Genomic DNA, 461,373 nt, shown 5'->3' on the forward strand with positions numbered 1-461,373 from the left:
CGCACCACGTACTTCACGCCGTACCCGGAGCCCGGCACGGGTCTGCAGAGCCACTCGCTGCTGCTGCCCGAGGGGTCGCTGTGGCACCTCTCGCACGTCTGGTTCGAGTCCGACGGCACCAGCCGGGTCGGCACCGAGGTCTCCCGGCTGACCGCCCCGGAGGAGTTCGACGCCTACGCCCGCGCCGCCGGGCTGGTCCCCGAGAGCCGCTTCGGCGACTGGCCCGCCGACGCGGCCCCGTACTCCCCCGACTCCCCGCTGGCCATCTGCACCTACGTCAAGCCTTGACCGCCCCGGACGAGGAGGGGGCCGGGACGTCTCCCCGGCCCCCTCGCCTCCGGCCCGCGTCCCGCGATCACAGAGCCATCAGCCCCGCCGCCGTCTCCTCGAACCCACAGGCGTCGAGGTAGAACGGCCGCAGCCGCTCCTCGAAGTCGACGTGCAGCCAAGCGCATCCGGCGCCCCGGGCCTCCCCGGCCGCCGTCTCGACCAGCGCGGCACCGACACCTCTCTTCCAGCGGTGCCGCGCCATCACCGTGTCCAGGACGAAGGCGTGGACTCCCCCGTCCCAGGCGACGTTGACGAAACCGATCAGCGCCCCGTCCTCCCGCGCGCAGACCCAGCCGAGACTGTGCCGTTCGAGTCGTTCGCGCCAGGCGGTCCGGCCGAGGGGGTGTCCGAAGCCGTCGGCGTGCAGCGCGTCGAGGTCGGCGTCGGCGAAATCGCCCCGCCACGCGTATGTGATCGTCACTCCCCGATCATAGACATCACCCCACTCAATTGAACATGTTCAAAATGAAGGGTTACGCTGGTGCCGAGCGAAGCCGAGGGGGTTCGATGAAGGTAGTGCTGCCCGGGGGAACCGGACAGGTGGGAACATTGCTCGACCGTGCGCTGACGGCGGCCGGGCACGAGGTGACCGTGCTGACCAGGCGTCCCGTGCGACCGCATCACCTCGGCTGGGACGGCTCCACGCTCGGCCCCTGGGCCGAGGCGATCGACGGCAGCGATGTCGTGGTCAACCTGGCGGGGCGCAGCGTCTCCTGCCGGTACACCGCCGAGAACATGCGGGCCATGATGGACTCCCGGGTGGATTCGGCGCGGGTGGTCGGGGAGGCGATCGCCGGGTCCGCACGTCCCCCGCGTGTCTGGCTGCAGATGAGTACGGCGACGGTCTACGCCCACCGCTTCGACGCGGCGCACGACGAGACGACCGGGGTGATCGGCGGCGCCGAGGCCGGGGTGCCGGACTACTGGGCGTACAGCGTGGAGATCGCGAAGAACTGGGAGCGGGCGCAGAGCGAGGCGCCGACGCCCGCGACCCGCAAGGTGGCGTTGCGCGCGGCGATGGTCATGAGCCCGGACCGGGGCGGGGTGTTCCACGTCCTGTCCCGGATGGCGCGCCTCGGGCTGGGCGGTCCGGTGGCCGGCGGCGCGCAGTACGTCTCCTGGATCCACGGCGAGGACTTCGTACGGGCGGTGGAGTTCCTGATCGCCCGGGACGACCTCGACGGCCCGGTGAACCTCTCCTCCCCCGGCCCCCTGCCGCACCGCGCGTTCATGCGGACACTGCGCGAGGCCTGGGGCGTCCCGGTGGGCCTGCCGGCGACCCGCTGGATGGCGGAACTGGGGGCGTTCGCCCTGCGCTCGGACACCGAGCTGCTGCTCAAGAGCCGCCGGGTGACACCCGGCCGCCTGCGCGCGGCCGGGTTCGAGTTCGCGCATCCGGACTGGGAGGAGGCCGCCACGTCCCTCGTACGGAGCGCCGGCCGGAAGCCCACGGGCATCGCGTCCCCCGCCCGCCCGGCGGGGTGAGAAATTCGGGGGCGGGTGGTCGTCGCCCCGGTCGATCCGTCGAAGGTGGGGGTGGAGGTGGAGACATCGTCCTCGCCCGGGTCGCGGGCACGGTGTATCTGCACCTGGTGTCCGCCCTGGACCCCGCCGGGAAGCGGGTGCGGATCAGCAACAACCGTGGCCACGTCAACGGTTGGACCGGTCACGACCGTGTCTTCGGCAGCTGTGCCGCGGTCGAGGGCGTGCCCCGGCCGGTCGCCGCAGGCAAGGTCCGCGCACCCGACTCCCACGAGGAGTCGTGACCGGCGCGGCGCGCGGACGTCGCCCTTCTCACCGTCCTTCGGCCGTGGCCACCGCGAACCCGGCGATCCACGCGGGGATCGCCTCGTGGAAGCGGGAGGTCATGGCGTACGGGCCGGTCGCGGTGAGGGAGGCGAACGCGGCGATCCAGGCGCGGACCTCGTGGGCGGAGCCGCCGGCCTCCGCGGCCATCCCGGCCACGGTCCAGGAGTCGAACTCCGTAAGCTCCCCGCGTTCGAGGTGGTCGAGGAGCCGGTTGTCCCAGGCGGGGTTGAGGGGGATCATCGCGCTCGACCCGGCGGCGTAGTCGCGGCCCGCCCGGACGACCCTCTCCTCGCCCTTCGCCCGCTGTTCGGGGGTCGGCGCGTGGCCCTCGATGAGCGCGTCCGCGACCCGGGGCGGCGCGCCCTCCAGTACGGGCACCGGCGGGTCGTGCGAGAGGCCGCCGGAGGCGAGGAACAGCACCCGCCGGTCGAGTGCGGCGGCGGCCTCCCCGATCGCCGTGCCCAGGGCTCTGATCCGGCGCACCGGGCCCAGCGGTGTGGCCACGCCGTTGACGAAGACGGGGACCACCGGCACCCGGTCGATACCGCCGAAGAGGACTTCGAGGGGCTGTGCGAAGCCGTGGTCGACGGTCATCCGGGCGGAGACGGTGAGGTCGATGTCCCGGTCGAGCACACCCTGCGCGAGGGCTTTCGCGGCGGCGGTGTCGACGGACAGCGGTCCGGCGGCCGTACCGAAGTCACCGACCGCGTGCGCCTCGGTGGCCAGGCAGAACGGCGGCATCTCCTTGTAGAAGAAGCCGTTGTAGTGGTCGGGCGCGTAGAGCACGACCAGGTCGGGAGCGAAGGCCCGGACGAAGTCTCTCGCGGTGTCGACGGCCTCCCCGACGCGGGCCAGGACCTCGGGCTCCGGGTCGTTCTTGCCGATGAGGGGCGAGTGGGACAGCCCGACGGCTGCTGCGGGCATGGGTGTTCCTATCGGTGGGAGGGGGAGTCCGAGGGGTGGATCACGAGCTTTCCGGTCAGCCCGCCGTCGATCATGAGCTGGAAGCCCTTGTGGATGTCCGTGAGCGGCAGGGTCCGGTCGATCACCGGCCGGACGCCGGTCGCGTCGAGCATGCGGAGCATCGCGACCAGTTCGGCGCGGGTGCCGCCGGTGGAGCCGAGGATCCGCTGCTGGAGGTAGAAGATCCGGCCGAGGTCGGCGGGCGGGTTGGTCCCGCTGGTGGCACCGGCGATCACGACCGTGCCGCCGGGCCGCAGCGACTTCAGCGAGTGCGACCAGGTCGCCTCGCCGACCGTGTCCACGACGACGTCGACCTTCTCGGGCAGCCGTTCACCGGTGGGTACGGCGGCACGGGCACCCCAGCCGACGGCCTCGGCGCGCTTGTCCGCGCTGCGGCTGGTGGTGTAGACGACCGCCCCGGCGGCCACCGCGAGTTTGATGGCGGCGGAGGCGACCCCGCCGCCGGCGCCCTGGACGAGGACCCGGTCGCCCGCGGTGATCCGGGCCTGGGTGAACAGCATGCGGTAGGCGGTGGTCCAGGCGACCGGGAGACAGGCGGCCTCGTCGAACGACAGCCACGCGGGCTTGGGGACGAGGTTGCGGGTCGGCACGGTCAGCCACTCGGCGAACGCACCGTCGTGCCGCTCGGACAGCAGCGCGCGGTCCGGGTCCAGCGTCTCGTCGCCCCCGCCGGCGTCCGGGTCGCCCAGCACCGGGTGGACGATGACCTCCTTGCCGTCCTCGTCGTAGCCGACGGCGTCGCAGCCGAGGACGATCGGGAGACGGTCGGGCGGGTGGCCGACGCCTCTGAGGGTCCACAGATCGTGCATGTTGAGGGAGGAGGCCACGACCCGGACCCGGGACCAGCCGGGCTTCGGGGCGGGCAGGGGGACGTCGTCGCGCAGGGCGAGCCCGGAGAGGGGGTCGGTGGCGCTCTGGGAGAGGGCGATGGCGGCAAGCACGGGATCACGGTGACCGGTGGCCGGGGCCGGGCTCCAGTGCTTGTGCCGGTGTGCAGCACGGGTGTCGGTCTTTCCGGGGCCGCGCCCCTCAGGACATCGGGGGCACGGGTCGGTCGCGCAACGAGCCGCGGCCGACGGCCAGGTGGATACCTGTGCCGTCGGCCGTGTCCGGAGCCGGGATCAGTGGGGCATGTCGTCCAGCGCCGTGGGCAGGTCGGCCAGCCACAGGGGCTCCACCGTGTACAGGACGACGGTGCCGGTGGGCAGGTCCGCCTCGGTGACGCGGTGGAAGCCGGCCGTCTCGAAGGTGTGCCGGGCGATGAGGTCGTCCTCGTCCGGCGCGGCGACCAGACGGCGGCAGCGCGGGTCGGCGGCGAAGAGGGCCGGGACGAGGCCGCCCAGCAGCCGGCCGGTGTCGGGGAGGGCCGGCCCCACCAGGTGGACGGCGATGTCGTGCGCGCCGTACGGATAGCAGGCCCGCAGCGGGTGGTCCCGGACCCGGGACAGCCGCAGTCCGGGCGGCAACGGCGACGGCAGGTCGAGGGCGGTGTTCACGACCGGCTCACTCGGTGCCGTCGGAGGGCTCGGCCTCGGCCTCGGCCATGCGGCGCAGTTCGCCCTTGTCGAGCTTGCCGCTGGCGTTGCGCGGGAGCCGGTCGACGAGCAGCAGCCGGGTGGGCAGCTTGTAGCGGGCGAGCTGACGGCCGGCGAACTCCCGTACGTCGTCCAGGGTCGGCGGGGTGCCCGGCTCGCACATGAGGATCGCCTGGACCGTCTCTCCCCAGGTCGGGTCGGGGACCCCGAGGACGGCCGCCTCCAACACTCCGGGGCAGGCGGCGAGGACGCGCTCCACCTCGGCCGGGTAGACGTTCTCACCGCCGCTGATGATCATGTCCTTGAGCCGGTCGACGATGGAGTAGAAGCCCTCCTTGTCGCGGTGGGCGATGTCACCCGTGTGGAACCAGCCGGCGTCGTCGAAGGCCGCGTCGGTGGCGTCCGGGTTGTTCCAGTAGCCGCCGGTGACATTGGGGCCCCGCACGCAGATCTCCCCCCGGGTGTCGGCCTCGGTGATCCGGGCGCCGGTGACCGGGTCGACGAGGCAGACCTCGGTGTACGGCATGGGGGCACCGGCCGAACCCGCCTTCTCCTCGGTGAGCCCGGCGGGCAGATAGGTGGCGAAGGGGGCCGTCTCGGTGAGCCCCCACGCCTGCTGGAGCAGGATCCCGCGCTCGGCGTAGTCCCTGATCAGCCGGGGCGGGACGGGGGCGCCCGCGACGACCGCCGACCGCAGCGCGCCCAGCTCGGCCTCGGCGAAGCCGGGCACCCGGGCGAGGGCGGCGTACATCGCGGGGACGGCGAAGACCGATGTCACCCGGTGCCGCACCAGGTCGTCCAGGCACTGCGCGGGGTCGAAGCCGCGGCGCAGGACGACCGTGCCGCCGCGCAGCAGGGTGCGCAGGGTGAGGGCGTTGAGGCCGCCGATGTGGAACAGGGGTGCGACGGCGAGGTTCACGTCGTCGGAGCGGGTGTCGACCATGCTGTCGACGTTGACCGCGTTCCACCACAGGTTGCCGTGGGTGAGCATGACGCCCTTGGGGCGGCCGGTGGTGCCGGAGGTGTACATGAGGACACCGAGGTCGTCGTCGTGCAGCGGCACCGCCTCCCGTTCGGGGCGGCCGGGGCCGAGCAGCGTCGAGAGCGGGGTCCATCCGTCCGGCGGCTCGGCGGCGGGGCAGGCGGGGTCGGTGTCGACCAGGACGTGGCACCGGGAGGGGATGTCGTCGCGCACCGACTCCACCAGTGCGCGGTGCCCCTCCTCGACGACCAGGGTGTGGGCCCCGCTGTCGCTGAGGATGTGGCGGACCTCGTCGGCGGCGAGCCGGAAGTTGACGGGGACGAAGACGGCTCCGAGGTGGGCGGCGGCGAACAGGGCGTGGAAGAACGCGGGGCTGTTGAAGCCGAGATAGGCGATCCGGTCGCCGCGCCGCAGCCCCCGCTCGGCGAGCCCGGCGGCCAACTCGACGGCGGTGCGGCTGAGTTGGGCGGCGGTGAACTCCTGCTCCTGGTAGACGAGGGCGGTGGGCGTGGGGTATTTGGCTCTGCGGTGCAGTGCGGCTGCGGGGCTGATGTCGACGGCGGCCATGACGGCGGCTCCTTCGATGGCTGTCGTACGGGTGACGGGAAGAACGGAGCACGGGGTCAGAGGCCGGCGCCGCCGGCGGCGGTGCGGAAGCCGCGCACGGCGATCCCGCCGTCGGCGGGGATGACGGCTCCGGTGACGGTGCCGCTGTCGGCGCGGGAGGCGAGCAGGACGTAGGGGCCGGTGAAGTCCTCGGGCTCCACGCTGGAGTCGTGCAGGGGTATGAGGGGTGCCTGTTCCCGTCCCGACGCCTCGTTCCTGGCGAAGGACTCCTCCAGGGTGCGGTGGTGGAGGCCGAGGCTCTCGGGGCCGCGCAGCCGGGTGCGCATGCCGCCGACGGCGACACCGTTGACGCGGACCCTGGGGGCCAGCTCGTAGGCGAACTGGCGGAGCAGCCCGAGGCAGGCGTGTTTGCTGGCGGTGTACAGGGAACCGCCGCCGTCGGTGTGGAAGGAGGCGTTGGAGAGGGTCATGACGATGCTCCCGCGGCTGCGGACCAGTTCGCGCCACGCGGCCTCCACGGCCAGGACGTATCCCTTGACGTTGATCCCGAACAGTTCGTCGAAGGTCGCGGAGAGTTCCTTGCCGCCGAGCCGGGTGACGCTGCGGTGATAGTCCCAGATTCCGGCGTTCGGGACGAGGATGTCGAGCCTGCCGAAGCGTTCCACGGTGGCCTCGACCGCCCGGTGCATGTCGTCCGGGGAGCGCACGTCGCCGATGACGGTCAGCACCCGCTCCCCCGCCGGTCCGGCGGCCTCGACGACCTCCCGCAGCTGCTCGGCCTGCCGGCCGACGACGGTGACGCTCGCTCCCTCGGCGAGGTACCGCAGGGCGACCGCGCGGCCGATGCCGGAGCCGCCGCCGGTGATCAGGGCGACGTCGCCCTCCAGCCAGCCCATGGCTCAGTGCTCCTTGAGGAAGTCGGTGACCAGCCGTTCGAACTCGGCCCGCCGCTCCAGCTGCACCCAGTGGCCGCAGCCGCCGAAGACATGCAGCCGTACGTCACGGATCTGCTTGAGCATCAGCTGGGCCCCGTCGAGGGTGATCGTGCGGTCGTCGCGGCCCCAGAGCAGCAGGGTCGGCGCCTTGATCCGGTGGACGCGCTGCCAGAGCGGGTCCATGCCGTGCCGCTGGGCGAAGGCCGCGTTGTAGGCGTGGTAGAAGGCGATGTGCGAGGGGTCGAGGGAGGCCTCGTAGCGGGCCTGCGCGGTGTCGGCCCAGCGCTTCGGCTCGGCGGTCATCACGCCGATGAAGTCCCGCATCTTCTTCAGCGTCGGCCCTTCCCCGTGGTAGTAGCGGAACATCGCCTTCTGCCCCTCGGTCGGGGTCGGCCCGAACGGCAGCCAGCCACCGCCGGGAGCCATCAGCACCAGCCTCTCCACGCGCTCGGGCGCTTCGAGCGCGGTGGCGATGGCCGCGGCCCCGCCGAGGCTGTTGCCCAGCAGATGGAAGCGGTCGACGCCGAGCGCGTCCAGGGTCCGCAGCAGGGCGTCGACGGTGATCTCGGTGATGCTGCGGGCGTCGAGATCCGCCTCCGTCGGGCGGTAGCTCCCGCCGAATCCGGGCTGGTCCGGGAGGATCACGCGGAAGTGCTCGGTCAGCGCCGGCAGGTTCTGGTGGTAGTTGGCGACGGCACTCGCGCCGGGGCCTCCGCCGTGCAGCATCACCAGCGCCGGCCCGGCGCCCGCCTCGCTGACGGCGATCGGGCCGAGCGAGGTCCGCACGGTGTGCTCGACGAGCTTGACCTCGGCGGTCTCTTCAGTGGTCACGAGCAGGCTCCGGTTCACAGGAAGGTGCTGATGTTCTTGGCGAGCAGGACGTTCTGGTCGAGCAGGATCGTGCGCCGGGCGATCAGCAGGCCGCCGTCCTCGGTGCGGCGCAGCAGATCGGTACGGCCGCCGGCGTAGAGGTCGACCTCGCGTTCGAGCCGGTTGCGGTAGCAGAGGAAGGCCGACTCGGCGATGTACTCGTCCGGTGCCTCGCCCTGCCGTACGAGGACGTTGCCGATCAGATGGCGGGTGCGGGAGGGCGGGTCCTCGGCCCAGGCCATGCCCGAGTCGAAGCGCCGGATCCGCCACGCCAGACTGGCACGGGTCTCGTCGAAGATCGCGACCTCGCCGGGCGAGCCGTCGGCCAGCGCCTGCTGCCGCCGCAGCCGGTTGGTGCGCACGGGCGCCCAGTAGTGCAGATCGTCGGCGAACAGCTCCAGCCAGTCCGCGTACCGGTGCTGATCGAGCAGCTGGGCCTCGACGGTGTACAGCCGCTGCACCTCGAAGTGCAGCAGCATGTCGTCGTACGACACCGCCGAGGGTGCCGTGAGCCCCGTCGGCTCCGTCGGCTCCGTGGGCTCCGTGGGCTCCGTGGGCTCCGTGGATTGGATGCTCATGGGTCGGTCCTCCTGAGATCCGCGCTCGGGGTCATTCCGGCGCGGACGGGGTGGTTCGGGAAGCACCTGTGCCGCTGTGCGGCACGGCGGGGCGCGGCACCGCCGTGCCGCGCAGCGGATCGGGGCCGCGGGGCAGCGTGCCCCGGGCCGTGTGCGGTCCGCGGCGCACCGACCGCCTTCACCGCAGCAGCGCACGCAGATCCACCGTCTCGTCGGCCAGCCTGGCCGCGTCGACGGCGACGCCCCGGTCCACCAGCCGCCGCGCGGCCTTGACGTCCCGGCTCCGGTCGATCCCGGCCGCGGCCACCACCCGATCGCCCCGCAGCCCGAAGGCGGTGAAGGCGCCGTCGGCGGGGACGCCCCGCAGTACGGTCCGCTCGGCCCGGGCCATCGTGCCGACCGCCTCCAGCCGCGAGCCGTGCCGGTCGGACCAGAACCAGGGCGCGCCCGGATCGGGAACGGGCAGGCCGAGCAGGCCGGATGCGGCGGCCTCGCCGTCCCGCCGGGCGGCCTCCCAGTGCTCGTGCCGTACGCGGCGGCCGTGGCTGCGGGCCACGTCGCCGACGGCGAAGACCCGGGGGTGGGACGTGCGTCGACCCTCGCGCACCACGATCCCGTCGTCCACGACGAGCCCGGCGGCCTCCGCAAGCTCCGTGGCCGGCCGGATACCGATCCCGACCACGACCGTGTCGGCGGCGACGGACTCCCGGTCCCCGCCGAGGTGCACCAGCACCCCTGCGCGCCGGCGCTCCAGCCGCTCGACCCCGGCGGTGATCACGTCGATGCCCTCGGCGGTGTGTCTGCGGTGCAGCACGCCCGCGATGTCGTCCCCGACCACCGGGGCGAGCGGCAGCGCCACCGGGTCGATCAGGACGACCCGGCACCCCAGCGCGCACGCGACGGCCGCGGTCTCGGCCCCGATCAGCCCGGCCCCGACGACGGCCACCCGGGCGCCGGGCAGCAGTCGCTCCCGCAGCCGCTCGGCCTCCTCCCAGGTGCGCAGCGGGTGTACGGCCGGGTCGTCGCCGCCGCCGGGGACGGGCAGCGCGCGGGGCGTGCCGCCGGTGGCCAGGACGACCCGGTCGGCGGCCTCGACGGTGCCGTCGGCCAGTTCCAGGCCTCCTTCGCCCGGCCGGACCGCCCGGACCGGCGTTCCCTCGCGGAGCGACACCCGCTGGTCGTCGTACCACTGCTCGGGGCGCAGCAGGACATCGTCACGGCGTGCCTTCCCGAGCAGGACGTCCTTGCTCAACGGCGGCCGGTCGTACGGCAGTCCGCGCTCGGCGGAGTGGAGGACGAGTTCGCCGTCGTAGCCGTGGGCGCGCAGGGCGTCGCAGGTGGAGAGGGCGGCGAGGCCGGCGCCGACGACGGCGATACGGCGGGGCGGGTTCATCCGGTGTGCTCCTCGCCCGGGTGCAGCCAGACGCCTCCGTCGTGGACCTCGACGCGGTGGGTGCGGGCGGCGACGGTGGCGGGCATGCACTGCGGTTCACCGGACTTCAGGCAGAAGCGGGCGCTGTGCAGGGGGCATTCGACCTCGCCGTTCTCGATCCAGCCGTCGGAGAGGGAGGCCTGGCCGTGGGAGCAGGTGTCGTCGAGGGCGTAGTAGGCGCCGCCGTCGTGGAAGACGGCGATGGCGTCGTGGTGGCCGGTGGTGTCGGCGGGCACCTTCAGGGCCTCGCCCTCCTCGATGTCACCCAGCTCCGCGACGCGGACTCCGGTGCCGGTGGTGCTCATACGGACTCCTTCTCGTGCCAGGCGGGCGTGTTCATCAGGTCGCGCCAGCGTGCGTAGAAGCCGCGGGCGGCGCCGTCGCTGTAGAGGCGGCCGGTGGTGCCGGGGTGGACGCCGTCCTCGCCGTCGAGGCCGAGGCCCATCTGGTAGTTGAGGGTCAGGGAGCCGGCCATGAAGCCGTGGGCGGTGGCCTGGACCTCCGACCAGTTCTCGCCGTCGTCCTGCTCGAAGATGCCGGTGGGGCCGAACGTCCGCAGGTTGTAGACGCGTTGGGCGTCCTTGACCTCGTCGGGCATCGACCGGTCGACGAGGGTCCAGGCCCAGACCTCCATCCGGTCGGGGCCCCTGGGGTGCCAGACGCGGATGGAGCCGTTGACGGGGAGGTAGGAGAAGTTGGGGAACATCGTGCCGTGCCCGGTGGTCATGGGGCCCTCGACACGGGCGTCCCCGAGCCGTTCGCGCAGGGCCTCGTAGTCGTACCAGTCGTGCACCACCCGGTCGTCGAAGCGGCTCTTGGGGTGGGTGGGGAAGCCGTGGCCGTGGCCGAGCGGGTCGGTGTACTGCCGTCCGGGGGTCCCCACGATCTCCGTCCTCGGTCCCTTGCCGGTGGGCGACATGACCATGAGCGCCGAGGCGTGCGAGATGTTGACGTGGTACCAGTCGGACGCGAACTGCTCGGCGGCGAGCTTCCAGTTGCCCTCCAGCACCCACTTGTGCACCCCGCCGACGACCTCGGTGCCCTGCGGGTCGCGGTCGAGCATGGCGTCCAGGTACCAGGCGAGACCGCCCAGTGCCTCGCTCAGGGGCGGGGCCTCGGGGTTCCAGGTCGCGAAGACGAGCCCCTTGTACGTGTCGAGCCGGGCGACCTCGACCAGTCCCCACTTCTCCCGCTCGAAGTGGGCGGGATAGTCGTCGCCGTTGGGCACGTTGATCAGCCGTCCGGAGGTGTCGTACGACCAGCCGTGGTAACTGCAGGTGAACGCCTTGGTGGCGCCCGCGTCGGCACGGCAGACCCGCATGCCGCGATGGCGGCAGGCGTTGAGGAAGGCCCGCAGTTTCCGGTCGCGGCCCATGGCGACGATGACCGGGTCCTCGCCCATGTAGGTGGTGAAGAAGTCGCCCGGTTTGGCGAACTGGCTCTCGTGCGCCAGGAACAGCCAGCTCGGCGCGAAGACCCGGCGCAGCTCCTGCCGGTACAGGCGGGCGTCGCTGAAGATCGTCCGGTCGATCAGGCCCCGGTCGAGGTCGAAGTGGGCGCCGACGTCGACGGACGGCTCTCGGTGTCGCTGCATGGGGGACAGGAGATGTCGGCCGGTGAGGCCCTGCCCAGCCGTCGTGCCGGGATGCGGAACAGCGCCGCGCACGGCGCCCGGGGTGGTGGGGAAGCGGGAGCGCGACGCCGTTTACAACCAAGAAATGGTCATCTACATTGGACGTGCGTCCATCTTAATGGTCTCGATGGTCGTCGGAACGCCGCCAGGCGCGCCGGATCACCATGGTCGCCTTGATCGCCATCGGAGCCCGCCATGACACTCCCCAGCCCTCTTGCGCACCCGGACGAGCCGGCCTCCGGCCAGGAGCCGGACGCGGCGCCCGAGCAGCGGACCGCGGTCGACAAGGCGCTCACCCTGCTGAAGTCCCTCGCCGAACTGGACAGGGAGATCGGGGTGAGCGATCTGGCCCGCCGCAACCGGATGAGCAAGTCGACGGCCTTCCGACTGCTGGGCATCCTCCAGCGCAACGACCTCGTCGAACGGGTGGGCAGCGACTACCGGCTCGGCGCCCGGCTCTTCGACATCGGCAGCCGCGCCTACGGCCCCGCCACCCCGCTGCTTCAGGAGCGTCTGCTGCCGCACCTGGCGGACCTGTACGAACTGACCCACGAGACCGTGCACCTCGCCGTGCTCCACGGCACGAACATCGTGTACGTCAACAAGCTCCACGGTCACCGGGCGGCGCGCTCCCCCTCCCGGATCGGCGCCCGGCTGCCCGCCTACTGCACAGGGGTCGGCAAGGCGCTGCTGGCCTTCGACCACGACACCGCCGAGGCCGCCATCGCGGCGGGGCTGACCGCGCGCACCGAGTACACCCTCACCGACCCCGGCCGGTTCCGGGCCGATCTGCGCCGCATCCGCCAGGACGGCATCGCCCACGACCGGCAGGAAGCCGTCCTCGGTCTGACCTGTGTCGCCGTCCCCGTCATGGGCCCGGCGGGCCGCCCGGTGGCGGCCTTCTCCATCGCGGGATCGGCCCGGCGTCTGGACCCCGCCCGCCTCGCACCGGCCCTGCGCCGCGTGGCGTTCGAGGCGAGCCGGGCGATCGCACCGGCCAGGAGCCGGCAGCCGGCCCCCGCCGGGATCGGCGCGTCCACCGGGGCCTGACCCCACCCGCGGCGGCAGGCCGCCGCCGTACGGTCAGCTCCGCGCGCCGCCATGGGTCCGCGCGATGTTCACGGCGCCGGTGCCGGGCTGCACACGCGGCACGCTCACCACGATGTGGACCAGGCTCTCCCCGTCCAGCGACTCGTACACATGCGGACGGTCGCCCGGATAGCGCACGAAGTCGCCGGCCGACAGTTCCACGGGGCCGTCGGCGGGCCCGACCCGCACCCGGCCCCGGATGACGTACAGATGCTCCAGGGTGCCCACGGGGTGCGCTTCGGACATACCCGCGCCGTCCCGGCCGGGGACGATGCGGACGACGTAGTTCTCGATGACACCGGAACCGTAGATGTGGTCCAGGGCGCGGGACTCGTACCCGCCGTGCTGCTCCCAGACGACCTCGTCGGCCCGCTGCACGGTCATCACCTGTTCGCGTTCCGCCACCAGCCTGGTGACGGGCACGCCGAGCGCCGCCGCGATCGAGAACAGGGTGTCCACCGTGGGATTGCCCGTCCCCTGCTCCAGATTCGACAGGGTCTGCTTGGCCAGCCCGGCCTGTCGGGCCAGTTCGGCCAGGGACAGTCCGCGCTGATCTCTGAGAAAGCGCACGTTGCGCGCCACCACGCCGTTACCTGAGGACACTCCACCACTGTAGGCGCAGGTCGACGGCGGACGGACTCCGGTCACGGCACGCCCTCGCGCACGCCCCCCGGCCGGGCCCGCGCGTCCGCCACCGGGGCGGGGCCGCCGCCTACTTGTCCCAGATCTTGCGGTACGCCTGGCGGTAGCCCTCCGAGTCCCAGGACAGGGCGCCGCCGCTGTTGTCGGCGGTGGTGATGTGCACGGGGGCGACATAGCCACTGGCGGGCTCGCCCGCGAAGGCGCGGTTGAACTCGTCGACGATCTGCCAGCCCTGTTCGGACAGGGGCTCGGGCACGGTCGCGGACTGGAACTGCTTGCCGTTGATCCGCTCGAAGGCCGACGGATCGCCGTCCCCGGCGCCGATGTTGAACGGGGCGCCGTCGCCCCGGTGACCGGCGGCGCGCAGCGCGGGTGCCGCGTGGTCGAAGTACAGGTCGTTGATGGCGGCGGAGTAGGTCCATCGGTCGCCGAAGCGGGACTGGAGGGAGGAGACCTCGTCGACGGTACGGCTGTTGGCCTCCGGGATGGGGATGTCCTCGTAGCTCAGCAGTTCCACGTCGGCGCAGGCGGCGAGTCGCTTCCTGATGAGGTCGGACTTCCGCTTCGCGAACGGTATGGAGGCGTCAGTGAACACCACCACGCCGGCCCGGCCGCCGGAGCGGGCGATGATCCAGTCGGCGCTGATCTCCGCGACGTCCGCGACCTCGGTGGTGACGTTGGTGAACAGCTTCGGATCGGTGCTGGGGCCGGGGGCGGCGGTGGCGTGCCAGCCGACGATCGGGATGCCCGCGGCGTTCGCCCGCTCGACCTGCTCGGTCACGGACCCGGGGTCGAAGCCGCCGATGACGATGCCGGACGGCTTGAGGGCGAGGGCCTCGGTGAAGGCGGTCCGGATGCCCGCGCGTGTGCCCTGTCCGTCGATGGTGCGGACGTCCCAGCCGATGACCTTCGCCGCCTCCTGGACACCTCTGGCGACGCCGGAGACACCGGGGTTGGTCATGGTCTGGGCGACATAGGCGAGGGTCCGGCCGGGGACCGCGTCCGGGCCGGTGGTGGGGCCGCTCCAGGGGGCGTTGATGTCCTCGGCCTCCTTGACGGCCCGCTTCGCCTCGGCGAGGACGGCGGGGCAACCCGGCTTCCGCGCACCGGCGTTCGACGCGTCGGCCGAGTCGCTGTCACAGCCGGCCACGGTCGTGGCGAGGACCAGGAACGTGACGGCCGCCGCGGTCGCTCTGCTGGTGGGTTGCACGGGGTCTCCTCAACTGGGCACAAGGGAGCGGGGGTTGCGTGGGGGGAGGAGAACGACCCGGCGGACGGCCGGAATCGGAGCGCGACGGCAGCACGACGACAGCACGACTGCAGCATCCCGGGCCGCGGCCCGGCGGGTTGTCGCGGTGGGAATGTAGCAGGGCTCCGACCGGTCCCTCCACGGGCGGCCCTACCGCTCAGTAGGCGCGTGCGAACAATTCGTAATCAATTCTTGATTACACACAGGCTCAAAGCGATCACGCAGGCGATAGTCTCCGACCGGCCGGATCCGGACACATGACGTGTTCTCGCCGCTCACACCCATGCCGTCGTCGACGGTCCCGCGGCAACGACCCCGCGTCGCCCTCACCCGAACACCGAAGGAGGCCAGCGTGCCCACGAACACAGGGGAGCCGCCGCCCGGACGCAAGGACCGGACTCCTCTGTTCCGCCGCAGGGCGGTGTCCGTGCTCGCCCGGTGGCCGTTCCGGCGGAAACTCAACGTGCTCGTCGTCGCGCCCATCGCGGTCGTCGGCGTCCTGCTCGGCATCGGTGTCACGGGCCAGATCGAGCAGGTCCGCGACACCGACCGGATCGCCGAGATGGTGCGCGACAGCGAGCAGGTCGCCGCGCTCATCAACGACATCCAGGCCGAACACCGGCTGGCCCTCCTGCTGTCCGTGCAGTACGAGGCGGGCCGCCCCGGAGCGGCCCGGCCGTCGACCACCGCCTACCGCGAGGCACAGCGGGCCACCGACGAACGGGTCGCGGCCGTACGGTCCGCGTTCGGCGCGAGCCTCCCGGCCGAGGAGACCCAGGCGCTCCAGTACATCGCCGGTCTCGACGCCCTGCGCGAGAAGCTCGGCCGGGACTACGTACCCGCCGCCAACATCGACCCCGCCTACGCCGCCGCCGTCGGCTATCTCATCGACGGCATCGGACTCGACCGCTTCGCCGCGACCTCGCAGTCCTCGGTCACCAACCTGCTGGACGCGGCACTGCGCGCGGACGCGGCCCACGCGGCCTTCGAGAGCGCCGTGTTCTCCGCCCAGACCCGGGACGCCAACGCCCTCACCGAGTACACCCGCGCGGCGGGCGCCCACGAGCTGTACACCCACCAGGCGGACCGCTTCGCCCGTATCGCCACACCGCAGCAGGTCCTGGCCATGGACGGCATCGAGCGCGGCGCCGAACAGAACGACATCACCTCGCAGTTCGCGGAGCTGCAGGTCGATCCGGGCTCCCTGCAGTCGCAGTCCGCACGGGAACTTCGGGAGAAGATCGCCGCCGGGGAACGGCAGGCCGACACCCGTCTCGGCATCACCCGCGCGCTGATCGCACAGACCGCCGCCCAGGCCGACTCCCTGTCCGCGAACGCCCTGTACAAGGCATGGCTGATGCTCGGCGCCGCGCTGCTCGGCTTCGCCGCGTGGCTGGCGTTCTGTGTCCTGGTCCGGCGCTCGGTCGTCCGTCCCCTGATGGCCCTGACGGGCGCCGCCCAGCAGGTGGTCGAGGCCGCGGACGAGGAACTCGCCCGGGTCGCCGACGACGAGTCCGCCGACGGCGCCCCGTTCCGGCCGCAGGCCATCCCCGTACCGGTCCGCGACGACATCGGCGTCCTCGCCGAGGCGTTCAACCATGTGCAGACCACCGCCGCCGCGCTGCTGGAGCGGCAGGTGCTGAGCCGGCGCAACGTCGCCGAGATGTTCGGCAACGTGGGCCGCCGGGTCAGCAATCTGACCACCCGCCAGCTGTCGTTGATCGACGCCGTGGAGCGCGAGGAGACCGACCCCGACCTCCTCGACCGGCTCTACCGCATCGACCACATCGCCGTACGGCTCCAGCGCAACGCCGACAGTCTGATGCTGCTCGCCGGCATCCGGGAGACCGACGTCGAGGCCCGGCCGACCACCCTCGCCGATGTCATCCGCTCCGGCCTCGGCCGGATCGAGGGATACCAGCGGGTGTCCCTGCGCTCCGAGACGGACATCACCGTCGGGCCCGACATCACCGGCGACCTGACACTGCTGCTCGCCGAACTGCTGGAGAACGCGGTCTCCTTCTCCCCGTCCCACACCTCCGTGGAGGTGGTCGTACGGCCCGGCACCGATGTCACCAAGGACGGCGGGGCCCTGATCGAGGTCATCGACCACGGCCTCGGCATGAGCGCGGAACGCCTCGCCGAGGAGAACGCCCGCCTCGTCCGCCGGGAACGGCTCGACCTCGTCCCCACCAAGGTGCTCGGTCTCTTCGTGGTCGGCAGCCTCGCCCGTCACCTCGGACTGCGCGTCACCCTGAGCCGTACCCCGGGCGGCGGCGTCACCGGCACCGTCTGGCTCCCCTCCACACTGCTGCTGACGATGAGTCCGGTGGACGGCACACCCGCCGGGTCGGCGGCGGTGCCCACGACGAGGCCCGGGACGCCGGCCGTCGTACCCGCACCGGCCCCGGCCGTCGCGACCGTTCCCGAACGACGGCCGGCGATCGTGTCGCCCCACGGCGACCTGCCCCGGCGGGTCCCGTCCCGCCCCGGCGCGGGGAGGGCCCCCGCTCCCGAGGGGCCCTCCTCGACGGCCGCAGCCAGGCCCCTGCGACGGCGGGTCCGGGGCGCGACCCTCACCGTGACCACCCCGGCGGCCGACCGGGGCGCCCCACCGGTACGACAGCCGCTCGACGCCGACGCCGTCCGCACGGAACTCGACGAGTTCGAGGCCGCCGTACGCCGTGCGGAAGAGGACGCGGCCGCACCGCCGGCCGAACGGAGCGCCACCACGCCCCCGGACGAACAGAACGCAGCCGTACCCCCGGACGGGACCGGCACCACCGCGACACCGGACAACCCCAGAAGGCCAGAAGGAGACGGGCAGTGACCACGTCGGCAGATGACATCACCCCCGAACAGACGCAGCCCGACGATCTGCGCACCGCGGCAGCCGACTTCACCTGGCTGCTCGACCGCTTCGCCACCGACACCGCCGGGGTCGTCGACGCCATCGCGGTGTCGTCCGACGGCCTGCTGATCGCCGTCTCGCAACTGCGCGACCGGGCCGACTCCGAGCGGCTCGCCGCGATCGTCTCCGGCATCACCAGCCTCGCCGCCGGAGTCTCCGGCAACTACGCGCTGGGCGGCCTCAACAAGGTCATCATCGACCTGGAGGGGGGTCATGTCCTGGTGTCGGCCATCGGCAACGGCGCCGTGCTCGGGGTGGTCGCCTCCAAGGAGGCGAAGCTGGGCAACATCGCCTACGAGATGACCCTCTTCGCCAACCGCGCCGGAGCCGCGCTCACCCCGCAACTGGTGATGGAGCTGAAGAACAACGTCGGCTCCACACCGGCCGGCTGACCGTCCCACGAGGCAGGAGGTCGTCATGGCCGACGGTGCACAAGAATCGCGCGAGACGGCGCGGGCGGCGGAGACGGTGAGGACGGCAGGGGCGGACCGGGACTCGGAGGGTGCGCCGGAGCCGGTCGGCCGTGCCCCCGCCGTCCGGCCGTTCCTGCTGACCGCCGGACGGGTGTCGGGTGCGGGCAGGGCCGCCCCGATCCCGATCGAGACCCAGATCGTGGCGACCGCGCCCGGACTCTCCGTCCTCGGCTCGCTCACCTTCGAACACCACGACATCGTCGCCGCCTGCCGGCAACCGCAGTCCGTGGCGGAACTGGCCGCCCACCTCCGTCTGCACCTCAACGTCGTCCGGGTGCTCGCCGAGGACCTGTGTGCCGCCGGGCACCTGGCGGTCCATGTGCCCCATGCCCGCACCGCGCAGGACATCTCCGTACTCCGAAGGGTTATCCATGGTCTCCGCGCCGTCCCCGACTCACGGGGCACACTCCGCGACAGCGGCTGAACCGCCGCAGGCGCAGCCGCCGCTGCCGGTCAAGCTGGTCATCGCCGGCGGCTTCGGGGTCGGCAAGACCACCACCGTGGGCTCGATCTCCGAGATACGGCCGCTGACCACGGAGGCCGCCATCACCGAGGTCGCCGCCGGTGTGGACGACCTCACCCACACCCCCGACAAGACCACCACCACCGTCGCCATGGACTTCGGCTGCATCACCCTCGACCCGACCCTGAAGCTGTACCTCTTCGGGACACCGGGCCAGGACCGGTTCGGCTTCATGTGGGACGACGTGGTCGAAGGCGCCCTCGGGGCCCTGGTCATCGTGGACACCCGCCGACTCGACGACTGCTACGCCGCCGTCGACTACTTCGAGCACAAGCGCATCCCCTTCGCGGTCGCCGTCAACGCCTTCGACGGCAAGGTCGCACACGACCTGGACGAGGTGCGCTGGGCCCTGGACATCGCCGACCACGTCCCCCTGACCACCTTCGACGCCCGCCACACGGGTTCCGTCCGCGACGCCCTCCTTGTCGTCCTCGACGTCGCCCTCACCCGCGCGGAGTCGGCGGCGACGACCTGAGGCCCGCCCTGGGCGGCGGGCGAAGCCCGGTGGGACTCCACCAGGTCAGCGGAGTTCTTCGTGGATCTTGAGAAGGAGCATGGTCACGGCGACAAAGCTGCCCCCACCCCACTTGACGACGTCAAGGGGGCTCGCGTGGAGGACCACCGCGATGTGAGCCGCAACCAACCCGAAAATGACCCCGACGAGAACGGCGACGACGACGGGGAACCTGCGGTCAGGAGGCGAGGGGCGAGGCGTGGTCACGAACCGCCGCCCGTCAGCGCAGGTATGGACGAGGCGCGTGCGTGCATGCGGTCGAGCGACCTGGAGGTCGCACGGCGGCGGCAACCCTGCAGCGGCTGGCCGAAGGGCTGGCCGTTGCGACGACTGAGGCTAGAATCTGCCATGAGGCATCCCTGTTGATGTGAACGGATGAAAGATGCTTCGCTCTGGGGGAGTTACCGGGTCATGCTGTGGCGGCTGGCCGGAAGCTCCCCCTTTTCTGCACGGCAAGCAAGTCGTCGTTCGATGGCCGAAAATACGCTTGCTCACCGCGTGTCCTCGATTCACGCTCCCGTCATTTCGTGACGATCCCTCCTTTACTGCAGCGGCAGGGCGGCAATCCAGCAGCCTTGGCAGGATTAGGGGGCGGCCTCATACTGACGGATGAAGTCTGAGGCAAGCCTCGGTCTCGGTGGGTGAGAATGGGGGGAAGGAATGACCTTGTCGGATCCGGCGGACATCTGGTTCAAAAGTTCGACCAGCGAGGTCGACAATTGCGTCGAAGTTTCCTTCGGCGATCGCGTTCGCGTCCGCGATTCGAAGAACTCCGAAGGGCCAGTACTTTCCATGAACTCCCCCGGTTGGCGATCTTTCGTGTCCTTCATCGCAAGCTGTCCGATGACATGCATGGTGGCGGCCCACCCGGTCTCGGACGGATCTTCACAAAGCTTCAAACCCAGTCACTCACTGGTTTCGCAAAACGATTCTCAACCTCCCAGAATGCCTCAAGATAGTCCTCTACGTTTCGATGCACACCCACGCTCGCTTTATCCCTCAGAATGACGCTTCCGTCGGGGTTCTCCAGATAGACGATTCGATCCTGCTCGGCACTCGGAAACTCGAAAACGACATAGGGAGACCGAAGCAAAGGATAGAGTCCACTACTGAAGGGAATGATTCCCACTCGAATGTGATCAAGAACGCTCATGCTCTTCAGGTGATTGAGTTGCGCCTGCATCACAGCTGGACTACCAACCGTCCGGCTCAGGGCCGCTTCATCGATGAGGAACCGCAACTCGGTCTCCGTGGACTGCTCCAGCATGCGTTCCTGACGTCGCATGCGAAGATCGAGAAGCTCTTCCTTCTGAGGAACCACGGACTGCGAAAGAGCAGCACGCGCATACTCTTCCGTCTGCAACAGGCCCGGAATGAACAGCACCTCGAAGTTTCGAATCACCGAAGCGGAGGCCTCGTATCCGAGGTAGGACTTGAACCCCTCGGACAGCAGATTGCGGTACTCCTGCCACCAAGGCTGGCGCCGCGCTTCCTGGGCACTGACGAGGAGATCGGAAGCCTTCTCGTCCGGCAACCCGTAGAAGGCGATGAGGGCCCTGAGGTCGGTGATCGAAATCTTGGTCCTGCCTGACTCGAGGCGCATCACCTTGGACAGTGACCACACCATCTCGTCAGCGACTTCCGGTTGCGAGTAACCCGCCTCTTTGCGTGCCGCCTGAAGTTGACTGCTCAGGCGCTTACGCAGGTACATCGGGTCTGCATCGGGCATGGTGGTCTCCTCGCGCGCTGCGGATCATTTTGCAGCCCGGCTTCCTGGCACCATGAAAGACGACCAGGCTCCATAGGCTACGTGGTTTTCTGCTACGTGTCACTATGCCTTGCGCCATCTCTCCTCAGGACCAGAGGCACGAGTGCAAAGGGTGGTTACATGAGAAAAAACGAGACTTCCGAGGGTGCGCGCCCAGTTCCGGCGAAAGTGGAATAACCTGTTCGAGCGACATCCGGAATGGCAACCTGTTGACGACGCCGGGCGGCGGAGGCACCGGATCGGCTCGCGCGCATCGACTCCTGCATCTGCTCCCCCTTCCCGCTGTCGACCACGATCTGGAGCGGGACCGGATCTCCACCTGAGCAGCCGGTGAACTCTTCGATTCCGACGCTGCGTTGATCGGGGAAGTCCACGTACACCTGTACCCGCTCAGGCCAGAACGGTCGAAGGCGCGCAGCCTCGTCGGCCGTGGCGGGGCTGCTCTGCGCAGAGACAGTTCGGTCGACAACCGATAGAACCTGTGATGGCCTGCGGATGCGCAGACCGGAGTGTTGTCTCGTCATGTCACCAGGAGGTGCCCGATGAAGATGTTGATCAACGTCGCGGAGAGCGTGGTCGCCGACGCGTTGCGGGGTATGGCGGTCGCGCATCCCGAGTTGACCGTGGATGTGGAGAACCGGGTGGTGGTGCGCAGGGACGCGCCGGTGGCCGGGAAGGTGGGGCTGGTCTCCGGGGGTGGCTCGGGGCACGAGCCGTTGCACGGGGGGTTCGTGGGGCCCGGGATGCTGTCGGCGGCGTGTCCCGGTGAGGTGTTCACCTCACCCGTGCCGGACCAGATGGTGCGGGCGGCGGCGGCCGTGGACAGCGGGGCCGGGGTGCTGTTCATCGTGAAGAACTACACGGGTGACGTGCTGAACTTCGACATGGCGGCCGAACTCGCCGAGGACGAGGGCATCCGGGTCGCCAAGGTGCTCGTGAACGACGACGTGGCCGTGACGGACAGTCTGTACACCGCCGGGCGGCGCGGTACGGGCGCGACCCTGTTCGTGGAGAAGATCGCCGGAGCCGCCGCCGAGGAGGGGCAGCCATTGGAGCGCGTGGAGGCGCTGGCGCGGCAGGTCAACGAGAACTCCCGCAGTTTCGGAGTGGCCCTGAGCGCCTGCAGCACACCCGCCAAGGGCAGCCCGACCTTCGATCTCCCCGCCGGGGAGCTGGAATTGGGCGTCGGCATCCACGGGGAGCCGGGGCGGGAGCGGCGCGCGATGATGACCTCCCGCGAGATCGCCGACTTCTCGGTGAACGCCATCCTGGACGACATGAGCCCCCGCAACCCGGTCCTGCTGCTCGTCAACGGCATGGGCGCCACCCCGCTGCTGGAGCTGTACGGCTTCAACGCGGAGGTGCAGCGCGTGCTGACCGAGCGCGGGGTCGCCGTGGCCCGCACCCTCGTCGGCAACTACGTCACCTCGCTCGACATGGCCGGCGCCTCGGTGACGTTGTGCCAGGTCGACGAGGAGCTGCTGCGGTTGTACGACGCGCCGGTGCGTACGCCGGGGCTGCGCTGGGGAGCGTGAGGTCCGCGTCCACCACCCACGACCGGGGCCCCGGCCCCTGTCCGTCCGGTCAGTCACATCACGTACCACGCAAGGAGATTCCGTGCTCGACGCCGACTTCTTCCGTCGTTGGATGACGGCCACCGCGGCCTCGGTGGAGCGCGAGGCCGAGCGGCTCACGGCGCTCGACTCGCCGATCGGGGACGCCGACCACGGCAGCAATCTGCGCCGCGGATTCGCCGCCGTGTCCGCCGTCCTGGAGAAGGAGGCGCCGGACACGCCCGGCGCCGTCCTCGTGCTCGCCGGGCGGCAGCTGATCTCGACCGTCGGGGGCGCGTCCGGCCCGCTGTACGGCACCCTGCTGCGCCGGACCGGGAAGGCGCTCGGTGACGCCGCCGAGGTGAGCGAGGCGCAGTTCGCGGAGGCGCTGCGTGCCGGGGTCGACGCCGTGATGGCGCTGGGCGGGGCGGCTCCCGGCGACAAGACCATGATCGACGCGCTGGTCCCGGCGGTGGACGCGCTCGCCGAGTCGTTCGCCGCCGCCTCGGCCGCCGCCGAGGAGGGCGCGCGGGCGACCACGCCGCTGCAGGCGCGCAAGGGCCGGGCCAGCTACCTCGGCGAGCGGAGCATCGGGCACCAGGACCCCGGCGCCACGTCCGCCGCGCTGCTGATCACGGCCCTCGCCACCGCCGCCGACGACGGCCGGGAGCCCACCGATGGCTGACAAGATGAACGAGAACGGCGAGAAGGGCGAGAAGCTCGTCGGCATCGTGCTGGTGTCGCACAGCGCCGCCGTCGCCGCGTCGGTGGCCGAGCTGGCGCGGGGACTCGCCGGTGCGGGCGCCGGCGTTCCGGTCGCCCCGGCCGGCGGCACCGGGGACGGCGGGCTGGGTACCAGCGCCGAACTGATCTCGGCGGCGGCCGCCTCCGTCGACCGGGGTGCCGGGGTCGCGGTGCTCACCGATCTCGGCAGCGCGGTCCTCACCGTGAAGGCCCTCCTCGCCGAGGGCGACGAACTCCCCGCGGACACCCTGCTGGTCGACGCCCCGTTCGTCGAGGGCGCGGTCGCCGCGGTCGTCACGGCCTCGACGGGCGCGGACCTCGCGGCGGTGGCCGCCGCGGCTTCGGAGGCGTACACGTATCGAAAGGAGTAGCGGGGCGACAGGGTGGGAGGAGCGGGCGGAAGAGGCACGCGGGCCGGCCGGACGGAGAGCGAGGAGCGGTCAGTTCGTCGATCCGCCCCGCATCGCCGCCCCTCTGCGCAGCGACGCTCCGCCCACCCACTCCCGTGCCAGCTCCTCCCCCAGTTCCACCGCCTCCTGATGGTCCTCGATCGGGGTCACCCGGGAGTCCTCGAAGACGATGTAGGTGACGCCGGAGGCGGTGCCGCCGGTGCGCGGGTCGGGGCGGATGCCGAGGGCCTCGGCCGTGGCGTAGGAGGCCTCGCCGATGATGTTCTGGGGGCCGGTGTCACCGACGACGGCGTACTGGACCCGGTCCTTGTGGATGACGGCGGCGACCGAACCGCCCTTGATGCCGTGGACCCGGTAGTCCCAGACGCGGCTGGCGACGGGGACCACGATGAACGGCAGGGTCTCGGAGCTGAGATAGCGGCCGTCGGACTGCAGGAACGACGTGGCGGGCTGGAACCACGGGTCGGTGTCGCGGTTGCAGTGCGTGCTCGGCCGTCCGTCGCAGTCGATGTCCATGTCGGCCTTCCAGAACACCGCGCCGTCGGCACCGCAGACGGGGATGTTCGCCGGGGTGCCGGCGTCGCTGCTGTACAGCCCTTCGGAGACCCGGACGCAGCCGCGTGCCTTCGCCAGCAGTTCGGCGGCGGTCACCCCGCCCTCGCGGTGCACCGGCCGCTGTGGATGGGCCAGTGCGGGCAGGGCGACGGGGGCCAGCAGGGCGGCGCCGACGGCGGCCAGCGTCAACGAGCGGACACGCACGATGAGGACCCTCTCCTGGGGGACATGACGGGCACTCACCCAAAGGTGGTGGGGGTCGGAGAGGTCGGCCACCGGGAGGGGGCCGGACGGACCACGGCGCTGCCGGGGGCGGGGGTCGCGGGGGTGCGCGGCCGAGGGCCCGGGCCCGCTTCGGCCCCGGCCGCTCGGCCGCTCTGGTCGGCGCGGGATCGGCGACGACAGCGGCCCGCGCCGGACGACGTGAACCGGCCTGTGCGACAGGCGAGTTGACGTCGTGTCGGAGCATCAGCATACGTAGCCCCACAGTCTGCCGGGAACCGCGTCCCGGCCCCTGATCGCTTCCTGCCCGACCTCTTGATGTGACCGTGTCAGGCATGTCATACATGGAGATAGGTACAGACCAATCCCGCCGGGGTGCGACGACCGGGAGGCAGGATCGTGCGACGCGTTTCCGTGCAGGCACTCGTCCTGGTGCCGACGCTCTGCGGCTCGCTGCTCCTCGTCCCCGGCTGCGCCGTGCGGGAGAGCCCCGGCCGGCGCCCGCCGCCGGCCCCGCCCGGCGCCACCGCCGCCGCGGGCAGCGCCACCAGCGTGCACGTCATGTGGAACCGGGTGCCCGGCGGCACGGAGATCGCCGGGTACGAGGTGTACCGGGGCCGTACGAAGGTGAAGGACGTGCCGGGCGGCGAGCACATGGTGGACATCACCCGGCTCCGGCCGGCCACCACCTATGTGTTCACGGTGCGGGCCCGCGACGCCGCCGGGAATCTCGGGCCCCCCAGCACGGAGGTCCGGGCCACGACGCCCGCCGCCGGACCGGCCGACCGGCGGGCCCCGACCAGACCCGGGCGCCCCGGCGGAAAGGCCCTCGGGAGCAAGGCCGTCCAGCTCTCCTGGGAGCCCTCGACGGACGACCGGGACGTGGTGTCGTACGACATCCTGCAAGGCGGGTCGAAGATCCACAGTGTCGGCGGGGAACAGACGGCCGCCGTGGTCACGGGGCTGCGGCCCGGCACCCGGTACGCGTTCACGGTGCGGGCGCGGGACGCGGCGGACAACGTCTCGCCGGTGAGCCGGATCGTACGGCTGACCACCGCGCCGGGCGCCGACGACGGACGCGGCACCGCGCCCACCGGGTTCCGCGCGGACGTCCGCCGGGACGACGGGGCGTACTCCGTCGCACTGTCCTGGCTGCCGCCGCGGGTCGACGGGGTGATCACGGAGTACGAGATCCAGCTCGACGGACGGCTCGCGACCACCCTCGTCTGGGGCGGGACCCCGCCCAGGGACCGGGCCGTCCACAGCTTCTACGTGGGCCGCGAGGCCGGGGTGACGTACCGGGTGCGGCTTCGCGCGAAGCTGCCGGACGGGACCTGGGGCGGGTTCTCCGTGGAGCGGACGGTCACCACCGGCCGGTGAGACGCCCACGGGCCGTGTCCCCCACTCGGCGGTATCCGTCACCTGGCCGGGTGTCGTCCGCATGCGGGCGAGGCGTACGGCGCGTTGGCTCACCCTGAGGCAGCACGGGTCTCCCGATCCTCGGCGGCGCACGGGACGTGCCGCCACCGTGCCGCTGGAGGGCAGACCATGGTTACGTCTCAGCTACTCCTCCGCTCCGGCCTGACGGTGGCCGCCGCGGCGCTGCCGATCGCCCTGGCCGCGCCGTCGGCCGTCGCCGCCCCGAAGGGGATCTCGGTCAGCACCACGGGATCCTCGGTCACCGTCAACACCAGCGATTGCCCCAACAGCACCAACGGCACGTTCGGCACCGCCTCGCTGCTCTCCAGCGGGCAGGCGAACTTCTCCCAGGGGCGCCAGGTGACACTCACCGGCACGAGCACCACCCAGTCCGCCTCCTGGTCGAACGTGGGCCCCGGCACCTACACCGTGATCGTGGTCTGCAAGGACGGGACCACGGCGGGCACCCAGTCCGTCATCGTCACCGCGGCCACCCCCACCATCTCCACGACGGCCTCGCCCGCGCGCGGTGTCATGGGCGGTGTCGGCGGGGCGACCCGGGAGTACGGCACGGTCACCCTGGTGGGCGGCGGGGCGCTGGTGGCCGTGGGCACGGGGGCGGCCGTCTGGTACCTGCGCCGCCGGGCCAAGCCGCACCGCCTCTGACTCCCCCGGGCGGACGTCCGCCCGTGACTTCGCGGGCCGGCTACTCCTTCCCCGTGTCCGCCGCAGCGCCGCCGGTGTCCCCCGGCAGCGTCTCGAACTCCTCCAGGGCGTTCGTCAGCCACTGGGTCCAGAAGGTCTGCAGGTCGATCCCCGCCCGCAGGATCAGATGCTGGAGCCGGTCCTGGGCCGTGTCCCGGCCGGGCCCGAAGTCCCGCTTCTCGATCTCCTCGTACTCCGCCAACTTCCGCTGATGCAGGGCGAGATGGCGCCGCAGATCGTCCTCGAGGCCGTCCGTGCCGACCACGGCCGCCGCACGCAGCCGGACGAAGAGCGCGTCGCGCCACGGCTTGGGGTCCTGGGGCGCGGAGGTCCAGCGGGCCAGTTCCGCACGCCCGGCCGGCAGCACCTCGTAGCTCTTCCGCTGCCCGCGTGCGGGCCGCTCGGAGGGGAGGGCGCGGATATGGCCCTCGCCCTCCAGTCGTCCCAGCTCGCGGTAGATCTGCTGGTGCGTCGCCGACCAGAAGTAGCCGATCGACCGGTCGAACCGCCGGGTCAGCTCAAGGCCCGACGAGGGCTTTTCGAGCAGGGCGGTGAGGATCGCGTGCGGGAGTGACATGGGCTCATCCTAAGAAGCCCCCTACAGCGCCGCCGCCAGCTCCGTGCCCTGTTTGATCGCCCGCTTGGCGTCCAGTTCGGCCGCCACGTCGGCGCCGCCGATGAGGTGCGGGGAGCGGCCGGCGGCGACCAGGGTGTCGTAGAGGTCGCGGCGCGGGTCCTGGCCGGTGCACAGGACGACCGTGTCCACCTCCAGCAGATGGCGGGCGCCGTCGACGGTGATGTGCAGCCCGGCGTCGTCGATCAGGTCGTAGCTGACGCCCGGGACCATGGTGACGCCTCGGTGCTTGAGTTCGGTGCGGTGGATCCAGCCGGTGGTCTTGCCGAGTCCGGCGCCGACCTTGGAGGTCTTGCGCTGCAGGAGGTGGACCGAGCGCGGCGGGGCGGGGCGCTCGGGGGCGGCGAGGCCGCCGGGGGCGCGGTACTCCATGTCGACGCCCCACTGCCGGAAGTACGCGGCCGGGTCCTCGCTCGTCTTCTCGCCGCCGTCGGTCAGGAACTCGGCGACGTCGAAGCCGATGCCGCCGGCGCCGAGGATCGCGACGCGGTCGCCGACGGGGGCGCCGTCGCGGAGCACGTCCAGGTAGCCGACGACCTTGGGGTGGTCGACGCCGGGCAGTTCGGGGGTGCGCGGGGTGACGCCGGTGGCGACGACGACCTCGTCGTACTCTGTGGCCGTGAGGTCGTCGGCCGTGACCCGGGTGTCCAGGCGTACGTCGACGCCTTGCTCGGCGAGCCGGGTGCGGAAGTAGCGCAGGGTCTCGTCGAACTCCTGCTTGCCGGGGACCTTGCGGGCGACGTTGAGCTGGCCGCCGATCTCGCTCGCGGCGTCGAACAGGGTGACCTCGTGGCCGCGTTCGGCCGCGCTCACCGCGCAGGCGAGTCCGGCCGGGCCGGCGCCGACCACCGCGACGCGTTTGCGCAGCCGGGTCGGGGAGAGCACGAGTTCCGTCTCGTGGCAGGCGCGCGGGTTGACCAGGCAGGAGGTGATCTGCAGGTTGAAGGTGTGGTCCAGGCAGGCCTGGTTGCAGCCGATGCAGGTGTTGATGGCGTCGGAGCGGCCCTCGCGGGCCTTGTTGACGAAGTCCGGGTCGGCGAGCATCGGGCGGGCCATGGACACCATGTCGGCGTGGCCGTCGGCGAGCAACTCCTCGGCCAGCTCGGGGGTGTTGATGCGGTTGGTGGTGACGAGCGGCACGGAGACCGCGCCCATGAGCTTCTTGGTGACCCAGGTGTAGGCGCCGCGCGGCACGGAGGTCGCGATGGTGGGGATACGGGCCTCGTGCCAGCCGATGCCGGTGTTGATGATGGTCGCCCCGGCCGCCTCCACGGCCTTCGCCAGGGTGACCACCTCGTCGAAGGTGGACCCGCCGGGCACGAGGTCGAGCATCGACAGCCGGTAGACGACGATGAAGTCCTCGCCGACCGCCTCGCGCACCCGGCGCACGATCTCCACGGGGAAGCGCGTCCGGTTCTCGTAGGAGCCGCCCCAGCGGTCGTCGCGGTGGTTCGTTCCGGCGGCGATGAACTCGTTGATCAGATAGCCCTCGGAGCCCATGATCTCCACGCCGTCGTACCCGGCCCGGCGGGCCAGACGGGCCGCGTTCGCGTAGTCGTCGATCGTCTGCTCGACCTCGGCGTCGGTGAGGGCGCGCGGGACGAAGGGGCTGATCGGGGCCTGGAGGGCGCTCGGCGCGACCAGGTCGCGGTGGTAGGCGTACCGGCCGAAGTGCAGGAGCTGCATCGCGATCCGGCCGCCCTCGCGGTGGACGGCGTCGGTGATCTCGCGGTGCTGTTCGGCCTCGGCGTCGGTGGTGAGCTTGGCGCCGCCCTCGTACGGCCGGCCGGCCTCGTTGGGCGCGATGCCGCCGGTGACGATGAGGCCCACTCCCCCGCGGGCGCGGGCCGCGTAGAACTCCGCCATGCGGGTGAAGCCGTTCTCGGCCTCCTCCAGGCCCACGTGCATGGAGCCCATGAGCACCCGGTTGGGGAGCGTGGTGAAGCCCAGGTCGAGCGGGCTCAGCAGGTGCGGGTAGCGGGTCGTACCGGTCATGGGGCCCTCCGTGCGTGGCGTCGTCATGACGGTTGTAGACGACGCCACGCAGTTTATGCAACTAGTTGCACAATGGGTGAGGGCAAGGCCACATCAGGGGGATGGGGCCCTGCCCCGGCTCAGGGCAGGGTGCCGAGCACCACGTGGGCGTGCATCTCCTCCGAGACGGCCGTGCGGGCGGTGAGGCCGGAGCGGCGGAAGGTGTCGAGGGCCGTCGGCGCCTGGCGTGCGCTCGTCTCGACGAGGAGACAGCCGCCGGGGGCGAGCCATTCGGGGGCCCCTGCCGCGACCCTGCGCAGGACGTCGAGGCCGTCGGCGCCGCCGTCGAGGGCGACGAGGGGCTCGTGGTCGCGGGCCTCGCCCGGCAGGAAGGGGACCTCGCCGGTGGGGACGTACGGGACGTTCGCCGCGAGGATGTCGACGCGGCCCCGCAGCCGGGCCGGGAGCGCGGCGAAGAGGTCGCCCTCGTGGGCGTGCGCGCCGTACGGCGCGAGGTTGCCGCGGGCGCAGCGGACCGCCGCCGGGTCGATGTCGGCGGCGTGCAGTTCGGCGCCGTCGAGCGATGTGACCAGGGCGGCGCCCACCGCGCCGGAGCCGCAGCACAGGTCGACGACGACCGAGGCGGCGGGGACGGTGGCGAGGGCCTGCTCGACGAGGAACTCGGTCCGGCGGCGGGGGACGAACACCCCGGGTGCCACGGTGATGCGCAGACCGGCGAACTCGGCCCAGCCGAGGACGAGTTCGAGGGGCAGACCGGCGACGCGCCGGTCGACCATGGCGGCGGCCTCGTCCGGGGTACGGGCGGTGGTGATGATCAACTCCGCCTCGTCCTCGGCGAAGACGCAGCCGGCGGCGCGCAGTGCCGTGACGACAGAGGTGCTGGAGAGAGGTGGCATGACAGCCGAGGAGCCTTTCGGTGGGCCGAAGGGCGCTCCCGCGGGTGGCCTATCGGCCGTGCACCGCGCCGCGTTGAGGTGAGAGCACCCGACCTGACACAGCGGTAATGGGTCCCACCTCCTCGGTCTTCCGTGCTGACTGGCCCGGCAACCCTACCCCATGGTCATGACCGGGCCTCAAGGCCCGCGGCACCCCCTACACCCCCACGCGCTCCGCGCCCGGCTCGACCGCGGGCACCCGGACCGCCATGAACCGGGTGGTGCGGCGGAGACGGAAGCCGAGGGACTCGTAGAGGCGGATCGCGGTGGTGTTCTGCGCGGAGGTGTGCAGGAAGGGGGTCTCGCCGCGTTCCCGGATGCCGTGGGCGACGGCGAGGACGAGCCGGGTGGCGAGGCCCTCGCCGCGGAAGGCGGGGTCGGTGCAGACCGCGCTGATCTCGGTCCACCCCGGCGGGCGCAGCCGCTCCCCGGCCATGGCGATCAGGGCGCCGTCGCGGCGCAGGCCGAGGTAGGTGCCGAGTTCGACGGTGCGGGGCAGGAACGGGCCGGGCCGGGTGCGTTCGACCAGGTCGAGCATCTCGGGCACGTCGGCGGGGCCGAGCCGAAGGGCCTCGGCGTCCGGCGTGGCGGCCACCCCGTCGCCGACGAGCTGCACGCCCTCCAGGTCGAAGACCACCTCCCAGTCGGCCGGGAAGCTCCCGTTGTAGGCCGCGACCGGCACCTCGGCGCCGGGGCCGGCGAGCGCCGCGAGGTCGGCCCAGTCGTCCGCGTCCGGCTCGTCGGGGAGGGCGAGCCACGGCGAGACGTCGAGCGGGTACCGCAGCACCCGGCCGCGCCGCTCGGCGAAGTGGGCGTGCGGCCCGGTGAGGGCGGCGAGGGCGGGGTTGTCGAGGACGTGCGGCACGGTGCCCGCGCCCGTGCTGCCGCTCGCTTGTTCGGACATGTGCACTCCCACTCTGCTCCGCTGTCGTCCGGCGGCCGGGACAGCGGGGTCCGCCGACCTCGGCCGAAGGCGGCAAGGATGATCGCCGAGCCCCTATTCCCGGGCTGCCGAAGTGTTCATACGGCCGCAACGATCGCCGCCCGCCCCGGGGCCGGATCACCCTCCCCGAACACGTACGGTTGTATGACTCAGCGAACCCCCGGTCGCCACGACCACCCCGGCCGCGACGACCACACAGGTCACCGCGACCGTCACGATCACCGCCGTCACGTTGGATGTTCATGAACGTCACCCGAGGCTTCACCGGACGCCCCCGCGTCCACCATCCGGGGCTGCCGCCCGGCCAGTACGACGCCGGCGACGACTGGCCCGTCCTGTCCGCCGAGGTCACGCCCGACCTCACGCCCGCCGACTGGACGTTCCGGATCGACGGTCTGGTGGCGGAGCCGCGCTCCTGGGACTGGGACGAGGCGCACGCGCTGCCCGCCTCCGCCTACGAGGGCGACATCCACTGTGTGACGAGCTGGTCGAAGTTCGGGGTGCGGTTCGGGGGCGTCTCGCTGGACACCTTCCTGGACCTGGTCCGGCCCGACGCGTCCGCCACGCACGCCGTCGCCTACGCGCACAGCGGCTACACCACGAACCTGCCGCTCGCCGACCTCACCGGCGGGCGCGCCTGGATCGCCTGGGAGTACGACGGCAAGCCGCTGCCGGCCGAGCACGGGGGTCCGGCGCGGCTGCTGGTGCCGCACCTGTACTTCTGGAAGAGCGCCAAGTGGATCGCGGGCCTGCGGCTCCTCGACCACGACGAGCCCGGCTTCTGGGAGCAGAACGGCTATCACGCGCGGGGCAACCCGTGGGAGGAGCAGCGGTACTCCGGTGACTGAGTCGACAGCGCAGTACACGGCCTTCACCCCGCCCACCCGGTTCGCCGTACCGGGCCGGATCGCCGTGAGCAACCGGGAGGCGGCCCGCTGGCAGACGGCGACACTGACGGAGATCCGGCGGGAGACACCGGCCGTGTCCACGTTCCGGTTCGCGGTGCCGGGGTGGGCGGGGCATCTGCCGGGGCAGCATCTGATGCTGCGGCTGACCGCCGGGGACGGCTACACGGCGCAGCGGCACTACTCGCTGGCGTCCCCGCCGGACGACACCGGGCACATCGAGCTGACCCTGGACCGTGTCGAGGGCGGTGAGGTCTCCGGCTGGTTCCACACCGAGGCCCGGCCCGGCGACCGGGTCGAGGTGCGCGGCCCGCTCAGCGGCTTCTTCGCCTGGCCCGGGGACCGGCCCGCGCTGCTGGTCGGCGCCGGTTCCGGGGTCGTACCGCTGATGTCGATGCTCCGCCACCACCGGGGGCGCGGGCTCCATGTGCCCCTGCGGCTGCTGGTGTCCGCGCGCGGGCCCGAGGAGCTGATCTACGCGGCGGAGTACGGCGCGGAGACCACGGCCGTGTTCACGCGGCGGGCGCCCGCGGGGGTGCCGGTGGGGCGGCTGTCGGCGGCCCATGTGGCGCCACTGCTGGCGGAGCGGCCCGCGGGCGGGTGGGAGGCCTATGTGTGCGGCTCCAACGCGTTCGCCGAGCACGCCTCCCGGCTGCTGGTCCAGGCCGGACAGCCGGTGGACCGCATCCGTATCGAGCGGTTCGGCTGAGCCGCACGGGCAGGCGCTCGCCGGGCCCTGGCCCCCGTCCGCCGCGATCACCGTGCTCCCGGCCCGCTCTGCCATGATTTCTGGCGCAAACCATGCCATCACGCCCTCTTTCGGGTACACCGGAAGTGCGGACCAGTCCTAACCGGGGTTCTCGTACGAGGACCGCGCCGGTGAGGGAGGGCGAGATGCGAGGCCAGTTTCTCGGGTGGCGTTGGCGCCCCAATGCGCTGCGCCGACGCTCGGACGTCGTCGAGGCGTGGACGGTGCTCTGCGTCCTGCTGCTGCTCGTCCTCGGAGCCCCGGCCGCCGGGATCGCGGTGGGCCTGTGGGCCCACGGGGACGCCCGGGCGCACGCCGCGGCGGAGCGGGCGGCCCTGGACCGGGTCAGTGCCGTGATCGTCGAGCGGGCCCCGGCTGCCGTGCCGTCGACCCACGGCGACAAACAGCCCACGTACTGGGTACGGGCGCGCTGGACCGAGCCCGACGGCGGCTCCCGTACCGGTGAGGCACGGGTGTCGGCGGGCACCGAGCGCGGCGATCGCGCCGATGTCTGGCTGGACAGGGCGGGTCGCAGCGTCGAGCCGCCACCGACCGACACGGCCGTCTGGCAGCACGCGCTGGCCATGGGCACCTGCGCGACCGGCGGTGCCGTCGGTCTCGTACTGCTCGGACATGTCGTCGTCCGCCGGGTCGCCATCCGGCATCGGCTCGCCGAATGGGAACAGGAATGGGCGCGGACGGGTCCCGACTGGGGACATCGCTGGGCCTGAGGACATCGGAGGACAGCAGAGGACGACGGAAGACATCGGAGGACGGCAGAACGAGAACATTGCTCAGCTAAAAGCTGTGCACCGCATATCGGCCAGTCGCAGAACGTCCACAATATTCATCCCTTCGACGCAGTTGATACTTCAATTGCGTTGCTGCCATACTCCGCTTCCTCCCCCCACAGGCACAAGGCAGCGAAGAGGGTGCTTTGTTGACAGGCCGACAGTCCTTGCACGCCATCCACGCACACCCTGAATTCCGTTCGACAAGCACCGCATATCGCAGATTCGGAATATGGGCGACGGCATTGTCCGTCGGTGGATTCCTGACGTACGTCCTCCTTTCGAGTTTCGTGCCGGACGTAATGAATCAGCGATTGATCGGACATCTCACGCTGGGACTGGCGCTCGGTCTCGCGCAGTTCGCCGTCATGGGTGTGACCGCGTTCCTCTACGTCCGGCACATGCGCCGCACCGTCGACCCGGTCGTCCGCAGGCTCCGCTCCCTGCTGGACGAGCAGGAGGCCGAGCGGCCCCGGGTGCCGGCCGGACGGCGGTTCCGCGCATGGTGACCGCCCCCGCATCCGCCTCCGTGACCTTCTCCGCGAGTGTGGCCGACGCGTTCAGTCTGCGGCTGACCTTCGTACTGTTCCTGTCCGTCGTCGTGATCACCCTGTTCACCGCACTGCTCACGGCACCGCAGCGGGACGAGATCGGCGAGTTCTACCTCGGCAACCGGGACATGTCGCCGCTGCGCAACGGCCTCGCCATGTGCGGCGACTACCTCTCGGCCGCGACCCTGCTCGGCAGCACCGGCCTCGTCGCCCTCACCGGGTACGACGGTCTGCTCTACCTCGGCGGCACGGTCGTCGCCTGGATGATGGTGCTGCTGCTGATCGCCGAACCCCTGCGCAACTCCGCCACCTTCACCCTCGGCGACGCCCTGGCCCGGCGGATGCCGCTGCGGCAGCGGCAGGTCCGGCTGGCGCTCGCCGTCTGCACGCTCTCCGTGTGCACCCTCTATCTGGTGGCCCAACTGGTCGGCAGCATCGCGCTGATGACCCAGTTCGTGGGCGAACCCGGCCCGACCACCCGGACCATGGTCGTGATCATCATCGGGACGATCGTGACCATCTACGCGGCCATCGGCGGTATGCCGGGAGCCACCTTCATCCAGGTGGTCAAGGCCGTGATGCTCGTCGCCGGGGTCACGGTGGTCGCGGTCCTCGTGCTGAACCGCTTCAACTGGAACGTCGACGGGCTCCTGGCCTCCGCGACCGAGGGCAGCGGGCTGGGCGACGAGTACCTCCAGCCGGGCCTGCGCTACGGGGCAGGCCCCATCAGCAAGATCGACTTCTTCAGTCTGCAACTGGCCATCGTGCTCGGCCTCGCCGCGCTCCCCCACGTGATGATGCGGATGTTCGCGCCCCGCAGGACCCGGGTGCTGCGCGCCTCGGTGGTGTGGGCCGTGGGCCTGGTCGGGTTCGTGTGCCTGATGGCCGGCGTGCTGGGCCTCGGCGCCACCGCCCTGGTCGGCCGGGACACCATCTCCGACATCGACCACAAGGGCGACGCGGCCGTGCTGCTGCTCGCCCATGAACTCGGCGGCGAGGTGCTGACGGCGATCGTCTCGGCCCTGGCCTTCGTCACCCTGCTCGCCGTCGCCGCCGGGCTGATGCTCGCCGCCGCCTCGTCCGTCGCCCACGACCTCTACGGCGAGGTCATCCGCAAGGGGAAGGCGAGGCAGACCCAGGAGCTGGGCGTCGCCCGGATCGCCGCGGTGGTCCTGGGCGTCCTCAGCATGATGTTCGCCCTGCTCGCATGGGGCACCAACACCGCCACCCTGGCGTTCCTGGCCTTCGCGATCGCCGCGTCCGCCATCCTGCCCACCATCGTCTACAGCCTGTTCTGGCGCGGGTTCACCGCCCGCGGCGCGCTCCTCAGCCTGTACGGCGGACTGGCCGTCTCGGTGCTGCTCGTGCTGTTCTCGCCGGTCGTCTCCTCCACTCCCGGTTCGGTCTACCCCGACGCCGACTTCGCGTGGTTCCCGCTGCAGAACCCGGGCATCGTCTCGATCCCGGCGGGCTTCCTGCTGGGCGCGCTCGGCTCCCGGTTCGGCCCTCCGCAGGAGGCGGGCGCGTACGAGGACTTCGAGGTCCGGGCCCTGGTCGGGGCCGACCGGAAGTGAGGCCCGGGGCCGGACGGCGGACCGGCCCGAGGTAAACCGCGGGGCGTCGCGGGACCGGAAAAAGACCCTTGGCGGGCCCGCGACGCCCCACGTACGGTGTGATCATCCGCACCGCGGACGTCGATCAGCACCTCAGCAGCCGTCAACACCTCAGCAGCCGTCAGCACTTCCGCACTCAAAGGTGGTCCTTCATGGCCCTGTTCGACCTGCCCTTGGACGAGCTCCGTGGTTATCGAAGCGCTTCAACGGAGCCCGAGGACTTCGACGCCTTCTGGGCGAAGACGCTCCAGGAGGCACGCGAGCACGACCTCGACGCCCGTTTCGAGCCGGTCGAGACCCCTCTGACGACGGTCGAGGTGTACGACGTCACCTACTCCGGGTTCGGCGGCCACCCGGTCAAGGGCTGGCTGGTCCTCCCGGCCCGGGCGGCCGAACCCCTGCCCACCGTCGTGGAGTTCATCGGCTACGGCGGCGGTCGCGGCCTGTCCCACACCCATCTGCTGTGGGCCTCCGCCGGTTACGCGCACTTCGTGATGGACACCCGGGGCCAGGGCAGCGCCTGGGGCGGAGGCGGCGACACCCCCGACCCGGTGGCGGGCGCACCCGCCTTCCCCGGCTTCATGACCCGGGGCATCGACGCCCCCGAGAACTACTACTACCGCCGGGTCTACACCGACGCCGTCCGCGCGGTGGAGGCCGCCCGCTCGCATCCGCGCACCGACGCCGCGCGCACGGCCGTGGTCGGCTCCAGCCAGGGCGGCGGTATCTCCATCGCGGTCGGCGGACTCGTCCCCGACCTGGTGGCGGTCGCGCCCGATGTGCCGTTCCTGTGCGACTTCCCCCGCTCCACGACGATCACCGACCGCGATCCGTACCGCGAGATCGGCAAGTACCTCAAGACCCACCGCGGCCGGACCGAGCAGGTCGGGCGGACCCTCGCCTACTTCGACGGTGTGCACTTCGCCGCGCGCGGCCGGGCCGCCGCCCTGTTCTCGGCGGCGCTGGAGGACCAGACCTGCCCGCCCTCCACGGTCTTCGCGGCCTTCAACGCCTGGGCCGAGGGCAACAAGCGCATCGAGGTCTACGACTTCAACGACCACGAGGGCGGCGGCCCCTTCCAGGAGGCGGTCAAGCTGCGCTGGCTCGCCGCACAGCTCTGAGGGGACCGGACACCATGGACACGGCCGAGGCGGCGCGACGGTTCGTACAGGTGTGGCAGCGGGCCTGGGCCGCCCATGACGTCGACGCGCTCCTGGAGTTGTACGCGCCGGACTGCGTGCACCGCTCGACACCCTTCCGGGAGCCGCACCGGGGGCATGAGCAGCTCGCCGCGTATCTGCGCTGGTCGTTCACCGACGAGCGGGTGAACGAGGTGCTGTTCTCGGAGCCGATGGTCGGTCAGGACGGCCTGGCCGTCGCCGAGTTCCGGGTGATGTCGGAGTTCCACGAGGACCCGCAGACCCTCGCGGGCTGTGTCTTCGTCCGGTTCGACACGGACGGCCTGGCCGTGGAGACCCGGGACTACTGGCACCTGGTCCCGGTCCACACGCACCCGGCCCGGCCGATGTTCCTGCTCCGCGATCCGCGCCGGCAGGAGCGGTAGGCGCGGTTCCGCCCGACGGCTTCCCTCCTGTCCGACCAGTCGGTACGTTCAGGAGGGCCGGGCGGCCCTCGTCCCGGCGCACGGCGGCGGACCACGGAGGGTTCATGTCCCAGACTGAGGTGCGGGGTCACTGCGAGGCGCGGTTCGAGGCCGTGCGCGACGCGTTCGAGGAGAACTTCGGCGCCCGTGAGGAGCTGGGGGCCGCGGTCACGGTGACGCTGGGCGGGGAGACCGTGGTCGACCTGTGGGGCGGCTGGGCCGACGCGGCGCGGACCCGCCCCTGGGAGCGGGACACCGTGGTCAACGTGTGGTCGACGACCAAGGGGGCGACCGCGCTGTGCGCGCACGTCCTCGTCGACCGGGGTCTGCTCGACCTGGACGCCCCGGTGGCCGCGTACTGGCCGGAGTTCGCGGCGGCCGGCAAGGAGGACGTACGCGTCCGGCATCTGCTGTCGCACCGGTCGGGGCTCGCCGGGCCGCGTGAGCCGCTCTCCTTCGAACAACTGCTGGACTGGGAGCTGACCGTCAAACGGCTCGCGGCGCAGGAGCCCTGGTGGGAGCCGGGCACCCAGTCCGGGTACCACGCGATGACGTTCGGTTTCCTCGTCGGGGAGGTGGTCCGGCGGGTGTCGGGGCTGCTGCCCGGCGCGTTCCTGGCGCGTGAGATCGCCGGGCCGCTCGGCATCGACTTCACGATCGGGCTGCCGGAGGCGGAGGCGGGGCGGGTGGCCGAGCTGGTGCATCCGCCGGCCGCCTCGACCAGCGAACAGGCCGCGATTTTCGCCCAGTTGACGCCCACCGCACTCTCCGCCCTCGCCAACCCGCTGGTGGGGGCGGCCGAGGCCAACAGCCCCGCGTGGCGGGCCGCCGAGGTGCCGGCCGCGAACGGCCACGGCACCGCCCGCGCGGTCGCCGCGCTGTACGGGATCCTCGCGCTGCGCGGCAGCTGGGGCGGGCGGGAGGTGCTGTCGCCGGAGGCCGCCGAGCGGGTCCGCGAGGGGCAGGGCGCCTGCCGGGACCTGGTGCTCGGCGCCGGGTTCGGGCGGGACACCGAGATCGGGCTCGGCCTGTGGCTGAGCGGCCCGCACGGCTCGTACGGGCCGAATTCCCGGGCCTTCGGTCACGACGGCTACGGCGGTTCCTGCGGCCTCGCCGACCCGGAGGCCGGTGTCTCCCTCGGCTACGTCATGAACCGGATGGGCCCCCACATCGCCGACGACCCGCGCAAGACGGCCCTGGTGGAGGCACTGTACGGCGCGCTGTGAGGGCGGTGCGCTCGCGCCGCACGGCGCGTGCGGTGAGCGGGAGTGCACTCTCAGTCCACTCCCGCACCGAATCCGGTGTCAGTATCGGCTCCAGAGCGATCAGCGGTTCTTCGACATCCGAGTGAAGCGAACAGCGGTCCGTCGATGCCGACTTCCCGACTTCGTCTGGAGCTGACACACGCATGCGCAGACATCACCGTCCTCTGATTCTCGGCGCCGCCGTCACGGTCGGCGTGCTCACCGCCACGGTCATCCCGTCGGCCGCCGCCCCCTCGGCCGACCGGACGACACCGAAGCCCACGGTCGTCCTGGTGCACGGCGCGTTCGCGGACGCCTCGGGCTGGTCCGAAGTGGTCTCACGGCTGAAAGCGGCGGGCTATCCGGTCGTCGCCCCGGCCAACCCGCTGCGGGGCCTGCAGTCGGACGCCGGGTACATCGCCGGGCTCCTCGGCACGATCGACGGCCCGAAGGTCGTCGTCGGGCACTCCTACGGCGGTGCCGTCATCACCGAGGCCGCCGCGTCCGTGCCCGAGGTGAAGGCCCTGGTGTACGTGGCGGCCTTCATGCCCGACAAGGGTGAGCTGCTGAGCGAACTGGCGGAGCGCTTCCCGGGTTCCGAACTGCTTCCGGCGCTGGAGGGGCTGCCGGACGGGGCCGGGCACACCGACGTGGCGATCAAACCCGACAAGTTCCACGAGGTGTTCGCCGGCGATCTGCCGCGTTCGCAGACCTCGGTGCTGGCGGTGTCCCAACGCCCGGTCAGCCTGGCGGCGTTCGGCTCCACCGCCCAGGCGGCGGCGTGGCGCACGATCCCGTCGTGGTCCATGGTCGCCAAGAAGGACAAGACGATCTCCCCCGCGCTGGAGAGGTTCCAGGCGAAGCGGGCGGGCTCGCACACCGTCGAGGTCAACTCCTCGCACGTGGTGATGATGTCCCACCCGGACAAGGTGGCCGCGCTGATCAAGTCGGCGGCGCGGTCCACTCGTTGACGCGTACCGCCGGGCCCGCGCTCCCCGGGCCCGGCGGTCACGCCCCGTGCGGTGCCGCGGTGACGCCCGGTCAGCCCTTGCGGGTGGCCACCACCATCCGGCAGCGCGGGCTGCCGTCGGGCCGCCGCCCGAACTCGGGCAGCGCGTGCAACTCCACCTCGAAACCGGCGCGTTCCAGCTCCGGCCGTACGACGCCGAGGCGGAACGGCCGGTAGTACATGACGAACGGCGGCCGCCAGACCGCGTTGCGCACCCGCATCGCCGTGTCGAAGCCCAGGGCCGCCCAGTACCAGGGGGAGCGGGGCGGGGCGGGCGCCGGCAGCGGGAACGCGAACCGACCGCCGGGCCGCAGCGCGGAGTGCGCCTCGGAGAACAGGCCCGGCAACTGCTCCGGCACGAAGTGCCCGAACGCGCCGAAGCTGACCACCAGGTCGAAGGCGGAGGCGAAGGGCAGGGCGAGGGCGTCGCCGCGCACCCAGGAGACCCGGGGGCCGCCGGGGGCTCCCGCGTCCGGTGATCCCGCGGTGGTGCCGGAGCCCAGCCGCTCCCGGCCCACCGCCAGCATCCCGGCGCTGATGTCGACACCGGTGACGCTCTCCCGGCAGACCTCGCGCAGCACCTCCATCCCTGCCCCGGTACCGCAGCAGAGGTCGAGGCCGTGCTCGAACGGGCCCATCGACGCCAGCGCCGCCTCGACCGCCTCCAGGATCGAGTCCGGCGTACGGAACGGGGTGTGGTCGAACTTGGGCGCGAGCAGGTCGTAGCCGTGTTCGACGGAGGAGAGCGCCTGAACGGCGAGTTCGCGGAGGCTGGGGCCTTGCGGGGTGAACATCCGGTCAGCTTAGGCCCTGGCTCGGGGCAGCGGCGGGGACGGACCCTCCCCTATCGTCCGGGGCATGACTTCGTTCCGTCCCGCCCCGACCTGGCTGGCCGACGCCGTCTTCTACCAGATCTATCCGCAGTCCTTCGCCGACTCCGACGGGGACGGCATCGGGGACTTCGCCGGGATCACCGACCACCTCGACCATCTGTCCTGGCTGGGCGTCGACACCGTCTGGCTCAACCCGTGCTTCGTCTCGCCGTTCCGTGACGCCGGGTACGACGTCGCCGACTATCTGACCGTCGCCCCGCGCTACGGCTCCGACGCCGACCTGGCGGCGCTGGTCGAGGAGGCGGGCCGCCGGGGCATCCGGATCCTGCTGGACCTCGTCGCCGGGCACACCTCCGTGGACCACCCGTGGTTCCGGGCCTCCGCCGACGACCCGGACGACCACCGCTACATCTGGACGGCGGAGGGCCGCCCCGAGGGGTTCGTGGACTCCCCCGGCACCCGCCCGGGGGCCTACCTCCCCAACTTCTTCGACTCGCAGCCCGCCCTCAACTTCGGCTACGCGCGCGGGAATCCGGACGAGCCGTGGCGGCTGCCGGTCGACGCCGACGGCCCGCGCGCCAACCGCCGCGCCCTGCGTACGGTCATGGACCACTGGCTGCGTCTCGGTCTGTCCGGCTTCCGTGTCGACATGGCCGCGTCGCTCGTCAAGGACGACCCGGACAAGGCCGGGACCACCCGTGTCTGGAGGGAGCTGCGGCACTGGCTGGACAGCGCCCACCCGGACGCCGTGCTGCTCGCCGAGTGGGGTGAGCCGGAGGTGTCGATCCCGGCGGGGTTCCACGCCGACTTCTTCCTCCACTTCGGCGGCCCCACCGACGGCCTCGCCCTGCGCTCGCTGTGGAACAACGGCACAGGCACGGTCCACGAGAACTGGGACCCCCTCGACTGCTTCTTCGACGCCGACGGCACCGGCTCACCGCGTCCCTTCGTCGAGGCCTGGCGGCAGGCGTCCACCGCCGTGGACGGTACGGGCGTCATCTCCCTGCCCACCGCCAACCACGACTTCTCCCGCCTCAACTGCGGCCCCCGTACGGCCGACCAGCTCCCCGCCGCCTTCGCCTTCCAGCTGACCTGGCCGACGCTCCCGGCGATCTACTACGGCGACGAGATCGGCATGCGCTACGTCCCGGACCTGCCCGACAAGGAGGGCAGCGTCCTCGGCCCCCGCTACAACCGCGCGGGCTCCCGCACCCCCATGCAGTGGGACGGCACCCCGAACGCGGGCTTCTCCACCGCGGACCCCGGCCGCCTCTACCTCCCCCTCGACCCCTCCCCCGACCGCCCGACCGTCGCCGCCCAACGTGCCGACGACAGCTCGCTCCTCCACCTCGTACGCCGTCTCGTCGCCCTGCGCAGGCGCTCCCCCGAGCTGGGCTCCGGCGGCTCGACGGAGGTGCTGCACCTGGGCCACCCGTTCGTGTACCTACGGGGCGGACGGTATCTGGTGGTGGTCAACCCCCAGCGGAACGAGGTGCGGTGGCCGTACGCATCCGCCGTCGGGCACCAGGTGGAGGGGCAGGGCGTGGAGATCACGGACGGCACGGTCACCGCGCGGGGCTTCGGGTACGGGATCTTCCAGCTGGACGGGTAGCCGTCGGGGGTGGATGCCCGCAACCCCGTGCCGGGCATCCACCCCCGCGCCGCGGACCGCTACGGCTTCGACTTCGACTCCGGCTTCGGCGTCGGCTTCGGCGAACCGGCCGCGTTCGGCTCCTCGCCGTACGCGGTGAGGAACCGGTCGCGGAAGGAGTCCATGCGCCAGACCGGGGCGTCGTCACCGGGCCGCAGTCCGTCCGACCAGCCCCAGTCGTCGATCCGGTCGAGGACCTTCGGGTCGTGGGCGACGATGGTGACCGGTACGTCATGACTCGCGCCGTTGCCGCTGACGCTCGCCATGGGCTGGTGGTCGCCCAGGAAGACCAGCACGGTGTTCTCGTCGCCGTACTTCCGCACGTACTGCAGCAGGCTGTGCACCGAGTACTGGACGGACTTGCCGTACTCCTCCTTGACCTTGACGGGGTCGGTGAACACATCGGCCGGGTCCTTGCCCGCCTTCTCGATGTCCTTGTAGACCGAGCCGTCGCCGACCTCGTCCCAGCCGACCATCTTCGGCAGCGGCGCCCACGGCTGGTGGCTGGAGGTCAGGATGATCTCCGACATCAGCGGTTTGCCGCCCTTCTTGGCGGCCTCCAGACGCTCGAACGCGGTGAGGGCGTACTGGTCGGGCATGGTCGACCAGCTGAACTTGGGCCCCTGGTAGCCGACATCGCGGGAGTCGTAGACCTTGTCGAAGCCGTAGAAGTCGCCCTCGGGCCAGTTGTACTGGACGCCGGGCACGACCCCGACCGTGCGCCAGGCGTCCGTCTTGGCGAAGGCGCCGGGCAGGGTGAGGCGTTCGCCGGCGGTGACCGTGCGGTAGCGGCTCTGGTTGTCGATCCACAGGCCGGTCAGGAACGTGGAGTGGCCGAGCCAGCTGCTGCCGCCGTACGTCGCGGAGGTCAGCCAGCCGCTCTTCGCCGCGAACCCGGCCTCGGTCAGCGCCTCGCCCTCCTCGTCGAGCGCGGCGTCCACGCCGGGCGCGATGGCCGGGTCCTCCAGGGCGGCGCGGCCGTAGCTCTCGATGAAGGCGATCATGACGTCCTTGCCGCGCAGCCCGGTCAGCAGCTGATCGCCGGGCACGTCGGCGAACCTGTCCTTCTTGGCCTCCTGGGCGAACGCGGCCTCGTCCCGCAGCGTCTCCTGGATCCGGCCCCAGCGGTCCTGCACGAAACCGATGGTGTTCCGGGAGGCGAACGCCGTGTTCTCCAGGGGCGTCAGACCGAGCGCCGCACAGGTGATCCACACGGCGCCGGCGACGATCGTGCCCCGGGTCGCCCGGTCCCGGTGGCGGACCAGCAGGTTCACCAGCCGTACCACCGCCAGGGACATGACGACGAACACCAGCGCCACCAGGAACACCAGGCCGACCACGGCGACCCGCGCGCCCGTGGCACCGAGGGTGTCCTTGACGTACGACTCGGCGTCGTCCAGGAGTCCCCAGTCGAGGACCACGTTGAAGCCGCGGCCGAGGAATTGGTTGAAGCCGATGTCCAGCGACTTCACGACGACCAGGGCGGCCAGGCCCACCCCGATGACGACCGCCGCGATCAGCCGCGGCCGGCGGGGCAGTGCCATCAGCAGGGCGGCGGCGAGGATCGGCTCCACGGGCAGCCGCAGGAACTGCCGGACGACGAAGTACTCGGGCTGGCCCGGCATGAGCAGGGCGAAGAACACCAGGGCGGCGGCGAGTGCGGTGATCCCCCACGACACGCTCCGCGCGGCGACCGGGTACTTCTCCCGGAGGGCCGTGCGGTACCGCTGGATCGCCGTCCGGTACCGCCGCCATCGGCGGACCGGGGTAGCGGCCTCCTCGGTCGGCTCCTTGCTCGTCTCGTCCGTGTCGGGTGGTGTGCTGGAGCGCGTGAAGAGCGACACGCGACGTTCCTTCCGTACGAAGACCGCTGGCGGTGCGCCCATCTGTACGGGGGGCTCGCGAGATCAGTTCAACGACCACGGGTAAGCCATCGGTAAGGAATCCCCCAACGGTCGGCCGCCGATGGTGGTACATTGGCCTTGGCACGTGTGTATCGCCCCTTCTCGGGCGCCGGTGCCGCTCTCTCCCAGCCTCGACTTCCGAGGTCTCTTCCGCTGAACCGCCCGTCGGGCTCCGACCGGCCGTCAGCTTTCCCGCACCGTCCGCGAGCCCCCACGGGCCGCCCCATGGACGCGTGCCTTCCCCTCCCCTTCTTCGCGTTTCTCCCACGTCCTCGAAAGGACCCCCAGCTCATGACCACCACCACACTCGAACGCACTTCCACAGACCGGCAGCCTCCGGCCCGGGTCACCGGTGTCCTGGAGATCGCGCAGGGCGGGCAGGGACACCTGCGCGTCGAGCGCGGACTGCCCACCCCCTCCGACCCCCAGGTCCCCGCCGCGCTGATCCGCCGGTACGGCCTGCGCAAGGGCGACACGATCGAGGGCGTCCGTGACGCCCGGCGCGCCCTCACCGAGGTCGAGCGGATCAACGGCCGCACGCCCCAAGAGCTGCGCGACCGCCCGCACTTCCGTGACCTCACCCCGCTGCACCCGCGGACGCGGCTGCGCCTCGAACACCCGGCGAGCGGTCTGACGGGCCGTCTGGTCGACCTCGTGGCCCCCGTCGGCAAGGGCCAGCGCGGGCTGATCGTGGCCCCGCCGAAGACCGGCAAGACCGTGCTGCTCCAGCAGGTGGCCGCCGCGGTCGCCGCCAACCACCCCGAGGCGCACCTCATGGTGGTACTGCTCGACGAACGGCCCGAGGAGGTGACCGACATGCGGCGCTCCGTGCGGGGCGAGGTGTACGCCTCGACGTTCGACCGGTCCCCCAAGCAGCACATCGCGCTCGCCGAACTCGTCGTCGAGCGCGCCAAGCGGCTCGTCGAACAGGGCGAGGACGTCGTGATCCTGCTGGACTCCCTGACCCGGCTGTGCCGGGCCCACAACAACGCGGCCGCGTCCGGCGGCCGCACCCTCAGCGGCGGGGTCGACGCCGCCGCGCTGCAGGGCCCCAAGCGGCTCTTCGGCGCCGCCCGGCAGACCGAGGAGGCGGGCTCCCTCACCATCCTGGCCACGGCCCTGGTGGAGACCGGGTCCCGTGCCGACAACTTCTTCTTCGAGGAGCTGAAGGGCACCGGCAACATGGAACTCCGGCTGGACCGCGCCCTCGCCGACAAGCGGGTCTTCCCCGCCGTCGACATCACCCCCTCCGGCACCCGCCGCGAGGAACTCCTGCTGACTCCGGGCGAGTTGACGACCGTACGGGGGCTGCGCCGGGCCCTGCTCCAGCGCGAGGGGCAGGCGAACCTGGAGACGCTCCTGGAGCGGCTGCGCGCCACCCCGGACAACGCCGCCTTCCTGCGGCAGACGCGGCCCACGCTGCCGTCGGCGTGACACCGGACGGCACGCCATGAGGCATCCGGGTGCTCGATCCGCTCGCTCGGCCCTGGCACCCTGGTCCACGGCACGACCGTTCCTACGTTTGCGATATGACCATCGGATTCTCATTCCGCGTGCCTCGTCTTGCCCGGGTCGCCGTCTGCTGCTCCGCCGTCTGCGCGCTCGGGGCACTGGCCGTCGCGACGAACCCGCAAGCCACCGGCCCCCGGATCGCGGCGGGCCCGCAGGACGCCAAGGCCCTACGGCAGCCGTCGTCGCTGTACCGGCCGGGGACCCAGGTACGGCCACGGGCCGGGGCGCCCCGGGTGCCGCAGGACCTCTCGGCGGTGTCGTGGCTGGTGGCCGACGCCGGCAGCGGGGCGGTGCTCGCCGCACACGACTCCCATCGCAAGCTGCCGCCGGCGAGCACCCTGAAGACCCTGTTCGCGCTCACCGTGCTGCCGGGCCTCCCGGCGGGCCTGAAGCACACCGTGAAGGCCGAGGAACTGGCCGGGATCGGCGCCGGGAGCAGCCTGGTCGGTGTGCAGGAGAACCGCACGTACAGCGTCGCCGACCTGTGGCGCGGCGTCTTCCTCAGCTCGGGCAACGACGCCGTACGCGTTCTGGCCTCCCTCAACGGCGGCTGGAAGGCCACCACCGAGCAGATGCAGGACAAGGCCCGCGCCCTGGGCGCCCGGGACACCCATGTCGTCTCGCCCGACGGGTACGACGCGCCCGGCCAGGTGTCGTCCGCGTACGACCTGGCGGTGTTCGGGCGGGCCGGGCTGCGCAACGCGGAGTTCGCCGGGTACTGCGCCACGGCCACCGCGAAGTTCCCGGCGGGCGGCTGGTCGTACGGCATCCAGAACACCAACCGGCTGCTCACCGGCGCCGGGGTCGAGCGCTATCCGGGGCTGATCGGGGTCAAGAACGGCTACACCAGCAACGCGGGCAACACCCTGATCGCCGCCGCGAAGCGGGAAGGGCGCACCCTCGTCGTGACGGTGATGCGCCCCTCGGGCGGTGGCCACGCCGTGTACGAGGAGGCGCGCTCCCTGCTCGACTGGGGTTTCCGGGCCGCCGGGCGGGTGGACGCCGTGGGCTCGCTGCTGCCGCCGCGCCCGGCGGCGGCCCCTCAGGCCGCCGCCCCCGGGTCGCCGGCCGTCGGCGCGCGGACGCCCGAGGCCACCGCCCCCGGCTGGCCGGTGGCGGGCGCGATCACGGGCGCCGCCGGGTTCGGCGCGGTGGCCGTGGCGCTGACGCTGCGGTTCAGGAACGGCCGGTTCGCGCGCGGCTGACCGACCGGCAGCCACAGCAGCAGACCGAGCGTGATCCACACATAGGTGTTGCTGCCGACGAAGCCGCCGACACCGGACGCGCCGTCGAACCACAGCCAGACGACACTGCTGCACAGCAGCGCGTACAGCGCCGCCGCGAGCGGCAGCAGCCGGCGGTGTCTCAGCAGAACGGCGAAGGACGGCAGCAGCCAGACCAGATGGTGCACCCAGGTGATCGGGCTGACCAGACACGCGGTCAGCCCGGTCAGGGCGAACGCCACCGCCCAGTCCTCGGCGCGCGCCGCCGCCCGGACCCGCCAGGCCCAGACGCACAGCACGGCCAGGACCAGCAGGGCCCAGACGGAGCGGCTGGGTTCGTGCGGTGCCACGAGCCGGGCTAGGACGCCCTGCAGCGACTGGTTGGAGACATAGTCGAGGCGGCCGATGCGGCTGGTGTCCCACAGCGCCTCGGTCCAGTAGAAGCGGGAGGCGGCCGGGGCGATCCAGGCCGCCGCCGCGGTGGCGGCCGTGGCGACGGCCGTCGCGAGCCCGGCGGCCCGCCACCGCCGGGCGAGCAGCAGCATCCCGATGAAGATCGCGGGCGTCAGTTTGACGGCCGCCGCCAGGCCGATGCCCACCCCCGCCCAGCGGCCTCCGCCGGTGGCGAGCAGCCGGGCGTCGGCGAGCACCAGGGCGAGCAGCAGCAGGTTCACCTGGCCGAAGCTGAAGGTGTCGCGCAGCGGTTCGAACAGGGCGAGCGCGCAGAGGGCCAGGGAGACACCGAACCAGCCGTGGCGGCGCAGCAGCGGTCCGGCCAGTACGTGCAGCACGGCCGCGAGCGCCGCGAGGTTGAGCGCCAGGCAGAGCACGATGGCGGTGCGCATCCCGACCAGTGCCATCGGCAGCATGGAGACGGCCGCGAACGGCGGATAGGTGAAGCCGTAGGTCGTGCCGGGGACCAGATAGTCGTAGACACGGCCGTCGTGGTGGACCCAGGTGTCGATGGTGCCGTGGTAGACGCGCAGGTCGAAGAAGTCGCGCAGCAGCGGGACCGTCGCGGTGAACACGGTGACGGCGGTGGCCAGGGTGAGGACGAGAAGGAGACGGGCGCGGTCGGTGCGCGGCCGGAACCACCTCGGGCGGGGTCCGCTCATGCCGTCCTCTCCAGGACCGGTGCCCGGGAGGCCTGTTCGGCCTGCCAGAGCACGACCACCGCGAGGACGCCCCCGCACACCGCGAGGACGAGCTGTTCGGTGTCCGCCGGGTAGCCGCTCGGCAGGACGGCGAGCGCGAGCACCGCGCTGGCGGCGGCGACCCGGTGCTGCACGGAGGTGTCCCGGGCGGCTGCCGCGATCAGGAACAGGCCCCACAGGGCGTACCAGGGGCGGATCGCGGGGCCCAGCGCCGCCACGACGGCCAGGCTGAGGCCGAGCGCGTACACCGGGCCGGGTCTCAGCCGCAGCCATATGTACAGGACGACGGCACCGGTCAGCAGGAGTCCGGCCGCCCGCCAGGCCGGGAGGGCGAGGGGGGCGAGGTCGCTGCCGAGGTCGTGCAGGAGGGTGCCGGTGGCGCGGCCGAGGACGCTGGTGGGTGACCAGTTCTGCGGGGAGACGGGGGTGCGCAGGGCGGCGATCCAGCCGTATCCGGTGCCGGCGAGGGCGGTGACGGCCGCCGTGGTGGTCGCCGCGACGGCCAGACAGACCGCGGTCGTGCGGATCCGTCCGGTACGGCCGCGCATCACGACCAGCGCCAGCAGGCCCAGCGCGGCCGGGGCCTTGACCAGGGCGGCGAGGGTGACGAGGACGACGCCGAGGGGGTATCGGCGGCCCCGGGCGAGCACCAGCCCGACGCCCAGCAGGCCCAGCATCAGCGCGTCGTTGTGGGCGCCGGCCACCAGGTGCAGCAGCACCAGCGGGTTGAGGGCGCCGAGCCAGAGGGCGACGGCCGGGTCGGCTCCGCTGTGCCGGGCGAGCCGGGGCAGTGCCACGGCCATCAGGGCGACCCCGAGCAGGGCGATCAGCCGCATCCCGATGAGCCCCGCCGGTATCCGTCCCTCCGTCAGCCCGGAGAGCCCGGAGGCCATGGCGAGGAAGACCGGGCCGTACGGGGTGGCCGTGTGCCGCCACATCGGGGCGACCTCGTCGGCGAGCGGGCCGCCGAGCCGGGCCGGGCCGTGGAGGTAGACGTCCATGTGCGCGTCGACCATGGCGCCCTGGGCGAGGTAGCTGTAGACGTCCCGGCTGAACAGCGGGGGCGCGAGCAGCAGGGGTGCCGCCCAGACCGCCAGGACGAGGAGCAGGGCGCGGGGCGTCGGGGGCTCCGGGCCGCGTATCACCTTCCCCAGCAGGGCCCAGGCCGCTATCAGCAGGACGACACCGAAGTAGACGCCGACCAGGCCCAGGGCGCCGCGTCCGGAGGTCGGGGACAGCAGTTCCCGGACCGGCAGGGCACCGGCGGTCTCACCTCCCAGGGCGAGAAAGGCGGATCCGGCCAGGCCGAGCGCCTGGCAGCGGCGGAGGTCGACGGGGAAAGCGATGGCCAACACTCGGTCAGCGTGTCAACGCCGGGTGGCGGGAAGGCGACGTACCGCCCTCCGGTCGGGTACCAGGACATGACCATGAGCGAACCCCGCCGTCCGGTGCGGACGGCGGGGTTCGCGCGGTTCTTCCTGGTCTCGCTCAGCAGGTGGCGGCGGTGTCGATCCTGATCCCGGTCACGGTGTAGTCCGCGGTGAAGTTGACATGGGTGTTGGGCGCGAGACAGAGGTACTCGATCGCGCCGGTGCTGTTGACGGTGTACCGGACGTAGGCCCGGTCGTCGTTGCGGGTGTTGGCCACCCAGTCCGCGCCGTTGCTGTGGGGGCCGAGATTCTGGAAGTCGGCCGTGACGTCCTGGTAGGCGGCCGTGGGACGGGCGCTGTTCCAGTCGGACGAGGTGAGATAGAAGCAGACGCGGGGATAGGCGCATCCGTTGTAGGAGTCGGCCGACGCCGTGGGGGCCGTGGCCAGCGTGGTGGCGGCGACGGCGGCGACGGTCGTGCCGATGACAGCGAGCCTCTTCTGCATGTGTGCCACACAATCCTGGGAGTGGACTTCCGCCGCCAGGATGGCACTTGTCCCCGTATCACCGCACAAGTACGGAATAAGTCAGAAAATCGACAGCCCGGTGAGCGTGGTGAACCGGTCCAGGGCGGCCACCCCCGCCACCGAGTTGCCCCGCTCGTCCAGCCCCGGGCTCCAGACGCAGAGCGTGCACCGGCCGGGTACGACCGCGATGATGCCGCCGCCCACCCCGCTCTTGCCGGGCAGGCCCACGCGGTAGGCGAACTCACCGGCCGCGTCGTACGTGCCACAGGTGAGCATCACCGCGTTGACCTGCTTCGCCTGGCTGCGGGTCAGCAGACGCCCGCCGTCGGCGCGGACGCCGTGCCGGGCCAGGAAGCCGGTCGCCAGCGCGAGATCGGCGCAGGACGCGGTGAGCGAGCACTGCCGGAAGTACTGGTCGAGGAGGTCCGGCACCGGGTTGTCGATGTTGCCGTACGACGCCATGAAGTGGGCGAGAGCGGCGTTCCGGGCGCCGTGGGCGGACTCGGAGGCGGCGATCTCCGGGTCGAAGTCCAGGCCGGGGTTGCCGCTCTCCGCCCGCAGGAACGCCAGCAGTTCACCGGCCGCGTCGCCGCTACGGGTGTGGAGGCGGTCGGTGACGACGAGGGCGCCGGCGTTGATGAACGGATTGCGCGGGATGCCGTTCTCGTACTCCAGCTGCACCAGGGAGTTGAAGGGGTTGCCGGAGGGCTCGCGGCCCACGTGCTCCCAGAGTTCGTCACCCTCACGCGCCAGATCGAGCGCGAGGGTGAAGACCTTGGTGATGGACTGTGTGGAGAACGGCTCCCGCCAGTCCCCCACGCCGTACACCGTGCCGTCCAGTTCCGCGACGGCCATGCCGAAGCTGCGCGGGTCGCGCGCCGCGAGCGCCGGGATGTAGTCGGCGGGACGGCCGCGGCCCGGGGTCCGCCCGATCTCCTCAGCGATGCGGTCCAGGACCGGCTGGAAGGCGAGGGACGACGTCGTTGTCATGATCACCATTGTGCCTTCCGTGCCGGTTCGGGGCCGGTCCTGGGCCGGTCCTGGGCCGGTCCCGGGCCGTTTCGGGACCGTGAGCCCGTCGGGCCCGGGGTGCGTCAGGCGAGGGGCGCGCCGCTGCCCGCGAGCACCTCGGGCCGCAGCAGTTCCTTGAGCCGTTCGGCGGGCAGCAGGCCCTTCTCCTGGACGAGTTCGGCGACGCCCCGGCCGGTGGCGAGGGCCTCCTTGGCGATGTCGGTGGCCGCCGTGTAGCCGATGTACGGGTTGAGGGCGGTGACCAGGCCGATGGAGTTCTCCACGGCGGCGCGCAGTTCGTCCTCGTTGGCGGTGATGCCGTCGACACAGCGCTCGGCCAGGGTGAGGCAGGCCGCGCGGAGGTGGGTGATCGACTCCGACAGGGAGTGCAGGATGATCGGCTCGAAGGCGTTGAGCTGGAGCTGTCCGGCCTCGGCGGCCATGGTGATGGTGACGTCGTTGCCGATGACCTCGAAGGCGACCTGGTTGACGACCTCGGGAATCACCGGGTTGACCTTGCCGGGCATGATCGACGAACCGGCCTGCACGGGCGGCAGGTTGATCTCGTTGAGACCCGCGCGCGGCCCGGAGGACAGCAGCCGCAGGTCGTTGCAGCTCTTGGAGAGCTTGACGGCGATCCGCTTGAGGACGCCCGACATCTGCACGAACGCACCGCAGTCCTGGGTGGCCTCGACCAGGTTCGCGGCGGTGACCAGCGGCAGTCCCGTGATCTCCGCGAGGTGGCGGCGGGCCGACTCGGCGTAGCCGACGGGGGCGTTGAGGCCGGTGCCGATGGCGGTGGCGCCGAGGTTGATCTCATGGATCAACTTGACGGCCTCGTCAAGACGGCTCCGGTCCTCGTCAATCATGACGGCGAATGCGGAGAACTCTTGACCGAGCGTCATGGGGACCGCGTCCTGCAACTGTGTACGGCCCATCTTGAGCACCTCGCGGAACTCGACGGCCTTGCGGGCGAACGAGTCCTGGAGGACCGCCATCGCCTTGAGCAGTCCATGCACCGCGAAGACCGTGGCGATCTTGACGGCGGTCGGGTAGACGTCGTTGGTGGACTGCCCCAGGTTGACGTCCTCGTTGGGGTGCAGGTGCGCGTACTCACCCTTGGCGTGGCCCAGCAGCTCCAGCGCGCGGTTCGCGATGACCTCGTTGGCGTTCATGTTGGTGGAGGTGCCCGCACCTCCCTGGATCACGTCCACGACGAACTGGTCGTGCAGCTTGCCGTCGCGGATCTCCCGGCAGGCGGCGATGATCGCGGCGGCCTTCTCCGGGGCGAGCAGGCCGAGTTCCTCGTTGGCGCGGGCGGCGGCCTCCTTGACGGCGGCCAGCGCGTCGATCAGATGGGGGTAGGCGGAGATCGGGGTGCCCGTGATGGGGAAGTTCTCCGTGGCGCGCAGGGTGTGGACGCCCCAGTACGCGTCGGCGGGGACGTCACGGTCCCCGAGCAGATCGTGTTCGCTGCGGGTGTCTGCGGCGGGCATGGTGAGGTGGGCCCTTCCTGGTGAGGTGCGGGTGGGTTGGTGGTGGGTGGGGTGCGTTGTCGGGTGCGGTCCGGTGGGGCTTCTCGCGCAGTTCCCCGCGCCCCTGAAAGACCAGGCCCCTGCGGGCCTGAAAAGCCAGGCCCGGCGGGTCCGAAAGGCGGGCGGGCGGCGGGCGGCGGGGAAAGAGCACGGGGCGCAGCCCCTGCTTTTCAGGGGCGCGGGGAACTGCGCGAGAAGCCCCACCGGACCCGCACCGGACAACCCGCCCCCCGTCAGGGCAGACGCAACGGATCCAGCGCCCGCACCGCACCGACCCGGCCGACAGCCAGTCCACCGCCGAGCAACACCTCACCCGAGAACTCGGCGAGAGCCTCCCGCGGGACCCCCGCGCGGGCGAGCGCGGCCGCACACACCGGCACCCGCGCCCGGTTCGCCCCGTCGGCGATCTTCACGGCGACCGTGCGCCCGTCGGGGAGCGCGGCGACCTGGACGCCCTCGAAGCCGTCCTTGGTGAGCAGCCCCGGCACGGCCCGCATCAGCTCGGCGACATCGCGCCCCGCGCCGGAGGCCATCTCGGCGTGGTCGCGCAGGGCGTCGGCGAAGGTGCGCTCGGGGGTGCCCTCGGCGGCGGTGGCGATCCGGGCGAGGGCTCGGGCCAGGCCGTGCAGGGAGACGGAGAAGAGGGGGGCGCCGCAGCCGTCGACGGTCACCTGGGCGATGGCCTGCCCGGTGAGGTCCTCGACGATCTCGGCGATGGCCTGCTGCAGGGGGTGGGCCGGGTCGAGGTAGTCGTCCAGGGACCAGCCGTTGACCTTGCAGGTGTACAGCATGGCCGCGTGCTTGCCGGAGCAGTTCTGCGCGAGACGGGAGGGCTGCCTCCCCTCGCGTATCCAGGTGTCGCGGACGGCCGGGTCGTACGGCATGTCGGGGACGTTGCGCAGGTCGTCCTCGCTCGCCCCGGCCAGTTCCAGGATCCGCCGGGCTCCGGCGAGGTGGCGTTCCTCGCCGGAGTGGCTGGCCGCGGCCAGGGACAGCAGGTCGCCGTCCAGGGGCAGCCCGGCGCGCAGCATCGCCACGGCCTGGACCGGTTTGAGCGCCGACCGGGGGTAGAACGCCGCCTCGATGTCGCCGAGTTGGAGTTCCACCTCCCCGTCGGCCCCCAGCACCACGACGGAGCCGTAGTGGATGCCCTCGATGACACCTCCGCGTACGAGGTGGGCGACGGGGGCGTGGAGCGGTTCCCGGATCGCGGGGGCCGCGGCCACCGGAGGCACTGGGATCGCCGCGCCGCCGGTGGTCGTGGGGTCGTTCGTCACTGTCCGCATCACTTCTTCATTCCGGCCGGCCCCTCGGCGACCCGGCGTCGTACGCCGAACCAGCCGAGGACCAGCGCCAGCACGATCAGGGGGAGGCACAGCACGGTGGTGCGGCCGACGCCGCCGTCCAGGTACATCAGGACCAGCACCGAGGCCAGGAAGAACAGGGTGACCAGCTCGGTCCAGGGGGAGCCGGGGAGCCGGTAGCTCGGGCGGGTCAGTTCGCCGCGCTCGGTCTTCTGCCAGAACAGCAGGTGACAGATCATGATCATGCCCCAGGTGGCGATGATGCCGATGGCGGCGAAGTTGAGCACGATCTCGAACGCCGAGGCCGGGACCACGAAGTTCAGTCCGACGCCGAGGACGCAGATGCCGCTGGTGAGCAGGATGCCACCGTAGGGGACCTGGCTGCGGCTCATCACCCCGGTGAACTTCGGGGCGGAGCCGGCCATCGCCATGGAGCGCAGGATGCGGCCGGTGGAGTACAGGCCCGAGTTGAGCGAGGACATGGCCGCGGTGAGCACGACCAGGTTCATGATGCCGCCGGCCGCCGGGATGCCGATGTTGGAGAGCACGGTGACGAAGGGGCTCTCGCCCGCCTTGTACGAGGACCAGGGCAGCAGCATCGACAGCAGGATCACGGAGCCGACGTAGAACAGACCGACGCGCCACATGATCGAGTTGATCGCCTTCGGCATGATCTTCTCGGGGTTCTCGGTCTCACCGGCGGCGACGCCGACCAGTTCGACGGAGGCGTAGGCGAAGACGACGCCCTGGATGATCAGCAGCATGGGCAGCATGCCGTTGGGGAACAGGCCGCCGTTGTCGGTGATCAGGGCCGGGCCGGGGGTGTGGCCGTCGACCGGCTGCTGGGTGACGAGCAGCCAGATGCCGATACACATGAACAGGACCAGCGCGCCGACCTTGATGATCGCGAACCAGAACTCCAGTTCGCCGAACATCTTCACCGAGATCAGGTTCACGGAGAGGACGACGGCGAGCGCGACCAGCGCGATCACCCACTGCGGGACGTCGGAGAACATCCCCCAGTAGTGGGTGTAGACGGCGACCGCGGTGATGTCGGCGATCCCGGTGGTGGCCCAGTTCAGGAAGTACATCCAGCCGGCCGTGTACGCGCCCTTCTCGCCGAGGAACTCCCGGGCGTAGGACACGAAGGCACCGGACGAGGGCCGGTAGAGGACGAGTTCGCCGAGGGCGCGGACGACCAGGAAGGCGAAGACTCCGCAGACCGCGTACGCGATGAACAGGGACGGGCCGGCGTCGACGAGCCGGCCGCCGGCGCCGAGGAAGAGGCCGGTGCCGATCGCGCCGCCGATGGCGATCATGTTGACGTGGCGGGACTTCAGGGACTTGCTGTAGCCGGCGTCTCCGGCGTCGACGTGGACGGCTTTCCCGCCGGGCTCGACGTCTTTTTCGAGGGACTGCTCGCTCACGCCTCGGGTCCGCCTTCCGTGGTCCTGTCCGTGCGCGGGGAACGCACGATGTCGGTGAGGGTGGTCTCGACGCGGTCGAGGTGGTGGGACATGGCCTCCACCGCGTCGTGTTCGGAACCGTCGATCAGCGCCTCGACGATGGCCCGGTGCTCGCGGTTGGACTGCTCGCGCCGGCCGCCCAGCTGGTTGAGGAACGTCGACTGGCGGGCCAGCGCGTCCCGGATCTCCTCGATCACCCGGCGGAACACCGGGTTCTGGGCGGCCTCGGCCACGGCCAGGTGGAAGAGGGTGTCCATCGCGACCCAGGCGGTGGTGTCGGTCTCCCGCTCCATCCGCTCCAGGAGGTGGGCCAGATGGTCCAGGTTCTCCGGGGTGCGGCGCGCCGCCGCGTACCCGGCGACCGGGATCTCCACATGCCGGCGCACCTCCAGCAGGTCGCTCGCCGCGTAGTCGCCGAAGGTGGGGTCCTCGACGGCGTTCGCGATGACGAAGGTGCCCTTGCCGGTACGGGACTGGGTCAGGCCCATCACCTGGAGCGCGCGCAGTGCCTCACGGAGCACCGGACGGCTCACTTCGAGCTGCCGGCACAGCTCCGCCTCCGAGGGGAGCTTGTCCCCGATGGCGTACTTGCCGCGTTCGATGGCGTCGCGGAGGTGGGTGAGCACCGCTTCCATGGCGCTGACGCGCCGGGGTGCCGAGCCACCTGTCTGGCTGTCTGACAGGTTCACGGGGGTGATCCTGCGGGTGACGGGAGGGGGCTGTCAAGAGGTCACTGATTCGATCTTCGAGCCGGTCAGCTGAGGCCGCCCGCGCCGAGCAGTCCGAACAGCAGCACCCCGACGACGATCCGGTAGGAGATGAAGACATGGAAGGAGTGCCTGGTCACGAACTTGAGCAGCCAGGCGACGGAGGCGTACGCGACCACGAACGAGACGGTGGTGCCCGCGATCAGCGGGGCCGCGCCCACCCCCGCGCCGAGGGCGTCCTTGAGTTCGTAGAGCCCGGCGCCGGTCAGGGCCGGGATGCCGAGGAAGAAGGAGAGCCGGGTGGCGGCGACCCGGTCGAGGTCGAGCAGCAGCGCGGTGGACATGGTGGCGCCGGAGCGGGAGAAGCCGGGGAACAGCAGAGCGAGGATCTGCGAGCCGCCGACCAGCATCGCGTCCCGGAACCCGGTGTCCTCCTCCGCGCGCCGGCGCCGGCCCATCTGCTCCGCGACCCACATCACACCGCTGCCGACGATCAGCGAACCCGCCACCACCCACAGGGACGCGAGCGGCCCCTCGATCAGCGAGCGGGCGGCCAGTCCCACGACCACGATCGGGACCGTCGCGGCGATCACCCACCAGGCGAACCGGTAGTCGCGCTCCTGCCGCCGCTCCGCGTGGAACAGCCCCCGGAACCAGGCGGATCCGATCCGCGCGATGTCACCGCGGAAGTACACGAGCACCGCGGCGATGGCACCCACCTGGATCACCGCCGAGAACCCGACGACGGCCTTGTCCTCGACCTGGATCCCCATGAGACCCTCGGTGATCTTCAAGTGCCCGGTGGAGGACACCGGCAGGAACTCGGTCACCCCTTCCACCGCTCCGAGGACGACTGCCTGACCGACGCTGATGGTGCTCATGGGGTCCAGTTCTGCTCTGCGAGGGCTGCTCTGCGAGGGCGGTGGAGGCAGTGGTACTACAGCCGGGTAAGGGCCGCTCTCAGGACCAGAGGGCCCGTGCCACCGCCAGCCCCACATAGACCGCGCCCAGCCCCGCCGTCACACTCGCGACGACATTGGCGGCGGCGTGGAAGCGGGCGCCGCCCTGGGCCAGCCGCAGGGTCTCGTAGGAGAACGTCGAGTACGTGGTGAGCGCCCCGCACAGACCGGTGCCGAGGAGAAGCTGCAGGTGGGAGGAGGCGGCGCCGGCGGTCACGGCGCCGGTGAGGAGGCCGAGGACGAAGGAGCCGGAGACATTGACGGCGAAGGTGCCCCAGGGGAAGGCCGTGCCGTGGCGCGACTGCACCGCGCGGTCGGTGAGATAGCGCAGGGGTGCGCCGACCATTCCGCCGAGGACGACGAGGACCCAGTTCACGACGACCTCTTACCTTTCTCACGCCTCGGGGCGGGGCCGGCGGGGTCAACGGGTCCGGTGGGCCGGGCGGGTCCGGTGGCTCCGGTGGCTCCGGTGGGGAGCACGCGCCCGGCCGTGGCCGCCGCGAGCCCGACCGCCGTGAGGGCGGCGAGGAGGGTCGCGGCGAGGTAGGCGAGCGCGGTGGCGGGGCGGCCCTCCTCGATCAGGCGCTGGATGTCGACGGCGTAGGTCGAGAAGGTGGTGAAGCCGCCGAGGACGCCGGTGCCGAAGAAGGGGCGGACGAGGCGGTGGACCGTCCACACCTCCGTGATCGCGACCATGAAGAAGCCGATCACGAAGCAGCCGGTGACGTTCACCCAGAAGGTGGTCCAGGGGAAGCCGGTGGTGCCCGTGGGCCAGAGGAGGGAGGCCGCGTACCGGGCCACCGCCCCGATCGCGCCGCCGAGGGCGACGACCGCGACGACCGGTGCCTGACCGTGCCAGGGGGCGGGGCGGGGTGGATCGGGGACGGGGGCGTCGGGCCCGTCGGGTCGTGGGGCTGGCACGGTCGTACGTCTCCTACTCGCCGGGGCCCGGTGTCCGCCGGGCACGCTCCGTCGCAAGCAGGGACCGTTGTCGGCAGCGCTGCCGCGGTTCGGGTACGGCGGGCCCCACCGCCGCGCCGCGGGACGAGGGGTACCGCAGCCGGTCCACAGCGTAACCCGGGCCCCGACGGCACCGCGCGCCCCGTACCCGGTCCGGGGCGGCGTCAGCCCGCCTTGCCCGGCAGCGCGCACACCGCGACCCCGCGCTCCCAGATGCTGCCCAGGATCAGCCGGCCCTCGGCCACACAGGCGCTGGTGACCATGCGGAACCGGGAGTGGCGGTCGACGAGGGTGTGGACGACCTGGCCCTCGTCGTCGACCGCGACGACCCCCGCGAAGCCGAGGGGCCGGAACGGGGCCCGCACCGCCACCCGTCCCGCGGCGCTCCGCACCGCCGGGCTCGCGCGGTGCAGCCGGTCGAGGGCGCCGATGCGCGGGCCCGCCAGCGCCACCCACATCAGACCGCTGTCGGGGTCGCGCCACATGTTGTCGGGGGTGCCCGGCAGATCCTCGACGAAGGGCTCGCCCGTGCCGGCCCTCGCCCCCGTGAGGTGGACGCGGGTCAGCCGGCGCGGGCCGGTCTCCGCGACCACGAGGAACGACTCGTCGGCGCACGCCGCGAGGCCGTTGGCGAACTGGAGCCCCTCCAGGACGACTTCGGGCTCCTCCTCCCCCGGGGCGAGCCGCAACAGCCGTCCGGTGCCGGTGTGTTCGACGATGTCGCCGATCCACTGGTGGAGGGGGTAGCGGCTGCTGGAGACGGTGAAGTACACCGTGCCGTCGGAGAGCGCCACGACATTGCTGCAGAACCGCAGCCGCTCACCGGCCGCCTCGTCGGCCAGCACCCGCACGGTGCCGTCGGCGGTCGTGACCCGCAGCAGCCCCCGTTCGGCGTCGCACACCAACAGGTCTCCGTCGGGGAGGAGTTGAAGGCCGAGTGGCCTGCCTCCGGTGTCGGCGAGCGTCTCGACCCGGGCCCGGCCCGGCTCCGCGAGTCCGTCCACCCGCAGCACCCGGCCGTCCTCGACGCCGGTCAGTACCCGTCCGCGTCCGTCGGCGACCACGTCCTCGGGGCCGCGCCCACCGATCCCGACGAACGCCTCCGGCAGGAGTCCCGCGCCCCGTGAAACCGCCCCGCCCGCCATGTCCGCCTCCCGGTGGTCCGCCCGATGCCCCGCGCCGGACCATCCTGGCAGGGGCCGGGCCGCCCCACACGGCCTCGGGTTAAGTTGGCCGTCGCTGACGAAGGAGAAGCCGTGCCCGCCCGCCCCCGCCTGCTGTACGTCACCGACCTCGCCTACCCGGCCCGGGGGCGTCGCTACGGCGACGAGGACGTCTTCCTCACCTCCCGGCTGCGCGCGGAGTTCGACCTCGCCCTGTGCCATCCGCTGGACGCGGCGGCCCTGATGGACGGCTTCGACGCGGTCGTGGTGCGCAACAGCGGACCCGTCCTGCACTACCAGGAGGCGTACGACGCGTTCCGCGCGCGGGCGGCGGCGCGGGGCACGCGGGTCTACAACCCGTTGACCGGCCGGGCCGACATGACAGGCAAGCAGTATCTGCTCGACCTCACGGGCGCCGGGTACCCGGTCATCCCCACCGTCGACCGGCCCGAGGACCTGGAGCGACTGCCCGCCTCCGCCTCGTACGCGGTGAAGCCGAAGGCCGGCGCGGACTCGGTCGGGCTGCGCTTCCTGACCGGTCCCGAGCTGACGGACCTGAGCTGGGACGGGGTCCTCGTCCAGCCACGCGTCGACTTCCGCCACGAGGTGTCCTTCTACTACGTCGACGACACCTTCCAGTACGCCCTGTACGCGCCCGACCCCGACCGCCGCTGGGTCCTGGAGCCCTACGAGGCCACCGACTCCGACCTCGCCTTCGCCCGCCGTTTCATCGACTGGAACACCCTCGACCACGGCATCCAGCGGGTGGACGCCTGCCGCACACGGGAGGGCGACCTCCTCCTGGTCGAGCTGGAGGACCTCAACCCGTACCTGTCCCTGGACCGCGTCCCGGAACAGGTACGGGACACCTTCGTCACGGCCATGGCCGCCTCACTGCACACGTTCCTCGGCCGCTGAACAGCGGGCGGGGCCGCACGTCGAGACGTACGGCCCCGCCCGTCTCACCTCGCTACCGGTGGCTGAACCACGCCGCCGCCGGGAGCAGTCTGTCGTCGTAGCCGAACAGCGCCTGGTTCTCCCAGCCGTTGCCGGACGCCGCGTCCGTCGGGTCCCAGCCGTTGCCCGAGACCGCGGTCCACGTCGACTCCCAGTAGAAGATCCCGAGGCCGCGGCCGTTCGGGACGGCCTCGACGATGCTCGCGATGTCCTTCATCCACCGGGTCTGACCGGCGGTGGTGGCCGGGTAGCCGGACACCAGCTCGCTCGACAGGTCGATGATGTTCTCGTGCGCGTCCTCGCTGTCCAGCCGGAACGGGTACGCCGTCTCGGCGACGAACACCGGCTTGGCGTAGCGGGAGGCCGCGTCGTCCAGGGTCGTCTGGAAGTCGGCGAGGGTGCCGTGCCAGTAGCCGTAGTACGACAGGCCGATGACGTCGAACTTCACCCCGTTGGAGACCGCGCTGTCGAACCACCAGCGGGTGCCGGACAGATCGCCGCCCTTGGCGAGGTGCAGGGCGACCTGGGTGGAGGAGTTGACCGCCTTGACCGCGTCGTAGCCGGAGTTGAGCAGTCCGGCGAGCTGCGACCAGTTGGAGGTGGAGCCCGCCGACCAGAGCATGCCGCCGTTGATCTCGTTGCCGACCTGGACCATGTCGGCGGTGGTGCCCTGGGACTTCAGGGCGTTGAGGACGTCGTAGGTGTGGTTGTAGACATCCGTGCGCAGCTGGCTGTAGCTGTGGCCGGTCCACGCGGACGGCACGGTCTGCGCGCCCGGGTCCGCCCAGGTGTCCGAGTAGTGGAAGTCGACCAGCAGCTTCATGCCCTGCGCCTTGACGCGCTTGGCGGCGGCGAGCACCCGCGCCTTGTTGTTGTAGCCGTCGGCGGGGTTCACCCAGACCTTGAGGCGGGCGTAGTTCTGGCCGGCGCCCTTGAGGATGGCGAGCGCGTCTCCGGTGGTGCCGGAGCTGTTCTTGTAGACGCCGCCCTTGGCCTCGCTCTTGATGAGCGACGACACGTCGGAGCCCTTGATGGGCACGCCCGTCGTCCCGGACGCGAAGGTCAGGTCGTCGACGTTGATCCAGTTGCCCGCGTTCGCGTCGGAGTTGACGCTGATGGTGCACTGGTTGTTGGTCACCGCGATGGAGGTGACGATCCGGATCCAGCCGCTGGAGGAGACCGGGAGGTCGGTGCGCTGCTCGGCGCTGCCGCAGTTCTTCAGCGCGAGGTAGGCCGAGTTCTGGCCGCCGCCGGAGCGCACCCACGCGGTGAGCTTGTAGTTCCCGTTGGTGAGGCCGGAGAGGTACTGGTACGTCTCCACCTTGTAGGCCGAGGCCGACCAGTGGGTGAGGCGGTAACTGCCGCCGTGGCCACCGGACTCGGTGAAGGAGGCGGCGTTCTGCCCGGCCGCCGAGTACGTCGACCAGCCGGCCGGCGTCGCGGTCCCGGTGCCGTCGGACTCGAAGCCGCCGTTGCCGAGCGTGGAGGCGGCGGAGGCGGAGCCGGCGGGCAGGGTGGTGAGCGCCAGCCCCGCGAACAGCGGTATGAGCAGGGCCCTGAGGGCGCGTCTCGCGTGGAACATCGTCGTCCCTTCGACGAAGGTGGGGAACCGGTTGAGCGGTGCTGTGGCGGGGGGGGGCGCGGGCGGGGGGGGGGGGGGGGGCGCGCGGGGGGGGGGGGGGGGGGGGGGGGCCGCGGGGGGGGGCGCGGCTCGCCGCGTGGGGCGGGCCCCCGCCCCCCGGGGCCGCGGCGCGCCCCCCCCCCCCCCCCCCCCCCCCCCCCCCCCCCCCGCCGGTACCGGCCGGATGTCCCCAGAGATCCGGCCGGTGTTCGGGGGGGGGGAGAGAAGACGATCAGGCGTCGAGTCGTACGACCCGGACGCCGCCCGCGGGTACGGCGAGCCGGCCCGCCGCTCGTTCGCCGGTCAGCAGTTCCGTGCCGGCCGTGTCCAGCGGCACCTTCGCGTCGAGCGCGGTGTGGTTGACGACGAAGAGGAAGTCGCCCGACTCCCCCGCGCGGCGCACCACTTCGACGTCGCGGGGCAGGTCGGCGCGGGGCGCGATGCCGGCGTCGTCGGCGGCCCAGCCGAGGAGCGCGTCCAGTCCGTGGGCGTCGAGGCGGGTGGAGACGTACCAGGCGGAGCCCTCGCCGAGCCGGTGCCGGGTGACGGCGGGCCGGTCGGCGGTGAGCCCGTCGGCGTACGTCCACACGGGTTCGGCGCCGTGCGGCACCACGAACTCGGTCCAGACGTCGCCGGTGAGTTCGGAGCCGTCGGGGCCGGTGATCCGGACGCTCTCGCCGCCGAGCAGCGGGGAGAACTCCTCGACGGTCAGGCCGAGCACGTCCCGCAGGGCGCCGGGGTAGGGGCCCTCGTGGACGGCGTCGTGCTCGTCGACGATCCCGGAGAAGTAGGAGACGACGAGGGTGCCGCCCTGGTCGACGTACGCCCTGAGGTTGTCCGCCGCGGCTCCGGTCATCAGGTACAGCGCGGGGACGACGACGAGGGGGTAGGCCGACAGGTCGGCTTCCGGGTGGGCGAAGTCGACGGTGAGGTGGCGGTCGTAGAGGGCCTCGTAGAAGGCGTCGGCGCGTTCGCGGGCCTCGTGGTCCTCGGTGGGACGCCAGGCGAGGTTCTGCGCCCACCAGGAGTGCCAGTCCCACAGGACGGCGACGTCGGCGACGGTCCGGGTGCCGCGGATCCGGCTGAGCGAGTCGAGGGACGCACCCAGTTCGACGACCTCGCGCCACACACGTGACTCGGTGCCGGCCTGCGGGAGCATCGCCGAGTGGAACTTCTCGGCACCGCGCCGGGACTGCCGCCACTGGAAGAACATGGCGCCGTCGGAACCGCGCGCCACATGGGCGAGGGAGTTGCGGGCCATCTGGCCGGGGGCCTTGGCGGGGTTGCGGGCCTGCCAGTTGACGCCGGAGGTGGAGTGTTCCAGGAGCAGCCAGGGGGCGCCGCCGCCGACGGAGCGGGTGAGGTCGGCGGCCATGGCGAGGTTGACGTGGGTGCGGCGGCCGTCGGTGATCAGGTAGTGGTCGTTGGTGACCAGGTCGACCTCGCGGCCCCAGGCCCAGTAGTCGAGGGAGTCGCACTGGCTGAGCGCGGTCATGAAGTTGGTGGTGACCGGGATGCCGGGGGCGAGGCGGTGGAGGATGTCCCGCTCGGCGACGAAGTTCTCCCGGACGGTCTCGTCGGCGAACCGCTTGTAGTCGAGGGCCTGGCCCGGGTTGCCGACCGTGGGGGTCGTGCGCGGCGGGTTGATCTGCGCGAAGTCGGTGTAGTGCTGGCCCCAGAAGGCGGTGCCCCAGGCCTCGTTGACCGCGGCGACGTCGCCGTACGTCCGCTCCAGCCAGCGGCGGAAGTGCGCGGCGCAGGAGTCGCAGTAGCAGGCGGAGACGGGGACGCCGTACTCGTTGTGGACGTGCCAGAGGGCGAGGGCCGGGTGGTCGGCGTAGCGCTCGGCGAGCCGGGTGGTGATGTTCGCGGCGGCGGCCCGGTAGTCGGTGTTGCTGTGGCAGATGGCGCCGCGTGAGCCGAACTCGTAGCGGGTGCCGTCGGCGGCCACGGGCAGCGCCTCCGGGTGCTCGCGGTAGAACCAGACGGGCGGGACGACGGTGGGGGTGCCGAGGTCGACGCGGATGCCGTTCTCGTGCAGCAGGTCGAGCAGCCGGTCGAGCCAGCCGAAGTCGTACGTGCCCCGCGAGGTCTCCAGCAGGGCCCAGGAGAAGATGCCGACGCTCACCATCGTGACGCCGGCCTCGCGCATCAGCCGGACGTCCTCGTGCCAGACGGTTTCCGGCCACTGCTCGGGGTTGTAGTCGCCACCGAAGGCGAGCCTGGTGAGGCCCGTGGGGGTGGTCTCCGGCATGGATCTCTCCCGTTGAGTCGATCATTTGGGAACGTGCACACACAGCGGCGGCGGTGCGGGCCCAACATAACCGCACAGCAACAACCATTGACAAGTGTCCGGGATGTTTCTCTACTGTGAACGCTCACAGAAGCATGGCACGGTCTTCGCAGCAGACGAGGGCCCAGGTCAGGGGAGAAAGATCCATGTCCGACATCACCAAGCACCGGCGCTTTGTGGCCACTGCCGTCGCCGTCACGCTCGGCGCCACCACACTGGCCGCCTGTGGCGGGTCCGAGGACGAGGGCGGGGACCGGTCGGGGCCGGCGAAGCTGACGTACTGGACCTGGACGCCGGGCATGGACAAGGTCGTGGACCTGTGGAACAAGGGTCCCGGCAAGGAGCAGCAGATCACCGTCACGGTGAAGAAGCAGGCCTCCGGCGACACCCTGGTCACCAAGATCCTCACCGCGCACAAGGCGGGCAAGGGCCCGGACCTGGTGCAGGCCGAGTACCAGGCGCTGCCGACGCTGGTCAGCAATGACGCGGTCGCCGACATAGCCGGGGAGTCCGGCGACGCGAAGGGCAAGTTCGCGGACGGCGTCTGGCAGCAGACCACGCTGGGCTCGGACGCCGTATACGCGATCCCGCAGGACATCGGGCCGATGATGTTCTACTACCGCGAGGACCTGTTCAAGAAGTACGGCCTCGAAGTCCCCAAGACCTGGGACGAGTTCGCCGAGACCGCGCGGAAGCTGAAGAAGGCGGACCCGGACGTCGACCTCACCACCTTCTCCGCGAACGACTCCGGTCTCTTCGCCGGTCTCGCCCAGCAGGCGGGCGCGCAGTGGTGGACCACCGAGGGCCAGAAGTGGAAGGTCGGCATCGACGACACGGCGACGAAGCGGGTCGCGGACTTCTGGGGCGGCCTCGTCAAGGAGGGCGCCGTCGACAACCAGCCGATGTACACCCCGGCCTGGAACAAGGCGCTCAACACCGGGAAGCAGATCGCCTGGGTCAGCGCCGTGTGGGCGCCGGGCACACTGACCACGGCCGCGCCCGACACCGAGGGCAAGTGGAAGGTGGCGCCGCTGCCGCAGTGGTCGGCCTCCGAGAACACCACCGGCAGCTGGGGCGGCTCCTCGACCGCCGTCACCACGGACTCCGAGCACAAGGGTGCCGCCGCGAAGTTCGCCACCTGGCTGAACACGGACCCCGAGGCGCTGACCGCGCTGGCCAAGGAGGGCGGTATCTACCCGGCCGCCACCACCGCGCAGACCAGTGACGCGTTCGCCGAGCCGCCGGCCTTCTTCTCCAACCAGGCCGACTTCTACACCGTCGCCTCCGAGGTCGCGAAGACGACCGCGCCCTCCGCCTGGGGCCCGAACGTGAACGTCGCCTACACGACCTTCAAGGACGCGTTCGGCGCCGCCGCGAAGAACAAGTCGGACTTCGGCGCCGCCCTGACGACGATGCAGGACGACACGGTCGCCGACATGAAGAAGCAGGGCTTCGAGGTCGCTCAGTGACGACGGCACACCGGAGGTCGTACGGGGTCAAGGGGGCCCCGTACGCCCACCCGTCTCCCACCACCACCCTCACACGAGCGCGAAGCGCCCCCTATCTTTTCCTTCTCCCCGCCACGATCCTGTTCGCCCTGTTCTTCGCGCTCCCCATCGGCTACGCGGTCTGGCTCAGCCTGCACAAGGTGCAGGTCAAGGGGCTCGGCCTCGGCTCGGGCGCGCGCAGCGAGGTGTGGGCGGGCATCGAGAACTACACCGACGCGCTGACCGACTCCGAACTGCTGGACGGCGCGCTGCGCGTCCTCGGCTACGGCGCGATCGTGGTCCCGGTCATGCTCGGTCTGGCGCTGGTCCTCGCCCTGATGCTGGACAGCGACAAGGTACGCCTGGCCCCCTTCACCCGGCTGGCGATCTTCCTGCCGTACGCGGTCCCGGGCGTCGTGGCGGCCCTGCTCTGGGGCTTCCTCTACCTCCCCGACGTCAGCCCGTTCTACTTCGTGCTGGAGAGGCTGGGACTCCCCCAGCCGGACCTGCTGGACGGCGGCGGGCTGTACGCGGCGCTGTCGAACATCGCGATCTGGGGCGGCACCGGCTTCAACATGATCGTCATCTACACCTCGCTCCAGGCGATCCCGGTCGAGGTGTACGAGGCGGCCAAGCTGGACGGCGCGACCCCGCTGCAGATCGCCCTGCGGATCAAGATCCCGATGGTGGCGCCCTCCCTGGTGCTGACCTTCTTCTTCTCGATCATCGCCACGCTCCAGGTGTTCAGCGAGCCCACCACCCTCAAGCCGCTCACCAACTCCGTGTCCACGACGTGGAGTCCGCTGATGAAGGTGCACCGGGACGCGTTCGGCGAGGGCGACATCCACTCGGCGGCGGCCGGCGCCGTGATCATCGCCGTGGCCACCCTGGTCCTCTCCTTCGGGTTCCTGAGGGCCGCGAACGCCCGTAGCAAGCAGGAGGCAGCACAGTGAGTTCTCTTGCCGTCCGCAAGGCCGCCCCGGCGGCCGGCACGACCCCCGGCACCGCCGAGGGTCCGCCGCTGCGCCGCCGGATCGCGCTCGTCCCGACGCTCACCCTGCTGCTGGGCGCGCTCTACTGTCTGCTGCCCGTGGCCTGGGTGCTGATCGCGGCCACCAAGTCGGGCAGCGAACTGTTCTCCACCTTCACCTTCCTGCCCGGCACCGGCTTCGCGGACAACCTGTCCGACCTCAACGCCTACCGGGACGGCGTCTACTGGCAGTGGATGGGCAACTCCGCCCTCTACGCCGGTCTCGGCGCCCTGCTGTCCACCGTCGTCTCGGCGATCAGCGGCTACGCGCTGGCGATCTACCGCTTCAAGGGCCGCGAGGCCGTCTTCAACGTCCTCATGGCGGGCGTGCTGATGCCGCCGGTGATCCTGGCGATCCCGCAGTACCTGCTGATGGCGAAGGCGGATCTGGCCGACAGCTACTGGTCGGTGCTGCTGCCGCTGGTCCTCTCCCCGTACGGCGTCTATCTGTCCCGGATCTACGCCGCCGCGGCCGTCCCCTCCGACGTGGTCGAGGCGGGCCGGATGGACGGGGCGGGCGAGTGGCGGATCTTCACCCGGATCGCGCTGCCGATGATGGTGCCGGGGCTGGTGACGGTGTTCCTGTTCCAGTTCGTGGCCGTCTGGAACAACTTCCTGCTGCCGTACATCATGCTCAGCGACGACGAGAAGTTCCCGATCACGCTCGGTCTGTTCACGCTTCTCGAACAGGGCTCCAACACTCCGGCGCTCTACACCCTGGTGATCACCGGCGCACTCCTCGCGGTGATCCCGCTGATCGCGCTCTTCCTGGTCATCCAGCGGTTCTGGAGCCTCGATCTGCTCTCCGGAGCCGTAAAGTCATGACCATGAGCAGCACGGGGGGCAGGCGCAAGCCGCCGACCATTCACGACGTGGCGCGCGAGGCGGGAGTCTCCCGGGGGACGGTCTCGCGCGTGCTCAACGGCGGCCACTACGTCAGCCCGACGGCCGCCGAGGCGGTCAACGCCGCGATCCGCAGGACGGGTTACGTCGTCAACCGGCACGCCCGCTCACTGATCACGGGCCGCTCGGACTCGATCGGCTTCCTGCTGACGGAACCGCAGGAGAAGCTGTTCGAGGACCCCAACTTCAATGTCCTGCTGCGGGGTTGCACCCAGGCGCTGGCCGCGCACGACATCCCGCTGCTGCTGATGGTGGCGGGCACGGAGGACGAGCGGCGCCGGATCACGCGCTACATCACGGCCGGCCATGTCGACGGGGTGCTGCTGGTGTCCAGCCACTCCGGGAACCCGGTCGCCCAGGAACTCCGCGAGGCGGGCATCCCGCTCGTGCAGTGCGGCAAGCCCATGGCGCCCGGCTCCAAGGTCAGTTACGTGGCCGCCGACGACCGGGACGGCGCCCGGGACATGGTCCGCCATCTGCTGTCGCTGGGCCGCCGCTGCATCGGCGTGGTGACCGGCCCGCTGGACACCCCCGGCGGTGTCGACCGGCTCGCCGGGTACAAGGAGGTCCTCACCGAGGCCGGCGTGGAGATCGACGAGCGGCTCATCGTCTCCGGTGACTACAGCCGGGCCAGCGGTGAGGCGGGCACCGAGGTGCTGCTGGCGCAGGCCCCCGACCTGGACGCCGTGTTCGTGGCGTCCGACCTGATGGCGCAGGGCGCGCTCACGGCGCTGCGCCGGGCGGGCCGCCGGGTCCCCGAGGACGTGTCCGTGGGCGGCTTCGACGACTCCGCCGCGGCCACGGAGGCCGTCCCCGCGCTCACCACCATCCGCCAGCCCTACGACCGCATCAGCAACGAGATGGTGCGTGTCCTGCTGGCCCAGATCGGCGGCGAGGACCCGGCGGCGGTGATCCTGCCGACGGAACTGGTACGGCGGGAGTCGACCTGAGCCGCCGCCTACGGGAGCCGGTGGACGTCAGTGGTGCGCCGGCTCCCGGTCGGGTGTCCGTGTCTCCTCGGTGACACGGGTGCCCGGGTGGCGCAGCGCGCACAGGAACCCGATGGCGAGCGCGATGGCCATCCCGTAGAACACCCACTGGTTGGCCTCGGCGAAGTCCATCCGGATCGCGTCCATCGAGTCCTGTACCACCGAACCGACCGGGCCGTCCCCGCTCGGCGCCTGGCTGTCCGGGTTGCCGGTGACCGACTCGGCGATGTCGCGGGCCGCGTCCTGCGCCGCGGTGTCCGGGACTCCCTTGGAGGTCAGGGTCTCGACGACCTTGTCGGTGGTGACATGCGTCAGGATCGTGCCGTACACCGCGAGCCCCACGGCCGCCGCGAAGTTGCGCACGGTCTGGGTGATGCCGGTGACCTCGCCGTAGGAGGCGTTGAGGGCGCGGTTCACCGCGTCGGTCGAGGCGGGCGCGAGCAGGAAGCCGATACCGGCGCCGGCGAGGGCGACGTAGGGCCACTGGTCGTGCATCGAGAGGTCCGTGAGCTTGTTCGCCCACAGGGCGAAGCCGACCGCGCCGAGGGCCGTGCCCAGTTTCAGCGCGGGCCGGGCGCCGCGTTTGTCGAGGATCCTGCCGCCCCACTGGGAGGCGATGGCGAAGCCGATGAAGAAGTACAGCAGGAACAGCGCGGCCTGGTTGGGCGAGGCGCTGAGCGAGACCTGCGCGTAGACCGAGGCGAAGAAGAACAGGGGGACGAACGCGAGCATCGCGAAGAACAGGACGGCCGCGTCGACGCTGAACGCCTTGTCGCGGAAGACATGGAGCTTGATCAGCGGTTCGTCGACGCGGAGTTCGTAGGCGCAGAACAGCACGAGGACCGCGAGCCCGCCGACGATGCAGGCCCAGGTGGCGACGCTGCTCCAGCCCCAGGCGGAGGCCTGCTGAAGGCCGAGCACGCTCAGGCCCATGCCGAGGGCGACGAGTGCGGCGCCGGGCAGGTCGAGGCGTTCACGGCGGGCCTGGTGCGGGATGTGGGCGAGGGCGGTCAGGACGAGCGCGATGATCGCGACGGGCACGTTGACCCAGAAGATCGCCCGCCAGGTCCAGCTGGTGAGCCAGCCACCGAGCAGCGGGCCGAGCGCGGTGAGGGCGCCGGTCAGCCCGAAGAACAGGGCGAGGGCCCGGCCGCGCTTGTCGACGGGGAAGACGGCGACGACGACGGCGAGCGCGGCGGGGAACATCAGCGCGGCGCCCAGGCCCTGGGTGGCGCGGAAGATGATCAGCCAGGTCTGGGCGAAGCCGTTGTCGGGGACACAGCCGCAGAGCACGGAGGAGATGACGAAGGTCAGGGTGCCGATCACCATCATCCGGCGGTGCCCGAGGATGTCGGCGAGCCGCCCGCCGAGCGCGAAGAACGCGGCCAGCGCGAGGAGATAGGCGTTGACCACCCACTGGATCCCCGAGGAGGAGAGGTCGAGTTCGTCGACGATGCTGGGGGCGGCGATGGCGACGATCGTCTGGTCGATGAAGGTCATCGACACGGCGAACATCATCGCCGCGAGAGCCAGGGTCTGATGGGGCGCGGCGGCTGCGGCCGGTCCGGGCCCGGAATGTTCCGTTGTATCGGCCATGGGTGGAATTTTCCCTTGATCTGCTGCCGCGCGCACGCGCTCGTCGACGGCGGACGGTAAGGGCCCGAGACTCCGGGTCATCACCCGAACGGTCGTCCGAAGATCGCGCCGCCACCGGGGTCGGAGGCCCGACACGGGGTACTCGACGGGCACCGGCCCCGGATCCGGTTGGACACTGGAGTGCGGCCGGGGTGTGCCGGCGGACGAGACTCAGGACGCGACTGCCATGAACAGCGACAGCAATCACCGGGGCGCGGAGCACGCGCGTCAGCAGGACGGGGAGAACGGCATCTCCAGCCACTCCGTCTTCGGCGCGCCCTGCTGGGTGAGCCTCACCAGCCGGGATCTGCCGGCCACGGAGACCTTCTACTCCGCCGTGCTGGGCTGGCGCTGGCGTACGGCGAAGCTCGGGGACCACTTCCGGATCGCGCTGGCGGACGGGGTGCCGGTCGCCGGGATCGCCGGGGTGGCGTCGCTGTGGCAGATGGCGGTCGCCTGGACCCCGTACTTCGCCGTGTCCGACGCGGACGCGGCGGCCTCCCGGGCCCGGGAGCGCGGCGGCACGGTCGCGGTCGGGCCGCTGTCCTTCCCGCCCGGCCGGGCGGCCCTGCTGGCGGACCGGCACGGGGCGTCCTTCGGGATCTGGGAGGGCGCGCTGTTCACCGACTGGGAGACCTGGCGCAAGGCCGCCCCCGCCTTCATCCGGCTGCACACCCGGGACGCCTTCGACGCGGCCATCTTCTACGGCGAGGTCCTGGAGTGGGCCACCGAGAAGCCGGGCTGCTGCGAGGTCCACTACGAGGGCGACGAGGTCGTACTGCGCAGCGAGGGCCAGGCGGTGGCCCGGATCAGTTCCGGCGCGCTGGAGGCGGCACCCGATCCCACGATCCGGCCGCACTGGCAGGTCCACTTCTCCGTCTCCGATGTGACGGCCTGTGTCGAGTCGGCCCAGCATCACGGCGGCACGGTCCTCTCCCACCGGCCGCACGAGGCGGTGCTCCGCGATCCGGACGGCGCCCAGTTCACGATCACCTCGCGCGGCGAACGCTGACCGCCGTCCGGCCGGCGCCGGTGGCGGTCACCCGCCCCGGGAGGGACGCGACAGCAGCACCAGCGACCGGGCCTCGACGGTGATCTCCGCGCCCGCCTTGTGCTCGGACTCGTCCGGGACGCCGTCCGGCTCCGCGGCCGTGTCGACGAGGCTCGCCCACCACTCGCCGTAGACGGCGCCGGGCAGCCGGAAGGTCCGCGGCTCCCAGTGGCTGTTCAGCAGGATCAGGAAGGAGTCGTCGACGACGGGCCCGCCGTGGGCGTCGCGTTCGGCGATGGCGTCGCCGTTGAGGAAGACGGCCACGGCATGGGCGTCGGGGCGGTCCCAGTCGGCGTCGGTCATCTCCCGGGCGTCCGGCCGCAGCCACACCAGGTCGGCGAGCGGCTGGTCCGCGCGGGTCGGGGTGTCGCCCCGGAAGAAGCGGCGGCGGCGCAGCACGGGATGGGCGGCGCGCAGGGCGATGAGGTCGCGGGTGAACGCGAGGAGCGCGCGCTGTTCGGCGTCGAGCCGCCAGTCGAGCCACGAGACCTCGTTGTCCTGGCAGTAGGCGTTGTTGTTGCCGCGCTGGGTGCGGCCCGACTCGTCGCCGTGGCTCAGCATGGGAATGCCCTGCGACAGCAGCAGGGTGGTCAGCAGGTTGCGCTGCTGGCGGGCGCGCAGCGCGAGGACGGGCGGGTCCTCGGTGGGGCCTTCGACCCCGCAGTTCCAGGAGCGGTTGACGCTCTCGCCGTCCCGGTCGCCCTCGTTGTGCTTGTCGTTGTACGACACCAGGTCGCGCAGGGTGAATCCGTCGTGCGCGGTGACGAAGTTGACGCTGGCGCGCGGCCGGCGCCTGCTGTGTTCGTACAGGTCGGCGGAGCCGGTCAGCCGGGAGGCGAACTCGCCGAGTGTGTGCGGGCGCCCGCGCCAGAAGTCCCGTACACCGTCCCGGTACCTGCCGTTCCACTCCGACCACAGCGGCGGGAAGTTGCCGACCTGGTAGCCGCCCTCGCCCACGTCCCAGGGTTCGGCGATGAGCTTGACGCGGCTGATCACCGGGTCCTGCTGGATCAGGTCGAAGAATGCCGAGAGCCGGTCCACCTCGTGGAACTGCCGTGCCAGTGTGGCCGCCAGGTCGAAACGGAACCCGTCGACATGCATCTCGGTCACCCAGTACCGCAGTGAGTCCATGATCAGCTGGAGGACGTAGGGGTGCCGCATCAGCAGGCTGTTGCCGGTGCCGGTGGTGTCGTAGTAGTGCGCCCAGTCGCCGTCCACCAGGCGGTAGTACGAGGAGTTGTCGATACCCCGGAAGGAGAGGGTGGGGCCGCGCTCGTCGCCCTCGGCGGTGTGGTTGTAGACCACGTCGAGGATGACTTCGAGCCCGGCCTCGTGCAGCGCCCTCACCATCGACTTGAACTCGGTGACCTGCTGGCCGCGGGTGCCGTGGGCGGCGTAGGCGTTGTGCGGGGCGAAGAAGCCGATGGTGTTGTAGCCCCAGTGGTTGGTGAGGCCCCGGTCCAGCAGGACACCGTCCTGGACGAACTGGTGGACCGGCATCAGTTCGATCGCGGTCACACCCAGCGAGGTGAGGTGTTCGACGACGGCCGGGTGCGCCAACCCGGCGTAGGTGCCGCGGAGTTCGGGGGGCACGTCGGGGTGGAGGCGGGTGAGGCCGCGGACGTGTGCCTCGTAGACAACGGTGTCGGCGTACGGCCGCCGGGGCGGGCGGTCGTCGTCCCAGTCGAAGTACGGGTCGGTGACCACGCCGAGCATGGTGTGCCCGGCGCTGTCGGCGCCCGGTTCCCGGAGGGAGGGATGGTTGTCCGTCTGCCCGTCCACGGCCCTGGTGTACGGGTCGAGCAGCAGTTTCGCCGGGTCGCAGCGGTGGCCGGCGGTCGGGTCCCAGGGCCCGTGCACGCGGTAGCCGTAGCGCTGCCCGGGGCCGACGCCGGGGAGCCGGCCGTGCCAGACGAAGCCGTCTGCCTCGGTGAGCGGGACGGTGCGATGGGTGCCGTCGTCGTCCACGAGGACCAGGTCGACGCGTTCGGCGACCTCGCTGAACAGGGCGAAGTTGGTGCCGATGCCGTCGTAGGACGCGCCCAGCGGAGAGGGGTGCCCGCTCCACACGGGCACCCCTTTCCGGTTCGGCCGCACGCTCACCGCGCGCCCCCGCACAGGTCCGGCAGCTCGCCGGCGAGCGCGGCGACGGGTGCCTCGCGGGGCACCTGGAGCATCGCGCGCAGCGCCGGTTCGGGGGCCGTCGGCACCAGGGGCACACCCTGGTCGACCGGTGCCCGCTGGGTGAACCAGACGACCGTGCCGCCGCCGGCCGGGGAACAGCAGCCCCAGCCGTCGCTGAGCGCGGCGATACGGGTCAGGCAGGGGCGCAGCTCCCGGTCCGGGCGCAGCGCGCGGTCGTTCTCGCCCACCGCCGCGATGAGGTGCTGGCCGTTCCACCACATCTCGACCGAGGTGTGTTTGTCGGTGGCGTGTTCCTCGATCGCGCCCAGGAGCAGTTCGGCACTGTGACAGACGGGGCCGACCAGGGTTTCCAGGTCCCAGAACCGGAGGTGGGCGGCCAGGATGCGGCTGACCTGTCCGACCCGTTCCGGACTGACGTCCACGTCGAGGTGGTAGTAGCGAGGCACTGCGGGCTTCATCGTCGTTGGCTCCTCACCGGCGAAGCGTCCGCCCCATGGACACGGGGCGTGAGCACCGATCACTTCTGAGTCAGCTCCAGAGTGGGAGGGCTACGCCATTCGTGCAACACGAGCGACTCCCGGGGTGGTTGAAGAACCAACAAGACGCCCGGTGATTCCCTGTGCACCATGAGTGAAGGCATCGGCTCCGTGAGGCGCCGGTGCCCCTCCGTGCACGACCTCCCCCCGGGAAGCGTGCTCCGCCGAGAGTGCCGGGAGGGACGAGCACATGCTGCTGCCCGCCAAGAACGAGGTGGCCAGACATCTGCGGCGCTACCGCACCTGGGAACGCGTGATGCTCGCGTCCCCGACCGACCGCGCGGCCCGGGACAGCTTCGAGGACTCGGGCTACACGCTGTGCGTGCTGATGGGCAAGCGCTGCGCCCGTGAGGCCGTGACGGCGGCCGAGCGCTATCTCCAGACGAGTCTGCCCGCCTACCTCCAGGAGCAGACCGGGCGCCTCAGGCAGGACCAGAACGGCAAGGTCCGCAAGGAGCAGACCCGCAAGACCCGTTCCGCCGGACGGGAGACGTCCTCCGGACGGCGTTTCACGGCAGGGCGGTAGGACCCGATTTCGCGGCAGGACCCGTTTTCCTTCACTACCCGTTCGGCCCAGTGCCGATCCCCGAGCACGGCGGAGGTGAGACCCCATGAGCCCGATCCCGGCCCCGGCCGTCGGCCGCGTCCCCGTCAGGGACGTCCGTCCGCTCGTCGAGTGCGGCAGGCGTCCCGCGAAGGCGGTGGTCGGCGAGACCTTCGAGGTCACCGCGACGCTCTTCCGCGAGGGACACGGTGTGGTGGCCGCCAATGTCGTGCTCAAGGACCCGGAGGGCCGCCCGGCGCCGTGGACCCCGATGCGTGAGCTGGTCCCCGGCACCGACCGCTGGGGCGCCTGGGTCACTCCCACCTCCGTGGGCCGCTGGACATATCGCGTCGAGGCGTGGGGCGACCCGGTCGCCACCTGGCGGCACACCGCCCGGATCAAGGTCCCGGCGGGCATCGACTCCGGACTCGTCCTGGAGGAGGGCGCCGAGCTGTTCACGCGCGCCGCCGCCGGCGTACCGGAGGGGGGCGGGCACACCGTCCTGCTGACGGCGGCCGGACGGCTCCGCGACGACTCGCTGCCGGTCGCCGACCGGCTGGCGGCGGCGTTGGCGCCGGAGGTGGACGAGGTCCTCGCCCGCCACCCCCTGCGCGAACTGGTCACCTCCAGCGAACCCCTCCCCCTGCTGGTCGAACGCGAACGCGCCCTCTTCGGCTCCTGGTACGAGTTCTTCCCCGCTCCGAGGGCACCCCGAGCAGCCCCACGGAACCTTCCGCACCGCCGCCCGACGCCTGCCCGCCATCGCCGCGATGGGCTTCGACGTCCTCTACCTCCCCCGATCCACCCCATCGGGACCACCTTCCGCAAAGGCCGCAACAACACCCTCTCCCCCACCCCCGACGACGTCGGCGTCCCCTGGGCCATCGGCTCCCCGAAGGCGGCCACGACACCGTCCACCCGGATCTGGGCACGATCGACGACTTCGACTTCTTCGTGGCCGAGGCCCGCGCGCTGGGCCTGGAAGTCGCCCTGGACTTCGCCCTGCAGTGCTCCCCCGACCACCCCTGGGTGGACAAACACCCCGAGTGGTTCCACCACCGCCCCGACGGCACCATCGCCCACGCCGAGAACCCGCCGAAGAAGTACCAGGACATCTACCCGATCGCCTTCGACGCCGACCTGCCCGGCCTCATCACCGAGACCACCCGGGTCCTGCGGCACTGGATGGACCACGGGGTCCGCATCTTCCGCGTCGACAACCCCCACACCAAACCCGTCCTGTTCTGGGAACGGGTCATCGCCGGCATCAACACCACCGACCCCGACGTCATCTTCCTCGCCGAGGCCTTCACCCGCCCCGCGATGATGCACACCCTCGCCGCCACCGGCTTCCAGCAGTCCTACACCTACTTCACCTGGCGCAACACCAAAGCCGAACTCACCGAGTACGCCACCGAACTCACCGGCGAAGCCGCCAGCTACATGCGGCCCAACTTCTTCGTCAACACCCCCGACATCCTCCACGCCTTCCTCCAGGAAGGCGGCCGCCCCGCCTTCGAACTCCGCGCCGTCCTCGCCGCCACCCTCTCCCCCACCTGGGGCGTCTACTCCGGCTACGAACTCTGCGAGAACACCCCCTCAAACCCGGCAGCGAGGAATACCTCGACTCCGAGAAATACCAACTCCGCCCCCGCGACTGGGACGCGGCAGCACAAGACGGACGTACCATCGCGCCCCTCATCACCGCGCTCAACGAGATCAGGCGACGCCATCCCGCACTGCACGGGCTCCGGAACCTCCGTTTCCACCGGACCGGCAACGACGCGGTGATCGCGTACAGCAAGCGGACGGGCCCGGACGCGGTCGTGGTGGTCGTCAATCTCGATCCGCACCACACCCAGGAGGCCACGGTCACGCTCGACCTGGCGGAACTCGGCCTGGGCGGGGACGAGAACGTGCCGGTACGCGACGAGTTGACGGGTGAGACCTACCGCTGGGGAAGGACGAACTACGTGCGCCTGGAACCCGGGCGGGCACCCGCGCACATCCTCCACGTCCGGCTCCCGGCCGGGAACGCGTCTCCCTCGCCTCAGGACTCGTCGCAGATCGGAGTGTCAGGTACGCCATGACCATGAACAAACCCATCCCGGACACCTTCGAGGACACTCCGCAGAAGGACCGGGACCCGGACTGGTTCAAACGCGCCGTCTTCTACGAGGTCCTGGTCCGCTCCTTCCAGGACAGCAACGGCGACGGCATCGGCGACCTCAAGGGCCTGACCGCCAAACTCGACTACCTGCAGTGGCTCGGCATCGACTGCATCTGGCTCCCGCCCTTCTTCAAATCCCCCTCCGCGACGGCGGCTACGACGTCTCCGACTACACCGCCGTCCTCCCCGAATTCGGCGACCTCGCCGACTTCGTCGAATTCGTCGACGCCGCCCACCAACGCGGCATGCGCGTCATCATCGACTTCGTCATGAACCACACCAGCGACCAGCACCCTGGTTCCAGGAATCCAGAAAAGACCCCGACGGCCCCTACGGCGAATACTACGTCTGGGCCGACGACGACAAACAGTTCCCCGGCGCCCGCATCATCTTCGTCGACACCGAAGCCTCCAACTGGACCTTCGACCCCGTCCGCAAGCAGTACTACTGGCACCGCTTCTTCTCCCACCAGCCCGACCTCAACTACGAGAACCCCGCCGTACAGGAAGAGATGATCTCCGCCCTGCGGTTCTGGCTCGACCTCGGCATCGACGGCTTCCGCCTCGACGCCGTGCCCTACCTGTACCAACAGGAAGGCACCAACTGCGAAAACCTTCCCGCAACCCACGACTTCCTCAAACGGGTACGCAAGGAGATCGACGCCCACTACCCCGACACCGTCATCCTCGCCGAAGCCAACCAATGGCCCGAGGACGTCGTCGACTACTTCGGCGACTTCGCCAGCGGCGGCGACGAATGCCACATGGCCTTCCACTTCCCCGTCATGCCCATCTTCATGGCCGTGCGCCGGGAATCCCGCTACCCCGTCTCGGAAATCCTCGCCAAGACCCCCGCCATCCCCGCAAGCTGCCAATGGGGCATCTTCCTGCGCAACCACGACGAGCTCACCCTCGAAATGGTCACCGACGAAGAACGCGACTACATGTACGCGGAATACGCCAAAGACCCCGCATGCGCGCCAACATCGGCATCCGCCGCCGCCTCGCCCCACTCCTGGACAACGACCGCAACCAGATCGAACTCTTCACCGCCCTGCTCCTCTCCCTGCCCGGCTCACCGATCCTCTACTACGGCGACGAGATCGGCATGGGCGACAACATCTGGCTCGGCGACCGCGACGCCGTCCGCACCCCCATGCAATGGACCCCCGACCGCAACGCCGGCTTCTCCTCCTGCGACCCCGGACGCCTCTCCCTCCCCACGATCATGGACCCCGTCTACGGCTACCAGGTCACCAACGTCGAAGCCTCCATGTCGTCGCCGTCGTCGCTGCTGCACTGGACCCGCCGGATGATCGAGATCCGCAAACAGAACCCGGCATTCGGCCTCGGCACATACACCGAACTGCCCTCGTCGAACCCGTCCGTACTCGCCTACCTGCGCGAACACGGGGACGACCTGGTGCTGTGCGTGAACAACTTCTCCCGTTTCGCGCAGCCCACCGAACTCGATCTGCGGGCCTACGAAGGACGCCACCCCGTCGAACTCATCGGCGGTGTCCGTTTCCCCGCCATCGGTGAACTGCCCTATCTCCTCACCCTCGCGGGCCACGGCTTCTACTGGTTCCGGCTCTCCCGAGTCCTCTCCCGCGCTGCCCGAGGGCGCTGAAGCGCGGGCGGCGAAAGGACGCGTCACCATGTCGAAGACCGCAACCGCGTTGCTCCGGCCGAGCAGCGACGGGGTCGCCGCCGATCTCATGGCCTCGCTGGCCGGGCTGTTGCGCGAGTGGCTGCCCCGGCAGCGCTGGTTCGCCGGCAAGGACCGCCCGGTCACGGACCTCGCCCTGCTGTCGATGACCGAGCTGTATCCGGGCTGTCTGCATCTGCTGGTGCACACCGGCCAGCCGAGCCACACCGCTCACGGCGGGGTGCCCGCGCCCGGTGGCACGCCCCCGGCCGGTGACTGCTATCAGCTGCTGCTCGGGGTGCGTGAGCATGTGGGGCCCCGTCTCGGGCGAGCCCTGATCGGGCAGGCGCAGGAGGGTCCGCTCGCGGGTCTGACGGTGTACGACGCGTTGTACGACCCCGGTCGGCCCAGTTGCTCCTGGAGCGGCTGCGGCACCCCGGGACTGCGGGCCCGCTGCGGTTCGAGGCGGCCCCGGACGCCCGGGTACCGGCCGGGCTGGCACCACGGCTGCTGGACGCCGAGCAGTCCAACTCCTCGCTGGTGTACGGCGACGCGTACATCCTGAAGGTGTTCCGGCGTATCCAGGCGGGGGTGAACCCCGATCTGGAGGTGCCGGGTGCGCTGGCCGGGCAGGGGTGCGGGCGGGTGCCGGCGCCGGTGGCCTGGTTCCGGACGACCGATCCGTTCCCGGCGACGCTCGGGGTGCTGCAGCCGTTCCTGCCCGACGCGTCCGACGGCTGGACGCTCGCGCTCGGCGCGCTCGCCGCCGGACAGGACTTCACGGCGCAGGCCCGTGAGCTGGGGCGGGCCACGGCGGAGGTGCACCTCGCGCTCGCCTCGGCGTTCCCGTCCGGGACCCACGACGAGAACGGGCGGACGGCGACCGCGATGACCGAGCGGTTGGACGCCGCCGCGCGCTCGGTACCGGCGCTGCGGCCGTACGTCCCCGGGCTGCGTACCGCCTTCCGTGCCCTGCTCTCCTGTGATGCCGGGCCGCCCGCGCAGCGTGTGCACGGTGATCTGCATCTGGGGCAGGTGCTGCGGGCGGGCCGGGAGTGGTTCGTGATCGACTTCGAGGGCGAGCCGTCCCGGCCGCTGGCCGAGCGGTGCGGCACCCAGTCGCCGGTGCGGGACATCGCGGGGATGCTGCGCTCCTTCGACTACGCGGCCCGGCAGCGCCGCCCTGGCGCCCGGAGTGGGCGCGCGGCTGCCGGGAGCGTACTGCGCGGGCTACGCGGCCCGCGCCGGCTGGGACCCGCGCGAGAAGCACGGTCTGCTGCGCGCCTATGAGACGGACCGGGCCGTGTACGAGGTGCTGTACGAGGCCCGGCACCGTCCCGACTGGCTTCCGTACCGATGGCGGCGATCGAGCGTCTCGCCGTGAGAGGAGACTGAGACCGTGGCCCTGCGCGACACCACTCCCCCGAGGCGGCGGGCCCGCCCCGGCGCGGGCCCCGGCTCACCGTGCCCGCCCCTCCCCTGGCTCCCGAGGAGCGTGCGCGGCTGCTCTCCGGCGCGCACCACGACCCGCACTCCTGCTCGGCGCCCATCCGGTGCCGGGCGGGATCGCGGTGCGGCCCTGCGACCGTACGCGCACGCGGTGAGTGTGGTGACCGGCGGCGAGCGCACCTATCTCGCGTCGGAGGGCGACGGTCTGTTCTCGGTGCTGCTGCCGCTCGACGACACCGTCACCGCCACCACCACAGCCACCGCCACCGCCACCGTCCCGGAGTACACGCTGCTGGTCTCGTACGAGGACTCCGACCAGGAGGTCCATGACCCGTACCGCTTCCTGCCCGCGCTCGGGGAGCTGGATCTGCATCTGATCCGTGAGGGCGGCACGAGCAGCTGTGGAAGGCGCTCGGGTCGGAGCCGATGACGCACCAGGGGTGACCGGTACCCGGTTCGCGGTGTGGGCGCCGAACGCGCGGGGGTACGGGTCGTCGGGGACTTCGCCTCCTGGAACGGGACGGCTTTCCCGATGCGGTCCCTCGGCTCGTCCGGCGTCTGGGAGCTGTTCCTGCCGGGGGTGGGCGAGGGCGCCCACTACAAGTACGAGATCGTCTCGCGCCACGGCCACCGGCTGCTCAAGGCCGACCCGATGGCCCGCCGGGCGGAGGTGCCGCCCGCGACGGCGTCCGTCGTGCACGTCTCGCACTACGCGTGGTCGGACGAGGAGTGGATGGCGCGGCGCGGGGACACTCCGGTGCACGAGGCGCCGTTCTCCGTCTACGAGGTCCATCTTCCGTCCTGGCGACCTGGCCTGACGTATCGTCAACTCGCCGATGTGCTCCCGGAGTACGTCTCCGACCTCGGCTTCACCCATGTCGAGTTGATGCCGGTCGCACAGCATCCGTTCAGCGGCTCCTGGGGCTATCAGGTCACCGGCTTCTACGCGCCGGCCGCCCGCCTCGGCACCCCCGACGACTTCAAGTACCTCGTCGACGCCCTGCACCGGGCCGGGGTCGGGGTGATCGTGGACTGGGTGCCCGCGCACTTCCCCAAGGACGACTGGGCGCTCGGGCGCTTCGACGGGGAGCCGCTGTACGAGCCCGGGGACAGCCGGCGGGCCGAGCATCCGGACTGGGGGACGTACGAGTTCGACTTCGGGCGGGTCGAGGTGCGCAACTTCCTGGTGGCGAACGCGGTGTACTGGTGCGAGGAGTACCACATCGACGGGCTGCGGGTGGATGCCGTGGCGTCGATGCTGTACCTCGACTACTCACGGGACTCCGGGCAGTGGTCGCCCAATGTGTTCGGCGGGCGGGAGGACCTGGACGCGGTCGCGTTCCTCCAGGAGATGAACGCGACCGTGTACCGGCGGGTGCCGGGGTGGTCACCATCGCGGAGGAGTCCACGGCCTGGGACGGGGTGACCCGGCCGACGGACGGCGGGGGGCTGGGGTTCGGGCTGAAGTGGAACATGGGGTGGATGCACGACTCGTTGCAGTACATGGAGCATGAGCCGGTGCACCGCAGGTACCACCACGACGAGATGACCTTCTCGATGGTGTACGCGTACAGCGAGAACTACGTCCTGCCCATCTCCCACGACGAGGTCGTGCACGGGAAGCGGGCGTTGGTGTCCAAGATGCCGGGTGACTGGTGGCAGCGGCGGGCGAACCACCGTGCGTATCTGGGGTTCATGTGGGCCCATCCCGGTAAGCAACTCCTCTTCATGGGGCAGGAGTTCGCGCAGGGTGGTGAGTGGTCGGAGCCGGACGGGCCCCACTGGTGGCTGCTCGATCCCGGGTACGGGGCCGAGGCCGACCACCGTGGGGTGCGGGATCTCGTCCGCGACCTCAACGACGTCTACCGCCGTACGCCTTCCCTCTGGCAGCGGGACACGGATCCGGCCGGGTTCCAGTGGGTGTGCGGGGACGCCGCCGAGGACAACGTGTTCGCGTTTCTGCGGTTCGACGGGGAGGGGGTGCCGTTGCTGGCCGTCTCCAACTTCAGTCCGGTGGTGCGGGAGGGGTATCGCCTGGGGTGCCGGACGGTGTCGCTGCGTGGGTGAGGTGCTGAACACGGATGCGGGGGTCTATGGGGGTGGTGGGGTGACCAACCCCGGTCCCGTCGAACGCGAGACGCTCGCCTGGCACGGGCGGGCGGGGAGTGTTCGGGTCACCTGCCGCCCCTGTCCACGATCTGGTTCCGCCCTGCCTAGGTGGGGGGTGGGTTGGGTGCGTTGTCGGGTGCGGGTCCGGTGGGGGCTGGTCGCGCAGTTCCCCGCGCCCTGAAAGCAGGGGCTGCGCCCCGTGCTTTTCAGGCCCGCAGGGGCCTGGTCTTTCAGGGGCGCGGGGAACGGCGCGAGAAGCCCCACCGGGCCCGCACCCGACAACGCGCCCCCTGCCGCCACGACCGGTCAGGATCGGAGAAGCCGCGCGGCGGCGTCGCCGCCTAGCGTGGAGCGCAGGTCGTAGGGACCGGGAACGAGTACCAGAACGAGCACGGAGGAGTACGTCATGACCGCTGGGATGCAGACCGTCATCTACCCCGTCAAGGACCTCGCCGGGGCGAAGGCCCTGTTCGCCGCGCTGCTGGAGGTCGAGCCGTACGCGGACACCCCGTACTACGTCGGTTTCAAGGACGCGGGCCAGGACGTGGGCCTGGACCCGAACGGGCACGCGAAGGGAATGACGGGCCCGGTGCCGTACTGGCATGTGACCGACATCCGGTCGAGGCTCGCGGCCCTGCTCGGCGCGGGCGCGGAGACCCTGGAGGACGTCCACGACGTGGGCGGCGGCCGGCTCATCGCCTCGGTGAAGGACACGGACGGGAACCTGATCGGGCTCATGGAGGACACCGCCGCGGAGTAGCGCGCCGCCGGTGGATGCGCCCGCAGTAGTTGCACGCACAACGATCGTCCGGCCCTCTGTTACCGTGCACATATGGCAGCGAACACGGCCGGGGTCCGGCTGGAGGACCAGTGGCGGGACATCCTGTCCGTGCACGCCCGCACGATGTGCGAGATCGACCGTGCGCTGCATCCGCACGGCCTCGGCGCCAGCGACTTCGAGGTGCTCGACATCCTCGTCTCGGGCATGGCGGCGGCCACGGCCGCCGGGGATCTGTGCCGGGTGCAGAACATCGCGGAGAAGGTCCACCTCAGCCAGAGCGCGCTGTCCCGGCTGATCGGCCGCCTGGAGAAGGACGGCCTGGTGGAGCGGTCCGTCTGCGCGGAGGACCGGCGCGGTGTGTGGGTCACCCTGACGGACAAGGGGCGTCGGCTGCACGCCGAGGTGCTGCCGCTCCAGCGTGACGTCCTGGCCCGCATGCTCCAGCAGGGCTGACCGCACCCACCCGCGCTCAAGCGTTCAGATGCCCTGTCCTCCCAGGAGGGTGCCCACATCATGGGCGTCGAGGGTGAGACCGTGCGGGGAGCCGGCGTCGATGGTGAGGGAGAGATCGGCGTCGGCGGGCCACTGGGACGCGAGGGCGCCCAGCGGGACCACGCGGTAGCGCGACACGTACGGCAGGAGTTCGGCCATCGCGGGTTCCGAGGTGAACACCGGCACGATCTGTTCGCCGCCCGGCTGCTCCAGGACGGGCAGCGCCACGGCCGTCGGATCGCTCACGGCGGCCTCGTCGGCGTCGTCCGGCACCGGAATCAGCACCTCGCTGTCGGCGAGCGTGTGCAGCGCGGCCGTGTCATGGGTGTCGAAGGCGAGCACGGTCAGTGCGCGCTGGGCCGGTGAGACGGCCTGGGGCGCGTGGTGGCCGTTGGAGTGACCGTTCGAGGATATGTCCATGGAAGATCCCAGGTAGTGATGGAAAAGGCCGCCCGGGACGGCGTCCGTCCCGGGCGCGACGCCCCTCGCGTACCCGACAGGGACGCGGGCATTCCTCTTCGTCACCTCAGGTACGGCCAGTCACCGCGGGTACGGGCCGTCACTTCAGGTAGGGGCCGTCGGTGCCGATCCTGCCGGGGCCGTCGAGGACGTACACCCGCAGGTTGCCCTTGCCGGGGGCGCCGACCGCCAGGGTGCCGTTGGAGACGGTCCTCACGTCGCCGGTGACGGCGTCCCGGTAGGTGCCGTTCGGGACGCCGGTGAAGGTGGCGGCGCCGGTGACGGTGACCAGGGCGAAGCTGTCGGTCGATCCGCTGGTGTACCGGCGTTTGAAGGCCATCTGTCCGCTGATGCCCTCGGTGGAGTACTGGCCCGTCTGCAGCGCGGGGATCGCCCGCCGGATCTGGTTGAGCCGTTGCAGGTGCTTGACCAGCGGCTGGGCCAGGGTGGTGGCGACCTGGCCGCTCGCCGAGTCGGCCTTGCCGAACTCGGAGGCCGTGACCGATCCGGCGAGATGGTCGCCGTAGTAGGCCCTTCCTGTGCCGGCCAGCGCGCAGGTCGGCCCGCAGTCGATCTTCTGGCCCTTCTGGAACTCGATCTCGGAGCCGTAGTAGAGGGTCGGGATGCCGCGGAAGGTCCACATCAGGGACATGTTCTCGGCCCAGGCGTCGGTGCCCCCGCTGTAGCGGTTGCTCGACTTGTTGGGACCGTAGTCGTGGCTGTCGACGTAGACGACGTTGTACGTGGCGTCGTTGACGCTGTCGTCGGAGTCCTTGCCGTTGCCGAAGGCGTTCTGCGCGTCGCCGAAGTTCATGTGCATGCGCATGTCGATGATGTTCATGCCGGAGAACCGGCTGTGATCGGGCGTGTGGTAGCTGTTGCCGTTCAGGAAGGCGTTGGTGGAGGTCGGCTGGTTGCCCGTGCCGAGGTTGTTCTCGTGGTCGAACTGTTCGAGGGCCGCCTTCTCGTCGTCGGCGCTGTACTCCTTGCGTTCCTTCCAGGTGTAGAACTGCGCGGAGTGGTTGACCGAGCCACGGTTCCACTTGTCGTTGACGAAGGCCGCGACCTCGCCGAAGACGAAGAAGTTCTTCGCCGCCTCCGCGCCGAACTTCTGGGTGACGCGTTCCTGGATGGCGGGCAGGAAGCGGCGGTTCCAGGTGACGCGCGGGATGTGGACGGCCGTGTCGACCCGGAAACCGTCGACGCCCATGTCGATGTACTTGTTGTACGCGGCGATCAGATAGTTCTGCACGGTGGTGTTCTCGGTGTTGAAGTCCGCGAGGTCCTCGTGCAGCCAGCAGGAACGGGCGTCCTCGCCCTCCCAGTTCCCGATCCAGCACCGGTGGTAGTACGCCTTGGGGAACATGCCCGACGTGGGGCTCGGCCACTGGCAGTTGTAGAGGGTGTAGCCCTCGGCGCTCTTGCCGCCCGTGGGCTTGCCCCAGTTGACGCAGGTGTTGCCGGTCGGCTCGGCCGTGGACCACAGGTCGCCGTTGTAGTACGACTTCCCGGACTTGGGCTCGACGGTGAGGCCGTCGTACTCGAAGCCCTCGGCGCGCTCGTCGTAGTACCAGCTCCACTGGGAGTCGCGGACGCCGTACACGGTGGGGGTGAACAGGCCCTTGGCGCCCCAGCGGGAGCTGTGGTTGTAGACGACGTCCTGGTAGATCTTCATGCCCTTGGCGTGGGCCGCGTCGATCAGGTCCTGGTAGCTCGCGCCGGCCGATTCCAGGCGCGGGTCCACCTTGTAGAAGTCGTAGCCGTGATAGCCGTGGTAGTCGTAGTCGGAACGGTTCAGGACCACCGGGGTGATCCACACGGCCGAGAAGCCGAGGGCCTTGATGTAGTCGAGCCGTTCGACCAGGCCCTTGAAGTCGCCCCGGAACATGGGATCGCCGTTCGCCGCGTTGCCGGATTCGGTGTGCTGGCTGCCGCCCCGGTTGTTGCCCGGGTCGCCGTCGAAGAAGCGGGCGGTGAGGACGAAGTAGACGGGGTCCTTGCGGGGGTCGGTGCCGAGCGGGGTGCCGGTGGTGGGTTCGGGGGCCTTCGCCCCGGTGGTCGCCGTGGCCGCGGCGGAGGCGGGCGAGGTGTTGCCGGCGGCGTCCACCGCCTTCACCGTGTACGTGTAGGTGGTCCGCTCCTCCAGTCCCGTGTCGGAGAGGACCGTCGAGCCGGTGTCGGTGACGGTCGTGCCCTTGGTGCCGCCGGTGCGGGTGACCTGGTACCTGGTGACGCCCTTGTCGTCGGTGGCGGCATCCCAGCCGAGCACGATCGAGGTGTGGGTGGCCGTGGCGGTGACCTTGGTGGGCGCGGTCGGCGCCTGGGTGTCGGGCGCCTGCGCCGCGCAGGGGTCGGTGGCGTCCCGGGTGACCGTGCGGTCCTTCACCGTGGTGGTGCCGGTCGGGATCGTGTAGTCGGCGCTGTTGTTGTTGTCCCAGACGCCGTTGCCGTTGTTGAAGGCGGCCTTGAGGGAGGTGGCGGTGCCGAGGTCGAGGGTCCTCTTCCACCAGCCGGTGCAGGCGGATTCCATGCCTACGCCGGGTGCGGTCGTCCAGGAGCCGCCGGCGGGCTGGTAGTGGATGTTGGCGGTGGTCCAGCCGGTCGCGGCGGTCGAGTAGTAGACGGTGGCCTTGTTGCCCTCGACGGGACCGGTGCCGGCGCAGGGGTCGCTGTGGGCGATGACGCCGTCCTTGACGGTGATGTTCCCCGTGCCGAGCGCGTAGTTCGCGCCGCCGTTGTTGTCCCAGGTGCCGGAGCCGTTGTTGAAGGTGGCCTTCAGACCGGTGGCCGTGCCGAGGTCGACGGTCCTCTTCACCCAGTCCGTGCAGGCGGCCTCCATCGCCGTGCCCGGGACCGTGGTCCAGGAGCCGCCGTCCGGGGCGTAGTGGAGGTAGGTGGAGGCCCAGTTCCTGGTCTTCGTGTAGTAGAAGACGGTCGCCGTGTTCGCCTCGGCGGCGACCGGCCCCACGGGGGCGGAGGGTGCCGCCGGGACCGTGGCGAGCGCTCCGAGCAGGCCGGTCGCCACCACGAAGGACGCGAACGGGCGCCGTCGTGGTCGCCAGGGGGATGCGGATCTCATGGTTCGCCTCATGTGCCGTCTCCAATGCGGGCCGGGAGGTGGGGAGTCGCACTGCACGAGGTGCACTGCAAGAGGAACCGGCAAATTCCTGAAAGCCCTTGCAGCGCGGAAGCTACAGGGACATGACAGCCACGTAAAGAGATCGCGCGGCGGACGGTTCACCCTCGCCGGAGTACCCCTGGTGAAAACGGACCAGCAGTGGTGACCCGCGCCCACGCGTCCGGCGGGGCCCTGCGCCTAGCGTGGCCGTATGACCATGCAACCCTGGTTTCCCGCCGCCAAGCTGGGCATCTTCATCCACTACGGCATCTACGCCGTGGACGGAGTGCCGGAGTCCTGGTCCTTCTACTGGGGCGAGGTGACGCACGAGCAGTACATGAAACAACTCGACGGTTTCACCGCGTCCGCGTACGACCCCGCGGCCTGGGCCGGGTTGTTCGCCCGCGTCGGCGCGAAGTACGCGGTGCTCACCGCCCGCCACCACGACGGCGTCGCCCTGTGGGACACCGCCCACGGCGAGCTGAGCGTCGCCCGGCGCACCCCGGCGGGCCGGGACCTGATCGCCGGGTACGTCGACGCGCTGCGCGAACAGGGCCTCAAGGTCGGCCTCTACTACTCGCACTCCGACTGGAACCACCCCGACTACGCGAGTGTCCGCCACCCCGAGATCGACCGGTGGACGGACACCCACCCGGGCGGCAACGACGCCAACCGCTACTCCCATGCCGCGCCCGGCGAGGAGGACCCGGCGGCCTGGGACCGCTACCTCGCCTACCGGGACGGCCAGGTGAGCGAGCTGGTCGAGCGGTACCGCCCCGATCTGCTGTGGTTCGACGGCGAGTGGGAGCGCACCGAACAGCAGTGGCGGATCCAGGAGTTGGCGGACCTGATCCTCGCGGAGAACCCGGACACCGTCCTGAACGCCCGGATGCTCGGCCGCGGCGACTACGCCACCCCGGAGCAGGGAGTACCGCTCGAAGCGCCCTCCGGGCCATGGGAGTTGTGCCTGACCATCAACGACTCGTGGGGCTTCCAGCACCAGGACGACAACCACAAGTCGGTGCGGCAGCTGGTGCGTTACTTCGCCGAGACGATCGGCATGGGCGGCAATCTCCTGCTGGACGTCGGGCCGAAGGCGGACGGGACGATCCCCGCCGAGCAGGTGGAGCGGCTGGAGGGTCTCGGGGCGTGGATCGGACGGCACTCCGACGCCGTGTACGGGACGGTCGCCGGGCTCCCCGCCGGGCACCACTACGGCCCGAGCACCCTCTCCGCCGACCGGCGCACCCTGTATCTGACCTGCTTCGACGTCCCCCGCGAGTCCGTGGCGGTACGGGGACTGCGCAACCCCGTCAAGAAGGTCACGGTCCTCGGCACCGGCACCGAGCTGGGGCACCGGGTGATCGGCGGCCTGGACGCCGTACCCGGGGTGACGTGGATCGACGCCCCCGACGAGGCCGACCTCGACCCGTACGCGACCGTGCTCGCCCTGGAGCTGGACGGGGAGCTGGACCTCTACCGGGGGTCGGGCCGCGAGTGACGGGGTCCCGTCGGCGGGGCCCAGGGGCGCGGGAGTCCGACGTCGGCGGTGCGCGGGTGCGCTGGTCAGGGGCGCCCGCTCGGCGCCTGGGCGGGTGCGGGGCCGGGCGGCCGGTCCGCCGGGAGCTACGTACAATCCTCGGGAATCGGCCGGGGGTTCGCTTTCGGAAGCCCTCGGATCGGCCCGGGACGGCCCGGGGCCGGCTTCAGGGGGAATCGCATTGCCGTGGGACGTGGCTCCGCTGGTGGGCCGGGAGACGGAGCTGGCGCGCCTCGACGAGGTGCTCGACGGGCTGACGGGGACCGGGCGGGCACCGGCGGGGGCCGGGCACGGGCCGGCGGTCGTCGATGTCACCGGGGCCGCGGGGATCGGCAAGAGCAGGCTGGTGTCGGAGTTCTGCGCGCGGGCCCGGGAGCGCGGCATGACCGTGCTGCGCGGCCGGGCGACCGAGTACGAGCAGCAGCTGCCGTACCAGCCGCTCGCGGACGCTCTCGCGGACCTCGACACCGAGCTGCGGATGCCCTCCTCGCCGGCCGACGTCCACACCATGGACCGTTTCGCCCTGCAGCGCGCGGTGTCGGCTCTCCTCGCCCGGATCGCGCAGGCGGGCGACGGCCTGGTGGTGGCCCTCGACGACGTGCACTGGGCGGACCCGGCGTCCCAGGAACTCCTGGACCATCTGGTCCGCCATCCGCCGCGCCGCGCGCCCGTGGTGATCGTGGTGGCACGCCGTGAACGGCAGACCTCGCCCCGGCTCGTCGCCTCCCTCACCCGGGGTGTGGAGGCCGGTACGGTGCTCCGTCTCGAACTCGGCCCGCTGGACCGGAGCGCCTGCCTCGCGGCGCTCGCCCCCGGCCGGCCGGCGGAGCTCGCCGCCGAGCTGTACACGGCCAGCGAGGGCAACCCGCTGTACTTCCTCGCCCTGCTCCAGGCGGGCAGACCCGCGGGGCTCAGCTCACTGCTCCTCGACGAGCTGACGCCCCTCACCGGCGGTCAGCGCCGGACGGTGCAGGCCGTGGCCGTGCTCGGCGACCATGCGGCACCCGCGGTGGTGGCGGCCGTCACCGGCCGCCCCGAAAGCGAACTGGAGCCGGACTTCCGGGAGTTGACCGCCCGCGATCTCGCGCGTCCGGGACCCGGCGGTCGCTGGGCGCTGCGGCATCCGGTACTGCGGTCCCTCGTCCACGACACCACCGATCCGCTGCTGCGGACCCGTATGCACCGGCTCGCGGCGGCCGAACTGGGCCGGATCGGGGCGCCGGTCGCCGAGCGGGCGCACCATGTCGAGCGGTCGCTGACCGGCTGGGACCCGGACGCCGTGGACGTGCTCGTCGAGGCCGCCCGGCAGGCCGCCGCGACCGCGCCCGCGAGCGGCGCCCACTGGCTGGGGGTCGCCCTTTCCCACCTTCCCGAGCTGCCGGAGCACAGTGCGCTGCGCCGCACCCTGATGCTGCGCCGGGCCGAGGCGCTCGGCGCCTGCGGCGGGCTGCGGGAGAGCCGGGACCTGCTCCACGAGGTGATCAGCCTGTCGCCGCCGGGCACCGACGACGGCGTACGCGCGTCCGCCGTCACCCTGTGCGCGGTGATGGAACGTCATCTGGGGCGGTACACGGAGGCCGTGGCCCTGCTCCGCCGTGAACTGGCCCTGGGCACCGGCCTTTCCCCCGCCGAGACCGTCCAACTCGGCCTGGAACTGGGCTCGTCGGCACCGCACGCCAGCTCCTACCCGGACGTGAGGGACGACGTGCTGCGCACCCTGGAGCTGGCCCGGTCGCTGGGCGACGAGGTCGCGGAGGCGGGGGCGCTCGCGGTCATCGCGCTCGGGGAGGCGTACGAGGGCGACACCCGGGCCGCCGTGGAGGCCACCGAGCGGGCCGCCGCACTCATCGACTCCCTCACCGACCGGGATCTCGCGGGCCTGTGCGAGCCGCTGGCCCGGCTCGGCTGGGCGGAGGCGTTCCTGGAGCGGTACGCCGACGCCGAACGGCACGCCGAACGCGGGCTCGTGATCGCCCGGCGGGGCGGTCTGCTCTATGTGGTGCCGCATCTGCTGCTGTGCCGGTCCCATCTCCATGTCATGACGCTGCGGCTGCGGTCGGCCGTCGAGCTCGCCGAGGAGGCGGAGACGATCGCCCGGGGCATCGGCAGCGACGAACTGCTCGCCTTCGTGCTGGCCTCCAAGGCCCAGGCGCTGCTCCCCGCGCTCCCGCCCGGTGACGGCGGGGCGCTGGCCGTGGCCGAGGAGGCCGTCGCGCGGGCCGGTGCCGGTTCCTACTGGTGGGCGTCGATCGCCTGGGGTGTCCTCGGGTACGCCGCGTTGCACTCCGGTGATCCGGCGCGCGCCCGGGCCGCCGTGCTCCGGGCGGGCGGGGAGGACCTCGCCGGGCTCCAGCCGAGCATGCGGCCCCTGTTCACCGAGGTCCTCGTCACCGCCGCCGTGGCCACCGGGGACCACGACGAGGCCCGGCGGTGGGCGGAACGCGCCCGCAAGGAGGCCGAGCGGCTCGATCTCGTGGCGCAGCGGGCGTCCGCGCTGCGCAGCCTGGCCCATGTGCCGCTCGCCGCCGGCGACATGACCGCCGCGGCCGACCTGTTCGAGCGGGCCGCCGAGGAGGCCGCCCGGGGCCAGAGCCGGCTGTGGGAGGCCCAGACCCTGCTGACGGGCGCGCCCCTCACCGCGATGGCGGGCCGCCCGGCCCGCGCCCGCGCCATGTGGGAACGCGCCGTACGGCTGAGCACCGACGGCGACGCCCATCTGCTCATCGGCCTCGCGGAGGCGATACGTCCGGCCGTCTTCGTGGAGACGGAGACGGCAGCGACGACGACAGGTACGACGGCGACGGCGACCGCGACCGAACCGGGAACAGGAGCCGGGGTCCCGTCACGGGTCGCGGCCTCCGTGGAGCCGGCCGTGCTGTCGCCGCGTGAGCGGCAGATCGCCGCCCTCGTCGCGGAGGGGCTGACCAGCCCCGCCATCGCCGGGCGGCTCTTCCTCAGCCCGCGCACGGTCGAGACCCACCTCTCGCGGATCTACCGCAAGACGGGTGTCACCACACGGGCGGCGCTGGCCGCGCTGCAGGTGCGGGGCGCGCTGGGCGACGGCGGGGCGCAGTCGGAGCGGCGGTGACGCCGAGGTGCCGGGGCGATCGGGCGTTCGGGGTGATCAGGGTGATCGGGTGTGATGTGTACCCCCTCGGTGCTTCTCCTCCGAGCGGGGTGGTTAGCATATGAGCGCCGCCTAGCTCGAAAGATGAATCTGTGACTGCCTACGAGGACTCGTTCACCCAATGGAAGAACCGCGAGGAGATCGCGGAGTCGATGATCCCGATCATCGGGAAGCTGCACCGTGAGCGGGACGTGACGGTCCTGCTGCACAGCCGCTCCTTGGTGAACAAGTCGGTGGTCAGCATCCTGAAGACCCACCGGTTCGCCCGCCAGATCGCCGGTGTGGAGCTCTCGGTCACCGACACCCTGCCGTTCCTCCAGGCCCTCACCATGCTCGACCTCGGGCCCTCCCAGATCGACATCGGTCTGCTCGCCGAGGCCCACCGCGCCGACGACCGTGGGCTGTCGGCCGAGGAGTTCACGGCCGAGGCCGTCGCCGGTGCCACGGGCGCCAACAAGATCGCGGGCGGCGAGGGACGCGATGTCGTCCTCTACGGCTTCGGTCGCATCGGCCGCCTCGTGGCCCGGCTGCTCATCGAGAAGGCCGGCTCGGGCAACGGGCTGCGGCTGCGCGCCATCGTGGTGCGCGGGGGCGGCGAGCAGGACATCGTCAAGCGCGCCTCGCTGCTGCGCCGGGACTCCATCCACGGCCAGTTCCAGGGCACGATCACCGTGGACGAGTCGACCAGCACGATCAACGCCAACGGCAACGAGATCAAGGTCATCTACGCCGGCGACCCGTCCGAGGTGGACTACACCGAGTACGGCATCAAGAACGCCATCCTCATCGACAACACCGGCAAGTGGCGCGACCGCGAGGGCCTGTCCACGCATCTGCGGCCCGGTATCGACAAGGTCGTGCTGACCGCGCCCGGCAAGGGCGACGTCCCGAACATCGTGCACGGCGTCAACCACGACACGATCAAGCCGGACGAGCGGATCCTGTCCTGCGCCTCCTGCACCACCAACGCGATCGTGCCGCCGCTGAAGGCGATGGACGACGAGTTCGGTGTGCTGCGCGGTCATGTGGAGACCGTCCACTCGTTCACCAACGACCAGAACCTGCTGGACAACTACCACAAGTCGGACCGCCGGGGCCGCTCCGCGCCGCTCAACATGGTGATCACCGAGACGGGTGCCGCGTCGGCCGTCGCCAAGGCGCTGCCCGACCTGAAGGCGCCGATCACCGGCAGCTCGATCCGCGTCCCCGTCCCGGACGTGTCGATCGCGATCCTCAGCCTGCGCCTCGGCCGGGAGACCGACCGCGAGGAGGTCCTCGACCACCTCCGCAACGTCTCGCTGACCTCGCCGCTCAAGCGCCAGATCGACTTCACCAACGCGCCCGACTCGGTCTCCAGCGACTTCATCGGCTCCCGCCACGCCTCGATCGTCGACGCGGGCGCCACCAAGGTCGACGGCGACAACGCGATCCTCTACCTCTGGTACGACAACGAGTTCGGCTACTCCTGCCAGGTCGTCCGGGTCGTCCAGCACGTCTCCGGGGTGGAGTACCCGACGTACCCGTCGCCGGCGGTCTGACCCACCGCCGGTACACCCCCCGTCCGACCATGGGCCGGGCGAGCCGTCCATCGCTCGCCCGGCCCTCGGCGTACCCGGCCCTCCGGCGCATCCGGCGGCGTTGTCAGTGGTGGGAGGCAGGATGGGTCCCATGACGACATCAGTTGCAGTGATCGTGGATGCCGCCGCCTACGCCCAGGCCGTCGAGGACGCGGTGCGCGCTTCGGCCGCGTACTACACGGGCGGGACGTCGGTGTTGGACGACGACGCGTACGACAGACTCGTGCGGGGGATCGCGGTGTGGGAGGCCGCGCATCCCGACGAGGTGCTGCCGGACTCACCGAGCGGGAAGGTGGCCGGCGGCGCGGTCGAGGGGGACGTGCCGCACACGGTGGCGATGCTCAGCCTGGACAACGTGTTCTCGGGCGAGGAGTTCACCGCGTGGACGGCGTCGCTGGCCCGGCGGATCGGGCACGACGTGGAGCGGTTCGGGGTGGAGCCGAAGCTCGACGGACTCGCGGTCGCCGCCCGTTACACACAGGGCCGGCTCACCCGGCTGATCACCCGGGGCGACGGGACGGCCGGGGAGGACGTCTCGCACGCCATCGGCACGGTCGAGGGACTGCCGACCGAGCTGGCCGAGCCGGTCACCGTGGAGGTGCGGGGCGAAGTCCTCATGACGAACGCCCAGTTCGAGCACGCCAACGAGGTGCGCACCGGACACGGCGGGCAGCCGTTCGCGAATCCGCGCAACGCGGCGGCGGGCACCCTGCGCGCCCGGGAGCGGGCCTACACCGTGCCGATGACGTTCTTCGGGTACGGGCTGCTGGCACTGCCGGACACGGACACCGCGTTCGCGGAGCGGCTGGGCGAGCTGGCCCACAGCGAGCTGATGGCGCGCGCCGCCGAACTGGGCGTGAACACCACCGCGAGCACCGCCGTGCCCGGTGTCACCGCCGACTCGGTCGAGGGGGTCCTGGACCGGGTGAAGGAGATCGCCGCGCTGCGGGCCGAGCTGCCGTTCGGGATCGACGGGATCGTCGTCAAGGCCGACCTCGCCGCCGACCAGCGGGCCGCCGGCTCGGGCTCGCGCGCCCCGCGCTGGGCGATCGCGTACAAGCTGCCGGCCGTCGAGAAGATCACCCGACTGCTGGAGGTGCAGTGGAACGTGGGCCGCACCGGCATCATCGCCCCGCGCGGAGTGCTGGAGCCGGTCGAGATCGACGGTTCCACCATCACGTACGCCACCCTGCACAACCCGGCCGACATCACCCGCCGTGATCTGCGGCTGGGCGACCACGTCATGGTGCACCGCGCCGGTGACGTGATCCCCCGCGTGGAAGCGCCTGTCGCCCATCTGCGCACCGGTGACGAGCAGCCGATCGTCTTCCCCGAGGTGTGCCCGCGATGCGGTTCCGCCATCGACACCGGGGAGCAGCGCTGGCGCTGCGAGAACGGCCGCAACTGCCATCTGGTGGCGTCCCTCTCCTATGCCGTGGGCCGTGACCAGCTCGATGTGGAGGGGCTCGGCCACACACGCGTCGTCCAGCTCGTCGAGGCGGGCCTGGTGGCCGATCTCGCCGATCTGTTCACCCTCACCCGGGAGCAGCTCCTCGGTCTGGAGCGCATGGGCGAGACCAGCACCGACAATCTGCTGGCCGCGCTGGAGACGGCCAAGAGGCGACCGCTGTCGCGGGTGCTGTGCGCGCTGGGGGTGCGGGGCACCGGACGCTCCATGTCCCGCCGTATCGCCCGGTACTTCGCCACCATGGACCATCTGCGGGCCGCGGACGCCGAGGCGATCCAGCGGGTGGAGGGCATCGGCACCGAGAAGGCCCCGTCCATCGTGGCCGAACTGTCCGAGCTGGCCCCGCTCATCGACAAGCTGGTCGCGGCCGGGGTGAACATGACCGAACCGGGTGCCACACCGCCCGCCCCGGTCGAGGACGCGCCCGCCGACGCCGGTGCCGACACCGGCACCGACGCTTCCGCGCAGCCCTCGGAGCCGGGCGGTCCGCTCGCCGGGATGGCCGTGGTGGTCACGGGCGCGATGACCGGCGTCCTGGAGAAGCTCAGCCGCAACCAGATGAACGAACTGATCGAGCGGGCGGGCGGCCGTGCCTCGTCCAGCGTCTCCAAGAAGACGTCCCTGGTCGTGGCGGGCGAGAACGCCGGGTCCAAGCGCGCCAAGGCCGAGACGCTCGGCATCCGGCTGGCCGGCCCGGACGAGTTCGCCGCCCTGGTGGCCGACTTCCTGGAGTGAGCCGACGCCCTGCTCAGAGGCCGATGATCACGAGGGCCGCGTCGTCGGTGGCCCGTCCGTCGGGCAGGAGGTCCAGCAGGAGCGCGTCGGCGAGCGGCTCGGGCCCGGCCCGGCGGTGGCGGGTGAGCGCGTCGGCGAGACGGGCGAGGCTGACGTCGATGTCCTCGTCCCGGCGCTCGATCAGACCGTCCGTGTAGAGGACGAGCATGTCGCCCTCGGTGAAGCCGAGGGTCGCTTCGGGACGGGGGGTGTGTTCCGGGCGGGCGCCGAGCGGTGGATCGGTGGCCTGGTCGAGCAGGACGACGGCGCCGTCCCGGCGCAGCAGGGCGGGCGGCAGATGACCGGCGCTGCTGTAGGTGATCGTATGGGTGTCCCAGTCGACGCAGGTCTGCACGGCGGTGGTGTTCTCGGCGCCGTCGACGGAGCGGGCGTACAGACCGAGCGCGTCCAGGGCCTCGGCGGGGCCGTCCGCCACCAGGGACGCGGCGCTCAGCGCGCTGCGCAGCTTGCCCATGACACAGGCGGCGGCCAGCCCGTGTCCGACCACGTCGCCGACGGCGATCCCGATGCGGTCGACGCCGGAGAGGTCGACGAGGTCGTACCAGTCGCCGCACACGTTCAGCGCGTCGGTCGCCGGCTGGTAGCGCACGGCCGCCCGGTGGTGGCCGAGCGGGTTGGGGGCGGGCAGCATCGCCGTCTGCAGGGCGAGCGCGACCTCCCGTTCATGGGCGTGCGCCTCGCGGAGCCGTTCGTTGACCTCCTGCAGCTCCCGGGCGCGGGTGTACAGCTCGGCCTCCATCACCCGGGCGCGGTTGCCGGGGGCCCGCTCCCGGGCGCGGATCAGCTCGGTGACCTCCTCCACCTTGTGGATCAGCAGCACCACCTTCCCGTCGGGGCCGAGGATGGGCGCGTTCACCGGGCTCCAGTAGCGCTCCGACCACTCCCCCGGGCACTGTGCCGATTCCACGTCGTAGCGCTGGAGCGCCATGGCGTCCCGCTCACCGGTCTCGACGACCCGGTTGAGGGAGGCCGCCAGATTGCGCATGCCGTTCGCGGACGGGTCCTCGGGGTTGTCGGGGAAGACGTCGAAGAGGTACCGGCCGACGACCTGTTCGCGGGTGCGGCCCGCCATCCGCAGGAACTCCTCGTTCGCGTCCGCGTACACCAGCTCGGGTGTCAGCAGCGCCACCATGCCCGGCAGCGCCTGGAACACCGCCGCGTAGTCGATCTCCGTATCCGCCATGGTCGCCGCCTCAGCGTCCGCCCCGTGCCTGATCTCCACCATAGGAGCGGATGGCCTCCGGGGCGCGGTCCTGTTCCGGGAAAATGACCTGGTCACGGACTGTTGTGCGATATAGGACGCTGTGTCGCGGGCCCGGCGGGGGCTTACGCGCCGGTCAGCGAGCGGCGCGGAGCAGGATGTCCCGCGTCGACCCCATGCCGTACTTGTCCACCGGGCTGGACAGCTCCGCCACCTGCCGCAGCAGGGGGCCGATGTCGACGCCCGCCCGGTCGGCGTCCGCGCACACGTCACGCAGGGTGAGGATCTCGTCACGGGTGTCGTCGCCGTGGTCGACCACCGACAGGTGGAGCAGCCGCAGCCGGAATCCCTCCGGAGTGGTCTCCACGGGCAGATGGGTGCCCCAGCGGAACGCGGTGCACCGCGCGAAGAGGGCGCGGAGCCAGACCCGCAGCTCGTCGTCACCGTCCGCGTACGCGGTGAGGACGGCCCGCAGTACGGTCTCGGCCTCCGCCCGGACCCCCGCCTCGTCCATCGCGGACGGCCGCTGCCGCATTTTCTCCGCCCAGTCGGGGTCCGTGATGTCCACGGGTTCCTCGGCGATCGGCCGCAGGGCCGCGTCCACCCGTGCGACCCGCTCCGCGATCGCGGCGAACCCTTCCATGCCGTTCCTCCCTCGTCAGCAGGGCTGTCTCCACACGCCCAGTTCCAGCCGCTTCACCATCGACGACAGCCTCAGCCTGCGGGACTCGGCGCAGAAGCCGCTCCTGGGTTCGGTGTACTCCACATGGAACACCGCCTTGCCCGCCTCGATGAACGGGGTGAGCAGCGCGCATTCGTCGTACTGGGCGCACTCCTCGTTGACCGCGAAGTCGAAGTCGTCCAGCAACTGGGGGATCTGCGGCAGGTCGTTCTTCAGACCCACCGACAGGCCGCGTTCATGGGCGATGTCGGAGATCATGCGGTTGTACGCCAGCTGGTCGGCGGCGGTGAGGGGGAAGCCGGTGTCGTTGCCGTAGCCCTCCAGCAGGTCGGGTTCCACGGCGTCGAAGCCCTTGTCCCGGCACATGTCGAAGCGGCGTTCCATGAGGGGCCGCAGGACGTCCGACCGCCGGATGTCCAGCCAGCGTTCGCCCTCCCAGCCGTTCTCCTCGCCGAGCAGGGAGCGCGGGAAGTCGTCCTTGTCGGGGCGGAAGTCCTCCCAGGCGCCGACGTTGACGTAGCAGATGACCTTGCGGCCGTCGCGGTGCAGCCGGGCCACGTCCGCCGCGGAGTTCTCGAAGCCGTCGATGTCGTAGACCGGTACGTCCGCCGAGGGGTCGACCCTGCCGTCCAGCTGCCACTGCCAGGCGAGACCGGGCCGGGGTCTCCAGAGGTCTCCGGGGGCCTGGTCCGAGCCGCCGTCGCCGTCCCGCGTGCAGCCCGACAGCAGCACGGCGACCAGTACGGCGACCAGTACGGACACCAGCGCCGGGCACCGGGGCGCCGGCCTCCTCATCGGTCCTCCCCGCGATCCGTGCCGGTGAGCGCGGGGGTCAACCGGGCCCAGGGGTTGGGGGGTTCGCCGGTGACCGGTCCGCAGACCGCGGCGCCCCGGTCGTGCGCGGTGCGGACGGCGAGCGGGACAAGGGCCTCGGGGACGCCGTAGACGAGGTGGCAGAGCCGCTCGGGCGGGTGCCGGGCGGCCCAGGTGGGCCTGCTGAACGCCGACACGTACGTCGACCAGTGGCCCTCGAAGGTGACGGTGAGGTCGGCGAGGCGGGCGTACCCCGGGGCCGGATGGACCCCGGGGTTGAGGACGACGGTCCCGGCGCCCATGCGGCGTACGGCCCGGACCAGGCGGCGGCAGGCGGGCAGGCCGTCCGGGGTGGCGGTCACCTGGTCGAGGAAGCAGCCGTCGGCCGCGTACCACTCCTGGTGGCGGCGTACGTCGTCGGCGATCTCGGCGCGGTCGCGCACCCCGTAGTCGGTGTCGACGTAACCGAGCAGCCGGGCCCCGGCCGCGCGCAGTGCCCCGGCCGCCGCGGTGAACGCGGGGTCGGGGCCGTCGCCGGGGCCGTTCGCGGGGTTGAGGACCACGCCGTACGTGCGGGTCGCGGCCCGGATCAGCCGGTGCCAGGCGCCCGGGTCCTCGGCCGGGTGGACGTACAGCGGGATCAGCAGACTCACGGCGTACGCTCACCCTTCTCGCCGCCCCTGCTCTTGCCGTCCCCGCTCTTGCCGCCCCCGCCCTTGCCGTCCCGCCCGCTCTCCCACAGCGCGGTGAGCGCGTCGTCCAGGCTGTGCGCCGGCCGCCACCCGAGCGCCGTCTCGGCGGCGGTGATGTCGGAGCACTGCCACGACACGTCCCCCGACCGGACCGACCCGGCCGCACCCGGGCCCGGACCGGCATTCGCACCGCCGCCCGCGCCCAACGCGTTCTCCTCGATCCGTCCCCGGAAGCCGGCCTTCCCGGCCAGGCCCCGGACCACCTCGCGGACCGGGACGGCCCGGCCCCCGCCGATGTTGAGGACGCGCGGCAGCGGACCGGGAGCCGTGGCCGCGAGCGCGACCGCCCGGGTGACGTCGCGTACGTCGACGAAGTCGCGGTACGCGGAGAGGTCGCCCAGGGGCAGCACCGCGTCGGGATCGGGGCCGGCCGTGCGCAGGAGCGTGGCGATACGGCCGGGGAGGCCGGTCGGCGGGGCGCCGGGGCCGACCGGGTTGCCGATCCGCAGGACCACCGCGTCGAGACCCGAGGTGGTCACGGCGACCGTGCCCGCGAGCTTGGTCGCGCCGTAGGGGGCGAGCGGCCTGGTGGCCGCCGACTCCGTGACCCGGACGTCCTGGACTCCGGGGCCGTACTCGGCGGCCGACCCCAGATGCACCAGCCGGGCGCCGGGAGCTGCCTCGCGGAGCGCGGCGCACAGGACGGCGGGACCGCGGGCGTTGACCTCGGCGAGGGTCACGGGATCGCCACCGGTCGCGCCCGCGCAGTTCACCACGGTGTCGGGCGCGGCCGTCGCCAGGATCTTCGCCAGTTCCGGCGGACCGACGGCGGCGAGGTCCACGGTGTGGTCGGCGGTGGGTCCGCGTCCGCCGCCGAGGACCAGCGCGCCCGGCAGGGCCCGCAGCCCCTCGGCGATGTGCGTGCCCAGATAACCGGTGTGGCCCAGGACGAGAATGCGCATGCGGTGCTCAGGCTCCCTTGAGCAGTAGCGACTTGCGGGTGGTGAACTCGGCGTTGGCCCGGTCGTAGTCGTCGGGGCGCCCTATGTCCAGCCAGTATCCGTCGAAGTCGTAGGCGTGCGGCTGGTTCTGAGCCCTGATCAGATCGAGGACCAGTTCGTCGAAGCCCAGCGGCAGCCCGGGGGTGTAGTCGTTCAGGGTCGAGCGGGAGACGCCGTAGACGCCCATGGAGACGCGGTAGTCCATGCTCGGCTTCTCGGTGAAGGCGACGACCTTGGAGTTGTCGGTGGTGAGCACGCCGAAGTCGATGTGGACCTTGCGGGCGTAGGTGGCGATGGTGAGGGGCGCCCCGGACGCGCGGTGGCGGTGCAGGACGTCGGCGTAGTCGAGGTCGGTGAGGATGTCGCCGTTCATGACGAGGAACGACTCGGGCAGCCTGTCGCGCAGGTTGAGCAGGGGGCCCATGGTGCCGAGCGGGCTCTCCTCCGGGGCGTAGTCGACGGTCAGGTCCCACTGGGAGCCGTCGCCGACATAGGCGCGGATGATCTCGCCGAGGTGGCCGATGGCGATGGTGACATGGGTGAAGCCGGCCGTGGAGAGCTGGCGCAGCACGATCTCCAGGATGGCGTGCTGGTCGCCGATGGGGACGAGCGGCTTCGGCAGCGCGGTGGTGTAGGGCCGCAGCCGTACGCCCTTGCCTCCCGCCAGGATCACTGCGTGCATGGTGCTCCTCCTACGTCGAGTCCTTCGTCGAGGTGCTTCACGGATGTACGTCGCGGACGCGCCGCGATGTGCTGCGGATGTGCCGGACGGGAGTCAGATGTTGTAGATGCCCGTCTTGTAGCGGGCGAGGTTGGCCGGATCGCGGAAGAACGCGACGGTGTGCGCGAGGCCTTCCTCCAGCGTGTGGGCGGGCCGCCAGCCGGTCGCGGCCGTGAGCCGGGTCGCGTCCGCGACGAGCCGCATCACCTCCGAGTTCGCGGGCCGGATGCGGGCCTCGTCCTCGCGGACGTCGAGGTCGCTGTCCATGACCTTGCCGATCAGCGCGACGAGGTCGCCGACGGAGATCTCGCCGCCGGTGCCGGCGTTGAAGGTGCGGCCCACGACCTGCTCGGCGGGCGCGGTGCCGACGGTGAGGAAGGCCTGCGCGGTGTCCTTGACGAAGGTGAAGTCCCGGGTGGGGCGCAGATCTCCGAGGGTGATGGTCCGCTCCCCCGCCGCGACCTGGCCGATCACCGTGGGGATCACCGCGCGCATCGACTGGCGCGGCCCGAAGGTGTTGAAGGGTCTCAGCGTGACGACGGGGGTGTCGAAGCTGGCGTGGTAGCTGTCGGCGAGCCGGTCCCCGCCCGCCTTCGAGGCGGCGTACGGGGACTGGGTGTTGATGGGGTGGTCCTCGGTGATCGGCACGGTCCGCGCGGTGCCGTAGGTCTCGCTGGTGGAGGTGTGCACCAGACGGGGTGTGCCGAGGGCGCGGACGGCCTCCAGGACGTTCAGGGTGCCGGTGACGTTGGTGTCCACATAGCTGTGCGGCGCCTGGTAGGAGTACGGGATCGCGATCAGGGCGGCCAGGTGGTAGGCGGTGTCGGCGCCGTCGAGGAGGCCGCGGACCGAGCCGGGGTCGCGGACGTCGCCGAGGACGATGTCGACCTGGTCCAGGACGTCCGGGTGCAGGGTCTCCAGCCAGCCGTAGGAGGAGAAGGAGTTGTACTGGGCCATGGCCCGGACCCGGTGCCCGGCGGCGACGAGTGCCTCGGTCAGATGGGAGCCGATGAAGCCCTCGGCTCCGGTGACGGCGGCGAGCGGTGCGGAGGTCAACTGGTGTGTCCTTCCGGTCGGATGGATGTGGGGGGTGTGGGTGCTGGTCATGGGTGAGCACGGGGCTCAGGCGTGCGGCGCGGGCCGGCCGAGCAGCCGCAGCGCGCACGCCGACAGACAGAGCGCGGCGGCGGCGCAGCACAGGGGCAGCGCGAGGTCGCCGGGTGGCAGCCGCAGCAGCGTGACGGTCCCGGCGGTGCCCGCGGCCGTGAGGCAGATGGCGGCCGACGGCCAGGCCGCGCCGAACGCCTGGAGCAGCAGCGCGGTCCACAGGACGGCCGCGAGCAGGAGCAGCGGGGCGGGGGCGGCGTCGGTGAACAGGGCCGCCGGCAGCAGGGGCAGCAGGTAGGCGAGCAGGCAGAGGCCGAGGACGCCGGCCGAGCGCAGCAGGAACCCGGCGGGGGTCGCGGCGGCCCGCAGCGCGGCGACCGACAGGCCCCGGTAGCGGTAGAGCAGCCACTCCGCCGGGCCCATGCTCACCGTCAGCACGATCACGGCGTACGGCTCCTCGCGGCCCTCCAGCAGCACCAGCACACCGGCGGCCAGGCCGAACAGTCCGTACGGCAGGGACCACAGGAGGCGGGGGCGGCGGGCGTCCGGCACGGCGGGGGCGGTGAGGGTGGACCGCAGGGTGCGGCCGGTGACGGCGAGGGTGGCGAGCAGCGCGAGCAGCGGCAGTCCCGCGCGCGGCCAGGGGCCCGGTTCCCACCAGGGCAGGACGACGGCGCCGGCGATCAACGGGCTGAGCGCGGCGAGGAGTTGGCGTTCCCGGCCGAGGACCAGCAGCACGCCCGCCGCCGCGAGATAGGCGGACTGCGCGGCGGCCACCAGGGTCACCGGGCCGCCTCCCGCCGGGAGTGCGGCGATCGCCGTGGCGAGCAGCGCGCCGACGGGGGCGCCGATCAGGAGCGTACGGCCGGCCTCGTGGCGTCCGGTCGTCATCCGCAGATGGGCGCGGTGGCCGAGGGCCTGGCCCCAGGCCCAGGAGACGAGTCCGGCGACGATGAGGGCGGGGGCATGGGCGCCGGGGTTCCACAGGGGGGCGGTCAGGAGGTAGGCGAGGCCGGGCAGGGCGAAGAGCACGCCCCGCAGGAGGCAGCGGACGGTGTCCGGGCGCCAGGGGTCGGCGGTCGGGGCCGGTTCCGGGAAGGTCCTGGGGACCCGTTCGTAGAGGGCCGAGGCCAGCGAGAACAGGTTCGGGTGGCCGTAGCGGTCCTTGATGAGGGAGGCGGACAGACCCTCGGCCTCCAGGAGGGCGGCCACCTCGTAGGCATGGACGGCCGGGCCGACGCGGTCGGCGAGTTCGGCGGCGAGTTCGCTGACGGCCTCCTCGTCGGGGCCCTGGTGGGGCAGCCGGATGGTGAGGGTGGTGTCGTCACCGAGGGCCCAGCCGGGGCGGCGGCGCGGGCGGCGCCGGTCGGCCAGCCGGATGGCGAGGGTGTCGTGTTCGACGCCGCCGGGTTCGAGTGACATGGGCCCGCTCATCCGGCCATCCATCCGGCCGCCGTGCCGATCGGGGCGGGCGCCTCCACCGGGGGCGCGGGGGTCGTCGTCCGCCGGTCCAGGGTGGGCAGTTCGAGGTAGATGGAGCGGAAGGTGTCGATGGTCTGGCGGAGGGTGAACTGGCCGATCACCCGCAGACGTGCCGCCTCGCCCATCGCCCGGCGGCGCGCGGGGTCGCCCAGCAGTCGCAGCGCGGCCCGCGCCATGGCCTCCGGGTCGCGCGGCGGCACCACCAGCCCGGTGTCGCCGACGGCCTCGCGTACGCCGCCCACGTCGGTGGAGACGGTGGCCCGCCCGCACGACATGGCCTCGATCAGGGTGAACGGGAAGCCCTCGCTGATGCTGGACAGCATCACCACGTTGCCCGCCGCGTAGGCGTCCCTGATGTCGTCGACGCGGCCCTCGAAGGTGACGGCGTCCGCGTGTCCCAGTTCGGCGGCGAGGGCCTCGCAGCGTTCCCGGTACGCCTCGCCGCCGCGCGGTGTGCCGCCGAACAACCGCAGTCGCGCGTCCGGGAGTCGCTTCCTGACGAGGGCGAAGGCCCGGATCAGGGTCTCCAGGTCCTTGATGGGGTCGACGCGGCCCGCCCAGCTGAGGGTGGGCGTCCCCGGCTCGGGCCCGGCGGGCGGGAACGCGGCGGGGTCGACGCCGTTGTAGACGGTACGGATGGACCCGGGGTCGGCGCCGCCCTGTTCCTCCCAGAGCCGGTTGTAGCGGTTGCCCGGGGTGATCAGGGCCGCCCTGCGGTAGGTCTCCTCGGCGAGGAGGCGGAAGAAGCCGAGGACGACGGCCTTCACGGGCCAGCGGTAGGGGGCGGTGCGGTAGCCGAGGTAGCGCTCGCGCAGATAGACGCCGTGTTCGGTCAGCAGCAGGGGCACGCCGTGCCGTTCGAGGCCGGCGAGGCCCGGGAGGACGGCGACACCGCCGCTGACCGCGTGGGCGACGCCGGTCTCGGGCGGCGGTACGGCGAGCGGGCGCAGGGCGTGTTCCAGCAGGGAGGTCGCGGTCAGCGCGTCGTGCAGGGTGGGCCGGGCCTCGCGTACGGCGAGGCCGGGGCGGTTCCAGACGGCGGCCAGCCGGGCGATCGCCCGGTCCGAGCGGAGGAAGGCGCTGAGGGTGCCGTCCGCCGCCGCGCCGGCCAGCTCGTACAGGGCGGGCGCGAATCCGCTCTCGGCGCCCGGGTCGAGAGTTGCGGTGAGGAACCGCTCGTAGGCGGTGGTGAGCCGGTGGCGGGCGCGGCCCCGGGGCTCGCGGCCCTCCGGCGGGTCGCCCCACATGGGGACGGACAGCACCCGGGAGACGTGGGCGGGCAGGTCCCAGACGACGGGTTCGCGTCCGGTGCCGGTGACGGCGATGACGTCGAAGTCGAGGTCGGGCATGCCCTGGACGAGTTGGTCGCACCAGACACTCACGCCGCCGTGACTGTGCGGATAGGTGCCTTCGGTGAGGAGGGTGACGCGCGTCGCGCCGAGTCGGCGCGCGTCGGGGGATACGGGCATCGGTGTGCTCCACGGCCGTGGTGTGGGGTGGTTCCCGGTGATTCCCTGCCGGTCCCGGCCGCCGGTGGGGCGGCCGGGACGCTGTGCGGGCGGGGTGCCGCGGGTCAGTCGTCCGCGGTGTCGGTGTCCGCGGTGTACGGCACTCTCGCGCTCACCCCTGCGGGGACGCGGGTGTCCGGCGCGGGCCGCGTCGTGTCGGCGGACCCGGCGTCGGCGGTGGCCGGGGGGTCGGCGGACGCCGGCAGCGTGAGGGCCAGGGGCGCGCCCGCGGAGGGCGTCCAGCCGGAGACGGCGCCCGCGTAGGCCTCGCCGAAGGCGGACCCGGCGAGGGTGGTGCCGGTGGGCGCGGTGGCGGTGACCGCCAGACCGTCCGGTGCCTCGACGGTGACGGTGGCGCCGACGCGGTAGGCGGTGACCTCGCCGGCCTGGAGGGCGGCCCGCCAGGCGGCCCTGCGCCGGAGTTCGGCGCCGATGTCCTTCATCCGCAGGTTGACCACGGGGGTGTTCTCGGCGAACAGGGCCGCGTAGCCGTCGAGGACGCCGTCGAGCACCGGGTAGGCGATACGGTCCTCGGCCAGGTTCGACTGGTGGATGAAGTGCGGCTTGGGGTCGTTGGCGAGGACGTGGCCGAGGGCGATCCGCTTCTCCAGCGGGACGATGACCTCGTCGTAGCCGGTGGCCGTGTCCAGCGGCGCGGTGAGGCAGGTGGTGGTGGCCGGGTTGTCCTCGCAGATGCCGCTGCCGCCCTGGCCGCGGCTGGTGTAGATCCAGTTGTACTCGTCGACCTGTTCGGCGGCGCGGCCCGCGTTGTAGAAGACGTTCATCGGGTAGCGGGGGACGGTGGTGGCGGGGCCGACCTGGCGCTGGGCGGGCTCACGGGAGTTGTCGGAGCCGAGCCAGGCGATGTCGTTGTCGTCGAGGGCGAGCGCCAGGTTGGGGTTGTCCACGGGCTGTTGCGGCAGCACCTTCATGCCGGAGTGCTCGCCGGTGACCAACTCGTCGTTCTCCAGGGGGAGTCCGGCGTTCTCGCCCCAGACCCGGTTGGTGGCGATCTCGTCGGAGATGTCGTTCCGGCTCACCCACCGGGTCGAGCCGTCGGCGTTGGTCGCGCATTTCCAGGGGACGACGCCGGTGTCCTGGACGCAGCCGAGGAAGGGGTGCGAGTAGGTGTGGTTGATCCACCGGAAGCGGTCGCGGTCCGCGACGAACTTGTCGGTGAGCGCGTCGTCGCCGTTGTTGTCCTCGCGGTGGTCGACACTGCCCGCGCCGTTGTAGGCGAGGTCGAGGGTGAAGTTCTTCTCGGTCTGCCAGGCGGTGGCGTGGTCGACGTCGGCCGGGGTCATCCGGATGGGGTCGGGCTCGACGTTCGGGTCGGTGCAGTCGACGTCGCCCGGCGTGCAGTTGAGTTCGGTGTTCCAGCGGTCGTCGGCGGCGAAGACGTCGTCGACGTGCACGGCGAAGTAGTTCCGTGCGGCACCGAGGTGCACCCCGCCGGTCATCCATTCGACGATGCCGCGGGCCAGCAGCCGGAACTGCTGCTGGTACTGGTTGTAGACGAAGGTGACGACGAGTTCGCGCCGCCCGTCGTGCCGGTACTCGCCGACCAGCGAGCCGCGCGTGGACCGGCCGGGGATCGCCGCGTCGACGTAGGAGGTGAAGTCGGCTCCCGCCACCGGTCTCGACAGGTAGGCGTAACTCTCCCCGATGGCGGGGTCGTTGTCCTCGAAGGGCACCGCGCCGTCGAGGTAGCCGAAGGGGCCGGCCTGCCCGGCGTCGGTCACCTGGGCCTCGGCGCCGTCGAGGCTGCCGGAGTAGCCGCCGTTGACCGGGTACTGCAAACCGGCTTCTGGACGCGCGTAGGTGTAGGCGTCGACCTGGGGGATCGCGTACGTCTGCTCGTACGTGGCGAGCGCCGTCATCTCGGTGGAGCCGGCCGCGAACGGGTTGTCGTTGGGCAGCAACACGGCCTGGAATCTGGCACGAGGGCGGCCGTCGACCGTGTCCGCGAGGAAGCCGGCGTCGATGACGGGCCGGTCGGCGCTGGTGAGGTCGATCTCGGTGTACGGCGTGCCGGCCGCGGTGAGTTCGGCGGCTATCGCGTCCGTGGCGGGGCCGCCGTCGCTCACCACCAGGACCCGCAGGTCGACACGGGGCGCGGTGTCGTCGGCCGTCGCCGGGCCGGCCGGCAGCCCGAGCGCGGCGATGAGCGCGCCCACCGTGAGCACGGTGGTGCGTAAGGTCCGCTTCATGCGGTGAAGTCCCCTCCCCCGGGCAGGGGTGAGTACGCCTCTCAGGGAGGTGTTTCGCAGGACCCCCTAGAGCGGACGCACCCCCTTGCGCGACGCCGGCGTCCCCCTCAGAACCCAGTCGTCGACGCATCCGTCGCGTCACATAGTGGTGTCTGTGTGTGGCTTTCGCGGTCATGCTGCGAAACATGACGGAAAAGCGCAGGTGTCCAACTGGGCGCATCTGGAACCGAATTGGACGTTTTCTCATCCGCCCGCCGGTGTGGCGCACGACGACCGCGAGGGCCCGGCGCGCTGGTCCGGGCCCTGCGGGACATGCCGGCGGGCCGATCGGGTCCGTGGAATCCTTCGCCAGTGGTCCAGACCGCCACGGAAGCCCGATCGCAGATCATTTCAGGTCACTCCCGTCACGGCGGTCCACGCTCCGGCGGACCGTCAGGCGCAGAGCACCCGGGTCTCGGGGGTGTACACCGGGCCGCCGCTGACGTTCGTGCTGTCGCTGAACTCGGCGTAGAAGTACGAGTAGAAGCCGATGTTGCCGTTGCAGCCGGAGTCGGCGGCGACCTGGAGCGTCAGCGTGACCGTACGGCTCTGGCCGGGCGGGATCGTGGCGCCGTAGTTGGTGCCGAGGTTGGCGGGGCCGGTCCCGGAGCAGGGGGTGGCGCCAGCGGCCGTGGCGAGGGTGCAGCCGGTGAAGGAGTACTTCAGGTCGGGGCGCTGGTTGGTCAGCCAGGTCGGCTCGATGGTCTGGTAGATGAACCAGACGTCGTAGGTGTGGTTGTTCGTGATCGTCATCGACAGGTCGACCGTGCCGCCGCGCGTGGTGGTGGCACCGCTGGTGGTGAACGTCAGCTCCGCGGGTGCCGCGGCGACCGCGCTCGCGCTGGGCGCCATGCCGAACACGGCGAGGGCGAGGGCCAGGACGGCACCGAGGCCGAAACGTCTCATCTGTGGTGATCGCATGGGCCGGGAGGCTAGGCATCCGGTGAGCGCGCCGTCTGCCCCGGCGGGCACCGGCCCGATGCCGCCCGGCCGGAACTGTGCGCCGGGTGAAGGCGGTGCGGCGAGTCCGTGGCGGCCACCCGGCGAGCGGCATAAGCGCACGGTGACGGCTCTGTGACACGGGGTGCGGAGGGGGTGGGTGACGGTCGTCCGACCCGTGATGCCGTAGGGACGGCATTGGCGTGTATCGCACCTTGTGGGCCGCTCCCCCGCCGCCGCGGCGGGCGCGGATTCTCGGCCATCCGCCGATTTCCGGCCCCGACCCGGTCCCCGGCCCCGCCCTCTGCGGCAGCGGGGCCGGAAGTCATCTGTGGAAACCCCCGCCCCGTTGATGTGTCGGAGCGTCACCGGTTGCATGGCCCTGCCCGGCGGTCGACCACCGCCGGTTTCCGGTTCTTGGGGAAATGGGGGGACCGTGGGTCGGTCCGGAGCGCGTGCGAAGAGTTCGGAGAGACGGACAGGGTTGTCCAGAGCGCGGCGGAACGCCGTGTCCGGTGCGGCGGCGCTGTTCGGCGTCGCCGCGCTCGTCGTCCCGGCGGTCCCCGCCGGCGCGGCGAGCGGGGACAGGCCACCGCCGCCGAGCCCGGGAGAGCTGATACCGGGGCAACGGACGGCCACACCCGCGCTGGTGGAGGGGATCCGCGAGCCGGCCCCGGACGCCCCGGACGCGGCGGCCGCGGCACGTGCCCACCTCGCCGAACGGGACGACCGCTACCGGATCGCGGCTCCGCTGCGCGATCTGAAGCCGGCGGGGACCCTCACGACGGACGACGGCCACGAGACCGTACGGCTGCGGCAGGAGCACCGGGGCGTTCCGGTGCTGGGCGGGCAGTACGTCGTCCGGATGGAGAAACGGGACGGCGAACGGGTCGTCACCGGCACCTCGGGCAGATACTTCACCGGGCTGCGGGCCGACACCACGGCCGCCGGGGTCGACGACGCGCTCGCCGTCGAACGCGCCGTCGACGCGGTGCTGTCGGAGCTGGGCGCGGAGGACTTCGCCGCGTACGGGGAGGGCGGCGAGGACGAGGAGAGCCCGTTCACCGGCACCTCGCACGGCCTGGTCGTGCTGCCCAGCGGTACGGGTGTGCTCACCCGGCACATCACCGTGCGGGGCGCGAACCCGGCGGGCGGCGAACCGGTGCTGCGCGAGGTGTACATCGACGCGCGGGCCGGCTATCCGGTCCTCCAGTACAGCGGGATCAAGACGTTCGGCGCCCCCGGGTCGAACGCCGGGTCGAACGCCGGAACCAACGCCGCCGCTGCCGTCGGCGCCGGGAAACGGAGCGCGGCCGACGCCGCGGGTTCCGGTGTCAGGCTGGACGGCCGTGCCGTGGATCTGGAGGTCACCCTCGACGAGGCGAGCGGCACGCATGTCCTGCGCGACCGCTCCCGGGTCGACGAGGAGACCGGCCGCCCCGTGCTCTCCACCTGGGACGCGCGCGGCCGGCAGGTCACCGACGTGGCCGGCGTATGGCCCGACGGCCTGGCGGAGTTCGCCTCGCCCACCCCGGAGTTCGGGGCCGAGGCGACGGAGGCGGGCGCGGTGGACGCGCACTGGGCCGCCGGGCAGGTGTTCGACTGGTTCAAGGCCAGGCACGGCCGGGACAGTCTCGACGGGCGCGGTATGTCGGTCGATTCCCTGGTGGGGGTGACGGACTACGGGGAGCCCTACGTCAACGCCTTCTGGGACGGCGCGAAGATGGTGTACGGCACCGGCGACGCCGAGTACCGTCCGCTCTCCGCCGGTCTGGACGTCGTCGGCCACGAGATGACCCACGGTGTCGTCGACCACTCGGCCGACCTCGTCTACGCGGGCCAGTCCGGTGCCCTGAACGAGGCGATCGCGGACTACTTCGGCAACGCGATCGAGACGGATGTGCACGGCGTCCCCATGGACGATCCGCAGGCGGGGCTGCTGGGCGAGCGGCTGTGCCGCACCAAGGCACCGGCCGAGTGCGCCTTTCGCGATCTGAACGACGGGCGGACCACCGCCAAGTCCTTCCTCGGTGTGGGCTTCGGCACCGACAACGGCGGCGTCCACCTCAACTCCACCATCTTCTCGGGCGCGTTGTGGGACATCCGTGAGGACCTCGGTGCCGGACTCGCCGACCAGGTCGTGTACAAGGCGCTCACCGAGTACCTCACCCCGCTCGACGGATTCACCCAGGGCCGGGACGCGGTGGTCGCCGCCGCCGGGGCGCTGGGGGTCGAGGGCCAGGACCTGAACGCCGTACGGCGGGCGTTCAACGCCCATGGCATCGTCGCCAACTGGGAACTCGCCCTGGGCGTCGACTCCGACCTGCTGCTGGAACGCGTCAACACCACCGACTCCCGGCTGGGCGCGGGCGGCGACTGGTGGGTGGCCTCGTCGTCGGACGAGGCGGGCACCGAGGCGTACTCGGTGTGGGCCGGACGCACGGACGGAACGGGCCGGCTGAAGCTGATGAGCCCCAACGACGGCCGCTATCACGTCGATCCGGCGACCGACGGGAAGACGGTGGTGTGGGCGGCGTACGGGTCCGGGCCGGTGGAGGTCCTCGCCCGGCCGCTCGCCGGCGGTCCCGTGCGCAAGCTGTGGTCCGGCCGGGGTGTGGGCACCTCGATCGCCGTCGAGGGCGACACGGTGGCCTTCGAGCACCACAACCACGGCGGGCGGCGGGGCGTGACCTATCTGAGCCTGAAGGACCCGGCGGGCAAGGTGTCCGTCGGCGGTGGCACCTACCGCCGGGCGTCCTTCCCGTCGCTGAGCGACGGGCGGGTCGTCTACCAGGACTACCGGCGGGTGCGGGCGACGTACGAGTACTCCACGCGGGTCATCGACGTCGCGACCGGTGAGGACACCCCGCTCCACCGGTCGGAGACGACCACGAGTCTCGGCCCGACCGCGGTGAACGGCCGGTACGCGTACTGGCTCGCCAACGAGGTCCGGGACGACGGCAGGACACTGCTGCGGCGCTCCGCCCTGGACGGTTCCGGGGTCGTGGACCTGAGTCCGGAGACCGGCCCCGACTCGCTGAACGTCTCCCATGTGACGGCGTCCGAGGCCACGGTCACGGCGGTGGCCCGCACCGGTGACACCGCGGTCCGCAACGAGTCCCTGGCCAAGCTGTGGCAGTTCACCGGCGCCGCGGGAGCGCGCGTCCGCGTCTCCTGCAACCGCGGCGAGCAGCTCTCCGCGGCGGCGGCCACCGGGTCCCGGGTCGTGTGGCTGGACGCGACCACCGGCATCGGTCATGTGGTGACCCGGGCCCGGCCGACCGGAACGTGCGGCTGACCGGACCGGACGGGGTCGGCGGTCCGCCGGGCGGGTGTCCGGCGGACCGCCGCGCTCAACCGGTCGAGGAGGTCGCGTCGGCGCGCGGCGCGTGACCGGGGGCGTACTGCTCGGTGAACTCGCCGGTGGCCGGGACCTGGGTGATGACGTCGACGAGGACGCCGTCCGGGGCGGCGACGATGAAGTGGCGCTGACCGAAGTCCTCCGTGCGCAGGGGGAGGAGTTCGGTGAGGCCCGCCCCGCCGACGAGTCTGGTGTGCTCGCCGTCCACGTCGTCGACCTCGAAGTTCAGCAGGAGCCCGCCGCCGAGGGGGGCGCGCCCGCCCTCGGGGAGCGTCGGGTGGCCGTGGGCGAGCAGGGCGAGTTCGTACCGCGGCGCGTCCGGGCGGTGGAGGCTGACGTACCAGTCGGCCTCGAAGGTCACCGCGAACCCGAAGTGCCGCACGTAGAAGTCGCGTGACGCGGCGACGTCACGGCTGACGATCACCGGGTAGAAGCCGGTGAGCGCGGTGGGTCCGGTGGGTCCGGTCTTCATGGCTGGTCTCCTCGGCTCGTCGGGTGGCGGGATGCGCGACACCCTCTTTGACATACCCAGGGTATGCGAAGAACCGGGATTAACATACCTGAGGTATGCGAAGGGAAGGGGTGCGGCAGGATGGCGGCGACGAGGGCGGAGCAGCGTGCGGCGACACGGCGGGCACTGCTGGCCGAGGGGCGAAGGCGGTTCGCCGACGACGGCTACCACGCGGTGGTGCTCGCCGACGTGGCACGGGCGGCGGGCGTCACCAAGGGCGCGGCCTACCATCACTTCGGGAGCAAGGCGGGGCTCTTCCGGGCCGTGGTCGCCGAGACCCAGGGGGAAATCGGCGAGCGGGTCGCACAGGCCGCCGGACGGCACGACGACCCGTGGGAGCAGCTGCGGGCCGGCTGCCGCGCCTTCCTGGCCGCCGGCTCCGACCCGGCCGTACGCCGCGTCCTGCTGGTGGACGCGCCGACCGTGCTCGGCTGGGAGGAGTGGCGGGCCATGGACGAGCAGTCCTCCGCCCGGCATCTCACCGAGGCCCTCGCGCTCCTCGTCGACACCGGGATCATCGCCGATCAGCCGGTGGAACCACTGGCGCGCCTCCTGTCGGGCGCGATGAACGAGGCGGCGCTCTGGCTGGCCAGGTCGACGGACCCGGAGGCCCTGGAGCAGACGGTGGCGGCGCTGGACCGGCTGCTGGACGGGCTGCGGAGCGGCATCGGCTGACCGCGCCACTGCGGAGGGTGAGCACACCGCCCTACGTTCTTTCCGGTCCGGTGACTGGCCGGTAGTACGTACTCCGGTTACGTAGGTCTACGGATGCGTCGGCGTTCCCGCTTCGATTGGCTTGCCGGACGCCGGAGGGGTCTTCTCTCGCGTGCCCGCTCGCCGTCGGGGTCCTCCGACGCGTCGCGGGGGTGCTCGGGGAGGCGCCCGGACCGATTGTCAGTGGCTGCCGCTAGCGTTCCGCACATGGTCGCACTTGGGCCGGGAATCCCCCGGCTGAACTGTGCTTTCTTCCTGTGGAATTGACGCGGAGGGCTGGGGTTCGTGGGTTGGCTGTCGGCGGGCGACGGGTACGAAGTCGCTCTTGTGGAGGGGCGGGTGGCCGCACGGGCCACCTCGGGCCGGGCGGCGGGACGGCAGTTGAAGTCGCTGCCGAAGGCGCTGAAGGACCACCCGGAGGTGGACCGGCTGCGCCGGTTCGCCGAATGGCTGGATCGGCACGCGACGGCGTGCGTCACCCAGGTGGACACCTGGATGGTGTCGTCACTGCCCGTGCCCACCGGCCTGCTGGCCCGGGTGTGGCCGGACGAGGCCTGGCAGGCCGCGCTGCGCGACCTCGCGGTCGTCGGCGACGACCCGGACGAGGTCGGCTTCCTGCGCGGCGCCACCGACTCCGGCGAACTGCGGATCGTCAATCTCGACGGCGAGACGGTCCGCCTCTCCCCGCGCACGGTGACCCTGCCGCACCCCGTGCTGCTGCCGGACCTCGACGACATCCGGGAGTTCGCGGCCGAACTGGGCATCGTGCAGCGCGTCGAGCAGATACACCGGGCGACCTGGCGGCGGCCGGACGACCTCGCCGCCAAGACCACCCAGGTACGGGACTTCTCGGGCGGCCGGTACCGCTCGCGCTTCGCCCTCGCCGCCCGCGCCACCTCCCTCGGCTACCGCGTCTCCGGCGGGTACGCCACCGCCCGGATCCGGGACGACGAGCGCACCGTCGAGGCCTCCGTATGGATCGGGGAGCCGTACTACGACGACGAGGTGGAGACCGGCACCCTCACCTGGCACGACCCGGAAGGCCGCGCCCTGCCGCTGGGCGAGGTGGGCCCGGTGGCCTGGTCGGAGGGCATGCGGATGGCGGCCGCGCTGTTCGCGGGACGCGTGATCGAGGAAGGCAAGGACGCATGAGCGGGGGGACGGACGTGTCGAGCGGGGGGACCGAGGTGTCGTACGGGGAACTGCTGGCGGCGGGCGGGGTGCTGCCGCCGGACACCGAGGGGGCCGGGGAGCGGGCGGTGCCGCTGACCGCGCGGGCGTACCGCCATCCGGGCCTGGACGACCGGGTAGTGGTGCGGCTGGTCGCCGGGGAGCTGGGCGCGGCGGAGGATCTGGCCGCCGGGTTCCTCGGTCTGGAGCAGGACGCCGAGCCCGCGGTGGTGGGGCTGGGGCTGCGGCAGTCGCTGGGCTTCCCCGAGTGGGTGCTGGTGCACCACCCGGCGGACGGGCACCACGCGCTGGGGATCGTGCCGGACCTGGAGAAGGCCGCCCGGCAGGTGAAGTCCAAGCCGAAGGCGGCCCTGGACGCCTATCTGGAGCTGGGCGAGCGGCTGGCGGCCTCGGTGCCGCACTTCCTGCCGACCTTCTTCGAGCAGGCGGGGCGGGTGTTCATCGCCGAGGAGAACGCCACCTACGCGTCCCAGTTGTTCAGCCGCGCCCGCAGGGCCGAGGCGGAGCACGGGCTGGTCGTCGAGGAGGAGCGGCTCGACGCGGTGTTCCTGGAGTTCGCGCTGGCCGGCGCGCTCCCGGTGAAGGTGCTGTCGGCGTACGCGAAGGAGCTGGCCGCCCGGGTCCCGGCGGAGGAGGCGCTGGAGCGCTTCACCAAGCTGTGCCTGCGCCGTACGGCGGGCGGTCTGCCGCCGTCCGCGCAGATGGCGAACGACCTGCGCAGGCTGGCCCGCGCCGCCGGCCGGGACGCGGACCGCACCGAGCAGGACTATCTGGCCGAACTGCTGGTCCTGCCGTCCACGCTGCGCGCGGCGGCGGGCTGGTGGAAGGGCCACCGTGCGGCGCTGGTGGCGCTCGCCACGCGTGAGCCGAAGGTGCGCGGCACCCTGCTGGACACGCTCCCCGCGTCCAACGACGACGACATGCCCGCGATGTGGCTGGACATGCTGGAGGCCTGCGGTGCCACGGCCGGGCTGTGGGACACCGCGCTGCCCGCGGAGCAGCGTCCGCACGACGGTACGGCGGGCTGGCTGGAGCGGTTCCTGACGTTCCGGGAGCAGGCGCGGTCGTGGAACGGCTCCACGCGTATGCCGGAGCTGTACCCGTCCGTGGAGCGTGCCGTGGACGTACTGCGGGCCGAACTGACCACGGCCGGACGCGAGTTGCCGGTCACGCACGACATCGATCTGATCGACCTGCTGCTCTCCCTGGACGTGCCGGTGGCCGCCCCCGCGAAGAGCACGTCGCTGCCGCTGGAGCAGTGGGCGCGCGGCGAGGGGCATCGCGAACTGCTGTCGCTGGCCGCCGACGCCCGGTTCCACGAGGCGTTCGGACGGGGCGCGGACCGGTTCGGCAACGACCAGGACGGGTTGCGCGCGATCCGGGTACTGGCCGCGTCACCGGGCGGTCGCCCGCTGCTGACGGAGTGGGTGCGCGGGGTCGTCCGGCGGTTCGCCGCCGTGGGCCTGCCGCAGCTGCCCGAGGCGCTCGGCCGGCTGAAGTGGCTGCCCGCCGAGGCGCTGGCGCTCGCCGAGGACGAGGTCCGCGCGGCCGTCGCCACCGATCTGACGCCGGTGCTGTCGCGCACCCTGCGCGCCGGACTCTTCGACGAACTGGGCTGGCCCGCCTGGGAGGACGCGACCGCCACCCTCGTCCCGAAGGACGACGTCGAGGACATCGTCATCGCCGACGCCTGGCCGCACCTCGTCGTCGCGGGCGAGGCCCAGGCCCGGGTCATCGGCGCGGAGGGCACCGTCCTCACCCACGATCTGCGCATCCCGGCGGACGACAAGTGGGGCGACCCGGGCTTCCACCACGTGGACGGCGAACTGCTCGTCTACTGGCGGCCCCGCAGCGGCGGCCTGCACGGCTACTGGCACACCCGCGCCGACCAGCCGCAGACGATGGAGGGCCCGGGCGGCGTCCGCAGCACGCAGATGGACTGGTACCGGGGGAATCTGCGGACGACCGTGGCCCTGCCGGGCGGCGGCCGGGCCACCGGCGCGGGCGTGCTGCACGCCGGTGACACCACGATCCCCGACGAGCGGCGGCTGCTGTTCGACGGCGCCTCGTACTGGGTGTGGCACGCGGAGGGCGACCGGGACACGCACGGTTTCTACGAGTACGACCCGCTGACGGGCAGGCGCGGCCGGATGAGCATGCCCGCCTTCCTCGCCGACGCGCTGCGCGACGCCCCCGAGGGCAGCTCCTACGAGGGCGGTCGGCTCCGCCCCTCCCCGACCCTCGGCCACGCGCCCGCCTCCGCGCCCGTGGACGGCGTGCTCGGTCTGCGCACGATCCGGCTGCCCGACGGCTCCTGGCGCAGCGAGGACCTGGCCGGACACAGCGTCACCGTGCCCTCGGAGCGGGGCAGGCCGTCCGCGTTGGTGGTGTTCCCGGGTGACGACCGGGCGCGTGCGGTCGTCCGCAACGGCTGGTCCATGGAGATCGTCGACACGGACGGTGTCGTCACCTCCACCGCGAAGATCGACCGCACCCCGGGCGTCTTCGGCGAGGGCACACTGCTGCTGCCGCCGGTGCAGTTCTGGGAGTGCATGACGGCCCGCGACCCGGAGGGTTCCGCCGCGCTGCGGCGTATCGACGGCGACACGACGGCGGCCCTGCTGCACGCGGCAGCCCAGGAGATCAGGAACGAGCAGGAGGGCAAGGGCGACAAGGACACGCTGTCCCGCGCGATCCGGGCGGTCCTGCCGGTCACGGACGACGCGCTCGTCGCGGGCATCGCGGGCGTCGTGCGGCACGCCGCCGCCCAGCAGTCCGTCCTCGACGAGGCGTCCGCCCGGCTGACCCGGGCGCTCGACGAGGGCGTGGAGGAGCCGGAGGGACCCTTCGGCCCCACCGACACGGAGCTCCAGGACGCGTTGAGCGGCCTCGGCGTCCGGGAGCGTCGCTCCTGGGACGAGGACGACGGGTCCGACGCCGTCTTCCGTGCCCTGCGCGTGATGAGCAGGGCCGCCGGGCTGCTTCCGGACACCGCCGTACCGGAGGAGCGGACCGTGCGCCTCCACCTCGACGGGCCGCAGTTGCCCACCGGGGAGCTGGAGCTGCTGTCGCTGGCCGGCCACGCGTCCGCCTTCGCCTTCCGGGCCGCTGCCGCCACCACCTCGCAGGAACACCGGGAGACAGTGAGCGCCCTGCTCGACCGGTTCCGGGCCCTCGGACTGGGTAGCGGTGCCGAGTCCGGGCGGTGGCGCAAGGTGTCGGTGAATCTGGCCCCCGGACAGCTGCGCACCCCGTCGGGCGAGTGGCGCGACGGCGAATGGCACGGACTGCTGCCGCTGGGCGGCGGCGCCTTCCTCGCCCTCATGGAACGCACCTACCTGGACGACGACAACGGCTGCACGTTCACCGGGTTCTTCCACGACCCGGCCCAGCTGTTCGAGACGCCCGCGCCGTACACGCTCGACGAGTCCGCACCGCTGGGCGGGGAAGGGGACGCTTCCCCGCTGGACGCGTTCCTCTCGGAGCTGGCCGGGCGCGGCCCGGCGCCCTGGTTCCCGGAGGCCGCCGAGGAGTTCGCCCGGCTCACCGGGGTCACCGAGACCGCGGCCCGGCTGATCGTGGCCGGACTGCCGCAGGTCGACACGTACGAGCGCTCGTTCCTGACCACCGAGGTACGCAACGCCATCGGGGTGAAGCTCGCGCCCGCGGCCGTCGCCAAGGACGAACTGCGGGGCGTCGACGGCGAGATCCGCGCCGCCGTGGTGGGCGCGCTGCTGCCCGCCGACCCCGCCCTGCTGTGGACCGACGGCCCGGACGTGGCCGCCGCGGCGGAGGTCTGGAACAGCCGGGTGGGCAAGCGACGGGCGATCCCCGAGGAACTGCTCGCCGACGCCTCCCGCGCGGTCAAGCACTCCGCGTGGGACCTGAGGAGCGCCCTGCCCGCGCTGCTGTACCCGGCGGACGAGCCCCGGCTCACCCGCGACCTGGAGTGGGCGGTCGACGGCGACCGGGTCAAGCCCGTCGGCGACGACACGGTCGGCTTCACCGCGGACACGCTGGTCGGCGCGGTCGGCCTCGCCGCCTGGCTCGCCCACCGGCTGCCCGCGGGCGACCCGGCCCGGTCCGGGCTGCCGGCCGCGCTCACCGCCGTACGCGAGCGGCTGGCCCACCCGGGCCTGGTGCTGGACCTCGACCGGTACATCGGGCTCCCCGCGTTCCGGAAGACCGCGGGCACCCCGACCGAGGTCGGCGAGGGCTTCGAGCGGTACGGCGCCGTCGTCCTGGCCACCTATGACGACCAGCCGTCGCCGGGCATCCGGGTCGCGCTGCTCGACGAGGCCGGCGAGGACCCGTATCTGCCCGCGCTGCGCATCGACGACCAGCGGCCCTACGAGGCCGAGGTCGCGCTGCGGCTGGCCCGCTCCGTCCCGTACGGGGCGCTCCTCGCCGACCCGGGCGACCCGGTGGCCGGCGAGCGGGACAAGGACGGCACCTGGTGGCCGCAGGACCCCAGCCGTTCCGTGCCCGAGCTGGTGACCGAGGTGGCGAAGGAGTACAGCATCGGCGAGGACGCCGCCACGCTCTATCTGATGCTGCTCGCCATGCCCGACCCCACGGACCGGATGACGGCCCGCTGGACGGGCTGGAAGCCGGCCCGGCTCAAGGCGGCCCGTGCCGAACTGGCCGCGGGCGAGCTGGTGGTGGAGGCCAGCCGTACCCGGGCCGGGCGGTCGCTCTTCCTGCCCGGCGCCTGGCTCGACCCGAGGGCGCCGCGGCTGCCGCTGGAGCGGTGGAAGCTCCCGCTGTACGCCGCCCTGATGAGCGACGAGCACGCGACGTTGGGCGTGATCGTCCCGGCCGAGCCGCCCGCCGAGCTGTACCGCAGGGCCTGGCGGCGGATCCAGGACGGCGACACGCCCCGGTTCGAGGAACTGAAGGTGCGGCGGGGCCGCCGCCGCTGAGCGGACGGGAACACACGGGGGCGCCCGGCGACGGGCGCCCCCGGCCCCGGCCTTCCCCGGCACCACCGGCAGACCGACAGACCGACAGACCGACTGATCATTCGCGCAACTGACCTATCCAGCAAGGACATTCATGACAGCGACCGACACGGCGACGGCTCTCCCGGCCCGGCAGACCCTGCCCGCCGAGGAGCGCCACGCCACCGAACTCGCCTTCCTCGCCGCCCATGACGAGGGCCCCCGCCCGCCCGGCTGGCGGCTGACCCCGCGTGCCGTGGTCACCTTCGTCTGCGGCAGCGGCGGCGAGGCACTGAAGCTGCCCAAGCCGCACGAGACGCTGCCCGAGAAGCTGGTGGTCGCGCCCAAGTTCGTCGGCGAACGCGCCCTGGTGGAGCGGTGCGTGGTCACCCTCGCCGGTGAGCGCGGGCTGCTGCTCGTCGGTGAGCCCGGTACGGCCAAGTCGATGCTCTCCGAGCTGCTGTCGGCCGCCGTGTGCGGCACCAGCGCGCTCACCGTGCAGGGCACCGCGGGCACCACCGAGGACGCCTTCCGCTACGGCTGGAACTACGCGCTGCTGCTGGCCCAGGGCCCGACCCCGCAGGCGCTGGTCGACTCCCCGGTGCTCGGCGCGATGCGCTCCGGCCGGGTGGCGCGGGTCGAGGAGATCACCCGCTGTCTGCCCGAGGTGCAGGACGCGCTGGTGTCGATCCTGTCCGACCGCCGGGTGAGTGTGCCGGAGCTGTCCGGCACGGACGACGCCCAGGTCCCGGCCGTGCCCGGGTTCACCGTCATCGCCACCGCCAACCTGCGCGACCGGGGTGTCTCGGAGATGTCGGCCGCGCTCAAGCGCCGCTTCAACTTCGAGACCGTGCACCCGATCGCGGACGTCGACGCCGAGACGGCCCTGGTCCGGCGGCAGGCGGAGGCGGCGGTGCAGCGGGCGGGCGCGGCGTTCGGGGTGGACGACGCGGTGCTCGACGTGCTGGTGACCGTCTTCCGTGATCTGCGGGAGGGGCGTTCCGCCGAAGGGTGGGACGTGGAGCGGCCCGGCACGGTGATGTCCACCGCCGAGGCCGTGCAGGTGGCCGCCTCGATCGGGGTGGCCGCCGCGTATCTGCCGGGCGGGGACGCGCTCGACCTCGTCCCCGGGCACCTGCTGGGCGTCGTCCGCAAGGACGACCCGGCCGACCACGCCCGGCTGCTCGGCTACTGGGACGGTCCGGTGCGCCGACGCGCCGAGGACGGTTCGGCGATGTGGCGCCGCCTCTGGGACCTGCGGGAGAACCTTCGGTGACGACCACTCAGGAACCGCGGGCGGCCGTCACGGCGCTCGCCGACTCCGCGGCGCCGTATCTGCTGGGGGTACGGCACCACAGCCCGGCCCTCGCGGCGGCCGTGCCCGCACTGCTGGACGCCTCCGGCGCGGACGTCGTCTGCGTGGAGCTGCCGGCCGACTTCCAGCACTGGCTGCCGCACCTCGCCGCCCCCGGCACCCTCGCGCCCGTCGCCCTCGCCGGAGCGAGCGAGGGCGGCCGGCTCGGCTTCTACCCCTTCGCCGACTTCTCCCCCGAACTCGCCGCGCTCCGCTGGGCACGGGAGCGGGGGAAGGAAGTGGTCTGCTGCGATCTGCCGATGTCGGACCCGGCGTGGACCATGGACGGCGTCGCCCCCGCCGTCGAGTCCCGGAGCGTGGTCGCCGAGGACACCCCCGTCGCGGCGCCCACGGCCTTCGCGGCGGCGCTCACCGCCGCCGGGACCGGCCGTGACGGTGACGATCTGTGGGACCGCTCCGTGGAGGTGCTCGCTCCCGGCTGTGCCCCCGAGGCGATCCGGCGGGCGGCGCTCGGTGTGGGGTGGGCGCTGCGGCGCGACGCCGAGTCGGCGGGCGGGGTGCCGTCGGTGGACCTGGCCCGCGAGGCGCACATGCGGGAGACCGTCGCCCGGGCGGCGGCGGGCGGGCGCCGGGTCGCGGCCGTGATCGGCGCGTTCCACGCCCCGGCGCTGACGGACGTGACCGGCATCGCCACCGGCCCGGCGGACACGGACGGTTCGGGCGACACGGAGACGTCCGGCACGGACGGTTCGGGCGGCGCAGGGAGGTCCGGCGCGGGCGGCGCTCCGTCGGTCTCACGAGCGGGCGGCACCGCGTCGGGGGCCCGGGGAGCGGGCCTCGTCGGGGAGCGGCCGCCGGTCGTCACCTCGCTCGTCCCGTACGCCTTCGATCTGCTGGACTCCCGTTCCGGGTATCCGGCGGGCATCCGCGACCCGCGCTGGCAGCAGGCGGTGTTCACGGCCGGGGGCGACCCGGGGCTGCTGTACGACGCCGCCGCGCGGGCGGTCACCGACGTGTGCCGGGAGCTGCGCGCGGCCGGGCACACCGCGGGCACCGGTGAGGCCACCGAGACCTTGCGGATGGCGGGCGACCTGGCGAGCATCCGGGGGCTCGCGGCCCCCGGCCGGGGCGAGGTCCTGGAGGCGCTGACCACGGTGATGGGCCAGGGCGAGCCGCTCGGCCGGGGCCGGGCCCTCGCCCGTGCGCTCGAAGTGGTGCTGGTCGGCACCGACCGGGGCCGGATCGCGCCGGGCACCCCGCGTTCCGGTCTCGGCCCGTCCGTGGAGGCGGAGCTGGCCGCGCTGCGGCTGCCCGGCCCGGACGACCCCGCCGCACGCGAACTCCGGCTCGACCCGCTCCGCTCCGCCCTCGACGGCCGCCGCGAGATCCTGCTCCAGCGCCTCGCGGTCTGCGGCACGGGGTACGGCGAGCCCACGGAGGTGGCCGGCACGGGCGACGGTACGGCGCTGACCACCCGGTGGCGTCTGTCGTGGACGCCGGCGGTTCCCGTACGGCTGGACCTCGCCGGAATCCGGGGTGTGACCGCGGCGCTGGCGGCCGAGGGCACCCTGCGGGAGGCCTTCCGCCGGGAGTCGGCGGACGGCGGGCCCACCTGCGCCCTGGTCCTCACCGGGCTGCGCGCGGCGGCCCGCTGCGATCTGCCCGCGCTGGTCGCCGACCGGCTGGCCGACGCCGCCGCCGTGCTGCCCGCCGCCGCCACGCTGCCCGAACTCCTGGAGGCGCTGGACCTGTTGGAGGCGTTGCGCCGGGGCCATCTGCCCGGCACCACCGCCGACGGCAGGCAGTCGGCCGCCGAACTCGCCGTCGACCTGCTGGAGGCGGCCGTCCGCGCGCTGCCCGGTCTCGCGGGCAGCGATCAGCCGGAGGACGCCGCCGCGCTCGTCGCGCTCGCGTCGCGGGCCGGTGAACACCGCCTCGGCCTGCGCATGGACGACGCGCTGGGTACCCTCGCGCGCACCGGTTCCCCGCTGGTCCAGGGTGCCGCCCTGGCCGCCCGGGTCCTGCTCGACCTGGACGGCGCCGACACCCTCGGGGCACGGGCGGCCGGCTGGATCGACACGGCCACCGGGCCGGACAGCAGGCTCGCGCTCGCCCGGCGTCTCACCGGCCTGCTCAGCGGCGCGGCCCCGCTGCTCCACTCCTCGCCCACCGCGCTGGACCCGCTGCTCGACCGTGTCGACACCCTCACCGACCAGGGCTTCCTGGACCGGCTGCCCGCCCTGCGCGGCGGCTTCGACACCCTCACCCCGGCCGGCCGGGACCGTCTGCTCAGCACGGTCACCGAGCGCCTCGGCGACCGCCTCGACCTGTCCCTCGCCGCCTCACCGGCGCTGCTCGCCCTCTGGGCGGCGGCGGACACGGCGGGCCTGGCGGCGCTCGACGCACTGCGCCTGCCGACCGGCCCGGACATCGAGGGACTCCCCGGCACCGCGGACGGCTCGGACACCGCGGAAGGGTTCCCCGGGACCGCGGACGGCACCGACACCCCGGGGACGCCCGCCGCACCGGGCGGGCGGAGAGCCGCCGCCGGGCCCACGCCCGGCGGGACGACCACGACCGCCGAGGCCGACGAGGTCGACCACGCCGACAAGTCCCCCGAGTCCGCCGCCCCCGCGGTCTCCTCCGCGCTGCGCCTCGGCCCCGCCGACCGCTGGCGGCTGCTGCTGGGCCGGGAGAGCGAGAAGCTGCCGCAGGGGGCCCGTCGTTACGCGCACGCGCTGGACGAGCTGTACGGCACCGGGCGGGGCGAGGGCTCCGCGGATCTCGGCCGGGGCAACGGCGGCCAGGGGCAGGGCGGCGGCCAGGACGCGTCGTTCCCGACGGCCCGCGAGTGGGCCGACGAACTGGACGCGCTGTTCGGCGCGGAGGTCCGCGAGGAGGTGCTGGCCCGGGCCGCCGACCAGGGCCGCAGGGACGTACTGGCGGAGCTGGACCCCAAGGCGGTACGCCCCTCGGTCGATCTGCTGACCTCCGTGCTGAACCTCGCCGGAGGGATGCCCGAACAGCAACTGGCCAGGCTGCGCCCGCTGGTACGGCGGCTGGTCGACGAGCTGTCCAAGGAGCTGGCCACCCGGATGCGTCCCGCGCTCACCGGTCTGGCCACCCCGCGCCCGACGCGCCGCCCCGGCGGCCGGCTGGACCTGCCGCGCACGCTGCGGGCCAACCTGGCGAGCACCCACCGTACGGCCGACGGCCGGACCGTGGTCGTACCGGAGCGGCCGGTGTTCAGCACCCGGTCCCGCAAGGAGGCGGACTGGCGGCTGATCCTGGTCGTCGACGTGTCCGGGTCGATGGAGGCCTCCGTCATCTGGTCGGCGCTGACCGCGGCCGTCCTGGGCGGTGTGCCCACGCTGTCGACGCACTTCCTGGCGTTCTCGACCGACGTGATCGACCTGACCGACCGGGTGGACGACCCGCTGTCGCTGCTGCTCGAGGTGAAGGTCGGCGGCGGCACCCATATCGCGGCGGGCCTGGCGCACGCCCGTTCCCTGGTGACCGTGCCCAGCCGGACCCTGGTGGTCGTGGTGAGCGACTTCGAGGAGGGGTACTCGCTGGGCGGGCTGCTCGGCGAGGTCCGGTCCCTCGCCGGGTCCGGGGTCCATCTGATGGGCTGCGCCGCCCTGGACGACACCGGCACCCCGCGCTACTCGGTGCCGGTCGCCCAGCAGCTCGTCGCGGCCGGTATGCCGGTCGCCGCCCTCAGTCCCCTCGCCCTCGCCCGCTGGGTGGGCGACCGGCTCCGCGGAGAGACCCGATGAACGCCGAACTGCCCCCGGCGGCACCCGATGTGGTGGCCGCCGCCGTCGAGAGTCTGACCTCCCGGCTGCGCAAGAAGCTGGACGCCGCGGTCGAGTCGTACGCGGCGCTGCCCGTCACGGCCGACGGCGGCACCCTGCGCGTCCGGTGTGGCGAGGACGCCGAGGTGGCGCTCACGCCCGGGCCCTCGGGCGCGGTCACCGACGCCGAGCGGGCCGTGTGCAGTTGTCTGCTCGCCCCCCGCTGTCTGCACCGTGCCGCCGTGCTGAGCGCGTGCCCGGTGGCCGACGCCTCGGCCGCCGTCGAGGCGGGGCCCGAGCCGTCCTCGGGCGGCCCGGAGGCGGACGCGACGGGCACGGCGTCCACCGACGGCACCGCCGATGCCACCGACGCCGCCGGAGCCACCAGTGCCGCCGGACCGGTCGGCGCCGAGAACACCGAGAACGCCGACGGCACCGGCGCGAACAGCGGCACCGGCACCGACGCCCCCGGCGGCGCCAGGCCCCCCACCCCCGCCCAGATCTCCGCCGCGCACGGCCTCTGGGCGGCCACCGCGGCCGTCCTCGCCGCGGGCGTCCCGGCGGCGGGGGCGGTACCGCAGGCGGAGTTGCTGCGGGCCGCGCACACCGCCCGGCTGGCCGGGCTGCACCGCGCCGAGGCGGCGGCCCTGCGGGTGGTCCGCGGCCTGCGCGGCGCCCGTGCCCGGCACGACGGGCACCGGCTGTCCGACCTGGTCGCCAACGTACGCGAACTGCTGCTCACCACCGGCCTGTTGTCGGCGGCGAACCCGGATCCGGCCCTGGTGGGCACCGCCCGCCGCGCCTACCGGCCGGGCGGCGGTCTGCGGGTGCACGGCGTCTGCCGGGAGCCGGTGATCTCGGCCACCGGATACGGCGGGGTCGTCACCCATCTCGTCTCCGACGACGGGGAGTGGTTCTCGATCGCCGACGTCAAACCGGGCGGCGCGGCCCGCGCCCGGGGCGCCGCCAAGGCCACCGTCGCGCTCGGCTCCGGCACCCTCGACCACGCGGGGCTCTCCCGTGGCGGGCTGCTGATCTCCGGCGCCACGCTCTCCCCGGACGGCCGGCTCGGCTCCGGCAAGGGGGTCCGGGCGACTCCGCTCGCCGGTCTCGCCTGGACGTCGGGCCCGCTCGCCGCGCTCTTCGCCCGCCCCCTGGCCGAAGCGGTCGCCGAACGGCTCGCGGTCGCCCCGGGAGCGGATCCGCAGCAGACCGAGCAGGCGGCGCGCAGGCTGATCGGCTGCGATCTGGTCGTGGTCGGCGCGGCCGGCGACCAGCTGCTCGCCCGTGAGATGTCCCCCACCGGGGAGTCGGCCGGCGAGGGCGTCCTCGTCCGGCTGATCCCGGCCAACGGCCACCCCGACCTGGCACACACCGCCAACTTCCGTCAGCTGGCCGCCCGGCCCGGTCTGCGGCTGCGGGTGCTCGGCCGCCTCGAACCCGACCGGGCGGCCGCCCTCCGTCCGCTCGCGATCGGTCCGGCCCCGGGCACCGAGGCGACTCTGCGGCTGCCGGACGAGTGGCAGGGCCACGCCGATCTGGGCTACGACCGTCTGCAGGGTTCGCACTTCCCGCCGCCGGACGCGCTGTCCGTCGGGGACGGGCCCGCCGGGGTGCCGGCCGATCCGCTCGCCGAGGCCCCCTTGTGGCGGCTGCGGCGGCTCGTGGAGATCGCCGTCTCCGGAGGCCGCCGCGCGGTCGCCGAACCGGCCCGCGACGGCGACCGGAACGGCGGGGGCGCCGCGCTGCGGCGCAGTGGGTTCCGGGGGGCCGCCGACCTGTCGGCCACGCTCACGGCGGAGGCCGACCGTCGCTCCCGTGACGTCTTCGGCCGGGTCACCGACCCCGACCCCGACCGGTACGCCCGCGCCTGGCTCGCCACCGCGGTCTACCTGGCCGGCACGGAACGCGCCCTGGTCCAGGCCACCTGGGGGTCGCCCTCCTCCGACACCTGACCCCACCGGCCGGTGCCTCGTCACCGCCCGGCCGGTTCAGCCGCGCCGTCGCCGAGCCCGCCCTCCCGGGCGCCCCTCCCGGACGACCCCTCCCGGGCGGCGGTCGGAGGTGATCCGGTGGACCACCTCCGAGGCACGGCGCGCCTCGCCTGCCCCGTCGCGCCCCTGCGAGAGTCGAGGCGCCACGCTCCGGGCGTGACAGGCCGGCGACCCCTCAGCGGGATCCGAGCGCCTCCGGGGCGTCCCGCACCGCGCAGGACTCGGCGTGCCGGTGCGGCGGGCCGTGCCGGAGGCTCGCCTCCAGGGCGTCGAGGGCCTGGCGGGCGGCCAGGATGCGGACGCGCACTTCGTCCTCGGCGACGGTGTCCGCTGTGGCGGTGCGCACGGCGACGGCCGGGTCCCGCTCGCGGTCCTCCTGCCCACGGTCCTCCCGCTCGCGGTCCTCCTGCTCGCGGTCCTCCCGCTCGCGGTCCTCTCGCTCGCGGTCCTCTCGCTCGCGGTCCTCCTGCTCGCGCTCCATCTCGCGGGCCTCGTCCAGGGAGCTGATGACGACACCGATGAGGACGTTGACGAGGACGAAGGAGGCGAAGAGGACGTAGGAGGCGTAGTAGACGATGCTCCAGCGGGAGATCTCCAGGCCGGCGCGGACGGCGTCGCCGAGGCCGTCCAGGGTCATCAGCAGGAAGAGGGTGAGGACGGCGCGGCCGAGGGAGCCGAAGTGCTCGGGGTCGTGGTCGGCGAAGAAGACCCAGCCGACCATGGCGTAGACGTACAGGAGCAGGGCGCCGACGAGCAGGAAGCTGAAGGTGCCGGGGAGGCTGCGGCCCACGGCGACCATGAAGACGCGGAGCTGGGGCAGGAAGCGGGCGGTGCGCAGGACCCGGGCGAGGCGCAGCAGCCGCAGGATCGTGCCGTTCTCGCGGACGACGGGCAGGAACGCGGAGACCACGACGGCCAGGTCGAACAGGTTCCACGGGTCGCGGAGGAAGTCGCGGGGGCGGTCGGCGTGCGCACAGGCACGCAGGAGTATCTCGACCGTGAACGCGGCCAGGCAGAGGTGTTCGGCGAGGCGTAACCAGCCGCCCCAGCCCGTCACCAGCGCGCTGTACGTCTCCACGCCCAGCAGTGCCGCGTTGGTGAGGATCAGGGCGAACACGGTGACACCGAACCAGCGCGCCTCGGTGACGGCGCGGGCCCGTTCCGCGAGGGCCCGGCGGCGGGGGCGCCGGGCCGTGGGGGTCGTACGGTCGTGCGGGTCGGTCATCCTGCGGTACCTGCTCCTTCGCGCAGCGCGACGTCCCGCCGCCCCGGGATCGGGCGGCGGGTCCGGTGGAACGATCACGCTCCAGGAGACTTCTACAGCACGGTCGGCGCGCGGTGCGTCGCCGAGTCCGGTCAGACCGTCCGGGGCTGCAGATAGCGCGCCAGCAGGTCGTCCAGCGCGACCAGGCCGGCGAGGCGGCCCGTGTCGTCGTGGACGACGGCGAGCGTCGCGCGGTGCCGGCGCAGCACGTCGATGGCGTCGGCCACGGTCGCGTCGTCCGGCAGCTCGGGTACGGGCCGGGCGAGGGCACGGGCGGTGACCGCGCGTCCTCTCGTCCGGGCGACCAGGGCGTCACGGGCGTGGACGGAACCGAGGACGGTGCCGTCGTCGGCGCGGACCAGCAGACGGGTGCGGTCGTGTGCGGCGGCGGCCCGCAGGACGGCCTCGGCATCGGCGTCCGCGCCGACCGCGGTGATCTCGGCGGCCGGGACCGCGAGGTCGCGCACCGGGGTGCCAGGCTCCGTCAGTGACCGGGTGATCAGCTCGGAGTCGGCCTCGCTGATCAGCCCCAGCCGCTGCGACTCCTCGACGAGATGGGTGAGCTGCTCGCGGTTGTGCACGGACGCCAGTTCGTCGCGCGGGGTGACCCTGCACAGCCGTACCAGCGCGTTGCTGACCCGGTTGAGCAGTCCGATCAGCGGTCGTACGGCCCTGACCACGGCCCGGAAGGACGGGGCCAGCAGCATCGCGGAGCGCTCGGGGTGGGCGATGGCCCAGGACTTGGGTGCCATCTCGCCGACGACCATGTGCAGGAACACGACCACGACCATGGCGACGACGAAGGCCACGCCGTAGCTGAGGGCGCTGGGCAGGCCCAGGTCGTGCAGCAGGGGGTCGAGTTCGTGGGAGATGGCGGGCTTGGAGACGGAGCCGAGGCCCAGGGTGCAGACGGTGATGCCCAGTTGGGCGCCGGCCAGCATCAGGGACAGCTCGCGCATCCCGGCGAGGGCCGCCTTGGCGCCGCGCTGTCCGGCGGCCACCGCCTGTTCCACGCGGTGGCGTCTGGCGGCGACGAGCGCGAACTCGGCGGCGACGAAGAATCCGCTGCCGATCAGCAGCAGGACGGTGACGAAGAGCGCCATGGGGAAGCTCATGCCTGTTCCTCCTCGCGCTCGGCCGCGCGGCCGGTTGCGCGGTCGGCCTCGTGGTCGACGGGCGCGGCCAGCCGCTCCAGGCGGACCCGGTCGGGGACGTGCCGGTCGAGGGTGCGGACGTCGATGACCGCGCGCCCGCCGTCGGGCAGGTCGACGGTGAGCCGGTCGCCGATGGCGGGGAAGCGGCCGAGGCGGTCCACGACCAGCCCGGCGACGGTGTCGTAGTCGTCGTCCTCGGGCAGGTCGACACCGGTGGCGTCGGCGACCTCGTCGAGGCGGCGCCCGGCGTCCACCAGCCAGCCCGTGCCGTCGGCGACGGCGAGTTCGATGACGGTGTCGGACTCGTCGGCGATGTCGCCCACCAGTTCCTCGGCGATGTCCTCGTAGGTGACGATGCCGGCGACTCCGCCGTGCTCGTCGAGGACGACGGCGAACTCGTCGTCGCGCTCGCGCATCCGGGTCACCGCGTCCGGCAGCGGCAGGGTGTCCGGCAGGAGCAGCGGGCGGCGGGCGAGGGCGCCCGCGGTGGTGGCGGTGAGGGGCCCGGCGGGCAGCCGCATCAGCTCGCGGACGCCGAGCACGCCGGTGACGTCGTCCGGGTGGTCGCCGAGCACCGGGTAGGTGGAGTGGCCGTGCTCGGCGATCAGTTCGACCGCCTCGGCGGCGGAGGCGTCCTCGCGGACGAAGACGGCGGCGGCGCGCGGCACCATCACCTCGTCGAGGGTCCGCTCGGAGAACTCCAGGGCGTGGTCGAGCAGTTCGGCGGTGTCCTTGGGCAGTTCGCCCTGCTCGTGGGACTCGCCGATGAGGTGGCCCAGCTCCTCCAGGGTGGCGCCGTGGTGCAGTTCCTCGACGGGCTCGATGCCCACCTTGCGCAGCAGCCGGTTGGCCGCGCCGTCGAAGACGTGCACCACCGGGCCGACGACCTTGAGGTAGGCGAGCGTGGAGCCGGCCAGCGACTTGGCCAGCCGCTCCGGGACGGCGAGGGCCAGGTTCTTCGGGGCCAGCTCGCCCAGCACCATCTGGACGACGGTGGCCGCGGTGAAGGCCAGGACGACGGAGATCCCGCCGACCGCGCCCTCCGGGACCCCGGCGCCGGTCAGGGCCGGTTCGAGGAGGGCGGAGACGGACGGTTCGGCGATGAAGCCGACGATCAGGCCGGTGACGGTGATGCCGAGCTGGGCGCCGGACAGCATGAACGACAGCCGTTCCAGCACGGTCAGGGCTCGCGCGGCCCGGCGGTCGCCCGCCTCCGCGTCCCGTGCGAGGGCGAGCCGGTCGGCGGAGACGTAGGCGAACTCCTGGGCGACGAAATAGCCGGTACCGGCGGTGAGGACGAGGACGGCCAGCAGGCCGAGCACGGCGTTCGCGGCACTCATCGGACACCACCCCGTCGCGTGCCGCGATCGGGACGACCGGCCAAGGGCTGGCGGGGTGGTCCGGGACTGTGTCCCGGGGAGTCCGTCGGTCTGGCGGACAAGGGCTTGCTCCTTCAGTAGGCGTGCGACAGGTGAACGATTCTGACCCGATCTTCGTTCCCGGCCGCGAACACCCCCTCCCCGGCGCGGCGCTCACCCGCCGTCGTCGGCGCCCCGCGCTCTGACCAGCCCCTTCTCGTACGCGATCACCACGGCCTGGGCGCGGTCGCGCAGGTCGAGCTTGGCGAAGATGCGGGCCACATGCGACTTGACGGTGGCCTCGCTGAGGGTGAGTTCGGCGGCGAGTTCCGCGTTGGACAGGCCCCGGCCGAGGAGGGTCAGGACCTCCAGTTCGCGGGGGGTCAGCGATCCGAGGTCGGCGTGCGCGGCGGGCGGGTGGGGGGCCTCGGTGGCGAAGCGTTCCACGAGCCGCCGGGTGATGGTGGGGGCCAGCAGGGCGTCACCGGTGTCGACCAGCCGTACGGCCGCCGCGAGGTGGCGCGGGGTGACGTCCTTCAGCAGGAAGCCGCTGGCGCCGATGGACAGGGCGGCGTAGACGTAGCGGTCGAGGTCGAAGGTGGTGAGGATCAGCACCCGGCAGCCCGGAGCCCGGTCCAGGATGCGGCGGGTGGCCTCCAGACCGTCCATGTTCGGCATCCGGATGTCCATCAGGACGACGTCGGGTTCCAGCTCGCGGGCCATCGTCACCGCTTCCGCACCGTCGGCCGCCTCCCCCACCACGTCGATGCCCCGGGCGGTGAGGATCAGCCGGAACCCGGTCCGGATCAGGGTCTGGTCGTCGACGACGAGCACCCGGGGCGCCGACGGCTTGTCCGTCGCCGGTTCCGTCGCCGGTTCCCGTGCCGGTTCCATCGCCGGGTCCGCCGCCGTCACAGCCGGTCCAGGGGGATGCGGGCCCGGACCCGGTACCCGCCGCCCAGACGGCGGCGGGCGTCCAGGTCGCCGCCGTACACCGCGACCCGCTCGCGCAGGCCCAGCAGCCCGCGCCCGGTGCCGTCCCGATGCCGCCGGACGGGCCGAGCCGGGTGCGGCGGGGCGGAGCCCTCGGCGGTCGATCCACCCGGGGCGCCGGCCGAGGTGCCCCGGCCGCCGGTCAGCACGCTGGGGCCGGTGTTCAGCACCTCCACGCGCAGCGCGTGCTCGGCGTACCGCACGGTGACCTCGGCGCTGCCGCCGTCGCCGTGCCGCAGCGCGTTGGTGAGCGCCTCCTGCACGATCCGGTACGCCGTCACGTCGACGCCCTGTGGCAGCGGGCGCGGCTCACCGGAGATCCGCACCTCGACGGGCAGCCCGGCGAACGAGATCCGGTCGACGAGCGGCCCCAGCCGGTCGAGGCCGGGCTGCGGGGACAGTGCTCCCGGCAGTGCTCCCCGGTCTGCCCCGTACCGGCCCGCACCGGAGGTGACCACCCCGCGTGCGCCCCCGGCCGTGCCCTCTTCCGTGTCGTCTTCCGTGTCGTCTTCCGTACCCCCTTTCCTGCTCTCTTCCCTGCTCTCTTCCGTGTCCTCGCCGTTCTGCGCGGGCGCGAGGAGGCCCAGCAGATGCCTCAGGTCGGTCATCGCGCCGCGCCCCGCGTCCTCGACGGCCAGCAGAGCCGCCGCGGCCTCGTCGGGCATGGTGCCAAGGACCTCGCGGGCCGCGCCGGCCTGGACGACCATGAGGCTGACGTTGTGGCTGACGATGTCGTGCAACTCCCGGGCGATGCGGTCGCGTTCGGCGGCGATCGCGGCCGACGCGGCGCTCTCCCGCTCCCGTTCGAGCAACCAGCCGCGCTCCCCCACCGCCCGCTGCCACCGCCGCCGCGTGCGGACCAGCGCCACCGCCAGCCCGATCGCGAGCGCGCACACCGCCACCAGTACCGCCACCAGCCCGTCCACCCCCCGTTCCCACATGGGGTTCACCTTCCCAGACCGGCCGGGCGCTCCGCATCCGCCCCGGGATGCGGGTCCCTGCATCCACGGGATGAGGCGCGGAACCGGATGCCGTCCGGGGAGGGATGTCCCGGCCGTGTTCCTCGCCTAGCGTCCGTCACATGGTCACTGAGGAGAACAGGCACGACGGGGGCGGCGGCGCGGAGGCCGTCGTACGGCTCGACGGGGTGCGCAAGGAGTACGGGGAGACGGCGGCGCTGGACGGTGTGTCGCTGGAGATCCGGGCCGGGGAGGCGGTCGCGGTGATGGGGCCCTCGGGGGGCGGCAAGTCCACCCTGCTGAACATGATCGCGGGGCTGGACCGTCCGACGGACGGCACGGTGACGGTGCACGGCGAGAACGTGGGGGAACTGAGCGAGAAGGGGCTCGCCCTGTACCGGCGGCGCCGCATCGGCATGATCTTCCAGTTCTTCAATCTCATCGACGACCTGTCGGCGCTCGACAACGTGGCGCTGGCCGCCCAGTTGACCGGCACCCCGGCCCGGCAGGCCCGCCGCCGCGCGCTGGAACTGTTCGACGAGCTCGGTGTCGCCGACCGGCGCAACGCCTACCCGGCGGTGCTCAGCGGCGGCGAACGGCAACGGGTCGCGGTGGCACGGGCGTTGATGAACCGGCCGGCGCTGCTGCTGGCCGACGAGCCGACCGGGGCCCTGGACAGCCGGGCCGGGGAGCAGGTGATGGACCTGCTGCTCGACCTCAACCAGATAGGCCAGACCCTGATCCTGGTCACCCACGACGAGCATCTCGCCCGGCGCTGCGCCAGCCGTCTCGTGGAGTTCACCGACGGCCGGGTGACCGGCGAACACACCCTGGAGCGGTCCGCCTTGGAGCGGTCCGCACCGGAGCGGTCCTTCCTGGAGCGGCCCGTATGAGCGCCGTGTGGCGGGCGGCGTACGCGGCGGTACGGCGGCGCCGGCTCCAGTCGCTGGTGATCGCCCTGGTCACGCTGACCTCGACGACGGCGATCGTGGTGGCGCTCGGCCTGGTCGACGCCGCCTCGTCCCCGTTCGAGAAGGCCTTCGGCGCGCAGCGCGGACCGCATGTGATCGCCGCGTTCGACTCCGCGAAGGTCTCCGACGGTCAACTGGCGCGTGCGGTGAGGCGGTCGGGGGTGGCGGCGAGCGCCGGCCCCTTCGCCCAGGCCTCGGTGGAACTGCCCAGGGAGGCGGTGGACTACGGCCTCGGCGCCGAACTCACCGTCGTGGGCCGCGCCGGCCCCGAGGGCCCGGTGGACCGGCTGGACCTGTGGGCGGGCCGCTGGGCCACCGGGCCCGGTGAGGTCGTCCTCAACCGGCAGTCGGACTGGACGGCGGACGACCTCGGCAAGAAGCTCCAGGTGCCCTCGGGCCCGGCCCTGACCATCGTCGGCTTCGCCTTCGGCCTGAGCGGCACCGCCGACGCCTGGGTCGCCCCCGGGCAGATCGGCGCCCTGAAGCCGACGAGCACCCAGATGCTGTTCCGTTTCACGGACGCCTCGTCGGAGAGCCGACTGCGCACCCACCTGGCGGCGGTGACGGAGGAGTTGCCGAGCGGCGCGCTGGCCGGTTCACGGTCGTACCTCGCCCTCAAGGACCAGATCGGCGGTTCGGCGCGGGCCTACGCGCCGTACCTCCTGGCCTTCGGTGTTCTCGGCATCGTGGTGTCCGTGCTCATCGTCGCCAACGTGGTCAGCGGCGCGGTGATCTCCGGCTTCCGGCACATCGGCGTCCTCAAGGCGCTCGGGTTCACGCCGGGGCAGGTGGTGGCCGTCTATCTGGTGATGATCTCGGTCCCTGCCGTGCTGGGCTGTGCGCTCGGGACCGTCGCGGGAAATCTGGCGGCACGGCCGCTGCTGGAGTCCGTGTTCTCGGGGCCGGACGCGGGGGTGTTCCACGGCAGTGTCGCGCTCGCGCCCTGGGTGAACGCGCTCGCACTGCTCGGGATGCCCGCCGTGTGTCTGCTCGCGGCGCTCGCGCCGGCCGTGCGCGCCCACCGGTTGTCCGCCGCGCGGGCGATCAGCGCGGGCAGCGCGCCGCGCGCCGGGCGGGCGCTCGGTGTGCAGCGCCGGCTGGCGGGGAGCCGGCTGCCGCGCTCGGTGAGCCTGGGGCTGGGGCTGCCGTTCGCCCGGCCGGGCCGCAGCGCCCTCACCCTGGCCGCCGTGGTCCTCGGGGTGACGACGGTGACGTTCGCGACCGGTCTGGCCACGACGATGGACCGGTTCGGCAACGCGGGCCGCGACGCCTACCAAGTCACCGTCTACGTGGGGAAGTTCAAGGACGGGAAGGAGACCAGGCCGGTGCACGACGACCTCGCGCTGCACGCCCTGCTGCGTTCGCTGCCGGACGCGCGCGAGGTGACCGCCCGGGTCAACACCGAGGCCCGGCTGGCGGGTTCGGCGGAGAAGCTGTGGCTGGAGGCCCGCCGGGGGGACCGGCTCCGGTTGGACAGTGTGCTCACCGGGGGCCGCTGGCTCCGGGGCGGCGGCGAGGTCGTGGCCGGCTCGGCGTTCCTGCGGCGCAACGGACTGGACATCGGCGACCGCCTCCGCGTGGAGAAGGGCGACCGGCACGTGAACCTGCTCGTGGTCGGGGAGTTCCTGCAGAGCAACCCCCGTGTCGTGATCGTCGACCGGTCGGCGATGCGGTCCGTGGCCCCGCGGGAGAAGCCCATCGCCTATCACGTCCGGCTCCGCGACGGTGCCGACGCGAACGCCTACGCCCGCGCCGCCGGGGCCGCCGACCCGGGACTCAGCCCCTCACCCACCGGCTCGAACTCGGTCACACAGACCATCGTCGGGTCGGCCACCGCCCTCACCCTGCTGCTCGCCGCCGTCGCGTCCCTCGGTGTCTTCCACACCGCCGTCCTCAACACCCGCGACCGCCGCCGCGATCTGGGCATGCTCAAGTCCCTCGGGATGACACCGCGCCAGGTCACGGTGATGACGGTGGTCTCGATGGCCCTGCTCGGCGCGCTCGGTTCGCTCCTCGGCATCCCGCTGGGCATGGCGGGCCACCACCTGGTCGTGCCGCGCATGGCGGACGCCGTGGACATCGTCCTGCCGTCGTCCATGACGGACGTCTGGAACGCCCCGGCCCTGACGGGCCTCGCCGTCGCGGGCCTCGTCATCGCCGTCCTCGGCGCGTACGTCCCGGCCCGCCGCGCGGCACGGCTGACGGTCGCGGAGGTGCTGCACAACGAGTGAGAGGGGCACACCGGGGCGGCCGGGCGGCGAACGAGCGGCGGCCGGGCGGCGGCACCTGTCGGATTCCGACCATCACCGGTCCCGAACCGACCCTGCCCCCGGCCGCTCCGCGCCCTAGGTTGGGGGCGCGCCCCGAAAGGATCCCGACAGATGACGGTCCAGAACGACGCCGTGGACCACCCGGCGTCACCCGCCGGTCTCCCGGCCATCACCGAGACGCTCCACGGCTGGCTCGGCGAGTCCGACCGGGTCCTGGTCGCGGCCGGCGCGGGGCTGAGCGCCGCCGCCGGATTCGACTACGGCGACACCGAGCGCTTCCGGGAACTGTTCCCGGCCCTGTACGGGCTCGGTCTGCGCTCTCGCTATCTGCTGGGCGTCCCGCTGCCGCCGGACATGATGTGGGGCTACTGGGCCGTGCACATCGACGACATCCGATACGGTTCCGCGCCCAACCCCCTCTACGGGCGGCTGCGTTCGCTGGTCGGGGAGCGCGACCACTGGGTGATGACGTCGAACGTCGACGCGCTGTTCGCCCGCAGCGGCTTCGCCGCGGACCGGGTCTTCACCCCGCAGGGCGACTACGGCCGCCTCCAGTGCACCGTGCCGTGCGTCCAGGAGACCTGGGCGGCGAAGCCGTTCCTCGACCGTGTCCTCGCCGCCTACGACCGTGGGACGGGCCGGGTGGGCGACCCGTCCGCCCTGCCCGTCTGCCCGAACTGCGGGGCGGACGTGTTCCCGAACGTGCGGGTGGGCCCGGAGTTCGTCGACGGCGCCCATCTGCCCGCCGGGGAGCGGCTGAACCGCTGGCTCGGCGACGCGCCGGGCGGCGCCCGCCTCCTCGTCCTGGAGATCGGCGCCGGGTTCAATACCCCCGGCGTGATCCGCCGGCCCATGGAGCACGTCGTACGGCACACCCCCGGGGCCCGCCTGGTGCGGGTGAATCCCGACCACCCGGAGGTGCCCGCCGACCTCGGCGACCGGGCCCTGTCCGTACCGTTCGGAGCGGACCGGCTGCTGGACGCGCTCACCACGTAGAGGACACGCCGCCGCACGCCGGGGACGGCGACCCCGTCGCGGCAGGACCATCGAGGACACCGACCCATCAGGACGTGAGCACCATGACCACCCCCTCGGAACCGACCGACCCGACCACGCCGACCACACCCTCCGCGCCCACCGCACCCGGCACTCCCCGCACCCCCGTCCCTCCGCCGATCGTGGTCACCGGAGCCACGGGACGCCTCGGCGGACGCGTCGCCCGCCGGCTGGCCGAGCGGGGCGTCGCGCAGCGGCTGCTGGTGCGCAGCCCCGAGCGGGCCCCGGAGCTGCCCGGTGCGACGGCGGTCAAGGGCGGCTTCGGCGACCGTGACGCCGTCGTGCGCGGCCTCGGCGGAGCACGGACCGTGTTCATGGTCTCCGCCTCCGAGAGCGTCGACCGGGTCGCCCAGCACAGGACGTTCGTCGACGCGGCCGTGGAGGCGGGGGTCGAGCACCTGGTGTACGTGTCCTTCTTCGGCGCCGCGCCCGAGGCCGCGTTCACCCTCGCCCGCGACCACTTCCACACCGAGGAGCACATCCGGGCGAGCGGCCTCGCCCACACCTTCCTGCGGGACAACCTGTACGCGGACTTCGTCCGGCATCTGGCCGGCGAGGACGGCGTCATCCGGGGCCCCGCCGGGCAGGGACGGGCCGCGTTCGTCGCCCAGGACGACATCGCCGACGCCGCCGTGACGGTCCTGACCCGGCCCGCCGACCACGCCGGAGCGGCCTACGATCTGACCGGCCCCGAGTCGCTCACGCTGGACGAGGCCGCAGCGATCCTCTCGGAACGGCTCGGACGCCCGTTCCGCTACCGGCCGGAGACGATCGAGGAGGCGTACGCCTCGCGCGCCTCGTACGACGCCCCGCCCTGGCAGCTCGACGCCTGGGTCTCCACGTACACAGCCATCGCGACCGGTGAGCTCGACGGTGTCAGCAGTGCCGTCCCCGACCTCACCGGCCGTCCGGCCCGCACCCTCGCCGATGTCCTCGACGCCACCGAACGGCCCCTCCCGTGACGATGCCGCGCACCCCGTACGACGGCCCCGGCGCGCCCGGGGCCGGGCCGTCGGCGCTGCCGCTGGCCGCCTATCGCGCCGCGATCGCGCTGGACGAGCCCGTCGAGCGGCCCGCGCCACCCTCCGACGCCTCGGCCGAACAGCTGGACGCGTTCGTCCGTGCGGCGCTGAGGCTGCTCGCCACCGATCCGGCCGTGTCCCGGCTGGGTCTGCGGACCGGCACCCTGCGGGACCTCGCGGACGCGGCGACGGCCCGCCGGGTGCTGCGCGCCCTGCTGACCGTCCGCCCGCCGGGCCCCCTCTCCCCCGACGCGCGGGACGCGGTGGACGCGGTCCTGGACCTGGAGCGCCGGCTGCGGCCGGCCGTCGACGTCGCCGAACTGCCCACGGTCGCCGAGGAGTTCCCGCACACCGCGTACCGCTCGGCCGGGCAGATGTCCCTGTGGCGGGGCGACCTCACCACGCTCGCGGCGGACGCCGTCGTCAACGCGGCCAACAGCGCGCTGCTCGGCTGCTTCCAGCCCCTGCACCCGTGCGTGGACAACGCCATCCACAGCGCCGCCGGGCCCCGGCTGCGGGACGACTGCCACACGGTCGTCACCCTTCAGGGCGCGTCGGAACCGACCGGCACCGCCAAGATCACCCGGGGTCACCATCTGCCGGCCGCCCATGTCCTGCACACGGTCGGTCCGGTGGTCCGGGACCGTCCCACGCGAGGCGACGCCGAGGCCCTGGCGGGCGCGTACCGGGCCTGTCTCGACCTGGCCGCCGAGGTGGGGACGGTCCGCACGCTCGCCTTCTGCTCCGTGAGCACCGGTGTCTTCGGCTACCCCAAGCCGGAGGCGGCGGCCATCGCCCTGCGCACGGTCTCCGACTGGCTCACCGCCCATCCCGGCCGCCTCGACCGGGTCGTGCTCAACGTCTTCGCCGCCGACGACGAGGCCGTGTACCGGCGCACGCTCACCGGGACACCGACGGGCTGACCGGGCCTCCCGTCCGACCCGCCGTACGTCGTCCGCCGCACCCTGGACCGCTCCTGAACGGAGGCCCTCGGCGGGGTCACCTGCGGCAGGGCGCCCCCGAGCGCAGGCCGCGCATGACGAGGTCGAAGAGGCGGGTGGCGCGGCTCTGCCAGTCGTCCCCGGAGCCGATCTGCCAGACACCGGCGATGGCGAGGACGAAGTCGTCGGTGGTCACTCCGGGCCGGATGGTGCCGGCCCGGTGGTTGGCGTCGAGCAGACTCTCGATCGCGGCGAGCAGGAGCGGATAGCCGGGCTTCGCGGGGCCGCCCGTCGCGGCCGACGCCCGGCGCAGCGCGTCCGCGAGGCCGGCCTTGGCCGTGGCGTAGCGGGCCAGACCGTCCATCCAGGCGCGCAACGCCTCGTCGGGCTCATGGGTCCCCAGCAACTCGGCCGCGCTGTCGACGAGTTGCTGGATCTCCTGGCGGTGGACCTCCAGGACGAGCGCCTCACGGTCGGGGAAGTTGCGGTAGAAGGTGCCCTGTCCGACGCCCGCCTTCTTGGCGATCGTGCTGAGCGGGACGTCGGCCGAACGCGACAGTTCGACCAGCGCCACTTCCAGGATGCGCTCACGGTTGCGCTGCGCGTCGGACCGCTGGGGCACCTCACCCGTCGACACCACTGGCCCTCTTCCCTGACACACGCCCAGCCCTGACGGACAGATGTCCACTTAGGGCCACCTTACCGCGATTTACAGCCAGGCCTCCACGGAGCGGGCGCCCGGCAGTCAGCCGGCCGGCAGGGCGCGGCGGAGGATGCCGTCCACGTCGGCGGAGCCGGGGAGGGTGCCGTAGGCGTGGCCCCAGTCGCCGCCGAGGCGGGTCGCGCAGAAGGCGTCGGCGACGGCGGGCGGGGCGTGCCGGACCAGCAGGGATGCCTGCAGGGTCAGGGCCATGCGCTCCACCAGGCGGCGGGCGCCGGCCTGGTCGGCCTCGCGCACCGCGTCCTTCAGGCGGGCGGCGGCCTCGTCGAGCCGGGCGTCCGCGCCCCGGGCCAGGGCGACTTCGGCGAAGAGGGCCTCCGCCGTGCCGGGGCTGCGGGTCAACGCCCGCAGGACGTCGAGCGCGTTGACGTTGCCCGAGCCCTCCCAGATCGACAGCAGAGGTGCCTCGCGGTAGTGGCGGGGCATGCCCGAGTCCTCGACATAGCCGTTGCCGCCGAGGCACTCCAGCGCCTCGGCGGTGAAGGCCGGGCCGCGCTTGGTCACCCAGTACTTGCCGACGGCGGTGGCGATCCGGCGGAACGTCCGCTCGCCCTCGTCCCCGCGCACCGACCGGTCGGCGGCGCCCGCCAGCCGCAGGGTGAGGGCCGTCGCCGCCTCGGACTCCAGCGCGAGGTCGGCCAGGACGTTGCGCATCAGGGGCTGGTCGAGGAGCCGGGCGCCGAACGCGCTGCGGTGCCGTGCGTGATGGCCCGCCTCGACGAGTGTCCTGCGCATCAGGGTCGCCGAGCCCATCACACAGTCGAGCCGGGTGCAGTTGACCATCTCGATGATGGTCTTCACCCCCTGCCCCTCGGGCCCGACCCGCCAGGCCACGGTCCCGTCGAACTCCGGCTCCGAGGACGCGTTGGAGCGGTTGCCCAGCTTGTCCTTGAGCCGCTGGATCCGGAAGGTGTTGCGGCTGCCGTCGGGCAGGACGCGCGGGACCAGGAAGCAGGTCAGCCCGTCCGGGGCCTGCGCCAGCACCAGGAACAGATCGCACATCGGCGCCGACGTGAACCACTTGTGCCCGCGCAGGGTGTACACACCGGGCTCGGAACTCGGGGTCGCCGTCGTGGTGTTGGCGCGTACGTCACTGCCGCCCTGCTTCTCGGTCATGCCCATCCCGGCGAGCAGCCCGCGCTTGCCGGTGGGCACCCGCAGCCCCGGCTCGTACTCCCGGCCGGTCAGCAGCGGCTCGTACACGGCGGCCAGCTCCGGCTGCCGGCGCAGCGCGGGCACGACGGCGTACGTCATCGAGGTCGGACAGGTGTGCCCGGCCTCGGTGTGGCCCCAGACCAGGGCTCCCGCGATGCGCGCGACATGGGCGCCGGGCCGGTCGTCCGCCCAGGCCGACCCCGCCAGGCCCTCCTCGACGGCGGTCCGCATCAGGTGGTGCCAGGCGGGGTGGAAGTCCACCTCGTCGACACGGTTGCCGTAGCGGTCGTGGGTGCGCAGCTCCGGCTCGTACCGGTTGGCCTGCTCGGCCCACTCCTGCGCCGCCACGCCCCCGGCGAGCAGCCCGAGCCGCCGGACGTCCTTCTCGGCCCACCCCGCGCCCTCCCTGCGCAGCCCCTCCAGCAGGGCGACGTCCTCGGCGGCGTCGTAGGGGGCGAGCGGCGGGGGCTGGTTGGTGACGTCGTGGGTGTGCCGGGTGGCGTACTGCGGCTGCGTGTGCGTGCGTATCGGAACCATGAGCGGAGTATTACATCATTCCTACGGTCGCAGCCATCACGTAACAATGATCGAGTGCCCCGTACAGTTCGGGCCATGCAGACGAACGCGCCGGGGCACCCCGCCGAGCTGGAACTACGGCCGCTGTCCGCCCGCTCGGTCGTGCTGAGCCTGCTGCTGGGCATGCATCCGCCCGAGCTGCCGGTGAAGGATCTGGTGCGCCATGTGGAGGCCTTCGGGGTGGCCGGGTCCACGCTGCGGGCCGCGCTGAGCCGCATGGTGTCGGCCGGGGACCTGCGGCGCGCGGACGCGGTGTACCGGCTCAGCGACCGGCTCCTGGACCGTCAGCGGCGCCAGGACGAGTCGGTGCACCCCGGGACCCGGCCGTGGGACGGCGACTGGGAGATGGTGATCGTCACCGCCACGGGCCGCAGCCCCGCCGAACGCGCCGACCTCCGCGGCCGTCTGATCTCCCTGCGCCTCGCCGAGCTGCGCGAGGGCGTCTGGCTCCGCCCGGCCAACCTCGACCACCCCCGCCCACCGGCCGCCCCCGACCCGACGGTCCAGCGCTTCACCGGCCGCCCGGCCGTGGGCGGCACACGGGACGGCATCGCGGCGGACCGGGACCTGGCGGCGCGCCTGTGGCCCCTGGAGGCATGGGCCGTCACCGCCGAGGCACTCCTCGCCCACATCGAGCGGACCCGGGAGCCCGCCGACCGCTTCACGGCCCTCGCCGCCGCCGTACGCCATCTGCTGGCCGACCCGGTCCTGCCCCCCGAACTCCTCCCGGAGAACTGGCCCGGCCCCGCGCTGCGCGCCGCGTACACGGAGTACCGGCGGGAGCTGGTCGGGGCGGTGCTGGGGCACCGGGACTGAGGCCGGGGCACCGCGCCGCGCACCGGCGGCACCGCCCACGTCCGCTCAGCCCCGCCGTTCCACCGCCCCCGCGACCAACGCCTCCAGCTGCTCCGCCACCTGGTCGAGGGGTTGGATGCCGCGCTTGGCGCGGCACATGGCGATGGCGCCCTCGACCGAGGCGACGACGAGGGCGGCGAGGGCGGGGGCCCGCTCCGGGTCGGCCCCGTGGTCGCGCAGCGCGTCGGCGAGCAGGCGCTCCCAGTGGGTGAACGCCTCCGCGGCGGCGGTGAGCGCCGGCGGGATCTCGTCGTCCGGCGGCTCCTCGACCGAGACGGCGAGCACGGGGCAGCCGGCGTGGAAGTCGCTGTCGAGGACGATGCCGCGCCAGAGCCCCAGAAAGGCCCGCAGTCCGGCGACCGGGCCCGCCTCCAGGGCCTTGCCCAGGGCGCGGGCGACGGCCGCGTCCGCGTACCGCACGGCCTCGGTGGCCAACTGCCCCTTGCCCTCGGGGAAGTAGTGGTAGGTCGAGCCGAGGGGCGCCTTGGCGTGCTTGGCCAGGTTCCGGATGCTCGCGGCGTTCAGACCGCGCCTGCTGATCAGGTCGGCCGCCCCGGCCACGATGCGTTCACGGGACGGCTTGCCGCCTTGGGTCAAGACCGTGCTCCCCTCTGGCTATATCGATCGTCATAGTCTAGCGCGACCCCACCCGCAGGGGCGGGCGGAAGAGGGTGGCTGCGCCGACGGACCCCTGTGATCCCCATCTGAGCGGCGCGCCGTACTCTCTTCCCTCTGCCAGGGAATCTGCCAGGGATTTCACGGGTGCACGGTCGATCGGGGGACGACACATGACATACCGGCGTGCGGCGATACCGGCGGTGATCGGCGCAGTGCTGTTGGTGGCGCTGCTGTGGTGGGCGGGGGCGAGCGAGAGCGCGCTGCGGCTGCGGGGCGCGACCGAGGTGCTGGGCGCCCAGGCCGCCGGCGACCTGGAACGCTGGCTCGCGCCATGGTCGTACGACCCGCCGGCCTCGTCGCAGCTCGGCGCGGAGGTGAGCGGACTCGGGGACACCTTCCGCAGCGACGGCTCGCGCTATCGCTCGCTGTACGAGACCGCGCTGCAGATCCGTTTCACCGCCGTCCTCGCCTTCTTCGTGCCCGGGGCGCTGCTCCTGGTCCGCAGGCTGCCGCCGGTGCGGGGCCGGGCGACGGCGGCGCTGCTCGCGGTGTGGGCCTGGGGTCTGGTGGCGGGCACGCTGGCGGTCATCGTCTCCGCGCCCTGGCTGATCGCCTCGCAGGGCCACGGGAGTTACCGCTTCCTGCCGCAGCTGGCGGGCGTGATCTCGTCCGGGCGGCAGGTGCTGGTGGTCACGGCCCTGGCCGCCGCCGCGGTGACGGTGCTCGTCGCCCGGGTCACCGCCAAGGGCGCCGGTCCGCTGCCGCAGGAGGTCGTCCCGGCGCGGGCCGGACGCCTGGCCGCCACGGCGGGAACCCTGGTGATCGCGTTCTCCCTGGTGGTCCTCTCCTACGAGTCGGTCGCCGCCTCGCTCCAGACGGCCTTCACGGGCAGCGGCCTGCTCTCCGAACCGGGCGATCTGCTGCGCCAGTGGCTGCTGTTGGGCGGCTGGTCGGGTCCGGCGGGCACCTCGCTCGGCGACTGGTCGCTGTACCGGGCCGTCGACGCCCTGCTGCTGGTCGTGGTGTGGTGGGCCCTGCGGCTGCTGCCGGGCCTGCTGACCCGTGCCACGGTTCCGGCGCTGGCGGTGGGCGCGGTCTGCGCGACCGTCCTCGGCCTGCTGACGAGCCAGTTCCTGCGGATGCTGGTGGACGGGACGACCCTGCGCTGGGACCTGTACCTGGCGGGCAATCTCGGTGACGGTGTCCCGGCCGCGCTGATCTGGGGCCCGCTCGCGGGAGCGGCGACCGCCGTGACCCTCCGGGTGACCGTGGCCCGCACGGAGACCACCGGGGCTCCCGATACCGCGGAGGCTCCGGAGGCAACGAGGAGCGAGTCGCCGTGAGAACCAGGCCGATCGAGGTGGTGTGAGGGTTTCGGAAGCGCCTACGCGCGCGTGGAGGCCCGCATGTGCATCTCGATGGGAAGGACGCGTACGGTCCCGCGCGGCGTCTCGCCGGCGAGGATCTCGCAGAGCAGCCGGGCGCATTCGACGCCCATGGTCCGCGGTCGCAGGTCCACCGCGGTGATCGGGGGCTCCGCCGTGCGCATGGCGGAGCTGTCGACGCAGGAGGCGAGCAGGAGATCCTCGCCCACCGTCCGTCCGCCGGCCCGCAGTTCGGGCAGAACGACGGCGGCCGCCCCGTCCGCCGCGCACACGATCGCGTCGATCCCGGGCGTCCTGGCCAGCAACTCCCGTACGACGCCCCGCAGTACGTCGGGCGGGGGGCCGAACGGCGCCCTGCTGACGAGCACGGGCAGACCGCGCTCACCGCACCAGCGGGCATGGGTCCGCTGGAGGGTGAGGGACCAGTCCGAGGTGATGTCGGGGGCGACGAACGCCGGACACCGGGCCCCGGCCTCGTACAGATGGTCCAGCAGTGCGGTCATCGCCGTGTCGTGGTCGGACCAGATCACCCCGGTCGGCTGCCGCCGGCCGACGTACCTCTCGGCCGTGACGACCGGCAGTCCGCTGTTCATCAACTGCTCGACCACGGGGTCCTCCGCCACCGGATCGCACAGCACGATGCCGTCCACCTGGGGGACCGCGCCCCGCCGGTGCGGGAGGTGCCCGGAGGAGAGCAGCGTGACGTTCAGCCCGGCGCGGGCCGCCTGTTCGGCGACGCCGAACACGAACGCCATGTAGTACTCGGCGCCGGTCAGGAACTCCGGGATGTGCAGCGCGATGGTCTCGGTGACCGAGGTGCGCAGACTGCGGGCGCTGCGGTTGGGCGCGTACCCCAGCCGCTCGGCCGCCGCCAGGACCGCCCGTCGTGTCGGCTCCGACACCCGGCCGTGCCCGCGCAGCGCGTCCGACGCCGTCGTCTTGGAGACGTCCGCCTCGCGTGCCACGTCGGCGATGGTCGGCGGGGCGTCGGGGCCGGGGGGCACGGCCGGCGTCCTAGACGGCATCGCGGGTCACCATCCGTGTGTCAGGACGTCGTCGAGGGCGGCGACGAACAGATCCGCGCCGTCCCGGGGCAGACACAGCGGCGGCTTGATCTTCAGCACGCACTGCCGGTCGGAGGTCGGCTGCATGATGACGCCGAGTTCACGCAGCCGCTCACAGATCGCGGCCGTCTCCTCGGTGGCCGGTTCCAGCGTCGTACGGTCGCGTACGAACTCCACGCCCAGGTACAGGCCGGAGCCGTGCACCGCGCCGATCAGCGGGTGGCGGGCGGCGAGTTCGAGGAGCCGGTCCTTCAAGTAGCCGCCCACATCACGGGCGTTGGCCTGGAGGTCCTCGTCGCGCAGTGCGTCGAGCACGGCCAGCCCGACCACCGAGCTGACCGGGCTGCCGCCGGCGGACGAGAAGAAGTAGCCCTGGGTCCGGTAGGCCTCGGCGATCTCCCGGCGGGTGATCACCGCGCCCAGCGGATGCCCGTTGCCCATGGCCTTGGCGACGGTCACCACGTCCGGTACGACGCCCTGCTGCTCGAACCCCCAGAAGTGGGTGCCCAGTCGGCCGTAGCCGACCTGCACCTCGTCCGCGAGGCAGAGTCCGCCGACGGCACGGGTGGCCGCGTAGACCTGCCGGAGGTAGCCGTCGGGCAGGGGCATGCCGCCCGCGTTGCCGTAGAAGGGCTCGCAGAGGAAGGCGGCCGGCGGGGTGCCGCGCGCCGCGAGTCCGGCGATCCGTTCGGCGGCCTCGGGGCCGTACCGGTGGGCCTCTTCTCCCCGGTGGCGGCCCCGGTAGGAGTTGGGTGCCGCGACGGTGTGCACCCACGACGGGCGGGAGTCGAGGGCACCCGGATTGTCGGCGATCGAGGTGGAGACGGCGTCGCTCGCGTACGTCCAGCCGTGGTACGCCTCCTCGACGGCGACCACGTCCTGTCGTCCGGTCGTCGCCCACGCGAGCCGCAGTGCCAGGTCGACCGCCTCGGAGCCGCTGTTCACCAGGAACACGGTGTCCAGTTCGGCGGGCAGCGTCGCGGTGAGCCGCTCGGAGAGTTCGACCACCGAGGCGTAGTGGAAGCGGGAGTTGGTGTTCAGCCGCCGCCACTGCCGGTGCACGGCGTCGCTCAGCGCGGGGTGGCCGTGGCCGAGGACGGTGACGTTGTTGAGCATGTCGAGGTGGACGCGGCCCCGGGTGTCGACCAGGTGGTGCCGCCAGCCGCGTTCGACGCGCGGCGGCTCCGCGAAGTAGTGCTCCTGGACGGTGGCGAAGGAGTTCTCCCGGCGCTCCAGCAACTCCTCGTCGGCGACGGCCGGTTCGGCGCCGCGCCCCTCGTCGCCCGGGGTCTCGCCCCGGCCGGCCCGCGCCCCCTCGCCGAGCAGCAGCGCGGTCGGGTCGGGGCACAGCGCGAGCCAGCCGTCGGCGAGTTCGGGGGCGGCGAACCGTGGCGGACGCTCGCCGGGGAGCGCGCAGAGCCGGACGCCCAGCACATGGACGCCGTCCCGGCCGGCCACCGTGCCGAGCGGCTTCCCGGCCCGGACGCGACCGGGCAGGCTCTCGACATCGACATCGACATCGACACCGTCCAGGACGAGGTCGGGTCCGTCGCCGCGGCTGAGGGTGAGCGTGCCGTCGGGGTTCCGGACGACCGTCCCGTCCCAGGGGGCGTGGACCGCCGACGGGCCGGTGACGTACAGGTCCACCCCGAGCGCGCAGGTCTCGGCGAAGTCGGCGCCGTCGACCGAGGCCCGGGTCAGCCGGTACTCGCCGTGCCGGGTCCGTACGGCCACCCGGCCCGCCGCCAACGCCTCCACCGCGAGCGTGCGTTCGATGCCCGGCTCCAGCCAGCGCCCGGAGTGCAGCTCGTCGCCGGTCGTGGACAGGTCGAGGACATCCACCTCGTCCGGCAGCGCGGGCAGCAGCCGGCTCGCGGTCGGCACCCCGGTCTCCCCGGTCTCCCCGGTCAGCGTCACCGGACGGCCGAGCGCGTGCCGGAAGAGGGCCGTCATGACCTGTGCCGGGACCGACACGGCTGCCTCGAACATCGCCCACTCGCGGTCCAGCGCGGCCGAGGCGTAGCGGTTGTCCGGGTCGAGCACGGTGTCGTACTGCCCGCTGACCACCATGACGGCCGACCTCAGGACGATCAGCGGCCACACCACGGCCACCTCCTCGTCCGTGAGCGGACGCACCGCGTCGAAGGCGCGGACGGCCGGCAGCACGGACGCCGGTCCCGTTCCGTGGTGGTGGAGTACGGAGGTACAGGTCACCGCCAGCTCCGCCACGGTCCAGCCGAGGCCCAGATCGCCGAAGTCGATGACTCCGACCGGCATCGGGCGCCCGTCGGGAGCCGTCTCGCAGACCACGTTGTTGTCGGTCACATCGCCGTGCACGACCTGCGTCGGCAGCACAGCGGCGTACGGCTCCACCAGCCCGTACGCGGCACGGGCGGCCCGCAGCACACGCTGGGCACGCACCTGGTCGGACAGTCGCGGGGCCAGGTCCTCGATCACCGCGGGCGCGTTGCGCAGGTCCCACATCCGGGTGGGGTCCGGGCCGGGCCCGTCCACAGCGGATCCGGCCCGTTCGAAGTCGGCGAGCCCGACCGCGATCCGCCCGGCGAGTTCGCCGAGCCGGGCGACGACCCGCGGGGCGAGATAGCGACTGTCCATGATCGGTTCGCCCGGTACGAAGTCCAGGAGCCGGCAGGCGAGTTCGACGCCACCGACGGTGAGCCACTGGACCGCCGCCCCGTCCACACCGGCCCGCGCCCGGGGCAGCCGCACCCCGGGAAGCAGCGCGGCCAAGTGCTCGACCGCCGCGGTCTGCGCGTCCAGCCCGGCCGGATCGGTCGCGGGGTTGGCCAGCTTCAGCACATGGTCGCCCGCGTCCGTGCGGACCCGGTAGTTGCGGTCCTGCTGGCTGCCCAGGTCCTTGAGCGTGCCGCGCACACCGAACCGGGTGGCGAGCAGGGCCGTCAGCTCGGCCTCGTCGACCGAGGGAAAGCGCTGGGGATGACTCATCGAGGGCTCCGCCTCACCTTGCCGGAACGTTCCGGCAAAGGTAGGGCCGACATCTCGAACGCGTCAATACACACCCGGACCATCCGCCGGAACAGCGGACGCGCTCGTGGGCGGGGCCGCCGGAACTGGTCCGGGCGCGCGGCGGGGCGGCCCGCCGCGGACCGTCGGGCGTGAGGCGTGAGGCGTGGGACAGGGGATGCGGGAGTGGCAGGCTCAGACCACCGGGTCGAACCAGGCGGCCGAGTCGGACATCGCCTGCTTGATCCGGAACAGCGCGAACTCGTTCAGATCCGGCAGGGCGTCCAGCGAGAACCAGCCGACGTCCAGCGACTCGTCGTCGTTGACCTTCGCCTCGCCCCCGACGGCCCGGCAGCGGAACGTGGTGTCCATGTACTGGCAGATGTCCCCGTTGTCGTACCGCACCGGCTCCAACGCCTGGACGAGGACGATGCGTTCGGCGACGCAGCGGACCGCCGTCTCCTCGTACACCTCCCGCACGGCACAGGCCGCCGGCTGCTCCCCCGGGTCCGGGATGCCACCGATCAGCGCCCACTTCCCGGTGTCGGACCGGCGGCCCAGCAGCAGTCTGCCGTCGTCGTCGAAGACGAGGGCGGTGACTCCGGGGAGCCAGAGCAGCTGGTTGCCTGCGGAGACACGGAGTGTGCGGATGAAATCAGGGGTAGCCATGGAGCCGACCCTAATGGGCCGGTTCCGTCACCCCGTACCGTCCGGGACGCGCACGACAGGCGTACGGCTACACGCCACCGGCGCGCCTCCCGCGCACACCGGCCCCGATGGCCCAGCCGAGCCCACCTGCCGCGACCAGCACCAACAGCATCTCGGGCGCGATGCCGAGCCGGGTGGCGGGCGTCTGCGAGGAGCGCAGCGGCACCTTCTGCACCAGCGAATCGGGGACGAACATTCCGGTCTTCTGGGTGATCCTGCCGTCCGGCATGATGATCGCACTGACGCCGCTGGTGACCGGGACGGTGACGGTGCGGCTGTGCTCGACGGCGCGGACCCGGGACATGGCGAGCTGCTGGTAGGTCATCTCGCTGCGGTCGAAGGTGGCGTTGTTGCTCGGCACCGAGATCAGCTGGGCGCCGTCGGTGACCTCGGAGCGCACGGCCCAGTCGAAGGCCGCCTCGTAGCAGGTGACGAGGCCGACCTTGGCGCCGTCCATGGTGAAGACACCGGGCTCGCTGCCCCGGCTGAAGTCCTGGCGGACCATGGACGTCCACTCGCTGTTGATGGCGCCGATCAGCGACCGCAGCGGCAGATACTCACCGAACGGCTGGATCTGCCGCTTGTCGTAGGTGTCGACGGGGCCCTTCTCCGGGTCCCAGAGGATCTGCTCGTTGTAGAGCCTGCCGTCCCGCTCGACGACACCGCCGACGGAGATGGGTGCGCCGATGGCGGCGGCGGCCCGGTCGATCACCGCGCGGGCGTCGGAGTTGGCGAAGGGGTCGATGTCGGAGGAGTTCTCCGGCCACAGCACGAAGTCGGGCCGGGCGACCTTGCCGGCCTTGACCTCGGCGGCCAGCCGCTCGGTCTCCTTGGCGTGGTAGTCGAGCACGGCCCGCCGCTGGGCGTTGAAGTCGAGGCCCAGTCGCGGCACATTGCCCTGGATGACGGCGACGGTCGCGGTGCCGTCCTCCGCCTTGTCGCTCACCAGCGCGCGGGAGGCGAAGGCGCCCACCAGCGGGACCGTGACGGTCAGCGCGGCCACGATCGCGGCGCTCCGGCGCACGGCCTCGCCGCCGCCCCGGTTCGCCACGACCAGACGCACCACCTCGTACAGACCGAAGCCGCACAGGACGACCGCGAAGCCGAGGACGGGGGTGCCGCCGAGCGCGGCGAGCGGCAGGAAGACGCCGTCGGCCTGGCCGAAGGCGATCTTGCCCCAGGGGAACCCGCTGAACGGGGCACGCGCGCGTGCCGCCTCCCCAGCGATCCACAGGGCAGCCGCCCACACCGGCCAGCCCGGCAGCTTCGACACGACGGCGACGCCCGCGCCGACGAGCGCCACGAACACCGCCTCGATCAGGGCGAGCGCCAGCCACGGGCCGGGGCCGACCTCCACACCGGTCCACACCAGCAGCGGCAGCAGGAACCCGGCGCCGAAGAGATAGCCGAGGCCGAGGCCCGCCTTCCAGCTCCTCCCGCGCAGCACCCAGCCGAACACCGCGAAGGCGGGCAGGGCCAGCCACCACAGGGTGCGCGGCGGGAAGCTGACGTAGAGCAGCACCCCGGAGAGCGCCGCGGCGGCGGCCGGAAGGAGCCGATGGACCCAGCGGGACACCCGGGAGACGGGCGTGGCCTGGGGTTCGAGCTGTTCCGGCTCGTCTACGGGAGTGGCGGTGACGGTCACTCGGGGAGTGTACGGCGCGTCACCCCGGCGCCGACAGCGCGGCCCGTGCGTCCCCGGTGAGGCTTTTGTCGCAGACCAGCCGCATCGTTCCTGCATAACTCGTGCACAAACCGGCGCATCACCCGTTACCGTGTGCGCGAGCCTCTGACGTGCGGCCGAACGCGGTCCGGGCGGTCGGGGCCCGGCACAGTCGGGGGGCGGCGGTTTGGGGTCGACGGGGACGGGGTCCACGGCCGGGGCGTCGGCCGCGCACGAGAGACGGAACGTCTCCGATGTCACGGGCGTACTGCTGCTCGGGGCGTGCGCGGCCTGGTCGCTGGTCACGGCGACGGCCCGGGGCGGCCGTCCGGAGGGTGTGCTGCTGGCGGTGCTCGCGGTGGCGGCCGGCTATGCGGCGGGCCGGATCTGCGGGGCCCTGCTGCCGGTGGTGGCACCGTCCGCCGGGGCGCTGGCCGGTCTCGGTCTGGCGGTCACCGCCCCGCACACCCTGGCGGGCTCCCCGCTGATCTCACCGCTCGGGCACACCGGAGCGACCTCCGCGCTGCTGGCCCTGTCCGCGGGCGCCGCCTGCTGTGCCGCCTGGGCGGCCCGTTCGTCCGGGCCCCGGCTGGCCCTGCGGCTGCTGACCTGCGGGATCGCGGTGACAGCGGCGGTGCTCGGCTCGGTCACCGGCTTCGCCGCCTGCGCCGGGGTGCTGTTGTGCTCGCTCGCGGCGGCCCGGATGCGCCACCGGGGTCTGGGGATCGCGGGGCTGGCGCTCGGCACCGCCCTGGTCACGGGGACGGTCTGGGCCATCGCCGAGGACGCCCTACCGGCCGGGCTGACCGACTCGCTGGAGGGTCAGCTCACCCCGCACCGGGTCCTGCTGTGGCACGACGCGCTCGGCCTCGTCCACGACGATCCGCTGCTGGGCGCGGGACCGGGCCGCTTCGGGGAACTCAGTCCGACGGTGGCGCGGTCGGTGGCGGCCGACGACAAGCCCCATTCGGCGCCTCTGCAACTGGCCGCCGAACAGGGTCTCGTCGGCGTCGCGCTGCTCGCCGCGGTGTTCGGCTGGATCCTGTACGTCCTGTGGCGGACCCCCCGCGCCACACCGGTCGTCCTCACCGCGGGCGCGGCGCTGACCGCGCTGGCCGCGATCGCGGCGGTCGGCAACGCGCTCAGCTTCACGACGGTGACGGCGGGCGCGGGCCTGCTCGCGGGCATGGCGACGGCCCGGCCCCTGACGGACGGGTTCCACACGACGGACGAGACGGACGAGACGGAAGGGGTGCACGGAATGGAAGGGGTGCACGGGATGGACGGCGTCGGCGAACCCGGGGAACCCGGTCTCGACGACCGGTAGTCGCGCGGGCGGGGCGTCAGCGAACCTCAGTGCGCGGCGCCGGACGCCTTCGGGGTGAGCCGGGCGCGGATGACACTCACGGCCGTCTCCGCGTTGTCGACCGTGATGGTGAAGGTGTGGCCGTCCCAGAGCCGCAGCACCACGGCCTCCCCCCGTCGTACGACGACGGCGGTGCCCTTCTCGGGACGCCAGCGATAACCCCAGCCACCCCACTGATGGGGGGTGACACAGGGGGCGAAGACGGCGTCGGCGACCTGGGAGAGGGGGATGCGGCGGCGGGGTACGCCGATGTGGCCGCAGCGGACTTCGAGGCACTCGTCGTCGACCTTCACGGACACATGGACGAAGGCGAGCGTGCCGAAGAGGACGAGCAGTCCGGCCGCGATGCAGCCGACGACCGACATGACGAGCGGGGCGATCCCGGACGCCCACGCCGAGTCGACCGCGAGCTCGATTCCCAGTGCCATGAAGGCGGCGCCGCCGAGTGCCAGCAGCCATTGGCCGCGGTTGGTCGCGCGGCCGGTCCAGACCTCGGGGTGCGGGCCCGCGGGGGCGCCCGTCTCGCCGTGGGGGTGGTCCCTCATGGCCTTGAGAGTACTCAGGTTCCGCAGCGCGGGCACCTGGTTGCGGAACGTCACTGCTCCGGGTGGACGGCCAGTGCGGCAGCGGTCGTGCCGAGCAGTCGGCCCTCCTCGTAGGCGAGGGCCGGGGCGGGCAGCGACCCCTCGCGTCCGCTGAGGACGACGGTGAGGGTCGACCCGGTCCAGTCGGCCTCGGGCTTCGGCAGTTCGCCGATGCGGCGCAACGCCTGCGCGGCGACGGCGCCGGCGCTGCCGTGCAGCACGCGGGGCGGCCGGCCGGGCTGCTGGACGGCCGCGCGGATGCGTGCGGCGACCAGTTCGTAGTGGGTGCAGCCGAGGACGACGGTCGTCACGTCCTCGGGGGTCAGCGCCGCGGCGGCGGCGATGGCGGTGTCGATCGCGGCGTCGTCGGCGTGCTCCACGGCTTCGGCCAGTCCCCAGCAGGGGACCTCGGTGACCGGCACCCCGTCGGCGAACTCCTCGATGAGGCCCCGCTGATAGGGGCTGCCGGTGGTGGCGGGCGTCGCCCAGATGGTGAAGGGGCCGCCGCCGGACGCGGCCGGCTTGATCGCCGGGACCGTGCCGATGACCGGCAGTCCGGGTTCGAGGAGGGCGCGCAGGGCGGGCAGGGCGTGCACGGACGCGGTGTTGCAGCCGACGATCAGGGCGTCGGGCCGGTGGGCCGCCGCCGCCTCGGCGACGGCGAGGGCGCGCTCCGTCAGGTCCTCGGGGGTGCGCGGCCCCCAGGGCATGCCGTCGGGGTCCGAGGAGATCACGAGATCGGCGTCGGGCCGCAGCCGCCGTACCGCGGCGGCGGCGGGGAGCAGACCGATACCGGAGTCCATGAGCGCGATCTTCACCCGGCCACGATAGACGATGGCCTCGGTACGGCCGCTCCCGTGGGGCAGACTGCGGGCGTGAGCGCCTTCGCCTGGATCGCCGCCGGATCACTCACCGCCTGGCTGTGGCTGCTGCTCGGCCAGGGCTTCTTCTGGCGCACCGATGTGCGCCTGCCACCCCGCCGGGACCCGGACGACTGGCCGTACGTCTGTGTCGTCGTCCCCGCCCGTGACGAGGCCGCCGTCCTGCCCGAGAGCCTGCCGTCGCTGCTGGCCCAGGACTATCCCGGCCGGGCCGAGGTCCTCCTGGTGGACGACGGCAGCTCGGACGGCACCGGTGACCTGGCCCATGACCTGTCCCGGCGCTTCGGCGGGCTGCCCCTGACGGTGTCCTCGCCCGGGGAGCCGCCCGCCGGCTGGACGGGCAAGCTGTGGGCCGTACGGCACGGGATGGAGCTGGCACACGCGCGTGGGCCCGAGTTCCTGCTGCTGACGGACGCGGACATCGCGCACCGGCCGGACAGTCTGCGCGCGCTGGTGGCCGCCGCGCGCACCGGCGGCTTCCACCTCGTCTCCCAGATGGCCCGGCTGCGCGCCGAGAGCGTGTGGGAGCGGCTGGTGGTGCCCGCCTTCGTCTACTTCTTCGCCCAGCTGTATCCGTTCCGGTGGATCGGCGTACGGGGTGCGCGCACGGCCGCGGCGGCGGGCGGCTGTGTGCTGCTGAGCGCCGCGGCGGCCGGGCGGGCGCGCATCCCGGACGCGATCCGGCAGTCGGTCATCGACGACGTGGCGCTGGCCCGCGCGGTCAAGCGGAGCGGCGGCCACATCTGGCTGGGGCTGGCGGAGCGGGTGGACAGCGTGCGCCCCTACCCCGGGCTGCGCGATCTGTGGCACATGGTCGCGCGCAGCGCCTACGCCCAGTTGCGGCACAGCCCGCCGCTGCTGCTCGGCACGGTCCTCGGCCTCGCCCTGGTCTACCTCGTCCCGCCGGTCGCGCTCCTGACGGGGGTGGCCACGGGGGACACGGCGACGGCGCTCCTCGGCGGTGTGGCCTGGCTGGTGATGGCGGCGACGTACCTGCCGATGCTCCGCCACTACGGTCAGCCGGTCGGGCTCGCTCCGCTGCTGCCGTTCACCGCGTTCCTGTATCTGCTGATGACGGTCGACTCGGCGGTGCGGCACCACAGGGGCGTAGGCGCGGCCTGGAAGGGCCGCACCTACGCGCGCCCGGAGCCGGTGCCGGACGAGGGTTAGCGCGACGCCGGCTATTTCCTGCCGGGCGTCCAGTTCATGCCCCACCCGTAGGCGTAGTCGACCGTGCGCTGCGGGCTCACTCCGCGTTCGGGGACGAGGTAGCGGGCCTCACGCTGGACGATGAGGTCCCCGCCCTGGCTGGTGATGAGGGCGAGGGCGCAGACGGTGGAGGGGACGGTGCACTCGTCGAGGGAGAAGTCGATGGGGGCGCCGTGCTGCGGCTGGAGGGTGACCGTCGCGTGCAGGTCGGCGAAGGAGCGGGCTCCCTCGTAGATGGTGACGAAGATGAGGATGCGCCGGAAGTACTGCTGGTGGTCGAGGTTGATGGTGAGGTTCTCGCCGCTGCTGACGGCGCCGGTGCGGTCGTCGCCGTCGAGGTGGATGAACGGCGGCTGGCGCAGCGAGCCGAAGGCGTTGCCGAGCGCCTGGACGACTCCCTTGCTGCCGTCGGAGAGTTCGAACAGGGCGCACAGGTCGAGGTCGAGGTCCGCGTGCATGGCGACGGCCCGGCCCAGCTTGCTGCCCCACCCCTTGAACTGTTTGCGCACCTCCCAGTTGAGGTTCACGCGCATCGCGCCGGAGGTGCCGCCCTGTTTGGCCAGGGAGACCGCCGGGGCGTCCTTGGTGAGCGTGACCTTGGTGAGCCGGACCGGAGCCGGGGGCGCGGCGGGCGGGGCGGGCGGCGAGGGCGGAGCGGTGACGGGGCGGGCGGTCACGGGCGGAGCGACGGGCGCGGGCGCCGGTGCGGGTGCCGCCGCCGTGGTGTGCTGCGGTTCGTCCACGGAGATGCCGAAGTCGGTGGCGAGGCCTTCCAGTCCGCTGCTGTAGCCCTGGCCCACGGCGCGGAACTTCCAGGCGCCCTGACGGCGGTAGAACTCGCCGAGTACGAAAGCGGTTTCGGCGCCGGCGTCGGTGCTGTCGTAGCGCGCGAGCTCGGTGCCCGCCCGTTCGTCGAGGACCCGGATGTGCAGTCCGGGCACCTGCCCGAAGGTGCCGCCGTCCGCCGAGGCGGCCAGCACCACGGTCTCGACGGTGGGCTCCACGCGCGCGAGGTCGACGAGCAGCGACTCGGTCACCTGCCCGCCGGTGTCCCGTTTGCCCTCGTGCCGGACCGCGCCGGAGGAGTGGGCGGGCTGGTTGTAGAAGACGAAGTCGGCGTCCGAGCGCACTTTTCCGCCGACGAGCAACAGCGCCGAGGCGTCCGTGTCGGGCAGGCCCGGTCCGGAGCGCCGGCCCAGTTCCACGCGCAGCGCCGTGGTCGGCACCGCCGTGTTCGATCCTTTCGGCATTGACATGTCCGCCCCCATCAGAAGGTCATCCAGAAGGTCGTCGCCAGGCCGCGTCCCACGCGGACCGTCGGATCCGGCCGGATCCGTTGTCGGCGCCAAACCTATTCCCCCGGGACCCGGAACCCCCAGATCCCGTACCGAAAGATGCCCGGCCAACCGCTGGTAACCCCCTGGGAACTCGGCCTTTACACGATCAGTACGCGCTTTGCTGCCCTTTTTCGCCGAGTTCGCTCGCATTGGGGATCCGGCGTCACTGCCGACACGGAAAACAACCCTCTTATCGGTCTCCCCAACCAGCACATCGTGGGCTTAACTTATGTGCCATGACCTCCCCCCGCTCCACCTACGGCGGCGGTTACTACTCCGCCTCGTCCTTCGCGGACACCCCGATCTACGACTCACTCGTCGCCGAGCGGGGAACCCCTCAGATCGCCCCGATCCGGGTACCCGCCCAGTACGACACCCCGGGCAGCAACCTGCCCGCGCTCCCGTCGGCGCTGCCCGCGCTGCCGGCCGGCCCCTCCCAGCCGTCCTACGGCTATCCGCAGGCCCAGCAGCCCTCGCCGCTGCAGCAGGCCCCCAACGCGTACATCCCGCAGCAGGCCGGAGGTCCGCGCGGCTACCCGGGCGCCCAGCCGCAGCAGCAACAGCAGCGCCCGATGGCCGGTTACGAGGCCATGCGCCCGGCGGCTCCCCGCCCGGGTCCGGCGGGCCCGTACCCGCAGGACCCGTACAACGGCCAGCAGTACCGGGGGTACTGAGGCGCCGGGCACTGAGACAACCAGAGCATTCGGCATATTTCACCTGGGATTGTCACCGCCTGCTGGCAGGATGAGCCCATGGGGAATCCGTCACTGCACTCGATCCATGTCCACCCGCTGAAGGCGGCCCGGGGCTTCGCCCTGGACGAGGCCGTCGTGGAGCCCTGGGGGCTGGCGGGCGACCGTCGTTGGGTGCTGGTCGACGGCTCGGGCAAGGTCATCACACAACGTCCGCATCCGCGTATGACGTTGGCCGCCGCGGGGCTACTGCCCGGCGGCGGCCTCTTGCTGTCCGCGGCCGGCCGCGCGCCGCTCCCCGTCCCCGTGCCGGAGCCGACCGGCACGGTCACCGTGGAGATCTGGCGGGACAAGGTGGAGGGGGTCCTCGCGGGCGAGGCGGCGCACGCCTGGTTCAGCGACTTCCTCGGTGTCCCCGTGCGGCTCGTGCACCTCGACGACCCGGCGACCCGCCGCCCGATCGACCCCGAGTACGCCCGCCCCGGCGAGACCGTCACCTTCGCCGACGGCTATCCGCTGCTGCTCACCACGCTCGCCTCGCTGGACGCGCTCAACTCCCTGGTCGCACAGGGCGACCACCCCGAGGAGGGCCCGCTCCCGATGAACCGTTTCCGGCCGAACGTGGTGATCGACGGCACCGACGCCTGGGCCGAGGACGGCTGGCGGCGCGTCGCGATCGGCGAGGTCGTCCTCCGGGTCGCCAGGATGTGCGGCCGGTGCGTGGTCACCACCACCGACCAGGAGACCGCCGCACGCGGCCGTGAGCCGCTGCGCACCCTCGCCCGTCATCGCCGTTTCGGCGACAAACTGGTCTTCGGACAGAACCTCGTTCCGGAATCCCCGGGCACGGTTCGCGTCGGCGATCCGCTGCGGGTGCTCGAATAGCGCGCCTCGGCGCCTTCACCCCCCTCTCTCTTTGAATATTCAACCTCCTATGATTCCGTCCGTGCGGGGAACACAGACCTCGGTTCCGGCCGTTGGGCCTTTGTGAGAAGTCCATGAGAAGGCCGGTGGGAGGGTGATGTCACTCTCTCGTAAGGGGGTGGTGGGGCAGTGCGGGCGATCGGCGGGCTACAGGCGTTCGGCGGACTGTGGCGTTGGCGGCACAATCCACTGCGGCGGCCGACCGATCTCGCCGAGGCCTGGCTGGCGTTCGCGGCCCTCGTCCTGATCCTCGTCGCCGCCCCCCTGATCGGCGCCGCCGCCGGCACCAGCGCCCAGAGCGCCCTGCAGCAGTCCGTGCGCGACCAGCAGCAGTCCCGGCACCGGGTGACGGCCACCGTCGTCAAGAAGGTCGACGGCTCCCCGCTGGACCCCGATCCGGAGACCGCCACGACCCGCGACCGCCAGAGCCGGGTGGTCGCCGACTGGACCGGCCCGGACGGCACCGAACGCCAGGGCACGGTCATGGCGAACCTCAAGACCCCCCTGCCCGGCGACCGGTTCACGCTGTGGACCGACAGCCAGGGCCGCACGGTCGGCCGCCCGCTGGACACCGCCACCGCCACGACCCACGCGGTACTGGCCGGATTCGGCGCCACCGTGCTCGCCGCCGGGCTCGTCGAGGGCTGCAGACGGCTGATCGTCTGGCACATGATCCGCCGCCGGTACGCCCGCCTGGACCAGGCATGGGACAAGGCGGGGCCGGACTGGGGCAGGACGGGCACGGGCAGCTGACGGCCTTCCCACTCCGGTCAACTCCCCCTGCCCGCGCACGCTACGGTGGACCGACCAGCCGAACTGTTCGGCATCGACCCGCGTTCCACGAGGTGGGGGCAGAGCAACACCATGGCACAGGGCACGGTCCAGGTGACGCACACCGGTACATCGCGGTGGCGGCGCCGCACGGGTGAGTACTCTTCGCTCGCCGCGGCCCTGGAGGCCGCGAGCGACGGCGATGTGCTCATCGTCGCCCCCGGCACGTACCGGGAGAACCTCGTCGTGCAGCGGGAGGTCACGCTGCGCGGCCCGGAGGGTTCGCCCGGCTCGGTGCGCATCGCGCCCTTGGACGGCGTGCCGCTGACCGTGTCGGCCTCGGCCGTGATCCAGGACCTGCATGTGGAGGGCCAGGACACGACCGCGCCCGCGCTGCTCGTCGAGGACGGCACCCCCGAGCTGCTGGACCTGCGGATCGTCACCCGGTCCGCGGCCGGTATCGAGGTGCGCGGCGGCGCCCGCCCCACGGTCCGGCGCTGCACGGTCGACAACCCGGCCGGCAGCGGTATCGCCGTGGTCGACGGCGGCGGGGGCGTGTTCGAGGAGTGCGAGGTCGTCGCGGCGGGCCAGGCCGGAGTCGCGGTGCGCGGCGGCGGCCACCCCCGGCTGGAGCGCTGCCGGATCCACCACACCTCGGGCTCCGGCCTGACGGCGACCGGCGAGAACTCCGCGCTGGAGGCGGTCGGTTGCGAGGTCTACGAGGTCCGCGGCAGCGGAGTGCAGATCACCGGGCGGGCCACGGGCCATCTCACCGACTGCGATGTGCACCGCACGACGACCGACGGGGTCACCCTCGACACCGACGCGGTGCTCACCCTCGCCGACTGCCGCATCCACGACATCCCGGAGAACGCGGTGGACCTCCGCTCGCGCTCCGTCCTCACCCTGACCCGCACCTCGGTACGGCAGTTCGGGCGCAACGGACTGTCGGTGTGGGACCCGGGCACCCGCGTGGACGCCAACCAGTGCGAGATCTTCGACAGCACCGGCGACTACCCGGCCGTCTGGGTCAGCGACGGCGCGACCGTGGTACTGGAGTCCTGCCGGGTGCACGACGTGCCGGACGCCCTGTTCGTGCTGGACCGGGGCTCGCGCGCGGACGTCGTCGACAGCGACCTGTCGCAGGTGCGGAACACGGCGGTGTCGGTGAGCGACGGCGCGACCGCGCAGCTCGACGACTGCCGCATCCGGGACGCCGCGACGGGCGCCTGGTTCCGCGACCACGGCAGCGGCGGCACCCTCAACAACTGCACGGTGGACGGCACCCAGACCGGCGTGATCGTCACCAAGGGCGCCGACCCGACCATCGAGCGCTGCACGGTCACCTCGCCCGCCGAGGCCGGCTTCTACGTCTCCGCCGAGGGCCGCGGCAGCTTCCTCAACTGCCGGGTGACGGGCAGCGGAGGGTACGGCTTCCACGTCATCGACGGCTGCCGGGCGACCCTGCGCAAGTGCCGTACGGAGCGCTGCGCACGCGGTGGCTACGAGTTCGCGGACGGCGGTCCCGGCGCCCCGGGCGGCGGTCCGGTGGTCGAGGACTGCACCAGCGACGAGAGCGCGGGCGTTCGGCCCCCGGCTCTGCCGGAGACGGCCACGCAGACCACGTCCCGGTCGCCCGGTCTGCTGGGCTCGATCCCGGGTCAGCGCACCGCCGAACAGCCGCCGGCCGCCGTGCCCGACGCCGAGCCGGAGCAGCCGGCCCGGGCCTCCAAGGCCGTCCTCGGTGAACTGGACGCGCTGGTCGGCCTGGACAGCGTCAAGCGCGAGGTCCGCGCCCTGACCGACATGATCGAGGTGGGCCGCCGCCGCCAGCAGGCCGGCCTCAAGGCGGCCTCGGTGAAACGGCACCTGGTCTTCACCGGCTCACCCGGCACCGGCAAGACGACGGTCGCCCGCCTCTACGGCGAGATCCTGCACTCGCTCGGCGTCCTGGAGAAGGGGCATCTCGTCGAGGTGTCCCGGGTCGACCTGGTCGGCGAGCACATCGGCTCCACCGCGATCCGCACCCAGGAGGCCTTCGAACGGGCCCGTGGCGGTGTGCTGTTCATCGACGAGGCGTACGCGCTGTCGCCGGAGGACTCGGGGAGGGACTTCGGCAAGGAGGCCATCGACACCCTGGTGAAGCTGATGGAGGACCACCGGGACGCGGTCGTGGTGATCGTCGCGGGCTACACGGCCGAGATGGAGCGCTTCCTCACCGTCAACCCCGGTGTGGCGTCCCGTTTCTCACGGACCATCACCTTCGACGACTACGTCCCGGACGAGCTGCTGCGCATCGTGGAGCAGCAGGCCGAGGAGCACGAGTACCGGCTGGCGCCGGGCGCGGGCGAGGCCCTGCTGGACTACTTCACGGAGTTGCCCAAGGGCCCGGCCTTCGGCAACGGCCGGACCGCGCGGCAGACCTTCGAGGCGATGGTCGAGCGGCACGCGAGCCGGGTGGCCCACGTGGACGAACCGGACACGGACGCCCTGACGTTGCTCTACGCGGAGGACCTGCCGCAGCTGCCGTAGCGGATGTCGCTGGGGTTTGCCCCCGGGGGTGGACCCCACCCCCGGGGTACGGTCGGCCGGATGGGACCGGAGCGATCCGGCGGACAGCATGATCCTCATGAGAAACCGCACCCGACGAAACCTGCTCCTGGCCCTCTCCGTCTCGGTCACCGCGAGCGCGCTGACGGCCGTCACCGGCCCGGCCTCCGCCGCCGCGGCTCCCGCCTCCTCCCTCGCCTGGCGGCCCTGCGAACGGCCCGACGGCCCCGACGGGCAGGAGTGCGCGGACCTGCCCGTACCCCTGGACCACCGGGACCCCGACGGCCCGCGACTCAGCCTCGCCGTCTCCCGGTTACGCAGCGAGAACCCCGAGGCCCGGCGCGGCACCCTGCTGGTGATCCCGGGCGGCCCCGGCGGCTCCGGCGTCAGGCGGCTGACCCAGCAGGGAGACGCGCTGCGCGCGGAACTCGGTGGCACGTACGACATCGTCACCCTGGACCCGCGCGGCACCGGCGGCAGCACCCGGGCGAGGTGCGGTCTCTCCGCCGACGACCGGCACCTGGTGACCCTGCGGTCCTGGCCCGCGGCCGACGGCGGCATCGACGCGAACGTGGCCCGGTCCCGGCGTATCGCCGAGGCCTGCGCGAAGAACGGGGGCGCGGTGCTGCGCAGCCTCACCACCGCCAACGAGGTCCGGGACATCGACCTCTTCCGGCAGGCGCTCGGCGAGGAACGGCTGTCGGCGTACGCGGTGTCGTACGGGACGTATGTGGGCGCCGGCTACGCGCAGAAGTACCCGGAGCGGACCGACCGCCTGGTGCTGGACAGCAATGACGACCCGAATCCCCGGCGGGTCGCGCGGGGCTGGCTGGCGAACATGGCACGGGGCGCGGAGGACCGGTTCCCGGACTTCGCGGCCTTCGCCGCCGACCCCGCCCAGGAGCCGACGGGTCTGCGGCTCGCCGAACGGCCCGAGGACGTAAGGCCGTTGTTCCTGTCGCTGGCGGCCGAGCTGGACCGTGCGCCCAGGAGGACCACCACCGACGGCGTTCCCCTGACCGGCAACCGGCTGCGGCAGGCGATGCAGACCGCCCTGTACACCGACGACTCGTTCGACGAACTGGCCCGGCTCGTACGGCAGGTGATGGACCCGAGGGCGACACCGGTGCTCCCGCCCGATGTGGCCGGACCGCTGAGCGACGAGGAGGCGACGGTGGCCATGGCGGTGGTCTGCAACGACGTGCGCTGGCCGGTGTCCGTGGGTGCGCACCGGCGGGCGGTGGCCGACAGCCGGGTCCGGCACCCGCTCACGGCCGGGATGCCGGTGAACATCACGGCGTGTTCGTTCTGGAAGGACGGGCCGGTGGAGGAGCCGGCCCGGATCACCGACCGGGGGCCGTCCAACATCCTCATGGTCCAGAACCGGCGGGACCCGGCCACCCCCTACTCCGGTGCCCTGAACCTGCGGGCCGCGCTGGGCGACCGGGCCCGGCTCGTCACGGTGGAGAGCGGCGGCCACGGCGCGTACCTGGCCAACGGCAACGCGTGCGGCGACCGGGCGGTGACGGCCTTCCTCCGCACGGGCCAGCGGCCGGAGCGGGATGTCTCCTGCCCGGACGACTGACCCGGGACGCGGGCGGGCCCGGGGCCACGGGTGCCGGGGCTACGGGTGCCGGGGTTTCGGGAGCTCCGGGCCGATGCGGGCGAGCAGTTCCCGGCGCTCGTGGGCGAAGGCGGGGTCCGCCTGGTAGTCGGAGTGGCCGAGGATCGGGGCGGGCAGCGGGTGGGCGCCGGTACGGCCGTAGGCGAGCGGGTCCGTGAAGGGCTCGGCGTCGACCTGCGGCCCGTGCCGGCCCGTCAGCCGTACGGGGCCGCCGATGGGGTCGGTGAGGCGGTACAGGTTGCGCCAGCAGTCGACCTCGCGGTGCAGGGAGGCGAGCGGTTCGGGGCCGAAGTGGGCGGGGAACCAGCGGCCGTAGAGCCGTTCCAGCGGTGAGCCGTAGGTGAGCAGCGCGACCCGTCTGCGCACGGACGGGGTCAGCTGCCAGGCTGCGGCCGCCGCGAGGACGCTGCCCTGGGAGTGCCCGGAGATGACGAGCCGGCCGCCCGTGGTGCGGGTCCAGGTCGCCATCCGCCAGGTCAGGTCGGGCACGGCCCGCTCGGCGTAGCAGGGCGGGGCGAACGGATGTGCGGCGCGGGGCCAGAACGTGCCCACGTCCCAGAGGATGCCGATCGTGCGGCGGGCGGAGGCGTCCTTGTAGGCCCGGCGTCCCCAGGTGACGAACAGCAGGAAGCCCACGCCGATCAACCAGGACCCCAGTGCCTGGGCGGTCTGGGCGGCGCCCGCGACGAAGTCGGCCGAGCCGTGCGCCGCCCGCGCCGGGCTCTCGCGTGTCACGAGGGCGCCGGTCAGGGCTCCGGCGCCGAGCAGCAGGGTCGCCGTGGAGAGGACGCCGACGATCCGGGGCGCCCGGTCGGTGAGCGCGGCCATGGCCCGGGTGCGGGCGATCCGGCGCGTACGGCCGGCGTCCTGGGACTCCCGCTCCTCCCCCGGTCCCTTCTCCGTCGGCCGCGGCTCCGTCACGTCGTACTCCTGTTCCACCGCCGTGGTCTCCGCCCGGCGCAGGACCCAGGTGCGGCGGGCGAGCCAGCCGAGGAGGACGAGGACCACCAGGAGGAGGGGCGGGATGACGGAGGCCTGCCAGGTGAGGAGGACCGGTGGGCCGGGCAGGGCGTCGGTGGTGCCGCCCAGCCAGTCGGCGACGCGTTGGGCGACTCCGGCGGACATCACCCCGCCCAGGGCGCAGGCGAGCATGGCGACGGCGGGGCCGGCCAGACCGTACATGGCGGTGCGCGGATCGGGACGGGAGCGGTACAGCGTGTGGGCGACCACGCCGAGCGCGACGACCAGCAGGCTCTGGACCAGGGTGATGCCGCCGAAGGCCAGGTCGCCCGGCAGCCTCCCCGCCGACCGCCAGCCGGGGCGTGACCACCCGGCGTACACCACGGCCAGGACGAGCACGGCGATCGAGCAGGCGGGCAGCCAGCGGACCAGTCGCTCGTCCAGGGCCCTGTCCAGACGGCGCTCGCTGCGGCCCCGGCGGCAGACCACCCACACGACGACGGCGGCGAGCACCGCGAGGGACGTGTTCAGCAGCCAGCCCAGCAGTTCCAGCAGGGCGGGGCCGCCCGCCCTGCGGTCCTGGCGGGCCGCGGAGGTGCCGACGCCCGCCGCCACGGTCAGGAGACCGGCCGCCGCGTGGGCGGCCCGCAGCCTGGCCACCAGACGGCGCCCGTACCAGAAGCCGGGCCGGCCGAGGGCGACCCGGGCCGTGTCCTCGACGTCGGGGGCGGCACGGGGCCCCCTCCGGCCGTCGGGGCGGTCGTCGTCGTGGTCCATGGGGCGCTGGGACTCGTACTCGCTCCAGGTGCGGTGGGAGAGGTACCACAGGAGCCCGGTCAGCGCGGTGGGCACCAGGGCCGCGAGGCCGAGGCGGCGGCCGGGCTGGCTCCACCAGCCGTCGTCGGAGACGGCCGGGGAGAGGAAACCGAGCCAGGTGTGCGCCTGGGCGCACGCACGTGCGCCCGCGCACTGCCAGGCGGCCAGGTCGAGGGCCACCTCACAGGCCGCCGCGACGAGCAGCACGGTCAGGGTCAGCCCGGCCAGCCGGACGAGGAGGCCGTAGAGGCGTACCGTCCGCCGGCGGTCGCGGGTACTGGGGCGCATCCAGTGGGCGAGGTTGACGACCATGAACGGCAGCAGCAACAGCCACAGGGCGCGGGAGCCGTTTCCGGACGTGAGGTTGCACCACACATAGGCCTCGGGGACGGGCTCGCCCCGGTGGTCGGCGGGACGTTTCTCCGCGTCGGCGTCGTCGATCCGCCGGAACACGGCGGCCGTGTCGTCACCGGTGATCCGGACCGTGCGGGGGTCGTCCAGCATGCGCTCGGGGGTGGTGCCGCCGACACCGTGGACGAGGAGTTCCAGGGCGGTGCCGTCCGGGGTGGGCCGGTCGGATTCCGGCTGATCTTGCGCCTCGACGGGCTGCGGATGTTCCCTGGGTTCCGTATGTGTCGTATGTTCCCTCGCACGATCCACTGTTCCGCTTCCCCCGTGATGCGCCGCAAGTCAGGTGTGATGTGCAGGCACTGATGATCGCCGCTGAGCGGGCCCCGTACACCTGTGGTCACCGAATCTCCCCGATCCGTGTGATAGTGGCGGGCGCGAGGAACGGAGCGTGACGTGCACGTGACTGTGCAAGCAGTGGCGTCACCCGAGGTGGGGCGTGCGAATATGGGACGTCCTCGGGACCGGGGACGGGGGAATGTCCTCGTCGGAGGGGGTAGGGAAGGCGTGTCGGGTGTGATGGGGCGAGAGGACCGGAGCGGGCGTGAGTGAGAACCAGAACCTCCTCGCGGAGCAGCGCCGGGCCCTGATCCTCGACGAGGTACGACGGCGGGGCGGGGTCCGGGTCAACGAGCTGACCCGCCGGCTCGGCGTGTCGGACATGACGGTGCGCCGTGATCTGGACGCGCTCGCCCGCCAGGGCGCGGTGGAGAAGGTGCACGGCGGCGCGGTGCCGGTGGCCGAGGCGAGCACCCACGAGCCGGGCTTCGAGGCGAAGTCCGGGCTGGAGCTGAGCGCCAAGGAGGACATCGCGCGAGCCGCCGCGGAGCTGGTCGCCCCGGGGTCGGCGATCGCGCTGTCCGGCGGTACGACGACCTACGCGCTGGCGCACCGGCTGGTGGACGTGGCGGATCTGACCGTGGTCACCAACTCGGTGCGGGTCGCCGATGTCTTCCACGCCGCCCAGCGCACGACCGGCCCCCGGCAGGGGGCGGCGACCGTGGTGCTCACGGGTGGCGTGCGCACGCCGTCCGACTCCCTGGTGGGGCCGGTCGCCGATCAGGCGATCGCGGCGCTCCACTTCGATGTGCTCTTCCTCGGGGTCCACGGCATATCGGTCGAGGCGGGGCTGTCGACGCCGAATCTGGCGGAGGCCGAGACGAACCGGCGGCTCGTGCAGTCGGCCCGGCGGGTCGTCGTGGTGGCGGACCACACCAAGTGGGGCACGGTGGGGCTGAGTTCGTTCGCCGCGCTGGAGCAGGTGGACACCCTGGTGACCGACGCGGGGCTGGCCGCGCAGGCGCGGGCCGAGATCTCCGAGCATCTGCGGCGGTTGGTGGTGGCCGGGGAGGACTTCGACGACGGTTCCTCGGACGAGTGAGCGCCGTGGTGCCGTGAGGGGCCCTCAGTCCGTCCACACCCCCGTGGCCAGCAGTGTTTCGATCGCCGTCGCGTACGGGGTGATGTCCAGGCCCTGTTCGCTCAGCCACGCGTCGGAGTAGTACTTGTCGAGGTAGCGGTCGCCCGGGTCGCACAGGAGCGTGACCACGCTGCCCTGGCGGCCCTCGGCGACCATCTCGGCGGTGATCTTGAGGGCGCTCCAGAGACCGGTTCCCGTCGAGCCGCCCGCCTTGCGGCCGATGGCGTTCTCCAGGGCGCGTACGGCGGCGACGCTGGCCGCGTCGGGGACCTTCATCATGCGGTCGACGGCACCGGGGACGAAGCTGGGCTCCATGCGGGGGCGGCCGATGCCCTCGATCCGGGAGCCGCAGTCGCAGGTGACGTCGGGGTCGCCGGTGGTCCAGCCCTCGAAGAAGCAGGAGTTCTCCGGGTCCGCGACACAGATGCGGGTGTCGTGCTGCATGTAGTGGACGTAGCGGGCGATGGTCGCGGAGGTGCCGCCGGTGCCGGCGGTGGCGACGATCCAGGCGGGCTCGGGGAAGCGCTCCATCCGGAGCTGGCGGAAGACGGATTCGGCGATGTTGTTGTTGCCCCGCCAGTCCGTGGCCCGCTCGGCGTAGGTGAACTGGTCCATGTAGTGGCCGCCGGTCTCCCCCGCGAGGCGGGCGGACTCCTCGTACATCTTCCGTGAGTCGTCCACGAAGTGGCAGCGCCCGCCGTGGAACTCGATCAGCCGGATCTTCTCGGCGCTGGTCGTGCGGGGCATGACGGCGATGAAGGGGACGCCGATCAGTTTGGCGAAGTACGCCTCGGAGACGGCCGTGGAGCCGCTGGACGCCTCGATGACCGGGCGGCCCGGCCGGATCCAGCCGTTGCACAGGCCGTAGAGGAAGAGGGAGCGGGCGAGGCGGTGTTTGAGGCTGCCGGTGGGGTGGGTCGACTCGTCCTTGAGATACAGGTCGATGCCCCAGCGCTCGGGCAGCGGGAAGCGCAGCAGATGGGTGTCGGCGGAGCGGTTGGCGTCGGCCTGGACCTTGCGGACGGCTTCTTTGAGCCAGCCGCGGTACTCGCTGTCGCTGTGATCGACATCGAGGGTCGCGCCCGGACGGGTGGGGTGGGGGGTGCTCACGGCGGGCTCCTCACGCGGTGCGCCGACGGCGGATCGCGGCGTCGGACACCCCGATCATAAACAGCTTCCGCACGCTTCTCACCTGCATAAACATCACTTTGAGCCCCTCAAAGGCACTCCTGTGGCAAGGATGCGCGGGGCGCGTGGGGGGCGCATGCCGCGCGTGCGCCGGAACTCCGCCCCCGGTCCACCGTGCGCACTGGTGCTCGACGCGGGGGACGTGCAGACTTCACCGCACGGGCCGGGTCCAGGCCGGAGGGGCACTCGGGGAAGGCGACTCGGGCACACTGGATCACGGTCCTGCGGAGACGGATCACGACACAGGGCAGTCGAGGCGCACTAGGGGGCGGGGTACATGGCCGAGCCGGAGTTCACGGCCACGGGCGTGCGGATCGGGAAGAGGCTGCGGCAGCTGACCCGGGCGGGCCAGGTCCGGATCGAGGACGGGCGGCTGCAGCTGCTGACGAGTTACGGCAGCGAGATCGACAGCGCCCCGGTGCAGGCGGTGCGCGCCTCGAAGCCCTGGTTCGCCAACGAGGACCGGGCGTTGGCCGACGTCAACGGCACGCGCTACACGCTCACACTGAACGAGCACGACCCCGCTCCGGGGAAGCCCGGTCCACCCTCGGCGCGCCGTTTCATAGAGGCGGTCCGCCGGGCGGCCGGACGCGGCTGACGACCGCGAGTTGCGGGACCGGATCCCCTGCGTCACTCTGGTCTCACGTCACTCTGGGTTTACCGGCGATAACGCTGCGAACCAGCCCGCCGGCCATGTCAGCGGGCGGCGGTTGTACGCAGCCACCCCACGAGCAGGCGGCAGCCCCGGCTTCCGCCACCAGGCGGCAGCCCCGGCTTCCGCCACCAGGCGGCAGTCACAGGCGGCCGCACCACAGCGGGCGGCGTTTTCGCGCAGCCACCTCGCTGGATCCGTACTCCGATCTTCTTCCGGACTCAATTCGGGGAGTCGCAGCCGTGATCAGCCAGCAAAGCAGGCACTGCACGGTGGAGCTCCAAGCCCTGCCGTCGCGGATCGGCCAGGTCCGCAGAATCGTATCTGCGCAATTGCGCTACTGGCATCTGGATCCGTTGATAGAGCGGGCCGCACTCGGGGTGACCGAGCTGCTGTCCAACGTCCACCGGCACGCCGAGCCGGACAAGATGTGCACCGTGGAGATGGAGCTGCTCCTCGGGCGCCTCACGGTCTCGGTGCGCGACAACGACCCCCGCCTCCCGGTCGTCCAGGACGCGGAGCCCTTCGCCACCTGCGGTCGCGGTCTCGCGATGGTCGCCGCGGTGAGCGAGAGCTGGGGGGTGCGGCCGCACGCCGAGTCGGGGAAGGTCGTGTGGTTCACGCTGCCGGCGTCCTCGGCGGCGGTGCCGAAGATCTCGCCGTACGACGCCGGGCTGACCCTGGACGTCGAGCCGACCCTCGACGCCGGCCAGCCGTACGACACCGGACGCAGGCCCGCCGTGCGCGGGCGCAGGTCCGAACACGCCCCCGCCCGGTCGGCCGTCGCAGGCTGACCGGGCGGTGACCATACCGCCGCCGTACGGGAGCACGGCGCCCCGGGCCGGCACGGGCCCGGGGCGATGGGCGACACGCCGACGGTCAGCCCGGACCGCCGCCCTTGGCCGCCGGGCCGAACTGCTCGTCCAGCACGGACAGTCGGCGCCAGTACTCTTCCTCGTCGATCTCCCCCGAGGCGAAGCGGCGGCCGAGCACGGCGATCGGGGAGTCACCGGACGGGCGGGGATCGCCCCCGTACCGGCGCGGCTCCCCCGCCGCCACGCCGGGCCGTGCGCCGCAGGAAGGTGACGGCGCCGACGACCAGCGCCGCCCAGATCAGCGGGAAGAGAAGGATCCAGGGGCCGGGGCCGCCGCCGCCCCAGTGCGCGAGTGTCTGCATCTCGAACTCATCTCCTTGGTCGAGCGCTTCTTCTCCCTCGTGGTGCAGAGATGCTTCGAGGTTCCCGCGGCGAAGGGGTGCGGGGCGTCCTGCGGAGGGCGGCAGTGGGGGTACCTCCGCGGGAGTACGGCGCGCCTACCGGTGGGTGGGGGTTCGGTGCGTCGGCGGATGCGGGTGCGGGTGCGTCGTGGTCGCTCGCCCGGTTCCCCGCGCCCCTGCCAAGCATCGGGCGCGCACCTGCCGCCGGACCCCGTACGCGTCCGCCGTCAGCCCACGGAGATGTCCACCGACGGCCGTAGCTTCGCCGCGGACGCCAGGGCCTCGTGGACGGGATGGGTGCCGAAGGAGGCCAACAGGGTCCGGTCGGCGGGGTGTTCGGCGGACGGGTAGGCGGACTGGAAGCGCGGGCCCCAGCGGCGGGCGCCGAGGCGGCGTTCGGCCAGGATCACGCTGCGCAGTCGCCTCGCAGCCGGGTTCACCTTCCGATCATCCGGGGGACAACCTCCGTACGCGCGAAAGCAATTGCGCATTTCCCCACCTCCACGGCATTCGGAATTATTGCTTTCACTTTTCCTCCGCGGCACAACCTTCAACGAGTCACGGGCCTCTAATCCGGCGAACCGAAATGGGGGTCCGTCGGAAATGAAGTGGGTAGCTCAGCGGAACTCGGTGTGCCGAGCGGACAGGGACCGGGTGTGAAAGTGAAAACCCGTTCCGTGGTGCGAGGCCGGCCGCAGGGAAAGGCCGCGCTGTTCGCCGCCGCGCTCACCGTCGCCGTGCTCTGCGCGGGCGATGTGGTGGCCCGCAGCTATCCGTTCGGGGCGCGGACCCGGAGTGTCAACGACCTCGGCAATCAGTACGTGCCGTTCCACGCCCATCTCTGGGATCTGCTGCACGGCAGGGGCGACGGCGGGCTGGTCGTCAACTGGCAGTCGGGGTTCGGGGCCAGCTTCCTGCCCGACCTAGGGACCTATCTCGGCAGTCCGTTCGCGCTGCTCGTGGCGGTGTTCCCGAGGGATCAGATCGATCTCGCGGTGTACGTGGTCACCCTGGTGAAGGTGGCGGCGGCCGGCGCGGCCATGGCGTGGCTGCTGCTCGCCCTGCGCCCCGGGCGCTGGTGGGCGGCGGGGCTGCTCGGCTCGTCGTACGCGCTGTGCGGCTGGACCCTGGCGGACGGGGTCTACAACCCGATGTGGCTCGACGGCCTGGTCTTCCTGCCGCTGCTCTGCCTGGTCGGCGAATGGGCCCGGCGGGGGCGGCGCCCGCTCCTCGGTGTGCTGATCGTGGCGCTCGCGTGGACCGCCAACTTCTACACCGCGTACATGGCCACCCTCGCCGCCGCCCTGGTGCTGCTGCTCCGGCTGGCGCTCGCCGACCTCTCGCGACGGCAGCGGCTCGCGGCGGCGGGCCGCGCCGCCCTGGTCGCGGTCCTCGGCATGGGCCTGGCCGCGCCCCTGGTGACGGTCGTCTACTTCGGCACCCGGCACTCCTCTCCGGGCCGGGTGCGGCAGTTCGTGCCCGTCCCCACCGAGGACCTGCTCGCCCGGCTGCTCCCGGGGACGTACAGCTACGGGACGCCGGCCGTGTTCGTGGGCACCACCGCGCTGCTGCTGGCGCTCGCCCTGCCCTTCCACAGGGCGGCACCGGCGCGGGTGCGCGCCGGGTGGACGCTGCTGGTGGGGGCGGTGGCCCTGTCGATGCAGTGGGGGCCGACGCATCTGCTCTGGCACGCCTTCGCCACGCCGCAGGGCAGCTCGTACCGGCAGTCCTTCGTGCTGTGCGCGCTGCTGGTGATCGCCGCCTGGCACGCCCTGTCGTACGGCGTTCCCGGCCCGCGTGCGCTGGGCGCGGCGGGCGCGCTGCTGGCGCTGGTGATCGTCGTCGCGAGCGGGAGCGAGCGGACCGTGCGCGCCTTCACGCTCCCACTCGCCCTGCTGGCCGCCGCCGGTGCGCTGGGCGGTCTGATCCTGCTCGGGGCGAGGCGGCGGGACGGCCGGCCCCTCGCCGTTCTCGCCATGGCGCTGCTGGTGTGCACCCAGTTCGGGGAGGCCGCCGTGACCTCCGCCGCCGACACCCGGCTGCGGCTCGGGCACATGGACGACTACACGCCCTGGGGCGCGCGGCAGCGGGAGCAGTCGGAGGCGATCGCCGGGGCCGACGGCTGGCCGCGGTACCGGACCGACCCGGGCCGGGAGCAGACCGTCGGCAACGACCCGCTGCTGGTGGGCGGGCAGGGCGCCCAGTACTACAGCAGCCTCACCTCCGACGTGCTCAGCCGGACGCTGACCGCGCTCGGGGGCGGCTGGACCTCGCGCGGCCGGAGCGTGCAGAGCCTCGACAACGCCGTCACGGACGTGATCTTCTCCGTCGGCGCCCGGGTGCACTCGCCGCCGGACCCGCACCAGAACTGGTTCGCACAGGACGGCAGCGGGGTCACCGTGACCCGGCGGGACGTGCCGCCGCTGGTGACGGTACGGCCGCACGCCGACCGGGCCGAGGGCTCCACCGGCCTCTCCGCCTTCGGGCCGTCGCCGTACCGCAACCAGGAGATGCTGCTGGGCACGCGCGTGTACACCGTGCCCCGGCTCACCGTGCGCACCGCGGCGGGGAAGCCGCCGTCCCCGAGTGACGACGCGCGGCCGGGGGTGCGGGTGGGCCCGCTGCCCTACATCAGCGCGCCGGACAGGCCGACGATCACGGGCCGGTGTCCGGCGGCGTCCGAGCTGTATCTGTGGGCGCCGCATCTGTCCGGCACGGCGCGGCTCGCCGACGGCGCCGGTTCAGGTTCCAGCCCCGAGGTCGGTTCCGAGGCCGACTCCGGTTCCGAGGCCGGTTCCCGATCCGCCGGGGAGCCGACCGGACGGTTCCGGTCCGATCAGCCCGTCACCAAGATCGCGCCGATGCAGCGGCTGGGCAGCGTCGGGGACTCCGGACGGTTCCGGATCGAGCTGTCGCCGAACAGGACGAGTGTCGTGCCGAAGGGCGCGGTCGGCTGTCTGGACACCGCGCGGCTGCGCACCGCCGTCGAGGGACTGAAGGCCACCGGCGCCACGAGGGTGAGCGTGGAGGACGGCACGATCAAGGCCCGACTGCCCGCCCACAGCACGGGCGTCGCGGTGATCGCCGCGCCCCGGATCTCCGGCTGGCGCTGTGCCGCCGACCACGCCCCCGCCGTACCCGCCAAGGACTACCACGGCCTGATCGCCGTGCCCCTCTACGGCTCCGCGAGCAGCGTGACCTGCACCTTCCATCCACCGGGGCTGCGCCTGGGCACGGCGGTCGGGGCCGTCTCGCTCACCGCCGTGCTCCTGATCGGGGCGACCGGCCGGGTCCGCCGTCGCCGGGGCCGGGCCGAACCGGTGGCCGGACCACCGGCCGGCTCCCGACCCGCGCCGCCCGACCACCCGACCGCACAGGAGCGCCTGACCACCGCTCGGTGAACCGAACCGCACCCCTGGGGGAGAACCCATGCTCATCTCGATCGTCGCACCCTGCTACAACGAGGAAGCCGTCGTCGCACGCTTCCACGAGGAGATCCAGAAGATCGCGGAGGAACTGCTTCCGCTCGGCCACGACATGGAGTTCGTGTACGTCGACGACGGCAGCCGGGACCGTACGCTCGCCGTGCTGAAGCAGCTGGCGGAGCTGGACGCGCGCGTCCGGTACGTCTCGTTCAGCCGCAACTTCGGCAAGGAGGCGGCGCTGCTCGCGGGTCTGCGGCACGCCGCCGGGGACTCCGTGATCGTCATGGACGCCGATCTGCAGCACCCGCCGGACCTGATCCGCCGCATGGTCGGTCTGCGCGAACAGGGCTACGACCAGGTCATCGCCCGCCGCAACCGCACCGGCGACGGTCTGCTGCGCACCGCCACGGCCCGTGTGTACTACCGGCTGGTCAACCGGCTCGTGGACGTCGAACTCGTCGACGGTGTGGGGGACTTCCGGCTGCTGTCACGCCGGGTGGTGGACGCGGTCCTGGACCTCACCGAGTACAACCGCTTCTCCAAGGGGCTCTTCGCCTGGGTCGGTTTCCCGGGCACGACCTTCGAGTACGAGAACGCGGTACGTGAGCACGGCCGCAGCTCCTGGGGCTTCCGGTCCCTGCTCAACTACGGGATCGACGGGCTCCTCTCCTTCAACAACCGGCCGCTGCGGGCCGCCCTCCACCTCGGCCTGTGCCTGCTGGTGTGCGCGGGGCTCTACACGGCGTGGATCGTGGGCGCCGCACTCGTCGACGGCGTGGAGACCCCGGGCTATGTCACCATCGTCATGGCCGTCACCGCCCTCGCCGGCGTACAGATGATCATGCTCGGGGTGATCGGGGAGTACACGGGCCGGATCTACTACGAGGTGAAGGGGCGCCCGCACTTCCTGGTGAAGGCGACCAATGTGGAGGAGGCAGCGCAGGTGGAGCGGACGGAGGGGCACGCGGCGTGCGGCACGACGAAGGACCTCATTCGCTGATGGGGACGGCGACACGTACGCAGACGCTCCCCGAGGCCCGCCCGATGCCGGAACGCCGCATATCGGGGCAGATCATCACCTTCGCCCTGGTCGGTGTGGTCAACACCCTGATCTACTACGGCCTTTACCTGCTCTTCCTCAATTGGCTTCCCTATCTCGGCGCGCATGTACTCGCATTCTCGCTGAGCATGACGGGTTCCTTTTTCCTGAACGCGCGATTCACCTATCGCATCCGCCCGACCTGGCGGAAATTCCTTCTGTTCCCGCTGACCAATGCCACGAATTTCCTGCTCACCACGGCGGGTGTGTATGTGATCGTGGACGTCCTGCACGCGGGCAACCGGTTCGCCCCGCTGCTCGCGTCGGGGGCGGCCATTCCGGTGACGTTCGTGGTGTCCCGCACGATCATGCTGCGGGACTCCCCCAGCCCGTGAGGGATGTCAGGACAGCGCGCCCAGCGGGTCGTCGAGCACCGGCTGCCACGCCAACTCGGCCGCCCCGACCAGGCTGTTGTGGTCCAGGGTGCAGGCCAGGATCGGAGGGACCCCGCTCTGTCGTCCCCACAGGCCGCGGTCGGCGACGACGGCGCTCAGCCGGTCGGGGTCGGCGTCGAGCAGGGCGCGGTGCATGCCGCCCAGGATGATGCGGTCGGGGTTGAGGATGTTGACCAGGCCCGCGAGCCCGAGGCCGAGCCGGTCGATGATGGTCTCGGCGGCCGTGCGGACGGCCGGGTCGTCGTACCGGGTGCCGATCAGGTCGTTGGCCTGCTTGAGCAGGGAGCCCTCGGGGCCCGGATCGCGGCCCACGGCGGCCAGGAAGGCGCGCGGGTCGGCCTCGACGTCCAGGCAGCCGCGGCTGCCGCAGTGGCAGGGGCGGCCCTCGGGGTTGACGGTGAGATGGCCGACTTCGAGGGCGAGGCCCGAACTGCCCATGTGCAGCCGGCCGTCGAGGACCAGCGCACCGCCGACACCCCGGTGCCCGGTGGCCACGCACAGCAGATCGCGGGAGCCGCGCCCGGCGCCGTGCCGGTGCTCGGCCAGGGCGGCGAGGTTGACGTCGTTGGCGGCGAACGCGGGCTCCTCGATACCGGCCGCGCGCACCCGCTCGGCGAAGATCTCCCGCACGGGCGCCCCGGCCGGCCAGGCCAGATGCAGCGGATTCAGCGCGAGGCCCGCCGGTTCGGCGACCGCGGACGGTACGGCGAGCCCGGCGCCCACACAGCGCCGGCCGGTCTCCCGCAGCAGTACGGCGCCCGCGTCGACGACCGAGCCGAGCACCTTCGCCGGGTCGGCGGTCACGATCTCGCGGGCGGGCGTGGTGGCGACGATCCGCCCGCCGAGGCCGACCAGCGCGGCCCGCCAGCCGTCGGCGTGCACCTGGGCGGCGAGGGCGACGGGCCCTTCCTCCGCGACCTCCAGACGGTGCGAGGGGCGGCCCTGGGACCCGGCGGCGGCGCCCGGGTGCGCGTCGACCCGGATCAGCCCCAGCGCCTCCAACTCGGCGGCGACGGCGCCGGCCGTGGCCCGGGTGACGCCCAGTTCGGCGGTGAGCACGGCCCTGGTCGGGGCCCGGCCGGTGTGCACCAGTTCCAGCGCCGGACCGAGCGCGCTCCTCCCCCGGTCCAGTCGAGCGCGTGTCGCCGTCGGTGTCCCTTCGCCCGCCGCCTTGGGGGCCGCCTTCCCGTCCATGAGGGGGAGTCTCCCATGATCCGCAGCGCGTCGGCCCCCGCCCGTCAGGTGTTCAGCCGTCGTCGAGGTCGTCGTGGAGGTCCGGCGTGAAGGCCGTCGCCGTAGCCGCCACGTGGATGGACGGCTCCGGGGGCGCCGGGCGGTGCTCGGCGGCCGGGCGCCGGGCGGTGCTCGGTTAGCCTGGGCACACGATGAGCGACCGTATGACCGCGCCCTGGGGCGAGTACGCCCTGGCCCGCTTTCCCGAGAACCCCCGTGACCCGCTGCGTGCCTGGGACGCGTCCGACGCGTATCTGCTGCGCCATCTCGCGGAGAGCGGGACGCCGCTGGACGGGCCGGGCGCAGACGGCACGGACAGGGACCGGACGGCCGCGGACGGGGCCCCGACCGGGGCGGTCGTGATCGTCGGGGACCGCTGGGGCGCGCTGACCACCGCGCTCGCCGAGTACGGGCCGACACGGACCACGGCGCTGATCACCGACTCGTTCCTGAGCCGGGAGGCGACCCGGGCCAACCTGGAGCGCAACGGCGTGGCGGCGGACTCGGTACGGCTGCTCACCACCCGGGACACTCCCCCGGAGCGGATCGACGTCCTCGTCGTGCGCGTCCCCAAGAGCCTCGCGCTGCTGGAGGACCAGCTGCACCGGCTCGCGCCCGCCGTGCACGAGGGCACGGTCGTGGTCGGCACCGGGATGGTCAAGGAGATCCACACCTCCACGCTGCGGCTCTTCGAGCGGATCCTCGGCCCGACGCGCACGTCGCCGGCGCAACAGAAGGCGCGGCTGATCTTCTGCACCCCGGACACGGCGGTCCTCAAGGGCCGGGGGAACGACCCGTGGCCGTTGACCTATCAACTCCCGGGCAACACCGGCCTGTTGGCGGGGCGGACCGTCGTCAACCACGCGGGGGTCTTCTGCGCCGACCGGCTCGACATCGGCACCCGGTTCTTCCTGCGGCACCTGCCGAAGGACACGGGCGGCGGGCGGGTCGTCGACCTGGGGTGCGGCAACGGTGTGGTCGGCACGGCGGTCGCGCTGGCCGACAGGGACGCCGAGGTGGTGTTCGTCGACGAGTCGTACCAGGCGGTGGCCTCGGCGGAGGAGACGTACCGGGCGAACCGGCCGGACGCCGGCGAGCGGGCCGAGTTCCGTGTCGGTGACGGGCTGGAGGGGTTCGCGGCGGGGAGCGTCGATCTCGTCCTGAACAACCCGCCGTTCCACTCCCACCAGGCGACGACCGACGCCACGGCCCGGCGGATGTTCGGCGGGGCGCGGCGGGCGCTGCGGCCGGGCGGTGAGCTGTGGGTGGTGGGCAACCGCCATCTGGGCTATCACGTGACGCTGCGGCGGATCTTCGGCAACAGCGAACTCGTGGCGAGCGACGCCAAGTTCGTGGTGCTGCGGGCGGTCAGGCGGAGTTAGCGGCTCCGGCCGGGAGGCCGGTTCCGCGCAGGGCGCGCGGGGAGGCGCCCAACTCCCTGCGGCAGGCCTTGTTGAAGGCCTGGAGGTCGGGGATGCCGACGGAGGCGGCCACGGCGGGGATGGAGAGGGTCGTGGCGCGGAGCAGATGGTGGGCGCGTTCGAGCCTGCGGCGGCGGATGTAGGCGACGACCGTGCCACCGGTCTCGGTGTGGAACAGCCGGGTCAGATGGTTGTGGGAGACACCGGCCACGCGGGCGATCTCCGGGATGGTGAGCGGCGCCGCGAGATGGGCCTCGATATGGGCGATGGCGGTGGTGACCGCCGGGTGCGGGCCGGGGTCCGCCGCGGCGGGCGGGGTGAGGTGGGCGACACGCCACAGGGTGGTCCACAGCTCGGCCCGGGTGCGGTCGGGCTCGCTGGGCGCGGCGGCCACCGCCTGGAGCAACAGGCCGGTGAGCACGGGGAGTTCGGGACCGGCGTCCTGGACCACCGGGACCGTGCGGGGCGGTCCGGCCGGGGTGATGCGCAGATGGGCGAAGAGGTGTTCGGAGCGGCCCCGGTAGCGGTAGCGGACGGTGGTGCCGGGCGGTACGAGGCTGACCCGGCCGGGGCGCAGGGCGTGGGCCGTGCCGTCGACGGTCAGTTCGGCCTCGTACTGGTAGAGGTGCAGCTGCCACAGTTCCGGCAGCCGGAACACGTCCGTGCGGCTCGCCACGCCGTGGACGCCGACACCGATGAGGGCGACGTCCGGCGGCTCACCGAGGTGGATCTCCGTCTCCCGCATGCCGAAAAAATACCAGTGACGGGCATCACACTCCGGTCCTGAGCGGCGCACTTCGCCAGACGGTCACATTCCCACGCGGGACGGACACGTACGGACGCCGCGACGGCCCGTCCGGGCCGGCCGGGCCGTCCACCCGGGCGGAAGGGCCGCTCATGCCCACGGAGGGGCCGCTCACCCCGGCGGTAGCCCGCTCACCCCGGCGAAAGGGCACCTCACCCCGACGGAAGGTCCGCTTCCGTCCGCAGGACGCCGATGAGGCGGGCCACCGTCTCCGCCATCGCCGCCCGGCCCGCCGTGAGGTACGTGCGCGGGTCCACGGCCTCGGGGTGTGCGGTGAGGTACTCCCGGACCGCTCCGGTCAGGGCGATGTTGAGCGCGGTGCCGATGTTGACCTTGGCGATGCCGCCCGTGACGGCGGCCCGCAGTTCACCGTCCGGGACGCCGGAGGAGCCGTGCAGGACGAGGGGGACGTCCAGGGCGGCGGCCAGCCGCCGCAGAAGGGTGTGGTCGAGGGTGGCGGTGCGGGTGGTCATGGCGTGCGAGCTGCCGACGGCGACGGCGAGCGCGTCCACGCCCGAGTCCGCCACGAAGGCCCGTGCCTCGTCGGGGTCGGTACGGGCGCCGGGCGCGTGCGCGTCCAGCGGGGCCGCGCCGTTCTTGCCGCCCACCTGTCCCAACTCGGCCTCGATCCACAGCCCTTGGCCGTGCGCCCGGGCCACGGCGGCATGGGTCGCGGCGAGGTTGTCCAGGTAGGGCAGCCGGGAGGCGTCGTACATCACGGAGCTGAACCCGGCGTCGGCGGCCCGGCTCAGCAGGCCGTCGCTCCGGATGTGGTCGAGGTGGAGTGCGACGGGCACGGCCGCCCGCTCGGCGGCGGCCGTCGCGGCGCGGGCCAGCGGGAGCACATCCCCGTCATGGAACCTGACCGCGTTCTCGCTGACCTGGAGGACGACCGGCGCGGCCACGGACTCGGCGCCCGCGACCACCGCCTCGATGTGCTCCAGGGTGATGACGTTGAACGCGGCCACCGCCGAGTGTGCGGCGGCGGCCCCGGTGATCAGTTCACCGGTCGTCGTGAGGGGCACGGCTCCTCCTGGTTCAGCGGTTGTCCGGGTCGAGGATCACCGAGCGGGTGAGGTGGCGGGGCCGGTCGGGGTCTAGGCCCCGGGCGGCGGCCACGGCGACCGCGAGCCGCTGGGCGCGGACCAGTTCGGCGAGCGGGTCGAGGCCGCCGGACACCCAGGCCGCGCCGGTCTCCCGCACCTGCTCGGCCAGGCCCTCGGGGGCCTCGCCCAGCATCCAGGTGGCCGTGGACCGGGTGGTGACGCTGATCGGGCCGTGCCGGTACTCCATCGCCGGGTACGCCTCGCTCCAGGCGAGCGCCGCCTCGCGCATCTTCAGCGCGGCCTCGTGGGCGAGGCCCACGGTCCAGCCCCGGCCGAGGAAGGTGAACTGGGTGCTGTCGACGAGCCCTTCGGGCAGCGGCGCCGCGAGCGCGGCGCGCGCGTCGGTGACGGCCGCCTCGGTGTGCAGGCCGAGGTGGGCGCGGAGGAGGGTGAGGGCGGTGGTGGCGAAGCGGGTCTGGACGACGGACTTCTCGTCGGCGAAGTCCAGCACGACGAGGTCGTCCGCCGCCGACGCCACGGGGGTGTGCGGGTCGGCGGTGACCGCGGTCGTGCGGGTGCGGCCCCGCAGCGCGTCCAGCAGGTGCAGCACCTCGGTGGTGGTGCCGGAGCGGGTGAGGGCGACGACCCGGTCGTAGGCCCGTCCGCCGGGGAACTCCGAGGCCGCGAAGGCGTCCGTCTCGCCCTGCCCGGACCGCTCGCGCAGCGCGGCGGCGGCCTGCGCCATGAAGTACGAGGTCCCGCAGCCGACGAGCGCGACCCGCTCGCCCGGCGCCGGCAGGACCCCGGCGTGTTCGACCGCCCCGGCGGCGGCGCGGGCCCAGCACTCGGGCTGGGTGTTCAGCTCGTCCTCGACGTGGGTCATACGGTCACCCTCCCCGGGAGATAACGCGCTCATGCTTGATCCTGCAAGATATGGTCTGCTTTCGAGCATCTTCAAGCAAGGGTTCGGACGGAAGGGGATCCCGTGTCGCGCGACGCCCGTTGGCAGACGCTGCTCGAGCTGCTCGTCGAGCGGGGGCGGCTGGACGTCGAGGAGGTGGCCGCCGAGCTGGGGGTGTCCGCCGCGACGATCCGGCGTGACTTCGACGGGCTCGCCGAGCAGCAGATGCTGGTGCGTACCCGGGGCGGGGCGGTCGTGCACGGTGTCTCCTACGAGCTGCCGCTGCGCTACAAGACGGCGCGGCGGGCCACGGAGAAGCAGCGCGTCGCGCGGGCCGTGGCGGATCTGGTCGCACCGGGCGAGGCCGTGGGGCTGACCGGGGGCACGACCACCACCGAGGTGGCGCGGGCCCTGGCCCTGCGGGGTGATCTGGCGTCCGGTGCGCCGGCGCTGACCGTGGTCACGAACGCGCTCAACATCGCGTGCGAGCTGGCCGTGCGGCCCCAGTTCAAGATCGTGGTGACGGGCGGGGTGGCCCGCGCCCAGTCGTACGAACTCGTCGGCCCGCTGGCCGGCGGTGTGCTCGACCGGATCACGCTGGATGTGGCCGTCCTCGGTGTGGTGGCCCTGGACGTCGTGCACGGTGCCGCCGCGCACGACGAGGCGGAGGCGGCCGTCAACCGGCTGCTGTGCGAGCGCGCCCGGCGGGTCGTGGTCGCGGCGGACTCCAGCAAGCTGGGGCAGCGGGCCTTCGCCTGGATCTGCGCGACGGAGTCGGTGGACACGCTGGTCACGGACTCGGCGGCGGCACCGGAGACGGTACGGCGGTTCGAGGAGGCCGGGGTGCGGGTGATCGCCGTCTGAGGCGCTCCGGGCCCGGGACACCACCGATGGCCCGGCTCCGGGTCAGTCCTGGAGCCACGGGGCCAGCAGGCCGCCCCGCTTCAGGGTGGTGAGGACCAGGGAGACATCGATCGACGCGACCTGGCGCAGCCAGGGCGAGCGGGTGACGAAGTCGTGCAGGGCGGTCTCGTCGGGGAACGCGGTGAGGACGAGGAGCTGGCGTTCACCGGTGACGAAGCTGGTGTAGCGGACATGGGCGGATCCGGCGAGGGCCGCCGTCACGGAGGCGACCTCGGCCGGGGGCGTACGGACCCGGAGGACGGCCTCGACCGGCAGGCCCAGCACCGCGGGTTCGATCACGGCGCGGATGCGGACCTTGCCCTCGCGCCGTAACGCGCCGAGACGGCGTCGCGCGGTGGCCTCCGACACACCCGAGACACGCGCCAGTTCGTCGTAGGTGCGGCGCCCGTCCTCGGCCAGGGCGTGCAGCAACAGCCGGTCGGCGCGGGAGAGTTCGGGGGACGCCTCACCGGCCGGCAGGGGGTCCGTGGCGGGTGGCGCGTCGGCGTCGGCGGGTGACGGGCCCTTCAGCGCGGCGATCTCGATCTCGGTGAGAAGGCCGGCGTGCCACTCCCGGATGGTGCGGACATGGCGGAGCACGGGGAGGGTGTGGGTCTCCACCACGCCCGGCAGACCGGCGAGTTCGTCGAGCACCAGACCCGCGAGCCGTTCGCGGGGCCAGCGCAGTTCCGCGAGGCAGTCCGGGGTGCCGGTGAGGACATGGGCGAAGACGCAGTCGGGGCGGCGGGCCAGCGCGGTGGCGGTGACCCGGGCCCGGCCGGGGGCGCAGCGGACGCCGACCACCACACTGCGGCCGCGCATCGCCATGGCCCCGATCCGGACGAGGCCGGCCTCCAGGAGCCGGGTGCCGCGGCGGACCACGGTGCGTTCGGGCTCGTCGAGGGCCGCCGCGATGCGGTGCCAGGCGGCCCGGCCGTCGATCTGCAGCGCGCTGATGATGCGCCGGTCCAGCGAATCCGTCACGGGGCCGGTCTGCGGTGCGTCCATCGGTCCCAGCCTATGGCGGATTCCGTCAACTCCGCAGGGGTTCTTGTTCCCTTCCGTCGCCGTGGCCCAGCCTGCCGTGCAGTGGAATCGCACGGTCCCGCACGGTCTCCCCGCCGTGCGGGACCGCCCCCTTCTCCCCGCCCGCTCCTCCCCTCACCCGCACACGCCGCACGAACCCATGACTCCCATGACTCCCGTGACTCCCCGATGTACGGAGATGGTTGACGTGACCGTGACTCCCGGCAGTCCCCCACGTTCCCCGGCCGCCGACTCCCCCGCACCGGCCCGGCCCGGGTCCGCCGGCACCCTGCGGGGCCGCCTGGCCCTGCTGGGTCCGGGTCTGGTGCTGGCCGCCGCCAGTGTGGGCGCGGGCGACATGGTCACCTCGCTCGCGGGCGCCGCCGGGTACGGGATGGCGCTGATGTGGGCGATCGTCATCGGTGTCGTCCTGAAGTACGCGCTCACCGAGGCGGTGGGCCGGCTGTATCTGGCGACCGGGCAGACCGTGATCGTGAGCCTGAAGTCGGCCGCCCGCTGGCTCCCGGCGGCGTTCATGCTCTTCGTCCTGGTGATCGGGCTGCTGTACGGGGCGGCGCTCAGCTCGGTGGCGTCCCTGGCGCTGTCCACGCTGTTCCCCGTACTGCCGGTCAGGCCCGTCGCCATCGTGATCGCGCTGCTCGCGGCGGCGATCGTGTACGTCGGCCGGTACACGGTGTTCGAGCGGGTGATGAGTGTCTTCATGCTCGCCAAGTTCCTCGGCATGGCCGTCCTCGCGGTGGCCACGCTCGCCACCGCCGACGATCTGCCCGGCCTGCTCGGCACCCTGCGCCCACGGCTGCCGGAGGGTGACGTGGTGACGGTGCTGGCGCTGGTCGGCGGGGTGGGCGGGACGGCCGGGATCGCCTCGTACAGCTACTGGGTGCGGGAGAAGGGCTGGGCCGACCGGAGCCGGCTGCGTCTCATGCGGGCGGACTCGGCGGTGAGTTACGGCGTCACCCTGCTGTTCGTGCTCTGTACGACGGTGGTGGGGACCGGGCTGCTGTACGGCACGGGCGGCACCATCACCGGCGGCGACGGGCTGGCCGCGCTCGCCGACCCGCTCGGCGCCGACCTGGGCTCGGTGGCGCGGGTGCTGTTCCTCGGCACGTTCTTCCTGGTGACGCTGAGCGCGCTGGTGGGCGGCTTCAACGGCCTGTGCTACATGCTCGCCGACTCGCTGCGGACGCTGCGCGGCATCCCGGACGCCGAGGCGGAGCCGCACATCGCCCAGCACGGCCGTCCGTTCCGGCTGTTCGTCCTCTACTGCGCGCTCACCTCGGTCGCCGTCACCTTCCTGGGCCGGCCGGTGTCCCTCGTCCTCACCTACGCCGCCGTCGGCTCGCTGATCCTGCCGCTGCTCTCCGGTGCGCTGCTGGTGCTGCTCAACCGCCGGAGCGTGGAGCCGGCCCTGCGCAACCGCGTCACCTCGAACGTACTGCTGGGCGGCTCCTTCGTGCTCTTCGGAGTGCTCGCGGCCGTGCAGCTCAAGGACTCCCTGGGAGGAGCGTGAACCACCTCGTGAACCACTCCGTGGACCACCTCGTCGACCGCCCCGCGCCGTCTCCGGTTCAGTACCCCGTGAACCCGACGGGCGACGCGGACCCGACGGACGACCTGTGCTTCCGGACCGCGTACGAACTCTCCGTCGCGCTCGCGCGGCGCGAGTTGTCCGCGCGGGAGGTGGTGACCGCGCATCTGGAGCGGATCGAGCGGGTGAACCCGGCGGTGAACGCGATCGTGACACTGGTCGCCGAGCGGGCGCTGGAGGAGGCGTCGGCGGCGGACGACCGGATGGCGGCCGGGGAGCCGGTCGGCCCGCTGCACGGGCTGCCCGTGGCGCACAAGGACCTGCACGACACGGCGGGCATCCGGACGACGTCCGGCTCGCCGATCTTCGCCGGGCGGGTGCCCGAGGTCGACCATCTGGTCGTGGAGCGGCTGCGGAAGGCGGGGGCGATCACCCTCGGCAAGACCAACGTCCCCGAACTGGGCCTGGGTTCGCACACCGTCAACCCCGTCTTCGGGGCCACCCGCAACCCGTACGACCTCTCCCGGAGCGCGGGCGGCAGCAGCGGCGGCGCGGGGGCCGCGCTGGCCTGCGGGATGCAGCCGATCGCCGACGGCAGCGACACCGGGGGCTCGCTGCGCAATCCCGCCTCCTTCAACAACGTCGTGGGACTGCGGCCGTCGCCCGGCCGGGTGCCGTCCTGGCCCGACAAGGCGCCCTGGGGGCAGTTGTCGGTGAAGGGGCCGATGGCCCGGACCGTGGCGGACGTCGCACTGACCCTGTCGGTGATGGCGGGACCCGACCCCCGTGATCCCCGCTCCCTGCAGACACCGGGCTCGACCTTCGCCTGGCAACTCGACGGGAATCTACGGGGGTTGCGCGTCGCCTGGTCCCCCGATCTCGGCGGGCGGGTGCCCGTGGACCCGGAGGTGCGGGAGGCGCTGCGCCCGGCGGCCGAGGTGTTCTCGGGGCTGGGCTGCGAGGTGGCGGAGGACTGCCCGGACCTGAGCGGCGCGGACGAGGTGTTCCTCGCCCAGCGTGCCTGGCAGGTGGAGCTGTCGTACGGGCCGCTGCTGGACGAGCACCGTGACCGGCTCGCCCCGGACGTGATCTGGAACATCGAGGAGGGCCGCAGGCTCGGCGGGCCCGATCTGGGGCGGGCGCAGGCGCTGCACGGCGCGCTGTTCCACCGGGTGCGGGAGTTCTTCGAACGGTACGACCTGCTGCTGCTGCCGGTCAGCCAGGTCGCGCCCTTCGACATCTCGCTGGCGTATCCGGCGGTCGTGGACGGCACGCCCATGGAGACCTATCTGGACTGGATGCGCTCGGCGTATCTGATCTCCGTCACGGGGTGCCCCGCGCTGTCCGTGCCGGCCGGGTTCACGCCGGAGGGGCTGCCGGTCGGGCTGCAGATCGTGGGGCCGCATCGGCGGGACTGGTCGGTGCTGCGGGCGGGGCACGCGTTCGAGCGGGCCACGCGGGTGGGTGAGCGGCGGCCTCCGGTCGTGGGCGCCCGGCCAGGGGTGCCGGACGCCGGTCAGTGTGAGTGATCCTCCGCCTGCCCCGGCTCCGCTGCTCCTCCCGTGCGGACCGTGAACGCGGCCGTGTGCACCTTGCCCTCGTGCTTGAAGTCGAGGAAGAGGCGGTAGGTGCCGTCGCTGGGGGCGGTGGCCGTGAAGGAGACGGTGGGGCCGGGGCGGGTCGTGCCGTCGCCGGGCTCGCCGTTCGGGTGGACGTGCAGATAGGCGAGGTCGCCGGAGCGCAGGGCGACGAGGTGGCCGTACGCGCCCAGGTAGGGCTGGAGGTCGGTGACGGGCCTGCCGTCGCGGGAGACCTTCAGCTTCAGCTCGCTCGCGGCGCCCGCGCCCAGGCCGCCGTCCAGCTCGACCTCGTAGCCGTTGACCTCGGCGGTGTCGCCCGGCGCCGGGAGCTTCGCCGGCTTGTACGTGCCCGCCGCCGCGAGGTCGGCCCCCAGTGTGAGGTTCTCGGCGTTCCTCCCGGCCGGGGTGAAGTCGGCGAAGACCCGGTAGTCGCCCGCCCTCGGCAGGTCGACGGGGGTGCTCCAGGTGCCGTCGGCGGCGCGGACGGGGTGGAGATGGCGGTAGGTGACCAGGTCGCGTGAGGCGAGGATGAGGTGGAGTTCCTTGTCGTGCTCGCGCTGGAACGCGGTGACGGCACGGCCGTCCTCGTCCCGGATGACGAACCGCAGATCGGTGCGGTGCCCGGCGGTGACGCCCGGGGTGCGCAGGTCGAGGGTGTAGCCGCCCTCCGAGATCTGCAGTCCCCCGGCCGGGGTCGAGGCGTGTCCGCCCTCCCCCGCTCCCCCGGGATCCGGTGACTGCTCGGCCTCGTCGTGGGCGGCGTCGTGAGGGGCGCTCTCCGTCGAGTCGCCGGTGTCCGAGACCACGGGTTCGACGCCCTTGCCCACGCCGTACGCGGTGCCGAACGTCGCGGCCAGCGCGGCGGCGAACGCGGTGATCCTCAGTCCGGTGTTCATGGCCGTCTCCTTCGGGTGTTCGGGGCCTCCACACAGCTCACGATACCCCTAGGGGGTATAGAGTCAAGCGGGGCGAGCGACTTGCCCACAATACCCACTGGGGGTATACAGAAGGCAGGGCGCCACCATACCCCCGCCCGGTATGTGACCGACAGTCGCGCCGCCGCCCACGACGTACGAGGAGCAGCCATGACCATCACCAGGACCGGGACCGGGACGGGACCCGCCACCGAGGTGGAGCTCGCCATCGGCGGTATGACCTGCGCCTCCTGCGCGGCCCGGATCGAGAAGAAGCTGAACCGCATGGACGGCGTCACGGCCACGGTCAACTACGCCACCGAGAAGGCGAAGGTCAGCTACGCCGACGACGTCTCGGTGGGGGATCTGATCGCCACCGTCGAGGCGACCGGCTACACGGCACGCGAGCCCGCGCCACCCGCGCGGGCCGAGCCCGACGAACCGGACACGGCACAGGACGACGAACTGCTGCCGCTGAGGCAGCGGCTGATCACGGCGGTGGCGCTGGCCGTCCCGGTCGTCGCGATGGCCATGATTCCCGCGCTGCAGTTCGAGTACTGGCAGTGGCTGTCCCTGACGCTGGCCGCGCCCGTGGTGACCTACGCCGGGTGGCCCTTCCACCGGGCCGCCTGGACCAACGCCCGGCACGGCGCCGCCACCATGGACACGCTGATCTCCATCGGCACCCTGGCCGCGTTCGGCTGGTCGCTGTGGGCCCTGTTCCTCGGGACGGCCGGCACCCCGGGCATGACGCACCCCTTCGAGCTGACCATCGTCCGGGGCGACGGCGCCGGGAGCATCTATCTGGAGGCGGCGGCCGGGGTGACCGCCTTCATCCTCGCCGGGCGCTACTTCGAGGCCCGCTCCAAGCGGAAGGCGGGCGCGGCGCTGCGGGCGCTGCTGGAACTGGGCGCGAAGGACGTCACCGTCCTCACCCCGGAAGGCGGTGAACGGACGGTCTCCGTCGCCGAGTTGAAGAGCGGCGACCGCTTCCTGGTACGCCCCGGGGAGAAGATCGCCACCGACGGGACGGTCGTCGAGGGCTCGTCCGCCGTGGACGCGTCCATGCTCACCGGCGAGTCCGTGCCCGTGGAGGTGGTGGCCGGCGACCCGGTCACCGGTGCCACCGTGAACGCGGGCGGACGCCTGGTCGTCGAGGCCACCCGGATCGGCGCCGACACCCAACTGGCCCGGATGGCGCGGCTGGTGGAGGACGCGCAGAACGGGAAGGCGGCGGTCCAGCGGCTGGCGGACCGGATCTCCGGTGTCTTCGTACCGATCGTGATCGCACTGGCCCTGGGCACCCTCGGCTTCTGGCTGGGCAACGGCGCCGGGCTCACGGCCGCGTTCACCGCGGCCGTCGCCGTACTGATCATCGCCTGCCCCTGCGCCCTGGGCCTCGCCACGCCCACCGCGCTGCTCGTCGGCACCGGGCGCGGCGCCCAGCTGGGCATCCTGATCAAGGGCCCGGAGGTGCTGGAGTCCACGCGCCGGGTCGACACCGTCGTCCTCGACAAGACCGGCACCGTCACCACCGGCCGGATGACCCTGCTGGCCGTGCGCCCCGCCGACGGGGTCGACGAGGCCGAAGTGCTGCGCCTCTCGGGCGCGTTGGAGCACGCCTCCGAGCATCCGGTGGCCCGTGCCGTCGCCGAGGGCGCGCGGGCCCGACTCGGCTCGCTGCCCACGCCGGAGGACTTCGCGAACGTACCCGGCCTGGGTGTCCAGGGGATCGTCGACGGCCGTGCGGTCCTCGTCGGCCGCGAGCGGCTCCTCGCCGAGTGGGCCATGGAGCTGCCCTCCGCGCTGCGGCGGGCCAGGGAGGCGGCGGAGGCCGCCGGGCGCACGGCCGTCGTGGTCGCCTGGGACGGCGAGGCCCGCGCGGTGCTGGAGGTCGCCGACGCGGTGAAGGAGACCAGCGCGGAGGCGGTCGCCCGGCTGCGCGCGCTCGGCCTCACCCCGATCCTGCTGACCGGCGACCACCGGGCCGTGGCCGAGTCCGTCGCCCGCGAGGTCGGGATCGCGGCCGGGGACGTGATCGCGGAGGTCCTGCCGCAGGACAAGGTCGCGGTCGTCAAGCGCCTCCAGGGCGAGGGCCGTTCGGTCGCGATGGTCGGCGACGGCGTCAACGACGCCGCCGCCCTCGCCCAGGCCGACCTGGGGCTGGCGATGGGCACGGGCACGGACGCCGCGATCGAGGCGGGCGACCTGACCCTCGTCCGGGGCGACCTGCGCGCGGCGGCCGACGCCATCCGCCTCGCCCGCCGGACCCTCGGCACCATCCGGTCCAACCTGTTCTGGGCCTTCGCCTACAACGTGGCCGCCCTGCCGCTCGCGGCGGCCGGTCTCCTCAACCCGATGATCGCCGGGGCGGCCATGGCCTTCTCCTCGGTCTTCGTCGTCGCCAACTCGCTGCGTCTGCGCACGTTCCGGGCGACGGGCTGAGCGGCTCGTACAGGACTACTCCGACGGATCCCGTCCGGGACTTCACTCACAGCGGGGGCGGGGCCTGCGCGAATTCTCCCGGAATCGCGTCAGGCCCCACGCTCCGTACTCGCCATTCACCTCTCCGTCGCGATCGGCGTATTCACGTGGAGCAATCGCGTCATTGCCGAACGCATTCGCTTCGCACGGCGTTTCGCACGGCGTTCACGCGGACGCCGAGAACTCCTCCGGGAGCGGCACGCCGTCAAAGGCCGTATCCGGAAGTGCCCCACGCGGAAGGCGAACAGGGGACGGTCCGGGATACGGAATTCGACACGTTCGCGCGGGCCGAGGTGTTCACGCGGGGTGGTCCCCGTGCATTCCGTGCGATGGACACCGCGTTCCCGCGGCCGGTCGCGGTCGGGACACCGGCCGATGACCACGGAAGGGACGCAATCGCGTCACCCTCCCACGGAAATCCGTCGGCAGGGCCCCCGGGGCCGCGGGACGGGCGCCCGTCGCCGTCGAGTCCGACGGCAGAGGCGGTACGACAGCGGTCCACCTGCCGCCGGACGACGGGCCGCCCGCCCACGAACACCCTTGCCCCGCCCGCCGCCCCCGCCTAGCCTGACTTTGTGCCGCGAATAAACAAAACCCGAACGCACAACGCCGTGCCGGGCCCCGACGACCGCGAGGGCCGCCTCGGCGACCCCGCCCGCCTCCGCCCCCTGCGCATCGCCCTCACCGCCTTCTTCGCCCTCGACGGCTTCGTCTTCGCCGGCTGGGTGGTCAGGATCCCCGCGATCAAGGAGCAGACCGGCGCCTCGCCGGGCGCGCTGGGCCTCGCGCTGCTGGGCGTGTCCGCCGGAGCGGTGATCACGATGATGCTCACCGGCCGCCTCTGCCGCCGCTTCGGCAGCCACCCGGTGACGGTCGCCTGCGCCGTCCTGCTGTCCCTCGGCGTGGCCCTGCCCCCGCTCACCCACTCGGCACTCGCGCTGGGCGCGGTCCTGCTGGTCTTCGGGGCGGCCTTCGGGAGCATCAGCGTCGCCTTCAACAGCGCCGCCGTGGACCTGGTGGCCGCGCTGCGGCGCCCGATCATGCCCAGCTTCCACGCCGCGTTCAGCCTGGGCGGCATGGTCGGGGCCGGCCTCGGCGGCCTGGTCGCGGGCTCCCTCTCCCCCACCCGCCACCTGCTCGGCATCACCCTCGTCGGGCTGCTGGTGACCGCCCTGGCCGCCCCCACCCTGCTGCGCCACGAACCCCCGGTGCCCCGGGACCGCGCGCCCGAGCGGGGCACCGGGGAGAGCGGCCCCGGCCGCCTGGACGGCCGTACACGCGGTCTCGTGGTCGTCCTCGGCGTGATCGCCGGATGCACGGCGTACGGCGAGGGGGCGCTGGCCGACTGGGGCGCCCTGCATCTGAAGGCGGACCTGGGCACCTCGCCGGGTGTCGCGGCGACCGGTTACACGTGTTTCGCGCTCGCCATGACGATCGGCCGGCTCAGCGGGACGGCCCTGCTCGAACGGCTGGGCAGGACCACGGTGCTCGTCGCCGGCGGCGCGACCGCGACGGCCGGAATGCTGCTCGGCGCCCTCGCCCCCTCGGTGTGGGCGACCCTCCTCGGCTTCGCGGTCACCGGTCTGGGGCTCGCCAACATCTTCCCCGTGGCCGTCGAACGGGCCGGGGCGCTGGCCGGTCCCGGCGGGGTGGCCACCGCCTCCACGCTCGGCTATCTGGGCATGCTGCTCGGCCCGCCCGCGATCGGCTTCATGGCCGAATGGTTCTCTCTGCCCACCGCGCTCACGAGCGTCGCGGCACTCGCCGCGTTCGCCTCCCTCATCGCGTTCGCCACTCGCCGCTCGACCGCGAAATGACCACTCACCGTTGCCTCGTGGCACCTCGCGGTGCATGAAGTCGGCCGTAAGTCAGCCCTCCGAGAACATGAGGCAACCATTCAGTCGTTCGATTCGTATAACTCCCTGGAGGCACCGCGACCCGGCCTGACAGAGGGCGGCCGGAGCGTCACCATCCGCTTTACCGGATGGTCCCGAACAAGGAGAATCGATGCGACTGTTCGTGCTCAACTACGCTCGCTCCGCTGAGCAGTTGGAGTTCAGCGCTCCGTACACCTACGACTCCGGGCTGCAGTTGAACGTGCTGGCCGACGGGCGGATAGCCGCTCATGACCAGGGTCTTATGCGGGAATTGGGGGCGACGACCTCCACCGCGGGTTCGAAGACCCATTTCGACGACTGAACGCGGACCGGCGACGATGACGGTGCTGATCCTCACCTGCGAACAGGATGTGACGGCGGACCTGGTGGTAGCCCGGCTCAACGGGACCGGCGTCCAGGTGGTCCGGCTCGATCCCGCCGATCTGCCGGGCGGGGTGGCGCTCTCCGGCGAGTACGTGCACGGCGCCTTCCGGGGGCATCTGTCGGCCGGGGGGCGCCTGGTCAGCATGAGCGGGCTGCGGTCGATCTGGCTGCGCCGGCCGGGCGTGCCGGCCAGCGGGGTCGCCGAGCCGTCCGCCTGGCTGACCGAGGAGTCCTCGCAGGCGCTGTACGGCATGCTGCGCGGCACGGGCGCCCGCTGGATGAACGACCCGGACGCCGCCCGGCGGGCCCGCCACAAGCCCTGGCAGCTCCGGCACGCCCAGCGCTGCGGGCTGCCCGTACCGGCCACGCTGATCACCACGTTCCCGCAGGCCGCCCGCGACTTCGCCGAGCGCTTCCCGGACCTGGTGGTGAAGCCCGTCTCCGGCACCCATCCGCAGGAGCCGGCCCGGACGGTGCCGACCAGCCGGATCGCGCCCGGCACCGACTTCACCGCCGTCGCGTTCGGCCCGACGCTGCTGCAGCGCCGGATCGCCAAGACCGCCGACATCCGGCTCACCGTCGTCGGCGACCGTATGCTGGCCGCCCGTAAGACGGTCTCCCCGGACGCGCACCCCGACGAGGTCGACGTCCGCTTCGCCCCCTCCACCGCGCCCTGGCAGCCGGTCGACGTCCCGGCCCGTACCGCCACGGCCGTGCGCACCTATCTCCGCGACGCCGAACTCTCCTACGGGGCCTTCGACTTCGCGGAGGACGCGGACGGGATCTGGTGGTTCCTGGAGTGCAACCAGTCCGGCCAGTTCGGGTTCGTGGAGATGGACACCGGCCAGCCGATCGCGCACAGCGTCGCCGAGTGGCTGGCACACGGGGAACCGGCAGCGGGAACACGCCACGACAACCAGATCCGCGCCACCCCCTGACTCTCCCCACGGACGCTGCCCACGCCGAACGCCCTTCGTCCGGCAGACTCACCCCATGGAGATCGCCGAGCACATCAGAGTCCTGGACGAGGAGGGCCGGCTGCTCGCCGCGGCCGCGCGCAAGGCCGGTACCGGCGCCGAGGTCCCGACCTGCCCCGGGTGGCGGGTACGGGACCTCCTGCGGCACACGGGAAGCGTGCACCGCTGGGCCACGGCCTTCGTCGCCGAGGGACACCGCTCGCCGCGCCCTGTCCCGGACGAGCCCGGCCTGGACGGCGACGCCCTGCTGACCTGGTTCGAGGAGGGGCACCGGCGGCTCGTCGACACCCTGCGCGCCGCCCCCGCCGACCTCGACTGCTGGAGCTTCCTGCCCGCCCCCTCCCCACGGGCCTTCTGGGCCCGCCGCCAGGCCCACGAGACGGCCGTGCACCGCGCCGACGCTGAGTCCGCGCTCGGGGGCGAACCCGGCCAGCCCGCCGTGGACTTCGCCGTCGACGGCATCGACGAACTGCTGCGCGGCTTCCACGCCCGTGCCCGGAGCCGGGTGCGCACCGAGGCTCCCCGCGTCCTGCGGGTACGGGCCACCGACACGGACGCCGTCTGGACCGTACGGCTGTCCCGGGAACCGCCCGCGGCCGAGCGGGTGGCGGCGGCGGAGGCGGGGGACGCCGACTGCGAGATCGCGGGCCCGGCACCCCGGCTGTACCTGTCCCTGTGGAACCGGCTCCCCCTCCCCGCCGTCAGCGGCGACCCCGCGCTCGCGGCCCTGTGGCGCGAGACCTCGGGCGTCGGCTGAGCCGGGACCGCCGCGCGCCCCCGGCCCGGCCGGGGCGCGCCCCAACTCCTCGGAGGCGCACGCCGATTCCCTTGCGGCTCGGGCCCCGTCCCCTTGTCGGGTGGGCCCGCCGCCCCCACACTCGGCCCATGGGGAGACGAACGCAGGCCGAGCGGGACGCGATGACCACGGAGATCGGTTTCGCGCTCTTCGCGGGGTCGGTCCTGGCGGGCGCCGCCTACTTCGGGGTGGCCGAGTTCCTGCCGGACGTCGTCGGCTCCCTGCGCGGCCGGCCGAGTCTGCTCAGTGCCCTGGCGGTGTCGACGACGGTGGTGGTGTTCATCGTGGTCGTCACGATCGTGCTGACCCGCTTCCGCCGCGTCGCACGCTCGTTCGGGCGGGCCCCCGAGGACCTCGTCCGCCGGGACCCCGCTCAGCCCAGCCAGCCCGGCCGCACCAACCCCGACTCATAGGCCAGTACGACGAGTTGGGCGCGATCGCGGGCGCCCAGCTTCACCATGGCGCGGCTCACATGGGTCTTGGCGGTGAGCGGGCTGACGACCAGCCGACGGGCGATCTCGTCGTTGGTGAGGCCGATGCCGACGAGGGCCATCACCTCCCGCTCCCGCTCGGTGAGCCCGGCGAGGGAGGCGAGGGCCGAGGGCTCCTTGGAGCGGGCCGCGAACTCGGAGATCAACCGTCGGGTCACCCCGGGCGACAGCAGCGCGTCGCCCTCGACCACCGCCCGTACCGCGCGCAGGAGTTCCTCCGGTTCGGTGTCCTTGACCAGGAAGCCCGACGCGCCGGAGCGGATCGCCTCGAAGACGTACTCGTCCAGTTCGAAGGTGGTCAGCATGACGACCCGGACCCGGTCGAGGTCCGGGTCCCCGGTGATGCGCCGGGTGGCGACGAGCCCGTCGAGCACGGGCATCCGGATGTCCATCAGGACCACGTCCGGGCGGAGTTCACGCACCCGCCGCAGCGCCTCCTCGCCGTCGGCGGCCTCCCCGGCCACCTCGATGTCGGGCTGTGCGTCGAGCAGTGCCCTGAACCCCGCCCGCACCAGCGCCTGGTCGTCGGCCAGCAGTACGCGGATCACCGGTCCTCCTCGACCTCGCGGGACGTCCGTACCGGCAGTACGGCGAGCACCCGGAACCCCCCGTCGGCGCGCGGGCCCGCCTCGATCCTGCCACCGAGCGCGGCGGCCCGCTCCCGCATGCCGACGAGTCCGTTCCCGCCGCCGCCCGCGTCGGCGGCCGTCGCCGGCCCGTCGTCGTCGATCCGCAGCCGCAGTTCCCCGCCGCCGTGGTCGAGGCGCACGCGCGCGCGGCGCGAACCCGAGTGCCGTACCACGTTGGTGAGGGCCTCCTGGACGATGCGGAAGGCGGCGAGATCGGCGCCCGGCGGCAGCGCGGGCGGCGTCTCGCCCTCGATGCCGACGGTCAGGCCCGCGCCGGCGGCCTGCTCGACGAGTTCGGGGAGGCGGTCGAGGCCCGGGGCGGGGGTGCGCGGGGCGTCGCCGGGGGTGCGGAGGGTGTCGAGGACCTGCCGGACCTCGCCCAGCGCCTCCTTGCCGGCGGCCTTGATGGTGGTGAGCGCGGTGCGCGCCTGTTCCGGGTCGGAGTCGAGCAGGGCGAGTCCGACGCCCGCCTGGACGTTGATGACCGAGATGCTGTGGGCGAGGACGTCATGCAGTTCCCGGGCGATCCGCAGCCGTTCCTCGTCGGCCCGCCGCCGGGCGGCCTGCGCGCGCTCGGCCCGCTCCCGCGCCCACTGCTCACGGCGGGTCCGGGCCGGCTCCGAGAGCGCGAGGATCGCCACGCCCCAGGTGACGACGGCGGCCTCCTGCCCCCAGCTCGCGGCGTCGTCCCCGCCCGGCGGCAGCCACCGGTACAGCCAGTGCGCCACCAGCACATGCCCCGCCCACAGCGCCCCCATCGCCGTCCAGGCGGCCCTGCGGTGCCCGGCGACGATCGCGTTGAAGCAGCCGACGGCGACGGTCAGGAACACCGGCCCGTACGGATACCCGGCCCCCAGGTACACCATGGCGGTCGCGGCCGTCCCGAAGGCGACGGCCATGGGATACCGCCATCGCCACAGCAGCAGAAGGGCGCCCACGAGCAGCAGGACGCGGGCGAAGGGGTCGAGCGCGGCACGTTCGTCCGTCTGGAACCCGGCCGCCGCGTTGGAGCCGACCATCACGAAGACGGTGAACAGCGCGGTGGACGGCCACGGCCACCGGGGCGGTGCCCCGTCGCCGTCCGGCCGGTTCCACCACGGCGGTCCGCCCCCGTGCCAACTCCGCCACGGAGGACCGCCCCGCTCCCGGGGGCCGGCCGCCCGCGCTTCCCGCTCTGCCATACCGGCCACGCTAGACGCCGTCCCCCGGGCACGACGTCACCCCCGCGAGGGGATCACGTCTACTCCCCGGGGAGTACGCCCTTGAGCCCCACTTGGCGGGCGAGGCCGTCCGCGGCGTAGCGGAAGAACATCTCGCGCTCCTCGACCACCCTGTGGAACTGCCCGAACACCTCGAAGCCGACCAGCCCGAACAGCTGCGCCCACGCCCCGACGAGTCCCGGGGCCGCCTCCGGGGGCAGCTCGGGCGCGAAGTCGCCGGCCATCCGCCGTGCCTCGGGCAGCAGCTCGGCCGGCAGTTCCGGGCTCACCGTCCCCCCGGCCCGGTGGGCGTCTCCCATGATCCCGATGAGCACCCGCCCGACCCTGGCCGCCGCCGGCACCGTGGTGTCGGGCGCGGTGTATCCGGGCACGGGCGAGCCGTAGATCAGCGCGTACTCGTGCGGGTGCGCCAGTGCCCAGGTCCGCACCGCCTCGCACACCGCGACCCACTGTCCCGCCGGGCTCCCGGCGACGGCTTTCGCCCGCGCCTCCTCGGCGGCCTCGCCGAGGGAGTCGTAGGCGTCGATGATCAGGGCGGTCAGCAGGTCGTCGCGGCTGGGGAAGTAGCGGTACAGGGCGGAGGAGACCATGCCGAGTTCCCGTGCCACGGCCCGCAGGGACAGCTTGGCGGCGCCCTCGGCGGCGAGCTGTCTGCGCGCCTCGTCCTTGATGGCGGCGGTGACCTCGATCCGGGCGCGGGCGCGAGCCCCTCGTGCTGTGCTCATACGAAGGAGTGTGCCACAGAACGAGAGCACCGCACACAAACAAGAGCAGTGCTCTTGCCATGGATCACCGCTCTCGTGCACACTGCTCTCAAGCGAGAGCAGTGCTCTCGAATTCGTGTCCCACGGGAGGAACCCCATGTCGTCGTCGCCCCACTACATCAAGGCCAACCCCTTCGACCGCGCGGTCAACGGCTTCGTCGGCTGGCTCGCCCGCCGCGGTGTCAGCCTCCTCGGGACGGCCGAGCTGTCCGTGCTCGGACGCAAGAGCGGCGAGTGGCGCCGGCTGCCGGTCAACCCGTTGCCGTACGAGGGCGGTCCCTACCTCGTCTCGGCGCGCGGCCACTCCGAGTGGGTGCGCAATATGCGGGCGGCCGGCGGCGGGCGGCTCCAAGTGGGCCGCCGGGTGCAGGAGTTCACCGCGGTCGAGCTGCCCGACGCGGAGAAGCCCGTCGTGCTGCGCACCTATCTGAAGAAGTGGGGCTGGGAGGTGGGCCGGTTCTTCGGCGACGTGAACGCCGACTCCACCGACGAGGAGCTGCTCGCCGCCGCGCCGAAGCACCCCGTCTTCCGGATCACCGTCGTGCGGTGACGGAGCGGGGTGCCCGCGGCGAGGGTGCTACGGCGGTGCCCGGCGCCTACTTGTCGAACGCGGTCAGCGCGCGCTGGGCGATCGGGTGGCTGCGGACGATCTCGCCCAGCGAGGTCGACCCGCGGGTGATGTCGACGAACGCCCGCCAGGCGGGCCGGAATCCGGTGAGTGCCGCGTGGAAGAGCCCGGGCCGCCGCTCGAAGGCGACCAGCAGCCGCTTGCCGACGCTCATCTCGACGCCGAGCCCCGCCTTCACGGCGAACGCGTAGTTGAGGGCCTGCCGACGGGTGTCCACCGCGTCGTGCGCCTCGGCGATCCGCACCGCCCACTCCCCCGCGAGCCGCCCGGAGCGCAGCGCGAAGGAGATGCCCTCCCGGGTCCAGGGTTCGAGGAGACCCGCGGCATCACCGCACACCAGTACCCGGCCCCGTGACAGCGGCGAGTCGTCGGCCCTGCAGCGCGTCAAGTGCCCCGAGGAGACGCTCGGTTCGAAACCGGCGAGGCCGAGCCGCCCGATGAAGTCCTCCAAGTACCGCTTGGTGGCGGCGCCTTCACCGCGCGCGGAGATGACGCCCACCGTCAGGGTGTCGCCCTTGGGGAAGACCCACCCGTAACTGCCGGGCATCGGGCCCCAGTCGATGAGGACCCGCCCCTTCCAGTCCTCGGCCACGGTCTCCGGGACGGGGATCTCCGCCTCCAGCCCGAGGTCGACCTGGTCGAGCTTCACCCCGACATGGGCCCCTATACGGCTGGCGCTGCCGTCCGCGCCGACGACGGCCCGCGCGAGCAGCGTCTCACCGCCCTGGAGGACGACGGCGACCGTGCGCCGGTCGGGCACGGCCGAGCCGTGCTGCTCGACCCGGGTGACCGTGACGCCCGTCCGCAGCTCGGCGCCCGCCTTCTGGGCGTGCTCGACGAGCTGCTGGTCGAACTCGGGCCGGTTGATCAGCCCGAACAGCATCTGTTTCGACTTGCGCGTACGGGCGTAGCGGCCGTCCAGCGAGAAGGTGACCGCGTGCACCCGGTCCTTGAAGGGCAGCTCGAAGCCGGGCGGCAGCGAGTCGCGCGAGGGGCCGATGATGCCGCCGCCGCACGTCTTGTACCGCGGCAGCTCCGCCTTCTCCAGCATCAGGACGCTGCGTCCCGCGACCGCCGCCGCGTAGGCGGCCGAAGCCCCCGCGGGGCCCGCGCCCACCACGACGACGTCCCACACCCGCTGCACGTCGTCCGCCGAAGAGTTCTCGCTGCTCACGATGGTCTACTGCTCCCGATCCAGCCGCCTGCCGCACCTGTCCCACGCATCCTACGGCGGGTGACGCCCAGGACCGCTGTGGCAGGATCGGCAGCGCGTGCGCCCTACACCGATACACCGGGCGAGCGCGTACGCAGCCACCCACCCAGAAGCACAACGTCGCACCCACGAGGAGCGTGCCCATGCCGTCGAACCCGGTCGCCGAGACCGTCGCCGCACTGATGCCCCGGGCGAGGCAGGAGCTGACCGAACTGGTGGCCTTCCGGTCGGTGGCGGACTTCGACCAGTTCCCGAAGGGCGAGAGCGAGGGCGCCGCGCGCTGGGTCGCCGACGCGCTGCGCGCCGAGGGCTTCCAGGACGTGGCGCTGCTCGACACCCCCGACGGCACCCAGTCCGTGTACGGCTTCCTCCCGGGCCCCGAGGGCGCGAAGACCGTCCTCCTGTACGCCCACTACGACGTGCAGCCGCCGCTGGACGAGGCCGCCTGGCTGTCACCGCCGTTCGAGCTGACCGAGCGCGACGGCCGCTGGTACGGGCGCGGCGCCGCCGACTGCAAGGGCGGCGTCATCATGCACCTGCTCGCGCTGCGGGCCCTGAAGGCGAACGGCGGCGTCCCCGTCCACGTCAAGGTGATCGCCGAGGGCTCCGAGGAGATGGGCACGGGCGGGCTCCAGCGGTACGCCGAGGCCCACCCCGAACTGCTCGCCGCCGACACCGTCGTCATCGGCGACGCGGGCAACTTCCGCGCCGGGCTGCCGACGGTGACCTCCTCGCTGCGCGGCATGGTGCTCATGCGTGTGCGGGTCGACGCCCTCGAAGGCAACCTGCACTCGGGCCAGTTCGGCGGCGCGGCACCCGACGCGCTGGCCGCGCTGATCCGCGTCCTCGACTCCCTGCGCGCCGAGGACGGCACGACGACCGTGGACGGGCTCCCGTCCGACGGGACGTGGGAGGGCCTTCAGTACGCCGACGCGCAGTTCCGCGAGGACGCCAAGGTGCTCGACGGTGTGGAGCTGGTCGGTTCCGGCACGGTCGCCGACCGCATCTGGGCCCGCCCGGCCGCCACCGTGCTCGGTATCGACGCCCCGCCCGTGCTCGGCGCGACCCCATCGATCCAGGCGGGTGCCCGCGCCCTGGTCGGTCTGCGTGTCCCGCCGGGCGTCGACGTCCAGCAGGGGATCAAGCTGCTCGAAGCCCACCTGGTCGCGCACACCCCGTGGGGCGCCCGGGTGAGCTGCGAACTCATCGGCCACGGCCAGCCGTTCCGCGCCGACACCGCCAGCCCGGCCTACGAGGCGATGGCCACGGCCATGGCCGTCGCCTACCCGGGCCAGGAGATGCAGTACGCGGGCCACGGCGGTTCCATCCCCCTCTGCAACGCCCTCGCCGCCCTCTACCCCGACGCCGAGATCCTCCTCATCGGCCTCAGCGAACCCGAGGCCCGGATCCACGCGGTCAACGAGAGCGTGTCCCCAAAGGAGTTGGAGCGCATGTCGGTGACGGAGGCCCTGTTCCTGCGGAACTACGCGGCGAGCTGAGCGAACCCGCGCCCCGAAAGGGGCGCGGGGCCGTGACATGCGCGGCTCCGCCGCGTGGGCGCGAGCAACCCCCTACACCGGCACCCCCGCCTCCAAGTACAGCGCAGCCCCCCGCTCCCGTGCCCGCAGAGCCCACCGCAGGCGTTCGTACCGCACCGGCGGCAGCAGGTCCGCGGCCTCCTCCTCGGTCACGAACCGCCAGTCACGCAACTCGGGGCCGGGCAGCACGGGTCGCTGTGCCCCACGCGGATCGAGCCGCCCCCCGTCGAAGAGCAGCCGCAGCCCGCCGTACCTCGGCCGCGCGGGCGCCTCCCAGTCCACGACCAGCAGCCGGGGCACCCCCTCCAGCCGTATCCCGGTCTCCTCCAGCACCTCCCGCACCCCCGCCCGGGCGGGAGCCTCCCCGGCCTCCACCACACCGCCGGGGAACTCCCATCCGGCCTTGTAGGTCGGGTCGACGAGCAGGACCCGGTCCTCCTCGTCGAACAGCAGAACCCCCGCGGCGACCGTCTCGGCGGTCGGCTCGGGGGTCTGCACGATGTCGCACACGGGTACGTCGTCGGCGGCCACGGCGTCGGCGATGCACCGCGCGGCCTCGTACGGGGTGAGGGCTCCGGTGTCGACGAGATGGGCGTCGGCGGTGAGCCAGCCGCCCAGCGCGGCGCGGTAGGGCGCGATGTGGTCGTACGCCCATTGACGCAGCCGCATCTCGCCGTCGGGGAGGTCGGGCGGAATCTCCCGGCCGGCTATTCGCTCCCGCAGTATCGTTTCGGCCGGGGCCAGGAGCAGATGCCGTACGGGTATGCGGCGGGAGGCCAGACCGCCGAAGATCTCGTCGCGGTACTCCTGGCGCAGCAGGGTCATGGGGACCACGAGGGTGCCGCCCAGCTCGGCGAGCAGCGCGGCGGCGGTGTCGACCACGAGCCGTCGCCAGCTCGGCAGGTCCTGGAAGTCGCCGACCTCGGCGAGGCGCTTGGCCGGCAGCATGTGTGTCAGTGCGCCGCCGATGACCTCGGGGTCGAAGAGCGTGCTGTTCGGGATCAGTTCGATCAGTTCCCGTGCGGTGGTGGTCTTCCCCGCACCGAACGCACCGTTGATCCAGACGATCACGGTTCCCCCTCTTCTGTTGACCCCCTGAGGCTTGCCCTCCACTCCGCCACGGAAACCAGCCGCCGCCGAGCAGCCCGAATACGCGGGCGGCGGGCCCCCACCCGAGTGGGAACCCGCCGCCCGCGGGACAAGAGAGGCGGGCGGTGGATCCACCGCCCGCCACAAGCCGGTCAGCCTTCCTTGCCGCCCTTGCCCTCCTGGCCCGCGTTCCCGCCGAGGGCGTCCTCGTCGACCGCCAGGCTGTCGTCGGAGACCGTCTTGCCGACCTGGCCGAGGGTGCCCTCGACATCCAGTTTGCTCAGGCCGTCCGTCTTCCCGAGCGCGTCCGAGGCGTCGAGACCGTGCGACGGCGTGATGGCCGCGACGACGAAACCGGTGGCGAGGGAGGCGATGGCGAGCATGCTGCGCTTCTTCATGCCCCGCTCAACTGCGGAACACCCCGAGGGGTCACGCCCCGGTTTTCGACGCCAGCGCGGCCGCCGCCGCTCCCACCAGTCCCGCGTCGGTCCCCATCACGGCGGGGGCGACGGTCAGATGCTGGACGAAGGAGAGCGTGGCGTAGTTCTTGAGGGCGGTGCGCAGGGGGGCGAAGAGGACATCACCCGCGTTCGCGACGCCGCCGCCGATGACGGCGATGTCGATCTCGACGAGGGTGGCGGTGGCGGCGATCCCGGCGGCGAGCGCCTGCGCGGCGCGTTCGAAGGAGGCCACCGCGACCGGGTCACCGGCCCGCGCGGCGGCGGCGACCGCCGCGGCCGAGGTGTCGCCGTCGGGTCCGGGCCGCCAGCCGTTCTCCAGGGCGCGCCGGGCGATGTGGGGCCCGCTCGCGATGCGCTCGACACAGCCGCGGGCACCGCACGGGCAGGCGTCGCCGTCGAGGTCGACGCTGATGTGACCGATGTGGCCGGCGTTCCCGGTGGGGCCCGCGTGCAGTTTCCCGCCGAGGACGAGGCCGCCGCCGACGCCCGTCGACACGACCATGCAGAGCGCGTTGTCGTGGCCGCGTGCCGCGCCCTGCCAGTGTTCGGCCGCGGTGATCGCCACACCGTCGCCGATCAGCTCGACGGGCAGCCCGCCGGTCACCGCGCGGACCCGCTCGACCAGCGGGAAGCCGCGCCAGCCATGGATGTTCACCGGGCTCACCGTGCCGGCGGAGGCGTCCACCGGACCCGCGCTGCCGATCCCGACGGCCGTGGCCCCGCTCCACCGCGGGTCGGCGGCCAGCTCGCCGAACACCCCCTCCACGGCCCGCATGACGGTCTCGCCGTCCTCCCGCGCGGGCGTCGGGCGCTGGGCGCGCACCAGGATCCGGCCGTCGCCGTCCACCAGCGCCCCGGCGATCTTGGTGCCGCCGATGTCGAGCGCGGCCACGAGGTCGGTCTGCATCAGTGTCAGTTCTCCCGCTCAGAGTCTCCTACCGGGCGCCCGAACACGACGGCACCCGGATCTCCGGCCGGAAAACCGGCAGCACGACGCTCGCCTGGTGGGGGGCGCCGGCCAGAGAATGCGATAGACAGTCTCCCCCGGCTGTGACAACGTTGTCCAGGCTCTATGCTCGACGCCACATCCTCAACAGCCGCACATTTCCGTCACGGCACACCACCGAGCCCACCCCGTGGACGACAGGACAGGACAGCGTACCGTGCCCGAGAGCGCCAACGGCATCGCCCGCCGCCCCGAGAACCGCTACGGCAACCGTCCCACGATGAAGGACGTCGCCGCACGGGCCGGGGTGGGTCTGAAGACGGTCTCCCGGGTGGTGAACGGCGAGCCGGGCGTCACCCCGGACACCGAGCGCCGCGTCCAGGAGGCCATCGAGGCCCTCGGCTTCCGGCGCAACGACAGCGCCCGGGTGCTGCGCAAGGGCCGTACGGCCAGCATCGGACTGGTCCTGGAGGACCTCGCCGACCCGTTCTACGGCCCGCTCAGCCGGGCGGTGGAGGAGGTGTCCCGCGCCCACGGCTCGCTGCTGATCAACGGCTCCAGCGCGGAGGACCCGGACCGCGAACAGGAGCTGGCGCTCGCCCTGTGCGCCCGCCGCGTCGACGGCCTGGTGATCATCCCGGCCGGGGACGACCACCGTTATCTGGAGCCCGAGATCCGGGCGGGTGTCGCCACGGTGTTCGTGGACCGCCCGGCCGGCCGGATCGACGCCGACGCCGTGCTGTCGGACAGCTTCGGCGGGGCCCGCGACGGCGTCGCCCACCTCATCGCCCACGGCCACCGCCGGATCGGCTTCATCGGCGACATGCCCCGGATCCACACCGCCGTCGAGCGGCTGCGCGGCTACCGGGCGGCCATGGAGGACGCCGGCATAGAGGTCGAGGAGGCGTGGATGTCCCTGGGCGTCACCGATCCCGAGCGGGTCCGCAGGGCCGCCGAGGACATGCTGTCCGGTCCGGCCCCCGTCACCGCCGTCTTCGCGGGCAACAACCGGGTGACGGTCACGGTCGTACGGGTCCTCGCCGAGCACCCCCGCCCGGTCGCCCTCGTCGGCTTCGACGACTTCGAGCTGGCCGATCTGCTCCGCCCGGGCATCACGGTCGTCGCCCAGGACCCCGCCCGGCTGGGCCGCACCGCCGCCGAGCGGCTCTTCCAGCAGCTGGACGGCTCCCTGCTCGCCCCGGAGCGCATCGAGCTGCCGACCCGGCTGATCGCCCGCGGCTCCGGCGAACTCCCGCCCGCGGACTGACCCTTGGACGCCCCCGACCCCCGTACGCTCGAAGCGCTGGGCCTCGCCGTGGCGCCGCGCGAGGACCCGCTGAGCTATCCGGGCGCATGGCCCGCCGAGTCGGGGCTGCTGGACGGCAACCGGCTGCTGCCGCTGGACACGCTGGTCTTCGAGGACCGCGTCCCCGTCCTCTCGGTCGGCTCCAACGCCTGCCCCGCGCAGCTCGTGCACAAGATGGCGGAGCACGGTGTCGAGTGCCGGGTCCCGATGGTGAAGTCCAGGGTCACGGGTATCGGGATCGGTGTCTCCGCCCACGTCAGCCTGCTCGGCTATGTGTCCGCGTCACCGTTCCGCTCCCCCGGCGCCACCACCGAGCTGTTCCTCACCTGGCTGGACGAGAAGCAGCTCGCCGTGGTCGACGCCAGCGAGGGCGTCGACTCCCCGACCGGCAACTTCCAGCGGGCCGCGCTGCCCGCCGCCGACTTCCCGGTCGAGCTGGAGTCGGGCGAACTCCTCGACCACGCCTGGATCTACGTCAACCGCTGGGGCGTCCTGCTCGACGGCGGCCCCGGCCCGCGCCCCCACCCGGGCCGGCAGCGCCCGCTGATCACCGAACTCCTCGCCGCCTCCGCCGCGTTGCGCGAGCTGTTCGGCACCACCCCCGAGGAGTTCGCCGACCGTGCCCGCGGCAACCGCGAACTGTGCCTGCGGGGCAGGGAGTTGTTCGCCGAGCACAGGTGGACGACGGTGTCGGGCCTGGAGCAGTACGTACGGCCGCACCCTCGGGCGTAGAACGTCCTCCGGCTCAGCAGACCGGCAGGCCGGGCACCGGGGCGTCGTTGTCGCCGCCCTGTACGTAGACGACGCTGACGTAGACGCCGGTGTTGCCGCTGTCGTCGTCGGTCTTCGCCCACCAGACGTTGGTCCACTGGCCGGAGGTCTCGCGGCGGCCCAGGTTCTCCTGGCAGAAGAAATAGTTGGTGCCCTGCTTGAGGATGCCGACCTCGGTGCCGGAGGCCGTGTAGGACTTGGCGGTCGTCCAGACGGTGCAGTTGTACTTGCCTCCGCCGATGGAGTGGCAGACCGGGGCCTCCTTGGTCTCGCCGCCCGTCGTGGTCCCGCCGCTGGTGCCGCCCGAGGTGTCCGCGCCCCCGGTGCCGCCACCGGTCGTACCGCCGGTCGTGCCGCCGCCGGTGTCCCGCGACGGGGAGGCGGACGCGTCGCCGCCCTTCCCCTCGTCGTCCTTCTCGGTCTTCTCACTGGGGCTGGGGGTCGACGTCGCGTCCTTCCCCTTGCCCTTCTCCTTGCCGTCGGAGCCGTCGGAGATGTCGACCGTGCCCCGGCTGCGGCCCGGGGAGGGCGTACCACTGCTCGACCCGTCGGCCGAGGACCGGCTGCCACCCGTCCCCGTGTCGTCGTCGGCGTTGAGCAGCGCGACCGTGACACCTGTGCCGGCCAGTACGACGGTGACGGCCACGGCGGCGAGCAGGGCGCGGCCCTTGCCACGACGGCCGCCGCCGGTCGAGGACACGGTGGTGGCGGCGCCCGAGGCGGGTATCGGCGGCTGCGAAGCGCCCGCGCCGGGCCCGCCGACGGCGGGGGACGCCCCCGTGCCGGGCCCGGGGAGCGGCTGCGGCGGCCCGAAGCCGGGGGTCGGACCGGTCGCGCCGGCCCCGGCGCCCGTGCCCGTCCCGCCGGACGCGGCATCCGCGCCCGTGGCGCCGAGCGCCGAGCCCGCCGTCGCCGGTCCGAAGCCCGGCGGCACCGAGGGGACGCTCCGCTGGGTCTCCGCCCTCGGCCGCGGCGCCGGACCGCCGCCCATGCCCGCGGTCGGGGAGTCGAGCGCGCCCCCGGCGGCCACGGCCTCCAGCAGCGCCCGGGCCCGGTCGGCGTCCGGGCGGTTCTCCGGGCGCTTGTCCATCAGCTGCCGCAGCACGGGCCCGAGGGCTCCCGCCCGCCGGGGTTCGGGCAGTTCGTCGCTCACGATCGCGGTGAGCGTGGACCAGGTGGACGTGCGCCGGAACGGGGACGAGCCCTCGACGGCCGCGTACAGGGTGGCGCCGAGTGCCCAGACGTCGGAGGCGGGGCCGGGGTCGTTGCCCTGGGCACGTTCGGGGGCCAGGTAGTCGAGGGAGCCGACGAGTTCGCCGCTGCGGGTGAGGTGGGTGGCGGAGCCGTCGCCCGGGTTCTCCATGGTGGCGATGCCGAAGTCGGTGAGGACGACACGGCCCGAGCGGTCCAGGAGGATGTTGCCGGGCTTGACGTCCCGGTGGAGCACGCCGACGCGGTGGGCGGCGGCGAGGGCGTCCATCACCTTGGCGCCGATGGCGGCGGCCTCGCGCGGGTCGAGTAGGCCGCGGTCGTTCAGGACGTCGTCCAGGGACGGACCGTCGACCAGCTCCATGACGATCAGCGGGCGTCCGTCGACCTCCGCCACGTCGTGCACGGCGACGACTCCGGGATGCCGGACCCGGGCGGCGGCCCGTGCCTCGCGCTGCATCCGCAGCCCCAGATCGGCGAGTTCGGGGGCGCCCGCGTCCGTGTAGGTGCGCAGCTCCTTGAGGGCGACCTCACGGTGGAGCACCTCGTCCACGGCCCGCCAGACGACACCCATGCCGCCACGCCCGAGCTGCTCCACGATCCGGTACCGCCCGGCGAGAACCCGCCCGACACCGTCCGTCTGTCCGTTCGCCCCCGAAGACACCCGCGCCTCGTTCCTGTGACACACCGATGAATCGCGTACAGCCTAAGCGGTGGCCGGGGGCGCTCCGGACCGGCGGCGAAGGCTGTCACAGGACCGCTACGTGTGCCGCCGCCGGGCGGCGGTCGCGTTGGCCCCTACTGGGTGGAAATCGTCAGATCCGCCCGTCGCGGGGCCGCGAAGCCCTCCAGAGCGGCGCGGGTCAGACCGGTCGCGCCGGACACCTCGTCGAGGTCGAGGGCGCCGCAGTCCAGGCCGCGCAGCAGATAGCCGCTGAGGGCCTTGGCGGTCGCGGGCTCGTCCATCACGTCGCCGCCCGCGCGGCCGGCGTACCGGGCGAGCCGGGCGGCGGCCTGTTCGTAGCCCTCGCGGTAGAAGGCGAAGACGGCGGCGTAGCGGGTGGGGATGTGGCCGGGGTGCATGTCCCAGCCCTGGTAGTAGGCGCGGGCGAGGGCGCGCCGGGTGAGGCCGTAGTGCAGGCGCCAGGCGTCGTGGACCTGTGGGGTCGGGCCGACCGGCAGGACGTTGGTGGAGCCGTCGGAGACCCGTACGCCCGTGCCCGCCGCCGCGACCTGCATGACCGCCTTGGCGTGGTCGGCGGCCGGGTGGTCGCTGGCCTGGTGGGCGGCGGAGACGCCGAGGCAGGCGCTGTAGTCGAAGGTGCCGTAGTGCAGCCCGGTGGCGCGGCCCTCGGCGGCGCCGATCATCCGGGCGACGGTGGCGGTGCCGTCTGCGGCGAGGACGGACTGGCTGGTCTCGATCTGGATCTCAAAGCCGATCCGGCCGGGCTCCAGGCCGCGCGCCTTCTCGAAGGCCTCCAGCAGCCGGACCATCGCGGTGACCTGCTCGGCGTACGTCACCTTGGGCAGGGTCAGGACCAGCCCGTCGGGCAGTCCGCCGGCCTCCAGCAGGCCGGTGAGGAAGATGTCGAGGGTGCGGATGCCCCGGTCGCGCACCGGAGCCTCCATGCACTTCATGCGGATGCCCATGTACGGGGCCGCCGTGCCCTCGGCGTACGCCTCCGCGATCAGCCGGGCGGCGCGGGCGGCGGCCTCGTCCTCCTCGGCGTCGGGACGGGCCCCGTAGCCGTCCTCGAAGTCGACGCGCAGGTCCTCGATCGGCTCGCGCTCCAGCTTGGCGCGGACGCGGTCGTACACCGGCCCGGCGAGGCCGTCGCCGAGGCCGAGGACGGCGCCGAACGCGGCGGCGTCGGGGGCGTGCTCGTCGAGGGCGGCGAGGGCCCGGTCGCCCCAGGTGCGGACGGTGTCAGCGGCGAAGACGTCACCGGGCACGTAGACGGTGTGCACGGGCTGGCGGGTGCCCGGGTCGCCCGGGTAGCGGCGCTCCAGCTCCGCGTCGACGGGGGCGAGGGAGGCGCTGATCTCCTCGCTGACGGCACCCGCGAGACTCGTCGCCACGTTCTCCTGCCGGCCCTGCCCCATTCCACACCCTCCATTTTCCGCACTGCGGAATCACAAATCCGTATGACGAAGCTAACCTTCGCTCTCCGCCCCGGTCAACACTGTCCCGACGTGGAATTCCCCATGCTTTCCCGCTGGTCACTGCTGAAACGGCCGCTTCTTCCGTATTCACTGGGCAAGGTTCATCCTGACTCCCAAGGGGAGGAGATCGCGTGCCGAAAGAGGTCGGAGTGACGCGCCGCCAGGGACTCCGGTCCGCGGCGGCCGCCGCCATCGCCGTGCCGCTGCTGACCACGGCGGGCTCGTCGCAACCGGCGTCCGCCGGCGAGCACCCGGGCGCCCTGAACGTCATGACGTTCAACGTGCGCTTCGCGACCGTCGTCGACAAGACACCGCGCTGGTCCGTGCGCCGTCCGGTGATGCGGGAGCTGCTGCGCCGCGAGCGACCGCATGTCATCGGCACCCAGGAGGGGCTGTACCAGCAGCTGCGCATGATCGAGAAGGATCTCGGCGGCCACTACGACTGGATCGGCACCGGCCGGGGAGGCGGCAGCAAGGACGAGTTCATGGCGATCTTCTACGACACCCGCAGACTCGACCCGATCGAGTTCGACCACTTCTGGCTGTCCGACACCCCGTACACGATCGCCTCCAACACCTGGGACGCGGACTGGCTGCGCATGGTGACCTGGGTGAAGTTCGCCGATCTCGCCGACGGGGGGCGGGAGTTCTACGTCCTCAACACCCATCTGGACAGCGTCAGCCAGTACGCGCGGGAGCGCTCGGCGAAGCTGATCGGCGAGACGATCGCCGGGTGGGACCGGTCGGCGCCGGTGATCGTCACCGGTGACTTCAACGCGGCGGCCCACGACAACCGCGTGTACGACCTGATGCTGGCGGGCGGGCTCGTGGACGCCTGGGACACGGCGGCCTCCCGCACCCAGGCGTACGGGACGTACCACGGCTACCGGGCGCCCAGGCCCGGCGGCAGACGCATCGACTGGATCCTGACCTCGCCCGGGGTGACCACGCACTGGGCGGCGATGAACACCTTCTCCGTCGACGGGATGTACCCGAGCGACCATCTGCCGGTGCAGGCCTCGCTGACCCTGGGATGAGCCGAGGCCCCCACGACCGTACGGGACGGTCGTGGGGGCCTCGCGGGACGCGCGGGACTCAGGAGGCTCAGCCCTTGCGGGTGTTGATCTCCTCGGTGAGCTGGGGGACGACGTCGAAGAGGTCGCCGACGACGCCGTAGTCGACGAGGTCGAAGATCGGGGCCTCGGCGTCCTTGTTGACGGCCACGATGGTCTTCGAGGTCTGCATGCCGGCGCGGTGCTGGATGGCGCCGGAGATGCCGTTGGCGATGTACAGCTGCGGGGAGACCGACTTGCCGGTCTGGCCCACCTGGTTGGTGTGCGGGTACCAGCCCGCGTCCACCGCGGCGCGCGAGGCGCCGACGGCCGCGCCGAGGGAGTCGGCGAGGGCCTCGATGATCGCGAAGTTCTCGGTGCCGTTGACGCCGCGGCCGCCGGAGACGACGATCGCGGCCTCGGTCAGCTCCGGACGGCCGGTCGACTCGCGCGGGGTGCGGCCGGTGACCTTGGTGCCGGTGGCCTTCTCCGAGAAGGTGACGGCGAGGGCCTCGACCGCGCCCGCGGCCGGGGCGGCCTCCACGGCGGCGCTGTTGGGCTTGACCGTGATGACCGGGGTGCCCTTGGAGACACGGGACTTGGTGGTGAAGGACGCGGCGAACACCGACTGGGTCGCGACCGGGCCCTCGTCGGAGGCCTCCAGGTCGATGGCGTCGGTGATGATGCCCGAACCGACGCGCACCGCCAGACGGGCGGCGATCTCCTTGCCCTCGGCGGAGGACGGCACGAGGACGGCGGCCGGGGAAACGGACTCGTAGGCGGCCTGGAGCGCGTCGACCTTGGGTACGACGAGGTAGTCGGCGTACTCGGCGGCGTCGTGGGTGAGGACCTTGACCGCGCCGTGCTCGGCGAGCGCGGCGGCGGTGTCGGCGGCGCCGTTGCCCAGCGCGACGGCGACGGGCTCGCCGATGCGGCGGGCCAGGGTCAGCAGCTCCAGGGTGGGCTTGCGGACGGCGCCGTCCACGTGGTCGACGTAGACGAGAACTTCAGCCATGGGATTGCTCTCCTGCGGATTGCGAAGGCTTCGAGGGGCGGTGAGGGAGTGGGCCTCGGCCGGGCGCGGAGCCGCGGCGGGCCGCAGGGCCTTAGATGAACTTCTGGCCCGCGAGGAACTCGGCGAGCTGCTTGCCGCCCTCGCCCTCGTCCTTGACGATCGTGCCGGCGGTGCGCGCCGGGCGCTCGGCCGCGGAGTCCACGGCCGTCCAGGCGCCTTCCAGACCGACGTCCTCGGCCTCGATGTCGAGGTCGGACAGGTCCCAGGCCTGAACCGGCTTCTTCTTGGCGGCCATGATGCCCTTGAAGGACGGGTAACGCGCCTCGCCCGACTGGTCGGTGACCGACACGACCGCCGGCAGGGAGGCCTCCAGCTGCTCGGACGCGGCGTCGCCGTCACGGCGGCCCTTGACCACGCCGTCCTCGACCAAGACCTCGGACAGCAGGGTGACCTGGGGGACGCCCAGGCGCTCGGCGAGCAGGGCCGGGACGATACCGCCGGTGCCGTCGGTGGAGGCCATGCCGGAGATCACCAGGTCGTAGCCGGCCTTCTCGATCGCCTTGGCCAGCACCAGCGAGGTACCGATGGCGTCGGTGCCGTGCAGATCGTCGTCCTCGACGTGGATCGCCTTGTCCGCGCCCATCGACAGCGCCTTGCGCAGCGCGTCCTTGGCGTCCTCGGGACCCACGGTCAGCACGGTGATCTCGGCGTCGTCCGCCTCGTCGGCGATCTGCAGCGCCTGCTCGACGGCGTACTCGTCCAGCTCGGAGAGCAGACCGTCCACGTCGTCACGGTCGACGGTCAGGTCATCGGCGAAGTGCCGGTCGCCAGTGGCGTCGGGCACGTACTTCACAGTGACAACGATCCTCAAGCTCACGCCGGCTCTCCTACTGCATCGTCATTTCCGGGCTGCCTTCTTCCAGGCAGCATAGGCGCCTGGAGCGGCCGATCCCGATCGGGGCGACCTGCGCTCCGGTCGAAATATTACTCGCCAGTACGACGCCTACGTTCCCTCACTCCGTGCCCGCTAAGCAAGCGCTTTGAACTGTGAGTTAGGCAACCCTGCGTAATCGCGCGGGAGTCGGTCGGCAGCCGACCGGGATCAGTCTCGCAGACCGTTGAAGCGGCCCTGGTGGTACAGCAGCGGACGGCCGGCACCCGACGGGTCGCCGACCACCACCTCGGCCAGCACGATCCGGTGATCCCCCGCCGGTACGCGCGCCACCACCCGGCAGACCAGCCAGGCGAGCACGTCGTCGAGGACGGGAACTCCCTCCGGCCCGCTGCGCCATCCGGTGGGCGCCCCGAACCGGTCGGCACCGCTGCGGGCGAAGGTGGCCGCCAGCTCCCGCTGGTGCTCGCCGAGTATGTGCACGCCGATGTGCTCGGCCTCGGAGAGCGCCGGCCAGCTGGAGGCGGCGGTGCCGACGCCGAAGGAGAGCAGCGGGGGCTCGGCGGAGACCGAGCTGAGCGAGGTGGCCGTGAAGCCGACCGGCCCGGTGGCGCCCCGCGCCGTGATCACCGCCACACCGGCGGCATGGCGGCGGAAGACGGAGCGCAGGAGATCGGGGGAGGCGAGCCGGGGCGAACCGAGGCCGGGGGTGGCCGACATGGAGTTGTCCTTCTGCTGGAGTCGACGGGCTGGTCCGTAGGGGCTCAGAAACCCGGACAGCGTGAACCGGCCGTGCCGACAGGGAACGCCCGCGCCAGGGCGTCACGCTCGAGGAGAAGGAGATCTCGGGGCATACGGCCAGGCTGACGACGAGTGAGGCCCGCAGTCAAGCGCGTCCCGGTGTGCGGCTTCACACGGCCTCCCCCAGCGCGGCGATCACATCCGCCTTGCGCGGCTGCCCGGTCGCCCTGCGCACGATCCGGCCGCCGGAGTCGAGCACGAGCACGGTCGGCGTCTTGAGGATGTCGAGCCGGCGCACGAGGTCGAGACGGTCCTCGGCGTCGATCTCGACATGGGTCACGCCGGGCACCATTCCGGCCACTTCGGCGAGCACCCGGCGGGTCGCCCGGCAGGGGGCGCAGAAGGCGCTGGAGAACTGGACGAGCGTGGCCCGTTCACCGAGCCCCTCCCCCAACTCCGCCGTACCGAGCAGCTTGTCGCCGTCCCGCCCGCGCACCCTGACCCTCCCGCTCCGCCGCCGCTGCAGCACTCCGTAGACGCTCGCCGCCGCGAGCACCAGCCCACACACCACAAGTCCGGTCACAGCGTGCTTCAGCGTTCACGAGACTGCAAAGATTCCCGCCTCCCCATGGAGATTGGCCTGCGGAATGCTTGACGCATGGACATCGATGTGAGGGGCCCGCGCTTCGGGGCCGCCGTGACGGCCGTGGTGCTCGCGGTCGTGCTGATCACCGGCAGCGTCTGGCTGCTGGCCTGGCAGACGCTCGCGTTCGCGCTGGGCGCGGCGGGCGGGGTGGGGCGTTCGCCGTACGGCTGGGCGTTCCGCGCGCTCGTGCGGCCGCGGATCGGCGCGCCGACGGAGTTCGAGGCGCCGCAACCGCCGCGGTTCGCGCAGGCGGTGGGGCTGGCCTTCGCGGCGGTGGGGCTGGTCGGTCTCACGGTGGGGCCCGAGGCGCTGGGGCTCGCGGCGACCGGGGCGGCGCTCGCGGCGGCCTTTCTCAACGCGGTGTTCGGGTACTGCCTGGGGTGCGAGATGTATCTGCTTGTTCGGCGGGTGGCTGTTCGTGCGAAGTGACGGCCCGGTGAACTCCGCGCTGGTCGCTCATGTGTCCGACGTGACGAGAATCTCGCCCCTGGCCGGCACCAGGGCTGGCCACCCGTGCGTTCTTGGGGCACGATCTGCGAGATGCCGTAAACCTACGGCTGCGTAACTTCCCGCCGGGAGACCCCGTCCCAGGCAGAGAGAAGGGTCCACTCCGCCCATGGCAGAGCTTGTCTACCGTCCCGCGGTCGGTCTCGCCCAAACCCTGTTCAAGGTCTGGGACCTGAAGATCGATCTCAAGGGGTCGGAGAACATCCCGCGCTCGGGCGGCGCGGTGCTGGTGAGCAATCACATCGGCTACCTGGACTTCATCTTCGACGGCCTGGCGGCGCTGCCGCAGAAGCGGCTGGTGCGCTTCATGGCCAAGGAGTCGGTGTTCCGGCACAGGATCTCCGGTCCGCTGATGCGCAACATGCGGCACATCCCGGTGGACCGCAAGCAGGGCGAGGCGGCCTACGCGCACGCGCTGGACTCGCTGCGCTCCGGCGAGATCATCGGTGTCTTCCCCGAGGCCACCATCTCTCAGTCGTTCACGCTGAAGAGCTTCAAGTCGGGTGCCGCCCGGCTGGCGCAGGAGGCGGGCGTCCCGCTGATCCCGATGGCCGTGTGGGGCACACAGCGGCTGTGGACCAAGGGCCACCCGAGGAACTTCAAGCGCAGCCACATCCCGATCACCATCCGGGTGGGCGAGGCGATAGAGGCCTCCAAGGACAAGTACGCGGGCGCCATCACCCGTCAGCTCCGCGACCGCGTCCAGGAGTTGCTGGAGGCCGCCCAGCGCGCCTACCCGGTCCGCCCCAAGGGCCCGGACGACACCTGGTGGATGCCGGCCCACCTCGGCGGCACGGCCCCGACCCCGGAACAGGTCCGCGAGGCCGAGGCCCGCTGACCCGGCGCTACAGCGTCACGGGGAGCGTTCTCCACAGCCGCGCCCGGTCCGGGGCCGCCCGCAGGGCGGCGAGGACGGCCGGGTGCGGCGCGGCGTAGAGCGTCGGGTCGTCCGCCTCGCCCGCCGCCGGGTCGGGCACGAAGGCAAGACGTTCCCCCTCCAGCGAGAACCGCGCGTCGACCCCCGGCTTGTTGCCCCGGGGGTCCTGGCGGTGCCAGGCGCCGTGGAAGCGGACGGCGACCAGGCCGTGCACCACGTCGAAGCGCTGGTAGCACAGGGCGGTCGGGATGTCCTCGGCGCGCAGCAGGGCGGCCAGGGCATGGGCCTTGGCGTAGCAGATCCCGGTGCCCTGTTCGAGGACGTCGGACGCGCGCCAGGTCACCCGCGGATCGTCGGCGTCCTGGGAGTGCGTGACGGTGTCCCGGACGTGGTCGAACGCGAGACGCGCATAGTCATACGAGTCCGCCGCTTCCCTGGCCAGCCGCGCGGCCGTCTGCCGCACGCGTGGATGATGATGGTCCACCGCCTCGTCGGCGAGCAGATAGGCGGACAGGTCGGGGTTCTGCTGGATCAGCTCCATGCCCGCAGAGCATAGGAAAACGATCACCCGAGAGTCAATGACTTTTCAAGTGACCGCATACCTATGCACTCAGGGACCGTCTGCGCTCAGCGCGCCATCTCCTCCTTCAGCGCCGCCACGAACCCGTCCACGCCCTCCGCGGTCGTGTCGAAGGAGCACATCCAGCGCACGTCACCGGCGGCCTCGTCCCAGAAGTAGAAGCGGTGGCGCTTCTGGAGGCGTTCGCTCACGTCGTGCGGGAGCCGGGCGAAGACGGCGTTGGCCTGTACGGGGTGGAGGATCTCGACGCCGTGGACGGCGCGGACGCCCTCGGCGAGCCGCTGGGCCATCTCGTTGGAGTGCCGGGCGTTGCGCAGCCACAGGTCCCGCGACAGCAGGGCCTCCAACTGCACCGACACGAAACGCATCTTGGAGGCGAGCTGCATGGACAGCTTGCGCAGGTGCTTCATGTGGCGGACGGCGTCCTGGTTGATCACCACCACCGCCTCGCCGAACATCGCGCCGTTCTTGGTGCCGCCCAGGGAGAGCAGGTCGACGCCGACCGCGTTGGTGAAGGTCCGCATCGGGACGTCCAGGGAGGCGGCGGCGTTGGCTATCCGGGAGCCGTCCAGGTGCACCCTCATGCCGTGCGCGTGGGCGTGCTCGCAGATCGCGCGGATCTCCTCGGGCGTGTAGAGGGTGCCCAGTTCGGTGCTCTGGGTGATCGAGACGACCTGGGGCATCGCCCGGTGCTCGTCGTCCCAGCCGTACGCCTGCCGGTCGATCAGCTCGGGCGTGAGCTTGCCGTCGGGGGTGGGCACGGTGAGCAGCTTGAGGCCGCCCATGCGCTCCGGCGCGCCGCCCTCGTCGACATGGATGTGCGCGCTCTCCGCGCAGATCACCGCGCCCCAGCGGTCGGTGACCGCCTGGAGCGCGACGACGTTGGCACCGGTGCCGTTGAAGACGGGGAACGCCTCGGCGGTGGCGCCGAAGTGACCGCGGACGATCCGCTGGAGGTTCTCGGTGTACTCGTCCTCGCCGTACGCGACCTGGTGCCCGCCGTTGGCCACGGCCAGGGCGGCGAGCACCTCGGGGTGGACCCCCGCGTAGTTGTCGCTGGCGAAGCCGCGGATCTCCGGGTCGTGATGGCGCCGGGCGTCGGTCTTCGGAGGGTTCACGGCTTGTCGGTCAGCCACAGACGGTTTCCGTTCACTTCGGCGGCGGACTTCTCCCAGACACCGACGATGGCCTCGGCCAGCTCCGTCACGTCGGTGAAGCCCGCGAACTTCGCGTTGGGGCGGTCGGCGCGCATCGCGTCGTGCACCAGCGCCTTCACCACCAGGATGGCAGCCGCGGAGGTCGGCCCGTCGGTGCCGCCCGCCTTGCGGAAGTAGTCGGCGGCGGCGAGCGTCCACGCCTCGGCGGCGGCCTTGGCGGCGGCGTACGCGGCGTTGCCCGCGGTGGGACTGCTGGCCCCGGCGGCGCTGATCAGCACGTACCGGCCGCGCTCGCTGCGCTGGAGGGCCTCGTGGAAGGCGAGGGAGGTGTGCTGCACGGTGCGGATCAGCAGCATCTCCAGGAAGTCCCAGTCGTCGAGACTGGTCCGGGTGAAGGTCTCGCTGCCGCGCCAGCCGCCGACGAGGTGGACCAGGCCGTCCACGCGCCCGAAGTCCTTCTCGATACGGGTGGCCCAGTCCCGGGTGGACTGGAGGTCCAGCAGGTCGACCGTGTCGCCGACGACGGTGGCGCCGCCGTGCGCGTAGCGGGCCGCGTCCACGGCCTCGGAGAGCCGCTCGGGGTCGTTGTCGGAGCCGACGACGATCGCGCCCGCCTCGGCCAGCCGCAGCAGGGCCGCCCGGCCGGCGGGTCCACCCGCGCCCGCCACCGCGACCACCGCGCCGCTCAGTGCACCGTTGCCGTTCTGCATGGTCTTCGCCTCCTGGGCAGCGACTGTGACGTCCGCGACGGGGGCGCTCACGCGGCGGCCCGCTCGGTGTCCGCCGCGGTGATGCCCTTGGTGGAGGCGATCACGGTCTTCAGCTTCTTGGCGAGCGCCTCATAGAACATGCTGAGCGGAAACTCGTCCGGAAGCACGTCGTCGACGAGTTTCCGCGGCGGCTGCGTCAGATCCAGGGCGTCCGGGCCCTTGGCCCAGCGGGAGCCGGGGTGCGGGGAGAGGTAGGTGGAGACCAGCTCGTACCCGGCGAACCAGTGGACGAGCTTCGGGCGGTCGATGCCGTCGCGGTAGAGCTGCTCGATGTCGGCGCAGAGCTGGTTGGTGACCTGCGGGGCGCGCTGCCAGTCGATGTGCAGCTTGTTGTCGGTCCAGCGGACGACATCGTGCTTGTGCAGGTAGGCGAAGAGGAGCTGGCCGCCGAGACCGTCGTAGTTGCGCACCCGCTCACCGGTGACCGGGAAGCGGAACATCCGGTCGAAGAGGACCGCGTACTGCACGTCACGGGCCTGCGGGACGCCGTCGGACTCCAGTTTCACGGCCTCCTTGAAGGCGGTGAGGTCGCAGCGCAGCTCTTCGAGGCCGTACATCCAGAACGGCTGGCGCTGCTTGATCATGAAGGGGTCGAAGGGCAGGTCGCCGTGGCTGTGGGTGCGGTCGTGGACCATGTCCCACAGGACGAAGGCCTCCTCGCAGCGCTTCTGGTCGTGGACCATCGCGGCGACGTCCTCGGGCAGCTCCAGGCCCAGGATGTCGACGGCGGACTCGGTGACCCGGCGGAAGCGGGCCGCCTCGCGGTCGCAGAAGATGCCGCCCCAGGAGAAGCGGGCCGGGGCCTCGCGCACGGCGATGGTCTCCGGGAAGAGGACGGCCGAGTTGGTGTCGTAACCGGCGGTGAAGTCCTCGAAGGTGATGCCGCAGAACAGCGGGTTGTCGTAGCGGGTGCGCTCCAGCTCGGCCAGCCAGTCGGGCCAGACCATGCGCAGCACGACCGCTTCGAGGTTGCGGTCCGGGTTGCCGTTCTGTGTGTACATCGGGAAGACGACCAGGTGCTGGAGGCCGTCCGCGCGGCTCGCGGCGGGCTGGAAGGCCAGCAGCGAGTCCAGGAAGTCGGGCACCTCGAAACCGTCGTCGGCCCAGCGCCGCAGGTCCTTGACGAGGGCCTCGTGGTAGGCGGCGTCGTGCGGCAGCAGCGGGGCCAGCGCCTCGACCGCGTCCACGACATCCGCCACGGCGCGCTCGGCGGCGGCCCGGTCCGGGGCGTGCTCGGCGTCGAAGTCGATCGAGCCGTCCTTGGACTGCCATGGCCGGATCCGCTCCACGGCATCCTTGAGCACGGGCCAGGCCGGGTGGTCCACCACCCTACCGACCGAAGGAACGCCGCCCTCCGCGCCCACCTGCGCAAGAATTTCCGTCATGACCCATCCTCCACGGGATAAACTTTCGTAAGAACACCGTACGTAGCGAGGGTCCCCCACCGCAAGACCGATCATGAGCGATCCCGCCGGAAATCTTCCCGCCACCCCCAGTACCTAACCGCTGAATCTCCTGCCACACGCGTCACACGTCACAGTTTGTGCGTCCCGCTCTCCGCGCGGAGGTCGACGGGGTCAACCCGTACCGGACTCGCCCACTCAGGGATGACGCGATCGGTGCGGGGCGAGTGCGGAAACGGTCCTGTTCTCCGACGTGGCGCGGTACGCCACGGCGTGACACGACCCGAAAGGGCTCGTGCACATGCGGATGCATCGCACGGCGGGAGGACTACGCTGCGCCCCAGCCGCGTGCCGCCCCTCCCCCGGTCACGCGGGCCGAGCCGCCGTCGACGGAAGCGAGTCAACCTTGAACTTCCTCACCATCGGTCATCGCGGAGTCATGGGTGTCGAACCCGAGAACACCCTCCGTTCCTTCGTGGCCGCCGATCGCGCGGGCCTCGACGTCATCGAACTCGATCTGCATCTGAGCAAGGACGGCGCGCTCGTCGTCATGCACGACGCGGACGTGGACCGGACGACGGACGGCACGGGCCCGATCGCCGACAAGACCCTCGCCGAACTGCGCGCCCTGGACGCGGGCCGCGGCGAGCGGATTCCCACCTTCGAGGAGGTCCTGGACGCGGTACGGGCGCCGCTCCAGGCCGAGATCAAGGACACCGCGGCGGCCCGCGCGCTCGCCGAGGTCATGCACCGGCGCGACCTGGTGGGCCGGGTCGAGGTGCTGTCCTTCCACGACGAGGCGGTCGCCGAGATCGCCCGTCTCGTGCCCGGGGTCCGTACCGCGCTGGTCGCCAGCCGCTACGGCCCCGATGTCGTGGAGCGCGCGGTGGCGGTGGGCGCCGCCACGCTCGTGCTGAACATCCGGCGGCTGACCCTGGAGGTCGTCGAGAAGGCCCGCAAGGCGAATCTGCGGATCATCGGCTGGGTGGTCAACACCCAGGACCATCTGCGTCTGGTCCGCGCCCTCCAGCTGGACGGCGCGACCACCGACTACCCCGACATCAAACGCACGGGCCGCTTCACGGCGTAGGACGCGGCTGTACGGCCCCCCGGCTCAGCCGAGTTCCTTGACCAGCAGCTCGAACCGCAGGTCGTCGCGCCGGGGGATGCCGAAGCGCTCGTCGCCGTACGGGAACGGGGTCGTCCGTCCCGTACGGCGGTAGCCGCGCCGCTCGTACCAGGCGATCAGGTCGTCCCGTACGGAGATCACGGTCATGTGCATCTCCCGGGCGCCCCAGGTCTCGCGCGCGAGCCGCTCCGCCTCGGCGATGATCACCTTTCCGAGGCCGCCGCCCTGCAGGGCCGGGCTCACCGCGAACATCCCGAAGTAGGCGTGGGCGCCACGGTGTTCGAGCTGGCAGCAGGCGACGACGGTGCCGTCCCGCTCGACGGTGAGCAGTCGGCTGTCGGGGGCCTTGACGACCTGCAGCACCCCCTCCGGGTCGGTCCGCTGTCCGTCGAGGATGTCCGCCTCCGTGGTCCAGCCGGCCCGGCTGGAGTCCCCGCGGTAAGCCGACTCGATCAGCGCGACGAGGACGTCCACATCGGCGTCGGTGGCGTCGCGGAAGGTCAGGCCGGTGGCGTCGGCGGTGTCCATGGGGTGCTCCTGAGGGATGTCTGCGGACTCGAACACGGGAAGAGGGTAACGACCGCCGCGCCCCGGCAGAGAGCCCCTACGCTCGACCCATGATCCACGTACTCAGCAGCCGCACCCTGCTCCGCCCCACCGATCCCGAGCGCTCCCGCGCCTTCTACGGCGAGAAGCTGGGGCTCCCGGTGTACCGCGAGTTCGGTACGGGCGACCACCGGGGCGTCGTGTACTTCCTGGGCGGCGGCTTCCTGGAGGTCGCGGGCCGCTCGCAGACCCCGCCGTCCCCCGCGCTGAAGCTGTGGCTGCAGGTCGCCGATGTCACGGCGGCGCACGAGGAACTGGTGGCGGCCGGGGTGGAGGTGCGGCGGGCGCCGCTGAAGGAGCCGTGGGGGCTGATCGAGATGTGGATCGCCGACCCGGACGGCACCGAGATCGTGCTGGTGGAGATCCCGGCGGACCATCCCCTGCGCTACCGGCCGGGGATCTGAACGGCCCCGGCCCCTCCTCCCGGCCGGGGAGAACGGCCGCGTCGTACCCCGGTGGCCGGGGCGGGGGCACGGGCATAGCGTGCTGGAAGGGGACGCCCCGTCCCGGGAGGAACGCCATGAAGCTCGACGAGCCGGTGACCGGTGGGCCCTGCTGGACCGAGCTGGGGACCAGCGATCTCGCAGCGGCGAAACGGTTCTACACCGAGCTGTTCGGCTGGCGCCCGGAGACCGATCCGCGTCAGGAGGCCGGTGGCTACACCATCGCGCACCTCGGTGACGCGGCGGTCGCCGCGCTCTCCCCGCTGTACCAGGAGTCGCAGCCGGTGGCCTGGAACGTGTCGTTCGCCGTGACCGACGCGGACACGACGGCCGAGGCGGTCCGGGCGGCGGGCGGGACCGTCGTGCTGGAGCCCATGGACGTCTTCGACGTCGGACGGTTCGCGGTGGCGTTCGACCCGGGCGGCGCGGCCTTCCAGCTCTGGCAGGCGCGCTCCTTCCCCGGTGCCGGGCTGTTCAACGCGCCCGGCACACTCGGCTGGGTCGAGCTGCTGACGCGCGCTCCGGAGCGCGCCGAGTCCTTCTACACGACGGTGTTCGGCTGGACCGTGAACACCGGCGGGCACTACACGCGGTGGGGTGTCGACGGCGCCGACTTCGGCGGCATGATCACGATGGACGAGAAATTCCCGCCCGAGGTCCCCTCGCACTGGCTGCCGTACTTCGCCGTGGCCGACGTCGACGACGCGGCCCGCGTCGCCGCCGAGGCGGGCGGCACCCTCCTGATGGAGCCCACCACGGTGCCGGACGGGCCGCGTATCGCGGTGCTGCGGGACCCCCAGGGAGCGATGTTCGGCGTGTACCTGGCGGGCGCGGAGGGCTGAGACCGGCCGGCCCGCGCCCGGGCGGTGTGCGTTGGAGCGCTCTCCACCTCTGGCGTCGTGCCCAGCAACCGCTCGGAGGGAATGCATCGTGCGTTGCACACTGTTCGGCCGGACCGGTCTGCGCGTGAGCGAACTGGCCTTGGAAGCCATGACGTTCGGCTGGGGAGCCGTGGACCTCGAAGCGAGCCGGCCGCTCCTGGACGCCTACGCCGACGCGGGCGGCAACTTCGTCGACACGGCGAACACCTACTCCGGGGGCGCCTCGCAGACCATCGTCGGCGAACTCCTCGACGGGCGCCGCGACCGTTTCGTGCTGGCCAGCAAATACACCGGCTCGACGTGCTCCGGGTGCACGCCCGGGACGAGTTCACCCCGGTCGACTAGGTGATGCGGGCGCTCGACGACCTCGTACGGTCCGGAAAAATGCTGTACGTCGGGGTGCCGGGCTGGCCGGCCTGGGAGATCGCCCGGGCCAACACCCTGGCGGAGCTGCGGGGTTGGACCGCGTTCGCGGGCTCCCAGCTGCGCTGCAACCTGTTGGAGCGCACGCCGGAGCGTGAACTGCTGCCGCAGGCACGGGGGTTCGACATGACCGTGTTCGCGTGGGGCCCGCCGGCGGCCGGGAAGCTGACCGGCAAGTACCGGCGGGGCGAGTCGGGGCGGCTCGGCGACGGCGGAGCGGACGCGGACCCCCGCCAGGACGCCGTGATCGACGCCGTCCTGGAGATCGCCGAGCGCAGCGGCCGGCTCCCGGGGCAGGTGGCCCTCGCCTGGCTCCTCGGCCGCCCCGGCGACGTCGTGCCGATCGTCGGCGCCACCGGACCGCGCCAGCTCGCCGACAACCTGGCGAGCGTGGACGTCACGCTCGACGCGGACGCGCTCGCCCGGCTCGACGAGGTGAGCGCGCCCTCGCTGGGCTTCCCGCACGACTTCCCGCGCGAGCCCGTCATCCGGCAGAACGTGTACGGACCCCGCCGGGGCGACATCCGCGACCCGCGCACGCCAGGTGTACTGATCACGTCCGCCGGACGCGGGGCGGTCCGTCAGGCGCGCGGCAGCCCCAGGCGGCCTTCGAGCTGGATGAGCAGCTCGCCGAGGAGGACGGCCAGTTCGCGGCGGTCGTCGGGGGTGACTCCGGAGAGGACGGCCTCCTCGTAGGCCAGTTGCTCCGGCATGACGCTGTCCACGAGGTCGCGGCCGGCGTCGGTGAGGCGGACGTGGGCGACGCGGCGGTCGCGGTCGTCGCCGCGCCGCTCGACGAGTTCGCGCTCGGTGAGGAGTTTGAGGCGTTTGGTGACGGCGGCGCCGGAGGCGAAGGTCTCGCGGGCGATCTCGCTGGGGGTCAGTTCGTGGCCGGTGCGGCGCAGGGTGCCGAGGACGTCGAACTCGGGGCGGGTGAGGCCGGCGCGGCGCAGGGGCGCGTCCTCGGCCTGTTGGAGGAGGGCGGCACAGCGGTTGACCCGGCCGATGATCTCCATCGGCGCGGTGTCGATCCCGGGGTGCACCGTCTGCCACTGCCGCACCACCTTGGCGACCGTGTCCCCCAGCGCCGCGCCGCTCCCCGCTGCCCGCCCGTTGCCTGCCGTCATGCCCGTGCGCCCTCCGATGCCTGGAAACCGTGCTGTCCTGCCGTCGCCGCGAGCGTACGGTGTCCGGCCTGCTCGGCGTGTGTCACCCGCTCCGACGGCCAGGCGCGTTGCCACCATTCGCCCCTCGCGGTGTCGGCGACGGCGCGCAGTTCGAAGAGGGCACCGGCGAGGGCGCGGCGGGCGGCGGGCAGCGCGCCGGGCGGGGAGTGCGGATCGGCGGCCGTACGGACCGTGTGGGCGCGGGCGCGTTCCACCGCGGCGAGGGCGTGCGCGACCCGGTCACCGGCGCGCCGGTTGGTGACGGCGACCGCCGCGAGGAAGCCGACGAGGGCGCCGACGGCGGTGTCCAGGAGGCGGTCGGTGATCAGCTCGCCGGGGTTCTGGAAGCCGGCGAACTCGGTGACGAGCAGGGCCATGGGGGTGACGCAGATGGTGCCGAGCCAGTAGTTGCGGCTGATCAGGGCCTCGGCTCCGAAGCTCAGCGCGAGACAGCACAGGACGAGCGCGGCCGGGCCGAGGTGGGCGAGCGGGACCAGAGCGGCGAAGGCCAGCACTCCGGCGAGGTTGCCGACGACGCGCTGGACGCCCCGGCTCCAGGTGAGGGTCAGGTTGGCCTGGTAGAGGGAGGCGGCGGTGACGAGGGCCCAGTAGGGGCGGCCGACCCCGATCGCGAGGGAGACGTATCCGGCGAGGGCGCAGCCGACGGCGGTGCGGACGGCGAGGGGCGTGAGCGGGCCGAGCCTGCTCCACAACGGGGCGCGCCCGCCCGGGAGTTCGCGCTCCGTCCCGGGCAGGTCGACGGCCGTGCCCGGCGGTGTGGCGGTTCGTGGGAGGGGCCGGGCGCCGCGCAGGTCCCGGGCCAGGGCACGCAGTCGGCCGGGGTCGGCGTCGGCGGGCGCGGCGAGGGCGACGTCGGCGCGGACCAGGAGGGCTTCGAGGGCGCGCCGGGAGTCGGTGCGGGCGCCGGCGGTGAGCAGGATCTGCCAGGCGGTGTGCACGGCGGTCACGGCGGCCGTGCGGGACCCGGGCCGCTCGGGCGCCTCGACGTGGGCGGCGACCGTGGAGAGGGCCTGGGCGGTGGCGCGGCGCTCGGGGCCGTGCGGGCGGAGCAGACCGGGGGCCATGCAGACGAGCCAGGCCCAGGCGCCCGCGACGGCGGAGGCGGCGAGGTGGCCGGGGATCTGGCCGGGGATCTGGGCGGGGGTCTGGGGTAGGAAGAGGGCCGCCGAGGTGACGAAGGTGAAGATGACATGGGCGGGCGGCCCGATCCGGCTCGCGTCGCACAGTGCCTTCTGCGCGGCGGCCAGCAGCGCGCCGACGGTGACCAGGAGCACCGCGTCGGTGGTGAGGGCGGCGGTGACCAGGGCGACGGCGAGGCCGGCGACCATGCCGAGCACGACCAGGGCGAGGGTGCGGGCGCGGGCGGCGTACGGGCGGTGGTGGGCGTAGAGCGCGCACAGGGATCCGGCCATCGTGTACATCGCCAGGTCGAGGCGGTCGAGGGCCAGCAGCGTCAGGTTCGGCGGGGCGGTCGCGACGACCACGCTGAGGGCGGGCTTGAACCAGATCGCGGAGGGGCGGTTCAGCCGGAGGGCACCGGAGAGGGGGAGCCGGGGGCGGGCACGGGGAGGTCGGGAGGGACGGGCGCTGCGCATCCCATAACCTTAGCTGGTGTTTTACTCGTGAAACATTGTGAAACAGGTCTCCGTGCTGGGGCACGCGTCTCCGCTCCGCACTCCCGTGCACTCCCGCGCGCTCCCCCGCGTACACCCTTGCGCTCGTATGCGCGCCAGTGGGCCCGGGCATGCCCTGACCGACTGCCCGACCGCCCGATGGAGGTGCGCGGTGCACGGACCGGTTGCGGCCGGCTGGCTGCTGGTCGCGCTGTGCGCGCTGACCGGGGGCTACTGCCTGCTGCGGATGCGCAGCGCCGTCGAGGAGCAGCGGCTCGCCGCGGGCGGGGAGGCCCTGATGGGGTTCGGCATGGCCGCCATGGCGGTGCCCGCCGCGGCCGTGGCCCCGCCGCGCTGGGCCTGGCTCGCCTACGCGGTGGTGTTCGGCGCGGCCGCCGTCCGCGCCCTGTGGTCGGCGCGCACGAGCGCACACCATCTGCACCACCTGGTGGGGGCGCTGACGATGGTCTACATGGCCGCGGTGATGGTCGCCTCGCCGGGCGGGGGCCACGGCGGCGCGGGGCCGCCCCTGGTCACGGGGGTGCTGCTGCTGTACTTCGCGGGGTATGTGCTGTGGGCGGGTGTCCGGCTCGTCCCCATGCCCGCGGGGACGGTGAGCGCGGCGGCCCCCGCGCCCGGCTGGGGCGACCGCCCGGAGCTGGCGCGGGCCTGCCGGCTGTCCATGGGCATCGGGATGTTCGCCATGCTGCTGACGGTCTGACCATGACGCTCTGAACACCGGGCCCGGCGGGCGGTGTCGGCGTACACGGTCGTGGTCTGTGTCACTTCGGCGGCCCGGCCCGTGTCGCCGTGCACCGGCGCGCTCATAGGCTGCGCCTCATGATGGTCCCCGCGGCGTTGTTGCTGCTCGGCGCCCTGACCGCCGTCGTCGCCCCGCGGGTGCTGGCCCGCGCCGACTGGCCGGACCGCGAACCGGTGGTCGCGCTGTGGGTGTGGCAGTGCGTCGTGGCGGCCGTCCTGCTGTGCTGTGCGCTGTCGATGGCGTTGAGCGCGGCGGCGGCCTGGGCGGTGGTGCGCGGGCGGGTGTTCGCGCCCGCGCCGGACGGGGTCGTGGAGGCGTACGCGCTGGGCCGTGGGGGTTCCTGGGCCGTGGCCACCGCCGTGGCGCTCGCCTGCGGCGGGCTGTGGACCGGGGCGATGCTGGTCCGCGAGGTCGTGCGGGCCCGCCGGGAGAGCCATCGCCGCCATGCCGAACTCCGGCTGCGCGCCCCGCTGTTGCCCGGCGAGGAGCCGGACGGCGACCGGCTGGTCGTGGTGGAGGGCGAGCGGCCCGACGCCTGGTGGCTGTCCGGGCCCACGCCCCGACTGGTCATCACCACGGCCGCGTTGCGCCGGCTGAAGGGGCGGCAGGTGGACGCGGTGGTCGCCCATGAGCAGGGGCACGCGCGGGCGCGCCACCACTGGCTGCTGCACAGCTCGGCGGCGCTCGCGGGCGGGTTCCCCCGGGTGCCGGTGTTCGCCGCGTTCCGCGACGAGATGCACCGGCTGGTCGAACTCGCCGCCGACGACACGGCCTCCCGCCGCCACGGCCGTCTCACCATCGCCCTGGCGCTCGTCGGGCTCAACGAGGACCGGGGTGCGTTCGGGCCCTGCCCGACCCCGGAGGACCATGTGCCGCAGCGGGTCAACCGGTTGCTCGCTCCCCCGGAACGTCTCACCCCGGCGCACCGGCTCCGGCTGACCGCGTGCGCCGCCCTGGTACCGGCCGTACCGGTGCTGGTGGCTTTCGTTCCCGCTTTGCGGGCACTCGGAAGGTCGTGACAGGGCAAAGAGGAGACAAAGGGCGACCCAAGGACAACGTGCGACGCGACGGCTTTGCTCCGGTCGCGGCGCGTGACAGTGATCTCACGCCCCGGCGTTGGCCTGATGCCCCGGTGGTCGGCCAGGATCGCTGTATGCACACCCCCACCGTCGAGGCGCCGCCCCACCGGCCGTCGACCACCCGCACCGTCCGCGCCGCCGCGGCCTTCGCGGCGCCCTCCGTCCTGCTGCTCGTCCTGGTGGCGCTCTCCTGGGCGCCCCTCATGTCGCTGGACGAGGGCATCGCGAACACCACCCACAGATGGGCCGTCGACGAACCGGGCCTCACCCACGCGTTCCGCATTCTGACGGACTGGGTCTGGGACCCGGTGACGATGCGTCTGCTGGCCGCGGCCGCCGCGGTCTGGCTGGTGTGGCGCCACCGGGAGTGGTGGCTCGCCCTCTGGCTGGCGGTCACCTGCGCCGTGGGCACGGCGGTGCAGCAGGGGCTGAAGGCGGCCGTCGGCCGGGAACGGCCCGCCTGGCCCGACCCCGTCGACTCCGCCCACTACGCCGCGTATCCGTCGGGCCACGCCATGACGGCCACCGTCGTCCTGGGCCTGCTGATCTGGCTGATGCGCCGGTACGGCGTCGGCGGCACCCTCATGCGGACGGCGGCGGCGGTGGCCGCCGTCTCCGTCGTGGGCGTCGGGCTGACCCGGATCTGGCTGGGCGTGCACTGGGCGTCGGACGTGCTGGCCGGCTGGCTGCTCGGTGGTCTGACGATCGCGCTGGCGGTGCTGACGTACGAGAAGTGGCGTGGCCCGACGCGTACTTGACCGGGTGCGGGCGAGCCCGAAGGATCGACGCATGACGATCACCGAGCCGATCGACACGGCGGTCAGAGGCGTGCTGTTCGACTTCTCCGGGACCCTGTTCCGCGTGGAGCCCACCGAGTCGTGGCTGGGCGCCGTCCTGGCGGACGCCGGTCTCGCCCTGCCCCGGCCCGAGTTGGTCCGGGCGGCCGAGGCGCTGGAGCGGGCGGGCGCGCTGCCGGGCGGGCCGGTCCCGGCGGAGCCGCCGACGGGCGAGCTGGGTGCGTTGTGGGCGGTGCGGGACCGGAGCGCCGAGCAGCACCGGGCCGCCTACACCGGCCTCTCCCGCCAGGTGGCACTGCCCGACGACGCCCTTCACGACGCGCTGTACGACCGCCATATGACGCCGCCGGCGTGGAGCCCCTACCCGGACGCCGCCGAGGTCCTGGCCGCCCTGCGGGAGCGCGGGGTGGCCGTCGGTGTGGTGAGCAACATCGGCTGGGATCCGCGACCGGTGTTCCGCGCGCACGGCCTCGACCCGTACATCGGCGCCTACCTGTTGTCGTACCAGCACGGCATCCAGAAGCCGGACCCGCGCCTGTTCGCGCTCGCGTGCGAGGCGGTGGGGGTCGATGCGCGGGAGACGCTGATGGTCGGTGACGACCGGCGGGCCGACGGCGGTGCGGCGGCTCTGGGGTGCGGGGTGCACTTCGTCGACCATCTGCCCGTCGCCGAACGGCCGGACGGGCTGCGGAAGGTGCTCGATCTGGTGGGCTGAGGTGGGCCGGGGCGGGCCGAGGCCGAGTGGCCTTCCGCCCGCCGACCGGCTGTTCGGCTCCGCCGGACGTCCGTCCCGGACCGTCCCCCGTGCGGCCCGGGACGAACTACGGCCGGGCTGGAGCACGTTGGGTCGCCGCCCGGGAGCGTTGAGTATAGTTCGCCGACGCCGGGCCGACGCGGAAGTTGCGTGATGTCCTCGCCCGGCGCCCGGGTCGGGGAACGCGCGTGGCGCCCCGGCCGACCGGGGCGCCGGGAGCGAGTGTCCCGCCGGACCCCGAAGGGCCCGGCGGGACATGTTGTCGAGAACGGCCGCGCTGCTTCTACTGGTCGAAGTAGTCCGGCTGTGTCTGCACGTTGAGCTCGGACAGCTGGATCCGCTCGGCCGGGTCCGTCCGCGGGTCGTCGATCTTGAGGACGTCGAAGCCCTTCACCAGGTCGTTCGAGTAGATGTAGCCGTTGTAGTAGTACGCCGACCACGAACCGCCGCCCACGAGGGTGGAGGTGGAGATCGGACCGCGCTCGAAGTAGGCGATCTCCTGGGGCTTCGAGGAGTCGGTGAAGTCCCAGACGGAGACACCGCCCTGGTACCAGGCCTGGACCATGATGTCCTTGCCCTTCACCGGGACGATCGAGCCGTTGTGGGCGACGCAGTTCTCGGTGTCCGCCTGGTGGCGGGGGATCTTGTAGTAGCTCTTGAAGACGAGCTTGCGCTTGTCGCCCTTGCCGACGATCTCGTAGATGCCGTCGGCCCCGCGGTCCGGCCCGATCGCCGCGTTGCAGGTGGCCGCGCCGCCGCCGCCCAGCTCATCGGTGAAGACGACCTTGTCGGCCTCCTGGTTGAACGTGGCCGAGTGCCAGAACGCGAAGTTCACGTTGTCCTGGACCCGGTCGATGACCTTCGGCTTCTTCGGGTTCTTGATGGAGAACAGGATGCCGTCCCCCATGCACGCCCCGGCGGCCAGGTCCTTGGACGGCAGCACCGTGATGTCGTGGCAGCCGGTGGTCTTGGAGACACCGGGGTTCGTGGGCGAACCCGGGTTGCCGCCACCGTCGGGACCCTCACCGGGGAACAGGACCGGGAAGCCCACCACCTTCGCCCGCTCCGGGTGCTTGCGGGACACCTTGATGACCGAGATGCCGTCGTGCGGAGGCTGGCAGTCGGGGAACGCGGCGCTCGGCGAGTACGAGGAGACGTAGACGTAGACGTTCTTGCCGTCGGGCACCAGCGTGTGGGTGTGCGAGCCGCAGGCCGTCTCCACGGCGGAGACGTACTTCGGGGACCTCGGGTCGCTGATGTCGAAGATCTTCATGCCCTCCCACGACGACTTCTCGGTCGCGGGCTGCGTGGTGCTGTTGCAGGAGTTGTCGCTGCGCGAGGAGTCCGTGGACAGGAACAGCAGGTTCCCGGAGACGGAGATGTCGTTCTGCGAGCCCGGGCAGAGCACCTGCGCGACCGTCTTCGGGGCGCTCGGGTTGCTGATGTCGAAGACCCGGAAGCCGTCGTAGTTGCCGGCGTAGGCGTACTTGCCCTGGAAGGCGAGGTCCGAGTTGGTGCCCGGCAGCGCCTCCTTGGGGATGTTGGTCAGATGCTTGATGTTGGCGGAGTGGACGATCTCGTCCTGGCCGGGTATCTCGCCGGCGGCTATCGCCGCCCGCGCCTCGGCGGCGTCGCTCTTGGAGACCTTCTCGCGCACGGCGGGCGAGTCCCCGGGGTCGGGGATCGCGCCCGCCGGTGAGGCGGTGAGCAGTGCGGCCAGAAGTCCGGCCGCAGTGGCGGCGACTCCCAGACGTCTGCGCCGGGTCCGCAGGTTGTTCAACAGGGTCACTGTGTCCTCCCGTATGGCCGTTCGCATGTGAACGGTTCAGGCACCTCCCGAAGTATCGTCTTCATCATGCACAGATCAACAGACAGCAATGCGTTTGTAACGAACAAATTTGATCAGCATCCCGTGAAAGCGTGTTAGGAACGTTCGTCAACACTCACGAGGTGTACGCCCGTTGCCGTGTCCCAGGAGGTCACTGTGCTCGTTCGCCGCACATCCCGCGCGTCACTGGTCACGGCCTCGGTGGCGGCCGTTCTGCTGACGCTCGCGGGCTGCGACTCGGGGTCGGAGGCGGCTCCCGACGGAGGATCCGCGAAGTCGGGCGGACCGGCGGTGATCGCCCCCGGAAAACCCGGTGAGGCGGCTCAAACCCTGTCGCCGGAAGAAGTCGGAAAACAGCGAGCGGAGGACGACGCTCCCAATTCCGCGGACTTCGACTACACGCGCATGATGATCCAGCATCACACCCAGGCCCTGGAGATGACCGAACTCGTTCCCGAGCGGGCGAAGTCGACCCAGGTCAAGCGGATCGCCGAACGGATCGCCGCCGCCCAGAAGCCCGAGATCGCGGCCATGGAGGGCTGGCTGAAGAACAACGGCGGTGACGAGCGGGAGACTTCGCACGACCACGGGGCGATGCCCGGCATGGCGACCGGGGCCCAGCTGAAGGAACTCGCCGCCCTCGACGGGAAGAAGTTCGACGCGCTCTTCCTGAAGCTGATGATCACTCACCACGAGGGGGCCATCACCATGGCCACGGATGTGAAGGCGCAGGGCAACAACATCCTGGTCGAGGAGATGGCCGACGATGTGATCGCCCAGCAGGCGACCGAGATCAGCCGGATGCGCGACCTGGCGGAGTGACCGGGCGACCGCCCCGGCCCCGGGCCGCCGCCCTCCGGGCTCAGCGCCGCGCGTGACGAGGTCCGAGCAGGCCCTCGTCACGCGCCCCGGCGATCAGCCGGAGGGACTTGCGGCGGCTGTGTCCGGTCGCGCACATCACGGCGAGGACCGGGTCGTAGCCGGATCGCTGCGCCGCGAGGTACTCCTCGGCCACCAGCCGCCGCCCCTCCGCCCCGCGCGGCCACGCGGGCCTGGCCCGGCGCCCGGACCCGTACGGGGCCCCGGGCAGCTCCTCCTCCAGGACCTCGGGCGTGGTGCCGCACGCCTCGAACAGCGGGCCCTCGATCCACTCGGCCAGCTCCGCCAGGTCGTCCAGGGACAGCGGCGGCTGGGCGCGGACGTCCTCCAGGGACAGCCGGCCCGCGCAGACCACGGCGAGCAGCTCGACCCCGGCCCCGTCCGGGAAGGACAGCCGGGCGCTGAACCAGGCCGTGGCGCCGCCCTCCTCCTGCACCTCCCACGCGGGCCGCACGGTCACCGCGCCGTCCTGCCAGTGACGGTCGGAAAGATTAAGAAAGGATGTTTCCAGCACCCACGCAACGTAAGCGCATGATCACATTCACTGCGCACAGCCACGCAGCCCGGGGGCGCACGGCACCCCTACGGCGCAGCACCCCCGCCAGGCACCGCCGAGGTCCGGCCCGCGCCATCGATGCCGAGGCGGGCGGACTCGCGGGCGGCCGCGTCGACGAGGGTGTCGAGCAGTGCCGGGAAGAGGTCGTCCAGGTCGTCGCGGCGCAGGCCGTTCATCTTGGCCGTGCCCCGGTAGACCTGGCGGATCACCCCGCTCTCGCGCAGCACCCGGAAGTGATGGGTGGTCGTGGACTTGGTGACCGGCAGGTCGAAGTACGAACACGAGAGCTCGTCGCCGTCGGCGGCCAGCTCGCGCACGATCCGCAGCCGCATGGGGTCGGAGAGCGCGTGCAGCACGGACTCCAGGCGGATCTCCTCGCGCGCCGGGTGCGGGAGGTCGCGGCTGCTGACGGCGGGCGAGGTCACGGCGGCTCCACGGTTTCGGGCCTTCACTGGGTCGGGCCTTCACGAAGACCCATTGTACGAGACCTATCGTAGTTTGACATCCGCCGTACTACGATGCCTATCGTACGAGTCGTACACCGTCCGCCCCGTGACGGCATCCCGTGACGATTGGAGTCGCCGTGAGCGCGCTCTTCGAGCCCTACCGCCTGCGTGAACTGACCATCCCCAACCGGGTGTGGATGCCCCCGATGTGCCAGTACTCGGCCGCGCCGGAGGGCCCCGGGACGGGCGCCCCGAACGACTGGCACTTCGCGCACTACGCGGCGCGCGCCACCGGCGGCACGGGCCTGATCATCGTCGAGGCGACCGCGGTGTCCCCCGAGGGCCGGATCTCGCCGTACGACCTCGGGATCTGGAACGACACCCAGGTCGAGGCGTTCCGCCGGATCACCGGGTTCCTGAAGGGACAGGGCACCGTCCCCGCCGTGCAGCTCGCACACGCGGGGCGCAAGGCCTCCACCGGCCTGCCGTGGCAGGGCGGGCAGCCGGTCGGCGCGGAGGCGCACGGCTGGCAGCCGGTCGCGCCCAGCGCGCTGGCCTTCGACGAACGCCACCCGGTCCCCGACGAGTTGACGGTGGAGCAGATCGCCGACGTCGTCGCGCAGTTCGCGGCGGCCGCCCGGCGCGCGCTGGCCGCCGGGTTCGAGGTCGTCGAGATCCACGGCGCCCACGGCTATCTGATCAACGAGTTCCTCTCCCCGCACTCCAACCGTCGTACCGACGCCTACGGCGGCTCGTACGAGAACCGGGTCCGTCTCGCGCTCGAAGTCGTCGACGCCGTACGGGAGGTGTGGCCGGCGGAGAAGCCGCTGTTCTTCCGGGTCTCCGCCACCGAGTGGCTGGAGGAGGGCGGCTGGACGGCCGACGACACCGTCCGTCTCGCCGCCGAGCTGAAGGCCCACGGCGTGGACCTGCTGGACGTGTCCACGGGCGGAAACGCCAGCGGGGTCCGTATCCCTGTCGGCGCCGGCTACCAGGTGCCCTTCGCCGCCCGGGTCAGGAACGAGACCTCGCTGCCCGTCGCCGCCGTCGGTCTGATCACGGAGGCCGAGCAGGCCGAGAAGATCCTCGCCAACGGCGAGGCCGACGCGGTCCTGCTCGGCCGTGAGCTGCTGCGCGACCCCTCCTGGGCCCGGCGGACGGCCCGGGAGCTGGGCGGCGAGGTGCATGTGCCCGAGCAGTACCACCGGTCCGTCTAGGGCGTGTTTCGGAAGTCCCTTCGTCGCCCGGAGGGCGGCTCTGCGGCGTCCGGTGCGTGCTCTCGGCGTGCCGGGCCTCGCAGAGCAAAAGGGACTTCCGAAACACGCCCTAGCGGTCCGTCCGGACGGGGTCCGGTTCACCGCGCCGGGCGCACGCCCTCGCCCGTCAGCGCCGCTGGAGCAGTCGGGCCGGGACCGCGGCGGCCAGGATCCGGTAGCCCTCGGGGTTGAGGTGCAGCCAGTCGCCGTCGTGGAGCCCGGGGAGGAGGCGGGTCGGGTTCTCCGGGTCGCGGACCGCGCGGTCGAAGTCGAGGACGGCGTCGAAACGGCCGCTGCCGCGGATCCAGGTGTTCACGGTCTGCCGGGCGGCCTCGCGGTGTCCGGCGGAGTCGTCGTACGGGGTGTTGCCGCCGAAGGGCAGCAGGGTGGCGCCGTACACGCGGATGCCCTGGGCGTGGGCGCGGACGACGATCTGCTCGTAGGCGGCGATCAGGTCGGCGGCGACGCGCTGTTGTGCGGCGGGCGTGGCCTCGGCGGTGCCCAGGTCGTTGACGCCCTCGAAGACGATCAGTTGCTCGACGGCGCTGTGGGCCAGGATGTCGCGGTCCAGGCGGGCGAGGGCGTTGGGCCCGAGTCCGTCGTTGAGGACGCGGTTGCCGCCGGCCGCCTGGTTCACCACCGCGATGTGCCGGGTCTCGGGCCGCTGCCGGAGACGGTCGAAGAGCTGGTCGGGCCAGCGGTCGTTGCCGTTGGTGGTGGAGCCCCGGCCGTCGGTGAGCGAGTCGCCGAGGACGGCGACGGCGGTCGTGGCGGGCCGGGACAGCACCTCGACGTCGCTGAGCAGATACCAGTGGTTGGTCGGGGTCGCGCCCGGCAGGTCCGGGTCCTCGGTGTGGTCGCCGCGCAGCAGGTACGAGGTGGTGCGGGAGCCGGGGTGCGAGGTGAGGGCGAGGGAGGCCTGCCCCTCGGCCAGGTACGCCGTCACGGTCAGGTTGGTGCCCGGGCTCAGCGTGAAGTCCAGGGGATCCGAGACCACTTGGGCGCCGACCGGCACGGTCGTGGACTCCCGTCCGCTGAACGTCACCGTCCGGGAGGTCCCGGGTTCCACCGCCGCCATCCCGGCCCGCCCGCCCAGCGGAAGGGCCACCGTCACGGCGGTCAACGGCAGCGCGCTGCCGCCGAAGGCGTTGGAGAAGCGCAGCCGGAGGCGGTCGCCGCCGGTGGTGACGCGCGCGGTCTGCCGCAGCGTGGTGTCGACGAGCACCGCCCGGTCCCCGGTGAACGGCGCCGGCGGCATGTTGCCCGGCTCGGTGAGCTGGGGCATCGCTGACCAGGTGTTCACCCAGCGCCGGGCGGACGAGACCGGGTCACCGGTGGCGGCCCCGTCCGTCCGCCGCGGGCTCCCGACCAGGGCGACCACGGCGGACGAGGCCACCACCACGGCCAGGGCGAGGACACAGCAGGCGATCACGGCCGCGAGCGGACCCCGTCCCGACGGCTCGGTGGGCCGGGGGCCGCCGAGCGGGTGCGCGGGCCGAGGAGAGGACGCCGGCTGGTGCGAGGGAGGGTGCGGGCGCGGGTGCGGGCGCAAGGGCGGTGCCTTTCTGCGGGTGCCGGGAGGGATGGAGGGAAGGCGGCGAGGGCGGCGAGGGCCGGGGAGTGAAGGACGAGTGCGGGGCGGGCGCAGGACGGGTTCAGGGCGGGTGCAGGGGCGAGACGAACGGGTCCGGGCGCGCGCCGCGTCGGCTCACGCCCGGAGGGTCGGTCGGTACGGGAGGTCCGCCGGGCACGCCGTGCCCATGCCGCGCACCGCGTCGGGCGGCGCAGCGGCCATGGCGGCGCGCGTCGGCTCACGTCGGCGCCTGTGCGCCGCCGTCCGCTCACGTCAACCCGTCGTGCACGCCGTCCCGTTGAGCGTGTACGACCCGGGTGCGGCGCTGTTGCCGGTGTGGTCGGCCTGGTAGCCGATGCCGACGCTCGCGCCGGGTGCGATCGCCGCGTTGTAGGTGGCGTTGGTCGCGGTCACGGCGCCGGAGGCCGGGCTGTACGTGGCGCCCCAGCCGTTGGTGACGGTCTGTCCGGAGGGCAGGGTGAAGCCGAGCTTCCAGCCGTTGACCGCCGTCGTACCGGTGTTGGTGATGGTCACGGACACGGTGAGGCCGGTGCTCCAGGCGTTGGTGGTGACGGTCACCTTGCAGGGGCCCGCCGGGGGCTGGGGCGCGGGCCCGGAGCCGTTGAGGCCGAAGAAGGTGAGGACACGCTCGCCCATGCCCCAGGCGTAGAGGTTGTGGCCGGTGCCCTGGAGGCTGATGGCCTCGACGGGGGCGCGGTCACCGGTGCCGCCGTAGCGGGTGCGGGTCCAGCTGGCCTGGGGTGTGTCGGTGGCGGCCGGTGTCTGGCTCACCCCGTGCACATTCGTCCACTGCTTGATCTCCTCGCCGAAGTTGGGGTAGCGCAGCACGTCGTCCGTGGTGCCGTGCCACAGCTGCATCCGGGGCCGGGTGCCCGTGTACCCCGGGTGGGCGCCGCGGACGAGGTCGCCCCAGGCCTGAGGGGTGCGGGTGACGGTGCCGTTGGCGCAGTCGCTGTTCCACTCCGAGCCGTTGGTGGTGGCGAAGCAGGCGAACGGCACACCCGCGAAGGCGGCGCCGGCGGCGAACACGTCGGGGTAGTCGCCGAGGAGGACGTTGGTCATCATCGCGCCGGAGGAGATACCGGTGGCGAAGATCCGGCCGGTGTCGGCACCGTAGGTGCGGACGGTCCAGTCGACCATGGACTTGATGCCCACGGGGTCGCTGCCGCCGCCGCGGGTGAGCGCCTGCGGGGAGGAGACGTCGAAGCACTTGCTGCTGCGGGTGACGGACGGGTACACGACGATGAACCCGTACCGGTCGGCCAGTTGGGCGTACTCGGTGCCGTTGTACATCGCCGGTCCCGAGCCGGTGCAGTAGTGCACGGCCACCACGATCGCCGGGTTCACGGTGACACTGTCCGGCACGTACAGGTACATCTGCAGGTTGCTGGGGTTGGTGCCGAAGCCGGTGATCTCGGTGAGCGCGGCCCGGGGAGCGGCCTCGGCCCTCGCGTCCGCGGCGGTCGCCGCGGGGGCGGTCAGGAGCGTGGCGGCGAGCAGCGCCGTCAGCGCTCCCAGCAGTGCGACGAGCATCGGACGCCGTGGTCCGCGTGTGCGGTGGCGGGCGGTGGGGGTCACGTCGTTGTGCCTTCCCGTGAGGTCGGCGGGAAGGGAATCGTGACATGGACATGGAGGCCATGGAAGCGCTCCCACACGTCGAAAGAATTCGCTCGTACCGGCCGTCGGGCGCGACGGCCGCACCCGCCGAGCCCGGTCGGCCGCCTCCCACCTGGGCCGACCCAATGTCTTTTGCGCAAAGCGTTGACCAGAAAGCGCTTGCCCTCTACGTTCCGTTCAGCGATGTGAACCAGGCGCGGCGCAGCACTCCCCCATCTCACATTCGGTGATCAGAACACTGAACAGAGTTTACATACACGACCCAACAGCTCTCCCGTGGAGGGACGCCCCCACATGCACACCGCCCCTCCATGTGCACACGCGCAAAGATCGGCCCCGGTCGCCGCCGCCACGCCGCCGACGACCTCCGCACCCGCCTCGCCGCCGTCGCCCCGGTGACGCCGGACGCGGGCCGCGGAGAACTCCGAGAACCATCACCCCCCATCCGCTCGGACAACAGAAGGAATCGGGACATGACTTCTGCGGTACGTCCGCGTGCCCGCACGCGCGCGCTGACCGGCACGTTCGCCGCGCTCAGCCTTTCGTTTGGCATGATCATGACCAGTGGAGCCACTCCGGCGAGCGCCGCCACCTGGCCGTCGGCGAACGGCAGCCAGCCGGTGTCCTCCACCATCTCGGTCTCCGGCACCAGGGACGGCGGCATGGTCCGCTACTACGGCAGCGGCGCCCTGGCCGGTGACGGCCAGGAGGAGGGCCAGGACCCGATCTTCAAGCTCGCGGCCGGCGCGACGCTGAAGAACGTCATCATCGGCGCGCCCGGCGCCGACGGCATCCACTGCGAGGGCAACTGCACGCTGCAGAACGTGTGGTGGGAGGACGTCGGCGAGGACGCGGCGACCTTCCGCGGCGGGTCCACCTACACGGTGACCGGCGGCGGCGCGAGGAAGGCGGCCGACAAGGTCTTCCAGCACAACGGCCCCGGCACCCTGAACATCTCCAACTTCGCGGTCAGCGACTTCAAGACGCTGTACCGCTCCTGCGGCGACTGCTCCACGCAGTACACCCGCAAGGTGAACCTCAGCAACATCGAGGTCACCGGGACCGGCTCCACCGCACGGCTGGTCGGCATCAACGTCAACCGGGGCGACGTGGCGACCCTGCGGGGCATCACGATCCTCAACGACAGCGGCCGCAAGGTCATCCCGTGCCAGAAGTACAACAACAACACCGCTGTCGGTACGGGCCCCGACAGCACCAACTGCAAGTACGCCACCTCGGACATCACCTACAGGTGAACCCGCTCGTCACCCACCGGTGAGTCCCCGACGGCCGGACGGCGCCTTCCCCCACGGGCCCCGTCCGGCCGTCGGCCGCGCACGCGGGGCGGTCACCGTCACGTTCCCGCCCCGCCCGGCCTCACCAGGCCTTGCGCTGCCAGAGCGGACCGATCAGCGCCCACTCCTCGTCCCACCGGTCCATCCGCCGCCGCTCCATCCGGCCGCGCACCAGCCGACCGCCCACGAAGGGCACGGCGCCCACGAACAGGCCCGCGAGAGCGCCGACGAGCGTGGCGCGCAACCGGGCCTGCGACTCGCTCGCCGGCTTGGTGACCAGCAGGCCCCGGGCGTCCGTCCAGACGGTGACCGGGGCGCCCATCAGCGTGGCGGGGTCGACCCGGGCCTGGCCCTCGTGGGCCGAGCCGTCGGGCGCCGTCCAGCGGACCTTCGCCCACACCTTCTCCGTGGCCGTGCCGCTCGCGCCGGAGGGTTCGGGCGCGTCCTCGGTGAGGACGGCACCCACCGGGCGCCATTCGGCGCGCTGCCGGGCGAGGCCCGACTCGACGGAGTCCGCGGCCATCAGACCGGCCGCCACACCGCCGAACAGGGTCAGCGCCCAGGCGATCAGCACGACCCAGGACTCCAGCCGGTCGCTGCGCCGTCTGAGCGGGTTGCGCCGCCATCGCCACAACCAGACCTTCGGACCACGGAATGCCACCATCGGGGGCACCCTCCCTCACACGCGCAGGACTGCCGGACCGCCCTCCCATACGGCGGCGGTCGCGCCCCTGCTCATGCGACGTGGGTCACCCCACCGGATCCGGACGGCCCCCGGCCGCCGCTCTCTCCCGCCCACACACCCGCTGACCTGCGGCGAAGGCCTCCCGAAGGGTGACTGTCAGTGGCGGGGTGCAGACTGGCCGGTGACTGGGACGACGATGTCCGGGAGGTGGCCGGGATGGCTGACGTACTGCTCACCGTGGGCACACGCAAGGGGCTGTTCATCGGGCGGCGCCGCGGGGGCGCCTGGGAGTTCGACGAGACGCCGTACTTCAACGCCCAGGCGGTCTACGCCGTCGCCATCGACACCCGTACGGACACCCCCCGGCTGCTGGTCGGCGGCGACAGCGCCCACTGGGGCCCCTCCGTGTTCCACTCCGACGACCTCGGCCGCACCTGGACCGAGCCCGCGCGGCCGGCCGTGAAGTTCCCCAAGGACACCGGGGCCTCGCTGGAGCGGGTGTGGCAGCTGCACCCGGCCGCCGCCGAACCGGACGTGGTGTACGCGGGCACGGAACCGGCCGCGCTGTACCGCTCGGCGGACCGCGGCGAGACCTTCGAGCTGGTCCGGCCGCTGTGGGAGCACCCGACCCGGGACAGGTGGGAGCCGGGGGGCGGCGGCGAGGGGCTGCACACGGTCCTCACCGACCGCCGCGATCCGCGGGCGGTGACCGTGGCCGTCTCCGCGGCCGGGGTGTTCCGCACCCGGGACGGCGGGGAGAGCTGGTCACCCTCCAACTCCGGTGTCTCCGCGGTGTTCCTGCCGGACCCGAACCCGGAGTTCGGCCAGTGCGTGCACAAGGTGGCGCGGGACGCGGTGACCCCCGACCGGCTCTATCTGCAGAACCACTGGGGGGTGTACCGCAGCGACGACGCGGGCGCGCACTGGGAGGACATCGGCGCGGGTCTGCCGTCCACGTTCGGGTTCGCCGCGGTCGCCCATCCGCACCGCGGGGACACCGCCTATGTCTTCCCGATCAACGCCGACGCGGACCGTGTCCCGGCCGACCACCGCTGCCGGGTCTTCCGCACGGCGGACGCCGGCCGCGGCTGGGAGCCGCTGTCGGCGGGGCTGCCGACGGAGGACCACTACGGCACGGTGCTGCGCGACGCGATGTGCACGGACGACGCGGACCCGGCGGGCGTGTACTTCGGCAACCGCAACGGCGAGGTGTACGCGTCGGCCGACGACGGCGACAGCTGGAGTCAGCTGGCCTCCCATCTGCCGGACGTGCTGTGCGTGCGCGCGGCGGTCGTGGGCTGAGTCATGGGACAGCGCTGCCTCAGCTCACACGCGTGCTCCAGCCGGGGGTTCCCGCTCGGCGTGGGCCTCCGGCGGCGACGTGTCGTCGATGCCGGGTCCTGTCCGCCGTACGCCGAGTCGGGCGTCGTCCGTTCCCCGGCCGGCCGCCGGTGCCGTCTCAGGACAGGAAGCGGCCGTAGGGGCCGTTGCGCATCCCGTTCTTCTGCTGCTGGCTGAAGTGGCAGTTGGGGTAGTCGTAGAACGAGCCGGACATCGGTGTGCCGTCGGTGAAGGAGGAGTCGGGCAGGCCGAAGGCGTGGCCCAGTTCGTGCACCATGCCGCCGTACCACCGGTTCATCGCGCCGTTGGTCCCGGCGGCACCGTCGGCGTCATGGCCGCTGAGGATCACCCAGCCGTTGCCGCCACCGCCCCCGGAGACGTTCGTCTTCTCCGCGCTGATCTCGCCGACGCACAGCCAGCGCGAGTCCGGAGCACCGAGGCCGAATCTGCTCATCAGCTCCTGCTGCATGTTGAACACCACCCACCAGTACTCTTCGCCACCGTTCGGGGTGTTCTCGTACCAGGCCCGCTGGTGGGCGCCCTGGACCACCTCCACCACGGGTTCGTTCAGGCGGAAGGTCACCCCGAGTTCCTGGCGGTAGAAGCGCTGTGACTCGCGCATGACGCCGGCGATGCCGTTGGGGTAGCGCGCGTCGTTCGCCACGTTCGACGGCCTCAGCCAGAACACTCGCACCGTCCCGGTCGGCGGGGCGGCCACCGCCGCCGTCCCCGTCGCCGCCCGGGCGGTGCCGGCGAACACCCCGGAACCGAGCGCCGCGATTCCCCCGGCCGCCGCGGTCAGTGCCGCGCGGCGCGTGAACCTGCATCCTGTCACCGGTCACCCTCCTCATCGAGGCGTGCTCATGACAAATCACGTTAGCACCGGCATGCGAAATGGCGAACAGCGTGCGACAAGTCGGATGTTCAACGGGTCCCTGAGCAGTGCGGCGCCGTGGTCGGCCCGGACCAGTTGCTCCCGGAGCCGTGCGACTGGAGCGGGCCGTGTACTGCTTCAGCGACTGGTGCGGGCCGCGTACTACTTCAGGAAGTGCCGATTCCTCAGGAAGTCGGTGGCGACGGTGGCGGGTTCCCCGCCCTTGGCGCTCACGGCGGTGTTCAGTTCCTGCATCACCTCGGTGGTCAGGATCTCGGCGAGCGGCTCGAGGACCTCCAGGATCTCCGGGTGCTCCTCGTCCGTCTTCCGCATCACCTGGGGGACGGCGTTGTAGATCGGGAAGAAGCTCTTGTCGTCCTCCAGGACCCGCAGGCCGAGCGCGCCGATGCGGCCGTCGGTGGTGAAGACCTCGCCGAAGTCGCAGTTGCCCTCGGCGGTCTGGGTGTAGACCACGCCGATACCGAGGGATGTCGTCCTGCCGCCGGTGATGCCGTACGCCTTCGCGTAGCCGGGATAGCCGTCGACGCGGCTGAGGAACTCCGACTCGACACAGACCTTCGACGAGGGGTTCTCGTTGAGGTACGCGGCCATGTCGGAGTCGGTCCTCAGGTTGTTCTTCTCGGCGAAGTCCTCGGCCGCGGCGAAGGCGAAGGTGTTGTTGAAGGGGGCGCGCTCTCCCCAGACGACGCCGTTCTTCTCCAGGTCCAGGTTCTTGACCGCTCTGTACTGCTTCTCGGCGTTGAAGACGGGCTCCTGCTTCAGGAAGTCGACCCAGGCCGTGCCGGTGTACTCCCAGTAGACGTCGCTCTCCCCACGTGTCAGCTTCGCCCTGGTCTGGCTGGCGCCCTTGCTGTTGGTCTCGTCGACGACGGTCGCGCCCGCCGCACACATCATCTTGATGGTGAGCTGACCCAGCAGGAGTTGCTCGTCGAACTCCTTGGAGCCGACTTTCACCGTGACCCCCTCGAGCGCGCCGGAATCGACCGACCCCGCCTCGACTCCGGTGCACGGGCCCTTCCCGGTGTCCGCGCCGCCCTCCGTCAGACCGCCGCCGCAGGCGGTCAGTCCGAGCAGAGCGGTCGATATTCCGGCGGCGACGGCGATCGATCTCGGTGAGGACGGCATGACTGTTCCTTCTTTCTGGCCAGGGGTCATGAAGGGGGCGGGTCGGAGTGATCCGCTGTCGTGGATCGAGGAGGGGCGGGTTCAGCGGATGCCGCGAGGGGTGAGGCAGCGCTGGAGGATGCCGGCGGCCCAGTCCATCAACAGGGCGAGCACGGCGATCATCACGGAGGCCACCAGGACGGCGAAGGGCCGGTCGCTGCGTACCGCGCCGAACAGCGTCGCGCCCAGGCCGCCCGCACCGAGAAAACTGCCCAGGGGCACGGTGGCCACGGCGAGCACGATCGCGGTGCGGGTACCGGCGCCGATGATGGGCACGGCCAGGGGCAGTTCCACGCCGAGCAGGATTCTGGCGGGGGACATGCCCATCCCCCTAGCCGCGTCCAGCACGCTGGGGTCGATGCCCTGCAGACCGACGATGGTGTTCCGCAGGACCGACAGGGTGGTGTAGCGCAACGGCGTCGAGCTGGAGGTGCTCTGGTCGGCGATCCGGCAGTCCGTCGGGGACTCCTTCGTCGCCTCGCACGACGCCCCTTCCATCTTCGCCGGCCACTACGACCCGTCCTTCACCCTCGACCTCTGCCTGAAGGACCTCCGCCTCATCCAAGGGCTCCAGAACGGCCTCGGCGCCGAGCTGCCCCTCACCGATGCCGCCCGCGGCGCGTTCACGCTCGCCGCCGATCGCTACGGCCCCGACGCGGCCGAACTGCATGTCGCCAAGCGCATCGAGGACGACGCGGACGTCTCGTTCCGCCTCGCCGGAGAGTGGGTTCCGCCCTGGGAGGTCGACGACAGCGGTTCCTCGGCGCCGGTCCGTGCGTGAGCGTCGGACGAGGGGGAGGGTTCACCGTCACGGGCGACAACCGGGAGGGGAATCGCATTCACGTCGACGGCTCTTCCGAGGCCGGCGGTCGCGAGAAGCCGCCGGCCGCCGAGCCGTCACACGCACCACGGGTTACGGCAGGCGCCAGTCCACCGGCTGGGCACCCTGCTGGATCAGCAGGTCGTTGGCACGGCTGAACGGCCGGGAACCGAAGAAGCCGCGGTCCGCCGACATCGGGGACGGGTGCGCGGACTCGATCGCCGGAAGGTCCCCCAGCAGCGGTCGCAGATTGCGCGCGTCGCGCCCCCACAGGATGGAGACCAGCGGCTTGCCGCGCCCCGCGAGGGCCCGGATCGCCTGTTCCGTGACCTCCTCCCAGCCCTTGCCCCGGTGCGCGGCCGGCTTGCGCGGGGCGGTGGTGAGCGCTCTGTTGAGCAGCAGCACACCCTGCTGCGTCCACGGCGTGAGATCGCCGTTCGACGGCCTGGGCAGCCCCAGGTCGGAGTGCGCCTCCCGGAAGATGTTCTCCAGACTCCCCGGCAGTGAACGCACCTCGGGCGAGACCGCGAAACTCAACCCGATGGCCATCCCGGGGGTGGGGTAGGGATCCTGTCCGACGATCAGGACACGGACGTCATCGAAGGGCTGCTGGAAGGCGCGAAGGACATTCGCCCCGGAGGGAAGATAGGTCCGGCCGGCCGCTATCTCGGCGCGGAGGAAGTCCCCCATGGCCGCGATGCGTTCGGCCGCGGGTTCGAGAGCCTTCGCCCAGCCCGCTTCAACAAGTTCATGCAAGGGTCGTGGTGCCACAGCCCGTCACTCTACTGGTGGACACACGTCGCCCGGCACAACTCACAGGCCCGCACGCACGACCGCCGCCCTGGCGCTACTCTTCTGCCTCGTCGAGCGCTTCGCCGAGATCTCCGTCGAGCGCTTCGCCGAGATCTTCGACCCGGTCGAGCAGATCACGCGGCCGGTCACCGGGAAGGAGGGGAGCCCGTTGCATCCACTGGTCAAGCCACTCCGCCATCGCCATCACGCCTCGCCGGCCCCTCGTCTTCGATGCCCCCGTCCCGGAACTCCCGGGACCCGGCGGGGCGATCTGTCATGACCGGCGGCGAGCCTCCCGTCGTCCTCGCCGTGGACTCCGGCGGGTCAGGGCTCCGCGCGGCGCTGGCCCGGGGCACCGAGGTGCTCGGCGAGCCCGCGCTCTGCGGGGAGGCGGTACGGACCGGCGAGCGCGGGATCGACGCCGGGGAATTCCTGGAGCGGCTGCTGCCCCTGGCGCGGCGGCTGCTGGACGCCGCCGGGTGCGACCGTCCGGCGGCGGTGGCCGTCGGGGCCGCCGGGTTCGCGACGCTCGGTGAACAGCTGCGCGCCGAGCTGCCGTCGGCGCTGACGCGCGAGCTGGGAGTGCGCCGGGTCGCGCTGGCGGCCGACGCGGTCACCGCGTACACCGGCGCCCTCGGTGCGCGGCCGGGTGTGGTGATCGCCGCGGGTACGGGTCTGATCGCGATCGGCACGGACCTGACGGGCTGGCGTCGGGCGGACGGCTGGGGTCATCTGCTCGGGGACTGCGGTGGCGGCGCGTGGATCGGGCGGGCCGGGCTGGAGGCGGCCCTGCGGGCGCACGACGGGCGGACCGGCGGTTCGGCCCCGCTGCTGGCCCGCGCCGAGGAGCTGTTCGGCCCGGTGGAGGGGCTGCCCGGCCGGCTGTACCCGAGGCCCGACCGCCCGGCGGTCCTCGCGTCCTTCGCGCCCGAGGTGGCCGCCTGCGCCGGGGACGACCCGGTGGCGGCGGGGGTGCTGCGCGAGGCGGCCCGGCACCTGGCCGACGCGGCGGCGGCCGTCTGCCCGGCCCCGGCCCCGGGTTCGGGCGAACCCCGAGTGGCCCTGACCGGCGGGCTGTTCAGGCTGGGCGACCCGCTGCTCGGTCCCCTGGAGGCCGAGTTGGCGCACCGGCTGCCGTACGCGCGGCGGGTGCCGGCGGAGGGGGATCCGCTGACGGGTGCCGTACGGATCGGGGCGGCGCTGGCGACCGGCGGGCTCGGGTTGCCGTACGACGAACGGATGTTGTACGTGGTGGCCGAAAAATAGTACCTGAAACAGGGAGAAATCCAGCCTGTCGGACAAGCGGCATCGAGGTCACCCAAGTGCGCCGCTCAGCAGATAAATGCGGTATCGATCGGCCCTGATCGGTCCGTAACTCATCAGACAAAACAGGACGGATACCGCTCACCTGCACCCTCCCCGAACAGGGGAGCCCAAGAAGCCAGTAACATGCGGCGCCATGAGCTCCCCCACTGGGCCCGCGTCCGGCCTGCCAGTACGAATGCCGCGACCCCGCCAGCCCGGGCGGCACCGCCGTCCGGAGCCCCTGGCGGCTCCCGAGGGCGCGCCCGCGCTCGTCCTCGCGGTGCCCGGCACGCCCAGCGCCGCCACGCGCGGCCTCGCCGAGGAGGTCGTGAGCATCGCGCGCTCCGAGCTCCCCGGCCTCGACGCCCGCATCGGCTACGTCGACGGGGGCGCCGACGAGTTCCCCACGCTGCAGTCGGTGCTCGCGCGCGCCGCCGAGGAGCGCACCGCCCGTTACGAGCAGGCGGTCGCCGCCGGCCTCGACGTCAAGGAGCCGGAAGGGCTCGTCGCCGTCGTCGTGCCCCTGCTGGCCGGTCCGGACAGCGCCACGCTGCGCCAGGTCCGCCAGGCCGTCATGGAGAGCCGGATCGCGGCCGAGCTGACCGATGTCCTCGGTCCGCACCCGCTGCTCGCCGAGGCCCTGCACGTACGGCTGTCGGAGGCCGGTCTGGCGCGTGCCGACCGGGCCCGGCTGTTCACCGTCGCCACCGCCGCGGACGGCATCGTCCTCGCCACCGTGGGCGGCGAGGAGGCCGTGCAGGCCGCCGGGATCACGGGCATGCTGCTGGCCGCGCGGCTCGCCGTGCCGGTGATGGCCGCCGCCCTCGACCAGGAGGGCTCGATCACCTCCATCGCCGAGCAGCTGCGCTCCTCCGGCTCCCAGCAGCTGGCGCTCGCGCCGTACCTGATAGGGCCGGAGATCGACGCCGGTCTCATCGAGGCGGCCGCGACGGAGGCGGGCTGCTCCGCCGCCGAGGCGCTCGGCCCCTACCCGGCGATCGGCAAGCTGGCCCTCGGCAAGTACACGACGGCGCTCGGCATCGCGCCGCAGCAGCCGCAGGGCCTGCCGGTCCGCTGAGCCCCGGCACTCCGCCCGGACCGCGACCCCTGCGGCCGAGGGGCCGCTCCTCTCGCAGGAGCGGACCCTCGGCCGTACGCGTGCCACGCCGCGCCGCGCGGCTCTCGCGGTGGCGGGATCAGCCGCTCAGGACGACGCAGGAGGCGGCCGGGGCCGCGATCGAGCCACCGTGCGCCGGTATCCCCGTGTCCGGGTCGACCGTGAACCAGGTGACGTCACCGGAGCGCTCGTTGGCCACGTACAGGGTGCCCGCCGCGTAGGCGAGGGCGCGGGGCCAGTGGCCGCCGCAGGGCACGGTGGTGACCAGGCGCAGCCCGTCGCCCTCGACGGCGAGCACGGAGAGGACGTCCGTGCCACGGGTGGCCGTCCACACGAAACGGCCGTCGGGGGACACGACGACGCCCGAGGGGTACGCGTCACCCTCCGGGGCGTCCGGCAGCACCGGGGTCTCCGCCAGCGTCTCCAGCAGGCCGTCAGAGGCGTTCCAGCGGCACACGGTGACCGTGGGGGCGAGTTCGTTCAGCACATAGACGTACGATCCGCCCGGCTCGCCGTCCGGGGCGCCGGGATGGAACGCCAGGTGGCGCGGTCCCGAGCCCGGCCGCAGGGCCGTCTCGTGGTGCACGACCGGGACGCCGTCCTCCAGCGCGCAGACCCGCACCGAGTCCGTGCCGAGGTCGACGCCGAGGAACCGGCGGCCGCTCGGGTCGGGCAGCACCTGATGGGCGTGCGGCTCCCGCTGGCGGCTCGGGTCGGGCCCGGAGCCGGTGTGCCGGAGCGTGCCGGACGCGGGCGCCGCGAGAGTGCCGTCGGGGCGCACGGGGACGGCGGTGACGCTGCCGGAGCCGTAGTCGGCGGTCAGGACATGACCGGCGTGTACGGCGAGATGGGTGGGGCCGTCGCCGACCGCCACCGGGGGGCCGGTCAACTCCGGCGTGTCGCCCGTCACCCGGTAGGCGGCCACGGCGCCCCCGGGGCGCTCGCTGACCGCGTAGAGGGTCTCCCCGTCCGGCGCGAGGGCGAGGTAGGACGGGTCGGGGACGTCGTCCACGCCCCCCAGGACGGTGAGCGCGCCGCTCTTCTCGTCTACGGCGGCGACGAGGACGCCGGGTCCTCCCGCCGACGTGAACGACCCGATGTACGCCCGTCGTCGCCGCGGTCCGCCCGCCGCGTCCATGCCCGCTTCCGCTTCCGCAGTCATTGCCGTCCCCTCCCGCTCGCCCGGTGTGCGCGCGAACAGTAGCAGGAGGTCTAGACCAAAGTCTGCGGCGGTGGCGCGGACCGGGACCCGTGCGCCCCGCGAGTGCCTCCGGCTCCCTCGCACACGGCGCCCAGGGCGTGCACCGGGGGCGCCCGGCGCGGGTCGGTCTACGGACCGGCGGCCCGCGAGCCCGGGGCAGCCGCACCGAGCGGCATCGCCAGCTCGGACAGCGCCGTCTCCAGATTGCGCAGATGCGTCAGGGCGGGGCCGGCCTCGGGCCGGGAGGCGGCGGTCGGAGCAGGACGCGCCGGGGAGGCCGCGGTCGGGGAAGCCGGCGTCCGGAAGGCCGTGGCCGAGGAGATGACCGTACGGGAGGCCGTCGACCGGGAGGCCGTCGTGCGGGGAGCGGCTGCCGGGTCCGTGGCGGACGGTCGGCCGGCGGGCTCCGTCAGGGCCTCCACGGCGGCCTTCACCTGGCGGCAGGCGGCGATCAGGGCGGCCTCGCGCGATCCGGCCGGGTCGGCGGTGGCGGAGACCAGGGCGCGCACCTCGCTCACACAGTGGTCGAGCAGCCGGATGGCCTCGCGGGCGCGGGCCTTGCGGGCCCGGTGCGGGTTCAGCGGGTGGACCAGCGGGGCGAGCGCCATCCGGGCCCTGGCGAACAGCAGTTCCAGCTCGGCGGCGTGCGGGGTCGGGTCGGCTCCGGGGACCCCCTCCAGCCGGGCGGCCGTGGCGGTCGCGGTGGCGTGCACGCAGTGCAGCGCCCGCTGGATCCAGGCGTCGTTGGTCGCGTGGGTGGTGACGGGCAGGACGAGGACCACGGCGAGCATGGCGCAGACCGCGCCCACGCCCGTCTCGACCAGACGCAGCGCGAGCAGGCCGGGGTCCAGGACGCCCAGCAGGCCGTAGAGGAGGCTGGCCATGACGGTGACCGCCAGCATCATCCAGGAGTACGAGACCGCCGCCGTGTAGAAGATCCCGAAGACGCAGACCGCGACCAGCGCGGCCGAGGACGCGGGCGCCCCGTCCAGCGGGACGGCGACGAAGAGTCCGACGGCGACACCGATCACGGTGCCCAGGACCCGGCGGAAGCCGCGGACCAGGGTCTCACCGCGGGACGCGGTGTTGACGAAGATCCACCAGGCGGTGCCGACGGCCCAGTACCAGCGGTCCTCGGAGAGCGCCTGGCCGACGAGCAGCGCGACACCGCAGGCGACCGCGGCCTGACAGGCCTGCCGGGTGGTGGGCCGCGCCAGTCCCGTCCCGGGCGGCCCGACGGGGAGCGCGACGGTCGGCAGCGAGCGCTCGATGGGCCACAGCACGAACCGCACCGTGCCCGCGACCAGCAGGGCGAGAGCCATGGCGGCGTACAGCTCGGGCAGGTGCGCCGGGACGGCGTGGAGGAACTGCGCGACGAAGAAGCTCATGAACGCGAAGATCCCGAGCGCCTGGCCGCGCGGCCCCCAGCGGCGGGCGTAGACCCCGCCGAGGACGGTGGCCACGAACGCGAGGTCGCGGGCGGCGGTGACGTCGTGCAGGACGGCGGCCAGGGCGAGCACGGGGAAGCCGGCCACCGGCAGCAGGGCGGTGGTGAGCCGCTGGGCGGGGACGGTCGCGTCGGTGACGGTGAACAGGGCGAGGAGGGCCGCGAGCCCGGCGGTGATGGAGGCGGGGAGCGAGAGGCCGCCGAGTTCGGACACGGCCACGGCGGCGCCCACGCCGATGACGGCGCGGAGCGCGTTCCGCAGCCGCAGCAGCCCCGGATCGGGAGCCGTGAACATCCTCTTCATGACGGTGTGCCGCCCCCTTGCCGTGGTGCCCGCCCCGCCCACGGCCGGTCCGGGGTCTCCGGGTGGCGGCGGGCACGGCGAAGGCGCCGCGCTCCGGACCGGCCTCGTCGCCGTCCGGCACCGCGCGGCGCCGTGAGTTGCGTGTAGACGGCAGAGGTATCACCTCGCGCCCCAATGGCTCAACACGGCCTCGCACGGGTGGGCCATTGGTACAGTCATGGCGCCGGAATCCCGGCATCTGGTAGGCCAACGGATCAGACGGAGGCGACAGGCCATGGCCGTGGACGAGCTGGACACCCGCATCCTGCGGCTGCTGCTGGACCGGCCGCGCACCAGCGTGCGGGAGTACGCCCGTGTCCTCGGCGTCGCCCGGGGCACGCTCCAGGCCCGGCTGGACCGGCTGGAGCGCGACGGGGTGATCACCGGCACGGGTCCGTCGCTCTCCCCCGCCGCGCTCGGCCACCCCGTACTGGCCTTCGTGCACATCGAGGTGACCCAGGGGCATCTCGACGACGTCGGGGACGCGCTGGCGGCCGTGCCGGAGATCATCGAAGCGTTCTCGATCACGGGTGGCGGCGATCTCCTGACCCGGGTCGTGGCCCGCGACAACGCGCATCTGGAGGACGTCATCCAGGCGCTGATCAGCCTGCCGGGCGTGGTGCGCACCCGGACGGAGGTGGCGCTGCGGGAGCGGGTGCCGTACCGGCTGTCGCCGCTGGTCGGGTCGATCGGCGCGGCGGCGGGCCGGTCGGCGGGAAGCTGACCCTGAAAGGCCCCCGGGTCCTCCTGGCACCCTGGAGTCCATGAGCACCATCCGCAGCACTTCGGTCATCTTCGATCTCGACGGAACGCTCGTGGACAGCGAGCCGAACTACTACGAGGCGAGTCTGCGCATCCTCGCCGAGTACGGCGTCACTGGCTTCACCTGGGCGGATCACGAACGGTACGTCGGCATCAGCGTCCACGAGACGGTCGCGCACTGGCGGGAACGGTACGGTCTCGCCGCCCCCGCCGAGGCGATCGTCGCCGCCAAGAACCGCCACTATCTGGAGCTGGCCCGCACCGGCACCCGGGTCTACCCCGAGATGCGGAAGTTCGTGGAACTGCTCGCGGCCGAGGGGGTGCCCATGGCCGTGGCCTCGGGGTCGTCACGGGAGGCGATCGAGGTGATCCTCGGCGGCACGGGCCTCGACGCGTATCTGAGGACCGTCGTGTCGGCGGAGGAGGTCGACCACGGCAAACCGGCGCCCGACGTCTTTCTGGAGGCCGCTCGCCGGCTGGGGGCGCGACCGGCCGACTGTGTCGTCCTGGAGGACGCGGCGCCGGGGGTCGCCGCCGCGCACGCGGCCGGCATGCGGTGCGTCGCGGTCCCCTATCTCGCCGGGCAGGCCGACGATCCGGCGTTCGCGACAGCGGGGCTGCTGGTGCGGGGCGGGCAGGGGGAGTTCACGGCGCGGGAGGCGTACGACTGGGTCCTGGCGTCGGGTTGAGACGCGCGGCGGGACGGGCGGAGCCCGGTCCGCCGAGGGTGTCGGTGGACCGGGCTCCGCCCGTGCCGTGGGGTCGGGATCAGGTCGCTGTGCCGTGCGCCGCCTTCCGGGCGCGCCGGTGCAGGAGCCAGCCCGTCACGGTGAGCGCGGCGGCCGAGGCGGCCACGCCGAGCACGGTCATACCGGTGGAGGCGAGGCTGCCGCCGCCCCCGGTGGTCGTGGTGCCGCCCGTGCTCGTGCCGGCGGACGAGCTTCCGGCGGACGTCGAACCGCCGCCGGAGCCACCGGAGGTGGACGTGCCGCCGTCGGTGTCGCCGCCACCGGTGGTGGTCGTGTCACCGCCGCCGTCGTCGGTGTCGACCGGGTCCTGGCCGACGAAGGCGACGGGGACCTTGACGTCCTGCGAGCGGTCGCCGGACAGGGTGTGGTCGGCGCGGGTGGCGAGGACACAGGTGGCCTTGAAGCAGTCGGTGTACTCGTCCTTGGCGTCGACGGTCAGCTCGACCTCGAACGTGCCGCCGTCCTCGTACGGGATCGCCAGCTCCTCGCCGTAGTCGGGCGGGTTGGAGGAGATCCACGCGGAGGAGTGCGACCCGCCCGTCATGTCGACGCCGCCGATGCACGGGGTGGGCAGTTCGCCGGCGCCGTTGTCGACGCAGAGGGCGACGTAGATGCCCTTGTCCTCGTCGTAGCCGGAGCCGGTGACCTTCAGGGTCTGCTTCTCGGTGGCGAGGTTGTTGACCGGGGTGACGGTGAGCTTCTGGCCGTCGGGCCCGGTGACGGTCTTCGTGCCGGACGGCTTGTCGTCCTCTCCGTCGCCGTCCCCGTCGCCGCCGCCGGTGGTGTCGTCGGTCTCGGTGACGGTGAGGGTGAAGGGGGCGGTGCGGGTGGTGCCGACGGAGTTCTTGAACACCGCGCGGTACTCGTAACCGTCCTGCGCCGCCCGTGCCTTGAAGGTGTACGTGTTCGCCGTCGCGCCCTTGACCACGGACCAGGTCTGGGCGCCGTCGGTGCTGACCTCCCAGGTCACGGTGGGTTCGGGGGTGCCCTCGGCCGCCGCGACGAAGGAGACCTCGTCGCCCGGGGCCACGGTCCGGGAGGTCGGGGTCTGGGTGACCTTCGGGGACATCCGGCGGTCGAGCTTGGTGATCTCGCCCTCGGAGGGGCTGCCGACGTAGACGGTGGTGCCGCCCGGGGCGACCGCGAGGGAGGCGGAGCCGTTCTGGGACTCGTTGTCGGCCAGCTTCGTGGGTACCGCGGCCGGTGCGTAGGAGGTGGTGTCGTACACGGCGAGGTGGCTGGTGCGGTCGCCGCCGTTGCCGGAGTCGCCGTTGTCCTGCCAGACGACGAAGGCCCGGCCGGTGGCGGTGTCGAAGGCGAGGTCGGCGGCCTGGTCCGCCTCGGCGCCGGTCGGCGCGTCGATGGTCTTCAGGAGCTTGGCGTCCTTGTCGTGGACGCGCACCGTGGTGCCGCTGCCCACCCAGACGTTGCCGGTGGCCGGGTCCGCCTCGATGAACTGGACGTTCGCGGAGGGGAGTTCGGCCGAGGCGGTCACGGTGAAGGAGTCGGTGTCGATCCGGCGCAGGGTGCCGCCGGCGGAGCCCGCGGACCAGGCCGCCTTGTGGGCCTTGTCGACGCCGAGCGCGGAGCCGCCCTCCAGGGTGAGGGTGCGGTTCTCCAGCGGGACGGCCGTCGCGGTGTCCACCTCGGAGAGGGTGGCGCCCTGGGCGACCAGGACGGTGGTGGTCTTGGTGCCGGGGCCGATCCCGGTGATGTTGGCGCCGGCGATCCATTTGCCGGTGACGGCCGCGTCACCGGTCTCGGCGGTGCCGATGCCGCGCAGCGCGAACTGGAAGACGGCGCCGTCGCCGGCGAGCGGGGCGGCGATCCGTACGACGGCGCGGGGCGCGAGGGTGCCGGTGGTGCCCGGGGCCTGGGCGACGTGGCCGAGGCTCTTGCCGTCCGCCGGGTCGAGGATGTGCAGACCGCGCTCGTCGACCGTGCCGGAGGCGGCGAAGTTGTCCGAACCGGCGTACAGCTTCCCGGTCGTGGGGTGCAGCATCAGGTCGTTGACCTTGCCCGCCGCGGTGAACGCGGCGGACTCGGCGTAGCTGACCGTGCCGGCGGGTACGTCCTCGCCCTCGCCGCCGTCCCCGCCGCCGGTGTCCTGGCCCTCGAAGGCGACCGGGACACGGACGTCCTGGGAGCGGTCGCCGGAGTTGCGGTGGTCGACGCGGGTGACGACGGAGCAGACGACCTCGGTGCAGTCGACGCCGTTGTCCTCGGCCTTGATGTCGAGTTCGACGTCGAAGGTGCCGCCGTCGCCCCAGGCGACGGCGAGGGTGCCCTCGTACGGGTCGCCCTTGGGCACGATCCAGTGGGAGGAACTGCCGGTGCCGCTCTGGTCGGCGCCGCCGATGCACGGGGAGGGAATCTTGCCGTCGCCGTTGTCCTTGCACAGGGCGACGTAGATGGCCTTGGCCGTGTCGTAACCGGAGCCGGTGACCCGCAGTTTCTCGCCGTCCGGGTCGAGGTCGGCGGAGGCGGAGACGGTCAGTTTCTGGCCGTTCGCGCCGAGTCGGGTCTTCGGGGTGTCGGCGGCCTGGGCGGCGGTGCTCACCGTGACGGCGGTGACCGCGGCGGCCACCAGGACGGCGGCTCCGAGAAGCGCTGCGGGGCGTCTCAGCCGCGGCCGGGCGACCCGGCCCGGCCCCCGCCGCTCCGTCGTGTCGTCTCTCATGGGTTCCTCATTCGTCGGGTGCGTCCGCCGCACACCCGGGGGACGCCGAGGGCCGGGCCCCCGTCGAAGGGGCCCGGCCGGTGGGGTGGTTACGAGAAGCTGACGGGGACGTGCACGTCGTACTTGCGGTCGTTGCTGTCGAAGTGGTCGGCACGGGTGACCACGGCACAGGTGACGTCCTCGCCGCAGACGCTGCCGTCGTCGAGGGTGGCCTTGACGAAGATGTTCACGCTGAAGGTGCCGCCGGTGCCGAACTTGGAGCTGTTGGCGAAGAGGCCGCCGAAGGTGTTGTTGATCCAGTGCGAGGCGCCGGTGGCACCGCTCTCGTCCTGGCCGCCGAGGCACGGGGTGGGCTTGTTCGCGCCCTGCGCGCCGTTGACCACGCAGAGGCCGACGTAGATGCCCTGGCCGGTGTTGAAGCCGGAGCCGGAGACGGTGATGACCTGGCCGGACGCGGCGGCCGAGTTCGGCGCGGTCACGGACAGGTTGTAGGTGGTGCCGCCGTCGACGACGGTGCGGGTCGCGGTGGCGGCGGAGGCCGAGGTGGCGAGGCCCAGCGTCAGGGCGGAGGCGGCGACGGCGGCGAGACCGGCGCGGGCGGCGGTACGGGCGGAAGGAACGACTCTCATCGGGAGAGGACCTTTCTCGTCAGCGGTTGGCGGGAAACACCCGTCAACACTTAGGTAAGGCTTACCTAACCTTGCTCTTGATCTCTTTGTCAACAGAAAGCAAAGGACGCCACAAGTGCGTTGCTCAGGACGGGCTTTCACCGGCAAGCACGGTGAACTCCGCGACGGCCTCCCGGCCTCCGGTCACGGAGTACAGCCGTACGGTGTGCGCGCCCTCGGTCGCGGTGCCGTACACCGGGAAATCGCGGGCCACTTGGCCCGAGTCGTCGGCCACGGCCTGGTAGCGGGTGTCGTCGTCGATCGCGACCAGCACGACCTCACCCGGCGCGAAGCCCGTGCCGGTGACCTGTTGTTGTCCGTCGCCGGGCGCGAGGCTCGCGAGCTTCACGGCCGCGGAGGGGCCGGCCGCCGCGGACTCCTGTCCCGCGTCCGCCCCTGAGCCGGGTGCCTCCGTGCCGCCGGCGTCCGGGGCCGGGGAGGCGGCGTCGTCGCCACCGCCGGACGTGTCGTCCGGAGCGTCCTCCGGCCGCCCGGCCCCGGAGGCGCCGGTGCCCACGGTCACGTCGAGCGGGGCGAGTTCGTCCCCCGCCGCATACGTCCGCCCGCTCCACTCGGCGAGCAGCGCGGCGCCCTCGGCCGTCAGCGACACCCGCAGGCCCGACCAGGTCGCGCCGCCGCCGCGTACGGTCGGCGCGGAGGACCCCGAACCGACCTCGGCCAGCGTCAAGTCGCTCCTCTCCCCCGCCTGTTCGACCCGTACGGCGAGGGTGCCCGTACCGCCGTCGAGCCGCAGGCGCAGCTCGTCGAGGGTCAGGGGGGCCGTGCCGGGGCCGGCCAGCCGGATCGAGCCGTCGAAGGCGACGTCGGCGTCGCCGGCCTTCGGGGTCGTGCTGCCGCCGTCGACCGGGAACCAGGTCCGGCCGCCGGAGCCGCGCACGGCGGGCGCCCCGGCCGTCACCGTCACATCGGCGCCGCCGACGGCCCCGAACGCCGGGCCCCAGCTCGCGAATCCGCCGGACACCGCACGGGGCGCCCCGGCCGCGTCCTGTGCCGTCGCCGTGCCCTGACAGAGCAGGGCGAGCAGCGCGCCCGCCGCCGCCACGGCGGCACCAGGTCTGTTCATCACCTCGAAGTCCTTCCTGGAACGTCGGCCGCTCGGCCGACGAGACGCTCCGCCGCGCGGGCGTCGACTGTCGCGTGGACGGCTGTCGTCGGCATGCCGTCAGCTCGCGTCGGAGGTACGGCGTCGGCGCGCCCAGAACCAGGCCGCGCCGCCCGCCGCGACCAGTCCGGCCGCGGTGATGCCGAGCGGTACGGCGGCACTGCCGGTGTCGGCCAGCGGGTCGTCCGACGTGCCGGTGCCGCTCGACGTGCCGCCGGTGCCGCCGGTGCGCCCGGTGCTCCCTGTGCTGCCGGTCGTGGCCGTGCTCGCGTCGGCCGACGGCGTCGCCGTGCTGTCGGCGCCGGAGTCGTCGCCGCTGCCGCCGTCGGCACCGGCGAAGGTCACCGGGATACGGACCGTCTGGCTCTGGTCGCCGCCCCGGATGTGGTCGTTGCGGGTGATCACGGAGCAGGTCACACCGGACTTGCCGCAGTCCGTGTTGGCGTCCTTGGCCCGCACCTTGAGCGACACGGAGAACGTGCCCTTGTGCCCGCTGCCCTTGTAGGGCTTGGCCAACCCCTCCCCGTACGAGGGCGGGTTGGAGGAGATCCACACCGAGGCACCGGAGTCGCCGGACATGTCGACGCCGCCGATGCAGGGCGTGGGGGTCTTGCCGGCGCCGTTGTCCACGCAGAAGGCGACGTAGATGCCCTTCTCGGTGTTGTAGCCGGTGCCGGACACGGTGACCGTCTCGCCGTCCGGGTCGAGTCCGGAGGATCTGGAGACGGTGAGCTTCTGGCCCTCGGGGCCGGTCGCGGAGCCGCCGGCGGCCGTCGCCGAGGGGGCCGGGAAGAGGATCAGGGCACTCGCGACGGCGACGGCCACCGGGGCCGCGCGCAGGGCTCTCAGGCCACATCTGTGCATCGGTGTCAGCACTCCCACCATAGGAAACTCAGGTAAGGCTAACCTAAAGTAAACGAACATCCGGTTGGAGCGGTAGACATGGAAGGCGGTCCGATGCGTAGGTCCGGAAGACCTCAACTCACCATTGCCCGAAGGGGAGTTGCCGCACTCGCCGTTGCATTCGCGATGCTGGCGGCCGGATGCGCAGGCGGCGACGGGGGCAGCGAAGACAAGGGGGCGAAGCCGTCGCCGTCGTCGGCGGGCGCCCGCGCGGCCGCGGCCCAGAAACAGCTGAGGACGAATTCGCTCGTCCCGCTGGACGGTGCGGCTCCGACGCCGGAACTGCCCGTCACCGTCGACTCCTCCGACGGCCGGAAGGTCACCGTCGAGGACGCCTCACGCATCCTGCCGCTCAACGGGGGCATCGCGGAGATCGTGTTCACCCTCGGCCTCGGTGACAAGGTGGTGGGCCGGGACATCACCGCGACCTTCGAGGAGGCCAAGGGCCTTCCGCAGGTGACGAAGGCGCACGATGTGAGCGCGGAGAGCGTGCTCTCGCTGGAGCCGACCGTGGTGCTCGCCGACACCGACACCGGGCCCGGTGAGGCCGTCGACCAGATCCGGGACGCCGGGATTCCCGTGGTCGTCCTCGATCCGGCCAACGACCTCTCCGACGTGAGCACACGGACGACGCGGGTGGCGCAGGCGCTGGGCGTGCCCGCCGCCGGGAAGGCGCTCAACGCGCGGTTCGCCGACGAGCTGAAGGCGGCTCGGGCGGCCGTGCCCGAGGGGAGCCGGCCGAAGGTGGCGTTCCTGTACATGCGGGGGTCGGCGGCGGTCTATCTGATCGGCGGGAAGGGGTCGGGGGCGGACTCGCTCATCGACGCGGCGGGGGCGGAGGACGCGGGGGTGGCGGCGGGGCTGGACAAGCCGTTCACGCCGATCACCAGTGAGGCGCTCGTCAAGGCTCAGCCCGATGTGATCCTCATGATGAGCAAGGGACTCGAGTCCGTGGGCGGGGTCGACGGGCTGGTGGAGATCCCCGGGATCGCGGAGACGCCGGCCGGGATGGACCGGCAGGTGGTGGACCTGGAGGACGGGGTGCTGCTCAGCTTCGGGCCGCGTACGCCGTTGGTGATCGACATCCTGGTGGAGCGGCTGCACGCGGGGTGAGGGTGAGGGGGTGCGTTGTCGGGTGCGGGTGGGTGGGGGTTCTCGCGCAGTTCCCCGCGCCCCTGAAAGGTCTGCGGGCCGAAAAAGCAGGGCGCAGCCCGCTTTTTCAGGGGCGCGGGGAACTGCGCGACCAGCCCCCACCCACCCGCACCCGAACAACCAGCCGCCGAACCCTCACGTATCGAAGTCCACCGTCAACGTCTCCGACACCGGATACGACTGGCACGTCAGGACGTACCCCGCGTCCACCTCCGCGGGCTCCAACGCGAAGTTGCGCCGCATCTCCACCTCACCGGAGGTGACCCGCGCACGGCAGGTGCCGCAGACGCCGCCCTTGCAGGCGAAGGGCAGGTCGGGGCGGGTGCGTTGGGCGGCGTCGAGGACGCTGCGGTCGCGGGGAAGCGCGGCGGTGGTCGTGCGGCCGTCGAGGGTGACGGTGACCTCGCTGACCGGGCCCTCGGCGGCGGCCTCCTCGTGCCGGGCCTCCCGGACGGGCTCGTCGTCGGCGTAGAACAGCTCCTGGTGGACACGGTCGGCCGGTACGCCGAGACCGGTCAGGACCGACTGGGCGTCACGGACCATGCCGTGCGGGCCGCACAGCCACCAGTGGTCCGCCGTGCCGACGTCGACCAGGGCGCCGATGAGCGCCGAGAGCCGGTCGGCGTCGAGGCGGCCGGACAGCATCTCGGCCTCGCGGGGTTCACGGGACAGCACATGGGCGAGCTGGAAGCGGGCCGGGTGCAGGTCCTTCAGGTCGGCCAGCTCGTCGGCGAACATCACCGTGCCGGTGCGGCGGTTGCCGTAGAAGAGGGTCACCGTCGAACGCGGATCGGCGGCGAGCACCGACTCGGCGATGGAGACCATGGGGGTGATGCCGGAGCCGGCCGCGATCAGCACATGGTGGCCGGGGGTGGCCAGGTCCGGGGTGAAGAACCCGGTGGGGCCCATCACCTCGACGGTGTCGCCGGGCCGTACGTCACCGACGAGCCACGAGGAGAACAGCCCGCCCGGCACCACCCGCACCCCGATGCGCGGAGTCGTACCGGCCGGTGAGCAGATCGAGTACGAGCGGCGTTCGTCGCGTCCCTCGATCTCCCGCCGCAGCGTCAGCGACTGTCCCGGCGCGAACGCGAACTCCTCCGCCAGCTCCGCCGGAATCTCGAACCCGACGGCCACGGCGTCCTCGCAGAGCGGCTGCACGGAGGCCACCCGCAGGGCGTGGAAGACCGGACGGCGGCGGGCGCGCGGGCGCCCGCCCGAGCCGGTGGCCGCAGCGGCGGCAACAACGGCAGCGGCGGCAGCAGCTGTGCCGGACGCGCCAGGAGCGGCCGGGACGCCGGCGCCGGAAGCGGAGGGTGCCGGGCCCCTGGAGGGTGGCGGAGCCGTCGTGGTGTTCGCCGGATGCCCGGGCTCCGTCCGCACGCCTCCCGTCCGTTCTTCCCTGTCCGCGTCTGCTCTGCGGCCTTCCATCAGATCTCCTTGACGTGCTCGAACGGCTCGCGGCAGGTGTGGCAGCGCCACAGGGACTTGCAGGAGGTGGCGGCGAAGCGGGAGGTCTCCTCGGTGTCGGCCGAGCCGCAACGGGGGCAGGCGACCGAGCGCCTGGTGGGTGACAGGAGGAGGGGGACCGGGCCTCGGGGGGCGGCTCCGGGCGGGGCGATGCCGTGCTCCGTGAGCTTGCGACGGCCGGCCTCGGTGATCCAGTCCGTGGTCCAGGGCGGGGTCAGGGCCGTGCGGATCTCCACCCGCTCGTACCCGGCGGCACGCAGTCGCGCCGCCACGTCCGCGCGCATCTCCGCCATCGCCGGGCAGCCGGAGTAGGTGGGGGTCAGGCTCGCGACGACCGTGCCGTCGTCGGTCAGTTCCACGTCCCGCAGGACACCCAGCTCGGCGAGGGTCAGCATGGGCAGCTCGGGGTCCGGCACCTGCTCGGCGATGTGCCGCGCGCGCCGGACGGACCGGGCGGACGGGTCGGACCGGATGCCGGTCGGTGTGGTCACCATGTCGCCTCCGGATGGGCGCGGGCCACGCTCTGCAACTCGGCCAGCAGCGGCGCCAGATGCTCGGTGTGCTCGCCGGCGCGGCCCGCGCCCGCCAGCGGGCGGTACACCGGCATGGGCAGCCCGGCCGCCTCGGTGACCTGGCGGAGCACGGCGGCGACCTCGTCCCGTACGTCATAGGCGGTGAACAACTCGCCGAAGTACGGGGCCACTTGCTCCATCGCCTTACGGATCCGCCGATGTGACTCCGCCGTGCCGTCACCCAGCCGTACGGCCCATTCGGCGGCGTACTGCCGGTGGTAGCTCAGCTCCTTGACGCCCTTGGCGGCGATCGCGGCGAGCACCGGGTCCGGGTGGCCGGTGAGCCGCTCGAAGTGCGCGAGGCGCCAGCTGGACAGGACGAGCAGCCGGACGATCGAGAACGCGAAGTCGCCGCAGGGGAGTTCGGCGAGGCGGACGTTGCGGAAGTCCTCGGCGTCCCGGAAGTAGGCGTAGGTGTCCTCGTCCCGCCCGGTGCCGTCGGCCTGCCCGGCGCGGGAGTACAGCAGCCGGGCCTGGCCGAGGAGGTCGAGCCCGATGTTGGCGAGGGCGACCTCCTCCTCCAGCTCGGGCGCGCGGGTGGTCCACTCGGCGAGCCGCTGGGCCGAGACCAGGGCGTCGTCGGCCAACGCGACGCACTCGGCGGCCAGTTCACCGGCGTCCACGCCCTCCGGCACGGTCGTGTCGACGCCGTGCAGGGGGTCCTCGAAGCCGGTGCCGTACGCCCAGCGGGCGTCGTCCTCGTGTCCCTCGGCCAGGGTCAGATAGACGTGGTCGTCACTCATACCCTGCTCCTCAGATGTGCGGGACGTCGTCGGGGATGTCGTAGAAGGTGGGATGGCGGTACACCTTGTCGGCGCTGGGCTCGAAGAACGGGTCCTTCTCGTCGCGGGTGGAGGCGGCGATGTGCTCGGAGCGGACCACCCAGATCGAGACGCCCTCGTTGCGGCGGGTGTACAGGTCGCGGGCGTGGGTGAGGGCCATCCGGTCGTCGGCCGCGTGCAGGGAGCCCACATGGACGTGGTTCAGCCCGCGCTTGCCGCGCACGAACACCTCGTACAACGGCCAGTCCCGCTTCTCGGCGCTCATGCCACCGCTCCCTTCTCCGTACGGGCGGCCTGCTTGGCCGCGTGGGCGGTGGCCGCCTCACGCACCCAGGCGCCCTCCTCGTGGGCGGTGCGCCGCCGTTCCATCCGCCGCTCGTTGCACGGCCCGTCGCCGGTGATCACACGCTTCAGCTCCGACCAGTCGGGGGTGCCGAAGTCGTGCCGGCCGCGCTCCTCGTTCCACCGCAGCTCCGGGTCGGGGAGGGTGACGCCGAGCTTGTCGGCCTGCGGGACGGTCATGTCGACGAACCGCTGCCGCAGCTCGTCGTTGCTGTGCCGCTTGATCTTCCAGGCCATGGACTGCGCGGAGTTGGGCGAGGCGTCGTCGGGCGGGCCGAACATCATCAGCGACGGCCACCACCAGCGGTCCACCGCGTCCTGCACCATCGCCCGCTGCGCCTCGGTGCCGCGCATCATCGTCAACAGCAGCTCGTAGCCCTGCCGTTGGTGGAAGGACTCCTCCTTGCAGATCCGCACCATCGCGCGCGCGTACGGCCCGTACGACGAACGGCACAGCGGGACCTGGTTGCAGATCGCCGCGCCGTCCACGAACCAGCCGATCACCCCGACGTCGGCGAAGCTCGCCGTCGGATAGTTGAAGATCGACGAGTACTTCTGGCGTCCCTCGATCAGCCGGTCCGTCAGATCCGCGCGATCCGCGCCCAGCGTCTCCGCCGCCGAGTACAGATACAGGCCATGGCCGGCCTCGTCCTGCACCTTGGCGAAGAGGATCGCCTTGCGCCGCAGCGACGGCGCCTTCGTGATCCACTCCCCCTCGGGCTGCATGCCGATGATCTCGGAATGCGCGTGCTGCGCGATCTGCCGGACGAGCGTCTTCCGGTAGCCCTCGGGCATCCAGTCACGCGGCTCGATCCGCTGGTCCCGCGCGATCGTCGCCTCGAAATGCGTCCGGAGGGCGTCCTCGGTCTCCGGAGCCCCCTCGCCGCCCCGCGACGGCGCCCCGGCGGAGTCTGTCGTCGTCATCGATACCAGCTTCCCAACCAAACCAACCGACCATTCGTTCGGTACCAGTGTGACGTGAATCGGGCGGCCGGGCAAGACCCGCACGCCCCCCGCCCACGATCAGCGCCTTCTTGACAGGCTCCGAGCCCTCTCGATTACATGGCGGTGACGCGCGGTAACCGAATGGTCGGTCGGCATCCCGGCGTGGCGGGCACGAAGGAGCGCGATGAGCAGCCTGGGCCAACCCCTCCCCCACGACCTGCTGGACGACGGCGAGCGCCTGGCCCCGGAGCGGCTGCGCGCACTCCAGCTCGACCGGTTGCGGGCCACCTTGCGCCACGCCTACGACCACGTGGAGCTGTACCGCGAGAAGTTCGACGCGGCCGGGGTGAAGCCCGACGACTGCCGTTCCCTCGGCGATCTGGCCCGGTTCCCCTTCACCACCAAGGCCGATCTCCGGGACACCTACCCCTTCGGCATGTTCGCCGTGCCCATGGCGGACGTACGCCGGGTGCACGCCTCCAGCGGCACCACCGGTCGCCCGACGGTCGTCGGCTACACCGAGAACGACCTCTCGATGTGGGCGGACATGGTCGCCCGCTCGATCCGGGCCGCCGGCGGGCGCCCCGGGCACAAGGTGCACATCTCCTACGGGTACGGCCTGTTCACCGGCGGCCTCGGCGCGCACTACGGGGCCGAGCGCGCCGGGTGCACGGTGATCCCGGCCTCCGGCGGGATGACGGCCCGCCAGGTGCGGCTGATCCAGGACTTCCGCCCCGAGATCATCATGGTGACCCCGTCCTACATGCTCACCCTGCTCGACGAGTTCGAGCGGCAGGGCGTCGATCCGCGCACCAGCTCCTTGGAGGTGGGAGTCTTCGGGGCCGAGCCGTGGACGGAGGAGATGCGCCGGGAGATCGAGGAGCGGGCGGGCCTGCACGCGGTCGACATATACGGTCTGTCGGAGGTGATCGGCCCGGGTGTGGCACAGGAGTGCGTGGAGACCAAGGACGGCCTCCATGTCTGGGAAGATCATTTCTATCCGGAGATCGTCGACCCGCTCACGGACGCCGTCCTGCCCGAGGGCGAGGAGGGGGAGATCGTCTTCACCTCCCTCACCAAGGAGGCCATGCCGGTCGTCCGCTACCGGACCCGCGATCTGACCCGGCTGCTCCCCGGCACCGCCCGCCCCGCATTCCGCCGGATGCGCAAGGTCACGGGCCGCTGCGACGACATGATCATCCTGCGCGGGGTGAACGTCTTCCCCAGCCAGATCGAGGAGATCGTCCTGCGGACGCCCGCCGTGGCGCCGCATTTCCAGATCCAGCTGACCCGCCGGGGCCGCATGGACCATATGACGGTCAGGGTCGAGGCCCGCCCCGGGTCGGCGGCGGACGGGCGCGAGACAGCCGCCTCGGCGATCGCCCGGGCGGTCAAGGAGACCGTGGGCGTCACGGTGGAGGTGGCGATCGTGGACCCGGAGACCCTGGAGCGCTCGGTGGGCAAGCTGCGGCGGGTCAAGGACCTCCGCGGCACCGAGACCTGACGGCTCCGGCCCGGCATCGGCGCGGCCCCGACAAGCACGGGGAGCCGCGCGACCGGCCACGGACGACCCGCGACCGAGACTCGGCGGCAGCCCCGCCATGCCCCTCGAAGCCCCCGGCGCACCACAGGCCCACCGGTGGGAAAACTCCCGTGCACCGGTTCGTACACCTCTGCGATCATCCCGGAATGGCGCAGAGTCTCGCATCGCTGGTCCTCCGGCACACCCACCGCCTTCCCGCCCCCGAGGGGTCCGCGGGCGAAGGAGCCGCCGCCGCGCGGCAGTTCGACGCCGCGCTGATGGCCGTGGGCTTCAAGCTGTCGGCGGAGCTGCTGGAGAGGCTGTCCGGGCTGTCGGGGGCCGCCGTCCTGCACACCGCCCGGCGGACGCTGCCGATCGTGCGCGAGCTGGTCGGCGACCATGTCCGGCACAACTCCTACTTCATCGACTTCCCGGCGAACGTGCCGGACACCGAGGAGTTCTGGGCCCGTTGCGTGGCACAGGCCCTCGGCGACGAGAAGGCACGCGAGGGTGTGCTGACGCAGCTGGCGAACGGCGTGCTGGACCTGCTCAGCCTGCCCACGTACGGCCGGTACCAGCACACGTACGAGGAGATGCTCGCGGCGCAGGACGAGCTGATCGCCTCGGCGGGCGACCGGGTGACCGTGCTGCACCTCGGCGGGGACCTGGACGACGAACTGACCGCCCTGTATCTGGCCCTGGCGGGCAGCACGACCCCGCTGGGCGAGGAGCACCTGGGCGACCTCGGGGTGCTCGCGCAGCGGTGCGCGCTCGGCCCGCAGCCGGAGCGGATCCCGGTGCGGGAGAACCGGGCGGTCGTCAACGAGGCCCGGCTCGGCGTGGGCGCGGACCTGCTCCTCGACACGGTCACCGATGTGCTGCGGCTGGCCTGCGCGCTGTCCGGCGGCGATGTGACCCTCCAGGAGCCGACCCGGTTCCGGAAGCTGTCGCGGCCGGTGCGGCGGGGGCTGCTCGCGGGCCTCGACGCCGTGGTCGCGGAGAACCCGGCAAAGCTCGCCGATGTGCACGCGCACCGGGAGCCGTTCAAGCGGCTCGGTGAGCGGCTGCACCCGCACGAGTACCCGCGCTGGCCGCACGCCGCCGAGGTGTTCGCCGTCGCGCGCGGCGAGAAGGAGGCACGGTCCTTCGACAGCCGGGTGGAGCAGCTGCTCGACGCGTTCGACGTCGCCGGGGCGGCGGCACTGCTGAAGTCCGCTCCCGGCAAGCTGTTCCGCGCCCTGGACCTGCTGCTGCGGATCGCCGCCGACCGGGCGGAGCGGGACGCGGTGGTGGCCGCGGCCGTGGAGGCGGCACCGCGGGTGTCCGGCCGGGTCCTGCTCTCGGTGCGCGAGCACTTCCACAACCGGGCGCGGGAGAGCGGCGAACTCCGGGTCTTCGTCAACCGCCGGGGCCGTGCCTGGGTGGCCCCCGACGACCGGCCGCCGGTCCCGGACGCGGACCGCGACCGGCTGGTCGCCGCCCTCGACGCCGAGCTGCGGGGCCGGCTCCCGGTGCCGGACCGGCTGCTGCTCGACCCCGACGTCCTGGACGTGGCGCTGCCGCTGAGCGGCCGGGCGACCGCGGCCGGGCTCGGTGTGCTGCCGCGCGGTTCGGTCTCCGAGGTCGACGGCGAGCGTCTGCGCTTCTTCGTGTACTGGAAGCAGACCGAGCACCGCACCGACTACGACCTGTCGGCGCTGCTCCTGCACTCCGACTACAGCACCGACGCCTGGCTCTCCTACACCTCCCTCACGGCGGTCGGCGGACGGCACTCGGGCGATGTCACCGAGGCGCCCGACGGAGCCTCGGAGTTCATCGAGCTGACCCTGGACCGGGTGCGCGGCACCTTCGTCGTGCCGCAGGTCAACATCTACGCGGGCGAGGGTTTCGAGGAGGTCGAGGAGTCGTTCTTCGGGTTCATGCTGCGCGACGGCGAGCACAAGGGCCGGCCGTTCGAACCGCGTACGGTGCGGATGAAGTCGGAGCTGCGCGGCGTGGGCCGGGTGGCGCTGCCGCTGGCGTTCCGGCGCGGGGACGACGGCAGGTGGCGGGCGAAGTGGCTGCACCTGTATCTGAAGGGCGTCTCGGCGGGCAACCGGGTCGAGGAGAACCAGGCGTCGGTGTCGAAGCTGGTGCGTGCCGTCATGGAGCGCGAGCAGCTGACGGTGGGGTACCTGGCCGACCTGATGTCCGGTGACGCCACGGTCATGGAGCTGTGGGACGGCGGCGCGGTGCCGGACGGGCCGGTGACGTACATCGGCCTCGAACGCCCCGAGGGGCTGCACCCGGACTCCCGGGTCATCACCCTCGAAAATCTGCGCGACCTGATCCCGGCCTGAGTGCTAGCGTTGCCGACGGCGAGGCCATGAAGGGGCTTCCTTCTCATTCACTCCAAATGAAACCGAGTTCCTTCGCTCTCCTCGCCGCCGACGTCGCTCCGGGCGGCGCCCGCGCTCATCGCGCGAGCGCCGCCCGAGCCGTGTCGAGGGCCTGTTCCGCGTAGCCCCGGCCGAAGAGCGCGGCGTGCACCAGCAGCGGGAAGAGCTGGTGGAGGCCGACGCGGGCCCGCCAGCCGTCGGCGAGAGGGGCAGTCCGCTCGTAGCCCCGCAGCACCTCGTCGAGGTGGGGGCAGCCGAAGAGAGCCAGCATCGCGAGGTCGGTCTCGCGGTGCCCGCCGTGCGCGGCCGGGTCGATGAGCCGGACGTGGCCGTCGGCGCCCCACAGGACGTTGCCGTTCCAGAGGTCGCCGTGCAGCCGGGCGGGCGGCTCGGCGGGGCCCGCGAGACCGGGCAGCCGGGCGCAGACCTCCTCGACCACCGCCGCCTCGGCGGGGCGGACCGTGCCGCCGTCGACCGCGCGGCGCAGATACGGCAGCACACGGTGCTCGGCGTACCAGGCGGGCCAGTCGGTGCCGGGGACGTTCCGCATGGGCGCGCGTCCGATGTACGCCTCCCGCGGCCCACCGGGCGGCGGGGCACCGAAGGCGGGCGCGCCCGTGGCGTGCAGGGCGGCCAGGTCCGCGCCGAGGCGGAGGGCGGCCTCGGCACCCGGTGCCCCCTGGCGGACCAGGTCGATCACCAGCCGGCCGGCGTCGTGGCCGTGGAGGGCCGGTAGGCGCACGGTGTCCGTCTCGGCGAGCCAGCGCAGCCCGGCGGCCTCGGCCCGGACGGCGCCGGGCCCGTCGCCCAGCTTGACCAGGACCGTCCTGCCGTCGTCGAGGGTGACCTCGGTGAGCGTCCCGGACAGCCGGCGTTCGCCGGTGGCCGTACGGCCGGTGAGGCGGGCGGCCAGGGCACTCGGTGCCGTGCGGTCGGTCACGGCGGACCACCTCCCGATCTCGTGCCCCGCGGGCTCCCGGTCTCATGCCCTCGGACGCCCCACAGGATCCCGCACGCGTCCGGTGTGGCACCGGTGAAATCTCCCACGCATGTCTTGACATGCGAACGAAACGCTCCGTAGCTTGGCCGATCATTTAGATTCGTGAAGCTCATTCATGGATATGAACAACCGGGCGGACGGCCCGGAAGAACAACGGAGTGTGCCCATGGGCGTTCGCCGACGAAGTCGCCGCCTGGCCGCCATGATCACCGTCGCGGGACTCGCGTTCGGGACGGCGGCCTGCGGATCGGGGTCCGACAGCGCCGGAGGCGGTGACCCGAACACACTGGAGGTCTGGACCCGGAGCAATCCGGACCCGGCCGCCACGTACGAGCGGGTGTTCGCGGCCTTCACCGAGAAGACCGGCATCAAGATCGACTATCAGCCGGTCATCAACTTCGACCAGCAGCTCCAGAGCCGGGCGTCCACCAAGGACCTCCCGGACGTGATGATCAACGACACGGCGCTGATGGGCAGTTACCAGAGCCAGGGCCTGCTCAAGCCCATCGACCCGGACTCGATCGAGGGCCACGACCAGATCACCGACAAGTCCTGGGCCTCCACCGTCGGAGTCGACGGCCGGCACTACGGCATCCCGTACTCCCGTCAGGCCCAGACCCTGATGATCCGCACGGACTGGCTGAAGAAGCTGGGGCTGAAGGCGCCGACGACCTGGGCGCAGATGCTGAGCGTCGCCAAGGCCTTCGCCGAGCGCGACCCGGACGGCGACGGCAGGAAGGACACCTACGGCATGGTCGTCCCGGGCAGCGCCCAGAACGGGTACGCGGCCTGGTGGGGCGCCAGCTTCCTCTGGTCCGGCGGCGCGAAGATCATCGAGAAGGACGGCACGGGCTACCGCCCCGCCATGGACTCGGCCGCCGCCGTGCGCACCGTCGGCTGGATGAAGGACAACCTCTTCTGCGGTGACAACGGTGTCATACAGCCCGGCGCCATCAGCGCCATCACCGGCACCGCCACCAACTTCCAGGACGGCAACGCCGGGATGTACCTCACCGGCCCCTACAACATCGCCACCTTCGACACCACGCCCGGCAAGGACACCTACGAGGTCGTCCCCTTCCCGGCGGGCCCGGCCGGGTCCACCGTGCTGGCCGACGGCGAGAACGTCTACTTCGGCGCCCGCACCGGCAAGGCGAAGCAGGAGCAGGCCCTCGCCGCCTTCCTGATCTCCCCCGAGGGCCAGAAGCTCGCCATGACGGGCAAGAACCAGCCCGTGGTCCGCATCCCCGTCAACTCCACGCTGGACGCGGCCCGGGTGCGGGACGACCCGCGCTGGAGCGTCGTGCAGAAGGCGTACGAGGACGCCTCCGAGCAGTTCCCCAACGCGCCCGACTTCGCGCCGATCAAGCAGGACACCGACGACGCCCTCAACGCGGTCTTCACCTACTGCGGCAGCGACGTCGGCTCCGGTCTCAAGGAACTCAACGACACCCTCGCCGGTGACCTCAAGGACCAGGACCTGTTGAAATGACCGCCACCACCGCGACGAACGCGGCCACCACCGCGCCCCGGCGGCGCAGCGGGACCGGCCGGCGGCTCCTCGCCAGGAAGGCCGTGCTCCCCTGGCTGTTCCTGGCCCCCGGCCTGCTGCTCGCCCTCGTCTTCAAGTTCCTGCCGATGGGCAAGGGCGTCTGGCTCAGCTTCTTCGACGTCCGGCCGTTCCTCGGGGACAAGTGGGTCGGCCTCGACAACTACACCCGGGTCCTGACCGACCACCGCTTCCAGGACGCGGTCGGCCACACCCTCCTGCTCGGCATCGGCCAGTCGCTCGGCGCGATCGCCGTCGGCTTCCTCCTGGCACTGCTCCTGGAGGGCCAGGCCCGCTCGCTGAAGATCATCCGCACGGCCGTCTTCCTGCCGGTCGTCACCGCGACCGCCGTCGTCGGTGAGCTGTGGCGGCTGATGTACTACCCGACCTCCGACGGCCTGGTGAACAGCGCCCTCGGCTTCCTCGGCCTCGGCCCGACCCCGTTCCTCGACAACCCCGACACCGCGCTCTGGGCCACGATGGTCATGGGCATCTGGATGACCGCCCCGTACAACATGGTGATCATCCTCGCCGGACTCGCGGGCGTGGACCGCACGCTGTACGAGGCCGCCGCGATGGACGGTGTCTCGCTGTGGCAGCGGCTGCGGTACGTCACCCTGCCGGCGATCCGCCCGGCCGTCGGCATCGTCCTCACCCTGGCCGCCATCCGCGGTCTGCGGGTCTTCACCGAGGTGTACGTCCTCACCGGCGGCGGCCCTGCCGGGTCCACCGAGGTGTGGATGACCCGCGCCTACACCCTCGGCTTCACCCGCAACGACATCGGCGGCGCGTCGGCGGCGTCCGTCGTCCTGCTCGCGGTGACGCTGCTGCTCACCGTCTGCGTCAACCACTTCCGCAAGAGGGGAGACGTCCGATGAGCGCACCCGCCCTCGACCCCGTCCGGACGCCGTCGTCCGACGAGGCCGTCACATCGTCCGGGAGATCCGGCAAGCAGGCCCGGACGACTCCCGCCCGCTTCGACACCGCGCTCGGCTGGAACGACCGGCCCGGCGTCTCCCGGGTCCTGCGGATCGTGCTCTGCGCGATCGCGCTCGGCGTCTTCGCCGTGCCCTTCCTGACGATCGTCTCGGGCGCCCTGAGCACCCACCCCAGCGGCTCGTCGCTGACCTTCCTCCCGCACGACAGCACCCTGCTCAACTTCCGGGTGGCCGGGGAGCGCGGGATCTGGGACTACTTCACCAACTCGCTCGTCATCGCGGGCGGCGGACTGCTGCTCCAGCTCACGGTGTGCGTGCTCGCCGCGTACGCGCTGGCCCGGCACAGGTTCCGCGGCCAGGCGCTGATCATGACCCTGTTCATGCTGACGATGATGCTGCCCGAGGAGGTCATCGCCATCCCGCTGTCCCTGGTCCTCGGCCATGTCCCGGTGGTCGGCGTCGATCTGAAGGGCACCGTGTGGGGCGTCATCCTGCCGCTGGGCGCCTGGGGTTTCTCGGTGATGCTGCTGACCGAGTTCATGAAGGACATACCGAGCGAGATCGAGGAGGCCGCGCGGCTCGACGGTGTCGGTGAGCTGCGGATGCTGTGGCAGGTCGTGCTGCCGCTGTGCAAGCCCGCGCTCGGGGTGGCCGGGGTGCTCGGCTTCATCATGATCTGGGACCAGTATCTGCTGCCGCTGATCGCCGCCAAGGACCCGACCGACTACACGGTCACCGTGGCCCTGTCCATCCTGCGCACCGACCCCGAGGTGGGCTCGGGCGTCGTCCTCGCGGGCGCGGTCATCGCGCTCGTGCCCAGCCTCGTCGTCTATCTGCTCCTCCAGCGCTCGCTGGTCGCCGGCATCGCCGCCGGGGCCACCAAGGGCTGACCCACCGGGGCCCGGCCATCAGGGCCGGTCGGGCGGAGACGGACCACAACCCCCCACATTCGAGGGAGACATGAAGTTCCAAGGAGTGCTGTTCTTTCCGGTCACGCCGTTCGCCACGAACGGGTCGCTGGACGAGGAACGGCTCGCACAGCACATCGAGGCCGGGGTCGCGGCGGGTGCCGGGGGCGTGTTCGTCGCCTGCGGCACCGGTGAGTTCCACGCGCTGACGTCCGAGGAGATCGAGCGGGCCACCCGGGTCGCCGTGACGGTGACGGCCGGGCGCGTGCCCGTGCTGGCCGCCGCCGGAGGTCCGACCCCGGTCGCCCGCGACCAGGCCGCCCGGGTCGAACGCGCGGGCGCCGACGGCATCCTGCTGCTGCCGCCGTATCTGGTGAGCGCGCCGCAGCAGGGCCTGGTGCGCTACGTCCGGGAGGTCACCGGGGCCACCGCGCTGCCGGTCGTCTTCTACCAGCGCGGCACCGCCCGGCTCACCGCGGAGACCGCCGCCGAGATCGCGGCGCTGCCCGGGGTCGTCGGCCTCAAGGACGGCATCGGGGACATCGAGCGGATGCACCGCCTCGTCCGCGCGGTTCGGGCCGTGCCGGGCACGGAGGGGTTCCAGTTCTTCAACGGGCTGCCCACCGCCGAGATGACCGCGCCCGCCTACCAGGGCATCGGCGTCGGCCTGTACTCCTCGGCCGTGTTCGCCTTCGCCCCGGAGATCGCCCTCGCCTTCCACCGGGCCCTCGCCGAGGGCGACGAGGCGCTGGTCGCCACGCTCCTCGACGAGTTCTACGGCCCGCTCGTTGAACTGCGCGACGAGGTGCCCGGTTACGCCGTGGCGCTGGTCAAGGCCGGGGTGACCCTGCGTGGGCCGGCCGTCGGCGGAGTACGGGCGCCGTTGGTCGATCCGACGCCGGAGCACGTGGCCCGGCTGGCGGAACTGATCGCCCAGGGGCTGGAGGTGGTGGGCGCGTGACCTCCACCAGGATCAGGGAGCTGATCGTCACCCCGATCGCCTTCCGCGACCCGCCGCTCCTCAACTCCAACGGCGTCCACGAGCCGCTCGCCCTGCGGACGATCCTCCAACTCGTCCTGGAGGACGGCACGGTGGGGCTCGGCGAGTCGACGGGCGGCACCGTCCGCCTGGAGCGGCTCGACGCCGCCGCGAAGGCCGTGGTCGGGCTGGACGTCTTCGACACCACCGCCGTCGCCGCCGCGATCGACACCGTGCTGCTGCCGACCGTGCCAAGCTCCCACGAGCGCGGCTGGACCACCTCGGCGGTCGAGGTCGCCTGTCTCGACGCGCAGGGCAAGCTGCTCGGCCGCCCGGTCGGTGATCTGCTCGGCGGCCGGGTCCGTGACTCCGTGCCCTTCGCCGCGTACCTCTTCTACAAGTGGGCCGAGCACCCCGCGCTCGACGGCCGCCCGGCGGTCCCGGACGACTGGGGCGAGGCCCTGGACCCGGCCGGGATCGTCGAACAGGCACGGCTGATGCAACAGCGGTACGGCTTCCGGTCGTTCAAGCTGAAGGGAGGTGTCTTCCCGCCGGACGAGGAGATCGCCGCGATCGAGGCGCTGGCGGAGGCCTTCCCCGGACAGCCGCTGCGGCTGGACCCCAACACGGCCTGGACGGTGGAGACCTCGGCGTATGTCGCGCGCCGGCTCGACGGCGTACTGGAGTACCTGGAGGACCCGACCGCGACCATCCCCGGTATGGCGGAGGTGGCGAAGGAGTCGCCGATGCCGCTCGCCACCAACATGTGCGTGGTCGCCTGGGAGCATCTGAGGCCGGCGGTCGAGCAGGACGCGATCCAGGTGCTGCTCACCGACCACCACTACTGGGGCGGACTGCGCCGCACGCGTGAACTGGCCGCCGTCTGCGAGGCGTTCGGGCTCGCGCTGTCCATGCACTCCAACTCGCACCTCGGCATCAGTCTGGCCGCGATGACCCAGGTGGCGTCGGCCATCCCCCACCTCGACCACTCCTGCGACACGCACTACCCGTGGAACTCGGCGGACGACGTGATCGTGCCGGGCGCGCTGGAGATCCGGGACGGGGCGGTCGCGGTGCCGACCGGACCCGGGCTGGGGGTGGAGCTGGACCACGACGCCCTCGAACGGCTGCACAGGCTGTACCTCGACTCGGGGATGCGTACCCGGGACGACACCGGGTACATGCGCCGCGTCCAGCCGGGGTACGAGCTGCGGCTGCCGCGCTGGTGAGCGACGGGTGACCACCGGCCGGTGGGTCACCGCCGGTCAGGGGCCGCCTCCGGGCGGCCCCTTCCGCGTGGGCGGTCCCCCGTGCGCCGTCCGCGCCCTCGCCCGCCTCCCGCGCCGGTCTCGGGAGGCGAGCGAGGGGCGCGCGGGCACACGGCCACGGACGGGCTGCCTCAGTCGGTGGTTTCCGCATCCCGAGCACACGAAGTCGCCCCTTTCACGCGGTGCCCGACCGGCCGTCCCGCCTGTTTGGCTGTGTCTGCGACACGTTCCGCCCATCCGCGTGTGTCGCCCCACGGCCGCCTTCCGGCGGCCGTCGCCTCGGAATCCGCCCACGACCACGTCGTAAGCGCGCCACCCGAGTCCCGTGCCCCGCAGCGCACGACGTCCGTATCCGGACGCGTCCCCGTATGTCCGCGCATCCGCGCCCACCCATCGGGAGGGAATGTGACCGCCCCCGTCAACTCCGCCGAAAGCGCACCGGAACCCGCCGACGAACCGCAGTTCACCAGCCTCAGCACCCAGGCCGCGCGGCAGCTCGCGACGACCACCAAGTCCGAACCGCAGATGCAGGCCATCACCTCGCGCTGGCTGCTCAAGGCACTGCCGTGGGTGGACGTCGCGGGCGGCACCTACCGGGTCAACCGCCGTCTGCAGCTGCGGATCGGCCGGGGCCGGGTGCAGTTCGAGCAGAACGGCGCCGACGACGTCAGGGTCATCCCGCAGACGCTCACCGAACTGCCGGCGCTGCGCGGCTACGACGATCTCGCGGCCCTCAGGGAGATCTCCGCGAAGTTCCGGGTGCGGGAGGTGCGCGCCGGCCAGGTGCTGGTGGACGCCGGGCAGCCGGTGAGCGAGGCGTATCTCGTGGTCCACGGCCGGTTCACGCGGTACACCACCGGCAAGTACGGCGAGGAGGAGGTCCTCGGCGTCATCAGCGACGGTGACGGGCTGGGCGACGAGGCGATCGGGCACGCCGACCCGCTGTGGCTCAGCTCCGTGCGGGCCGACACGGCCGGGGTGGTGCTGGCGCTCAACTGGGACCTGCTGATGGCGTTCGTGGAACGCACGCCCTCGCTGGCGGCGCAGTTCGAGGCGTTCGTCGAGCGGCAGCGCAAGCCGATGAACCGCAAGGGCGAGGCCGATGTGCCCCTGGAGGCCGGGCATGTCGGCGAGCTGACCCTGCCCGGCGGCTTCGTCGACTACGACCTCGCGCCGCGCGAGTACGAACTCTCCCTCACCCAGACGGTGTTGCGCGTCCACACCCGGGTCGCGGACCTCTACAACAACCCGATGAACCAGACGGAGCAGCAACTCCGGCTGACCATCGAGGAGATCCGGGAACGCCAGGAGTGGGAGCTGGTCAACAACCGCGAGTTCGGGCTGCTGCACAACATCGACTACGGGCAGCGCATCAGCACCTTCTCCGGGCCGCCGACCCCGGACGACATGGACGAACTGCTCTCCATGCGCCGCAGGACCCGCCTCTTCCTGGCCCACCCGAAGGCGATCGCCGCGTTCTTCCGGCAGTGCAACCGGCGCGGTCTGGTGCCCGGCACGGTGAACGTCGACGGGCACGAGGTGCCCGCGTGGCGTGGGGTGCCGCTCTTCCCGTGCGGCAAGATCCCGGTCACCCCGCAGCACACCACCAGCATCATCGCGCTGCGCACCGGGGAGAAGGACCAGGGGGTCGTCGGGCTGCGCCAGACGGGTCTGCCCGAGGAGTTCGAGCCGTCGCTGAACGTACGGTTCATGGGCATCGACGCCACCGCGATCATGAGCTATCTGGTCACCGCCTACTACTCGATGGCCGTGCTGGTGCCCGACGCGGCCGGGATCCTGGAGAACGTGCAGATCGGCTGGATGCCGGAATGAGCGAGCCGTCAGTGGCCGACGCGCCGCGGCGCACACGGCTGCCGGGGCCGCCGAGTCTCGCCCGTCCGCGGCGGGCGGGCCAGGGCGGCGCGGTCCCCGGGCTGCGGCACCGGCCCGCCGTGCCCGCCGACCCGGCGAAGGTCGCGGAGGTCGACCGGAGGCTGGAGGAGTGGGCGGAACGGCTGGAACTGTTCCCCCGGGAGTGGAGCGGGCAGTTCACACGCTTCGGGCTGGGCCGGGCGATCGTCCTCGCTCATCCCGGTGGCGTCGGCCTCGAACAGCTGGCCGCCGCCGGGAAGCTGCTGCTCGCCGAGCATCTGGTCGACAACGTCTACTGCGAGGTCGACGAGGGCAAGGGCGGCTCGCCGCGCGGCCTCGGGGCCCGGCTGCTGATGGCCCAGTCGGCGCTCGACCCGCTGCACAGCACCCCGGCGGCGCAGGAGCGCTGGGGCCACGGGGTACGCGCCGACGGGCCGCTGCGGGCGTACCACCACGCGCTGCGCGACTACGCCGCGCTCGCCACCCCCAGCCAGGCCGACCGGCTCGTGCACGATCTGGCCCGGCTGCATCTGGGGTATCTCGGCGAGGCGGCGTGGGCCGAGGCCGGTCACATGCCGCAGGTGTGGGAGTACCTGGTGATGCGGCAGTTCAACAACTTCCGGCCCTGTCTCGCGGTCGTCGACGCCGTGGACGGATGGGAGCTGCCGGAGGCCCTCTACGCCCGGCCCGAGGTGCAGCGGATCACCGCGCTGGCCGGGAACGCGGCCACGCTCGTCAACGACCTGTACTCGTTCGCCAAGGAGATGGCGAACGACCCCGACCACCTCAACCTGCCCAAGGTGATCGCCGCCAACGAGCGGTGCGGGCTGCGGGCCGCCTATCTGGAGGCCGTGGAGATCCACAACCGGATCATGGACGCGTTCGAGGAGGAGTCCGCGGCCCTGTCCGCCGCCTGCCCGCCGACCGGGCGCTACGCCTCCGGGCTCGCCGCCTGGCTGGCCGGCAACCACGAGTGGCACGCCACCCACACCGAGCGCTACAGCCTGCCCGACTACTGGTGACACCGGGCACGGCCGGCACCCCACGGCCACCGCACCGGGCCCCGGGCGGGCGTCAGGGTTCCGACGTCTCGGACTCCAGGGAGGCGCGGGTGGCCTCGCCGTAGACGCCCGACTCGTCCGCCAGGAGGACGCGGGTGAGCTGGTAGCCGCGGACGGCGCTCTGCACCTCGCGGTCGTAGTCGCCGTCGGCGTCGCCGGTGTAGACGCCGGTCTGGGCCAGGCGGAGCTGGAGTTCGGTGACCTCCGCGCCCTGGTCGCCGAGGCTCAGGACGGGGGGCCGGCCGGTGGTCCGGGTGGGTGTGGGGGACGGCGTGACCTTGCCGTCGCCGCCGGACGGGGTTCTGCCGGGCGGGCCGGAGGGGGTGGGGGTGGCCCGGGTCCCGGTCGGGGTGGCCTCCGGCGAAGCGGACGCGGTCCGCGACGGGGAGGGCGAGGAGGAGGCGGTGGCGGAGGGGGACACCGTCGCGGCCGACGCCTCGGCGCCGGCCGCGGCCTCCGGGATGTCCGCCCGGACGTCGCCGGGGCCCGAGCCCTCGCGTGAGGGGGCCTCGTACGAGAACAGCCCGCCGATGATCCCCCCGGTCACCAGCACGGCCGCCGCGACGGCCCCGGCACCGGCGGCCACCATCACCCGGCGCCGCCGGCCGTCGGCGGCGCGACCGGCCGCCATGTGTTCGTCGGCCGAGGGCTCCCCCTGGACGGGAGGGTCCGCGTCGGGGCCGGGTTCCTCGTCGGGTGCGGCCGCCGTCGTGGGGTGCCGCTCGTCCTCGGGCTCCTCCGGGGTGCCGGCCCGGCCGGTCTCGTCACCGACCTGCACGAAGGGGCGGATACGGACCGGGTCGAAGTCCTCCGCGGCCTCGGCCTGGGCCGTGCGGTCGTCCCGGTGGGCGTCCGACGCGAGGCGCCCGCAGGCGCAGGCGGGAGTGCCGTCCGCCGCCCGGGGCGTACCGCACTGCGGGCAGACGGGGGCTGTCGGTTCACTCACGCGTGGTCTCTCTTCGAGCGGATTCCAGAGTTTAATCAGATCTTCTCCACAGAATCCCCAAGACTTGATTGAATCTCAAAATATTCCCGGCCAAGTCCCGCTCGGCGAGGACGAGTTCGACTCAGATGTCTTCATGTGACGGGACTGGTGCACGACCCGGTGCACGGTGTGTCATGCCTCTGACATCAACCGCCGCCGTGCCCCGGCGCGCCGGAGTGGAAGGACCCCCGTGAGACTGACCCGCCCCCGACCCCCTGCCCGCAGACGTGCCCGCGCCCTGTGCACGGTCGCCGCGCTCGCCCTGGGCGCGCCCGTCGCGCTGTCCGGCCCCGCCGCCGCGGCGGTCCCGACGTACTCGGTCTATCTGCAGAACTCCGTCACCGGCCTCAACGCGGCGGACAGCGGCGGCACGGTCGCCGCGCACAACCCCAAGGGCAACGAGGACCACCAGCAGTGGACGCCGGTCGCCGTCGGCGGCGGCCACCAACTGCGGAACCTCGACAAGGCGGGGATCTGTCTGGGGCGCAACGGCACCTCGGCGGTGACCACCACCTGCGGCGCGGACGGCACCACCTGGACGGTCACCGAGGCCGCGGACAGCACCTACACCATCGGGGTGCCCGGGACCTCGCACTATCTGACCGGCTCCTCCGCCGACTCCGCGCTCGTACAGGTCGGATCGGGCGGGAACCTCGCCCGCTGGTACCTCACCCCGGTCGCCCACGCCACATCGGCCATGCCGCCCGCCGACACCCGCACCCTCGACCAGGTCGCCTTCCTCACCTCGCACAACGCCTACGCCAACGGTGTCGACGGCAACTTCGCCTCGTTCCCGGTCAGCCTCTTCCCCAACCAGGCACGCGGAGTGAGTCAGCAACTCACGGACGGCGTACGGGGGTTCATGCTGGACACCTACACCGTGTCGGGGCAGGCGGTGCTCTGTCACAACAGCTGCGACGGGGTGAGCAGCCCGGTTCCGCTCGCCACCGACCTCAAGCGCATGGTCGACTTCCTCAAGGCCAACCCGGGTCAGTTCGTGACCGTCTTCCTGGAGGACTACACCGCCTCCGACGTCCTGAAGTCGTCGCTGGCGCCGGTGAGCGGGCTGTCGGACGTGCTGTACCGGCCGGACCAGGAGGGCGTGGCGACGAGCGGCTGGCCGACGATGGCCGATCTCGCCGCCCGGGGCAAGCAGTTGCTGGTCTTCAGCGACCGCACCCGCGCGAGCGACACCTCCGCCGGCCAGGCCGCCCGGAACACCTTCGGGGTGATGTACCAGCGCGAGTGGACGGTGGAGAACTACTGGTCGATGGGCGGCGGGCTCGGCGGCTCCGACTGGTCCTGCTACAGCCGTTGGGGCACGAGCCGGCCGCTGACCACGGACTCGGCCGCCTTCCACCCGCTGTTCGTGATGAACCACTTCCGTGACTACACGATCGGCGGCACGGCCGAGACGGACAACGCCAAGCTGGGCAACCGCGCGCAGAACTTCTGCACCCCGGCCGCCCGCAAGAAGCCCAACTACCTCGCCGTGGACCGCTACGAGCTGGGCTCGCCGTCACCGCTGACGACCGTGGGCAACCTCAACACGTACGTCCTCACGCCCGGCCAGTAGCCGCCGCCCCGCCCTGCGGGGTGCCGTACGCAGGCGCCGCAGGGCGGGCAGGTGGTTGCGGGAGAGCTTCGCGCGTTCGCCGCCGCCCGCGATCAGCGCGTTGACCGACGCCATCGGGTCGGCGCCGGCCGACCGTGCCACCAACGCGCCGACCACCAGCGGCAGGAGCACCACCGCGAGGGCCGAACCGGTGGCGGTGGCCGTGGCGGTGACGTTCCGGAGGGGGCGCGGGCGCGAGGGGTGCGTGTCCATGACGACAGTGCACCAGCGGCGCGCGGGGCCCGGCATCCGGCCAAGTACTCAGCCGCCCCGGCCGGCGTACTCAGGCCGCCACCACGGCTCCCCGCCCACCCGCCTCGCGTTCGCCCGGCTCCGGCTCCCCCGCGTCCCGGTGGATCGGTGTCCCCGATCCGGTCAGCGGTACGCCCGTGCCGCCGCGCCGGGCCGCGACGATCTCCGCCGCGATCGACAGGGCGGTCTCCTCGGGCGTACGGGCGCCCAGGTCGAGCCCGATCGGGGACCTGAGGCGGGCCAGTTCCCGGTCGGTGAGGCCCGCTTCGCGCAGCCGCCGGTCGCGGTCGGCGTGGGTGCGGCGGGAGCCCATCGCCCCCACGAACGCGACCGGCGTCCGCAGCGCCGCCGTCAGCAGCGGGAGGTCGAACCTGGCGTCGTGGGTGAGCACGCACAGCACCGTGCGGGTGTCGGTCTCCGTCCGGCGGAGATAGCGGTGCGGCCAGTCCACCACCAGCTCGTCGGCGTCCGGGAAGCGGGCCCGGGTGGCGAAGACCGGGCGGGCGTCGCACACGGTGACGTGGTAGCCGAGGAACCTGCCCGCGCGCACCAGGGCCGCCGCGAAGTCGATCGCCCCGAACACGATCATGCGGGGCGGCGGCACTCTCGTCTCCACCAGGAGGGTGAGCCCGCCGGGACAGTGCGCACCGTCCGCCGACAGTTCGACCGTGCCGGTGCGTCCGCCGTCCAGCAGGGCCCGCGCCTCTGCGGCGGCCGTACGGTCCAGCTCGGGGCGCCCGCCGAGGCCACCGTCGCGGGAGCCGTCGGGGCCTACGAGCAGGGCCCGCCCGAGGAGTTCGGCCGGGCCCCGGACGACCCGGGCCACGGCTGTCGGCTCGCCCCGGGCGGCCGTCGCGAGCGCGGCGCCCAGGACCGTCCTGGCCGGTGATCCGGCGGTGACGGGCGTGACCAGGATGTCGATGACACCGCCGCAGGTCAGGCCGACGGCGAAGGCGTCCTCGTCGCTGTAGCCGAAGCGCTCGAGGACGGTGTCGCCGTCCTCCAGCGCCTGCCGGCACAGCTCGTACACCGCGCCCTCGACGCATCCGCCGGAGACCGAGCCGATCACCGTGCCCTCGCCGTCGACGGCGAGGGCCGCGCCGGGGCCGCGCGGGGCGCTGCCGCTCACCGCGACGACGGTGGCGACGGCGAAGTCCCGTCCCTCCCGCACCCACGCGGTCAGTTCACGGGCCAGGTCAAGCATCCCGGCCCGCCGTCAGGACGCGGTCGGGCCGGATCGGCAGATGGCGGTGGCGGACGCCGGTGGCGTGCCAGACCGCGTTGGCGACGGCCGCCGCCGCGCCCACGATGCCGATCTCGCCGATGCCCTTGATGCCCACGGGGTCGTCGGGGTCGAGGTCGTCCACCCAGTCCGCCTCGACGACGGGCACATCGGCGTGCGCGGCCACGTGGTAGCCGGCGAGGTCGGCGCCGTAGTGGCCGCCGGACGCCCGGTCGCGCACCGCCTCCTCGTGCAGGGCCATGGAGATGCCCCAGATCATGCCGCCGACGAGCTGGCCGCGGGCGGTGAGGGGGTTGACGATCCGGCCCGCCGCGAAGACACCGAGCATGCGGCGTACGCGTACCTCGCCGGTGGCGGGGTCCACGGCGACCTCGGCGAACTGGGCGCCGTAGGAGTGGCGTTCCTTCTGTGCGAGGGCGCCGAGGGCGGCGGTGGTGTCCGAGCGGGCGGTGAGGCCCTCGGGCGGGACGGTCTCGCCGAGGGCGAGGCGCTGCCGCACCTCGCCGGCCGCGAGGTTGACCGCCCAGGCCCAGGAGCGGGTGCCCATGGAGCCACCGGCGATCATGGCCGGGCCGAGGTCGCTGTCCCCGAGCCGTACCCGGATCCGGTCGGGTGCGGTCTCCAGGGCGTCGGCGGCGATCAGGGTGAGCGCGGTACGGGCGCCGGTCCCGATGTCGGCGGCGTTGATCCCCACCGTGAAGGTGCCGTCGGCCTCTGCGGTGACGGCGGCCGTGGACGGTCCGGCGCCGGCGCCGAAGGAGGCCGCCGCGGTGCCGGTGCCGAGCAGCCAGCGGCCGTCGCGGCGCACGCCGGGGCGCGGGTCGCGGTCGGCCCAGCCGAAGCGGCGGGCGCCCTCGCGGAAGCAGGCGAGCAGATTGCGGCCGGCGAACGGCAGCCCGGAGACGGGTCCCCGTTCGGGTTCGTTGCGGGCCCGTAGCTCGATCGGGTCGATGCCCAGTTCCACGGCGAGTTCGTCGACCGCCGACTCCAGCGCGAACGAGCCCGGTGCCTCGCCCGGCGCCCGCATCCAGGTCGGGGTCGGTACGTCGAGCCGTACGACCCGATTGGCGGTGTGGTGGGCGTCGGCACCGTACATCACCCGGGCCGGTCCGGCGCCGGACTCGATGAACTCGTGGACGGTGGAGGTGAGGCTCTGGGAGGTGTGCTCCAGGGCGCGGAGCCGTCCGTCGGCGTCGGCGCCGAGCCGGACCCGCTGGGCGGTGGGGCTGCGGTAACCGGCCAGGGAGAACATCTGACGCCGGGTCATGACCAGCCGGACGGGGCGCTGGAGGACGGTCGCGGCCATGACGGCGGCGACCTGGTGGGCGCGGACACCCTTGGAGCCGAAGCCGCCGCCGACGTGCTCGGAGCGCACCCGAATCGACGCGGGGTCGAGCGAGAACAGGTTCGCGAGTTCACCGGCGACCCACATGGTGCTCTGGTTGGAGTCGAAGACGTCGAGCCGGCCCCCGTCCCAGCGGACCGTCACGGCGTGCGGCTCCATCGGGTTGTGGTGTTCCTCCGGGGTGCTGTACTCGGCGTCCACGACGGCCGCGGACTCGGCGAGCCGGGCCTCCAGGTCGCCCTGCTCGACGACCGCCGGGCCGAAGGCGTCCAGCGGGTACGCGTCCGGGTGGCCGGCGGTGAACTCGACGTCGTGGGGCTCCTGTTCGTAGTGCACGACCAGGGCCTCGGCGGCCTCGCGGGCCTGTTCGGGGGTCTCGGCGACGACCAGGGCGACCGGCCAGCCCAGGTGCGGGACCCGGTCGTGCTGGAAGACGGCGGCGGTGGGGTCGGGTTTCGTGCCCATGAGACCGGCGTAGTCGGTCTCGACGCGCGGGGCGTTCTCATGGGTCAGGACGGCGAGCACGCCCGGCATCCCGAGCGCGTCGGCCGACTCGATCGCGCGGATCCGGCCGCGCGCCACGGTGGAGAGCGCCAGCCAGCCGTGCACGAGACCCGTGAAGGGGATCTCGCCGGCGTAGCGGGCGGCTCCGGTGACCTTGTCACGGCCCTCGACACGGGTGTGCGCGGTGCCGACGGCACTCTGGCGCGCGGTGGGGGTGATGGTCATCGGCCGGCCTCCTCGGTGGGTCCGGAGGTGGGTTCGGAGGTGGATTCGGCGGTGAGGTCCGAGGCGAGTTCGGACAGGACGGCCACCACGAGGTTGCGCAGGAGTGTCACCTTGTATCCGTTGTGCGGCAGCGGGTTCGCCGCCGCGAGCTCGGCGTCGGCGGCGGCCGCGAAGGTCGCGGCGTCGGCCGGCGCGCCGGTCAGCACGCGTTCGGCCGCGTGGGCGCGCCACGGCCGGGAGGCGACCGCCCCGAAGGCGAGCCGCGCCTCGTGGACGACGCCGTCGCGCACATCGAGCGCGGCGGCGATCGAGCCGATGGCGAAGGCGTACGAGGCGCGCTCGCGGACCTTGCGGTAGCGGGAGCGCGCGGCGACCGGCGCGGGCGGCAGGGTGACCCCGGTGATCAGGGCGCCCGGCGGCAGGGCCGTCTCGATGTGCGGGGTGTCGCCTACGGGGAGGTGGAAGTCGGCGTACGGCAGTTCGCCGGGCCCGTCGGCCGTCTCGTAGGTGACGACGGCGTCGAAGGCCGCCAGCGCCACGCCCATGTCGGAGGGGTGGGTGGCCACACAGTGCCCGGAGGCGCCCAGGATCGCGTGGTTGTGGTGCTCGCCCTCGATCGCGGGGCAGCCGCTGCCGGGGACCCGCTTGTTGCAGGGCTTGGTGACATCGGCGAAGTAGCCGCAGCGGGTGCGCTGCAGGAGGTTGCCGCCGACGGTGGCCATGTTGCGCAGCTGCCCGGAGGCGCCGGCCAGCACCGCCTGCGTCAACGCCGGGTAGCGGCGCCGGACTTCGGGATGGGCGGCGAGGTCGCTGTTGGTGACGGTGGCGCCGATCCGCAGTCCGCCGTCCCCGGTCGCCTCGATCCGGTCGAGCGGGAGTTCACGGACGTCCACGAGCCGGGCGGGCCGTTCGACACCGGTCTTCATCAGGTCGACGAGGTTGGTGCCGCCGCCGAGGAAGCGGGCCTCGGGGTCGGCGCCGAGCAGGGCGACCGCGCCGGAGACGTCGTAGGCCCGCTGGTAGTCGAACTCCCTCACGCCACGGCCTCCTTGGCCTTCGCCGCGCTGTGGGCGGCGGCGCGGGCGACGGCCTCGCCGATCGACACATAGGCGCCGCAGCGGCACAGGTTGCCGCTCATCCGCTCCCGGATCTCCTCGGCACTCAGCGGTGACGGTGCCGCACCGGGGCGGACGTCGCCGGTGACGGCGCTGGGCCAGCCCGCCGCGTGCTCCTCGATCACCGCGATCGCCGAACAGATCTGCCCCGGCGTGCAGTAGCCGCACTGGAAGCCGTCGAGGTCGAGGAACGCCTGCTGCACCGGGTGGAGTTCGTCCCCGTCGGCGACGCCCTCGATGGTGGTGATCTCCCGCCCCTCGGCGGCCACGGCCAGCTGGAGGCAGGAGACGCCCCGGCGGCCGTCGACGAGGACGGTGCAGGCACCGCACTGCCCCTGGTCGCAGCCCTTCTTGGTGCCGGTCATGTCGAGCCGCTCGCGCAGGGCGTCGAGCAGGGTGGTGCGGTGGTCGACGGAGAGCGTGTGCTTCTCGCCGTTGATGTTCAGGGTGATGGCGCTGTACGTCGAGGAGGTGGCTGGGGACATGATCAGCCTTCTTTCGCGTATTCCGGGGCATGTCGAAAGGACGCGTGCCGAGGCTACGATGAAGCAACCGGACAACTGTCCTCTCCGGGTGAACGTAACGGACAGCTGTCCGCTTAACAAGTACGGGTTTCGGCCAGGACCCGGGAGGAGGCCGTGTGTCGCGGCAGAAGAGGAGCGCCGCGCTGCGCTCCGACGCGCAGCGGAACCGCGAGCGCATCCTGGAGGTCGCCCTGGTCGAGCTGACCCGCCGCGCGGACGTCCCCCTGAGCCGGATCGCCAGGAAGGCGTGCGTCGGACAGGGCACCTTCTACCGTCACTTCCCCACCCGGGAGGCCCTCGTCCTGGAGATCTACCGGCACGAGATGCGGCAGGTCGCCGACTCCGCAGGCGAGTTGCTCGCCGGCCATGAGCCGGACCGGGCGCTGCGCGCGTGGATGGACGACCTCGCCCGGTTCGCCATGACCAAGGCGGGCCTCGCGGACGCGATCCGCCAGGCCACCTGCGGCCCCGGCAGCCCCGAAAAGCCGGGCCACGCCCCGGTGACCGACGCCGCCGAACTGCTGCTCCGCGCGGGCGAGAAGGCCGGAACCATCCGCCCCGGCGTCACCGCCGACGACTTCTTCCTCGCGATCGCCGGCCTCTGGCAGCTCGCCCCCGACGGCTGGCAGCCCCGCGCCACCCGCCTCCTCGACCTCGTGATGGACGGCCTGCGGGCCGGGCCCGCGCACCGGTGAGGTGAGCGCCGCCGGTCGGGACGGGGCGAAGGACCCCGCCGGATTCGACGGGGTCCTTCGCCGGTCCGCCGTCCGACCCCTCGGGAAGCGGGCCGGGCGGCGGGCGGAACACGGGTGGCGCTCTGTCAGGCGTAGGCGTTGAACTGGATGGGCGGCTTGGCCGCGTTGAGCGCGTCGCCGAGCCGCCCGTCGGTGATCTTGATGGAGGCGGCGCCGAAGTTGGCGTTCATGAGGCGGTCGCGGTAACCGCCCGGATAGCCGCCCCAGCCGACGAGGCGGGGGAAGAACCAGTTGCCGGTGTGGTTCTCGACGCGGTCGTCACCGCTGTTCGCGAGGCGGAAGAAGTGGGTCGAGGCTCCGTCCTTGTGGTACACGACCTTGGGGTGTGTGCCGTCGAAACGGACCTGGGAACGCGGGTACCACTTCCAGCCACTGTGCTGGGAGGTGGAGACGTACTGGACCTGGTTGTCCTTGACCCAGACCACCACGTGCTCGAAGTCGTGCCGGTGCCCGGCGACCCCGGCGGCCGACTGGTCCTTCTCGAAGTAGCTGGCGTACATCACCGCGCACCAGCCGTTGTCGCACTTGCCGCGCGCGTAGGTGTTCGCGTTGTCGAGCTGCGCCATGTCACGGCAGTGTCCGTTGACCGCGCCACCGGGGGCCAGCCCCGGGTTGAGCCGGCCGTCGCCGCTGATGGCGGCGGTGGCGTAGCAGCCGTCCTTGTCGTAGTCGTACGCGGGGGAGAACGCCTGCTCGAAACCGGTCGCGTTCTGCGGGAGCTTGGGGATGACCTCGGCGGAGGCGACGGCCGGCGTCATCAGGACCAGGGCGCCGCTCCCGAGGGCGGCGACCAGGGCGGTGCGCAGCCTGTGGCGGCGGGTGCCGGGGCGGTTCGGTTTGGGGCTGGGCGAGGTACGCATCTGTGGTTTCCTCGGCTGTAGGGGGGTGACCGCGACGCCGTGCGTGGCGTCCGGTTCCGAACTCGGCCCGAGCGTATGAAGGTTCGGCGCACCGCACGTGCCTGCGTGTGCACGGGCGCGGGTCTCCGGGCGCACAGGGGCGGGCACCGCCGAGTCGGAACAACTCACCTTGTGTGGCGACGAGTTGGGCCCCGGGCGGTTCACCCGGGGCCCACACTCCCACGGTCACCCCTTCATGAGCTTGTACGCCTTCTTCACCGTCACCTCGAACGCCGACGCCCGGTCCGAGCCCTTGACCCGCAGGCTGACGTACCCGTGACCGTTGCGGTCGAGGTGCGCGGCCGGCAGCGTCGCGAGGGCCGGATGCGGGACCAGGGCGCGGTTCTTCGCCACCGGCACCGGCCGCCAGGTCGCACCGCCGTCGAACGACGCCTCGACGGTCAGGTCACGCAGTCGCCCCCGGGCCTGGTCACCGGTCCGCCGGACGGTGAACGGGACGGCGAGCGTACGGTCGTCCGCCGCCCGTGACCACTCGTCGACCGGCGGCGCGAACCGGACGGTGGTCAGCGGCAGCGCGGCCGTCTCCCCCTCGGCGGCCGGACCGGACCGGAAGGTCCACACCCCCTCGACCTCGGTGCCGAGGTTGTTCCACTGCCCCCGGTCCGCGTGTGCCCTGAGGGTGTACGTGCCGCTGTCCGCCGGCACCTCCCAGGCGGCGAGCGCGGTGTTGCGCGGGAACTCCGCCGCGCCGTTCCGGCTCTTGGCGAGCCGCTCCCCGTCCCGGCTGAGCGTGTAGTCGTACGAGGCGTAGAGGTCGTCGCTGGTGAACAGGTGCCGTGGGTCCGAGTCGCCGCCCAGCGGCAGGTCGACGGTGACGGTGTCACCGGCGCGGGTGAACTGGCGGCCGTCCGGGGCCAGGGCGGGGGCGCCCACCGGACGGTTCCAGTACTCGGTGCGGGGGCCGGGCCGGAAGACCTGGGGCTCGGTGTACAGCGCCCGGTGCGGCAGCGGGTCCAGGACGTCCGCGTTCTGCCAGCTCCAGCGCAGCTCCTGGGCCCAGGCGACATCCCGGGACGCGGTGTAGAACTCGCTTCGGGTGCTGGGCGAGGGCACGTTGATCCGGCGACCGGCGACCGGGATGCCCTTCAGGGACGCGGTGGCCAGCTTCGACTTCAGCGGGAAGGACCGGTCGAAGGTGCCGGTCTGCTGGGAGGAGACGTAGTGCGCCTCGGTGCGGGCGAGTTCGGAGTCCCGGACCCGTCCGGTGAACCCGGCCGGGATACGGCCCTCGTGGAGGGCGGCGAGGTAGTAGACCGCCCCGGTCGCGGTGGGGTACGAGTAGCCGCCGTCGCCGGGGGCGCCGTCGGGGACCTTGTCGAACTCGTAGCCCTCGGCGAGGTCCTCGCGGAAGTACGCCGTGTACCGGGCCCCCTTGGCGCGGGTCGTGGAGGGCACCGACCAGTAGTCCGGCGCCAGGTGCTTGAACTGCACATCGGTGTGCGCGCTCAGCGGGCCGTCGGCCCCGGCAGGGGCCTTCTTCTGCCGCTGTGCGACGCCGACCTGACGGTAGACGTTCTCCACGTCGTCGCTGTCCACCTCGTGTGCGAGCCTGCGGGCCGCCGTACCGCCGAGCGTCAGCTCGGTGGGCCCGTCCACCCGGACGAAGGGCTCCCCGGCGAGGACGATGTCGCTGTCGTACCAGTACGAGTCCTCCTCGTGCCGGCCGATGAACGCCGAGATGCCGTAACTGCCCGCGGGCACCCGCACCTCGAGCCTGGAGGCGACGGTGGCGTGGTGCGGGGTCTCGAAGGGTTCCAGGGTCCGGTCCAGCGGCAGTACGTCGATGACCGAGATGCCGTCGGCGCCCTCGCCCAGCTGGTCGCGGAGGTGGAGCGTGAGGTCGTAGCTCTCGGGTTCGAGGCTGAGTCCGACCGGGACACGGACCGCGGTGGAACCGCCGTCGTCGCTCCGGGCGGTGAGCAGGGCGGAGAGAGTGCCGCCGGTACGGATTCCGGTGTCGCGGAACTCGACTGCCACCGAAGCGGTGCCGTGCGCGGGGACGGTCAACCGGTTCTCGGACAGGCCGAGCAGGGCGGCGGGCAGGTCGCCGCGGGTGGAGGTGACGTCGAGGGCGAGGTCCAGGGTGAGGTCCTCGTCCGAGTCGTTGGCGAAGGCCACCTTGCGGCGGGTGTCCTCGGCGGCGCGGGGCCAGGTGAGACGGCCGAAGTCCAGGGAGGACACCGTGGCCGTGACCGGCTGGTCCACCGCCCGCTCCACGTCCACCAGACCCGAGCCCTGGTCGTACACGGTCTCACCGGCGCTCGGGGCGGCACTGGACACGAGCGCCCGGGCGACCTGACGGGGTGTCCAGTCCGGGTGGGCCTGCATCACCAGGGCGGCGGCGCCGGCGACGGCGGGCGACGCCATCGACGTGCCCGACAGCCGGGTGTAGTCGTCGTCGACCGGGCCGACGGGTCCCTCCGGGTCGACGTCGCCGATGGGGGTGTCCTTGGCCCGGGCCGCCGTCACGGCGACGCCGGGGCCCTTGATGTGGGGCTTGACGCGGTAGTCGCCGAAGAGCGGGCCCCGGCTGGAGAAGCTCGCGACCGCGTCGTCGCCACCGGCGGCGCCGACCGCGAGCGCGCCCTCGGCGGCGGAGGGCGGGGAGACCGTGAACGGGTCGGGGCCGTCGTTGCCGGCCGACACCACCGGCAGCACCCCGCGCTCCAGCAGGGCGTCGGTGGCCAGCGACCACGGGTCGGTGCCGTCGCTCAACGCACGTGACCCGAGGGACATGTTGACGATGTCGACGCCCTCGTCGGCCGCCCACTCCATGCCGTCGATGATGTGCGAGAGGGAGCCGAGCGGGCCGGACAGCACCCGGGCGCTGAGGATCTCGGCGCCGGGGGCGACACCCTCGTACGTCCCGTCGGACGCGGCGCCCGTACCGGCGATGATCCCGGCGACATGGGTGCCGTGGCCGTCGATGTCACCCTTCTCGTCGTCCCAGGTGATGAAGTTCTCGGACTTCGCCACCCGGTCCTTCAGATCGGGGTGGGTGGCGCGCACGCCGGTGTCGATCACGGCGACCCGGACCCCGGAGCCGTCGAGGCCGCGCTCCTTGACGCCCCTGGCGTTGATCTGCCCGACGAGGTCGGAGACCGCGACATCGCCCTCCGGGGTGGTCTCGGGTTCGTCCGACACGGTCGCCGATCGTGTGGTCCCGGCCGCGTCCGTCAGTTCGACCGGGGTGTCCAGCCACACCGTCTCGACGGACGGCCGGAGTTCGGCGTCGGCGCCCTCGTCGGAGGTGGTGAGCGTCCGCCACAGGGCGCCGCCGTCGTCCTTCGGCAGGGTGACGGCGGTGGCGTCGATCGACTCCAGGGCCACGGTCCGCCCGGGGGCGGCCTCGGCGCGGGTCGCGGCGGGCAGACGGGCACCGCTGTGCCGGACGATCAGCGGAAGGCCCCGGTCGTCGGCGTCGGCGTCGGCGTCGGCGCCGGGATCGGCGCCGGGATCGGGATCGTCCTCGGCGTGGCCGAAGCGTTGCAGGGCGCTCAGGTTGAAGAGCTGGTCGTCGACCCTGCCGGTGGCGACCAGCGGGGCCACGTCCATGGGGATCACCCGGAGGTCGCCGCCGCCGGCCCGCTGCACGAAGCCGATGGCTTCGCGGCCCGGGCCCGGTTCGACGTCGACGCCGGGCTCGCCCTTCTCCGTGCCGACGGTCACCACATCACCGGTGACGAGGGTGAACCGCTTGCCCCGGAGGGCGTCGAGGGAGGCGGTGGAGGGAGAGCCCGCCTTCGCCACCGGGGCGGGTGGGGGGTCGGCGGCGAGGGATAAGCCGCTCTGCGTGGTGACGAGCAGAACGGCGGTCACCGCGCTGCCCGTCCAGGTCCGCACACGAGGTCTTCTCACGCGAACTCCGTTCAAAGTGGAGGGAGTTGAGGGGGGTGTGGGTGCGAAAGAAGTGACGTGCGCAAAGATACGCGCCCGCTCTTGACGTGTGAATGACAACGATGGCACGTTCAGGAGATGGGAGCGCTCCCATCTCACCCTGGGGAAGGGACCATCGTGCGCAGACCTCCTCACCCGCGCCTGCGGCGCCTGCCGCTGCTCGGCCTCCTGCTCGCCCTGCTGCTGCCCTTCGGGCTCACCTTCGCGCCGGCCGCCTCCGCCACGGCGACGACGGCCCCGGCCGCCGGGGCGAGGGCCGCGGCGCCCGTGCGCATCATGCCGCTCGGCGACTCGATCACCGGCTCGCCCGGCTGCTGGCGGGCGGTGCTGTGGAACCGGCTCCAGAGCGCCGGCCACACGGACATCGACTTCGTCGGCACGCTCGGCCCACAGGGCTGCGGGCAGGCGCACGACGGCGACAACGAGGGCCACGGCGGCGAGTTGGTGACCAATGCCGCCGACCAGAACCTGCTGCCCGCCCGGCTCGCCGCGACGCGCCCGGACGTCGTCGTCATGCACTTCGGCACGAACGACGTGTGGAGCGGCATCGCCCCCGACCGCATCCTCGCCGCCTACACCAAGCTGGTCGGGCAGATGCGGGCCTCCGACCCGGGCATGCGGATCCTCGTCGCGCAACTCATCCCCATGAACCCCGGCAGTTGTACGGGCTGCGCGCAGCGCGTCGTCGACTTCAACGCCCGCATCCCCGACTGGGCGCGGGCCACGAGCACCGCCGCCTCACCGGTGACCGTCGTCGACCAGTGGACGGGGTTCAGCACGGCGACCGACACCTACGACGGGGTCCATCCGAACGCCGCCGGGGACGACAAGATCGCCGCCCGCTGGTATCCGGCGCTGAGCGCGGTGCTGGACGCGGGGGTGCCGGGGGATCCCGGTGACCCCGGGGATCCGGGCGACCCCGGTGGCGGTCAGCCCGTGTGCGGCGCGGTCTTCCGGGCCACCAATGTCTGGCAGGGCGGCTACCAGGGCGAGGTGACGGTCACCAACACGTCCGCGTCCGCCGTCTCGGGGTGGACCGTGACCGTCGTACCGGCTGCCGGGGCGCGTCTCACCCAGGTCTGGAACGGGACCTCGACCACGGCGGCCGACGGCACCGTCACCGTCACCGCCGCCTCCTGGAACGGCACGCTCGCCCCCGGCGCGAGCACCACGTTCGGGTTCGTCGCCACGACGCCCGCGTCGGCCGGCACGCCGTCGGCGACGGTCGGGTGCGCGGCTCGGGCGGCGGCCTCCTCATGACGACCGGGTGACGGACGGGCGGCCCGGCGTGACGGGCGGGCGGCCCGGCTGCCCGCCCGGCGGGGCGGGTCTCAGCCGGGTGGCGCGCCGGGGCCCGCCCCGCCCTTCAGCCGCTCCAGGTCGGACGGCCTCACCTGGATGGCCAGTACGGCGATCAGGGCGGCGACGACGGTGAAGATGGCGGCCATGACGAAGGCGGCCGAGACGCCCGCGGTGAGCACCTCGTCGGACCAGGGCGACGGAAGCTGCCCGGTCCGCCGGAATTCCAGGCGCTCGGCGGGCGTCGCCTGGGACAGGAAGGCCGGGATCTGCTTCTCGGCCTCGTTGGTGCTGGCCGTGCCGTACATGGTCACGAGGATGGACAGGCCCAGTGAACCGCCCACCTGCTGTGTGGCGTTGAGGAGCCCGGAGGCCGCGCCGGTCTCGGGGGCGGGGACGTCGGAGAGCGCCATCAGGGTCAGGGCCACGAACTCCATGCCCATGCCGAGGCTGAAGACGAGCATCGGGCCGAGGACGCTGCCGGCGTAGGTGGAGTGGACGTCGGTGAGTGTCAGCCAGCTCAGGCCGGCCGCCGCGAGGATCGCGCCCACCACCATGAACGGTTTGGGCCCGTACACGGGCAGGAACCGTGAGGTCAGTCCGGCACCGACCGCGATGACCGCGCTGACCGGCAGGAACGCGAACCCGGTGGCCAGCGGGCTGAAGTCGAGGACGTCCTGGGTGTAGAGCGTCAGGAAGAAGAACATGCCGAAGATCGCCGCGGCCAGGCACAGCATGATCCCGTAGGTGCCCGCGCGGTTGCGGTCGGCGAACATGTGCAGCGGGGTGATCGGCTGTCGGGATCTCCGCTCGACCAGGACGAACGCCACGAGCAGTACCACGGCCCCGGCGAACGACGCCAGGGTCAGCCCGTCCCGCCAGCCCTCCTGCGCGGCCCGGATGAACCCGTACACCAGGAGCACCATGCCGAGGGTGGAGGTCAGGGCGCCGGTGATGTCGAAGTGACCGGGGTGGCGCTGGGACTCCTTGATCCAGCGGGGGGTCGCCAGCACGATCAGCAGTCCGATCGGCACGTTGACGAACAGCACCCACCGCCAGTTCAGCCACTCCACGAGGATGCCGCCCGCGAGCAGTCCGATCGCGCCGCCGCCCGCCGAGACCGCCGCGAACACCCCGAACGCCCGGTTGCGTTCCGGGCCTTCACGGAACGTCGTACTGATCAGCGCGAGGGACGTCGGGGACGCGATGGCGCCGCCGACGCCCTGGAGGGCGCGCGCGGCGAGGAGTTGGCCCGCGTTCTGGGCGAGACCGCCGAGCAGCGAGGCCAGCACGAACAGCAGCACACCGAAGACGAACACCCGCCGCCGGCCGAGGATGTCACCGGCCCGACCGCCCAGCAGCAGCAGTCCGCCGAAGGTCAGCGTGTACGCGTTGACCACCCACGCCAGGCTCGTCGTCGAGAAGTCCAGCGACCGCTGGATGTCCGGCAGCGCGATGTTCACGATGGTGATGTCCAGGACCACCATCAACTGACAGGACGCGATGACGAACAGCGCCATCGCACTTCCACCACCACCTGATTCCGAGGTGGTGGTGTGCGCTGGGGAGCTCGGCTGAGGGTTGCTCATGGCGTATCGCAAAGGCAGATTCCGGTGAACGGTTCCGTCCACCGCCGCGTTCACTGTTCGACCGTACGCCGGTGCCCTGGGCGTCACCACTCGAATGCCGGTGCCCCCGGCGCGCTCAGTGCCCCCGGAACGCCTCCTCCAGCCACCAGGCGCCGTGGCCGCGGGTGACCTTGGCGTCGAGGAGGAAGGGGGTCGTGCGGGGGCCGGTGAGCCAGTGGCGGAGGGGGGCGAGGTCGGCGGGGGTGCGGACGGTGGTGGCGTCGAAGCCGTAGCCGCGGGCCAGGGCGGCGAGGTCGGCCGGGGGGAAGGTGACCGTGTCCAGGGGGTGGCCGGCGGGGCCGAAGTGGTGGACCTCGGCGCCGTAGGACTCGTCGTCGTAGACGACGACCACCATGGGCAGACCGAGGCGCCCTACGGTGTCCAGTTCGACGGCGCTCATCAGGAAGCCGCCGTCACCGAGGGCGGCCACGGGGAGGCGGTCGGGTCGGGCGAGGGCCGCGCCGATGGTGGTGGCGAGGCCGAGGCCGATGGACTGGAAGGCCTGGGTGAAGCAGAAGCCCTGGTGGTCCGGGACCGAGAGATAGGCGCTGGGGTGCCCCATGAAGTTGCCGGAGTCCACGCCGACCACCCGCTCCGCGGGGAGGATGTCGTCGAGGGCGATGGTCAGCGTGCGCGGGTCGATGCGCTCCTCGTCCCCCTCGTCCTCGTACGGCACGTCCCGCCACCGGACGCGGGCGGCGAGGGCGGCTTCGGTGGCGGGGGTGCGGTAGCCCTCCGGGGACGTCCGGGTGCCGGCGGTGCCCCCGGCAGCGGCGTTCCCGTCCCCGGCTTCCCCGTCCCTGTCGGCTTCCGCGAGGGCGTGCCGGGCCGTGAGTTCCACGTCTCCGGTCACGGACGCGTGGATCGGGCGGTGGCGGCCCGGTGCGGTGGGGTCGTCGTCGATCTGGACGACGGTGGTGCCGGGGGCGATGAGGGTGCCGTGGCGCGTCGTCCACATGTTCAGGGCGCAGCCCCAGCCGACGATCAGGTCGGCGCCCCGGATGAGTTCGGCGGTGAGGGGGGAGGCGAAGCCGCCGGAGATGCCGAGGGACCAGGGGCTGTGGTGGAAGAGGCCGTGCGCGACCGCCGAGGTGGCGAGGAGGGCGCCGTGACGGTCGGCGAGGGCGGTGAGCGCGTCGCGGGCGCCGGGGGTGCGGGCGCCCCGGCCGGCCACGAACACGGGGCGCCGGGACCTGCGCAACTCGCTTGCCAGGGCGGCTACTTCGGCCGGGTCGGGTGCGACGGGCACGCGCGGGGGCGGCGGGGCGACGACGGACGGCGTACCGGCTTCGGGGACCTCCAGGGCCTGCACCTCCAGGGGCAGGTTGAGGAGGACCGTCCGCCGGTCGTGCAGCGCGCGGCGGACGGCCTCGCAGGCCTCCTCCACCGCCGTCGCCGCCGAGGTCACCCGGGCCGTCTCCGCGCCCACCGCCCGGGCCAGCGCGTCCTGGTCGATGTGGAAGTTGGAGTGCGGCCGGGTGACCTCGGCCGCCAGGACGAGCAGCGGGGTGCGGCTCTTGGCGGCCTCGGCGACACCCGTGACGGCGTTCGTCAGGCCGGGGCCCTGGTGGACGCTGAGACCGGCGATGCCTCCGGTCGTGCGGGCGTAGGCGTCGGCCATCGTCGCCGCGCCACCCTCGTGGCGCGCGGCGACGAAGCGGGCGCCGGCCGCGACCAGCGCGTTGGTGAGATGGAAGTTGCCGGACCCGACCACGCCGAAGACATGGTCGACGCCGGACGCGTGGAGAGCCCGGCCGACGGCCTCGGCGACCTTCATGAGCGCTCCACCAGGGCGAGCACGCGCGCGGGCGCCCCGGATCCGGCGACGATGGGCAGGGGCCCGGCGATGACGACGGCGCCGGTCGGCGGCAGCGCGTCCAGATTGCGGAGCTGGGTCAGGCCGTACTTGCCGTTGCCGAGGAAGTAGGAGTGGCAGGGGAACGGCGGGTCGAAGGAGTGCGCGCGTCCGGCGTCGGTGCCGACGGTCTCCACACCGAGTCCGATCACCGGGGTCTCCTCGGCCACCCAGCGCGCGCACTCCGGTGCCAGGCCGGGCGTGTGCGGGCCACCGCCGTCCGCGTTGAGGAACGTCTCCTGGGAGTGGCCGCGGGCGTCCCAGCCGGTGCGCAGGAACAGCCAACCGCCGTCGGGCAGGGGGCCGTTGTCCGCCTCCCAGGCCTTGATGTGGCCGACCTCCACAAGGAAGTCCGGGTCGGCCGCCGCCTGTTCGGCGAAGTCGAGCACGGCCACCGGCGCGATCAGCCGTCGCGCCGGTACGGACGCCACGTCGTCGAGGTCCTTTCCGGTGACCCAGTGGACGGGGGCGTCGAAGTGGGTACCGGTGTGCTCGCCGCTGCGGAAGTTGTTCCAGTACCAGGCCGGACCCCGGTCGTCGTAGCGGCTGATCTCCGCCAGCTCGAACACCTGGGTCTGGCCGAACTCCGGCGGCAGTTGGATCACCGGCGTCGATGACGACAGCGGCGAGGTGAGGTCCACGACCTCGATCGCGCCACCGCGCATCCCGGACACCAGGGCGGCGAGGACGGACGGCTGGGTCATGGCGGGCCTCCGGGGACGATCGACGCGGACGCGCGTCCGCGGGCCCGTCCGGTCTGCGGGCCCGCCCAGGGTGTCACCGGGGGCGCACACGCACCAGATCGAAAACCGGATGCGGGATCGGCGCGGGCGCCGTTACGCTCACCGCGATGACTACTTCCTCCCTCGACAGATCGGGGGTCCCGTCCGCGCAAGGTGAGTGCTGATGCTCACCGATCACGCGAACGAGGACTCCCGGCTTTCCTTCTGGGCACGTGTGCGCGAGTTCGCCGTGCCACCCTCCATGATCGAGACCGCGACCGCGCGCCGTGCCGTCGGCGACTGGGCCGGGGCATGCGCCGCCGCGGGTATCGACCTCGATCTCGGCCTGCGTGCCGTGACGAGCCGTCACGGCCGTGAGCTGACATCCCAAGTCCGCGACGATCTGCGGCACTTGGCCCCGGATCTGCTGCGCTGGCACATGCCGAGGATCGCTCCCGACGGGCTGCTGCGTCCGGGGCTCACCGTCACACTGGCCCGCTATCGGGCGGCGGGGCGTGCCGGACCGCATCCCGTGCACCTCGTGGCCCGGACCCCGCCCGCCTGGGCCGACGCCGGCCAGCGGATCGGCCTCGCCCTGTGGGACGGGTCCCGCGACGGGTCCCTGACCGGCAACGGTGCCCGCGGGCATCCCCACCCCCGCCCGAGCCGCCGGTACCGGCTCGACCTGCATCGCCATCTGTGGGACGCGCGCAGGGCGGCCGAACTACGGCTCCGCTCCGGGGCGGACCGCCCGGGACCGGTCCCGCCACGGTCGTACGAGGCCGGGGCGGGCCGGCTTGGGCCTGACGATCCGGCGCTCGTGGCCTCCGGGCGTGGCTGCGCCGTCGAACGGTGGGCGGACGAGGCCGCGATCGTGCTGCGCGCCGAGGGGCGGTCCTCCGGGACCGTGCTCGTACGGTACGGCGCCCGGCGCCGGCTCCTGCTGGACCTCGGCACCGCCCCGACCTCCTTGCGGATCACACCCCTCTCCGGTGACGACGGTGCCGTCGGGTCGCTGCCGGTGCTGCCCGACGCCGCGACCTGGCTGGCGCCCGATCTGGAGCTGATCCGGGCCGGGGCGGTCGATGCCGACCGGCTGCATCCGCTGGTCGCGTCGGCGTTGGTGCCGGACCAGGTGCGGGCGGGCCCGGCCGAGCCGCCGGACCGGGCGGGACAGCCGCGGATCGTGGAGTGCCGGGGAGAGCGGCACCGGATCGGCCTGGTCGACGGCGTACTGGTCGCCCTGGACCATGACCCGGCCCAACTCCGGCGGGAGGAACTGCTGGTCGAGCTGACCGGCACCCCCCTGCCCTGTCTGCGGGCCATCGACGAGGCACACCGCCGCCCGGACTGTCTCTCCGGCGTCCGCGAACGACTGGACCACGGGGACATCGCCGGTGCGCTGGCCGTCGTCGAAGGGCTCCTCGGCCCCGAGGCGGTCCTGCGGGACGGCGCGCTGCGGGACGAGCTGGAGTCGGCGGCCCAGCGGCGGATCGCCTACGGCCTCTACCGGGCCGGCCTCACCGACCTCACCCGTGACCGGGTCCGTTCCAACGGGGGACGCCGCCCTTCCCGGCAGCGCCGCCCCCGCGTCGCGACCTTCTTCTGATCGCGCCCTCACTCGTCTCAGCGCACTCCACCACACACCCCAAGGTGATCGAATATGCCCACATGTACGCCGTTCGCCCTGCCCACCGTCCTCACCGAAGCCGACACCACTGACACCGGTGGCGCCGAGGGAACCGACCCCTCCCCCGTCTCCCAACTCGACACAGCGGGCGCCCTGTTGAGCCTGCTGCGCACCACGACCACCGAACCCCGCCCCGACACCCAGCTGGAGGCGCTGACCCTCGCCGTGGCCGCGGATCTGCCCGTACTGCTGTGGGGCGAGCCGGGCATCGGCAAGACCGCGGCACTGACCCAGCTCGCCACCGCCCTGGACCTTCCGCTGACGACCGTGATCGCCAGCGTGCACGAGCCGTCCGACTTCTCGGGGCTGCCGATCGTCGGGGACGACCCGGCCGAGCAGGGCGTGCCGATGGCTCCGCCGGACTGGGCGGTGCGGCTGGTGCGGGCGGGCCGGGGGCTGCTGTTCCTGGACGAGCTGTCGACGGCGCCGCCCGCCGTCCAGGCCGCGCTGCTGCGGCTCGTGCTGGAGCGCAGGATCGGCGCGCTCCGACTGCCGCCCGGCGTACGGATCGTGGCCGCCGCCAACCCACGGTCCTCGGCGGCCGACGGCTGGGAACTGAGCCCGCCGCTGGCCAACCGGTTCGTGCACCTGCAGTGGGCCCACGACCACGAGGTGGTCGTACGGGGTCTCGGCGGGACCTGGCCGCGCGCCACCCTGCCGCGGCTCGCGCCGGAGCGGCTGTCGGAGGCGGTGGAGTTCGCCCGGCGGGCGGTCTGCACACTGCTGGCCGCGCGCCCCAAGCTCGTGCATCAGCTGCCCGGCAGCGAGACCCGGCGGGGCGGGCCGTGGCCGTCGCCCCGGAGCTGGGAGATGTCGCTGCACCTCATCGCCTTCGCGACCGCCTCCGGGGTCTCGCGCGATGTGCTGTCCCTGTTGGTCAGGGGCACCGTGGGGGACGGTCCGGGCCTTGAGCTGCTGGCGAGTCTGGACCGGCTGGACCTCCCTGATCCCGAGGTGCTGCTCGCCGACCCGACGGCGGCGGAACTGCCGCAGCGCGGAGATCTGCGGCAGGCGGTGCTCGACGGCGTGGTGGCGGCGGTCCGGGCCCGCCCGGAGAGGGAGCGCTGGGACGCGGCCTGGGCACTGCTGGTCCGGGCGCTGGAGACCGGCGCCCCTGACCTGGTGGTCGTCCCCGCGACGACGCTCGCCTCGCTGCGCCGCGACGACTGGGACGTTCCGGCGGCGATCGAGAACCTCGCCGGAGTCGTCACCCTGTCCCGACGCGCGGACGAGGCGGCGGCCCGCGCCAAGGCGGCGACGAGGCCTCGCCGATGAGCGCCCCCACGAGCCCGAACGCGACGGTGAGCGCCGGCACACCAGGCCCACCGGACACGGCGGGTGCACCGGGCGCAGTGGGTGCACCGGCCGCACCTCGCGCACCTGGCACCCCGACGCTCGACTACGACAAGCTCTTCGCCGCCCGGCTGCAGGCCGCGCGGGCCCGCCCCTATCTCGCGACGGCGTTGTTCGCGCTGCACACCGTCGAGTCCCGGCAGGTGCCCACGATGGGGGTGGACCGGTACTGGCGGTGCTATGTCTCCCCCCGCTTCGTGGACCGTACGCCGGTGGAGGAGCTGGCCGGGGTGTGGGTGCACGAGGTGTCCCATCTGCTGCGCGACCATCACGGGCGCAGCGACCGGGTCGCCGAGGAGCGAGGGCTGACCGGGCCCGGTGAGCGGCTGCGGATGAACATCGCCGCCGACTGCGAGATCAACGACGACGTGTTCGGCGACGGGCTGGTCAAGCCCGAGGGGGTCGTGGAGCCGGCGTTCCTGAACCTGCCCACGGGGCAGTTGATGGAGGACTATCTGCGGCAGTTCCAACTCGGTTCCCGGACCGTGGAGTTGGCGTGGCTGGACTGCGGCAGTGGCGCCGACGGTCTGGAGCGTGACTGGGAGTTGGGGCCGGACGGGGCGCACGGCCTGAGCGAGCAGGAACGGGACGCGGTGCGGTTCCGGGTGGCGCAGGGGATCACCGGCCGCCCGGGGTCCGCGCCCGAGGGCTGGCGGCGCTGGGCGGAGGAGGCGTTCCATCCGCCGCAGCCGTGGCGGGCGTTGCTGGGCGCGGCGGTCCGGTCGGCGGCCTCCGCGCCCGGCGCGGGGGAGGACTACAGCTACGGCCGGCCGTCGCGGCGCTCGGCCGGTGTGCCGGGCGCGGTGCTGCCGAGTCTGCGGCGCCGGCCCCCGCATGTCTCCGTGATCATCGACACCTCCGGGTCGGTGAGCGACGCGGAACTGGGCAGCGCGCTGCTGGAGGTCGCGGCGATCTCGCGTGCCGTGGGCGGCCGGCGTGATCTCGTCACCGTCGTCCCGTGCGACGCGGCGGCCCGCATCGCCCACCCGCTGTGCCGGGCCGAGGGCATCCCGCTGATGGGCGGCGGCGGTACGAACCTCCGCGCCGGCTTCGCCAAGGCGCTGCGCAGCCACCCCCGGCCCGATGTCATCGTCGCCCTCACCGACGGCCAGACCCCCTGGCCGAGCAGCCGGCCGCCGTGCCGGACCGTGGTGGGGCTGTTCCCCCGGCACCACCAGCACAGCACCTATGACGAGGACGACCCCGACTACGTACCGGACTACCCGCCCGACTGGGCCCGCGTGGTGCAGATCGGGTAGGCACCTGCCTCCCACACTCCCCCCAACATGACAATGAAAACGATTATCGATAAGGTGCACATGTCAACCCGGGCACCTCCTTGTCGAGGTGTCGTCGGGCTGCCCTGACGCCTGAACGCACCGCACGAAAAGGGGAGCCGTGGCTCATCTGTTGGTGGTCGAGAGCTGGGTCGGATCGATGAGCAGGCTGCTCCCACGGGCCATCCGGGAGGGCGGTCACGAGTTCACGTTCCTCACCCGCGACCTGCACCACTATCTGCGCTCCGCCCCCGAGGGCACGGCCCACCCGCTGCTCGGCGCGCGGAACGTCGTCACGGCCGACACCAACGACGTCGACACCCTCCTGCCGGAGGTGGACCGCCTGCACACGGTGTTCGGCTTCGACGGGGTCGTCTCGTCCTGCGACTACTACCTGCCGACGGTGGCCCGGATCGCCGGACACCTCGGGCTCCCCGGGCCGGGCCCGCAGGCCGTGGCGGACGCCTGCCGCAAGGACGCCACCCGTCGGGTCCTCGCCGACGCCGATGTGCCCGGCCCCCGCTTCGCCCTGCACGAGGAGTGGGCCGACCTCGCCCGGGCCGCCCGGGAGATCGGCTATCCGCTGGTCGTGAAACCCGTCGACCTGTGTGCGGGCATGTACGTCCGCCGCGTGGACAACGAGACCGAACTCACCGCCGCCGTACGGGCGTTGGCCGACTTCCCGCTGAACGCGCGCGGGCAGCGACGGGTGCCCGCCGTGCTCCTCGAAGAGCTGCTGACCGGACCCGAGGTGAGCGTCGAGACGGTGTCGTACGCCGGAGCCGTGCATGTCGTGGGCGTGACCGACAAGAGCGTCGGCGGGGCGCCCGCGTTCGTCGAGACCGGGCACATGTTCCCCGCCGCGCTGTCGGCCGCCGACACGGAGGCCGCCGAGCAGACCGCGCGGGGCGCGCTCAAGGCGCTCGGGCTGACCGACGGCGTCGTGGCGCACACCGAGATCAAGCTGACCCCGGACGGTCCGCGCGTGGTCGAGGTGAACCCCCGGCCCGCCGGCAACCGGATCACCGAGCTGGTCCGCCATGTCACCGGTATCGATCTCGCGGCGGCGGCCGTCGAGGTCGCCCTCGGCCGGCAACCCGATCTGCGGCGCCGGGAGACCGGGCTGCGCAGCGCCGCCGTCGGCTTCCTGGTACCGGAGACGTCGGGGACGCTCGAAGCGCTGGACGGCGGTCACCTCGCCGATGAGGAAGGCGTGTTGGAGCTCCAGCTCGCCGAACCCGGGCGGCCGGTCAGATCGGCGGGCAGCAACAACGAGTACCTCGGCCATGTCATGGCCGGCGACCCGGCCGGACCGGGCGCGCGTGAGCGGGTCGAGACACTGGTGGCCGAGCTGCGCTCCGGGCTGGTGATCCGGTGACCGCCGTGACGCGGGTGGCCCCGGCGGCGGCCGCCCCGTACGAGCGCCCCGCGCACGGACACCTCTCGCACGAGGAACTGGTGGAGCACGTCCGCGCGGGTGAACTCGGCCCGGACCCGGCGGCGCTGCGGATCGCGGTGGCGTTCGTGACGCGCCAGGCCGTACGGCACGACGGGCGGGGCACCGGCTATCGAAACGAGGTGCTGAGTCTGCGTCTCGCCGGTGCCGTGGGGTCCTGCGCGGTGGAGCCGGGCGCCCTCCCGGACGCGGCGATCGACGACTGCGTGGGCGCCGATGTCGCCCGGCTCCTGGCACATCCACTGCTCCCGGTGCGGGTGGCCGCGCTGGACGCCTATCTGATGCATGTCGCCCCGCACGTCCCGGAGAACGGGGCACGGCCCTTCCCGCTGCCGGCCGGTACGTCGCTGGAGAAGTCCCGGGCGCGGGCGCACGCCGTCGTCGAGCTGCTCGGACTGCCGGCGGGCGCGACCGTGCTCGTCGTCGGGGTCGTCAACTCCCTTCTGGAGGCGCTGCGTTCACGGGAGCTTCGCTACGCGCCCTGCGATCTCAAGGGCGGGGTCACCGAGTGGGGCGAGGACATCGTCACCGACGCGCTCGCGGCGGCCGACCGCTGTGACGCACTGCTGGTCTCCGGGATGACGCTGGGCAACGGCAGCTTCGAACCGTTGCGGCGGCACGCGCTGGCGCACGGCAAGCAGTTGGTGATGTTCGCGCAGACGGGCAGCGCGGTCCTGCCCCGGTTCCTCGGGCACGGGGTGAGCGCGGTGTGCGCGGAGCCGTACCCCTTCTTCTGGCTGGACGCGGGGGCGGGCACACTGCACCGCTACCACCTGGACGGCCGTGCGTCGGGCGGTGGCCGATGACCTCGCCGACCGTCCTGCGGCCCGTCGCCCGGCCGGAGCTGCTGGCCCTCGTCGGACGGACGCCGCTCGCGCGCATCACCGCCGAACTGCCCGGTCCGCAGCCGGGGTTCTGGGCCAAGCTGGAGGGCCTCGCGGCGGGCGGGATGAAGGCGCGGGCCGCCGTGTCCATGCTGCTGGGCGCCCGGGAACGCGGTGAACTGCGGCCCGGAGCACCGGTGGTGGAGTCGACCTCCGGCACGCTGGGCATCGGCCTGGCGTTCGCGGGACAGGCCCTCGGCCATCCCGTCGTGCTGGTCGGTGACAGTGAACTGGAGCCGTCCATGCGGCAGTTGCTCCGCTCCCACGGCGTACGACTGGAGCTGGTGGACCGTCCGGCGCCCCTCGGCGGCTGGCAGGCGGCACGGCTCGCACGGCTGCGGGAGCTGCTGGCCGTGCTGCCGGGCGCGTACTGGCCCGACCAGTACAACAACCCCGACAACACCGCCGGTTACGCCTCGCTGGCCGCCGAACTCGCCGTCCAGCTGGACCACTTGGACATCCTGGTGTGCAGCGTGGGCACCGGCGGTCACAGCGCGGGCGTCATCGGTCCGCTGCGGCGGCACTGGCCCGGCCTGCGGCTGATCGGCGTCGACTCCACCGGCTCGACGATCTTCGGCCAGCCGGCCCGGCCGCGGCTGATGCGCGGTCTCGGCAGCAGCATCCATCCGCGCAACGTGGCCTACGACGCGTTCGACGAGGTGCACTGGGTGGGCCCGGCGGAGGCCGTCGACAGCTGCCGGCGGCTGGCCCGGGGCAGCTTCGTCAGCGGCGGCTGGAGCACCGGCGCGGTCGCGCTGGTCGCCGCCTGGGCTGCCCGCGTCCATCCGGGCGCCGTCGTCGCCACGGTCTTCCCGGACGGCCCGCACCGCTACCTCGGCAGCGTCTACGACGACGACTTCGCCGCCGCCCACGGCCTCGACCCGGCCTCCGCCGCCGCCCGGCCCGTGGAGATCCCGCATCCCGGCGCGGCCGAGGCCGTCGGCTGGGTGCGCTGCGGCAGGGTCGCCGACCCGCTCACGGTCCCCCGCCCCACCCCCCACCGGATTCCCGCTTCGGAAGAGAGCCTGTGAAGGTCACCCTGCGCACCGTACGCCTCGAACTCGCCGAGCCGTTGCGCATCTCCCGCTCCACCATGTCCGCGCGCGACGCGGTCTGGCTGACCGTCGAGCACGACGGGCTCACCGGCCACGGCGAGGCCGTCACCAGCGACTACTACGGACTCGACACCGACACCCTCGGACGGCTGTTCGCGGACGTGGCCCCGGACCTCGGCCGCTTCCGTGATCCGGAGAGCGCCGCGGAGGCGCTGCGGGAGGGCGATCCGCTCGGTGGTCCCGAGACGCCACCGGCCGTGACGGCCGCCGTCGGTGCCGCGCTGCTCGATCTCGTCGGCAAGCGGGCGGGCAGCCCCGTCCACCGGCTGCTGGGCGCTCCGGCGGCTCCGGTGGCGGCGACCGCGCGGACCATCGGCATCACCTCGCCGACGCGGGCGGCGGCGGAGGCCCGCCGTCTCGCCGCTAGCGGCTTCGAGATCGTCAAGGTCAAGGCCGGGGCGCCCGACCCGGAGGACGACGTGGAGCGCGTACGGGTCGTCCGGGACGCCGCGCCCGGGGTCCGGCTGCTTCTCGACCCGAACGGCGCCTGGGCCCCGGCACAGGCACAGGGCCTGCTGCCGCGCTTCGCGGAGCTGGGTGTGGAGGCCGTGGAACAGCCGCTCGCGCCGGGTGATCCCGAGGCGCTGGCCGTGCTCGCCGCACGATCGCCGCTGCCGGTCATCGCCGACGAGGACGCGGTGGACCTGGAGGACGTACGGCGCCTGGCGGGGCGGGTGCACGGGGTCAATGTCAAGCTCGCCAAGTGCGGGGGCGTCCACGCGGCCCTCCGTATCGCCGAGACGATCGAGGGCAGCGGCACCGACCTGATGCTCGGCTGTCTCACCGCCAGCTCTCTCGGTCTCGCCCCGGCCGTCCATCTCGCCGACCGGGCCCGCTGGGTCGACCTCGACGGACACCTCCTGCTCGCCGACGACCCGTGGACCGGGATCGGCGGCGCCGACGGGTACGTACGGACAACCGGCCTGCCGGGACTGGGAGTTCGGCCCCGACCGGGTCACCGGGCGGGCGACGGGACCGCCGACGCGGCCGAGGACGCACCGGGGGAGACACACCGTGCAGACATGGCATGAGATACGCCGCTTCCCCTTCGCCGTCCGTCTCCTGCTGGTCAACCAGCTCGGCGTCAACATCGGCTTCTACCTCCTGATCCCCTATCTCGCGACCCATCTCACCGAGAACCTGGGCATGTCGGCGGCCGTCGTCGGCATCGTCCTGGGCGTGCGCAACCTCAGCCAGCAGGGCCTGTTCATCATCGGCGGCTCCGCCTCGGACCGGCTCGGCGCACGGGGTGTGATCATCGCCGGGTGTGCGCTGCGGACCCTCGGGTTCGCGCTGTTCGCGCTCGGCGACGGGCTGCCGGTGCTGCTGGCGGCGTCGGTGCTCAGCGGGCTCGCCGGGGCGCTGTTCAACCCGGCGGTGCGGGCGTATCTGGCGCAGGAGGCCGGGGAGCGCAAGGCGGAGGCGTTCGCGCTGTTCAACGTGTTCGCGACGACGGGCGCGCTGATCGGTCCGCTGCTGGGCAGTGCGCTGCTGCTCGTGGACTTCCGGACCTCCGCGCTCGCCGCCGCCGGGATCTTCGCGGTCCTCACCGTCGCCCAGGCCCTCGTCCTGCCCGCGCGGCCGGTCGAGCCGAGCGGCGGCAACGTCCTCGGGGACTGGCGGGAGGTGCTCGGGAACCGGGCCTTCCTGGCGTTCGCCCTCGCCATGGTCGGCATGTTCACGCTGGAGAACCAGCTCTATCTGCTGCTGCCGGCCGGAGCCCGGGAGGCCACCGGCTGGGACGGCGCCGCCGGTCTCGTCTTCCTCGTCGGCACCCTCGCCAACCTGGCGCTCCAGCTCCGCATCACCAAGGCGCTCAAGTCGCGCGGAGACAGGGCCCGTTGGATCGGTCTGGGGCTCACCGTGACGGCTCTGGCGTTCCTGCCACCGGCCCTGGGGGCGGGGTTCGGCGCCTCCGGCCCGCTCGCCGCGGTACCCGTCCTGCTCGGCGTGCTGCTCCTCTACCTGGGCCTCATGATCGCCTCGCCGTTCGTGATGGAGCTGATCCCCCGCTTCGGCCGCCCCGAGCTGACCGGCACCTACTTCGGGATCTTCTACGTCGTCTCGGGCATCGCCGCCGCCCTCGGCAACACCCTCGTGGGCTGGGCCATGGACGCCGGGGAGCGCGGCGGCCACACCTGGCTGCCCTGGGTGTGCTGCGCCGTGGCCGGTCTGCTCTCGGCGGCGGGCGTCACCCGGCTGCGCCGGCTGGGGGCGCTGCCCTCGGACCCACCGGCCGCCGTCCCCGACCCGGCCGGTGAGAAGAGCGACGCATGACGCACGCCAACCTCCTCACCGACCACCCCGAGCTGTACGAGGCCCGCTTCCCCGACACCGAGCGGCTGGCCGGACGCTGGGCCGAGGACTGTCTGCGGCGCCACGGGGCCGGCCCCCGGGTCCTGGACATGGGCTGCGGCACCGGACGGGACGCCGCCCATCTGCACGGCGCCGGCCGTACGGTGACCGGGGCCGACCTCTCCGAGGCGATGCTCGCCCACGCCCGGGTCCGGCATCCCGGCCCGTCGTACGTACAGGCCGACCTGCACGGCTTCGACCTGGGCCGGGCGGCGTTCGACGCGGTCGTCTGCCTGGACAGCTCCCTGCTGTACTGCCACACCAACGCCCAGCTCGACGCCTTCCTCGCCTCCTGCCGCCAAGGTCTCGCACCCGGTGGGCTGTTGGTCGCAGAGATGCGCAACGGCGCCTATTTCCTGGGGCGTACGGACCTGCTCGACACCCCGGCCGTCCACTCCTTCACCTGGCGGGGCACCGCCCACCGGTCCACCACCACCCTCACCGTGGACCGCACCGCCCAACTCCTGCGCCGCAGGCGGGTCTGGACCTCGGACGACGGCTCACCGGCGGTCGAACAGCGGTCGGCCTGGCGGCTGTTGTTCCCGCAGGAGCTGCGGCACGTCCTCACCGCGCACGGTTTCGAGGTCCTGGAGCTGCACGACGGGCCCGGCCCGCGCACCGAACCGGCGTGGCAGGAGGGCCGGTTGCCCGGCGCCACGACGGACGCGGACCGGCTGCACCTCGTCGCGCGGCTCACCTCGGCCCGCTGACCCCTCATCGCCACACACCCAAGGAACCCTCATGCACGAAGAACTCTTCCCCGGTCTGCACCGACGCGGCTTCCTCGCCGCCACGGGCGCCGTCTCGCTCGGCGCACTCGCCCTCACGGCGTGCGGCGGCGGCACCGATTCCCCGGCGAGCGGCGACGACGACGGCACACCGAAGCGGGGCGGGCGGCTGCGGGCCGCGTTCGCGGGCGGCGGCGCCAGTGAGACCCTCGACCCGCATCTGGCCGCCCTGTTCGCCGACGTCGCCAGAGCCAAGGCGCTCTACGACAAGCTCGCCGACTACGGCGCCGACCTGTCCGCCGAGCCGCGGCTGGCCGCGAAGTGGGAGTCGAACAAGACCCTGGACCGCTGGCAGGTCACCCTGCGCGAGGCCACCTTCCACGACGGCAGGCCGGTCACCGCCGAGGACGTGCTGTACAGCTACCGCCGGATCGCCGACCCCGCGAAGGCGTTCCGGGCGAAGGCGTCCCTGGAACCCATCGACCTCGACGCCAGCCGGGCCACCGGCGAGCGGGGCATCGAGTTCGTCCTGAAGCGGCCCACCGCCGAGTTCCCCAATGTGCTGGCCGCGTTCGGCGCGTACATCGTCCCGGAGAACGCGGGCAGCAGCGCCGGCGACTTCGACACGAAGCCGATCGGCTCCGGACCCTTCCGGTTCGTCTCCTTCTCCCCCGGCCGCTCCGCCGTCTTCCGCCGCTTCGACGCCTACTGGGAGGGCGCCGCCCACCTCGACGAACTCGAACTCGTCGTCGCCAACGAGGAGTCGGCCCGCGTCAACGCCCTGCTCGGCGGTCAGGTCGAGTACGCGCACGAGCTGAACCCCACCACCGCCCGCGCCCACGAGGGCAAGGGACAGATCGAGATCGTCCGGCTGCGCAACAGCGCCATGCAGGCGTTCTGCATGAAGACCGACCGGGCGCCCTTCGACGACAAGCGGGTCCGGGAGGCGTTCTTCCTCATCGCCGACCGGCAGGAACTCGTCGACGGGGCGCTCTCCGGGGCGGGCGTGGTCGGCAACGACCTGTTCGGCAAGGGCTACGAGTACTACGCGGCCGACCTCCCGCAGCGCGAGCAGGACCTCGACCGGGCCCGGTCCCTGCTGAAGCGGGCCGGTGCCGGGAAGCTGAAGGTCACGCTGGACACCTCCGCCGTGGCCGCCGGGTTCACCGAGGCCGCCAGCATCTTCAAGGACCAGGCCGCGAAGGCGGGCGTCACGATCGACGTGCGGATGGGCAGCAAGGACTCGTACTGGAGCGACATCCTCGACTCCGGCACCCTCGCCTGCTACCGCTCCGGTGCCATGCCCATCGAGGCGCACCTCTCGCAGCGGCTGCTCACCGACTCCACCACCAACGCCACCCACTGGCGGCACAAGGACTTCGACGCGCTGTACCAGCAGGCGCAGTCCACCCGGGACAAGGCGGAGCGGGCCGCCGTCTACGAGCGGATGCAGCGCCGGCTGTACGCCGAGGGCGGCTTCCTGATCTGGGGGTTCGCCGACTGGATCATCGGAACGGCCAAGAACGTGAAGGGAGTCGAGACCAAGGCCCCCGCCAACACGCTCGGCTGGGCGCGCTTCGACAAGGTGTGGCTCGGGTGAGCGGAGACGGTCTGCGCTCCTTCGTCGTCCGGCGGCTGTTCCTCGGCGCCGCGCAGACCGTGGCGGTCGTGCTGCTGGTCTTCGCGCTCACCGAGGCGCTGCCGGGCGACGCGGCGGTGGCCCTGGCCGGGGACCAGCCCGACCCGGCACGGATCGCCGCCATCCGCGAGGCGATGCACCTCGACCGGCCGGTGCACGAGCGGCTGGCCGACTGGGCGCTGGGCCTGGTCCAGGGGGACTTCGGCACCTCGCTGACCTCCGGCCGCCCGGTCGCCGGATACCTCGCGGACGGCTTCGGGCCGACCCTGCTGCTCGCCGCGCTCACCGTGGCCCTGCTCGTGCCCCTCGGTCTCGGCCTGGGCGTGCTGGCCGCCCGGCACGAGGGCGGACCCGTCGACCGGCTGATCAGCTCGGTCACGCTGGCCGTGTACGCGGTCCCCGAGTTCGCCCTCGGGGTGCTGCTGGTGACCGTGTTCGCGCTGAAACTGGCCTGGCTGCCGCCGACCGCCCTCGGTCATGGCACCGACCTGCTCGCCGACCCGTCCGTGCTCGTGCTGCCCGTCCTCGTGCTGCTCTCCCGGCCGGTGTGCTCCCTGGTCCGGCTGGTCCGCGCCGGCATGGTCGACGCCCTCGCCTCCCCGTACGCCGCCCACGCCCGCCGGTACGGCGTCCCGGGCGCCCGCGTCCGCTACGCCCACGCCCTGCCCAACGCCCTCGCCCCGGCCGCCCAGCAACTCGCTCGCACCGTCGACTGGTTGCTGTGCGGTGTCATCGTCGTGGAGGCCCTCTTCGTGATCCCCGGACTCGGCACGGTCCTCCTCAACGCCGTCGCCGAACGCGATGTCCCGGTCGTCCAGGGTCTCGCCGTCGTCTTCGGCGTCCTGACCGTCGTCCTCAACCTGGGCGCCGACGTCGTCGCCCGGCGGCTGGCACCCCGGGCGGGGGTCGCGGCATGACGGCGGGGACGGGCACCTCTCCGGCCACCCCGCCGACGTCCGCCCCGGCGACGGCCCCCGCGACCGTTCCGAGGACCCGACGGCGTACGGGCCGCTTCGCGCTCGGCGCCGCGATCATCGCCGTACCCCTCCTTCTCGCCCTCCTGGGACCGGTGTTCGCCGGGGAGCCCGGGACGCGGACCGCGTCGTTCGCGCTCGGTGACGGGCACTGGCTCGGTACGGACTTCGTGGGCCGGGACGTGTGGCGGCAGGTGCTGCACGGCGGCCGGCCGGTGGTGCTGACCGCGCTCGGCGCCGGCGCGCTGGCCTATCTCGTCGCGCTGCCGGTCGGTCTGGCCGCCGCGCTGACCCGGCGGCGGTGGCTGGAGGAACTGCTGATGCGGCCCCTGGACATCCTGATCGCGATCCCGTCGCTGCTGCTGATCCTGCTGGTCGCGTCCGTGTTCACGCCCGGCACCGTCGGTCTCGCCCTCCTCGTGGCGCTGGTCAATGTGCCGGACGCGGCCCGCCTCGTCCGTGCCGCCGCCACGGAGGCCGCCGCCCGGCCGGTCGTCGAGGCACTGCGGCTCCAGGGCGAGAGCTGGTGGCGCACGGCCGTCGGCTGTGTCGGCCGCGCCATCCTGCGCACCCTCGGCGCCGACGCCGGCACCCGGCTGACCGGAGTGCTGTATCTGGTCGCCACGGCCGCGTTCCTCGGTGTCGGGGCGGCCCCGGACGCCGCCGACTGGGCGGTGATGGTCGACCGCAACCGCACGGGTCTGTTCGTCCAGCCGTGGGCCGTGGTGGTGCCCGCCCTGCTGATCGTGGCGCTGACCACGGGGACCAATCTGCTCTTCGACGCCGCGCTGGAGCGGCCCGGCCGCCGCCGGGGACGGAAGGAACGACACGCGTGAAGCGGTACGACCACCAGCCAGGCCGGTCCGCCCCGGCGCCGGCGCCCCTTGCCGAGATCACCGGTCTGCGGGTCGAGGCGGGCGGCCGGGCGATCGTCGAAGGGGTGAGTCTGCGGGTGCCGCCCGGCAGGGTCACCGCGCTGGTCGGCGCCTCGGGCAGTGGGAAGACGACCACCGGGCTCGCCCTGCTCGGCGAGTTCCCGGCGGGCGCGCACGTCACCGGTGAGGTGCGGATGCCGGTGGACGGCCTCGTCGGCTATGTGCCGCAGCATCCGGCGGCCGTCCTCAACCCGGCCCGCCGGATCAGCGCCCTGCTGACGGACATCGCCCGTTCGCGGGTACGCCGACTGCCGCGCGGCGAACGCCGGGCGGCCACGCGCGCACACGTCCTCCGGGCACTAGCCGATGCCCAACTCCCCGACGCTGAGCCACTGTTGCGCCGCTACCCGCACCAGCTCTCCGGAGGCCAGCAGCAGCGCGTCGTCCTCGCCCAGGCCCTGCTGCTCGGCGCCCGGATCGTGGTCGCCGACGAACCCACCACGGGCCAGGACGCGTTGACCAAGAGCCGCGTCGTCGAGCAGTTGGCGGCGCTCGCCGCGCGCGGTATCGCGGTGGTCCTGCTCAGCCACGATCTCGACGTGGTCCGCGCGCTCGCCGACGAGGTCCATGTCATGCGGGCGGGACGGATCGTGGAGTCGGGGCCGGTGGAACGGGTGTGGTCGGCGCCCCAACACGCGTGGACCCGCCGGCTCCTCGCCGCCTCCACGACCGACCCGGGCGGCCCGCACGGCACCGCGACCGAGCCCGCCGTACGACCGGTGCTGCGCGTACGCGACCTCACCGCCCGCCACCGCGACGGGCCGAGCGGATCGACCGCTGTCGTCCGGGTACCCGAACTCGCCCTTCACGCAGGTGAGTTGCTCGCCCTCGTCGGCCGCTCGGGCAGCGGCAAGACCACCCTCGCCCGCTGTCTCGCCGGTCTCCACCGCGACCACGACGGCGAGATCCTCCTCGACGGCACTCCCCTGCCGCGCAGCCTGCGGGCCCGTGACCGGCGACAGTTGGCGGCGGTGCAGTACGTCTTCCAGGACGCCCACGCCTCCTTCGACGAGCACCGCCCGGTGCTGGACCAGGTCGCCCGCACGGCGGTCCGGCTGCGCGGGACGGGCGCGGACACCGCCGAGAACGAGGCCCTGACCACCCTGACCCGCCTGGGCCTTCCCCCGGACGTGGTGCGCCGCGTCCCGGCCCGGCTCTCCGGCGGCGAACTCCAACGCGCCGCCCTGGCCCGCGCCCTCCTCGCCCACCCCCGCGTGCTGATCTGCGACGAGATCACCTCGGGTCTGGACACGGTCACCCGGCGCGGCATCCTCGACGTCCTCACGGGCCTGGTGAGCGGCGGCCCGCACCCCGGACCGGCGCTCCTGCTGATCACCCACGACCTGGAGACCGCCGCCGTCGCCCATCGCATCGCGGTCATGGACGGGGGCGAGATCGTCGAACAGGGGCCTGCCCGGCGGCTCCTCACCACCCCGAGGCACACCTTCACCGCCTCGCTCGTCGCCACACGCAGTAACTTCACCCACCGCTCGTAGGTTAAGAGGACATGTCTCGCGCACGGGAGCAACGGGACATGTGGACCGACGAGTTGAAGGTGAGGGGGGTCCCATGGGTACACGTGCACGTGCACGTACGGGCGCGGGCCGGTTCGGTGTCGTGATGGCGGCGGCCCTGACGGTGATGCTCACCGGCTGCGGCGGAGGCGGTGACCGGAGCGACGGCTCCGGCGGAGAGGGAACGCGGCCGTCGTCCACGACCCCTACCGCGTCCGGGACAGGGGGCAAGGGCGAAGGGGGAACGGACGAGGGCGGAAGCGCCGGCAGGACTCCGCACCCGGCGGAGACGGAGCGACCGACCTCACCCGGGACCTCGCCCACGCCTTCCACCACCGACACGGACACCGATACGGACACCAAGGCCTGCTTCGACGGGCGCTGCACGATCTCCGTGTCCAAGCCCCGGTCCATCGAGGTCGACGGCAAGTTCGGCGTCGGGGAGCTGCGTGTCACGAAGGTCACCGACGACACCGTGGTGCTCCAGTCCTCGGGTGCCGGAACGTTCCTCAGCTCCTCGATCGGCGAGGGCGGCACCGGCGGCCTGAACGGCCTCGGCTTCCGCGTAAAGTCCCTCGAAGGCGGCACGGCGGTGCTGGAGTTCTTCCCCCGCGCCTGAGTGCCCGGGTGCCGAGTGCGCGGGAGGCATGCGGATGGGCGTGGTCGTACGGGAGCAGCGGCTGGCCGGGCTGCGCTGGCTCGTGGTGTCCGGGCCCCGGCTCGACGCGTTCCGGGCGCTCGGCGAGAGTGCGCGGGCTGACATCAGGGCCGTACAGGAGTCGATGCCGGAGCGGGAGGCGCTGCGCCGCCGGGTCGGGACCGAGGCGGGCGCCGCCCGGCTGGAGCGGGTGCTGCGGGCCACGCGCGAGCGGCATCCACGCGAACTCGCCGAGTTGGAGGCGCTGGCCGAGGGGGCGGGGGTGGCCTTCGACGACCTGCTCCTCGCCAATCTCCGGGGCGACCTGGGCACCGACGACGGAACGGGCTGCTCCGACCTGATCTGGCGGGGCGGGAACTCCTTCGTCGCCCACAACGAGGACGGCGCGCCCGCGCTCGACGGACGGCTGACGCTGCTGACCCTCGCGCTGGACGGTCTCGTGCCGGTGACGGTCCAGTGGTATCCGGGCTTCGTGCCCGCGAACGCGTTCACGGCCACCGGGCACGGCCTGGTCTGGGGCATCAACCACCTCCAGGTGGCGCGTCCGCCGGCCGACGGCGCCGGGCGGCACTTCGTCGCCCGTGCCCTGCAGCAGGCGCCGACGCTGGACGCGGCCCTGGAGCATCTGCGCACCCGTCCCGGCGCGGGCGGGTTCTCCTACGCCCTCGGTGAGCGCGCCACCGGCCGGGTCGTGGTCGCGGAGGCGGCGGGCGGCCGTACGGCCGTCGTGGAGGCCACTCCCGCCGAGCCGCTGCACTGGCACACGAACCATCTGCGCCATCTGCCCGACACCCTGGAGGCGGCGGGCTCGGGCGCGTCCGCCGACTCCCTCGGCCGGTACGAGGAGAGCGTCGCCCGGGGCCGTGCGCTGGAGTCCCTGCGCGCCGAGGGATCCGTGCGCACCGAGGGCCGGGAGCCGTCGGCCGCCTGGTTCCTGGAGGCGCTCACCGGCGCCCCGCTCCCCCACGGTGTCCACCGGACGGCCGCCGGTGGTGATCCCCTGATGACCCTGTCCACGGCGGTGGCCGATCTGACCGCCGGCCGTGTCCTCGTGCGCGGCGCCCGGGGCGACGCCGCCGAGCTGCCGCTGAACGACTTCGTGCGCGGTGTCGCGCCCGGACCGGCCGCGGAGCCGTCGCCCCGCGGCTGATCCCCACGGCTGATCCCGGCGGGCGTCAGACGATCTCGACGAGCAGGTCGCCGCCCTCCACCTGCTGGATCTTGTTGATGGCGAGGCGGGAGACCCGGCCGGCCTTGGAGACGGTGATGGTGGCCTCCATCTTCATGGCCTCGATGGTGGCGACGGTGGCTCCGGCCGCGACCTCGTCGCCCTCGGCGACCGCGAGGGTGACCACCCCGGCGAACGGGGCGGCGACATGGCCGGAGTTGGAGCGGTCCGCCTTCTCGGTGACGGGAAGGTCGGAGGAGGCGGCCTTGTCGCGGATCTGGATGGGCCGGAGCTGCCCGTTCAGGGTGGACATGACCGTGCGCATCCCGCGTTCGTCGGCCTCGCCGACCGCCTCCAGCCCGATGAGGAGCCGTACACCGGGCTCCAGGTCGACCGCGTACTCCTTGCCGGGGCCGAGGCCGTAGAAGAAGTCCTTGCTGTCGAGGACGCTGGTGTCGCCGTAGGTCTGGCGGTGGGTCTCGAACTCGCGCGTCGGGCCGGGGAAGAGGAGCCGGTTGAGGGTGGCCCGGCGGTCCTTCTCCAGTCCGGAGCGGTCCTCGGCGTCCAGGTCCTGGACGGGCTTGGCGTCGGCGCGGCCCTGGAGGGCCTTGCTGCGGAACGGCTCGGGCCAGCCGCCGGGCGGGGTGCCCAGCTCGCCGCGCAGGAAGCCGATCACGGAGTCGGGGATGTCGAACCGGTCCGGCGTGGCCTCGAAGTCGGCGGGGGTCACTCCGGCGCCGACGAGGTGCAGGGCGAGGTCGCCGACCACCTTGGAGGACGGGGTGACCTTGACCAGGTGGCCGAGGATGCGGTCGGCGGCGGTGTACATCGCCTCGATGTCCTCGAAGCGGTCGCCGAGACCGAGCGCGACGGCCTGGGTGCGCAGGTTGGAGAGCTGGCCGCCGGGGATCTCGTGGTCGTAGACCCGGCCGGTCGGGGAGGCGAGGCCCGCCTCGAAGGGGGCGTAGATACGGCGGACGCTCTCCCAGTAGGGCTCCAGGTCGCCGACGGCCCGCAGATCGAGCCCGGTGGGCCGGTCGGAGTAGTCCGTCGCGGCGACGATGGCCGACAGCGACGGCTGGGAGGTGGTGCCCGCCATGGAGGCGACGGCCCCGTCGACGGCGTCCGCGCCGGCCTGGATCGCGGCCAGGTAGGTGGCGAGCTGGCCGCCCGCCGTGTCGTGGGTGTGGATGTGCACCGGCAGGTCGAACTCGCGGCGCAGCGCGGTGACGAGCTTGGTGGCGGCGGGGGCGCGCAGCAGGCCCGCCATGTCCTTGACGGCCAGGACGTGGGCGCCCGCCTCGACGATCTGTTCGGCCAGCCGGAGGTAGTAGTCGAGCGTGTACAGCTGCTCGGCGGGGTCGGACAGGTCGGAGGTGTAGCAGAGGGCGACCTCGGCGACGGCCGTCCCGGTGGCGCGTACGGCGTCGATGGCGGGCCGCATCTGGCCCACGTCGTTGAGCGCGTCGAAGATCCGGAAGATGTCGATCCCGGTCTCGGTGGCCTCCTGGACGAAGGCGTCGGTCACCTCGGTCGGGTACGGCGTGTAGCCGACGGTGTTGCGGCCGCGCAGCAGCATCTGGAGGCAGATGTTGGGGGCGGCGGCCCGGAAGGCGGCCAGCCGCTCCCAGGGGTCCTCGGCGAGGAAGCGCAGGGCGACGTCGTAGGTGGCGCCGCCCCAGCACTCCAGGGAGAGCAGCTGCGGCAGGGTCCGGGCGACCACGGGGGCGACGGCGAGCATGTCCTTGGTGCGGACCCGGGTGGCGAGCAGCGACTGGTGGGCGTCGCGGAAGGTGGTGTCGGTGACGCCGATGGTCGGGGACTCGCGCAGCCAGCGGGCGAAGCCCTCGGGGCCCAGTTCGACGAGCTTCTGCTTGGAGCCGGCCGGAGGTTCGGCGGCGGTGGGCCTCGGCAGCTTGCTCGCGGGGTCGATCAGGTCGGGACGCGGCCCGTGCGGCTTGTTGACCGTCACGTCGGCCAGATAGGTGAGGAGCTTGGTGCCCCGGTCGGCGGAGTGGCGGGCGGTCAGCAGATGCGGGCGCCGCTCGATGAACGACGTGGTGACGTTGCCCGACTGGAAGTCCGGGTCGTCGAGGACGGCCTGGAGGAACGGGATGTTCGTGGAGACGCCCCGGATGCGGAACTCGGCGACCGCGCGCCGGGCGCGGTTGACGGCGGTGGTGAAGTCCCGGCCCCGGCAGGTCAGTTTGACCAGCATGGAGTCGAAGTGGGCGCTGATCTCCGTACCGGCGTGGGTGGTGCCGCCGTCGAGGCGGATGCCGGAGCCGCCGGGCGAGCGGTAGGCGCTGATCCGGCCGGTGTCCGGGCGGAAGCCGTTCGCCGGATCCTCGGTGGTGATCCGGCACTGGAGGGCGGCGCCGCGCAGGGTGACGGTGTCCTGGGAGAGGCCGAGGTCGGCGAGGGACGCCCCGGCGGCGATCCGCAGCTGGGACTGGACGAGGTCGACGTCGGTGACCTCCTCGGTGACCGTGTGCTCGACCTGGATACGGGGGTTCATCTCGATGAAGACGTGGTTGCCGTCGCGGTCGAGGAGGAACTCGACGGTGCCCGCGTTGCGGTAGCCGATCTCGCGGGCGAAGCGGACGGCGTCGGCGCAGATGCGGTCGCGCAGGGCCGGGTCGAGGTTCGGGGCCGGGGCCAGCTCGATGACCTTCTGGTGGCGGCGCTGCACCGAACAGTCGCGTTCGAAGAGGTGGATGACGTTTCCGTGGCCGTCGGCGAGGATCTGCACCTCGATGTGACGGGGCTCGACGACGGCCTTCTCCAGGAAGACGGTCGGGTCGCCGAAGGCGGAGGCCGCCTCGCGGGACGCGGCCTCGATGGACTCGCGCAGCGTGGCGGGGTCCTCGACGCGGCGCATCCCGCGTCCGCCGCCGCCCGCGACGGCCTTGACGAAGACGGGGAAGCCGATGTCGTCGGCGGCGCGCACCAGCTCGTCCACGTCGGTGGAGGGCTCGGAGGAGCCGAGGACGGGTACGCCGGCGGCGCGGGCGGCGGCCACCGCGCGGGCCTTGTTGCCGGTCAGCTCCAGGATGTGGGCGCTGGGGCCGACGAAGGTGATGCCGGCCTCCTCGCACGCGCGGGCCAGCTCGGGGTTCTCGGACAGGAACCCGTAGCCCGGGTAGACGGCGTCGGCGCCCGCCAGCCGGGCGGCGCGCATGATCTCCTCGACGGAGAGATACGCCCGCACGGGGTGACCGGGTTCGCCGATCTCGTAGGCCTCGTCGGCCTTGAGCCGGTGCAGCGAGTTGCGGTCCTCGTGGGGGAAGACGGCGACCGTCCGCGCGCCCACTTCATAGCCTGCGCGGAACGCGCGGATCGCGATCTCGCCACGGTTGGCGACCAGTACCTTGCGGAGCATCCCTGATCCCTTCGAGCTGCCATGAGGACACCATGGTCCCGGTCATGATGCCGCCGCATCACGAGAATCGTGTCACTGAGTGCCATGTGAGCCCCGTCACTTCTCACGGCAGACCGCACGACTTGCAGACATTCCACCCGGTCGGCACGCCTGTGGACGGACGCGCCCCGACTGATCCACTGCCGAAGTGACCCTCAGTGCCACACGAGTCGTCGCTCCGCGCCCCCGAGGGCCCCCGGCTCCCTCAACTCCCCACCGCGAACTGGCTGCCCGTCTTCTCACCGTCGTCGGTCCGGGCCGCCGCGACGCAGCGGAAGACCCGGAGGCCGTCGGCCCACTCGGCCGCGCTCGGCGGAATGATGTCGACGCTCCACTCCTCGGCGACCCGGCCCCCCTCGGGGGTCATCGACGCGGACATGACCATCTGGGAGCAGAGGGCCTTCACATCGGGGTGCTTGATCAGGTCGCGGGCGTTGTTGGTCTGGCCGTCCTTCGGCAGCGGGGCGATGGCGAAGGTCTCCCACACATGCTTGGCCTGGCAGTCGGCGCGGCTGACCGTGACGATGCCGGAGATGTCGACGATCCCGCTCCAGCACTCGGGGCTCTCGACACAGCGACCGCCGACACCGGCGACGCCCGTCGCGGCGCAGTCCTCGGTCGTGGTCGCCACCCCGAAGTCCGACGCGCCGCCCTCGGCGTCGTCAGCGGTGGCAGTGGCCCCGGTGGAGGGCGAGGAGTTCCCTTCCCCGTCGTCGCCCCCGCCGCCCTGGTAGACCACCACGGAGACCGACAGGCTCACGGACACGGCCACCGCCGCCAGCCCGATGACGAGGGGGCGCCGCAGCCGCCCGCCCTTCCGCCCGCCGTCACCGTCGCCGCCCCGGCCGGGAACGACGGTCGTACCCCCCGCCCCGCCCGATCCGCCCGGCCCGGGGACCACGGTCGCCCCTCCCCCGCCCGTCGGCCCGTCCCGGTACGGCGGCGGCATCGTCGTGGGCGGCGCGACCCCGTACGGCGGCATCGTCGTGGGCGGCCCGCCCCGGTACGCCGGAGTCGTCGTCATGGCGGGCGCCGGGCCGAAGCCGCCCCCGCCTCCCAGGTCCACGGTGTCGAGGTCGACGGCGGCGAGCGCGTCGCGGAACGCGCCCGCGTCGGACAGCCGGTGGGCGGGGTCGGCGGCGAGGGCGTACCGGAGCGCCGCGTTGAGGGCGGGCGGCAGTGCGGGGAGGTCGGCGTACGGCCAGGTGTGGCGGACGATCAGCTCGGCGAGGCTGAGCTGGGTGCCGTCCTCCGGGTAGTGCGGCGGGCGTCCGCACAGCAGGGCGTGGACGGTCGCGGCGAGGGAGTACACGTCGCCGGCCGGGCTGGGGTCGGCCATGTGGAAGGCCTCGGGCGGTGCGTACGCGGGGGTCAACGCCTCCCGGGTCACGGAGAGTTCGCGGCCCGGCCGGGGCATGGCGGCGAGACCGAAGTCGGTGAGGGCGATGCCGCCGTACCGGTTGACCATGACGTTGCCGGGCTTGATGTCGCGGTGCAGCACCCCGGCGGCGTGGGCGGCGGCCACCGCGTCGGCGAGGCCCACCCCGATGTCGCGCGCCTCCTTGACCGGGAGGGCGCCCTGCCGGTTCAGCCGGTCGCCGAGGGAGCCGCCGGGGCACAGCTCCAGCACCATGTAGGGCCGGTTGTCGGCGAGGACGCCGGCGTCGTAGACCGGGACCACGTGGGGATGGCCGGAGAGCTGTCCGGCGGCCGTGACCTCGCGCAGGAAGCGCTGGCGGTCGCGGGGTGTGGTGAGCACCCTGCTGTCCACCTTCAGCGCGACCTCCCGGCCGACGGCCAGCTGCCGCGCCCGGTACACGGTGGCGAATCCGCCCTGGCCCAGGACTTCCTGGATCTCGTAACCGGGCAGTTCCGTTCTTTCGGGCCCCATCGGTCTGCCGTACCCCCAGCGCACAGCCCCGGTCAGGATGTCCGACCGAGGTGAGGCGAGACTTTAGCCGAGCCCGATGACCCTCCCGTCGGTTAAATCGTTTCATTTCCGCTGGACTCCATCGCATCCGACCTATTGACCGGATTAGACGCGGAACCCTAACCTCCGGGCCATCACATTGAAACCTTTCACCACTCCGGCCCCAGCGAGCACACCGCTCCCATCGAATCGAACCGAAGGTGCACCATGGCACGGGACTTCTCACGGCGAAGACTTCTCCAGCTCGGCGGCACCGTGGCCGCCTCCGTCGTGCTGACCGGGCCCCGGGCCGTCGCCGCCCCCGGCTCGGTGGCTTCGGCCGCAGCCGCCGAGGCGGCGCTCGTGCCGACCGGGATGCTCACGGATCTGCTTCCGCGGGCACTCGCCACCACCGCCGGGCGGAACCCCCGTTTCAGCTGGCAGGTGCCGGACTTCCGCGAGGGCACGGTGCAGCGCGCCTACCAGCTGCAGGTGGCGACCACCCCGGGCGGTTTCGAGGACGACGACCTGCTGCTGTGGGACTCCGGCAAGCAGGACTCCGTCGAGTCCACGGCCGTACCGTACGGCGGACCGGCGCTTAAGCCCCGTACGGCCTACTGGTGGCGGGTCCGGAACTGGTGCAACAAGCGCTCGGAATGGTCGGCGCCCGTCCTCCTGGCCACGTCGGTCGAGGACGAGTGGGAGGCGAAGCCGATCTGGGCGCCGGCCGGGCCGGTGATGACCGACGGCACCCTCACCGTCCGTGTGAAGATCACCGCCGTGGCCGCCGGGGTGTGGTTCCGGGCCACGAACACCGCCAACAACTACATGTGGCAGCTGCGCGCGGGCACCACCGGGGTGCTGCGCAAGCACGTCTGTGTGAACGGCACGTACACCGTGCTCGCCGAGGTACGGCTGCCGTTCGCGGTCACCGCCGGGGAGTGGGTGGACCTGAGCGTCACCATGACCGGCCCGACCTTCACCACCACCGTGAACGGCACCGTCGTCGACACCACCACCGACAGCCGCTACGCCTCCGGCAACATCGGGCTGCGCAACGGCGGCACCGAGTCCCAGACCTACGACCGGGTCACCTTCACGGCCGCCGACGGCACGGTCCTCCTCGACGACGACTTCGCCTCCGACAAGGGCACCTTCGCCACCGGCACGGTCTCCGGCGGCGTCCTCACCTTCCCCACCGGCGCCTCCTCGCTCTCGTCCTACGGGGCCGACGACACCTGGGCGCTACTGCGCCACGAGTACGACACGAAGTCCGGCAAGGAGATAGCCGCGGCGGTGCTCTACGTCGCGGCCACCTCGCCCGATCCGGCCCGGCAGTACGTCGCGAAGGTGTGGAGCAACGGCACGACCGTCGGCTACGCCTCCGTCCGCTCCGGCACCGGCACCGCCTACCAGGCCTTCGACGTGACCTCCACCCTGCGGTCCGACGGGAAGCCCAACGCGCTGGCCGCGCTGTGCTGGACGACCTCACAGCAGAAGTTCCTGGCCCAGCTGGAGATCACGTACGCCGACGGCAGCAGGTCGACGGTCGCCTCCGGGGACCACTGGAAGGCGCGCCGCCAGGGCGGGCTGCTGCCGTCCAAGGGCAGTGCGGGCAGCAGTTACTTCACCGTGCCGCAGGAGTACTGGGACCTGCGCCGCGAGCCCGTGGGCTGGACGAAGCCCGGCTTCGACGACGGCGACTGGCCGAAGCCGGCGGTCCGTACGGCGATCGACGGGCTCGTGCCCGCGCCGATCGAGGCGGTACGGCCGCACGACGTCACCCCGGCCTCCGTCACCGAGGTCGCCGACGGGCGCTGGCTGGTCGACCTCGGCCGGGAGATCGTCGGCGGGCTGGCCCTGGAGATCACGGGCAGCGCGGGCGACACCGTCGAGGTGCGGCTCGGCGAGGAGCTGAACACGGACGGCACGGTCAAGTACCAGCTGCGCGCCACCAACACCTACCGCGAGGTGTGGACCCTGCGCGACGGCGAGCAGCGCTTCGAGCACTGGGGCTACCGGGGCTTCCGCTGGGCCGAACTGCGCACCACGCTCGACCTGTCGGAGGCGGTCGTCACCGGCCGCGCCTGGAAACTCGACTGGGACGGCTCGGACGCCTCGTTCCGCAGCTCGGACGCCGACCTGGACCGGGTCTGGGAGCTGTGCCGCTACTCCATCGAGGCCACCCGCGGCGACCTCTACACGGACACCCCCACCCGCGAGCGCGGCCCGTACGAGGGCGACGCGCTGATCAACCAGCTCTCCGAGTACGGCGTCCAGCGCTCCTACGCCCTCGCCCGCTTCTCCAACGACTATCTGGTCCGCAAGGGCACCTGGCCCACCGAGTACCGGCTGATGTGCGCGATCTCCGCGTGGGAGGACTACCTCGCCACCGGCGACGACCGGCAACTCGCCAAGGACTACGACCTGTTGACGGCGAAGAACCTCACCTCGTACCTGGACTCCGCCGGGCTGGTCCGCAAGGCGCCCGGCAACACCAGCCAGGACCTCGGCGATCTGGTCGACTGGCCCGCCGCCAGCCGGGACGGCTACGTGTTCACCAACGTCAACACGGTCGTCAACGCCTTCCAGTACGCGGCGTTCCAGGCCCTCGCCGAGTGCGCGGCGGCCCTCGGCAAGGACGCCGACGCGACCGCTCTGCGCGGCCGGGCGGACACCCTCGCCGCGTCCATGCGCGCCACTCTGCTCGACAGTGCGGGCGGGCGGTTCCTCGACGGCGTCGGCACCACACACAGCGCCCAGCACGCCACCGCCTTCCCGGTGGCGCTCGGCCTCGCGGACACGCTGGACACGGCGGTGCAGGCCAGGCTGGGCGACACCCTGGCCGCGGGCGGTATGAGGATGAGCGTGTACGGCTCCCAGTTCCTGCTGGACGCGCTGTTCCGGCTCGGCCGCTCCGACGCCGCCCTCGCCCTGCTCACCTCCACGGCCACCAACTCGTGGCTGCACATGCTGGACGCGCTCAAGGCGACCATCGTCACCGAGGCGTGGGACCCCGCGCTGAAGTCCAACATGACGCTCTCCCACGCCTGGGCCTCCGCGCCGGCCAACGTGGTGGCCCGGCACATCCTCGGTGTCCAGGTCAGCGAGCCCGGAGCCGCCGGGTTCCGGATCCGGCCCAGGACCGGGTCGCTGACCGAGGTCGACGGCACGGTGCCCTCGCTGCGGGGGCCGGTGTCGGTGCAGGTGCGCCGCTCCGCGGACACGCACACCACCCTGGTGACCCTGCCGCCCAACTCCCGTGCCGTGCTGGAGGTGGAGATCGGGGACGCCTCCCCGAAGGCGTACCGGGTGACGGCGTCCACACCGCGCGGGGAGGGCAGCGCGAAGGTCGAGTCGTACACCGACCCCACGGGCACGGTGCTGCGGATCGGACAGATCGGCTCCGGTACCACGGAGGTGCGACGCAAGACCACTTGAGCCCTTCCCTGACACGGAAGTGACCGATACCCGTAACGCGGGGCCCACGCTGAGCTAGCCTCAGCACTCCGGGGGCGAACTGACGTACGCCAAAAGTCACTTCGGGGGTGTTGTGTCAGACCAGCGGCCGGTGCCGCCATCATCGGCGGACAGGACTGGGGCGCTGCGGCAGGCGGGGGGCCTGCCTCTGCGACCCGGCGACCCGGACCGTATCGGTCCGTATGTGTCGCTGGGGCTGCTCGGCAGCGGCGGGATGGGGCGCGTCTATCTGGCGCGCCCCGCGGACGGCGGACCCGATCTCGTCGCGGTGAAGGTGATCAGGCCCGAGTACGCGGAGGACGTCCGGTTCCGCCGCCGGTTCGAGCAGGAGGCGGCGGTCCACGGCCGGGTGCGTACCGCGCGCATGCCGCGCCTGGCCGGTACGGGCTTCCGGGACGAGCTGCTGTGGATGGCCACCGAGTATCTCCCGGGGCTCGATCTGGCGGCGGCCGTGCACGAGGACGGACCGCTGTCGGCCGTCGCCGTACGGCGGCTGGTGGTGGAGCTCGGGCAGGCGCTGGCCGATCTGTCCGCCGCAGGGATCGTGCACCGGGACCTGAAGCCGTCCAATGTCCTGCTGTCCGCCCGGGGCGCGCATGTCATCGACTTCGGTATCGCCAAGGCCGCCGACGCCAGCGCGATCACCGGCACGGGCAACCGGGTCGGCACCCCGGCCTACATGTCGCCCGAGTACCTGCGGACGGGCTCGTGCGACACCGCGTCGGACGTGTTCTCGCTGGCCTGCACCCTGGTCTACGCGGCGACCGGCAGCGCCCCGTTCGGCGACGGCACCGGTGTGGACGTCATGCACCGGGTGGCCTTCGAGGAGCCCAACCAGCAGGTCCTCGCCGAGATCGCGGCGACCGACAGCGCGCTCGCCTCGCTGCTGACCGCCTGCCTGGCCAAGGAACCGGGCCGGCGGCCGACTCCCGCGCAGCTGATCGGGAGCGTCCCGGCCGGCGCGGCGGGCGAGGCTGCGGACTGGCCCGAGCCGCTGGGCGGCCGGGTGCTGGCCCGGCAGCGAGCGTACGAGACGCTGTCCCGTCTGCCGCTCGAACAGCCTCGCCCCGTCCCGCCGGTGAAGGCCCCGGACCCGGCCGGCGCGGCGCCGGACCCCTCCGCCGACGCCTCGGCCCGGCCGGCGCGGCCGGTTGCGTCGCCCGCCGGGAGCAGACGCAGACGGCGGGTACTGATCGGTGCCGCCGGCGCGGCTCTCTGCGCGACGGCCGCGGGTGCCGTCGTGCTCACCCTGCTGAGCCCCGCCACCACCACGGCCTCGCCGCAGCGGGGTGCGACGGCGTCCACCGAAGCGCTGCCGGACGACGGTGTCCCCCGGGCCTCGGCGTCCACCCGGTCGAACGGCGCGGACGCCGACCCGGACGGCGGATCGGGGGTCTCGGAGGTCTCCGGCGAGGACGACCGGCCCACCGCCGTCGCCGCCGACGACACCCCCCGGCCGGACGCGTCCGCCCCCGGCACCGGCGACACCGACGACGACCCGCACACCGACTCCTCCGCGCCCGCCCCCCGGACCAGCGCGCCCCCGGAGACCGAGCCGACCCCCACCGAGACACCCGGCGAACCCGCCACCCCGGCCTGGCTCACGGACTGCGGGTACTACTACGGCAACGGCCGCACCCGTCTGGGCGACACCGGCAAACGCGTCCTCCAGGTGCAGTGCATGCTCTCCAAGCGCGGCTACGGCCTCGGGGGCGGCGGTGTGGACGGCGAGTTCGACTCCGGGACGGAGGCCGCGGTGCGCAGCTTCCAGCAGGACAAGGGGCTGCTGGTCACGGACGGCGTCGTACGGCCGCGGGTCTGGAGGGTGTTGCGCTCGGCGGAGTGAGGGGGCGTCCCCTGCGGGGCCGGGTCCCGGCTCCGGACCGTCAGTCGCTCCGGGCCGTCAGTCGACGAACAGCCCGCGCGCGGCGGCCCGCGCGTCGAACTCCTCCAGACGGGCCTGGGCGTCCGGGAGGGCGTCGCACATCGCCTCCAGCAGGACCTGCCCCAGCAGCATGGGGGCGCTGACGGTGTCGAAGACCAGGCCGGTGCCGACGGCGGCGGGCAGCAGCAGATCGCTGTGGGCGGCGACCGGGGCGAAGGTGCCGTCGGCGACCGTCACCACCGTGAGCCCGGCGGCGCGGGCGTGGGCGAGGGCGTCGAGGAGTTCGCGCGGATGGCGGGGCAGCGCGAAGCACAGCAGCGCGCTCGCACCGGCCCGCCGGGCCGCGTCGATGCGGTCGGCGAGCAGGGAGCCGCCCTCGTCGAGCAGCCGTACGTCGGTGTGGACCTTCGCCGCGAAGTAGGCGAAGCCGCGCGCCGGGGCGCCGGAGGCGCGCAGCCCGAGCACCGGCAGCGGCCGGGAGGCGGCGAGCAGCCGGCCCGCGCGTTCGACGGGTCCCGGGTCGGTGAGCAGGGACGCCAGCTGTGTCAGATGGTCGATCTCGGCCCGCACGGCCCGCTGGTACGGGTTGGCCGGCCGCCCGCCGTTGTCGTGCTCGTGCCCGGTGGGTGCGACCGCCCGCAACCGGTCGCGCAGGGCCGGATAGCCGTCGAAGCCGAGGGCGACCGCGAAGCGGGTCACCGAGGGCTGGCTGACCCCGGCCAGCCGGGCCAGTTCCACACTCGACAGATAGGGCGCGTCCGCGGCCTGCCGTACCAGGCAGTGTGCGATACGGCGCTGGGTCGGGGTGAGCCGGCGCCCCTCGAAGAGCTGCTGCAGCCGTGCGGCGGTGCCGGCCGTGCCGGGTCCTTCGCTGCCGACAGCGTCCGTCATCTGGTGTCCCCCAGCCGGTCGTCGTGCTCGGTCCCCTCCCCCTGCCCGGCGGTGCGCGTGGTCGGTGCGCGGTGCCGGGCAGGAGCGGGGGCGGACGGTGATGGCGTGGCCCGCGGGCCCCGGCGGGTCAGCTCACGAGACCGGCGGACGACAGCCAGTCCTTGGCGACGGTGTCGGCGTCCTCCTTGTCGTTGACGAGCTTCTTCATCATCTCCAGCAGGTCCTCGGTGGTGAGCTTCGCGGAGACGGCGTTGAGCGCCTCCTTCGCCTTGTCGTTCACCGCGTCCTTGTAGACGAGGGGCGTGACGTTCTGCGAGGCGAAGAGGTTCTTCGGGTCCTGAAGGACCACCAGCTTGTCGGCGACGATGGCGGGGTCGGTGGTGTACAGGTTGGCGGCCTGCACCTTGTCGTCCTTGAGCAGCTTCACCAGGGTCGTCTGGGCGCCCGCGTCGAGCGGCTGGAACTTCCCGAACTTGATGCCGTAGACCTTCTCCAGGCCGACGCCGCCCTGGGTGCGGGTCTTGAACTCCGACCCGGCGCCGAGCGTGAGCTTGCCCGCGACCGGCTTGAGGTCGGCGAGGGTCTTCAGGTTGTACTTGGCCGCGACCTCCGCGGTGACCGTCACCGAGTCCTTGTCCTCGGCGGCGGCGGAGTCGAGGATCTCCACCGACGAGGGGAGTTTCTCCTTCAGTTCGGCGTTGATGTCGGCGGTGCTGGTCGCGGTGCTGTTCTTGTCGACCGCCACCGTCAGCAGGGCGCCGTTGTACTCGGGGAAGACGTTGATACCGCCCTTGACGACCTGGTCGTAATAGACCTCGCGGGCCCCGATGTCGAATTTCCGCGTCACGTCCAGGCCCTTGCTCTCCAGTGCCTGCGAGTAGATCTCGGCGAGCAGCTGGTTCTCGGGGAAGTTCGCGGAACCGACGACGATGGACTTGCCGCCGCCGCTGTCACCGCCGCCGGCCAGCGGGTTGTCGTCGCTGTCACCGCCGCCACCGCCGCAGGCGGTCAGCGTGAGCGCGGTGATCAGGCCGAACGCGGCGCCTCGGTACATACCTCGCATGGGTGTTTCCTCTCTGGACATTCTCGAACTCAGGACTTCGACGCCGAGACCCGCAGGCCCGGCGAGACGACGACGCGGCGCAGCGCGGTGAACACGATCTGGACGACGAGCGCGAGGGCGACGACGACCGCGGAGCCGCCGATGACCAGCTCGTAGTCGTTGCGGGAGAGCCCGTCGACGATGTAGCGGCCGAGGCCGCCGAGTCCGGGGTAGGCGGCGACGGTCGCGGTGGCCACGACCTGGATCGCGGCGACCCGCAGCCCCAGCAGGATCAGCGGCAGCGCCATCGGCACCTCGACCCGGATCAGGACCTCCCACTCGGTCATGCCGACCCCGCGGGCCGCGTCCCGGGTGGCGGGGTCCACACCCCGTACGCCCTCGAAGGTGTTGATGAGGATCGGCGGTACCGCGAGCGCGACCAGGGCGACCAGGACGGGAGCGGTGCTGAGCCCGGCGAGGGTGACGACGAGGACGACCAGGCCGAAGGTGGGGATCGCGCGGGCCAGGTTCGCCACGGTGGCCACGGCGAAGGCGCCCCGGCCGGTGTGCCCGACGAGCAGGCCGAACACCAGCCCGATGAGGGCCGCGAACAGCAACGACAGTCCGCTGTAGGTGAGGTGCTCCACCAGCCGTTGCGGGATGCCCTCGTCGCCGTGCCACTGCGCGGAGGACGTCAGCCAGTCCCCCACCAGTTCCATCTGGTTCAGGAAGTCGTTCACGCCGACCTCACCTTGTTCCGGGACCACGGGGTGAGCAGCCGCTGCGCCAGGACCAGCAGCGCGTCGGTGGCCAGCGCGAGCAGCATGATCAGGACGATCGCGGTGACGATGGGGGTGGGGAAGTCGAGCTGGAGGCCGCGGGTGATGTAGTAGCCGAGGCCGCCCTGTCCGATCAGCTGTCCCACGGCGACGAGGCTGATGGACGACACGGCGGCGACGCGTACACCGGCGATGACGACGGGGACGGCGATCGGCAACTCGACCTGGACGACCCGGCGTACGGTGCCGAAGCCCATCGCGGTGGCCGCGAGCCGGACCGGTTCGGGGACCGAGGCGAGTCCGTCGACCACGTTGGGCACCAGCACCGACAGGGTGTAGAGCGTCAGCGGGATCATCACGGTCTGTTCGGTCAGTCCGGTGTAGCGGACGAAGATCATGAACAGCGCGAGCGACGGGATCGAGTACAGGATGTTCGACACGGTCAGCACGGGCGGGTAGAGCCAGCGCCAGCGGTGGCAGAGGATGCCGAGCGGTACGGAGATGATCAGGCCGAACAGCACCGGCAGCAGGCCGAGTCGGAGATGGATGCCGGTGTACTCGGCGAGTTCGGCGGTGTGGTCGGCTATCCACTGCCACCGGATCAGCGGTTCGCCGTCACTCATCGTCCACCGCCGCCCGGGTGGTGGCGGGGGCCGGCTCGTTCACGGCCGTGGACAGTTCGTGCGCGTCGGCGACCCCGGCGACCGCGCCCTCGGCGTCGACGGCGACGGCGAGCCGGGCCGGGGACAGCAGGGCCGAGTCGAGGGCGGCGCGGGCGGAGTCGCCGACCAGGCTGAAGGTGTGGCCGAGCGGGGTCAGCGGCGCGTCTTCGAGGGTGCCGTCGGCCGGCAGTGCGGCGGTGGCGGCCCAGCCGAGGGGCCGGCGGGCCCCGTCGACGACCAGCACCCAGGGCGCGTCGGCCGCCCGAGCCTCGGCGACGGCTGCCGTGGCCGGCAGCACGGGGCCGTCGCGCAGCGGGAGTTCGGCCGCGTCGACGAAGGAGAGCCGGCGGATGCCCCGGTCGTGGCCCACGAAGTCGGCCACGAAGTCGTCGGCGGGAGCGGCGAGCAGCCGCTCGGGGGTGTCGAACTGGGCGAGTCTGCCGCCGGTCCGGAACACGGCGATGTTGTCGCCGAGTTTGATCGCCTCGTCGATGTCATGGGTGACGAACACGATCGTCTTGTGCAGTTCCTTCTGCAGCCGGATGAACTCGTCCTGCAGCTCCGCGCGCACGATCGGGTCGACCGCGCTGAACGGCTCGTCCATCAGGAGCACCGGCGGGTCGGCGCCCAGCGCCCTGGCCACGCCGACGCGCTGCTGCTGTCCGCCGGAGAGCTGGTTCGGGTAGCGCCGCGCCATCTCGGCGGGCAGGCCCACCAGTTCGAGGAGTTCCGCCGCCCGCGTCCGCGCCTTCTTCTTGCCCCAGCCCAGCAGCAGCGGAACGGTGGCTATGTTGTCCAGGATGGTGCGGTGCGGGAAGAGTCCCGCGTGCTGGATGACATAGCCGATGCCCCGGCGCAGCTCGGGCGCGTTGACATCCCGGATGTCCCGGCCGCGCAGGCTCACCGTGCCGGAGGTCGGCTCGACCATGCGGTTGATCATGCGCAGGGTGGTGGTCTTGCCGCAGCCGGAAGGACCGACCAGAACCGTGATGCCACCCTCGGCCAGCTCCAGCGACAGGTTGTCCACCGCTGTCGTGCCGTTGGGATAACTTTTTCTCACCGCATCGAACCTGATCAAGACTGCCCCTTACCCGACTGCATATGGCCATTCAGGGTCGTCGGTGAGTGAATTAGAGTCAATGGAATTCCGTGAACGGTGCGTTACGTTCACACCAAGGCGCGCCGGATATGCTCGCATTGTCCCATTCGCTACTCGATGTCCTCTTTCATAATGGAGCGGCTCGGGACGCGGAAGCACGCATCGGGGCGCGGGCCGGGGTTCCCGCGGTGTGTGATCAGGGAAGTGGTTCCCCGCCCGGACGGCGTCCGGAGCACTTCGCGCGCCCTGACCGGGGAAGCGTCGGCCTTCGTGGGAGGAGCGTCATGACCAACTGCGACGTGCACCAGCATCTGTGGACCCCCTCGCTGGTGACGGCATTGCGTGCACGCCGCGAACCGCCGTTCCTGGACGGCTGGACGCTGTATCTGGACGGCGAGGCGCCGTTCGAGCTGCCGCCCGCCGATCACGACATCGCCCTCCGGACGGAACTCGCCGCCACCGACGGCCTGGGCCGGGCCCTCGTCTCGCTCTCCTCCCCGATCGGGGTGGAGTGGCTGCCCGCGACCGAGGCCCGCCCCCTGCTCGACGCCTACCACGAGGGGGCGTCCGCACTCCCCGAACCGTTCGGCGCCTGGGCCGCCGCCTGTGTCCGGGACGTGGACGCGAAGGCGGCCTCCGAAGACCTCGACGGAGGCTTCGTCGGCCTCCAGCTCCCCGCGAACGCCCTCACCGACGCGGCCGGTTACGCCCGCTGCGCGCCGCTCCTCGACCTCCTCGAAGAGCGCGACCTGCCGCTGTTCGTGCACCCCGGACCGGCACCCGGCGGCGCCGGGGGGCCCGGCTGGTGGCCCGCGATGGTCCCCTACGTCCAGCAGATGCACTCCGCCTGGTTCGCCTTCCGTGCCTTCGGCCGCCCCCGCCACCCCCGGCTGCGGGTCTGCTTCGCCCTGCTCGCCGGGCTCGCCCCGCTGCACGGGGAGCGGTTCGCCGCGCGCGGCGGCGACGACCACGTCCCGGCGGACCCGGGCGTCTTCGTGGAGACGTCCTCCTACGGCCCGACCGCCGTCGAGGCCGTGGTCCGCGCCCTCGGCGTGGACGCCGTCGTCCAGGGCACCGACCGCCCCTACGCCGAACCCCCGCAACAGCCCGGCTTCGGCCTGGGCGGGGCGGCGGCGTACGCCTTCCGCATCGCCAACCCGCGGCGACTGCTCACCGGCACGGAAAGCTGAGGCCGGAGGGGGCACGGGCTCCACGAGCCCCTGCCCCCTGCCGCCTCCGCCTCCGGTGGGCCGTCCCGTGCTCCGGCCCGCCCGTGCCGCTCAGCGCAGCCGGTAGGCGCGGATCACCGTGTACGCGGCGGTGCCGCCGTCGGCGTCGACGGACTTCGCCCGCAGCGAGGCGAAGCCGCTCCGGGGGTTCCTCAGCTCCGCCCGCCAGCGCTCCGGGTTCCCGGTCCGGCGGACGTCCACGGCGGTCCAGGTGGCCCCGTCGTCGTACGACACCTCCACGCTCAGCTCTCGTACGGCCGACTCCGGTGCCCCGGGCTGCCGCCGCAGCACGACGGGCAGGGTCATCCGGTGCCCGGCGCGGGCCGAGTTGTCCAGACGGAGGTCGGGCGTGAACCGGATCGCGGTCACCGGCAGCGCGGTCCAGCGGCCGCCCTCGGTGTGCCCCGACCGGAACGTCCACGCCGCCTTCACGGACGTCGAGGTGAGATACCCCTGCCCGCCCCGGTCCACGGCCGTCTCCAGCCGGTACGAGGCCTCCGCCGCCGGCACCGGGCCCTGCGCGTCGTAGAACGGGTACGGCACGTCGGCGAGCAGCTTGCCCTCGCGCCAGAGGCGGGTGCGGCCCGAGTCGCCGAGGGAGAACCCGGTGTGGCCGGGGTCCTGGTCGGCGAACGGCGGTGTGTGGAACATCAGGGTGTCCCCCTGCCGCCGGACACTGCCGTACGTCAGCCCCCGCCGGTCGGCGAAGCTCGGGCCGAGCGGCCCGTGGCCCCAGCGCAAGTCGTCCTTGCCGCCCGCCCGGAAGGTCACGGGCGCGCCCCACTGCTGGAACTCGCCCTGGCCGAGGGCGTTGAGCCGGTTGTAGACCAGGGTCCAGGCGAGGCCGCGGGCCGAGTAGTGGACGGTGCGTTTCCCGGTGGCCCGGAACTTGATGTTCGGGCCGACCGCGCTGCCGCCCTCGGGCGGGAAGGCGTAGGTCCGCAGTGCGGCGGTGGGTTCGTCGGGGCGGTCGGCGTAGAAGGTGTGGGTGACCTTCGTCAGATCGCCGCGTCTCGCCCGGCCGTGGAAGTCGGTGGGCATCCGGCCCCGCACCACCCAGGCCAGCTCGTAGTCGTACGGGGTGTCGGTGAAGGTGCCGTCCGCGCCCTGTTTCGCCCAGGAGCTGCGTACGACGGTGGTGAGGGCGCCCGCGTCGGCGGGCAGCCTCCCCTTCCCCGCGCTCAGGTCGGCGGTCTGGAGCCGGGCGAAGGAGCCCGCCGACACCAGGGACGAGACGCCCGCGCCGGACGGGGTGGTCCGCAGGAGGCTGACGGCGGCGAGCGCGCTGGTGGCGCCCTTGCGGGGCGGGTCCACGGTGACGGGCCGGCCCTCGCGGGCGTCGAGCACGACGGTCTCCGGGCCGGTGATCCGCTTCAGCGGCAGGGCGACCACGGTGTGGTCGTAGCTGCCGTCGGGCGCGGCCGTCGCGACGTGGACGTCCAGGTGGTGGCGGCCGGGGCGGACCTCGACCGTGCCGGTGCCCTGGGGGCCGTAGACGTACCGTCCCTCGCCCCGGTCGATGTCGAGGACGTTGACGAAGCTTCCGGCGGCCGGTTCGCCGTGGCGGTCCAGGACCTTGACGGTCAGCGGGTGGGTCTCGTGCGCCTTGGTGGCGGCGAGGACGCTGCGGACCGTGGTGTCCCCGGCACGGGCGAGGACGGCGCCGGTGAAGAGGCCGGTGACGCTGTCGACGCGGGTGTCGGCGGTGAGCACGGCCTCGGCGCTGCCCCCGGCGGGGACGGTCAGCCGGGCCGGGGCGACGGTGAACAGGCCCTCGGGTGCCGCCTTGCCGTCCGGGCCGGTGGCGGTCGTGGTGAGGTCGAGGGTGAGGTCCGCGGGGCCGGAGTTGCGGTAGGTGACGGTCCGGGTGAGCGGCGGGTCGTCGTCGTGCGGCCAGGAGCTGGTGCCCAGCGACAGGCTGGGCGGGGAGACGGTGACGTCCTGGCCGACGGCGCGGGCGACATCGACACGGCCCGCTCCCTGGGCGTGGACGCTCAGGCCGGGGGTCGGTTTCGCGGAGCCCATCAGCGCGTCCTTGAGCCGCTCGCCGGTCCAGTCGGGGTGCCGCTGAGCGAGGAGCGCGGCGGCGCCCGCGACGTGCGGGGTGGCCATGGAGGTGCCGGACAGCGGTGCGTACGCCGGGTCGCCGTCGACGGGTTCGAGGTCGCTGTCCTTGGAGCGGGCGGCCACGATCGCCGCGCCCGGCGCGGTGATGTCGGGCTTGATCGCGCCGTCGCCCACGCGCGGGCCCCGGCTGGAGAAGTCGGTGAGCGCGTCCTCGGCGTCGACCGCGCCGACCGCGAGCGCCGCGTCGGCGCTGGCGGGGCTGCGGACGTCCTGGTCCCGGCCGGTGTTGCCCGCCGCGACCGCGAAGAGCGTGCCGAACTTGGCGCTGAGCGTGCCGACGGCCTCCTCCAGCGGGTCGGTGCCCGGTGAATCGGGCCCGCTCAGGCTCATGTTGACCACCCGCGCCCGCGGTGCGGCCCACTCCATCCCGGCCAGGATCGCCGACTCCTCGCAGCCCCGGTCGACACAGACCTTGCCCACGAGCAGATCGGCCCCGGGGGCGACCCCGGTGTACCGGCCGTCGGACGCGGCGCCGTCGCCCGCGACGATCGACGCCACATGGGTGCCGTGGCCGACGAGGTCGGTGGTGTCGGGCGCGGTGGTGAAGTTCTCCTTCTCCACGACACGCGCGGCGATGTCGGGGTGGGTGTCGTCGACACCGGTGTCCAGGACGGCGACCTTCACGCCGGTGCCGGTGTAACCCGCCTCCCAGGCGGCGGGCGCGCCGATCTGCCGCACGCTGACGTCGTCGCTCACCGTCAGCTCGGCGTCCAGCCAGATCCGGGCGACGTCGGCGGCGAGTTCCCGCTCACCGCTCCGCGCGTCCCGCTCGGTCAGTTCCTCCCACAGCGGGGTCACGGCGTCCCCCGCGGCCCGTACGGCGGTCAGGCGCAGCCCGGGAAGGGTACGGGCGACCCGGGCGCCCGCCTCGCGGACACCGGCCCGCAGCCGGGCGGAACTCCCCTCCCCCGTACGGTATTTGACGATCAGTGGGACGCCGTGCGCGCTGTCGTACCCGGCGTCCGCCAGACGGGTCGTGTCGAAGAGGCGGCGGTCGAGGGCGCCGGAGGCGACGAGGGCGAGGGCGTCGTCCGGGACCACGTACTGGTGGCCGGAGTCCTCGTAGCGGGTGAAGGCCAGCCGCTCGCGGCCCTCGCCGGGGGTGACGGTGACGGTGTCGCCCGCCCCGGTCTCCGCGAGGGCGACCTGATCGCCGGTCAGCAGGGTGACGGTACGGACGGCCTGGGCCGGGGCCGCCCCGCTCCCGGGCTGCCAGGGGGCGGCGGAGGCGGGCGACGTGGACGCGGGCAAGGACGCGGGCAGGGGTGTCGCTGCGGACGGGGCCTGTCCCGGCAGCACGCTCAGGGTGAGCGTGAGCAGGACGAGGCAACCCGCCGCACGTCGGGGGCGCGGCAAGCGTTCCTCCTGGTGGGGACGGAACGCGGGCCTTCGCGACCGGTGGCGTTCCACAGGCGAGGTTTGTCGTGCCCATGCAACGTACCAACGGTAACCGCGCGGCCGCCAGAACGCCTGTGAGAGGTCGTCGGCGGCGGTCGGCGGCAGCCGGTGGCGATCAGCGGCCGGAGCGGATCAGCCCCGTGAGATAGCGCCACAGCGAGGAGCGCTGCCGGGCGGACACATCCGGTGTCACCGCCTGCCCCGCGTCCAGGTCCCCCGCACCCACCGGGCCGTCCGGCGCCGACGGCTCGGCGCCCGGCGCGAGTTCGTACCGGACGGGCAGCGAGCGCAGGCCCCGCATGAACGGCGAGGAGCGCCAGGGCAGTTGGTCGACGGGGAGGGCGAGATCGAGGTGGGCGAAGCGCTCGAAGAGGCGGCCCACTCCGACGGCCGCCACCGTCGAGGCGAGTTCCCGGGCCGGGCACTGGCGCGGGCCCGCGCCCCAGGACAGGTGGGCCCGGGTGCTGACCGTGGTGCTGGGGGCCACGTGGTCGGCGAAGAGCGGGTCGGCGTGCGCCGCGGCGGAGGAGACCCAGACCGGGTCGCCCGCGCGGATCGTGTAGTCGCCGAGGCGGCTGTCCTTCGCGGCGAACCTCGGCACGAAGTTCACCAGCGGCGGCTTGCGCATGACGACCCGGTTCATGGCCTCCCGGACCATGCCTGCGGAGAGGCTGGCCCGCACGCTGTCCTCGCCCGAGAGGACCTCGACGACCGTGTTGGAGATGAGGATGCCGACGTGGTCGGAGGTCATGCCGAGCAGCATGAACAGCTCGCGGGCCAGCTCGTCGAGCGACAGGCCGGGGTGGGCGGCCAGCAGATGGGAGGGGAAGTCCTCGCCCGGTGACTTCAGCTTCAGCTCGCCCAGTTCCGTGAGCGCGCCGAGCAGCCGGTCGAGGGCGGGCCCCGCGTCGGGTCCCGCGTCCAGGACCCGCCACATGTCCATCAGGGCGTCGTCGCCCTGGGAGCCGGGGAAACCGAGCAGATGGCTGGCCACCATCAGCGGCAGCGGCCGGGAGAACTGCGCGGACAGGTCCGCCAGCCCCGTGCCGCCCGCCTCTCCCATCAGGGTGATCAGTTCGTCGGCGTAGGCGGTGACGGCCGTCTTGAGCCGCTTGGCCTGGGGGTTGCGCGGGTCCTGGAACGGCTTGAGCGCCTGGTCCCACGCCGTCCGCAGGGTGCGGTAGCCCGGGCCGCCCTGGATCAGTACGTGGTTGACCTCCAGGGAGGGTCCGAGCGGCCAGTCGGCCGGGACCCTGCCCTCGGTGCGGGCCCGCCAGTTCTCCAGGCCCTTGGGCCAGCCCGCGTCGTCCTGGAGCACCTGCAGTGACTCCCGGTAGCCCAGCACCAGCCAGGCGGGGACGCCCAGCAGGTCCACCGGGGCCACCGCGCCGTGCCGCTGCCGCAGCCGCTCGTACACCAGCGAGGGGCGTGTCTCGTAGTCCCGGGTCAGCAGCGGTTCGGGAGACAACTCCTCCAACCCCGCGCCGTCCAGCTCCACGGACACACCCTCGCCCGACTGGGTTCTTCTCACCATGCCGCCCCGCCCCTCCGACACTCCCCGTACCGGCGCACCTTCAGCCGGTAGCCGGAACCGTGGGGACCCTACCCCAGGGTCACTTCCGTGGGAACGCCGGGCATCACCACTCACAGCTGCGATCAGGTGACACACAGCCGCGCGCCCTGGCGGCCGGACGGCCCGCCGTCACCTCCCGGCGCGGGCCGCCTTGACGAACTCCCTGATCAGACCGGGGTCCTTGACGCCCCGGCGCTGTTCCACACCGCTGGAGACGTCCACACCCCAGGGGTGGGTGGCGGCGACGGCGTCCCGCACGTTCTCCGGGGTGAGACCGCCCGCGAGGAGCCACTTCTCCCCGGAGTCGGCCAGCGGCCTGCTCGCCCAGTCCCAGGCGACGCCGGAGCCGGGGACGGGGGCGTCGAGGAGCAGCATGTCCTCGCCGAACTCGCCGCAGCGGGGCACCGAGTCGCCGAAAGCGGCGGCGCGGATCAGGGTCCGGCCGTCGGCGGCCAGTTCGTCGTAGTAGGCGCGGTCGTCCGGGCCGTGCAGCTGGATCGCCCGGATCCCCGACTCGTCGGCCGCGGCCCGTACGTCGTCCAGGGGCTCCTTGCGGAAGACCCCGACCGTCAGGACGTGCTCCGGCACGCGACGGCCCAGCCGGGCGGCGAGGGCGGCGTCGATCCGGCGCGGACTGGCGGAGAAGACGAAGCCGATGGCGTCGGCGCCCGCCTCGACGGCCGTGTCGACGTCCTGTTCGGTCTTCAGACCGCAGATCTTGATGAAGAGGGCATCACTGGAGTTGCTCACGCCCCCAGCCTGCCGCATCGCCTGAGCCGGAGGCACGGGGACCACCTGACCGGGGCCTGCTGCCGCGGGGCGGGGGCCCTCCGGGGGGCGCTGGGTGGGGGTGCCGGGCTAGGGGGGCGCCGGGTCGGGGGCGCCGAGCTGACGGCGCCGGGTGGGCGTCGTCGGGCGGGTGGTGCCGGGTAGACGCCGGGTGGGGGGTGCCAGGCGGGTGGCGCCAGGTAGGGGGTGCCGGGCTAGCGGGGTGCCAGGCCTGGGGGCGCCAGGCGATCCGGGCGCCGCTCGACTTGAGGCGGCGACCAGGGGCCGGCGCGCCACGCCACGCCCCCTACCTTCCGCAGCGCGAGGAGCCACCCGACCCGGCTCTCCCTCACCGCCCGAGTGGCGACCGTCCGACCCGGCTCTCCCCCACCGCCGGTTCGGCGACCGTCCGACCCGGCCCTCCCGCCGCCGGTGCGGCCTTCACCCGCCCGGCGCCCCGCACGGAGACGCGGTACCGGCCCGGCGCGCGTGGCGATGACCCGTGTCGGCGCCCCGCACGACGACACGTACCGGCCCGGCGCCCCGGAGCACGGCCCCCGCGGCAATGACCACGTCAGCACCCCGCCATCCCGCGCCGTCAATCCCACGTCTGCGACAGATGCCGGGTGACCACCGCGGAGAGGGTGCGCACGCCTCGGGTCGAGCCGGGGTCGATGCCGGTGAGTTCGCGTACCCGGCGCAGCCGGTAGTCGAGGGTGCGGGTGTGGACGTTGAGGGCGGTGGCCGTCGAGCCGCGGCGCATGTCGTGGCGGTAGTAGGCGTCGAGGGTGAGCAGCAGGTCCGGGCCGGAGTCCAGGGCGCGGGCCAGCGAGCGCAGCCAGTCGTCGACGAACGGCACGTCCGCCACGGCGAGTTCCACGAAGACGTCGGCCAGGGCGTGCGGCCGCAGCCGGCCGGAGGCCCGGCGCAGCGGGGCGGCCCGGCCGATCCGCCGGGCCCGGTTCAGCGCCCCGGCCAGCTCGGGCAGCGGCGCGTTGGCGGTGCCGACGGCGCAGGGGCGGCCGAGGGCGCGGGCGAAGTCCCGGACGAGATCCGGCAGCCGGCCGGGGACGAGGTCGGGTAAGAGGTCGGGAACAGGGTGCGGGGGCGCGTCACCGGCCCTGGCGCCGCCGGAGGCCAGCGGCACCAGGGCGATCAGTTCCGCGCCCCCGTCACCGTCCCCCGGACCCCACATGACCGGCGTCTGGTGGGCCTTCACGAGTGTCTCGATCTCGTTTTCCAGGAATCGGTCGACGGCGGGCGGGTCCGGCAGCCGGAACACCGTCACCGCGCAGTGCTCCGGCAGTTCCATGTCGACGACGGCCGCGAGTTCCGCGGATATCGGATCTCCGTTCAGCAATGACCGGGCCAGCAGGGCGACCTGTTCGGTGTACGGCATTCGGCGGCGCAGTACGCGGACGAATCCCTGCCGGTAGGCGCCGATGCCCCGCTCGCCCTGGGGGGCGAACCAGGTCATCATCCGCATCAGTTCGTCGACACCACCGCCGCGCTGGGCGTCGGTCGCCTCGTTGATCTCACGCAGCATGAGCGCGGTGTGCACGCGCAGCACCCGCTGCCGTGCGTCGAGCGGCATTCCGGCAGCGGCCCGCAGCTCCCCCATGGACGCGATGTAGTCAAGATCATCAACCGTCAACTCGCTGTTCTCCGGCGAGAGTTCGACGGTCCGGTGCCGGAGCCACACCGCGTGCTCCAGCGTCTCGGCACGGGCCCGGACATCCTTGTCCAGGAACCCGAACTCCGGGATCTCGCGCGCGTAGGTCTCGACCTCCCGGTGGGCGTTGGCCGACGCCTGACGGGCCAGTTCGGCGAAGAGGCTCCCCATGGACGCGAGCATGTCATTCCGGACGAACGGGCCGACAGACGAGATCCGGACGGCGTTCATCACTTCGCATAAACCGGCGGCAAGCGGGCCGACAGGGTTTTTGTCACTCTGCGCAAAATTCCCGGATCGGGGCGTTCCCGTCACCTTTTCCGCTTGTGGAGGAGTCGTAAAGCGGCCTTAATGAGAACCGCGTACACGCCCGTGGGGGAACACCGCGAAATTCAGCAATCAGTACGGGCACGGGTACGAAATTCCTCAGCCAGGCGCCATGCGAGGGCGCACGCCCGAAACGGGAGGGAATCTCCGATGAATGCAGGCATACGAAAGAGAATCATGGCGGCGACGGCGGTCGTCGTCACCTCGACGGCACTCATGCTCGGCACCCCGGGCATCTCCTCGGCCGCCCCCGCCGCCACCCCCAGCCTGCGTGCCTACGGGATCAGCGGTGACGGCACGCTGATGGCCGCGTTCTGGACCGACCGGGCGGACGTGCTCAACTGGGTCAGGGCCGTCACCGGTCTCAGCGGCGACACGGGTCTGGTCGGCATCGACTTCCGGGTGCAGAACGGCGTGCTGTACGGCGTGGGCAACAAGGGCGGCATCTACACGATCAAGATCCCGACGGGCACGCAGGACGTCGTGGTCACCAAGGTGTCCCAGCTCCAGTACGCGCTGGTCGGCGCGAACTTCGGCGTCGACTTCAACCCGGCGGCCGACCGGCTGCGTGTGATCAGCGACAACGGCCAGAACCTGCGGCACAACCTGAACGACCACACGACGATCCAGGACCTGAACCTCACCACCCCGCCGATCGAGGGCACCACCAAGGGCGTCTCCGCCGCCGCCTACACGAACAACGACCTCGACGGGTCCACCGCGACCACCCTGTTCGACATCAACACGACCACGGACCAGGTCGTCATCCAGTCCCCGGCCAACAACGGCACGCTCGCCCCGACCGGCAACCTCGGCCTCGACGCCCAGATCAACGCCGGCATGGACATCTACTCCACGCTGAGCGGCGGCAAGACGGTCGACAACCTCGCCTTCGCCTCCCTCACCGCCTCCGGCGCGAGCACGCCCTCCCTCTACACCGTCAACGTCTTCACCGGGCAGGCCACCCTCGTCAACGACGCCGCCAAGTCCAAGTTCCCCCTGAACATCACGGACGTCGCCGTCTCCCTCACCGGCAGCTGACCCGTCGCACCTCCTCACCCTCGCCGCGGCCCGGACATCACCGGACCGCGGCGAGTCGGCGTACGCATCTCCTCTATGCTTCTACACGTCTGTAGAGGGAATGGCTGCCCTCAACAGCCCCCGTACGTACGCAAGTTAAGGAGTGGACGCCACGATGGTGTTCAAACGACTGCTCGGTTCGCTCGGTGTGGGCGGCCCCACGGTCGACACGGTTCTCGACCCCGGCGCGGTCCGCCCCGGCGCCACACTGAGCGGCCGGGTCCATCTCAAGGGCGGTGACGCCGACTTCGAGATCGAGCACATCACCCTGGAGCTGGTGGCGCGGGTCGAGGCCGAGCACGAGGAGGGCGAGAGCGAGGGCGTCGCCGTCTTCGACCGGACCACCGTCGGCGGCGGCTTCCGGCTGGCCGCGGGCGAACTGCGCGAGGTCCCGTTCACCCTCGCCCTGCCGTGGGAGACCCCGATCACCGAGCTCTACGGCCAGGCCCTCGGCATCGTGCTCGGCGTCCGCACCGAACTGGCCGTCGCCGACGCCCGGGACAAGGGCGACCTCGACCAGTTGAACGTCACCCCGCTGCCCGCGCAGGAGGCGATCCTCGAAGCCCTCGGCCGGCTCGGCTTCGGCTTCCGCTCCGCCGACCTCGAACACGGGCGGATCCACGGCACCGGCCAGCAGCTCCCCTTCTACCAGGAGATCGAGCTGATCCCCGCGCCGGAGTACGCCGACCGGATCAACGAGATCGAGCTGACCTTCCTCGCCGGTCCCGGCGGCCTGGAGGTCGTCCTGGAGGCCGACAAGCGCGGCGGGGCGTACTCCGGGAGCCACGACACCCTCACCCGCTTCACCGTCTCCCACGCCGAGGTCGCCCAGCAGGACTGGAACACCCTGGTCGACGGCTGGATCCGGCAGCTGGCCGAGCACCGCGCCGCCTACGCCCCCACCTCCCTCCACGGCCACCAGGGTGCACACGGCGACGACGGCCACCGCTCCGGCCCGGGCATCGGTACCGCCGTCGCCGCGGGCGCCGCCGGGCTCGCCGTCGGTGTGGTCGGCGGCATGGTGGCCGCCGAAGTCGTGGACGAGGTCGGGGACTTCTTCGAGGGCGAGGAGGAAGAAGAGGAGGAGGACGAGGAGTAGGAGCAGGACGGAGAGCAGGCGGAGGAGGACTGACATACGGTCCGGCGGGCCCGGGGAGCGGCCCGCCGGGTCAGCGCAGCTTCTCCAGATCGAGGTCCGATCCGACGACCAGGGTTACCACTCCCGCCGCGGCGTCCGCGGACCGTGCGGCCTTGGCGTCGGGCAGCCGTGAGGCGAGGACCTTCGCGTACTTGGTGAGGTCGTCCGGGTAGGAGACCGTGGTGGTGTCGGTGGTCTCGGGCGCGTTGCCCGTGCCGACGACCGTGAAGCCGGCCTCGCGCAGCTTCTCGGCGACGGCGGCGGCGCGCCCGGTGACCCCGGTGCCGTTGAGGACCTGGACCCGCACGGCGGACGCGTAGATCAGATCCTTCTTGGCCCGCGCCTGGAGCTTCTTCTTGTCCACCTCCTTGTCGCCGGCCAGCGAGGTGAACAGGTCGGCGGCCTGCGGGTACTGCCAGACGATGTTGGCCTTGTCGGCGGGGACGTCGGCCTCACGGGGGTAGTTGGGGACGGTGAGGAAGGTCAGCCGGTCGCTCGGGATGCCCTTCAGCTCGGAGGCGAGGTCGTAGAGCGGGTCGATGCCGGCGAGATCCTCGTCCGTGGTCAGGGACTTGGTTGCGGACTGCAGGAAGTCGTAGAGCGAAGGCGGGCTGGTCAGCTTGGACTTGGCCTTGGACGCCAGCGCCTCCATGAACTCCTGCTGCCGGCCGATGCGTCCGATGTCGGAGCCGTCGCCCACCGCGTAGCGGGTCCGTACATAGCCGAGGGCCTGCTCGCCCCGGACGGTCTGGCAGCCGGCTTCGATGTCGAGGCGGGCGTTCTCGTCCTTGATGGCCTGCTCGGGGCAGACCTCGATGCCCTCCAGGGCGTCGACCATCCCCTTGAAGCCCTGGAAGTCGACGGACATGAAGTTGTCGATGCGCAGTCCGGTGTTGGCCTCGACCGTACGGATCGAGCAGGCGGCGGCCCCGGCGACCTCGCCGCTCGAACCGCCGATCGCGAACGCCTCGTTGATCTTCGCCAGATGCGGGCCGGACGTGGTGCCGTCGCCCTTCTCGCAGGCCGATATCTCGACCCAGGAGTCGCGCGGGAACGACACCACGGTGGCCCACTCCCGGTTCGCGGGGATGTGCAGCACCATCAGCGTGTCCGACTGCATGGTGGTCAGGTCCTTGCCGTACTTGGCGTTGGCCCCGTCGCGGCTGTCCGAGCCGACGACCATGATGTTCTTCGACCCCGGGCTGAGATTGACCGGCCGGTCCCCGCCGAGCTTGCCGTCGACGTCGGCGCCCGTGATGTTGTTGTCCAGGTCCTTGTAGACCCAGGCACCGACACCGCCGGCACCGAGGACGAGCACGGCCGCGGTCCCCGCGAGCCAGCTCACCGTACGGCCGCGTCGTGTCAGCCGTGTCCCCCCGCCTCCGGCGCCCGCGCGCCGCCTTCCCGTACCGCTCACCGGCCCTGCCCCCGCCTCGGCCGCACCCGGCCGGTCGACTGCCCCCTGGTCGTCCGGTGGTCGTGATCACCGAACCCGCAGGACTCTACATGCATGTAGATATACGGATCGGTGCCGTACACGTCTCACCACGCCCCGTGTTCACGACGGCGTGCGCGAACGTCGCGGACGAACGTCACAGTGGCGTCGCAGCGTACAGAATGAGGACCATCGTCACGGCCGAGTTCGCCGAGGACATGGCCGACAGCGCCGCGCCGACGGCCGCTCCCCACGCGGCCAGCCCCACCGAGGTGAACACCGAGGGCAGGCTGCGCACCGCGGGCGGCGGACCGAGGAGCGCCGCGACCCGGCGCGGCACGGGTCCCGAGGCGGCGAAGCCGGCGAGTGTCGCCACCGGTGAACCGGCGGACACCAGCGCCGCCTTGCCGATCGCGCGCGCCACCACCCGGCGGCTGCCGACCGTGTGCGCCGCGTCCTCGTCCGCCCACCGCTCCGCCGTGTACGCCACGGCCGTGCCCAGGGGCCGCAGGAACGGGTTGGCACGCGCGGCCAGCCGGACGGCGAGCAGCAACCGGTGGTGCCGGGCGGCGAGATGGGCCCGCTCATGGGCGAACAGCGCCCGCCGCTCGGCCGGTTCCAGACACGCCAGCAGGGCCGTGCTCACCACGACCCGGTCGCGCCTGCCGCCGGGCAGCGCGTACGCGTACGGCGCCTCGTCGGGCAGGACGGCCACCTCCGTGCCGGGCAGCCCGGCCAGGGCCCGGTGGGCGCGGCGGCGGACCCGGCCGTGCCGCCCGAGGGCCCGGCCGCAGGCCAGCAGTACGGCGAGCAGCGCGGGGATGGCGAGGCGCCCGGCGACCTCGTCGTACGGGACGGCCGCGCGCACCTCGGGGTCGGACCAGCCGTCGGGCAGGGGATTGCCGGGCAGTTGGGCCGTGCCGACCACCATCAGCAGGCCCAGGCAGACGGTGCTGCACACCGCCATCACCACGGCCACACCGGTCAGCAGCCGAGTGGCGGTGCGTGGATGCAGCCGCTGCTCGGCCAGTCGTGCGATGGGCCACGCGGTGAGCGGCAGGACGAGCGGCAGAAAGACGAACACCCCCATGAGGCCTAGTCGTCCCCTTCGCCCCTCGCCCGCCCCAGCAACTCGCGCAGCAGCCGTTCGTCGTCCGGCGCCAGGGAGGTGACGAAGCTGGCCAGCACCGCCTCGCGGTCGCTCTCGCCGTCGAGGACCCGGCGCATCCGGTGCGCGGCCAGGCCCGCCTGGTCCGAGGCGGGGGTCCACACGAAGGAGCGGCCGGAACGCTCCCGGCTCACCGCGCCCTTGGCCAGCAGCCGGGTCAGGATGGTGATCACCGTCGTATAGGCGAGGTCGCCGCCGAGGCGTTCCTGGACCCACCCCGCGCTCTCGGGGCCGTCCGCCTCGCGCAGCGCGGACAGGACGAGCGCCTCCAACTCGCCCTGGCCCCGCCGCCGGGAGCGCTGTCGGTCCGTCACACCCCGTCCCCTTTCCGTCAACCGTCTCGTGATCCGTCTCGCGGTCCCTCTCGCGGTCCGTCTCGTGATCTACAGAATTGTAGAAGGAGAGTTGCCGAAGGACTCTCCCCATCTTCTACAGTGCTGTAGATTTCTGAGGAATCCATGACGCCGACGACACCGACAACGTCAAGAAGGAGTACGCCGTGGGAGTTTCCCTGTCCAAAGGCGGCAACGTCTCGCTCAACAAGGAGGCACCGGGTCTGACGGCCGTCCTGATCGGACTGGGCTGGGACGTGCGGACGACCACCGGCACCGACTACGACCTCGACGCCTCGGCACTGCTGCTCGACACCGCCGGGAAGGTCCTCTCCGACCGGCACTTCGTCTTCTACAACAACCTGACCAGCCCGGACGGTTCGGTCGAGCACACCGGTGACAACCTCACCGGTGAGGGCGAGGGCGACGACGAGTCGGTCAAGGTGAACCTGGCGGCCGTGCCCGCCGAGGTCGACCGGATCGTCTTCCCGGTCTCGATCCACGACGCCGCGAACCGGGGCCAGAGCTTCGGCCAGGTCCGCAACGCCTTCATCCGCGTGGTCAACCAGGCCGGCGGCACCGAGATCGCCCGCTACGACCTGTCCGAGGACGCCTCCACCGAGACGGCGATGGTCTTCGGCGAGCTGTACCGCAACGGCGCCGACTGGAAGTTCCGTGCCGTCGGGCAGGGTTACGCCTCCGGGCTGGCCGGGATCGCCGCCGACTTCGGCGTCAACGTCTGAGGAGGCGGGGTGAAGGGGCGGTATCGCCCGGCCGGCCCGCGCTCCGAGGACCGGGCCGACTTCGAGGCCGTACTGCGGCTGGCGCTGGACACCCCGGACATCCGGGACGCCCTGCGCGCCGACGCGAGCGGTCTGGCCGAACGGCGGCTGCGGTTCCGGGCGGAGGCGGACGCGGACGCGATCATGGCGGTGGCGCACGCCGAGCACGAGGCGTACCTCGCCGCGCTCGCGTCCGCCGCCGGGGCGTCGGCCACCGGCGGGGAGTGGGGCGCGCCGGCGGTCGACGCCCCGGGCGGGAAGGGGGACGCGCCGATGGTCGAGGATGCGGAGGGACGGGCGTGGCGCCGGGCCGCCGACGCCGAGTTGCTGCCGCTCGTGGCGGTGCTCACACCGTCCCTGGCCGCCTCCTCCGCCGCCGTCGTGCTCGTCCTCGGGTATCTCCTGCGACTGACCGGGGTGCGGGGCACATTGCCCGGTTCGCTGATCGCCGCCGGCTGGACGCTCACCCTCTTCGCGGCCGTGAGCGCCCTGCTGGCGTTCGCCGCGCTGTTCCGTACGGCGCTGCGCGGACACGGCGACCGGGAGCGTCCCGGCGGACCGGAGCAGGCCCGGCTCGTCTGGCGGCAGGCGCTGTTGTACCGGGGCATGCTCCCCCATCTGCGCCGCTGCCTCCACGAGGATCCGTCCCTCAGCGGACCGAGTCCCCGGAACCGTCCCGCTTGACCACGCACAGGGCCCAGATGATGAAGGCCGAGAAGGCGATCATCACGATGGACCAGACGGGGTAGTACGGCAGGGACAGGAAGTTGGCGATGATGATGAGGCCGGCGATGGCGACGCCGGCCACCCGCGCCCACATCGACGCCTGGAACAGGCCCAGACTGACGAGGACGGCCACGGCACCGAGGATGAGATGGACCCAGCCCCAGCCGGTGAGGTCGAACTCGAAGACGTAGTTGCGGGTGCTGACGAAGACCTCGTCCTCGGCGATCGCCATGATGCCCCGGCACACCGCGAGGATGCCCGCGATCATGAGCATGATGGCCGCGAAGACCGTCAGCCCCTCGGCGACGGGCCGTGCGTGCTTGGTCGAACGCACATGCCCGGAGTGTGTGGCTGTCATACCGCTACCTCGATTCGCTGTGGTGCGTTCCGTGGCCGCTTCCGTGGCCGCTCAGGACCAGTTCCTTGGCGCGGCGGAACTCGTCGTCGGAGATGTCGCCGCGGGAGCGGATCTCGGACAGTCTGGCCAGTTCGTCGACACTGCTGGGCTGTCCCCCACCGCCCTTGGCCGTCTGCCGGATGTAGTCGTCGAAGGCGTTCTGCTGGGCCCGTGCCTGCGCCACCTCGCGACGGCCCATGTTCTTGCCACGGGCGATCACGTAGACGAACACGCCCAGGAACGGCAGCAGGATCGTGAAGACCAGCCAGCCCGCCTTGGCCCAGCCGCTCATCTCGTCGTCGCGGAAGATGTCGACCACGACCCGGAAGAGCAGCACGAACCACATGATCCACAGGAACAGCCAGAGCATCGACCAGAAGACGCTCAGCAGCGGGTAGTCGTACGCGAGGTACGTCTGACCACTCATGTCTCTCCTCCGTTCCGGACGTTCGCCCGACAGGTGTCCTGCCGTCCTCGGCGCGCCCACGGCACCGTGATCGGCGCCGTTCCCAGCGTGCGCACGGCAAGGTCCGGGTGCCTCACCCCGGGCGGGTGAGAGCGGGCTCCTCCGGGGCGGGTTCCGCCGCGGCGGCGGTCACGGCCACGAGCGCGAGGACGACGACGACCAGGACGGCGACGAGGACGACCACACCGACCGTGGGGTGGTTCCACAGGATGAGGGCCAGGGCTCCCGCCCCGAGGACGACGCCGCTGGTCCACCGGGGGTGCGCCGCCAGCAGCCGGCCGGTGCGCCCGGTGGACACCCCGGCGCTCCGCAGCGCCCGCCCGGCCGCCGTGGTGCCGCGCCGGGCCAGGGCCCGCACCCACCGGGCCGCCCGCCCGGGGCCGTACATGTAGGCGGCGAGGGCCGTGGCCAGGAAGACGACGAGGAGGGTACGGGTGCTGTCGCGCAGGAAGCGCAGGAAGGTGTCGAAGATCGCCCCGGCGGCGTCCGGCGGCAGGGTCGCGGCCGGTACGGCGTCCAGGTAGACACGGCGGACGACGGCCAGTGCGACGAGCAGCACCACCATCATCAGGCCGAGCCCCAGGGCCGTGATCAGCAGCATCACCCGGTGTCCGGGCGCGGTCCACACGGCCAGGGCGGCGAGGGCGACGGTGATCACGGGCAGCCAGGTGCCGAGGATGTCCAGCAGCCGCATGGCGTCCTGGGCCTTGCCCAGTTCGTCGGTGTGGAAGAGGGTGACCTTCCGGTCGGTGTCGGGGATGGCGGCGGCCTTGTCGAAGCCCGCGTCGACGAGGCGTTCCCGTACCTGGTCGACGACGGTGCCGAGGTCCAGCTGGATCGTGTCGCCGGTGGCTTGCAGGGCGCCGTCCCGCTCACCGGTGAGCATGTGCACCACCGCGGCGTGTGCCTGCCGGTTCGAGCCCTCCCAGGTCTGGCGGAACACCTCGCTGGTGACGACCCGGGTCACATTGCGGTCCACGACGGTCCGGACCACGGAACGCAGCGGGCCGTCCAGGGCCGCGGCGCCCGTCACGACGGCCGACGGGGCGCCGTTGTCCGCGAGCACCTTGGTCAGGGCGTCCGTCACCGCCTCGACGTCCACCTTCTTGACCACCTCGTCCGTCAGCCGGTTGATCACGACCTGCTGGACGGCCGGGTCGGAGGCCAGCGGGGCGACCGTCTCCACGTACCGGTCGGTGTCGGCGACCGTCTCCTGCACCCAGGCCGCGACGACCGCGAGCGGCGCGAGCACCAGCGTCACCACCAGCAGCACCGCGGCCCCCGCCTTGCGCAGCCGCCGATGCCGCACCCCCGCGTGCCGCCGCAGCCGCTCGTACTCGGCCCGCTCCTCGGCACTGAGCGGATGCGCGGCGGCACGGGCATCGTGGTTCGGTGGGCCCGGGTCCGGGTCGTCCGGGTCGGGTGGTACGGAGTCCTTGTCCGGGGCCATGGCTCCTCCTCGGTCGGACAGGGGGCTGTCGGACAGGAGCTCAGAAGGTCCCGGCGGTCGGCTCCCGGGAACCCGTGAGGCCCGCCCGGTGCAGGGCGGCACGCCAGGCGAGGGCCACCGCCGCCTCGCCCAGGCCGAGCAGGACCAGCCACAGGCCGAGCAGCCGCGTCAGCGCCGTGGCGGACTCGGTGGGCAGCGCCAGCACCACGATCCCCGCGACGATCCCGAGCACCGCGGCGCCCAGCACGAAGCCGCGGTGGGGCAGGTCCTTGGCGGCCAGGGCGGTGTACAGGGTGAGGATGCCGGTCGCCAGCCAGACGATCCCGACGATCAGCGAGAGCGCGGCGATGGTCTGCAGCGGGTTCCGCAGACAGAGCACACCGGCCAGGACGTACAGCAGCGCGAGGAGCAGCCCGGACAGCCGCTCGCCCGGCTCCCGGCGGGCGAAGACGTCGACGAACCGGAAGACGCCCATCGCGAGCAGATACAGGCCGAGGAGGACCGCGAGCACGTGCAGGGTCCCGTCCGGCCAGACCAGGACGACGATGCCCGGCACCAGCGTGGCCGCGGCCGAGCCGAGGATCCACTTCCAGGACCGCCCCACGCGCCCAAGCGCCTCCGCCGGATCACCCGTGGCTCCGGACGCCGTGCCACGAGACGCACTGTCCCACCCGGGGTCGGCGCCGTGCCCACCGGGAGCGGCACCCGTACCACCGGGGGACGCGCCGGCTGTGTCGGGGGCGCCGCCCGGACCGCCCGGGACGGCTCCCGTCCCGCCATGTCCGGCGTCCGTGACGCCGGAGCCTTCGTAGGGGCCGCTTCGTGGTTGCGGGCCGCCGGACTCGGTCATGGCTCCTCCTCGCGCGGCCGGGCGGGACCGCTTCCGCACCGCACCGCCGACGCGGGGCGGTGTGCCGGCACGCGGTCACGCTCACCTGACCGGGCCAGCGTCCCGCCGCCCCGGCACCCGCCGGATCACCCTCGGCGGGTGATCCCCGCGCGCCCGGTCCACGATGAGGTGGGGGGTACGCCCGGCGGGCGGTTGAGGAGGTATGTCATGACCGTATCGAGCGCATCGACGGTGTCGCTGTCCGTGTCCGAGAGGGCGGCCCACGGCCGCGACGCGCGCAAGCGCGCCTCGCGGTCCTGCCACGGCTGGTTCGAGGCGGACGCGGACGACGGACGCACCGACCCGATCGAGGTGATCGAGCGGCAGTCGGCCACCCGGCTCCAGGACCTGGTGCCGATCCGCTACGGCCGCATGCTCGAATCCCCGTTCCGCTTCTACCGCGGCGCGGCGGCGATCATGGCGTCCGATCTCGGGCCGCTGCCCAACACCGGACTGACCGTGCAGCTCTGCGGCGACGCCCACCTGCTCAACTTCCGTCTGCTGGCCTCGCCCGAACGTCATCTCGTCTTCGACATCAACGACTTCGACGAGACGCTGGCCGGCCCGTTCGAGTGGGATGTGAAACGCCTCGCCGCCAGCTTCGTGATCGCGGCCCGCGCCAACGGCTTCTCGACGGCCGAGCAGAACGGCGCCGTCCGGACCTGCGTGAAGGCGTACCGGCGGCGGATGCGCGAGTTCGCCGGCATGCCCACCCTGGACATCTGGTACGCGCAGGACGACGTCGACCGGCTGCGGGAGCTGATGGCCTCCTCGATGGACAAGGAGAGCCGGCGCCGCACCGCCAAGGCGACCGCGAAGGCCCGTACGCGCACCCACCTCCAGGCCTTCGAGAAGCTCACCCGCATCACGGCCGAGGGCCGGCTGATCGCCCCCGACCCACCCCTGATCACCCCCCTCCGCGACCTGCTGGCGGACCCCTCCGCCGCGGGCCAGGAGAAGGAACTGCACGGTGTCCTGGAGCAGTACGCACGCACCCTGTCGTCCGAGCGCCGCCATCTGCTGCGCCACTACCACGCCGCCGACATGGCCCGGAAGGTGGTGGGCGTCGGCAGCGTGGGCACGCGCTGCTGGATCGTGCTCCTGCTCGGCCGCGACGACCACGACCCGCTGCTGCTCCAGGCCAAGGAGGCACAGGAGTCCGTCCTCTCCGCCCAACTCGGCGGCGACCGCTGGGAGAACCAGGGCCGCCGGGTGGTGTCGGGGCAGCGGCTGATCCAGACGACGAGTGACATCTTCCTGGGCTACACCCATGTCGTCGGGCTGGACGGCCGTGAACGGGACTTCTACGTACGGCAGTTGCGCGACTGGAAGGGCATCGCCCGGCCGGAGACCTGGGACCCGGGGCTGCTGCGGCTCTTCGCGCGGGTGTGCGGTGCCAGCCTGGCGCGGGCCCACGCCCGGTCCGGCGACCCCGTCGCCATCGCCGCCTACCTCGGCGGTAGCGACCGCTTCGACCGTGCCCTCACCGAGTTCGCACAGGCCTACGCCGACCGGAACGAGCGCGACTTCGAGGCGCTGGGCGTGGCCGCGCACACGGGCAGGGTCCGGACCGAGATCCTCTGAACCTGAACCTGAACCTCCGGGGACCCGCTGGCTCACTCCAGTCGCTGTGACTACTGCGGTCACTCCGGCAGTTGGCGCATCTCCAGTACCCGCAGGCCCAGGGACTGGCAACGGGCCAGCAGCCCGTACAGATGCGCCTCGTCGACCACATGCCCGAACAGGACCGTGTGGCCCGAGATCAGCACATGCTCCAGTTCGGGGAAGGCGCCGGTGAGCGCCTTCGACAGCTGTCCCTCGACGCGGATCTCGTAGCGCATGAGCGGTGTTCCCCCATGGCCTGGGTACGGGCGCGCTGCGCCCCTTCTCTGCGATTTCTCTGCGATCCCTCCCTGGGATCCTCCGCCCCGGAGCACCGGCCGGTCCTCACCCCGGGCAGGTGAGTCGGCGATGGGCCGGTGGACCAGTGGGCCGGTGGGCAGGCACGTCAGTGGTTCAACGGTTCAGTGGGTCAGGTAGAGCTTGAACCCGATGATCAGGAGACCGAGCAGCAGGTTCACCGAGGCGGTCAGGGCGACCAGCCCCCACGAGGCGTCGGCGCGGCGGGCCGCCGCGGCCGACCAGCCCACCTGTCCCGCCACGGCCACCGAGAGCGCCAGCCAGAGGGCGCCCGCCAGGTCGAGGCCGAGGAGCGGACTCACCGCTACGGCGACGGCCGGCGGAACGGCGGCGTTGACGATCGGCCACTCGTCACGGCAGACCTCCGCCACGACCCGGCGGTCCAGCCCCCGCTGCGCCAGCCGGGCCCCGAACAGCTGGGCGTGCACATGGGCGATCCAGAACACCAGACCCGTGAGCAACAGCAGAAGGACGACCTCCACCCGGGGATGGGCCCCGGGCGCACCGGCGCCGATGATCACGGAGGAGGCGAGCATGGACCCGTAGACACCACCGGTGTAGTCGGCACGGGCCCGGCGCGCACGGCCGCCGCGCTCGGCCGGGGAGGCGGGAGAGGTGGGGGGTGTGGCGGGCGTGGCAGGCCCGGGGCTGGGCATCGTCACGGCCTCCTCTCGGTGGGCGGCTGTCCCGTCGGCCGTCCCGTCGGCTGTCTCCTGGGCTGTCTTCTCGACTGTCTTCTTCGACATTCGACATGTGAGGGCATCAGCGCCGGGGGCCGTGCGCGGCGCTCGGGGCGGCCGGGGCGGCCGGGGCGGCGTCCGTCCCGGGCCCGTCCGGCGGCGTACGGTCCGCCCGTCCGCCCGGCAGGCGTGGGGTGACCAGGAAGGCCGCGAGGGTGATGCCGCCGGTGGCGAGGATCGCCGCCTTCAGGCCGTCCAGCTGGGCCGAGGCGTAGGAGTCGGTGAGGGCGTCGACCTCGGACGGTGGAAGCCCGGCGCGTTCGGCCGCCGTACGGACCTGGTCGGTGGGGACGAAGCTGATCCCCGCCTGCAGCGCGACGCTCGTCTGCTGCCTGGCCTCCTGCGAGAGCCGCGGGTCGTCCTCCACCTGCGCGGTGAAGGCGTGGGCGAGGGAGCCGATGAGCAGCGATCCGATGAGCGCGGTACCGAGGGCGGAGCCGAGGTTCTGGGCCGTGAACTGCAGCCCGCCGACCTCACTGCGCTCCTCCTCGCCCACGCTGGACTGCACGACGTTGCCGAGCTGCGAGGCGAGCAGCCCCATGCCGACGCCGAGCAGGCCCATGGAGAGGGCGAACTGGGTGTCGTCGATGACGGGGTCGATGGTGGCCAGCAGCCACGCGATGGCCACGGCCAGCGTCGCCAGGGCGAGCCGCACGACCCGGCGCGGTCCCGCCAGGCGGCCGAGCCGGGAGGCGACCAGGGAGGCGGCGAGCATGGTGATGGAGACGGGGAGCAGCCGCAGTCCGGTCTCGAAGGCGTCGAAGCCCTGTACGACCTGCAGATAGAGCGGAATGGTGAAGAACAGCCCGAGCAGGATGAGGTTCTGGCAGAGCAGTGCCGACAGGCCCGAGCGCAGGGCGGGCCGGCGCAGCAGGGGCAGGTGGACGAGGGGGTCGGTGCCGTGGGCGGCCCGCCGGTGCTCCCAGTGCGCGAAGCAGGCGAGGACGACTGCTCCGGCGCCGACGACGAACAGGGTGGGGGCGAAGCCCATCACGGTGAAGGGCGGGTTGCGGGGCTGCACCCAGCCCCAGGTGCTGCTCTGCAGGACGCCGAGCACGCCCAGCCCGAGGCCCGCGGCGGACAGCGTGGCGCCGACGCCGTCCATGGCGGGGCGGGGCCCGGTCCGGGGAACCTCGCTGATCACCCGGCGGAAGCAGAGCACGGCGAGAACCACGACCACCTCGCCGACGAAGACCAGCCGCCAGGTGAGATACGTGGTCACCCAGCCGCCCAGCAACGGGCCGACGGCGATCCCCGCACCGGCCAGTCCACCGATGACGCCGTAGGCGACGGCCCGGTCCCGGCCCCGGTAGGACTCGGCGACGAGGGCAGCCATGGCCGGCAGCACCATCGCGGCACCGAGCCCCTCGATGACCGACCAGCCCAGCGCGAGCACCCACAGCGTGGGCGCCGCGGCGGTCAGGGCCGAGCCGGTGCCGTAGACCACGAGCCCGAGAAAGAAGAGCCGCCGACGGCCGAAGATGTCTCCCAGCCGCCCCCCGATGATCATGAAGGCGGCCATGACCAGCGCGTACAGCGTGATGACGGCCTGGATGGCGGTCACCTCGGTGTCGAAGTCCTCCACCAGCTGACTGATCGAGACATTCATGACCGACGTGTCCAGCACCATCAGAAACTGCGCCGTCCCCAGCACGATCAGAGCCCGCCAGTGCTTCACGGCGTCCACCTCACCGACTCGACCCGGAACCCCGGCAGGGGATGCCCGGCGGCGACCCGTTCGCCACCTCCATCGCAGCTCAGAACCCTTGTGGCTGCCTCACCCGCCACGGGCGAGGCAGCCACCGCCCGGCCGGGGAACCCACGCCCACGGGAGCACCGAGCCGGTCACCACCCCGGCCCCTCCCCCTCCCGGAGACCGCCTCAAAAACGCCCGCGATCAGCCCTGGGGAGAATCTGGGGAGTTTCGACCGGCAGACCGATTTCCCCGGCTCCCCAGCAGCAGTCCGTCGATGACGCTGCGCCCCTTCCTTCCGGCCTCCGGAAGGAAGTGAGCGTAGTAACGGAGCGTGATGGTCGGCGAGGAGTGCCCGAGCGAGCGAGCCACCGTCACCACGGACTCGCCCGCTTCCAGCAAGATCGAGGCATAGGTGTGTCGCGGCACATGAAAGCCGTCCCTCGGCGCCGCCTGCCACTGCCACGGCTGTGCCCCCGCGGGTCGCGGCGGGATGACGCCGGCCTTGGCCGGCGCGGGCTTCCAGGTGTTGGTGTTCCACCCGACCACCGCGATGGCGTTTCCGAATCGCGTGGTGAGCATCAGGGAGTACTTCCTCGGCCGCCCCTCCGGCTTGTCCCATGGCAGCTCCACCCGCACCGGAGAAAACGCTTCTGCATACCGCTTCAGCTCCTGTGACACCGAGGAGGGCATATCGACGATGCGGGTCTTGCCTCCCTTCGGCAGAGTGAAGTACAGCCTGCCCTTGATGGACTGGACTTGGCGGCGGACGTGGATCACGCTCACGCGTCCCCGGTGCTCGCGTGCGGCATCTTCAGCTGGACCTTGCCGACCTGTCGTCCCTGAAGTCGGCTGTGGACAGGCTGGACGTCGGTCATCTCGACGCCGTGGTCCACAACGCAGGGGTCACGCTCGACGCCCCGCCACGCCGGGAGACCGAGGACGGCCACGAGTTGATGTTCGGCACCAACCACCTCGGGCACTTCGTGCCGACCCAGCAGCTGGCCCCCTGCTGTCCGCGGCGCCGGCGGGCCGCATCGTGACGACGGGAAGCTTCGCGGCCCGCTCCGAGCGACTGGACCTCGGTGATCTGCAGTCGACCCGGGACTACCGGCCCGGGCGCGCCTACGGCCGATCGAAGCTGGCGCAGATGTGCTTCGGCTTCGAACTCGACCGCCGCCTGCGCACCGTCGGCAGCACGGTGCTCAGTGTGGTGGCCCACCCCGGCGGCGCACTGGACTCCCTCACCCCGTCCCGCCCGCCGGTCAGCGTGACCACCCCCGGCGCGCGGTTTCGCGCCTTGCCCGCCGGGCTCCTGGTGCGGGGCAAGGACGCCGGAGCATGGCCCGTCGTCCGTGCCGTCCTGGACCCGCAGGTGCGAGGAGGAGAGCTGTGGGGGCCGAGGGTCTTCGGCCTGCGCGGCACACCACGGCGTGAGCCCGTCCCCTCGCACATCACCGACCCGGCCGTCGCCGCTCACCTGTGGGCCGCGAGCAGTGAGCTGACCGGCACCGCTCCGCATCTCGGCTTCCGGTAGACGCGAAGCCGTGCCCCGGGCGGCCATCCGGTGGCCGACCGCCAGGTTCAGCCCGGCCAGCCGGCAGACCGTCATAGGACGGTTCGCCGAGCGATACCCGATCGCCTCGGGTGGCCGTCCGGCCTGTCAGGGCTGGAGAGCGGAGGCGGTCCGTGGGTTCGTGGGGGTTTTGTTCAGCCAGAAGGCGGCGAGTTCTGTGCGGGTGCGGCAGCCTGTGCGCCGGAACAGGCGTGTCAGGCGCTGTTCCACGGTCTTGGGACTACAGGAGAGTTCTGTCGCGATCTGCCGGTTGGGGGCACCCTCGCTGACCATGCGTATCAGCCTGATGTCGGCTTCGGTCAGCTCGTCCCTGACCTGACGGAACCTCGGGAGGGGAATGCTGCGCTGCTGTGCGGCGCGGCTGACGGCGGTGCGGAAGGAGTGTCCGAGGCCGAGGCGGCGGGCGTCGCGTACGGGCTCGGCCAGCCAGGGCCGTGGGTCGTCTGCGATGTGTGTCAGCCACATGCAGCACAGCGCGCCCAGGTGGGTATCGCCCCGGCGCTTGACCAGCCGGTGGGCGGCCAGCGCGCTGTCCGCGTCCTGGTGGGCGATGCCGCGCGCGAGGAGGAGGGCCTCGTGAGTCAGCGGTGTGGCGGCCTGTTCGTGCAGGGTTTCCAGTTCCTCCATGGCCCGCTGGACCGTGTGCGGCCGGCCGTCGTGGGTGGCGAGCGACAGGATGCCCAGCAGCAGCCGCTCGACCCCGGCGAGCAGGCCGCGCGCTCGTGCCCGCCGCATGTCGTGCCAGGCTCCCTCCAGTGCCTGTTCCCGTTGGCCCGACTGGAACCGCAGGGCCAGGCGGGCGCGTGCGGCCAGGGGGTGGGTGAGGGTGTGGGGGACGAGGCCGAGCCGTGCGTGGGCGTGTGCGATGTCCCCGCGGGCCCAGTGGATCTCCGCGGCCAGCGCCCGCGCCAGGTGCGGGATGCCCGCCGCAGGGCCGGTCCGGCTGCGTACTTCGATGCGGCGGGCCGCTGTCAGTGCCGCGTCCCAGTCCCCCGTCAGGTAGTCGCGGACCATGCCCTGGTACTGGACTGCGATGCCGTCGGGGGCTGCGACGTACCGGTCGCCGAGGACGGCCGAGAACGCGCCGGCCAGGTCCCCGTAGGCGGCGGCCTGCCCCAGCCGGTCCATGGCCTGGTCGTCGAGGGCGTCGGGGGGCAGGTCGGCCCGTGCACGGATCAGCTCGGTGTGGCTGCCCACCGCGGCGGCCACCAGCCGCAGTTCGGCCGGTGAGGGCAACGGCATGCCGTGATGCCCGCGATCGGTGCCCGCGGGGTGAGGGGCAGCCGTTTTCTGCCGGGGTGTGAGCGGGCCGATGCCGTAGAGGCCGCCGAGTTCCGTCAGTTCGGCCGCGGCGGGAAACCGGTCGGCCAACTCTGCGCAGGGAGCGCGGTGTTCGTGGAGCGCCGCCCACGCCCCTGCGACGGCAACGCTCTCCAGGCCGGCCGGTTCTCCCGCGTCTCCCGCGTCTTCGGTGTGTTCGGTGTGTTCGGTGTGTCCGGTGTGCGGTGGGTCCAGGAGGGTTCGCAGTGGTGCGCCGAGGGAGAGGAGCCCGGCGTGGTCGCCGTGGCGCAGGCTCAGGGTGCTTGCCTCGCGGAGTACGCCAAGGGTGCGCGGATCCTGTGGTGTGAGGCGGTTGAGCGCGGCGGCGTAGGCACGGGTGGCACGGGGCCAGTTGGCGCGGGCCTCCTCGCGGGCCGCGGCCAGCAGCAGCGGTACCGCGAGACCGTCGTCGACGAGCGGGCCGGAGGCTGCGACGCGGTCGGCCAGTCTGGGGTAACTGCGGCCGGTGGCCTCGGCACCGATCTTGTCCGTCAACGCGGTGACGTACCGGGCGGAGTTGGCCTGCACGTCGTGTTGCAGGGGGAGGGTCCGTAAGGCTGCCGCGAGGGCGGGGACGGTGAACGACAGACGGCCCTGCGGGTCCGCGGCCAGGACCCGGTCGGTGATCAGGCGGTCCAGTCGGTGTTCCACGGCCCGGGCTCCGGCCGAGGGCGTCATCGTGAACGCGTCGTCGATGTCCACGTCGGCGTGGTCCAGCACACGGGCGGTGACGATGGCCGCCGCGACGGTCCCGGAGTACGGGAGTGTGTGGGACCGGCCGAGGCCGAGGAGGAAGGCGTCCTCGGCGTCCAACGCCAGGTCTTTCTCGGCGCGGGTGAGGCACATCAGGCCGTCGAGTTCGATCAGGTCTCGTTCGTCCAGGGTGTTCAGGACCGACAGCACGGCTTGCGGGTTGCCGGCCAGAGTCCCCAACGCCCGTGACACGGCATCCGCCAGGGCGGGTTCGGCCGGGCGGCCGAACCGCCGGGTGGCGTGGCGGTCGACGAGCGCGGCTACGTCGGCCGGGCGAAGCGGGGGAAGTTCGAGGACCTCGTCGGTCGCAGCGGCCAGCTGTGCCCGGTGGGACTCCCGGGCGGGCCAGGGCCGGCTGGTCATCACCACGGGTACGCCGTGCGGACGGAAAACCCGCAGCAACAGCCCCAACGCATCTGTGGCAGGCGGCGGCATGCGCTCGACGCCGTCGACGACCAGGGCGAGCGGCATCCGGCGGGCTGCCGTTGCCAGTACCTGGGAGAACGCGGACAGCCCCTCCACCCCGCCCACCCGCACCGCGGCGCGCAACTGCGCCATCTCAGCGGCGGGCACAGACGCCGTTCCGGTGGCCGGGTCGGCCAGGAACAGGTTGCCTCCTTCGGCGAGAGAGATCGCGCCGGCTGTGTCCCGGGCATGGCCGCCGCCGTCGTCGCCGTCCCAGGAGAGCCGTACCACCGCGGAGCCGTGCTGGGCAGCCGTACGCTGTGCCTGCTCCAGGACGGTTGTCTTGCCCATCCCTGCCCCGGCGGTGACCAGCACGGCACGCGCCGTTCGACCGGTGGCGCGAAGGGTGTCGACCAGGGCGCGGACGTCGCTGTCCCTGCCGACGACTGTTCCACGCTGTCCCCGCACGTGCCACCTCGTCCGTCCTCAACCACCCCCCGGGGGGAAGATGACGTTCCGCCATGTTCCGTTCCCCTCCACGCCGGACGGAGATGAACGGCCTTCCGCCGTCCGGGAGATGGCCCGAGGGCGCTGTGGCAGGCGGTTCGGGGCCGTGACAGGGCGGCCCGTATGGTCGGCGCACCGACGCGGGGCCGGGGCACGGGGGCGCGGCCGGACATGGACGTGTTCGTCACCCGCCAGGCAACATCTCGGAAACCGGATGGTGAGTGTGGGATCTCAAGCCAATGAACTGGTCCGCTGGGGCCGGCCCGCTCGCATGGACCGCACCAGTGACGGTCTGCTCGGCCGCGAGCGTGAGTCGGAGCAGATCGATGGCCTGCTGAGCGACCCCGGCGGCCCGCGTCTCGTGGTCGTGCGAGGCGAACAGGGTGTGGGCCGTAGCGCGTTCCTGCACGCGACCGCAGAACGGCTGCGGGCACACGGGGCCGCCGTGCACGCTGTGGACTGCATTCCGGGCGACGGTGAACGGCCGCTGCTGCTGGCACTGCGACTGGTGATGGCACTCCAGGAACGCCGGTCCGGCCCCGAAGACGACCGGATGGTCCCCCAGGCGCGGGCGGCCGTCGACCGGCATGACCAGGCGGCGATGGAGACACTGCTGCACACCGCTGTCACCCGTCACGCACCGATGACGATCCTGATCGATGATGCCCAGCACGCCGATCCCGGCTCCCTGGCCGCGCTCGGCCGGATCGACGCCCCCGGCGCCCGGCTGGTGATGTCGATCGTCCAGGACAGGGCACCGGGCGCCGACGCCACGACGACGGACACCCCTCTGCTCACCGGCGAGGACGTGCCACGCCCGGGTCCCGGCGGCGAAGGTCCCGGGACCTCAGGCCGTGAAGGTCTCGCCTGGATCATGGACGGGCAGGCCGACGTCGCGGGAGCCTCCGCCGTGGTCCTTCTCCCGCTGGGCGCCCTCGACACCGCCGCTCTGGTGGCGCGGTGGTTGCAGGCGAAGGCGGACACCGATTTCGTCCGGCAGGTGCGCGAGTTGACGCGTGGCGTCCCTGGAGCGGTGGAGTCCCTGCTCACCGCCTGGACGGCTCAGGACGTGATCCGGATCGCCGACGGCCACGCCTTCCTGGGATCGCGAGCCCCGATACCGGTCCTGCCCGACGACGACCGCTTCGTCACGGCCCTGGACCGGCTCGGCGAGCCCGCCGGCACGGTGGCTGCCGCGCTGAGCATTCTGGGACCGCTCGGCGGGCCGGCCCTTCGGCTGACCGCCCAGTGCACCGGCCTGTCCACGGATGCCGTCCACGACGGAGCCCGCCGCCTGACCGAGGCGGGCATCATCGACGAGGTGCCCGGACCCGACGCGACCACCGTGCGGGGCTGGACCTTCCGCCTCCCGCTGACCGCGCACACCCTCCGGGAACGGATGAGCCCGTTCCGGCGCAGCCGGCTCTCCGCCACCGCCGTCAAGGCCCTATGGGGGCACGCCGACGCGCAGCACGCCGGACCGACACCGGTCCTCCTCGACGGCACGGATGCCCTGGCCTACCGCGTGGACCGGATCGCGGACGCGCGCAGCCTGGTCGACCGGGAACGCGCGGTGGCCGAACTGACCGCCACCGCCCGGCAGATGCGGCCCGGCACCGATGACGACCGGGTCCTGCGCTGGCTGCGGGCCGCCCGTAACCTGACCGAACACGCCGACGCCCGCGACCTGGTCCTCCGGCAGTACGCCACCACCGCCTACCTGGCCTGCGACTACCCCACCGCACGAACCGCCGCCGAATCCCTGCTGCGCGACCCCGGACCAGCTCTGAGCGACCTCGACCTCCAGGAGACCGCCTGCCTGGTCGTGGCGGTCACGGCCAACCAGCGCGACTGGCCCGCCATGGCCCGGCTCGCCACCGCCCACTGGTGGAACGCACTGCCGATACCCGACCTGGCCAGGGTCACCGGACAGGCCCTGGCCCTGTGCCATCTCTCGCGATGGCAGGAGGCAGCCAACCTGCTCCAGCAGACCGAGCTGCTGTGGAGCACCAGCCTCCGTGCCCGTGCGGCGCCGGCCGTCTTCCACGCCATGGCCGAACTCGCGCTGGGCCGGCCGCGACGCTACCGGCGCGCCCTTGCCCTGGACGACGCCCCTCAGCTCCCTCCGGGCAAGGTGTACTCGCTGGCGAGCGGCATGTTCGACGATCTGCTCGCCGGCTACGACCTGAAGGCGGCCACCGCGCTGCTCAAGACCGCCGGGCTGACCGTGCAGATGCTGCCACCGCTCGGCCAGTTCCTCCACCATCACCTCACGGGCAGCTGGGACCAGGCACTGGAATCGGCCCGCCGGCTCCTGGCCGGCCGCGAGAACCAGTCCACACCCGTGTCGGACAGCTCGCTGCTCCCCGCACGAACAGCGGCCATCCTCCTCGCACAAGGCCGGCCCACCAGCGCCCTTCAGCTGGTTGAGGACATGCGCGGCCCGGACAGCAGCCCGCCGCAGTGCGCCCTGCACGCCTCGGAAGCAGACGCACTCATGGTCCTCGGCGACACGGACCGGGCCGAACTGACCCTGCGCAGCGCACTGGACAGCGCACACGCGCACGACCAGATCCATGGCACGGACGAACTGTGGGCCCAGCTCACCGAGGTGACCGCCCGGACGGGGAACAACCGAGAGGCGGCGGCCTGTCTGGACCACCTGACACGGATCTCCGACCGGACGGGCACCGACCGCTCCCGCCTGCTGCACCTGCTGGCCTCGGCCCGCGTCCTGCGGCACGAAGCCCCCGACACCGCCCGCCGCAACCTGCACGAGGCCGTGGACCTCGCCCGCCGGCGGGGCCTGCCGTTCGAGACGGCGACCACCCTGGTGACCGCCGCCACCACGGGCGCGGCCCCGGCCACGCTGCTGCACGAAGCGTACGAACTGTTCGGACAGACCGGCGCCACCCTCTGGCGCCACCACACCAGGACCGCCTTGCGCGAGGCAGGACTGACCGTCCCCGGCCGCAAGCAGGCCACCGCCGAGAACGACCACCTGCTCGCCACCCTCCTCACCGAACAGCTCACCACCCGCCAGATCGCCGCCGTCCTGCACCTGAGCGAGGACGCCGCCGCCCAACGCCTGTCACGCCTGTTCACCCGCACCGGCAAACGATCCCGCGCCGAACTCGTCACCGCCCTACTCACCGGCACCCTCTGACACGCCGCCTCTCCTTCCCTCACCCCCGACCCTCAACAGACACCGGACACAACGGATAAGTCCCCTAAAGCACCCCACGGTTCGTGTCAGGTTTCCCTGCACTTAGCCGCTCGCGGGCCTCAAGGGCCGAAACGGCCGCCCGCACCTGACACGATCTCCACAAGCAACACACAGACTGAGTTGCACAAGCAACACCAGTGTCCTGAAGGGCAGTTGCTGACGCTGTGCGGGTCTGCGGGCGGCGGGAGACATACCCGCCAACGGCACGGGACCTGCAAGACCCAGGAAGGCAGAGGAACCATGAAGCTGTGCCAGAAGACGTGATCGACGACGTCCTACGGCTGTCAGATGAGACACCGCCGGGTTCGCCTTGATCAAGAACCCTCGGCTCAGCTGACCGCCGTAGCCGCGAAGCGACTTCAGCCCCAGAGCTGCATCCCGAGCCGGAACCGGCAGCGGGCCTACCTCCCCACCATCTCCGCAGGTTCGGCCATGAGCTCGTCGTAACGGCTCGGCCGGAGGCTCCCCGCCGCCGCCGTCACCGGGCTACGGCACACGACCTGACACAGGACGAAGCATCGCCCGCGGAAGCCTGGCCCGGCGTTGCGTCGGAGTCCGCCCCACACCACCACCATCACCACGTTCCGAGCCGATACGGCCAGTTCTGTCCCCTCGTGCGATCCATGGCGCCCTGCCTGGTTCAGGAAAGGCAATCCGAGCATGGCAACAGCCCGATTTTCACCCGCCACGAAGCGGGGCAAGCGGCTGGGCGGCGGCGCGGCCTGTGCCCTGGCGGTCACGGTCGGCCTACTGACCACGGGCTGCTCCGCGAGCCTCGCCGACGGCACGGCGGACGTGGCCGCGACCCCGCCGGCCATCGCGGGCAAGCCGACCGCGCCCGTCACCGGCTACGACGGGCTGATCGAACTGCCGCTGTCCGCCTACGGCACCTCCGAGCAGGACGACGTCCTGCTGTACGAGACGAACGAGGCGCTGGTCGCGCGCTGCATGAAGAGCCGCGGATACGCGGGCTATTCGGACCAGGCGAAGTCCAAGACAGCCGTGAAGAAGACCAGGAAGACGAAAGCGAAGAGAGAAGCCATCCGCCCGGCCGGCGCCTGGGGCTATATCGGCGGCGCGACCGCGAAGCAGAAGGGGTTTCACGTCGCAGTGCCGGTACCCGCCTCCAAAGGACCGACCGGCAAGGAGCTGAGGGACTACAACGTCTGCTGGGACAAGGCGGAGAAGCAAGTGCCGTCCCTCTCCGGCAGCAAGGGCTGGAAGCTCACCCAGGATCTGTTCGGCCGGTCGTTCCAGCAGGCAGCCGCGGACAGCCGGGTCGGCGACGCGCGGGCAAGCTGGACGTCCTGCATGAGCGAGGCGGGACACCCGGCCGGCGATCCCGAGAAACTGGCAAACGGCTTCCTGGAGGCCAAGAAGGCGACCGCGAAGGAGATCGCCGCGGCCACAGCCGCCGAGTCCTGCACCCGGTCGTCCAATCTGGCCGGTGTCTATTTCGCGGTCCTCACCGGATACCAGGAGCAGCTCATCTCCGCCAACACCGAAGTCCTGACCGGCTACAAGAAGCAGGTCCGGGCTCAGGTCGACCGGGCTGCACGTCTTCTGGCCGCATCCGACGCCGCCTGAAGCACACCCTCACCCCCTGACTCCGGACGGTGGCGCCGCGCCTGACCGCACCGCCGTCCGGCCCTCCCGCACGACAAGAAACAGCAAGAAAAGGAGAACGTGCGTGAATCGACGAACCAAACGAGTGGTCCTGGCCGCGCTGACCACCGTCCTGGCGGCGGCCTCGCTCACCGTGGGCACCGCGTCGCAGGCGTCCGCAATCAATGAAGTGCCCTGCACCCGGCCCGATTTCACCACACTGTGGGGCACGACCGACAGTCTCGACCCCAATCCGGATTGGAAGGTGTGCTACGCCAACGCCGGAGAAACGGAGGTCAACCCGGCTTCAGGAAAGGACTACCTCCAGGCATTCAACACCGGCAACAACCGGGTCCAGTGGCACGGGGACGGAAGGTGGCAGCCCAACGCCCCCGTCGAGAAGTGGACCCGCTTCGAATTTCCGAACCATCCCGGCGGTGTTCACATCGACAAGCTCAAGATCCACTGAACCACCGGTGACCGAGCGGCCAGCAGGTCCTCGATGGCCTCGGCAAGCCTTGTCGCCGGTGGGCGGGCGAGCGGAGCCGCAGCCGTCGACAGTGCAGCACCAGCATCCGCACCATGTCCGACGACATCGCCCGCTTGAGCTTCCTCGACCCTCGTCTCCCGATGGCACCACGTCAGACGTTGCCATCGTCCGGCCACCCCACCAAGAGAAGAGCTAAGGACAACTCATATGAACCAAAAAGCCAAACGCGTGGTTCTGGCCGCGCTGACCACCGTCATGGCGGCAGCCTCACTCACCGTCGTCACCACGACGCAGGCATCCGCGATCAACGAGGTGGCTTGCGACAGGAGCGACTACCTCAAGGTCGGCGGGCACACCGACACCGTCAGCAGCAAGTGGGTGTACTGCTACGCCAACGCCGGAGAAGCGGCACTCGGCAACCTCACGGGGAACGGCTGGGTGGACTACATCAGCACCGGCAACAACCGGGTCCAGTGGTACGGCGACGGAAAGTGGCAGCCCAGCACCCCGATTAACAAGTGGACCTACTTCGTGTGGGACAACCACCCCGGCGGTGTCCGCATCGAAAAGATCAAGATCCACTGAACCGCCGGTGACACCAAGGGGCGGCGGTCTTGGTCGATCGCCGTCCCCGCTCCGCACGGATACCCGCCCAGAACCCAGGATCGATGATCCGCAGCACCGCCGACGCGCAAGCGAACACGCCGGATCCGGCACCCGTCCACGGGCGTCCAGGAACTGTGGCCGGTGACGGGACGCGAGCGCGAAGGGTTGACGAACCGGACGGAAACGACTTCGCGCGGCACAGCGCGGTCCTCCGACTGGTATGTACGCCGACCCGCCCACGAGGTCACCGGGATATCCGCGCACGAGTGGGTCGTGCACGGGCAACGGGCAGGTCTTCGGACTCACGGGCGCATCCTCCAAACGGAGGACACCTACTGGCCGTCGCTTCCCAAACCCGTTCGTCGGGTCCAGTGCGTATGACGGCGGTCGTTCCCGTTCACCGCTGCGGGGCAGTCCCGGATTCCCACCGGGTTCCCTCTTGCGACGCATCCCGTCTGGCGGACGGGGCGAACCAGCTGCACCGGCCAGCGTACGGGCTGCAGCTCTGCAGGGCAGGAGACCGTCCAACATCCGGAAGACGACACGGAACACTTCGGGATCGAGGAACCACGGGGAGAAAAGCGCCGCACAAGCGCTTCCCTCCCTTCCCCCAAACGCCCTCCGGGACCCTCATCCCGGCGGCCGTGCGGGCCCCTCAGCCCGCGCCGTACCAGGCCCTCAGCCCTGGTCGTAGGTGTGGAACCCCCGTCCGGCCTTCCGGCCGAGCAGCCCCGCCTGCACCATCCGCTGCAGCAGCGGCGGAGGTGCGTAGAGCGGTTCACGGAACTCGTCGTACAGGGACTCCGCGATCGAGGCCACGGTGTCCAGGCCGATCAGATCGGCGAGCTTCAGTGGGCCCATGGGGTGGGCGCAGCCCAGTTCCATGCCCGCGTCGATGTCCACCGCGGTGGCGAAGCCGGACTCGGCCATCCGGACTGCGGAGAGCAGATACGGGATGAGCAGGGCGTTGACGACGAAGCCCGCCCGGTCCCGGGAGTGGATCACCGTCTTGCCGAGCGTGACGGTGGCGAGTTCCTGGATGGCGGTCACCGTCTGCGGTGATGTGTGCAGGGAGGTCACCACCTCGACCAGCGGCAGCACCGGGACCGGGTTGAAGAAGTGCAGCCCCACGACCCGGTCCGCACGTGTGGTCGCCATCCCGAGCCGCATGACCGGGAGGGAGGAGGTGTTGGTGGCCAGCACCGCCGCCGGGTCCTCGACGATCTTGTCGAGGGCGGCGAAGACCTCCGTCTTGGCGTCCGGGTTCTCCACGACGGCCTCGACGACGAGCTGCCGGTCGGCCAGGTCGTCCAGGCTGCCGGTGAAGACCATCCGGGCCAGCGTGTCGGCAGCCTCCCCTGCCTCCAGCTTGCCGCGCTTGACCGCGCGGTCCAGGGACGCCGCCACCCTCTCCCGCGCGGTGCGGGCCGCGATCGCGTCCACCTCGCACACGACGGTGTCCAGGCCGGCCCGCGCGCACACTTCGGCGATGCCCGCGCCCATCTGCCCACCGCCGACCACGCCGACGCGCCGGATGCCCGCGCTCATGTCCCGGCCTCCGTCCGCCGCACGAGATGACGGGAGTAGGCGTCCGGGGTGAAGAACAGCGGCAACTCGCCTGCCATGGCGGTCCGTTCGAAGAGTGCGCGGATCTCGCCGACGGGCGCCCACGGGTACTCGGCGCCAAGGGCGACGACTTCGTCGTCCAGCAGCCGCAGCACCGTCTCCCGCTCGATCACCCGGTGCCGCAGCCACTGCCAGATCTGCACCCGGGCGATCTCGGCGGTGGCCGCGTCCTCCATGAGGCCGTCCAGGGCGACGGCGCCCCGGCCGTCCAGCCAGGCGGCGAAGTAGCGCAGCGCGACCGCGATATTGGTGCGCACCCCCTCGGGCGTCGGCGGGCCGCTGATCCGGCGCACTGACAACAGGTCCGCAGGGGTCACCTCGACGTCATCGCGGGTGCGGTCGAGCTGATGCGGCCGGTCACCGAGAACACCGTCGAAGACCTCGCGGCACACCGGCACCAGAGCGGGGTGAGCGACCCAGGAGCCGTCGAAGCCGTCCTCCGCCTCGCGCTCCTTGTCCAGACGGACCTTGGCCAGCGCGGCCTCGCCTGCGGCCGGGTCCTTGCCCGGCACCTGGGCGGCCATGCCGCCGATCGCGTGCGCGCCGCGCCGGTGGCACGTGGCAACAAGGAGTTCGGTGTAGGCCCGCATGAAGGGGGCGGTCATCGTGACCTTGGATCTATCGGGGACGAGGAAGTCGGTGCGGTGGCCGAAGGTCTTGACGATGCTGAACAGGTAGTCCCAGCGGCCCGCGTTGAGGCCGGCACTGTGCTCGCGCAGCTCGTGGAGGATCTCCTCCATTTCGAAGGCGGCGGTGATCGTCTCGATGAGGACCGTGGCCCGGATCGTGCCACGCGGGATGCCCAGCAGTTCCTGGGCCAGAAGGAAGATGTCGTTCCACAGCCGCGCCTCGTAGCGGTTCTCCAGCTTGGGCAGGTAGAAGTACGGGCCGTGACCGGCGTCGATCTGCCGCTGGGCGCAGTGGAAGAAGTACAGGCCGAAGTCCACCAGAGCGGCGGGTACGGGGGCGCCGTCGTACTCCAGGTGTTCCTCGTCGAGGTGCCAGCCGCGCGGACGGACCATGATCGTGGCGAGCTGGTCCCCCTCCGCGAGCCGGTACTCCTTGCCCTCCGTGGTGAAGTCGATCCGGCGCTCGATGGCGTCGAGGAGGGTGAGCTGGCCGCCGACGATGTTGTCCCACGTGGGGGCGGTGGCGTCCTCAAAGTCCGCCATCCACACCTGGGCGCCGGAGTTCAGCGCGTTGACGGCCATCCGGCGCTCGGGCGGGCCGGTGATCTCTACGCGCCGGTCGGTCAGACCGGGCGCGGGCGGCGCGACCCGCCAGGCAGCGTCGGCGCGCACGGCGGAGGTGACCATCGGGAAGTCGAGCGGGGAGCCCGACGCCAGCCGCAGCACCTGTCGGCGGCGCTCCTTCAGCAGCTCCCGGCGGCGCTCCCCGAAGGCGCCGGCGAGCCGGCCGACGAAGTCCAGCGCTGCGGGCGTGAGGATCTCGTCGTGCCGGTGGCCTTCGGCGGCGAGGACACGGACGTGGCGGGGCGGGGCGATCATGGACATCGGGTTCTCCGTCAGTGGTCGGGAGCGGAGGGGGCCGGGGACGGTCGTCCGCCCTCCGCTCGGCCAAGGGCCGGCCGGGCCGTGTGGCGCCCGGTCCGGCGGCCTAGGGCCCTTCTGACGGATCTCCGCGGCGTCGCGACGCCCGACACGCACCCTCGCCGTGCGGCGCGAAGGGCCAAGTGGCTCCGCCACAAGACCCTCCACGCCGCACGCCGAGCGCACGCACCGAACGCCGCTCCTTCTCCCACGGAGATCCACCAGAAGGGGCCTAGTGGAACTGCTCTTCCTCCGTGGACCCGGCCAGGGCGGTGGTGGAGGAGGCCGGGTTGACGGCGGTGGAGACGAGGTCGAAGTAGCCGGTGCCCACCTCCCGCTGGTGCTTGACGGCGGTGAAGCCGTGCTGCTGGGCGGCGAACTCCCGCTCCTGCAGGTCGACGTACGCGGTCATACCGTGCTCGGCGTAGCCGCGGGCGAGGTCGAACATGCCGTGGTTGAGGGAGTGGAACCCGGCCAGGGTGATGAACTGGAAGCGGTAGCCCATCGCGCCCAGTTCCCGCTGGAACTTGGCGATCTGGTCGTCGTCCAGCGCGGCCTTCCAGTTGAAGGACGGCGAGCAGTTGTAGGCGAGCATCTGGTCCGGGTGCTCGGCATGGATCGCCTCGGCGAACTCCCGGGCCTGCGCCAGGTCCGGGGTGCCGGTCTCCACCCAGATCAGGTCCGCGTACGGCGCGTAGGCCAGTCCGCGGGCGATCACGGGCGCCATGCCGTTCTGTACCCGGTAGAAGCCCTCGGCGGTGCGCTCGCCGGTGACGAACCGGGCGTCGCGCTCGTCGACGTCGCTGGTCAGCAGGTTCGCGGCGAGGGCGTCGGTGCGGGCGACGATGACGGTCGGCACGTCGGCGATGTCGGCGGCGAGGCGGGCCGCGTTGAGGGTGCGGATGTGCTGGGCGGTGGGCACGAGGACCTTGCCGCCGAGATGGCCGCACTTCTTCTCCGAGGCGAGCTGGTCCTCGTAGTGGATGCCCGCCGCACCGGCGGCGATCATCGCCTTGGTCAGCTCGAAGGCGTTGAGAGGTCCGCCGAATCCGGCCTCGGCGTCGGCGACGATGGGCGCCAGCCAGTCCGTACGGTCCTCGCCGCCCTCGGCGGTGGCGATCTGGTCGGCGCGCAGCAGCGCGTTGTTGATCCGACGCACCACCTGCGGCACCGAGTTGACCGGGTACAAGGACTGGTCGGGGTAGGTGTGCCCGGCCTGGTTGGCGTCGGCGGCGACCTGCCAGCCCGACAGGTAGATCGCCTGCAGCCCGGCCTTCACCTGCTGCACGGCCTGGCCGCCGGTGAGCGCGCCGAGCGCGTGGACGTAGTCCAGCTCGTGCAGCTGACGCCACAGCCGCTCGGCGCCGCGCCGGGCCAGGGTGTGCTCCTCACGGACACTGCCGGAGAGCCGTACGACGTCCTCGGCACTGTAGGTGCGCTCGATCCCCTGCCAGCGCGGGTCGGTGGCCCAGCGCCGCGCGAGTTCCCCGGCCGCCTGCGTGCTGGTCCTCGCTTCTGCCATGACTGTCACCGTCTCCTCGGTCTGTTGCCTCTGCCAATCCCGAGCCGCTCCGACGCCGGATGGCACTGCGTGTCTTTGGGTGGGATGCGGCCCGCCGCCACCCTGAAAGGGTGAAGGTGAGCAATGCTGCCGACGCAGCCACTACCGCTGCCGGGATCTCCGACGTCAGGGCATGAATCGCGCCCCGGTTGCGGGCTGTGTCTGCCGGTTCCGGCGGGCCGCACCATGACTCTGACAGTGGCACTTAGTGCCATCAAGGTTGGCTTCGTGCCAATCTTTGCGAATCTTCCCGCCGCCCTTTGCCAATCTTGCGAAGGCATCGAGCGGTCGTATTTCCCGTACGCTGACCAGGTCGGGCCCCGGGGCGGAGGAGCGGTCGGTGAGTAAGACGTATGCGGGGACGCGGCTGCGGCGGCTGCGCGAGGACCGCCGGATGAGTCAGGCCGAGATGGCCCGCGTCCTCGGGATCTCGCCGAGCTATCTGAACCAGATGGAGCACGACTCCCGCCCGCTCACCGTTCCGGTGCTGCTGCGGCTGACGGAAGCCTTCGGCGTCGACGCGGGGTTCTTCTCCGAACGCGACACCAGCCGCCTCGTCGCGGACCTCAGAGAGGCCCTCGCCGCCGAGATCACCGCAGCCCGGGTGTCCCCGTCCGATCTCGCCGATCTCGCCTCCCGCACACCGGCTATCGCCGAGGTCCTTGTGGACCTCGGCCGCCGCAACCAAGTGCTGGCCGAACGCCTCGCCGGCACCGCGGACGGCCGCGACGCCACACCCGACCTGCCGCGTTCGCCCCACGAGGAGATCCGGGACTTCTTCTACCGTCGCCAGAACTACCTCCACGACACCGACATCGCCGCCGAGCAACTGGCCGAGGAGATCCGCATCAGGCCCGGTGACGTCCTGCGGGTCCTCACCGCGCGGCTCGCCGACCGCCACGGCGTGCGGCTGTCCGCCGAGAACGGCGAGCACCTGCACCACTACGACGAGGCGTCCCGCACCCTGTACCTGTCCGCCCGTCTGCGTCCCGGCCAGCGCGCGTTCCGGATGGCCACCCAGCTAGCCCTGCTCGAATACGGCGACGAACTCGACCGCCAGGCCGGCGAGGACTTCCCTCCCAGGGCCCCCGCCTACGCCCTGGCCCGCATCGGCATCGCCAACTACTTCGCAGCGGCACTGATCCTGCCGTACACCGCCTTCCACACGGCCGCTGAAGAGGTCCGATACGACATCGAACTCCTCACCGACCGCCACGGACTGGGCTACGAAACCATCTGCCATCGCCTCTCCACCCTTCAGCGCCCGCGCCTGCGCGGAGTCCCGTTCTCCTTTGTCCGCGTCGACCGGGCCGGCAACCTGTCCAAACGCCAGTCCGCGACCGGCTTCCACTTCTCCCGGGCAGGTGGCACCTGCCCACTGTGGAACGTCTACGAGGCGTTCGCCGCGCCCGGCCGCATCCACGTCCAGATCGCCGAGATGCCCGACGGACAGCGCTACCTGTGGACCGCCCGCGCGCTCACCCGCCACCGCGGCGGCTGGGGCGAACCCGGCAAGACCTTCGCCATCGGCCTCGGCTGCGAGACCCGTCACGCCCACCGCCTCGTCTACTCCGACGGCCTCGACCTGACCAGCTCCTCCGCAGCCACCCCCATCGGCATGGGCTGCCGCCTCTGCGAACGCCTCGAATGCCCCCAGCGCGCCGCGCCACCTCTGGGCCGCGCACTGCGCATCGACCAGAACGCCAGCACATTCGTGCCGTATCCGGTGACGGACTCCTTGCCGTAGAACCCACCCTTCCGCTTGTCGCGCTCCTTCGCCTCGACCGCCCTGCCTCACGGCTCCGGCCCTCGAAGTCAGTGGGGGTCTTCTCCGCCTCCTTGTAGACCTCCTTGTAGAAGGGAGGGTTGCCGAGGACGCCGTCGAAGAAGACGACGTTGGACGCGACCTGCTCCGGTGGGTTCCTGTCCGCGCTCCCAGACGTTCCCGATCGTCTCGGTTCTTGCGTCTTGCTCGACTAGATGATCGCTTGGCGCGTGCCATGTCCCACCACACGACCATGATCAACGATCAAGCCTCGACGTCTCACCCACAACCATGCACGAGCTCGTCAGTCGCGGCTGGCGACCACCAGGTATCCATCGCTCTCGGGGTCGAAGGTGGTGGACTGCACCGTGAGCCCCACGCTCCGCAACTGCGCCACGAGGTCCTCGTATCGGTAGGGCCAGATGGACAACCGCTCCGAGCAGGCTCGCACTGCCCCATCCGGCTCGATCTGGGCGACCACGATCTCGAGGAAGTGTTCCTGCTCCCAGTGCTGCTCGATCTGCCAGTAGTAGCTGACGACCGCATCGCGGTCGTTGCGGCGGACGAGTCGATCGCGGACGTCCACCCGGGAGCCGACGGAGCGCACGAGCTCCCAGTTGCGTGAGTGGAGCACAAGGCGTCCGCCCGGATTCAGCAGCCGCGACATCGCTTCCAGTGCGGTCAAGCGCCCGGCTGCGCCCTTGGCGTGCCCGAGCGAATTGCCGACGCAGAACACCAGATCGAACGTGGAGTCCTCCAGGTGGTCGGGCAGCTCGTCCCAACTCGCGCGGAGGGATCGAAGCGAGACACCCTGCTCGTCGGCGGCCTTCTCGGTCCGGCGAACCATCCCGTCACTGGCGTCTGCGGCGACCACGTCAAGGCCAAGACTCGCGAGACCGACGGCGAGCTGGCCGGTTCCACACGCGCAGTCGAGGACGCGTGCGCTGGGCGGCAGAGGGCCCACGACATCGCTGTAGTAAACCGCGGCTGCCTTGGCGGGGGTCAACCTGTCGTCCCCGATCAGCCACTCGTATACGTCGGCAAGCGCCCCATAACCGGCCACCGCAATAACCTCCATCACTCGACGACGCGCGGGCTGGACCGCCCTGCGATTCGGACCTTGCGCCTCGCACCGTGCCGGGCCGTGTCTGCGAAGCATCGAGCAGGACCCCACCACTTCCGGCCGCTGAGACTCCACCGGATTTCGTGGGAAACCGCGACACGCCGCACCGATGCAGGTCCCCACTCCACCGGCGCCCCATCGGCCGCGATGGGGACCGCGGCCAGCATGCCAAGCAGTTCGGAGAAGAAGGGCTGGCCGCCAAGCGCGCCGCCGAACAGGAAGCAGCCCTCGCCTGGGCCACCCAGTTCGACATGCCCCAGTTGGAAGGCCCGGAGAGGGCCCTGGACTGGGGCGAGCGCTCGCGTCGTCAGCTGATGACGGCCGCGCACACCGCACGGGTCGTGGAGGGCGGTTGGGACGACGGGGACTGGGCGGAGCTGGAGGAGAAGGCCCGTGCCGTCACCCGCGCCGGATGGTGGATCGACCAGCGCGACACCGCAGGCACCGACCTCCTCGAACTCCTCGACGCAGCCGCCGAGGCGGACCGCGGAACAGAGAACCCGTACCGGTAGAGCAGCCTGCGGCCGGTCCGCAGCGTCCGCTGTAGCCGTCTCCCACCGACGGCGGGCACACGGGTTTCACCGAGGCCGACCCCGCCTACCGGTCTGCCGACATCAGCAACCCGGTGGCCCCGCCGCCTGAGCAGACGAAAACCGGCGCGGGCCGGACCCGTTCTCTGGCCCTGTCCGCACCAGCCCAGCTCGCGAGATCAGATGGCTGCGCGCAGACGTGACGGTGTGGCCCTGGAGAGGGTGCCGACCGTGAGCTGGAGGGTGTCAGGAGAACCCGGGGAATCCGGTCATGCCGCCACCCCCGAGGCGTTCGAGCGGGTCATCGCCTCCGACGTGCGCTACCGGTTCGTGGTGGATACGTCCACGCTGGCCTGAGCCGCACGACGATCGACCGTGGGTTCCGCACTCCTTCGAGACCGGAATCCAGGGTTGTCGGGCCGCCAGCGCCGACCGCTACCTTGAGTGTGCCCCATTCCTGCCACTTACCTCGCCGTCGGTCACGCGGCAGCGTCGTCGCGGCGGGCCAAAGGCCCCCTTTGACCGCCCGGACACTGACCGAGCCGATCGCGCACCGGGACCAGTCCAACTCGCTGTTCGCGCCGAGCCGAGCCGAGCCGAGCCAGCATGACGCGGTGCCGCCAGGTGCAGCCCGATGTGGCGTCGAAGATGTTCGCGGCCTGGACAGCACGGTCGTCACACCGTCGCTGGCAGCCGCCCTGGGCCCGCGCCGGCGGCTCGGGTGCCACGCCCTGGAAGATCTCCCACAGTCCGTCCGGCGCCAACTGCTCAACCATGCCCATGTCAGAGCAACGACCTTGGCTCCTCCAGGGCACCGTCTTACCCAGGTGCCTACAACCCGCACGATCTTCTACCCTGTGCCGGGGCTCCTGAGCAGGGGGATTGGCGATGAGTATGTACTTCGACATAGGTGACGAGACGCTGTGGAACCCGTCCAACAGTGTCGGCCGCCTCTTCCTGCGGCAGGTCGAGGTCTTCGAGGCCGAACTCAAGCTGGCCTCGGGAATCGGCCAGGGTAAGTATTGGGGCGACCCGGACACACTTGAGGTCGATCCGGCCGTGTACGCGGAGTTCGCGCGCGGCCTGGTCGCCTGGCACTGCCGGACGGGGCACTCCATGATCCTCGCGCTCTCCGAAGGATTCGTGGCGACAGCGGTCGCGCTCGCGCGGCGCGCGGGAATCGAGGTGGAGATGCCCGAATCGCCGTCCGATCGCATGTGTGGTGGCGTCCAGCGCAACGTGCAGGTTCCCAGCGCTCCCCGGCCCGCGTCAGCCACCATCGCCACCGCGCTGGACACCCGGGCGCGGGAGATGGACCGCTGGATGGCCCGCTGAGCCGGTGCACCCAAAATGCGCAGGACGAAGTCCTCGGTCACCTTCCCCCTGCCGGCCCGACCGTCGACAAACGTTGCTCGCTCTCGCTTACGAAACCAGCCAGGCCGCGCGCGATGGCGATGCTGATGCGCTCACCCGGATCTGCATGGGAAGGCACGGCGGTTGGGGGTGAGGGCTGTGCCCTGGACGAGGGCCACGAGGCCTTGCCGGAGGAGCCGTACCGGGGCTATGGCCGCGACGGCCTGCGTCATCACGCGGGTGGGCAGTACTCCTGATGATGCGTTAACGGACGCGCCGGCCATCCTGTGGCCGTCCTGGTGCAAGAGGCGGCGCTCGGTGCAGAACCGAACCGGCAGAGGGCCGGCACCCGATACCGGGTCCCGGCCCTCTGCGGATGAGCGGCTCAGCTCTCGCAGCCGAACACCTGGTCGCCCGCGTCCCCCGGGCAGATGTCCGTGCCGGTGTCGCCGTTGGAGGAGTCGTTGCCTCCCACGCCGTCGATGGCGCCCAGCCGGTCGTTTCCGGCGTTGCCGTCCATGATGTCCCGGCCGGCCCCACCGACGATCTCGTCGTCGCCCGCACCGCCGATCAGGGTGTCGTTGCCGTCGCCCCCGACCAGGACAGCGCGTTGCGTGCTGTCGATCGTCTGGAGAGTGTCGCCGCCCGCGTCGCCGTTGAGCGTGGCCCGCAGGCTGGCCCGCAGGATGACCGTGTCATTGCGGTCGCCCGCGCTGAGGAGGATCGTCCGTGTGCCCGCCGGGCAGGACACCGAGTTGGCGCTGAGCTGGGTACAACCCGCCCCCGCGGTGACGGTGTCACCGTTGTCGATGACGGTGATGTTGCTGCCGGACGGGTTGATGATGATCTGGTTCGCCTTGTCGGCCGCGGCGTTGATAGTGATGAAGGCCGAATTCGCGGTCACACCGGTGGCGGCGTGGGCCTGCCCGGCCGACAAAGCCAGCGCCGCGCCCATCGCGCCTGCCATCACCACGGCCTGTAAACCCTTGCGCATCGAGGTTCCCACTGTTCCTCCAGTCAGTACGGTTCCTGCGATCAAGCATCGACGGGGAAAGAGAGCCGCACATGGGGAGAGAACCCCCAGATACTGTCCGAGACGGATGGGACGAGCCCGTCGAGCCCGGCGCCCTGGGGTCTTGCTGTGACCGGGGCGCAGTCATGCGGGGCCACCGTGTTACAGAACGTCAGGAAGCCGATGCTGGTACACAGCCGCCTGCGGCCAGCGAGTGGCGGCTCAGTTGAGCCCCAACCTCGGTGACCGGGATGCAGCAAGACCTCAGGGCCGGGGCGGTTCGAACTGCTGGAGGAACGCCTGCGCCGACTTCTTGATCGCCTTCACCGGGTCTCCGGTGCGGCTCATTCCTTCGCTCGGGGCGAGGCAGGCCCAGCTTCCGCACCAGTGTCTTGCCGGTCCCCGTCGCCGACACGAACAGACCCCGCGTCCCTGCCCGCCGCGGATGCCGTGCCAGCCGGGTAACGGCCTCCACCTGGTCGGGAAAGAGCCGCGCACGCCCGGGGCGCGGCAGTTCAACCACCGTCATGAATGCACCTTGCCGAGTCAGTGACTCCAGTAGTCGCGCCGGGGCAGTTCGGCCCACACATCGGGCGGCCCGGTCACCGCGCGCCGGTCGGCCGGGCGCAGCCCAGTGAAGGCGCAGGCGTAGGCGACGGCGCTGTGCTGGCAGAGGTAGGCGGCCAGCACCTGTGCGGGAGTGTCGTCCTCGTCCGGTTCTCCGCCGGAGTGCAGGTCCGAGGTCTCGATGCTTCCGTTGCGGGCGATGCTGCCCTGTTGGCCGCTCTTGGGATTGGCGTAGAGGCCGTAGCGGAGGGTGCCGGCGGACAGCCGGGTCAGCACGCCCGTCATCTGCGGTGCGTATCCCCAAGGCTGCGTGACTACGCAGCCGCCCGGCACGGACGTCACGCCGACGATGTGCAGACTCTTGTCCATGTCGTAGGCGTAGGGATCACCCAGCGGCTCATGCAGCACTTCGAGGCGGTCGCCGTCCACCACCGGCGCCGCCTCAAGACGGCGCACTGCCTCGGCCGCGTCGATGCCCGCCACGCAGGCCAGCCGCGTGCCGTCGTAGTCGAACTCCCCCAGCGCCGCGGTGAGGCGATGATGCTCACGGGTCTGTCGAGCGCGCGGTGTACCTGGGGTAGTCGTCAGCCAGTGGTCTGTGTCGGCGATGCGGTGCGTGGGCGATGAGCTCGAACGTCCAAAGGGCGTCCATCGGGATCGCGAGCTGTCATCGTCCACTGCGTGGGCAGTGTCTCGATCTGTCCGACCGGCCACCCGGCGCCGAGGATCTGTTCGCGAACCTCACACAGCTGCGCGTATGTACCGACGCGCAGTCCCCAGCCCGCCTTGCTGAGGGGATCGAGATCAGTGGTGGGGGCGGTCGACGTTTCGACGATCATGAGGTGGTCGTTGCCGCCGACATCGATCACTGCGATCCGAGGATCGGAAGGGGTTGCAGCGCGCTCGAACGCGAGTGCCGCTCCGAGCAACTCCGTGTAGTACGTCACGAGCCGGTCGAGGTCCGTCGTGGACAGAGTCAGATGGTTGATTCCGAAGAGATCGGGCATGGTGGGCCAACTGTAGTGCAGCCGCTCGACGGCACCTGGGGGTGATGGAGGCGGATGAACTCCGGGCAACGCACCGCGTGTTCAGTGGTACGGGGCGCCTTCGCGGGCTTCCTGCCTTCCTGCCTTCCTGCCTTTTGGACCAACGCAAACAGCTCGTCACCTCGCCGCCGCGACGCAAGCGCCACGAGGCTTTCGTCCAACGCACCATCGCCGCCCTCCCTCCACGAACCAGCGGCGAACTCGGCACGGGGGTCGGGGTCTTGCGTAGCGCCGGCACGCCCCACGTCGGCTCCCTCATCTGCCTGACCGCGCCACTCGCTGACTGGACCACCGTCTACACCACTTTGCGTCAGGTCAGGTGACGGATGCTGACGTCCTGGCCGCTGTCACGGCAGTCACAGGCCCACGCCCCCACGAGCGCGCTCGGGCCATCCGGTCGCTCTTTCGAGCCCTGAAACACACCAAGTTCGTCCTCGCCGACCCCACCCGCGGCGTTCGCACACCCCGTCAGGAACTGTTGCCCACAACTCTGGCCCCGACCGGCTGGCCGGGCTCTTGGAGACGAGCTCCAACCCGGCTATCCGTCTGGTTCTCGCCTTGGTCGCCCTCCACGCGAACAGCGGCACCGACCTGCGCAACCTCATCCGCTCTGACGTGCCGCTCACCCGACGGCACCTTCTGATCCGCCGCCCCCGCGGCCGTCACGTGGTCCGCCTCGACGACACCGCAGCCGACCTACTGCATGCTCGGCGCCCGGGGCCTCGCGACGTCCCGGTCGTGCCGCCCTTGAGCACCAGTGGCGCCTGGCTCTCAGGGGACAGCGTGAGTCTTGGACTTCAGAGCCTGCTCCAGGCGTGAATCCAGCTCATCGAGATCGATTCGCCCCTCGGCCGCCGCATCACGCAGCTGCTCCCCCACTGCTTCCCGGTCGTCGTGAGAGGCGCGGAGCGGGCTCCGAAGGCGGGGAGGGGGCGGCCCGTCTCGCCCGCCAAGCGGTGAAGACCGGTTCCATCAAGGCCCAGCGGGCGTCGGACACATCACTGCGGTACCTGCCGCACGGTGGTGCCGGCGCTGCGCGACGGCGGTCGGTGCAGGGGGGTGCACCTCACTGGTCGGCTTCGGCCGGGTGGGCGAGCAAGCCTCGCAGGACGTACGGCATGACCCCGCCGTGGCGGAAGTAGTCGGCCTCGCGGGGGGTGTCCAGGCGGACTCGTGCTGTGAACTCGCGGTCGTCGGACAGGACGGGCACCGTCGTCGGGATGTGTCCGGAGTCGAGGGTCTCCAGTCCGGAGACGGTGATGGTCTCGGCGCCGGTGGGGGCCAGGTCCTCGGGGCCGCCGTCGACGAGTTCCAGGGGCAGGACGCCCATGGCGACGAGGTTCGAGCGGTGGATGCGTTCGAAGGACCGTGCGATCACCGCGCGGACGCCCAGCAGCGCGGGCCCCTTGGCGGCCCAGTCGCGGGAGGATCCGCCGCCGTAGTCCTCACCGGCGACGACGACCATGGGCACGCCGGCCGCGCGGTAGGCCGCCGCCGTGTCGTGGATCGAGCTCTCGCGCCCGTCGTCGAGGAAGTCGCGGGTCCTGCCGCCCCGGGTGCCGGGGGCCACCTGGTTGCGCAGCCTGATGTTGGCGAACGCGCCCCGCATCATCACCAGGTGGTTGCCGCGCCTGGAGGCGTAGGTGTTGAAGTCCCCGGCGGGTACGCCGAGTTCGGCGAGATAGCGGGCCGCCGCCGTGGCTGCCGTGATGGCGCCGGCCGGGGAGATGTGGTCGGTGGTGACCTTGTCGCCGAGTTTGACCAGCACGCGCGCCCCGGTGATGTCCTTGACCGCCTCCGGTTCCCTGGTCATGCCGTCGAGGTAGGGCGGGCGCCGGATGTAGGTGGAGGCCTCGTCCCACGCGAAGCGTTCGGAGGCCGGCGCGCTGACGTCCCGCCACCGCCGGTCGCCGGCGAAGACGTGTCCGTAGGCGTCGGTGAACATCGCGGCGTCCATGCTCCCGGCCGTCACCGCCTCGATCTCCGCCGGGTCCGGCCAGATGTCGTGCAGGTGGACGGGTTCTCCCTGCGCGGTGTGGCCGAGGGGCTCGGTGCGCAGGTCGATGTCCATCGTGCCGGCGAGGGCGTAGGCGATGACGAGGGGCGGTGAGGCGAGGTAGTTCATGGCGACGTCGGGCTGGATACGGCCCTCGAAGTTGCGGTTTCCGGAGAGGACCGATGTCACGGTCAGGCCGGTGTCGGCCACCGCCTCCGAAACGGCACCGATGAGCGGGCCGGAGGCTCCGATGCAGGTCATGCACCCGAATCCGGCGAGGTGGAAGCCCAGGGTCTCCAGATCCGGGAGGAGGCCGGCCCGTCGGTAGTAGTCCATGACGACCCGTGAGCCGGGGCTGAGGGTGGTCTTGACCCAGGGCTTGCTGCGCAGCCCCGCCCGGACGGCGTTGCGGGCGAGCAGTCCCGCGCCCACCATGACGGCCGGGTTGGAGGTGTTGGTGCAGGAGGTGATGGCCGCGACCGCGACCGCTCCGTCGGACAGTTCGTGCGCGGTTCCGTCGATGACGACGGTGGCGACGGTGGCAGTGGCGGCGACGGTGGCGGTGATGGCGGTGGCGGTGGCGGTCGTCGTGATGTTCGGGCCGGCAGTCGTGTTCTGTCGGCGGATGACTTCGAGGGCCGTACGGAAGCGGGACTTCGCGTGGTCCAGAGGGACCCTGTCCTCGGGCCGGGAGGGACCGGCCAGGGAGGGGACGACGGTGGACAGGTCGAGTGCGACGGTCTCCGAGAACCGGGGTGGGTTCGCGGGCCGGTGCCACAGGCCCTGCTCTTTGGCGTACGCCTCGACCAACGCGACCTGGCTCTCGGGCCGCCCGGTGAACCGCAGGTAGCGCAGGGTCTCGTCGTCGATGGGGAAGAGCGCGCAGGTCGAGCCGAATTCGGGGCTCATGTTCGCGATGGTGACGCGGTCGGTCACCGGCAGGGCCGTGACGCCGGGGCCGTGGAACTCGACGAACTTGCCGATGACTCCGTGGGACCGCAGGAGTTCGGTGAGGGTGAGTGCCAGGTCGGTGGCCGTGGTTCCGGCGGGGAGTCCGCCGGTGAGGTGGACGCCGACGACGGGCGGGACGAGGGCGGACATGGACTGGCCGAGCATCGCGGCCTCGGCCTCGATGCCTCCGATGCCCCAGGCCAGTACGCCGAGCCCGTTGACCATGGTGGTGTGCGAGTCGGTGCCCAGGCACACGTCCGGGAACGCGAGGCCGTCCTCGACCATGACCACGCGGGCGAGGTGCTCCACGTTGACCTGGTGCATGATCCCGGTGCCGGGGGGCACCACGGCGAAATTCCTGAGCGACTGCTGTCCCCACCGGAGGAAGCGGTAGCGCTCGCCGTTGCGCGCGTACTCCAGTTCGACATTGCGCGCCAGTGCGTCGGGGCGGCCGAAGACGTCGGCGATGACCGAGTGGTCGATGACGAGTTCGGACGCGATGACCGGATTGACCAGAGCCGGATCGCCACCCAGGGCGGCCATGGCGTCCCGCATGGACGCCAGGTCGACGACCGTGGGGACACCGTTGGTGTCGTGCAGGAACACCCGGGAGGCGTACAGGTCCACCGGTGTTCCCGGGCCGCCCCGCGCCAGGATCGCTTGCACCTGGTCGTCGCTGCGGCTCGTGCCGTCATGGAAGCGGAGCACGTTCTCCAGCAGGATCCGCAGGCCGACCGGCAGGTCGGCGGGGGCGAGCCGGTCGATGCGGTGGTACGACATCTGTCGGCCGGCGACGTCGAGACGCGCCTTGGTGCCCAGCGTGTCGAGCCCGGACCCGGCCAGGTGGCGGCCCGCCAGGTGGTTACGGCTCATCACCATGCCTCCGTGGCGGACGATTCGGGTCGGTCCCCGGGAAAGAGCGGTGCGGAGAAGAGGGTGTCGGTCCGCGCCGCGAGCTTCTCGCGCAGCGAGCGGGCGGCGAGGAGCGGGGCGCTGAGCACCGGCAGTCCGAGGGCCCGCTCCACTCCCCCGCGGGCCGGAGCGAGCGAGAACATGCCGAGGATCACCGCGTCGGCTTCCTTCAGATACGGCGTGGCGACCTCGGTGAGAGCCCTCTCAAGGGTGTCGAGATCTCCGTGCGCAGCAGCCGTGGCCGCCCCGGGAACGGTCAGTGCGATGACATCCGTCCGCTCCGCGCCCGCCGTGGCGGAGAGCACGTGCTTCAGCCGCTTCGCCGAGTCCTGGACCGCCGGGGCGAGGGGGCCCAGGAGCAGGACACGGCCGAACCGCAGACGCGCGACCTCGGCGAAGAGTCCCTCGTCGGAGCTCAGCATGGGCAGCAGCCCGTGTTCCCGTCGGGCCTGTTCCAGCACCGGCCCGTACAGGGAGCAGGACAGCAGGACGGCGTCGGCACCGCCGTGGACGGCATGGCCGATCAGCGACAGCATCCGGTCGGACAGGGCAGGGGTGAGCCCGCCCGCCGCCTCGGCGTCGCTGATGAGGCGGTCGTCCAGCACATGCCACACCGAGGCCTCGGGAAAGCCCTCCACGAGAGCTGTCCGGGCGGGCTCGATCGACGCCGGGGTGGCGTGGATGACGGCCACGGTGGGCGATCGGACGACCGAACTCCCGCTCACAGCTGCCCGGACCGAACTCCCGCTCACAGCTGCCCGATCGAGGCCGCGACCGCCTCGGCGAATGCACGGCATCCGGCCGACCCGCCCATGTCCCTGGTGCGGGTCCCCTTTTCGAGGGTGGAGGCCACGCCCTGCTCCACGATCCGTGCCGCACGCGGAAGTGTCTCGTCCTGGTGCCGGTTGCCCAGCCACTCCAGCAGCATCGCGGTGGAAAGGATCATCGCCACGGGGTTGGCCCGGTCCTGTCCCGCGATGTCCGGCGCGGAACCGTGGGCCGCCTGCGCCATCGCGCGGTCCCGCGAGGCGTTCAGGGAGGGGGCGGTCCCCAGCGATCCGGCCAGTTCGCCGGCCAGGTCCGAGAGGATGTCACCGAACATGTTCTCGGTGACCACGACGTCGAACTCGCGGGCCCGCCGCACCAGGTGCACGGTCATGGCGTCGATGTGGAAGTCGTCGACGGTGACATCGGGGTAGTCCCGCGCGACCTCTCGGCACACGTCCCGGAACAGCCCCGTGGTCAGCTTCAGGACGTTCGCCTTGTGGACGATGGTGACCTTCCCGCGCCGCCGCGAGGCCAGCTCGAACGCCTCCCGGGCGATGCGCTCGCACGCGGGACGCGTGATGATGCCCATCGCGATGGCGATGTCCGGGGTGGGCATGAACTCGCCCGTGCCCAGGTGGGTGTTGCGGTCGGCGTAGAAGCCCTCGGTGTTCTCCCGCATGATGACCAGGTCGGTGCCGGGGGCGATGACCTCACCGCCCCCGAACGCCTTGGCGGGGCGGACGTTGGCGTACAGGTCGAAGTGTTTGCGGATGGTGCCGCTTGGGTTGAGTTCGGAACGGAACGGCTCGGGATAGGACGCGCTGTCGTGGGGGCCGAGCAGCCATCCGTCGGTCTCGGCGAGGGCCGCGAGTGTGGCCTCGGGCGTAGCCTCCCCCAACTCCTCGATGGCTCGGCGGCCCAGGGGCAGCTCCCGCCAGGCGACGGGCGGGGCACCGGCGGCCACCAGAGCGGTGTCGGCGACCAGAACGGCGGCCGGCACGATCTCGGGACCGATGCCGTCGCCGTGCAGGACGCCGAGGGTGTAACGGTGGGGGATGCCGCTGGTGGCCACGGGACTCCTCATGTCGTTCACGGGGGTGGATGTCAGCCGGAGACGGTCAGGAGGGCCTGGGCGTCCTCCGAGAGCACGACCGTGTCGGTGCGGACCAGGCAGGCCGCGGGGTCGAGGGCGAGGGTGACGGGACCGGTGGGGTCGCCTCGTATGTCGCAAACAGTGATGGTTATAACCTGTGACGTCAACCCTTCCGGTGAGAGCCGATGGTCGCTCCGCATCGATCGCCGCCAGGAATCGGGCCGTGAAGTCCACGCAAGCCACTACCGGATACCCCGCCCCGTAGGATGCCCCGTAGCCGAGTCGGCGCCGACTCGGTAGGTTATAACCATGGACGCCAGAGGGGGCCGTATGTCGCAGCCGGTCGAGGCTTTCGAGACGAAGGGCGACTTCGCCTACCGCCAGGTCCGCGACCGGATCCTCTCCGGGGAGTTGGGACCCGGTTCGGTGATCCAGCAGCGCGAACTCGCCGGCTTCATCGGCATCAGCACCACGCCGCTGCGTGAGGCGTTGCGGCGGCTCGCGAGCGAGGGGCTGGTCGAGCTGGACGCCCACCGGGACGCCCGGATCGCGCCCCTGCGGGCCGAGGAGGCGCGGGACCTGCTGGAGATCCGGCGGTCCCTCGATCCGCTGGCCGCCTCGCTGGCAGCGGAACGGCGCACCAGCGCCGACATGCGGGCCATCCGCGCCGCGGCCGACGGGCTCGCCCCGCTCCACCCGCACCCGAGCGTGGAGCAGTTGGTGGCACACCGCCGCTTTCATGCCGCGATCTACCGGGCGTCCCACAACGACCTGCTGATCGCGGCCCTGGAGGGCCTGTGGGACAAGGCCGACCGCTACCGCCTCCTCGCGCTGCGCACGGACCCGGGCCAGGACGCCCGGGATCGGAAGGCCAAGGAGCATGCGGCGCTCGTCGAATGCGTCGCCCTCGGTGACGGCGCCGGCGCGGCGGAGATCATGCGCAGGCACATCGACACCAGCCTCGGGGCGACCGCGGCGTGGCGACTCGGCCACTCCGAGCCCATCGACGGGTCCTGACCCGGCCCTGGCGAGCGTGCCCTCACCGAACCGGTCCGGCGCGTGTCGCGGTGGACACGGACACAACACCCCCGGACACGACACCTTGGAGTGTGCCGTGCAGACGACGTCCCCCATCGCCACCGCCGACCTCGCCGACCGGTACGGCGACCAACTGCGCGTCTGAGACATGCAGTTCCCTTCCTACGGGGCCGCGCACTCCTTCGCCGGACCCGTCCGCACGGTCTCCTGTCCCGGCGACAACGCCCTGCACCACGAACAGCTCCGCACTCCCGGGCAGGGATGTGTCGTGGTGGTCGACGGCGGAGCCTCCCTGCACACGGGGTGTACGGGGCCATCCGCGACAGTGCCGTCCTCGTCGGCATCGACATCGGCGTCCAGGCCCTGGGCACCAACCCCCGCAAGAGCGGGAAAGCCGGCGCGGGCGCCGTCGACGTACCCCTGTCGTTCGGCGGGGTCACCTTCACCACCGGCGACATCCTGCACGCCGACCAGGATGGAACCCGGTCCCGCCGGTGGGCGCGGACCGGGCGGCGGGGACGGGAATGCCGTGGCGCGGGGCATGGTCAGCCCGGGGCGATACGGCTGAGGTGCTCCCAGGACCGGTACAGATCCGCTTGGGCCCGGTCCATCTCCAAGACATGATCGAAGGACTGGCTGCCGACGATCAGCCGTCGCGGCGGGTCCGGCAGTGCGGCCAGCTTCATGATGACCGGAGCAGCCGTGCCGGGCTCCGGGGCGACGGCGTCGCCCCACATCGCCTCCATCTCGGTGCGCAGGGACTGATACTGCGTCAGGGGTGCGGTGGTCGTGGTGCCGATGGTGAACAGGCCGGTGTCGTAGCCGCCCATCTGCACGATGGTGACCTTGATGCCGAACCCCTCGACCTCCATCGCCAGCGCCTCGCTGACCGAGTCCAGCGCGGCCTTGCCCGCGCCGTAGAAGCCGACGGTGGCCATTCCACCGCCGCTGCCCATCGAGGTGACCTGGAGGAGCCGGCCCCCGCCCTGGGCGCGCAGGTGAGGAAGGACCGCCTGGGCCACCCACACGGCGCCGAAGAAGTTCACATCCAAGTGTGCCCGGATCTGCTCCTCCGTGGCTTCCTCCACCATCCCGTAGAGGAATCCGCCGGCGTTGTTGACGACGACGTCCAGCCTGCCGAACGCGGCTGCCGCCCGCTCGACCCCGTCGAACACGGCCCGGCGGTCGGTGACGTCCAACGCAAGCGGGACCAGGTGGTCGGGGTACTTCTCGGTCAGTTCCTCCAGAGGCTCGACATTGCGGGCGGCAGCCACCACGCGGTCGCCGCCCGCCAGGGCGGCCTCGGCGAAAGCCCTGCCCAGGCCACGGGAGGCGCCGGTGATGAGCCAGACTCTTGCGTTCGTCACGCTTTCTCACTCCCAGCAAACGAAACGGTGCGTATCGATTCGTTTTCAGCCTAGGGCATACCCTGGGAGTTATCAATACGGCCCGTCTCGTTTCATTTCTGGGCTAGGCTGGCCGCATGTCCAACGAGAAGGGGCCGGACCACTCCCGCCGCAAGGAACGGTCTCGGCAGGCCATCCTCGCCGCCACCCGCGCCCTGGTCGCAGAGGAGGCGTACGAGAAGGTCACGGTCGAAGCCATCGCCGCCCGTGCCGGCGTCGGCAAGCAGACGATCTATCGGCGGTGGCCGTCGAAGAGCGCGGTCGTCTTCGCCGCCCTTCTGGCTCTGAGTGAGGATGCGGACGGGCAGTCGGTCGCGCTGCCGGACACGGGCGACCTCGAGGCCGACCTCAAGCTCGTCATGCGTGCCACGGCGGAGGAGTTCGCCGACCCGTCCTTCGACAGGCTGATCCGGGCCCTCAACACCGAGATCTCCAACGATGCCGTGCTCGCGGCCGAGTACCGGGAGAAGCTGGCCCAGCCGCTGGAAGAAGCGAAGAGGGCACGCTTGCGCAGCGCCCAGGAAGCCGGCCAGCTCGACGCCGACGCCGACCTCGACCTGGTCCTCGAAGTGCTCTACGCCCCCCTCTTCCAGCGGTGGCTGCACCGCAGCGGTCCACTGACCGCCGCCTACGCCGACTCACTCGTCGACGCGACTCTCCGAGCTTTCGGCCCCTGATCCCTGAACGCCGGTCATCAGGCGTTCCAGCCCGAAGACATGGCCGGGTCGCGCCATTGCCGCAGGCCCGGCGCGTCACAACCAGCGCTCGGCCGCCTCGACGCTGTCACCGCCGCTCGTGTTGAACGCGATCGCCGCCTGCGGCGCGTGACGGCGGACAGGATTCACCACCTGCTCGAAGAGGGGCAGAAGCGGTTCCGGCTTGCGGAGCCCACCCCCGATGACGACGACGTCCCAGCTGTGCTCGGACAGTGCCGCAACGATCGCCGAACCGGGCCGGCTCCTGATCGAGGGCCGCCCGAAGGGCGTCTCCGTCCGTACCGGGCACCGCCCAAGCAGACGATCAGCCGTCGAACCAGGTTCCCCGGATGGGGAATGGGCAACCGGTCATGCGTCACAAGCCCTGGACGGCGGTGATCAGCCGGCGTACCGCCTCGTCGACCGTGGAGCGGGGGCAGCCCAGATTGACCCGCATGTAGCCGTGGCCCTCGATGCCGAACTTCTGTCCCCTGTCCAGCCACAGGCGTGCCTCGGTGAGCATGAAGGTGTCCAGGGTCTCGGCGTTCATCCCGAGGCCGCGGCAGTCCATCCAGGCCAGGTAGAGGGAGTCGGCCGGGAGGACCCTGACCTTGGAGGTGGCGCTGTTGACCGCCCGCGCGAAGTGCGCGTGGTTGCCGCGCAGATAGGTGAGCAGGTCCTCCAGCCATGGCTCACCGTGCGTGTAGGCGGCCTCGGTGGCGGTCATGCCCAGCAGGTTGACCAGGGGGAACAGATTGCGCTCGTACTGGCGGGCCAGTTCCTCGCGCACCCGGCGGTCGGGGACGAAGACGTTGGCGCTCTGCAGACCGGGGAGGTTGAAGGTCTTGCTGGGTGCCGTGCAGGTGATGCTGTTCCGTGCGAACGCCTCGCCGAGGGAGGCGAAGGGGATGTGTCTCCTGTCCGGGTTGACGACGAGGTCCTGGTGGATCTCGTCGGAGACGACCAGGACGCCGCGCCGGGCGCACAACTCGCCCATGGTCCTCAGCTCGTCCTCGGTCCAGACGTTCCCGGTGGGGTTGTGGGGGTGGCTGAGAATGAACAGCTTGGTGTCCGGGCGTATCGCGGCCTCGAACGTCCGGGCGTCGAACCGGTAGCCGTCGTCGGTCCGCAGCAGGGGGGCCGGCGCGAGGTGGCGGCCGTTGAGCAGGACGTCGTCGTGGAAGTGGGCGTACACGGGCGGCTGGATCAGGACCGAGTCGCCCGGCGCGGAGAACGCCTGTACAGCGGTCTTGAGCGTGGTGATGATGCCCGCGGTCGGCAGCACCCACTCCTGCGGCACCTCCCAGCCGAACCGCCGGGCCTGCCAGCCGGTGACGGCGTCGAGGTAGCCGCGGGTGGCGCCGCCCGGGTAACCGAAGACGCCGTACTCCACGGCCTGGTGCAGCGCGTCGATCACGGCCCGGGGTGCCCTGAAGTCGGTGTCGGCCACCCACATCGGCAGCGGGTCGGCCGCGGCCTCGTCGGCCGTCAGGAACTCATGGGCGCGGGCCCACTTCATGGAGTTGCTGTGCCTGCGGTCCACGACGGTGTCGAAGAGGGATTGCGTGGTCGCGCCGGTGGTGTCCTGTCGCCCCGGGTCACCCGGGGTGGTGTCGACTGCCATGGCTGGATGCTAGCGACGACGGGCGGCAAAATGTTTGTGCGTTTTGCCCGATCCCGCGACCTTGCGGCTAAATTCTTGCTCATGGATCTCACTGATCGAAAAATTATTGCCATCCTTCAGTCCGAGGGGCGGATCACGTTCACCGATCTGGCCGAGAGGGTCCGTCTCAGCGTCTCCCGGTGCCAGCGGCGCGTCCGTGAACTCGAGACGTCCGGGGTCATCCGCGGCTACCGGGCCGCCGTCGACGCCGCGGCCCTGGGGTACGGGTTCGAGGTCCTGGTCTTCGCCACGCTCACCCGGCCCGACGCGGTGACCGAGTTCGACGCGGCGCTCGCCGACGTCCCCGAGGTCGTCGAGGCGCAGCGGCTGTTCGGCGAACCGGACTACCTGATCCGGGTGGTCAGCGCCGACCTGCCGTCCTACCAGCAGCTCTACGAGTCCGTGCTCGTCCGGCTGCCGGGGGTCCGGGGCCTCAACTCGACCATCGTGATGAAGCAGGCCGTCCCCCCGCGGCCCCTGCCGGGGCGACCGCCGCGGGCGGCGACGGCACGGAACTCCCCGGCCTGAAGCGGGACATGAGGGAGCGGGCGGCATGGACAGGGAGTCCGGGGCGGGTGAGATACTGGCGCGCCGCGGATTCGGCGGAGCATACGGGGGCGTGATGGGGCAGGCGGTGACCGCGGCCATGCTGCGGGTGGCGGATGTGCACAAGTCGTACGGCCGGGGCGCGGGCGCCGTGCACGCCCTGCGGGGCGTCTCCTTCGAGGTTCCGCAAGGGGAACTCGTCGCGCTCAAGGGACGCTCGGGCTCCGGCAAGACCACGCTGCTCAATATCGTCGGCGGTCTGGACGAGCCGGACAGCGGACACGTCACCGTCGACGGGCTGGACCTCGGGAGCCAGAGCGAGGACGCCCTGCTCGCGCTGCGCCGGGAGCGGGTCGGCTTCGTCTTCCAGTCGTTCGGGCTCATCCCCATCCTCACGGCGGCGGAGAACGTGGGCGTGCCCCTACGGCTGCGCAGGGCGGACCCGCGCGAGCGGCGGGAGCGGGTCGAGCTGCTGCTGTCCCTCGTGGGGCTCTCGGACCACGCCGCGCAGCGCCCCGGCGAACTGTCGGGCGGGCAGCGTCAACGGGTCGCCATCGCCCGCGCGTTGGCCAACAGTCCCTCGATCCTCATCGCCGACGAGCCGACCGGCCAGCTGGACGCGGAGACCGGGCACTCCGTGATGGAGCTGCTGCGCGCGGTCGTCCGCAGCGAGCGGATCACGGCTCTCGTCGCCACCCATGACGCGACGCTTCTCGACCTCGCCGACCGTGTGCTGGAGCTGAAGGACGGCGAGATCACCGAGGTCACGGCGATCGGCGGGGCTCAGGCTCCCTCGTCCCCCTGACGGGCGTCGCGGGCGTCGTCCGGGCGTACGGTGATGTGGTCGGGCTCCAGTTCCAGGGCGACGCGGTCGCGCATCCCGAGGGCCCGGGTGTACTCGGCGGGGAGCTGGAGACGCCCGGCCCGGTCGAGCATGGCGTATTCGCGGGCGACCAGGTTCTCCTGGCCGGTGGCGGAGTCGACCTCGCTGTGGCGCAGGACCTCCGTCGCCGTGCGGCCGTCCCGGATGGCGACCGTACGGCGGACCTCACCGGCGACCGACTGGTCGTGGGTGACGATCACGATGGTGGTGCCCAGCTCCTCGTTGGCGGTGCGGAACGCGGCGAAGACCTGTTCGCCGGTGTGGGAGTCGAGTTCGCCGGTGGGTTCGTCGGCGAGCAGCACCGCGGGATCGTTGGCGAGGGCGACGGCCAGGGCGACGCGCTGCTGCTGGCCGCCGGACATCTCGTGCGGCCGGCGGTCGCGGCAGGCGGCGACGTCCAGCAGGCCGAGGAGTTCCATGGCACGGTCGGCCCGGTTCCGGCGGCGGCCTCCGGCACGGGCCAACTGCAGGGGCAGGGCGACGTTCTGCGCGGCGGTGAGATAGGGCAGCAGATTCTGGGAGGTCTGCTGCCGGACGAAGCCGACGGTCCCGCGACGGTAGGCGAGCCGTTCCTTGGCGGACATCGTGGCCAGGTCGTGGCCGTCGACGCGGGTCGCGCCGGCGGTGGGCCGGTCCAGGCCTGCCAGGATGTTCATGAGGGTGGACTTGCCGCTGCCGGAGGCGCCGACGAGGGCCATGAGTTCCCCCTTGCGGACGAGGAGATCGAGGCCCTGCAGTGCCTGGACCTCCACTCCGTCGGCGGAGAAGATCCGTACCAGCCGGTCGCAGGTGATCAGGGCGTCCTGGCCGTAGGAGGCGGCGTCCTCACGGGCGGCGCGGGCGCGGTCGGTGAGTTCGTCGAGGGTGGGACTGCTGGTCATCGGCTGCTCCATTCCATCTAGTGCCGCGGCAGGCAACGTTTGCCCGTCAAGGAGCGGCGTCCGGTGCGTGCTCTCGGCGTGCCGGGTGCGAGCCCTCGTACTGGATGTACTTGGGCTTGTGCCCGGTGCGGCGGTGGGGGCCCCTCCCGCTCGAGCGAAGCCGAGAGTGGGGGAGCGTGCCGGGCGTCGCGACGGGGCGAACGTTGCCTGTCGCGGCACTAGTTGTCACCGAGCCTCAGTTCGCGCACCGAGCCACGTCGGCCGGTCCACCAGGCCTGGACCGCGGGCACCCCGACGGCCAGGAGCAGCACGGCGAGGGCCGGAACCGCCAGCGAGAGCGGGTCGGTGCGCAGCACGGCCTCCTCGACGGCGGACGGGGAGGCCACGGCGATGGTCGTGAGGTCGACGCCGGGCGCCAGCAGACGGATGCCGGCCCAGCCGGTCAGCATGCCGCCGGCCGCGGCCAGGAACGCCTGGGGGAAGGCCGTGAGGATCAGCAGTCGGCGGCCCTGGGACCGGGTCATGCCCATCGTGCGCAACCGGGCGAGCAGGGCGCCGCGTTCGGGCGCGGTGCGCAGCACGGTCAGCACGAGCGCGAGGATCGCGTACCCGGCGCCCGCGGCGACCGCGACACCGTACAGGCGCTCGGCGCCGGACTGCAGCGGTGAGTCGACGTGCGTCGCGCGTTGCTCGGTGCGCAGCCGGACGGTCGCCGACGTTCCGTCCGCCGCCGAGCGCAGCGCCCGGCCGTTCAGGGCGTCACCGGTGAGCAGCAGGGTCGTCGTCCGCGCGGCGTCGCGGGGAAGTCCGGCACGGTCCACGATCAGGAACTCGTCGCCGGAGACGGCCGGGGTGCGGTCCCGGACCAGGGTGATCTTGACGGTGACGGAGGTGCCGTCCGGGAGCAGGACGGACTGGGGGCCGGTGCCGTACTCGTCGGCCACGCGAGGTGAGGCGAGCGCGGGCAGCGGCCGGTCGTCGGTGCCGGCCTTCGGGCCGGCGTCCGGCTGCCGGAGGCGTGCCGCGTCGAAGGGGCCGAGGCCCGTGCGGTGCGACAGGCGCGCGTAGGCGTCGAGGTCCACGCCGGCCAGCGGGAGCGGCTGGCTGCCCTGTTCGGGCTTCGCGTCGTAGGTGACGCTCGCCCGCGCCATGTCCTGTACGCCGGGCAGACGGCGTACGCGGTCGGGCAGGGTGCGCGGGAGTTCGCCGGTGAGGGTCTCGACGCGGCCGTCGGCGCCCACCTCGTGGAGGGCGGCCCGGTCGCGGGCCGCGGTGACCCCGGCCAGGACCGAGCCGCCGAACGCGGCCGTGGTCAGGGCGCTGAGCAGGGCGAGCAGGGGCAGTACGGCGAAGCCGGGGGCGCGCGCCACCTGGGCCAGCGACAGCGGGATCACCAGGCCGCGCAGCCGGGTGGCCGCCCCGCTCAGCGCGCGCAGCGGCAGGGGGTGCAGGCGGGCGAGAAGCAGGGCCGCGACCACGCCCGTCAGCAGCGGGGCGGCGGCCACCAGAGCGGTGCTGCCGGAGCCCTGTCGGCGCAGGGCGACGACCGCGCCCGCGGCGATCACCAGCACGGTCAGTTCCGCCACCGTGCGGCGCCGCGACGGCCGGGCCGTGGTGAGGTCCTCCCGCCCGTCGTGCAGCCGTACGGTGCGGTGTGCCACGACGGCGCGCACCGGGAGCGCGAGGCAGGCGAGCAGGGTGACCGTGAGGGCGGCGGCGAGGGCGGGCGCGGTGCGGGCACCGGGCAGGGCGAGCGTCGCGGCGGTGAGTCCGAGGGCGCCTGCCGGGACGGCCACCACCGCCGTCTCCGCCAGCAGCCGAAGGGCCAGGCCGGGCAGGGAGGCACCGCGGGCCCGCAGCAGGTCCAGCTCGGCGCGCCGGCGGTCGGCCGCCACGCCGCCGGCCATGGCCAGGACGATCACGGCGAGGCTGCCGGTCCCGACGGCGGCGAGGAGCAGCAGCGGCTCGATCCCCGCCCGGAGCCGGGCATGGTGCGCGAGGACCTCGTCGAGATCCGTCTCAGCCTCCAGGCCCTGGTCCACGGTCTCCCGCAGTCGTTCCACTGCCGGCCCCGATTCCAGGGCGGCCACGGCGGACGTCAGCCGGTCGAGTTCGTGGCCGCGCAGGGTGTCGACGTCGGGGGCGACGTTCCAGTACCGGTCCGGGCGGCCGGGGGTGCCGAGGAGCACCGGGCCGGCGTCCGGGGCGAGCAGCAGACCGCCGAGCCAGTGGACCTCCCACGGCATGAGGTCGGGCCGGCGGCTCAGCGCCGGGGTGCGCAGCACCGGCAGGGCCGACCAGTAGGCGCCCTCGGGGGCACGCGGGACGACGATTCCGGTGACCCGGACGGCGAGCCCGCCGCGGCCCGAGCCCGGTACGTGGATCACCGAGCCCACCCGGATGCGGAGTGTGCGGGCGGTCTCCGCGGTGACGGCGGCCTCGACCTGCTCGGTCGCCGCGGTCACCGGCGCGCCCGTGGTGCGCGGCAGCCGGCCCGCGCTGAGCCGGGTGTGGGCGGCCAGGTCCTGCTGGGCGGCGAGCACCAGTTCGGCGGGCCGGCCGGCGGGTTGGGGCAGCCAGGCGTCGGACGCCTCCAGGGGGACGGTCGTGCGGACGCCGTACGACGACTGCGCGGGGTCGGGGACCAGCGGTGCCCCGGCGGCGGTGAGGATCTCGGCGCGCGCCTCGGCCAGCGGGCCGGCGCGCAGGGCCGCCTCGGTCTCCTCGACCCCGTCCATCCACGGCAGGGGGATCCGCATCTGCACGGTCGTCCGGTCGGGCAGGGCCTGTTCGACGGCCCGGCGCAGCCCCGCGTCCCCGTACCGGTCGACGGCACGCGGGTACGCGGCGGCCAGGGCCGCGGTCACGGCCACCAGGAGCGCGAGGGCCGCGGACGTACCGGCGAAGGCCCGCAGCCGGGTGCGCAGTCCGGCCCGTACGCGCGGCGGCGCCGTCCGTGCCTCCCCGGCCGGCTTCGCCGTCCCGGCCGTGTCGTCCTTCTTCGTCGCCCCGTCCTGAGGGGGCACCGGTCGCGTGGTCACCGCGTCACCTCGTCCCTGAGAGCCGTCACGGGTTTCGCCCGCCGCAGGGCGAGGGCGGCGGTCACGAGCGCGGGGCCCGCCGCGAGGGCCGCCAGCAGGACGGCCAGCCGTGGCAGCGGGAGTTCGACCAGTACGGGTGGGAGCGGCCGGGTGGCCTCCCCGGTCAGGACGACGAGGGGGACCAGCGCGTGGGTCAGCACCGTGCCGAGGGCCGTGCCGACCAGCAGCGCCAGGGCCACCAGGACGCCGTGCTCCACGGCGACCAGCCGGGCCAGCCGTCGGCGTGGTGTCCCGAGGGCGCGCAGCACGGCGAACTCGGCGTCCCGGGTGCGCATCGCCCCCGCCGCGCTCATCGCGAAGCCGAGCGAGGCGAAGAGCACCGTCACCGCGGCCGCCGCGGTCAGCGCCGCTTCCGGGGCCGCCCCGAACGGGTCGTCGCGCAGTTCGGCCGCCATCTCGTCGCGCACCGTCACGCGCTCCGGGTCGATGTCGGGCAGGGCGCGTACGGCCGTCGCGGTGGCGGCGGGCGCGGTGCTGCTCAGCCACCACTCGGTGGGTTGCAGGCCGGTTCCGTAGCGGGCCTGGAGCACCCGGTCGACGGCCCGGAGATCGACCAGCAGGGCCCCGCCGTCCTGTGTGGTGGCCTCGGTCGTGGGCAGGGCGCGCGCGGTGCGGACGATGCGTACGGGCACGGGCCGGCGGTCGAACGCCACCTGCACGCGCTGCCCTTCGCGGGCACCGGAGGCGGCGAGGAACCGGTCGGTGGCGACCGCGACGATCTCGGGCGCCGGGGGCTGGGCGACTGCGAGCCGGACCTCCAGCGGCAGGGTGGTCTGCGCGAAGTCGGGCAGCTGGTACCCGGTGCTGTAGGTGAGGGTGACGGGTGCCGTCGAGGTGAGCCGGGGGCGGGTCGGCCGGGCGTCGTCGTCGGGCGGGGCGGCGGCCGTGTCGGCCTCGACCCCGGTCGTCCACTTCGTCGGCAGGGTCAGCCGCCGCGCTTCGCCGTCGTCCGCGGTCGCCGTGAGCGCGTCGAGGACCAGGCGGTGCCGGTCGGGGCGGTCGATCGGCTGCGGCATGCTCAGCCGGAGCCCGATCACCGTCAGCGGGCCCCGGGCGCCGTTCAGTTCGGGGGTCAGCCGGTGCGGGCGGCCGTCGGCGGCGAGGCTGCCGGACGGGAGGTCGTAGGAGGCACCGTGGCTGTCCCGCACGGTGAGCGTGACGTCCGCCTCCGTCCCGGGCGTGGTGCTGTGCAGGGTGGCGGTCAGCGTGAGCGTGGCCGTGCCCGCCGGTATCCCGACGCCCGCGGGCGTGCCGCGCGGCGCGAGCCCGGCGAGCAGCGGACCGTCCGTCAGATCGCGGCGCGCCGACACCACCGCGGCGGCCTCCGTCGTGTTCAGGGCCACCACGGTCGCCTCGCGGCCGCCGGAGAGCGGCACCGCGGCACGGACCGCGGGGGCGACCGCGTCCACGTGCGGGAGGTCCCCGTAGACGTCGGTACGGCCCACGCCGCCGCCCCCGGAGGCCAGGACGCGCAGGTCGGCGCCCGCGCGGAAGTCGGCCTGGTCGGCCTGGGACCGGTGCCAGGACGCGTTCTGCCCGATCGCGACGACTCCGAGCGCGACGGAGATGACCAGGAGCATCACCGGGCCCGCTCCCCGCATCGGCCGGCGGCCGAACTGCCAGCCGACCATGGCCGCGGTCAGTCCGGGGCCGCGCGCCAGGAGCCGTTCGGCGACGCGCGCCAGCAGGGGCAGCAGCCGCAGGACCAGGACCGTTCCGGCGAGCAGCACCAGGGCGGGCGCCACCACCAGGAGCGGGTCGACGCCGAGCACCCCCTCGCGGTCGGCGGTGACCGCGCCGGAGCGCTGGCTGCCGAGCATCCAGAGGGCGACCCCGGCCACCGCGAGCAGCCCGACGTCCGCCCCGGCCCGCAGTGACGCGGGCAGTGCCCCGGCCCGCGCCACGACGGTGCCCGCGAGGGACGCCCGCCACGCCGGGACGGCGACGGCGAGCGCGCACAGCGCGGCCACGGCCGCGGCGACCGCCCACACCTCGGGGCGCCCCCCGGCCGGCACGTCGACGGGCAGCCCGGTCCGGCCCTGCCCGGCCAGCAGCCGTGTCAGCGGCCCCGACAGCGGTGGCGCGACGACCACCGCCGGTACGGCGATCAGCAGGGCCTCCAGCGCGGCCAGGCCCGCCAGCCGGGCCCGGGTGGCACCGCGCGCCCGCAGCAGCCGGGTCTCGCCCGTGCGGTCGGAGTCGAGCAACCGTGCGACGAGCAACAGGGCGCAGGCCGCGAGCAGTCCGAGCTGGCCGGCGACGATCAGCATGCCGGAGCGCGCGACCAGCAGGGAGCGTTCGACGCGGTCCAGCACCTCCGGCAACGCGGTCTCCGCGGTGGTCGCGCTGCGCAGCGCGGGACGCTCGCGCAGCGCAGCGGTGCCCGAGCGGGCGGCCTCGCGCAGCGGGCCGATCCGCTCCGTCGTCAGCGAGGAGTAGTCGGCCGAGACCATCCAGCCCGACGCGCCGACGCTCACCCGGCCCGATGTCGGCAGACCCGGGGCGGTGAGCAGGGGGCCGTAGGTCGTGAAGCTCGACGCCTCGGTGCCGCGGCCGCCCAGGTCGTCCAACTGCCAGTAGGGGGCCCGGACGTCCACCGGCCGGTACACGCCGGTGATCAGCACGCGCACCGCCGGGCCGTTCAACTGGTCGGTGACGGTCAGCCGGTCGCCGGGCGCCACCCCGAGCCGCCGGGCGGCGCTCTGCGGCAGCGCGGCCTCGACGGGCCCGGCGGTCACCTCCTCACGGGGGAGCCGTCCGGCGACGGCCCGCACCTGGGTGCGGTCCAGGGCCGCGAAGTACGTGAGGTTCGGGTTCCCCTTCCGCTCGGAGGGCGGCCGGAGCTCCGCCGGCAGGGCGTAGGGCCCGGACCGCAGCAGGGTGCGCACGCGCACGGGCAGCCCCTCGAAGACGGTGCGGGCCCCCGCCCGTACGGCGTCGTCGGCGGCCTGCCGCTCGTCGCCCGGCACATTGGCCTTGAGCACCAGGGCGGTCTCGGCGGCGGTGCGCCGGTCCGCGAGGGAGCGCCGCAGCGCGGCGTCGCCCATCGCGCCCGCGTAGGCGGTGAGCGCGGCCAGCACGGCTGTGGTCAGCAGCACCGTCAGCAGCACGGCACCGACGAGCGCGCGATACGTCCACGCCCGCAGCACGATGAATCGCAACACGCCCGCAGGCACCGACCGTCCCCCCACCGAATCCCCCCGTTTTCCAACCGCACGGACCGGAACGCGACGCGGCGTCGATGGCGTGCGACTGCAAGAGGGCATTCTAGGACCGACTTTGGGCGCCTTGTGATCGAAAATCAGCAAGGCTCGGCGGGACTTCGCGGTCGGACAGCGGGGTCAGGGCTGTTCCGCGCGGATGACGACCAGCTCTTCCCGGCTGTCGCCCTCGCCGATCAGCCCCTGCCGCACGAGCCAGCCCCGGCGGGACCGCAGCACCGGGCCGTACGGGACGTCGGCGCGGTCGACGACCGAGGCGCGCAGTCCGCCGTCCGCCAGGCACCGCAAGGTGTCGCCGGTGCCGCACAGGCCCGAGTGGACGATCAGCAGCACTCCGCGCGGGCGCAGCATCCCGGGTGCCGCCTCGCAGAGACGGTCGACGAAGAGCCGTCCGTCGCGGCCCGCCTCCCACGCCCTGGCCCGGCCGCCGCGCGGCAACCGGCCCTCGGGCGAGGGCATGTAGGGCGGATTGCTGATCACCAGGTCGTACACGCGTTCCGACGCGGAGGTGAGGTCGCCGTGCCGGACCCGGATCCGCCGACGGGCCAGCAGCGCGTTGATCCGGGCGGTGAACACGGAGAGCCACGAGATGTCGACCGCCGTGACCCGGGCCCCCAGCCGCGCCGCCTGGACGGCCACCGCGCCGCTGCCGGTCCCGAGGTCGAGCACGTCGGTCGAGGGGCCGATGTCCTCCCGGCACAGGGCGCGCGTCAGCAACTCCGTGTCCCCCTGCGGGGCGTACACACCCGGCGGGGTCAGCAGGAGCGGCGCGGCCCGCACCGATGTTCCCGGCGCCATCGGGCACCTCCGTTCCGCTATGCCCGCTTTTGCGCCTCGGTCGAGTGCCCCGGGATCCGAGGTCCACACGCCTCGCGGGCGGCTTCCGGACGTCAGAGGAGGCGGAGTTCGCGGGCGCGGCGGACCGCGTCGTTGCGTCGGTTGACGGCCAGTTTCCGGAAGACGCTCTTGAGATGGGTCTTGACGGTGTTGACGGAGACGCAGAGGTCGGCGGCGATCTCCTCGGTGGACATCATGCGGTCCAGACGGCGCAGCACATCGCGTTCGCGGCCGCTCAGTTCCTCCACGACCGGCGGCCGGTCCTCGGGCCGGTCCGGTCCGGGGGTGAGCCACCCGGTCGCGAGCCCTCTCAGGGACGGGGTGTCGAGGACGGGGCGGAGCCAGCCGCCGGCCTCGGCGAAGGGGCGGCGCAGCCGTTCGCGGCGGGCCTCGTGGAGGGCCTGGGCGACCAGCCGTCGGACGGCGGCCCGGTCCCCGAGGGCGTGCGCGGCCTCGGCGCGGACCAGCAGGGCCCGCACGGTCACCGCGGGCCCGGCGCGGCTCTCGGACAGGACGCCGTCCAGGAGGGCGAGGGCGTCGCGGGGCGTGCCCGCGGCCAGCCGGGCCCGCGCCTCCCCCACCGCGCACACCGGCTGATGACCGGGCACGGCGCGCAGCAGGGCGGCGGCCTCCTCGGGCCGGCCCCGGGCCAGCCGGACGGCGGAGGCGACGAGCGCCGCGTGCCCCTCGGCCCAGGGGGAGGCCACGTCGGCGGTCACGGCGGGCTCGGTCGCCGCCAGGGCCGCGCGGGTGTCGCCGTGGGCCAGCAGCAGGCGGGCGGTGGCGAGGGCCCGGCCGGCCTCCGTCACCGGGTCCCGCATGGCGGGATCGGCGTGCGCCGCCGCGTCGAGATGGGCGCGGGCGAGGCGCAGTTCGTCCCGGTCGACGGCGACGGCGGCCAGGACCAGCGGTGCGACGCCGAAGCCGGAGGGCTGCGGCAGGCCGTACCGCTCGGAGACGGTGCGGGCCGCCAGGGCCTTGCGTTCCGCGCGGCCGGGCCAGCCGTTCAGATAGTCGATGAGGGCCAGCCGGCCTAGGCAGTCCTCGCGGGGCAGCGCCGTCGAGGCGTCCCCGGCGGCGTCGGCGACCAGCGACAGGGCGGCCCGCGCCTCGTCGAAGCGGCCGGCCCACAGCCGGGTCGACCCCAGATGGGCGAGGAGGAGCGCGGTCAGCTCGGGGTGCCTGTCCAGGAGGTCGGCGGGGACCCGCTCCCGCAGCCGCTCGGCCGTCCCCGCCACCAGCTCCGCCCGCCCCGGCGAGCCGGCCAGCCGCGCCGCCAGCGCCTCCAGCAGGAGACAGCTCAGCCGGGCCGCCGCCGGACCGGGCGCGCCGTCGGCCTCGGTCCGGTCCTCCTCCCCCGCCAGACTCCGTTCCGCGTGCCGCAGATGGGTCAGGCCCCGGTCGAGTTCGCACCGGGACAGCTCACGGGCGGCCCGTACGAGGTTCGCGGCGGGGCTCGTGACCTCGGGCCCCATGGCGGAGAACAGCTCGGTGAGGTCGTCGGAGCGCAGGCCCGTGAAGAGCCGGCCGATGGCGAGGTCGTCGACGAGGGCGCCTGCGGTGAACTCCCAGTCCCCGGCGGCGGCCCCGTGGCCGAGCGCCTCCGTGAGGGTGCCCGAGCGGCGCAGCCAGCGGGCGGCCCGGCGGTGGAGTTCGGGCTCCAGGCCGGGGTGGCGCAGCCGCAGATGGGCGCGGAGGATCTCCCCGAAGAGCGGGTGGAGGCGGTACCGGGCGTGTCCGAGGTCCTCGACGAACGCGTTCGAGCGGTGCAGCGCGGCCAGGATGCCGGCGGCGTCGGCGCGTTCCGTCAGGGCGTCCGCCAGCTCGGGGGAGAACCGGTCCAGGACGCTGACCCGCAGCAGCAGGTCCTGGGTCTCGGGCGGCTGCCGGTCGAGGACCTCCGCGAGCAGGAAGTCGGCGACGGCGGTGCGCTCGGCCTCGAACCGCTTCAGATAGGTCTCCGGGTCGGGGTTCTCCCGCGCCGCCAGCGCGCACAGCCGCAGACCGGCCGCCCACCCCCGGGTGCGTTCCACGAGCGTCCGCGCGAGGGGCACCGGCAGCCGCAGACCGTGCAGGTCCAGCAGGACGGCGGCCTCCTCGGCGGTGAAGGCCAGCTCGGCGTTGCGGATCTCCGTCATGTCCCCGGCCGTCCGGTGGCGGTGCAGGGGCAGCAGCGGTTCGGTGCGGGTGACGAGGACCAGGCGCAGCCCCCGGGCCGCGTGGTGCAGGACGAACTCCAGCTGGTCGGCGATCTCGGGGTGGGTCACCCGGTCGTACTCGTCGAGGACCACGATCACGGGCCGGTCCCGGGCGCCCAGTTCCGCGGCGAGCCGGGTCAGCAGCGTACGGTCCACGCGGCCGGCGTCGGCGGGGCAGCCGGTCTCCGGTGGCAGGGGCACACCGGCGGTGCGCAGCGCCTGCAGGAAGTAGGCCCAGAACATGCCGGGGCCCTGGTCGCCGGCCTCGGTGGTGAGCCAGGCCACGGGCCGGTCCAGACCGGTCGCCCAGTCGGCGACCAGCAGGGTCTTGCCGGCACCCGCGGAGCCGTTGACCACGGTCAGCGGGGTGCGCAGGGCGTGGTCGAGATGGTCGACCAGGCGGGTCCGGCGGAAGAACGTGACGGGCCGGGCCGGAACGGCGAACCGGGTACGCAGGAACGGGTCCCCCTGGGGATCGGCACTCGGCACGACCGGCCCCGGACGGCTCTCCTCGGACCCTGCCACGGCGCTCACCACCACTGATCGACAGGACTTGGGCAGCGCTCCCCGTTCAGCATCCCAGTGTTCCCCCGCGCCTGCTCGGGGGAGGCGCGGGGCCCCTCACGAGACGCCACCCCGGCATTGCTGTAGCGATTACTACAATTGGAGTGAACGCTACGGTAAAATCTGGGCACGGGACCGCACAGGAGGCCATGCCATGACGAACACCCCCGGCCGGATCGACGTCCATCAGCACGCCGTGCCGCCCTTCTACCGCGATCTCCTCGCCAAGGCGGGGATCGCCGAGGCGGGCGGGCGCGCGCTGCCGGACTGGAGTCCCGAGGCCGCGCTGGAACAGATGGCCCTGCTCGGCACCGACACGGCGATCCTGTCCGTCTCCACACCGGGTACGGGCTTCCTCGCCGACCCGCGGGAGGCGGTCGCCCTGGCCCGGCGGCTCAACGACCACGGCGCGTCCCTGGCCGCCGACCGTCCGGACCGCTTCGGCCTCTTCGCCACGCTCCCGATGCCCGACCCGGCCGCCTCCGCCACCGAGGCCGCCCGCGCGCTGGACGGGCTGGGCGCCGACGGGGTCACCCTGCTGGCCAACAACCAGGGCACCTATCTGGGCGCCCCGGGGCAGGACCCGCTCTGGCGCGTCCTCGACGACCGCGCCGCCGTCGTCCTCGTCCACCCCGCCGAGCTCCCGGGCCCGTCGGTGCCGGGCATCCCGCCCTTCGCCGCGGACTTCTTGCTCGACACGTCCCGGGCGGCGTTCCTGCTGGTCCGCAACAAGGTCGTCCGCGACCACCCCCGCATCCGGTTCGTCCTCAGCCACGGCGGCGGTTTCCTGCCGTACGCCTCCCACCGGATGGCCGCCGCGATCTCCGCCACGACCGGCCGCAGCTCCCTGGACGTCCTGGACGACTTCCGTTCCTTCTACTTCGACACGGCCCTGTCCGCCGGCCCCGCCGCCCTGCCGAGCCTGCTCGCGTTCGCCCGCCCCGGGCACATCCTGTTCGGCAGCGACTGGCCCTTCGCCCCGAGCACCGCCGGCCAGTACTTCGCGACCGGCCTCGACACGGGTGTCGACGCGACGACGCTGGCGGCGGTCAACCGCGGCAACGCCGAGGCGCTCTTCCCCCGTCTGGCCGGCGCCCCCGTGGCCCGGCGGAGCGAGCCGGTCCCGGCGCGCCTGCGGCGGGCCGCCCGGCGCCGGGCGGCCCGCCTGCTGTTCAAGCTGGTCCAGCCGGGCGGCGACTGAGACCGCCTGGGCCGGTCAGCCCGCGCGCTCCGCGCGGGCCGTCAGGTCCAGCGCGACATCCGTGATCATGTCCTCCTGGCCGCCGACCATCCCGCGCCGGCCGACCTCGACGAGGATCGCGCGGGTGTCGAGGCCGTAGCGGGCGGCGGCCGTCTCCGCGTGCCGGAGGAAGCTGGAGTACACGCCCGCGTAGCCGAGGCTGAGCGTCTCGCGGTCGACGCGCACCTCGCGGTCCTGGAGGGGGCGTACGAGATCGTCGGCGGCGTCCATCAGCGGGAACAGGTCGCAGCCGTGCTTCCAGCCCATCAGGTCGGCGACCGCGACGAACGCCTCCAGCGGGCAGTTCCCGGCCCCGGCGCCCTGCCCGGCGAGGGAGGCGTCGACGCGTACGGCGCCGCTCTCGACGGCGACGACCGTGTTGGCCACCCCCAGCGCCAGATTGTGGTGGGCGTGGATGCCCAGTTCGGTGGCCGGGTCGAGGACGTCGCGGTAGGCACGGAACCGGTCGCGTACGCCGTCCATGGTGAGCCGGCCGCCGGAGTCGGTGACGTACACGCACGTAGCGCCGTAGGACTCCATCAGCTTGGCCTGGCGGGCGAGTTCGGCGGGCTCGGCCAGGTGGGACATCATCAGGAACCCGGCGACGTCCATGCCCAGTTCGCGGGCGGCGGAGATGTGCTGGGCGGAGATGTCGGCCTCGGTGCAGTGGGTGGCGACGCGGACGCTGCGGATGCCGAGGGTGTGGGCCTGCCGCAGGTCGCGCAGGGTGCCGATGCCGGGGAGCAGCAGCGTGGTGGGCACCGCCCGCCGGGTGGCGCCCACGACGGCCTCGATCCACTCCCAGTCGGTGTGGGCGCCGACGCCGTAGGTGATGCTGGAGCCGGCCAGGCCGTCGCCGTGGGCGATCTCGATCGCGGCGACTCCGGCCGTGTCCAGGGCCTCGGCGACGGCGCGGGCCTGGTCGGTGGTGTAGCGGTGCCGGACGGCGTGCATACCGTCCCGCAGGGTCACGTCCTGGACGTACAGCCGGGTCATCGCGCGGCCCTCTCGGTCAGGCGGCGGGCGGCCATGCGCTCGGCGGTGCGCAGCGCGGCCGAGGTCATGATGTCGAGGTTCCCCGCGTACGCCGGGAGGTAGTGGGCCGCGCCCTCGACCTCCAGGAAGACGGACACCTTCAGGGCGTCGCCGGTGCCGGGGGCGAGGGCGCGCAGCGGGTCGTCGGCGGGGACGCGGTCGAACTGGACCTTCTGCTTGAGGCGGTAGCCGGGGACATACGCCCGGACACGGCCGACCATCTCCTCGACGGACGCGGCGACGTCCTCGGTGGCGCAGTCGGAGACCAGGCAGTGCACGGTGTCCCGCATGATCAGCGGGGGCTCGGCCGGGTTGAGGACGATGATCGCCTTGCCGCGGGCGGCGCCGCCGACCTGTTCGACGGCGGAGGAGGTGGTCTCCGTGAACTCGTCGATGTTCGCCCGGGTGCCGGGGCCGGCCGAGCGGGAGGCGATGGAGGCGATGATCTCGCCGTAGTGGACGGGGGTGACCGCGCCCACGGCGGCGACGATCGGGATGGTGGCCTGGCCGCCGCAGGTGACCATGTTGACGTTCGGGGCGCCGGGATGGGCGTCGCCGTTGACGGGCGGGACGACGTACGGGCCGAGGGCGGCCGGGGTGAGGTCGACCAGGGTGCGGCCGAGGGGGCGCAGCACCTGGTCGTGGTGGCGGTGGGCGCCCGCCGAGGTGGCGTCGAAGACGATCTCGACGTCGGCGAACTCGTCCAGCCCGACGAGGCCCTCGACGCCCTCGTGGGTGGTGGCGACCTTGAGGCGGCGGGCGCGGGCCAGACCGTCGGAGGCCGGGTCGATGCCGGCCAGCGCGGCGATCTCCAGGCTCTCCGACAGCCGCAGGATCTTGATCATGAGGTCGGTGCCGATGTTGCCGGAGCCGATGACGGCGACCTTCGTCCTCCCGCTCGTCCCGCTCACCGCCGCTCTCCTTCCGGTTCCGGGGCGAACCGGACCCGCACGGAGCCCAGGTCCAGGATGTGGGCCTCGAAGGCGTCCCCCGGAGCGGCGGGCGCCATCGGGCCCAGGGCGCCGGTGAGCACCAGGTCGCCGGCGCGCAGCGGGTCGCCCCGCTCGGCGAGGGCCGAGGCCAGCCAGACGGCCGCGTTCAGGGGGCTGCCGAGACAGGCGGCGCCGGTGCCCTCGGAGACGGTCCCGCCGTCGCGGCTCATGGTCATCGTCACCGCGCGGAGGTCCACGGCGGTGAGGGGGACGGGGGTGGCGCCGAGGACGTACAGACCGCAGGAGGCGTTGTCGGCGACGGTGTCGACGAGGGAGATGTCCCAGCCGCGCACCCGGCTGTCGACGATCTCCAGCGCGGGCAGCGCGAAGTCGACGGCCCGCAGGACGTCGACGACGGTGCACTCGCGGTGCGGCAGGTCGCGGCCGAGGACGAGCGCGACCTCGGCCTCCACCTTGGGCTGCAGCAGCCGTCCGACGGGCACCTCGCCGCCGTCCGGCACGGCCATGTCCGCGAAGAGCGCGCCGAAGTCGGGCCGGTCCACGCCGAGTTGGCGCTGTACGGCCACGGAGGTCAGACCGATCTTGCGGCCGACGATCCGGCGGCCCGCGGCCTGAGCGCGGCGTACGTTCAGCTGCTGCACGGCGTACGCGGTCGCGAGGTCGCCGCCGTCGTCGAAGAGGTCGCGCACGGGCGGGCAGGGCACCCCGGTGCGGGTGGCCTCGGCCAGTTGGTCGGCGGCCTTGACCACGGCCGGTGGGTCGAGAGCGGGCGTCACGGTTGCCTCCGGGGCGAAGCGGTGGTGGAGCACCGATGCGGTGTCGGGGACACCGATGCGGTGGTGGCAACTCCGGTATAGACATCGGCTCCGGAAGAGCACAAACTTTGTTCCGTGGTACGGAACGGCGACACCGGCAGCATGCTGGACAAGGCGGCGATCATCCTTGAATGCTTCAGCCCGAGCGGTGGCCCGTTCCGTCTGTCGGAACTGTCGGAGCTGACCGGTCTGCCCAAGCCCACCGTGCACCGGCTGGGCGCGGACCTCGTCCGGCTGGGCTGGCTGGAGCGCACGGGCCCGCGGTACCGGCTCGGCGCGAAGCTGTTCGAACTGGGGTCGCTGGTGCCGCACCGGCTCGATCTGCGGGAGACGGCGCTGCCGTTCCTCCAGGATCTGTTCGAGGCGACCCGGGAGACCGTCCATCTCGGGGTCCGTGAGGGCCTGGACGTGGTCTATCTCGAACGCATCCACGGCCACGAGGCCCTGCGGCTGCCCTCCCGGATCGGCGGCAGCCTTCCGCTGAGCTGCACCGGTGTGGGCAAGGCGCTGCTCGCCTTCTCCGGTGCCGAGCTGACCGAGGAGGTCCTCTCGCAACCGCTGCCGAGCCTCACGCCGTACTCGATCACCGACCCGGCGCGGCTGCGGATGACCCTGGAGAAGATCCAGGTCTCGGGTCTGGCGTACGAGGAGCAGGAGGCCGCTCTCGGCGTGAGCTGTATCGCGGCGCCGGTCTTCGCGGGCGGCACCGCGGTCGCCGCCCTCTCGGTGGCCGTCCCCCGCTCCCGCTTCAGCCCCGCCCAGCTGGCTCCGGCGGTACGGACGGCGGCCCTGGGCCTGTCGCGGGTCCTGCGCCGGGGCGACTGAGCCGACCCGGGCCGGCCCTCACCGCACCCGCGTCCGGCACCACGCCCCGTGGCAGGTGTTCAGCGACCCCCGCGCGCCCGCCACGACCCGGCGCCACCACCCCGGCTCGCGAGGCTCTGCGGCGGGGCGGTTCCCGCCCATGACCAGGACCGGCTTACCGTACGGGGAGATCACGAGTTGCACGGGAGTTCGCATGGCCGCCAGCCGCCTGAAGAGGCCCACCGAGGGCGACAACGCCTTCGGGGCCATCGAGCCGCCCCGCAACGCCGAACTGATCCTCTCCGTGCTCGCGGTGACGGCGCTGGTGGAGGCGCTCGGGGTGCTGTCCGGATCGGAGGTGTGGCTGCTCGGGCTGCTGGTGTTCCTGCCGGGAGCGGCGTCGGCGCTGTGCACCGTCCGGCAGACCGCGTTCGTCGCCGCCTGGACCACGCTCGTCGTCACCACCACGGCGGTGGCGCGCGACCTCGACGCGAGCCGGTGGCTCGACCGGCTGCTGCTGGTCCTGCTCACCCTCGCCCTGGGCGTGGCCTCCGTGTACGCCTGCCACCGGCGGATCGGGCGCGAGCACGAGATGTTCCGGCTGCGCTCCACGGCGGCGGCCATGCAGCGGCACATCCTGCACCCGCTGCCCCTGCTCACCGACGACGTCCTGGTCAACGGGATCTATGAGCCCTTGCAGGAGGACCGGCTCGTCGGCGGTGACATCTACGACGTCGTCGCCTCGCCCTGGGGGACCCGGGTACTGATCGGCGACGTCCAGGGCAAGGGGCTGGCCGCCGTGGGCGCCGCGTTCGCCGTCATCGGCGCCTTCCGTGAGGCCGCCCATCGCGAGCCCACCCTCACCGCGCTCGCCGACGCCCTGGACGCTGCCGTCGTCCGCCACAACTCCTACGCCGAGAACACCGGCGACGACGAGCGTTTCGTCACCGCCCTGGTGATCGGTGTCGACGCGCTGACGGAGGAGGCGCAGGCCGTCAACTGCGGGCACATCCCGCCGCATGTGCTGCACGACGGCACGGTCACCTCGGCCGAACTGGACTCCGGTGTCCCGCTGGGGCTCGCCGAGCTGGCGGTGGAGCCCACGACCGTGGGCTGGTTCGCGTTCCCGGAGGGCGCGACGCTGCTGCTGAGCACCGACGGCCTCACCGAGACCCGCGCCGCCGACGGCACGTTCTACCCGGTCGACGAACGCCTCGCCGAACACCTCGGCCTCTCCCCCACCGAACTGCCCCGCGCCCTGTACGAGGACGCCCGCGCGTACGCGGGCGGCGGCGGTGTCCACGACGACGTCGCCGTGCTGACGGTCCGCCGCTCACCGCGTCGCTGAACCGGCCCGAACCCACACCGCACCGCGTCGAACCACCACCGAACCAGCGTCGAACCAGCACCGAAAAGGGTTTCCGCGACGCGGGACGGGCGTGGAGGGGCGCCTGGGCGTCCTGAAGCGATCACCGCGTGAACTCGCCTCTCTCCCGGCTCTCTTGACACTTCAACAGCCCGCTCCTACGTTGCGAAAACCTTTCAGGTCGCTTTTCCGTACCCCCCGGTTCACGCACATGTGTAGTCAACGGGACAGGGAGCAGCCGATGAGAAGACCGCACGTCCCCCTGGTACGGCGCCGGCGCACGAGGTGTGTCCTCGTCGCCCTGGCGCTCAGCGCATGTTCCGTCGTCGCCGCGCCGCCGGCCGCGGCGGCGCAGACCATCGGGTTCCCCACCTTCGGCGGACCCGCGATCCCGGCACCGCCCGTCGCCCACACCCCGGGCGACATGATGAAGTCGATCTACGACGCGGAGAGTTCGGGCACCGACTTCTGGATGGACCGGCTGCTCGCCCGCTCCGGCAACGACCCCGCCGGGCCCTGGCTGATGAGCCGCGGCCGGGCCCTGTTCATGAAGGAGCACAACCCGGCCCAGCTCGGGTTCGGCGGCAAGGCCGCCTACTGGGAGAGCATCAGCGACAACAACGCCTACACCGTGGCGCTCACCCCCGGCACCTTCACCGAACAGGTCGCCCAGCGCCGGCAGACGCCCAGCCACTGGAAGAGCGTCCACACCAGCGGCTCGGTCACCGTCGACCAGACCAAGTTCATCACCGACAACAACGTGGCCGTGACCAACCTGTCCATCAAGAACAACGGTTCCGCGTCCACGACGCTCCAGCTCCGGGCGACCTCGCCGTACGCCACCTCCGGCACCGGAAGCGAACTCACCGGCCAGGTCAACGCGTACAACAACCTGACCACCCTGCGCCCCCGCCTCACCGGCGACGGTTTCAGCGTCTCCGGCGGCGGCCTCAACCGGTCGGTGACGATCGCCGCCGGGGCCACGGTGACCGCCAAGGTGGTGATGGGCTTCGTCACCGACGAGATCCCGCAGTCGCTGACCGAGTACAACGCCTACGCCGGGTACTCGCCCGCGACCGCGTTCGCCACCCATGTCAAGGCGTACAACCTGTGGTGGGCGCAGAACGTGCCCTACATCGACGTGCCCGAGCCCGCGATCAAGAAGAACATCTACTACCGCTGGTGGCTGATGCGCTTCAACAGCCTCGACGCGGACATCCCCGGGCAGACCTTCCAGTTCCCGACCTCCACCGAGGGCGTCCTCGGCTACAACAACGCGATCGCGCTGACCCAGCCGATGCACATCGACGACCTCAAGTACCTGCGCAACCCCGCCTACGCGTACGGGGACTGGCTGAGCGTGGGCCAGACCTCCAAGGGCGGCCGTTTCCTCGACAACCCCGGTGATCCGGAGAACTGGTCCAACAGCTACACGCAGTACATCGCCGAGGCGGCCTGGAAGAGCTACCAGATCCACGGCGGCCAGCCGGGCATCGCGGGGAACCTGGCCCGCTACGCCGAGGGCGACGTCAAGGGACAGCTCGCGCACTACGACCACGACAACAACAAGCTCATCGAGTACGACTGGGGCGCCCTGACCGGCAACGACGCCGACGCCGTGTCCTTCCACTGGAAGCCCGGGAACATGGACCGCGCCGAGTCCGCCTACCAGTACAGCGGCGCGCTCGCCGCCGCCCAGGCCTACGAGTCGACCGGCAACACCGCCAAGGCCACCGAGATGCGTACGCTCGCGAACCAGATCAAGGACGCGATCGTCAACGTCCTGTGGAACCCGAACAGACAGCTGTTCGAGCACCGGCTCAAGTCGACGAACGAGTGGGTGCCCTGGAAGGAGATCAACAACTACTACCCGTTCTCCGTGGGAGCCGTCCCGAACACCGCCACGTACCGGCAGGCGCTGCGGCTCTACGACGACCCGGCGCAGTACCCGATCTTCCCCTTCTACACCGCCAACCAGGTCGACAAGAAGGCCGCGGCCGACGCCGGGGAGCCGGGCTCCAACAACTTCTCCACCATCAACTCGACCGTGCAGTTCCGGCTGTACTCCTCGGTGCTGCGGAACTACCCCAACTCCTGGATGAACGCGACCGACTACAAGAAGCTCCTCTACTGGAACACCTGGGCGCAGTACGTCGGCGGCAACACCCAGTGGCCCGACGCCAACGAGTTCTGGGCGGACTGGAACGGCAGCTCCATCAACTACCGCTCCTGGATCCACCACAACATCCTCGGCAGCAGCAACTGGACCGTCATCGAGGACGTGGCCGGGCTGCGCGCGCGCAGCGACGCCAAGGTGGAGCTGTCGCCGATCAACATCGGCTGGAGCCACTTCACCGTCAACAACCTCCGCTACCGGGGCGCCGACCTGTCCGTGGTCTGGGACGACCCGGCCGACGGTGTGGTGCGCTACCCGGGCATCCCGGAGGGCTACTCGGTCTACATCAACGGCGACCGGGTCGCCACGGTCAACTCGCTGGTGCCGCTGACCTGGGACCCGGCCACCGGTGACGTCACCACGAGCGGCACGGTCACCCACCACGTCGCCAAGTCCGGGCTGAAGGCGCCGAACCAGGTCGTCCAGGACAGCCCGCAGATGGTCGACATGCTCGCCAAGGCGGGCGTCGACCTCACAGCCGACCTCACCAACCTGGCCGCAGGGGCGACCGTGTCCGCCTCCCACACCGGGTCCGGCAGCAATGTCTCGGGCGCGGTCGACGGCTACCCGACCAACGAGCCCTTCTGGGGCGCGGGCGGCTCGGCCAACAGCCAGGACTGGTACGAGCTGAACCTCGGGACGACGCGCACCTTCAACGAGGTCCGGCTGCACTTCAAGGACAGCCGCCCGGCGAGCACGACGTACCGGGCGCCGTCGGCGTACACCGTCCAGTACCACAACGGCAGTTCGTGGGTGAACGTCCCCGACCAGACGAAGAGTCCGACGGCACCGCGCGCCAACTACAACCGGGTGCAGTTCCCGTCGGTCAACGCCCAGCGGGTGCGGGTGCTGGCCACCAACGCCTCCGGCGCGAAGACGGGGCTCACCGAGGTGAAGGTGTTCAACCGGGGCGGGGTCCAGCCGCCGGGCAACCTGGCGACGTCGGCCACGGCTTCGGCGTCGTACACCTCCTCCTGGGAGAGCGTCACCGCCGTCAACGACGGGGTCGACCCGCCGTCGTCCAACGACACCGTGAACCCGCGCTGGGGGACCTGGCCGGAGACCGGGCAGCAGTGGGCCGAGCTGACCTGGCCGTCCGCGAAGACGCTCAACAAGGCGGAGGTGTACTTCTTCGACGACGACCAGGGCATCGACATGCCCGCCTCGTGGAAGCTCCAGTACTGGAACGGCAGCGCGTACGTGGACGTGCCGGGAGCCGGGGCGTACGGGCTGGCGAAGAACCAGTACAACACCGTCACCTTCGACGCCACGAGCACCACCCGGCTCCGGGTGCTGCTCACCGGCAACGGCACCAACTCCGTCGGACTCCTCGAAGCAAAGGTGTACGGACCGTGACTCGTTCCAGGTCTCTCTTCGCGCTGATCGCGTCGGTCGCGCTGGCGGTCGCCTTCCTGGTGGTGCCGCAGCCCGCTGCCGCCGCGGTCTCCTTCACCTCGACGGGGGTGAACCAGAACGGCGGCAACTGCCTCGATCTGCCCGGCGGTTCGACGTCCAACGGGACTCAGCTGCGGGCGTTCGCCTGTGCCAGTGGGGCGGGCAACCAGAGCCTCTCCTTCACCCCGGTCGCGGGGACGGCCGACGTCTACACGATCACCACCCAGTCCGGGAGTTGCGTCGACGTGTACGGCGCCTCCACGGCGGACAACGCCGCGATCATCCAGTGGCCGTGCCACGGCGCGGCGAACCAGCAGTGGCGGCTCAGCCCGGTGTCGGTCGCGGGCACCGACAAGACCTTCAACCTCGTCTCCGTCGGCTCGGGCAAGTGCGTGGCGCCGAGCGGCGGTTCGTCGGCGTCCAACACCAACCTGGTGCAGCTGCCGTGCGCCACGGCGAACGGCAGGGTGTGGCGGCTCCCCGGCTTCACCGGCGGCGGCACAGCCCCGAGGACGTTCACCAACCCCCTCGTCCAGCGGGGTCCCGACCCGTGGCTGACGTACCACGACGGCTTCTACTACCTCGCCACCACGACCTGGAACTCGACGGTCACCATGCGTAAGTCGAGCACGCTCGCGGGGCTCTCCAGCGCGACGGAGCAGGTCATCTTCAATCTGACCCGGCCCAATGGGGCGGGCACCATGTGGGCACCGGAGTTCCACCTTCTCGACGGGCCCAACGGGAAGCGCTGGTACTTCTACTACACGGCCGGGCGGGAGCCGTTCGACCTGGGCACCCAGCGGATCCATGTCCTGGAGAGCGCGGGCCTGGACCCGATGGGCCCCTACTCCTTCAAGGCGGACCTGCTCGACCCGACCCAGGACAACACCTGGGAGCTGGACCCCGGCATCCTGCAACTCAACGGTCAGCTCTATCTGTTGGGGACCTACTACAACGGCTCGCAGCCCATGTTCATCCGGCCGCTGTCGAACCCGTGGACCGCGAGCGGCACCCGCCGGGTGCTGTCCACGCCGACGTACAGCTGGGAGACGGTGGGCGGCGCGGTCAACGAGGGCGCCGAGGTGCTGCAACGGGGCGGGAAGACCTTCATCGTCTACTCGGCCAGCCACTGCTCGACGCCCGACTACAAGCTCGGCATGCTCACCTACAACGGCGGCGATCCGCTCAGCTCCTCCTCGTGGGTGAAGTCCCCGAACCCGGTGTTCCAGCGGTCCAACGCCAACGGCGTGTACGGCCCCGGCCACAACGGCTTCTTCAAGTCGCCGGACGGGACCGAGGACTGGATGGTCTACCACGCCAACAGCTCCGCCTCGGGAGGCTGCGACATGAACAGGTCCACCAGGGCGCAGAAGTTCACCTGGAACGCGGACGGCACCCCGAACTTCGGGACGCCGGTCGCCGCCGGGGTCACCCTGACCGCGCCGTCGGGCGAGTAGCCGGACCGTTTTCTCCGGATCGTCCCAAACCGCTTGCCGGGGGCGGGCGCCCTGCCCATCCTTGAGCGGTGAGCGATGAGCTGGAGCATGCCGGACCCGACCTCACGACGGCGCTGCCGAGGCTCGTCGACGAACTGGGCCGGGTCCGGGCGCTCGGACTGCCCCGGCTGCACGAGGCGGAGCTGGAGACCCTGCGCTCGTGCGTCGCGGGCGAGCGCAGGGAGCGCGGGGAGCCGGAGGCCGTGGAGCGCCTGCTGCACACCGTCGTGCTGGGTCTCGACGGGGAGCTGCTGCGCGACGCGGCCCTCCACTCGTTCGGCTTCGCCCCCGGCACCCGTGATCTGCCGGGCAAGGAGCGCCGGGCACGGGCGGCCCATGTCTACGGTGTCGGGGCGGAGCGGTTCCGCAAGCATCAGGAGAAGCTGATGCTCCATCAAGTGGCGCGTGCCGTACTGAACTTCGAGGGACAGGTTCTGGGGCCGGAGCCGGGGCCGACGCACGTGCCGGTGCAAACGCCGAGCCCGGCCCAGGCCCAGGCGCCGGTCGTCCCCGTCCGTGCCGGGCGGCATGTGTTACGGACGGCCTTCGCCCACGGGGACGTGCTCCTCACGCTCCACGTGGCGCCCATCGAGCTGGTCACGGGCGTGGATGTGCTGGTCTCCTCGGAGAACATCTACTTCGAGATGTCGAAGACGTTCCGCCGCACCGTCTCCGGGAGCCTGCGGCGGGCCGGCGCCACGAAGGACGCCGTCGGCCGCATCACGGACGACGTGATAGCGCGGCAACTCGCCGACTGGGTAAGGACGTTCGGGGTGCCGGGCCTGCCCGTGACGGCGGGCACGGTCGCCGTCACCTCACCGGGCGCCCTGTCGGCGCAGGGGGTGCGGCGCATCCTGCACGCGGCGGTCGCCACGCCCTCGGCCCGGGGCGACGGATACGAGACGGCGCCCGCGGCCGTCGCGGCGGCCGTGCGGCGCGTCTTCCAGCTGGCGGCGGCGGAACGGCGTACGGGCCGGGTCGCCCTGAAGTCCATCGCGCTTCCCCTGCTGGGTGCGGGCCGGGGCGGTCTCGACGCGCGGACCAGCGCCGAGACCGTCGTGGAAACGCTGGAGCAGGTGCTCAAGGCCGACCCCGACTGGTCGGTGCATCTGGTGACCCGCAATCCGCTCAGCGCCCGCGCGGTGATCGATGTGGTGACCGACCGGCGCCCCTGAAATTACGGACGGCGGTAAGGCGCTACGACAGGAAAGAGCACGACGACAGGAAAGAGCACGGTATTCGAGTTCACTCGCCCCGTGGCACTCGAATACCGTGCTGCATTCCTCCCGCATCCCCCGTGGCCTTTCACCCGGAATTATGCACGGGCCACGGCGGGTGCCAGAACCCGTTTCACCGATCCCCCGGGGAGAAACCGGAAAACAACCGGTTCCCGCCCGGACGGCGCCCGGGACGGAGTTCAGGAACCGATGCCCGGCGCCGGGTCCACCGCCCCCAGCTCGATGCCGTACTCCGCCAGGGTCGCGGCCAGCCAGCGCTGCCCGTCCTCGTCGTCGAGGGCCCTCGGCGGCTCGGCGGTCACCGTCAGCAGATCGGTCCGCGCGGCGGCGCCGAACAGCACCAGGGACTCATGGGGACCGTCCAGGCGCGACTGCCAGACGAAGCCGTCCGCCCACGGGGCCTCCTCCCGCAGCCAGTGCCCCCAGCGGCGGGTGAACGCGTACTCCGTGGGCTCGGACCCGACGAGCCACCAGTCGCTCTGCCGTACGGCGTTGAGCTGGACGATGCTGCACAGGGAGACCAGTTCGACGTCCCGGGCGAGCCGCACCTGGGACAGCACCCTGCCTTCGAGCTCCTTCGACGGCAGGATGCGGGGATTGCCCGCGCTGTCGAACCGCAGGGCGCGGACGAACCGCTCGACGACCGCCGTCTCGGGCCTGGGGGCCGCGTACAGGTACGCGTAGGAATCGTTCGGGGTGCTGTCGAAGCGACCGCCGCCGAAGTGGTGGTCCTGCGGCTCCGGGTTGAAGCCGTCCGCCGGGCGGCGCACCGAGTGCACCCGGTACAGCAGGTCACCGGCCTTGCGGACCGTCCTGCGGGGGTTCGCCGTGCCCTTCGCGGGCAGGTTCGCTCCACGGGCCATGTCAGTAGTCCTCCCCCACCACGCGCGCGGCGGCGAGCAGTTGATCGTCCAGCCCCGCGCCGAGCAGCGTCGCCGGCGCGGCGTCCAGCCATGGATTGGGCCCCAGCCACCAGTCGGCCACACCCCAGGGGTCGGCCGCCGCGCCGAGCAGCGCGTTGACGGTGAGCACCACCGGACGCGGATGTCCGTCCGCGTCGAACTGGAAGGCGGGCAGCCGTGCCGGTCCCCCGGCGGCCGGGAGCCTGATCAGGTCGGGCTGGTCCGGCCGGCTCCCGAAGTGCTCCGCCAGCTCCCCGGCCGTCAGGGCGGGCTCGGCCAGCAGCCGGTCCCGGGCCGAGGCCCAGCGCGTCCCGGCCGTCCCCCCGCCCGTCTCCCCGCCCGTCCCACCAGCTCCGCCGTCGCCCGCGGAGGTCCGGGCGGCGGGCCGGGCGCCGGTCGGGCGGCCGTGGGTGCCGTCCGGCGTGAAGCGCTCCAGGAGCACCTCGTGCGGCGGTCGCCGCACGAGGGACGAGGAGGTGTAACGGCGGCCCACCGCCCTGCCCTCGTCACCCGGCAGGGCCACGCGCAGATGGGCGGCGACGGCACGCGTGATCCCCCGCAGCCGCTCCTCGCTCCCGCCCTCGGCGACGAGGTCCAGCAGGACGTCGAGCTGTGCCCGGTCCTCCGGGGAGAGCTTTTCCCGGATCGACTGCGGTTCCGACACGAGCGCGGCGATTAGTTGCTGCTCGTACTCGTCCATTCGTTCCCCTCCTCGAATCCGGAATCCGGATGCGGAAGTACGCTAGTGAGCTACGATCCGATTGGCAATTCGCGAGCCGGGGGCGGGGGTTCATTCCCCCGAGGCGGACAGGGGGCTTTCGTGTACACGGATAATCAGGGTCCGGACGATCACTCCGGGGAATCCGGCGGCATGGATCGTTTTACCCGGATCGACACCGCCCTACGACTTCTCGAAGCGGCCGAGGAAGCCATGGAGCGGGACGAGCGGGAGCGGGTCGTGGAGCTCCTCGACGAACTGGAGCGGACCCTGGCGGGACTGCCCGGCTCCCCGGCCGGCGAGGGCGAACGGCGGCTGCTGCTCGGGATGTCGGCCGACGCGGCCCAGCTGCGCCACGCGCACGGACAGCGCCCCGAGGACCTCGACGACGCGATCGCCCGCCGGGACGCCGTCCACACCCTGACCGCCGAGGCGTACACCTCCCCGGGGCCCGAGGAGCCGCCCGAACTCGGTGAACTGATCCTGATCCGCTCCCAACTCGCCCTCGACATCGCCGAGCGCTGGCGCACGAGCGAGCCGGGGCCGCGCCGGTCCGCCGACGCCGACCGGGTCGCCGAGCTGCTCGGCCCGACCCTCGACGGCCCGGACGCGCAGCATCTGCCGGACCCCGCCCAGTGCCATCTGGTGCTCGGTCTGGTGCTCTCGAACCGCTGCCGCTGCGCCGAGCACGACACCCCCGAGCGGCTCGCGGACCGCGACGCCGCGATCCGGCATCTGCGGACGGCGTACGACGCCGACGACCTCGACCCGGAGCTGCGCCCCGTGGTCGCCTTCGACCTCGCGCTGCTCTCCTACCTCCGACTGGCCGACCGGTACGACAGGTCGGAGCGCCCGCCCGGCGCCGGGGACGCCGCCTCGGAGTTCGGCGCGCTCCTCGACCTGCTGCGCCCGCTCACGGCCGACCCCGGTCAGGACGGCGCCGACGCGGCCGAGCTGGGCGCGGACATGTGCGACGCGCTCACCCAGTACGACAGCGGTCAACGGGCCCAGGCCACCGCGATCGGCTGGTACCGGGCCGCCCTCGCCCACCCCGGGCTGCCCGCCGAGGCCGCCCATCGCGTCGCGACGAATCTGGGGCTGGCGCTGGCGGAACGCTCCGAACGCAACCGGGAGGCACAGCACCCCGGTGACCCCGCACCGGCCGTCGACCGCGCCGAGGCGGACGGCCTGTGGGAGGCGGCGCTCACCCGGCTGCCCGCCACGGCCGAGGCCGGGTCCGAGGAGCACGAGGGCAGGGTGGCGTGTCTGGCGGGCATCGTCGACCTGCTCTGGATCGAGCATACGGACGGGCTGCTGGACGAGGACGGCACCGGCAGGCTCGCCGCCCGCGCCCGTGAACTCGCCGCTCTCATCGGCCCGGACGACACCGACCGGGCGCTCCTCGTGCTCAAGGCCGCGATCGCCCTGAACCGGCGGGCGATCGACCGCGGCATGCCCTACATGTACGACATGACCAACAGCGTGCTGATGACCGGCACCGTCGATCCGGACCGGGCACTGGCCCGCACCGGACCGCGTATGGTGGCCGATCTCCGGGACGCCATCGACCTGTTGCGCACGGCGAGCGGGCTCTACCACCACGAGGACGAACTTCATCTGGGAGCCCAGTGCATCCTGGGCATCGCGCTGCTGCTGGACTTCGCCTGCGCCCTGCCCGAGGTCCGCCACGCCTCGCTCCGGGACGCCCTGCGGATCCTGCGGGTGGTCCTCGAAGGGCTGCCGGTCGACAGCGACCTGCGGGACGACGACCTCCACGGGGCCTTCCGCACCGCGATGCTGTACCGCGTCTGGTACACCGAGCCGTTCACCGCCGCCGCGCAGAACCCCGGTGAACCGCTCGTGCCGGATGTCACGGGGTTCCCCTCGGTCGAGGACGATCTGCAACTGCTCACGGGGCTGTTGGACCCCGACACCCTCGACCGGGAACCGTATCTGGTCCTCATCTCCGTCATGGTGGGGCTGATCCGGTCACCCGAGGCGATGCCCTCGGCGGCGAACTGCCGTACATGGTCCGAGAGATTGCGGCGGGCCGTCCCCCGACTGGAGCCGGAGGCCTGGGGGCTGAAGGCGGTCATGCTGGCCATCGCCGGCACCCTGGGGCTCGTCCTCGACAGGACGGGCGAGGCCACCCTCACCGACCGGGCCACCACGACGGCGACCCTGCGGCAGGCCCGCGCCCTGCTCCCGCCGGGGTCCTCGATGCGCGGGATGATCGACGACGCGCTGCGGCACGGCGCCATGACCGACCTCCAGGCACTGCTGCGCACCCTCTTCCCGGGCATGGGGCGGACGACGGCGCCCCCGCCCCCGGGACGTCGGGCGGAGCAGCCCGCCCCGTCCGATCCGGCGGACGACGAGGGCGCGCCCACGCCGCCCGCCATCGACCCCTCCGCCACCGTGCTGCTCGGCGACGGTTCGCCCGATCCGTTCGCGCTCCCGCTGGGCAGGGTCGCCGAGATCCTGGACGGTGACCCGGGGACGGCGGGCCCGGCCGAGGCCGCCGCCCGCTCCCTCGCCCACTACCGGCGCTGGCTGCGGCAACGGGACGGCCAGGACCTGACCCGGGCCATCGCCCTCGTACGGCAGGCACTGACCGCCCTCGCCGACGGCACGGCACCGGACGGCGCACCGAGGGCGGGGGCCGCCGACCCGGCCCTCGCCGACCGGTGTGGAGAGTTCCTGGCCCATCTGCTCCTCGACCGGCATGTGCTGCTCGGGGACCACGCCGACCTCGACGCGGCCGTACACGAGTACGACCTGCTGCTCGACCGCACGCCGGAGCGGCTGACCCGGCCGCCGCTGCCCGCCGTGCTGGCGGAGGCGGGCGACCCACGGGTGCCGCCGCATCTCTTCCACGCCCCGGAGCGCACCGCGCACGCGCCCTTCCGCGCCGAGCTGTTGGCGGCCGCCGGGTCGGCGTGGCTGCTGCTCGCGCGCTCCCGTCGGCGCCACTCCTCGGCCCTGGCCGACAACGCCGTACGGGCCTGGGCGGAGGCCAAACGCCTGCTGCCCGAGGACCATCCCGCGGTCCCGGCCGTCCGGACCGAACTGGCCGCGCAGGCGCTGCGGACGGCCCGCGAGGCGGGTGACACCGAGGCCGTACGGGCGGCGGTAGACGCCCTCGTCGAAGCCGCGACGGCCTGCCCGCCCCGCAGCCCCCACCGCCCCGCGCTCCATCTGCGCGCTGCGGCGGCCCTGGCCGAGCCGGGCGCGGCGGCCGTGTCCGGCGGCGCCGCGGTCCTCGATCGGGGGGTCGCGCTGCTGCGGGACGTCGTGGAGCGGGGGCCGCACGAGTTCCACGGGTCGCGGGCGCGGTGTCTGTACGGGCTGGGGAGTCTGCTGCTGGCCCGGCATCCGGACACGGGACGGCGGGAGGATCTGGAGGAGGCCCTCGCGGTGCTGCGGGAGGCGCGGGAGGTGCTGAACGCGAGCGCGGGCGACCCCTTCGCCGTGGCGCTGATCCGGACGCTCGCCCTCGCCCATCGCGCGTTCGGCCCGCACGACGGCGAACACCGGCGCGAGTCGCGGGAGGCGGGCCGGTCGGCGCTGACCGCCCACGGTCGTGCCGTCCTCCTCCAGTCGGGCGCCGACCACGGCCTCGAAGCCGCGCGGGCCATCGCACCCGACATGCTGCGGCTGGTCCGCTGGTGCCTCGCCGACGGACTGCCCGAGGCGGCCTTCGAGGCGCTCGAACTCGGCCGCGGACTCGTACTGAACGCCGCGACGACGAACGTCACCGTCCCCGATCTGCTCCGGGGCGACGGCCTGACCGCTCTCGCCGAGGAATGGGCCCGGGCCGCCGCCGACGGGCGCGGGGGCGGCCCGGGCGAGGTGCCGGACGACCTGCGGCGCCGGGTGCTGGACGCGCTGGCGGGCAGCGCCGCCGAGAAGCGCCTCGTCTCTGCGCCCGCGCCGGGTCTGCTCGGCCGCACCCTGCGCCGGCTGGGCACCGACGCGCTGGCCTACCTCGTCCCCGGCGAGGACGGCGCCCCCGGCCACGCGGTGATCGTCACGGCGACCGGGGCGGTCCGCTCGCTGCGGCTGCCGCGGCTGACCTCGGTGTCCGCGGGGCCCGTCGGCGCGTACGACCGGGCGCTCGTGGAGTTCCAGGAGGCGGGCCGGCTGAAGGCGCCGGAACCGCACCACCCGCTGGTCATGCACGAGTTGCACCGGAAGCGGCTGCTGCTGCGGGAGAAGGAGTGGCGGCAGGCGCTCCAGCGGCTGTGCGTGTGGGCGGGCGAGGCCGCGATGACGCCGCTGCTGGCCGCCGCCGAGGCCTGGTGGCCGGGCCGTGTCCCCCGGATCGTCCTCGCTCCCGTGGGCTCCCTCGGCATCGTCCCCTGGCACGCGGCGGGCGGCCCGGGGTCCGCCGCCCCTTCGGCACCCGGGACGGGGTACGCGTGCGAGCGGGCCGTCATCTCGTACTGTGCCAGCGCCCGTCAGCTCATCGAGGTGGCCGCCCGGCCCGCGGCCGTCCTGGGCCGGGGCGGCGTGGCCGTCGTGGTGGACCCCGGCGGGTCGCCGACGATGCACCGTGAGGCGGCGCTCGTGACGGCCCTGCATCCGGAGGTCACCGTGATCGGCGGCCTGGGCGGGGCGGGGGACGCCCGTGGGGCGGGGGCGGTGACGCTGCCGTCCGAACCCGGGTCGCTGGAACCCTTCCTGCCGGGCCGCGGGGCGGCACCGACCGCGCTGCTGCACGTCAACTGCCATGCGGACACCGGTCCGACGTCCAACGACTCCGTCCTCAGACTGGACGCCACGCACACGGTGTCGGTGCAGGACCTGCTGACCGGTGCGGCCGGCCGTGATCCCGGCATGCCCGGCGGTACGGTCCTGCTCGCCAACTGCACCAGCGATCTGACACTCAGCGACCACGACGAGGCGCTGACACTGGCGACGGCCTTCCTGGGAGTGGGGGCGACGGCGGTCGTCGGTTCCCGCTGGGCGGTCGCCGACGACCCCCGGACCACCCTGCTGGTGCTGCTCGTGCACCATCACATGAAGCGGGGCACACCGCCCCGGGACGCCCTGCGCGCCGCCCAGTTGTGGATGCTGGACCCCGGCCGGGTCCTGCCGCCGGAGCTGGCGGAGTTCGAGGCGCTGGTCGGGGACGGCACGAGCGGCCCGCTGGACGAGTTGGAGGTCTGGGCCTCCTTCGCCCACCACGGACAGTGAGGCCGCGGTTCAGGGGGCGAGGTCGTCGACGCCCAGATCGCGGCGCATCACCTGCCGCATGTCGGCGAGGGACGTCCACGCCGCCCGGAGCTCCGGCTCGAACGCGTCCAGGGCCGGGCCGTCCACCGTCGTTCCGGCGAGGGCCTTCTTGAGAACGCCGTAGCCGTGGTTGAGCCGGCGGCTGACGGCGCCGGCGGAGACGAGCACAGTCGTCGGCACCACCATCTGGGCCTCGGCGTGGCACTCCCGGTGGGCGGTGCGGCGCTCCTCCAGCTGCTGCAGACAGGCATCGACGCCGGTGCCGTCCCTGAGCGCGTGCAACAGGCTGACCTGGGCGGTCTGGTACTGGCGGGCGGCGGTGTTGAGCGCGGTGCAGCAGGCGCGGCGGAGGTCGAGCAGCTGGCCGTGCCGGGCCTCCGACAGTTCGGCCCGGCGCACCCGCTCGGCGTGCTCGCGTTCCTCGCGCCGCTGCCGGTCCAGCGCGTCGAGTTCGAGTCGCTTGGCACGGTCGGCCCGGCTCTGGGTCAGCAGCGCGGCGCCCAGCGTGCCGACGACACCGACCGCGGCGACCGCCAGGGCCACCCAGGCGTCCCCCATCGTCCCCCCTGGCTGCTCGGGCTGTTCGGGCTGTTCAGGTGTCGCCGAGGACCACGACCCTGCGGGGTGTGCCCGCGCCGGGGGTGGCGGTGGAGACGGCGGACCGGCCGGCGGGGACCGCGCGTTCGCGGCCCCAGGCGCGGATCTCCTCGATCTGTTCGGGGTTGCTGCGGCTGAGCGGGGCCGTGTTGGCGAAGGTGTCCTCGACGAACGAGGGGTCGAGCCGGTCGGCGCCGCCGCCGAGCAGGACCTCGGCGCCGACGTCGTGGAGCGCCGACTCGATGTCGGAGCCCGCGAAGCCCTCCGAGAGGTCCACTAGGCGGTCGAGCTGGTCCGGGTGGGGTTCGGCCTTGACGTAACGCCGGTAGTAGAGGGTGATGATCTCCCTGCGGTCCTGGTCGTCCGGCAGGTCCACGAAGAACAGTTCGTCGAAGCGTCCCTTGCGCAGCAGTTCGGGCGGCAGACTGCGGACGTCGTTTGCGGTGGCGACGACGAAGACACGGGAGTCGGACTCCTGGAGCCAGAACAGGAACTGGCCGATGATGCGCTGCTGCACGCCGGAGCTGTCGTGGGCGCCGGCGAGTCCCTTCTCGATCTCGTCGATCCACAGGATGCACGGGGCGACCCGGTCGGCGGCGTCCAGCGCCTCCCGCATCCGGCCCTCCGACTCGCCCAGATAGCGGCCGTGGATGCTGGCCATGTCCAGTCGGTACAGGGGCAGTTGCCACTGCTGGGCGATGGCCTTCGCCGACAGGGACTTCCCGCAGCCGGGGACGCCGACGAGCAGGACACCGCGGGGCGGGCGCAGTTGGGTGCCGCGCAGGTCGGTGTGGATGAGACGGTGCTTGCGCTCCAGCCAGCCGCGCAGGCTGGTGAGTCCGCCGACGGAGTAGTCGACGTCCTTGCGGGCGAGGCGTTCGAGACCGGCGAGATTGCTGAAGATGCGGTCCTTGGAACCGGCGAGGGTCAGGACGTCGGCGGCCTCCACCGAGCCCTTGGCGATGAGGGTGGCCAGGAGGTTCACCGCCTCGCCCTCGGTGACCCCCTGGAGGAACTCGGCGGCCCGGCGGGCGTCGTGCTCGGTCCAGGCGATGGAGACGACGCCCCGGTGGTCGCCGAGGAAGCCGCTGATGGTCGCATACATCTCGTCGGCGTTCGGCAGGTCCAACTGCAGGCTCATGCCGAGGCGTTGCAGTCCGCTCCAGATGGGGTTGTCGGTGATGAGGACGACGCATCCGGCGTGGGTGTCGGCGATCCGGGCGAGTTCGGCGACGTTGCGGGTGAAGGGGGTGTCCGACTCCAGTTCCCCCGGGTCGACGAGGACGAGGGTGGCGTGCGGACGGGCACTGAACTGGGCGGCGGCGAAGTCCATGGCGCCGGTCAGCGAGCGGTCGTCGAGGACGGCCGCCCCCGACCGCAGATCGCGCAGGCCGGTGGCCCTGGTATGGATCCAGAACTGCTGGTTGGCGCGTCTCGGCTGGGTGGCGACCTCCTTCAGCATGCGCAGGGCGCGGGCCTGTTCGATGGTCCGCAGTCCGACGACGGGCACCCGCGCGGTGAGGTAGTTGTCCAGGTCACGCTTGCTGTCGGCGTAGTTCGCCATGGTGGGCTCGCTCTTTCGTGATGCCGTCGGGCAGGGGTGACGTCGGTCGGGGGTGCCGTCAGTCGGGGGTGACGATGCGTCGTCTCCCGGTCGGCTCGTACCAGCCGGCGGGCGGCGGGGCGGAGGGCTCGGACAGCACGGCGGTGAGGGGGTTGTCGCGCAGGGTGCGGCGGCGGGCCTCGACGGCGTGCGGGTCCGCGCCGTCCGCGAGCAGGGACTGCACACCCCGTTCGAGGTCCTCCTGGAGCCGCCGTGTGTGCTCGTCCATGAGGCTCGCCATCCGGCGGCGGAAGTCGGCGGGCAGGCTGGTGTGGGTGATGACGGAGCGGACGGAGCGCAGTACGTCACGGCCGCGGGTGAGGGCACGTCCGACGGAGAACTCGTCGGAGGCGTCGTTCACCTCACGGACCATCACGTCGAGTCCGCTCTGCAGCCGCCGGTCGACGGCGGAGGCGATCCGGGTCAGCAGCCGCTGCCAGGTGTCGGCGGGCAGGTCGTCGGCGGCCAGCGGTGGCAGGTGGAGGGGGTCGGTGCGGTCGCCGTCGGCCCACCGGTCCAGGGTCCTGGCCCAGATCTGGTAGTCGCTCCCGCCTCCCCACCGGGCGCGGTTCACAGGTCCCTCGACGGGCGGCGCACGAGCTGTTCGCCGGGCGGCAGGGGGTCCCAGGCGGGCAGGTCGGTGACGGTCCGCCGCAGCCGCCGGGTGACGGGATCGGGCGCGGGCGGCCCCGGCGCCGGTGACGTGGCCGAGGCCCAGGGAGCGGGTTCGGACGGCGGCGCCGGCGCCGGAGGCGGCGGTACGGGCCCGGGGGCGGCATCGGCGTCCCGCTGGTCGGGCACGGCCGGGGCCCGGGTGGGCCGGGGCGGCGCCGCGAAGGGCCGCAGATGTTCCGGGATCTCGGGCCTCAGCCACGGGGGCGTGGAGTCCGGCGAGAAGGGGAGGTCGTCGCTCATGATGGGTTCCTCTCGGCGGTCCCGGTCGGCTCAGTCGCCGGCGCCCACGACGCGGCCCTCGAAGGTGGCGGGCGCGTGGGCGGCGGTGTTCAGGGACGCGATGAAGTTGCGGGCCTCGGCCTCCACGAAGTCGGCCGCCCAGTAACGCTGTTGCCAGTCGGTGAGTTCGGCGTGGGCGCCCCTGAGCCGGCCGAGGGCGTCCTGCATGTGCCGGCCGAGCAGTTCACGGGCCTGTTCCTGTGCGGTGCGCCCGGCCTCGGTGCGGTTGTGGAGGACGATGCCCCAGATGCCTCCGACGGCGATCGCCGCGAGCACGGCGAACCCGACGTGGACCCCGAGGAAGACGATCAGGATCGCGGCGACGGCGGCGCCGAGGAGGGCGAGCTGATTGGTGTAGTTGTAGGCCAGCGACTTGATGTACATCTCCACATAGGCGGTCCAGTGCCGGGTCAGTGACGCCTCCAGCTCCGGCAGATCGTCGGTGAGCGGCTTGGTCCAGGTGGTGAGCTTGAAGCGCTGGGTGCCGTGGCCGACGCCGTAGGTGTTGCGCAGGGAGATCTCGATCTTGGGGGGCATGGCGGCCCGGTAGTCGCGGCTGAACCCGGCGTGCGCCTGCGCGAACCATTCCTGGCACGAGGCGACGGCCAGTCGCTGCGCGGCGGGCGAGGCGCCCACGGCCGTGGGGTCGAGGGCCGCGACCGACTGCACGCTCAGGTAGTTGCGGGTCTCGTCCAGCGCCTCGGACCGCATGTCCGCCTCCTGCCGCGCGGCCTCCTCGTCGCCCTCGTGGCGCACGATGGCCTCGTTCAGCAACAGCTTCCGCTGGAGGGGGAGTTCCTCCTCGTCCGAGTTGCTGACCAGGGCGTCGAGGATGTCGTCGACCGTGTCCTCCAGGTTGGGCGCCGGGAGGATCTCGCTCTCCATGAGGGAACGGAAGCGGCTCAGCAGCGCCTCGTGCGCGCGGGCGCGGGCGAGGAGGTCGTCGAGCACCGGCCACTGGGGGCAGACGGCGGCCAGCCTCGGGAAGTCGTCCTCGGCCGACGGGGCCTTCATGGAGTCGATCTCCTGCCGCCAGCGTCCCACCTGGGCCGCGCGCACGGCCTCGTCGTCCAGCAGCCGCCGACGCCATTCGTCCAGGGTGCGGCTGAGCAACTGACGCCCCTCGGGGCCGAAGGCGCCCTGGGCGACACACTCCAGGACGACCTGGATCTCCCGGCCGAGGACCCGGGGGTCCTGTCCCTCCAGATAGTGCCGCAGCCAGCGTACGGAGGCCTCCTGCCGGCCCTGGCGGCGGAGGGTCAGCGCGAAGAACAGGGACGTCTTCGACGTCGAGCGTCTGAACGCCTCCTCCACCGCCCGCGCGCACAGCTCCTCGTCGTCGCCCGCCCACGCCGCCAGGCCGACCAGGGCGGGTGCCAGCCAGTAACGCGACGTCTGCAGCATCAGCTCTTCGCTGAGCTGCCGGACCGTCTTCTCCTGGGCGAGCCCGGCGTCGAAGGTCTGGAGGATGCCGATCGCGGTCCGGCGGACCACCTTGTGATGCCCGTACTTGTGCTCGATCTCGTCGTTGATCCCGACGATCCGCGTCTCCGCGCGCTGGGCGGCGGCGATGCGTTCGGTTCTGCCGACGTGTTCCAGGAATTTCTCGTAGAGCACTTCCAGCCGGTCCCGGGTCTTCGCCGACACGGCTCTGACCTCCCGGACCTCACCGTCCACCTGCTCGATCTGGCCGCCGAGCGAGCGGACGGAGTTCTTCAGCTGGCGTTCGAGGTTGTCGATGCTGTGGAGGATGGGGTTGAGGTTGATCTCGCTCACGCGGGTCTCCGTTCCGGGCCGTTCCGTGCCATGCCGTGCCGTGCCGTTCTCGTGGAGCGCGGTCCGCCGGTCCGCCGGCTCAGGGCCTGACGACACCGCCGTCGGGCAGCACGGGCAGGACCAGCCCGTCCGTGTACACCTCGACGAACGCGTACGCGCCCGAGCGGGCCAGCATGCGGGCGGCGTCGAAGGGCGGGGGCATCACGTCGTGGGCCGCGCAGTGGCCCAGAATGCGTCCGTCGAGGCCGAGCCGGTGGTCCACGTAGGGGGAGCCGAGCAGACACGGCGCGACGTATCCCACGGGGACGGGCGCGCCGCGGCCGACGTACTCCTCACGGAGCCAGGCGGCGATGTCCTGGACCGCGGCGTCGTCGACGGCGGCGTCCAACCGGCGCACCCGGCCGAGGAGTTCCGGTGTCCGGGTGGCGAACAACTCCCGGGTGGCGGCGGGTCCGGTCGCCGGGGGCGCGGCGACGCGCGGGGCGTGCGGCCCGACGGAGGTGCCCGGTGGCACGACGATGCGGCGCGGCCGCTCAACGGATCCCATGAGTCCCCCCTGCTGAACATGGCCCGACATGCGTCTCGTCGGTGACGCGCGGTATCCGAAGGGTATTGACGCCCCATCAACAGCGCCTAAGTTGAGCGATATCAATCGACAATGACCGTTTACTACCCGGATAAGTACCGGATAACAACCGGACGCCGCCCCGGCAAGGAGAGCGGTCAGGCGAGCGATCAGGCGAGCGGTCATTCCGGCTGCCGTGCCGGCGATCACTCAGTCGGCGCACTCCACACGACTGAGGAATTCATCAATGGTGATCCTGGCCGGTGCCGGTCGGAGGCATGGGCCGCCGCCGCGCGGGAAGGCGGCTGTCGTTGCCGCCTCCGTACGGGGCTCGCGTGCGAGGCTGGATACGAGGACTGTCGGGACGAGGGTGGAGCGGAGGACGGGTGTGGACTGGGACCGGTTCGCACAGCAGATGGCGTCGATGGCGCGGGATCTGCTGGCGCAGCCCTCCGTGGCCGCCACTCTGGAGCGGATCACCGCCTCGGCCATCGAGCTGGTGGAGGGCTGTGACGCGGCGGGCATCCTGGTGCTGCACGGCTCGTCGGTGGAGACACTGGCCCCCACCGACCAGCTGGTGATCGACAGCGACGCACTGCAGGAACGGCTTCGCGAAGGGCCCTGCTTCGACGCCGCCCGCAGCTCCGAGGGCGACCGGGTCTTCCGCATCCCCGACTTCTCCGGCGAGGAACCGCGCTGGCCCGCCTACGCCCCCCGGGCCCGCCGCCTCGGGGTGGGCAGCATGATGGGTTTCCTGCTCTTCACCGAGGACGAGGATCTCGGCGCCCTGAACCTCTACTCCCGTCGGCCGGGCGCGTTCACCGAGGTCAGCGAGACGGCGGGCTGGCTGCTGGCCTCCCACGCGGCGGTCGCCTTCGCCAGCGCCCGCACCCACGCCCAGCTGGAGCGGGCCGTCGCCACCCGCCACGTCATCGGCGAGGCCATGGGCATCCTCATGGGCGCCCACCGCCTCACCGAGGAGGAGGCCTTCGACGTGCTGCGCCGCTTCTCGCAGGAGAAGAACATCAAGCTCCGCGACGTCGCCCGCCGGGTCTGCGAACAGGGCGGCCTCTGAAGATCCCGGGTGAAGATCCCGGGTGAAGGTCCTGAGTGCAGGTCCCGGGTGAAGGTGCGGGGCCCCGGCCGGGGGACGGCTCCTCCGGCACGTGGTCAGAACCAGAGAAGCCTGGGCCGGGACGACCCCCAGGGGAATGCCGTCGGACCCGGCCTGCCCATCAAGTCCCCCCGCCTCGGCTTCCCACACCTGTGTCCGGGTCACCGTCACCGGCGCGGAGCCGACCGTCGTCGGGGTCGCTCAGCCGTCCTTGCCCCGGCCGGTCAGCGCGTCGCGCATACGGTCGACGAGGCCCATGCCCGGGGCGAGGAGTTTGTTGGCCGGAGGGGTGTCCGGGGCCGCCGGGTGGGGCCGGGTCGGCGCCGTCTTCTTGGCGGTGCGGACCTTGTCGCCGAGGGTGTTCAGGGCCTCCGCCGGGCACGACGCGCGCAGCCGGGGGAAGAGGTTGCTCTCCTCGTCCTGGATGTGCGCCCTGATCTCGGTCGTCAGCTGGGCGATCAGCAGGTCGAAGTCCGGGTCGTCGGCCTCGCACCGCTCCAGCGCCTTCAGGGTGCGCTCGGCCTCCGCGTGGTCCGCCAGCTCCCGGTCGGCGATCGCGTCACCGTCCGGGACGTGTTCGCGGACCGCCGGGTAGAGGTACGCCTCCTCGGCGACCGAGTGACGCACCAGTTCGATGGTGACCTTGTCCGCGTAGTGCTTGCGCTGGGCGTCGCCGGAGGGCAGCGCCTCGATCTGCCGGAACATCTCCTCCACTTCCCCGTGGTCCGTGGTCAGTTCGGCGATGACGTCTCCACCGTGTCCCATGTCCCTCGCTCCTCTCCTGGATGCAACGCTGCCGCCATCCGTACCCGTCGGCCCCATGGACCTCGCGGCGCGGTCCCGAGTACCCGCGAACGGCCCAGCCACGCGGCGGGCGGCCTGGTGGCACGGATCACCCAGGAGCGCACGGGCCGGACCTACGAGCGCGCGGGCTGGTCGGCGATCAGCAGGGTGCGACCGGCGGGGCGGAAGCCGAGGCGGAGGTACACGCGGGCCACGGCGTCCTCCGCGTACGCGAGGAAGACGGTGCGTACGCCGTGGTCCCGGGCGTGGTCCACCAGGGCGGCCGTGACGGCGGCGGCCAGGCCCTGGCGGCGGGCCGAGGGCAGGGTGCCGATGCCGCCGATCTCGGTGGTGCCGTCCGCCGGGTGGTAGTGGCCGACGGCCAGCGGCGTACCGTCCGGGGCTACGGCGGCGACGAGCACCTTGTGCCCGGCGCGCAGCGCGGGGCGGACGGTCGCCACCGTGCCGTCCGCGATCAGTTCCTCGGCCACCGCCGACAACTCCGCCGGGCCCGCCGCACCCACCGTGGTGCCCGGCTCGGCGAAGGCCAGCCGTGGCAGGGCCAGGGCGGCGGGCAGCGCGGGGTCGGCGGCGGTCAGGGCGCGGAGAGTCACGCCGTGCGGCAGCGGGGGCGGGGCGATCACCCGGCCGGGGTCCAGAGCCAGCAGCGGGCGTTCCAGCACCGTCCGGCCGGCCGCCGTGATCACGGCGCGCAGGGCCGGCGCCGACTCGGCCAGCCACTCGAACGCCTCCGGTACACCGAGCGCGCGCTGCCGGGCCCGTACCCGGGCGATGTCGGCGGCGGTGACCGCCGGCTCCCGCCCCGCGACGGGCTGTGCGTGGCCGGGCCCGCCGTAGTAAGGGGCGCCCGGTTCCCTCCGTACGAACAGGCGCAGCGGGCCGAAGTCCTCGACGTCGGCGAACAGCGACGGCACGGTGGCGTAGTACCGCTCGATCCGGGTGTGCAGCGTCTCGCTCATGCGAGGCATCCCAGCACGCCGCCGGACCGCGCCGCATCCGGGATTCGGGGCGACCGGCGGCGGGCGACCGCCGTCGGCCGGACGGCGCGCGCGGCGCCCGTCGTACGGGCCCGTCGTGCGGGCCCGTGACGCACGCCGTCGTGAACTCGGCGGTGGGCCGGTCCCGTTCGGTGTCGATCCGCTCAACGGGCGGGTGCGCATTACGATCTCCGGAGTGCCGACCTCCGGCGGCGCACCCGGCCCGCACTCTCGAAGGACTCCCCCACCGCGATGCTCCACGGCACCCGTTCGACGACGGCGCCCCTCGACCGGACCGACCGTCTGCGCCGGTTCGGGTACGCCGGACGCCCTCCGAGCGACATCCGCGAACGGCTGGTGCCGCCCTTCCCGAAGCCGGCGACCCGGCTGTGGGAGCGCGTGGGACTCGGCCCGGAGCCGGCGTACCGGATCGCGCGGGCGATGGACTGGGTGGGGCCGCTGCTCATAGCCCTGCTGGCCGGAACGATTCGCTTCTGGCGCCTGGACCGGCCGCACGAACTCGCCTTCGACGAGACCTACTACGCCAAGGACGCCTGGTCGCTGCTGCGGCTCGGTTACGAGGGCACCTGGCCGGACCGGAAGATCGCCGACCCCCAGGTGCTGGCCGACCCCCAGGTGATCCCGCTCTCCGACACCGGGAGCTTCGTCGCGCACCCCCCGACGGGGAAGTGGGTGATCGCCCTCGGTGAGTGGATGTTCGGTCTGGAGCCGCTCGGCTGGCGCTTCATGCCGGCGGTGCTGGGCACGCTGTCGGTGCTGATGCTGTGCCGTATCGGCCGCCGGCTGTTCCGTTCGACGTTCCTGGGCTGTCTGGCCGGTGCGCTGCTGGCGGTGGACGGCCTGCACTTCGTGATGAGCCGTACCGCGCTGCTCGACCTGATCGTCATGTTCTTCGTCCTGGCGGCCTTCGGCTGTCTGCTGATCGACCGGGACCGGGCGCGGGCCCGGCTGGCGGCGGCGCTGCCGGTGGACGGGGAGGGGCGCGTGCGCCCGGACGCGGACACCGGCGACCGTGCCGGGACGGGGTGGCGGCCCTGGCGGCTCGCGGCCGGTGTCTGTCTGGGCCTGGCCGCCTCCACCAAGTGGAACGGTCTGTACTTCCTGGCCTTCCTCATGGTCCTGACCGTGCTGTGGGACGTCGGCGCCCGCCGGGTCGCGGGGGCCCGCCGGCCGTACCGGGCCGTGCTGCGCAAGGATCTCGGCCTCTCGGCGCTGTCGCTCGCCCCGGTCGCCGTGGTGACGTACGTGGCGGCATGGACCGGCTGGTTCCTGTCCGACGACGGCTACGGCAGGCACTGGGCGGACGGCCGCGGCGGTGTCTGGTCCTGGATCCCGGCACCGCTGCGCGGCCTGTGGCACTACGAGTCCGCCGTCTACCGGTTCAACGTGAACCTGGACGCCTTCCACAAGTACGAGTCCAACCCGTGGAGCTGGCTCGTCCTCGGCCGTCCCGTGCTGTTCTCCTACCGGTCGCCCGAGCCGGGCGAGGCCGGCTGCCACGCGATCACCGGCTGCTCGCAGGCGATCGTCGCGCTGGGCACGCCGGTGCTGTGGTGGTCGGCGTGCTGTGCCCTCGTGTATCTGCTGTTCCGGTGGGCGCTGCGCCGCGACTGGCGCGCGGGCGCCGTGCTCTGCGCGGTGGCCGCGGGCTATCTGCCCTGGTTCCTGTACCAGGACCGCACGATCTTCTCCTTCTACGCCGTCGTCTTCGTGCCGTATCTGTGTCTGGCCGTCGCGATGACCCTGGGCGCGCTGCTGGGACCGCCGGGCGCGGACGCCGACCGTCGGGCGCGGGGGGCGATGGTGGCGGGGGCGCTGGTCCTGCTCATCGCCTGGAACTTCATCTACTTCTTCCCGATCTACACGGGGCTCACGATCCCGTATCCCGACTGGCAGGTCCGCATGTGGCTCCCCACCTGGATCTGACCGCCATGGACGATCTTCCGACCGAGCGGCTGGTGCTCCATCCGCTGACCGCCGCCGAAGCCGCCCGTCTGGTGACGGGCGAGCCGCCGGAGGGTGCCCGGTGGGCACCCGGCTATCCGGCCGACGGGGACGTGTTCGCCGCCGGGCGCTTCCTGGACCTCTGCGCGCACGCCGGTGATCCCAGGCCGTTCGGTGTGTTCGAACTCCGCCTGCGCGAGGACGGGCGGGCGATCGGCGGCCTCGGCTTCCACGGCCCCATGGACGCGGACGGCGGCGTCACGATCGGGTACGGCCTCGTCCCGGCGGCGCGGGGCAAGGGTTACGCCGCCGAGGCGCTCCGTGCGCTGCTGGCGTTCGCGCGGGCGCACGGCGCCACCCGGGTGAGGGGCGACGCCGATCACGACAACCTCGCGTCCCAGCACGTCATGACGGCGGCCGGGATGCGGCCGACCGGGGCGGACGCACGCGTCAGATACTTCGAGATCGTCTGGGCCTGACCGCGCCGGACGGCCGACGCGCCCCCGGGGCCGCGCGGTCGCTCCCGGCCCGGCTACCGTCGCGGGCCCGCGAAGGCGTACGCCGTCGTGCCGGTGAGCGCGAGGGCGAGCGCCGTCCAGGTGGGCGTGGCCGTGCCTGACGGCAGCAGCATCCAGCTCGCCACCCGGGACGGGAGGCTCGTCGGGGCCGGGGTGAAGGCCGTGAGCGACAGCCAGGCGACGGGCAGGGTCCACGCGTGGTGGGCCCCGCAGAGCACCGCGCCCAGGGCGGCGAGGCCCGTCAGCCCCGCGCTGTCGCGGACGACGAACGCGGTGTCGGCCAGTTCCGCCCCGCCCAGCGTCTGCACCGCGAGGAGCACGGCACCGGCGACCGTGCCGATGAGCAGGACGTGTGCCGCTCTGCGGGGCCGCCAGCCGATCCCGGCGGTGCGGTCCAGCGCGAGATCCTGCCCGCCGAGCCCGACCGAGGCGGCTGTCACCGCCGCGACGAGGACCAGCACGGACATCCGCGGATCGACCGACCCCCCGCCGTCCGGGGCGGCCAGGGTCCAGACCGCCACCGTGCCCGCCACCACCACGGCGAGCGAGGCGGGTATCCGCCGGGAGCGTGCGTACAGCGTCAGCCATCTCATCGGGCCGTACCGCCGTCCAGGATGTCCAGCGGGTCTCCCGAGCAGGCCACGGAGGCGGTGTGCGCCTTCCGGACGCGCGCGACCTGTTCGGACCACGGCAGTGCCTTGAGCTCCTCCAATACCGGCCGGGCCATGTCGAGTTGGTCGCCCGTCGCGTGCAGGGAGCCCTCGATCGGCCGGAGGTCCCCGAGGACCCAGCCCGCCACGACGCCCTGCGCGGCCAGTTCGCCGAGCGTGCCGCTCTCCTGGGCACTGCGGGCGGAGCAGACCGGCACCAGGCCCTGTCCGAGGAGGGCCCGTGTCAGCCGCTCGCCCCGGGCGTCGGCGAACACGTCGTCGTCGAAGTCGACGAGCACGGCCGTGCGGGACCGCTTCGGCGGAGCGAGGACCGCTCGCAGGGCGGTGTTCTCCCGGACGGTCGTCGGCGCCTCGGCGCCGAGGGCGTTCCGCAGGAGGCCGAGCGTCTTCTTCCCCGGGCCCGTGAGGTCGGCCAGCCGTTCCCGGTGCGCCGCCGACACGCACACCGGGCCGTCGCACACCTGGGCCGCGGCGGCCTCGTCGACGACGTACGCCCGGCGCGGGTCGGCGGGCAGGAGGAACAGGGCGAGCACCGCGCCCGCGAGGACGGGGGCGAGGGCGAGCAGCCGGGCGCGCGGCGTCGCGGCGGCCAGCAGCGCGAGGCCGGTCACGGCCATGCCGAGCAGCCAGACCGTCTGCCCCAGGTGCACGGGGGCGGAGAGGGTGAGGAACACGTTCCGCACCTCGGCCGTCATCGGTGACAGCAGAGCAACCCGGGTCGGTGCGGCGACCGCCGTCGGCAGTCCGGAGTCCGTGGACATCCGCAGCAGGTTGACGAAGACGAACGCGGCCACGGCCAGCGCGGGCGGGGTCAGCGGGGAGGGCAGGTGCCGGGCGATGCCCATGCCCAGCAGGGCGCCCGCGGGGAGCGCCAGCGCGCCGACCAGCGAGATCGGCAGCCAGCCGAGGTGCGTGTACTCGGCGCCGGTCACCTGGACCGCGCCCGTGAGGACGACGAGCGCGAAGGCCGAGGTCAGGGTGATCGCCGTCGCGCCGGCGGAGGTGGCCGCGCGGTGCCGGGCGGGGCGGGGTGTGGTCGTCAGCAGCTCGGAGATGCCCGACCGGTGGTCGCGCAGCCCCTGGAGGGCGCCGAGCGCCAGGGCGAGCGGCCAGACGAAGGCCAGCAGAAAGCGGGTCCACAGGGCCATGGAGGTCCACTGGCTCGTCCACGGCGCGGCGCCCTTCCACCACGGGTCGCTCAGCAGGTACAGGAACGCCAGGGCGAGGACGAGGGTCGCGGCGCCGGCCCAGGGGGCTACGGAGCGTCTCAGCTCGATGCGCAGGACACGGCCGTTCACCAGGTGCCCCTTCCCTGCCGGGGGTCGAGCAGCGCCGAGTAGCCGCGCTCCAGGGGGCTGTCGCCCACGTGCTCGGGTCCGCCGGCGGCGGCCAGTTCGTCCGGGGTGCCCTGGAAGACCAGCCGGCCCTCGGCGAACAGCACCACGTCGGTGCAGGCGGCCGCGACGTCCTCCACCAGATGGGTCGACACGACGACGCAGGTGTCGGTGCCCAGTTCCTGCAACAGCTCGCGGAACCGCAGTCGTTGGGCCGGGTCGAGGCCGGCCGTGGGCTCGTCGAGGAGGAGGATCGTGGGGTCGTTGACGATGGCCTGGGCGATCCCGACGCGCCGCACCATGCCGCCCGACAGCGACTTCATCCGGTCGTCGGCGCGGTCCGCGAGGCCGACGCGTTCCACGGCGCGCTGCACGGCCGCCGGGATGTCCGCCTTGGGGACCTCCTTCAGCCACGCCATGTACTCGACGAACTCGCGCACCGTGAACCGCTTGTAGTAGCCGAACTCCTGGGGCAGATAGCCGATCCGGCGGCGCAGCGCCCGGTGTTCGCCGAGGCCTCCCGTGGACTCGCCGAGCAGTTCCAGGGTGCCCTCGGCGGGGCGCAGCACGGTGGCCAGCGCCCGGATGAGGGTGGTCTTGCCGGCCCCGTTGGGTCCGAGCAGGCCGTGCACTCCGGTGCCCAGCGACAGGTCGAGGCCGTCGACGGCCATCCGTTTCCGGCCGACCCGCACCTTCAGCCCCGTGGCCCGGATCTCCCAGGCGTAGGGCGTCGGCGCGAGATCGGCCGCGCTCACCGCGGACATCACGTGATGTTCCTTCCGTTCGGTCATGAACCTGGTCGTCACTTCGGTCATCGATGGGCCCCCAGCCGGGCGTACGCGCCCCTGCGGGCGATGACGACACCGACGCCGAGGGTGAGGATCAGGCCCCACACGGGCAGGCCGTCCGTCCGCAGGGCGTAGGGCGTGCGGCTGGTGGCCAGGGTCGGCGCGAGCACCACGGCGGCCCACACCGCGATCAGCGCGACGGCGGCGCGGGTGACGCCGACGACTCCGCCGAGCGCCAGGGTCGTCGTCGTGAACGCCAGACAGGGCAGCAGCCACTGGGCGGCCGTCACCCCGGTCAGCCAGCCGCCCGCCAGCAGCGCGGGGACGACCACGGCGAGCACGGCCGTGGTGCGCCGCAGCACCAGGGGGAGCCCGGCCCGGGGCACGGAGGCCGTCAGCTCGTACGCCGGGTCCAGGCCGCGCGACCACGACGCCGCGACGCCGAGCACGGGCAGGACGGGGGCGAGCAGCAGCACCGGCGACACGCCGCCGGAGCCCTGGCCGGAGCCGAGGCCGGTGCCGGGGTCACCGAGGTCGAACAGCAGCGCGAGCAGGGTCACGCTCATGACCATGGCCAGCCAGGGCGCCATGGTCGGGGTCAGCCATCGCGACAGCCGGGCCGACCAGCGCCGGCGGCGGGGCATGGGCGGGACGGCGGCCAGCTGCGGCGCGAGGTCGGACCAGACCGTGCCGACCAGTGCCGTCACAGCGGGCGCGCCCGTCGCGGCGGCGGCCGACAGGCGGTCCCGGCAGGTGCGGCAGGCCTCCAGATGGGCCTCCAGGGCCCACATCTCGTCGGCGGCGATGTCCGTGTCGCCGCGCGCGTACCCGTCGAGGAGCCGCGCCGACGCGTGTTCCACGCTCATGCCAGGGCCTTCCGCATCTCGGTCCGGGCCCTGCGGGCGCGGGTCTTGACCGTGCCCTCGGGCACGCCGAGCAGGACCGAGGTCTCCCGGACGGTCAGTCCGTCGAGCACCATGGCCTGCAGTACTTCCCTGAGTTCGGGCGCGAGCCGGCGCAGCGCGTCCCCGACGTCACCGCCGACGGTCGCCGCGAGGGCCTCGTCCTCGGCGGCGGGTGCCACGGGCTGTGCGGCGGCCGCGGGCGGCGGCTCCGCGTGATGGGCCCGGCGGCGGAACGCGTCGACGAGGCGGCGGGCCGCGATGGTCCACAGCCAGCCGACGGCGGTCCCGCCGACCGCGGCCCCGGCGAACGCGCCGGCCGCGCGCCAGACCGCCAGATACGTCTCCTGCATGACCTCGGCGACGATCTGCTCGTCGGCGCAGCGGCGCCGCAGCCGCACCGCCAGCCACGGCGCGGTACGCCGGTACAGCTCCTCGAACGCCGCCCGGTCGCCCCTGGCCACGAGCCGGACGAGACGCTCCTCGTCAGGCTCCGCCGGTGCCTTCCTGATCGATCTCACACCGACTAGACGCGGGGCTCACGCGACGGGTTTTCCCTCGGATGTGATCCCCGTCACAAGTGGCGCCCATGTCCCCCGCGGCCGGTCACGGCAGCCGGTCGTCGGGGACGACATGCATCGCCGCCTCCTCCGCGCCGGCGGCTCCGCCGTCGACGCCCGCGTCCTCGGCGACGAGCCCCTTGGTGGTGTGCGCGTGCGCGCTCGTCCGGCGCGACCAGGCGGCCCGCGCGGCCGGAGCCCGCCTCCGGGTCGAGGGGTTCGCCCTCTCCGTCCGGCAGGTCGCCGATGCCGTCCCCGGCCGGCGCGGTCACGTCGGGGGTCTCCTGGCGCAGCCTGTCGTCCAGGGACTCCCCCGCGCGCTGCTCGGCCGCCGTGGTGCCGCTCCTGGTCACTCCCAGGGGCTTCTCCGGCGGGGAGTAGCCCTCGTCCAGCAGATCGTCGTACGTACGTTCGTCGAGCGCGTTCTGCAGATCGAGCGGGGCGGCGTCCTCCTGCTCCTCGTCGCCGCGGGTGGGCCGGTAGGCGTCGTCCGCCCTGTTCTCGTCGCTCATGATCGCCTCCGGGGACGGTCGACCGGTTCCTGCCACCGTGCGGAGTACCGAGTTCCGCGGAGGCGACACCTCCGGCTCCCTCACCAACGGAGGGCCGCGCTCCGCCGGGCGGCCCGTTCCGGGGATGGCGCCGGGGCGGGCCCGCGGTGAGGATGCTCCCTCGCACCACGCATACCGCAGTGGGTCGAAGGGGGCGTCTCCGATGGGTTCGCACGCCGCACCGAAACGTCGCGGACGGGCACTGTGGCCCTCCGTGAGCCTGATGCTCCTGGTGGCGCTCGTCGGGGTGCCGCGGGCCGAGGGAGCGCCCGTCTCGGCCGACGCCTGCCGTACCGCGGGCACCGAGCTGCCCCGGGGCGACTGCGGGCCCTTCTGGCAGGTCCTCGCGGAGGACTTCGACGGCGACCGGGTGCCGCTGGGCGCGTTCCGCGACTGCGCGCACGAGGTCGACACGTCCGCCGCGTACTGCGGGGGCCTGCGCGGGACGTACCGCGACAACTGGTGGGCGTACCCCACGGGTTGGCGCGACACCGCGAACGACCGGGGCCGGGACGTCGTGGGCGTCTACCACCCCGAGGACACCGTGAGCGTGGGCCCTGCGGAGAACGGCGACGGCCGGATGTTCATCCGCATGTGGCGGCCCGCCGACGGGGGCCCCGTGCACGCCGCCGCGGTGGTACCGCGTGCCGTCATGCAGATGAAGTACGGCAAGTACAGCGCCCGTATCAAGGTGACCAAGCTTGCCCCGGGCTACAAGTCCGCCTGGCTGCACTACGGCGGGGGCTGCGAGATGGACCATCCCGAGGGCGAGTGGACCGGTGACCTGACCGCCTTCCACCATCCCTGCGGCGGCGGCGAGCAGGGCTACTTCCCCGGTGACGACGACTGGACGCGGTGGCACACCGTCTCGACGGAGTGGACGCCCGGCCATGTGCGCTTCTTCGTGGACGGCCGCCAGGTGGGCCACGACACCCGGGACGTGCCGGACCGGCCGCTGTCCTGGGTGCTGCAGAACGAGAGCGCCCTGGCGGGACCGGGCGCCGCGCCGGGCAGCAGCGCCCAGCTGGACATCACCTGGGTCGCCGCGTACGCGTACGGGTGGAAGTGACCGGCGGACGGGACGGCGGACCGGACGGCCCGGCCGGGCGGGAACAGCCGGGCCGGGCGGACGGGCGGACGGGAACGGGCGGGCGGGAACGGCGGGGCTTGCCCGTGCCGCGCACCCGGCGCACGCTGGTCGTATGGCTGCGCACGACGGGCCCGGCCCCACGCTCATCACGTCCGTGCAGCGGGCCTTCCGCCTGCTGGAGGCGGTCGGCGCGCACGAGAACGGCGCGCCCGCGAAGCAGCTGGCCCGCGAGACGGGGCTGCCGCTGGCCACCGCCTACCACCTGCTGCGGACCCTGGTCCACGACGGCTACCTGCGCAAACTGGCCGACGGCGGCTTCGTCCTCGGGGACAAGGTGCAGGCGCTGCACTCCACCGGCCGGGGGCAGGCACTGCTCAGCCGGGTCCGGCCGACGCTCGCCGCGCTGCGCGACGAGCTGACCAGCGCCGCCTATCTCACCTTCTACGAGGACGGCGAGATCCGGGTCGCCGAGATCGTGGACAGCGCCCGGGCGCCCCGGGTCGACCTCTGGGTGGGGTTCGAGGACGCCGGGCACGCCACCGCGCTCGGCAAGTCGGTGCTGCGCGAGCTGGACGCGGAGTCCCGCAAGGACTATCTCTCCCGGCACCACCTGGCCGACCTGACCCCGCGGACCATCACCGACGCCCCTGAGCTGCTGCGGCGCCTGGACTCCTCCCCCGTCGCACCGGCCGTCACGGACCTGGAGGAGTACGCCCTCGGCACGGTCTGCATCGCGGTGCCCGTGTACAGCGGGGACACGCTCGGCTCGCTCGGTGTCTCGCTGCGCGCGGACCGGCTCTCCCGGCTGGAGGAGGTCCGGGCACGGCTGCTGCCCACCGCGAACCGGGTGACCAGGGGGCTGTCGCTCACTATCTGAAAACCGGCTCCTTGTGGCGCCCGAGCCGATCCTCTTTCCTGGATGAAGCGGTCAATAAACGACATTTCCGGAGCGCAATGCTCCGCGCACAGGTGAGGACTGGCGGGCGATACATGAGTCATACCCGAGAGCTCGGCGGCGACCACGGGCCGATCCGGTCCACCGGGAGACGGGCGTCCGCCCCGGAGAGGACGGCCCGCGGCCGGGTCGCCGCGCAGCTGGCCTCGGGTACTCCCGTGCTCCCCGTCCTGATCGTCTCCGCGATCGTGGTCGTCGGCCTCCTCGGCGGAGCGGGGCTGACCTGGCTGCCGCTGCTCGCCGCCGGGCCGGCGCTGGCCGCCACCACCAGCGGGCCGCGCGGGGTGCTCTGTGTCGGGCTCCTCGCCGGGGTGCTGGGTGCGATGCTGGGCGTGCGGGACGACGCGCCGGGCCACGAGCTGGCCTCCGTGCTCTCCGCGCTGGTGGCCGTGACCCTGGCGAGCGGCCTGGCCAGCGCGTTGCGCGGGCGGCGCGAACGGGTGCTCGCCGCCGTCCGCTCGGTCGCCGAGGCCGCCCAGCACGCGCTGCTGCAGCCCGTACCGGCGACGGTCGGCCCGTTCCAGGTGGCCGTCCGCTACAGCGCCGCCGCCGCGGAGGCCCGGATCGGCGGGGATCTGTACGCCCTGGTGCCCACGCCGTACGGGGTGCGCATGATCGTCGGCGATGTGCGCGGCAAGGGGCTGCCCGCGGTCGGGATCGCCGCGCTGGTGCTCGGGGTGTTCCGCGAGGCGGCGTACGAGGAGCCCGATCTCCTCGCCGTCGTGGACCGGATCGAGCGGAGTCTCGCGCGCAATCTCCGCTGCGACGACTTCGTGACCGCCGTGGTCGCCGGGCACCCCCGGCCGGGCGAGCTGGAGCTGGTCAACTGCGGGCACGCGCCTCCGCTGCTGGTGCGCGGCTCGGCGGTCGTACCGGTGGAGCCCGCCTGTCCGGCCCCGCCGCTGGGGCTGCGCGCCCTCACCGGGGAGGTCCCCGCCCTGCAGACCCTGCCGTTCGGCGACGAGGACCAGCTGCTGCTCTACACGGACGGTGTCACGGAGGCCCGGGACCGCGACCGCGCGTTCTACCCGCTCGCCGAGCGGCTGGCGCGCCATCTGTGCGACGAGCCCGCGCACACCCTGACGGCCCTGCACGACGAACTGCTCGCCCATGTCGGCGGCCGGCTGCACGACGACGCGGCCCTGCTCCTGCTGCGCAGGCCGACCGCTCCCGCGCCGGCCGTGGTCGAGTGCGGCGCCCGGTCCCGGTCCTGACCCCGGGCAGGCGTACACCGCCGGCCCAGGGCCGTCAGCGCGGTGCGGTCTCGCCCGTGCGGACGGCCCGCAGCGCGCGGTCGACGGTCCGCCGGTTCTCACCGACCGGGGCGACGTAGTCCAGGACGGCCCGCGCGGCGTCCTCCCCGAGCGTGCGGGTGATCACCCAGGTGGCGAGGTACTGGGAGGCCAGACAGCCACCCGCCGTGGCGATGTTCCCCTCGGCGTGGAACGGCGCGTCCAGCACGGTGACCCCGCGGGCCTCGACGAAGGGACGGCTCGTGCGGTCCGTGCACGCCGGCATGGACTCCAGCAGACCGAGCCGGGCGAGGACCAGCGCGCCGGAGCACTGCGCGCCGATCAGCTGCCGCGAGGGGTCGAGCGGCAGCCGGGCGATCAGCCGGTCGTCGGCGATCACCTCGCGTGCCTTCACCCCGCTGCCGACGAGCACGACGTCGGCCTCGGTCACGAACTCCATCGGGCGCTGCCCGGTCACCTCGACGCCGTTCATCGAGGTGACGACCGGCGCCGGTGTCGTGATGAACGCCTCCAGGCCGTCCTTCCGGCACCGGTTGATCAGCGCGGCGGCGATGAAGCTGTCCAGTTCGTTGAACCCGTCGAAGGTGACCACGGCTACCCGCATCACGACTCCCTCCCCCACTCGCCGGCCTGCCTGCTTGTCTGCTCGACGGCACCGGACCTCATGGTCGTCGGTCCCGGAAAGTCGTACACCGCGAAGTCGGTGACCGGGACGTAGCCGATGCGCCGGTAGAGCGCGTTGCTGGTGGGGTTGGCCAGGTCCGTGAAGAGCAGGACCTGGGTCGCGCCCGCGTCCCGTGCCGCCCGGCTCGCCTCGGCCGTCGCGGCGCCCGCGTAGCCACGGCCGCGCAGCGGGGCCGGGGTGTAGACGGGGGCGACCCGGATCTGGCCGGCGGTCATCGGGCTGAGGCCCGCCATGGAGACGGGGGTGCCGTCCGGCCTCTCCCAGAGGGTGACGTGCCGTGCGGCGAAGACGGCGGCGGCCCGGGAGGCGGCCTCCGGCGCGGGTGCCTGCCCGACGGCGGCGGCGAACTCGTGGTGCCAGCGGACCAGCCGCTCGTGGTCCCGCTCCCCCGCGACCCGGGCCCGGCCCGGCGGGAGCGGTCTCGGTGGGGTGAGGGTGCCGAGGCGGTACAGGCGCTGCCGTTCGCGCAGGGCGGGCGTCGCCCCGGTGTGCCGCCGCCAGGCCCGCGCGAAGGCGGTGGCGGTGGCGTGGTCCGCGCCGACGCCCGGGAGGGGGTGGCCGAGGCCGGCCAGCAGCGCGGCGAGGGTGTCGGCCTGTCCGGCGGTGAGCGGGGTGAGGTTCAGACGGTGGGGCGGGGTGCGGAAGAAGGTGGCGTGCACCTCGCCCGACCGCTCCAGCACGCCGAGGACCGGCGCCTCGGCGCCGTACGCGTCGATTCCCCGGGTGCGCAGTGTCTCGGTGACCGTCAGCTGCACGGTGTGCGGGACCGGGCGTGAGCGCAGGAAGGCTCCGGCTCGGGCGAGGAAGCCGTCGAGGTCGTCGGTGAGATGCCAGTGCCCTTCGTCCGGGCGCATGTCCGATGACTGCCCCGTCCCGTGGGTGCGCTCCCCTCCCCGGCGCCGGGGAGTCATTCGTTCTCGGTCAGGGTCAGGTACGCCGCGTGGCGTACGTCGGCGCTGGTGTGCCGGCGCAGCAGACGCAGCAGCGACCGCCACTCCTCGGGCCAGCCGAGGGCGACGCCCGTCGCGTTCACCAGGCCGACCGCGAGCAGGCCGGTGGCGGTACCGCCGTCGCGGGCGAACCCATCGGCCGCGGCCAGCAGGGCTTCGGCGCGCCCCGGATGAGCGCGGTACTCCGAGGCCGACCGCAGACGGCCGGACGCGTGGACCGCCGCCTGTGTGCCGACGCTCTCCAGGGCCTCGGCCAGCTCCCGCAGCCGTCCGAGCAGTGCCCCGGGCTCCACCGTACGGTCGACCAACTGCCCCAGCAGCTGGGCGCGTTCCGCCGCGAGCAGGGGTTCGGGCGCCAGCTGTGCGGCGACCGCCTCCAGCAGTTCGGAGCCCACCCCGTCGACGTACCCGAGCGACGTCAGGTGCCGCAGCCGTTGGAGCGCCGGCAGGTCCCTGCCCTCCAGGGCGTCCGCGCCGCCCTCCGCCGTGCGCATCGCGGCCAGCAGCCCGGCCACCGCGCCGTGGAACACGCTGCCCGGTGCGGCACCGCCCACCGGATGCGGCAGCCCGGAGGCGGCCAGATCGCGCACCACCCACTCCGCGTGCCGCCAGTCCTTGCGGTTGCCGAGATCGCAGGCGGTCCGGGCGATCCGGACGGCAAGTGCGGGCGAGTAGCGGCACCACGTCCCCATGGCGCGCAGCAGGGCGTATCCGCCGCCGAAGCAGTCGGTGAGCGCGAGGGTGATGTCGTACGCCGTGACGATCACGGCGGCGTAGTCGCGGCGGTGCGCCTCGGCCACCTCCCAGGGGGTGACGGCCAGAAGGGCTTCGTGGACGGCCTGGCTGTCGTCGTGCGCGGCGCCCGCCAGCAGCCGCCGGGCCTCCGGCTCGTCGAGCAGCGGCGGCAGGGCACGGACGACGGCCGCCCGTACGTCCGGGTGGCGGTCGGGTGCGTCGAAGGTGCCCACCAGCAGGGCGACCGCCCGCCGGGGCGGCAGGAAGCGGGCGGCGAGCCGGACGGCCTCCTTGCGGGCGGTGACCTTCGTGGGCCGTTCCCCGCTGAGCAACGGGCCTAGGGCGAGGGCGAGTTCGGACGGGGCGGTGAAGCGGGCGGCGCGGGCCGCCGCGTACACGGCGACCCTGGCCCGGTCGCCGCCCGCGTGTTCGAGCAGCGCGGGCAGGGCGGCGTGGGGCCGGTCGGTCCAGGGCAGCGCGCCGAGCGCGGCCTCGGCGACGAGCACCTCGGGGTCGTCCTGGTGCGCGAAGGCCAGGGTCCGGCCGAAGACGGGCACCGGGGCGGCGGCCCGGATCAGGGCGGCCCGTTCGTCGAGCGGGAGCGAGCGGTCCGCGACCGCCCGCGCGGCCAGCCGGATCGCCGACCGCTGCTGCCGGGGCAGCCAGCGGTCGCTGTCGCGGAGGTCCGGCAGCGGGCGCCGGGCGCCGTCCACCAGGAAGCGGCCGTACGGCGGGGTCTCGCCGAGGAGCGTGTCCAGCAGGTCCGTGCGCCGCCGGGTCAGCACCCGTCGTACAGGCGTGAGGACGACCGCCGACGGTTCGAGGTCGACGACGGCGGCGGCCCGTTCGTCGCGGGTCGCGGGGGCGTCCAGCCACAGGGCGACCGCCTCCCGGAACGTGTCGTCGTCGCCGCGTTCCAGGGCCGTGGCCAGCCTGTCCTGCAGTTCGGGCAGGCGCCGGGCGCGCGGGCCGAGGGCGGCGGCCAGGCCCAGCAGCAGCCGGAAGTCGGCCCGCCCGGCACCGGCGTCGAGCCACGGCCGCAGGGCCTCCACGACCTGGTGCTCCTGACCCCGTCGCAGTTCGCGGTGGAGCGGGCCGAGGTCGGGCACGCCGACCCGGTTCGTGAGCCGCTCCAGGGTGCGCAGCGCCCACTCCCGCAGGGCCGCCTCCCCGCCCGTGGCGTGTTCGACCAGCAGCCGTACCGCGAGGGTGCGCAGCACCACCGTGGTGGCGGCCGAGGCGTCCCGTGCCTCCAGGGCGTCGGTGGCGAGCGCGTCCAGCAGCGGGGCGTGGTCGGCGGCGAAGAGCCGCGGGTGGGTCCCGGCGAGCGCGCCGAGCGCGGCGACGCGCACCGGGTCCCGGTCGTTGCGCAGACGGCGGCCCGCCGTGGTGAGCAGTTCGGTGATCGCGGCCCGGCCTCCGTCGCGGGCGGCGCAGGCCACGAACAGCGGCCAGGCGATGGCCCGGTCGTCGGCGTCGGGCCGTGCGATCGCGGCGAGCAGTTCGGCGCGCGCCTCGTCGAGGGAGCCGTGGGCGAGGGTGTCCAGGTCGTCCCACCAGGAGCCCGTGCCGTCGAACTCGGCGGCAGCCCGCCGGACTTCCGCCCAGCGGCGCTCGCGGGGCAGCAGTTCGAGGACGCTCAGCGCCGGACTCCAGTGGGTTCCCCCTTCGGCGACCGTGTCCACGAACGCGGGGCGCCGCCCGGGGGCCATGGCCTTCACCAGTGCGGCGAAGTGGGCACCGCGGTTCAGCCAGTGCCGGCCCAGCGCGGTCAGCGACGCGGGCTCGGCCCGCACGAGCCGACGCAGCACTCCCGTCGGCGGCAGCGGCTCGTGGCGCTGTTCGTTGCGGTCGGCGGAGGTGATCCAGCGGATGACCCGGTCGGCGTCGGCGGTGACGAGGGGGCCGAGTCCGGCGTTCAGCGCGGGCGGCAGACTGCCGGGTCCGTGCCGCTCCAGCAGGGTGGTCACCCGCTCGGGGCGCAGCCGCGCGAGGGCCGCGACCGTGGTGGCGTGCAGCCACCACCACTCCTCGCGCGGCTGTCCGCCCGCCCGGTCGGCCAGGGTCCGTTCGGCGTGGTCCAGCACCGGGTCGGGATGCCGGGAGGCGAGGCGTGTCCAGTGGTCGACGGCGTGCGCGAGCCCCGGCAACTCCCGTGCCACGAACGGCGTCGAGCAGGCCGGCAGCAGCCGCGCGGCCTCGGCGTCGCCCCACTCCGCGCGCAGCCGCGCCACCAGCCGCTCGGCGAGCGCGGCACGGTCCCCGGCGGCGAGCAGCCGGGCCAGCCGGCCCCGCAGGGCGGCCGGTGCGTCGTCGTACGCCGCCTCCACGGCCCGGTCCGGTACGGGCAGGTCGCGTGCCGCGCGCCACGCGTACCCGGCGACCACCGGGTCCGGGTCGGCCAGCCGCTCCGCGAGGAACCCCGCGTCCCGTCCGACGAGGGCCGCGAACGCCGCCAGCCGCCGCTCGTACGGTTCGCGTCCGTCCAGTTCGGTCAGCAGCGGGGCGAGCGTGCCCTCCTCCGCGAGTCCGCGGGCGGTGCGAGCCGTCAGCGCGAGGCGTGCGGGGAACGGCAGCGGTTCGAGGGCGGAGAGCAACTGCTCCGCGGTGGTCGGCATGCGGCGATTGTGCCCGGCGCGATCCGATCAGGCGATCGAATAATGCCCGCGGGGCCGTTGCTGCGGGGTCTCGGGGGAGCCTCGCGGGAAAGCCTGAAGCGCCCGCACTCCGGCGGCTACCGTCGGCCGCGCACCAGCAGGTAGAGGAAGTACGGCGTGCCGATCACCGCTGTCATCAGGCCGGCGCCGAGCTGCGCGGGGGCGATCACCGTACGGCCGAGCAGGTCGGCCGTGCAGACGAGCGCGGCGCCGAGGAGGACGGCGACCGGGACCACCCGCACATGCCGCCGGCCCACGAGGGCGCGGGCCGCGTGCGGTGCGACGAGGCCCACGAAGCCGATGGTGCCGGCCGAGGCGACGGCGGTCGCGCTGAGCAGCACGGCCACCACCAGGAACCCCAGCCGGACCCGGGCCGGCCGCAGGCCCAGCAGCCGGGGCGTGTGCTCGTCCAGGGAGACGAGGTCCAGCTCGGTGCGGCGGGCGACCGCGACGACCAGGCCCAGCGCCAGCACGGCAGCGACGGGCAGGACGTCCGGCATGGTCCGCCCGTACGTCGAACCGGACAGCCAGGTCAGGGCCATGGTGGCGTTGAACGGGTCGGTGAGCACGATGAGCAGGCTGATCAGCGCCGTGGTCCCGGCGGCCACGCCGATGCCGACGAGGACCAGCCGGTTCTGCCGGTAGCCGCCCCGGGCCGCCAGTCCGAAGACGACCACGGAGGCGAGGGCGGCGCCCGCGAAGGCGGCCCCCGCGATGCCCCAGGTTCCGGCGACGGGCACGGTGGTGACGAGCAGGACGGCGCCCAGCGCGGCTCCGCCGGAGACGCCCAGGATCGCCGGTTCCGCGAGCGGGTTGCGGGTCACGGCCTGCACCAGCGTGCCCGCGAGGGCGAGCGCCGCGCCCGCGCACAGCGCGGCGAGGACGCGGGGCACCCGGGTGTCGAGGACGAAGGACACGGTCTGTCCGGCCCGTCCCTGCGCCCAGTTGGCGACGTCCCCGAGCAGCAGCTTGCTGTCGCCGAGCAGGACTCCGGCGATGACGACCCCGACGGTGACGGCGACGAGCACGGCGACCGTGACCAGGAACGCCGTACGGCTGGGGATGCGCAGCCGGTCCGGTGGCTCGGCCCCGGCCGTGTCCCGCAGCCGGAGCGCCATCACCACCAGGAACACGGCGCCGACCAGGCTGGTGACGACGCCGGTGGGCACGGCGACCGCGGTGTCGGCGGGGACGAGGGCGCGCAGCAGCACGTCCGAGCCGAGGACGAGCCCGGCACCGGCCAGGCCGGCGGCGGGCAGGGACCCCCGGGCGCGGACGAAGCCCCGGAAGCGGCGGGCGAGGGGGCGGACCAGGGCCGGTGCGCACAGGCCGACGAAGCCGATCGGTCCGGCGAGGGTGACGGCCGCCGCGGAGAGCAGGGTCGCCAGGACGACGACGGTGACGCGGGTGGCGCGGACGGGGACACCGAGCCCGCGCGCGGCGTCGTCACCGAGGGCGAGCGCGTCGACCCGGCGGGCCGTCAGTGCCAGGCCGACGAGCCCGACGGCCACCACGGGCAGCATCTGCAGGACTCCGTCGAAGCCGTTCTGGCCGATGCTGCCCTGGTTCCACTGGTAGAGGCCCTCGGTCTCCTGCGGGAACAGCAGGAGCAGGCCCTCCGTCATGGAGTTGAGGCCGAGGGCCAGCGCGGTGCCGGCGAGGACCAGGCGTACGGTGCCGGTGCCGAGGCCGGAGAGGGCGAGGACGACCGACGCCGCCAGCAGCCCGCCGGCGAAGGCGATGCCGGAGGAGGCGAGCAGGGGCAGCGAGACTCCGGTGACCCCGACGACGCCCAGCGCGAAGTACGCGCCCGCGTTGACGGCGAGGGTGTCGGGCGCGGCGAGCACATTGCGGCTGACGGCCTGCAGCACGGCGCCCGCCACGCCGAGGACGACGCCGACGACGACGCCGGCGGTCATCCGCGGCAGCCGGGAGGCGATCACGACCGACGCGTCGCCCGGGTCGGCCCGTCCGGTGAGGGCCTTGAGCACCTCGGCGGGGCCGACGGCGGCGGTGCCCTGGGTGATGTCCACGACGGCGAGGGCCGCGACCAGCAGGACGAGGCCGGCCGTCACCGCGGCCGCGCCCGTCCGGGTCGCGGCCGTCGGCGGACGGGTGGCGGGGGGCGTTGCGGTGACGGCCATGGCTCCGTTGCTTCTGCTGCTCTGTGCTCGTGGTCCTGGTGCTGCCGCTCTGCGGGCTACTTCTTCGTCAGCGCGTCCACGACGGCGTCGATGTACGCCTCCATCGACTCGGGGCCGCCGAACATCCAGATGCCGTCGGGCAGTCGGTGCACGTCACCGGACTTGACGAAGGCGAGGGACTTCCAGACGGCGTTCTCGGCCAGCTCGTTGGTGAAGGGGTTGCTGGTCTCGTCCTCGTCGTTGCCTATGTAGGCGAACCGGACGTCCTTCGGCAGGTCGGTGAGGCCCTCGACGTCGGTGGTGCCGAGGCCGTAGTCGGCGTCGCCCTTCACCTTCCAGGCGTTCTTCAGACCGAGTTGCTCGTTGACGGCGCCGATGAGCGAGCCGCTGGTGTAGGGGCGCAGGGAGACCTGGTTGGAGGCGACGTAGCCGTCGGCGAAGGCGATGTCCGTGCCGTCGAGTCCGGCGTCGGTGAGGGCCTTCTTGCCCTCGGCGACCTTGGCCTCGAAGCTCTCCCTGACCGTCTCGGCCCGGTCGGTGGTGCCGGTGGCCTCGGCGACGAGATCGAGGTTCTCGAACATCTGCCCGACCTGGTCGGAGGCGTCCGCGGACTGGATGCCCAGGACGGGGGCGATCTCGCGCAGCTGCTTCACGGCGGCGGCCGGCAGGTCGGAGGAGGCCACGATGAGGTCGGGCTTGAGGGCGGCGATGGTGTCCATGCTCGGCTCGCCGCGGGTGCCGATGTCCTTGGGCTCGTTCTTCAGCGGGACGGCCTGGTCCCAGGTCCTGTAGCCCTTGACGTCGGCGACGCCGACGGGGTCGACGCCGAGCGTGAGGAGGAACTCGACCTCGTTCCACTCGGTGGCGACGACCTTGGTGGCGGGGCCGTCGAGTTCGACCTTCTTGCCGGTGGAGTCGGTGAGGGTGATGCCCTTCGACGGCTTCGCGGAGCTCTCGGCGGCCGGCTCGGTGGTGCCGCAGGCGGCGAGGGCGAGCGCCGCGGCGGTGGTGGCGGCAGCGGTGAGCAGGTGACGTCTCATGAGGTGGAGCCGAGCCTTTCGCTTGGGGTGGTGCGGGTGTGGTGACGGCCGATCGGGCGGGTGCGCAGCCGGCCGGTGAGGGGGTCGGTGTCGACATCGATGCGGATGCCGTAGACGGAGGTGAGCCGTTGCGGTGTCAGGACGTCCTCGGGCGGTCCCTCGGCGACGATCCGGCCCGCTTCGAGGAGCGTGATCCGGTCGGCGACGGCCGCCGCCTGGTCGAGGTCGTGCAGGACGACGCCGACGGCGATCCCGTGGTCGTCCGCCAGATCGCGGACGAGGTCGAGGAGTTCGACCTGGTAGCGCAGGTCGAGATAGGTCGTCGGTTCGTCCAGCAGGAGCACGCCGGTCTCCTGGGCGAGGCAGCTGGCGAGCCACACCCGCTGCAACTGCCCGCCGGAGAGGTGGTCGGCGCCGCGCTCGGCGAGGTCCGTGACCCCGGTGAGCGCGAGCGCCCGGTCGACGGCGGCCGTCGCGTCCGGGTCCCGGCGGCCGAAGCGGCCCCGGTGCGGGTAGCGGCCGAACTCGACGACGTCCCGGACGGTCAGCCCGCCGGGCGTGGGCCGTCCCTGCGTCAGCAGGGCGACGTGCCGCGCGAACTCACGGGAGGTCAGGGCGAGGCCGTCGGTGTCGGCGTCGATCCTGAGCGTGGCGTGCCGGGCCCGCTGGAGCCGGGCGATCGTCCGCAGGAGCGTCGACTTGCCGCTGCCGTTGGGACCGACCAGCGCGGTCACCTCGCCGGGCCGCAGTCCGACCGTGACGCCGTGCACGACGTCCACGCCGTCGTACGACACGGTCACGTCCGTGGCCGACAGCGCGTGACCGCGGAGCCTTTGGGTGTCGGCTGCTTCCTCACCAGATCTCACAAGCGAAGGTTAGCCTAACCTAAATAATGGCCGACAGAGGGCCCCTTCGGCTTGATTTCGGCTGGATTCAGCCGGTCCGCCACGACGCCGGATCCCACACCCCGGAGCGGCGCAGCGACGCCGGGCAGTGCAGATAGATCTCGTCGATCTCCACGACCAGGGCCAGCGTGGGCCGCCGGTCGTCCAGGGTCATCGCGTCGAAGAACGGGGCGTCGGTGAGGACGCGGGCCCGCCCGTTGATCCGCAGGACCTCCTTGCTCCCCGGGATCAGATGGAGCAGCCCGGCGTGCGGGTTGTCGAGGATGTTGTGGAAGCTGTCGCCCCGCCGGTTCCCCGGCCGGTCGGGCAGGGCTATCACCCCGGAGTCGACGACATGGGTGAACCCCGGCGCGTCCCCGCGCGGCGAGACGTCGCAGTTGCCATGGGCGTCGGAGGTGGCCAGCAGACAGAGCGGCGAGCGGGCCAGGATGCCCCGGTCCTGCTCGGTGAGCCGGTCGTGGACCTTCTCGATCACCACGGGCCAGGGCTCACCCAGCAGTTCACGCAACTCCTCACGCGACCCCAGCTCGACCCACCCGTCCCCGGTCGCCGCCTCCGGTCCGCCCCCGGCAGTGGTCTCGATCGTGCGCGGCAAGGCCGACCCCCAAGGTGTACGCGTCCAGCGGTGACTGCGCCTCGGACCCGAGGCGAAGTTAGGTCAGCCTAACCACATGATCCGTGCAGGGTCCAGGCAATCGGGGCGGGGCCCGGTGGGCGGGAGGCCGGGCCTGGGCGGGCGGGGGCCCGGACCGGGACGGAGGAGGGCTCGGCCCCAGGCGGCGTGGGCCCCGGCCTCGCGCGGCGTGGGCCCGGACCCGAACGGTGCCCGCTGGCCAGGGGTGTTGCGAAACCCCGCCCCTACACCCGCGGCGGCCCTAGGTCGTGTCCGCATAGTCCCGCCTGCCCCGCGACGCCTGGCACGCTCCCACTCCCGGCTGCGCCCGAGCGGGAGGGGCCCCCACCACCGCACCGGGCGAAAACCCAAGTACGTTCCAGTACGAGGGCTTGCGCCCGGCACGCCGAGCGCACGCACCAGACGCCGCGAGACCCGCCCTCCGGACGGACGACGGGACTTTACGGACACGCCCTAGCGGATCCCTCGGCCCGCGCCGATCGGCACCGCCAGCAGCACAAGGCCGAGCGCGAGGACCCCCAGCCCGCACCACGAGGCGGCCGGCAGCCGCTCGCCGAGGACGGCCACCCCGAGGACCGCCGCCACGGCCGGCTCCGCGAGGGTCAGCGCGGTGGCCGTCGACGCGGGCGTACGGCGCAGTCCGTGCCCGAAGAGCCGGTAGGCCAGGTAGACGGTGAACAGGGCGAGATACACCGCGACGGCCGCCCCACGGGTGGTGGTGAGCCAGTGCGCGCCGGTGAACACCACGACCGGCACGACGAGCAGCCCGGCCGCGCCGAACAGCACGCCCATCACCGCGCCGGAGGCATGCCCGCGTGTGATGAGCCTCCCGCCGATCGACGAGTAGACGGCGTACGGCAGCCCACCGCACGCGGCGAGCGCCACTCCGGCCAGGTCGGTCGTCCCGCCGGTCCCGGTGAGCCGGGGGCCCAGCACGAGCAGGGCGCAGCCCAGCACGGCGGACGCGGTGGCCGCGGTCCAGCGCGCGGTGGGCCGGGCCCGCCCGGTGATCCAGGACAGCAGCCCGGCGAAGACCGGCGCGCTGCCCAGCGCGATCACCGTGGCGACGGCCACGCCGGTGCGGGCGACCGCCGGGTAGTAGGTGGCCGGATACACGGCGACCGCCGACGCGCCGAGCACCAGCAGCCACCGCTCGGCGCGGGTGCACACGGCGGGCAGCGAGCGGGCGCCCCGGGCGGTGAGGAACATCAGGATGCCGCCGAGGGCGAGCCCGGCACAGCCGATGGCCGCCGCCGGGGCCCCGGCGGGTGCCAGCGTGGCGGCGGTCCCGGTCGTGCCCCACAGCAGGGCCGCGACGAGGATGGGGGCGGGGCCGTCGAGGAGGACGGGGCGGGAGGAGCGCGGGCCGTCGGCGGCCGGGCGCGCGGGAGTCAGAGGGGTCGTACGGTTCGGCACAGTCGTGAACTTCCGTCGTCGAATACGTCGGGGACTGGATTCGAAAACGGGCGCACGACAACAGCCCCTGACCGCCCACGGGACGGACGGACGGGGCCGGGAATCAAACCGTCGGTGTCGGCGCCCGGTCAGGCGCCGAGCGGCGGCAGAACGACGTGCCAGTAGGTGTTCACGGGGCGACGGTACTACGGGGGCCGGGCGCGCCCGCCACGGGGTCTCCGCCCCCGCGGGGACCGCGCTCCCGCGCGCCGCCCCCGCTCAGGCCAGCCCGAACCTCTCGGCGTGGATCTGTCCACGGGGGACGCGCAGCCCGCGCAGGGCAGCGAGCACGGCCGAGGTCATCGCGGGCGGGCCGCAGACATAGACATCACGCTCGGTGATGTCGGGGACGAGGGCATGGAGGTTCGCCGGCTCGAACGGCGGCGGCCCCTCCCCCCTGCGGCCGGTGAGCAGATGCAGCCGCCCGCCGCGCGCCGCGACCAGCGCGCGCACCTCGTGGACCAGTACCGCCTCCCGCTCACCGCGCACCCGGTAGAGCACGACGACATCGCCCGCCGGTTCCTCCTCCAGCAGGGCCCGGACGGGCGTGATCCCGACCCCGCCGGCGATCAGCAGAGCGCCGGGCCGGGTGCGGTGCAGCGAGGTGAACGCCCCGTACGGCCCCTCGACGAACGCGCGGGTGCCGACCGGGACATGACGCAGTCCGGCACTGGTGTCGCCGACCGCCTTGGCCGTCAGACGCAGCGTACGGCCGTCGGGGGCCGCCGACAGCGAGAACGGGTTCGCCGACCACCAGTGGCCGTGTCCGGGGAACCGCCAGATGCAGAACTGCCCCGCCCGGGCGGGAAGTCTGTCGAGGTGACGGCCCGCGACGTGCACCGACACCACGTCGTGCGACTCCGGCACGACCGCCACGACCCGGAACCGGTGGTACAGGTTCCGCCACACGGGCACGACGGCGCGCCCCGCCACCAGGGCGCCGAACGCGAACAGCCACAGGGCCCACCAGTAGACCGTGGCCGCCACGGACGAACGGAACGTCGTGGTCTCCAGCAACTGGTGCACGAACGCCATCCCCAGCGCCACGTACACCAGCAGATGCAGCCCGTGCCAGGTCTCGTACCGCAACCGGCGTCGTATCCGGCGCAGGGAGACCACGACGGCCACGACCAGGAAGGCCGCGGCCCACATCCCCAGCAGCGAGGCCGGCACGCCGCCCAGCGCGAGGAACGTGCTCCCCATCGACGCGTCGTCGAGCCTCGCGTACCCGAGTACCACCAGGACGGCATGGGTGAGGATCGTCCACATCAGACCGAAGCCGACCCACCGGTGCCACACCGTCAGCCGGTCCATGCCGATCCGGCGGTCCAGCCACGGCAGCCGGGCCACCAGCAGCAGTTGGAACATCATCAGCACGGCGGCGTGCAGCCCGAAGAACTTGGCGACCGTGAGCACGTCGTTCTTGCCGGCTCCGGCGGTGACGAAGAGGAACTCGACGATCGCCAGGTTGACGAGGACGAACGTCCACAGTGCCCGGCGCGCCACGACCACCGGCGGCACGCTGCTCCGCCGCACGCCCGATGAGACTGTCGCCCCCATCGCTCCCCCTCACGGATCGAGACCGGAACGCACGATCGAGACCGGAACGACGGCTGAGGACGCACGGCCGAAAACGCGCGCTGGAAGGGCTACCCAAGGAGGAGTCGCTTCACGCTCCGGGACCACCGCCCGGGAGATGTACCGACCGTCGCCGTCGGCGCGAGCACCCCCGCGTAGGCTTCGCTCAGCATGGACACGGCGGGGGCGGAGCACATGACGACTGAGTCGGCACAGCGGTGGGGTTCGACGCTCGACGCGGTCGCGGTGTACGCGCGGGGCGCGCTCTGCCGCCGCCTGGCGCGTGGCATCGTGCCGCCCGACGGCCGGGTACGGGTGACGGGACTGCCCCGTTCCCTGGACCCGGACTCCCTGCGGGCCCGGGTCCTGGGCGCCCACGGTGCGCGTGTCACCGAAGCCCGGGTGGACGTCGAGGCCGAGCCGTTCGCCACGGGCACGTCCGACGCCCTGCGGGGCGAGGTCGAGCGCCTGCGGGACGAGTGCGCGGCGGCACGGGCCCGCCGGGACCGGCAGCTGGGCCTGATCGAGGAGATCAGGGCGCTCCACCCGGTCCCGCCGGCCCGCAGGCGGGAGGACCCGCACCGCCGTACCCCGGTCGACGCGTGGCTGGAACTCGCCGACTTCGTCGACGAGCGGCTGACGGGACTGCACCTGCGTCTCGTCGAGCTGGAGAAGGCGCTGCACGACGTCGAGCACGCGCTCGACGTCGCCGCCGACCGACTCGCCCGTGCCTCCACCGACGCGCCGTCCGCGCATGTGGAGACCACGGTCTGCGCGCTCCTGACCCTCGACGGCGCCGGGGACACGGAGGTGGAGCTGGAGGTGGAGTACGGGGTGCCGGGTGCGGTCTGGGTCCCGACCTACCGTCTCACGCACCGTCAGGGCGACGGCACCGGCAGGCTGGTGCTGCGTGCCTCGGTCGCCCAGCGGACCGGCGAGGACTGGACCGGGGTGCGGATCTCCCTGGCCACCGCCGATCTCCGCCGCCGCACCGATCTGCCGGTGCTCCGCTCGATCCGCGTCGGACGCCGTCAGCCCGCCGCCGCGCCCTCCGGCTGGCGCGAGCCTCCGTCCGGGCTCGCCGACCTGTTCACCGGGTACGAGACGGCCGGCCCCCGTCCTGCCGCGCTCACCGCGTCGACGGCCGTCGCGGTCGGTGCCGCGCCCACGGGCGGTCGCGTTGCCGCGGGCGGTCCCGTTGCCGCGGGCGGTCCCGTTGCCGCGAGAGGTCCCGTTCCCCCACCGCCGCCTCCCCCGGCGCCGCCGCCGCCGGGGTACGGCGGCCCACCACCGGTGATGGCCCCGGCGCCCGGCGGCGGCGCGGAGGGCACTCTGCCGGAAGCCTTCGAAGGCGCGATGCCCACGTTCGCGCGACCCGTCGCCGGGGCCGGCCCCGGCGGCGGACCGCCTGCCGCCGCCAGGTCCTTCGCCGCCGCCCCGGCGCCCAAGAGGCCCGCGGCACCCGGGCGGGCGGCACCACCGCCCCCTCCGACACCGGTGTCCGGCCCGCCGCGGCCGAGCGGCACCGAACTCGACTACGCCTCCCTCGTCCTGAGCGGCCCCGACGAGCCGGCCGGCCGCAGGGGCCGGCTGTTCCCCGGCTCCTCCTACGACCCCGTGGCGACCGAGTACCGTCGCCGAGCCGAAGCCGTGGCCGAACTGCCGTTGCCCGGGCAGGCCGTGCGACCCCGTGAGTCGGCGGGCTCCTTCGACCACCGCTTCGACGCCGCCGCCCGCGCCGACATTCCGTCGGACGGCACCTGGCACACCGTCACCGTCGGCGAGATCCCGGTCGGCCTGCGCACCGAGTACCTCTGTGTGCCGTCCGTGGAGCAGACCGTCTACGCCACGCTGGTGCTCTCCAACGCCACCGACCAGGCGCTGCTGGCCGGTCCGGTGGAGGTCACCGTCGACGACGACTTCCTGCTGACCGCCGCACTGCCCACGCTCGCGCCCGGCGGTGTACGCCGGGTGGGCCTCGGACCCGCCGAGGGCATCCGGGTCACCCGGCGCACCAACCTGCACGAGTCGACCGCCGGTCTGCGCGGCAACACCACCGTGCTCGACCACCGCGTCCATGTGGAGCTGGCCAACCGGCTCGCGCGGCCCGTCACCGTCGAGGTCCGCGAGCGGGTGCCGGTCACCTCCGAGCCCGGCGTACGGATCGACGAACGACCCGAAGCCGGCTGGACGGCACCCGAGGAAGGCACCGGGCCCGACCGGCATGAGCCCGGCACCCGCGTCTGGCGACTGGACCTGCCCGCGGGCGCCACCACCGCCCTCGACGGCGGCTACGAGATCCGCATCCCCACCGGCAAGACCCTCACCGGCGGCAACCGCAGGAGCTGACACACCCATGGCCACGGCCCCGAAGCCGATCCCCCTCCCCGTCACCGCCGTCACCTGCCTGGAAGACCGCGCCCACGTCGAACGCACCGCCGTGCTCGACCTGACGGCCGGGGTCCAGCGGCTGCGCCTCGGTCCGGTCGGCGCGCTGGCCGTCGACCGCACCCTCCACGCCGAACTGACCGGCGATCACCCCGCGACCGTGCTCGACGCGCGGATCGTCCGCACCTGGACGCCCCGCGCACCGCTGCCGCCCACCGACGACGACTCCGCCCTGCGGCACCGCGTCCACGCACTCGAAGAGGAGCGGCAGGCCCTGGAACAGCAGGGCGACCGGCTGCGGGCCCGCCTCGACCTGCTCGGTCGGCTCGCCACCGATCTGCTGCGGGAGATCGGCGAAGGCACCGGCTCCGGGGAGAGCGAACGGCCCCGCTGGGCCCGCGAACTGGACCGGGTGGACGAGGAGCGCGACACACACGCCGAGCGACTGCGCGCCGTGGAGGCCCGGTCGACCGCCCTGGCCGCCGAACTCGCCGAAGCCGAGCGGGCCCTGCACCTCGCCGAGGAGGAGCCCGCCGAACTGGTCGGCCATGTCGAGCTGACCGTGGAGACCGCGATCGCCGGGCAGGTCGGGCTACGCCTGAGCCACCTCACCCCGTGCGCGCTGTGGCGGCCCGCCTACCGTGCCGTGCTCGACGGGGACTCCCTGACGCTGGAGACGGACGCGATGGTCTGGCAGCGCACCGGCGAGGACTGGTCGGACGTACGGCTGACGCTGTCCACGGCGCGCTCGGCACTGGCCGGTGATCCGCCGCGGCTGCGCGAGGACCGGCTGACCCTGGAGGACCGCTCGCCGGCGGAGCGCCGCACGGTCGACGTCGAACTGCGCGAGGAGGAGATCGGCGACCTCGGGCCCGCCCCGGTGCTCGGTCTGCCCGGCGTGGACGACGGCGGCGAGGCCCGGGTGCTGAGGTCCCCCGCGCCGGTCTCCGTGCCCGGGGACGGCCGCGCCCACCGGGTGCCGCTCTCGGTGTCCACCACGGCCGCGAGCAGCGAGTACGCCTGCTCCCCCGAGGTGTCGCCGCTGGTCACCCAGGTGGTGCGGTTCGACAACCGGTCCGGCCACGCGCTGCTCGCCGGGCCCGTGGACCTGGTCCGCGGCAGCGGGTTCAGCGGTCGCGGCACGCTTGCCTTCACCGCCCCCGGCGCCCCCGTCGAGCTGGCTTTCGGCAGCCGCGACGACTTCCGGGTGGCCCGCCGCACCGAGGAGTCCCGCGACTCGGCGGGCCTCACCCAGCGGACCGTGGTCACCCGCACGGTCCGGCTGCATCTGTCCCGGTTCTCCGCCCCCGGTGAGCACGACGAGCGGCTCGTCGCCCTGCGGGAACGGATCCCGGTCTCCGAGGTCTCGGCGGTCGAGGTCCGCCTCCGCAAGGACGCCTGCTCCCCCGCTCCCGACACGGTCGACGCCGAGGGCATCGTCCGCTGGGACGTCCCACTCCCACCCGACGGCCACCGCACGGTCACCCTGGTCTACGAGCTGTCGGCGAACGCCAAGGTCACCGGCCTCTGAACACGGCTCTCCGGACAGGACCGCCGGGACGGACAAGTCGGCCGCGATCACCAGACCAGGCACCCAGTTCGACGTTCTGGTGTCAGCCGGTGCTGTCAGCGGGCACTGGGGGCGTCCGGGCGACGGGGTGGAAGTTGACGCGTTCGCGCTCCACAGGGAAACCGGCCTTGGCGAAGTTCGCGGCCATGGGGAAGTTGCCCCGGTCCGTGGCTCCGGTGACGGCCTCCGCGCCCTGTTCCACCAGGAAGTGGGTGCACTCGGCGAGGAGGTCGTAGGCGTAACCGTGGCCGCGGTGTTCCGGCAGGACGCCGATGAAACCGATGGTCGGTCCGGAGGGGTTGTGCGCCGGGATGTGGATGCCGGCCAGTTCACCTTCCGGGGTGCGGGCCAGCTGCCACCATTCCCGCGGGGACGGGCACCAGTGGAAGAATTCCAGTTCTTCCCGCGCGGCCTGGTCGAGGCCGCCCTCCTCGATGGCCTTCAGCGCATGGGCGTCCAGCGTGGCCGCGTGGATGCGGCGCAGCGCGTCGAAGAAGACCGCGTCGTCGGGCTCGGGACCGAAGACGAGACGCCCGGGCCGCTCGGGCAGCCCGCGCTCCGGGGTCCAGCGGTACAGGAAGCGTTCCACCAGGAGCTCATAGCCGGCGGCCCGGGCGGCGGCGAAGCGCGTCTCGGCGGCCGCGGCCAGAGCGGGGTGCTCACGCCAGTCACCGGGCAGGTTGAGCTCGAGTTCCACCTGCCACGGGGCGGAGCGCAGAAGTTCGGCCCCCGCCTCGACCTCGCCCTCGGCGACGTCGAACCAGTTGAGGTTGACGGGCTCCTCATCATCGGAACCACCCCACCAGGCGCCACGGGCGACAACAGCGCCGTCCCGCAGGGCCACCCGCTTCCAGTGAGGACGATGTGTGGTCCGCTCGTGCGCGGCACGGGCGTTCAGCGGGTCGGGGTGTGCGTCGAACAGATGCGCGTCACTCTCGTCGAGCGCGCGAATGACCGTATCGGTCATGGATTCCTCCGGGATACGTACGGCAGAAGCGCTCCCGGTCGGATCAGAGGTGCCACACCGGGGTAGCGGGGAGGGAGCGCTGAATGGTCGAGAACTGCACGGCACTCGACTCCTTCCGTCCGTCTCACACGGCGTGGTCCGGGTCCAGACGCTACTTGACCACCGACGCCTCCGTCCACGGAAATTGCGCACCATACTGACGAGGCTCCCGCCCCCGCCGATTCACGTGGTTGCGGGCGGCGGGGCCGAAACGCGCAAGTACCTTCCTGACCTGGGACGATGAGCCTTGCTTCGCAGGTTGCCCAAGGGGAGGCGGCGGTGCGGGGCGAGCAACAGGTTGCTTGCCGATCCGTGCATGCCCGCGTCCGTCTCGTGTAGGCCGTCGATGAGGTGTGAGCCCGACTCCGTCAGGTCGATGAGCCAGGACTTGCAACTCCCGTGGCCCGCGTTCGCGGACGGGGCTCGGGCCGGGTATCGATGGTGGGCATGACCTGCTACAAGCCTGGCGAGCGGTCCCGGCTCGTCTACTCCGTCCGCGAGCACACCGGACGCAAGGACCAGCCCACGGGCTTCGGTTGGCGCGACTCCCGCGACCTGCTGATCCGCGCCCGCAACCAGCTCGGCGGCCCGATCGTCCTTGTCCGGGACAACGTCCGCTTGCACCTGACCAAGCCCCTGCGGGAGTTCATCGAAACCAACGCGGACTGGCTCACGGTCGTCCTGGTCTCTGGTCAAGCGCGACATCGGCAACCTCGCCGCCGCTGACCTCAGCCAGATCACCCGCGCCGTGAAGCGCAAACTCAGGATGCTTCAGTACCGACCGGAGGTCTTCGACGGCTGCCTCGCAGACACCACCCTCGTCCTGGGCACGTGAGCTGGCAGACCGAACGGTGCTGGGCCGGGCACGGTCATCATCCAAAGCCACAGGTCAGATACGGTGACGGGATGACCGAGAGCCTGCCTGCCGACGTCGCCGACGTGCTTGCGCTGGTTCTGAACGCGCAGGATCCGATTCATGTCGCGCTCCGAAGGCAGGTTCCGTACCTCAGCGTGCGGGCGCGCTGCACATGCGGGTGCGGTACTGCCTACTTCGCACTCGACACCAGCGAGGTGGAGCCCGCGCCCGTCGGCCCCGGCACCCTCGTGGCGGCCGAAGCGCAGCTGGTCACCGAGACCGGCGAGTGCCCCGGTGAGGTCCTGGTCTTCACGCAGGGCGGCTACCTGTCGTGGCTGGAAGTCTGCTCATGGAGCGACGACACCAAGGTGACACTGTCTGCCTCACGTCACTGGCTGCAGCCTCCCTCTTGATCCCGACCGACATCACGAGTTCAAGTTGAGTAGTGCCCAACAGCGTTTCGTGGGCGTGCCTGTTGGACAGATCCGGCAATGGGTACGGCCACCGGTGACCAGCGGTGTGTGGAGACAGACGACGATGCCGCAGTGCTGGTCGTCGAAACGCGGCACCGACTACGTCCTCACGATGGCCGGCTCGGCCGAACTACCCACCGGAGCAGGTACGTTCCGCTCCGATGCCCTCGTGCACAAGGTGCCCAAGCGCGCCTGGCAGAAACTCTCGGCCGGGCCCGGCGCGAAAGGAACAGGGGTTCTACGACTGGGCCGTCATCAACCTCGCCGAAGTGGCACCGGGCTGCCAGCGGCTACTGATCCGACGCAACCGCACCACTGGCCAACTCGTCTGCTACCGCTACCACTCCACCGCACCGGCACCCCTGGCCACCCTGGTCAAAGTCGGGGACGAGCACCAAGTCCGCCGCCGCTCCTCCTGGCCCGCCGGGTCATCACCCTCGCGATGCCGGCCCATGCCTACCTCGCCGTCGTCCGCGCCGACGAACACGAACACCGCCCCACACCCGACGACATGAGCACGCTGGCCTGCAACGAGATCCTGCGCCTCGGAACACGCACGTTCAGGAGTCCGCGAGAACCTTCTGAATCAGCCCGTCCACGTCTTCGAGGATCCGCTGGAAATCCTTACCCTGGATCTTCGGCGCATCCCCGTCCAGATGAGACATGGATATCAGGCTCAGAACCGATCCGTATCGCGCCCAGAAGTACCACTCAATACATCCGGCCTCCTGATTCCCGTCCAAACAGATGAGGCTGGAATCATCGGCGTGCAGACCCTCAGGGGAATCGAGATGCACCGGTTTCCATGGCCAGGTCTTTCCGTGTTTATCCTCGGGCGAGTTGTCCTCGAATGCGTATTTTGCACGTCCCGCTCCCCCGTACCACCCGATGAAGTGATACAGAGTGCACCCCGAAGGCGTCTTCCCCAGACGCGAGTTCCACCACTCCGTCCCGTGCAACACCCGCGAGCCCTCGCCGGAGCCCAGCGCGTCGGCCTCGACCACGTACGCGCCACCGCAGTCACCATTGGACATCGCTCCAACGGCCAGAACCATCGGCTCCAGCCGTAAATCGGGAGCGGGGATGGGCCCCACGTCGGCACACCCGACGAGAATGGAGAGCGACGAGAGCGCCAGCAAGGCGGCCAGCGCGCGACCGGGAATCTTCTTCACGGAACTATTTCTTAGTCCCAATCCTCATCACCCCGCACTCCTTGACACTTTGGCACAGTATCCACGATCGCTCCATGGAGGTCCGTCTCGACCATGTCGCTCCCGAAGAGCCCATAGAGGTCGATTCCCACATCAATCGAAATGCTGCCCGCGCCAGACCACGAGGCTTCTCCGCACTTCTCCGTTTCGAACGCGCAAGGCATGGAGATTCGGCAGCCCCGCCCAGGGCATTTCTTCTCAGCCCAGGAAGCTCAGCCGCACCTGACGGTCGGGGTTGTCCTTGTTCGTGTCCACCAGGCACACCGACTGCCAGGTCCCCAGCTCCAGTCGGCCGGCGACGACCGGGAGGGTGGCGTGGGGTGGGACGAAAGCGGGGAGGACGTGGTCGCGGCCGTGGCCGGGGCTGCCGTGGCGGTGGTGCCAGCGGTCGTCGGCGGGGAGGAGGGTGTGGAGGGCGGCGAGGAGGTCGTCGTCGCTGCCGGCACCCGTTTCGATGACCGCGATGCCGGCCGTGGCGTGCGGGACGAAGACGTTGAGGAGACCGTCCCGGCCGGCCGCCGCCTCGCGGAGAAAGCTCTCGCAGTCACGGGTGAGGTCGACGACCCGCTCACGGGAGCCGGAGGCGATGTTCAGGACTCGGGTGGTGAAGGCATCGGACATACCCTCATCCTCGCGCACTCCGCACCCCGCGCGGCTCACCAAGGGCTACGCCGCGAGCACCGGCCGTGGACAGCGGCGAAGTCGGCGTCGGCAACACCCCACCGGTCTTCGCCTTCCTGACAGGACGGCCCGGTGCGGGCGGGCGGGCGGGCGGATAGGCGGACGTCGGGAAGATCCGCGCCCCCTCCACCGTTGGTGGAAGCGTGAACAACACGCGTGAGGTCGAGGTACGTCAGGTCGACGTGGTCGTCATAGGCGCCGGTCAGGCGGGCCTTGCCGGTGCCTACCACCTGCGCCGCAGCGGTTTCGAGCCGGAGCGCGACTTCGTGGTGCTGGACCACTCCCCGGGCCCGGGCGGCGCCTGGCAGTTCCGCTGGCCTTCGCTGACGTACGGCAAGGTGCACGGGATGCATGCGCTGCCGGGCATGGAGCTGACGGGGGCCGATCCGCAGCGGCCGTCCTCCGAGGTCGTCAGGGAGTACTTCGACGCGTACGAGCGCGCTTTCGACCTGCGGGTGCGACGCCCGGTGGATGTGCGCGCCGTGCGTGCGGGCGAGGGCGGGCGGCTGCTGGTGGAGACCTCGGACGGTACGTGGTCGACGCGCGCGCTGATCAACGCGACGGGTACCTGGGACCGGCCGTTCTGGCCGCGTTATCCCGGCCAGGAGACGTTCCGGGGGCGGCAGTTGCACACCGCCCAGTACCCCGGGCCCGAGGAGTTCGCGGGGCTGCGGGTGGTCGTGGTGGGCGGGGGCGCGTCCGGGACGCAGCATCTGCTGGAGATCGCGCCGTACGCCGCCGCGACGACATGGGTGACGCGGCGGCCGCCCGTGTTCCGTGAGGGGCCCTTCGACGAGGGCGCCGGACGGGCGGCCGTGGCCATGGTGGAGGAGCGGGTGCGGCAGGGGCTGCCGCCGAGAAGTGTGGTGTCGGTGACCGGGCTGCCGCTCAACGACGCGATCCGGCGGGGTCTCGCGGATGGTGTTCTGGACCGGCTGCCGATGTTCGACCGGATCACGCCCGGCGGTGTGGAGTGGGACGACGGCCGCCGCGTGGACGCCGATGTCATCCTCTGGGCGACCGGCTTCCGGGCCGCCGTCGACCATCTCGCCCCGCTGCGGCTGCGGGAGCCCGGTGGCGGCATCCGGATCGACGGCACCCGCGCGGTCGCCGACCCGCGGATCCACCTGATCGGCTACGGCCCCTCGGCGAGCACCATCGGCGCCAACCGCGCCGGTCGCGCGGCGGTACGGGACATCCGGCGGCTGCTGGCGAGCGAGCCTGCCGCTGCCGCCTGACGTCCCGGGTCGACCGGCCCGGCCCGGCCCGCCCCGAGGGGCCGGGTGCGGTCGGCCGTCGCCTCAACCGGCCGTGGAGGGGGGCGCCGCACTCGCCGACGCCTTCTTCCGGTTCTCGTTGAACTCGGCGACATTGCTCAGGTGTTCCTGGTAGTTCGCCGTGAAGCGGGTGTCGCCCGGCTTGACGGTGACGAAGTACAGCCAGTCGCCCTCCGCCGGATTGACGGCGAACCGCATAGCCGCCGACCCCGGGTTGGCGATCGGCGTGGGCGGCAGGCCCATGCGCCGGTACGAGTTGTAGGGGCTGTCGAGCTTCGTGTCGTCGACGGTGGTGTCCAGCGTCGAGCGGTTCAGCGCGTAGTTGATGGTGGAGTCCATCTGCAGCGGCATCCCGCGCTCCAGACGGTTGAAGATGACCCGGGACACCTTGCCCATGTCCGCCTCGGTGGCCGCCTCGGCCTGGATGATGCTGGCGATGGTGACCGCCTGATAGACGTTCATCGCGTTGCGCTGGGCCCCGGCCGTGACCTGACCGCCGTTGAACTTCTTGTTCGCGGTCTCCACCATGAACGCCAGCAGAGACTCGGGGGTCGATTTCTCCCGCAGCGGATACGTCGCCGGGAAGAGATAGCCCTCGGGGTTGCCCTCGGCGTCGTCCGGCAGCATCAGCTCGGCCTTGGCCAGGGACTTCTTGGTGGATCCGGCGGGCAGGGCGAGGGCCTTGTCGACGGCTTCGTAGACCTGGCGGGCGCGCCAGCCCTCCGGGATCACCAGGGACGTCGGGTGCTCGGCCGCGCCGCCACCGCCCTCCACGCTCAGCAGCGGCACCGCCACGGCGGTGGCCGCCACGACGGCCCCGGCCGCGATGAGGGCGGCCCGGCCCCGACGCGTCAGTCGAATCGTGCTCCGTGGCGGAGTGTTCATCTGCATGCGGGCACGGTAACCCGCATATCACCTCAAACCCGGCATATCTTCATCTTGTCGGTTCCAGTTTCGGCTCCGATGCCGGCGCCTTCACCACCTCGCGGTCCGGCTTCAGCCGGGCGTCCCGTCGCACCAGTGCCGCGTAGCGGCCGCCGCTCTCCAGCAGTTCCTCGTGCGTACCGCGTTCCACGGCACGGCCGGAGTCGAGGACGACGATCTGGTCGGCCTCCCGGACGGTGGAGAGCCGGTGGGCGATGGTGACGGTGGTGCGGTTGGCGGAGAGCGCGTCGATGGCCCGCTGCACCGCGTGCTCGGTGCGGGTGTCGAGGGCGCTGGTCGCCTCGTCGAGGATGAGGACCGGCGGGTCGCGCAGGATGGTGCGGGCGATGGCGAGCCGCTGCTTCTCCCCGCCGGAGAAGCGGTGGCCGCGTTCGCCGACGACCGTGTCGTAGCCGTCCGGCAGCGCCGCGATGTGGTCGTGGATCTGGGCCGCCCGTGCCGCCTCGTGCAGTTCCTCGTCGGTGGCGTCCGGCTTGGCGAAGCGCAGGTTGTCGGCGACCGAGGCGTGGAAGAGGTACGTCTCCTGGGAGACGACGCCGATGCCCCGGGCCAGGGTGTCGAAGTCCAGGTCGCGCACGTCGACGCCGTCGAGGGTGACCCGGCCGCCCGTGACGTCGTACAGCCTCGGCACCAGGCTGCCGAGCGTGGACTTGCCCGCGCCGGTCGGACCGACGACGGCGAGGCTGCCGCCGGCCGGGACGGTGAGGTCGATGCCGGTGAGGATCGGGCTCGCCTTCGCGTCGGTGTCGGAGGTGCCCTGGCCGTCGGGGGTGCCCTGGCCGTCGGGGGTGCCCGGATCGCCGTCGTAGCGGAACTCGACGTTCTCGAAGCGGACTTCACCCTTGATCCGGTCGAGGTGGACCGGGTGCTCGGGCTCGGTGATGTCGATCGGCAGGTCGAGGTACTCGAAGATGCGCTGGAACAGGGCGAGCGAGGCCTGGATCTGCACGCCGGTGGAGAGCAGGCTCACGGTCGGCCGGAACAGGTTCTGCTGGAGCGAGACGAAGGCGACCAGTGTCCCGACGGAGACGGACGGGCCGCCGAGCTGGAGCGCGACGCCTGCGGTCCAGTAGATGACGGCGGGCATCGCGGCCATGACGACGGTGATGATGGCCATCCGCCAGCGCCCGGCCATGTTGGACCGGACCTCCAGGTCGACGAGTCCCTCGGACTCCTCGGCGAAGGACTTGGTGAGGGAGTCTGCGCGGCCCATCGTCCGGCCGAGCAGGATGCCGCTGACGGAGAGCGACTCGGTGACCGTCGCGGCCATGGCCGCCATCTGGTTCTGGCGCTGGGTGGTGATCTTCTTGCGCTCGTCGCCGACCCGGCGGCTTATCCACACGAACAACGGCAGCAGAAGCAGGGTGACCACGGTGAGCCGCCAGTCGAGGGCGACCATGGCGACGACGGTGGCGACCACACTGGTGGTGTTGGAGACCAGCGAGGTGGCCGTCGAGGTGACGGTCGCCTGCATGCCGCCGATGTCGTTGGCGATGCGGGACTGGACCTCGCCGGTGCGGGTCCGGGTGAAGAAGGCGAGCGACATGCGCTGCAGCCGGCCGTAGACGGCGGTGCGCAGGTCGTGCATGACGCGCTGGCCGACGGTCGTGGAGATCAGGGTCTGCAGAACGCCGAAGATGCTGGTGAGCACCGCGCTCACGATCATGCCGAGGGCCAGCAGGCTCAGCAGGCCGGTGCGGCCCTCGGGGATCGCGGTGTCGAGGATCTCCTTGAGGAGGAAGGGGGTGGCGACCGACGCGAGCGACGCGGCGCCGACGAGCAGGCCGACGATCGCGAGCCGGCCCCGATAGGGACGGAAGAGTCTGAGGATGCGGCGGACCTGGCGGGGCTGTTCCTGCGAGACGCCGGACGGCCCCCGGGTGGGTTCGTTGTCGGGACGCATGGGCTCCTACGGGAGGTGAGACGGATGGGACGGCGCGCCCCGGGCCACGTCCTGGGCGGACTCGACGAGGCTTACGGAGCCTAGCTCATTGTTACCTATACTCACAATGAACATGGTCCTGATATTGTTCCCGGTATGACCACCCCCGACGCCGACGGACCGCTCGCCGAGCAGTTGCTGCGCCTCACCCGCCGTGTGCACCGCATCCAGAAGCGCCACCTCCAGCAGAGCGGGCTGCAGATCACTCCGGCGCAGTCACGGCTGCTGCGCGCGGTGGCGCACTACGACGCGCCACCGCGCATGGCCGATCTGGCGGAGCGGCTGGAGGTCGTGCCACGGGCCGTGACGACCCTGGTCGACGCGCTGGAGGAGAGCGGACGGGTGCGCCGGGTGCCCGACCCCACCAACCGGCGGGTGATCCGGATAGAGGTCACGGACGAGGGCCGCAAGGTCCTGCGCGCACTGCACCACGCTCGCCGGTCGGCGGCGGAGGAGATCCTGGCACCGCTGTCGGACGATCAGCGAGGGGTGCTCGGGGGGTTGCTGGACACGTTGATCGACGGGGCGCCGGTGGCGGGGCAGGGCTGCTGAGCAGCACCGCCGAGCGGTGGGGCGCACCGGTGGGCTGACGCCCGTAGGGCCATGGGCGCACGCCCGTAGGGCCCTGCCGACGGCCACACGAAAGGGGCCCTGCGCAGATCGCTGCGCGGGGCCCCTGCTCCTTCTCCCGGAGCGGTCAACTTACCTCGGGCACAGGCTCCTTCGACTCGCGCTTGGAGAGCACGGGCGCCTCCGCCTCCGCCTCCGCAGGAGCCACAGTGGGCTCGCCCTCCCTCTCGCCCTCTCCCTCTTCCTCCACGAACTGGATCTCCCCGTCGAGCATCTTCTTCGCCCGTCCGGTGTCCAGCGCGCCCTCCCACTTCGACACCACGAAGACGGCGACGCAGTTGCCGAGCAGATTGGTGGCGACGCGCATCGAGTCCATGATGCGGTCGACGCCGAGGAGGAGGGCGACCGCGCCGGCCGGGATGGCGCCGAGCGAGGCGGCGGTCGCCGACAGGGCCAGGAACGCCGAACCGGGAATACCCGCCATGCCCTTGCTGGTCAGCATGAGGACCAGGACGACCGTGACCTGCTGACCGAGGCTCAGGTCCACACCCACGGCCTGCGCGATGAACAGCGTGCCGATCGAGAGGTAGATGGACGCGCCGTCGAGGTTGAAGGAGTACCCGGTGGGCAGCACCAGACCGACCGCGTCGTCTCGGGCGCCGGCCTGCCGCAGCTTCTGCATCATGCGCGGCATGACGCTCTCGCTGGAGGCGGTGCCCAGGGCGAGCAGCATCTCCGCCCGGGTGTAGCGGACGAACTTCCACAGACTCAGGCCCGTCATCAGCTTCAGCGCGACGCCCAGCAGCACGAGGAACGCGGCGGCGACGGCGTAACAGAGGATGATCAGCTTGGCGTAGGTCTTCATCACGCCGAGGCCGTACTCGCCGACCAGGTGGACCATCGCGCCGAACACGGCGAGCGGGGCCAGCTTCATGACGAACCCGACGATCGCGAAGATGACCTCCTGGGCCTGCTCGATGGCGGGCAGGATCTTCGGCACCTTGGTGTGACCGAGGTGCAGCAGCGCGGCGCCGGTGAGGCAGGCGAGCACGAGCACCTGCAGGAGCGCGTTCTCGGCGAACGCGCCGACCGCGCTCTGCGGGAGCGCGTTCAGGATGAACTCACTCGTCGTCGGCAGCTCGCCGCCGGCGGTCTTCGCGTCGACCGCCGAGGTGTCGAGCTTCGAGGGGTCGACGTTCATGCCCGAGCCGGGGCCGAAGACGTTGGCGGCGACCAGACCGATGAGCAGTGCGGCCGTCGAGGCGATCTCGAACCAGATCAGGGCCTTGAGCCCGATCCGCCCGAAGGCCTTGAGATTGCCGGCCTTGGCGATGCCGACGACGACCACACAGAACACCAGCGGTGAGATGACGGTCTTGATGAGGCGGATGAAACCGTCGCCGAGCGGCTGGAAGGTCGTGGCCGTGTCCGGCCACAACCTTCCGACGACGATTCCGAGCACAAGCGCGACTCCGACTTGTGCGAACAGTGAGGTACGCAGCATGCGTGCGACGCGTCGCGGCAGGGACGGTACGGACTGCGGCACGGGGCACTCCTCCGAAGGAACTTTCTGTCATGCGGAAAAGCACTTCCGCGTCGATCACTATCGGGGAGCAGTCGCTCGCAGGGAAGACCGTCGTGTTTCGTCGCGGTAAATCATCGAACAGACGTCACATCACACGCATTCGACGTCAACAGCCCAAGCGGTCCTCCGTCAGCACTCCCTGTACGGAGACCAGGGAGCGGTCGTAGCAGCCGCCCGATCCGCGGGTTCGGTAGCGCTCGCTCGTCGTGCCGACCGCGTGCCGCTGGTCACGCGGCACGTTCGCCGTGTACGTGGCGTCGCCCGTGTAGGTGTCGTCGAGCCGGGACCAGGCCGTGCGCCGTCCACCACGGGTCTCGCTGACCGTCGCCCGGTCGCCGAGCGTGAGCACGGTCCGCAGCCGGTCGCCCGCCCCCAGGGTCGTCGTCCCGTCCATCGTGTACGACCGCTGGACACGCGCCGTCCGGGTCGGACCGCGCCCGGCCCGGACACTGACCGTCTCGTCGTCGCTCCACCGCGCGTCCAGCGCGTCGGGGTTCTCACCGTCCGACCAGGTGTGCGTGGAGGTGTGGGCGAGGCTCCGGCGGACGGTCGTGGTGACGCGGCCGTGCGAGGTGTCCACGTACCCGGCGACGGTCAGCGCATGGCCGCCCTCGGTGTCGAGCCGGTGTTCCGTACCGGGCGTGTACGTCGACGCGTTGGCGAGGTCGCCCGCCGCGGCCTTCGTGAGCGCGCCGGTGACGTGCGTGCTCTTCGCGTCCTGCCAGACGAGGACGTTGACCGGGGCGCTCCAGCCCGACTGCCCCTCGGGCACCCCGACCACGGAGACCTCGACGCGGTGCGGGCGGCCGTCGTTGAGGAGGCCCGCGAAGGGGGTGAGGTCGTAGCGCAGGGGCGGGATGTCGAAGGCCCGGGGCCCGGGCACCACGTACCAGAGGAAGGGGTTGGACCAGCCGCCGGTCCAGACGTTGGGGAACGGCGCGGCGATTCCGGCCAGTCGGCCGTCCACCGAGATCTGCACCTCGCGGTACGGCCCCTCGTCCGCCTTGCAGGAGTACGGCGCCTCCTCGGGCACCGTCAGATACCAGTACTCCTCGCAGCCGCCGCCGGACCCGGTCGCGTACACCTCGGCGATGACGCGTTCGCTGTTGCGCGGGGTGGTGAGGGTGGTGCCGTCCTGGAGGGTGAGGACGCGGTCGGGGACCCGGTCGGGGGCGGTCTTCCCCCTCCGCACGTCGGACCCGCCCGCGTAGAAGGTGAGCGTGACCTCGACGTCGAGGACACCGGTGTAGGTGTCGTCGACGACGTTGCCGATGAGCATCTCGACCGGCTGCGCGGTGCGCAGGGTGTCGCTGTACTGCGTGACGTCCTTCTCCACGGACCACTCGATGCCGTCGGGCGACGGCTGCGGGGTGGACGTCCGGAACACCTCCACGCCCCCGATGTGGAGATAACCGAGCCGGTCGAACTGACGGCCCTTCACCTTGCCGTCGAGCCGCAGGACGACCTTGCTCCACTCCCCTTTCCGCCCGCACTCCGCCGGTGGCGCGTAGGTCCCCCGGTACGGCGTGAAGTCCCTGAACTGCGCCTCGGCGACCGTCACTTCGCACGACCTGGTGTTCTCGGGTCTGCTGACGGGCGGGGCGGCGGTGATGGGGTCGTGCCAGTCGGTGCCGAACTCGGCGGGAGTGTCGCGCTGGCTGGGCGCATTGCTCTGGGTGGTGGTCTTGCTCTGAGCGGTGGTCTCGCTCTGGGCGGGGGTGGCTCCGAGGAGGGTGCTCGCCAGGAGGGCCGCTCCGGTGAGCATGGACATGATGATCCGGCTTCTCATGGCCGGAGTTCTACGGGGAGTCGGCGCCCCGCCGCAATGAGATCTCCGGCCACAACCAGGCACATCCGTACCGGACGTCTCAGGATCGGATGTCTCAGGATCGGATGTCTCAGGATCGGATGTCTCAGGATCGGGCGCCCCAGCACCGGACGCCTCAGGACCGGACGCCTCAGGCCTTCAACTCCGCCTTGTCCCCCATCACGATCACCGGCTGCTTCGCCGGGTCGAGGGTGCGCAGCAGGTACTCCATACCGGACTTGGACAGGCTGACACAGGCCGAGGTGCCGCTGCCGTGGTCCATGTGCAGCCAGATGCTGCCGCCCTTCGACTGCCCTTCGGGACGCGTCGGGTCGATCGGCGAGGTGCCCTTGACGCGGTTGTAGTCGATGGCGATCACGTAGTCGAAGTCGTGCCAGTGCGACTTGGCCCAGTAGTGCGGCGCCTGGAATGACGCCGAGCTGCTGTACGGCAGCTTGGACCCCGGATCGGCGAGGACACCGCCCGCGTCGCTGAGCGTGAACACACCGACGGGGCTGCGCTTGTCGCCCTCCCGGTGGTCGGTGGTCCAGCCCTTCTTGCCGTTGTGCCCCTCCCAGCTGCGGGTCTTCTTCCAGGCCGAACCGCTCTTCGTGTAGAGGACCACCGTGGCGTCGGCGTCGTCCTTCCCCTCGCCGTAGACGGCCACCACCTGGCGCGACGCGGCGGGGATCCGCTTCTGAAGACGATCGCCGACATCCGGGATGCGGGTCGGATCCACGCTCCCCGCCCCGGCGCGGTCGGCTTTCCCCCCGGCCTTCGTGGCCTTCGTGGCGGCCTCGCCGCCGCTCGCGTCGCCCGAACCGCCGCACGCCGCCAGGGACATCACCAGCGCACCGCAGACCATCGCCGCGAGTCCGACACGCACCTCGCCTCTCGTCCGGCGCGTGCCGCTCATGCCGCTCATGCCACTGGTTCGTCCCCGCATCGTCCCGCCTATTCGCATGCCGTCCATCGTCGCACCGCGCACCGGAGGCGGGCGCCCGCCGTCCCGCCCACCGGGCCACCCACCGGTGGTCCAGGCCGAAACTTTGCCCGGCGCCGGAAAACCGTTTGCCTCCGACCACGCCGCGACGCGAACCTTTCACGGCTGGCCGTCGGCCTTGGCCGCCCCATTTCTCCCCACTTCTCCCCCACCCTGACACGAGCCTCTGGGACGTCATGCAGATTCAAGACCTTCCGTATCAAGACCCGGGTGTGCCGGACGCACGCTCGGGCCCACGATTCCTGTGGTGGCTCGGCCGGAATCAGCTCGGCGGACAGTTCAAGGCGCTGGCCTGGGGGTTGCTGCACTTCACCTCCGTGGCCGGGCTGCCGTTCTGCGTCGGTTTCGCCATCCAGGCCGTGGTGGACCGCTCCGGCTCACGGCTCGCCCTCGCGGGCGTGCTGCTGGTGCTGTGCGGGTTCACCATCGCGCTCGGCGACACCTTCCTGCACCGCACCGCGGTCACCAACTGGATCACGGCCGCCGCGCGCGTCCAGCAACTGCTGGCCCGCAGGACGGCCCAACTGGGCTCGGCGCTGACCCGCCGGGTCGCGGCCGGTGAGGTCGTCGCGGTCTCCACGGGCGACGTCGAGAAGATCGGCTGGTTCGTCGAGGCCGTCTCCCGCTTCACCGCCGCCGCCCTGACCGTGGTGCTGGTCTGTGTCGGCCTGGTCGTCTACCAGCCCGCGCTCGGCATCGTCGTCGCCGTCGGCGTCCCGGTCCTCGCCCTGGCCGTCCTGCCGCTGCTGCCCCGCGCCACCCGCCGGGCCGACCACCAGCGTGAGAAGGCGGGCCGCGCCACCGAACTGGCCTCCGACACCGTCGCGGGTCTGCGCGTCCTGCGCGGCATCGGCGGCGAGGACCTCTTCCTGGACCGCTACCGCCGGGCGTCCCAGGAGGTCCGCCACGCCGCCGTCCGCAGCGCCCGTATGTGGGCCCTGATCTCCGGCATCCAGGTCCTGCTGCCCGGACTGCTGATGATCACGGTCGTCTGGCACGGCGTGGGTCTCGCCCGCGAGGGCCGGATCACGGTCGGTGAACTGGTGACCGTGTACAGCGCGGTCATGCTGCTGGCGTATCCGCTCAGGCACTTCGAGGAGATCGCGATGGCGTACTCCTTCTCCCGTCCGTCCGCCAAGCGGGCCGCCCGGGTGCTGTCGCTGGAGCGGGCCACGGACATCGGCGGCTCCCGCGAGGCCGCCGTGCCCACCGGAGACCTGTACGACCCCGCGACCGGGCTGCTCGCGCCCGCCGGCTGTCTCACCGCCGTGGTGTGCGGCGACCCGGACGCGGCCGGACGGCTGGCGGAACGGCTGGGCGGCCACGCCCCGGAGGAGGGCACCTCCGTGCTCCTCGACGGCGTACCGCTCGACGAACTGCCCCTCGGCTCCGCACGCGCCGCCGTCCTCGTCCAGGACAAGGACCCGGTGCTGCTCTCCGGCACCCTGCGCGAACTCCTCGACGTCCCCGCCTCGGGCGCGGTCACCGCCGAGGAGGCACTGACCGCCGCCCAGTGCGGTGACGTGCTGGAAGCCCTGGTCCAGGGGTCGCTGGAGGCCGAGGACGCGATGGAGGCACGGATCACCGAACGCGGCCGGTCCCTGTCCGGCGGCCAGCGCCAGCGGCTCGCACTGGCCCGCTCCCTCGTCACGGACCCGGGCGTCCTGGTCCTGGACGAGCCGACCTCCGCCGTCGACTCCCACACCGAGGCCCGGGTCGCCGCCGGCATCCGGTCGCTCCGCGCGGGCCGTTCGACGGTCGTCCTCACCTCCTCGCCCCTCCTCCTCGACCTCGCCGAACGCGTCGTTCTGGTGCACGACGGCGAGGTCGCGGCGGTCGGCCTGCACCGCGACCTGGTGCACAAGGACCCCCGGTACCGGGCCGTCGTCACCCGCGAGACCGACGAGGAGACCGACCCGGCCGGAAGGCCGCACGCAGCCGCCGCGACCGGCGGGCTGTCACTCCGAAAACCCACCCTCAGCGATGTGCTGGACGAACTGGAAGAGATCGAGGAGACCGCATGATCGGCGTGGCGCCACCGGCCTACGACCCGGCCGCACCGACGACGGCGAACACCCTGCCCGTCGGCGCCCCGGCGACCGTCCGCGCCTATGTGGCCGAGTTGTTCCGCCGGCACCGGCGGGCCTTCGTCCTGCTCATCACCGTCAACACCATCGCCGTGGTGGCCTCGATGGCGGGCCCCTACCTGCTCGGCGCCCTCGTCGAACGCCTCTCCGACGGGGCCCGCGACCTCCATCTGGAGCTCACCGCGACCGTGTTCGTCGTCGCCCTCGTCGTCCAGGCGGTCTTCGTCCGGGAGGTGCGGCTGCGCGGGGCCATGCTCGGTGAGCGGATGCTGGCCGACCTCCGGGAGGACTTCCTCGTCCGGTCCGTCGGCCTGCCACCGGGCGTGCTGGAACGCGCCGGCACGGGTGACCTGCTGTCCCGCATCACCACGGACATCGACCGGCTCGCCAACGCCATGCGCGAGGCGGTGCCCCAGCTCGCCATCGGCGTGGTGTGGGTGGCCCTGCTCCTCGG

The 461,373-nt window shown here is 72.5% G+C and carries 370 protein-coding genes, 16 pseudogenes and 1 riboswitch (2 of these 387 cut by a window edge); of the genes and pseudogenes, 176 read left to right on the plus strand and 210 right to left on the minus strand.

Annotated features, from left to right (window positions below):
• Positions 1-288, plus strand: partial view of a class I SAM-dependent methyltransferase gene (locus J8M51_RS08005; RefSeq protein ID WP_267299059.1) — the final stretch only. It extends 549 nt beyond the left edge of the window; 288 of the gene's 837 nt are visible here — the last part of the coding sequence; its start codon lies beyond the left edge, outside the window; the stop codon is at positions 286-288.
• 67 nt (positions 289-355) lie between these two features.
• On the opposite strand, the gene J8M51_RS08010 is transcribed toward J8M51_RS08005, so the two are convergent.
• Positions 356-751: a GNAT family N-acetyltransferase gene (locus tag J8M51_RS08010; protein WP_086756233.1), complete on the minus strand. Its 396-nt coding sequence runs from the start codon at positions 749-751 to the stop codon at positions 356-358.
• 86 nt (positions 752-837) lie between these two features.
• On the opposite strand from J8M51_RS08010, the gene J8M51_RS08015 reads away from it, so the two are divergent.
• Together J8M51_RS08015 and J8M51_RS08020 are read left to right on the plus strand one after the other, a co-directional pair.
• Positions 838-1,815 carry an epimerase gene (locus J8M51_RS08015; protein ID WP_086756232.1) on the plus strand — a complete coding sequence of 326 codons (978 nt, stop codon included), beginning with the start codon at positions 838-840 and terminating at the stop codon, positions 1,813-1,815.
• Between the two features lie 107 nt (positions 1,816-1,922).
• Positions 1,923-2,096 (plus strand): hypothetical protein, encoded by a 174-nt coding sequence (locus tag J8M51_RS08020; RefSeq protein ID WP_256964830.1) that lies wholly within the window; start codon positions 1,923-1,925, stop codon positions 2,094-2,096.
• A gap of 28 nt (positions 2,097-2,124) precedes the next feature.
• Here the strand turns inward: J8M51_RS08020 and J8M51_RS08025 are convergent, their stop codons facing one another.
• From J8M51_RS08025 to J8M51_RS08070, 10 genes are all read right to left on the minus strand, one after another.
• Positions 2,125-3,063 carry a 3-carboxyethylcatechol 2,3-dioxygenase gene (locus tag J8M51_RS08025; RefSeq protein ID WP_086756231.1) on the minus strand — a complete coding sequence of 313 codons (939 nt, stop codon included), beginning with the start codon at positions 3,061-3,063 and terminating at the stop codon, positions 2,125-2,127.
• A gap of 8 nt (positions 3,064-3,071) precedes the next feature.
• Entirely contained in the window at positions 3,072-4,064 is a 993-nt protein-coding gene (locus J8M51_RS08030; protein ID WP_086756229.1) for a zinc-binding dehydrogenase, read from the minus strand.
• Between the two features lie 180 nt (positions 4,065-4,244).
• Positions 4,245-4,619, minus strand: a complete 375-nt coding sequence (locus tag J8M51_RS08035) for a GNAT family N-acetyltransferase (RefSeq protein WP_086756227.1) — start codon at positions 4,617-4,619, stop codon at positions 4,245-4,247.
• Between the two features lie 7 nt (positions 4,620-4,626).
• On the minus strand, positions 4,627-6,207 hold the full coding sequence (locus J8M51_RS08040) for a long-chain-fatty-acid--CoA ligase (RefSeq protein ID WP_086756225.1): 1,581 nt from the start codon (positions 6,205-6,207) through the stop codon (positions 4,627-4,629).
• 56 nt (positions 6,208-6,263) lie between these two features.
• The gene (locus tag J8M51_RS08045) at positions 6,264-7,103 is read right to left on the minus strand and encodes an SDR family NAD(P)-dependent oxidoreductase (protein ID WP_086756224.1); all 840 of its coding nucleotides are present in this window, start codon (positions 7,101-7,103) and stop codon (positions 6,264-6,266) included.
• Positions 7,104-7,106: 3 nt separating this feature from the next.
• On the minus strand, positions 7,107-7,973 hold the full coding sequence (locus J8M51_RS08050) for an alpha/beta fold hydrolase (protein WP_086756235.1): 867 nt from the start codon (positions 7,971-7,973) through the stop codon (positions 7,107-7,109).
• A 14-nt stretch (positions 7,974-7,987) separates the two neighbouring features.
• Positions 7,988-8,590, minus strand: a complete 603-nt coding sequence (locus J8M51_RS08055) for a 3-phenylpropionate/cinnamic acid dioxygenase subunit beta (protein ID WP_086756222.1) — start codon at positions 8,588-8,590, stop codon at positions 7,988-7,990.
• Between the two features lie 178 nt (positions 8,591-8,768).
• The gene (locus J8M51_RS08060) at positions 8,769-9,983 is read right to left on the minus strand and encodes an NAD(P)/FAD-dependent oxidoreductase (protein WP_086756220.1); all 1,215 of its coding nucleotides are present in this window, start codon (positions 9,981-9,983) and stop codon (positions 8,769-8,771) included.
• The gene (locus J8M51_RS08065; RefSeq protein ID WP_086756218.1) at positions 9,980-10,327 is read right to left on the minus strand and encodes a bifunctional 3-phenylpropionate/cinnamic acid dioxygenase ferredoxin subunit; all 348 of its coding nucleotides are present in this window, start codon (positions 10,325-10,327) and stop codon (positions 9,980-9,982) included. The genes J8M51_RS08060 and J8M51_RS08065 overlap by 4 nt, the downstream gene beginning before the upstream one ends.
• Positions 10,324-11,616, minus strand: coding sequence for an aromatic ring-hydroxylating dioxygenase subunit alpha (locus tag J8M51_RS08070; RefSeq protein WP_086756216.1), 1,293 nt, complete (start codon positions 11,614-11,616; stop codon positions 10,324-10,326). The genes J8M51_RS08065 and J8M51_RS08070 overlap by 4 nt, the downstream gene beginning before the upstream one ends.
• Before the next feature lie 234 nt (positions 11,617-11,850).
• Between J8M51_RS08070 and J8M51_RS08075 the strand changes: the two genes are divergently transcribed.
• The gene (locus J8M51_RS08075) at positions 11,851-12,705 is read left to right on the plus strand and encodes an IclR family transcriptional regulator (RefSeq protein ID WP_086756214.1); all 855 of its coding nucleotides are present in this window, start codon (positions 11,851-11,853) and stop codon (positions 12,703-12,705) included.
• A gap of 33 nt (positions 12,706-12,738) precedes the next feature.
• Here J8M51_RS08075 and J8M51_RS08080 read toward each other — a convergent pair whose 3' ends face one another.
• Both J8M51_RS08080 and J8M51_RS08085 read right to left on the minus strand, forming a co-directional pair.
• Positions 12,739-13,347: a helix-turn-helix domain-containing protein gene (locus tag J8M51_RS08080; RefSeq protein WP_256964824.1), complete on the minus strand. Its 609-nt coding sequence runs from the start codon at positions 13,345-13,347 to the stop codon at positions 12,739-12,741.
• 109 nt (positions 13,348-13,456) lie between these two features.
• On the minus strand, positions 13,457-14,596 hold the full coding sequence (locus J8M51_RS08085; protein WP_086756211.1) for a substrate-binding domain-containing protein: 1,140 nt from the start codon (positions 14,594-14,596) through the stop codon (positions 13,457-13,459).
• Between the two features lie 391 nt (positions 14,597-14,987).
• On the opposite strand from J8M51_RS08085, the gene J8M51_RS08090 reads away from it, so the two are divergent.
• The 5 genes from J8M51_RS08090 to J8M51_RS46100 all read left to right on the plus strand — a co-directional run bounded on the left by J8M51_RS08090 (position 14,988) and on the right by J8M51_RS46100 (position 20,064).
• Positions 14,988-17,465, plus strand: coding sequence for a sensor histidine kinase (locus tag J8M51_RS08090; RefSeq protein ID WP_317852976.1), 2,478 nt, complete (start codon positions 14,988-14,990; stop codon positions 17,463-17,465).
• A complete protein-coding gene (locus J8M51_RS08095; RefSeq protein WP_086756208.1) occupies positions 17,462-17,938 on the plus strand; it encodes a roadblock/LC7 domain-containing protein in 477 nt (158 codons plus the stop codon). Before J8M51_RS08090 ends, J8M51_RS08095 begins: the two co-directional genes overlap by 4 nt.
• A gap of 25 nt (positions 17,939-17,963) precedes the next feature.
• The gene (locus J8M51_RS08100) at positions 17,964-18,443 is read left to right on the plus strand and encodes a DUF742 domain-containing protein (protein ID WP_086756206.1); all 480 of its coding nucleotides are present in this window, start codon (positions 17,964-17,966) and stop codon (positions 18,441-18,443) included.
• Entirely contained in the window at positions 18,391-19,017 is a 627-nt protein-coding gene (locus tag J8M51_RS08105; RefSeq protein ID WP_086756204.1) for a GTP-binding protein, read from the plus strand. Before J8M51_RS08100 ends, J8M51_RS08105 begins: the two co-directional genes overlap by 53 nt.
• 699 nt (positions 19,018-19,716) lie before the next feature.
• On the plus strand, positions 19,717-20,064 hold the full coding sequence (locus tag J8M51_RS46100) for a DUF397 domain-containing protein (protein WP_086756200.1): 348 nt from the start codon (positions 19,717-19,719) through the stop codon (positions 20,062-20,064).
• Here the strand turns inward: J8M51_RS46100 and J8M51_RS08115 are convergent.
• Positions 19,952-20,785 carry a helix-turn-helix domain-containing protein gene (locus J8M51_RS08115; RefSeq protein WP_086756198.1) on the minus strand — a complete coding sequence of 278 codons (834 nt, stop codon included), beginning with the start codon at positions 20,783-20,785 and terminating at the stop codon, positions 19,952-19,954. The two genes, J8M51_RS46100 and J8M51_RS08115, sit on opposite strands and share 113 nt — an antisense overlap.
• Before the next feature lie 581 nt (positions 20,786-21,366).
• On the opposite strand from J8M51_RS08115, the gene dhaK reads away from it, so the two are divergent.
• The 3 genes from dhaK to J8M51_RS08130 all read left to right on the plus strand — a co-directional run bounded on the left by dhaK (position 21,367) and on the right by J8M51_RS08130 (position 23,492).
• Complete coding sequence (gene dhaK, locus J8M51_RS08120; RefSeq protein WP_086756197.1) at positions 21,367-22,359, plus strand: dihydroxyacetone kinase subunit DhaK; 993 nt, start codon at positions 21,367-21,369, stop codon at positions 22,357-22,359.
• 82 nt (positions 22,360-22,441) lie between these two features.
• Positions 22,442-23,062, plus strand: a complete 621-nt coding sequence (dhaL, locus tag J8M51_RS08125; RefSeq protein WP_267299060.1) for a dihydroxyacetone kinase subunit DhaL — start codon at positions 22,442-22,444, stop codon at positions 23,060-23,062.
• Positions 23,055-23,492, plus strand: coding sequence for a PTS-dependent dihydroxyacetone kinase phosphotransferase subunit DhaM (locus J8M51_RS08130; protein WP_398855739.1), 438 nt, complete (start codon positions 23,055-23,057; stop codon positions 23,490-23,492). Before dhaL ends, J8M51_RS08130 begins: the two co-directional genes overlap by 8 nt.
• Positions 23,493-23,561: 69 nt before the next feature.
• Here J8M51_RS08130 and J8M51_RS08135 read toward each other — a convergent pair whose 3' ends face one another.
• Positions 23,562-24,290, minus strand: a complete 729-nt coding sequence (locus tag J8M51_RS08135; protein ID WP_267299293.1) for a glycoside hydrolase family 75 protein — start codon at positions 24,288-24,290, stop codon at positions 23,562-23,564.
• A gap of 417 nt (positions 24,291-24,707) precedes the next feature.
• Between J8M51_RS08135 and J8M51_RS08140 the strand changes: the two genes are divergently transcribed.
• Entirely contained in the window at positions 24,708-25,688 is a 981-nt protein-coding gene (locus J8M51_RS08140) for a fibronectin type III domain-containing protein (RefSeq protein ID WP_398855741.1), read from the plus strand.
• Between the two features lie 168 nt (positions 25,689-25,856).
• Complete coding sequence (locus J8M51_RS08145; RefSeq protein WP_086754617.1) at positions 25,857-26,393, plus strand: hypothetical protein; 537 nt, start codon at positions 25,857-25,859, stop codon at positions 26,391-26,393.
• A 40-nt stretch (positions 26,394-26,433) separates the two neighbouring features.
• Here J8M51_RS08145 and J8M51_RS08150 read toward each other — a convergent pair whose 3' ends face one another.
• The 4 genes from J8M51_RS08150 to J8M51_RS08165 form a co-directional block, all read right to left on the minus strand.
• Positions 26,434-27,009, minus strand: a complete 576-nt coding sequence (locus J8M51_RS08150; protein WP_086754615.1) for a PadR family transcriptional regulator — start codon at positions 27,007-27,009, stop codon at positions 26,434-26,436.
• A 21-nt stretch (positions 27,010-27,030) separates the two neighbouring features.
• Positions 27,031-29,061: an NADPH-dependent 2,4-dienoyl-CoA reductase gene (locus J8M51_RS08155; RefSeq protein WP_267299061.1), complete on the minus strand. Its 2,031-nt coding sequence runs from the start codon at positions 29,059-29,061 to the stop codon at positions 27,031-27,033.
• Positions 29,062-29,180: 119 nt separating this feature from the next.
• Positions 29,181-29,957 (minus strand): putative protein N(5)-glutamine methyltransferase, encoded by a 777-nt coding sequence (locus J8M51_RS08160; RefSeq protein WP_086762550.1) that lies wholly within the window; start codon positions 29,955-29,957, stop codon positions 29,181-29,183.
• A gap of 196 nt (positions 29,958-30,153) precedes the next feature.
• Positions 30,154-30,900, minus strand: a complete 747-nt coding sequence (locus J8M51_RS08165) for a GNAT family N-acetyltransferase (RefSeq protein WP_086762548.1) — start codon at positions 30,898-30,900, stop codon at positions 30,154-30,156.
• A gap of 281 nt (positions 30,901-31,181) precedes the next feature.
• Between J8M51_RS08165 and J8M51_RS08170 the strand changes: the two genes are divergently transcribed.
• From J8M51_RS08170 to J8M51_RS08210, 9 genes are all read left to right on the plus strand, one after another.
• Positions 31,182-31,787, plus strand: coding sequence for a sulfite oxidase-like oxidoreductase (locus tag J8M51_RS08170; RefSeq protein WP_086762554.1), 606 nt, complete (start codon positions 31,182-31,184; stop codon positions 31,785-31,787).
• Positions 31,780-32,553: a ferredoxin reductase gene (locus J8M51_RS08175; protein ID WP_267299062.1), complete on the plus strand. Its 774-nt coding sequence runs from the start codon at positions 31,780-31,782 to the stop codon at positions 32,551-32,553. The genes J8M51_RS08170 and J8M51_RS08175 overlap by 8 nt, the downstream gene beginning before the upstream one ends.
• Before the next feature lie 185 nt (positions 32,554-32,738).
• On the plus strand, positions 32,739-33,323 hold the full coding sequence (locus tag J8M51_RS08180) for an Rv1733c family protein (RefSeq protein ID WP_086763222.1): 585 nt from the start codon (positions 32,739-32,741) through the stop codon (positions 33,321-33,323).
• Positions 33,324-33,550: 227 nt separating this feature from the next.
• Positions 33,551-33,892 carry a DUF485 domain-containing protein gene (locus tag J8M51_RS08185; RefSeq protein ID WP_216869714.1) on the plus strand — a complete coding sequence of 114 codons (342 nt, stop codon included), beginning with the start codon at positions 33,551-33,553 and terminating at the stop codon, positions 33,890-33,892.
• The gene (locus J8M51_RS08190) at positions 33,886-35,508 is read left to right on the plus strand and encodes a solute symporter family protein (RefSeq protein ID WP_086763218.1); all 1,623 of its coding nucleotides are present in this window, start codon (positions 33,886-33,888) and stop codon (positions 35,506-35,508) included. Before J8M51_RS08185 ends, J8M51_RS08190 begins: the two co-directional genes overlap by 7 nt.
• Before the next feature lie 191 nt (positions 35,509-35,699).
• Positions 35,700-36,668: an acetylxylan esterase gene (locus J8M51_RS08195; protein ID WP_086763215.1), complete on the plus strand. Its 969-nt coding sequence runs from the start codon at positions 35,700-35,702 to the stop codon at positions 36,666-36,668.
• 14 nt (positions 36,669-36,682) lie between these two features.
• The gene (locus J8M51_RS08200; protein ID WP_086763213.1) at positions 36,683-37,111 is read left to right on the plus strand and encodes a nuclear transport factor 2 family protein; all 429 of its coding nucleotides are present in this window, start codon (positions 36,683-36,685) and stop codon (positions 37,109-37,111) included.
• 104 nt (positions 37,112-37,215) lie between these two features.
• Positions 37,216-38,376 (plus strand): serine hydrolase domain-containing protein, encoded by a 1,161-nt coding sequence (locus tag J8M51_RS08205; protein WP_267299063.1) that lies wholly within the window; start codon positions 37,216-37,218, stop codon positions 38,374-38,376.
• Positions 38,377-38,558: 182 nt separating this feature from the next.
• A complete protein-coding gene (locus tag J8M51_RS08210; RefSeq protein ID WP_267299064.1) occupies positions 38,559-39,365 on the plus strand; it encodes an alpha/beta fold hydrolase in 807 nt (268 codons plus the stop codon).
• 70 nt (positions 39,366-39,435) lie between these two features.
• On the opposite strand, the gene J8M51_RS08215 is transcribed toward J8M51_RS08210, so the two are convergent.
• Positions 39,436-40,197: a class I SAM-dependent methyltransferase gene (locus tag J8M51_RS08215; protein ID WP_216590149.1), complete on the minus strand. Its 762-nt coding sequence runs from the start codon at positions 40,195-40,197 to the stop codon at positions 39,436-39,438.
• A 64-nt stretch (positions 40,198-40,261) separates the two neighbouring features.
• Here J8M51_RS08215 and J8M51_RS08220 point away from each other — a divergent pair, with 64 nt between their 5' ends.
• Complete coding sequence (locus J8M51_RS08220) at positions 40,262-41,848, plus strand: alpha-amylase family glycosyl hydrolase (RefSeq protein ID WP_267299065.1); 1,587 nt, start codon at positions 40,262-40,264, stop codon at positions 41,846-41,848.
• Positions 41,849-41,907: 59 nt separating this feature from the next.
• On the opposite strand, the gene J8M51_RS08225 is transcribed toward J8M51_RS08220, so the two are convergent.
• Positions 41,908-43,731: an alkaline phosphatase family protein gene (locus J8M51_RS08225; RefSeq protein WP_267299066.1), complete on the minus strand. Its 1,824-nt coding sequence runs from the start codon at positions 43,729-43,731 to the stop codon at positions 41,908-41,910.
• 351 nt (positions 43,732-44,082) lie between these two features.
• Here J8M51_RS08225 and rho point away from each other — a divergent pair, with 351 nt between their 5' ends.
• Together rho and J8M51_RS08235 are read left to right on the plus strand one after the other, a co-directional pair.
• Positions 44,083-45,225 carry a transcription termination factor Rho gene (gene rho, locus J8M51_RS08230; protein ID WP_267299067.1) on the plus strand — a complete coding sequence of 381 codons (1,143 nt, stop codon included), beginning with the start codon at positions 44,083-44,085 and terminating at the stop codon, positions 45,223-45,225.
• A 95-nt stretch (positions 45,226-45,320) separates the two neighbouring features.
• On the plus strand, positions 45,321-46,508 hold the full coding sequence (locus tag J8M51_RS08235; RefSeq protein ID WP_107473815.1) for a D-alanyl-D-alanine carboxypeptidase family protein: 1,188 nt from the start codon (positions 45,321-45,323) through the stop codon (positions 46,506-46,508).
• Between the two features lie 227 nt (positions 46,509-46,735).
• Here the strand turns inward: J8M51_RS08235 and J8M51_RS08240 are convergent.
• The 12 genes and pseudogenes from J8M51_RS08240 to J8M51_RS08295 form a co-directional block, all read right to left on the minus strand.
• A pseudogene (locus J8M51_RS08240) lies at positions 46,736-47,641 on the minus strand (glycosyltransferase family 87 protein); the annotation flags it as partial.
• Positions 47,638-49,026 carry a polyprenol phosphomannose-dependent alpha 1,6 mannosyltransferase MptB gene (gene mptB, locus J8M51_RS08245; RefSeq protein WP_086761006.1) on the minus strand — a complete coding sequence of 463 codons (1,389 nt, stop codon included), beginning with the start codon at positions 49,024-49,026 and terminating at the stop codon, positions 47,638-47,640. The gene mptB and the pseudogene J8M51_RS08240, both read right to left, overlap by 4 nt.
• A gap of 142 nt (positions 49,027-49,168) precedes the next feature.
• Positions 49,169-49,555 carry a hypothetical protein gene (locus J8M51_RS08250; protein ID WP_086761002.1) on the minus strand — a complete coding sequence of 129 codons (387 nt, stop codon included), beginning with the start codon at positions 49,553-49,555 and terminating at the stop codon, positions 49,169-49,171.
• A gap of 81 nt (positions 49,556-49,636) precedes the next feature.
• A complete protein-coding gene (locus J8M51_RS08255; RefSeq protein WP_086761000.1) occupies positions 49,637-50,575 on the minus strand; it encodes a glutaminase in 939 nt (312 codons plus the stop codon).
• A gap of 95 nt (positions 50,576-50,670) precedes the next feature.
• The gene (gene aspA / locus J8M51_RS08260; protein ID WP_216590145.1) at positions 50,671-52,083 is read right to left on the minus strand and encodes an aspartate ammonia-lyase; all 1,413 of its coding nucleotides are present in this window, start codon (positions 52,081-52,083) and stop codon (positions 50,671-50,673) included.
• 272 nt (positions 52,084-52,355) lie between these two features.
• On the minus strand, positions 52,356-53,408 hold the full coding sequence (locus J8M51_RS08265) for an asparaginase (protein ID WP_179203395.1): 1,053 nt from the start codon (positions 53,406-53,408) through the stop codon (positions 52,356-52,358).
• Complete coding sequence (locus J8M51_RS08270; RefSeq protein WP_086761618.1) at positions 53,408-54,853, minus strand: amino acid permease; 1,446 nt, start codon at positions 54,851-54,853, stop codon at positions 53,408-53,410. Before J8M51_RS08270 ends, J8M51_RS08265 begins: the two co-directional genes overlap by 1 nt.
• Positions 54,850-55,581: a FadR/GntR family transcriptional regulator gene (locus J8M51_RS08275; protein WP_086761616.1), complete on the minus strand. Its 732-nt coding sequence runs from the start codon at positions 55,579-55,581 to the stop codon at positions 54,850-54,852. Before J8M51_RS08275 ends, J8M51_RS08270 begins: the two co-directional genes overlap by 4 nt.
• A 65-nt stretch (positions 55,582-55,646) precedes the next feature.
• Positions 55,647-56,480: an undecaprenyl-diphosphate phosphatase gene (locus tag J8M51_RS08280; RefSeq protein WP_086761614.1), complete on the minus strand. Its 834-nt coding sequence runs from the start codon at positions 56,478-56,480 to the stop codon at positions 55,647-55,649.
• 79 nt (positions 56,481-56,559) lie between these two features.
• Positions 56,560-56,934 (minus strand): fluoride efflux transporter CrcB, encoded by a 375-nt coding sequence (gene crcB, locus J8M51_RS08285; RefSeq protein ID WP_086761611.1) that lies wholly within the window; start codon positions 56,932-56,934, stop codon positions 56,560-56,562.
• Positions 56,931-57,479 (minus strand): fluoride efflux transporter CrcB, encoded by a 549-nt coding sequence (gene crcB, locus J8M51_RS08290; protein ID WP_267299068.1) that lies wholly within the window; start codon positions 57,477-57,479, stop codon positions 56,931-56,933. Before crcB (J8M51_RS08290) ends, crcB (J8M51_RS08285) begins: the two co-directional genes overlap by 4 nt.
• 203 nt (positions 57,480-57,682) lie before the next feature.
• Entirely contained in the window at positions 57,683-58,663 is a 981-nt protein-coding gene (locus J8M51_RS08295; RefSeq protein WP_267299069.1) for an SMP-30/gluconolactonase/LRE family protein, read from the minus strand.
• A 111-nt stretch (positions 58,664-58,774) separates the two neighbouring features.
• Here J8M51_RS08295 and J8M51_RS08300 point away from each other — a divergent pair, with 111 nt between their 5' ends.
• Positions 58,775-59,599: an ATP-grasp domain-containing protein gene (locus tag J8M51_RS08300; protein ID WP_086757611.1), complete on the plus strand. Its 825-nt coding sequence runs from the start codon at positions 58,775-58,777 to the stop codon at positions 59,597-59,599.
• A gap of 52 nt (positions 59,600-59,651) precedes the next feature.
• Here J8M51_RS08300 and J8M51_RS08305 read toward each other — a convergent pair whose 3' ends face one another.
• Complete coding sequence (locus tag J8M51_RS08305; RefSeq protein ID WP_086757610.1) at positions 59,652-61,220, minus strand: glycoside hydrolase family 53 protein; 1,569 nt, start codon at positions 61,218-61,220, stop codon at positions 59,652-59,654.
• Between the two features lie 271 nt (positions 61,221-61,491).
• Positions 61,492-63,513, minus strand: a complete 2,022-nt coding sequence (locus J8M51_RS08310) for a beta-galactosidase (RefSeq protein ID WP_086757608.1) — start codon at positions 63,511-63,513, stop codon at positions 61,492-61,494.
• 185 nt (positions 63,514-63,698) lie between these two features.
• Between J8M51_RS08310 and J8M51_RS08315 the strand changes: the two genes are divergently transcribed.
• From J8M51_RS08315 to J8M51_RS08330, 4 genes are read left to right on the plus strand one after another with little or no spacing between them, the layout of a single operon-like run.
• Positions 63,699-65,021, plus strand: a complete 1,323-nt coding sequence (locus J8M51_RS08315; RefSeq protein ID WP_086757606.1) for an extracellular solute-binding protein — start codon at positions 63,699-63,701, stop codon at positions 65,019-65,021.
• Positions 65,018-65,992, plus strand: coding sequence for a carbohydrate ABC transporter permease (locus tag J8M51_RS08320; RefSeq protein ID WP_086757604.1), 975 nt, complete (start codon positions 65,018-65,020; stop codon positions 65,990-65,992). The genes J8M51_RS08315 and J8M51_RS08320 overlap by 4 nt, the downstream gene beginning before the upstream one ends.
• Complete coding sequence (locus tag J8M51_RS08325) at positions 65,989-66,894, plus strand: carbohydrate ABC transporter permease (RefSeq protein ID WP_086757602.1); 906 nt, start codon at positions 65,989-65,991, stop codon at positions 66,892-66,894. Before J8M51_RS08320 ends, J8M51_RS08325 begins: the two co-directional genes overlap by 4 nt.
• Positions 66,891-67,922 (plus strand): LacI family DNA-binding transcriptional regulator, encoded by a 1,032-nt coding sequence (locus tag J8M51_RS08330; RefSeq protein ID WP_086757600.1) that lies wholly within the window; start codon positions 66,891-66,893, stop codon positions 67,920-67,922. The genes J8M51_RS08325 and J8M51_RS08330 overlap by 4 nt, the downstream gene beginning before the upstream one ends.
• A 27-nt stretch (positions 67,923-67,949) precedes the next feature.
• On the opposite strand, the gene J8M51_RS08335 is transcribed toward J8M51_RS08330, so the two are convergent.
• Entirely contained in the window at positions 67,950-69,557 is a 1,608-nt protein-coding gene (locus J8M51_RS08335) for an MFS transporter (RefSeq protein ID WP_086757595.1), read from the minus strand.
• A 226-nt stretch (positions 69,558-69,783) separates the two neighbouring features.
• Here J8M51_RS08335 and J8M51_RS08340 point away from each other — a divergent pair, with 226 nt between their 5' ends.
• A complete protein-coding gene (locus J8M51_RS08340) occupies positions 69,784-70,608 on the plus strand; it encodes a VOC family protein (RefSeq protein ID WP_086757593.1) in 825 nt (274 codons plus the stop codon).
• 27 nt (positions 70,609-70,635) lie between these two features.
• Here the strand turns inward: J8M51_RS08340 and glgX are convergent, their stop codons facing one another.
• Together glgX and J8M51_RS08350 are read right to left on the minus strand one after the other, a co-directional pair.
• Positions 70,636-72,723, minus strand: a complete 2,088-nt coding sequence (gene glgX / locus J8M51_RS08345; protein ID WP_256965201.1) for a glycogen debranching protein GlgX — start codon at positions 72,721-72,723, stop codon at positions 70,636-70,638.
• Between the two features lie 23 nt (positions 72,724-72,746).
• Positions 72,747-73,250: a pep a2 gene (locus J8M51_RS08350; RefSeq protein ID WP_086757591.1), complete on the minus strand. Its 504-nt coding sequence runs from the start codon at positions 73,248-73,250 to the stop codon at positions 72,747-72,749.
• A 268-nt stretch (positions 73,251-73,518) separates the two neighbouring features.
• On the opposite strand from J8M51_RS08350, the gene J8M51_RS08355 reads away from it, so the two are divergent.
• The 7 genes and pseudogenes from J8M51_RS08355 (at position 73,519) to J8M51_RS08385 (ending at position 82,481) form a co-directional block, all read left to right on the plus strand.
• Positions 73,519-73,854: a DUF5133 domain-containing protein gene (locus J8M51_RS08355; RefSeq protein WP_086757589.1), complete on the plus strand. Its 336-nt coding sequence runs from the start codon at positions 73,519-73,521 to the stop codon at positions 73,852-73,854.
• An 85-nt stretch (positions 73,855-73,939) separates the two neighbouring features.
• Positions 73,940-75,962: pseudogene (locus J8M51_RS08360) on the plus strand (alpha-1,4-glucan--maltose-1-phosphate maltosyltransferase).
• A pseudogene (gene treS / locus J8M51_RS08365) lies at positions 75,959-77,671 on the plus strand (maltose alpha-D-glucosyltransferase). Before J8M51_RS08360 ends, treS begins: the two co-directional pseudogenes overlap by 4 nt.
• 28 nt (positions 77,672-77,699) lie before the next feature.
• Positions 77,700-79,084, plus strand: a pseudogene (locus tag J8M51_RS08370) (maltokinase N-terminal cap-like domain-containing protein).
• Between the two features lie 4 nt (positions 79,085-79,088).
• Positions 79,089-81,355, plus strand: a pseudogene (glgB, locus tag J8M51_RS08375) (1,4-alpha-glucan branching enzyme).
• A gap of 298 nt (positions 81,356-81,653) precedes the next feature.
• Entirely contained in the window at positions 81,654-82,007 is a 354-nt protein-coding gene (locus tag J8M51_RS08380; RefSeq protein ID WP_086758838.1) for a VOC family protein, read from the plus strand.
• A gap of 72 nt (positions 82,008-82,079) precedes the next feature.
• Positions 82,080-82,481: a MarR family winged helix-turn-helix transcriptional regulator gene (locus J8M51_RS08385; protein WP_086758840.1), complete on the plus strand. Its 402-nt coding sequence runs from the start codon at positions 82,080-82,082 to the stop codon at positions 82,479-82,481.
• Between the two features lie 24 nt (positions 82,482-82,505).
• Here the strand turns inward: J8M51_RS08385 and J8M51_RS08390 are convergent, their stop codons facing one another.
• A complete protein-coding gene (locus tag J8M51_RS08390) occupies positions 82,506-82,940 on the minus strand; it encodes an SseB family protein (protein ID WP_086758842.1) in 435 nt (144 codons plus the stop codon).
• Between the two features lie 139 nt (positions 82,941-83,079).
• Positions 83,080-86,058, minus strand: a complete 2,979-nt coding sequence (locus J8M51_RS08395; RefSeq protein ID WP_086758844.1) for a carbohydrate binding domain-containing protein — start codon at positions 86,056-86,058, stop codon at positions 83,080-83,082.
• Between the two features lie 250 nt (positions 86,059-86,308).
• Between J8M51_RS08395 and J8M51_RS08400 the strand changes: the two genes are divergently transcribed.
• The 4 genes from J8M51_RS08400 to ligA all read left to right on the plus strand — a co-directional run bounded on the left by J8M51_RS08400 (position 86,309) and on the right by ligA (position 94,544).
• A complete protein-coding gene (locus J8M51_RS08400) occupies positions 86,309-87,598 on the plus strand; it encodes an alpha-L-fucosidase (RefSeq protein ID WP_086758846.1) in 1,290 nt (429 codons plus the stop codon).
• A 220-nt stretch (positions 87,599-87,818) separates the two neighbouring features.
• Positions 87,819-90,725, plus strand: a complete 2,907-nt coding sequence (locus J8M51_RS08405; protein WP_256965488.1) for a helix-turn-helix transcriptional regulator — start codon at positions 87,819-87,821, stop codon at positions 90,723-90,725.
• A 131-nt stretch (positions 90,726-90,856) separates the two neighbouring features.
• Positions 90,857-92,302, plus strand: coding sequence for a glyceraldehyde-3-phosphate dehydrogenase (locus J8M51_RS08410; protein WP_086758847.1), 1,446 nt, complete (start codon positions 90,857-90,859; stop codon positions 92,300-92,302).
• 130 nt (positions 92,303-92,432) lie between these two features.
• A complete protein-coding gene (gene ligA, locus J8M51_RS08415; RefSeq protein ID WP_179203248.1) occupies positions 92,433-94,544 on the plus strand; it encodes an NAD-dependent DNA ligase LigA in 2,112 nt (703 codons plus the stop codon).
• 13 nt (positions 94,545-94,557) lie between these two features.
• On the opposite strand, the gene J8M51_RS08420 is transcribed toward ligA, so the two are convergent.
• The 11 genes from J8M51_RS08420 to J8M51_RS08470 form a co-directional block, all read right to left on the minus strand.
• A complete protein-coding gene (locus J8M51_RS08420; protein ID WP_086758858.1) occupies positions 94,558-95,787 on the minus strand; it encodes a PP2C family protein-serine/threonine phosphatase in 1,230 nt (409 codons plus the stop codon).
• A gap of 154 nt (positions 95,788-95,941) precedes the next feature.
• Entirely contained in the window at positions 95,942-96,448 is a 507-nt protein-coding gene (locus tag J8M51_RS08425) for a hypothetical protein (protein WP_086758851.1), read from the minus strand.
• A 15-nt stretch (positions 96,449-96,463) separates the two neighbouring features.
• A complete protein-coding gene (locus tag J8M51_RS08430) occupies positions 96,464-97,282 on the minus strand; it encodes an endo alpha-1,4 polygalactosaminidase (RefSeq protein WP_086758852.1) in 819 nt (272 codons plus the stop codon).
• Positions 97,279-97,953, minus strand: a complete 675-nt coding sequence (locus tag J8M51_RS08435) for a spherulation-specific family 4 protein (RefSeq protein WP_216590701.1) — start codon at positions 97,951-97,953, stop codon at positions 97,279-97,281. The genes J8M51_RS08430 and J8M51_RS08435 overlap by 4 nt, the downstream gene beginning before the upstream one ends.
• A complete protein-coding gene (locus J8M51_RS08440) occupies positions 97,950-98,954 on the minus strand; it encodes an NAD-dependent epimerase/dehydratase family protein (RefSeq protein ID WP_216590702.1) in 1,005 nt (334 codons plus the stop codon). The genes J8M51_RS08435 and J8M51_RS08440 overlap by 4 nt, the downstream gene beginning before the upstream one ends.
• Before the next feature lie 7 nt (positions 98,955-98,961).
• On the minus strand, positions 98,962-99,675 hold the full coding sequence (locus J8M51_RS08445) for a nucleotidyltransferase family protein (RefSeq protein WP_086761243.1): 714 nt from the start codon (positions 99,673-99,675) through the stop codon (positions 98,962-98,964).
• A 93-nt stretch (positions 99,676-99,768) separates the two neighbouring features.
• Positions 99,769-100,770, minus strand: a complete 1,002-nt coding sequence (locus J8M51_RS08450) for a GDP-mannose 4,6-dehydratase (RefSeq protein ID WP_216590703.1) — start codon at positions 100,768-100,770, stop codon at positions 99,769-99,771.
• A gap of 66 nt (positions 100,771-100,836) precedes the next feature.
• Complete coding sequence (locus tag J8M51_RS08455; RefSeq protein WP_267299070.1) at positions 100,837-102,255, minus strand: hypothetical protein; 1,419 nt, start codon at positions 102,253-102,255, stop codon at positions 100,837-100,839.
• Positions 102,252-103,772: a GT4 family glycosyltransferase PelF gene (gene pelF, locus J8M51_RS08460; RefSeq protein ID WP_267299071.1), complete on the minus strand. Its 1,521-nt coding sequence runs from the start codon at positions 103,770-103,772 to the stop codon at positions 102,252-102,254. Before pelF ends, J8M51_RS08455 begins: the two co-directional genes overlap by 4 nt.
• Positions 103,773-103,876: 104 nt before the next feature.
• The gene (locus J8M51_RS08465) at positions 103,877-106,021 is read right to left on the minus strand and encodes a hypothetical protein (RefSeq protein WP_086764058.1); all 2,145 of its coding nucleotides are present in this window, start codon (positions 106,019-106,021) and stop codon (positions 103,877-103,879) included.
• 432 nt (positions 106,022-106,453) lie between these two features.
• The gene (locus tag J8M51_RS08470; RefSeq protein WP_236067396.1) at positions 106,454-106,966 is read right to left on the minus strand and encodes a hypothetical protein; all 513 of its coding nucleotides are present in this window, start codon (positions 106,964-106,966) and stop codon (positions 106,454-106,456) included.
• 541 nt (positions 106,967-107,507) lie between these two features.
• Between J8M51_RS08470 and J8M51_RS08475 the strand changes: the two genes are divergently transcribed.
• Entirely contained in the window at positions 107,508-110,297 is a 2,790-nt protein-coding gene (locus J8M51_RS08475) for a M4 family metallopeptidase (RefSeq protein ID WP_256964147.1), read from the plus strand.
• Positions 110,298-110,352: 55 nt separating this feature from the next.
• Here J8M51_RS08475 and J8M51_RS08480 read toward each other — a convergent pair whose 3' ends face one another.
• Positions 110,353-110,832: a VOC family protein gene (locus J8M51_RS08480; protein WP_086754043.1), complete on the minus strand. Its 480-nt coding sequence runs from the start codon at positions 110,830-110,832 to the stop codon at positions 110,353-110,355.
• Between the two features lie 120 nt (positions 110,833-110,952).
• Here J8M51_RS08480 and J8M51_RS08485 point away from each other — a divergent pair, with 120 nt between their 5' ends.
• The 6 genes from J8M51_RS08485 to J8M51_RS08510 all read left to right on the plus strand — a co-directional run bounded on the left by J8M51_RS08485 (position 110,953) and on the right by J8M51_RS08510 (position 124,783).
• Positions 110,953-111,546, plus strand: coding sequence for a TetR/AcrR family transcriptional regulator (locus J8M51_RS08485; protein ID WP_086754045.1), 594 nt, complete (start codon positions 110,953-110,955; stop codon positions 111,544-111,546).
• 324 nt (positions 111,547-111,870) lie between these two features.
• Entirely contained in the window at positions 111,871-112,737 is an 867-nt protein-coding gene (locus J8M51_RS08490) for a DUF4132 domain-containing protein (protein WP_267299072.1), read from the plus strand.
• Complete coding sequence (locus J8M51_RS08495) at positions 112,734-117,698, plus strand: DNA-binding protein (RefSeq protein WP_267299073.1); 4,965 nt, start codon at positions 112,734-112,736, stop codon at positions 117,696-117,698. Before J8M51_RS08490 ends, J8M51_RS08495 begins: the two co-directional genes overlap by 4 nt.
• 133 nt (positions 117,699-117,831) lie before the next feature.
• On the plus strand, positions 117,832-118,992 hold the full coding sequence (locus tag J8M51_RS08500) for an ATP-binding protein (RefSeq protein ID WP_216587500.1): 1,161 nt from the start codon (positions 117,832-117,834) through the stop codon (positions 118,990-118,992).
• Positions 118,989-122,810: a vWA domain-containing protein gene (locus J8M51_RS08505; RefSeq protein WP_086764221.1), complete on the plus strand. Its 3,822-nt coding sequence runs from the start codon at positions 118,989-118,991 to the stop codon at positions 122,808-122,810. Before J8M51_RS08500 ends, J8M51_RS08505 begins: the two co-directional genes overlap by 4 nt.
• Positions 122,807-124,783 (plus strand): SWIM zinc finger family protein, encoded by a 1,977-nt coding sequence (locus J8M51_RS08510; protein WP_267299074.1) that lies wholly within the window; start codon positions 122,807-122,809, stop codon positions 124,781-124,783. Before J8M51_RS08505 ends, J8M51_RS08510 begins: the two co-directional genes overlap by 4 nt.
• 214 nt (positions 124,784-124,997) lie before the next feature.
• Here J8M51_RS08510 and J8M51_RS08515 read toward each other — a convergent pair whose 3' ends face one another.
• From J8M51_RS08515 to J8M51_RS08535, 5 genes are all read right to left on the minus strand, one after another.
• On the minus strand, positions 124,998-126,047 hold the full coding sequence (locus tag J8M51_RS08515) for an ion transporter (protein ID WP_086751094.1): 1,050 nt from the start codon (positions 126,045-126,047) through the stop codon (positions 124,998-125,000).
• Between the two features lie 131 nt (positions 126,048-126,178).
• Positions 126,179-127,201 carry a hemolysin family protein gene (locus J8M51_RS08520; protein WP_086751096.1) on the minus strand — a complete coding sequence of 341 codons (1,023 nt, stop codon included), beginning with the start codon at positions 127,199-127,201 and terminating at the stop codon, positions 126,179-126,181.
• Positions 127,198-128,580: a hemolysin family protein gene (locus tag J8M51_RS08525; RefSeq protein WP_267299075.1), complete on the minus strand. Its 1,383-nt coding sequence runs from the start codon at positions 128,578-128,580 to the stop codon at positions 127,198-127,200. Before J8M51_RS08525 ends, J8M51_RS08520 begins: the two co-directional genes overlap by 4 nt.
• A gap of 192 nt (positions 128,581-128,772) precedes the next feature.
• Complete coding sequence (locus tag J8M51_RS08530; protein ID WP_267299076.1) at positions 128,773-129,492, minus strand: response regulator; 720 nt, start codon at positions 129,490-129,492, stop codon at positions 128,773-128,775.
• A gap of 17 nt (positions 129,493-129,509) precedes the next feature.
• On the minus strand, positions 129,510-130,532 hold the full coding sequence (locus J8M51_RS08535; RefSeq protein ID WP_086758382.1) for a sensor histidine kinase: 1,023 nt from the start codon (positions 130,530-130,532) through the stop codon (positions 129,510-129,512).
• A 140-nt stretch (positions 130,533-130,672) separates the two neighbouring features.
• Between J8M51_RS08535 and J8M51_RS08540 the strand changes: the two genes are divergently transcribed.
• The 5 genes from J8M51_RS08540 to J8M51_RS08560 all read left to right on the plus strand — a co-directional run bounded on the left by J8M51_RS08540 (position 130,673) and on the right by J8M51_RS08560 (position 136,792).
• Positions 130,673-131,443 carry an ABC transporter ATP-binding protein gene (locus J8M51_RS08540; RefSeq protein ID WP_086758380.1) on the plus strand — a complete coding sequence of 257 codons (771 nt, stop codon included), beginning with the start codon at positions 130,673-130,675 and terminating at the stop codon, positions 131,441-131,443.
• A complete protein-coding gene (locus tag J8M51_RS08545) occupies positions 131,440-133,752 on the plus strand; it encodes an ABC transporter permease (protein ID WP_086758378.1) in 2,313 nt (770 codons plus the stop codon). The genes J8M51_RS08540 and J8M51_RS08545 overlap by 4 nt, the downstream gene beginning before the upstream one ends.
• A gap of 150 nt (positions 133,753-133,902) precedes the next feature.
• Positions 133,903-134,787 (plus strand): SIR2 family NAD-dependent protein deacylase, encoded by an 885-nt coding sequence (locus J8M51_RS08550; RefSeq protein WP_267299077.1) that lies wholly within the window; start codon positions 133,903-133,905, stop codon positions 134,785-134,787.
• An 83-nt stretch (positions 134,788-134,870) separates the two neighbouring features.
• Positions 134,871-135,809 (plus strand): SDR family oxidoreductase, encoded by a 939-nt coding sequence (locus tag J8M51_RS08555; RefSeq protein WP_086754665.1) that lies wholly within the window; start codon positions 134,871-134,873, stop codon positions 135,807-135,809.
• A gap of 2 nt (positions 135,810-135,811) precedes the next feature.
• Complete coding sequence (locus tag J8M51_RS08560; protein ID WP_086754666.1) at positions 135,812-136,792, plus strand: protein-ADP-ribose hydrolase; 981 nt, start codon at positions 135,812-135,814, stop codon at positions 136,790-136,792.
• A 76-nt stretch (positions 136,793-136,868) separates the two neighbouring features.
• On the opposite strand, the gene J8M51_RS08565 is transcribed toward J8M51_RS08560, so the two are convergent.
• Both J8M51_RS08565 and J8M51_RS08570 read right to left on the minus strand, forming a co-directional pair.
• A complete protein-coding gene (locus J8M51_RS08565) occupies positions 136,869-137,447 on the minus strand; it encodes a TetR/AcrR family transcriptional regulator (RefSeq protein ID WP_086754668.1) in 579 nt (192 codons plus the stop codon).
• A gap of 108 nt (positions 137,448-137,555) precedes the next feature.
• A complete protein-coding gene (locus tag J8M51_RS08570; RefSeq protein WP_086754667.1) occupies positions 137,556-139,223 on the minus strand; it encodes an acyl-CoA dehydrogenase family protein in 1,668 nt (555 codons plus the stop codon).
• A 75-nt stretch (positions 139,224-139,298) separates the two neighbouring features.
• On the opposite strand from J8M51_RS08570, the gene J8M51_RS08575 reads away from it, so the two are divergent.
• Positions 139,299-140,078: a PaaX family transcriptional regulator C-terminal domain-containing protein gene (locus J8M51_RS08575; RefSeq protein WP_216587489.1), complete on the plus strand. Its 780-nt coding sequence runs from the start codon at positions 139,299-139,301 to the stop codon at positions 140,076-140,078.
• Between the two features lie 45 nt (positions 140,079-140,123).
• On the opposite strand, the gene J8M51_RS08580 is transcribed toward J8M51_RS08575, so the two are convergent.
• Positions 140,124-140,714, minus strand: a complete 591-nt coding sequence (locus J8M51_RS08580; RefSeq protein WP_216587488.1) for a TetR/AcrR family transcriptional regulator — start codon at positions 140,712-140,714, stop codon at positions 140,124-140,126.
• A 191-nt stretch (positions 140,715-140,905) separates the two neighbouring features.
• Here J8M51_RS08580 and J8M51_RS08585 point away from each other — a divergent pair, with 191 nt between their 5' ends.
• Positions 140,906-142,078 (plus strand): hypothetical protein, encoded by a 1,173-nt coding sequence (locus J8M51_RS08585; protein WP_256965218.1) that lies wholly within the window; start codon positions 140,906-140,908, stop codon positions 142,076-142,078.
• Between the two features lie 41 nt (positions 142,079-142,119).
• On the opposite strand, the gene J8M51_RS08590 is transcribed toward J8M51_RS08585, so the two are convergent.
• From J8M51_RS08590 to lnt, 4 genes are all read right to left on the minus strand, one after another.
• Positions 142,120-143,145 carry a LacI family DNA-binding transcriptional regulator gene (locus tag J8M51_RS08590; RefSeq protein ID WP_086757657.1) on the minus strand — a complete coding sequence of 342 codons (1,026 nt, stop codon included), beginning with the start codon at positions 143,143-143,145 and terminating at the stop codon, positions 142,120-142,122.
• 6 nt (positions 143,146-143,151) lie between these two features.
• Positions 143,152-146,151: an aminotransferase gene (locus tag J8M51_RS08595; protein ID WP_267299078.1), complete on the minus strand. Its 3,000-nt coding sequence runs from the start codon at positions 146,149-146,151 to the stop codon at positions 143,152-143,154.
• A 213-nt stretch (positions 146,152-146,364) separates the two neighbouring features.
• Positions 146,365-146,838 carry an NUDIX hydrolase gene (locus tag J8M51_RS08600; RefSeq protein ID WP_086751646.1) on the minus strand — a complete coding sequence of 158 codons (474 nt, stop codon included), beginning with the start codon at positions 146,836-146,838 and terminating at the stop codon, positions 146,365-146,367.
• A gap of 67 nt (positions 146,839-146,905) precedes the next feature.
• Positions 146,906-148,522: an apolipoprotein N-acyltransferase gene (gene lnt / locus J8M51_RS08605; RefSeq protein ID WP_267299079.1), complete on the minus strand. Its 1,617-nt coding sequence runs from the start codon at positions 148,520-148,522 to the stop codon at positions 146,906-146,908.
• 205 nt (positions 148,523-148,727) lie between these two features.
• Here lnt and J8M51_RS08610 point away from each other — a divergent pair, with 205 nt between their 5' ends.
• Positions 148,728-149,867, plus strand: a complete 1,140-nt coding sequence (locus tag J8M51_RS08610; protein WP_398855764.1) for an O-antigen ligase family protein — start codon at positions 148,728-148,730, stop codon at positions 149,865-149,867.
• A gap of 26 nt (positions 149,868-149,893) precedes the next feature.
• Here the strand turns inward: J8M51_RS08610 and J8M51_RS08615 are convergent, their stop codons facing one another.
• Together J8M51_RS08615 and J8M51_RS08620 are read right to left on the minus strand one after the other, a co-directional pair.
• The gene (locus J8M51_RS08615; RefSeq protein ID WP_086762190.1) at positions 149,894-150,451 is read right to left on the minus strand and encodes a hypothetical protein; all 558 of its coding nucleotides are present in this window, start codon (positions 150,449-150,451) and stop codon (positions 149,894-149,896) included.
• 50 nt (positions 150,452-150,501) lie between these two features.
• Positions 150,502-151,308, minus strand: coding sequence for a glutamate racemase (locus J8M51_RS08620; protein WP_086762186.1), 807 nt, complete (start codon positions 151,306-151,308; stop codon positions 150,502-150,504).
• 57 nt (positions 151,309-151,365) lie between these two features.
• Between J8M51_RS08620 and J8M51_RS08625 the strand changes: the two genes are divergently transcribed.
• Positions 151,366-152,541 carry a glycosyltransferase gene (locus tag J8M51_RS08625; RefSeq protein WP_267299080.1) on the plus strand — a complete coding sequence of 392 codons (1,176 nt, stop codon included), beginning with the start codon at positions 151,366-151,368 and terminating at the stop codon, positions 152,539-152,541.
• A gap of 11 nt (positions 152,542-152,552) precedes the next feature.
• On the opposite strand, the gene J8M51_RS08630 is transcribed toward J8M51_RS08625, so the two are convergent.
• Positions 152,553-153,836, minus strand: a complete 1,284-nt coding sequence (locus tag J8M51_RS08630) for a TerD family protein (protein WP_267299081.1) — start codon at positions 153,834-153,836, stop codon at positions 152,553-152,555.
• A gap of 317 nt (positions 153,837-154,153) precedes the next feature.
• Between J8M51_RS08630 and J8M51_RS08635 the strand changes: the two genes are divergently transcribed.
• From J8M51_RS08635 to J8M51_RS08655, 5 genes are all read left to right on the plus strand, one after another.
• Positions 154,154-154,591 (plus strand): DUF6643 family protein, encoded by a 438-nt coding sequence (locus tag J8M51_RS08635; RefSeq protein WP_086760939.1) that lies wholly within the window; start codon positions 154,154-154,156, stop codon positions 154,589-154,591.
• Positions 154,592-154,669: 78 nt separating this feature from the next.
• The gene (locus J8M51_RS08640) at positions 154,670-155,494 is read left to right on the plus strand and encodes an MOSC domain-containing protein (RefSeq protein WP_086760941.1); all 825 of its coding nucleotides are present in this window, start codon (positions 154,670-154,672) and stop codon (positions 155,492-155,494) included.
• Positions 155,495-155,662: 168 nt separating this feature from the next.
• Positions 155,663-156,286, plus strand: coding sequence for an Rv1733c family protein (locus tag J8M51_RS08645; protein ID WP_086760943.1), 624 nt, complete (start codon positions 155,663-155,665; stop codon positions 156,284-156,286).
• Between the two features lie 111 nt (positions 156,287-156,397).
• A complete protein-coding gene (locus J8M51_RS08650; protein WP_179203356.1) occupies positions 156,398-158,836 on the plus strand; it encodes a right-handed parallel beta-helix repeat-containing protein in 2,439 nt (812 codons plus the stop codon).
• A gap of 97 nt (positions 158,837-158,933) precedes the next feature.
• Entirely contained in the window at positions 158,934-160,439 is a 1,506-nt protein-coding gene (locus tag J8M51_RS08655) for an alpha/beta hydrolase (protein ID WP_179203357.1), read from the plus strand.
• Positions 160,440-160,478: 39 nt separating this feature from the next.
• On the opposite strand, the gene J8M51_RS08660 is transcribed toward J8M51_RS08655, so the two are convergent.
• Positions 160,479-162,914: a hypothetical protein gene (locus J8M51_RS08660; protein WP_086760947.1), complete on the minus strand. Its 2,436-nt coding sequence runs from the start codon at positions 162,912-162,914 to the stop codon at positions 160,479-160,481.
• Positions 162,915-163,206: 292 nt separating this feature from the next.
• Here J8M51_RS08660 and J8M51_RS08665 point away from each other — a divergent pair, with 292 nt between their 5' ends.
• Positions 163,207-164,043 carry a DeoR/GlpR family DNA-binding transcription regulator gene (locus J8M51_RS08665; protein ID WP_086760949.1) on the plus strand — a complete coding sequence of 279 codons (837 nt, stop codon included), beginning with the start codon at positions 163,207-163,209 and terminating at the stop codon, positions 164,041-164,043.
• Between the two features lie 24 nt (positions 164,044-164,067).
• Here J8M51_RS08665 and cds1 read toward each other — a convergent pair whose 3' ends face one another.
• Entirely contained in the window at positions 164,068-165,192 is a 1,125-nt protein-coding gene (cds1, locus tag J8M51_RS08670) for an L-cysteine desulfhydrase Cds1 (RefSeq protein WP_086760951.1), read from the minus strand.
• Positions 165,193-165,547: 355 nt separating this feature from the next.
• On the opposite strand from cds1, the gene J8M51_RS08675 reads away from it, so the two are divergent.
• Together J8M51_RS08675 and J8M51_RS08680 are read left to right on the plus strand one after the other, a co-directional pair.
• On the plus strand, positions 165,548-165,868 hold the full coding sequence (locus tag J8M51_RS08675; protein ID WP_046705218.1) for a hypothetical protein: 321 nt from the start codon (positions 165,548-165,550) through the stop codon (positions 165,866-165,868).
• A gap of 296 nt (positions 165,869-166,164) precedes the next feature.
• A complete protein-coding gene (locus J8M51_RS08680) occupies positions 166,165-166,716 on the plus strand; it encodes an ATP-binding protein (RefSeq protein ID WP_179203358.1) in 552 nt (183 codons plus the stop codon).
• 85 nt (positions 166,717-166,801) lie between these two features.
• Here J8M51_RS08680 and J8M51_RS08685 read toward each other — a convergent pair.
• Together J8M51_RS08685 and J8M51_RS08690 are read right to left on the minus strand one after the other, a co-directional pair.
• A pseudogene (locus J8M51_RS08685) lies at positions 166,802-167,099 on the minus strand (SHOCT domain-containing protein).
• Positions 167,100-167,365: 266 nt separating this feature from the next.
• Positions 167,366-167,578 (minus strand): hypothetical protein, encoded by a 213-nt coding sequence (locus tag J8M51_RS08690; protein WP_256965956.1) that lies wholly within the window; start codon positions 167,576-167,578, stop codon positions 167,366-167,368.
• Between the two features lie 222 nt (positions 167,579-167,800).
• Between J8M51_RS08690 and J8M51_RS08695 the strand changes: the two genes are divergently transcribed.
• Genes J8M51_RS08695 through J8M51_RS08705 form a run of 3 tightly spaced genes read left to right on the plus strand, consistent with a single transcriptional unit; the run spans position 167,801 to position 171,997 of the window.
• Positions 167,801-170,539, plus strand: coding sequence for a YfhO family protein (locus J8M51_RS08695; protein WP_256965958.1), 2,739 nt, complete (start codon positions 167,801-167,803; stop codon positions 170,537-170,539).
• Between the two features lie 28 nt (positions 170,540-170,567).
• The gene (locus tag J8M51_RS08700; RefSeq protein ID WP_086760957.1) at positions 170,568-171,563 is read left to right on the plus strand and encodes a glycosyltransferase family 2 protein; all 996 of its coding nucleotides are present in this window, start codon (positions 170,568-170,570) and stop codon (positions 171,561-171,563) included.
• A gap of 44 nt (positions 171,564-171,607) precedes the next feature.
• Positions 171,608-171,997: a GtrA family protein gene (locus J8M51_RS08705; protein WP_086760976.1), complete on the plus strand. Its 390-nt coding sequence runs from the start codon at positions 171,608-171,610 to the stop codon at positions 171,995-171,997.
• A gap of 6 nt (positions 171,998-172,003) precedes the next feature.
• Here the strand turns inward: J8M51_RS08705 and J8M51_RS08710 are convergent, their stop codons facing one another.
• On the minus strand, positions 172,004-173,251 hold the full coding sequence (locus J8M51_RS08710) for an ROK family protein (RefSeq protein WP_086760959.1): 1,248 nt from the start codon (positions 173,249-173,251) through the stop codon (positions 172,004-172,006).
• Positions 173,252-173,442: 191 nt separating this feature from the next.
• Between J8M51_RS08710 and J8M51_RS08715 the strand changes: the two genes are divergently transcribed.
• The gene (locus J8M51_RS08715; RefSeq protein WP_179203359.1) at positions 173,443-174,672 is read left to right on the plus strand and encodes a methyltransferase; all 1,230 of its coding nucleotides are present in this window, start codon (positions 173,443-173,445) and stop codon (positions 174,670-174,672) included.
• Here the strand turns inward: J8M51_RS08715 and J8M51_RS08720 are convergent.
• The 3 genes from J8M51_RS08720 to J8M51_RS08730 form a co-directional block, all read right to left on the minus strand.
• The gene (locus J8M51_RS08720; RefSeq protein WP_086760962.1) at positions 174,659-175,456 is read right to left on the minus strand and encodes an AraC family transcriptional regulator; all 798 of its coding nucleotides are present in this window, start codon (positions 175,454-175,456) and stop codon (positions 174,659-174,661) included. The two genes, J8M51_RS08715 and J8M51_RS08720, sit on opposite strands and share 14 nt — an antisense overlap.
• 212 nt (positions 175,457-175,668) lie before the next feature.
• On the minus strand, positions 175,669-176,541 hold the full coding sequence (locus J8M51_RS08725; protein ID WP_086760964.1) for a class II fructose-bisphosphate aldolase: 873 nt from the start codon (positions 176,539-176,541) through the stop codon (positions 175,669-175,671).
• A gap of 13 nt (positions 176,542-176,554) precedes the next feature.
• Positions 176,555-177,445: an SIS domain-containing protein gene (locus tag J8M51_RS08730; RefSeq protein ID WP_086760966.1), complete on the minus strand. Its 891-nt coding sequence runs from the start codon at positions 177,443-177,445 to the stop codon at positions 176,555-176,557.
• A 102-nt stretch (positions 177,446-177,547) separates the two neighbouring features.
• On the opposite strand from J8M51_RS08730, the gene J8M51_RS08735 reads away from it, so the two are divergent.
• Positions 177,548-178,327: a DeoR/GlpR family DNA-binding transcription regulator gene (locus tag J8M51_RS08735; protein WP_086760968.1), complete on the plus strand. Its 780-nt coding sequence runs from the start codon at positions 177,548-177,550 to the stop codon at positions 178,325-178,327.
• A gap of 42 nt (positions 178,328-178,369) precedes the next feature.
• Here the strand turns inward: J8M51_RS08735 and J8M51_RS08740 are convergent, their stop codons facing one another.
• Positions 178,370-179,374, minus strand: coding sequence for an Lrp/AsnC family transcriptional regulator (locus tag J8M51_RS08740; protein ID WP_267299082.1), 1,005 nt, complete (start codon positions 179,372-179,374; stop codon positions 178,370-178,372).
• Positions 179,375-179,591: 217 nt separating this feature from the next.
• Here J8M51_RS08740 and J8M51_RS08745 point away from each other — a divergent pair, with 217 nt between their 5' ends.
• Both J8M51_RS08745 and J8M51_RS08750 read left to right on the plus strand, forming a co-directional pair.
• On the plus strand, positions 179,592-180,923 hold the full coding sequence (locus tag J8M51_RS08745; protein ID WP_216587469.1) for an Nramp family divalent metal transporter: 1,332 nt from the start codon (positions 179,592-179,594) through the stop codon (positions 180,921-180,923).
• Positions 180,920-182,470 carry an amidase gene (locus J8M51_RS08750; protein WP_398855772.1) on the plus strand — a complete coding sequence of 517 codons (1,551 nt, stop codon included), beginning with the start codon at positions 180,920-180,922 and terminating at the stop codon, positions 182,468-182,470. Before J8M51_RS08745 ends, J8M51_RS08750 begins: the two co-directional genes overlap by 4 nt.
• Here the strand turns inward: J8M51_RS08750 and J8M51_RS08755 are convergent.
• Positions 182,458-183,417: a hypothetical protein gene (locus J8M51_RS08755; protein WP_086756712.1), complete on the minus strand. Its 960-nt coding sequence runs from the start codon at positions 183,415-183,417 to the stop codon at positions 182,458-182,460. The two genes, J8M51_RS08750 and J8M51_RS08755, sit on opposite strands and share 13 nt — an antisense overlap.
• A 189-nt stretch (positions 183,418-183,606) precedes the next feature.
• On the opposite strand from J8M51_RS08755, the gene J8M51_RS08760 reads away from it, so the two are divergent.
• The 6 genes from J8M51_RS08760 to J8M51_RS08785 all read left to right on the plus strand — a co-directional run bounded on the left by J8M51_RS08760 (position 183,607) and on the right by J8M51_RS08785 (position 190,366).
• Positions 183,607-185,880: a heavy metal translocating P-type ATPase gene (locus J8M51_RS08760; RefSeq protein WP_086756710.1), complete on the plus strand. Its 2,274-nt coding sequence runs from the start codon at positions 183,607-183,609 to the stop codon at positions 185,878-185,880.
• Between the two features lie 650 nt (positions 185,881-186,530).
• Positions 186,531-187,736, plus strand: coding sequence for an MFS transporter (locus tag J8M51_RS08765; protein WP_267299083.1), 1,206 nt, complete (start codon positions 186,531-186,533; stop codon positions 187,734-187,736).
• Positions 187,737-187,926: 190 nt separating this feature from the next.
• A complete protein-coding gene (gene tgmA / locus J8M51_RS08770) occupies positions 187,927-188,118 on the plus strand; it encodes a putative ATP-grasp-modified RiPP (protein ID WP_033525738.1) in 192 nt (63 codons plus the stop codon).
• A 16-nt stretch (positions 188,119-188,134) separates the two neighbouring features.
• Positions 188,135-189,118 (plus strand): ATP-grasp ribosomal peptide maturase, encoded by a 984-nt coding sequence (gene tgmB, locus J8M51_RS08775; protein WP_086760012.1) that lies wholly within the window; start codon positions 188,135-188,137, stop codon positions 189,116-189,118.
• A gap of 55 nt (positions 189,119-189,173) precedes the next feature.
• Positions 189,174-189,914, plus strand: coding sequence for a maleylpyruvate isomerase family mycothiol-dependent enzyme (locus tag J8M51_RS08780; protein WP_267299084.1), 741 nt, complete (start codon positions 189,174-189,176; stop codon positions 189,912-189,914).
• Positions 189,915-190,042: 128 nt separating this feature from the next.
• Positions 190,043-190,366, plus strand: a complete 324-nt coding sequence (locus J8M51_RS08785) for a DUF6332 family protein (protein ID WP_267299085.1) — start codon at positions 190,043-190,045, stop codon at positions 190,364-190,366.
• On the opposite strand, the gene J8M51_RS08790 is transcribed toward J8M51_RS08785, so the two are convergent.
• Genes J8M51_RS08790 through J8M51_RS08800 form a run of 3 tightly spaced genes read right to left on the minus strand, consistent with a single transcriptional unit; the run spans position 190,327 to position 193,018 of the window.
• Entirely contained in the window at positions 190,327-190,992 is a 666-nt protein-coding gene (locus J8M51_RS08790; RefSeq protein WP_086762781.1) for a response regulator transcription factor, read from the minus strand. The genes J8M51_RS08785 and J8M51_RS08790 overlap by 40 nt on opposite strands.
• Positions 190,989-192,254, minus strand: a complete 1,266-nt coding sequence (locus J8M51_RS08795; protein WP_267299086.1) for a sensor histidine kinase — start codon at positions 192,252-192,254, stop codon at positions 190,989-190,991. Before J8M51_RS08795 ends, J8M51_RS08790 begins: the two co-directional genes overlap by 4 nt.
• Positions 192,255-192,313: 59 nt before the next feature.
• Complete coding sequence (locus tag J8M51_RS08800) at positions 192,314-193,018, minus strand: TetR/AcrR family transcriptional regulator (protein WP_086753035.1); 705 nt, start codon at positions 193,016-193,018, stop codon at positions 192,314-192,316.
• A 136-nt stretch (positions 193,019-193,154) separates the two neighbouring features.
• Between J8M51_RS08800 and J8M51_RS08805 the strand changes: the two genes are divergently transcribed.
• Positions 193,155-193,607 carry a nitroreductase family deazaflavin-dependent oxidoreductase gene (locus J8M51_RS08805; protein ID WP_086753037.1) on the plus strand — a complete coding sequence of 151 codons (453 nt, stop codon included), beginning with the start codon at positions 193,155-193,157 and terminating at the stop codon, positions 193,605-193,607.
• A gap of 46 nt (positions 193,608-193,653) precedes the next feature.
• On the opposite strand, the gene J8M51_RS08810 is transcribed toward J8M51_RS08805, so the two are convergent.
• Positions 193,654-194,859: a geranylgeranyl reductase family protein gene (locus J8M51_RS08810; RefSeq protein ID WP_086753039.1), complete on the minus strand. Its 1,206-nt coding sequence runs from the start codon at positions 194,857-194,859 to the stop codon at positions 193,654-193,656.
• Positions 194,860-195,041: 182 nt separating this feature from the next.
• Between J8M51_RS08810 and J8M51_RS08815 the strand changes: the two genes are divergently transcribed.
• A complete protein-coding gene (locus J8M51_RS08815) occupies positions 195,042-196,397 on the plus strand; it encodes a dipeptidase (RefSeq protein ID WP_086753041.1) in 1,356 nt (451 codons plus the stop codon).
• 72 nt (positions 196,398-196,469) lie between these two features.
• On the opposite strand, the gene J8M51_RS46105 is transcribed toward J8M51_RS08815, so the two are convergent.
• From J8M51_RS46105 to J8M51_RS08835, 3 genes are all read right to left on the minus strand, one after another.
• A complete protein-coding gene (locus J8M51_RS46105; RefSeq protein WP_086753043.1) occupies positions 196,470-197,507 on the minus strand; it encodes an NUDIX hydrolase in 1,038 nt (345 codons plus the stop codon).
• 170 nt (positions 197,508-197,677) lie between these two features.
• Positions 197,678-197,923: a hypothetical protein gene (locus J8M51_RS08830; RefSeq protein WP_086753045.1), complete on the minus strand. Its 246-nt coding sequence runs from the start codon at positions 197,921-197,923 to the stop codon at positions 197,678-197,680.
• 31 nt (positions 197,924-197,954) lie between these two features.
• Positions 197,955-198,893: an ROK family protein gene (locus tag J8M51_RS08835; RefSeq protein ID WP_086753047.1), complete on the minus strand. Its 939-nt coding sequence runs from the start codon at positions 198,891-198,893 to the stop codon at positions 197,955-197,957.
• A 256-nt stretch (positions 198,894-199,149) separates the two neighbouring features.
• Between J8M51_RS08835 and J8M51_RS08840 the strand changes: the two genes are divergently transcribed.
• Positions 199,150-200,199 (plus strand): LacI family DNA-binding transcriptional regulator, encoded by a 1,050-nt coding sequence (locus tag J8M51_RS08840; protein ID WP_086753049.1) that lies wholly within the window; start codon positions 199,150-199,152, stop codon positions 200,197-200,199.
• A gap of 3 nt (positions 200,200-200,202) precedes the next feature.
• Positions 200,203-200,970 (plus strand): hypothetical protein, encoded by a 768-nt coding sequence (locus J8M51_RS08845; RefSeq protein WP_086753051.1) that lies wholly within the window; start codon positions 200,203-200,205, stop codon positions 200,968-200,970.
• A gap of 13 nt (positions 200,971-200,983) precedes the next feature.
• Here the strand turns inward: J8M51_RS08845 and J8M51_RS08850 are convergent, their stop codons facing one another.
• Complete coding sequence (locus J8M51_RS08850; protein ID WP_086753053.1) at positions 200,984-202,882, minus strand: serine/threonine-protein kinase; 1,899 nt, start codon at positions 202,880-202,882, stop codon at positions 200,984-200,986.
• A gap of 134 nt (positions 202,883-203,016) precedes the next feature.
• Positions 203,017-204,321 (minus strand): DUF6986 family protein, encoded by a 1,305-nt coding sequence (locus tag J8M51_RS08855; protein WP_086753055.1) that lies wholly within the window; start codon positions 204,319-204,321, stop codon positions 203,017-203,019.
• Between the two features lie 191 nt (positions 204,322-204,512).
• On the opposite strand from J8M51_RS08855, the gene J8M51_RS08860 reads away from it, so the two are divergent.
• Positions 204,513-205,418, plus strand: a complete 906-nt coding sequence (locus J8M51_RS08860) for an endonuclease/exonuclease/phosphatase family protein (RefSeq protein ID WP_216589764.1) — start codon at positions 204,513-204,515, stop codon at positions 205,416-205,418.
• A gap of 67 nt (positions 205,419-205,485) precedes the next feature.
• Here the strand turns inward: J8M51_RS08860 and J8M51_RS08865 are convergent, their stop codons facing one another.
• The 4 genes from J8M51_RS08865 to J8M51_RS08880 form a co-directional block, all read right to left on the minus strand.
• Positions 205,486-206,448: an electron transfer flavoprotein subunit alpha/FixB family protein gene (locus tag J8M51_RS08865; RefSeq protein ID WP_086753057.1), complete on the minus strand. Its 963-nt coding sequence runs from the start codon at positions 206,446-206,448 to the stop codon at positions 205,486-205,488.
• Between the two features lie 91 nt (positions 206,449-206,539).
• Entirely contained in the window at positions 206,540-207,325 is a 786-nt protein-coding gene (locus J8M51_RS08870) for an electron transfer flavoprotein subunit beta/FixA family protein (protein ID WP_086753058.1), read from the minus strand.
• A 225-nt stretch (positions 207,326-207,550) separates the two neighbouring features.
• On the minus strand, positions 207,551-208,060 hold the full coding sequence (locus J8M51_RS08875) for a flavin reductase family protein (RefSeq protein ID WP_086753060.1): 510 nt from the start codon (positions 208,058-208,060) through the stop codon (positions 207,551-207,553).
• A gap of 190 nt (positions 208,061-208,250) precedes the next feature.
• Entirely contained in the window at positions 208,251-208,664 is a 414-nt protein-coding gene (locus J8M51_RS08880; RefSeq protein ID WP_086753062.1) for a thioredoxin family protein, read from the minus strand.
• 75 nt (positions 208,665-208,739) lie between these two features.
• On the opposite strand from J8M51_RS08880, the gene J8M51_RS08885 reads away from it, so the two are divergent.
• Together J8M51_RS08885 and J8M51_RS08890 are read left to right on the plus strand one after the other, a co-directional pair.
• On the plus strand, positions 208,740-209,156 hold the full coding sequence (locus tag J8M51_RS08885; RefSeq protein WP_086753064.1) for a DUF4395 domain-containing protein: 417 nt from the start codon (positions 208,740-208,742) through the stop codon (positions 209,154-209,156).
• Positions 209,157-209,343: 187 nt separating this feature from the next.
• On the plus strand, positions 209,344-210,072 hold the full coding sequence (locus J8M51_RS08890) for a lysophospholipid acyltransferase family protein (protein ID WP_086753066.1): 729 nt from the start codon (positions 209,344-209,346) through the stop codon (positions 210,070-210,072).
• Between the two features lie 7 nt (positions 210,073-210,079).
• Here the strand turns inward: J8M51_RS08890 and J8M51_RS08895 are convergent, their stop codons facing one another.
• The 4 genes from J8M51_RS08895 to J8M51_RS08910 form a co-directional block, all read right to left on the minus strand.
• A complete protein-coding gene (locus tag J8M51_RS08895) occupies positions 210,080-210,652 on the minus strand; it encodes a transglutaminase domain-containing protein (RefSeq protein WP_179202914.1) in 573 nt (190 codons plus the stop codon).
• 86 nt (positions 210,653-210,738) lie between these two features.
• On the minus strand, positions 210,739-211,809 hold the full coding sequence (locus tag J8M51_RS08900) for a threonine aldolase family protein (RefSeq protein WP_086753071.1): 1,071 nt from the start codon (positions 211,807-211,809) through the stop codon (positions 210,739-210,741).
• Positions 211,806-212,558, minus strand: coding sequence for an SDR family oxidoreductase (locus J8M51_RS08905; protein ID WP_086753095.1), 753 nt, complete (start codon positions 212,556-212,558; stop codon positions 211,806-211,808). The genes J8M51_RS08900 and J8M51_RS08905 overlap by 4 nt, the downstream gene beginning before the upstream one ends.
• A 47-nt stretch (positions 212,559-212,605) precedes the next feature.
• Positions 212,606-214,003, minus strand: coding sequence for a DUF6421 family protein (locus J8M51_RS08910; RefSeq protein ID WP_086753073.1), 1,398 nt, complete (start codon positions 214,001-214,003; stop codon positions 212,606-212,608).
• Between the two features lie 424 nt (positions 214,004-214,427).
• On the opposite strand from J8M51_RS08910, the gene J8M51_RS08915 reads away from it, so the two are divergent.
• Positions 214,428-215,111 (plus strand): glycerophosphodiester phosphodiesterase, encoded by a 684-nt coding sequence (locus J8M51_RS08915; protein ID WP_086753075.1) that lies wholly within the window; start codon positions 214,428-214,430, stop codon positions 215,109-215,111.
• 24 nt (positions 215,112-215,135) lie between these two features.
• Here J8M51_RS08915 and J8M51_RS08920 read toward each other — a convergent pair whose 3' ends face one another.
• The gene (locus tag J8M51_RS08920; RefSeq protein ID WP_086753077.1) at positions 215,136-215,678 is read right to left on the minus strand and encodes a GNAT family N-acetyltransferase; all 543 of its coding nucleotides are present in this window, start codon (positions 215,676-215,678) and stop codon (positions 215,136-215,138) included.
• Positions 215,679-215,767: 89 nt separating this feature from the next.
• Here J8M51_RS08920 and J8M51_RS08925 point away from each other — a divergent pair, with 89 nt between their 5' ends.
• The 3 genes and pseudogenes from J8M51_RS08925 to J8M51_RS08935 form a co-directional block, all read left to right on the plus strand.
• Positions 215,768-216,160, plus strand: coding sequence for a VOC family protein (locus tag J8M51_RS08925; protein ID WP_086753079.1), 393 nt, complete (start codon positions 215,768-215,770; stop codon positions 216,158-216,160).
• A gap of 116 nt (positions 216,161-216,276) precedes the next feature.
• Positions 216,277-217,041 (plus strand): VOC family protein, encoded by a 765-nt coding sequence (locus J8M51_RS08930; protein ID WP_086753081.1) that lies wholly within the window; start codon positions 216,277-216,279, stop codon positions 217,039-217,041.
• 88 nt (positions 217,042-217,129) lie between these two features.
• Positions 217,130-218,043 (plus strand): annotated as a pseudogene (locus J8M51_RS08935) (aldo/keto reductase); the annotation flags it as partial.
• A 41-nt stretch (positions 218,044-218,084) separates the two neighbouring features.
• On the opposite strand, the gene J8M51_RS08940 reads toward J8M51_RS08935, so the two are convergent.
• Complete coding sequence (locus J8M51_RS08940) at positions 218,085-218,630, minus strand: MarR family winged helix-turn-helix transcriptional regulator (RefSeq protein WP_086753083.1); 546 nt, start codon at positions 218,628-218,630, stop codon at positions 218,085-218,087.
• Positions 218,627-220,285 carry an FUSC family protein gene (locus J8M51_RS08945; protein WP_086753085.1) on the minus strand — a complete coding sequence of 553 codons (1,659 nt, stop codon included), beginning with the start codon at positions 220,283-220,285 and terminating at the stop codon, positions 218,627-218,629. Before J8M51_RS08945 ends, J8M51_RS08940 begins: the two co-directional genes overlap by 4 nt.
• Before the next feature lie 190 nt (positions 220,286-220,475).
• Here J8M51_RS08945 and J8M51_RS08950 point away from each other — a divergent pair, with 190 nt between their 5' ends.
• From J8M51_RS08950 to J8M51_RS08965, 4 genes are all read left to right on the plus strand, one after another.
• Positions 220,476-221,024 (plus strand): DUF5134 domain-containing protein, encoded by a 549-nt coding sequence (locus J8M51_RS08950; RefSeq protein ID WP_086753087.1) that lies wholly within the window; start codon positions 220,476-220,478, stop codon positions 221,022-221,024.
• Between the two features lie 119 nt (positions 221,025-221,143).
• Positions 221,144-222,085, plus strand: a complete 942-nt coding sequence (locus J8M51_RS08955; RefSeq protein ID WP_086753089.1) for a M56 family metallopeptidase — start codon at positions 221,144-221,146, stop codon at positions 222,083-222,085.
• A 134-nt stretch (positions 222,086-222,219) separates the two neighbouring features.
• Positions 222,220-222,903 (plus strand): phosphatase PAP2 family protein, encoded by a 684-nt coding sequence (locus J8M51_RS08960; RefSeq protein ID WP_086753091.1) that lies wholly within the window; start codon positions 222,220-222,222, stop codon positions 222,901-222,903.
• 31 nt (positions 222,904-222,934) lie between these two features.
• Positions 222,935-223,657, plus strand: a complete 723-nt coding sequence (locus J8M51_RS08965; RefSeq protein WP_086753093.1) for an HAD family hydrolase — start codon at positions 222,935-222,937, stop codon at positions 223,655-223,657.
• Positions 223,658-223,979: 322 nt separating this feature from the next.
• Here J8M51_RS08965 and J8M51_RS08970 read toward each other — a convergent pair whose 3' ends face one another.
• A complete protein-coding gene (locus J8M51_RS08970) occupies positions 223,980-225,485 on the minus strand; it encodes an LVIVD repeat-containing protein (protein ID WP_086762469.1) in 1,506 nt (501 codons plus the stop codon).
• A gap of 195 nt (positions 225,486-225,680) precedes the next feature.
• On the opposite strand from J8M51_RS08970, the gene J8M51_RS08975 reads away from it, so the two are divergent.
• Positions 225,681-226,346: a DUF305 domain-containing protein gene (locus J8M51_RS08975; protein WP_086762476.1), complete on the plus strand. Its 666-nt coding sequence runs from the start codon at positions 225,681-225,683 to the stop codon at positions 226,344-226,346.
• A 40-nt stretch (positions 226,347-226,386) separates the two neighbouring features.
• Here the strand turns inward: J8M51_RS08975 and J8M51_RS08980 are convergent, their stop codons facing one another.
• Together J8M51_RS08980 and J8M51_RS08985 are read right to left on the minus strand one after the other, a co-directional pair.
• Positions 226,387-226,863, minus strand: a complete 477-nt coding sequence (locus tag J8M51_RS08980) for a DUF6214 family protein (RefSeq protein WP_086762471.1) — start codon at positions 226,861-226,863, stop codon at positions 226,387-226,389.
• 122 nt (positions 226,864-226,985) lie between these two features.
• Entirely contained in the window at positions 226,986-227,384 is a 399-nt protein-coding gene (locus J8M51_RS08985) for an ArsR/SmtB family transcription factor (protein WP_086762472.1), read from the minus strand.
• Between the two features lie 158 nt (positions 227,385-227,542).
• Between J8M51_RS08985 and J8M51_RS08990 the strand changes: the two genes are divergently transcribed.
• A complete protein-coding gene (locus J8M51_RS08990) occupies positions 227,543-228,622 on the plus strand; it encodes an NADH:flavin oxidoreductase/NADH oxidase (RefSeq protein ID WP_086762474.1) in 1,080 nt (359 codons plus the stop codon).
• 166 nt (positions 228,623-228,788) lie between these two features.
• Here the strand turns inward: J8M51_RS08990 and J8M51_RS08995 are convergent, their stop codons facing one another.
• Both J8M51_RS08995 and J8M51_RS09000 read right to left on the minus strand, forming a co-directional pair.
• Complete coding sequence (locus J8M51_RS08995) at positions 228,789-230,093, minus strand: SGNH/GDSL hydrolase family protein (RefSeq protein ID WP_267299087.1); 1,305 nt, start codon at positions 230,091-230,093, stop codon at positions 228,789-228,791.
• A 414-nt stretch (positions 230,094-230,507) separates the two neighbouring features.
• Entirely contained in the window at positions 230,508-231,788 is a 1,281-nt protein-coding gene (locus J8M51_RS09000) for an extracellular catalytic domain type 1 short-chain-length polyhydroxyalkanoate depolymerase (RefSeq protein WP_267299088.1), read from the minus strand.
• Positions 231,789-232,345: 557 nt separating this feature from the next.
• Here J8M51_RS09000 and J8M51_RS09005 point away from each other — a divergent pair.
• On the plus strand, positions 232,346-233,128 hold the full coding sequence (locus J8M51_RS09005; protein ID WP_216589919.1) for a pectate lyase: 783 nt from the start codon (positions 232,346-232,348) through the stop codon (positions 233,126-233,128).
• Positions 233,129-233,249: 121 nt separating this feature from the next.
• On the opposite strand, the gene J8M51_RS09010 is transcribed toward J8M51_RS09005, so the two are convergent.
• Positions 233,250-233,831: an Rv1733c family protein gene (locus J8M51_RS09010; RefSeq protein ID WP_086752980.1), complete on the minus strand. Its 582-nt coding sequence runs from the start codon at positions 233,829-233,831 to the stop codon at positions 233,250-233,252.
• 237 nt (positions 233,832-234,068) lie between these two features.
• Between J8M51_RS09010 and J8M51_RS09015 the strand changes: the two genes are divergently transcribed.
• Positions 234,069-235,154: a WD40/YVTN/BNR-like repeat-containing protein gene (locus J8M51_RS09015; protein WP_179202906.1), complete on the plus strand. Its 1,086-nt coding sequence runs from the start codon at positions 234,069-234,071 to the stop codon at positions 235,152-235,154.
• Positions 235,155-235,311: 157 nt separating this feature from the next.
• On the opposite strand, the gene J8M51_RS09020 is transcribed toward J8M51_RS09015, so the two are convergent.
• From J8M51_RS09020 to J8M51_RS09030, 3 genes are all read right to left on the minus strand, one after another.
• A complete protein-coding gene (locus J8M51_RS09020) occupies positions 235,312-236,028 on the minus strand; it encodes a hypothetical protein (RefSeq protein ID WP_179202907.1) in 717 nt (238 codons plus the stop codon).
• A 201-nt stretch (positions 236,029-236,229) separates the two neighbouring features.
• Positions 236,230-237,213 carry a glycine betaine ABC transporter substrate-binding protein gene (locus tag J8M51_RS09025; protein WP_179202908.1) on the minus strand — a complete coding sequence of 328 codons (984 nt, stop codon included), beginning with the start codon at positions 237,211-237,213 and terminating at the stop codon, positions 236,230-236,232.
• 81 nt (positions 237,214-237,294) lie between these two features.
• A complete protein-coding gene (locus J8M51_RS09030; protein ID WP_179202909.1) occupies positions 237,295-237,666 on the minus strand; it encodes an ABC transporter permease in 372 nt (123 codons plus the stop codon).
• Between the two features lie 16 nt (positions 237,667-237,682).
• Between J8M51_RS09030 and J8M51_RS09035 the strand changes: the two genes are divergently transcribed.
• Positions 237,683-238,033: an NAD-binding protein gene (locus J8M51_RS09035; protein ID WP_179202910.1), complete on the plus strand. Its 351-nt coding sequence runs from the start codon at positions 237,683-237,685 to the stop codon at positions 238,031-238,033.
• Between the two features lie 132 nt (positions 238,034-238,165).
• Here the strand turns inward: J8M51_RS09035 and J8M51_RS09040 are convergent, their stop codons facing one another.
• Together J8M51_RS09040 and J8M51_RS09045 are read right to left on the minus strand one after the other, a co-directional pair.
• The gene (locus tag J8M51_RS09040; protein ID WP_086752988.1) at positions 238,166-238,843 is read right to left on the minus strand and encodes a uracil-DNA glycosylase; all 678 of its coding nucleotides are present in this window, start codon (positions 238,841-238,843) and stop codon (positions 238,166-238,168) included.
• A gap of 76 nt (positions 238,844-238,919) precedes the next feature.
• Positions 238,920-239,072, minus strand: coding sequence for a hypothetical protein (locus J8M51_RS09045; RefSeq protein ID WP_179202911.1), 153 nt, complete (start codon positions 239,070-239,072; stop codon positions 238,920-238,922).
• 68 nt (positions 239,073-239,140) lie between these two features.
• Here J8M51_RS09045 and J8M51_RS09050 point away from each other — a divergent pair, with 68 nt between their 5' ends.
• Positions 239,141-240,130, plus strand: coding sequence for an N-acetylglucosamine kinase (locus tag J8M51_RS09050; protein WP_086752990.1), 990 nt, complete (start codon positions 239,141-239,143; stop codon positions 240,128-240,130).
• 193 nt (positions 240,131-240,323) lie between these two features.
• Positions 240,324-241,247, plus strand: a complete 924-nt coding sequence (locus J8M51_RS09055; RefSeq protein ID WP_086752992.1) for a sirohydrochlorin chelatase — start codon at positions 240,324-240,326, stop codon at positions 241,245-241,247.
• 118 nt (positions 241,248-241,365) lie between these two features.
• On the opposite strand, the gene J8M51_RS09060 is transcribed toward J8M51_RS09055, so the two are convergent.
• Both J8M51_RS09060 and J8M51_RS09065 read right to left on the minus strand, forming a co-directional pair.
• Positions 241,366-242,448, minus strand: a complete 1,083-nt coding sequence (locus J8M51_RS09060; protein WP_267299089.1) for a lactonase family protein — start codon at positions 242,446-242,448, stop codon at positions 241,366-241,368.
• 167 nt (positions 242,449-242,615) lie between these two features.
• Positions 242,616-244,238, minus strand: a complete 1,623-nt coding sequence (locus tag J8M51_RS09065) for an FUSC family protein (protein ID WP_256966252.1) — start codon at positions 244,236-244,238, stop codon at positions 242,616-242,618.
• A gap of 274 nt (positions 244,239-244,512) precedes the next feature.
• Here J8M51_RS09065 and J8M51_RS09070 point away from each other — a divergent pair, with 274 nt between their 5' ends.
• Together J8M51_RS09070 and J8M51_RS09075 are read left to right on the plus strand one after the other, a co-directional pair.
• A complete protein-coding gene (locus J8M51_RS09070; RefSeq protein ID WP_086762596.1) occupies positions 244,513-245,001 on the plus strand; it encodes an Lrp/AsnC family transcriptional regulator in 489 nt (162 codons plus the stop codon).
• Between the two features lie 40 nt (positions 245,002-245,041).
• On the plus strand, positions 245,042-245,728 hold the full coding sequence (locus J8M51_RS09075) for an HAD family hydrolase (protein ID WP_086762598.1): 687 nt from the start codon (positions 245,042-245,044) through the stop codon (positions 245,726-245,728).
• Between the two features lie 79 nt (positions 245,729-245,807).
• Here the strand turns inward: J8M51_RS09075 and J8M51_RS09080 are convergent, their stop codons facing one another.
• The 4 genes from J8M51_RS09080 to J8M51_RS09095 all read right to left on the minus strand — a co-directional run bounded on the left by J8M51_RS09080 (position 245,808) and on the right by J8M51_RS09095 (position 251,123).
• Positions 245,808-248,468 carry an immunoglobulin domain-containing family protein gene (locus J8M51_RS09080; RefSeq protein ID WP_086762600.1) on the minus strand — a complete coding sequence of 887 codons (2,661 nt, stop codon included), beginning with the start codon at positions 248,466-248,468 and terminating at the stop codon, positions 245,808-245,810.
• Positions 248,469-248,557: 89 nt separating this feature from the next.
• Positions 248,558-249,097: a hypothetical protein gene (locus tag J8M51_RS09085; RefSeq protein WP_086762602.1), complete on the minus strand. Its 540-nt coding sequence runs from the start codon at positions 249,095-249,097 to the stop codon at positions 248,558-248,560.
• Between the two features lie 124 nt (positions 249,098-249,221).
• Positions 249,222-250,220 (minus strand): HtaA domain-containing protein, encoded by a 999-nt coding sequence (locus J8M51_RS09090; protein WP_086762604.1) that lies wholly within the window; start codon positions 250,218-250,220, stop codon positions 249,222-249,224.
• Between the two features lie 99 nt (positions 250,221-250,319).
• A complete protein-coding gene (locus tag J8M51_RS09095) occupies positions 250,320-251,123 on the minus strand; it encodes an LPXTG cell wall anchor domain-containing protein (RefSeq protein ID WP_107473854.1) in 804 nt (267 codons plus the stop codon).
• 93 nt (positions 251,124-251,216) lie between these two features.
• Between J8M51_RS09095 and J8M51_RS09100 the strand changes: the two genes are divergently transcribed.
• Complete coding sequence (locus tag J8M51_RS09100; protein WP_267299090.1) at positions 251,217-252,275, plus strand: heme/hemin ABC transporter substrate-binding protein; 1,059 nt, start codon at positions 251,217-251,219, stop codon at positions 252,273-252,275.
• Positions 252,276-252,449: 174 nt separating this feature from the next.
• Here J8M51_RS09100 and paaE read toward each other — a convergent pair.
• The 5 genes and pseudogenes from paaE to paaA all read right to left on the minus strand — a co-directional run.
• A pseudogene (gene paaE / locus J8M51_RS09105) lies at positions 252,450-253,523 on the minus strand (1,2-phenylacetyl-CoA epoxidase subunit PaaE); the annotation flags it as partial.
• A 221-nt stretch (positions 253,524-253,744) separates the two neighbouring features.
• Positions 253,745-254,278 (minus strand): 1,2-phenylacetyl-CoA epoxidase subunit PaaD, encoded by a 534-nt coding sequence (gene paaD, locus J8M51_RS09110; RefSeq protein ID WP_216587699.1) that lies wholly within the window; start codon positions 254,276-254,278, stop codon positions 253,745-253,747.
• A complete protein-coding gene (paaC, locus tag J8M51_RS09115; protein WP_086751732.1) occupies positions 254,272-255,099 on the minus strand; it encodes a 1,2-phenylacetyl-CoA epoxidase subunit PaaC in 828 nt (275 codons plus the stop codon). The genes paaD and paaC overlap by 7 nt, the downstream gene beginning before the upstream one ends.
• 10 nt (positions 255,100-255,109) lie before the next feature.
• A complete protein-coding gene (gene paaB, locus J8M51_RS09120; RefSeq protein WP_086751734.1) occupies positions 255,110-255,403 on the minus strand; it encodes a 1,2-phenylacetyl-CoA epoxidase subunit PaaB in 294 nt (97 codons plus the stop codon).
• A complete protein-coding gene (paaA, locus tag J8M51_RS09125; RefSeq protein WP_086751736.1) occupies positions 255,400-256,404 on the minus strand; it encodes a 1,2-phenylacetyl-CoA epoxidase subunit PaaA in 1,005 nt (334 codons plus the stop codon). The genes paaB and paaA overlap by 4 nt, the downstream gene beginning before the upstream one ends.
• A gap of 205 nt (positions 256,405-256,609) precedes the next feature.
• Here paaA and paaK point away from each other — a divergent pair, with 205 nt between their 5' ends.
• Both paaK and J8M51_RS09135 read left to right on the plus strand, forming a co-directional pair.
• Entirely contained in the window at positions 256,610-257,929 is a 1,320-nt protein-coding gene (gene paaK / locus J8M51_RS09130) for a phenylacetate--CoA ligase PaaK (RefSeq protein WP_086751739.1), read from the plus strand.
• A gap of 185 nt (positions 257,930-258,114) precedes the next feature.
• Complete coding sequence (locus J8M51_RS09135; RefSeq protein WP_086751741.1) at positions 258,115-260,286, plus strand: TerD family protein; 2,172 nt, start codon at positions 258,115-258,117, stop codon at positions 260,284-260,286.
• 115 nt (positions 260,287-260,401) lie between these two features.
• Here the strand turns inward: J8M51_RS09135 and J8M51_RS09140 are convergent, their stop codons facing one another.
• On the minus strand, positions 260,402-261,265 hold the full coding sequence (locus J8M51_RS09140) for a fructosamine kinase family protein (protein ID WP_256964010.1): 864 nt from the start codon (positions 261,263-261,265) through the stop codon (positions 260,402-260,404).
• A gap of 226 nt (positions 261,266-261,491) precedes the next feature.
• Between J8M51_RS09140 and J8M51_RS09145 the strand changes: the two genes are divergently transcribed.
• The 7 genes from J8M51_RS09145 to J8M51_RS09175 all read left to right on the plus strand — a co-directional run bounded on the left by J8M51_RS09145 (position 261,492) and on the right by J8M51_RS09175 (position 269,861).
• Positions 261,492-262,817, plus strand: a complete 1,326-nt coding sequence (locus tag J8M51_RS09145) for an ABC transporter substrate-binding protein (RefSeq protein ID WP_086751743.1) — start codon at positions 261,492-261,494, stop codon at positions 262,815-262,817.
• Positions 262,814-263,752 carry a carbohydrate ABC transporter permease gene (locus J8M51_RS09150; protein WP_179202855.1) on the plus strand — a complete coding sequence of 313 codons (939 nt, stop codon included), beginning with the start codon at positions 262,814-262,816 and terminating at the stop codon, positions 263,750-263,752. The genes J8M51_RS09145 and J8M51_RS09150 overlap by 4 nt, the downstream gene beginning before the upstream one ends.
• Positions 263,749-264,702 (plus strand): carbohydrate ABC transporter permease, encoded by a 954-nt coding sequence (locus J8M51_RS09155; RefSeq protein ID WP_086751745.1) that lies wholly within the window; start codon positions 263,749-263,751, stop codon positions 264,700-264,702. The genes J8M51_RS09150 and J8M51_RS09155 overlap by 4 nt, the downstream gene beginning before the upstream one ends.
• 70 nt (positions 264,703-264,772) lie before the next feature.
• Positions 264,773-265,681: a 5-dehydro-4-deoxyglucarate dehydratase gene (locus J8M51_RS09160; protein WP_086751748.1), complete on the plus strand. Its 909-nt coding sequence runs from the start codon at positions 264,773-264,775 to the stop codon at positions 265,679-265,681.
• Entirely contained in the window at positions 265,678-266,928 is a 1,251-nt protein-coding gene (locus J8M51_RS09165) for an enolase C-terminal domain-like protein (RefSeq protein ID WP_086751750.1), read from the plus strand. Before J8M51_RS09160 ends, J8M51_RS09165 begins: the two co-directional genes overlap by 4 nt.
• 444 nt (positions 266,929-267,372) lie before the next feature.
• Complete coding sequence (locus J8M51_RS09170) at positions 267,373-268,800, plus strand: family 2B encapsulin nanocompartment shell protein (protein WP_086751753.1); 1,428 nt, start codon at positions 267,373-267,375, stop codon at positions 268,798-268,800.
• Positions 268,797-269,861 (plus strand): family 2 encapsulin nanocompartment cargo protein terpene cyclase, encoded by a 1,065-nt coding sequence (locus tag J8M51_RS09175; protein WP_086751754.1) that lies wholly within the window; start codon positions 268,797-268,799, stop codon positions 269,859-269,861. Before J8M51_RS09170 ends, J8M51_RS09175 begins: the two co-directional genes overlap by 4 nt.
• A 52-nt stretch (positions 269,862-269,913) precedes the next feature.
• On the opposite strand, the gene J8M51_RS09180 is transcribed toward J8M51_RS09175, so the two are convergent.
• Positions 269,914-270,846, minus strand: coding sequence for a peptidoglycan-binding domain-containing protein (locus J8M51_RS09180; RefSeq protein WP_267299091.1), 933 nt, complete (start codon positions 270,844-270,846; stop codon positions 269,914-269,916).
• 229 nt (positions 270,847-271,075) lie between these two features.
• Between J8M51_RS09180 and J8M51_RS09185 the strand changes: the two genes are divergently transcribed.
• Positions 271,076-272,461, plus strand: a complete 1,386-nt coding sequence (locus J8M51_RS09185) for a phospholipase (protein WP_267299092.1) — start codon at positions 271,076-271,078, stop codon at positions 272,459-272,461.
• Here the strand turns inward: J8M51_RS09185 and J8M51_RS09190 are convergent.
• The 5 genes from J8M51_RS09190 to J8M51_RS09210 all read right to left on the minus strand — a co-directional run bounded on the left by J8M51_RS09190 (position 272,405) and on the right by J8M51_RS09210 (position 277,669).
• On the minus strand, positions 272,405-272,713 hold the full coding sequence (locus J8M51_RS09190; protein WP_179203542.1) for a hypothetical protein: 309 nt from the start codon (positions 272,711-272,713) through the stop codon (positions 272,405-272,407). The genes J8M51_RS09185 and J8M51_RS09190 overlap by 57 nt on opposite strands.
• Before the next feature lie 70 nt (positions 272,714-272,783).
• Positions 272,784-273,956 (minus strand): XdhC family protein, encoded by a 1,173-nt coding sequence (locus J8M51_RS09195; RefSeq protein WP_267299093.1) that lies wholly within the window; start codon positions 273,954-273,956, stop codon positions 272,784-272,786.
• Positions 273,949-276,069, minus strand: a complete 2,121-nt coding sequence (locus J8M51_RS09200; RefSeq protein ID WP_267299094.1) for a xanthine dehydrogenase family protein molybdopterin-binding subunit — start codon at positions 276,067-276,069, stop codon at positions 273,949-273,951. Before J8M51_RS09200 ends, J8M51_RS09195 begins: the two co-directional genes overlap by 8 nt.
• A complete protein-coding gene (locus J8M51_RS09205; protein ID WP_086760199.1) occupies positions 276,066-277,106 on the minus strand; it encodes an FAD binding domain-containing protein in 1,041 nt (346 codons plus the stop codon). The genes J8M51_RS09200 and J8M51_RS09205 overlap by 4 nt, the downstream gene beginning before the upstream one ends.
• Positions 277,103-277,669: a (2Fe-2S)-binding protein gene (locus tag J8M51_RS09210; RefSeq protein WP_086760197.1), complete on the minus strand. Its 567-nt coding sequence runs from the start codon at positions 277,667-277,669 to the stop codon at positions 277,103-277,105. Before J8M51_RS09210 ends, J8M51_RS09205 begins: the two co-directional genes overlap by 4 nt.
• Positions 277,670-277,824: 155 nt before the next feature.
• Between J8M51_RS09210 and J8M51_RS09215 the strand changes: the two genes are divergently transcribed.
• Positions 277,825-278,403, plus strand: coding sequence for a TetR/AcrR family transcriptional regulator (locus tag J8M51_RS09215; protein ID WP_086760195.1), 579 nt, complete (start codon positions 277,825-277,827; stop codon positions 278,401-278,403).
• A 125-nt stretch (positions 278,404-278,528) separates the two neighbouring features.
• Here the strand turns inward: J8M51_RS09215 and J8M51_RS09220 are convergent, their stop codons facing one another.
• Positions 278,529-279,323 carry an NPP1 family protein gene (locus J8M51_RS09220; protein ID WP_086760193.1) on the minus strand — a complete coding sequence of 265 codons (795 nt, stop codon included), beginning with the start codon at positions 279,321-279,323 and terminating at the stop codon, positions 278,529-278,531.
• 225 nt (positions 279,324-279,548) lie between these two features.
• Positions 279,549-283,241 (minus strand): S8 family serine peptidase, encoded by a 3,693-nt coding sequence (locus J8M51_RS09225; RefSeq protein WP_267299095.1) that lies wholly within the window; start codon positions 283,239-283,241, stop codon positions 279,549-279,551.
• Between the two features lie 156 nt (positions 283,242-283,397).
• On the opposite strand from J8M51_RS09225, the gene J8M51_RS09230 reads away from it, so the two are divergent.
• A complete protein-coding gene (locus J8M51_RS09230; protein WP_086761021.1) occupies positions 283,398-284,540 on the plus strand; it encodes a GDSL-type esterase/lipase family protein in 1,143 nt (380 codons plus the stop codon).
• Between the two features lie 71 nt (positions 284,541-284,611).
• Here J8M51_RS09230 and J8M51_RS09235 read toward each other — a convergent pair whose 3' ends face one another.
• The 3 genes from J8M51_RS09235 to J8M51_RS09245 form a co-directional block, all read right to left on the minus strand.
• Positions 284,612-286,099, minus strand: a complete 1,488-nt coding sequence (locus tag J8M51_RS09235; RefSeq protein ID WP_216587713.1) for an MFS transporter — start codon at positions 286,097-286,099, stop codon at positions 284,612-284,614.
• A 184-nt stretch (positions 286,100-286,283) separates the two neighbouring features.
• The gene (locus J8M51_RS09240) at positions 286,284-287,984 is read right to left on the minus strand and encodes a thiamine pyrophosphate-binding protein (RefSeq protein ID WP_267299096.1); all 1,701 of its coding nucleotides are present in this window, start codon (positions 287,982-287,984) and stop codon (positions 286,284-286,286) included.
• Complete coding sequence (locus J8M51_RS09245) at positions 287,981-288,766, minus strand: cyclase family protein (protein ID WP_086761903.1); 786 nt, start codon at positions 288,764-288,766, stop codon at positions 287,981-287,983. The genes J8M51_RS09240 and J8M51_RS09245 overlap by 4 nt, the downstream gene beginning before the upstream one ends.
• 202 nt (positions 288,767-288,968) lie before the next feature.
• Here J8M51_RS09245 and J8M51_RS09250 point away from each other — a divergent pair, with 202 nt between their 5' ends.
• The 15 genes and pseudogenes from J8M51_RS09250 to J8M51_RS09320 all read left to right on the plus strand — a co-directional run bounded on the left by J8M51_RS09250 (position 288,969) and on the right by J8M51_RS09320 (position 306,512).
• A complete protein-coding gene (locus tag J8M51_RS09250) occupies positions 288,969-290,393 on the plus strand; it encodes a hypothetical protein (protein WP_179203411.1) in 1,425 nt (474 codons plus the stop codon).
• A gap of 54 nt (positions 290,394-290,447) precedes the next feature.
• Positions 290,448-291,749, plus strand: a complete 1,302-nt coding sequence (locus J8M51_RS09255; protein WP_086761901.1) for an AAA family ATPase — start codon at positions 290,448-290,450, stop codon at positions 291,747-291,749.
• On the plus strand, positions 291,746-293,086 hold the full coding sequence (locus J8M51_RS09260; protein WP_086761899.1) for a vWA domain-containing protein: 1,341 nt from the start codon (positions 291,746-291,748) through the stop codon (positions 293,084-293,086). The genes J8M51_RS09255 and J8M51_RS09260 overlap by 4 nt, the downstream gene beginning before the upstream one ends.
• A gap of 139 nt (positions 293,087-293,225) precedes the next feature.
• Entirely contained in the window at positions 293,226-294,482 is a 1,257-nt protein-coding gene (locus tag J8M51_RS09265) for an ATP-grasp domain-containing protein (RefSeq protein WP_179203410.1), read from the plus strand.
• Between the two features lie 5 nt (positions 294,483-294,487).
• Positions 294,488-295,366: a Rossmann-like domain-containing protein gene (locus tag J8M51_RS09270; protein WP_107473840.1), complete on the plus strand. Its 879-nt coding sequence runs from the start codon at positions 294,488-294,490 to the stop codon at positions 295,364-295,366.
• Positions 295,363-296,475: a PLP-dependent cysteine synthase family protein gene (locus tag J8M51_RS09275; RefSeq protein WP_086761895.1), complete on the plus strand. Its 1,113-nt coding sequence runs from the start codon at positions 295,363-295,365 to the stop codon at positions 296,473-296,475. Before J8M51_RS09270 ends, J8M51_RS09275 begins: the two co-directional genes overlap by 4 nt.
• Entirely contained in the window at positions 296,472-297,590 is a 1,119-nt protein-coding gene (locus J8M51_RS09280; protein ID WP_086761893.1) for a dipeptide epimerase, read from the plus strand. The genes J8M51_RS09275 and J8M51_RS09280 overlap by 4 nt, the downstream gene beginning before the upstream one ends.
• Complete coding sequence (locus tag J8M51_RS09285) at positions 297,574-298,836, plus strand: MFS transporter (RefSeq protein ID WP_267299097.1); 1,263 nt, start codon at positions 297,574-297,576, stop codon at positions 298,834-298,836. Before J8M51_RS09280 ends, J8M51_RS09285 begins: the two co-directional genes overlap by 17 nt.
• A complete protein-coding gene (locus J8M51_RS09290; protein WP_086762259.1) occupies positions 298,833-299,624 on the plus strand; it encodes a class I SAM-dependent DNA methyltransferase in 792 nt (263 codons plus the stop codon). The genes J8M51_RS09285 and J8M51_RS09290 overlap by 4 nt, the downstream gene beginning before the upstream one ends.
• Before the next feature lie 31 nt (positions 299,625-299,655).
• Positions 299,656-301,242, plus strand: coding sequence for an ABC transporter substrate-binding protein (locus tag J8M51_RS09295; protein ID WP_086762257.1), 1,587 nt, complete (start codon positions 299,656-299,658; stop codon positions 301,240-301,242).
• Positions 301,239-302,198, plus strand: a complete 960-nt coding sequence (locus J8M51_RS09300) for an ABC transporter permease (protein WP_086762255.1) — start codon at positions 301,239-301,241, stop codon at positions 302,196-302,198. The genes J8M51_RS09295 and J8M51_RS09300 overlap by 4 nt, the downstream gene beginning before the upstream one ends.
• A gap of 377 nt (positions 302,199-302,575) precedes the next feature.
• Positions 302,576-302,980: pseudogene (locus tag J8M51_RS46250) on the plus strand (ABC transporter permease subunit); the annotation flags it as partial.
• A complete protein-coding gene (locus J8M51_RS09310) occupies positions 302,923-304,686 on the plus strand; it encodes an ABC transporter ATP-binding protein (protein ID WP_398856300.1) in 1,764 nt (587 codons plus the stop codon). The pseudogene J8M51_RS46250 and the gene J8M51_RS09310, both read left to right, overlap by 58 nt.
• A gap of 73 nt (positions 304,687-304,759) precedes the next feature.
• Positions 304,760-305,323, plus strand: coding sequence for a hypothetical protein (locus tag J8M51_RS09315; RefSeq protein ID WP_086762251.1), 564 nt, complete (start codon positions 304,760-304,762; stop codon positions 305,321-305,323).
• A gap of 28 nt (positions 305,324-305,351) precedes the next feature.
• Entirely contained in the window at positions 305,352-306,512 is a 1,161-nt protein-coding gene (locus J8M51_RS09320; RefSeq protein WP_086762249.1) for a C45 family autoproteolytic acyltransferase/hydolase, read from the plus strand.
• Between the two features lie 25 nt (positions 306,513-306,537).
• Here the strand turns inward: J8M51_RS09320 and J8M51_RS09325 are convergent, their stop codons facing one another.
• Together J8M51_RS09325 and J8M51_RS09330 are read right to left on the minus strand one after the other, a co-directional pair.
• Positions 306,538-309,912 carry a pyruvate carboxylase gene (locus J8M51_RS09325; protein WP_086762247.1) on the minus strand — a complete coding sequence of 1,125 codons (3,375 nt, stop codon included), beginning with the start codon at positions 309,910-309,912 and terminating at the stop codon, positions 306,538-306,540.
• Between the two features lie 244 nt (positions 309,913-310,156).
• Positions 310,157-311,842: a serine/threonine-protein kinase gene (locus J8M51_RS09330; RefSeq protein ID WP_267299098.1), complete on the minus strand. Its 1,686-nt coding sequence runs from the start codon at positions 311,840-311,842 to the stop codon at positions 310,157-310,159.
• 246 nt (positions 311,843-312,088) lie between these two features.
• On the opposite strand from J8M51_RS09330, the gene J8M51_RS09335 reads away from it, so the two are divergent.
• Both J8M51_RS09335 and J8M51_RS09340 read left to right on the plus strand, forming a co-directional pair.
• Positions 312,089-315,301, plus strand: a complete 3,213-nt coding sequence (locus J8M51_RS09335; protein WP_086763016.1) for a family 78 glycoside hydrolase catalytic domain — start codon at positions 312,089-312,091, stop codon at positions 315,299-315,301.
• A gap of 223 nt (positions 315,302-315,524) precedes the next feature.
• A complete protein-coding gene (locus tag J8M51_RS09340; protein ID WP_438818511.1) occupies positions 315,525-317,186 on the plus strand; it encodes a protein kinase domain-containing protein in 1,662 nt (553 codons plus the stop codon).
• 57 nt (positions 317,187-317,243) lie between these two features.
• Here J8M51_RS09340 and J8M51_RS09345 read toward each other — a convergent pair whose 3' ends face one another.
• The 5 genes from J8M51_RS09345 to J8M51_RS09365 all read right to left on the minus strand — a co-directional run bounded on the left by J8M51_RS09345 (position 317,244) and on the right by J8M51_RS09365 (position 321,677).
• Entirely contained in the window at positions 317,244-318,116 is an 873-nt protein-coding gene (locus J8M51_RS09345; RefSeq protein WP_216587729.1) for a MurR/RpiR family transcriptional regulator, read from the minus strand.
• 127 nt (positions 318,117-318,243) lie between these two features.
• Entirely contained in the window at positions 318,244-319,170 is a 927-nt protein-coding gene (locus tag J8M51_RS09350; protein ID WP_086762336.1) for an ABC transporter substrate-binding protein, read from the minus strand.
• 38 nt (positions 319,171-319,208) lie between these two features.
• Positions 319,209-319,898 (minus strand): ABC transporter permease, encoded by a 690-nt coding sequence (locus J8M51_RS09355; protein ID WP_086762338.1) that lies wholly within the window; start codon positions 319,896-319,898, stop codon positions 319,209-319,211.
• Positions 319,895-320,560 (minus strand): ABC transporter permease, encoded by a 666-nt coding sequence (locus J8M51_RS09360; protein WP_086762340.1) that lies wholly within the window; start codon positions 320,558-320,560, stop codon positions 319,895-319,897. Before J8M51_RS09360 ends, J8M51_RS09355 begins: the two co-directional genes overlap by 4 nt.
• Complete coding sequence (locus J8M51_RS09365; protein ID WP_086762342.1) at positions 320,553-321,677, minus strand: ABC transporter ATP-binding protein; 1,125 nt, start codon at positions 321,675-321,677, stop codon at positions 320,553-320,555. The genes J8M51_RS09360 and J8M51_RS09365 overlap by 8 nt, the downstream gene beginning before the upstream one ends.
• A gap of 305 nt (positions 321,678-321,982) precedes the next feature.
• Here J8M51_RS09365 and J8M51_RS09370 point away from each other — a divergent pair, with 305 nt between their 5' ends.
• The gene (locus J8M51_RS09370) at positions 321,983-322,888 is read left to right on the plus strand and encodes an amidohydrolase family protein (RefSeq protein ID WP_086762344.1); all 906 of its coding nucleotides are present in this window, start codon (positions 321,983-321,985) and stop codon (positions 322,886-322,888) included.
• Between the two features lie 90 nt (positions 322,889-322,978).
• On the opposite strand, the gene J8M51_RS09375 is transcribed toward J8M51_RS09370, so the two are convergent.
• The 4 genes from J8M51_RS09375 to J8M51_RS09390 form a co-directional block, all read right to left on the minus strand.
• Positions 322,979-326,410, minus strand: coding sequence for a S8 family serine peptidase (locus tag J8M51_RS09375; protein ID WP_267299099.1), 3,432 nt, complete (start codon positions 326,408-326,410; stop codon positions 322,979-322,981).
• A 157-nt stretch (positions 326,411-326,567) separates the two neighbouring features.
• On the minus strand, positions 326,568-327,986 hold the full coding sequence (locus J8M51_RS09380) for a cytochrome P450 (RefSeq protein WP_086763615.1): 1,419 nt from the start codon (positions 327,984-327,986) through the stop codon (positions 326,568-326,570).
• A gap of 168 nt (positions 327,987-328,154) precedes the next feature.
• Positions 328,155-328,793, minus strand: a complete 639-nt coding sequence (locus tag J8M51_RS09385; protein WP_267299295.1) for a phosphoribosylanthranilate isomerase — start codon at positions 328,791-328,793, stop codon at positions 328,155-328,157.
• 598 nt (positions 328,794-329,391) lie between these two features.
• The gene (locus J8M51_RS09390) at positions 329,392-330,636 is read right to left on the minus strand and encodes a PucR family transcriptional regulator (RefSeq protein WP_179203189.1); all 1,245 of its coding nucleotides are present in this window, start codon (positions 330,634-330,636) and stop codon (positions 329,392-329,394) included.
• Between the two features lie 333 nt (positions 330,637-330,969).
• Between J8M51_RS09390 and J8M51_RS09395 the strand changes: the two genes are divergently transcribed.
• Both J8M51_RS09395 and J8M51_RS09400 read left to right on the plus strand, forming a co-directional pair.
• Positions 330,970-331,833, plus strand: a complete 864-nt coding sequence (locus tag J8M51_RS09395) for a DUF4394 domain-containing protein (protein ID WP_086757535.1) — start codon at positions 330,970-330,972, stop codon at positions 331,831-331,833.
• Between the two features lie 154 nt (positions 331,834-331,987).
• Positions 331,988-332,971 carry a sporulation protein gene (locus J8M51_RS09400; RefSeq protein ID WP_179203190.1) on the plus strand — a complete coding sequence of 328 codons (984 nt, stop codon included), beginning with the start codon at positions 331,988-331,990 and terminating at the stop codon, positions 332,969-332,971.
• Positions 332,972-333,041: 70 nt separating this feature from the next.
• Here the strand turns inward: J8M51_RS09400 and J8M51_RS09405 are convergent, their stop codons facing one another.
• The 3 genes from J8M51_RS09405 to J8M51_RS09415 form a co-directional block, all read right to left on the minus strand.
• Complete coding sequence (locus J8M51_RS09405) at positions 333,042-334,427, minus strand: LCP family protein (RefSeq protein ID WP_179203191.1); 1,386 nt, start codon at positions 334,425-334,427, stop codon at positions 333,042-333,044.
• A gap of 175 nt (positions 334,428-334,602) precedes the next feature.
• Positions 334,603-335,535 carry a M56 family metallopeptidase gene (locus tag J8M51_RS09410; protein ID WP_086757540.1) on the minus strand — a complete coding sequence of 311 codons (933 nt, stop codon included), beginning with the start codon at positions 335,533-335,535 and terminating at the stop codon, positions 334,603-334,605.
• Between the two features lie 5 nt (positions 335,536-335,540).
• The gene (locus J8M51_RS09415; RefSeq protein ID WP_086757542.1) at positions 335,541-335,927 is read right to left on the minus strand and encodes a BlaI/MecI/CopY family transcriptional regulator; all 387 of its coding nucleotides are present in this window, start codon (positions 335,925-335,927) and stop codon (positions 335,541-335,543) included.
• 185 nt (positions 335,928-336,112) lie between these two features.
• On the opposite strand from J8M51_RS09415, the gene J8M51_RS09420 reads away from it, so the two are divergent.
• Entirely contained in the window at positions 336,113-336,688 is a 576-nt protein-coding gene (locus J8M51_RS09420) for a TerD family protein (RefSeq protein ID WP_086757544.1), read from the plus strand.
• 9 nt (positions 336,689-336,697) lie between these two features.
• Complete coding sequence (locus tag J8M51_RS09425) at positions 336,698-337,411, plus strand: hypothetical protein (protein ID WP_086757546.1); 714 nt, start codon at positions 336,698-336,700, stop codon at positions 337,409-337,411.
• On the opposite strand, the gene J8M51_RS09430 is transcribed toward J8M51_RS09425, so the two are convergent.
• The 4 genes from J8M51_RS09430 to J8M51_RS09445 all read right to left on the minus strand — a co-directional run bounded on the left by J8M51_RS09430 (position 337,377) and on the right by J8M51_RS09445 (position 340,616).
• The gene (locus J8M51_RS09430) at positions 337,377-337,811 is read right to left on the minus strand and encodes a DUF7144 family membrane protein (protein WP_086757548.1); all 435 of its coding nucleotides are present in this window, start codon (positions 337,809-337,811) and stop codon (positions 337,377-337,379) included. The two genes, J8M51_RS09425 and J8M51_RS09430, sit on opposite strands and share 35 nt — an antisense overlap.
• Before the next feature lie 4 nt (positions 337,812-337,815).
• A complete protein-coding gene (locus J8M51_RS09435) occupies positions 337,816-338,277 on the minus strand; it encodes an SHOCT domain-containing protein (protein WP_086757550.1) in 462 nt (153 codons plus the stop codon).
• 112 nt (positions 338,278-338,389) lie between these two features.
• Positions 338,390-339,766 (minus strand): hypothetical protein, encoded by a 1,377-nt coding sequence (locus tag J8M51_RS09440; protein WP_256965188.1) that lies wholly within the window; start codon positions 339,764-339,766, stop codon positions 338,390-338,392.
• A 40-nt stretch (positions 339,767-339,806) separates the two neighbouring features.
• A complete protein-coding gene (locus J8M51_RS09445; RefSeq protein ID WP_398855804.1) occupies positions 339,807-340,616 on the minus strand; it encodes an HdeD family acid-resistance protein in 810 nt (269 codons plus the stop codon).
• A gap of 207 nt (positions 340,617-340,823) precedes the next feature.
• Here J8M51_RS09445 and J8M51_RS09450 point away from each other — a divergent pair, with 207 nt between their 5' ends.
• Positions 340,824-342,239 carry a DUF2252 domain-containing protein gene (locus J8M51_RS09450; RefSeq protein ID WP_216586885.1) on the plus strand — a complete coding sequence of 472 codons (1,416 nt, stop codon included), beginning with the start codon at positions 340,824-340,826 and terminating at the stop codon, positions 342,237-342,239.
• 59 nt (positions 342,240-342,298) lie between these two features.
• Here J8M51_RS09450 and J8M51_RS09455 read toward each other — a convergent pair whose 3' ends face one another.
• From J8M51_RS09455 to J8M51_RS09470, 4 genes are all read right to left on the minus strand, one after another.
• Positions 342,299-342,496 carry a hypothetical protein gene (locus J8M51_RS09455; protein WP_086764434.1) on the minus strand — a complete coding sequence of 66 codons (198 nt, stop codon included), beginning with the start codon at positions 342,494-342,496 and terminating at the stop codon, positions 342,299-342,301.
• A 183-nt stretch (positions 342,497-342,679) separates the two neighbouring features.
• Positions 342,680-343,231 (minus strand): hypothetical protein, encoded by a 552-nt coding sequence (locus J8M51_RS09460; RefSeq protein WP_216586905.1) that lies wholly within the window; start codon positions 343,229-343,231, stop codon positions 342,680-342,682.
• A 106-nt stretch (positions 343,232-343,337) separates the two neighbouring features.
• Complete coding sequence (locus J8M51_RS09465; protein ID WP_267299101.1) at positions 343,338-344,993, minus strand: MFS transporter; 1,656 nt, start codon at positions 344,991-344,993, stop codon at positions 343,338-343,340.
• 219 nt (positions 344,994-345,212) lie between these two features.
• Positions 345,213-345,794 carry a tyrosine-type recombinase/integrase gene (locus J8M51_RS09470; RefSeq protein WP_398855807.1) on the minus strand — a complete coding sequence of 194 codons (582 nt, stop codon included), beginning with the start codon at positions 345,792-345,794 and terminating at the stop codon, positions 345,213-345,215.
• On the opposite strand from J8M51_RS09470, the pseudogene J8M51_RS09475 reads away from it, so the two are divergent.
• Positions 345,788-346,545, plus strand: a pseudogene (locus tag J8M51_RS09475) (SDR family NAD(P)-dependent oxidoreductase); the annotation flags it as partial. The gene J8M51_RS09470 and the pseudogene J8M51_RS09475 sit on opposite strands and share 7 nt — an antisense overlap.
• A gap of 126 nt (positions 346,546-346,671) precedes the next feature.
• Here J8M51_RS09475 and J8M51_RS09480 read toward each other — a convergent pair.
• Positions 346,672-349,530, minus strand: a complete 2,859-nt coding sequence (locus tag J8M51_RS09480) for a helix-turn-helix transcriptional regulator (protein WP_267299102.1) — start codon at positions 349,528-349,530, stop codon at positions 346,672-346,674.
• A gap of 310 nt (positions 349,531-349,840) precedes the next feature.
• On the opposite strand from J8M51_RS09480, the gene J8M51_RS09485 reads away from it, so the two are divergent.
• The 4 genes from J8M51_RS09485 (at position 349,841) to J8M51_RS09500 (ending at position 355,475) form a co-directional block, all read left to right on the plus strand.
• Positions 349,841-352,735, plus strand: a complete 2,895-nt coding sequence (locus J8M51_RS09485) for an AAA family ATPase (RefSeq protein WP_256964407.1) — start codon at positions 349,841-349,843, stop codon at positions 352,733-352,735.
• A gap of 720 nt (positions 352,736-353,455) precedes the next feature.
• Positions 353,456-354,382, plus strand: a complete 927-nt coding sequence (locus J8M51_RS09490; protein ID WP_256964408.1) for a hypothetical protein — start codon at positions 353,456-353,458, stop codon at positions 354,380-354,382.
• Between the two features lie 103 nt (positions 354,383-354,485).
• Positions 354,486-354,869, plus strand: a complete 384-nt coding sequence (locus tag J8M51_RS09495) for a hypothetical protein (RefSeq protein ID WP_086755210.1) — start codon at positions 354,486-354,488, stop codon at positions 354,867-354,869.
• A 228-nt stretch (positions 354,870-355,097) separates the two neighbouring features.
• Positions 355,098-355,475, plus strand: a complete 378-nt coding sequence (locus tag J8M51_RS09500; RefSeq protein WP_086755211.1) for a beta/gamma crystallin domain-containing protein — start codon at positions 355,098-355,100, stop codon at positions 355,473-355,475.
• Between the two features lie 291 nt (positions 355,476-355,766).
• A riboswitch (cobalamin riboswitch) is annotated at positions 355,767-355,988 on the minus strand.
• A 186-nt stretch (positions 355,989-356,174) separates the two neighbouring features.
• On the opposite strand, the gene J8M51_RS09505 is transcribed toward J8M51_RS09500, so the two are convergent.
• The 3 genes from J8M51_RS09505 to aceA all read right to left on the minus strand — a co-directional run bounded on the left by J8M51_RS09505 (position 356,175) and on the right by aceA (position 360,194).
• Positions 356,175-357,044 carry a 3-hydroxybutyryl-CoA dehydrogenase gene (locus tag J8M51_RS09505; RefSeq protein ID WP_086755212.1) on the minus strand — a complete coding sequence of 290 codons (870 nt, stop codon included), beginning with the start codon at positions 357,042-357,044 and terminating at the stop codon, positions 356,175-356,177.
• The gene (aceB, locus tag J8M51_RS09510; RefSeq protein WP_086755213.1) at positions 357,041-358,636 is read right to left on the minus strand and encodes a malate synthase A; all 1,596 of its coding nucleotides are present in this window, start codon (positions 358,634-358,636) and stop codon (positions 357,041-357,043) included. Before aceB ends, J8M51_RS09505 begins: the two co-directional genes overlap by 4 nt.
• Before the next feature lie 268 nt (positions 358,637-358,904).
• Entirely contained in the window at positions 358,905-360,194 is a 1,290-nt protein-coding gene (aceA, locus tag J8M51_RS09515) for an isocitrate lyase (protein ID WP_086755214.1), read from the minus strand.
• A gap of 379 nt (positions 360,195-360,573) precedes the next feature.
• On the opposite strand from aceA, the gene J8M51_RS09520 reads away from it, so the two are divergent.
• Positions 360,574-361,980: a short-chain fatty acyl-CoA regulator family protein gene (locus J8M51_RS09520; protein WP_086755215.1), complete on the plus strand. Its 1,407-nt coding sequence runs from the start codon at positions 360,574-360,576 to the stop codon at positions 361,978-361,980.
• A 322-nt stretch (positions 361,981-362,302) separates the two neighbouring features.
• Here J8M51_RS09520 and J8M51_RS09525 read toward each other — a convergent pair whose 3' ends face one another.
• Positions 362,303-363,076: a class I SAM-dependent methyltransferase gene (locus tag J8M51_RS09525; protein ID WP_179203048.1), complete on the minus strand. Its 774-nt coding sequence runs from the start codon at positions 363,074-363,076 to the stop codon at positions 362,303-362,305.
• A gap of 128 nt (positions 363,077-363,204) precedes the next feature.
• On the opposite strand from J8M51_RS09525, the gene J8M51_RS09530 reads away from it, so the two are divergent.
• The 3 genes from J8M51_RS09530 (at position 363,205) to J8M51_RS09545 (ending at position 364,986) form a co-directional block, all read left to right on the plus strand.
• On the plus strand, positions 363,205-363,633 hold the full coding sequence (locus J8M51_RS09530) for a hypothetical protein (protein WP_398855812.1): 429 nt from the start codon (positions 363,205-363,207) through the stop codon (positions 363,631-363,633).
• A gap of 249 nt (positions 363,634-363,882) precedes the next feature.
• Positions 363,883-364,008 (plus strand): hypothetical protein, encoded by a 126-nt coding sequence (locus J8M51_RS09535; protein WP_256964413.1) that lies wholly within the window; start codon positions 363,883-363,885, stop codon positions 364,006-364,008.
• 531 nt (positions 364,009-364,539) lie between these two features.
• Positions 364,540-364,986, plus strand: a complete 447-nt coding sequence (locus J8M51_RS09545; protein ID WP_086755217.1) for a DUF6086 family protein — start codon at positions 364,540-364,542, stop codon at positions 364,984-364,986.
• A 403-nt stretch (positions 364,987-365,389) separates the two neighbouring features.
• Here the strand turns inward: J8M51_RS09545 and J8M51_RS46110 are convergent, their stop codons facing one another.
• From J8M51_RS46110 to J8M51_RS09585, 8 genes and pseudogenes are all read right to left on the minus strand, one after another.
• Positions 365,390-365,998, minus strand: coding sequence for a calcium-binding protein (locus tag J8M51_RS46110; protein ID WP_086755218.1), 609 nt, complete (start codon positions 365,996-365,998; stop codon positions 365,390-365,392).
• Between the two features lie 564 nt (positions 365,999-366,562).
• Positions 366,563-367,066 (minus strand): hypothetical protein, encoded by a 504-nt coding sequence (locus J8M51_RS09555; protein WP_317852977.1) that lies wholly within the window; start codon positions 367,064-367,066, stop codon positions 366,563-366,565.
• Between the two features lie 101 nt (positions 367,067-367,167).
• A complete protein-coding gene (locus J8M51_RS09560; RefSeq protein ID WP_086755220.1) occupies positions 367,168-367,590 on the minus strand; it encodes a VOC family protein in 423 nt (140 codons plus the stop codon).
• 825 nt (positions 367,591-368,415) lie between these two features.
• Positions 368,416-368,508, minus strand: a pseudogene (locus J8M51_RS46255) (DUF1707 domain-containing protein); the annotation flags it as partial.
• Positions 368,509-368,695: 187 nt separating this feature from the next.
• Positions 368,696-371,449: an aconitate hydratase AcnA gene (gene acnA / locus J8M51_RS09570; RefSeq protein ID WP_086755221.1), complete on the minus strand. Its 2,754-nt coding sequence runs from the start codon at positions 371,447-371,449 to the stop codon at positions 368,696-368,698.
• Positions 371,449-372,180 (minus strand): aspartate/glutamate racemase family protein, encoded by a 732-nt coding sequence (locus J8M51_RS09575; RefSeq protein WP_086755222.1) that lies wholly within the window; start codon positions 372,178-372,180, stop codon positions 371,449-371,451. The genes acnA and J8M51_RS09575 overlap by 1 nt, the downstream gene beginning before the upstream one ends.
• 56 nt (positions 372,181-372,236) lie before the next feature.
• Positions 372,237-373,328 (minus strand): isocitrate/isopropylmalate dehydrogenase family protein, encoded by a 1,092-nt coding sequence (locus tag J8M51_RS09580; RefSeq protein WP_256964411.1) that lies wholly within the window; start codon positions 373,326-373,328, stop codon positions 372,237-372,239.
• A 32-nt stretch (positions 373,329-373,360) separates the two neighbouring features.
• Entirely contained in the window at positions 373,361-373,549 is a 189-nt protein-coding gene (locus tag J8M51_RS09585) for a hypothetical protein (protein WP_086755223.1), read from the minus strand.
• Between the two features lie 109 nt (positions 373,550-373,658).
• Here J8M51_RS09585 and J8M51_RS09590 point away from each other — a divergent pair, with 109 nt between their 5' ends.
• The gene (locus tag J8M51_RS09590) at positions 373,659-374,366 is read left to right on the plus strand and encodes a GntR family transcriptional regulator (RefSeq protein ID WP_256964412.1); all 708 of its coding nucleotides are present in this window, start codon (positions 373,659-373,661) and stop codon (positions 374,364-374,366) included.
• Positions 374,367-374,535: 169 nt separating this feature from the next.
• Positions 374,536-375,011, plus strand: a pseudogene (locus tag J8M51_RS09595) (RraA family protein).
• Here the strand turns inward: J8M51_RS09595 and J8M51_RS09600 are convergent.
• Positions 374,933-375,754 carry an SDR family NAD(P)-dependent oxidoreductase gene (locus tag J8M51_RS09600; RefSeq protein ID WP_267299103.1) on the minus strand — a complete coding sequence of 274 codons (822 nt, stop codon included), beginning with the start codon at positions 375,752-375,754 and terminating at the stop codon, positions 374,933-374,935. The pseudogene J8M51_RS09595 and the gene J8M51_RS09600 sit on opposite strands and share 79 nt — an antisense overlap.
• A 116-nt stretch (positions 375,755-375,870) precedes the next feature.
• Here J8M51_RS09600 and J8M51_RS09605 point away from each other — a divergent pair, with 116 nt between their 5' ends.
• Complete coding sequence (locus tag J8M51_RS09605; RefSeq protein ID WP_086760242.1) at positions 375,871-376,470, plus strand: TetR/AcrR family transcriptional regulator; 600 nt, start codon at positions 375,871-375,873, stop codon at positions 376,468-376,470.
• A 75-nt stretch (positions 376,471-376,545) separates the two neighbouring features.
• Here J8M51_RS09605 and J8M51_RS09610 read toward each other — a convergent pair.
• Positions 376,546-376,798, minus strand: a pseudogene (locus J8M51_RS09610) (hypothetical protein).
• Between the two features lie 66 nt (positions 376,799-376,864).
• The gene (locus tag J8M51_RS09615; RefSeq protein ID WP_086760241.1) at positions 376,865-378,112 is read right to left on the minus strand and encodes a MalY/PatB family protein; all 1,248 of its coding nucleotides are present in this window, start codon (positions 378,110-378,112) and stop codon (positions 376,865-376,867) included.
• Between the two features lie 81 nt (positions 378,113-378,193).
• On the opposite strand from J8M51_RS09615, the gene J8M51_RS09620 reads away from it, so the two are divergent.
• Together J8M51_RS09620 and J8M51_RS09625 are read left to right on the plus strand one after the other, a co-directional pair.
• Complete coding sequence (locus tag J8M51_RS09620; protein ID WP_086760239.1) at positions 378,194-378,679, plus strand: Lrp/AsnC family transcriptional regulator; 486 nt, start codon at positions 378,194-378,196, stop codon at positions 378,677-378,679.
• A gap of 94 nt (positions 378,680-378,773) precedes the next feature.
• Positions 378,774-379,502: an ABC transporter ATP-binding protein gene (locus J8M51_RS09625; protein ID WP_086760248.1), complete on the plus strand. Its 729-nt coding sequence runs from the start codon at positions 378,774-378,776 to the stop codon at positions 379,500-379,502.
• Here the strand turns inward: J8M51_RS09625 and J8M51_RS09630 are convergent.
• From J8M51_RS09630 to J8M51_RS09650, 5 genes are all read right to left on the minus strand, one after another.
• On the minus strand, positions 379,481-380,461 hold the full coding sequence (locus tag J8M51_RS09630) for an ATP-binding cassette domain-containing protein (protein WP_086760237.1): 981 nt from the start codon (positions 380,459-380,461) through the stop codon (positions 379,481-379,483). The genes J8M51_RS09625 and J8M51_RS09630 overlap by 22 nt on opposite strands.
• A gap of 218 nt (positions 380,462-380,679) precedes the next feature.
• Entirely contained in the window at positions 380,680-383,502 is a 2,823-nt protein-coding gene (locus tag J8M51_RS09635) for an ABC transporter permease (protein ID WP_398855819.1), read from the minus strand.
• Entirely contained in the window at positions 383,499-386,726 is a 3,228-nt protein-coding gene (locus tag J8M51_RS09640; RefSeq protein ID WP_267299104.1) for an ABC transporter permease, read from the minus strand. Before J8M51_RS09640 ends, J8M51_RS09635 begins: the two co-directional genes overlap by 4 nt.
• 177 nt (positions 386,727-386,903) lie before the next feature.
• Complete coding sequence (locus J8M51_RS09645) at positions 386,904-387,581, minus strand: HemK2/MTQ2 family protein methyltransferase (protein ID WP_086755199.1); 678 nt, start codon at positions 387,579-387,581, stop codon at positions 386,904-386,906.
• 92 nt (positions 387,582-387,673) lie between these two features.
• The gene (locus J8M51_RS09650) at positions 387,674-390,352 is read right to left on the minus strand and encodes a LuxR C-terminal-related transcriptional regulator (RefSeq protein WP_256964404.1); all 2,679 of its coding nucleotides are present in this window, start codon (positions 390,350-390,352) and stop codon (positions 387,674-387,676) included.
• Between the two features lie 184 nt (positions 390,353-390,536).
• Here J8M51_RS09650 and J8M51_RS09655 point away from each other — a divergent pair, with 184 nt between their 5' ends.
• Complete coding sequence (locus J8M51_RS09655) at positions 390,537-391,583, plus strand: amidohydrolase family protein (protein ID WP_086755197.1); 1,047 nt, start codon at positions 390,537-390,539, stop codon at positions 391,581-391,583.
• A gap of 15 nt (positions 391,584-391,598) precedes the next feature.
• Here J8M51_RS09655 and dmpG read toward each other — a convergent pair whose 3' ends face one another.
• The 3 genes from dmpG to J8M51_RS09670 are packed head-to-tail and all read right to left on the minus strand — an operon-like array spanning position 391,599 to position 394,386.
• Positions 391,599-392,618, minus strand: a complete 1,020-nt coding sequence (dmpG, locus tag J8M51_RS09660; RefSeq protein ID WP_086755196.1) for a 4-hydroxy-2-oxovalerate aldolase — start codon at positions 392,616-392,618, stop codon at positions 391,599-391,601.
• Complete coding sequence (locus J8M51_RS09665) at positions 392,615-393,568, minus strand: acetaldehyde dehydrogenase (acetylating) (protein ID WP_086755195.1); 954 nt, start codon at positions 393,566-393,568, stop codon at positions 392,615-392,617. The genes dmpG and J8M51_RS09665 overlap by 4 nt, the downstream gene beginning before the upstream one ends.
• Positions 393,565-394,386, minus strand: a complete 822-nt coding sequence (locus tag J8M51_RS09670; protein ID WP_086755201.1) for a 2-keto-4-pentenoate hydratase — start codon at positions 394,384-394,386, stop codon at positions 393,565-393,567. Before J8M51_RS09670 ends, J8M51_RS09665 begins: the two co-directional genes overlap by 4 nt.
• A gap of 141 nt (positions 394,387-394,527) precedes the next feature.
• On the opposite strand from J8M51_RS09670, the gene J8M51_RS09675 reads away from it, so the two are divergent.
• The 5 genes from J8M51_RS09675 (at position 394,528) to J8M51_RS09695 (ending at position 402,837) form a co-directional block, all read left to right on the plus strand.
• Positions 394,528-395,250: an IclR family transcriptional regulator gene (locus J8M51_RS09675; RefSeq protein ID WP_086755200.1), complete on the plus strand. Its 723-nt coding sequence runs from the start codon at positions 394,528-394,530 to the stop codon at positions 395,248-395,250.
• 193 nt (positions 395,251-395,443) lie between these two features.
• Entirely contained in the window at positions 395,444-396,577 is a 1,134-nt protein-coding gene (locus J8M51_RS09680) for a PP2C family protein-serine/threonine phosphatase (RefSeq protein ID WP_086755194.1), read from the plus strand.
• Positions 396,578-396,836: 259 nt separating this feature from the next.
• A complete protein-coding gene (locus tag J8M51_RS09685; protein WP_086755193.1) occupies positions 396,837-400,127 on the plus strand; it encodes a discoidin domain-containing protein in 3,291 nt (1,096 codons plus the stop codon).
• Complete coding sequence (locus J8M51_RS09690) at positions 400,124-401,623, plus strand: family 43 glycosylhydrolase (RefSeq protein ID WP_086755192.1); 1,500 nt, start codon at positions 400,124-400,126, stop codon at positions 401,621-401,623. Before J8M51_RS09685 ends, J8M51_RS09690 begins: the two co-directional genes overlap by 4 nt.
• Before the next feature lie 68 nt (positions 401,624-401,691).
• A complete protein-coding gene (locus J8M51_RS09695) occupies positions 401,692-402,837 on the plus strand; it encodes a macro domain-containing protein (RefSeq protein WP_086755191.1) in 1,146 nt (381 codons plus the stop codon).
• A 242-nt stretch (positions 402,838-403,079) separates the two neighbouring features.
• Here J8M51_RS09695 and J8M51_RS09700 read toward each other — a convergent pair whose 3' ends face one another.
• Together J8M51_RS09700 and J8M51_RS09705 are read right to left on the minus strand one after the other, a co-directional pair.
• Positions 403,080-403,763: an RES family NAD+ phosphorylase gene (locus J8M51_RS09700; protein ID WP_086755190.1), complete on the minus strand. Its 684-nt coding sequence runs from the start codon at positions 403,761-403,763 to the stop codon at positions 403,080-403,082.
• Position 403,764: 1 nt separating this feature from the next.
• The gene (locus J8M51_RS09705) at positions 403,765-404,502 is read right to left on the minus strand and encodes a DUF3168 domain-containing protein (protein WP_267299105.1); all 738 of its coding nucleotides are present in this window, start codon (positions 404,500-404,502) and stop codon (positions 403,765-403,767) included.
• 171 nt (positions 404,503-404,673) lie between these two features.
• On the opposite strand from J8M51_RS09705, the gene J8M51_RS09710 reads away from it, so the two are divergent.
• Positions 404,674-409,719 carry a CHAT domain-containing protein gene (locus tag J8M51_RS09710; RefSeq protein ID WP_267299106.1) on the plus strand — a complete coding sequence of 1,682 codons (5,046 nt, stop codon included), beginning with the start codon at positions 404,674-404,676 and terminating at the stop codon, positions 409,717-409,719.
• 9 nt (positions 409,720-409,728) lie between these two features.
• Here J8M51_RS09710 and J8M51_RS09715 read toward each other — a convergent pair whose 3' ends face one another.
• The 6 genes from J8M51_RS09715 to J8M51_RS09740 form a co-directional block, all read right to left on the minus strand.
• The gene (locus J8M51_RS09715; protein WP_216586809.1) at positions 409,729-410,316 is read right to left on the minus strand and encodes a hypothetical protein; all 588 of its coding nucleotides are present in this window, start codon (positions 410,314-410,316) and stop codon (positions 409,729-409,731) included.
• 34 nt (positions 410,317-410,350) lie between these two features.
• Entirely contained in the window at positions 410,351-411,919 is a 1,569-nt protein-coding gene (locus J8M51_RS09720; protein WP_216586808.1) for an AAA family ATPase, read from the minus strand.
• Positions 411,920-411,977: 58 nt separating this feature from the next.
• Positions 411,978-412,532 carry a hypothetical protein gene (locus J8M51_RS09725; protein WP_086761193.1) on the minus strand — a complete coding sequence of 185 codons (555 nt, stop codon included), beginning with the start codon at positions 412,530-412,532 and terminating at the stop codon, positions 411,978-411,980.
• Positions 412,529-412,873 carry a hypothetical protein gene (locus tag J8M51_RS09730; protein ID WP_086761195.1) on the minus strand — a complete coding sequence of 115 codons (345 nt, stop codon included), beginning with the start codon at positions 412,871-412,873 and terminating at the stop codon, positions 412,529-412,531. The genes J8M51_RS09725 and J8M51_RS09730 overlap by 4 nt, the downstream gene beginning before the upstream one ends.
• Before the next feature lie 30 nt (positions 412,874-412,903).
• Positions 412,904-414,688 (minus strand): hypothetical protein, encoded by a 1,785-nt coding sequence (locus J8M51_RS09735; RefSeq protein ID WP_086761197.1) that lies wholly within the window; start codon positions 414,686-414,688, stop codon positions 412,904-412,906.
• Between the two features lie 79 nt (positions 414,689-414,767).
• Entirely contained in the window at positions 414,768-415,235 is a 468-nt protein-coding gene (locus J8M51_RS09740) for a hypothetical protein (protein ID WP_086761199.1), read from the minus strand.
• Between the two features lie 433 nt (positions 415,236-415,668).
• Here J8M51_RS09740 and J8M51_RS09745 point away from each other — a divergent pair, with 433 nt between their 5' ends.
• Positions 415,669-416,328: a GAF and ANTAR domain-containing protein gene (locus tag J8M51_RS09745; RefSeq protein WP_086761203.1), complete on the plus strand. Its 660-nt coding sequence runs from the start codon at positions 415,669-415,671 to the stop codon at positions 416,326-416,328.
• Between the two features lie 240 nt (positions 416,329-416,568).
• Here J8M51_RS09745 and J8M51_RS09750 read toward each other — a convergent pair whose 3' ends face one another.
• Entirely contained in the window at positions 416,569-417,132 is a 564-nt protein-coding gene (locus J8M51_RS09750) for a hemerythrin domain-containing protein (RefSeq protein WP_086761201.1), read from the minus strand.
• Between the two features lie 152 nt (positions 417,133-417,284).
• On the minus strand, positions 417,285-418,130 hold the full coding sequence (locus J8M51_RS09755; RefSeq protein WP_267299107.1) for a GNAT family N-acetyltransferase: 846 nt from the start codon (positions 418,128-418,130) through the stop codon (positions 417,285-417,287).
• Positions 418,131-418,400: 270 nt separating this feature from the next.
• On the opposite strand from J8M51_RS09755, the gene J8M51_RS09760 reads away from it, so the two are divergent.
• Positions 418,401-420,095 (plus strand): dolichyl-phosphate-mannose--protein mannosyltransferase, encoded by a 1,695-nt coding sequence (locus tag J8M51_RS09760; RefSeq protein WP_086760755.1) that lies wholly within the window; start codon positions 418,401-418,403, stop codon positions 420,093-420,095.
• A 5-nt stretch (positions 420,096-420,100) separates the two neighbouring features.
• Positions 420,101-420,592, plus strand: coding sequence for a GNAT family N-acetyltransferase (locus J8M51_RS09765; RefSeq protein ID WP_086760765.1), 492 nt, complete (start codon positions 420,101-420,103; stop codon positions 420,590-420,592).
• Positions 420,593-420,645: 53 nt separating this feature from the next.
• Here J8M51_RS09765 and J8M51_RS09770 read toward each other — a convergent pair whose 3' ends face one another.
• The 6 genes and pseudogenes from J8M51_RS09770 to J8M51_RS09795 form a co-directional block, all read right to left on the minus strand.
• Positions 420,646-421,224 carry a hypothetical protein gene (locus J8M51_RS09770; protein ID WP_086760757.1) on the minus strand — a complete coding sequence of 193 codons (579 nt, stop codon included), beginning with the start codon at positions 421,222-421,224 and terminating at the stop codon, positions 420,646-420,648.
• Positions 421,221-422,600: a hypothetical protein gene (locus tag J8M51_RS09775; RefSeq protein ID WP_086760759.1), complete on the minus strand. Its 1,380-nt coding sequence runs from the start codon at positions 422,598-422,600 to the stop codon at positions 421,221-421,223. Before J8M51_RS09775 ends, J8M51_RS09770 begins: the two co-directional genes overlap by 4 nt.
• Positions 422,597-423,427, minus strand: coding sequence for an ABC transporter ATP-binding protein (locus J8M51_RS09780; protein WP_179203347.1), 831 nt, complete (start codon positions 423,425-423,427; stop codon positions 422,597-422,599). The genes J8M51_RS09775 and J8M51_RS09780 overlap by 4 nt, the downstream gene beginning before the upstream one ends.
• A gap of 20 nt (positions 423,428-423,447) precedes the next feature.
• Positions 423,448-424,290: a zf-HC2 domain-containing protein gene (locus J8M51_RS09785; RefSeq protein ID WP_086760760.1), complete on the minus strand. Its 843-nt coding sequence runs from the start codon at positions 424,288-424,290 to the stop codon at positions 423,448-423,450.
• Positions 424,287-424,847: an RNA polymerase sigma factor gene (locus J8M51_RS09790; protein ID WP_086760761.1), complete on the minus strand. Its 561-nt coding sequence runs from the start codon at positions 424,845-424,847 to the stop codon at positions 424,287-424,289. The genes J8M51_RS09785 and J8M51_RS09790 overlap by 4 nt, the downstream gene beginning before the upstream one ends.
• 85 nt (positions 424,848-424,932) lie before the next feature.
• Positions 424,933-425,398 (minus strand): annotated as a pseudogene (locus J8M51_RS09795) (DUF5709 domain-containing protein).
• 262 nt (positions 425,399-425,660) lie between these two features.
• Between J8M51_RS09795 and J8M51_RS09800 the strand changes: the two are divergent.
• The 3 genes from J8M51_RS09800 to J8M51_RS09810 all read left to right on the plus strand — a co-directional run bounded on the left by J8M51_RS09800 (position 425,661) and on the right by J8M51_RS09810 (position 428,696).
• Positions 425,661-426,506, plus strand: a complete 846-nt coding sequence (locus J8M51_RS09800) for a glycoside hydrolase family 16 protein (protein WP_236067253.1) — start codon at positions 425,661-425,663, stop codon at positions 426,504-426,506.
• A gap of 133 nt (positions 426,507-426,639) precedes the next feature.
• Complete coding sequence (locus J8M51_RS09805; RefSeq protein WP_267299108.1) at positions 426,640-427,404, plus strand: IclR family transcriptional regulator; 765 nt, start codon at positions 426,640-426,642, stop codon at positions 427,402-427,404.
• A 113-nt stretch (positions 427,405-427,517) separates the two neighbouring features.
• Positions 427,518-428,696 (plus strand): PP2C family protein-serine/threonine phosphatase, encoded by a 1,179-nt coding sequence (locus tag J8M51_RS09810; protein ID WP_236067241.1) that lies wholly within the window; start codon positions 427,518-427,520, stop codon positions 428,694-428,696.
• A 34-nt stretch (positions 428,697-428,730) separates the two neighbouring features.
• On the opposite strand, the gene J8M51_RS09815 is transcribed toward J8M51_RS09810, so the two are convergent.
• From J8M51_RS09815 to J8M51_RS09855, 9 genes are all read right to left on the minus strand, one after another.
• Positions 428,731-429,339, minus strand: coding sequence for a DJ-1/PfpI family protein (locus J8M51_RS09815; protein ID WP_086763640.1), 609 nt, complete (start codon positions 429,337-429,339; stop codon positions 428,731-428,733).
• Positions 429,339-430,274 (minus strand): GNAT family N-acetyltransferase, encoded by a 936-nt coding sequence (locus J8M51_RS09820; RefSeq protein WP_086763642.1) that lies wholly within the window; start codon positions 430,272-430,274, stop codon positions 429,339-429,341. Before J8M51_RS09820 ends, J8M51_RS09815 begins: the two co-directional genes overlap by 1 nt.
• A 53-nt stretch (positions 430,275-430,327) precedes the next feature.
• Positions 430,328-433,723, minus strand: a complete 3,396-nt coding sequence (locus J8M51_RS09825) for a hypothetical protein (protein ID WP_267299109.1) — start codon at positions 433,721-433,723, stop codon at positions 430,328-430,330.
• 116 nt (positions 433,724-433,839) lie between these two features.
• Positions 433,840-435,906, minus strand: a complete 2,067-nt coding sequence (locus tag J8M51_RS09830; RefSeq protein WP_086760020.1) for an iron ABC transporter permease — start codon at positions 435,904-435,906, stop codon at positions 433,840-433,842.
• Between the two features lie 56 nt (positions 435,907-435,962).
• On the minus strand, positions 435,963-436,946 hold the full coding sequence (locus tag J8M51_RS09835) for an iron-siderophore ABC transporter substrate-binding protein (RefSeq protein WP_086760018.1): 984 nt from the start codon (positions 436,944-436,946) through the stop codon (positions 435,963-435,965).
• Complete coding sequence (locus tag J8M51_RS09840) at positions 436,943-437,812, minus strand: ABC transporter ATP-binding protein (RefSeq protein ID WP_086760016.1); 870 nt, start codon at positions 437,810-437,812, stop codon at positions 436,943-436,945. Before J8M51_RS09840 ends, J8M51_RS09835 begins: the two co-directional genes overlap by 4 nt.
• 67 nt (positions 437,813-437,879) lie before the next feature.
• Complete coding sequence (locus tag J8M51_RS09845; protein ID WP_086760014.1) at positions 437,880-438,446, minus strand: MSMEG_1061 family FMN-dependent PPOX-type flavoprotein; 567 nt, start codon at positions 438,444-438,446, stop codon at positions 437,880-437,882.
• 492 nt (positions 438,447-438,938) lie between these two features.
• Complete coding sequence (locus J8M51_RS09850) at positions 438,939-439,901, minus strand: DMT family transporter (protein WP_267299110.1); 963 nt, start codon at positions 439,899-439,901, stop codon at positions 438,939-438,941.
• Between the two features lie 258 nt (positions 439,902-440,159).
• Positions 440,160-441,500 (minus strand): ferredoxin reductase family protein, encoded by a 1,341-nt coding sequence (locus tag J8M51_RS09855; RefSeq protein WP_086760870.1) that lies wholly within the window; start codon positions 441,498-441,500, stop codon positions 440,160-440,162.
• Positions 441,501-441,713: 213 nt separating this feature from the next.
• Here J8M51_RS09855 and J8M51_RS09860 point away from each other — a divergent pair, with 213 nt between their 5' ends.
• Together J8M51_RS09860 and J8M51_RS09865 are read left to right on the plus strand one after the other, a co-directional pair.
• Positions 441,714-443,867: a DUF4139 domain-containing protein gene (locus J8M51_RS09860; RefSeq protein WP_086760872.1), complete on the plus strand. Its 2,154-nt coding sequence runs from the start codon at positions 441,714-441,716 to the stop codon at positions 443,865-443,867.
• 7 nt (positions 443,868-443,874) lie between these two features.
• Complete coding sequence (locus J8M51_RS09865) at positions 443,875-445,437, plus strand: mucoidy inhibitor MuiA family protein (protein WP_086760868.1); 1,563 nt, start codon at positions 443,875-443,877, stop codon at positions 445,435-445,437.
• Between the two features lie 82 nt (positions 445,438-445,519).
• Here the strand turns inward: J8M51_RS09865 and J8M51_RS09870 are convergent, their stop codons facing one another.
• A complete protein-coding gene (locus J8M51_RS09870; RefSeq protein ID WP_086760866.1) occupies positions 445,520-446,443 on the minus strand; it encodes a GNAT family N-acetyltransferase in 924 nt (307 codons plus the stop codon).
• A gap of 432 nt (positions 446,444-446,875) precedes the next feature.
• On the opposite strand from J8M51_RS09870, the pseudogene J8M51_RS46455 reads away from it, so the two are divergent.
• From J8M51_RS46455 to J8M51_RS09885, 3 genes and pseudogenes are all read left to right on the plus strand, one after another.
• Positions 446,876-447,317 (plus strand): annotated as a pseudogene (locus J8M51_RS46455) (IS630 family transposase); the annotation flags it as partial.
• Between the two features lie 71 nt (positions 447,318-447,388).
• The gene (locus J8M51_RS09880; RefSeq protein WP_086760864.1) at positions 447,389-447,751 is read left to right on the plus strand and encodes a hypothetical protein; all 363 of its coding nucleotides are present in this window, start codon (positions 447,389-447,391) and stop codon (positions 447,749-447,751) included.
• 104 nt (positions 447,752-447,855) lie between these two features.
• A pseudogene (locus J8M51_RS09885) lies at positions 447,856-448,358 on the plus strand (IS701 family transposase); the annotation flags it as partial.
• 13 nt (positions 448,359-448,371) lie between these two features.
• Here J8M51_RS09885 and J8M51_RS09890 read toward each other — a convergent pair.
• Together J8M51_RS09890 and J8M51_RS09895 are read right to left on the minus strand one after the other, a co-directional pair.
• Positions 448,372-448,983, minus strand: a complete 612-nt coding sequence (locus J8M51_RS09890) for a hypothetical protein (RefSeq protein ID WP_086760862.1) — start codon at positions 448,981-448,983, stop codon at positions 448,372-448,374.
• A 237-nt stretch (positions 448,984-449,220) separates the two neighbouring features.
• Positions 449,221-449,643, minus strand: a complete 423-nt coding sequence (locus J8M51_RS09895; protein ID WP_086760860.1) for a secondary thiamine-phosphate synthase enzyme YjbQ — start codon at positions 449,641-449,643, stop codon at positions 449,221-449,223.
• Between the two features lie 203 nt (positions 449,644-449,846).
• Between J8M51_RS09895 and J8M51_RS09900 the strand changes: the two genes are divergently transcribed.
• Positions 449,847-450,941 carry an NAD(P)-binding domain-containing protein gene (locus tag J8M51_RS09900; RefSeq protein WP_267299111.1) on the plus strand — a complete coding sequence of 365 codons (1,095 nt, stop codon included), beginning with the start codon at positions 449,847-449,849 and terminating at the stop codon, positions 450,939-450,941.
• A 63-nt stretch (positions 450,942-451,004) separates the two neighbouring features.
• Here J8M51_RS09900 and mltG read toward each other — a convergent pair whose 3' ends face one another.
• Both mltG and J8M51_RS09910 read right to left on the minus strand, forming a co-directional pair.
• The gene (mltG, locus tag J8M51_RS09905) at positions 451,005-451,871 is read right to left on the minus strand and encodes an endolytic transglycosylase MltG (protein ID WP_086756687.1); all 867 of its coding nucleotides are present in this window, start codon (positions 451,869-451,871) and stop codon (positions 451,005-451,007) included.
• A 43-nt stretch (positions 451,872-451,914) separates the two neighbouring features.
• The gene (locus J8M51_RS09910) at positions 451,915-453,828 is read right to left on the minus strand and encodes an ABC transporter ATP-binding protein (RefSeq protein ID WP_086756685.1); all 1,914 of its coding nucleotides are present in this window, start codon (positions 453,826-453,828) and stop codon (positions 451,915-451,917) included.
• A 135-nt stretch (positions 453,829-453,963) separates the two neighbouring features.
• Here J8M51_RS09910 and J8M51_RS09915 point away from each other — a divergent pair, with 135 nt between their 5' ends.
• Positions 453,964-454,419, plus strand: coding sequence for a MarR family winged helix-turn-helix transcriptional regulator (locus J8M51_RS09915; RefSeq protein WP_086756683.1), 456 nt, complete (start codon positions 453,964-453,966; stop codon positions 454,417-454,419).
• Between the two features lie 145 nt (positions 454,420-454,564).
• On the opposite strand, the gene J8M51_RS09920 is transcribed toward J8M51_RS09915, so the two are convergent.
• The 3 genes from J8M51_RS09920 to J8M51_RS09930 form a co-directional block, all read right to left on the minus strand.
• Entirely contained in the window at positions 454,565-455,983 is a 1,419-nt protein-coding gene (locus tag J8M51_RS09920; protein WP_086756681.1) for a cation:dicarboxylate symporter family transporter, read from the minus strand.
• A 145-nt stretch (positions 455,984-456,128) separates the two neighbouring features.
• A complete protein-coding gene (locus tag J8M51_RS09925; protein WP_086756680.1) occupies positions 456,129-457,811 on the minus strand; it encodes a peptide-N4-asparagine amidase in 1,683 nt (560 codons plus the stop codon).
• A 169-nt stretch (positions 457,812-457,980) separates the two neighbouring features.
• Positions 457,981-458,694, minus strand: coding sequence for a L,D-transpeptidase family protein (locus J8M51_RS09930; RefSeq protein ID WP_086756689.1), 714 nt, complete (start codon positions 458,692-458,694; stop codon positions 457,981-457,983).
• Positions 458,695-459,008: 314 nt separating this feature from the next.
• Between J8M51_RS09930 and J8M51_RS09935 the strand changes: the two genes are divergently transcribed.
• Together J8M51_RS09935 and J8M51_RS09940 are read left to right on the plus strand one after the other, a co-directional pair.
• Entirely contained in the window at positions 459,009-460,856 is a 1,848-nt protein-coding gene (locus tag J8M51_RS09935; protein ID WP_267299112.1) for an ABC transporter transmembrane domain-containing protein, read from the plus strand.
• Positions 460,853-461,373, plus strand: the start of a protein-coding gene (locus J8M51_RS09940; RefSeq protein WP_267299113.1) for an ABC transporter ATP-binding protein. 1,261 nt of this gene lie beyond the right edge of the window; only the first 521 of its 1,782 coding nucleotides appear in the window; the start codon lies at positions 460,853-460,855; its stop codon lies beyond the right edge, outside the window. Before J8M51_RS09935 ends, J8M51_RS09940 begins: the two co-directional genes overlap by 4 nt.

Source organism: Streptomyces griseiscabiei (assembly GCF_020010925.1).
GTDB classification, from domain to species: domain Bacteria; phylum Actinomycetota; class Actinomycetes; order Streptomycetales; family Streptomycetaceae; genus Streptomyces; species Streptomyces griseiscabiei.

Bases quoted from the DNA above. Each gene is read 5' to 3' on its own strand.
- J8M51_RS08015 (WP_086756232.1), top strand. From the start codon at position 838: ATGAAGGTAGTGCTGCCCGGGGGAACCGGACAGGTGGGAACATTGCTC.
- J8M51_RS08025 (WP_086756231.1), bottom strand. From the start codon at position 3,063: ATGCCCGCAGCAGCCGTCGGGCTGTCCCACTCGCCCCTCATCGGCAAG.
- J8M51_RS08040 (WP_086756225.1), bottom strand. From the start codon at position 6,207: ATGGCCGCCGTCGACATCAGCCCCGCAGCCGCACTGCACCGCAGAGCC.
- J8M51_RS08045 (WP_086756224.1), bottom strand. From the start codon at position 7,103: ATGGGCTGGCTGGAGGGCGACGTCGCCCTGATCACCGGCGGCGGCTCC.
- J8M51_RS08055 (WP_086756222.1), bottom strand. From the start codon at position 8,590: ATGAGCATCCAATCCACGGAGCCCACGGAGCCCACGGAGCCCACGGAG.
- J8M51_RS08060 (WP_086756220.1), bottom strand. From the start codon at position 9,983: ATGAACCCGCCCCGCCGTATCGCCGTCGTCGGCGCCGGCCTCGCCGCC.
- J8M51_RS08065 (WP_086756218.1), bottom strand. From the start codon at position 10,327: ATGAGCACCACCGGCACCGGAGTCCGCGTCGCGGAGCTGGGTGACATC.
- J8M51_RS08070 (WP_086756216.1), bottom strand. From the start codon at position 11,616: ATGCAGCGACACCGAGAGCCGTCCGTCGACGTCGGCGCCCACTTCGAC.
- J8M51_RS08075 (WP_086756214.1), top strand. From the start codon at position 11,851: ATGACACTCCCCAGCCCTCTTGCGCACCCGGACGAGCCGGCCTCCGGC.
- J8M51_RS08100 (WP_086756206.1), top strand. From the start codon at position 17,964: ATGGCCGACGGTGCACAAGAATCGCGCGAGACGGCGCGGGCGGCGGAG.
- J8M51_RS08105 (WP_086756204.1), top strand. From the start codon at position 18,391: ATGGTCTCCGCGCCGTCCCCGACTCACGGGGCACACTCCGCGACAGCG.
- J8M51_RS46100 (WP_086756200.1), top strand. From the start codon at position 19,717: ATGACCTTGTCGGATCCGGCGGACATCTGGTTCAAAAGTTCGACCAGC.
- J8M51_RS08115 (WP_086756198.1), bottom strand. From the start codon at position 20,785: ATGCCCGATGCAGACCCGATGTACCTGCGTAAGCGCCTGAGCAGTCAA.
- dhaK (WP_086756197.1), top strand. From the start codon at position 21,367: ATGAAGATGTTGATCAACGTCGCGGAGAGCGTGGTCGCCGACGCGTTG.
- J8M51_RS08130 (WP_398855739.1), top strand. From the start codon at position 23,055: ATGGCTGACAAGATGAACGAGAACGGCGAGAAGGGCGAGAAGCTCGTC.
- J8M51_RS08145 (WP_086754617.1), top strand. From the start codon at position 25,857: ATGGTTACGTCTCAGCTACTCCTCCGCTCCGGCCTGACGGTGGCCGCC.
- J8M51_RS08150 (WP_086754615.1), bottom strand. From the start codon at position 27,009: ATGTCACTCCCGCACGCGATCCTCACCGCCCTGCTCGAAAAGCCCTCG.
- J8M51_RS08155 (WP_267299061.1), bottom strand. From the start codon at position 29,061: ATGACCGGTACGACCCGCTACCCGCACCTGCTGAGCCCGCTCGACCTG.
- J8M51_RS08160 (WP_086762550.1), bottom strand. From the start codon at position 29,957: ATGCCACCTCTCTCCAGCACCTCTGTCGTCACGGCACTGCGCGCCGCC.
- J8M51_RS08165 (WP_086762548.1), bottom strand. From the start codon at position 30,900: ATGTCCGAACAAGCGAGCGGCAGCACGGGCGCGGGCACCGTGCCGCAC.
- J8M51_RS08170 (WP_086762554.1), top strand. From the start codon at position 31,182: ATGAACGTCACCCGAGGCTTCACCGGACGCCCCCGCGTCCACCATCCG.
- J8M51_RS08180 (WP_086763222.1), top strand. From the start codon at position 32,739: ATGCGAGGCCAGTTTCTCGGGTGGCGTTGGCGCCCCAATGCGCTGCGC.
- J8M51_RS08190 (WP_086763218.1), top strand. From the start codon at position 33,886: ATGGTGACCGCCCCCGCATCCGCCTCCGTGACCTTCTCCGCGAGTGTG.
- J8M51_RS08195 (WP_086763215.1), top strand. From the start codon at position 35,700: ATGGCCCTGTTCGACCTGCCCTTGGACGAGCTCCGTGGTTATCGAAGC.
- J8M51_RS08200 (WP_086763213.1), top strand. From the start codon at position 36,683: ATGGACACGGCCGAGGCGGCGCGACGGTTCGTACAGGTGTGGCAGCGG.
- J8M51_RS08205 (WP_267299063.1), top strand. From the start codon at position 37,216: ATGTCCCAGACTGAGGTGCGGGGTCACTGCGAGGCGCGGTTCGAGGCC.
- J8M51_RS08210 (WP_267299064.1), top strand. From the start codon at position 38,559: ATGCGCAGACATCACCGTCCTCTGATTCTCGGCGCCGCCGTCACGGTC.
- J8M51_RS08215 (WP_216590149.1), bottom strand. From the start codon at position 40,197: ATGTTCACCCCGCAAGGCCCCAGCCTCCGCGAACTCGCCGTTCAGGCG.
- J8M51_RS08220 (WP_267299065.1), top strand. From the start codon at position 40,262: ATGACTTCGTTCCGTCCCGCCCCGACCTGGCTGGCCGACGCCGTCTTC.
- rho (WP_267299067.1), top strand. From the start codon at position 44,083: ATGACCACCACCACACTCGAACGCACTTCCACAGACCGGCAGCCTCCG.
- J8M51_RS08235 (WP_107473815.1), top strand. From the start codon at position 45,321: ATGACCATCGGATTCTCATTCCGCGTGCCTCGTCTTGCCCGGGTCGCC.
- J8M51_RS08250 (WP_086761002.1), bottom strand. From the start codon at position 49,555: ATGCAGAAGAGGCTCGCTGTCATCGGCACGACCGTCGCCGCCGTCGCC.
- J8M51_RS08255 (WP_086761000.1), bottom strand. From the start codon at position 50,575: ATGGTGATCATGACAACGACGTCGTCCCTCGCCTTCCAGCCGGTCCTG.
- aspA (WP_216590145.1), bottom strand. From the start codon at position 52,083: ATGCCCGCCGCAGACACCCGCAGCGAACACGATCTGCTCGGGGACCGT.
- J8M51_RS08265 (WP_179203395.1), bottom strand. From the start codon at position 53,408: ATGCGGACAGTGACGAACGACCCCACGACCACCGGCGGCGCGGCGATC.
- J8M51_RS08280 (WP_086761614.1), bottom strand. From the start codon at position 56,480: ATGAGCACCATCAGCGTCGGTCAGGCAGTCGTCCTCGGAGCGGTGGAA.
- J8M51_RS08295 (WP_267299069.1), bottom strand. From the start codon at position 58,663: ATGGCGGGCGGGGCGGTTTCACGGGGCGCGGGACTCCTGCCGGAGGCG.
- J8M51_RS08305 (WP_086757610.1), bottom strand. From the start codon at position 61,220: ATGTTCCACGCGAGACGCGCCCTCAGGGCCCTGCTCATACCGCTGTTC.
- J8M51_RS08310 (WP_086757608.1), bottom strand. From the start codon at position 63,513: ATGCCGGAGACCACCCCCACGGGCCTCACCAGGCTCGCCTTCGGTGGC.
- J8M51_RS08315 (WP_086757606.1), top strand. From the start codon at position 63,699: ATGTCCGACATCACCAAGCACCGGCGCTTTGTGGCCACTGCCGTCGCC.
- J8M51_RS08330 (WP_086757600.1), top strand. From the start codon at position 66,891: ATGACCATGAGCAGCACGGGGGGCAGGCGCAAGCCGCCGACCATTCAC.
- J8M51_RS08335 (WP_086757595.1), bottom strand. From the start codon at position 69,557: ATGGCCGATACAACGGAACATTCCGGGCCCGGACCGGCCGCAGCCGCC.
- J8M51_RS08340 (WP_086757593.1), top strand. From the start codon at position 69,784: ATGAACAGCGACAGCAATCACCGGGGCGCGGAGCACGCGCGTCAGCAG.
- J8M51_RS08350 (WP_086757591.1), bottom strand. From the start codon at position 73,250: ATGAAGCCCGCAGTGCCTCGCTACTACCACCTCGACGTGGACGTCAGT.
- J8M51_RS08355 (WP_086757589.1), top strand. From the start codon at position 73,519: ATGCTGCTGCCCGCCAAGAACGAGGTGGCCAGACATCTGCGGCGCTAC.
- J8M51_RS08380 (WP_086758838.1), top strand. From the start codon at position 81,654: ATGACCGCTGGGATGCAGACCGTCATCTACCCCGTCAAGGACCTCGCC.
- J8M51_RS08385 (WP_086758840.1), top strand. From the start codon at position 82,080: ATGGCAGCGAACACGGCCGGGGTCCGGCTGGAGGACCAGTGGCGGGAC.
- J8M51_RS08390 (WP_086758842.1), bottom strand. From the start codon at position 82,940: ATGGACATATCCTCGAACGGTCACTCCAACGGCCACCACGCGCCCCAG.
- J8M51_RS08395 (WP_086758844.1), bottom strand. From the start codon at position 86,058: ATGAGATCCGCATCCCCCTGGCGACCACGACGGCGCCCGTTCGCGTCC.
- J8M51_RS08400 (WP_086758846.1), top strand. From the start codon at position 86,309: ATGACCATGCAACCCTGGTTTCCCGCCGCCAAGCTGGGCATCTTCATC.
- ligA (WP_179203248.1), top strand. From the start codon at position 92,433: ATGACGACATCAGTTGCAGTGATCGTGGATGCCGCCGCCTACGCCCAG.
- J8M51_RS08420 (WP_086758858.1), bottom strand. From the start codon at position 95,787: ATGGCGGATACGGAGATCGACTACGCGGCGGTGTTCCAGGCGCTGCCG.
- J8M51_RS08425 (WP_086758851.1), bottom strand. From the start codon at position 96,448: ATGGAAGGGTTCGCCGCGATCGCGGAGCGGGTCGCACGGGTGGACGCG.
- J8M51_RS08430 (WP_086758852.1), bottom strand. From the start codon at position 97,282: ATGAGGAGGCCGGCGCCCCGGTGCCCGGCGCTGGTGTCCGTACTGGTC.
- J8M51_RS08440 (WP_216590702.1), bottom strand. From the start codon at position 98,954: ATGCGCATTCTCGTCCTGGGCCACACCGGTTATCTGGGCACGCACATC.
- J8M51_RS08445 (WP_086761243.1), bottom strand. From the start codon at position 99,675: ATGCACGCAGTGATCCTGGCGGGAGGCAAGGGCGTACGGCTGCGGCCC.
- J8M51_RS08455 (WP_267299070.1), bottom strand. From the start codon at position 102,255: ATGAGCGGGCCCATGTCACTCGAACCCGGCGGCGTCGAACACGACACC.
- pelF (WP_267299071.1), bottom strand. From the start codon at position 103,772: ATGCCCGTATCCCCCGACGCGCGCCGACTCGGCGCGACGCGCGTCACC.
- J8M51_RS08465 (WP_086764058.1), bottom strand. From the start codon at position 106,021: ATGAAGCGGACCTTACGCACCACCGTGCTCACGGTGGGCGCGCTCATC.
- J8M51_RS08470 (WP_236067396.1), bottom strand. From the start codon at position 106,966: ATGAGACGTTTCGGCCTCGGTGCCGTCCTGGCCCTCGCCCTCGCCGTG.
- J8M51_RS08480 (WP_086754043.1), bottom strand. From the start codon at position 110,832: ATGAAGACCGGACCCACCGGACCCACCGCGCTCACCGGCTTCTACCCG.
- J8M51_RS08485 (WP_086754045.1), top strand. From the start codon at position 110,953: ATGGCGGCGACGAGGGCGGAGCAGCGTGCGGCGACACGGCGGGCACTG.
- J8M51_RS08495 (WP_267299073.1), top strand. From the start codon at position 112,734: ATGAGCGGGGGGACGGACGTGTCGAGCGGGGGGACCGAGGTGTCGTAC.
- J8M51_RS08500 (WP_216587500.1), top strand. From the start codon at position 117,832: ATGACAGCGACCGACACGGCGACGGCTCTCCCGGCCCGGCAGACCCTG.
- J8M51_RS08510 (WP_267299074.1), top strand. From the start codon at position 122,807: ATGAACGCCGAACTGCCCCCGGCGGCACCCGATGTGGTGGCCGCCGCC.
- J8M51_RS08515 (WP_086751094.1), bottom strand. From the start codon at position 126,047: ATGACCGACCCGCACGACCGTACGACCCCCACGGCCCGGCGCCCCCGC.
- J8M51_RS08520 (WP_086751096.1), bottom strand. From the start codon at position 127,201: ATGAGCTTCCCCATGGCGCTCTTCGTCACCGTCCTGCTGCTGATCGGC.
- J8M51_RS08525 (WP_267299075.1), bottom strand. From the start codon at position 128,580: ATGAGTGCCGCGAACGCCGTGCTCGGCCTGCTGGCCGTCCTCGTCCTC.
- J8M51_RS08530 (WP_267299076.1), bottom strand. From the start codon at position 129,492: ATGGAACCGGCACGGGAACCGGCGACGGAACCGGCGACGGACAAGCCG.
- J8M51_RS08535 (WP_086758382.1), bottom strand. From the start codon at position 130,532: ATGTGGGAACGGGGGGTGGACGGGCTGGTGGCGGTACTGGTGGCGGTG.
- J8M51_RS08540 (WP_086758380.1), top strand. From the start codon at position 130,673: ATGGTCACTGAGGAGAACAGGCACGACGGGGGCGGCGGCGCGGAGGCC.
- J8M51_RS08545 (WP_086758378.1), top strand. From the start codon at position 131,440: ATGAGCGCCGTGTGGCGGGCGGCGTACGCGGCGGTACGGCGGCGCCGG.
- J8M51_RS08550 (WP_267299077.1), top strand. From the start codon at position 133,903: ATGACGGTCCAGAACGACGCCGTGGACCACCCGGCGTCACCCGCCGGT.
- J8M51_RS08555 (WP_086754665.1), top strand. From the start codon at position 134,871: ATGACCACCCCCTCGGAACCGACCGACCCGACCACGCCGACCACACCC.
- J8M51_RS08560 (WP_086754666.1), top strand. From the start codon at position 135,812: ATGCCGCGCACCCCGTACGACGGCCCCGGCGCGCCCGGGGCCGGGCCG.
- J8M51_RS08570 (WP_086754667.1), bottom strand. From the start codon at position 139,223: ATGGTTCCGATACGCACGCACACGCAGCCGCAGTACGCCACCCGGCAC.
- J8M51_RS08575 (WP_216587489.1), top strand. From the start codon at position 139,299: ATGCAGACGAACGCGCCGGGGCACCCCGCCGAGCTGGAACTACGGCCG.
- J8M51_RS08585 (WP_256965218.1), top strand. From the start codon at position 140,906: ATGACATACCGGCGTGCGGCGATACCGGCGGTGATCGGCGCAGTGCTG.
- J8M51_RS08590 (WP_086757657.1), bottom strand. From the start codon at position 143,145: ATGCCGTCTAGGACGCCGGCCGTGCCCCCCGGCCCCGACGCCCCGCCG.
- J8M51_RS08595 (WP_267299078.1), bottom strand. From the start codon at position 146,151: ATGAGTCATCCCCAGCGCTTTCCCTCGGTCGACGAGGCCGAGCTGACG.
- J8M51_RS08600 (WP_086751646.1), bottom strand. From the start codon at position 146,838: ATGGCTACCCCTGATTTCATCCGCACACTCCGTGTCTCCGCAGGCAAC.
- J8M51_RS08615 (WP_086762190.1), bottom strand. From the start codon at position 150,451: ATGAGGGACCACCCCCACGGCGAGACGGGCGCCCCCGCGGGCCCGCAC.
- J8M51_RS08630 (WP_267299081.1), bottom strand. From the start codon at position 153,836: ATGTCAATGCCGAAAGGATCGAACACGGCGGTGCCGACCACGGCGCTG.
- J8M51_RS08635 (WP_086760939.1), top strand. From the start codon at position 154,154: ATGACCTCCCCCCGCTCCACCTACGGCGGCGGTTACTACTCCGCCTCG.
- J8M51_RS08640 (WP_086760941.1), top strand. From the start codon at position 154,670: ATGGGGAATCCGTCACTGCACTCGATCCATGTCCACCCGCTGAAGGCG.
- J8M51_RS08650 (WP_179203356.1), top strand. From the start codon at position 156,398: ATGGCACAGGGCACGGTCCAGGTGACGCACACCGGTACATCGCGGTGG.
- J8M51_RS08655 (WP_179203357.1), top strand. From the start codon at position 158,934: ATGAGAAACCGCACCCGACGAAACCTGCTCCTGGCCCTCTCCGTCTCG.
- J8M51_RS08675 (WP_046705218.1), top strand. From the start codon at position 165,548: ATGGCCGAGCCGGAGTTCACGGCCACGGGCGTGCGGATCGGGAAGAGG.
- J8M51_RS08700 (WP_086760957.1), top strand. From the start codon at position 170,568: ATGCTCATCTCGATCGTCGCACCCTGCTACAACGAGGAAGCCGTCGTC.
- J8M51_RS08705 (WP_086760976.1), top strand. From the start codon at position 171,608: ATGCCGGAACGCCGCATATCGGGGCAGATCATCACCTTCGCCCTGGTC.
- J8M51_RS08710 (WP_086760959.1), bottom strand. From the start codon at position 173,251: ATGGACGGGAAGGCGGCCCCCAAGGCGGCGGGCGAAGGGACACCGACG.
- J8M51_RS08715 (WP_179203359.1), top strand. From the start codon at position 173,443: ATGAGCGACCGTATGACCGCGCCCTGGGGCGAGTACGCCCTGGCCCGC.
- J8M51_RS08720 (WP_086760962.1), bottom strand. From the start codon at position 175,456: ATGCGGGAGACGGAGATCCACCTCGGTGAGCCGCCGGACGTCGCCCTC.
- J8M51_RS08730 (WP_086760966.1), bottom strand. From the start codon at position 177,445: ATGACCCACGTCGAGGACGAGCTGAACACCCAGCCCGAGTGCTGGGCC.
- J8M51_RS08740 (WP_267299082.1), bottom strand. From the start codon at position 179,374: ATGGACGCACCGCAGACCGGCCCCGTGACGGATTCGCTGGACCGGCGC.
- J8M51_RS08745 (WP_216587469.1), top strand. From the start codon at position 179,592: ATGGTTGACGTGACCGTGACTCCCGGCAGTCCCCCACGTTCCCCGGCC.
- J8M51_RS08755 (WP_086756712.1), bottom strand. From the start codon at position 183,417: ATGAACACCGGACTGAGGATCACCGCGTTCGCCGCCGCGCTGGCCGCG.
- J8M51_RS08760 (WP_086756710.1), top strand. From the start codon at position 183,607: ATGACCATCACCAGGACCGGGACCGGGACGGGACCCGCCACCGAGGTG.
- tgmA (WP_033525738.1), top strand. From the start codon at position 187,927: ATGCGACTGTTCGTGCTCAACTACGCTCGCTCCGCTGAGCAGTTGGAG.
- tgmB (WP_086760012.1), top strand. From the start codon at position 188,135: ATGACGGTGCTGATCCTCACCTGCGAACAGGATGTGACGGCGGACCTG.
- J8M51_RS08780 (WP_267299084.1), top strand. From the start codon at position 189,174: ATGGAGATCGCCGAGCACATCAGAGTCCTGGACGAGGAGGGCCGGCTG.
- J8M51_RS08785 (WP_267299085.1), top strand. From the start codon at position 190,043: ATGGGGAGACGAACGCAGGCCGAGCGGGACGCGATGACCACGGAGATC.
- J8M51_RS08795 (WP_267299086.1), bottom strand. From the start codon at position 192,254: ATGGCAGAGCGGGAAGCGCGGGCGGCCGGCCCCCGGGAGCGGGGCGGT.
- J8M51_RS08800 (WP_086753035.1), bottom strand. From the start codon at position 193,018: ATGAGCACAGCACGAGGGGCTCGCGCCCGCGCCCGGATCGAGGTCACC.
- J8M51_RS08805 (WP_086753037.1), top strand. From the start codon at position 193,155: ATGTCGTCGTCGCCCCACTACATCAAGGCCAACCCCTTCGACCGCGCG.
- J8M51_RS08815 (WP_086753041.1), top strand. From the start codon at position 195,042: ATGCCGTCGAACCCGGTCGCCGAGACCGTCGCCGCACTGATGCCCCGG.
- J8M51_RS08830 (WP_086753045.1), bottom strand. From the start codon at position 197,923: ATGAAGAAGCGCAGCATGCTCGCCATCGCCTCCCTCGCCACCGGTTTC.
- J8M51_RS08835 (WP_086753047.1), bottom strand. From the start codon at position 198,893: ATGCAGACCGACCTCGTGGCCGCGCTCGACATCGGCGGCACCAAGATC.
- J8M51_RS08855 (WP_086753055.1), bottom strand. From the start codon at position 204,321: ATGGGGCAGGGCCGGCAGGAGAACGTGGCGACGAGTCTCGCGGGTGCC.
- J8M51_RS08865 (WP_086753057.1), bottom strand. From the start codon at position 206,448: ATGGCTGAAGTTCTCGTCTACGTCGACCACGTGGACGGCGCCGTCCGC.
- J8M51_RS08875 (WP_086753060.1), bottom strand. From the start codon at position 208,060: ATGTCGGCCACCCCCGGCCTCGGTTCGCCCCGGCTCGCCTCCCCCGAT.
- J8M51_RS08885 (WP_086753064.1), top strand. From the start codon at position 208,740: ATGGACATCGATGTGAGGGGCCCGCGCTTCGGGGCCGCCGTGACGGCC.
- J8M51_RS08890 (WP_086753066.1), top strand. From the start codon at position 209,344: ATGGCAGAGCTTGTCTACCGTCCCGCGGTCGGTCTCGCCCAAACCCTG.
- J8M51_RS08895 (WP_179202914.1), bottom strand. From the start codon at position 210,652: ATGGAGCTGATCCAGCAGAACCCCGACCTGTCCGCCTATCTGCTCGCC.
- J8M51_RS08905 (WP_086753095.1), bottom strand. From the start codon at position 212,558: ATGCAGAACGGCAACGGTGCACTGAGCGGCGCGGTGGTCGCGGTGGCG.
- J8M51_RS08910 (WP_086753073.1), bottom strand. From the start codon at position 214,003: ATGACGGAAATTCTTGCGCAGGTGGGCGCGGAGGGCGGCGTTCCTTCG.
- J8M51_RS08920 (WP_086753077.1), bottom strand. From the start codon at position 215,678: ATGGACACCGCCGACGCCACCGGCCTGACCTTCCGCGACGCCACCGAC.
- J8M51_RS08925 (WP_086753079.1), top strand. From the start codon at position 215,768: ATGATCCACGTACTCAGCAGCCGCACCCTGCTCCGCCCCACCGATCCC.
- J8M51_RS08930 (WP_086753081.1), top strand. From the start codon at position 216,277: ATGAAGCTCGACGAGCCGGTGACCGGTGGGCCCTGCTGGACCGAGCTG.
- J8M51_RS08940 (WP_086753083.1), bottom strand. From the start codon at position 218,630: ATGACGGCAGGCAACGGGCGGGCAGCGGGGAGCGGCGCGGCGCTGGGG.
- J8M51_RS08945 (WP_086753085.1), bottom strand. From the start codon at position 220,285: ATGCGCAGCGCCCGTCCCTCCCGACCTCCCCGTGCCCGCCCCCGGCTC.
- J8M51_RS08955 (WP_086753089.1), top strand. From the start codon at position 221,144: ATGATGGTCCCCGCGGCGTTGTTGCTGCTCGGCGCCCTGACCGCCGTC.
- J8M51_RS08960 (WP_086753091.1), top strand. From the start codon at position 222,220: ATGCACACCCCCACCGTCGAGGCGCCGCCCCACCGGCCGTCGACCACC.
- J8M51_RS08965 (WP_086753093.1), top strand. From the start codon at position 222,935: ATGACGATCACCGAGCCGATCGACACGGCGGTCAGAGGCGTGCTGTTC.
- J8M51_RS09000 (WP_267299088.1), bottom strand. From the start codon at position 231,788: ATGCTCGTCGCACTGCTGGGAGCGCTGACGGCGCTGCTCGCCGCCACG.
- J8M51_RS09005 (WP_216589919.1), top strand. From the start codon at position 232,346: ATGACTTCTGCGGTACGTCCGCGTGCCCGCACGCGCGCGCTGACCGGC.
- J8M51_RS09010 (WP_086752980.1), bottom strand. From the start codon at position 233,831: ATGGTGGCATTCCGTGGTCCGAAGGTCTGGTTGTGGCGATGGCGGCGC.
- J8M51_RS09015 (WP_179202906.1), top strand. From the start codon at position 234,069: ATGGCTGACGTACTGCTCACCGTGGGCACACGCAAGGGGCTGTTCATC.
- J8M51_RS09025 (WP_179202908.1), bottom strand. From the start codon at position 237,213: ATGCCGTCCTCACCGAGATCGATCGCCGTCGCCGCCGGAATATCGACC.
- J8M51_RS09050 (WP_086752990.1), top strand. From the start codon at position 239,141: ATGACCGGCGGCGAGCCTCCCGTCGTCCTCGCCGTGGACTCCGGCGGG.
- J8M51_RS09055 (WP_086752992.1), top strand. From the start codon at position 240,324: ATGAGCTCCCCCACTGGGCCCGCGTCCGGCCTGCCAGTACGAATGCCG.
- J8M51_RS09060 (WP_267299089.1), bottom strand. From the start codon at position 242,448: ATGACTGCGGAAGCGGAAGCGGGCATGGACGCGGCGGGCGGACCGCGG.
- J8M51_RS09065 (WP_256966252.1), bottom strand. From the start codon at position 244,238: ATGAAGAGGATGTTCACGGCTCCCGATCCGGGGCTGCTGCGGCTGCGG.
- J8M51_RS09070 (WP_086762596.1), top strand. From the start codon at position 244,513: ATGGCCGTGGACGAGCTGGACACCCGCATCCTGCGGCTGCTGCTGGAC.
- J8M51_RS09075 (WP_086762598.1), top strand. From the start codon at position 245,042: ATGAGCACCATCCGCAGCACTTCGGTCATCTTCGATCTCGACGGAACG.
- J8M51_RS09080 (WP_086762600.1), bottom strand. From the start codon at position 248,468: ATGAGAGACGACACGACGGAGCGGCGGGGGCCGGGCCGGGTCGCCCGG.
- J8M51_RS09085 (WP_086762602.1), bottom strand. From the start codon at position 249,097: ATGAGAGTCGTTCCTTCCGCCCGTACCGCCGCCCGCGCCGGTCTCGCC.
- J8M51_RS09090 (WP_086762604.1), bottom strand. From the start codon at position 250,220: ATGAACAGACCTGGTGCCGCCGTGGCGGCGGCGGGCGCGCTGCTCGCC.
- J8M51_RS09095 (WP_107473854.1), bottom strand. From the start codon at position 251,123: ATGCACAGATGTGGCCTGAGAGCCCTGCGCGCGGCCCCGGTGGCCGTC.
- J8M51_RS09100 (WP_267299090.1), top strand. From the start codon at position 251,217: ATGCGTAGGTCCGGAAGACCTCAACTCACCATTGCCCGAAGGGGAGTT.
- paaD (WP_216587699.1), bottom strand. From the start codon at position 254,278: ATGGTGACCACACCGACCGGCATCCGGTCCGACCCGTCCGCCCGGTCC.
- paaC (WP_086751732.1), bottom strand. From the start codon at position 255,099: ATGAGTGACGACCACGTCTATCTGACCCTGGCCGAGGGACACGAGGAC.
- paaB (WP_086751734.1), bottom strand. From the start codon at position 255,403: ATGAGCGCCGAGAAGCGGGACTGGCCGTTGTACGAGGTGTTCGTGCGC.
- paaA (WP_086751736.1), bottom strand. From the start codon at position 256,404: ATGACGACGACAGACTCCGCCGGGGCGCCGTCGCGGGGCGGCGAGGGG.
- paaK (WP_086751739.1), top strand. From the start codon at position 256,610: ATGAGCAGCCTGGGCCAACCCCTCCCCCACGACCTGCTGGACGACGGC.
- J8M51_RS09135 (WP_086751741.1), top strand. From the start codon at position 258,115: ATGGCGCAGAGTCTCGCATCGCTGGTCCTCCGGCACACCCACCGCCTT.
- J8M51_RS09145 (WP_086751743.1), top strand. From the start codon at position 261,492: ATGGGCGTTCGCCGACGAAGTCGCCGCCTGGCCGCCATGATCACCGTC.
- J8M51_RS09150 (WP_179202855.1), top strand. From the start codon at position 262,814: ATGACCGCCACCACCGCGACGAACGCGGCCACCACCGCGCCCCGGCGG.
- J8M51_RS09155 (WP_086751745.1), top strand. From the start codon at position 263,749: ATGAGCGCACCCGCCCTCGACCCCGTCCGGACGCCGTCGTCCGACGAG.
- J8M51_RS09160 (WP_086751748.1), top strand. From the start codon at position 264,773: ATGAAGTTCCAAGGAGTGCTGTTCTTTCCGGTCACGCCGTTCGCCACG.
- J8M51_RS09175 (WP_086751754.1), top strand. From the start codon at position 268,797: ATGAGCGAGCCGTCAGTGGCCGACGCGCCGCGGCGCACACGGCTGCCG.
- J8M51_RS09190 (WP_179203542.1), bottom strand. From the start codon at position 272,713: ATGGACACGCACCCCTCGCGCCCGCGCCCCCTCCGGAACGTCACCGCC.
- J8M51_RS09195 (WP_267299093.1), bottom strand. From the start codon at position 273,956: ATGCTTGACCTGGCCCGTGAACTGACCGCGTGGGTGCGGGAGGGACGG.
- J8M51_RS09200 (WP_267299094.1), bottom strand. From the start codon at position 276,069: ATGACCATCACCCCCACCGCGCGCCAGAGTGCCGTCGGCACCGCGCAC.
- J8M51_RS09210 (WP_086760197.1), bottom strand. From the start codon at position 277,669: ATGTCCCCAGCCACCTCCTCGACGTACAGCGCCATCACCCTGAACATC.
- J8M51_RS09220 (WP_086760193.1), bottom strand. From the start codon at position 279,323: ATGCGTACCTCGCCCAGCCCCAAACCGAACCGCCCCGGCACCCGCCGC.
- J8M51_RS09235 (WP_216587713.1), bottom strand. From the start codon at position 286,099: ATGGCGCTGTTCGTCATCGCGTCCTGTCAGTTGATGGTGGTCCTGGAC.
- J8M51_RS09240 (WP_267299096.1), bottom strand. From the start codon at position 287,984: ATGAAGGTCGCCGAGGCCGTCGGCCGGGCTCTCCACGCGTCCGGCGTC.
- J8M51_RS09245 (WP_086761903.1), bottom strand. From the start codon at position 288,766: ATGACCCAGCCGTCCGTCCTCGCCGCCCTGGTGTCCGGGATGCGCGGT.
- J8M51_RS09250 (WP_179203411.1), top strand. From the start codon at position 288,969: ATGCTCACCGATCACGCGAACGAGGACTCCCGGCTTTCCTTCTGGGCA.
- J8M51_RS09255 (WP_086761901.1), top strand. From the start codon at position 290,448: ATGCCCACATGTACGCCGTTCGCCCTGCCCACCGTCCTCACCGAAGCC.
- J8M51_RS09260 (WP_086761899.1), top strand. From the start codon at position 291,746: ATGAGCGCCCCCACGAGCCCGAACGCGACGGTGAGCGCCGGCACACCA.
- J8M51_RS09275 (WP_086761895.1), top strand. From the start codon at position 295,363: ATGACCTCGCCGACCGTCCTGCGGCCCGTCGCCCGGCCGGAGCTGCTG.
- J8M51_RS09290 (WP_086762259.1), top strand. From the start codon at position 298,833: ATGACGCACGCCAACCTCCTCACCGACCACCCCGAGCTGTACGAGGCC.
- J8M51_RS09295 (WP_086762257.1), top strand. From the start codon at position 299,656: ATGCACGAAGAACTCTTCCCCGGTCTGCACCGACGCGGCTTCCTCGCC.
- J8M51_RS09315 (WP_086762251.1), top strand. From the start codon at position 304,760: ATGGGTACACGTGCACGTGCACGTACGGGCGCGGGCCGGTTCGGTGTC.
- J8M51_RS09320 (WP_086762249.1), top strand. From the start codon at position 305,352: ATGCGGATGGGCGTGGTCGTACGGGAGCAGCGGCTGGCCGGGCTGCGC.
- J8M51_RS09325 (WP_086762247.1), bottom strand. From the start codon at position 309,912: ATGCTCCGCAAGGTACTGGTCGCCAACCGTGGCGAGATCGCGATCCGC.
- J8M51_RS09330 (WP_267299098.1), bottom strand. From the start codon at position 311,842: ATGGGGCCCGAAAGAACGGAACTGCCCGGTTACGAGATCCAGGAAGTC.
- J8M51_RS09335 (WP_086763016.1), top strand. From the start codon at position 312,089: ATGGCACGGGACTTCTCACGGCGAAGACTTCTCCAGCTCGGCGGCACC.
- J8M51_RS09345 (WP_216587729.1), bottom strand. From the start codon at position 318,116: ATGACGGACGCTGTCGGCAGCGAAGGACCCGGCACGGCCGGCACCGCC.
- J8M51_RS09350 (WP_086762336.1), bottom strand. From the start codon at position 319,170: ATGTACCGAGGCGCCGCGTTCGGCCTGATCACCGCGCTCACGCTGACC.
- J8M51_RS09360 (WP_086762340.1), bottom strand. From the start codon at position 320,560: ATGAGTGACGGCGAACCGCTGATCCGGTGGCAGTGGATAGCCGACCAC.
- J8M51_RS09370 (WP_086762344.1), top strand. From the start codon at position 321,983: ATGACCAACTGCGACGTGCACCAGCATCTGTGGACCCCCTCGCTGGTG.
- J8M51_RS09380 (WP_086763615.1), bottom strand. From the start codon at position 327,986: ATGGTGAGAAGAACCCAGTCGGGCGAGGGTGTGTCCGTGGAGCTGGAC.
- J8M51_RS09385 (WP_267299295.1), bottom strand. From the start codon at position 328,793: ATGCGGCAGGCTGGGGGCGTGAGCAACTCCAGTGATGCCCTCTTCATC.
- J8M51_RS09390 (WP_179203189.1), bottom strand. From the start codon at position 330,636: ATGGGGAGCCTCTTCGCCGAACTGGCCCGTCAGGCGTCGGCCAACGCC.
- J8M51_RS09395 (WP_086757535.1), top strand. From the start codon at position 330,970: ATGGCGGCGACGGCGGTCGTCGTCACCTCGACGGCACTCATGCTCGGC.
- J8M51_RS09400 (WP_179203190.1), top strand. From the start codon at position 331,988: ATGGTGTTCAAACGACTGCTCGGTTCGCTCGGTGTGGGCGGCCCCACG.
- J8M51_RS09410 (WP_086757540.1), bottom strand. From the start codon at position 335,535: ATGGGGGTGTTCGTCTTTCTGCCGCTCGTCCTGCCGCTCACCGCGTGG.
- J8M51_RS09430 (WP_086757548.1), bottom strand. From the start codon at position 337,811: ATGACAGCCACACACTCCGGGCATGTGCGTTCGACCAAGCACGCACGG.
- J8M51_RS09435 (WP_086757550.1), bottom strand. From the start codon at position 338,277: ATGAGTGGTCAGACGTACCTCGCGTACGACTACCCGCTGCTGAGCGTC.
- J8M51_RS09440 (WP_256965188.1), bottom strand. From the start codon at position 339,766: ATGGCCCCGGACAAGGACTCCGTACCACCCGACCCGGACGACCCGGAC.
- J8M51_RS09445 (WP_398855804.1), bottom strand. From the start codon at position 340,616: ATGACCGAGTCCGGCGGCCCGCAACCACGAAGCGGCCCCTACGAAGGC.
- J8M51_RS09450 (WP_216586885.1), top strand. From the start codon at position 340,824: ATGACCGTATCGAGCGCATCGACGGTGTCGCTGTCCGTGTCCGAGAGG.
- J8M51_RS09455 (WP_086764434.1), bottom strand. From the start codon at position 342,496: ATGCGCTACGAGATCCGCGTCGAGGGACAGCTGTCGAAGGCGCTCACC.
- J8M51_RS09460 (WP_216586905.1), bottom strand. From the start codon at position 343,231: ATGCCCAGCCCCGGGCCTGCCACGCCCGCCACACCCCCCACCTCTCCC.
- J8M51_RS09485 (WP_256964407.1), top strand. From the start codon at position 349,841: ATGGACCGCACCAGTGACGGTCTGCTCGGCCGCGAGCGTGAGTCGGAG.
- J8M51_RS09490 (WP_256964408.1), top strand. From the start codon at position 353,456: ATGGCAACAGCCCGATTTTCACCCGCCACGAAGCGGGGCAAGCGGCTG.
- J8M51_RS09500 (WP_086755211.1), top strand. From the start codon at position 355,098: ATGAACCAAAAAGCCAAACGCGTGGTTCTGGCCGCGCTGACCACCGTC.
- J8M51_RS09505 (WP_086755212.1), bottom strand. From the start codon at position 357,044: ATGAGCGCGGGCATCCGGCGCGTCGGCGTGGTCGGCGGTGGGCAGATG.
- aceB (WP_086755213.1), bottom strand. From the start codon at position 358,636: ATGTCCATGATCGCCCCGCCCCGCCACGTCCGTGTCCTCGCCGCCGAA.
- aceA (WP_086755214.1), bottom strand. From the start codon at position 360,194: ATGGCAGAAGCGAGGACCAGCACGCAGGCGGCCGGGGAACTCGCGCGG.
- J8M51_RS09525 (WP_179203048.1), bottom strand. From the start codon at position 363,076: ATGGAGGTTATTGCGGTGGCCGGTTATGGGGCGCTTGCCGACGTATAC.
- J8M51_RS09545 (WP_086755217.1), top strand. From the start codon at position 364,540: ATGAGTATGTACTTCGACATAGGTGACGAGACGCTGTGGAACCCGTCC.
- J8M51_RS46110 (WP_086755218.1), bottom strand. From the start codon at position 365,998: ATGCGCAAGGGTTTACAGGCCGTGGTGATGGCAGGCGCGATGGGCGCG.
- J8M51_RS09560 (WP_086755220.1), bottom strand. From the start codon at position 367,590: ATGCCCGATCTCTTCGGAATCAACCATCTGACTCTGTCCACGACGGAC.
- acnA (WP_086755221.1), bottom strand. From the start codon at position 371,449: ATGAGCCGTAACCACCTGGCGGGCCGCCACCTGGCCGGGTCCGGGCTC.
- J8M51_RS09585 (WP_086755223.1), bottom strand. From the start codon at position 373,549: ATGCGGAGCGACCATCGGCTCTCACCGGAAGGGTTGACGTCACAGGTT.
- J8M51_RS09590 (WP_256964412.1), top strand. From the start codon at position 373,659: ATGGACGCCAGAGGGGGCCGTATGTCGCAGCCGGTCGAGGCTTTCGAG.
- J8M51_RS09605 (WP_086760242.1), top strand. From the start codon at position 375,871: ATGTCCAACGAGAAGGGGCCGGACCACTCCCGCCGCAAGGAACGGTCT.
- J8M51_RS09615 (WP_086760241.1), bottom strand. From the start codon at position 378,112: ATGGCAGTCGACACCACCCCGGGTGACCCGGGGCGACAGGACACCACC.
- J8M51_RS09620 (WP_086760239.1), top strand. From the start codon at position 378,194: ATGGATCTCACTGATCGAAAAATTATTGCCATCCTTCAGTCCGAGGGG.
- J8M51_RS09625 (WP_086760248.1), top strand. From the start codon at position 378,774: ATGGGGCAGGCGGTGACCGCGGCCATGCTGCGGGTGGCGGATGTGCAC.
- J8M51_RS09630 (WP_086760237.1), bottom strand. From the start codon at position 380,461: ATGACCAGCAGTCCCACCCTCGACGAACTCACCGACCGCGCCCGCGCC.
- J8M51_RS09645 (WP_086755199.1), bottom strand. From the start codon at position 387,581: ATGGCGCCGGGAACATCGGTGCGGGCCGCGCCGCTCCTGCTGACCCCG.
- J8M51_RS09655 (WP_086755197.1), top strand. From the start codon at position 390,537: ATGACGAACACCCCCGGCCGGATCGACGTCCATCAGCACGCCGTGCCG.
- dmpG (WP_086755196.1), bottom strand. From the start codon at position 392,618: ATGACCCGGCTGTACGTCCAGGACGTGACCCTGCGGGACGGTATGCAC.
- J8M51_RS09675 (WP_086755200.1), top strand. From the start codon at position 394,528: ATGCTGGACAAGGCGGCGATCATCCTTGAATGCTTCAGCCCGAGCGGT.
- J8M51_RS09680 (WP_086755194.1), top strand. From the start codon at position 395,444: ATGGCCGCCAGCCGCCTGAAGAGGCCCACCGAGGGCGACAACGCCTTC.
- J8M51_RS09685 (WP_086755193.1), top strand. From the start codon at position 396,837: ATGAGAAGACCGCACGTCCCCCTGGTACGGCGCCGGCGCACGAGGTGT.
- J8M51_RS09700 (WP_086755190.1), bottom strand. From the start codon at position 403,763: ATGGCCCGTGGAGCGAACCTGCCCGCGAAGGGCACGGCGAACCCCCGC.
- J8M51_RS09705 (WP_267299105.1), bottom strand. From the start codon at position 404,502: ATGGACGAGTACGAGCAGCAACTAATCGCCGCGCTCGTGTCGGAACCG.
- J8M51_RS09710 (WP_267299106.1), top strand. From the start codon at position 404,674: ATGGATCGTTTTACCCGGATCGACACCGCCCTACGACTTCTCGAAGCG.
- J8M51_RS09715 (WP_216586809.1), bottom strand. From the start codon at position 410,316: ATGGGGGACGCCTGGGTGGCCCTGGCGGTCGCCGCGGTCGGTGTCGTC.
- J8M51_RS09720 (WP_216586808.1), bottom strand. From the start codon at position 411,919: ATGGCGAACTACGCCGACAGCAAGCGTGACCTGGACAACTACCTCACC.
- J8M51_RS09730 (WP_086761195.1), bottom strand. From the start codon at position 412,873: ATGAGCGACGACCTCCCCTTCTCGCCGGACTCCACGCCCCCGTGGCTG.
- J8M51_RS09740 (WP_086761199.1), bottom strand. From the start codon at position 415,235: ATGGGATCCGTTGAGCGGCCGCGCCGCATCGTCGTGCCACCGGGCACC.
- J8M51_RS09745 (WP_086761203.1), top strand. From the start codon at position 415,669: ATGGCGTCGATGGCGCGGGATCTGCTGGCGCAGCCCTCCGTGGCCGCC.
- J8M51_RS09750 (WP_086761201.1), bottom strand. From the start codon at position 417,132: ATGGGACACGGTGGAGACGTCATCGCCGAACTGACCACGGACCACGGG.
- J8M51_RS09755 (WP_267299107.1), bottom strand. From the start codon at position 418,130: ATGAGCGAGACGCTGCACACCCGGATCGAGCGGTACTACGCCACCGTG.
- J8M51_RS09760 (WP_086760755.1), top strand. From the start codon at position 418,401: ATGCTCCACGGCACCCGTTCGACGACGGCGCCCCTCGACCGGACCGAC.
- J8M51_RS09765 (WP_086760765.1), top strand. From the start codon at position 420,101: ATGGACGATCTTCCGACCGAGCGGCTGGTGCTCCATCCGCTGACCGCC.
- J8M51_RS09770 (WP_086760757.1), bottom strand. From the start codon at position 421,224: ATGAGATGGCTGACGCTGTACGCACGCTCCCGGCGGATACCCGCCTCG.
- J8M51_RS09780 (WP_179203347.1), bottom strand. From the start codon at position 423,427: ATGACCGAACGGAAGGAACATCACGTGATGTCCGCGGTGAGCGCGGCC.
- J8M51_RS09785 (WP_086760760.1), bottom strand. From the start codon at position 424,290: ATGAGCGTGGAACACGCGTCGGCGCGGCTCCTCGACGGGTACGCGCGC.
- J8M51_RS09800 (WP_236067253.1), top strand. From the start codon at position 425,661: ATGCTCCTGGTGGCGCTCGTCGGGGTGCCGCGGGCCGAGGGAGCGCCC.
- J8M51_RS09805 (WP_267299108.1), top strand. From the start codon at position 426,640: ATGGCTGCGCACGACGGGCCCGGCCCCACGCTCATCACGTCCGTGCAG.
- J8M51_RS09810 (WP_236067241.1), top strand. From the start codon at position 427,518: ATGAGTCATACCCGAGAGCTCGGCGGCGACCACGGGCCGATCCGGTCC.
- J8M51_RS09815 (WP_086763640.1), bottom strand. From the start codon at position 429,339: ATGCGGGTAGCCGTGGTCACCTTCGACGGGTTCAACGAACTGGACAGC.
- J8M51_RS09820 (WP_086763642.1), bottom strand. From the start codon at position 430,274: ATGCGCCCGGACGAAGGGCACTGGCATCTCACCGACGACCTCGACGGC.
- J8M51_RS09825 (WP_267299109.1), bottom strand. From the start codon at position 433,723: ATGCCGACCACCGCGGAGCAGTTGCTCTCCGCCCTCGAACCGCTGCCG.
- J8M51_RS09830 (WP_086760020.1), bottom strand. From the start codon at position 435,906: ATGGCCGTCACCGCAACGCCCCCCGCCACCCGTCCGCCGACGGCCGCG.
- J8M51_RS09835 (WP_086760018.1), bottom strand. From the start codon at position 436,946: ATGAGACGTCACCTGCTCACCGCTGCCGCCACCACCGCCGCGGCGCTC.
- J8M51_RS09855 (WP_086760870.1), bottom strand. From the start codon at position 441,500: ATGGGGGCGACAGTCTCATCGGGCGTGCGGCGGAGCAGCGTGCCGCCG.
- J8M51_RS09860 (WP_086760872.1), top strand. From the start codon at position 441,714: ATGACGACTGAGTCGGCACAGCGGTGGGGTTCGACGCTCGACGCGGTC.
- J8M51_RS09865 (WP_086760868.1), top strand. From the start codon at position 443,875: ATGGCCACGGCCCCGAAGCCGATCCCCCTCCCCGTCACCGCCGTCACC.
- J8M51_RS09870 (WP_086760866.1), bottom strand. From the start codon at position 446,443: ATGACCGATACGGTCATTCGCGCGCTCGACGAGAGTGACGCGCATCTG.
- J8M51_RS09880 (WP_086760864.1), top strand. From the start codon at position 447,389: ATGACCGAGAGCCTGCCTGCCGACGTCGCCGACGTGCTTGCGCTGGTT.
- J8M51_RS09895 (WP_086760860.1), bottom strand. From the start codon at position 449,643: ATGTCCGATGCCTTCACCACCCGAGTCCTGAACATCGCCTCCGGCTCC.
- mltG (WP_086756687.1), bottom strand. From the start codon at position 451,871: ATGCAGATGAACACTCCGCCACGGAGCACGATTCGACTGACGCGTCGG.
- J8M51_RS09910 (WP_086756685.1), bottom strand. From the start codon at position 453,828: ATGCGTCCCGACAACGAACCCACCCGGGGGCCGTCCGGCGTCTCGCAG.
- J8M51_RS09915 (WP_086756683.1), top strand. From the start codon at position 453,964: ATGACCACCCCCGACGCCGACGGACCGCTCGCCGAGCAGTTGCTGCGC.
- J8M51_RS09925 (WP_086756680.1), bottom strand. From the start codon at position 457,811: ATGAGAAGCCGGATCATCATGTCCATGCTCACCGGAGCGGCCCTCCTG.
- J8M51_RS09930 (WP_086756689.1), bottom strand. From the start codon at position 458,694: ATGGTCTGCGGTGCGCTGGTGATGTCCCTGGCGGCGTGCGGCGGTTCG.
- J8M51_RS09935 (WP_267299112.1), top strand. From the start codon at position 459,009: ATGCAGATTCAAGACCTTCCGTATCAAGACCCGGGTGTGCCGGACGCA.